Annotated in this window: 478 protein-coding genes, 7 tRNA genes, 1 other RNA gene and 3 pseudogenes (1 of these 489 running past the window's edge); 230 read left to right on the top strand and 259 right to left on the bottom strand. The window is 38.9% G+C overall.

The genetic code is table 11. From position 1 onward, the window contains the following. From prfB to GKR92_04485, 3 genes are all read left to right on the top strand, one after another. The gene (gene prfB / locus GKR92_04495; protein QMU60996.1) for a peptide chain release factor 2 occupies nucleotides 1–702 on the top strand (it extends 394 nt beyond the left edge of the window). Within the gene, nucleotides 1–702 belong to an annotated coding region that runs on past the window's edge; the region does not span the whole gene. Nucleotides 703–712: 10 nt separating this feature from the next. Beyond that, nucleotides 713–2215 (top strand): lysine--tRNA ligase, encoded by a 1503-nt coding sequence (gene lysS / locus GKR92_04490; GenBank protein ID QMU60995.1) that lies wholly within the window; start codon nucleotides 713–715, stop codon nucleotides 2213–2215. Nucleotides 2216–2391: 176 nt separating this feature from the next. After that, a complete protein-coding gene (locus GKR92_04485) occupies nucleotides 2392–3114 on the top strand; it encodes an FkbM family methyltransferase (protein ID QMU60994.1) in 723 nt (240 codons plus the stop codon). Nucleotides 3115–3145: 31 nt separating this feature from the next. Here GKR92_04485 and GKR92_04480 read toward each other — a convergent pair whose 3' ends face one another. From GKR92_04480 to GKR92_04455, 6 genes are all read right to left on the bottom strand, one after another. Beyond that, the gene (locus GKR92_04480; GenBank protein QMU60993.1) at nucleotides 3146–4126 is read right to left on the bottom strand and encodes a glycosyltransferase; all 981 of its coding nucleotides are present in this window, start codon (nucleotides 4124–4126) and stop codon (nucleotides 3146–3148) included. Between the two features lie 129 nt (nucleotides 4127–4255). After that, a complete protein-coding gene (locus tag GKR92_04475; GenBank protein QMU60992.1) occupies nucleotides 4256–4645 on the bottom strand; it encodes a hypothetical protein in 390 nt (129 codons plus the stop codon). Between the two features lie 72 nt (nucleotides 4646–4717). Beyond that, complete coding sequence (locus GKR92_04470; GenBank protein ID QMU60991.1) at nucleotides 4718–5740, bottom strand: hypothetical protein; 1023 nt, start codon at nucleotides 5738–5740, stop codon at nucleotides 4718–4720. A 95-nt stretch (nucleotides 5741–5835) separates the two neighbouring features. Then, complete coding sequence (locus tag GKR92_04465; GenBank protein QMU60990.1) at nucleotides 5836–6969, bottom strand: glycosyltransferase; 1134 nt, start codon at nucleotides 6967–6969, stop codon at nucleotides 5836–5838. Between the two features lie 103 nt (nucleotides 6970–7072). After that, nucleotides 7073–8467, bottom strand: a complete 1395-nt coding sequence (locus tag GKR92_04460; GenBank protein QMU60989.1) for a HAMP domain-containing protein — start codon at nucleotides 8465–8467, stop codon at nucleotides 7073–7075. Then, the gene (locus tag GKR92_04455) at nucleotides 8460–9140 is read right to left on the bottom strand and encodes a response regulator (protein QMU60988.1); all 681 of its coding nucleotides are present in this window, start codon (nucleotides 9138–9140) and stop codon (nucleotides 8460–8462) included. The genes GKR92_04460 and GKR92_04455 overlap by 8 nt, the downstream gene beginning before the upstream one ends. Nucleotides 9141–9309: 169 nt before the next feature. On the opposite strand from GKR92_04455, the gene GKR92_04450 reads away from it, so the two are divergent. Further along, nucleotides 9310–10458, top strand: coding sequence for an LbtU family siderophore porin (locus tag GKR92_04450; protein QMU60987.1), 1149 nt, complete (start codon nucleotides 9310–9312; stop codon nucleotides 10456–10458). A gap of 1 nt (nucleotide 10459) precedes the next feature. On the opposite strand, the gene GKR92_04445 is transcribed toward GKR92_04450, so the two are convergent. Continuing rightward, nucleotides 10460–11401 carry a folate-binding protein gene (locus GKR92_04445; GenBank protein ID QMU60986.1) on the bottom strand — a complete coding sequence of 314 codons (942 nt, stop codon included), beginning with the start codon at nucleotides 11399–11401 and terminating at the stop codon, nucleotides 10460–10462. Nucleotides 11402–11684: 283 nt separating this feature from the next. On the opposite strand from GKR92_04445, the gene sdhC reads away from it, so the two are divergent. From sdhC to GKR92_04380, 13 genes are all read left to right on the top strand, one after another. After that, on the top strand, nucleotides 11685–12077 hold the full coding sequence (gene sdhC / locus GKR92_04440; GenBank protein ID QMU60985.1) for a succinate dehydrogenase, cytochrome b556 subunit: 393 nt from the start codon (nucleotides 11685–11687) through the stop codon (nucleotides 12075–12077). 37 nt (nucleotides 12078–12114) lie between these two features. Continuing rightward, entirely contained in the window at nucleotides 12115–12486 is a 372-nt protein-coding gene (gene sdhD, locus GKR92_04435) for a succinate dehydrogenase, hydrophobic membrane anchor protein (protein QMU60984.1), read from the top strand. A 13-nt stretch (nucleotides 12487–12499) separates the two neighbouring features. Next, on the top strand, nucleotides 12500–14290 hold the full coding sequence (locus GKR92_04430; protein QMU60983.1) for a succinate dehydrogenase flavoprotein subunit: 1791 nt from the start codon (nucleotides 12500–12502) through the stop codon (nucleotides 14288–14290). Between the two features lie 27 nt (nucleotides 14291–14317). After that, nucleotides 14318–15100, top strand: coding sequence for a succinate dehydrogenase iron-sulfur subunit (gene sdhB / locus GKR92_04425; GenBank protein QMU60982.1), 783 nt, complete (start codon nucleotides 14318–14320; stop codon nucleotides 15098–15100). 18 nt (nucleotides 15101–15118) lie between these two features. Beyond that, complete coding sequence (locus GKR92_04420) at nucleotides 15119–15349, top strand: hypothetical protein (GenBank protein QMU60981.1); 231 nt, start codon at nucleotides 15119–15121, stop codon at nucleotides 15347–15349. Nucleotides 15350–15902: 553 nt separating this feature from the next. Further along, nucleotides 15903–16460, top strand: coding sequence for a DUF1249 domain-containing protein (locus GKR92_04415; GenBank protein QMU60980.1), 558 nt, complete (start codon nucleotides 15903–15905; stop codon nucleotides 16458–16460). Between the two features lie 170 nt (nucleotides 16461–16630). Continuing rightward, nucleotides 16631–17104, top strand: coding sequence for an Rrf2 family transcriptional regulator (locus tag GKR92_04410; GenBank protein ID QMU60979.1), 474 nt, complete (start codon nucleotides 16631–16633; stop codon nucleotides 17102–17104). A 133-nt stretch (nucleotides 17105–17237) separates the two neighbouring features. Next, nucleotides 17238–18095, top strand: coding sequence for an alpha/beta fold hydrolase (locus tag GKR92_04405; protein QMU60978.1), 858 nt, complete (start codon nucleotides 17238–17240; stop codon nucleotides 18093–18095). A 130-nt stretch (nucleotides 18096–18225) separates the two neighbouring features. Next, a complete protein-coding gene (locus tag GKR92_04400; protein ID QMU60977.1) occupies nucleotides 18226–18606 on the top strand; it encodes a GFA family protein in 381 nt (126 codons plus the stop codon). A 100-nt stretch (nucleotides 18607–18706) separates the two neighbouring features. Continuing rightward, entirely contained in the window at nucleotides 18707–19900 is a 1194-nt protein-coding gene (locus GKR92_04395; GenBank protein QMU60976.1) for an NAD(P)-binding protein, read from the top strand. A 65-nt stretch (nucleotides 19901–19965) separates the two neighbouring features. Continuing rightward, nucleotides 19966–20280 (top strand): hypothetical protein, encoded by a 315-nt coding sequence (locus GKR92_04390; GenBank protein QMU60975.1) that lies wholly within the window; start codon nucleotides 19966–19968, stop codon nucleotides 20278–20280. Continuing rightward, nucleotides 20268–20852, top strand: coding sequence for a hypothetical protein (locus GKR92_04385; protein ID QMU60974.1), 585 nt, complete (start codon nucleotides 20268–20270; stop codon nucleotides 20850–20852). Before GKR92_04390 ends, GKR92_04385 begins: the two co-directional genes overlap by 13 nt. Nucleotides 20853–20943: 91 nt before the next feature. Beyond that, the gene (locus GKR92_04380; protein QMU60973.1) at nucleotides 20944–21366 is read left to right on the top strand and encodes a hypothetical protein; all 423 of its coding nucleotides are present in this window, start codon (nucleotides 20944–20946) and stop codon (nucleotides 21364–21366) included. Nucleotides 21367–21598: 232 nt separating this feature from the next. Here GKR92_04380 and GKR92_04375 read toward each other — a convergent pair whose 3' ends face one another. Further along, a complete protein-coding gene (locus GKR92_04375; protein QMU60972.1) occupies nucleotides 21599–22570 on the bottom strand; it encodes a malate dehydrogenase in 972 nt (323 codons plus the stop codon). Between the two features lie 21 nt (nucleotides 22571–22591). Continuing rightward, nucleotides 22592–23692, bottom strand: coding sequence for a cell division protein ZapE (gene zapE / locus GKR92_04370; protein ID QMU60971.1), 1101 nt, complete (start codon nucleotides 23690–23692; stop codon nucleotides 22592–22594). 536 nt (nucleotides 23693–24228) lie between these two features. Between zapE and nagZ the strand changes: the two genes are divergently transcribed. The 6 genes from nagZ (at nucleotide 24229) to GKR92_04340 (ending at nucleotide 29005) form a co-directional block, all read left to right on the top strand. After that, complete coding sequence (nagZ, locus tag GKR92_04365) at nucleotides 24229–25302, top strand: beta-N-acetylhexosaminidase (protein ID QMU60970.1); 1074 nt, start codon at nucleotides 24229–24231, stop codon at nucleotides 25300–25302. Nucleotides 25303–25329: 27 nt separating this feature from the next. Continuing rightward, complete coding sequence (locus GKR92_04360) at nucleotides 25330–26442, top strand: mechanosensitive ion channel (GenBank protein ID QMU60969.1); 1113 nt, start codon at nucleotides 25330–25332, stop codon at nucleotides 26440–26442. 11 nt (nucleotides 26443–26453) lie between these two features. Next, nucleotides 26454–27011, top strand: coding sequence for a hypoxanthine-guanine phosphoribosyltransferase (locus tag GKR92_04355; GenBank protein QMU60968.1), 558 nt, complete (start codon nucleotides 26454–26456; stop codon nucleotides 27009–27011). Between the two features lie 22 nt (nucleotides 27012–27033). Beyond that, nucleotides 27034–27771 carry an S-methyl-5'-thioinosine phosphorylase gene (locus GKR92_04350; protein ID QMU60967.1) on the top strand — a complete coding sequence of 246 codons (738 nt, stop codon included), beginning with the start codon at nucleotides 27034–27036 and terminating at the stop codon, nucleotides 27769–27771. A gap of 38 nt (nucleotides 27772–27809) precedes the next feature. Continuing rightward, a complete protein-coding gene (locus tag GKR92_04345; protein QMU60966.1) occupies nucleotides 27810–28319 on the top strand; it encodes a hypothetical protein in 510 nt (169 codons plus the stop codon). Nucleotides 28320–28438: 119 nt separating this feature from the next. Then, the gene (locus GKR92_04340) at nucleotides 28439–29005 is read left to right on the top strand and encodes a hypothetical protein (GenBank protein QMU60965.1); all 567 of its coding nucleotides are present in this window, start codon (nucleotides 28439–28441) and stop codon (nucleotides 29003–29005) included. Nucleotides 29006–29064: 59 nt separating this feature from the next. Here GKR92_04340 and GKR92_04335 read toward each other — a convergent pair whose 3' ends face one another. Together GKR92_04335 and GKR92_04330 are read right to left on the bottom strand one after the other, a co-directional pair. Then, nucleotides 29065–29694, bottom strand: coding sequence for a hypothetical protein (locus GKR92_04335; protein QMU60964.1), 630 nt, complete (start codon nucleotides 29692–29694; stop codon nucleotides 29065–29067). An 18-nt stretch (nucleotides 29695–29712) separates the two neighbouring features. Continuing rightward, complete coding sequence (locus GKR92_04330; protein QMU60963.1) at nucleotides 29713–33168, bottom strand: transcription-repair coupling factor; 3456 nt, start codon at nucleotides 33166–33168, stop codon at nucleotides 29713–29715. A gap of 309 nt (nucleotides 33169–33477) precedes the next feature. On the opposite strand from GKR92_04330, the gene ccmA reads away from it, so the two are divergent. From ccmA to GKR92_04275, 11 genes are all read left to right on the top strand, one after another. After that, nucleotides 33478–34116 (top strand): cytochrome c biogenesis heme-transporting ATPase CcmA, encoded by a 639-nt coding sequence (ccmA, locus tag GKR92_04325; protein QMU60962.1) that lies wholly within the window; start codon nucleotides 33478–33480, stop codon nucleotides 34114–34116. An 8-nt stretch (nucleotides 34117–34124) separates the two neighbouring features. Next, nucleotides 34125–34793, top strand: a complete 669-nt coding sequence (gene ccmB, locus GKR92_04320) for a heme exporter protein CcmB (protein QMU60961.1) — start codon at nucleotides 34125–34127, stop codon at nucleotides 34791–34793. 3 nt (nucleotides 34794–34796) lie between these two features. Beyond that, nucleotides 34797–35534, top strand: a complete 738-nt coding sequence (locus GKR92_04315) for a heme ABC transporter permease (protein QMU60960.1) — start codon at nucleotides 34797–34799, stop codon at nucleotides 35532–35534. A 2-nt stretch (nucleotides 35535–35536) separates the two neighbouring features. After that, a complete protein-coding gene (gene ccmD / locus GKR92_04310) occupies nucleotides 35537–35686 on the top strand; it encodes a heme exporter protein CcmD (protein QMU60959.1) in 150 nt (49 codons plus the stop codon). 18 nt (nucleotides 35687–35704) lie between these two features. Further along, nucleotides 35705–36166, top strand: coding sequence for a cytochrome c maturation protein CcmE (gene ccmE / locus GKR92_04305; protein QMU60958.1), 462 nt, complete (start codon nucleotides 35705–35707; stop codon nucleotides 36164–36166). Nucleotides 36167–36197: 31 nt separating this feature from the next. Then, nucleotides 36198–38198, top strand: coding sequence for a heme lyase CcmF/NrfE family subunit (locus GKR92_04300; protein QMU60957.1), 2001 nt, complete (start codon nucleotides 36198–36200; stop codon nucleotides 38196–38198). Between the two features lie 10 nt (nucleotides 38199–38208). Further along, nucleotides 38209–38739, top strand: coding sequence for a DsbE family thiol:disulfide interchange protein (locus tag GKR92_04295; GenBank protein ID QMU60956.1), 531 nt, complete (start codon nucleotides 38209–38211; stop codon nucleotides 38737–38739). Nucleotides 38740–38776: 37 nt separating this feature from the next. Continuing rightward, complete coding sequence (locus GKR92_04290; GenBank protein QMU62709.1) at nucleotides 38777–39208, top strand: cytochrome c-type biogenesis protein CcmH; 432 nt, start codon at nucleotides 38777–38779, stop codon at nucleotides 39206–39208. A gap of 7 nt (nucleotides 39209–39215) precedes the next feature. Then, entirely contained in the window at nucleotides 39216–40451 is a 1236-nt protein-coding gene (gene ccmI, locus GKR92_04285; protein ID QMU60955.1) for a c-type cytochrome biogenesis protein CcmI, read from the top strand. A gap of 56 nt (nucleotides 40452–40507) precedes the next feature. Continuing rightward, nucleotides 40508–41383: a diguanylate cyclase gene (locus GKR92_04280; GenBank protein ID QMU60954.1), complete on the top strand. Its 876-nt coding sequence runs from the start codon at nucleotides 40508–40510 to the stop codon at nucleotides 41381–41383. Nucleotides 41384–41786: 403 nt separating this feature from the next. Then, the gene (locus GKR92_04275) at nucleotides 41787–42011 is read left to right on the top strand and encodes a hypothetical protein (protein QMU60953.1); all 225 of its coding nucleotides are present in this window, start codon (nucleotides 41787–41789) and stop codon (nucleotides 42009–42011) included. A 146-nt stretch (nucleotides 42012–42157) separates the two neighbouring features. Here the strand turns inward: GKR92_04275 and GKR92_04270 are convergent, their stop codons facing one another. From GKR92_04270 to GKR92_04260, 3 genes are read right to left on the bottom strand one after another with little or no spacing between them, the layout of a single operon-like run. Then, the gene (locus GKR92_04270) at nucleotides 42158–43060 is read right to left on the bottom strand and encodes an acyltransferase (protein QMU60952.1); all 903 of its coding nucleotides are present in this window, start codon (nucleotides 43058–43060) and stop codon (nucleotides 42158–42160) included. Beyond that, entirely contained in the window at nucleotides 43048–44079 is a 1032-nt protein-coding gene (locus GKR92_04265) for an agmatine deiminase (GenBank protein QMU60951.1), read from the bottom strand. The genes GKR92_04270 and GKR92_04265 overlap by 13 nt, the downstream gene beginning before the upstream one ends. Nucleotides 44080–44138: 59 nt before the next feature. Continuing rightward, nucleotides 44139–44375, bottom strand: coding sequence for a hypothetical protein (locus tag GKR92_04260; protein QMU60950.1), 237 nt, complete (start codon nucleotides 44373–44375; stop codon nucleotides 44139–44141). Between the two features lie 315 nt (nucleotides 44376–44690). Between GKR92_04260 and GKR92_04255 the strand changes: the two genes are divergently transcribed. From GKR92_04255 to GKR92_04245, 3 genes are all read left to right on the top strand, one after another. Next, nucleotides 44691–45938 (top strand): lipoprotein-releasing ABC transporter permease subunit, encoded by a 1248-nt coding sequence (locus GKR92_04255; GenBank protein ID QMU60949.1) that lies wholly within the window; start codon nucleotides 44691–44693, stop codon nucleotides 45936–45938. Between the two features lie 19 nt (nucleotides 45939–45957). Then, nucleotides 45958–46635 (top strand): lipoprotein-releasing ABC transporter ATP-binding protein LolD, encoded by a 678-nt coding sequence (gene lolD / locus GKR92_04250; protein QMU60948.1) that lies wholly within the window; start codon nucleotides 45958–45960, stop codon nucleotides 46633–46635. 200 nt (nucleotides 46636–46835) lie between these two features. Then, nucleotides 46836–47387 carry a GAF domain-containing protein gene (locus tag GKR92_04245; GenBank protein QMU60947.1) on the top strand — a complete coding sequence of 184 codons (552 nt, stop codon included), beginning with the start codon at nucleotides 46836–46838 and terminating at the stop codon, nucleotides 47385–47387. Between the two features lie 35 nt (nucleotides 47388–47422). Here GKR92_04245 and GKR92_04240 read toward each other — a convergent pair whose 3' ends face one another. After that, on the bottom strand, nucleotides 47423–47695 hold the full coding sequence (locus GKR92_04240; protein ID QMU60946.1) for a hypothetical protein: 273 nt from the start codon (nucleotides 47693–47695) through the stop codon (nucleotides 47423–47425). A 255-nt stretch (nucleotides 47696–47950) separates the two neighbouring features. Continuing rightward, a complete protein-coding gene (locus GKR92_04235; GenBank protein ID QMU60945.1) occupies nucleotides 47951–48469 on the bottom strand; it encodes a DUF2062 domain-containing protein in 519 nt (172 codons plus the stop codon). Between the two features lie 244 nt (nucleotides 48470–48713). Here GKR92_04235 and GKR92_04230 point away from each other — a divergent pair, with 244 nt between their 5' ends. The 8 genes from GKR92_04230 to GKR92_04195 all read left to right on the top strand — a co-directional run bounded on the left by GKR92_04230 (nucleotide 48714) and on the right by GKR92_04195 (nucleotide 56358). Then, complete coding sequence (locus GKR92_04230) at nucleotides 48714–50852, top strand: DNA internalization-related competence protein ComEC/Rec2 (protein ID QMU60944.1); 2139 nt, start codon at nucleotides 48714–48716, stop codon at nucleotides 50850–50852. A 107-nt stretch (nucleotides 50853–50959) separates the two neighbouring features. Then, nucleotides 50960–51544 (top strand): MotA/TolQ/ExbB proton channel family protein, encoded by a 585-nt coding sequence (locus GKR92_04225; protein QMU62708.1) that lies wholly within the window; start codon nucleotides 50960–50962, stop codon nucleotides 51542–51544. Nucleotides 51545–51572: 28 nt separating this feature from the next. Continuing rightward, on the top strand, nucleotides 51573–51986 hold the full coding sequence (locus GKR92_04220; GenBank protein QMU60943.1) for a biopolymer transporter ExbD: 414 nt from the start codon (nucleotides 51573–51575) through the stop codon (nucleotides 51984–51986). An 18-nt stretch (nucleotides 51987–52004) separates the two neighbouring features. Further along, nucleotides 52005–53786 (top strand): lipid A export permease/ATP-binding protein MsbA, encoded by a 1782-nt coding sequence (msbA, locus tag GKR92_04215; protein ID QMU60942.1) that lies wholly within the window; start codon nucleotides 52005–52007, stop codon nucleotides 53784–53786. Nucleotides 53787–53796: 10 nt separating this feature from the next. Further along, on the top strand, nucleotides 53797–54807 hold the full coding sequence (locus tag GKR92_04210) for a tetraacyldisaccharide 4'-kinase (protein ID QMU60941.1): 1011 nt from the start codon (nucleotides 53797–53799) through the stop codon (nucleotides 54805–54807). Further along, nucleotides 54807–55001, top strand: coding sequence for a Trm112 family protein (locus GKR92_04205; protein QMU60940.1), 195 nt, complete (start codon nucleotides 54807–54809; stop codon nucleotides 54999–55001). The genes GKR92_04210 and GKR92_04205 overlap by 1 nt, the downstream gene beginning before the upstream one ends. A 23-nt stretch (nucleotides 55002–55024) precedes the next feature. Then, entirely contained in the window at nucleotides 55025–55759 is a 735-nt protein-coding gene (gene kdsB / locus GKR92_04200) for a 3-deoxy-manno-octulosonate cytidylyltransferase (GenBank protein ID QMU60939.1), read from the top strand. Between the two features lie 8 nt (nucleotides 55760–55767). Beyond that, a complete protein-coding gene (locus GKR92_04195) occupies nucleotides 55768–56358 on the top strand; it encodes an NUDIX domain-containing protein (GenBank protein ID QMU60938.1) in 591 nt (196 codons plus the stop codon). 5 nt (nucleotides 56359–56363) lie between these two features. On the opposite strand, the gene GKR92_04190 is transcribed toward GKR92_04195, so the two are convergent. Together GKR92_04190 and GKR92_04185 are read right to left on the bottom strand one after the other, a co-directional pair. After that, complete coding sequence (locus GKR92_04190) at nucleotides 56364–57224, bottom strand: hypothetical protein (GenBank protein QMU60937.1); 861 nt, start codon at nucleotides 57222–57224, stop codon at nucleotides 56364–56366. Next, nucleotides 57215–57706: a hypothetical protein gene (locus GKR92_04185; protein ID QMU60936.1), complete on the bottom strand. Its 492-nt coding sequence runs from the start codon at nucleotides 57704–57706 to the stop codon at nucleotides 57215–57217. The genes GKR92_04190 and GKR92_04185 overlap by 10 nt, the downstream gene beginning before the upstream one ends. A gap of 337 nt (nucleotides 57707–58043) precedes the next feature. Between GKR92_04185 and GKR92_04180 the strand changes: the two genes are divergently transcribed. The 4 genes from GKR92_04180 to GKR92_04165 are packed head-to-tail and all read left to right on the top strand — an operon-like array spanning nucleotide 58044 to nucleotide 62571. Then, nucleotides 58044–58766, top strand: coding sequence for an ATP-binding cassette domain-containing protein (locus tag GKR92_04180; GenBank protein ID QMU60935.1), 723 nt, complete (start codon nucleotides 58044–58046; stop codon nucleotides 58764–58766). Between the two features lie 26 nt (nucleotides 58767–58792). Continuing rightward, nucleotides 58793–59527 carry an ABC transporter permease subunit gene (locus GKR92_04175; protein QMU60934.1) on the top strand — a complete coding sequence of 245 codons (735 nt, stop codon included), beginning with the start codon at nucleotides 58793–58795 and terminating at the stop codon, nucleotides 59525–59527. A gap of 4 nt (nucleotides 59528–59531) precedes the next feature. Continuing rightward, nucleotides 59532–61442 (top strand): hypothetical protein, encoded by a 1911-nt coding sequence (locus GKR92_04170; GenBank protein QMU60933.1) that lies wholly within the window; start codon nucleotides 59532–59534, stop codon nucleotides 61440–61442. A gap of 37 nt (nucleotides 61443–61479) precedes the next feature. Then, on the top strand, nucleotides 61480–62571 hold the full coding sequence (locus GKR92_04165) for a DUF4340 domain-containing protein (protein QMU60932.1): 1092 nt from the start codon (nucleotides 61480–61482) through the stop codon (nucleotides 62569–62571). Between the two features lie 10 nt (nucleotides 62572–62581). Here the strand turns inward: GKR92_04165 and purB are convergent, their stop codons facing one another. Then, nucleotides 62582–63952, bottom strand: coding sequence for an adenylosuccinate lyase (purB, locus tag GKR92_04160; protein ID QMU60931.1), 1371 nt, complete (start codon nucleotides 63950–63952; stop codon nucleotides 62582–62584). A gap of 209 nt (nucleotides 63953–64161) precedes the next feature. Here purB and GKR92_04155 point away from each other — a divergent pair, with 209 nt between their 5' ends. The 3 genes from GKR92_04155 to GKR92_04145 are packed head-to-tail and all read left to right on the top strand — an operon-like array spanning nucleotide 64162 to nucleotide 67460. After that, the gene (locus tag GKR92_04155; protein ID QMU60930.1) at nucleotides 64162–65550 is read left to right on the top strand and encodes an aspartate ammonia-lyase; all 1389 of its coding nucleotides are present in this window, start codon (nucleotides 64162–64164) and stop codon (nucleotides 65548–65550) included. Between the two features lie 12 nt (nucleotides 65551–65562). Further along, nucleotides 65563–67170, top strand: coding sequence for an EAL domain-containing protein (locus GKR92_04150; GenBank protein QMU60929.1), 1608 nt, complete (start codon nucleotides 65563–65565; stop codon nucleotides 67168–67170). 2 nt (nucleotides 67171–67172) lie between these two features. Then, nucleotides 67173–67460 carry a hypothetical protein gene (locus GKR92_04145; protein QMU60928.1) on the top strand — a complete coding sequence of 96 codons (288 nt, stop codon included), beginning with the start codon at nucleotides 67173–67175 and terminating at the stop codon, nucleotides 67458–67460. A 48-nt stretch (nucleotides 67461–67508) separates the two neighbouring features. On the opposite strand, the gene GKR92_04140 is transcribed toward GKR92_04145, so the two are convergent. Both GKR92_04140 and GKR92_04135 read right to left on the bottom strand, forming a co-directional pair. Beyond that, entirely contained in the window at nucleotides 67509–67745 is a 237-nt protein-coding gene (locus GKR92_04140) for an RNA-binding protein (GenBank protein QMU60927.1), read from the bottom strand. Between the two features lie 9 nt (nucleotides 67746–67754). Beyond that, complete coding sequence (locus tag GKR92_04135; GenBank protein ID QMU60926.1) at nucleotides 67755–68033, bottom strand: hypothetical protein; 279 nt, start codon at nucleotides 68031–68033, stop codon at nucleotides 67755–67757. 150 nt (nucleotides 68034–68183) lie between these two features. Here GKR92_04135 and recQ point away from each other — a divergent pair, with 150 nt between their 5' ends. From recQ to GKR92_04120, 3 genes are all read left to right on the top strand, one after another. Then, nucleotides 68184–70298, top strand: coding sequence for a DNA helicase RecQ (gene recQ / locus GKR92_04130; protein ID QMU62707.1), 2115 nt, complete (start codon nucleotides 68184–68186; stop codon nucleotides 70296–70298). A 39-nt stretch (nucleotides 70299–70337) separates the two neighbouring features. Next, a complete protein-coding gene (locus tag GKR92_04125) occupies nucleotides 70338–70649 on the top strand; it encodes a DUF1255 family protein (protein ID QMU60925.1) in 312 nt (103 codons plus the stop codon). Nucleotides 70650–70800: 151 nt separating this feature from the next. Then, nucleotides 70801–71211: a VOC family protein gene (locus tag GKR92_04120; GenBank protein ID QMU60924.1), complete on the top strand. Its 411-nt coding sequence runs from the start codon at nucleotides 70801–70803 to the stop codon at nucleotides 71209–71211. 117 nt (nucleotides 71212–71328) lie between these two features. Here the strand turns inward: GKR92_04120 and GKR92_04115 are convergent, their stop codons facing one another. Continuing rightward, the gene (locus GKR92_04115) at nucleotides 71329–72828 is read right to left on the bottom strand and encodes an extracellular solute-binding protein (protein QMU60923.1); all 1500 of its coding nucleotides are present in this window, start codon (nucleotides 72826–72828) and stop codon (nucleotides 71329–71331) included. A 190-nt stretch (nucleotides 72829–73018) separates the two neighbouring features. Between GKR92_04115 and GKR92_04110 the strand changes: the two genes are divergently transcribed. The 6 genes from GKR92_04110 to GKR92_04085 all read left to right on the top strand — a co-directional run bounded on the left by GKR92_04110 (nucleotide 73019) and on the right by GKR92_04085 (nucleotide 78481). Next, nucleotides 73019–74998, top strand: coding sequence for a hypothetical protein (locus GKR92_04110; GenBank protein ID QMU60922.1), 1980 nt, complete (start codon nucleotides 73019–73021; stop codon nucleotides 74996–74998). Nucleotides 74999–75018: 20 nt separating this feature from the next. Then, nucleotides 75019–75495, top strand: a complete 477-nt coding sequence (locus GKR92_04105; protein ID QMU60921.1) for a response regulator — start codon at nucleotides 75019–75021, stop codon at nucleotides 75493–75495. Between the two features lie 205 nt (nucleotides 75496–75700). Then, nucleotides 75701–77005 carry a response regulator gene (locus tag GKR92_04100; GenBank protein ID QMU60920.1) on the top strand — a complete coding sequence of 435 codons (1305 nt, stop codon included), beginning with the start codon at nucleotides 75701–75703 and terminating at the stop codon, nucleotides 77003–77005. Further along, the gene (locus GKR92_04095; GenBank protein ID QMU60919.1) at nucleotides 77002–77361 is read left to right on the top strand and encodes a response regulator; all 360 of its coding nucleotides are present in this window, start codon (nucleotides 77002–77004) and stop codon (nucleotides 77359–77361) included. Before GKR92_04100 ends, GKR92_04095 begins: the two co-directional genes overlap by 4 nt. Nucleotides 77362–77404: 43 nt before the next feature. After that, nucleotides 77405–77764, top strand: coding sequence for a response regulator (locus tag GKR92_04090; GenBank protein QMU60918.1), 360 nt, complete (start codon nucleotides 77405–77407; stop codon nucleotides 77762–77764). Between the two features lie 411 nt (nucleotides 77765–78175). Next, nucleotides 78176–78481 carry a hypothetical protein gene (locus tag GKR92_04085; protein ID QMU60917.1) on the top strand — a complete coding sequence of 102 codons (306 nt, stop codon included), beginning with the start codon at nucleotides 78176–78178 and terminating at the stop codon, nucleotides 78479–78481. A gap of 57 nt (nucleotides 78482–78538) precedes the next feature. Here the strand turns inward: GKR92_04085 and GKR92_04080 are convergent, their stop codons facing one another. The 5 genes from GKR92_04080 to GKR92_04060 all read right to left on the bottom strand — a co-directional run bounded on the left by GKR92_04080 (nucleotide 78539) and on the right by GKR92_04060 (nucleotide 84842). Next, nucleotides 78539–79408: an EamA family transporter gene (locus tag GKR92_04080; protein ID QMU60916.1), complete on the bottom strand. Its 870-nt coding sequence runs from the start codon at nucleotides 79406–79408 to the stop codon at nucleotides 78539–78541. Nucleotides 79409–79657: 249 nt separating this feature from the next. Continuing rightward, nucleotides 79658–82468, bottom strand: coding sequence for a bifunctional aconitate hydratase 2/2-methylisocitrate dehydratase (locus GKR92_04075; protein QMU60915.1), 2811 nt, complete (start codon nucleotides 82466–82468; stop codon nucleotides 79658–79660). Between the two features lie 159 nt (nucleotides 82469–82627). Further along, nucleotides 82628–83299: a high frequency lysogenization protein HflD gene (gene hflD, locus GKR92_04070; protein ID QMU60914.1), complete on the bottom strand. Its 672-nt coding sequence runs from the start codon at nucleotides 83297–83299 to the stop codon at nucleotides 82628–82630. Then, nucleotides 83268–84353, bottom strand: a complete 1086-nt coding sequence (gene mnmA / locus GKR92_04065; GenBank protein ID QMU60913.1) for a tRNA 2-thiouridine(34) synthase MnmA — start codon at nucleotides 84351–84353, stop codon at nucleotides 83268–83270. The genes hflD and mnmA overlap by 32 nt, the downstream gene beginning before the upstream one ends. A 30-nt stretch (nucleotides 84354–84383) precedes the next feature. After that, complete coding sequence (locus GKR92_04060) at nucleotides 84384–84842, bottom strand: NUDIX domain-containing protein (GenBank protein QMU60912.1); 459 nt, start codon at nucleotides 84840–84842, stop codon at nucleotides 84384–84386. Nucleotides 84843–85134: 292 nt separating this feature from the next. Here GKR92_04060 and clpS point away from each other — a divergent pair, with 292 nt between their 5' ends. Further along, nucleotides 85135–85455 (top strand): ATP-dependent Clp protease adapter ClpS, encoded by a 321-nt coding sequence (clpS, locus tag GKR92_04055; protein ID QMU60911.1) that lies wholly within the window; start codon nucleotides 85135–85137, stop codon nucleotides 85453–85455. A gap of 25 nt (nucleotides 85456–85480) precedes the next feature. Beyond that, nucleotides 85481–87757, top strand: coding sequence for an ATP-dependent Clp protease ATP-binding subunit ClpA (gene clpA / locus GKR92_04050; protein QMU60910.1), 2277 nt, complete (start codon nucleotides 85481–85483; stop codon nucleotides 87755–87757). Nucleotides 87758–87780: 23 nt separating this feature from the next. On the opposite strand, the gene infA is transcribed toward clpA, so the two are convergent. After that, the gene (infA, locus tag GKR92_04045; protein QMU60909.1) at nucleotides 87781–87999 is read right to left on the bottom strand and encodes a translation initiation factor IF-1; all 219 of its coding nucleotides are present in this window, start codon (nucleotides 87997–87999) and stop codon (nucleotides 87781–87783) included. A 134-nt stretch (nucleotides 88000–88133) separates the two neighbouring features. Here infA and fabD point away from each other — a divergent pair, with 134 nt between their 5' ends. The 20 genes from fabD (at nucleotide 88134) to GKR92_03945 (ending at nucleotide 105959) form a co-directional block, all read left to right on the top strand. Beyond that, the gene (gene fabD, locus GKR92_04040; GenBank protein QMU60908.1) at nucleotides 88134–89069 is read left to right on the top strand and encodes an ACP S-malonyltransferase; all 936 of its coding nucleotides are present in this window, start codon (nucleotides 88134–88136) and stop codon (nucleotides 89067–89069) included. A gap of 38 nt (nucleotides 89070–89107) precedes the next feature. Then, on the top strand, nucleotides 89108–89842 hold the full coding sequence (fabG, locus tag GKR92_04035) for a 3-oxoacyl-ACP reductase FabG (GenBank protein ID QMU60907.1): 735 nt from the start codon (nucleotides 89108–89110) through the stop codon (nucleotides 89840–89842). 221 nt (nucleotides 89843–90063) lie between these two features. Continuing rightward, entirely contained in the window at nucleotides 90064–90297 is a 234-nt protein-coding gene (gene acpP / locus GKR92_04030; GenBank protein QMU60906.1) for an acyl carrier protein, read from the top strand. 92 nt (nucleotides 90298–90389) lie between these two features. Beyond that, nucleotides 90390–91631, top strand: a complete 1242-nt coding sequence (gene fabF / locus GKR92_04025; GenBank protein QMU60905.1) for a beta-ketoacyl-ACP synthase II — start codon at nucleotides 90390–90392, stop codon at nucleotides 91629–91631. 57 nt (nucleotides 91632–91688) lie between these two features. Continuing rightward, nucleotides 91689–92504: an aminodeoxychorismate lyase gene (pabC, locus tag GKR92_04020; protein QMU60904.1), complete on the top strand. Its 816-nt coding sequence runs from the start codon at nucleotides 91689–91691 to the stop codon at nucleotides 92502–92504. 10 nt (nucleotides 92505–92514) lie between these two features. Next, a complete protein-coding gene (mltG, locus tag GKR92_04015; protein ID QMU60903.1) occupies nucleotides 92515–93546 on the top strand; it encodes an endolytic transglycosylase MltG in 1032 nt (343 codons plus the stop codon). Between the two features lie 44 nt (nucleotides 93547–93590). After that, a complete protein-coding gene (locus tag GKR92_04010) occupies nucleotides 93591–94226 on the top strand; it encodes a dTMP kinase (protein ID QMU62706.1) in 636 nt (211 codons plus the stop codon). Continuing rightward, a complete protein-coding gene (gene holB / locus GKR92_04005) occupies nucleotides 94219–95256 on the top strand; it encodes a DNA polymerase III subunit delta' (protein ID QMU60902.1) in 1038 nt (345 codons plus the stop codon). The genes GKR92_04010 and holB overlap by 8 nt, the downstream gene beginning before the upstream one ends. Before the next feature lie 24 nt (nucleotides 95257–95280). Continuing rightward, the gene (locus GKR92_04000) at nucleotides 95281–95625 is read left to right on the top strand and encodes a pilus assembly protein PilZ (GenBank protein ID QMU60901.1); all 345 of its coding nucleotides are present in this window, start codon (nucleotides 95281–95283) and stop codon (nucleotides 95623–95625) included. Nucleotides 95626–95703: 78 nt separating this feature from the next. After that, complete coding sequence (locus GKR92_03995) at nucleotides 95704–98547, top strand: 2-oxoglutarate dehydrogenase E1 component (protein ID QMU60900.1); 2844 nt, start codon at nucleotides 95704–95706, stop codon at nucleotides 98545–98547. 45 nt (nucleotides 98548–98592) lie between these two features. Next, nucleotides 98593–99897, top strand: coding sequence for a 2-oxoglutarate dehydrogenase complex dihydrolipoyllysine-residue succinyltransferase (odhB, locus tag GKR92_03990; GenBank protein QMU60899.1), 1305 nt, complete (start codon nucleotides 98593–98595; stop codon nucleotides 99895–99897). Nucleotides 99898–99903: 6 nt separating this feature from the next. Further along, complete coding sequence (gene lpdA, locus GKR92_03985) at nucleotides 99904–101334, top strand: dihydrolipoyl dehydrogenase (GenBank protein ID QMU60898.1); 1431 nt, start codon at nucleotides 99904–99906, stop codon at nucleotides 101332–101334. 49 nt (nucleotides 101335–101383) lie between these two features. After that, on the top strand, nucleotides 101384–101929 hold the full coding sequence (locus GKR92_03980) for a DUF1415 family protein (GenBank protein QMU60897.1): 546 nt from the start codon (nucleotides 101384–101386) through the stop codon (nucleotides 101927–101929). Nucleotides 101930–101982: 53 nt separating this feature from the next. Beyond that, entirely contained in the window at nucleotides 101983–102318 is a 336-nt protein-coding gene (locus GKR92_03975; GenBank protein ID QMU60896.1) for a glutaredoxin family protein, read from the top strand. A gap of 33 nt (nucleotides 102319–102351) precedes the next feature. Next, nucleotides 102352–103080 (top strand): hypothetical protein, encoded by a 729-nt coding sequence (locus GKR92_03970; protein QMU60895.1) that lies wholly within the window; start codon nucleotides 102352–102354, stop codon nucleotides 103078–103080. 36 nt (nucleotides 103081–103116) lie between these two features. Further along, on the top strand, nucleotides 103117–103371 hold the full coding sequence (locus GKR92_03965; GenBank protein ID QMU60894.1) for a hypothetical protein: 255 nt from the start codon (nucleotides 103117–103119) through the stop codon (nucleotides 103369–103371). Nucleotides 103372–103443: 72 nt separating this feature from the next. Beyond that, on the top strand, nucleotides 103444–103908 hold the full coding sequence (locus tag GKR92_03960) for a peptidylprolyl isomerase (protein ID QMU62705.1): 465 nt from the start codon (nucleotides 103444–103446) through the stop codon (nucleotides 103906–103908). A 111-nt stretch (nucleotides 103909–104019) separates the two neighbouring features. Continuing rightward, nucleotides 104020–104460, top strand: a complete 441-nt coding sequence (locus GKR92_03955; GenBank protein ID QMU60893.1) for a YtoQ family protein — start codon at nucleotides 104020–104022, stop codon at nucleotides 104458–104460. A 26-nt stretch (nucleotides 104461–104486) separates the two neighbouring features. Then, nucleotides 104487–104942 carry a YaiI/YqxD family protein gene (locus tag GKR92_03950; GenBank protein QMU60892.1) on the top strand — a complete coding sequence of 152 codons (456 nt, stop codon included), beginning with the start codon at nucleotides 104487–104489 and terminating at the stop codon, nucleotides 104940–104942. A gap of 33 nt (nucleotides 104943–104975) precedes the next feature. Continuing rightward, nucleotides 104976–105959, top strand: coding sequence for a TIGR00341 family protein (locus GKR92_03945; GenBank protein QMU60891.1), 984 nt, complete (start codon nucleotides 104976–104978; stop codon nucleotides 105957–105959). On the opposite strand, the gene GKR92_03940 is transcribed toward GKR92_03945, so the two are convergent. The 5 genes from GKR92_03940 to GKR92_03920 form a co-directional block, all read right to left on the bottom strand. Beyond that, a complete protein-coding gene (locus GKR92_03940; protein ID QMU60890.1) occupies nucleotides 105948–107846 on the bottom strand; it encodes a DEAD/DEAH box helicase in 1899 nt (632 codons plus the stop codon). The two genes, GKR92_03945 and GKR92_03940, sit on opposite strands and share 12 nt — an antisense overlap. Before the next feature lie 221 nt (nucleotides 107847–108067). Further along, the gene (locus GKR92_03935) at nucleotides 108068–109429 is read right to left on the bottom strand and encodes a succinylglutamate desuccinylase (GenBank protein QMU60889.1); all 1362 of its coding nucleotides are present in this window, start codon (nucleotides 109427–109429) and stop codon (nucleotides 108068–108070) included. 26 nt (nucleotides 109430–109455) lie between these two features. After that, entirely contained in the window at nucleotides 109456–110400 is a 945-nt protein-coding gene (locus GKR92_03930) for an alpha-L-glutamate ligase-like protein (protein QMU60888.1), read from the bottom strand. Nucleotides 110401–110406: 6 nt separating this feature from the next. Then, nucleotides 110407–111930: a hypothetical protein gene (locus GKR92_03925; protein ID QMU60887.1), complete on the bottom strand. Its 1524-nt coding sequence runs from the start codon at nucleotides 111928–111930 to the stop codon at nucleotides 110407–110409. A 67-nt stretch (nucleotides 111931–111997) separates the two neighbouring features. Continuing rightward, nucleotides 111998–112534 (bottom strand): hypothetical protein, encoded by a 537-nt coding sequence (locus tag GKR92_03920; protein ID QMU60886.1) that lies wholly within the window; start codon nucleotides 112532–112534, stop codon nucleotides 111998–112000. A gap of 212 nt (nucleotides 112535–112746) precedes the next feature. Here GKR92_03920 and GKR92_03915 point away from each other — a divergent pair, with 212 nt between their 5' ends. From GKR92_03915 to GKR92_03905, 3 genes are all read left to right on the top strand, one after another. Further along, nucleotides 112747–113151 (top strand): DoxX family membrane protein, encoded by a 405-nt coding sequence (locus GKR92_03915; protein ID QMU60885.1) that lies wholly within the window; start codon nucleotides 112747–112749, stop codon nucleotides 113149–113151. A gap of 41 nt (nucleotides 113152–113192) precedes the next feature. Further along, nucleotides 113193–113747, top strand: a complete 555-nt coding sequence (locus GKR92_03910; protein QMU60884.1) for a hypothetical protein — start codon at nucleotides 113193–113195, stop codon at nucleotides 113745–113747. 360 nt (nucleotides 113748–114107) lie between these two features. After that, the gene (locus tag GKR92_03905) at nucleotides 114108–114377 is read left to right on the top strand and encodes an RNA-binding protein (protein QMU60883.1); all 270 of its coding nucleotides are present in this window, start codon (nucleotides 114108–114110) and stop codon (nucleotides 114375–114377) included. A gap of 194 nt (nucleotides 114378–114571) precedes the next feature. Here GKR92_03905 and GKR92_03900 read toward each other — a convergent pair whose 3' ends face one another. From GKR92_03900 to GKR92_03890, 3 genes are all read right to left on the bottom strand, one after another. After that, a complete protein-coding gene (locus GKR92_03900) occupies nucleotides 114572–114829 on the bottom strand; it encodes a hypothetical protein (GenBank protein QMU60882.1) in 258 nt (85 codons plus the stop codon). A 254-nt stretch (nucleotides 114830–115083) separates the two neighbouring features. Next, entirely contained in the window at nucleotides 115084–117120 is a 2037-nt protein-coding gene (locus tag GKR92_03895; protein ID QMU60881.1) for a crotonase, read from the bottom strand. 6 nt (nucleotides 117121–117126) lie between these two features. Next, nucleotides 117127–118416 carry an acetyl-CoA C-acetyltransferase gene (locus GKR92_03890; GenBank protein QMU60880.1) on the bottom strand — a complete coding sequence of 430 codons (1290 nt, stop codon included), beginning with the start codon at nucleotides 118414–118416 and terminating at the stop codon, nucleotides 117127–117129. 262 nt (nucleotides 118417–118678) lie between these two features. On the opposite strand from GKR92_03890, the gene GKR92_03885 reads away from it, so the two are divergent. The 3 genes from GKR92_03885 (at nucleotide 118679) to GKR92_03875 (ending at nucleotide 120888) form a co-directional block, all read left to right on the top strand. Then, nucleotides 118679–120043, top strand: a complete 1365-nt coding sequence (locus GKR92_03885; protein ID QMU60879.1) for an adenosylmethionine--8-amino-7-oxononanoate transaminase — start codon at nucleotides 118679–118681, stop codon at nucleotides 120041–120043. Between the two features lie 53 nt (nucleotides 120044–120096). Beyond that, entirely contained in the window at nucleotides 120097–120417 is a 321-nt protein-coding gene (locus tag GKR92_03880) for a hypothetical protein (GenBank protein ID QMU60878.1), read from the top strand. 213 nt (nucleotides 120418–120630) lie between these two features. Then, nucleotides 120631–120888 carry a hypothetical protein gene (locus tag GKR92_03875; protein QMU60877.1) on the top strand — a complete coding sequence of 86 codons (258 nt, stop codon included), beginning with the start codon at nucleotides 120631–120633 and terminating at the stop codon, nucleotides 120886–120888. Nucleotides 120889–121051: 163 nt separating this feature from the next. Here GKR92_03875 and GKR92_03870 read toward each other — a convergent pair whose 3' ends face one another. Both GKR92_03870 and GKR92_03865 read right to left on the bottom strand, forming a co-directional pair. Beyond that, nucleotides 121052–121852, bottom strand: a complete 801-nt coding sequence (locus GKR92_03870) for an OmpA family protein (GenBank protein QMU60876.1) — start codon at nucleotides 121850–121852, stop codon at nucleotides 121052–121054. Nucleotides 121853–121861: 9 nt separating this feature from the next. Then, nucleotides 121862–122320, bottom strand: coding sequence for a DUF4398 domain-containing protein (locus tag GKR92_03865; GenBank protein QMU60875.1), 459 nt, complete (start codon nucleotides 122318–122320; stop codon nucleotides 121862–121864). Between the two features lie 100 nt (nucleotides 122321–122420). Here GKR92_03865 and GKR92_03860 point away from each other — a divergent pair, with 100 nt between their 5' ends. Then, on the top strand, nucleotides 122421–123338 hold the full coding sequence (locus GKR92_03860; GenBank protein ID QMU60874.1) for a L,D-transpeptidase family protein: 918 nt from the start codon (nucleotides 122421–122423) through the stop codon (nucleotides 123336–123338). A 109-nt stretch (nucleotides 123339–123447) separates the two neighbouring features. Here the strand turns inward: GKR92_03860 and GKR92_03855 are convergent, their stop codons facing one another. Beyond that, nucleotides 123448–123747 (bottom strand): hypothetical protein, encoded by a 300-nt coding sequence (locus GKR92_03855; protein ID QMU60873.1) that lies wholly within the window; start codon nucleotides 123745–123747, stop codon nucleotides 123448–123450. A gap of 465 nt (nucleotides 123748–124212) precedes the next feature. Between GKR92_03855 and GKR92_03850 the strand changes: the two genes are divergently transcribed. From GKR92_03850 to GKR92_03835, 4 genes are all read left to right on the top strand, one after another. After that, nucleotides 124213–124530 (top strand): hypothetical protein, encoded by a 318-nt coding sequence (locus GKR92_03850; GenBank protein QMU60872.1) that lies wholly within the window; start codon nucleotides 124213–124215, stop codon nucleotides 124528–124530. Between the two features lie 135 nt (nucleotides 124531–124665). Further along, a complete protein-coding gene (locus GKR92_03845) occupies nucleotides 124666–125199 on the top strand; it encodes an FHA domain-containing protein (protein QMU60871.1) in 534 nt (177 codons plus the stop codon). A gap of 326 nt (nucleotides 125200–125525) precedes the next feature. Further along, a complete protein-coding gene (locus GKR92_03840; protein ID QMU60870.1) occupies nucleotides 125526–126644 on the top strand; it encodes a cyclopropane fatty acyl phospholipid synthase in 1119 nt (372 codons plus the stop codon). 40 nt (nucleotides 126645–126684) lie between these two features. Further along, nucleotides 126685–127131: a hypothetical protein gene (locus GKR92_03835; protein QMU60869.1), complete on the top strand. Its 447-nt coding sequence runs from the start codon at nucleotides 126685–126687 to the stop codon at nucleotides 127129–127131. 102 nt (nucleotides 127132–127233) lie between these two features. Here GKR92_03835 and GKR92_03830 read toward each other — a convergent pair whose 3' ends face one another. Then, on the bottom strand, nucleotides 127234–127476 hold the full coding sequence (locus GKR92_03830; GenBank protein QMU60868.1) for a DUF1232 domain-containing protein: 243 nt from the start codon (nucleotides 127474–127476) through the stop codon (nucleotides 127234–127236). Nucleotides 127477–127539: 63 nt separating this feature from the next. Beyond that, a complete protein-coding gene (locus tag GKR92_03825) occupies nucleotides 127540–127740 on the bottom strand; it encodes a dodecin domain-containing protein (GenBank protein QMU60867.1) in 201 nt (66 codons plus the stop codon). 138 nt (nucleotides 127741–127878) lie between these two features. Between GKR92_03825 and GKR92_03820 the strand changes: the two genes are divergently transcribed. From GKR92_03820 to GKR92_03795, 6 genes are all read left to right on the top strand, one after another. Beyond that, on the top strand, nucleotides 127879–128802 hold the full coding sequence (locus tag GKR92_03820) for a bifunctional enoyl-CoA hydratase/phosphate acetyltransferase (protein QMU60866.1): 924 nt from the start codon (nucleotides 127879–127881) through the stop codon (nucleotides 128800–128802). 8 nt (nucleotides 128803–128810) lie between these two features. Beyond that, nucleotides 128811–129995, top strand: coding sequence for an acetate/propionate family kinase (locus GKR92_03815; GenBank protein QMU60865.1), 1185 nt, complete (start codon nucleotides 128811–128813; stop codon nucleotides 129993–129995). An 84-nt stretch (nucleotides 129996–130079) separates the two neighbouring features. Beyond that, complete coding sequence (locus tag GKR92_03810; GenBank protein ID QMU60864.1) at nucleotides 130080–130637, top strand: DUF937 domain-containing protein; 558 nt, start codon at nucleotides 130080–130082, stop codon at nucleotides 130635–130637. Between the two features lie 33 nt (nucleotides 130638–130670). Further along, entirely contained in the window at nucleotides 130671–131510 is an 840-nt protein-coding gene (locus tag GKR92_03805; protein QMU60863.1) for a M48 family metalloprotease, read from the top strand. A 173-nt stretch (nucleotides 131511–131683) separates the two neighbouring features. Further along, entirely contained in the window at nucleotides 131684–133159 is a 1476-nt protein-coding gene (locus GKR92_03800; GenBank protein ID QMU60862.1) for a peptidoglycan-binding protein, read from the top strand. 84 nt (nucleotides 133160–133243) lie between these two features. Next, the gene (locus GKR92_03795) at nucleotides 133244–134119 is read left to right on the top strand and encodes a polyphosphate kinase 2 family protein (GenBank protein ID QMU62704.1); all 876 of its coding nucleotides are present in this window, start codon (nucleotides 133244–133246) and stop codon (nucleotides 134117–134119) included. Here the strand turns inward: GKR92_03795 and GKR92_03790 are convergent. The 6 genes from GKR92_03790 to GKR92_03765 form a co-directional block, all read right to left on the bottom strand. Next, nucleotides 134116–134457, bottom strand: a complete 342-nt coding sequence (locus GKR92_03790; GenBank protein ID QMU60861.1) for an HIT domain-containing protein — start codon at nucleotides 134455–134457, stop codon at nucleotides 134116–134118. The two genes, GKR92_03795 and GKR92_03790, sit on opposite strands and share 4 nt — an antisense overlap. A gap of 17 nt (nucleotides 134458–134474) precedes the next feature. Further along, nucleotides 134475–134891, bottom strand: coding sequence for a hypothetical protein (locus tag GKR92_03785; protein ID QMU60860.1), 417 nt, complete (start codon nucleotides 134889–134891; stop codon nucleotides 134475–134477). A gap of 118 nt (nucleotides 134892–135009) precedes the next feature. Continuing rightward, nucleotides 135010–135609 (bottom strand): hypothetical protein, encoded by a 600-nt coding sequence (locus GKR92_03780; GenBank protein QMU60859.1) that lies wholly within the window; start codon nucleotides 135607–135609, stop codon nucleotides 135010–135012. Between the two features lie 246 nt (nucleotides 135610–135855). Continuing rightward, nucleotides 135856–136284 carry a hypothetical protein gene (locus tag GKR92_03775; protein ID QMU60858.1) on the bottom strand — a complete coding sequence of 143 codons (429 nt, stop codon included), beginning with the start codon at nucleotides 136282–136284 and terminating at the stop codon, nucleotides 135856–135858. A 38-nt stretch (nucleotides 136285–136322) separates the two neighbouring features. Beyond that, nucleotides 136323–136736, bottom strand: coding sequence for a hypothetical protein (locus tag GKR92_03770; GenBank protein QMU60857.1), 414 nt, complete (start codon nucleotides 136734–136736; stop codon nucleotides 136323–136325). A 60-nt stretch (nucleotides 136737–136796) separates the two neighbouring features. Beyond that, nucleotides 136797–137051, bottom strand: a complete 255-nt coding sequence (locus GKR92_03765) for a hypothetical protein (GenBank protein QMU60856.1) — start codon at nucleotides 137049–137051, stop codon at nucleotides 136797–136799. 70 nt (nucleotides 137052–137121) lie between these two features. Here GKR92_03765 and GKR92_03760 point away from each other — a divergent pair, with 70 nt between their 5' ends. Continuing rightward, nucleotides 137122–137595, top strand: a complete 474-nt coding sequence (locus GKR92_03760; protein ID QMU60855.1) for a hypothetical protein — start codon at nucleotides 137122–137124, stop codon at nucleotides 137593–137595. A 15-nt stretch (nucleotides 137596–137610) separates the two neighbouring features. On the opposite strand, the gene GKR92_03755 is transcribed toward GKR92_03760, so the two are convergent. After that, entirely contained in the window at nucleotides 137611–138249 is a 639-nt protein-coding gene (locus GKR92_03755; GenBank protein ID QMU60854.1) for a hypothetical protein, read from the bottom strand. Between the two features lie 171 nt (nucleotides 138250–138420). Then, on the bottom strand, nucleotides 138421–138708 hold the full coding sequence (locus GKR92_03750; GenBank protein ID QMU60853.1) for a hypothetical protein: 288 nt from the start codon (nucleotides 138706–138708) through the stop codon (nucleotides 138421–138423). 148 nt (nucleotides 138709–138856) lie between these two features. On the opposite strand from GKR92_03750, the gene GKR92_03745 reads away from it, so the two are divergent. From GKR92_03745 to GKR92_03710, 8 genes are all read left to right on the top strand, one after another. Beyond that, on the top strand, nucleotides 138857–139771 hold the full coding sequence (locus GKR92_03745; GenBank protein ID QMU60852.1) for an SPFH/Band 7/PHB domain protein: 915 nt from the start codon (nucleotides 138857–138859) through the stop codon (nucleotides 139769–139771). A gap of 35 nt (nucleotides 139772–139806) precedes the next feature. Then, on the top strand, nucleotides 139807–140253 hold the full coding sequence (locus GKR92_03740) for an NfeD family protein (protein QMU60851.1): 447 nt from the start codon (nucleotides 139807–139809) through the stop codon (nucleotides 140251–140253). 583 nt (nucleotides 140254–140836) lie between these two features. Next, nucleotides 140837–142024, top strand: a complete 1188-nt coding sequence (locus GKR92_03735; protein ID QMU60850.1) for a hypothetical protein — start codon at nucleotides 140837–140839, stop codon at nucleotides 142022–142024. A 2-nt stretch (nucleotides 142025–142026) separates the two neighbouring features. Next, on the top strand, nucleotides 142027–144231 hold the full coding sequence (locus tag GKR92_03730) for a hypothetical protein (protein QMU60849.1): 2205 nt from the start codon (nucleotides 142027–142029) through the stop codon (nucleotides 144229–144231). A 22-nt stretch (nucleotides 144232–144253) separates the two neighbouring features. Beyond that, the gene (locus tag GKR92_03725) at nucleotides 144254–145780 is read left to right on the top strand and encodes a general secretion pathway protein GspF (GenBank protein ID QMU60848.1); all 1527 of its coding nucleotides are present in this window, start codon (nucleotides 144254–144256) and stop codon (nucleotides 145778–145780) included. A gap of 148 nt (nucleotides 145781–145928) precedes the next feature. Next, complete coding sequence (locus GKR92_03720) at nucleotides 145929–147266, top strand: hypothetical protein (GenBank protein QMU60847.1); 1338 nt, start codon at nucleotides 145929–145931, stop codon at nucleotides 147264–147266. Nucleotides 147267–147391: 125 nt separating this feature from the next. Further along, the gene (locus GKR92_03715) at nucleotides 147392–147943 is read left to right on the top strand and encodes a DUF2059 domain-containing protein (protein QMU60846.1); all 552 of its coding nucleotides are present in this window, start codon (nucleotides 147392–147394) and stop codon (nucleotides 147941–147943) included. 83 nt (nucleotides 147944–148026) lie between these two features. Beyond that, nucleotides 148027–148737, top strand: a complete 711-nt coding sequence (locus GKR92_03710) for a DUF45 domain-containing protein (GenBank protein QMU60845.1) — start codon at nucleotides 148027–148029, stop codon at nucleotides 148735–148737. Between the two features lie 83 nt (nucleotides 148738–148820). On the opposite strand, the gene GKR92_03705 is transcribed toward GKR92_03710, so the two are convergent. Next, nucleotides 148821–149630, bottom strand: a complete 810-nt coding sequence (locus GKR92_03705; GenBank protein QMU60844.1) for a methyltransferase domain-containing protein — start codon at nucleotides 149628–149630, stop codon at nucleotides 148821–148823. Between the two features lie 360 nt (nucleotides 149631–149990). Here GKR92_03705 and GKR92_03700 point away from each other — a divergent pair, with 360 nt between their 5' ends. Beyond that, nucleotides 149991–150335, top strand: coding sequence for a hypothetical protein (locus GKR92_03700; GenBank protein QMU60843.1), 345 nt, complete (start codon nucleotides 149991–149993; stop codon nucleotides 150333–150335). Between the two features lie 61 nt (nucleotides 150336–150396). On the opposite strand, the gene GKR92_03695 is transcribed toward GKR92_03700, so the two are convergent. The 3 genes from GKR92_03695 to GKR92_03685 all read right to left on the bottom strand — a co-directional run bounded on the left by GKR92_03695 (nucleotide 150397) and on the right by GKR92_03685 (nucleotide 153193). Then, nucleotides 150397–150663 (bottom strand): DksA/TraR family C4-type zinc finger protein, encoded by a 267-nt coding sequence (locus GKR92_03695; GenBank protein QMU60842.1) that lies wholly within the window; start codon nucleotides 150661–150663, stop codon nucleotides 150397–150399. A 264-nt stretch (nucleotides 150664–150927) separates the two neighbouring features. Next, on the bottom strand, nucleotides 150928–152256 hold the full coding sequence (locus GKR92_03690; GenBank protein ID QMU60841.1) for a hypothetical protein: 1329 nt from the start codon (nucleotides 152254–152256) through the stop codon (nucleotides 150928–150930). A 133-nt stretch (nucleotides 152257–152389) separates the two neighbouring features. Then, the gene (locus GKR92_03685) at nucleotides 152390–153193 is read right to left on the bottom strand and encodes a hypothetical protein (GenBank protein QMU60840.1); all 804 of its coding nucleotides are present in this window, start codon (nucleotides 153191–153193) and stop codon (nucleotides 152390–152392) included. A gap of 265 nt (nucleotides 153194–153458) precedes the next feature. Here GKR92_03685 and GKR92_03680 point away from each other — a divergent pair, with 265 nt between their 5' ends. The 5 genes from GKR92_03680 (at nucleotide 153459) to GKR92_03660 (ending at nucleotide 158352) form a co-directional block, all read left to right on the top strand. Then, nucleotides 153459–153806 carry a DUF861 domain-containing protein gene (locus GKR92_03680; GenBank protein QMU60839.1) on the top strand — a complete coding sequence of 116 codons (348 nt, stop codon included), beginning with the start codon at nucleotides 153459–153461 and terminating at the stop codon, nucleotides 153804–153806. A gap of 110 nt (nucleotides 153807–153916) precedes the next feature. Further along, nucleotides 153917–155092, top strand: coding sequence for a TMAO reductase system periplasmic protein TorT (gene torT / locus GKR92_03675; protein QMU60838.1), 1176 nt, complete (start codon nucleotides 153917–153919; stop codon nucleotides 155090–155092). Nucleotides 155093–155229: 137 nt separating this feature from the next. Continuing rightward, nucleotides 155230–156771: an ATP-binding cassette domain-containing protein gene (locus tag GKR92_03670; GenBank protein ID QMU62703.1), complete on the top strand. Its 1542-nt coding sequence runs from the start codon at nucleotides 155230–155232 to the stop codon at nucleotides 156769–156771. Then, nucleotides 156768–157814, top strand: a complete 1047-nt coding sequence (locus GKR92_03665) for a hypothetical protein (GenBank protein QMU60837.1) — start codon at nucleotides 156768–156770, stop codon at nucleotides 157812–157814. Before GKR92_03670 ends, GKR92_03665 begins: the two co-directional genes overlap by 4 nt. Before the next feature lie 187 nt (nucleotides 157815–158001). Next, nucleotides 158002–158352 (top strand): DUF861 domain-containing protein, encoded by a 351-nt coding sequence (locus GKR92_03660; protein ID QMU60836.1) that lies wholly within the window; start codon nucleotides 158002–158004, stop codon nucleotides 158350–158352. Between the two features lie 94 nt (nucleotides 158353–158446). On the opposite strand, the pseudogene GKR92_03655 reads toward GKR92_03660, so the two are convergent. Both GKR92_03655 and GKR92_03650 read right to left on the bottom strand, forming a co-directional pair. Then, nucleotides 158447–159152 (bottom strand): annotated as a pseudogene (locus tag GKR92_03655) (DUF899 domain-containing protein). A 56-nt stretch (nucleotides 159153–159208) separates the two neighbouring features. Next, nucleotides 159209–159679 (bottom strand): YHS domain protein, encoded by a 471-nt coding sequence (locus GKR92_03650; GenBank protein QMU60835.1) that lies wholly within the window; start codon nucleotides 159677–159679, stop codon nucleotides 159209–159211. A 355-nt stretch (nucleotides 159680–160034) separates the two neighbouring features. Here GKR92_03650 and GKR92_03645 point away from each other — a divergent pair, with 355 nt between their 5' ends. The 4 genes from GKR92_03645 to GKR92_03630 all read left to right on the top strand — a co-directional run bounded on the left by GKR92_03645 (nucleotide 160035) and on the right by GKR92_03630 (nucleotide 162467). Continuing rightward, nucleotides 160035–160889 carry a MerR family transcriptional regulator gene (locus GKR92_03645; GenBank protein QMU60834.1) on the top strand — a complete coding sequence of 285 codons (855 nt, stop codon included), beginning with the start codon at nucleotides 160035–160037 and terminating at the stop codon, nucleotides 160887–160889. Nucleotides 160890–160917: 28 nt separating this feature from the next. After that, nucleotides 160918–161517 (top strand): hypothetical protein, encoded by a 600-nt coding sequence (locus tag GKR92_03640; GenBank protein QMU60833.1) that lies wholly within the window; start codon nucleotides 160918–160920, stop codon nucleotides 161515–161517. A 169-nt stretch (nucleotides 161518–161686) separates the two neighbouring features. After that, a complete protein-coding gene (locus GKR92_03635; GenBank protein ID QMU60832.1) occupies nucleotides 161687–162088 on the top strand; it encodes a hypothetical protein in 402 nt (133 codons plus the stop codon). Beyond that, nucleotides 162072–162467 (top strand): hypothetical protein, encoded by a 396-nt coding sequence (locus GKR92_03630; protein ID QMU60831.1) that lies wholly within the window; start codon nucleotides 162072–162074, stop codon nucleotides 162465–162467. Before GKR92_03635 ends, GKR92_03630 begins: the two co-directional genes overlap by 17 nt. Before the next feature lie 131 nt (nucleotides 162468–162598). Here GKR92_03630 and GKR92_03625 read toward each other — a convergent pair whose 3' ends face one another. The 12 genes from GKR92_03625 to GKR92_03570 form a co-directional block, all read right to left on the bottom strand. Then, on the bottom strand, nucleotides 162599–163369 hold the full coding sequence (locus GKR92_03625; protein ID QMU60830.1) for a metal ABC transporter permease: 771 nt from the start codon (nucleotides 163367–163369) through the stop codon (nucleotides 162599–162601). Further along, nucleotides 163366–164262, bottom strand: a complete 897-nt coding sequence (locus tag GKR92_03620; protein QMU60829.1) for a zinc ABC transporter substrate-binding protein — start codon at nucleotides 164260–164262, stop codon at nucleotides 163366–163368. The genes GKR92_03625 and GKR92_03620 overlap by 4 nt, the downstream gene beginning before the upstream one ends. An 8-nt stretch (nucleotides 164263–164270) precedes the next feature. Then, nucleotides 164271–165626, bottom strand: coding sequence for a hypothetical protein (locus GKR92_03615; protein QMU60828.1), 1356 nt, complete (start codon nucleotides 165624–165626; stop codon nucleotides 164271–164273). Between the two features lie 33 nt (nucleotides 165627–165659). Next, the gene (locus tag GKR92_03610; protein QMU60827.1) at nucleotides 165660–165983 is read right to left on the bottom strand and encodes a hypothetical protein; all 324 of its coding nucleotides are present in this window, start codon (nucleotides 165981–165983) and stop codon (nucleotides 165660–165662) included. A gap of 153 nt (nucleotides 165984–166136) precedes the next feature. Continuing rightward, the gene (locus tag GKR92_03605) at nucleotides 166137–166730 is read right to left on the bottom strand and encodes a DUF3299 domain-containing protein (protein QMU60826.1); all 594 of its coding nucleotides are present in this window, start codon (nucleotides 166728–166730) and stop codon (nucleotides 166137–166139) included. Then, nucleotides 166727–167995: an FtsX-like permease family protein gene (locus GKR92_03600; GenBank protein ID QMU60825.1), complete on the bottom strand. Its 1269-nt coding sequence runs from the start codon at nucleotides 167993–167995 to the stop codon at nucleotides 166727–166729. Before GKR92_03600 ends, GKR92_03605 begins: the two co-directional genes overlap by 4 nt. Further along, the gene (locus GKR92_03595) at nucleotides 167992–168696 is read right to left on the bottom strand and encodes an ATP-binding cassette domain-containing protein (GenBank protein ID QMU60824.1); all 705 of its coding nucleotides are present in this window, start codon (nucleotides 168694–168696) and stop codon (nucleotides 167992–167994) included. Before GKR92_03595 ends, GKR92_03600 begins: the two co-directional genes overlap by 4 nt. A 35-nt stretch (nucleotides 168697–168731) precedes the next feature. Further along, the gene (locus GKR92_03590) at nucleotides 168732–169364 is read right to left on the bottom strand and encodes a DUF2796 domain-containing protein (protein ID QMU60823.1); all 633 of its coding nucleotides are present in this window, start codon (nucleotides 169362–169364) and stop codon (nucleotides 168732–168734) included. 154 nt (nucleotides 169365–169518) lie between these two features. Next, nucleotides 169519–169842, bottom strand: coding sequence for a hypothetical protein (locus GKR92_03585; GenBank protein QMU60822.1), 324 nt, complete (start codon nucleotides 169840–169842; stop codon nucleotides 169519–169521). A gap of 224 nt (nucleotides 169843–170066) precedes the next feature. Beyond that, nucleotides 170067–171437 carry an aminotransferase class V-fold PLP-dependent enzyme gene (locus tag GKR92_03580; protein QMU60821.1) on the bottom strand — a complete coding sequence of 457 codons (1371 nt, stop codon included), beginning with the start codon at nucleotides 171435–171437 and terminating at the stop codon, nucleotides 170067–170069. 155 nt (nucleotides 171438–171592) lie between these two features. Continuing rightward, nucleotides 171593–171784, bottom strand: coding sequence for a DUF1289 domain-containing protein (locus GKR92_03575; protein QMU60820.1), 192 nt, complete (start codon nucleotides 171782–171784; stop codon nucleotides 171593–171595). A gap of 66 nt (nucleotides 171785–171850) precedes the next feature. Continuing rightward, on the bottom strand, nucleotides 171851–172297 hold the full coding sequence (locus GKR92_03570; protein ID QMU60819.1) for a hypothetical protein: 447 nt from the start codon (nucleotides 172295–172297) through the stop codon (nucleotides 171851–171853). A gap of 384 nt (nucleotides 172298–172681) precedes the next feature. Here GKR92_03570 and GKR92_03565 point away from each other — a divergent pair, with 384 nt between their 5' ends. The 8 genes from GKR92_03565 to GKR92_03530 all read left to right on the top strand — a co-directional run bounded on the left by GKR92_03565 (nucleotide 172682) and on the right by GKR92_03530 (nucleotide 180497). Further along, nucleotides 172682–173686: an isoquinoline 1-oxidoreductase gene (locus tag GKR92_03565; GenBank protein ID QMU60818.1), complete on the top strand. Its 1005-nt coding sequence runs from the start codon at nucleotides 172682–172684 to the stop codon at nucleotides 173684–173686. Beyond that, nucleotides 173683–174258, top strand: coding sequence for an NTP transferase domain-containing protein (locus GKR92_03560; protein ID QMU60817.1), 576 nt, complete (start codon nucleotides 173683–173685; stop codon nucleotides 174256–174258). The genes GKR92_03565 and GKR92_03560 overlap by 4 nt, the downstream gene beginning before the upstream one ends. 172 nt (nucleotides 174259–174430) lie before the next feature. Beyond that, nucleotides 174431–175213 (top strand): SDR family oxidoreductase, encoded by a 783-nt coding sequence (locus GKR92_03555; protein ID QMU60816.1) that lies wholly within the window; start codon nucleotides 174431–174433, stop codon nucleotides 175211–175213. Nucleotides 175214–175260: 47 nt separating this feature from the next. Continuing rightward, nucleotides 175261–176124: a xanthine dehydrogenase family protein subunit M gene (locus GKR92_03550; protein QMU60815.1), complete on the top strand. Its 864-nt coding sequence runs from the start codon at nucleotides 175261–175263 to the stop codon at nucleotides 176122–176124. A gap of 10 nt (nucleotides 176125–176134) precedes the next feature. Beyond that, nucleotides 176135–176614, top strand: coding sequence for a 2Fe-2S iron-sulfur cluster binding domain-containing protein (locus tag GKR92_03545; protein QMU60814.1), 480 nt, complete (start codon nucleotides 176135–176137; stop codon nucleotides 176612–176614). Further along, entirely contained in the window at nucleotides 176614–179058 is a 2445-nt protein-coding gene (locus tag GKR92_03540) for a molybdopterin-dependent oxidoreductase (protein ID QMU60813.1), read from the top strand. The genes GKR92_03545 and GKR92_03540 overlap by 1 nt, the downstream gene beginning before the upstream one ends. A 194-nt stretch (nucleotides 179059–179252) precedes the next feature. Then, on the top strand, nucleotides 179253–179966 hold the full coding sequence (locus GKR92_03535; GenBank protein QMU60812.1) for an FCD domain-containing protein: 714 nt from the start codon (nucleotides 179253–179255) through the stop codon (nucleotides 179964–179966). Nucleotides 179967–180056: 90 nt separating this feature from the next. After that, on the top strand, nucleotides 180057–180497 hold the full coding sequence (locus GKR92_03530; protein ID QMU60811.1) for a carbon monoxide dehydrogenase: 441 nt from the start codon (nucleotides 180057–180059) through the stop codon (nucleotides 180495–180497). A 47-nt stretch (nucleotides 180498–180544) separates the two neighbouring features. Here GKR92_03530 and GKR92_03525 read toward each other — a convergent pair whose 3' ends face one another. The 7 genes from GKR92_03525 to GKR92_03495 all read right to left on the bottom strand — a co-directional run bounded on the left by GKR92_03525 (nucleotide 180545) and on the right by GKR92_03495 (nucleotide 188492). After that, on the bottom strand, nucleotides 180545–182002 hold the full coding sequence (locus GKR92_03525) for a succinate-semialdehyde dehydrogenase (protein ID QMU60810.1): 1458 nt from the start codon (nucleotides 182000–182002) through the stop codon (nucleotides 180545–180547). An 86-nt stretch (nucleotides 182003–182088) separates the two neighbouring features. After that, on the bottom strand, nucleotides 182089–183465 hold the full coding sequence (locus GKR92_03520; protein QMU62702.1) for an aminotransferase class III-fold pyridoxal phosphate-dependent enzyme: 1377 nt from the start codon (nucleotides 183463–183465) through the stop codon (nucleotides 182089–182091). Nucleotides 183466–183520: 55 nt separating this feature from the next. Continuing rightward, a complete protein-coding gene (locus GKR92_03515; protein QMU60809.1) occupies nucleotides 183521–184501 on the bottom strand; it encodes a 5-oxoprolinase/urea amidolyase family protein in 981 nt (326 codons plus the stop codon). Then, nucleotides 184494–185384 (bottom strand): carboxyltransferase domain-containing protein, encoded by an 891-nt coding sequence (locus tag GKR92_03510; GenBank protein ID QMU60808.1) that lies wholly within the window; start codon nucleotides 185382–185384, stop codon nucleotides 184494–184496. Before GKR92_03510 ends, GKR92_03515 begins: the two co-directional genes overlap by 8 nt. Nucleotides 185385–185426: 42 nt before the next feature. After that, entirely contained in the window at nucleotides 185427–186158 is a 732-nt protein-coding gene (gene pxpA / locus GKR92_03505; protein ID QMU60807.1) for a 5-oxoprolinase subunit PxpA, read from the bottom strand. A 193-nt stretch (nucleotides 186159–186351) separates the two neighbouring features. Further along, nucleotides 186352–187533, bottom strand: a complete 1182-nt coding sequence (locus GKR92_03500; protein ID QMU60806.1) for a VWA domain-containing protein — start codon at nucleotides 187531–187533, stop codon at nucleotides 186352–186354. Beyond that, the gene (locus GKR92_03495; GenBank protein ID QMU60805.1) at nucleotides 187533–188492 is read right to left on the bottom strand and encodes an AAA family ATPase; all 960 of its coding nucleotides are present in this window, start codon (nucleotides 188490–188492) and stop codon (nucleotides 187533–187535) included. Before GKR92_03495 ends, GKR92_03500 begins: the two co-directional genes overlap by 1 nt. A 682-nt stretch (nucleotides 188493–189174) precedes the next feature. On the opposite strand from GKR92_03495, the gene GKR92_03490 reads away from it, so the two are divergent. The 3 genes from GKR92_03490 to GKR92_03480 all read left to right on the top strand — a co-directional run bounded on the left by GKR92_03490 (nucleotide 189175) and on the right by GKR92_03480 (nucleotide 191406). Then, the gene (locus tag GKR92_03490) at nucleotides 189175–189894 is read left to right on the top strand and encodes a DNA/RNA endonuclease G (GenBank protein ID QMU60804.1); all 720 of its coding nucleotides are present in this window, start codon (nucleotides 189175–189177) and stop codon (nucleotides 189892–189894) included. A gap of 200 nt (nucleotides 189895–190094) precedes the next feature. Continuing rightward, entirely contained in the window at nucleotides 190095–190538 is a 444-nt protein-coding gene (locus tag GKR92_03485; GenBank protein QMU60803.1) for a hypothetical protein, read from the top strand. 220 nt (nucleotides 190539–190758) lie between these two features. Continuing rightward, on the top strand, nucleotides 190759–191406 hold the full coding sequence (locus GKR92_03480) for a DUF4386 family protein (GenBank protein ID QMU60802.1): 648 nt from the start codon (nucleotides 190759–190761) through the stop codon (nucleotides 191404–191406). A 43-nt stretch (nucleotides 191407–191449) separates the two neighbouring features. Here GKR92_03480 and GKR92_03475 read toward each other — a convergent pair whose 3' ends face one another. From GKR92_03475 to GKR92_03465, 3 genes are all read right to left on the bottom strand, one after another. Next, the gene (locus tag GKR92_03475) at nucleotides 191450–192124 is read right to left on the bottom strand and encodes a hypothetical protein (protein ID QMU60801.1); all 675 of its coding nucleotides are present in this window, start codon (nucleotides 192122–192124) and stop codon (nucleotides 191450–191452) included. A gap of 116 nt (nucleotides 192125–192240) precedes the next feature. Next, entirely contained in the window at nucleotides 192241–192759 is a 519-nt protein-coding gene (locus GKR92_03470; GenBank protein QMU60800.1) for an NADPH-dependent FMN reductase, read from the bottom strand. Nucleotides 192760–192867: 108 nt separating this feature from the next. Next, the gene (locus GKR92_03465) at nucleotides 192868–193770 is read right to left on the bottom strand and encodes a LysR family transcriptional regulator (GenBank protein ID QMU60799.1); all 903 of its coding nucleotides are present in this window, start codon (nucleotides 193768–193770) and stop codon (nucleotides 192868–192870) included. 109 nt (nucleotides 193771–193879) lie between these two features. Between GKR92_03465 and GKR92_03460 the strand changes: the two genes are divergently transcribed. The 3 genes from GKR92_03460 to GKR92_03450 all read left to right on the top strand — a co-directional run bounded on the left by GKR92_03460 (nucleotide 193880) and on the right by GKR92_03450 (nucleotide 196657). After that, on the top strand, nucleotides 193880–194644 hold the full coding sequence (locus tag GKR92_03460) for an isochorismatase family protein (GenBank protein ID QMU60798.1): 765 nt from the start codon (nucleotides 193880–193882) through the stop codon (nucleotides 194642–194644). Nucleotides 194645–194733: 89 nt separating this feature from the next. Next, on the top strand, nucleotides 194734–195192 hold the full coding sequence (locus tag GKR92_03455; protein ID QMU60797.1) for a VOC family protein: 459 nt from the start codon (nucleotides 194734–194736) through the stop codon (nucleotides 195190–195192). Between the two features lie 10 nt (nucleotides 195193–195202). Then, the gene (locus GKR92_03450) at nucleotides 195203–196657 is read left to right on the top strand and encodes an MFS transporter (protein ID QMU60796.1); all 1455 of its coding nucleotides are present in this window, start codon (nucleotides 195203–195205) and stop codon (nucleotides 196655–196657) included. A gap of 209 nt (nucleotides 196658–196866) precedes the next feature. Here GKR92_03450 and GKR92_03445 read toward each other — a convergent pair whose 3' ends face one another. Then, nucleotides 196867–197973 carry a hypothetical protein gene (locus GKR92_03445; GenBank protein QMU60795.1) on the bottom strand — a complete coding sequence of 369 codons (1107 nt, stop codon included), beginning with the start codon at nucleotides 197971–197973 and terminating at the stop codon, nucleotides 196867–196869. 454 nt (nucleotides 197974–198427) lie between these two features. Between GKR92_03445 and GKR92_03440 the strand changes: the two genes are divergently transcribed. From GKR92_03440 to GKR92_03420, 5 genes are read left to right on the top strand one after another with little or no spacing between them, the layout of a single operon-like run. Beyond that, nucleotides 198428–199741: a hypothetical protein gene (locus GKR92_03440; GenBank protein QMU60794.1), complete on the top strand. Its 1314-nt coding sequence runs from the start codon at nucleotides 198428–198430 to the stop codon at nucleotides 199739–199741. Between the two features lie 19 nt (nucleotides 199742–199760). Continuing rightward, on the top strand, nucleotides 199761–200885 hold the full coding sequence (locus tag GKR92_03435) for a hypothetical protein (GenBank protein ID QMU60793.1): 1125 nt from the start codon (nucleotides 199761–199763) through the stop codon (nucleotides 200883–200885). After that, nucleotides 200878–201837, top strand: a complete 960-nt coding sequence (locus GKR92_03430; GenBank protein QMU60792.1) for a hypothetical protein — start codon at nucleotides 200878–200880, stop codon at nucleotides 201835–201837. The genes GKR92_03435 and GKR92_03430 overlap by 8 nt, the downstream gene beginning before the upstream one ends. Before the next feature lie 7 nt (nucleotides 201838–201844). Beyond that, the gene (locus GKR92_03425; GenBank protein QMU60791.1) at nucleotides 201845–202675 is read left to right on the top strand and encodes a hypothetical protein; all 831 of its coding nucleotides are present in this window, start codon (nucleotides 201845–201847) and stop codon (nucleotides 202673–202675) included. A 13-nt stretch (nucleotides 202676–202688) separates the two neighbouring features. Further along, on the top strand, nucleotides 202689–204818 hold the full coding sequence (locus GKR92_03420) for a hypothetical protein (protein ID QMU60790.1): 2130 nt from the start codon (nucleotides 202689–202691) through the stop codon (nucleotides 204816–204818). A 97-nt stretch (nucleotides 204819–204915) separates the two neighbouring features. On the opposite strand, the gene GKR92_03415 is transcribed toward GKR92_03420, so the two are convergent. From GKR92_03415 to ssrA, 5 genes are all read right to left on the bottom strand, one after another. Beyond that, nucleotides 204916–205302, bottom strand: a complete 387-nt coding sequence (locus GKR92_03415; protein QMU60789.1) for a hypothetical protein — start codon at nucleotides 205300–205302, stop codon at nucleotides 204916–204918. 87 nt (nucleotides 205303–205389) lie between these two features. Beyond that, nucleotides 205390–205602 (bottom strand): AlpA family phage regulatory protein, encoded by a 213-nt coding sequence (locus GKR92_03410; GenBank protein ID QMU60788.1) that lies wholly within the window; start codon nucleotides 205600–205602, stop codon nucleotides 205390–205392. Between the two features lie 71 nt (nucleotides 205603–205673). Next, nucleotides 205674–206315, bottom strand: a complete 642-nt coding sequence (locus GKR92_03405) for a hypothetical protein (protein QMU60787.1) — start codon at nucleotides 206313–206315, stop codon at nucleotides 205674–205676. A gap of 6 nt (nucleotides 206316–206321) precedes the next feature. Beyond that, on the bottom strand, nucleotides 206322–207542 hold the full coding sequence (locus GKR92_03400) for a tyrosine-type recombinase/integrase (GenBank protein QMU60786.1): 1221 nt from the start codon (nucleotides 207540–207542) through the stop codon (nucleotides 206322–206324). 163 nt (nucleotides 207543–207705) lie between these two features. After that, nucleotides 207706–208062, bottom strand: a transfer-messenger RNA (tmRNA) gene (gene ssrA / locus GKR92_03395). 163 nt (nucleotides 208063–208225) lie between these two features. Here ssrA and purL point away from each other — a divergent pair. The 19 genes from purL (at nucleotide 208226) to GKR92_03300 (ending at nucleotide 227955) form a co-directional block, all read left to right on the top strand. Continuing rightward, a complete protein-coding gene (gene purL, locus GKR92_03390) occupies nucleotides 208226–212155 on the top strand; it encodes a phosphoribosylformylglycinamidine synthase (GenBank protein ID QMU60785.1) in 3930 nt (1309 codons plus the stop codon). 249 nt (nucleotides 212156–212404) lie between these two features. Then, nucleotides 212405–213025, top strand: a complete 621-nt coding sequence (locus GKR92_03385; GenBank protein QMU60784.1) for an outer membrane beta-barrel protein — start codon at nucleotides 212405–212407, stop codon at nucleotides 213023–213025. A gap of 179 nt (nucleotides 213026–213204) precedes the next feature. After that, a complete protein-coding gene (locus tag GKR92_03380; protein QMU60783.1) occupies nucleotides 213205–214485 on the top strand; it encodes an aminotransferase class I/II-fold pyridoxal phosphate-dependent enzyme in 1281 nt (426 codons plus the stop codon). Nucleotides 214486–214509: 24 nt separating this feature from the next. Beyond that, entirely contained in the window at nucleotides 214510–215028 is a 519-nt protein-coding gene (nrdR, locus tag GKR92_03375) for a transcriptional regulator NrdR (GenBank protein ID QMU60782.1), read from the top strand. Nucleotides 215029–215060: 32 nt separating this feature from the next. After that, nucleotides 215061–216176 (top strand): bifunctional diaminohydroxyphosphoribosylaminopyrimidine deaminase/5-amino-6-(5-phosphoribosylamino)uracil reductase RibD, encoded by a 1116-nt coding sequence (gene ribD / locus GKR92_03370; GenBank protein ID QMU60781.1) that lies wholly within the window; start codon nucleotides 215061–215063, stop codon nucleotides 216174–216176. Nucleotides 216177–216186: 10 nt separating this feature from the next. After that, complete coding sequence (locus tag GKR92_03365; protein ID QMU60780.1) at nucleotides 216187–216756, top strand: MFS transporter; 570 nt, start codon at nucleotides 216187–216189, stop codon at nucleotides 216754–216756. Nucleotides 216757–216772: 16 nt separating this feature from the next. After that, nucleotides 216773–217369: a riboflavin synthase gene (ribE, locus tag GKR92_03360; GenBank protein QMU60779.1), complete on the top strand. Its 597-nt coding sequence runs from the start codon at nucleotides 216773–216775 to the stop codon at nucleotides 217367–217369. Nucleotides 217370–217400: 31 nt separating this feature from the next. Further along, a complete protein-coding gene (locus GKR92_03355) occupies nucleotides 217401–217877 on the top strand; it encodes a 6,7-dimethyl-8-ribityllumazine synthase (GenBank protein ID QMU60778.1) in 477 nt (158 codons plus the stop codon). A gap of 7 nt (nucleotides 217878–217884) precedes the next feature. Next, nucleotides 217885–218295, top strand: a complete 411-nt coding sequence (nusB, locus tag GKR92_03350) for a transcription antitermination factor NusB (GenBank protein QMU60777.1) — start codon at nucleotides 217885–217887, stop codon at nucleotides 218293–218295. 26 nt (nucleotides 218296–218321) lie between these two features. Beyond that, a complete protein-coding gene (gene thiL / locus GKR92_03345) occupies nucleotides 218322–219290 on the top strand; it encodes a thiamine-phosphate kinase (protein ID QMU60776.1) in 969 nt (322 codons plus the stop codon). Next, the gene (locus GKR92_03340) at nucleotides 219287–219775 is read left to right on the top strand and encodes a phosphatidylglycerophosphatase A (protein ID QMU60775.1); all 489 of its coding nucleotides are present in this window, start codon (nucleotides 219287–219289) and stop codon (nucleotides 219773–219775) included. The genes thiL and GKR92_03340 overlap by 4 nt, the downstream gene beginning before the upstream one ends. 546 nt (nucleotides 219776–220321) lie before the next feature. Then, nucleotides 220322–222355 carry a protein kinase gene (locus GKR92_03335; GenBank protein ID QMU62701.1) on the top strand — a complete coding sequence of 678 codons (2034 nt, stop codon included), beginning with the start codon at nucleotides 220322–220324 and terminating at the stop codon, nucleotides 222353–222355. 14 nt (nucleotides 222356–222369) lie between these two features. Next, complete coding sequence (locus GKR92_03330) at nucleotides 222370–223452, top strand: PilT/PilU family type 4a pilus ATPase (protein ID QMU60774.1); 1083 nt, start codon at nucleotides 222370–222372, stop codon at nucleotides 223450–223452. A 15-nt stretch (nucleotides 223453–223467) separates the two neighbouring features. After that, complete coding sequence (locus GKR92_03325) at nucleotides 223468–224541, top strand: PilT/PilU family type 4a pilus ATPase (protein QMU60773.1); 1074 nt, start codon at nucleotides 223468–223470, stop codon at nucleotides 224539–224541. A 9-nt stretch (nucleotides 224542–224550) separates the two neighbouring features. After that, nucleotides 224551–225207, top strand: a complete 657-nt coding sequence (locus tag GKR92_03320; protein ID QMU60772.1) for a TIGR02281 family clan AA aspartic protease — start codon at nucleotides 224551–224553, stop codon at nucleotides 225205–225207. Nucleotides 225208–225216: 9 nt separating this feature from the next. After that, entirely contained in the window at nucleotides 225217–226110 is an 894-nt protein-coding gene (locus GKR92_03315) for an FHA domain-containing protein (protein QMU60771.1), read from the top strand. A 74-nt stretch (nucleotides 226111–226184) separates the two neighbouring features. Then, complete coding sequence (gene gltX / locus GKR92_03310) at nucleotides 226185–227591, top strand: glutamate--tRNA ligase (GenBank protein ID QMU60770.1); 1407 nt, start codon at nucleotides 226185–226187, stop codon at nucleotides 227589–227591. Nucleotides 227592–227607: 16 nt separating this feature from the next. Continuing rightward, nucleotides 227608–227683 (top strand) — tRNA-Ala (locus GKR92_03305). Nucleotides 227684–227724: 41 nt separating this feature from the next. Continuing rightward, entirely contained in the window at nucleotides 227725–227955 is a 231-nt protein-coding gene (locus GKR92_03300; GenBank protein QMU60769.1) for a hypothetical protein, read from the top strand. A gap of 38 nt (nucleotides 227956–227993) precedes the next feature. On the opposite strand, the gene GKR92_03295 is transcribed toward GKR92_03300, so the two are convergent. The 12 genes from GKR92_03295 to gspC form a co-directional block, all read right to left on the bottom strand. Then, complete coding sequence (locus tag GKR92_03295; protein ID QMU60768.1) at nucleotides 227994–228734, bottom strand: hypothetical protein; 741 nt, start codon at nucleotides 228732–228734, stop codon at nucleotides 227994–227996. Between the two features lie 5 nt (nucleotides 228735–228739). Continuing rightward, nucleotides 228740–229225 carry a hypothetical protein gene (locus GKR92_03290; protein QMU60767.1) on the bottom strand — a complete coding sequence of 162 codons (486 nt, stop codon included), beginning with the start codon at nucleotides 229223–229225 and terminating at the stop codon, nucleotides 228740–228742. Further along, nucleotides 229222–230475, bottom strand: a complete 1254-nt coding sequence (locus GKR92_03285; protein QMU60766.1) for a hypothetical protein — start codon at nucleotides 230473–230475, stop codon at nucleotides 229222–229224. The genes GKR92_03290 and GKR92_03285 overlap by 4 nt, the downstream gene beginning before the upstream one ends. A 25-nt stretch (nucleotides 230476–230500) precedes the next feature. Further along, nucleotides 230501–231466: a hypothetical protein gene (locus GKR92_03280; protein QMU60765.1), complete on the bottom strand. Its 966-nt coding sequence runs from the start codon at nucleotides 231464–231466 to the stop codon at nucleotides 230501–230503. Beyond that, the gene (gene gspJ, locus GKR92_03275; GenBank protein ID QMU60764.1) at nucleotides 231467–232099 is read right to left on the bottom strand and encodes a type II secretion system protein GspJ; all 633 of its coding nucleotides are present in this window, start codon (nucleotides 232097–232099) and stop codon (nucleotides 231467–231469) included. It lies immediately after the preceding gene. 10 nt (nucleotides 232100–232109) lie between these two features. Beyond that, nucleotides 232110–232490, bottom strand: coding sequence for a type II secretion system protein GspI (gene gspI, locus GKR92_03270; GenBank protein ID QMU60763.1), 381 nt, complete (start codon nucleotides 232488–232490; stop codon nucleotides 232110–232112). A 3-nt stretch (nucleotides 232491–232493) separates the two neighbouring features. Then, nucleotides 232494–233057 carry a type II secretion system protein GspH gene (gene gspH / locus GKR92_03265; protein ID QMU60762.1) on the bottom strand — a complete coding sequence of 188 codons (564 nt, stop codon included), beginning with the start codon at nucleotides 233055–233057 and terminating at the stop codon, nucleotides 232494–232496. 32 nt (nucleotides 233058–233089) lie between these two features. Beyond that, entirely contained in the window at nucleotides 233090–233542 is a 453-nt protein-coding gene (gene gspG, locus GKR92_03260) for a type II secretion system protein GspG (protein QMU60761.1), read from the bottom strand. 226 nt (nucleotides 233543–233768) lie between these two features. Next, on the bottom strand, nucleotides 233769–234986 hold the full coding sequence (gspF, locus tag GKR92_03255) for a type II secretion system protein GspF (GenBank protein QMU60760.1): 1218 nt from the start codon (nucleotides 234984–234986) through the stop codon (nucleotides 233769–233771). A 15-nt stretch (nucleotides 234987–235001) separates the two neighbouring features. After that, nucleotides 235002–236534 carry a type II secretion system protein GspE gene (gene gspE / locus GKR92_03250; protein ID QMU60759.1) on the bottom strand — a complete coding sequence of 511 codons (1533 nt, stop codon included), beginning with the start codon at nucleotides 236532–236534 and terminating at the stop codon, nucleotides 235002–235004. 19 nt (nucleotides 236535–236553) lie between these two features. Continuing rightward, nucleotides 236554–238701, bottom strand: a complete 2148-nt coding sequence (gene gspD, locus GKR92_03245; protein QMU60758.1) for a type II secretion system protein GspD — start codon at nucleotides 238699–238701, stop codon at nucleotides 236554–236556. A 164-nt stretch (nucleotides 238702–238865) separates the two neighbouring features. Continuing rightward, a complete protein-coding gene (gene gspC, locus GKR92_03240; GenBank protein ID QMU60757.1) occupies nucleotides 238866–239756 on the bottom strand; it encodes a type II secretion system protein GspC in 891 nt (296 codons plus the stop codon). A 157-nt stretch (nucleotides 239757–239913) separates the two neighbouring features. On the opposite strand from gspC, the gene GKR92_03235 reads away from it, so the two are divergent. The 3 genes from GKR92_03235 to GKR92_03225 all read left to right on the top strand — a co-directional run bounded on the left by GKR92_03235 (nucleotide 239914) and on the right by GKR92_03225 (nucleotide 241627). Continuing rightward, a tRNA-Glu gene (locus GKR92_03235) sits at nucleotides 239914–239989 on the top strand. Between the two features lie 455 nt (nucleotides 239990–240444). After that, nucleotides 240445–241050 (top strand): NADH-quinone oxidoreductase subunit F, encoded by a 606-nt coding sequence (locus tag GKR92_03230; GenBank protein QMU60756.1) that lies wholly within the window; start codon nucleotides 240445–240447, stop codon nucleotides 241048–241050. Further along, entirely contained in the window at nucleotides 240998–241627 is a 630-nt protein-coding gene (locus GKR92_03225; protein QMU60755.1) for a DUF3365 domain-containing protein, read from the top strand. Before GKR92_03230 ends, GKR92_03225 begins: the two co-directional genes overlap by 53 nt. 21 nt (nucleotides 241628–241648) lie before the next feature. On the opposite strand, the gene GKR92_03220 is transcribed toward GKR92_03225, so the two are convergent. The 4 genes from GKR92_03220 to GKR92_03205 form a co-directional block, all read right to left on the bottom strand. After that, nucleotides 241649–242698, bottom strand: coding sequence for a hypothetical protein (locus GKR92_03220; GenBank protein ID QMU60754.1), 1050 nt, complete (start codon nucleotides 242696–242698; stop codon nucleotides 241649–241651). Nucleotides 242699–242772: 74 nt separating this feature from the next. Beyond that, nucleotides 242773–244086 carry a twin-arginine translocation signal domain-containing protein gene (locus GKR92_03215; protein ID QMU60753.1) on the bottom strand — a complete coding sequence of 438 codons (1314 nt, stop codon included), beginning with the start codon at nucleotides 244084–244086 and terminating at the stop codon, nucleotides 242773–242775. A 25-nt stretch (nucleotides 244087–244111) separates the two neighbouring features. Next, a complete protein-coding gene (locus GKR92_03210) occupies nucleotides 244112–244681 on the bottom strand; it encodes a cytochrome c4 (GenBank protein QMU62700.1) in 570 nt (189 codons plus the stop codon). Between the two features lie 251 nt (nucleotides 244682–244932). Further along, nucleotides 244933–245454, bottom strand: coding sequence for a hypothetical protein (locus GKR92_03205; protein QMU60752.1), 522 nt, complete (start codon nucleotides 245452–245454; stop codon nucleotides 244933–244935). Nucleotides 245455–245872: 418 nt separating this feature from the next. Between GKR92_03205 and GKR92_03200 the strand changes: the two genes are divergently transcribed. From GKR92_03200 to GKR92_03180, 5 genes and pseudogenes are all read left to right on the top strand, one after another. After that, on the top strand, nucleotides 245873–247204 hold the full coding sequence (locus GKR92_03200; protein QMU60751.1) for a DUF302 domain-containing protein: 1332 nt from the start codon (nucleotides 245873–245875) through the stop codon (nucleotides 247202–247204). A 429-nt stretch (nucleotides 247205–247633) separates the two neighbouring features. Next, nucleotides 247634–247837 (top strand): annotated as a pseudogene (locus GKR92_03195) (hypothetical protein). A 188-nt stretch (nucleotides 247838–248025) separates the two neighbouring features. Beyond that, nucleotides 248026–248577: a hypothetical protein gene (locus tag GKR92_03190; protein ID QMU60750.1), complete on the top strand. Its 552-nt coding sequence runs from the start codon at nucleotides 248026–248028 to the stop codon at nucleotides 248575–248577. 26 nt (nucleotides 248578–248603) lie between these two features. Further along, on the top strand, nucleotides 248604–249077 hold the full coding sequence (locus GKR92_03185; protein ID QMU60749.1) for a hypothetical protein: 474 nt from the start codon (nucleotides 248604–248606) through the stop codon (nucleotides 249075–249077). 121 nt (nucleotides 249078–249198) lie between these two features. After that, the gene (locus GKR92_03180; GenBank protein ID QMU60748.1) at nucleotides 249199–250344 is read left to right on the top strand and encodes a YeeE/YedE family protein; all 1146 of its coding nucleotides are present in this window, start codon (nucleotides 249199–249201) and stop codon (nucleotides 250342–250344) included. A gap of 62 nt (nucleotides 250345–250406) precedes the next feature. Here the strand turns inward: GKR92_03180 and soxZ are convergent, their stop codons facing one another. The 4 genes from soxZ to GKR92_03160 all read right to left on the bottom strand — a co-directional run bounded on the left by soxZ (nucleotide 250407) and on the right by GKR92_03160 (nucleotide 252880). Then, complete coding sequence (gene soxZ / locus GKR92_03175) at nucleotides 250407–250721, bottom strand: thiosulfate oxidation carrier complex protein SoxZ (GenBank protein ID QMU60747.1); 315 nt, start codon at nucleotides 250719–250721, stop codon at nucleotides 250407–250409. A 29-nt stretch (nucleotides 250722–250750) separates the two neighbouring features. Further along, complete coding sequence (soxY, locus tag GKR92_03170; GenBank protein QMU60746.1) at nucleotides 250751–251260, bottom strand: thiosulfate oxidation carrier protein SoxY; 510 nt, start codon at nucleotides 251258–251260, stop codon at nucleotides 250751–250753. A gap of 123 nt (nucleotides 251261–251383) precedes the next feature. Further along, nucleotides 251384–252052 (bottom strand): haloacid dehalogenase type II, encoded by a 669-nt coding sequence (locus GKR92_03165; protein QMU60745.1) that lies wholly within the window; start codon nucleotides 252050–252052, stop codon nucleotides 251384–251386. A 210-nt stretch (nucleotides 252053–252262) separates the two neighbouring features. Next, nucleotides 252263–252880 carry a hypothetical protein gene (locus tag GKR92_03160; GenBank protein QMU60744.1) on the bottom strand — a complete coding sequence of 206 codons (618 nt, stop codon included), beginning with the start codon at nucleotides 252878–252880 and terminating at the stop codon, nucleotides 252263–252265. Nucleotides 252881–253357: 477 nt separating this feature from the next. On the opposite strand from GKR92_03160, the gene GKR92_03155 reads away from it, so the two are divergent. After that, nucleotides 253358–253999 carry a hypothetical protein gene (locus GKR92_03155; protein QMU60743.1) on the top strand — a complete coding sequence of 214 codons (642 nt, stop codon included), beginning with the start codon at nucleotides 253358–253360 and terminating at the stop codon, nucleotides 253997–253999. Between the two features lie 5 nt (nucleotides 254000–254004). Here GKR92_03155 and GKR92_03150 read toward each other — a convergent pair whose 3' ends face one another. Together GKR92_03150 and GKR92_03145 are read right to left on the bottom strand one after the other, a co-directional pair. Then, nucleotides 254005–261219, bottom strand: coding sequence for a DUF11 domain-containing protein (locus GKR92_03150; protein ID QMU60742.1), 7215 nt, complete (start codon nucleotides 261217–261219; stop codon nucleotides 254005–254007). Between the two features lie 575 nt (nucleotides 261220–261794). Continuing rightward, nucleotides 261795–263132, bottom strand: a complete 1338-nt coding sequence (locus tag GKR92_03145) for a transporter (protein ID QMU60741.1) — start codon at nucleotides 263130–263132, stop codon at nucleotides 261795–261797. Nucleotides 263133–263308: 176 nt separating this feature from the next. On the opposite strand from GKR92_03145, the gene GKR92_03140 reads away from it, so the two are divergent. Continuing rightward, entirely contained in the window at nucleotides 263309–263989 is a 681-nt protein-coding gene (locus GKR92_03140) for a glycosyltransferase (protein ID QMU60740.1), read from the top strand. Beyond that, entirely contained in the window at nucleotides 263990–264640 is a 651-nt protein-coding gene (locus tag GKR92_03135) for a DUF2064 domain-containing protein (GenBank protein QMU60739.1), read from the top strand. Here GKR92_03135 and dusA read toward each other — a convergent pair. Both dusA and GKR92_03125 read right to left on the bottom strand, forming a co-directional pair. Then, the gene (gene dusA / locus GKR92_03130; protein ID QMU60738.1) at nucleotides 264637–265629 is read right to left on the bottom strand and encodes a tRNA dihydrouridine(20/20a) synthase DusA; all 993 of its coding nucleotides are present in this window, start codon (nucleotides 265627–265629) and stop codon (nucleotides 264637–264639) included. The genes GKR92_03135 and dusA overlap by 4 nt on opposite strands. Nucleotide 265630: 1 nt before the next feature. Continuing rightward, entirely contained in the window at nucleotides 265631–267007 is a 1377-nt protein-coding gene (locus GKR92_03125; GenBank protein ID QMU62699.1) for a leucyl aminopeptidase family protein, read from the bottom strand. A 53-nt stretch (nucleotides 267008–267060) separates the two neighbouring features. Here GKR92_03125 and GKR92_03120 point away from each other — a divergent pair, with 53 nt between their 5' ends. Together GKR92_03120 and GKR92_03115 are read left to right on the top strand one after the other, a co-directional pair. Next, complete coding sequence (locus GKR92_03120) at nucleotides 267061–267984, top strand: ATP-binding cassette domain-containing protein (protein QMU60737.1); 924 nt, start codon at nucleotides 267061–267063, stop codon at nucleotides 267982–267984. Nucleotides 267985–267990: 6 nt separating this feature from the next. Next, nucleotides 267991–268764 carry an ABC transporter permease gene (locus GKR92_03115; GenBank protein QMU60736.1) on the top strand — a complete coding sequence of 258 codons (774 nt, stop codon included), beginning with the start codon at nucleotides 267991–267993 and terminating at the stop codon, nucleotides 268762–268764. A 1-nt stretch (nucleotide 268765) separates the two neighbouring features. Here the strand turns inward: GKR92_03115 and GKR92_03110 are convergent, their stop codons facing one another. Further along, a complete protein-coding gene (locus GKR92_03110; GenBank protein ID QMU60735.1) occupies nucleotides 268766–270058 on the bottom strand; it encodes an AAA family ATPase in 1293 nt (430 codons plus the stop codon). Nucleotides 270059–270310: 252 nt separating this feature from the next. Here GKR92_03110 and GKR92_03105 point away from each other — a divergent pair, with 252 nt between their 5' ends. After that, the gene (locus tag GKR92_03105) at nucleotides 270311–270466 is read left to right on the top strand and encodes a hypothetical protein (protein ID QMU60734.1); all 156 of its coding nucleotides are present in this window, start codon (nucleotides 270311–270313) and stop codon (nucleotides 270464–270466) included. 14 nt (nucleotides 270467–270480) lie between these two features. Here GKR92_03105 and GKR92_03100 read toward each other — a convergent pair whose 3' ends face one another. The 3 genes from GKR92_03100 to GKR92_03090 are packed head-to-tail and all read right to left on the bottom strand — an operon-like array spanning nucleotide 270481 to nucleotide 272702. Further along, nucleotides 270481–271851 carry a cytochrome P450 gene (locus tag GKR92_03100; protein QMU60733.1) on the bottom strand — a complete coding sequence of 457 codons (1371 nt, stop codon included), beginning with the start codon at nucleotides 271849–271851 and terminating at the stop codon, nucleotides 270481–270483. 25 nt (nucleotides 271852–271876) lie between these two features. Then, nucleotides 271877–272296 carry a ferric iron uptake transcriptional regulator gene (fur, locus tag GKR92_03095; protein QMU60732.1) on the bottom strand — a complete coding sequence of 140 codons (420 nt, stop codon included), beginning with the start codon at nucleotides 272294–272296 and terminating at the stop codon, nucleotides 271877–271879. A gap of 16 nt (nucleotides 272297–272312) precedes the next feature. Then, nucleotides 272313–272702 carry a hypothetical protein gene (locus GKR92_03090; protein ID QMU60731.1) on the bottom strand — a complete coding sequence of 130 codons (390 nt, stop codon included), beginning with the start codon at nucleotides 272700–272702 and terminating at the stop codon, nucleotides 272313–272315. Between the two features lie 123 nt (nucleotides 272703–272825). On the opposite strand from GKR92_03090, the gene GKR92_03085 reads away from it, so the two are divergent. Further along, on the top strand, nucleotides 272826–273071 hold the full coding sequence (locus tag GKR92_03085) for a hypothetical protein (GenBank protein QMU60730.1): 246 nt from the start codon (nucleotides 272826–272828) through the stop codon (nucleotides 273069–273071). 144 nt (nucleotides 273072–273215) lie between these two features. Here GKR92_03085 and GKR92_03080 read toward each other — a convergent pair whose 3' ends face one another. From GKR92_03080 to GKR92_03060, 5 genes are all read right to left on the bottom strand, one after another. Further along, a complete protein-coding gene (locus GKR92_03080; GenBank protein ID QMU60729.1) occupies nucleotides 273216–273833 on the bottom strand; it encodes an NAD(P)H-dependent oxidoreductase in 618 nt (205 codons plus the stop codon). Nucleotides 273834–273891: 58 nt separating this feature from the next. After that, complete coding sequence (locus tag GKR92_03075) at nucleotides 273892–275133, bottom strand: bifunctional 3,4-dihydroxy-2-butanone-4-phosphate synthase/GTP cyclohydrolase II (protein QMU60728.1); 1242 nt, start codon at nucleotides 275131–275133, stop codon at nucleotides 273892–273894. Between the two features lie 141 nt (nucleotides 275134–275274). Beyond that, nucleotides 275275–275361 (bottom strand) — tRNA-Leu (locus GKR92_03070). Nucleotides 275362–275387: 26 nt separating this feature from the next. Then, nucleotides 275388–275461 (bottom strand) — tRNA-Cys (locus GKR92_03065). 156 nt (nucleotides 275462–275617) lie between these two features. Next, nucleotides 275618–277219, bottom strand: coding sequence for a hypothetical protein (locus GKR92_03060; GenBank protein QMU60727.1), 1602 nt, complete (start codon nucleotides 277217–277219; stop codon nucleotides 275618–275620). A gap of 390 nt (nucleotides 277220–277609) precedes the next feature. Between GKR92_03060 and GKR92_03055 the strand changes: the two genes are divergently transcribed. Next, on the top strand, nucleotides 277610–278098 hold the full coding sequence (locus GKR92_03055) for a MarR family transcriptional regulator (GenBank protein QMU60726.1): 489 nt from the start codon (nucleotides 277610–277612) through the stop codon (nucleotides 278096–278098). Nucleotides 278099–278103: 5 nt separating this feature from the next. Here GKR92_03055 and GKR92_03050 read toward each other — a convergent pair. The 8 genes from GKR92_03050 to GKR92_03015 form a co-directional block, all read right to left on the bottom strand. Further along, a tRNA-Gly gene (locus GKR92_03050) sits at nucleotides 278104–278178 on the bottom strand. Nucleotides 278179–278246: 68 nt separating this feature from the next. Next, a complete protein-coding gene (gene pgsA, locus GKR92_03045; GenBank protein ID QMU60725.1) occupies nucleotides 278247–278801 on the bottom strand; it encodes a CDP-diacylglycerol--glycerol-3-phosphate 3-phosphatidyltransferase in 555 nt (184 codons plus the stop codon). 6 nt (nucleotides 278802–278807) lie between these two features. Further along, nucleotides 278808–280646, bottom strand: a complete 1839-nt coding sequence (uvrC, locus tag GKR92_03040; protein QMU60724.1) for an excinuclease ABC subunit UvrC — start codon at nucleotides 280644–280646, stop codon at nucleotides 278808–278810. 27 nt (nucleotides 280647–280673) lie between these two features. Further along, complete coding sequence (locus GKR92_03035; GenBank protein ID QMU60723.1) at nucleotides 280674–281315, bottom strand: uracil-DNA glycosylase; 642 nt, start codon at nucleotides 281313–281315, stop codon at nucleotides 280674–280676. A 21-nt stretch (nucleotides 281316–281336) separates the two neighbouring features. Continuing rightward, nucleotides 281337–282305, bottom strand: a complete 969-nt coding sequence (gene fabH / locus GKR92_03030; GenBank protein QMU60722.1) for a beta-ketoacyl-ACP synthase III — start codon at nucleotides 282303–282305, stop codon at nucleotides 281337–281339. Between the two features lie 18 nt (nucleotides 282306–282323). Further along, nucleotides 282324–283349 (bottom strand): phosphate acyltransferase PlsX, encoded by a 1026-nt coding sequence (gene plsX, locus GKR92_03025; GenBank protein QMU60721.1) that lies wholly within the window; start codon nucleotides 283347–283349, stop codon nucleotides 282324–282326. A gap of 118 nt (nucleotides 283350–283467) precedes the next feature. Then, the gene (gene rpmF / locus GKR92_03020) at nucleotides 283468–283665 is read right to left on the bottom strand and encodes a 50S ribosomal protein L32 (GenBank protein ID QMU60720.1); all 198 of its coding nucleotides are present in this window, start codon (nucleotides 283663–283665) and stop codon (nucleotides 283468–283470) included. A gap of 18 nt (nucleotides 283666–283683) precedes the next feature. Then, a complete protein-coding gene (locus tag GKR92_03015) occupies nucleotides 283684–284322 on the bottom strand; it encodes a hypothetical protein (protein ID QMU60719.1) in 639 nt (212 codons plus the stop codon). Between the two features lie 76 nt (nucleotides 284323–284398). Here GKR92_03015 and GKR92_03010 point away from each other — a divergent pair, with 76 nt between their 5' ends. Both GKR92_03010 and GKR92_03005 read left to right on the top strand, forming a co-directional pair. Continuing rightward, nucleotides 284399–285010, top strand: coding sequence for a septum formation inhibitor Maf (locus tag GKR92_03010; protein QMU60718.1), 612 nt, complete (start codon nucleotides 284399–284401; stop codon nucleotides 285008–285010). A 322-nt stretch (nucleotides 285011–285332) separates the two neighbouring features. Further along, nucleotides 285333–285944: a PEP-CTERM sorting domain-containing protein gene (locus GKR92_03005; GenBank protein QMU60717.1), complete on the top strand. Its 612-nt coding sequence runs from the start codon at nucleotides 285333–285335 to the stop codon at nucleotides 285942–285944. Between the two features lie 185 nt (nucleotides 285945–286129). On the opposite strand, the gene GKR92_03000 is transcribed toward GKR92_03005, so the two are convergent. Together GKR92_03000 and GKR92_02995 are read right to left on the bottom strand one after the other, a co-directional pair. Beyond that, complete coding sequence (locus tag GKR92_03000) at nucleotides 286130–287104, bottom strand: S49 family peptidase (protein ID QMU60716.1); 975 nt, start codon at nucleotides 287102–287104, stop codon at nucleotides 286130–286132. 111 nt (nucleotides 287105–287215) lie between these two features. Beyond that, nucleotides 287216–288154: an RluA family pseudouridine synthase gene (locus tag GKR92_02995; protein QMU60715.1), complete on the bottom strand. Its 939-nt coding sequence runs from the start codon at nucleotides 288152–288154 to the stop codon at nucleotides 287216–287218. A 474-nt stretch (nucleotides 288155–288628) separates the two neighbouring features. On the opposite strand from GKR92_02995, the gene GKR92_02990 reads away from it, so the two are divergent. Further along, the gene (locus tag GKR92_02990; GenBank protein QMU60714.1) at nucleotides 288629–290614 is read left to right on the top strand and encodes an Rne/Rng family ribonuclease; all 1986 of its coding nucleotides are present in this window, start codon (nucleotides 288629–288631) and stop codon (nucleotides 290612–290614) included. A 48-nt stretch (nucleotides 290615–290662) separates the two neighbouring features. Here the strand turns inward: GKR92_02990 and GKR92_02985 are convergent, their stop codons facing one another. Together GKR92_02985 and GKR92_02980 are read right to left on the bottom strand one after the other, a co-directional pair. After that, the gene (locus GKR92_02985) at nucleotides 290663–291127 is read right to left on the bottom strand and encodes a low molecular weight phosphotyrosine protein phosphatase (GenBank protein ID QMU60713.1); all 465 of its coding nucleotides are present in this window, start codon (nucleotides 291125–291127) and stop codon (nucleotides 290663–290665) included. Between the two features lie 299 nt (nucleotides 291128–291426). After that, the gene (locus tag GKR92_02980; protein ID QMU60712.1) at nucleotides 291427–292764 is read right to left on the bottom strand and encodes a dihydroorotase; all 1338 of its coding nucleotides are present in this window, start codon (nucleotides 292762–292764) and stop codon (nucleotides 291427–291429) included. Between the two features lie 180 nt (nucleotides 292765–292944). Between GKR92_02980 and GKR92_02975 the strand changes: the two genes are divergently transcribed. Beyond that, entirely contained in the window at nucleotides 292945–293163 is a 219-nt protein-coding gene (locus tag GKR92_02975) for a hypothetical protein (protein ID QMU60711.1), read from the top strand. A gap of 96 nt (nucleotides 293164–293259) precedes the next feature. After that, a pseudogene (locus tag GKR92_02970) lies at nucleotides 293260–294170 on the top strand (aldo/keto reductase). A gap of 6 nt (nucleotides 294171–294176) precedes the next feature. On the opposite strand, the gene GKR92_02965 reads toward GKR92_02970, so the two are convergent. Next, a complete protein-coding gene (locus GKR92_02965; GenBank protein QMU60710.1) occupies nucleotides 294177–295022 on the bottom strand; it encodes an SUMF1/EgtB/PvdO family nonheme iron enzyme in 846 nt (281 codons plus the stop codon). A gap of 143 nt (nucleotides 295023–295165) precedes the next feature. Next, nucleotides 295166–295393 (bottom strand): hypothetical protein, encoded by a 228-nt coding sequence (locus GKR92_02960; GenBank protein ID QMU60709.1) that lies wholly within the window; start codon nucleotides 295391–295393, stop codon nucleotides 295166–295168. Nucleotides 295394–295865: 472 nt separating this feature from the next. Here GKR92_02960 and GKR92_02955 point away from each other — a divergent pair, with 472 nt between their 5' ends. Further along, nucleotides 295866–297389, top strand: coding sequence for a pectate lyase precursor (locus GKR92_02955; GenBank protein ID QMU60708.1), 1524 nt, complete (start codon nucleotides 295866–295868; stop codon nucleotides 297387–297389). 59 nt (nucleotides 297390–297448) lie between these two features. Here GKR92_02955 and GKR92_02950 read toward each other — a convergent pair. Continuing rightward, nucleotides 297449–297536, bottom strand: a tRNA-Ser gene (locus GKR92_02950). 173 nt (nucleotides 297537–297709) lie between these two features. Here GKR92_02950 and GKR92_02945 point away from each other — a divergent pair. Together GKR92_02945 and GKR92_02940 are read left to right on the top strand one after the other, a co-directional pair. Continuing rightward, nucleotides 297710–298378, top strand: a complete 669-nt coding sequence (locus tag GKR92_02945) for a BAX inhibitor (BI)-1/YccA family protein (GenBank protein ID QMU60707.1) — start codon at nucleotides 297710–297712, stop codon at nucleotides 298376–298378. Between the two features lie 24 nt (nucleotides 298379–298402). Further along, a complete protein-coding gene (locus GKR92_02940) occupies nucleotides 298403–298588 on the top strand; it encodes a hypothetical protein (protein QMU60706.1) in 186 nt (61 codons plus the stop codon). Nucleotides 298589–298700: 112 nt separating this feature from the next. Here the strand turns inward: GKR92_02940 and GKR92_02935 are convergent, their stop codons facing one another. Beyond that, nucleotides 298701–299183, bottom strand: coding sequence for a YajQ family cyclic di-GMP-binding protein (locus tag GKR92_02935; protein ID QMU60705.1), 483 nt, complete (start codon nucleotides 299181–299183; stop codon nucleotides 298701–298703). A 44-nt stretch (nucleotides 299184–299227) separates the two neighbouring features. Between GKR92_02935 and GKR92_02930 the strand changes: the two genes are divergently transcribed. After that, nucleotides 299228–299611 (top strand): DUF423 domain-containing protein, encoded by a 384-nt coding sequence (locus GKR92_02930; GenBank protein ID QMU60704.1) that lies wholly within the window; start codon nucleotides 299228–299230, stop codon nucleotides 299609–299611. A 6-nt stretch (nucleotides 299612–299617) separates the two neighbouring features. On the opposite strand, the gene GKR92_02925 is transcribed toward GKR92_02930, so the two are convergent. The 3 genes from GKR92_02925 to crcB form a co-directional block, all read right to left on the bottom strand. Beyond that, a complete protein-coding gene (locus tag GKR92_02925; protein QMU60703.1) occupies nucleotides 299618–300139 on the bottom strand; it encodes an MOSC domain-containing protein in 522 nt (173 codons plus the stop codon). Between the two features lie 255 nt (nucleotides 300140–300394). After that, nucleotides 300395–301678: a serine--tRNA ligase gene (gene serS / locus GKR92_02920; protein ID QMU60702.1), complete on the bottom strand. Its 1284-nt coding sequence runs from the start codon at nucleotides 301676–301678 to the stop codon at nucleotides 300395–300397. A 33-nt stretch (nucleotides 301679–301711) separates the two neighbouring features. After that, on the bottom strand, nucleotides 301712–302083 hold the full coding sequence (gene crcB / locus GKR92_02915) for a fluoride efflux transporter CrcB (GenBank protein QMU60701.1): 372 nt from the start codon (nucleotides 302081–302083) through the stop codon (nucleotides 301712–301714). Nucleotides 302084–302189: 106 nt separating this feature from the next. Between crcB and GKR92_02910 the strand changes: the two genes are divergently transcribed. From GKR92_02910 to GKR92_02865, 10 genes are all read left to right on the top strand, one after another. After that, nucleotides 302190–303656, top strand: a complete 1467-nt coding sequence (locus GKR92_02910) for an FAD-binding protein (protein QMU60700.1) — start codon at nucleotides 302190–302192, stop codon at nucleotides 303654–303656. 19 nt (nucleotides 303657–303675) lie between these two features. Next, the gene (glcE, locus tag GKR92_02905) at nucleotides 303676–304731 is read left to right on the top strand and encodes a glycolate oxidase subunit GlcE (protein QMU60699.1); all 1056 of its coding nucleotides are present in this window, start codon (nucleotides 303676–303678) and stop codon (nucleotides 304729–304731) included. A 6-nt stretch (nucleotides 304732–304737) separates the two neighbouring features. Continuing rightward, nucleotides 304738–306009: a glycolate oxidase subunit GlcF gene (gene glcF, locus GKR92_02900; GenBank protein QMU60698.1), complete on the top strand. Its 1272-nt coding sequence runs from the start codon at nucleotides 304738–304740 to the stop codon at nucleotides 306007–306009. A 44-nt stretch (nucleotides 306010–306053) separates the two neighbouring features. Beyond that, nucleotides 306054–307238 (top strand): cation:proton antiporter, encoded by a 1185-nt coding sequence (locus tag GKR92_02895; protein QMU60697.1) that lies wholly within the window; start codon nucleotides 306054–306056, stop codon nucleotides 307236–307238. A gap of 233 nt (nucleotides 307239–307471) precedes the next feature. Then, nucleotides 307472–308989 carry a transporter substrate-binding protein gene (locus GKR92_02890; GenBank protein QMU60696.1) on the top strand — a complete coding sequence of 506 codons (1518 nt, stop codon included), beginning with the start codon at nucleotides 307472–307474 and terminating at the stop codon, nucleotides 308987–308989. Nucleotides 308990–309084: 95 nt separating this feature from the next. Next, nucleotides 309085–309987, top strand: a complete 903-nt coding sequence (locus tag GKR92_02885; GenBank protein QMU60695.1) for a branched-chain amino acid ABC transporter permease — start codon at nucleotides 309085–309087, stop codon at nucleotides 309985–309987. Further along, nucleotides 309984–311030: an urea ABC transporter permease gene (locus tag GKR92_02880; protein ID QMU60694.1), complete on the top strand. Its 1047-nt coding sequence runs from the start codon at nucleotides 309984–309986 to the stop codon at nucleotides 311028–311030. The genes GKR92_02885 and GKR92_02880 overlap by 4 nt, the downstream gene beginning before the upstream one ends. Nucleotide 311031: 1 nt before the next feature. Next, nucleotides 311032–311766, top strand: a complete 735-nt coding sequence (locus tag GKR92_02875) for an ATP-binding cassette domain-containing protein (protein ID QMU60693.1) — start codon at nucleotides 311032–311034, stop codon at nucleotides 311764–311766. Between the two features lie 8 nt (nucleotides 311767–311774). Next, a complete protein-coding gene (locus GKR92_02870) occupies nucleotides 311775–312479 on the top strand; it encodes an ATP-binding cassette domain-containing protein (protein QMU60692.1) in 705 nt (234 codons plus the stop codon). Nucleotides 312480–312520: 41 nt separating this feature from the next. Then, on the top strand, nucleotides 312521–313534 hold the full coding sequence (locus GKR92_02865) for an acetamidase (GenBank protein ID QMU60691.1): 1014 nt from the start codon (nucleotides 312521–312523) through the stop codon (nucleotides 313532–313534). Between the two features lie 22 nt (nucleotides 313535–313556). On the opposite strand, the gene GKR92_02860 is transcribed toward GKR92_02865, so the two are convergent. Continuing rightward, nucleotides 313557–314738, bottom strand: coding sequence for an alpha-hydroxy-acid oxidizing protein (locus GKR92_02860; protein QMU62698.1), 1182 nt, complete (start codon nucleotides 314736–314738; stop codon nucleotides 313557–313559). Between the two features lie 235 nt (nucleotides 314739–314973). Here GKR92_02860 and GKR92_02855 point away from each other — a divergent pair, with 235 nt between their 5' ends. Beyond that, nucleotides 314974–315426, top strand: coding sequence for a hypothetical protein (locus GKR92_02855; GenBank protein ID QMU60690.1), 453 nt, complete (start codon nucleotides 314974–314976; stop codon nucleotides 315424–315426). 39 nt (nucleotides 315427–315465) lie between these two features. Here GKR92_02855 and GKR92_02850 read toward each other — a convergent pair whose 3' ends face one another. The 4 genes from GKR92_02850 to GKR92_02835 all read right to left on the bottom strand — a co-directional run bounded on the left by GKR92_02850 (nucleotide 315466) and on the right by GKR92_02835 (nucleotide 320231). Continuing rightward, nucleotides 315466–315750, bottom strand: a complete 285-nt coding sequence (locus GKR92_02850) for a hypothetical protein (GenBank protein QMU60689.1) — start codon at nucleotides 315748–315750, stop codon at nucleotides 315466–315468. Nucleotides 315751–315765: 15 nt separating this feature from the next. Continuing rightward, nucleotides 315766–317034 carry an AAA family ATPase gene (locus GKR92_02845; protein QMU60688.1) on the bottom strand — a complete coding sequence of 423 codons (1269 nt, stop codon included), beginning with the start codon at nucleotides 317032–317034 and terminating at the stop codon, nucleotides 315766–315768. 184 nt (nucleotides 317035–317218) lie between these two features. Then, complete coding sequence (lolA, locus tag GKR92_02840) at nucleotides 317219–317866, bottom strand: outer membrane lipoprotein chaperone LolA (protein ID QMU60687.1); 648 nt, start codon at nucleotides 317864–317866, stop codon at nucleotides 317219–317221. Nucleotides 317867–317975: 109 nt separating this feature from the next. Continuing rightward, entirely contained in the window at nucleotides 317976–320231 is a 2256-nt protein-coding gene (locus GKR92_02835; GenBank protein ID QMU62697.1) for a cell division protein FtsK, read from the bottom strand. 570 nt (nucleotides 320232–320801) lie between these two features. Here GKR92_02835 and trxB point away from each other — a divergent pair. The 3 genes from trxB to GKR92_02820 all read left to right on the top strand — a co-directional run bounded on the left by trxB (nucleotide 320802) and on the right by GKR92_02820 (nucleotide 323738). Then, complete coding sequence (gene trxB, locus GKR92_02830) at nucleotides 320802–321761, top strand: thioredoxin-disulfide reductase (GenBank protein ID QMU60686.1); 960 nt, start codon at nucleotides 320802–320804, stop codon at nucleotides 321759–321761. Nucleotides 321762–321856: 95 nt separating this feature from the next. Next, nucleotides 321857–322963: a GNAT family N-acetyltransferase gene (locus tag GKR92_02825; GenBank protein QMU60685.1), complete on the top strand. Its 1107-nt coding sequence runs from the start codon at nucleotides 321857–321859 to the stop codon at nucleotides 322961–322963. Nucleotides 322964–323009: 46 nt separating this feature from the next. Beyond that, complete coding sequence (locus GKR92_02820) at nucleotides 323010–323738, top strand: leucyl/phenylalanyl-tRNA--protein transferase (protein QMU60684.1); 729 nt, start codon at nucleotides 323010–323012, stop codon at nucleotides 323736–323738. 41 nt (nucleotides 323739–323779) lie between these two features. Here the strand turns inward: GKR92_02820 and GKR92_02815 are convergent, their stop codons facing one another. From GKR92_02815 to GKR92_02805, 3 genes are read right to left on the bottom strand one after another with little or no spacing between them, the layout of a single operon-like run. After that, nucleotides 323780–324916, bottom strand: coding sequence for a threonine synthase (locus tag GKR92_02815; protein ID QMU60683.1), 1137 nt, complete (start codon nucleotides 324914–324916; stop codon nucleotides 323780–323782). A 21-nt stretch (nucleotides 324917–324937) separates the two neighbouring features. Beyond that, on the bottom strand, nucleotides 324938–326257 hold the full coding sequence (locus tag GKR92_02810; GenBank protein ID QMU60682.1) for a homoserine dehydrogenase: 1320 nt from the start codon (nucleotides 326255–326257) through the stop codon (nucleotides 324938–324940). Between the two features lie 40 nt (nucleotides 326258–326297). After that, complete coding sequence (locus GKR92_02805) at nucleotides 326298–327473, bottom strand: alanine transaminase (protein QMU60681.1); 1176 nt, start codon at nucleotides 327471–327473, stop codon at nucleotides 326298–326300. A gap of 101 nt (nucleotides 327474–327574) precedes the next feature. On the opposite strand from GKR92_02805, the gene GKR92_02800 reads away from it, so the two are divergent. Next, nucleotides 327575–327958 carry a hypothetical protein gene (locus GKR92_02800; protein QMU60680.1) on the top strand — a complete coding sequence of 128 codons (384 nt, stop codon included), beginning with the start codon at nucleotides 327575–327577 and terminating at the stop codon, nucleotides 327956–327958. 8 nt (nucleotides 327959–327966) lie between these two features. Here GKR92_02800 and GKR92_02795 read toward each other — a convergent pair whose 3' ends face one another. From GKR92_02795 to surE, 4 genes are read right to left on the bottom strand one after another with little or no spacing between them, the layout of a single operon-like run. Then, nucleotides 327967–328725, bottom strand: a complete 759-nt coding sequence (locus GKR92_02795; GenBank protein ID QMU60679.1) for a peptidoglycan DD-metalloendopeptidase family protein — start codon at nucleotides 328723–328725, stop codon at nucleotides 327967–327969. Beyond that, the gene (locus tag GKR92_02790) at nucleotides 328725–329309 is read right to left on the bottom strand and encodes a DedA family protein (protein QMU60678.1); all 585 of its coding nucleotides are present in this window, start codon (nucleotides 329307–329309) and stop codon (nucleotides 328725–328727) included. Before GKR92_02790 ends, GKR92_02795 begins: the two co-directional genes overlap by 1 nt. Before the next feature lie 27 nt (nucleotides 329310–329336). Next, nucleotides 329337–330026 (bottom strand): protein-L-isoaspartate(D-aspartate) O-methyltransferase, encoded by a 690-nt coding sequence (locus tag GKR92_02785; protein ID QMU60677.1) that lies wholly within the window; start codon nucleotides 330024–330026, stop codon nucleotides 329337–329339. Next, complete coding sequence (surE, locus tag GKR92_02780; protein ID QMU60676.1) at nucleotides 329992–330744, bottom strand: 5'/3'-nucleotidase SurE; 753 nt, start codon at nucleotides 330742–330744, stop codon at nucleotides 329992–329994. Before surE ends, GKR92_02785 begins: the two co-directional genes overlap by 35 nt. Before the next feature lie 109 nt (nucleotides 330745–330853). On the opposite strand from surE, the gene GKR92_02775 reads away from it, so the two are divergent. After that, the gene (locus GKR92_02775; GenBank protein ID QMU60675.1) at nucleotides 330854–331426 is read left to right on the top strand and encodes a DNA mismatch repair protein MutS; all 573 of its coding nucleotides are present in this window, start codon (nucleotides 330854–330856) and stop codon (nucleotides 331424–331426) included. Nucleotides 331427–331509: 83 nt separating this feature from the next. On the opposite strand, the gene GKR92_02770 is transcribed toward GKR92_02775, so the two are convergent. Both GKR92_02770 and GKR92_02765 read right to left on the bottom strand, forming a co-directional pair. Beyond that, nucleotides 331510–332676: a hypothetical protein gene (locus GKR92_02770; protein ID QMU60674.1), complete on the bottom strand. Its 1167-nt coding sequence runs from the start codon at nucleotides 332674–332676 to the stop codon at nucleotides 331510–331512. Nucleotides 332677–332954: 278 nt separating this feature from the next. Further along, nucleotides 332955–333476 (bottom strand): hypothetical protein, encoded by a 522-nt coding sequence (locus GKR92_02765; protein ID QMU60673.1) that lies wholly within the window; start codon nucleotides 333474–333476, stop codon nucleotides 332955–332957. 135 nt (nucleotides 333477–333611) lie between these two features. Between GKR92_02765 and GKR92_02760 the strand changes: the two genes are divergently transcribed. Continuing rightward, on the top strand, nucleotides 333612–334415 hold the full coding sequence (locus GKR92_02760) for a hypothetical protein (protein QMU60672.1): 804 nt from the start codon (nucleotides 333612–333614) through the stop codon (nucleotides 334413–334415). 426 nt (nucleotides 334416–334841) lie between these two features. Next, nucleotides 334842–335039 carry a PEP-CTERM sorting domain-containing protein gene (locus GKR92_02755; GenBank protein ID QMU60671.1) on the top strand — a complete coding sequence of 66 codons (198 nt, stop codon included), beginning with the start codon at nucleotides 334842–334844 and terminating at the stop codon, nucleotides 335037–335039. A gap of 203 nt (nucleotides 335040–335242) precedes the next feature. Here the strand turns inward: GKR92_02755 and GKR92_02750 are convergent, their stop codons facing one another. The 21 genes from GKR92_02750 to GKR92_02650 form a co-directional block, all read right to left on the bottom strand. Then, nucleotides 335243–335764, bottom strand: coding sequence for a septation protein A (locus tag GKR92_02750; protein QMU60670.1), 522 nt, complete (start codon nucleotides 335762–335764; stop codon nucleotides 335243–335245). Between the two features lie 64 nt (nucleotides 335765–335828). After that, nucleotides 335829–336290, bottom strand: a complete 462-nt coding sequence (locus GKR92_02745) for a DUF4442 domain-containing protein (protein QMU60669.1) — start codon at nucleotides 336288–336290, stop codon at nucleotides 335829–335831. A gap of 5 nt (nucleotides 336291–336295) precedes the next feature. Beyond that, the gene (locus GKR92_02740) at nucleotides 336296–338746 is read right to left on the bottom strand and encodes an acyl-CoA dehydrogenase (protein QMU60668.1); all 2451 of its coding nucleotides are present in this window, start codon (nucleotides 338744–338746) and stop codon (nucleotides 336296–336298) included. Nucleotides 338747–338972: 226 nt separating this feature from the next. Next, nucleotides 338973–339620, bottom strand: coding sequence for a hypothetical protein (locus tag GKR92_02735; GenBank protein QMU60667.1), 648 nt, complete (start codon nucleotides 339618–339620; stop codon nucleotides 338973–338975). Then, nucleotides 339601–340572 carry a TonB family protein gene (locus GKR92_02730; GenBank protein QMU60666.1) on the bottom strand — a complete coding sequence of 324 codons (972 nt, stop codon included), beginning with the start codon at nucleotides 340570–340572 and terminating at the stop codon, nucleotides 339601–339603. The genes GKR92_02735 and GKR92_02730 overlap by 20 nt, the downstream gene beginning before the upstream one ends. A 2-nt stretch (nucleotides 340573–340574) precedes the next feature. After that, complete coding sequence (locus GKR92_02725; GenBank protein ID QMU60665.1) at nucleotides 340575–341087, bottom strand: biopolymer transporter ExbD; 513 nt, start codon at nucleotides 341085–341087, stop codon at nucleotides 340575–340577. Between the two features lie 38 nt (nucleotides 341088–341125). Then, nucleotides 341126–341629: a biopolymer transporter ExbD gene (locus GKR92_02720; GenBank protein QMU60664.1), complete on the bottom strand. Its 504-nt coding sequence runs from the start codon at nucleotides 341627–341629 to the stop codon at nucleotides 341126–341128. A gap of 22 nt (nucleotides 341630–341651) precedes the next feature. After that, nucleotides 341652–342290, bottom strand: a complete 639-nt coding sequence (locus GKR92_02715; GenBank protein ID QMU62696.1) for a MotA/TolQ/ExbB proton channel family protein — start codon at nucleotides 342288–342290, stop codon at nucleotides 341652–341654. A 180-nt stretch (nucleotides 342291–342470) separates the two neighbouring features. Beyond that, on the bottom strand, nucleotides 342471–342728 hold the full coding sequence (locus tag GKR92_02710) for a hypothetical protein (GenBank protein QMU60663.1): 258 nt from the start codon (nucleotides 342726–342728) through the stop codon (nucleotides 342471–342473). A gap of 48 nt (nucleotides 342729–342776) precedes the next feature. Next, the gene (locus GKR92_02705; protein ID QMU60662.1) at nucleotides 342777–343436 is read right to left on the bottom strand and encodes a tetratricopeptide repeat protein; all 660 of its coding nucleotides are present in this window, start codon (nucleotides 343434–343436) and stop codon (nucleotides 342777–342779) included. After that, nucleotides 343417–346236 (bottom strand): tetratricopeptide repeat protein, encoded by a 2820-nt coding sequence (locus GKR92_02700; GenBank protein ID QMU60661.1) that lies wholly within the window; start codon nucleotides 346234–346236, stop codon nucleotides 343417–343419. Before GKR92_02700 ends, GKR92_02705 begins: the two co-directional genes overlap by 20 nt. Further along, entirely contained in the window at nucleotides 346218–348185 is a 1968-nt protein-coding gene (locus tag GKR92_02695) for a hypothetical protein (protein QMU60660.1), read from the bottom strand. Before GKR92_02695 ends, GKR92_02700 begins: the two co-directional genes overlap by 19 nt. 8 nt (nucleotides 348186–348193) lie before the next feature. Beyond that, nucleotides 348194–348673 carry an AraC family transcriptional regulator gene (locus tag GKR92_02690; GenBank protein ID QMU62695.1) on the bottom strand — a complete coding sequence of 160 codons (480 nt, stop codon included), beginning with the start codon at nucleotides 348671–348673 and terminating at the stop codon, nucleotides 348194–348196. A 90-nt stretch (nucleotides 348674–348763) separates the two neighbouring features. Continuing rightward, a complete protein-coding gene (locus tag GKR92_02685; protein ID QMU60659.1) occupies nucleotides 348764–349879 on the bottom strand; it encodes a DUF3570 domain-containing protein in 1116 nt (371 codons plus the stop codon). A gap of 23 nt (nucleotides 349880–349902) precedes the next feature. Then, entirely contained in the window at nucleotides 349903–350118 is a 216-nt protein-coding gene (locus GKR92_02680) for a DUF4266 domain-containing protein (protein ID QMU62694.1), read from the bottom strand. Between the two features lie 81 nt (nucleotides 350119–350199). Next, nucleotides 350200–350754 carry a redoxin domain-containing protein gene (locus GKR92_02675; GenBank protein QMU60658.1) on the bottom strand — a complete coding sequence of 185 codons (555 nt, stop codon included), beginning with the start codon at nucleotides 350752–350754 and terminating at the stop codon, nucleotides 350200–350202. Next, nucleotides 350754–351392, bottom strand: a complete 639-nt coding sequence (locus GKR92_02670) for an outer membrane beta-barrel domain-containing protein (GenBank protein QMU60657.1) — start codon at nucleotides 351390–351392, stop codon at nucleotides 350754–350756. The genes GKR92_02675 and GKR92_02670 overlap by 1 nt, the downstream gene beginning before the upstream one ends. A 15-nt stretch (nucleotides 351393–351407) precedes the next feature. Then, entirely contained in the window at nucleotides 351408–352208 is an 801-nt protein-coding gene (locus tag GKR92_02665) for an outer membrane beta-barrel protein (GenBank protein ID QMU60656.1), read from the bottom strand. Nucleotides 352209–352214: 6 nt separating this feature from the next. Next, the gene (locus GKR92_02660) at nucleotides 352215–352709 is read right to left on the bottom strand and encodes a hypothetical protein (GenBank protein ID QMU60655.1); all 495 of its coding nucleotides are present in this window, start codon (nucleotides 352707–352709) and stop codon (nucleotides 352215–352217) included. A 21-nt stretch (nucleotides 352710–352730) separates the two neighbouring features. After that, nucleotides 352731–355655 (bottom strand): hypothetical protein, encoded by a 2925-nt coding sequence (locus tag GKR92_02655; protein ID QMU60654.1) that lies wholly within the window; start codon nucleotides 355653–355655, stop codon nucleotides 352731–352733. 289 nt (nucleotides 355656–355944) lie between these two features. Beyond that, on the bottom strand, nucleotides 355945–356964 hold the full coding sequence (locus GKR92_02650) for an FAD:protein FMN transferase (protein ID QMU60653.1): 1020 nt from the start codon (nucleotides 356962–356964) through the stop codon (nucleotides 355945–355947). Nucleotides 356965–357164: 200 nt separating this feature from the next. On the opposite strand from GKR92_02650, the gene GKR92_02645 reads away from it, so the two are divergent. After that, nucleotides 357165–358403: a molybdopterin molybdenumtransferase MoeA gene (locus GKR92_02645; protein QMU62693.1), complete on the top strand. Its 1239-nt coding sequence runs from the start codon at nucleotides 357165–357167 to the stop codon at nucleotides 358401–358403. 13 nt (nucleotides 358404–358416) lie between these two features. Here GKR92_02645 and GKR92_02640 read toward each other — a convergent pair whose 3' ends face one another. After that, nucleotides 358417–358863: a molybdenum cofactor biosynthesis protein MoaE gene (locus GKR92_02640; protein ID QMU60652.1), complete on the bottom strand. Its 447-nt coding sequence runs from the start codon at nucleotides 358861–358863 to the stop codon at nucleotides 358417–358419. A 66-nt stretch (nucleotides 358864–358929) separates the two neighbouring features. Between GKR92_02640 and moaB the strand changes: the two genes are divergently transcribed. Together moaB and GKR92_02630 are read left to right on the top strand one after the other, a co-directional pair. After that, nucleotides 358930–359454 (top strand): molybdenum cofactor biosynthesis protein B, encoded by a 525-nt coding sequence (moaB, locus tag GKR92_02635; protein QMU60651.1) that lies wholly within the window; start codon nucleotides 358930–358932, stop codon nucleotides 359452–359454. Nucleotides 359455–359875: 421 nt separating this feature from the next. Further along, on the top strand, nucleotides 359876–360397 hold the full coding sequence (locus tag GKR92_02630; GenBank protein ID QMU60650.1) for a DUF1097 domain-containing protein: 522 nt from the start codon (nucleotides 359876–359878) through the stop codon (nucleotides 360395–360397). Nucleotides 360398–360506: 109 nt separating this feature from the next. On the opposite strand, the gene GKR92_02625 is transcribed toward GKR92_02630, so the two are convergent. Beyond that, a complete protein-coding gene (locus tag GKR92_02625) occupies nucleotides 360507–360644 on the bottom strand; it encodes a hypothetical protein (GenBank protein QMU60649.1) in 138 nt (45 codons plus the stop codon). 315 nt (nucleotides 360645–360959) lie between these two features. Between GKR92_02625 and GKR92_02620 the strand changes: the two genes are divergently transcribed. Further along, a complete protein-coding gene (locus tag GKR92_02620) occupies nucleotides 360960–361571 on the top strand; it encodes an NAD(P)H-dependent oxidoreductase (protein ID QMU60648.1) in 612 nt (203 codons plus the stop codon). Between the two features lie 45 nt (nucleotides 361572–361616). Here the strand turns inward: GKR92_02620 and GKR92_02615 are convergent, their stop codons facing one another. From GKR92_02615 to GKR92_02590, 6 genes are all read right to left on the bottom strand, one after another. Then, a complete protein-coding gene (locus tag GKR92_02615) occupies nucleotides 361617–362198 on the bottom strand; it encodes a hypothetical protein (GenBank protein ID QMU60647.1) in 582 nt (193 codons plus the stop codon). A 112-nt stretch (nucleotides 362199–362310) separates the two neighbouring features. Continuing rightward, nucleotides 362311–363795 carry an NtaA/DmoA family FMN-dependent monooxygenase gene (locus tag GKR92_02610; protein QMU62692.1) on the bottom strand — a complete coding sequence of 495 codons (1485 nt, stop codon included), beginning with the start codon at nucleotides 363793–363795 and terminating at the stop codon, nucleotides 362311–362313. Between the two features lie 175 nt (nucleotides 363796–363970). Beyond that, nucleotides 363971–364993, bottom strand: coding sequence for an LLM class flavin-dependent oxidoreductase (locus GKR92_02605; protein ID QMU60646.1), 1023 nt, complete (start codon nucleotides 364991–364993; stop codon nucleotides 363971–363973). A 475-nt stretch (nucleotides 364994–365468) separates the two neighbouring features. Then, nucleotides 365469–366965, bottom strand: a complete 1497-nt coding sequence (locus GKR92_02600) for a sodium:solute symporter (GenBank protein ID QMU60645.1) — start codon at nucleotides 366963–366965, stop codon at nucleotides 365469–365471. A 606-nt stretch (nucleotides 366966–367571) separates the two neighbouring features. Continuing rightward, nucleotides 367572–367925 carry a hypothetical protein gene (locus tag GKR92_02595; GenBank protein QMU60644.1) on the bottom strand — a complete coding sequence of 118 codons (354 nt, stop codon included), beginning with the start codon at nucleotides 367923–367925 and terminating at the stop codon, nucleotides 367572–367574. Nucleotides 367926–368121: 196 nt separating this feature from the next. After that, the gene (locus GKR92_02590) at nucleotides 368122–368349 is read right to left on the bottom strand and encodes a hypothetical protein (GenBank protein QMU60643.1); all 228 of its coding nucleotides are present in this window, start codon (nucleotides 368347–368349) and stop codon (nucleotides 368122–368124) included. Nucleotides 368350–368433: 84 nt separating this feature from the next. On the opposite strand from GKR92_02590, the gene GKR92_02585 reads away from it, so the two are divergent. Continuing rightward, on the top strand, nucleotides 368434–368808 hold the full coding sequence (locus GKR92_02585; GenBank protein QMU60642.1) for a hypothetical protein: 375 nt from the start codon (nucleotides 368434–368436) through the stop codon (nucleotides 368806–368808). 7 nt (nucleotides 368809–368815) lie between these two features. Here GKR92_02585 and GKR92_02580 read toward each other — a convergent pair whose 3' ends face one another. Then, on the bottom strand, nucleotides 368816–369250 hold the full coding sequence (locus tag GKR92_02580; GenBank protein ID QMU60641.1) for a hypothetical protein: 435 nt from the start codon (nucleotides 369248–369250) through the stop codon (nucleotides 368816–368818). A 664-nt stretch (nucleotides 369251–369914) separates the two neighbouring features. Between GKR92_02580 and GKR92_02575 the strand changes: the two genes are divergently transcribed. After that, nucleotides 369915–370178: a DUF4242 domain-containing protein gene (locus tag GKR92_02575; GenBank protein QMU60640.1), complete on the top strand. Its 264-nt coding sequence runs from the start codon at nucleotides 369915–369917 to the stop codon at nucleotides 370176–370178. A gap of 153 nt (nucleotides 370179–370331) precedes the next feature. Here the strand turns inward: GKR92_02575 and GKR92_02570 are convergent, their stop codons facing one another. Further along, on the bottom strand, nucleotides 370332–370841 hold the full coding sequence (locus GKR92_02570) for a hypothetical protein (GenBank protein QMU60639.1): 510 nt from the start codon (nucleotides 370839–370841) through the stop codon (nucleotides 370332–370334). 253 nt (nucleotides 370842–371094) lie between these two features. Further along, nucleotides 371095–372117 (bottom strand): GTP 3',8-cyclase MoaA, encoded by a 1023-nt coding sequence (gene moaA, locus GKR92_02565; GenBank protein ID QMU60638.1) that lies wholly within the window; start codon nucleotides 372115–372117, stop codon nucleotides 371095–371097. Nucleotides 372118–372198: 81 nt separating this feature from the next. Between moaA and GKR92_02560 the strand changes: the two genes are divergently transcribed. Then, the gene (locus GKR92_02560; protein QMU60637.1) at nucleotides 372199–373710 is read left to right on the top strand and encodes a DASS family sodium-coupled anion symporter; all 1512 of its coding nucleotides are present in this window, start codon (nucleotides 372199–372201) and stop codon (nucleotides 373708–373710) included. A 3-nt stretch (nucleotides 373711–373713) separates the two neighbouring features. On the opposite strand, the gene GKR92_02555 is transcribed toward GKR92_02560, so the two are convergent. Then, nucleotides 373714–374577 (bottom strand): carboxyvinyl-carboxyphosphonate phosphorylmutase, encoded by an 864-nt coding sequence (locus GKR92_02555; protein ID QMU60636.1) that lies wholly within the window; start codon nucleotides 374575–374577, stop codon nucleotides 373714–373716. Nucleotides 374578–374685: 108 nt separating this feature from the next. Between GKR92_02555 and GKR92_02550 the strand changes: the two genes are divergently transcribed. After that, nucleotides 374686–375174: a redoxin domain-containing protein gene (locus GKR92_02550; GenBank protein QMU60635.1), complete on the top strand. Its 489-nt coding sequence runs from the start codon at nucleotides 374686–374688 to the stop codon at nucleotides 375172–375174. Nucleotides 375175–375210: 36 nt separating this feature from the next. On the opposite strand, the gene GKR92_02545 is transcribed toward GKR92_02550, so the two are convergent. From GKR92_02545 to GKR92_02530, 4 genes are read right to left on the bottom strand one after another with little or no spacing between them, the layout of a single operon-like run. Continuing rightward, nucleotides 375211–375576 carry a DUF2237 family protein gene (locus GKR92_02545; protein ID QMU60634.1) on the bottom strand — a complete coding sequence of 122 codons (366 nt, stop codon included), beginning with the start codon at nucleotides 375574–375576 and terminating at the stop codon, nucleotides 375211–375213. Nucleotides 375577–375604: 28 nt separating this feature from the next. Then, entirely contained in the window at nucleotides 375605–376507 is a 903-nt protein-coding gene (locus tag GKR92_02540; GenBank protein QMU60633.1) for an EamA family transporter, read from the bottom strand. A 17-nt stretch (nucleotides 376508–376524) separates the two neighbouring features. Continuing rightward, complete coding sequence (locus GKR92_02535; GenBank protein ID QMU60632.1) at nucleotides 376525–377967, bottom strand: DUF4139 domain-containing protein; 1443 nt, start codon at nucleotides 377965–377967, stop codon at nucleotides 376525–376527. A gap of 18 nt (nucleotides 377968–377985) precedes the next feature. Further along, the gene (locus GKR92_02530; protein QMU60631.1) at nucleotides 377986–379446 is read right to left on the bottom strand and encodes a DUF4139 domain-containing protein; all 1461 of its coding nucleotides are present in this window, start codon (nucleotides 379444–379446) and stop codon (nucleotides 377986–377988) included. 155 nt (nucleotides 379447–379601) lie between these two features. Here GKR92_02530 and GKR92_02525 point away from each other — a divergent pair, with 155 nt between their 5' ends. The 3 genes from GKR92_02525 to GKR92_02515 are packed head-to-tail and all read left to right on the top strand — an operon-like array spanning nucleotide 379602 to nucleotide 383586. Further along, complete coding sequence (locus GKR92_02525) at nucleotides 379602–380084, top strand: DnaJ domain-containing protein (GenBank protein QMU60630.1); 483 nt, start codon at nucleotides 379602–379604, stop codon at nucleotides 380082–380084. A 12-nt stretch (nucleotides 380085–380096) separates the two neighbouring features. Continuing rightward, complete coding sequence (locus GKR92_02520; GenBank protein ID QMU60629.1) at nucleotides 380097–382397, top strand: VWA domain-containing protein; 2301 nt, start codon at nucleotides 380097–380099, stop codon at nucleotides 382395–382397. Nucleotides 382398–382413: 16 nt separating this feature from the next. Continuing rightward, on the top strand, nucleotides 382414–383586 hold the full coding sequence (locus GKR92_02515; GenBank protein ID QMU60628.1) for a pyridoxal phosphate-dependent aminotransferase: 1173 nt from the start codon (nucleotides 382414–382416) through the stop codon (nucleotides 383584–383586). Here GKR92_02515 and GKR92_02510 read toward each other — a convergent pair. Beyond that, a complete protein-coding gene (locus GKR92_02510) occupies nucleotides 383566–383937 on the bottom strand; it encodes a DUF4440 domain-containing protein (protein ID QMU60627.1) in 372 nt (123 codons plus the stop codon). The genes GKR92_02515 and GKR92_02510 overlap by 21 nt on opposite strands. Nucleotides 383938–383945: 8 nt before the next feature. Next, entirely contained in the window at nucleotides 383946–385436 is a 1491-nt protein-coding gene (locus GKR92_02505; GenBank protein ID QMU60626.1) for a DUF853 family protein, read from the bottom strand. A 320-nt stretch (nucleotides 385437–385756) separates the two neighbouring features. On the opposite strand from GKR92_02505, the gene GKR92_02500 reads away from it, so the two are divergent. Next, a complete protein-coding gene (locus GKR92_02500; GenBank protein ID QMU60625.1) occupies nucleotides 385757–387829 on the top strand; it encodes a tail-specific protease in 2073 nt (690 codons plus the stop codon). Nucleotides 387830–387959: 130 nt separating this feature from the next. On the opposite strand, the gene GKR92_02495 is transcribed toward GKR92_02500, so the two are convergent. From GKR92_02495 to GKR92_02455, 9 genes are all read right to left on the bottom strand, one after another. Then, entirely contained in the window at nucleotides 387960–388283 is a 324-nt protein-coding gene (locus tag GKR92_02495; protein QMU60624.1) for a hypothetical protein, read from the bottom strand. Between the two features lie 225 nt (nucleotides 388284–388508). After that, a complete protein-coding gene (locus tag GKR92_02490) occupies nucleotides 388509–388706 on the bottom strand; it encodes a hypothetical protein (GenBank protein ID QMU60623.1) in 198 nt (65 codons plus the stop codon). 167 nt (nucleotides 388707–388873) lie between these two features. Then, nucleotides 388874–389395, bottom strand: a complete 522-nt coding sequence (locus GKR92_02485; protein ID QMU60622.1) for a hypothetical protein — start codon at nucleotides 389393–389395, stop codon at nucleotides 388874–388876. Between the two features lie 123 nt (nucleotides 389396–389518). Then, nucleotides 389519–389800, bottom strand: coding sequence for a hypothetical protein (locus GKR92_02480; protein QMU60621.1), 282 nt, complete (start codon nucleotides 389798–389800; stop codon nucleotides 389519–389521). A gap of 63 nt (nucleotides 389801–389863) precedes the next feature. Then, entirely contained in the window at nucleotides 389864–390100 is a 237-nt protein-coding gene (locus GKR92_02475) for a hypothetical protein (protein ID QMU60620.1), read from the bottom strand. 40 nt (nucleotides 390101–390140) lie between these two features. After that, a complete protein-coding gene (locus GKR92_02470) occupies nucleotides 390141–390332 on the bottom strand; it encodes a hypothetical protein (GenBank protein QMU60619.1) in 192 nt (63 codons plus the stop codon). A 38-nt stretch (nucleotides 390333–390370) separates the two neighbouring features. Next, entirely contained in the window at nucleotides 390371–390847 is a 477-nt protein-coding gene (locus GKR92_02465) for a hypothetical protein (GenBank protein ID QMU60618.1), read from the bottom strand. Between the two features lie 123 nt (nucleotides 390848–390970). Beyond that, the gene (locus tag GKR92_02460; GenBank protein ID QMU60617.1) at nucleotides 390971–391348 is read right to left on the bottom strand and encodes a hypothetical protein; all 378 of its coding nucleotides are present in this window, start codon (nucleotides 391346–391348) and stop codon (nucleotides 390971–390973) included. Nucleotides 391349–391492: 144 nt separating this feature from the next. Beyond that, on the bottom strand, nucleotides 391493–392227 hold the full coding sequence (locus GKR92_02455) for a type 1 glutamine amidotransferase (protein QMU60616.1): 735 nt from the start codon (nucleotides 392225–392227) through the stop codon (nucleotides 391493–391495). Between the two features lie 285 nt (nucleotides 392228–392512). Here GKR92_02455 and GKR92_02450 point away from each other — a divergent pair, with 285 nt between their 5' ends. Then, nucleotides 392513–392893: a hypothetical protein gene (locus GKR92_02450; protein QMU60615.1), complete on the top strand. Its 381-nt coding sequence runs from the start codon at nucleotides 392513–392515 to the stop codon at nucleotides 392891–392893. Between the two features lie 28 nt (nucleotides 392894–392921). Here GKR92_02450 and GKR92_02445 read toward each other — a convergent pair whose 3' ends face one another. The 7 genes from GKR92_02445 to GKR92_02415 all read right to left on the bottom strand — a co-directional run bounded on the left by GKR92_02445 (nucleotide 392922) and on the right by GKR92_02415 (nucleotide 400045). Further along, nucleotides 392922–394124: a TraB family protein gene (locus tag GKR92_02445; protein ID QMU60614.1), complete on the bottom strand. Its 1203-nt coding sequence runs from the start codon at nucleotides 394122–394124 to the stop codon at nucleotides 392922–392924. A 54-nt stretch (nucleotides 394125–394178) separates the two neighbouring features. Beyond that, complete coding sequence (locus GKR92_02440) at nucleotides 394179–394541, bottom strand: nucleotide pyrophosphohydrolase (protein ID QMU60613.1); 363 nt, start codon at nucleotides 394539–394541, stop codon at nucleotides 394179–394181. Nucleotides 394542–394543: 2 nt separating this feature from the next. Continuing rightward, on the bottom strand, nucleotides 394544–395932 hold the full coding sequence (locus tag GKR92_02435) for a YihY family inner membrane protein (GenBank protein QMU60612.1): 1389 nt from the start codon (nucleotides 395930–395932) through the stop codon (nucleotides 394544–394546). Between the two features lie 216 nt (nucleotides 395933–396148). Beyond that, nucleotides 396149–396763 (bottom strand): DUF1318 domain-containing protein, encoded by a 615-nt coding sequence (locus GKR92_02430; GenBank protein ID QMU60611.1) that lies wholly within the window; start codon nucleotides 396761–396763, stop codon nucleotides 396149–396151. A 97-nt stretch (nucleotides 396764–396860) separates the two neighbouring features. Continuing rightward, complete coding sequence (locus GKR92_02425) at nucleotides 396861–398903, bottom strand: hypothetical protein (protein ID QMU60610.1); 2043 nt, start codon at nucleotides 398901–398903, stop codon at nucleotides 396861–396863. 22 nt (nucleotides 398904–398925) lie between these two features. After that, entirely contained in the window at nucleotides 398926–399714 is a 789-nt protein-coding gene (gene moeB, locus GKR92_02420) for a molybdopterin-synthase adenylyltransferase MoeB (GenBank protein ID QMU60609.1), read from the bottom strand. 16 nt (nucleotides 399715–399730) lie between these two features. Further along, on the bottom strand, nucleotides 399731–400045 hold the full coding sequence (locus GKR92_02415; GenBank protein QMU60608.1) for a DUF1244 domain-containing protein: 315 nt from the start codon (nucleotides 400043–400045) through the stop codon (nucleotides 399731–399733). Between the two features lie 98 nt (nucleotides 400046–400143). On the opposite strand from GKR92_02415, the gene mobA reads away from it, so the two are divergent. The 3 genes from mobA to GKR92_02400 all read left to right on the top strand — a co-directional run bounded on the left by mobA (nucleotide 400144) and on the right by GKR92_02400 (nucleotide 402858). Next, the gene (gene mobA / locus GKR92_02410) at nucleotides 400144–400755 is read left to right on the top strand and encodes a molybdenum cofactor guanylyltransferase (GenBank protein QMU60607.1); all 612 of its coding nucleotides are present in this window, start codon (nucleotides 400144–400146) and stop codon (nucleotides 400753–400755) included. Between the two features lies 1 nt (nucleotide 400756). Next, entirely contained in the window at nucleotides 400757–401293 is a 537-nt protein-coding gene (gene mobB, locus GKR92_02405) for a molybdopterin-guanine dinucleotide biosynthesis protein B (GenBank protein QMU60606.1), read from the top strand. A 260-nt stretch (nucleotides 401294–401553) separates the two neighbouring features. Then, a complete protein-coding gene (locus tag GKR92_02400; GenBank protein ID QMU60605.1) occupies nucleotides 401554–402858 on the top strand; it encodes a citrate synthase in 1305 nt (434 codons plus the stop codon). A gap of 10 nt (nucleotides 402859–402868) precedes the next feature. On the opposite strand, the gene GKR92_02395 is transcribed toward GKR92_02400, so the two are convergent. The 4 genes from GKR92_02395 to GKR92_02380 all read right to left on the bottom strand — a co-directional run bounded on the left by GKR92_02395 (nucleotide 402869) and on the right by GKR92_02380 (nucleotide 405623). After that, nucleotides 402869–403927, bottom strand: coding sequence for a homoserine O-acetyltransferase (locus GKR92_02395; protein ID QMU62691.1), 1059 nt, complete (start codon nucleotides 403925–403927; stop codon nucleotides 402869–402871). 182 nt (nucleotides 403928–404109) lie between these two features. After that, nucleotides 404110–404607: a disulfide bond formation protein B gene (locus GKR92_02390; GenBank protein QMU60604.1), complete on the bottom strand. Its 498-nt coding sequence runs from the start codon at nucleotides 404605–404607 to the stop codon at nucleotides 404110–404112. A gap of 25 nt (nucleotides 404608–404632) precedes the next feature. Then, nucleotides 404633–405127, bottom strand: a complete 495-nt coding sequence (locus GKR92_02385) for a hypothetical protein (GenBank protein QMU60603.1) — start codon at nucleotides 405125–405127, stop codon at nucleotides 404633–404635. 145 nt (nucleotides 405128–405272) lie between these two features. Further along, nucleotides 405273–405623: a hypothetical protein gene (locus GKR92_02380; GenBank protein QMU60602.1), complete on the bottom strand. Its 351-nt coding sequence runs from the start codon at nucleotides 405621–405623 to the stop codon at nucleotides 405273–405275. A 238-nt stretch (nucleotides 405624–405861) separates the two neighbouring features. Here GKR92_02380 and GKR92_02375 point away from each other — a divergent pair, with 238 nt between their 5' ends. After that, nucleotides 405862–406023: a hypothetical protein gene (locus GKR92_02375; protein ID QMU60601.1), complete on the top strand. Its 162-nt coding sequence runs from the start codon at nucleotides 405862–405864 to the stop codon at nucleotides 406021–406023. Nucleotides 406024–406056: 33 nt separating this feature from the next. Here the strand turns inward: GKR92_02375 and GKR92_02370 are convergent, their stop codons facing one another. The 11 genes from GKR92_02370 to GKR92_02320 form a co-directional block, all read right to left on the bottom strand. Continuing rightward, nucleotides 406057–406404: a hypothetical protein gene (locus GKR92_02370; protein QMU60600.1), complete on the bottom strand. Its 348-nt coding sequence runs from the start codon at nucleotides 406402–406404 to the stop codon at nucleotides 406057–406059. Nucleotides 406405–406540: 136 nt separating this feature from the next. Continuing rightward, the gene (locus GKR92_02365; GenBank protein QMU60599.1) at nucleotides 406541–407896 is read right to left on the bottom strand and encodes a hypothetical protein; all 1356 of its coding nucleotides are present in this window, start codon (nucleotides 407894–407896) and stop codon (nucleotides 406541–406543) included. 118 nt (nucleotides 407897–408014) lie between these two features. Further along, complete coding sequence (locus tag GKR92_02360) at nucleotides 408015–408329, bottom strand: (2Fe-2S) ferredoxin domain-containing protein (GenBank protein ID QMU62690.1); 315 nt, start codon at nucleotides 408327–408329, stop codon at nucleotides 408015–408017. Between the two features lie 196 nt (nucleotides 408330–408525). Continuing rightward, nucleotides 408526–409032, bottom strand: coding sequence for a redoxin family protein (locus GKR92_02355; GenBank protein ID QMU60598.1), 507 nt, complete (start codon nucleotides 409030–409032; stop codon nucleotides 408526–408528). A gap of 64 nt (nucleotides 409033–409096) precedes the next feature. Continuing rightward, entirely contained in the window at nucleotides 409097–409267 is a 171-nt protein-coding gene (locus tag GKR92_02350; GenBank protein ID QMU62689.1) for a cobalt transporter, read from the bottom strand. A gap of 84 nt (nucleotides 409268–409351) precedes the next feature. Continuing rightward, entirely contained in the window at nucleotides 409352–410341 is a 990-nt protein-coding gene (locus GKR92_02345; GenBank protein QMU60597.1) for a GTP-binding protein, read from the bottom strand. Between the two features lie 44 nt (nucleotides 410342–410385). Then, nucleotides 410386–412056 (bottom strand): hypothetical protein, encoded by a 1671-nt coding sequence (locus tag GKR92_02340; protein QMU60596.1) that lies wholly within the window; start codon nucleotides 412054–412056, stop codon nucleotides 410386–410388. 82 nt (nucleotides 412057–412138) lie between these two features. Continuing rightward, entirely contained in the window at nucleotides 412139–412465 is a 327-nt protein-coding gene (locus GKR92_02335) for a hypothetical protein (protein ID QMU60595.1), read from the bottom strand. A 78-nt stretch (nucleotides 412466–412543) separates the two neighbouring features. Then, nucleotides 412544–414223, bottom strand: a complete 1680-nt coding sequence (locus tag GKR92_02330) for a hypothetical protein (GenBank protein QMU60594.1) — start codon at nucleotides 414221–414223, stop codon at nucleotides 412544–412546. Between the two features lie 599 nt (nucleotides 414224–414822). After that, a complete protein-coding gene (locus tag GKR92_02325) occupies nucleotides 414823–415113 on the bottom strand; it encodes a hypothetical protein (GenBank protein ID QMU60593.1) in 291 nt (96 codons plus the stop codon). A 45-nt stretch (nucleotides 415114–415158) separates the two neighbouring features. Next, nucleotides 415159–415695 carry a mismatch-specific DNA-glycosylase gene (locus GKR92_02320; GenBank protein ID QMU60592.1) on the bottom strand — a complete coding sequence of 179 codons (537 nt, stop codon included), beginning with the start codon at nucleotides 415693–415695 and terminating at the stop codon, nucleotides 415159–415161. 68 nt (nucleotides 415696–415763) lie between these two features. On the opposite strand from GKR92_02320, the gene GKR92_02315 reads away from it, so the two are divergent. After that, nucleotides 415764–416498, top strand: coding sequence for an MBL fold metallo-hydrolase (locus GKR92_02315; GenBank protein QMU60591.1), 735 nt, complete (start codon nucleotides 415764–415766; stop codon nucleotides 416496–416498). Nucleotides 416499–416567: 69 nt separating this feature from the next. On the opposite strand, the gene GKR92_02310 is transcribed toward GKR92_02315, so the two are convergent. The 4 genes from GKR92_02310 to rrtA form a co-directional block, all read right to left on the bottom strand. Further along, a complete protein-coding gene (locus tag GKR92_02310) occupies nucleotides 416568–416936 on the bottom strand; it encodes a cobalamin biosynthesis protein CbiX (protein ID QMU60590.1) in 369 nt (122 codons plus the stop codon). Nucleotides 416937–417170: 234 nt separating this feature from the next. Beyond that, nucleotides 417171–417542, bottom strand: a complete 372-nt coding sequence (locus GKR92_02305) for a hypothetical protein (protein ID QMU60589.1) — start codon at nucleotides 417540–417542, stop codon at nucleotides 417171–417173. Between the two features lie 156 nt (nucleotides 417543–417698). Then, the gene (locus tag GKR92_02300; protein ID QMU60588.1) at nucleotides 417699–418010 is read right to left on the bottom strand and encodes a hypothetical protein; all 312 of its coding nucleotides are present in this window, start codon (nucleotides 418008–418010) and stop codon (nucleotides 417699–417701) included. Further along, nucleotides 418007–418588, bottom strand: a complete 582-nt coding sequence (gene rrtA / locus GKR92_02295) for a rhombosortase (protein ID QMU60587.1) — start codon at nucleotides 418586–418588, stop codon at nucleotides 418007–418009. The genes GKR92_02300 and rrtA overlap by 4 nt, the downstream gene beginning before the upstream one ends. Nucleotides 418589–418733: 145 nt before the next feature. Between rrtA and GKR92_02290 the strand changes: the two genes are divergently transcribed. Further along, on the top strand, nucleotides 418734–419228 hold the full coding sequence (locus GKR92_02290; protein QMU60586.1) for a peptide-methionine (R)-S-oxide reductase: 495 nt from the start codon (nucleotides 418734–418736) through the stop codon (nucleotides 419226–419228). Nucleotides 419229–419286: 58 nt separating this feature from the next. Here GKR92_02290 and GKR92_02285 read toward each other — a convergent pair whose 3' ends face one another. Beyond that, complete coding sequence (locus GKR92_02285; GenBank protein QMU60585.1) at nucleotides 419287–419478, bottom strand: hypothetical protein; 192 nt, start codon at nucleotides 419476–419478, stop codon at nucleotides 419287–419289. Between the two features lie 273 nt (nucleotides 419479–419751). Here GKR92_02285 and GKR92_02280 point away from each other — a divergent pair, with 273 nt between their 5' ends. Continuing rightward, nucleotides 419752–420147, top strand: coding sequence for a hypothetical protein (locus tag GKR92_02280; protein ID QMU60584.1), 396 nt, complete (start codon nucleotides 419752–419754; stop codon nucleotides 420145–420147). Between the two features lie 30 nt (nucleotides 420148–420177). Here the strand turns inward: GKR92_02280 and GKR92_02275 are convergent, their stop codons facing one another. The 4 genes from GKR92_02275 to GKR92_02260 all read right to left on the bottom strand — a co-directional run bounded on the left by GKR92_02275 (nucleotide 420178) and on the right by GKR92_02260 (nucleotide 426686). Next, nucleotides 420178–422151: an SLC13 family permease gene (locus tag GKR92_02275; protein QMU60583.1), complete on the bottom strand. Its 1974-nt coding sequence runs from the start codon at nucleotides 422149–422151 to the stop codon at nucleotides 420178–420180. 258 nt (nucleotides 422152–422409) lie between these two features. Then, complete coding sequence (gene fadA / locus GKR92_02270) at nucleotides 422410–423585, bottom strand: acetyl-CoA C-acyltransferase FadA (GenBank protein QMU60582.1); 1176 nt, start codon at nucleotides 423583–423585, stop codon at nucleotides 422410–422412. Between the two features lie 81 nt (nucleotides 423586–423666). After that, entirely contained in the window at nucleotides 423667–425820 is a 2154-nt protein-coding gene (gene fadB, locus GKR92_02265) for a fatty acid oxidation complex subunit alpha FadB (protein ID QMU60581.1), read from the bottom strand. Between the two features lie 614 nt (nucleotides 425821–426434). Continuing rightward, entirely contained in the window at nucleotides 426435–426686 is a 252-nt protein-coding gene (locus tag GKR92_02260) for a hypothetical protein (protein QMU60580.1), read from the bottom strand. 302 nt (nucleotides 426687–426988) lie between these two features. On the opposite strand from GKR92_02260, the gene sat reads away from it, so the two are divergent. Further along, a complete protein-coding gene (gene sat, locus GKR92_02255; protein QMU60579.1) occupies nucleotides 426989–428176 on the top strand; it encodes a sulfate adenylyltransferase in 1188 nt (395 codons plus the stop codon). Nucleotides 428177–428251: 75 nt separating this feature from the next. On the opposite strand, the gene GKR92_02250 is transcribed toward sat, so the two are convergent. From GKR92_02250 to GKR92_02235, 4 genes are all read right to left on the bottom strand, one after another. Continuing rightward, on the bottom strand, nucleotides 428252–429025 hold the full coding sequence (locus tag GKR92_02250; protein QMU60578.1) for a DUF3379 family protein: 774 nt from the start codon (nucleotides 429023–429025) through the stop codon (nucleotides 428252–428254). 16 nt (nucleotides 429026–429041) lie between these two features. Next, nucleotides 429042–429596 carry a sigma-70 family RNA polymerase sigma factor gene (locus tag GKR92_02245; protein ID QMU60577.1) on the bottom strand — a complete coding sequence of 185 codons (555 nt, stop codon included), beginning with the start codon at nucleotides 429594–429596 and terminating at the stop codon, nucleotides 429042–429044. A 101-nt stretch (nucleotides 429597–429697) separates the two neighbouring features. Further along, a complete protein-coding gene (locus GKR92_02240; GenBank protein ID QMU60576.1) occupies nucleotides 429698–430528 on the bottom strand; it encodes a peptidoglycan DD-metalloendopeptidase family protein in 831 nt (276 codons plus the stop codon). 191 nt (nucleotides 430529–430719) lie between these two features. Then, nucleotides 430720–430959 (bottom strand): hypothetical protein, encoded by a 240-nt coding sequence (locus GKR92_02235; protein QMU60575.1) that lies wholly within the window; start codon nucleotides 430957–430959, stop codon nucleotides 430720–430722. Between the two features lie 307 nt (nucleotides 430960–431266). Between GKR92_02235 and GKR92_02230 the strand changes: the two genes are divergently transcribed. Beyond that, the gene (locus GKR92_02230) at nucleotides 431267–431452 is read left to right on the top strand and encodes a DUF2892 domain-containing protein (protein ID QMU60574.1); all 186 of its coding nucleotides are present in this window, start codon (nucleotides 431267–431269) and stop codon (nucleotides 431450–431452) included. Between the two features lie 104 nt (nucleotides 431453–431556). Beyond that, complete coding sequence (locus GKR92_02225) at nucleotides 431557–432120, top strand: hypothetical protein (protein QMU60573.1); 564 nt, start codon at nucleotides 431557–431559, stop codon at nucleotides 432118–432120. A gap of 19 nt (nucleotides 432121–432139) precedes the next feature. Here GKR92_02225 and GKR92_02220 read toward each other — a convergent pair whose 3' ends face one another. Then, the gene (locus GKR92_02220) at nucleotides 432140–434248 is read right to left on the bottom strand and encodes an EAL domain-containing protein (protein ID QMU60572.1); all 2109 of its coding nucleotides are present in this window, start codon (nucleotides 434246–434248) and stop codon (nucleotides 432140–432142) included. Between the two features lie 126 nt (nucleotides 434249–434374). Continuing rightward, the gene (locus GKR92_02215) at nucleotides 434375–435031 is read right to left on the bottom strand and encodes a PAS domain-containing protein (protein ID QMU60571.1); all 657 of its coding nucleotides are present in this window, start codon (nucleotides 435029–435031) and stop codon (nucleotides 434375–434377) included. Nucleotides 435032–435879: 848 nt separating this feature from the next. Here GKR92_02215 and GKR92_02210 point away from each other — a divergent pair. The 4 genes from GKR92_02210 (at nucleotide 435880) to GKR92_02195 (ending at nucleotide 439315) form a co-directional block, all read left to right on the top strand. Further along, the gene (locus GKR92_02210) at nucleotides 435880–436209 is read left to right on the top strand and encodes a 2Fe-2S iron-sulfur cluster binding domain-containing protein (GenBank protein ID QMU60570.1); all 330 of its coding nucleotides are present in this window, start codon (nucleotides 435880–435882) and stop codon (nucleotides 436207–436209) included. 94 nt (nucleotides 436210–436303) lie between these two features. Next, on the top strand, nucleotides 436304–436732 hold the full coding sequence (locus GKR92_02205) for a DUF4396 domain-containing protein (protein ID QMU60569.1): 429 nt from the start codon (nucleotides 436304–436306) through the stop codon (nucleotides 436730–436732). Nucleotides 436733–436736: 4 nt separating this feature from the next. Beyond that, complete coding sequence (locus GKR92_02200) at nucleotides 436737–438629, top strand: MFS transporter (protein QMU62688.1); 1893 nt, start codon at nucleotides 436737–436739, stop codon at nucleotides 438627–438629. Between the two features lie 80 nt (nucleotides 438630–438709). Then, nucleotides 438710–439315, top strand: a complete 606-nt coding sequence (locus tag GKR92_02195; GenBank protein ID QMU60568.1) for a hypothetical protein — start codon at nucleotides 438710–438712, stop codon at nucleotides 439313–439315. Nucleotides 439316–439319: 4 nt separating this feature from the next. On the opposite strand, the gene GKR92_02190 is transcribed toward GKR92_02195, so the two are convergent. Then, nucleotides 439320–440165, bottom strand: a complete 846-nt coding sequence (locus tag GKR92_02190) for a hypothetical protein (GenBank protein ID QMU60567.1) — start codon at nucleotides 440163–440165, stop codon at nucleotides 439320–439322. A 165-nt stretch (nucleotides 440166–440330) separates the two neighbouring features. Then, the gene (locus tag GKR92_02185; protein QMU60566.1) at nucleotides 440331–440996 is read right to left on the bottom strand and encodes a DUF2959 family protein; all 666 of its coding nucleotides are present in this window, start codon (nucleotides 440994–440996) and stop codon (nucleotides 440331–440333) included. A gap of 199 nt (nucleotides 440997–441195) precedes the next feature. On the opposite strand from GKR92_02185, the gene GKR92_02180 reads away from it, so the two are divergent. Further along, entirely contained in the window at nucleotides 441196–441678 is a 483-nt protein-coding gene (locus GKR92_02180; GenBank protein QMU60565.1) for a hypothetical protein, read from the top strand. A 36-nt stretch (nucleotides 441679–441714) separates the two neighbouring features. Here the strand turns inward: GKR92_02180 and GKR92_02175 are convergent, their stop codons facing one another. Beyond that, nucleotides 441715–441951 (bottom strand): hypothetical protein, encoded by a 237-nt coding sequence (locus GKR92_02175; protein ID QMU60564.1) that lies wholly within the window; start codon nucleotides 441949–441951, stop codon nucleotides 441715–441717. Between the two features lie 504 nt (nucleotides 441952–442455). On the opposite strand from GKR92_02175, the gene GKR92_02170 reads away from it, so the two are divergent. Further along, on the top strand, nucleotides 442456–443031 hold the full coding sequence (locus GKR92_02170) for a MarR family transcriptional regulator (protein QMU60563.1): 576 nt from the start codon (nucleotides 442456–442458) through the stop codon (nucleotides 443029–443031). Between the two features lie 311 nt (nucleotides 443032–443342). On the opposite strand, the gene GKR92_02165 is transcribed toward GKR92_02170, so the two are convergent. From GKR92_02165 to GKR92_02110, 12 genes are all read right to left on the bottom strand, one after another. Continuing rightward, the gene (locus GKR92_02165) at nucleotides 443343–443543 is read right to left on the bottom strand and encodes a hypothetical protein (GenBank protein QMU60562.1); all 201 of its coding nucleotides are present in this window, start codon (nucleotides 443541–443543) and stop codon (nucleotides 443343–443345) included. A gap of 258 nt (nucleotides 443544–443801) precedes the next feature. Next, nucleotides 443802–445049, bottom strand: coding sequence for a DNA polymerase IV (locus tag GKR92_02160; GenBank protein ID QMU60561.1), 1248 nt, complete (start codon nucleotides 445047–445049; stop codon nucleotides 443802–443804). Continuing rightward, nucleotides 445046–445636 (bottom strand): repressor LexA, encoded by a 591-nt coding sequence (gene lexA, locus GKR92_02155; GenBank protein QMU60560.1) that lies wholly within the window; start codon nucleotides 445634–445636, stop codon nucleotides 445046–445048. Before lexA ends, GKR92_02160 begins: the two co-directional genes overlap by 4 nt. Before the next feature lie 45 nt (nucleotides 445637–445681). Further along, on the bottom strand, nucleotides 445682–446125 hold the full coding sequence (locus GKR92_02150) for a hypothetical protein (protein QMU62687.1): 444 nt from the start codon (nucleotides 446123–446125) through the stop codon (nucleotides 445682–445684). A 178-nt stretch (nucleotides 446126–446303) separates the two neighbouring features. Beyond that, entirely contained in the window at nucleotides 446304–447164 is an 861-nt protein-coding gene (locus GKR92_02145; protein QMU60559.1) for a hypothetical protein, read from the bottom strand. Nucleotides 447165–447343: 179 nt separating this feature from the next. Then, nucleotides 447344–447574, bottom strand: coding sequence for a hypothetical protein (locus GKR92_02140; protein ID QMU60558.1), 231 nt, complete (start codon nucleotides 447572–447574; stop codon nucleotides 447344–447346). A 34-nt stretch (nucleotides 447575–447608) separates the two neighbouring features. Further along, nucleotides 447609–448010, bottom strand: coding sequence for a hypothetical protein (locus GKR92_02135; protein ID QMU60557.1), 402 nt, complete (start codon nucleotides 448008–448010; stop codon nucleotides 447609–447611). Nucleotides 448011–448057: 47 nt separating this feature from the next. Then, nucleotides 448058–448486, bottom strand: coding sequence for a hypothetical protein (locus GKR92_02130; protein QMU60556.1), 429 nt, complete (start codon nucleotides 448484–448486; stop codon nucleotides 448058–448060). After that, nucleotides 448470–448763, bottom strand: a complete 294-nt coding sequence (locus tag GKR92_02125) for a hypothetical protein (protein ID QMU60555.1) — start codon at nucleotides 448761–448763, stop codon at nucleotides 448470–448472. Before GKR92_02125 ends, GKR92_02130 begins: the two co-directional genes overlap by 17 nt. A 109-nt stretch (nucleotides 448764–448872) precedes the next feature. Continuing rightward, nucleotides 448873–449250 (bottom strand): hypothetical protein, encoded by a 378-nt coding sequence (locus GKR92_02120; protein QMU60554.1) that lies wholly within the window; start codon nucleotides 449248–449250, stop codon nucleotides 448873–448875. Nucleotides 449251–449280: 30 nt separating this feature from the next. Then, nucleotides 449281–449604: a hypothetical protein gene (locus GKR92_02115; GenBank protein QMU60553.1), complete on the bottom strand. Its 324-nt coding sequence runs from the start codon at nucleotides 449602–449604 to the stop codon at nucleotides 449281–449283. A 137-nt stretch (nucleotides 449605–449741) separates the two neighbouring features. Then, nucleotides 449742–449818, bottom strand: a tRNA-Arg gene (locus tag GKR92_02110). Nucleotides 449819–449861: 43 nt separating this feature from the next. Here GKR92_02110 and GKR92_02105 point away from each other — a divergent pair. After that, entirely contained in the window at nucleotides 449862–450338 is a 477-nt protein-coding gene (locus GKR92_02105) for a hypothetical protein (protein QMU60552.1), read from the top strand. Nucleotides 450339–450346: 8 nt separating this feature from the next. Here the strand turns inward: GKR92_02105 and GKR92_02100 are convergent, their stop codons facing one another. The 10 genes from GKR92_02100 to GKR92_02055 all read right to left on the bottom strand — a co-directional run bounded on the left by GKR92_02100 (nucleotide 450347) and on the right by GKR92_02055 (nucleotide 460912). Beyond that, complete coding sequence (locus tag GKR92_02100) at nucleotides 450347–451525, bottom strand: FAD-dependent oxidoreductase (protein QMU60551.1); 1179 nt, start codon at nucleotides 451523–451525, stop codon at nucleotides 450347–450349. 5 nt (nucleotides 451526–451530) lie between these two features. Further along, entirely contained in the window at nucleotides 451531–452259 is a 729-nt protein-coding gene (locus GKR92_02095; protein ID QMU60550.1) for a hypothetical protein, read from the bottom strand. Further along, nucleotides 452259–453683 carry a hypothetical protein gene (locus tag GKR92_02090; protein ID QMU60549.1) on the bottom strand — a complete coding sequence of 475 codons (1425 nt, stop codon included), beginning with the start codon at nucleotides 453681–453683 and terminating at the stop codon, nucleotides 452259–452261. Before GKR92_02090 ends, GKR92_02095 begins: the two co-directional genes overlap by 1 nt. Nucleotides 453684–453702: 19 nt before the next feature. After that, a complete protein-coding gene (locus GKR92_02085) occupies nucleotides 453703–454227 on the bottom strand; it encodes a sulfoxide reductase heme-binding subunit YedZ (GenBank protein ID QMU60548.1) in 525 nt (174 codons plus the stop codon). Between the two features lie 111 nt (nucleotides 454228–454338). Then, nucleotides 454339–455292 carry a protein-methionine-sulfoxide reductase catalytic subunit MsrP gene (msrP, locus tag GKR92_02080; GenBank protein ID QMU60547.1) on the bottom strand — a complete coding sequence of 318 codons (954 nt, stop codon included), beginning with the start codon at nucleotides 455290–455292 and terminating at the stop codon, nucleotides 454339–454341. Between the two features lie 147 nt (nucleotides 455293–455439). Continuing rightward, a complete protein-coding gene (locus GKR92_02075) occupies nucleotides 455440–455817 on the bottom strand; it encodes a response regulator (GenBank protein QMU60546.1) in 378 nt (125 codons plus the stop codon). Between the two features lie 42 nt (nucleotides 455818–455859). Beyond that, nucleotides 455860–456147 (bottom strand): hypothetical protein, encoded by a 288-nt coding sequence (locus GKR92_02070; GenBank protein QMU60545.1) that lies wholly within the window; start codon nucleotides 456145–456147, stop codon nucleotides 455860–455862. Nucleotides 456148–456216: 69 nt separating this feature from the next. Next, nucleotides 456217–456702: a hypothetical protein gene (locus GKR92_02065; GenBank protein QMU60544.1), complete on the bottom strand. Its 486-nt coding sequence runs from the start codon at nucleotides 456700–456702 to the stop codon at nucleotides 456217–456219. A gap of 137 nt (nucleotides 456703–456839) precedes the next feature. Beyond that, entirely contained in the window at nucleotides 456840–458876 is a 2037-nt protein-coding gene (locus tag GKR92_02060; GenBank protein QMU60543.1) for a hypothetical protein, read from the bottom strand. A gap of 293 nt (nucleotides 458877–459169) precedes the next feature. Then, nucleotides 459170–460912: a hypothetical protein gene (locus GKR92_02055; GenBank protein QMU60542.1), complete on the bottom strand. Its 1743-nt coding sequence runs from the start codon at nucleotides 460910–460912 to the stop codon at nucleotides 459170–459172. Nucleotides 460913–461373: the final 461 nt, after the last annotated feature.

Genomic DNA, 461373 nt, shown 5'->3' with positions numbered 1-461373 from the left:
CAGTCGGGTTCAGGTGGTACTGAAGCACAAGATTGGGCAGAAATGTTATTACGTATGTTCCTAAGATGGGGCGAACGTAAAGGTTTCAAAACCGAGCTAATTGAAGTTTCCCCAGGTGAAGTGGCAGGTATTAAGAGTGCAACAATTAAGTTTGAAGGTGATTATGCCTTTGGTTGGTTACGTACCGAAACAGGTGTGCATCGATTAGTGAGAAAATCTCCTTTTGATTCTGGGAGTCGCAGGCATACTTCTTTTGCTGCAGTATTTGTTTCACCAGAAATTGATGATGATATTGAAATAGATATAAATCCTGCAGATTTACGCATAGATGTTTACCGTGCCAGCGGTGCAGGTGGGCAACATGTTAATAAGACGGAGTCCGCAGTTCGAATAACGCATGTTCCTACAGGGGTTGTGACACAATGCCAGAATGACCGCTCGCAGCACAAAAACAAAGATGTAGCAATGAAACAATTGAAAGCCAAATTGTATGAATTGGAAATTCAAAAGCGTCAAGGTGAGCAACAAGCAGTTGAAGATAGTAAAGCCGATATTGGTTGGGGCAGTCAGATTCGCTCGTATGTATTAGATCAATCACGAATAAAAGATTTACGTACATCGGTTGAAACAGGAAATACCCAAGCGGTTCTAGACGGGGATCTAGATCAGTTTATTGAAGCAAGTCTTAAAAGTGGCCTATAAGTAGAAAATTATGTCTGAAGAAAATAAAACACAAGAAATAGATCAAAGTGCTGATGAGAACAAACTCATCGCAGAGCGTCGTAAAAAATTAAACTTAATGCGTGAAAGTAGCAATGCATTTCCGAATAGTTTTCGTAGAGATAGTTATGCGCAAGATTTGCAAGAAAAATACGGTGATAAATCTAAAGAAGAGCTTGTTGATTTAAATCAGCATGCAAAAATTGCGGGTCGCATTATGGCTAAGCGCGGGCCATTTATTGTATTACAAGACATGACGGGCCGAATCCAAGCATATATCGATCGTAAAGGCTTAGAGAAAGAGCAAGTTAAAGATATAGATACCTGGGATATTGGCGATATCATAGGCGTTGAAGGTACGATTAATAAATCTGGTAAAGGCGACCTGTATGTAAAAATGGAAACCGTTTCTTTATTAACGAAGTCACTCAGGCCATTGCCAGAAAAGTTTCATGGCTTAACAGATCAAGAGCAGCGTTATCGCCAACGTTATGTTGATCTCATTATGAATGAAGAATCACGTAAAGTTTTCAATACGCGTACTAAAATTATTCAATACTTGAGAGACTTTCTTTCAGAACGCAGATATGTAGAGGTCGAAACGCCGATGATGCAAGTGATACCGGGCGGCGCAACGGCACGACCCTTTGAAACCCATCATAATGCCTTAGACATACCTTTATATATGCGCGTCGCGCCCGAACTGTATTTGAAGCGTTTAGTTGTCGGCGGGGTTGAGCGTGTATTTGAAATCAATCGTAACTTTCGTAACGAAGGTTTATCTACGCGTCATAACCCAGAATTTACTATGCTTGAATTTTATCAAGCCTATGCGGATTATTATGACTTAATGGATCTTACGGAAGAAATGCTAAGAGGTGTATGTAATGAAGTGCTTGGTTCTACTTCGATTGCATATGGTGAAGACACCTATGATTTTAGTAAGCCTTTTGCACGAATGAGCGTTAAAGAATCAATTCTACATTTTAACCCTAAATTATCGGAAGATGATTTAGATAATATAGGTAATGCAAAGGTGGTCGCTGAACAACTAAACATTCCGATTAAAGATAGTTATGGCTTAGGAAAAATTCAAATTGAAATATTTGAAAAAACGGTGGAAGAAAATCTTAAAGATCCCACTTTTATTACTGCTTATCCAACTGAAGTTTCTCCACTCGCACGAAGAAATGATGATGATCCGTTTGTAACGGATCGTTTTGAGTTTTTTGTAGGCGGCAGAGAGTTGGCAAATGGCTTTTCAGAATTAAATGATTCTGAAGATCAAGCGGAACGCTTTAAAGTCCAGGTAGCAGAAAAAGATGCGGGCGATGATGAAGCTATGCATTTCGATGAAGATTATATACGTGCATTGGAATATGGGTTGCCGCCTACTGCAGGTGAAGGAATTGGAATCGATCGTTTAGTAATGCTATTTACCAATTCACATACGATACGTGATGTGATTCTATTCCCACATATGCGGCCAATTTAAAGTCATGCAAATACGAAACTATAGTGTGACAGCACTAAGCAACTGGAGATGTAGCAGAGTACATTAGCTGATTATTAGATTATCAATTGGTAATGTTTAGCAATTCTGAATTAGAAAAATCATAGAATAATTGCAAATATATTCTTCGAATTCAATTCAAATAGTTTTAAATTGCTATGAATATAGCTCGTATTATTGCTCAAAAATTTGGTTATGAATTAGAAAAACCAAAGATTATTGAGCTTACACTTCGGACGCATCTAAATAACCTTTTTCAAAATTATGAAATTGATTTGGTTTTTGATGTGGGTGCGAATAAAGGCCAGTTTGCTAAGATGTTACGTGCTAATGGCTATCAGGGTTTAATTTATTCTATAGAGCCGGGTAGTGTTGCATTCAATAAGTTAAAGGCAACAAGTCGTTCAGATGCAAAATGGAAAGCTTATAATTTAGCTCTGGGTGCAGATTCCTGTGAAGTTACAATATCGATTTCTGAGCGTGACCGATTAGCTTCTCTTCATAAATTTAGTGAATTTGGCAAACTGCGTTCAGGCAAAGCATCTAAAATATTAAGACAAGAGCGGGTTGAAATGATAACGCTCGATGAATTTATAAAACGTGAGTCCATTTCAATAAGTAAACATAATTGTTTTTTGAAAATAGATACTCAAGGGCATGATTTTGAGGTATTTAAAGGCGCACAGCTATGCATAAGTAGCTTAATAGGATTGCAGACTGAGATATCACTTAAATCAATATACGAGCATGTCCCGCCTTATGGAGAGGTTCTAGGGTTTTGTCAGCAGAAAGGATTTAATATCTCTGGTTTATATGCTGTAGATCGAGATGGAACAACGTTAGAGTTGATTGAAGTTGATTGTGTAATGGTTAAACCATAGGCAGGTTGTTTCCAGAGTTAAAAGCAATACTTTAAGAGAAAGTAAGTTTGGAATTCGAGATTAATCTAGTCTTGATCAACATATATAGAGACTTAATAAAAATCTTCAAATATTTTGTTCGCAAAACAGCAAGTGGATATTTTGATATTGCTGATAAATAGCATGAAACAGACTTTTTATAATCTTCAATATAATAGTAAGAACGACTGGCGGGTAGATATTTAGTCGAAATAAAATAATTTTTATGTTTCTTGTGCTTGTTATCTAAATTGGAGTCACCAAATAAGGCTTCTACACAATTAACTTGAGATACTGCTGCTTTTGTATGATTATTTCTTAAACTAATTTCACTATCTCTTCTCTTGTTAACGAGAATTTCTTGTAAAGAGAAGCATTGATCACTGACAGCTAGAATTTTTGAAATTAACACATAATCTTCACCTACGTGTAAGTTTTCTGAGAACATATACTTATGCAGCAGAGCTTTTCTTATAATAGTTGCACCAATAGTGATTCCGCGAACTTTTCTCTTGATGAAGTTCTTGAAATTGATATGCCTAGATAAACTTAATTTACTAGGGAATTTGTCTACGATCTTATCAATATATATAGCTGCATAACCACCAAATAGCATGTCTATATTAGGATTTCTACTAATGTATTGTTCAATAATCTGTAGAGAGTTTTTAATTAAGTAGTCATCAGCATCTAAAAACCAAATATATTCGCCATTTGCTTCAGCAATTCCATGATTTCTCGCGCTAGATACTCCCATATTTTCCTGCCAAATGTACTTTATAGAACAATGAGAGTGTTCACGTATAATTGTTTCAACAATATTTCTTGTGCTGTCGGTTGATCCATCATCAACAATTAAAATTTCACTATCTAAGTGGTTTTGGTTTATAACAGATATAACACATCTATATAGAAACTGAGAATAGTTATACGAGGTTATAACAATAGAAAGCTTCATTATAATTAAAACACCAAAGTAATTAGAAAAGTGCATATGGAATGCACGCTTCCTAATATACTTAGCGAACTTAATTATAAGATGATTAGTAGATTACCAAATGGTAATAATTAGTATTACTTTAGATATGTAATTTGTATACGTGTAATAGAATGAATTGCAATATTAAGAGTTAGAATTTACAAGTTCGGAACATAGGGAGTCGTTATAATCTAAAAAATGGAAATTATATTCTTCTGTGGGCCACTGTCCTACAAACACATAGCCTTCCAAATATTTTAATCTACCATATTCAAACCAAAGTGAGAATTCGGCACCTGCATGCGTGTGCGGATGTTCTGCATAAATTTCAAACACTTTACGTTTGCTCATGGTGGTTAACGTGGTGATCGTATTTGGCATTCTAAATTTAGTAATGAAACCTACATTTGTAATTTGTCTTGATTCGACGCGTGCTTGAGAAATTTGTGTGGATAAAAGAATTTGATGTTTGTTAGATCGAGATCCAAATAAATTTAATACAGTATTTTCTAAAGGTGTGATCTGTTTGTCCATGATTTGGTTATATGTTTTAATTTTATTAAATATGTGGCGAACTAATGTCGTTCGCCACACTTGTCAAGTAAATTAATTTGAGGTGAACTCAATAAGTTCTACACGATCACCAGTTTCCAGATCAATTTCGACAATTAATCCAGTGCCAGGTAGGTAGTATTTATTTTCATTCGCTTCAGCGTCCAATGGAGTGAAGTCGTATGTCTGTAGACAGTTACCATTGCAGGATCCGCCCGGGGAGGTTTCTGTTGCATCAGTTGCTAAAATTTCAATAACATCTTCAGCATCACCCCAGAAAACTTCTTGACGATAAAATTCACCAACTTCTGGAACTGAAGGAAGTAAAATACCTGCTTTTGCACCGTCACGTCCGGCTTTCCATGATCCTTCTGTATCGACGAGCTCTGGAGTTTCAGGTTCATCACCTTCGAATAGCTCAAAGTTTTGTGAGATTTCGCCACAGTACCAAACATTTCCATAGATATCCTGCGCATACCAATCATCTGTAATTTCTACGACTTCTTCATCCACTTCTGCAACATCAATAACGGTTACACAAGTGATGCCATCAATGAGTTTGGTTTGATCCGTAACTGTTACTGTTACTGTTTCGGTTTCTTCTTCACCTTCATCTCCAATAGATGTGCCTTCATAGACCCATCTGTTACCTTCGACAAGTGGGAAGTAAGGGTTAGGGCTGACACTATTACCAATTTCAGTGGGGTTAATAAAATACTCAGCAAAATTTTCACCAAATGGTGGGTCGTATGGTTCTTCGCCAATGCTATTGCATAAATCTTTGCGAGCTCGAAATACTTCGCGGCATTCTTGATGCCCTTCGCGTTGAGAAATTCTTGTTTCTCGCAAACAGTCACGTTGATCGCCGTTATTTGATTCATTTAAGCAAACTGCAATTCCAGCTAAATAGTCATCTCTGACTTCAAAACCACATGAGTATTTTAAAAACTTTGCAGTTTTTGTGCATGTGCGTTCCTTTTTATTATAGTGATTTGCGTTGCTGTTGGTTGTGGTAATGCTAAATACGACTAAAGATAGTGCAATCAGTAGTTGTTTACTAAAAATTGAATGATGCATGGTTTTCTCCCGTACTTAAAAATAATTACGAGATTTAAATTACTTGAGGAACTTAACCAATTGCTGTTTTTTGAATTATCAATTGGTAATGATTATTAATTGATAATATGTTCTAAATATTTGAATGCAACGTAATTGTCATCAAACCTCGCTAGGTTTGCAGAGTTTATTTTTGGATTATCGCTAAGGCACATCTTAATTTTATTAGCAATGTCAGTGATATTATTAGTCTTAGCTAAGTACTTTTTTAATTCACCAATAAGAATTTCATTAGGTCCAGACATGCAATCTGTGCTTACTACAGGGACTCCACAGATCAATGATTCGACTATAGTGTTGCCAAATCCTTCGTATTCAGATGTAACTACGACCAATTTTGCCTGTTTTATGAAAGGGAAGGGGTTGTCTTGGTGATCAATGAAGTGGACTTTATGGCTTATATTTAATTTTGATGCTAATTTTTTCAATCCGTTAAAGTGCTTTTGATTAGATCCAATAATAACTAGATATTCGCTTATATTCGATAAAGCATAAGCATTAAGCAATACATCAAATCTCTTTTGTTTTGATGCTCTGCCTGCAGCAAGTATATAACCATTCTTTGGATTGAAGGCGGGTGTAAATGCATTAGATTTCTTTTTTATATCCTCAATATCGAATGGGTTGTATACACAAAATATATTTTTCTTATTAACAGAGAAATTATTGATTAAATCATCTCTTACACCATTAGATACGGTAAGAATAGTTTTTCCTCTATAAATATATTTAATACAATACTTGCTGATTGTATTTTTAATATAACTAGTGGTGTTTAATAGACTGCGTGACTTGGTATTATGTGCAACAACTACATGTGGGAAGTTAACTTTACAAAATGGGTAATACCTCATCCCATGGAAGAAAACTTGATGGTAATTATTGTGAGAAAATATTTTTTTTTCAATTAATTTAGAAAAAAACGAAGAATATAAATAATAGTAAATTACATCAGTAAGAAATCGCTTATGGAATTTTCGTATATATTTTCCTAATAGAGGCCGTCGAGATAGACCAAAAACATTTATTGCGACAACATTAACATTGTTTGGTAGTTTGGGGATATTATTGCAATCCCATACGATAATATCAATATTATGACCTGAATTGGCCATGGTCTTGGATAATTGTATTACGACTGTTGTAATACCAGTTCGATCGAATGTTCCAAGAACGTGAGCAATTTTCATGTATATATAATCTGAGAAATAATTTTATCTCAAATACCAACATACAGAACTAATTTAACTAAAAAGTTATTTGTGCATTATCAATTGGTAATAGAATAAGAGTTCAATGCGGAGCAGGGAAAGTGATGGTGAATTTGCTGCCTTTATTTGGCTTACTTACAACTATAATGTCACCATCATGTGCGCGAGCAACTGCTCTTGCATAACTTAAGCCAAGACCGCATCCAGTTGTTGTGCGACTACCATCACAACGATAAAAACGATCAAAAATCCTTTCTTGTTCTAACGATGGTATTCCTACGCCAGTATCCGTTATATCAATACGTAGAGCATCAGGATTGTTCGTTAGTACTACCTTTATGTCACCGCTACTAGGGGTATATTTTAGTGCATTGTCTAATAAATTGGCTAACATGCGTTGTAAACTCTGTTTATTGCCTTGAATATAACGCTCTAATTTGTTTTCGAATGATAATGTAATACTTTTTTCTGTTGCAGCGGGCTCAAATAACTCACAGACTTCTTCAATTAAATGACCTAAGTTTACTTGTTCGCGTGTGCTATTAGAGACCCCTGCTTCAGCTTCTGCTATATCAAGAGTTGTATTTATCATATTGATTAAACGGTCACATTCCGTAAGTGTGTCGACTGCAGCGGTCTTATATTCTTTAATAGAATCAGTACCTGATAAGGCGCTTTCAGATATAGCTCTGATCCTTCCTAGTGGGCTACGAAGGTCATGTGCAATATTATCTATCATCTCGCGCATTTCAGTGATCAGGCTATTTATTCGTTCTGCCATGTTGTTAAATGTATCAGCTAGAATTTGAATTTCGTCTCTTTGGGAATGTATGGCTACACGATGTGTAAATTCACCTTTTTCTAATTCTGCTGCTGCATGACTAACTTCATTTATACCTTTAGTAGCTTGTTTGGCTACCTTCCAACCTGCATATGTAGCTATAGGAATCACGATTAAAAATAACGGTATAAATACCAATGCGATTAATTCCATTAGTTCACTCTTTTCTTCAGTAGATTCTCCTTTTTGTAGAATAATATTTGGCGCAACAAGGCCATAAACAATTCTTGTAGCGTGGTCCTTACTTTTGAATTGAATGGTTTCTAATATGGGCTTAGGATGAGAGAGAATTGTTTTTTGTAAAATTGTTTGAATAGTGTGCATACCATTCCACTTCGATAAATCAGATGTGAACAGCTCTTTGCCCTCTTTATTAAGTAATCTTATAAATTCTTTGTCGCTGTCTTCGTCTAATGCTTCATTTTCTATTTCATGTTGTATCTCAGAGAATCCGCCTTTTTCGTACATTGCTCTAAATTCAGATACTTCTTCAATTAAATCTTCATCTATGCGCGCATTAAGTGTTGTCTTTACCATTAAGTAGAAAATAATTAGTGCCGCAAGCAATATGAATATGAAAGTGGCTACATACCATAACGTCAATCTAAATGATAAAGTGTTTGGAAGTTTAAACATCACCTTCTTTGAGTATGTATCCCAAGCCCCTAACAGTGTGGATTAGTGGCGTATTAAAGCCTTTATCAACTTTTTCTCTAAGTTTACTAATGCGCGCCTCTACAACATTAGTGCCTGGGTCGAAATCATAGTTCCAAACACGTTCCATTATCATTGTTTTAGAAACTACATGGCCTGTATGCCTAATTAAATATTCAAGTAATGCAAACTCCTTGGGTTGGAGGTCAATTCTTTTGTCATCTCGTACTACGGTGCGAGATAATAGATCCAACGATAAGTCATTAATAGTCAAACTAGTTGGTTCTACAGTATTGTTCGATCTACGTAGTAAAGCTTCAACTCGTGCTAATAATTCACTAAATGAAAATGGTTTTGTTAAATAGTCATCGCTTCCATGTTGAAGACCATCTATACGATCATCTACTGTTCGCTTAGCACTTAAAATGATAATAGGCAGGTTGATTTTTTTTTCGCGTATACGATCAATAATAGCTAAGCCATCAAGCTTAGGAAGCATTAAATCAATTATGGCAAGATCATATTGTTTGCTGACAGCTGCATTTAGGCCTATTTGACCATCTTGCATATGATCAATAACAAAACCTGCCTCTTTCATTCCTTTTTGAATGAAATTTGCAATCACTTGATCGTCTTCAATAAGTAGTAATTTCATAGATAAAATACCTCTGAAATGCTTGTGGTTAAATTAAAGCATCTCTAGTATTGGTTCTAGGTAATAGGATACGCGTATTCAATATATATTACTAAATCCTCAAGTGTTGTATTGTTAACAGTAATGCAATAATTATATTTGAAACATTACCATCTGGTTAACTTTATATATGTTTATATTTGCTACAAATATACGGACTAAAATATTAAAGTATTTAACCAAAGTTTGTTTTGTAATAGCTTTATTAGCGAATTGCGGAAATCTTTTTGCGACTGAAGACCAAATAATTGAAAATAAAGCTTTATCGAATGAACACTCTAACGCAAGAATTTATCGTAGTCCTGAGGAAAGGCGTGAGGCAGGATTAGGAACTGCATTAACGGATTGGCTTAAGTTTTCTGGCTTGCTGGAAATAGAGAAGGAATACTTTGAAGATAATTTTAAAAACGATAAAAAGATACGAGAATATGGAGATACCACGCCTGCACTACAATTTACATTCGAACTCTCGTTCACAGAATGGTTTGGTGCAGAATTAGTTTATGAGCTTGAATATGACAATAATCAAAAAGATGGTAAGTGGGATGAGGCGTTTGTATTTTTTGATTTTGAAAATATTGGTCTTGGAATTGAGGCAGGGAGAGTATCGGCACCTTTTGGGGAATACTATAGTCACTTCATCACGGGACCGATGCTTGAGTTTAGTGAAACCATCAAAAATGGTGTGATCGTAGATTACTCTATATACGAGGCATTTGAATTTTCACTGTTTGTTATAGATAGCGATGTAGAAAAGCAGAACAAGTCAAGCGAATATGATTGGGGTGCTTTGCTAGAGTATGTTTCAAATAATGAAAATATTAGATTCGGATTAGGTTACTTGTCAGATCTTTCAGAAAGTGACGAGCGATTTCTACGCGATGAAAATTATTTTTATCAAGAAAGAGTTTCTGCCTGGAATGCTTTTGTTTTATTCGGGTTTAATAAATTTGAAATAACTACTGAAATAACACAAGCAGCCAATAGATTTAAAGAGTTTGATAATCAGGAAGACAGGCCTGAAGCCTACAATATTGAATTTGCTTATTTTCCTAATCCAAATCTACAATTTGCAATAAGGTATGAGGGTAGTGAAGAATTTTCTGAAGAACCTGGTAAACAATACGGCATGAATGTCACTTGGCGACCAGCTAAAAGGATAAATTTGTCTTTAGATTACTTGCATGGTGAGTATAAAAACAATTTTGTTTTCGACGATGACGATAATGAATTAAATGACCGTGATCTTGTCGCAGTTCAGTTTAGTATAGAGTTCTAGATTACTTTGTAACCTCTAATGAATAAGGTAAGTCCATTATAGTTACTGCACGTCCGCTTAACGAGTCTATGTGTAAATCATCAGCATTTTCTTTTTCGGTTCGCATTACTGCCAGTGCTTGGCAGTCATCACTGCTTGATTTTTGTGCGCTAACTATTTTACCTACGGGTTGTTCGCCATCTTTGATTGAAAAAATATTGGTTCCAGGTGATGGGCAATTCTCACTATTAATACTAATTCGATACATGCGGCGATTCGGTTTGCCTAAGTAATGTGTACGGGCGACAATTTCTTGCCCTGGGTAACAACCTTTTTGAAAATTGACGCCTCCGATGAGTTCTAGGTTAACCATCTGAGGGATAAAGGCTTCGCTTGTTTCTGCAGTGATTTGCGGAATACCATTTTGAATGTCTTCCAATTCCCAAACTATTGAAGAGGTTTCTAAGTTTGCTGATAAAGATTCTTGTATTGCTGTTGCGTTTTCAGGTTTACTTATAATAATAACTCGAGAGTTATCACTTGGAATTCGAATGATAGTGGTTTCATTTGTTTGTTCTGATTGATCTACTTTCCCAGGAATTGATAGATTGTTTTCTTTTAGAAATGAATCTGTGTCTGGACCTGCTAGACCAAATAAAGAAAATTCGTCAGATACATCTGTTAAATCAACTTTTGCCATAAGTTTAAACATGGTGAGTTTTTTTAAGGTTGCTTCAATGACATCTCTAGGCATTAGCAAAAAGTAATCGTTACCTCTCATGAAAACTCGAAAGATAGAAAGCATTCTGCCTTTTGGATTGCAGTAGCTACTGAGTTGGCTGATATTTTCGGTTACTAGATTTAAATCATTTGTGAACTGACCATGTAGAAAAGTCTGAGTTTCTTCGCCACTAGCTCGAATAAGGCCAAGATTCGATAAATCGCATAAATAGGTTTTGTTCATATTAAATTGTTTAAAATGTAGTCAAACTAAAAATAATCGTACATATATTTGTATTAGTTGCTCTGCTATAGGGTTAAATCTAGCATAAAACAAAGGATTAAAATCATTTAAGCGATTGTAATTATTCGCATTTCTTTAGAGATATGTTCAATATCGGTCATCAATCGGGTAGTATTCAGACCATAATAAATCGATTTAATTGCCTCTATACTGCAACGGTTATTTTACCTACGAGTAATATTAGGTAGAGGCATACATCACTAACATTCTAAAGAGGAGTTATATGGCTAACTTTGAGCGGCCATTATCGCCACATTTGCAGATATATAAGTGGCCTTTAGCCATGGCGATCTCAATTTTGCATCGTATCACTGGTGTTGCACTTGCTATAGGTGCTGCGCTAATGGTTGCAATATTCGTTGCTATTGCTGCTGATCCAGAATGTTATGAGTGGATACAAGGAATTCTCACCAATAAAGTGGGTAAAGCATTTCTTTTTCTTTGGACCTTTGCACTTTTTTTGCATCTCTTTAATGGCATTCGTCATTTGTTTTGGGATGCGGGCTATGGCTTTGAGAAAAGTACGACAACCAAGTCGGGTGTATGGGTAATTATTGCTAGTTTTATACTTACCTTCGCCGTATGGGGTGCAGCTTATTACTGCACGAACGTATAACCATTTTATAATCGAGAAAAATTAAACTAGAGTATTTATGTCATTACGAACACCATTATCACAAGCAAAAGGTCTAGGGTCAGCTAAAGAAGGTGCTAGTCATTGGTGGCTGCAAAGACTAACGGCAATAGCGCTAATCCCACTAGCAATTTGGATGGCTTTTGCTGTAGCGATGTTAGGTGATGCCAGCTATGAAACCGTAGTCGCTTGGTTGCAAACACCCTATGTAGCCGTTTTACTTATTTTGTTTGTTGCAGCAACCTTTTACCACACGCAGCTTGGTCTACAAGTAATTGTAGAGGACTATGTGCACGGCTGGTTAAAAGTAGTCACAATAATTCTAATTAATTTTCTTTGCATCGCATTAGCAGTAGCAGGAATTGTTGCATTGCTAAAAATCTTTTTATAAAAATATTTAACTTATGAGTAAAGCTTACAATGTAATTGAGCATGCCTACGATGTTGTGGTGGTAGGTGCTGGCGGAGCAGGTTTGCGCGCAACTTTAGGTATGGCAGTGAGTGGTCTATCTACTGCGTGCATTACAAAAGTGTTTCCAACACGCAGTCATACCGTGGCGGCACAAGGTGGAATGAGTGCAGCCTTAGGCAATATGGGTGATGATGATTGGCGCTGGCATATGTATGACACGGTTAAAGGTTCTGATTGGCTGGGCGATCAAGATGCAATTGAATATATGTGTCGCGAGGCCATTCCTGCGGTTGTGGAGCTTGAGCATTACGGCGTTCCGTTTTCTAGAACTGACGCAGGTAAAATTTATCAGCGGCCGTTTGGTGGAATGACCACGCACTATGGTGAAGGTATTGCGCAGCGCACTTGTGCTGCAGCGGATCGAACAGGTCATGCGATTTTGCATACTCTTTATCAGCAGTCTTTAAAGCACAATGCGGAATTTTTTATTGAGTATTTTGCGACTGATTTGCTAATGGATGATGATGGCACTTGTAAAGGTGTTATGGCGTGGGATTTAGCTACAGGTGATTTACATATTTACCGTGCTCACATGGTGTTACTCGCTACGGGTGGTTACGGTCGGACTTATTTCTCTTGTACTTCAGCACACACTTGCACAGGAGATGGAAATGCCATGGTGTTACGTGCCGGATTGCCGCTTCAAGACATGGAATTTGTGCAGTTTCACCCAACCGGAATTTATGGAGCAGGCTGCTTAATTACTGAAGGTGTGCGTGGAGAGGGTGGTTACTTAACAAACTCTGAAGGAGATCGTTTTATGGAGCGTTATGCTCCTAACGCAAAAGATTTGGCTTCTCGTGATGTGGTGAGCCGCTCCATGACGGTTGAGATTAATGAAGGTCGCGGTATCGGTGAAGAAAATGATCATATTCATCTTCATTTAGAACATTTAGGTGCAGACGTTATTAATGAGAAGTTACCTGGTATTGCAGAGTCGGCAAGAATATTTGCAGGAGTAGATGTCACTAAAGCGCCAATTCCCGTGATTCCTACTGTGCATTACAACATGGGCGGTATCCCAACTAACTATCAAGGTGAAGTGGTCACACTTAAAGATGGAGACCCCGATACCGTAATTCCTGGATTGATGGCAATTGGTGAGGCTGCATGTGTATCTGTGCATGGTGCAAATCGTTTAGGTTCAAATTCATTACTAGACTTGATTGTATTTGGAAGAGCGGCTGCAATACGCGCAGCAGAATTGGTTAAGCCAAAGCAACCGCATAGCGATTTAAAGAATGGTGCGGTAGATAAAGTATTAGATCGATTCGATAAGCTACGGCATGCCAATGGTAGTGTGTCTACAGCAGACCTACGCATGGAAATGCAAAAGACTATGCAAAATCATGCTGCAGTGTTTAGAACAGGTGACTCAATACAAAAAGGCTTAGATAAACTGAGAGCCTTAAATGATCAAATGGATGATTTAAAAGTTACTGACCGCTCAATGATTTGGAATACAGATCTGGTTGAGACATTAGAGCTTACCAACTTAATGCCACAAGCATTGGCCACTGCGCAATCTGCGTTGAATCGTACCGAGAGTCGTGGAGCACAAGCGCGCGATGATTATCCTGATCGTGATGATGATAATTGGATGAAGCATTCTTTGGTTTCGGTAGATGAAAAAGGCAACGTTACAATAGACTATCGTCCGGTACACATGTATACACAAACTGACGATGTTGAAGTTGTTCCACCTAAACCACGCGTATATTAATTAAGGGCGTATTAGAGAGATTCCACTATGGCGCAATTTACACTTCCTGCAAATTCGGTTGTTAAACCTGGTAAAACGTTTAAATGCACAACCGGCAGTAAAAATATCAAGAAAGTAACGGTCTATCGTTTTGAGCCTGAGGCAGGTGAAAATCCGCGTACCGATATCTATGAAGTGGATATGGACGAATGTGGCCCGATGATTTTGGATATTCTCATTAAGATAAAAAATGAGATTGATCCAACTTTAAGTTTTAGAAGATCATGTCGTGAAGGTATATGCGGTTCTTGTTCAATGAATATTAATGGTTCAAATACACTGGCTTGTACAAAAGCTGTAGATGACTATAAAGGTGATTTGAAAATCTACCCATTACCTCATATGCCAGTAGTTAAAGATTTAGTGGCTGATATGACAAACTTCTATGCTCAATACGCATCAGTTAAGCCATGGATGCAATCTGATTCACCGCCCCCACCAGATCGAGAGCGTTTGCAATCTAAAGAAGACCGAGAAAAGCTTGAAGGCTTGGAAGAATGCATTCTTTGCGCATGTTGTTCTACAAGTTGCCCTAGTTATTGGTGGAACAGTGATCGTTATCTAGGTCCTGCAACATTATTACAAGCTTATAGATGGATTGCAGACAGTAGAGATGAGGCGACAGGTGAACGATTAGATGAACTAGAAGATCCATTCAAGTTATATCGTTGTCATACTATTATGAACTGCACTAACACATGTCCAAAAGGATTGAATCCTGCTAGGGCCATTGCTGAAATTAAAAAGCTAATTGTAGAGCGACGCGGCTAAACAACTAATTATTCCTAAGTGGAAAATCTGCAAAAGCTAGCTTGGAGATGTTGTAGAGGCACAAAAGAGCTGGATGTTTTGATGCAACGATTTCTAAATAACTACTACCAAACCGCTAGTGGAGACTTGCAACATGCTTTTGAGCGCATGTTAGATATGCAGGATCCTGAGCTATATGATCTTCTTGTCGGTCGACAATTGTCTGAAGATCAAAATATTAATAACGTGATTGAACACATCTATCGATAATTTCAGTATCATACTGAAACCTTCTAAAGTTTTGCTTTTAAGCTTAAGTTTGCTTTATCTTATAGCACTTATTTCTATTTTGTTTTTATCTTTGTCTGTTTTGTTTAAGGTAGTTTTAGTATTTATAGTTTTGATAATGGCTATTTATACAATTAAGCAATACGCGCTGTTAAAATCAGAGAATTCAATTTATAAACTTAGATGTTCAAGTAATAATAAATGCCAAATTGAATTAAAAAATGGCAAAGTGCTTCAGGCAAAATTAATTTCAGCGGAGTGGTTGTTTAATTATTTTGCAGTATTATTGTTGCAGAATAATACAAAGAAGTTTAAAGCAACTATCGCAAAAGATTCAATGAGTCAAGAACAATTATACGCTTTACGCTTATACCTTCGATCCTTTAATAAGTAACGATAAGTAAAACATATTTCACACATTTGTAACTTTGTGAGAGACTTCAAACTATGCAAAACTATTTTTGCATAGAACTTGTTGTAACTATTTTAATAGATTATTTAATGAGGTAGTGGATACAAATGCCACAATAGATTGATGATGCAAACCCTTCGACAAGGACGTATGCCAAGAAATAGTTTGGTAGCACCATTGCCTAATTCATTTTCTGGGCTGATGGAGATGTATGAGGGTAACTATATTCGCTTACGTAAACTACTTGGCGATAAAGACAGTATGCCAGCGGTTGCTGTATCTAGAGTCGACCATGGTATGGATCTATACCTCCAGGTCTTGGAACAGACCAAATATACCGCAACCATTGCCTTAACCTATTATTTTTCAGATGCCGAAGAAGGCTTTCTAGCTTATCCAAATTTAAAGCTAAGAATCTATTATGACGCCTTACAGGCTGAGGTCATGAGTCAGGCCTATAAGCGTCGAGACCCTAATTTCCATGCCTTCAACCATAAAGTGGACCCAACACTTCTAAAGCGCTGGAGAATGAACCGCTTTCTATATAAATGGCTTTCTTACTGTGACCGTCAAGGTCATAGCTTTCAGGTCGGGGCTACGTCTGGCCAAAACCAACTAATCACCAAAAATGTCGAAATACCATTGCAGGATAAGGCTAGTTCCAGTACTATAATTGAGTGAACAAATTATCATTATGTTGTAACTTGTTGATATTTAAGAATAATAATAATTCTCAGAATTTGGTTCAGTCGACATTTTCAATACACTAGTTGGTGTTAAAATAACCGCAAGATTAGTGGTTTTGGTTCGCTAAACCAAATTTATGCCATTCAAGGTAGAAGGTGAAGGATATGAAACTCTCAACAAAAGCGCGTCATGCAATTACTGCAATGATGGACTTAGCAATAAATGATAACTATAAGCCCGTAACACTGGCAGATATTTCACAGTGCCAAGGTATTTCTTTATCTTATTTAGAACAGTTATTCGCTAAATTACGTAAAAGTGGTTTGGTAATAGGTGTACGTGGCCCAGGTGGCGGATATCGCTTATCAAGATCGCCAAGCGAAATTTCGGTTGCTCAAGTAATCAGTTCAATTGACGAAAACGTACAACCTCAACAAGAGCATACAGAGCTTTCCGTTCAGTTTGATGATCGTTGCATTACTCATCATATTTGGGACGAGCTAAGTACTAAGATTTACAATTACTTAGACGGTGTTTCTCTAGGTGAGTTTACACAGAAACCTGAGTATCAAGCGCTTAGACAACAAGCTACAGGTGGCAACAGAAGCCATATGTTCCCGAAAAGGACTGCAGCTTAAATAAACTAGTTGGTTTTTACAGCTATTATTCAAAAAAGCCCGCAACAAGCGGGCTTTTTTGTGTCCGCTATATTCCTGGCTACTCAATAAGACTATTATAAATCCTATAAAAAATAGAAAGTATGGAGAAGTTATGAAGCAAGAAGTCACTGTTGATGGGTTGAAAATCAATATAAATATCGAAGAAAGCGGTAGTGGTGATACCACGTTGCTGATGGTGCATGGTATTCCTACGAATGCGAGATTATGGAGACATGTGCAAGCACAGCTTCCACAATATCGTACCCTTGCCATGGACATGGTGGGTTACGGGCAGTCCGATATGCCATTAGATAAATTTAAGCACTCGTTTATGAATCAAGCGGAGGCTGTGAAAGGCGTTATTGAGGGCCTTGGATTAAAAGGCAAAGTTATACTAGTAGCTCACGATCATGGTGGCGGTGTCGCACAAGTATTTGCAACGAAGTATTGCGATTATATTTCTCGTCTCATATTAATTAATCCGGTTTGCTTCGATCAATGGCCAGTATGTGAAGTAGAAGCATTGGCTGGATTGGATGGAGCGCCAGATGAAGTGTTGATGCAAGCATTGCCACAGGCGGTTGCAGGATTCCCTGCATTGATGCGCATGGGTAGCTATGATGGCGCGCCTTTTACCGATAAAAACTGCAAACAAAATTATTTACAGTTTTGGGGACGTGGTCCAGACATTACAGGATTTAAGTCCTTAATTCGTATCTCTGCCGACCCGCAAAATTCAGATACTGATGTGGATCATAGTAAAATTACGTGTCCTACCATGGTGATGTGGGGAGTGGCGGATAACTTTATGTCATGCTCGGCAGCTGAAAAACTAAAAGAAAGAATTACGGGTCCAACACGGGTGCAATACATAGAACGTGCCGGTCATTGGGTACAGGAAGATCGCCCGGATGAAGTTGCAAAGTATATAAATGACTTTGTAACGGAATGGGATGGCGTGAACCTTTAAACTTATTTCTGATATGCGAGTTATTATTCTATAACTCGCATTATTTCAGAAACTTCCAGCATGTAAATGTGGATTTTCTAGCTAAAAGTCTCAATTGCACATTCAAAAATATTGAAATAATGGTGTTGCAATGATTTATTCTGGTGGTTGCCACTGCGGGGCTATAAGATTTGAGGTAGAGGCAAGCAAAAACATTACATGCCAAGATTGTAATTGTTCTATTTGCTCAAAGTCCGGGTTTTTACATCTTATTGTTCCAGAGTCAAAGTTTAAATTATTGCAAGGGGAAGACAACCTCACTACCTACACTTTTGATTCGGGTGAGGCTAAACATTTCTTTTGTAAAACATGCGGCATAAAGTCATTCTACATACCACGCTCTAATCCTGATGGTTTTGATATAAATGTGCGATGTTTAGATAAACAACCTATGGGGATTACTATTGAGCCATTTGATGGTAAAAACTGGGAACAACACGCACATGAATTGAAACATTTAAGTGAGGAGTAAATGGCCGTTTTCGACCTAAAGCGGACGTTATAAATTATATGTTAAAATATAAAATTTAATTACTTAATAATAGAAATAAGAATAGTTCTTTAGGTGCATCATGTACGACATCATTATAATTGGAGGCGGTTTAGGCGGCGCAACTCTAGCTAAAGTAATGAGCAAACATGGTTTGCGTGTTTTAATTCTAGAACGTACTACCGAATTCAAGGACCGAATTCGAGGCGAAGGGATGCATGCATGGGGAGTACCTGAAGCAAAAAGACTCGGAATATACGAGCTACTATGTGATTCGTGCGGAATTGAAGTTCCGTGGTGGGATATTTATTTGGTTAATGAACAGATTGCGCATAGAAACTTTCCCGAAACTACGCCACATCAGTCACCACTTTTCAGTTTTTATCATCCTGCAATGCAAGAAATCTTGCTTAGCGCAGCAGAAAAAGAGGGTGCAGACGTTCAACGTGGAACACAAATACTTACAATACAGAATGAAGTCAATCCAAAGGTAATCGTAAAACTAAATGGTCGTACACAAGAGCTGCAAGCTCGCTTAGTAGTAGGAGCGGATGGGCGAAATTCTATAGTAAGAAAACATGCAAGGTTTGATGTAATAAGTGATCCGCCAAGAAGAATGTTTGCCGGTGTGCTTCTTGAAGATGTCCCGTTACCGACTGACATGTGGTATGCAGTCATGAATCCGAGTAATGGGCAAGAAACATTTCTAGGGTCAATTGGCGATGGCCGTGTACGAGCATATCTAGGCTATCCAAGTAATAAACATCCTCGTTTCCAAAAAACAGATGATCTTCCAAGATTTATTGAAGAGTCTATGCGCACAGGCGGTGAGCCAAGCTTATATGCAAATGCACGTGCTATCGGTCCATTGGCAAGTTTTCCATCAGATGATAGCTGGGTTGAACATCCTTACAAAGATGGAGTAGCGTTAATAGGTGACGCAGCTTCAACTTGTGATCCAGCTTTTGGACAAGGGATGGCAATGACACTTCGTAGTGTTCGACAATTAAGTAATCGACTTTTGGAGATAGAAGATTGGGATGTTGCAGGAAATGCATATGCAAAAGAACAAAACCGAGATTTCATGATTATTCGTACACATGAAGATTGGCTAAGAAGCATATTTCTAGAGACTGGTAAAGTCGCTGATGAGCGAAGGGAGCAAGCATTACCTTTAATTGGTGAAGATCCTTCTCGTATGCCAGATTTATTTGGATTAGGACCAGAGGCACCAATTGGTGAATCGGTTCGAAGACGATTTTTTGGTGAAGAATGACGCAGCATCACGCTGCAAGTGTAATGTCCTCCGGTGGCCGAAAGCAGACATAAAGTCGCGTGTAAATGATTCATGTAGTATTGCATTTTGTGATTCCAGCAGTTGTAACTGGAATTTTCTTTCGAAGGCACTGGAAATACGCATATTTTATAATGGTCGCGACAATGCTCGTTGATCTCGATCACTTAATTGCAAGCCCCATTTATAACCCTAATCGCTGTAGCATTGGCTTTCACCCGTTACATCAACCATGGTTTATCGGTTTGTATCTTGTACTTTGTTTTGTGCCTAAGACTCGATTTATAGGACTTGGCTTGATTATTCATATGTGTCTAGATGCTATTGATTGCCAGGTGACAAATGGTGTGTGGGTAAACTAAGATTAATTCAACAAGAGCACATAACAATACGTGGTGTTAATGGCCGTTATTGGCCGAAAGCGGACATTCATCAATTCACATATTTATTGACTCAATTTGATATGAAGAAGTCTGAATATCACAAGACTATAGATAAGGTGCTCGCACCGACTCTTTTAGAGCTCGGCTTTGAAGAGGTGAGACTCAAAGACTGCATGAAACCAGAAGTACTTTACCGTCGCAAAAACCTCTGGTTCGGTACATCATGGGACTGGAGAGATAGGTATTTAGAGGTAAATCTAGGTCATCTACATTGGTTTAAGGATGTTATGCCATGTGTCATTGTTTTGGGGGACTACTCTAGTTATAGCAATAAAATTAAAATTATTGAAGAATCAGATAAAAACTACTTAGAAAAAGTTGCGAATGTGGTTGCAAATACTATTCATGATGCGATAACAGTTTATACCGAAAAGTATGAGCAAATAAAATTCAAGCTTCTTGAAAATAATACTGAATACTCAGCTGTGTTTAAGGGTCATCTCGGTAAAGAAATATCAGACGCAGAATTAATGAATTACTATGACCGCTAACGACCAAAAGCAGACATTCACCATAATAGAATAAATCAATGTAAAATTACTCGAATTTATATGGCACTAAGATTTGAAAGGATCATTTTCGATGATTGAGCTTAATTCAGAAACATTTTATTTAGAAACCAAAAAAACTAGTGTTCTACTATGTGTTTTTTATCAAGACTCTATAAACAAACCAGAAGAGGTATTTGCCCGTATTTTTGGAAATAAGTATACATCATTGTCGGAAACCATTGCCTACATCGATATTGATAAAAGCCAAGACATTGCACAAATGCTTGGTATTTCTACAGAAGAACCCACAGTTTTAATTATGCGCGAACAAATTGTATTATTTTGCGAGCCCATATCGGAACTAAATAAACATGATGTTTCTTCCATACTTCAACAAGTATCAAAGTTAGATATGGAAAAAATTAAGCATGACGTAGAAATTGAAAGGCAAAGCCAAGCCCATATTTTTGGACGTAATGTTTGCCCCGCAGCGAAAAGAACACGTGGTAAATGACCGCTATTAGTCGACAGCGGACATTCACAGAAGATTTAATTTGAAGCAACATTCATGTTGCTACTCTTATTCTCGTGGTTTTCCCCAACACCCTGTCTCACGTGACACTTGTACATCCTCGGTAACTGCTCCTGCTGATCTCGGTCTCTGTTCCAGACTCGACTCTACCGATTCCATCCATGGAATCGTACCTCCTGCAACCATGCAGTCGTGTACATCATCTATGTGATTTTTAAAGCAAGTCTTTGACTGCTTCGCGTTCTTCGAGTAATTCTTTTTCAGTTTCTTTCATCATTTGCACACTAAAATCGTCTTGATTTAACCCTTGAACTACTTCGTAGCTTCCATTGCTGCAGGTAACGGGGAAGGAATACATTAAACCTTCAGCTATTCCGTAATCACCTTTAGAAATCATGCCCATGCTGACCCAGTCATTGGTGCCAAGCACCCAGTCTCGCATGTGGTCGATGGCAGCAGATGCCGCTGATGCAGCAGAGGAAGCGCCCCGTGCACTGATGATTTCTGCGCCCCGTTTTTGTACTTTAGGCATGAATTCATTTTTGTACCAGACATCATCTACTAATGATTTAGCCTGTTTGCCATTTACAGTGCAGTGGCCAATATCAGGAAACTGCGTTAGTGAATGATTGCCCCAAACGACCATCTTGTTGATGTCGGTTACCTTGGCGCTTGTTTTAGATGCAAGCTGACTGATTGCACGGTTATGGTCTAAGCGCATCATGGAAGTAAATTGTGAAGGGTTTAAATCAGGTGCGTTATTGCATGCGATGAGTGCATTGGTATTGGCAGGGTTACCTACGACAAGCACTTTTACATCTTTAGATGCATTGTCATTAATTGCTTTACCTTGAGGGCCGAAAATTTTGCCGTTCTCACTAAGTAAATCTGCACGTTCCATGCCTTTGGTTCGTGGTTTGGATCCTATTGATAAAACGTAATCGACATCGCCAAAGCCTTGGTTAACATCTGCTGTACAAATTATGTCGTGTAGCAGCGGGAATGCACAATCACGCAATTCCATTTCAACACCCTCTAAAGCTCCAAGTGCAGGCGGGATTTCAATCAGCTGTAATATGATCGGTTGATCTGGGCCAAGCATGTTTCCTGCGGCCACTCTAAATGCGGCTGCATAGCCTATATTTCCTGCGGCTCCTGTTATTGCTACGCGTACTGCTGGCTTCATTACTAACTCCTAAATGTATTTTTAATTTGGTTGGTGTTGTTTTTCTAAATATTCATGTGACTGCATTTCACTCAATCGGCTGGTAGTCCGGCCAAATTCAGCATCTAAGCGCTTTCCTTTATATAGTTTAGCGGGACTCGCTTCTGCAGACAAAATTAATTTAACATTTCTATCATAGAATTCATCTACCATATTAACAAATCTGCGGGCTTGATCATCTTTCCCTTCAAAGATGGGTACGTGAGAAATTAATACAGTATTAAATTGTTTAGCTATCGCGATATAGTCAGAAGCGCTGCGTGGACCATCGCATATTTCATTAAAATCAAACCAAGCTACGGTGTCTGTGTGCTGAATAGTCTGGATTTGTCTATCGTTTATTTTTATTTTTTCCCATGATGATTCTACTCGCTCATTGGCAAGATTTAGGAAGCTATGCTTAAGCCAATCACGTGAAGATTCTTCAATAGGATAGTTATACACATCGTTGGTCTGTAAGAATTCAAAACGATGGTCTATTTCACCTTCAAGATGAATAACTTTAGTATGTTCTTGCAATAGTTGGATGGTGGGTAAAAAACGTTCTCGTTGCAAACCATCTTTATAAAGCAAACTAGGTTCAACGTTAGATGTAGCTATTAAAGCTACGTTGTTCTCGAATAGGCCTTCAAGCAATCCTGCGAGTATCATGGCATCGCCAATGTCGTTTACAAAAAACTCATCAAAACAAAGCACTTTGGCTTTAGTTGAAAACTCTTTAGCAACAAGTTTTAACGGATCGGGTTCATCACGATAGTTGTTTAGCATTGTATGAGCTTGATCCATAAAACGATGGAAATGTAGACGCAATTTGTCTTGAAAATGTAGATTCGAAAAGAACAAATCCATTAAAAATGTTTTGCCACGACCAACCCCACCCCATATGTAGAGGCCTTGTATCGTTCTTGTATTGGATTTGCGTGATAAGAAAGTAGTGAAACGATCAATTATGGTTGAGTCATCAGGGTTGTCTTCACCAAGTTCATCATGCAAAACCTGTAAAGCCTGTATCACTTTCTTTTGGTTTAGGTCTTCTACAAGCTGTTCACTGTCGACGAGTGCTTGATATACGGATTCAATCATTATTTTTGTATTTTTTTCTAGCCTAATTCACAACTCTTTATTGAGTCACTTTGGTACGCGTTATGGGCTAATTCACGGCCTAATCACCCAGTATAAATAGAAATCATCTGTTACGGATGGTATGCATGGATAAATGATTCGATTTGTATATTAATTAAGCGATCGCGTTATGCTGAGAAAAAAGAGACAAAAAACCGTTATTAATCAATTCACTTACGTAACTTTAATGCTATAAATTGTCACAAATGTGCCCAAAATTGTCGATATTAAAGCAATTAATACACGACTAGAATCGATAAGTAGCTGAAAAAAAAGAAAATAGGGTTTTTGGCATCATATATGCTTCTTTATTCATGAGCCTCTCAACATGATACAGATATCCTCTATTTGGCATGTTGTTATTCTCGACTCCTCCTGGATTCGGCCGTCTTATTAAGACGGCCTTTTTTTTGCTTCAGTATAAATCTTACCGAGTAACGATGAAATTACTCATCACCATGCTTCACTTCTAGGCAGCAATCGCAAATAATCAACACATGTCACTGGGTCCACTAATGGTAGATCTCGCTGCAGATTGCATGTCTGTGGAGGAGAGGGAATTACTGCAATCGTCACAGGTAGGCGGTGTAATTTTATTTAGCCGAAATTTTACTTCTGTAGAACGCTTGATCGAATTAATTGAAGAAATCCACGAACTACGACACCCAAGATTGTTAATTGCTATTGATCAGGAAGGTGGACGAGTGCAACGTTTGCGAGAAGGCTTTACGCAACTGCCCGCAATAAATCTTTTGGGTCAAATTTATGATTCTGAACCTAAGCGAGCAGAAGAGCTTGCTACAGTTAGCGGATGGTTAATGGCTTCTGAATTACGCTCTATAGGGATTGATTTTAGTTTTGCGCCGATATTAGATTTAAATTATGGCGTGAGCCAAGTGATAGGTGATCGTGCATTTCATAAAGATTCTGAAGTGGTTTCGTTACTTGCAATACGTTATGTGCAAGGAATGCGTAATGCGGGAATGCAAGCCGTAGGAAAACACTTTCCTGGGCATGGCGCGGTAACTGCAGATTCACACATTGAATTGCCGACCGATTTAAGAGAATTTGAAGACATAGCAAGTAAGGATCTCGTTCCGTTTAAACGTTTAATTGATAATGGTTTAGCAGGATTGATGAGTGCGCATGTTATATATGAAAAAGTTGTCCCTGAAATAGCCACCTTTTCAAAATTATGGTTACAAGATGTATTGCGAAAGCAGTTAGAATTTAAGGGTGTTATATTCAGTGATGATTTAAGCATGAAGGCTGCTCTATGTGATAGCCAGGGTGATGACGGGGATGGTAATAATTATCTACTACGAACACAGAGAGCATTGAGTGCCGGATGTGATATGGCATTAATTTGCAATTCTAGTGAAAATGCATGTTTAGTGGCAGAACAGTTAGATAACTATAATAATCCAGCATCACAAATGCGCTTAACACGTATGCACGGTGGTAAAGATCCAACGACTTATCAGAAATTAAGAAACTCTACTGAATGGCAACACGCCGTTACACAAGTAGAGTCCTATCAAGATTCGCCTTATGGCGAACTCACCCTGTAAAATTATTTTGGAAAAAAGATATAAAGAATGGAAAACATAGATTTCACAAATATTTTTGGTGACTCAAGTTTAGCGATGTATTTCAAGCCATGGGTATTACAAGTATTTGTAATTGTATTGGCGGTTTTATTAATAAACTTCGCATTTAAAATTTTCTTAAAAAAACTATCTGCACGAGCAGAAAAAACTGCAAATCCATGGGATGATGCATTCATACAAGCAGCTAACAGGCCCTTCCGTATGTTGGTATGGGTAATTGGAGTTTTATTTGCGGCAGAAATTGTAGCGAGTCGAAGTGAGGCTGAAATATTTCGTGCGATAGGTCCAATAAGAAATGTAACCATCGTAGCTACACTTGCATGGTTCTTAATTCGTTTTGTAAAAGAATTTGAAAAAGCATACGTTGTGCGCCAACGTCAAAAGGGTAAGCCGGTTGATCTGACTACTACCCATGCATTAGCAAAACTTGTGCGCGCTTCGATTTTTATTACTGCTGCATTAGTAATGTTGCAAACACTTGGATTTAGTATCTCAGGTGTGTTGGCATTTGGAGGAATAGGGGGCATTGCAGTGGGCTTCGCAGCCAAAGACCTACTGTCTAATTTCTTTGGAGGTCTAATGGTGTACTTAGATCGGCCATTTAAGGTGGGTGATTGGATTCGTTCGCCTGATAAGAAAATAGAAGGAACGGTAGAAGAAATAGGCTGGCGCCAAACGCGCATTCGTACCTTTAGTAAACGACCGATCTATGTGCCAAATTCGATCTTTATGAACATCATTGTTGAAAATCCATCACGCATGTCACACCGCAGAATTTATGAAACGATGGGCCTTCGGTATAACGATATTTCTGTGGTAAATGATATTGTGAAGGAAGTGAAACAAATGTTGCTAAGTCATAAAGAAATTGATAGCAATCAAACCATGATAGTAAATTTTAATGAGTTCAATGAATCATCGGTTGATTTCTTTATCTACACTTTTACCAAAACGGTAAACTGGGTTAAATTTCATGAGGTGAAGCACGAAGTGCTTTTAAAAGTGTATGAGATTGTTGAAAAGCATAATGCAGATTTAGCATTCCCTACACGTGTTTTGCAAGTAGAGAATAATGATACCAGTGTATTAACTCAGTCATAACTAAGTAATTCATGGAAGATCTCACTCATCAAGAAATTGTTCAAGTTCGTGAAAATGCAGATGTTTTAATATCTGAGCAAGAAATTAAACAAGCAATAAATCAGGTTGCTCAGAGCATTGAGTCTTCATTGGATAGTGAAGTTCCAGTTATGTTGTGCGTGATGAAAGGTGGGTTGATGTTTACAGCTGCATTAATGCAGCGCATCTCATTGCCAATGGTTCTAGATTATGTGCATGTAGATCGTTATCGTAACAACACACAAGGTAGTAGTATTCATTGGCATAAAGAGCCGGATACTTCGCTTAAAGATCAAATCGTAATTATTGTTGATGATATATTAGATGAAGGTTATACCTTGCAAGAGCTTATTGCATATTGTCATGCAAAAGGTGCCAAGAAAGTATTGTCAGCCGTTTTGTTAAAGAAAAAATTATCAAATACTCCTGTAAATATTACGCCTGACTTTATTGGTTTAGAAGTTACCGATCGTTATGTATTTGGGTGGGGTATGGATTACAAGGGTTATCTGCGCAATCTATCTTCCATATACGCCATTAATAAGAATTAATGATAAGCGTGATTTGTAATCTATGACTAAACTCGCAATCATAGGAGGCACTGGATTTTCATCCATTGATGAGCTCAGTATTGATTCTAGTGAATTCATAGATACACCCTATGGGATTTCCAGTGCTCCTTTGATAATGGGTGAGTTAGCTGGGAAAGAAGTCGTTTTTATTGCGCGACATGGTCTTGGACATACTATCCCGCCTCATAAAATAAATTATTGCGCTAATATCTGGGCATTAAAAAGTGTTGGTGTTACGCATGTTATTGGGGTGGCAGCAGTTGGTGGGATTCATGATGATATTCCACCTAAAAAAATAGTTATACCTGATCAAATAATTGATTACACATATGACCGCAAACATACATTTTTCGAAGAAAATTTATCAGATGTTACCCATATTGATTTTACCCACCCTTATAGCGAAGAACTTCGGCAAAAGCTTATTCGAGCATCAATAGAAAGTGAAATTGATATTTATGAAGGTGGTGTGTATGGAGCGACTCAGGGCCCACGTTTAGAAACCGCAGCGGAAATTATTCGAATGCAAAAAGATGGGTGCGATATCGTAGGAATGACAGGAATGCCTGAAGCATCATTAGCAAAAGAACTAGGGTTAAAGTACGCATGCTGTGCATTGTCTGTTAACTGGGCAGCAGGTATTGGCGGAAATGAAATAACTATGCAAGAAATTAAACAAGCCATTGATGACGGAATGGTTAGTGTGAATTCTATTTTAGTTTCTGCTATTTCAAATTAGTAATATCTATTTTCGAGCCAAAGCGGATTTTGTAATTAATGAAAAAAATAATCTTAGTACTTCTTGGGTTGGTTTTAGTAGGTCTCTTATTCTTGTATGTAGAAGGAAGTAAAACGCAAGAAATTAAAACAGAAATCGAAATTTTAGCCTCACCTTCTAAGGTTTGGTCCATTATTTCGGATATTAATAATTGGCAGGAATGGAGCCCAATTATTAATGGCTCAAAAGGTATCGCAACTGTTGGGTCAACTCTTAGTATTACTATGATAAGCAAAGAAGAAGGTAAAAACGGACCTAAATATAATCCAATAATCACTGAGCTTAAGGAACCAAATTATTTTCACTGGCGCGCACATATGATCGCTGGATTCATTTTTACTAATGACAAGATATTTGAACTTGAAGAAACTGATTTAGGCACGAAATTAATACATAAAGAAACGTTTAAAGGATTACTTGCCCCGATTATTTGTAGTCATATGGAAGAAAGTGTTCCTCCGATGTTAAATTCAATGAATAAGGCTTTGAAGGATTTAGCAGAGAAGTAAAATTATTATAATCGCGTATATTGGTTCTGTTATTGGCCGACAGAAATTTCTTCCTCGGAAACTGTTCTAGCATCCATGGCTGTCAAAAGTAGACGCTATGCACTTATTGGAATTTGCATATGAAATACTTACTTTTAAGTTTAGTTGTTCTTATTATAAACTTTGGTTTTCATACTGTATCAGCAGCAAAAGAATTTAAATATCCAGATTTTTCAATACAGATCCCAGAAACTTGGCGAGCAATTGAACTAGATAAGGATGGAGGTTCAAGATCATGGTTATTTGGTAAACAAGCTACAGGGGAGGAAAGTGGAGTCTCAATAGCAGTACATATTCTTGAATTAAGCGATCCAAAGTTTAATTCCGAAACTGACTTAATAATGAACAAGGACCGATGGCTGAATAAAAATATTCATACCATGGGTAAATCTAAGCAAGTTTTAAATACAAGCATTATCTATGATGAGATTATCGATGGAGAAATCTATAGAGCAATAAATTTCCGAAGTTTATTCAATGTTCAAAATCACCCTGATCTCAAGTTAAAGATTTTCGGGCGCGTATATCTGACGATACTCGACTCTAAAGTTATTACCATAAACTTTCAGGCGTCTGAAAGTCACGAAAATGAGATAAGACCCGAGCTAGAAAAGATTGTCGAAACCATTAGATTAATTAGGAAATAATACTGATGCTTTCAAAGTCGAATATTATTTATTGTGGATCGAAAGCGATTATTCAAAGTTCAGCCAGCAGGGCGGATTTCTATTAGAATGCCGAGGTAAGGATGATCTATATAATGTAATGTGCTGCTACGCATTTTGCGATGTGTTTTGACTGGGAAGTCTGCAAGCACGCGATCTCGACCTAATGCATCACTTGAGCTCACACTAAAAGTTTTGCGATAGGCTAAATCTGTATATAAATGCAGGTAACGTCCAAGCACAATCTTCACGGTACCGTCTAATTCGTTTGTAGGCTGATTGGTGAAAGACCTTTCACTAAATTCACTTTTATAATTTTTCCCTGCGTGTATACGAACCGCAATGGCATCTTCTTTGGCAAGGCCTGGTTGTAACCAAGACATATGTTTTAAAACTCTGTATTTGCCTGATTTATTCAGGGCATTTGCTTTGCCAGAAAGTGTAAAGGTATCTGAGGAAAGTGGCACAAAGCCATTTGATTGTGCGCCTTGGCTAAGTGAGATTGAGGCACCTAAATCGGGTTCTATCGCTTGGTTTGATATATGTACTGAATTAGCACCACTATTAGTGTTTGCGAAAAATATCATTTCTACAATGTAATCTTTGCTTATGGCTGTTTGAGAAAAAAACAGTAAAACGGCGATGAAGTTAGGCTTAATGAGTGGGTGCATAAGATTCTATATGAAGGGTTAGGCGGCTTGTTTTAATTGTAGATCATTTAATAGATTCACGATGGTGTCAATTCGTTCCGCAATATTTTCAGTCTCGGTGTATATGGTGAGCTTTTCGGAGCCATCAAGCTTATAGGTATCGGGTTCTTGCAATATCAATTCTAAAATTTTAGTGGTGTCGATTTTAGGAGACTTGCCAAAATGGATGCGGGCAGTCTCATGACTCATCTCAATGCGGGATACTCCAAAGCTGCTCGCGAGCAGTTTAAGATGGGTAACCAAAAATAAATTTTTAGCAAACTCTGGCAACAACCCATAACGATCAATCAATTCAATTTCCAAATCATCAAGATCATCATTGGTTTTAGCGCTGGCAATGCGCTTATACATCACGAGTCGACCATGTATATCAGGTAAATAATCATCTGGGATGAGTGCAGGCACCCCTAAATTAACCTCTATACCTTGATCAAGCGGTTGATCAAGATCTGGAATTTCACCTGCCTTCAAAGCTTCAACCGCTCGGCCTAATAGCTCATTATATAAAGTGAAGCCTACTTCATGAATCTGACCACTTTGTTCAGCACCCAGTAATTCTCCGGCGCCTCGAATTTCAAGGTCATGAGTGGCGAGGGTAAATCCTGCACCTAAATCTTCTAATGATTCGATAGCTTCTAAGCGTTTAACAGCATCTGCCGTCATGGCTGCACGTGGTGGAGCTATAAGGTATGCGTATGCACGGTGGTGAGAACGGCCGACACGACCCCGAATCTGGTGTAATTGTGAAAGGCCAAGCTTATCTGCTCGATTAATGATCATGGTATTTGCAGTCGGTATATCGATACCGTTTTCAATAATGGTGGTGCAGACTAAGATGCTGAAACGCTGATGGTAAAAATCTAACATCACTTGTTCAAGATCTTTTTCGGGCATTTGACCGTGCGCAATGCGAATTGTGCTATCAGGTAAGAGCTGTTGAATGTCTTTAGCCACTTTTTCTATCGTCTTAACTTCGTTATGAAGGAAAAACACTTGTCCGCCACGCTTCATTTCGCGCATGCAGGCTTCTTGGATCATGTTGTCGTTCCATGTCCCTACAAATGTTTTAATCGCCAGCCGTTGGTTAGGCGGTGTAGCAATAATAGAAAGGTCACGTAAGCCGCTTAGCGACATGTTTAATGTTCTGGGAATAGGTGTTGCAGTTAAGGTTAAAATGTCCACTTCAGTGCGCATTTTCTTAAGGATTTCTTTCTGACGTACACCGAATCGTTGTTCTTCATCTACAATGACTAAGCCTAGGTTTTTAAATTTAATCGAGGTGTTAAATAATTTATGTGTACCAATTACAATATCAACAATGCCGCTTTCTAAACCTACTAAAACTTCTTTTTGTTTTTTTGCCGGAATAAATCTTGATAAGCATTCAATTTCAATGGGTAAATCAGCAAAGCGATCGTTAAAACTTTGAAAATGCTGTGAACATAGAAGGGTTGTAGGCACCAATACTGCAACTTGTTTGCCCGCGTTGGCAGCTATGAAGGCAGCACGCATTGCAACTTCTGTTTTGCCGAAACCTACATCTCCACAGATAACTCGATCCATCGGGCGTGTAGATTCCATGTCTTGTATTACATCATCGATAGCTTTTAACTGATCGGGCGTTTCTTCGTAAGGGAAGGTGCTACAAAATGCATTATTCTCTATATGATCAATTTTGTATTGGAATCCTTGTTGTGCTTCCCGGCGCGAGTAAATGTCTAGTAACTCGGCAGCAACGTCTCGTGCACGTTCTGCAGCACGACGTTTAATGTTTTTCCAGGCTTCACCGCCAAGATGGTGAAGTGGTGCATTTTCTTCCGATGCACCACTATAACGACTTACTAAGTGTAAAGACGATACGGGCACATAGAGAATGTCGCCTTCTGCGTATTCAAGCGTAAGAAACTCAGTATCTGTTCCGCTTAGGCTCAACGTTTTTAAACCTTTGAAGCGACCTACGCCATGATCTTCATGTACTACTGCTGAACCCTCGCTTAGATCTGAAAGATTCTTAATTAAAGATTCAGCATCACGGATTTGTCTACGTCTGCGTCTTTTTTGTTTAGCCCTTGCTCCGAATAAATTACTTTCTGTAACAATTGCAATTTTTTCTTGTTGCAGAATCAAGCCGCTATCTAATGGTCCTAATGCGATAGAAATAGAGTGGTCTTTTTCTAAAAACTCATGCCATGAATCAACAACAGTAGGGGTAATTTGGAATCCTTTAAGCACATCTAAAACATATTCTCTTCTGCCTGGTGATTCAGCTAAAAATAATATTTTATTTCCACTAGATTCGATGAAACGTAAAAGCTCGCTTGCAGGATCTTTGATACGAGAATTAATAGTCAACGTCGGGAGTGCTTGTGCATCAAAGTTATATTGATCACGATGCAGTTGTTCTAGCTCATATTGTTGTAATTTTATGGTGTTAAGTTTGAATATACTTTTTTCAAAGTAATCACTAGAGATCCATAGCTGCTTAGGGTGTAGAGGTGGGCGTTCTATATCGTATTTGCGTTGTTCATAACGATGAAAAACATCATTTTCAAAATCAGTTGCAATATCTACAATATCTTCAATTAAAACTAATTGGCTATTGTCTGGTAAGTAATCAAATAAGTTGCTGGTTTCCTCGCAGAATAATGGCAAGTAATATTCAATTCCCGAAGGAAGATTATTATTGCTTACTCCGCGATAGATCACGCTGTTGTTTGGATCGCCTTCAAATTGGATTCTATAATTTTGTCGAAAACGTTTAATTGCTTTTTCATCTGTAGGAAATTCGCGAGCGGGGAGCACTTTGAATGATTCTACTTTATCTATTGATACTTGCGTTTCGGGATTGAACGTTCTAATCGTTTCAATTTCATCGTCAAATAAATCAATTCTATAGGGCTGATTACTGCCCATTGGGAATAAATCAATAATAGAGCCGCGCACTGCAAATTCACCATGCGTCATGACTTGTGAAACATATTGATAGCCGGCTTTAACTAAAGTTTGTTTAAAAGTCTCTAAATTTAGTTGATCACTTACTGCGAGATTTATCGATTGGCCGAGAATAAAATCTTTTGCAGCTAATTTTGATAAAATAGTTCCTGCAGAAATTATAAGTGCGCCTTGTTTTGTTTTAGGTAGGGAACTTAACGCCAAGATGCGATCAGAAATAATATCTTCATGTGGAGAAAATACATCGTAAGCCAAGGTTTCAGAGTCTGGGAACAAATAAATTTCTATCCCTTGCTTGCAGAAAAATGTAAGTTCGCTTTCTAAATTATGTGCGGCTTGAATATCTGGAGTGATAATTAATGTCAGACCACTGAATTGTTCAACTGCTTTAGCCAGCGCCAGTCCTTTGCTGCATCCATACGTGCGTCCCCAGGTCACATGCGAATGATTTTTACTAGGCAGAGGGGGGTTAAAGATGCTCATCAAATAGTCAAAAGGTTTGGCGTTTGCGAAATACGTGGATCATTATGGGTAAGTTAATGTAATTGCCGGCAGAAAAGCACGCCATTCTACTGATTGTGTGGGTGAATTTCAGGCTTGATTTTTCAACTACTAAAAGTGCATGTATTTAGACTAAATCTTAGATAAACCGCTATTTCAGTTCGCTTTAATGTGCCAATTATCGGTGTCACACCATCGTTCGTCGCTTCTACGCCACCACGTGTTAAGATCTCTATGTAATTAATGAGTTACCCATCTTAACCTACATTTTTCCTTAAATATTATAATGCTATGCGCACACAGGAGGTAAGCGTACTCGAAGCACATGACTTGAAATGTGTGAAAGGTAGCACTGAACTATTCTCTAATGTTCATCTCGAACTTGAATCGGGTGAGGCATTAGTAGTTGAGGGATCTAATGGTAGTGGTAAGACGAGTTTGCTTAGAATTCTATGTGGTTTTAATTACCCAGCTGATGGCGAGATAACTTGGAATGGCGAATCAGTTGAAGGTCATGATAACTACCAACAGCAAATCTCATATATAGGTCATGCTTCAGGCGTTAAGCTAGATCTTACCGTAACAGAAAATCTTGTATTTGCTCAACGTTTAGTGGGTTCTGATCGAACTGAGGCAGAGATAAAGGAAATTATTCGTGCTGTTGGTTTGTTTAAGCAGAGAAATATTCTCACACGTAAATTATCTGCAGGCCAAAAGCGTCGTGTTGCGTTAGCTAGATTGCAGCTTGAAGAAAGACAATTATGGATTTTAGATGAACCGCTAACGGCATTAGATAAGGATTTTGTTGCTGAGTTTGAAATGGTGTTGAAAAATCATTTAGAACAAAAAGGAATGTTGATTGTGACTACACATAGAGAATTAAAACTTCCATCTACACTAATGAAAAAAATCAGTCTTTCTAATTTATAAAATAGATTATGTTAAGTGCTCTTCTTACAATAATACGTCGCGATTTGTTGGTTGCATTTCGTCGACGTGCTGAATTAATGAATCCAATTCTATTTTACGTAATTGTGGTAACGTTATTTCCTTTAGGGGTTAGTCCGGACCAGGTATTTTTAAGTCAACTGGCACCTGGTGTTGTGTGGGTAACCGCATTATTAGCAGCATTGATCTCCATGGAGAGCATTTTCCGTCAAGACTTTGATGATGGCAGTGTAGAACAGTTGTTTCTAAGCCAGCATCCGCCAACGGTGTTGATACTGGGCAAAGTCATCGCACATTGGTTGATTACCGGTCTACCCATGTTGATTATCGTGCCATTGATGGCTCTACTCTTGTATATACCGCAGCAAGCAATACCCACATTATTTATCACAGTATTAATTGGTACACCGATACTCAGCTTAATTGGCGCAATAGGCGTGGCACTGACAGCAGGATTACGTGGTGGTGGTGTATTATTAGGCCTTTTGGTATTGCCGTTATATATACCTGTTTTAATCTTTTCATCTGGCGCGGTAAGTGCTGCGATAGAAGGCTTACCTTATTCAGGTCATGTGGCCATTTTGGGGGCTGGATTAATACTAGCTTTAATATTGGCGCCTCTAGCGATTAGTGGATCTTTAAAAATAAGTATGAGTTAACGTATGTGGGCATGGTTTCATAAATTATCTTCACCAAAATACTACTATGAGTGGTCTGGGAAATGGCTGCCATGGTTAGGTGCATTAACTCTTATTTTGACAGTCGTAGGTTTGTATTGGGGTTTGGTTATTGCTCCAACTGATTATCAACAGGGTGAGTCATACAGAATAATATTTATTCATGTGCCCGCAGCATGGATGTCAATGTTTGTTTATATGGTGATGGCAGGTGCAGGATTTGTTGCGCTGATATGGAAGACTAAAATATCAGAAATTGTAGTTTCTGAATGTGCGGTTATTGGTGCAGTTTTTACTGCTATTGCACTGGTTACAGGAATGCTTTGGGGTAAACCCACGTGGGGAACGTATTGGACATGGGATGCACGTTTAACCTCAGAATTAATTCTTTTGTTTTTATATTTTGGTGTGATTGCAATATATTCATCTATAGAAGATAAGCGAGTTGCTGCAAAAGCTGCGAGTATGTTGTCCATTGTTGGAGTAATTAATATTCCAATTATTCATTACTCAGTTACTTGGTGGAATTCATTACATCAACCAAATATGGAAATTGTTTCTGATAAACCATCGATGGATCCAAGTATGTTGTATCCATTATTAATAATGGCCATTGCTTTTAAAGTGTATTTTGGATGGGTGTTAATTATGCGTATTAGAAATGAAATAATCTCACGTGAACGTGCAACAAAATGGGTTAAACAGCTCGTTACAGGAAATTAATCATGCAAGAATTTTTCTATATGGATGGTAAATGGATGTATGTTTGGGGTTCGTATGGAATCACGTTTATTGCTTTACTGCTCACTATTTTATTTGCAAATGGTCGTAAGAAAAATTTGATTAAAGAAATTGAAGATAGTTTAGAAGAATAACTAATAGAATTACTGAATATGAGACCAAAGAGAAAACAACGTTTAATATTTATTACCATCCTTTTTCTTGGATTTAGTAGTGCAGCTGCACTAGGTGTTTATGCGCTGCAGAAGAATAAAACCTATTTCCATACTCCGGCCGAAATTGCTGCAGGTAATGTCCAACAAGATAAATTATTTAGAGTAGGTGGGTTGGTAGTCGAAGGCAGTGTTAATCGTTTTAATGATGGAGTTACAACGGAGTTTGACTTAACGGATACGTCTGGAACCGTTACCTTGCGATACAAAGGCTTATTGCCGGACTTGTTCCGAGAAGGGCAAGGAATTGTGGCGCAAGGCAAGCTAAATGCAGATGGAATCATCATTGCGCAAGAAGTGTTGGCTAAGCACGATGAAAACTATATGCCTCCAGAAGTGGCTGATGCTTTGAAAGAGTCAGGAGCAGCACATCCAGATAATATTCCAAAGAAAAATTATTAATTAAACTCTACTCAATAGTGTTCAATAAATTATGATTCCAGAAATCGGACATTTTGCCTTAATCATTGCACTGTGCTTGGCATTCGTGCAGACCGTCGTGCCTATTATTGGTGCTCAAACTAATACTAGTCAATGGATAGGAGTTGCTAAACCTGCAGCACGCGGACAATTTTTGTTTATCGTAATCAGTTATATTTGTTTGACATACAGTTTTATTAAGAACGATTTTTCAGTTCTATATGTTGCGAACAATGCGAATACAGCATTGCCTTTGCAGTATAAAATATCTGCTGTTTGGGGTGCTCATGAAGGCTCTTTGTTATTGTGGGTACTAATGTTAAGTGTTTGGACATTTGCAGTTACGATATTTAGCCGCAGCCTTCCGAATATTATGGTGGCGCGAGTTGTAGGAGTGATGGGGTTTGTAAGTGTGGGTTTTTTATTATTCATGTTGCTTACGTCAAATCCCTTCGAAAGAATATTTCCAATACCACTTGAAGGCAAAGATCTAAATCCTCTATTACAAGATCCTGGTTTGGTAATTCATCCACCTATGTTGTATATGGGTTATGTTGGGTTTTCAGTAGCGTTTGCGTTTGCTATAGCGGCATTGCTGGAGGGTAAGCTTGATTCAGCGTGGGCTAGATGGTCTCGCCCATGGGCCACTATGGCATGGGTGTTTTTAACAATAGGGATTACGTTAGGAAGCTGGTGGGCATATCATGAACTAGGTTGGGGTGGTTGGTGGTTCTGGGATCCAGTAGAGAATGCTTCATTTATGCCGTGGTTAGTCGGTACGGCATTGATTCATTCGCTAGCCGTAACTGAAAAGCGTTCTAGTTTTAAAAATTGGACAGTCTTGTTAGCTATTTTGGCATTCTCGCTTAGTTTGTTAGGTACATTCTTGGTGCGATCTGGTGTGCTTGTTTCTGTACACGCTTTTGCAACAGATCCTGCACGTGGAGTGTATATATTATTATTCTTGGCAATCGTTATTGGTGGTTCATTGCTTCTTTATGCGTTGCGAGCACCAAAGATAAAATCAATAGGGCAGTTTGAATTGGTTTCTAGAGAAACTGCACTGCTATTGAATAATGTTCTGTTGTTAGTGGCAATGTTTACTATTTTAGTGGGCACATTATATCCATTATTTTTGGATGCATTGAATGCGGGAAAGATTTCTGTTGGTCCGCCATACTTTAATGCGGTGTTTGTACCATTGATGCTCCCATTGGTATTTATCATTGGTGTGGGTCCATTTTTACGCTGGAAGAAAGCAACCTTAAAAGAAACATTAAAAAAGCTCTTTAAAATTATTATTTTGGGTCTAATTATAGGTTTGGCCTTGCCGTATATTGTTGCAGGTAGAGCTCCTATTCTTGTGATTTTGGGTATTAGCTTGGGTGGCTGGTCAATCTGTGCAGCGCTGTATTATTTATTTAAAAGTGTATTTCGTAATGAAGCAAAATTAAATTCATTGCAACGATTTAAAAAAATCCCTCGTGCAACTTATGGAATGGTAGTAGCACATATTGGTATTGGAGTTTTTGTATTCGGGGTAACGTTTGTGAGTGCTTTCCAAGAAGAAAAGGAAGTGCCCATGCGAGTAGGAGAAAAAATTGAAATGGCTGGGTATGAGTTTGGCTTTAATGGCGTGAAATCAGTTCAAGGACCAAATTATTCATCTAAGCAAGCTTCAGTGAATGTATATAAGAACGACAAACTAGTTGCGACCTTGCTACCAGAAAAACGTACATATCTAGTTCAACAAAGCCCAATGACAGAAGCAGGTATAGATACTGGATTTTTGCGTGATGTTTATGTCGCGTTAGGCGAACAGATAGATAATGAGGCGTGGGGAATGCGACTGTATTACAAACCTTTTATCCAATGGATATGGCTAGGCGCTGTATTGATGGCATTAGGTGGTTTGTTAGCTGCTTTAGATAGACGCTATAGGCTTAAACTAAAGCGTGAAAATGTTGCGGTAAAACCAGTTAAAGATAAACAAGCTATTCCGACTACGTCTTAATCTATATCTTATGTTTAAGTATCTCTTACCAGTCATACTTTTCTTTGTGTTGTGTGGATTTCTCTTTATTGGTTTATATAAAGATCCTTCGGAAGTGCCATCGCCATTGATTGGTAAGTCAGTTCCTGAGTTTTCCCTTCCTATGCTAGAAGATAGCTCTGTTCAGTTTTCAAATAATGAATTTCTGGGAAAAGTATCAATATTAAATGTTTGGGCTACCTGGTGTTTTGCCTGCAAACAAGAACATCCTGCCTTATTAGAGCTAGCGAAGAGGAACATTGCGCCAATATATGGGCTCAATTATAAAGATGATGCTGGAAAGGCTAAATTATATTTAAGAGATTTTGGTAACCCATTTAAAGCAAATGCTTTTGATGAAGCAGGAAGAGTAGCGATTGATTGGGGTGTGTATGGAGCGCCAGAAACATTCTTAATCGATAAAAAAGGAATTATACGCTACAAACATATTGGTCCACTTACTTTGAACGATTTAGATAATAAGATTCAACCGCTGATACAACAATTAAAAAATGAATCATAGTTTCTTATATAAAATTGGTGCTTTCCATATAGTGGTTATGGCGCTAATAATGTTTTCTAATCAGTCGTTTGCTGTTGAACCAGTTGACGTATCGCCTAAATATGAGGCACGTTACCATGCTTTGCTTGCTGAGCTGCGGTGTTTAGTTTGTCAAAATCAGACGATTGCTGAATCAAATTCTGAACTGGCAAATGATCTACGCGTTGAAGTAAATAAAATGCTGAATAGAGGGTCAACGGATTCAGAGATTATAAATTTTATGGCTGACCGCTACGGTGATTTTGTTTTATATAAGCCTTTAGTGAAACCTAAAACCTATTTGCTATGGTTTGGACCATTTGTATTCCTCGCGGCAATATTGCTACTGGTGCTATTGTTTGTAAGGAAACAGACCTCAGGTGCAAAAGTTGAGCTTTCTGATGATGAAAAGCAAAAATTAGATTCCATATTAAAAGATACTAAAGAATAAATACTAAATGTTAAACTTTTGGATTATTTGTGCATTGCTAATTGCTATCGCTCTGATAATTATTTTACCTTCTTTATTTGCAAAACAAGCTCCTAAAGACCTTGATCGTAAAAAAATTAATCGAGCAGTTTATGAGAAAAAACTACTAGAACTAGAAAGTGATCGTGATAATGATCTGATCGATTTAGAACAATACAATATTGCTAAATCTGATCTAGAGCGTTCACTAATTGATGATTTGGAAGATCATAAAGAAGTGATATTTAATAGAAGTAATAAAATAATGCCGATTATTGTTTTATTTGTATTGCCAGTTTTAGCTATATTTTCGTATCTAAAATTAAATAATGGGTTGATTTCGCTTGATCCAGAATTTGAAAGCAAAATGGCTTCGCAGCAAGGCCAAATGCCTGATATTGGAAAAGCTATAGCAGAACTCGAAGGGAAGCTTAAGCAAAATTCAAATAATTTAGATGGTTGGATCATGCTGGGCAAGTCCTATGTGGTTTCAAAGCGATATAAAGAAGCGGTTAAAGCCTATGGAAAAGCAAATGAGTTATCCGATGGTGCAAATCCCGATGTGTTAATTTCATATGGTGAGGCTAAAGGGCTTGCAGCGGGTAATAATTTTGACGAAAGTGCTATGTCACTTTTCAATAAAGCTTTGAAAATTAGTCCAAACAATGAACGAGGCTTATGGTATGCCGGTTTAGCGTCCTATCAATTACAAAACTATAAATTATCTGTAGATTATTTAGAGAAGTTGTTACAACAAGTACCAAACGATCAAAGTGATGTAAGAGCGGCTCTTGTCAAATACTTAAATGATGCTAAGCAAAAAGCTGGCATTGAAGTTGTTGAAGAAAGTACTGTTGCTAAACCAGAAAGTAACTCAAATTCGAGCATAACTGTTAACGTAATCTTAAGTGACGGGCTTCACAAAAATTATGTGAAGTCGGACACACTATTTATTTATGCTCGTGCGATGAGTGGCCCGAAAATGCCTTTAGCTCTAGTGAAAATGACCGCTGGAGACCTACCAACTACAGTAACCCTAGATGATTCTGTTTCAATGATGCCTAGTATGACTTTGTCTAGCATGGAGCAGGTTGAAGTCATTGCCAGAATTTCTAAGTCTGGACAGGCAATTATGCAAAGTGGCGACATATTTGGAAGTGTCAGCTCTGTTAAAACTGATCAGTCCGAGACAGTGGATGTGGTAATAAGTGAGTTAGTACCGTAAGAATTTATTTCTAATTCTAACTCTTTTAAATTAAGGATGATTTAGAGGTTATTGGCATGTATCTGTTAGCGAACATTTTATTTCTGAGTGGTATATGCCTATATGCTGCTTCACTGTTTACGGTCCAACAACTAGTGAAAAGACTTCCTTTAGGTGAAGTGCGCAATAACTGGAAAGTGCTTTCATTCTTTATTGTCGGTTTTATCGTCGGCTACGCAGCATATTTGTTTATGCTTTGGACAGGTAAGATTGCTCTAACAAGTATTACGCTCTCATCAATCTGTTTTGCAGCTTCTGCTTTTGTATTGTTGTTATGTTTCCTAACCTATCAAACTACTCGTGATATAAGCGAAGCGATTGCAATGGATCAAGCAAGCATTATAGATCCTATATTAGATATTTATAACCGTCGTTATTTTGATCGTAGAATTGATGAAGAAACACAGCGATCACGTCGTTACAATCAGCCACTTTCAATAATATTATTTGAAGTTGACGAATTAGAGTCGATTGCCAAAAAGAATGGTAGATTGGTGGGTGATGTGGTGTTAAGAAAAATTAGTGATTTCCTTGTTGAGTCAGTACGTTCATCAGATATTGTTGCACGCTACGATGAGCATAAAATTGTAGTTGCTACAACACAGACTAAACCGGATATGGCTATCATGTTAGCAGACCGCTTACGTGGTGAGATAGAAAGATTAGAAGTACTACCAAACAATGAGAAAAGTGCAATAGATGCATTGCACGTAACCGTTACTGCGGGTGTCTCTTGCGTTGAAGACAGAATTAAAAGCGGATTTGATTTGACGGATGTTGCTGAAAAAGCAATGAAACGTGCAAATTCTGAAGGCCATAACCGTGTGTATGCTTACGACCCTTCAGATCTAGAGGTGTCGGAGCCCGTCATAGAAGCAACTGCAGCAGCTTAACTTTCCTTAAATGCCGTTGTATTTCGCATAACGGTTATCTAAATATTTAATTATTTAGGCTATAGCTAGTCTCTATATCTTCGTGTTATTGATATAATTAACTTCTACTTTAATCATCTTCTTGATGGTTACCGAAGGAGGTAAATTATGTCTAAATCAGAGTTGCTTTATCTGTTAGGTTGCTGTTCGCTAATCTATATAATATTTCTTTCAATATGGATATTATTTTTTATAGTGGGTCATGACTGGCTATATAATTTACATAGCAAATGGTTTGTGATCTCCGAAGAGAAATTCAATGCTATTCACTATGCACTTATTGGGTTCTTTAAAATTATTCTGATAGTATTCTTTCTGGTTCCATATTTAGTATTACGAGTGTCATAAAATAGAGGATTTAATATTGATAAAAGGAATAATATTTTTACTAATATTTGGCTTATTTGTTTCTCGGCTTATCCCTAAATATTTGGAATTTCGTGAAACAAATATTGTAAACCTTCTTGGTGTGGATTGGGTGGGAAGTACTGCTGCGCTAATTTTGTTAGCAGTGTTAGTGCTTGGTGTTATTGTTTTAGCAATAGCTATGCAAAGTTTCTATCAATTTTTCACTGACAAAACTAGTTAATTGTTTCCCAGTTGTTTTTATATTTACCATCTAAGCTTAGGCAGTTGTTATCAGAGTTTTGATAAATTTCAGGTCAAGCATCAGGGTAGGGAATATATGTGGCGCAACTAGAAAGTAATACTAGAAGAAAAAATTGTGCTACCAATCTATGAGCTTTCATCAATATAGCGTTTAGTTAAATCACTATAAGCGTCTATACGACGGTCGCGTAGGTAGGGCCATAATTGCCGTGTTTGTTCAATCTGATTAAGGTTAATTGTAGTTTGAATAGATTCAGCCTGTGTGGAAGAGGCTTGAGCAACTATTTTTCCCATTGCATCCGTAGTAAAGGATTGGCCCCAAAATTTTATGCCTGCTGATTGATTTGAAGGGTCTTTTTCAACTCCCACTCGATTAGTTGATATTAAGGGTAAGTTATTCGCGATTGCATGACTTTGTTGAATGGTTTGCCAGGCTTGGAATTGTCGTTGTTGTTCATCTTTATCATCACGAGGATCCCAGCCAATTGCCGATGGATAAATTAATATCTGTGCGCCGGCTAATGCCATTAGGCGCGCGGCTTCAGGAAACCATTGGTCCCAACATATCATTACACCAAGTTTACCTATTGATGTTTGAATAGGTGTAAATCCTAAATCGCCAAAAGCAAAATAATATTTTTCATAATAGCCAGGATCATCAGGGATGTGCATTTTCCGGTACATGCCAGCAAGACTTCCATCTTTATCAAATACTATTGCAGTATTGTGATACAGGCCTTCCGTGCGTTTTTCAAATATTGAACCCACAATGACAACATTATTATTTTTAGCAGCCGTTGCTAACTCTTTACTAAGCGGTCCGGGAATAGTTTGAGCTAGATCAAAGTATTGTGAGGACTCTTCTTGACAAAAGTATAGACTGCTATGTAGTTCGCATAGTACAACAAGATCAGCACCATTTTTAGCGGCAGCTTGTATTTGCGCAAGACTGTAATCAAGGTTCGCTTGATAATCTGCACACATTTCCTGTTGCACAAGTGCAGCATTAATAGAACTCACTTCAGACATCCTTCAGGAATTTGCATAGTGGCACAGTGTATCCCGCCAAACTGTTGAATCAAAGTATTGCTCTCTATATCAATGATTTCACGCGAGGGGAATAAGGTGTCAATTGTTTTCAAAGCGTGAGTATCTTGTTTGTCATTAAAGACTGGAACTAGCACATATTCATTTGTAATTAAAAAGTTAGTATAGGTCGCTGGCAGTTGACTGCCGTTATTAAATATCGGCGTAGGCAAAGGTAATGGAATAAGTTCTGAAATGGAGGAATCGTTGCGCTTAATTTTATTGAGTTGTTTATTTAAAGAATCAAGAGATTCATTGTTAGGATCTGAATGATGTGTAGATGCAGAGTAGACGACAACATCATCGCCACAATACCTCGCCAAGGTGTCTATATGTCCATCTGTGTCATCACCAAAGAGTGCAACATCATTAATCCATAAGACTCGATTACAGCCAAACCAATTTTCAAAGTTGCGTTCAAATGTGGTGAATTGCGCATGCAGTTTAGATGTCCTGCGTTTGAAACAATTGCTAGAAATTAATAATACACCTTTGCTATTAACTTCGAGGTTGCCGCCTTCTAAAATAAAATTAATTTTCTGACTGGAAATATCGTTATTTAAATGAAATTTAAACTGTTGATTAAATGCATCGTCATGGTCGTGGGTATATTTGCCTCCCCAAGCGTCAAAACCGAAGTCTAGAAATTTTAATTCACTATCAGATTTTACGGTGATCGGACCATAGTCACGTACCCAAGTGTCGTTAGTGGGTACAGGAATAATCAGAACATTTTTTTGTTCAATTTCTTGCTGAGTTAAAGTTTCTTGTATATGGAGTACATGAGCTAGGTCATAAGCGACCAGAATGAGTTTTTGATGTCTTGCAATATACCGGCTCATTTCGGTATAGGTAACTTCTATTTCATTTAGCTGGTTGCTCCAGTCAGAATGGCAATGTGGCCAAACGAGAATAACAGCATTTTGACGCGCCCATTCGGGAGCGAGGCGGTATGAACCCACGGCAAGTAATTTGTTTGAGTGCTAGAGGGTCTTTATTCTGCTAGCTGATTTGATATGAATCAATGAGCAACAGAATGAATAACGATATTATTTTCAAAGAAAACAGAATAATTATTGTAGTCCCAGCGATAGATGGATGGGCTGCCCACAGGTCCTTGTTTAGAACTAGGTTGACCGAAGCTTGTCTCAACTTGAGTCTTGGAAAAGCCGCGAAGGGGCATGCTTGAATTGACAACTACTTGGGCACTGCTTTCCGGTGTCTTCACTACCTGAGCGTTTACCTGTAAGGTTGCCATTGCTAAAAACAGAGTAATAGTTGAACTTATAAAAATTCGCATAGATCTAAGCTGTATGTTGAATATTATATGAATCATATCACTGCCTGCTAATGGCGGGAATGTGTGCTCTAGTAAAGCACGATAATAGTCGAGTTTTAGCGGACTAAAGGATATGGCGCTAGAGATTCATATGAAATTAAAGAGTTTTCAGCTTTGTGTTGAAATCATCATGAGCTTCCTATTTGTATACATGATAAAGCTTACGAATCCTTTAAAATCAATATATTAGATAAATAACTTCAACTGATTTAACTCGCTCAATCTACTTATTATATGTTCCGGCCACTTGAATTTTATATTGGATCTCGCTATTTGCGTGCCAAGCGCCGAAATCATTTTATCTCATTCATTTCTTTCATCTCAGTATTTAGCTTAGCGCTTGGTATTACATTGATCATTACTGTTCTTTCGGTAATGAATGGTTTCCAGTTTGAAATCAAAGACCGCATCTTAAGCATGACAGCGCATGCCACGGTATTAGAACTGGATGGTAAATTACGCGATTGGCCAAAAGTAGAAGAAGCACTTGAAGGTAATGCTGAAATTCAAGGATCAGCGCCCTATGTGCAAGGTCAGGGAATGATTGTGCATGGAAAGCAGGTGACCGGTGCAATGCTAACAGGCATAAATCCGCAACTTGAAACGAAGGTCTCTAAAATTGGAGAACATTTACAAGAGGGTAGCTTGGATATTTTAAAGCCAGGCGAATTTGGAATATTGCTAGGCGGTGATTTGGCAAATTATTTAAATGTCGATATTGGAGAGAAGATAACGGTTATTACACCTGAAGCGACTGTAACGCCTGCAGGAATAATTCCTAAGTTTCGAAGGTTTACGGTAATGGGGACTTATGCGGTTGGTATGCCGCAGTACGATCGCAATACGGCAGCAATCCATATTAGTGATGCTAAGCGTTTATTCCACTTAGGCGATTCGGTAACTGGGTTGCGTTTAAAATTTGAAGACTTATTTGATGCCCAAGAGATCACCTATAAACTTCGTGATCAACTTGGTGGAAAGTATTGGGTTACTGACTGGACCTATCATAATCGCAATTTTTTTCGTGCTTTGAAAATGGAAAAAACCATGATGTTTATCATAACTATCATCATTGTTTTTGTTGCGGCATTTAATATTATCTCGATGCTGGTAATGGTAGTCACAGAAAAGCAAAGTGATATTGCCATTATGCGAACATTGGGTGTATCGCCAAAAAGCATTATGGGAATTTTTGTTGTGCAAGGCACGGTAATAGGGTTGGTGGGCACGCTTTTAGGTGCGTTAGGTGGAGTATTACTGTCTTCGAATCTTGAAAGTATTGTTAGAATGATTGAAAAGATACGCGGCGCTAAATTTCTCTCTCCAGATGTATATCCAATCAGTGATTTCCCATCTGAAATTATTCCAAGTGAAGTCATTGTTATTTGCATTGTCGCTTTCATTATCACGGTTTTTGCTACGATTTACCCCGCCTGGAAAGCAGCGCGAACTCAACCTGCTGAGGCCCTAAGATATGAATAAGAGGTATGGGTAATCTATTATGAGCATAGTGTTGCAATGTGAAAACCTATCTAAGGCTTTTGATAGTGGCCCTGCTCGCGTAGAAGTTTTGAAAAACATTAACTTTAATGTCGAGCAGAAAAGCAGGGTAGCTATAATTGGTGCATCAGGTAGTGGCAAAAGTACTTTAATGCATTTGCTTGGTGGATTAGATGTTCCTAATTCAGGGACGGTAACGGTCTGCGGTGAAGATATGTCGACATTGTCCGATGCAGCACGAGGAAAGTTGCGGAATCAATCTTTAGGATTTATTTATCAGTTTCACCATTTACTTCCGGAGTTTACGGCAATAGAAAATGTTGCAATGCCTTTATTGTTGCGTGATGGATCTATCTCAGATGCAGAGGGGCAAGCCAAAGAAATATTATCAAAAGTAGGTTTATCGAATCGTATATTGCATAAACCTACAGAACTCTCAGGTGGTGAAAGACAGCGAGTAGCGATTGCGCGTGCATTAGTCACGCATCCTAAAGTGATTCTTGCAGATGAGCCTACAGGTAATCTAGACAGTAAAAATGCAATGCACGTGCAGAATGAAATGCTTGAGTTAAATGAAGAGTTAGACACTGCAATTGTAATCGTCACTCACGATTCTCGTATTGCAGAGTCCATGGATGAGATATACACACTAGAAGATGGGCAGCTTGCTAAAATTTGAGAAGTTCTTTGAGTAATAAAACAGACATTCAGTTTGGCGGCTATTGACCCAATGCTAACATTTATGACTCTTACAAATATAATATTTGTCTAATAAAATTTGTATATACCCAATAGAAAACACTGAAGTAGATTGCTTGTAAATAGTTATGAAATAGAACTATTATGTTTGATCTATTTTAGTTGGGATGAATTAGATAAATGATAGTTGCACCACTTCCAAGTAATGAATTTTTACGTTTGCAGTCATTGCAATCGCTAAATATTCTCGATACTCAGCCGGATGAGCGATTCGATTGCATCACACGTTTTGCAGCCGAAGCTTTATCTGTACCCATTTGCTTAGTCAGCCTAGTTGACACAAATCGTCAATGGTTTAAGTCGGTTGTAGGACTAGAGGTAACAGAAACGGCACGAACTTACTCCTTTTGTGCTCATGCCATTCTTAAGGCTAATGCTTGTGATCCAGATTCTCGTATTTTTGAAATTGAAGATGCCTATAAGGATATTCGATTTCATGACAATCCACTTGTGCTGGAGTGCCCTTGGATTCGATCTTATTTAGGATACGTATTGCAGACCAAATCAGGCTTGAATATTGGAACATTGTGCTTGATAGGAATCGAATCAAGAAAATTTACTGATAGTGAAAAGAACTTACTAACCGTACTCGGAAACATGGTTGAGAATATTGTCAACGGATGTCGTTTTTCTGCCGGAATTGAATACGAGCTTAATACATTTATCGATTAAAATATTAGAACGCACGCGAATCAGCTGTTCATCGATTAAAAATGCTTCCACACTTCCCAGAACGTATGGTTGTCTTTCACGTAACTGCGGAGTCCAACTTCACAATTTAGGGATAAAGCTTTATCCATTGCATTATTATAAGTATCGGAATCTTGGCCATCTTCTATAGATTGTAAAGTGGTGACTAAAAACCAGCCTTGCATCTGTAAGATATTAGGATCTTGGTCATTAAGATTGGTAACCGCTACACCATTTTTTTCCATAAGCCCAACCTCTAGAAAATATTTTGATAGTTCGTGCTCAGTCACGAGCAGTATTAATTATAAAATTATTTAGTGAGGTTGCAAATCATAAATAGTGTCAATAAATTGTTGTACAAGTTCTATGTGAATCCATGAGTAAACAAGAGATAAAATATTCTTGAACACAAGTGGTTGGAGATGAGCCGCATTTTCAGAATTCTTGAATATCCGTTTGTGACTGTAAGAGGATATCTGCTATAAATAAATATGATGCATCGTTCATGATGCTACTTATATTCGTACTTACGTGTACTCGCTCATTTATTTCTTTAATTTGCGTAATTTGCGTTTATTCCAAAAGGTAACGACTCGAATACGCCATAACACTCTTGCGGTTATGAAGCCAAATAACGCGGCGGATGTACCCAGGAAAAAGCAACCCATCATAAAGGGGCGCCAGCGCTCACGCAATTCAGTAAATAACCAATTAAAACTCAACTCGAAGTCAAAAGGCTCTAAATGAGTGTCTGTTAGAAATACTCCCGCTTTATAGGCAAGGAAAAAAAGCGGTGGCATTGTTATTGGATTGGTTACCCAAACTAGTGCTGCCGAGATGGGTAAATTGCATCTGAAAATTATCGCGAATCCAGCCGCGATGAGCATTTGGAAGGGCAATGGTATAAATGCGCAAAAAAGCCCTATAGCACAAGCTCCCGCGACAGAGCGTCTGCGCATATGCCATAAGTTCTGGTCATGTATAAAATCTCCGAAAATATTTAAAGATTTATCGTCTTTGATCTTTTGGATTGCGAAGAAATTTTTTAGAAAATCGCGAGGCATTTATGAGTATTTAGGTCTATTTAAGTGATTGAGTTAAAGTATTAAATATATGCATAGATTGGGTGGGTTTGTATATGTTTAAGATCGCAGTCGCATTTACGCTCGGTGTCTGTATTTTAACAGTCTTTGCATCGCTGCCGCACTGGTATTGGATCTTTGGGATTCTACCGGTGATCATAATAGGTGTTAAATATCCTCGTAGTATTCTAGTAGTAAGTATTTTACTCGGTTTTTTTTATGGGCTTTGGTGCACGCCTATCTCAATCTTTATCCGCAGCTTGATAAATCATTGGAAGGTGTCGATATAGAAGTTTCGGGACAGATCATCTCTATCCCTTCCGTTCAAGGTCGTAGCTCAAGGTTCGAATTTTCTATTTATAATTCAAGTACCTCGACAAATGGCGAAACGATATTGCTACCTAAGAAAGTTAGGCTCAATTGGTATGGAAATGTCCCAGCCTTACAATTGGGCGAACATTGGCAGCTAAGAATTCGTTTAAAACGACCGTGGAGCTATGCAAATCCTGGTAGTTTTGATTACGAAAAATGGCTATTTGAACATGGGATACGCGCTACAGGTTATGTGCGTAGTAAAGGCAATAATCAACGAGTTCATGCTACGAGTATTTTAAATCCAACTTATTTTTTGCGTGCAACCTTAAATCAAAAATTAGAACGTACTAAAGGAAAATTTTCTGCCGTTATTAAAGCTTTGGTGCTAGGTGAGCGTGGGCAAATGGATTCACAACGCTGGCAGGTATTAACTCAAACGGGAACAAACCATTTGCTGGCTATTTCAGGCTTACATGTTGGAATAGTTTCTGGATTTATTTATTTTATTGTTCTATTTTTATGGAAGCGAAGTGAAAAACTTTGTTTGTGTGTAGTGGCGCAACGTATTGCTGCGTTAGCTGCGATATTTGCAGCAGTATTCTATGCAATGCTGGCAGGATTTTCGATTCCAACACAGCGCGCCATGATTATGGCGGCTGTTGTATTTCTGTCAGTGTATTCAATGCAGTCTTTGCGTGCGTGGAATATATTATCGATTGCTTTGTTATGTGTGCTCTTATTGGATCCATTTTCGGTATTATCACCTGGGTTTTGGTTATCTTTTTTAGCTGTCTCAATCATTCTCTTTTCAATTAAAGGTAAGCCTTCAAAATCAGTGGGCTGGTACAACCTTGTAAGAATACAGATTGTATTAGGGTTGGGTTTGTTACCTTTAACATTATTATTTTTTCAGCAGGCGTCCTTAATTTCACCTCTGGCAAACTTATTTGCCGTGCCTTGGGTGAGTTTTTTAGTTGTACCAATAGCGCTAACTGGGTCGTTATTTTTGCTTATAAGTGAAACAGTGGGGAGTTGGATTCTAGAGTGTGCAAACATTTTATTAGAAATCTTTTGGGCAGTGCTTGATTTTTTGCATGCCTTGCCTTTTGCTAGCTTGCATCATGCAATACCAATTTGGACAATTATTCCAGCAGTTTTTGGAATTTTACTGTTGCTTTCACCTAAAGGTTGGCCTGGTAAAACGCTAAGTTTGGTTTTGTTAAGCCCATTAGTTTTTGCTCAAGTTGCTGGAATACCTGAAAACGATCTTAGATTAACCACATTAGATGTTGGCCAGGGTTTGTCAGTTGTTTTAGAAATCGGTGATCAAGTGTTGGTATATGACACAGGGCCAAAATTTAGTAGTCGTTTTAATGCAGGTGAGGCTGTGGTGGTTCCTTATTTGCGGCATCGAGGTGTTGATAGTATCGATACCCTGATAGTAAGCCATGGTGATAAAGATCATGCAGGAGGTTTACAAGGGATACTCACGAATATAAATGTTGAGCATTTGCTTGGTAGCCACATTAAGGGCTACCAGCATGATCAAACCAGAATTTGTAAAGCAGGAATGAGTTGGCAGTGGAAGTCGGTTAACTTTCAATTTTTGCATCCGCCTGAAATTACGGAAGATAAAAAAACGCTATCGAGTAATAATAGTTCTTGTGTATTACTTGTGCAGCATCCGTCTGGAAGTGTTTTGCTTGCCGGTGATATTGAGAAGCCAATTGAAAAGCAATTGATTGATGTGCAAGCAGATTTGCTTGATATAGACGTTCTTATTGCACCGCACCATGGTAGTAATACTTCTTCTACCGGTGCATTTATTCGGGCCACCTCGCCAGATTATGTCGTATTTACCACTGGATACCGGAATCCTTATGGTTTTCCCGATGAAAAAGTGGTCTCACGCTACAAAGAGTTTGGTAGCGACTTAGTAAATACGGCTTCTCACGGTATGATTACGTTTAATTTTTCAGATAAAAATGGATTGCAATTACTGCCAGGATATCGTGAAGTGCGACAACGTTTCTGGCATTCTAAGTTCTAGTTTATATTTGGCCGGATCAGGCGTCTAAAATACTGTTAATCTAGGCAAAGTAAAATCTCGAGGAGTTATGCTAAGTGTATGAAATTGTAAAAGCAGGTGGTTGGTTGATGTTGCCAATCATAGCCAGTTCTATTGTTGCTTTGGCGATTATTATTGAGCGTTTCTGGACACTTCAGAAAGAGCGAGTTGCGCCTAAGTATCTAGCTGCAAAAATCTGGCAATGGAGTAAGGAAGGTAAGTTAGACGAAAATCGAATTCTACAGATTCGCAAAAGTTCGCCATTGGGCAGAATACTTGCTTCAGGCTTGATGAATAAAAATTATGACCGCGAAGTCATGAAAGAGAGCATCGAGGAAACGGGTCGACATGTTGCTCATGAATTAATGCGCTTTTTAAATACACTGGGTACGATTGCTGCTATTTCGCCTTTGCTTGGTCTTCTGGGGACTGTAATAGGCATGATCCAAGTGTTCAGTGTAATTACGAGTGTAGGAGTAGGAGATCCTGGTGAGTTAGCAGGTGGTATATCCAAGGCATTAATTACGACTGCTACAGGACTTAGTGTAGCCATTCCCAGTTTGATCTTTGTCCGTTATTTCAGAAGAAGGTTAGATACCTTAGTGGTAGGTATGGAAGAGGAAGCCATAAAATTGGTCGAGGTGATGCATGGTCAACGCAAGGCTAGCTCATAATTATTTTTTGCATAAATAACGATCAAAAATGAATTTTACTCGCGCCGAAGAAGATCGCTTAGATGTGAATATCACACCTCTCATAGATGTGGTGTTTTTGCTGTTGATCTTTTTTATGGTGACCACCACTTTCAATCAACAAGCAGAATTAAGAGTTGATTTGCCCGAAGCCTCCTCAGAGGAGCAAGCACTAGAGGTGATTCCGATAGAGATAACGATTGATCCTGCGGGTGCTTATTACGTTAATGGTCAAAGTCTTGCGAATAACAATGCCGTAACACTTCTTCAATCGCTACAAAAAATAATAGCAGACGATAAAGATAAAAACGTTATCATCAGAGCAGATGCTACTACTCCACATCAGGCAGTAGTGACTGCAATGGATGCCGTAGCAAAAGCAGGTGTGTCAAAATTATCGATTGCGACTTCTAAACCTAAATAATCAAATTCAAACAGCATAATGGCCGAGCAAGCCTCTAATCTACCTAAGCAATCAGGTTGGCAAATATACCGCCGACTTCTAAGTTATTCCTTATCTAAATGGCAATATTTGTTATTAGGTTCTATAGCATTGATGTTTCTATCTGGCATGGAGGCATTAATGGTCTATTTGCTGGGTCCATTTATTGATAGTTCGTTTGTTGAAAAAAACTATGAAGAAATAAAATGGATACCTGTTGCGTTACTGGCTATTTTTATTCTTAGAGGCATCGCAAATTTTGTTGGTACCTATTTAATAGGATTTGTAGGAGCGTTTGTAACCAAAACACTTCGCCAGCAAATGTTCGAGCGTGCTCAATTTCTACCAACAAATTATTTTGATCATCAAGCAACGGGCACTTTGTTATCTAAATTTTCCTACGATGTAGAGCAGATTATTGGTGCAGCGGTTAAAAGTTTGCGCAGTTTGGTTGAAGATGTCTTTAAAGTAATTTTTCTTTTAGCCGTAATGTTTATCAATAACTGGAAGCTGGCATTAATGTTTTTAATCGTCGTTCCTTTAATTGCCGTAATTGTTGGTTATACCAGTAAGCTATTTAGAAAATTCAGTACTAAAATGCAAAAGTCTGTAGGCAAGATAACGCATATTGTCGAAGAAAGCATAATCGGCCATCGGATTGTAAAAATATTTGGTGGGCAGCAATACGAAATTGATAAATTTGAGCGTGCGAATGAGCGTTATCGTCGCAATAGTATGCGAAAGATAACAACTAAAGCGGCTAGCACACCGATTATTCATACCTTAGTAGGTTTTGTATTGGTTGCCGTATTAGCAATAGCTGCAAGACCGGAAATTGCAACAGAGGAAACTGCTGGTGGATTTGTAAGTTTTATCATTGCAATGATTGCAATTTTAACGCCAGCAAAAAAACTAACTTTACTGAATGAGATTTTACAAACTGGAATAGCAGCCGGCTTAAGCGTATTTGAATTAATTGATTCTGAGAAAGAAAAAGACACAGCAAGCAAAATAATGTCTAGTTGCAAGGGTAGCGTTGAATATAATAACGTATGCTTCAAATATACTTCTCGTGAAACTAAAGCATTAGAGCATATTAATTTAACGGTTCAGTCAGGTGAAACCGTTGCTTTTGTAGGAAAATCAGGCAGTGGAAAAACTACTATTGTGAATTTGTTGCCGAGGTTTTACGACATTGATTCCGGTTCAATAGCCATTGATGGCGTGAATACTATAGATCTTAGTTTGGCGTCTTTGCGTGATCAGATCGCAATCGTAAATCAAGATGTGATTCTTTTTAATGATACTATCGCGAATAATATAGCCTATGCACAAAACATAGATGCTCAAGATAAGCGTGTAACAGAAGCTGCAGGAGCCGCACGGGTATTAGAATTTACCGATAAACTACCTGATAAGTTAAATACGTTAGTAGGTGAAAATGGCGTGTTGCTATCTGGCGGCCAACGCCAACGGATTGCCATTGCAAGAGCATTATTGAAAGATGCGCCGATCTTGATTATGGATGAAGCTACATCTTCGTTAGATACAGAGTCAGAACAGTACATTCAGAAGGCTTTAGAGTTACTGCAAAAAGATCGCACTACGCTGGTAATTGCGCATCGTCTATCAACTATTGAAAAAGCAGATCGAATCGTTGTAATGGATAAGGGTTCTATTGTTGAGATCGGTAGTCATAATGAGCTGCTGCAGAAAGACGAAGCTTATGCTTCACTGTATAAGATGCAGATCAGTGAACCAGGTTTGACAGTTAACGCATAGCGTTAAATGCATAAATTATAAGTTTTTAGATAATCTTGATTTGATAATCGACATCGAAAAACTTTGGTATTCAAAAAATATTCTATCTATATTTTTATTGCCACTATCGTGGTTATTCCAGCTAGTCTCATTTTTTAGGCGTTCGTTTTATAAAATATTTCGTTCTAAAGCAGATCTAATTGATTCTTGCATAATAGTAGTTGGAAATATTACAGTTGGTGGCGTAGGTAAAACACCGTTTGTTGCCCATCTCGCACGGTGTTGTAAAGATAAAGGCTTGAGGGTAGGTGTTGTTGCGCGTGGTTATGGGCGCACTGATGAATCTTCTTTAATTGAAGTGTTAAACGATAGTGATGCGGTTGAAGTGGGCGATGAAGCCTTGATGCTTAAACAACAAATTTCGTGCCCGATTGCGGTAGCGGCAGATCGCACTAAGGCAGCGATGTACTTAAATGATAAATATGATCTTGATGTGATTATTTCTGACGATGGTCTGCAACATTATAATTTAGCTCGTAATTATGAAATTGTAGTGGTTGATGGCGAACGTCTATTTGGTAACGGCAGGTGCTTACCAGCAGGGCCATTGCGCGAACCAATTTCAAGATTAAATACGGTAGATCTTGTTATTAGCAATGGTGAAAATGCTCTATATGAATATCAGTACACTGTTAGTTATAGTGAATTTGTATCACTAACAAGTGCTGATGTAAAAAAGTCATTTGAAGATTTTGCTAATGTAAAAGTGCATGCGGTTGCAGGAATAGGCAGTCCTAAGAGGTTTTTTGCTGTACTAGAGAAAGCGGATCTAGATATAATTCCACATGTGTTTACTGATCATTACACATATAAACAAGCAGATATAGAATTTAATGATAACTTACCTATTATCATGACCGAGAAAGATGCCGTAAAATGCAGGGAGTTCAATACAGAAAATGCATGGTATTTGCCAATGACTATACAGTCTAATGAAAAACTTGGTGGCCGTATTTCAAAATTATTAGAGGAAATAAACTAATGGATATGCAATTGTTAGATATCTTAGTGTGCCCAGTTACAAAAGGGCCGCTTAAATATGATAAAGATGCGCAAGAATTGGTTTCTACTTCAGCGCGTCTCGCTTATCCGGTGCGAGATGGAATACCCGTTATGCTGGAAGATGAAGCGCGTTCTATTTCGGAAGGTGAGTATGAGAAATACAAAGCCATGTAATGTGGGTTGGAAATAATAAATAAGTGAATTTCAAAGTAGTTATTCCTGCACGTTATGCCTCAACACGTTTGCCAGGCAAAGCATTATTAACCCTCAATGATAAGCCTATCGTGCAACATGTGTATGAAAATGCATGTGCAAGTGGTGCTGAAGAAGTCATTATTGCTACAGATGATCAGCGAATAGTTGACGCTGCAGAAAAATTTAATGCAAATATCTGTTTAACATCAGATAAACATACTTCAGGTACAGATCGAATTGCAGAAGTTGCAAAGTTAAACGGTTGGGGTGATGAGATTGCAATCGTTAATATTCAAGGCGACGAACCGCAAATGCCAGCGCAAAATATAAAACAAGTTGCGCAAAATCTGCTTACTCATGAGCAATCAAGTATGACTACTTTATGTAGACCTGTTGCCGAAGATCAAAATTTTGCTAATCCAAATGTTGTAAAGGTAATGTTTGATGAGAATAATTATGCATTAAACTTTAGTAGAGATATCACTAAACTTAATTGCAAAAATCCAAATATCGATAAAAAAGATATTTTTAGGCATTTAGGTATTTATGCATATAGTGTTGGTTTTTTAAACCTCTTTACTGGGCTCCCACTGTCTTCTTTCGAAATAAAAGAGTCATTAGAGCAGCTTAGAGCATTGCAAAACGGTTATAAGATTCATGTTGAAGTGTCTAAGCAACCAGCAGGGATTGGTGTGGATACCGAAGAAGATTATGTTGAGCTGCTAAAGTCTATTTAAGTAAGTTCATGCAGTGGAAAATTAAACAACGTAAGCGCAATTACGATGGACATTTTAAAGTGGATCAACTTGTTGTCGAGCATGAATTATTTGCAGGTGGGTTTAGTAAAGCGTTAACGCGAGAACAGGTTTCCCGGCAAAATGCGGTAGCCGTGCTGCCTTATGATCCTATACGAGACGAAGTGGTTTTAGTTGAGCAATTTAGAGTGGGTGCAGTGGGCGATGAAAACCCTTGGCTTATGGAAATCATTGCAGGTTTAGTGGAAGAAGGTGAAGACTATGAAGAAGTTGCGCATAGAGAGGCGCTTGAAGAAGCGAATTGTAAGCTAGAGGATCTACAGCATGTAGCCTCATTCTTTCCTACCCCGGGTGGGTTCTCTGAGCTCTCTCATGTATATATAGGAAAAACGGATTCTGCTGGATTAGAAGGACTGTGTGGTTTAGAAGAAGAGGGCGAAGATATACGTGTACACGTTGTGCCATCTGCAACCGCAATTGAGATGCTACACCAAGGAAAATTGCGTTCCGCAATCCCAATGATCGCAATGTATAACTTTATACAACTTAAAGATGAGTTGCAGAAAAAGTGGTCTAACTGAAAAAATTATTCTAAATCTACTTTGATATATATTTCACTGCGTATAGAACTAGAATTACGAGAAGTACTAAGGATTCCACCGTCTTTAGATTTAGCATCGGTATCTACGCCACCAATTTGCACCCATTCACCCAGTCTGGTTTCTAATGTGGTGTCGACTTCTTGAACATCTACAGTGCCACTGCGTTCTTCGTTAATGGTTCGGTAATGAGGTTGTACATGCAATGAGACTCTGTTATTTCCAGTTAGTCTAGGAGTTATATAGAAGCCGCTAGTTACATCTTGGTAGTCAACACTATCGTAAACTGATACTCCGTAGCGATGTTTAATAATAGTACGATGTTCATAAGGGCGAATTTCACCTGCGGCTATGAACGCCTGGCCACCTTCGATTACACGTATCATATGTTCCGTGTCGCGGTCAGTACTATTTCTATTGCTATTGATTCGTACTTTAGTCCCTTTATCCTTAGGAGGTCGATCTCCGACAACCACCTTTACATCATCACCAATATCGTAATTCCCAGAGGTATTAAAGTCGGTAGATTTAGATGCGGAGTCTAAATTATTGCGTACCTTGATCACTAAGTTTCGAGGTGCTTTGTCCATAACTTGAAGTAAACGTGTTACTTCTTCTAATGTTTTAGCATCCGTTCTTAAGAAAAGTTGAAAGCCTGTACCAGTTATTGCATCACTTGGTTTTAGCATCGGTTTAATTACGGGAATAATTTCATCTGCAGGGCGATTTTTTAAATCAATTATTTGCAATGGATCATTCTGGCCAGCTAAAGAAATGCATGGTATCAACAGAGGTACTAGAATAAGTAAAGTCCAAATATATTTTGGTGTAGAATTTATTAAATACATAACCTTCTAACCTCTGCCTCTTGTTGGCTGAGTTCCCAAATATTTTTAAAGGTTTCCATCATCTCTTTAGACTTATCAGGATCATTAAAGTTTACTTCCGCATCGTATAGATCAGACTTTAGATTGTGGATATAGCCCGTCGAATCGGCAATAAGATAGCTTTGATTGAATTGTGTGTAGTCGTTGCAGATTGTGCGAATTTGAATTTTTGAAGAAACACGCTGACTTAGGGTTAAAATGCGATGGTTATTTTTAACGATGAGGTCGGTATCGTGAACAAGAATTCTGATATTTGAAGCCTTGGTACGACGAATGAACTCAGAAGCATGGTCTATAAATTTTGCATTATTAAAAATGGTAGGATCGAGATGTCGGCTAATAATAGCTACCTGATTTTGGGCGGCCGAAAGCAGCTTCAAGATAGCATCTTGATTTGACTGTCTTGTTTCCACATGCATGCTTTCGCCGGTAACGCCGAGCATGAAGTTTTTGAAAAAATTGTCTTTTGAGATCCCCATATATATTAGTTCTTAATTTTTAGTTGTTATGTGTTAATAGCTCCAAATCGGTTAAATTATAAACCAGCAGCTCGATAATCTCACCGCAAATGGCTTTTTAACGATAATGGCTTATGGAACTATGAGTTATCTTCTTAATCCAATCTAATTATGGGGTAAGATTGCCAAACATATTCGGAATTTTGCGGCTAATCGCGTATAGTGCCTTGAAAATTCGCGCTTGAAAAATATAAATTCCCCAGTAAAATTTCCCGCCGAGTGAATGAGGGGTACATCTCCTCGTTATAGCAGTATCTAGAACATGATTAAAATAAAAAATCTAAGCAAAAAATTTGGACATTTGACTGCTGTTGAAGATGTATCTTTCGATGTGCAACCTGGTGAAGTGCTTGGCTTTCTCGGGCCGAATGGTGCTGGTAAATCCACAACTATGAAAATGATTACAGGATTTCTAGCTCCTACAACGGGAAGCGTTGAGGTTTGCGGGTTTGATGTCAGCGAAAAACCAATTGAAGCAAAAAAACGTATTGGCTATCTACCTGAAGGCGCGCCAAGTTATGGAGAAATGACTCCCGCTCAGTACTTGGAATTTATCGCACAAGTTCGTCAGCTTTCGGGTCAGTATAAGATTGATCGAAATAAAGAAGTCATACAGCGCTTACATTTAGATAAGGTGCTTAATCAATCCATCGACACTTTATCAAAAGGTTTTAAAAGAAGAGTAGGGTTAGCTCAAGCTATCATGCATGATCCGGATGTGCTGATTTTAGATGAGCCTACCGATGGGCTAGACCCCAATCAAAAGTTTGAAGTGCGCGAACTGATTAAAAGTATTGCGCCAGATAAAGTAATCATTATTTCTACACATATCCTGTCTGAAGTGGATGCGATCTGTTCACGGGCCATTATTATTGCAGATGGAAAAGTGTTAGCCGATGACACACCGGAAGGGCTGCGCAATAAATCTAGCAGTGACAAGATGGACGATATTTTTCGCGAAATTACCAGTGGACATATTTCTTAAAACCATACTTCATCAGATAAGACATCATGAGAAATATAATTACTATTTTTAAAAGAGAGCTGGGCAGCTACTTTGCGACTCCAGTGGCTTATGTATTTATTGTTATCTTTTTGATCATGAGTGGCGCGATGACATTTTACTTAGGCAGCTTGTATGAGCGTGGTCAAGCTGATTTAAGTCCATTCTTTCAATATCATCCTTGGTTATATTTATTTCTTGTACCTGCAATCGGTATGCGTTTATGGGCAGAAGAACGAAAAAGCGGAAGTATTGAGCTGCTTATGACTTTGCCGATATCGGTAGGCGAATCAGTGATTGGTAAATATTTAGCTGCATGGATGTTTATCGGTATCGCATTGGTACTAACATTCCCTATTTGGCTCACCATTAACTACTTAGGTAATCCAGATAACGGTGTAATTCTTGCAGCGTATCTTGGAAGCTTTCTAATGGCGGGTGGGTTTCTTGCAATTGGTTCATGTATATCGGCGATGACAAAAAATCAGGTTATTGCTTTTATAATTACCGTGGTCATTTGTTTCTTATTTTTGTTGGCGGGTTCTCCGTTAGTGCTTAATTTCTTTAAAGCCTGGATGCCACAAAATATTGTTGATGCAATTTCGTCACTCAGTTTTTTGACACATTACGCATCACTAGCAAAAGGGGTTATCGATCTACGCGATGTAATTTATTTCGTATCATTAATTGGATTTTGGTTATACGCCAACACCATCATTGTAGAAATGAAAAAAGCAGACTAAGCATATGGCATCCCAAATAGTAAGCAAGAAAACAAAATCATTTACAGTTATTGGTCTGCTAGTGCTAATTGTATTGTTCCTGGTTGTGAACATGGTGAGCAGTACTCTGTTTACTAATACACGCATCGATCTTACTGAAAACGAACTTTTTACATTAACCGATGGTACTCGGAATATTATTAAGAGTATTGAAGAGCCGGTTACCATGTATTTATTTTATTCAGATAAGGCCAGTAAAGATGTTCCGCAGCTGCGTACCTATGCCACCCGTGTTAAAGAATTATTAAAAGAATACGAACAGCTTTCTAACGGCAATATAGCTCTCAATATTGTAGATCCGTTACCGTTTTCAGAGGAAGAAGACCAAGCTGGTTCGTTTGGCCTACAAGCTATTCCAGTCGGTGCAACCGGTGAAAATATGTATTTTGGGTTAGCGGCGAGTAATGCGGTTGGAGATGTCGAAGTGTTGCCGTTTTTCCAGCCACAGCGCGAACAGTTTTTAGAATACGATGTTAGCAAGCTACTCACTACACTATCTAATCCTAAGAAGACCGTAGTAGGTATTATTACTCAGCTTCCAATTTTTGGCGGCTTTGACATGGAAACTACTCAAATGACTAAGGCCTGGGCTATCGTGGCTCAAATGAGGCAGTTATTTGAAGTGAAGCAGCTTGATGTGACTACTGACTTAATTGATGCGGATGTAGACATATTGATGGTTGTGCACCCAAAGAATATCACGGTGCCCACACAGTACGCGATTGATCAATTTGTAATGCGCGGCGGTAAAGCGATTTTCTTTGTAGACCCTCATTCTGAAGTAGATATACCTGTTAAACAGCAAGATTCACCTTTAGAAGTAGAGGGTGGTCGTACTTCTAGCTTGAAAACATTATTTGATGCTTGGGGAATCGATTTCGATGCAAGCAAAGTGGTTTTAGATAGAAAGTATGCTTTGACTGTGGGTGGTGCGCATAATGGACAATCACGGCACTATGGTTTATTGGCCGTCACAAATGAAGACATCGATGCTGACGATGTAATTTCTTCAGAGTTGGAAGTTATCAGTGCTGGCGTATCCGGCTTTATCAAAGCGAAAGAGGGTGTGGATATAAATATAACCCCTATCGTAACCTCTAGTGATGATTCAACCTTAATTGAAGCCTCCAGGTTTCGATTTCTTCCAGACTTAAATCAATTGAGCAATGGTTTTGAGCCAACAGGCGAGAAATATATTTTGTCAGCAAGAATAGAAGGCAAACTGAATTCTGCATTTGAAACTAGGCCTGCTATGTCGGGTGCTAAGAAAGTTGATGAATCTAAATATGGTGAGCATTTAGTAAGCGTCGAAGATGAAGCGAATTTAATTGTAGTGGCCGATACTGACATGCTTAGTGATCGCATGTGGGTTCAAGTGCAGGAATTCTTTGGTGAGCAAATCTTTAATTCTTGGGCGAATAATGGCGACTTGATTATTAATGCGATCGATAATCTTACCGGTAGCACAGACTTAATCAGTATTCGTGGTCGTGAAACTTCTACTCGGCCTTTTGTGGTGGTGAATGATTTGCGTTTAGCTGCTGATAAAAAATTTAGATCAACGGAAGAAGTGCTACAGGCTAAGCTTACTGAAACAGAAGCAAAATTGGTTGAGCTGCAAAAAGTACGTGATGATAGTAATGAATTGGAACTGTCTGCAGAACAAGAGGAAGAAATAATCAGATTTCAGCAAGATAAATTTAAAGTTCGTAAAGAGCTTAGACAAGTTCGACATAATCTGGATCTAGATATAGAAAAACTTGGTTCAAAATTAAAATTTATAAATATTGGATTAGTGCCTATTGTTATATCAATTTTGGCACTAATATTATCTTTTATTAGATCACGAAAAAGAAAACGTGCTCTAGGGGTATGAGGTCGTATTTAGCTTCGAGTCTTCTAGTTAGTCAGTTATGAAATCAAAAACTCTGCTCTTATTATTAGGCGCTTTAGCTATCGGTGTAATAGCTTATTACTTCAACTCGGATCCGATTCAACAATCGGCTGATGCGAATACTCATCTTATTCCTGATTTAGTAGATAACTTAAACAGTGTTAGTAAGTTTGCGGTTACAGAGTCTGGCGGTGTGCTACTTTCAGAAGTAAGCAAGTCGGAGAATGGTTGGGTAGTGGATAATCGTGATGGCTATCAAGCAAATATTGCAGCAGTGCGTCTTATGCTTACCGGCCTTGCCGATGCAAAATTAGCGGAAGCAAAAACATCTAATCCTGATAATTACAGCAAGCTTGGAGTTGAAGACGTTAGTCATATAAAGGCACAAGGTGTTTTGTTCACACTTGAAGGCTTAGATGGGGTAAACGATATTATCTTTGGCAACAATGGCAGTAGTGGTAAAAATACACAGTATGTTCGCCGAAAAGACGGCCAACAGAGTTGGCTGATCAATAAAAAATTAAATATCAAACGTGCTGTAACGGATTGGTTGCAAAAAGATATTCTAGATATTCCACCAGAAAGAATAAAGTCTGTTCAAATACAACATCCGGATAGTGAAATTGTAAACATTGCCAATGATGGCGAAGAGGAATATGAATATACACTAGATGCCTCGATTCCTGAGGATATGAGTTTATCAGAATCAGAAATCTATCAAGTTGCAAATGCTTTATCTTCTTTGCAACTTCGTGATGTGGCGACATTCTCAACACTTAATACCGAATCTATCGTTCCAGTCGTAACGATATTTAAAACTTTTGATGGCTTGACCATAACCACTAAAGCGTACACATTAGAAATTGATAAATACTTCACTGTAGAAGTAGAGTTTTCAGCTGCTGATGTAGATCTAAATATTGTAAATAACGAGAATCAAACAGAATCCACCTCGGATTCTGCTCTAAAGTCTGACCCTAAAGCAGCAGCAGAATTAGCTGAAAAATCTAAGCAAAGATTAAATGGATGGGCGTATCTATTCCCAAATATTACACAAGATGCATTAACTAAGAAGTTAGATAATTTCTTTATACCTAAAGAAGCAGGCTAAAAGAAGCAAACTAGTCAGAATCTTTTGCTAATTTACTAGCAATCCCTACATAGTTCGAAGCTGTCAGCTTCTGCAATTGGTTTTTATCTTCTTCAGGCAAGTCTAAAGAAGTAATAAATGCTGCCAGTTTCTCGATATCCAATTTTTGTCCACGTGTAAGTTCTTTAAGCTTCTCATAAGCACCAGATACCTTGTTTTTACGCATTACAGTCTGGATAGGTTCTGCTAAGATCTCAATATTCTTGTTCAAATCAATATCTAGCTGATCTATGTTGATTTCTAATTTAGAAAGTCCTTTCAACAAAGATTGATAGGCGATTTCACAATGTGCAGCTGCAACACCTAAGTTGCGCAATACAGTAGAATCACTTAAGTCACGTTGCCATCTTGAAATAGGTAGCTTTGCAGAAAAATGATTGAGCATTGCGTTAGCAATGCCTAAATTTCCTTCGGCATTTTCAAAATCAATTGGGTTCACTTTATGCGGCATCGTTGAGGATCCCACTTCATCTTTAACTACTTTTTGCTTGAAGTATTCAATTGCAATGTAAGACCAAGTATCTCTGCTGAAGTCTATTAATATAGTGTTAATCCTGCATAAAGCATCCGCATATTCAGCAATGTAGTCATGTGGTTCAATTTGAGTTGTGTATGGGTTGGAAGTTAAACCCAATGATGCAATCATTTTTGCAGACAGCGTTTCCCAGTCCACAAAGGGGTAGGCAATCATATGGGCATTATAGTTGCCTACTGCGCCATTTATTTTGCCTAAAATATTTACTGATCTAAAGGTACTGAACTGACTATTGATGCGTGCATAAACATTGGCAAATTCTTTACCCATGGTGGAGGGGGTTGCAGGTTGTCCATGTGTGCGCGAAAGAATTGAAATATCAGCATATTCTTTTGCACGGTTATTAACGTCTTCTAAAATCTTTTTTAAACTCGGAATCAGTACGTCATCTCGCATATCGCTTAGCATCAATCCATAGGCTAAGTTATTAATATCTTCCGAGGTGCATGCAAAATGAATAAATTCTGATGCTTCGGCCAACTCTGTTTGGTCAGCTATTTTTTCTTTTAAATAATATTCTACTGCCTTCACGTCATGATTGGTGGTGGCTTCAATTTCTTTAACACGCGTGGCTTCTTCTGGGGAAAAATTAACGACAATTTGATCTAAAAATATACTGGCTTCTTCAGAAAGAAACGGCAGCTCAGAAATGTCTGGTCGTTCGGCTAAGTGTTTGAGCCACGCAATTTCGACAATAACGCGATATTTTATAAGGCCATATTCGCTGGCGATGCTCTTTAGATTTTCGGTTTTATTTGCATATCGCCCATCAACAGGTGAGATATTCGTAAGCGGGTTAGAATTCATTAGTGTTTTTCTTTAAATCAGATTAATTAGAGGTTATTAATACATGTTGGAGTACATCGAAACCAACAAAATACACCTTTCTGTAGGTGCACTTTACACCATTCTGTAGGTACACTTTGTACCATTCTGAGGTCACAAAATACACTATTTTGCCATGAGCCGATAAACGCAAGATCTACAAATTATTTGGAACTATAAAGAGAAATAAGATGAGTGAAAATTTCCGCACTGAAAAGGACAGCATGGGTGAACTAAAAGTACCAGCAGACGCACTTTACGGCGCGCAAACACAAAGAGCTGTAGAAAACTTCCCCATTAGTGGTTTGGTCATGCCTAGACAATTTATACGCGCATTAGGATTAATTAAGACTGCATGTGCCGGAGCGAATACCGAGTTAGGATTAATGTCTAAGGATGTGGAGTCCTGTGTTAAAAAAGCCTCGATGAGTGTCGCGAGCGGTGATTACGACGGGCAATTTCCCATTGATGTTTTTCAAACCGGTTCTGGCACCAGTACCAATATGAATGCCAACGAGGTAATTGCCCACCTTGCTAATTCAGTTGGCGAAGTTGAAATACATCCGAATGACCACGTTAACATGAGTCAGAGTTCGAATGATGTTATTCCTACTGCGATTCATGTTAGTGCATGTTTGCAAATAGAAGAAGAGCTCAAGCCAGCGCTAGCTCACTTATTCAGCACATTAAAAAATAAAGCACACGAATGCGAAAAATTAGTTAAAACCGGTCGCACCCATTTAATGGATGCCATGCCTGTCACGATGGGCCAAGAAATCAATGCATGGGCGCAACAAATAGAATATTCAATTGAGCGCATTGATGATTCGTTAGATCGTTTGCGCCAACTGGCACAAGGTGGCACTGCAGTGGGTAGTGGGATTAATGCTGATGAAAAGTTTGGAGAGTTAGTTGCAAAAGAACTAACTGAGTTAACTAACGTAAAATTTTCATCCAAAGCGAATAAATTCGAAGGGTTAGCAACACAAGACTCTGCTGTAGAAATGAGTGGTCAGCTAAAAGCATTGGCAGTGAGCTTGATGAAAATTTCTAACGACCTACGTTGGATGAACTCGGGACCATTAGCAGGCTTGGGTGAAATTGCGCTGCCTGCATTGCAACCTGGAAGCAGTATCATGCCAGGTAAAGTAAACCCAGTAATACCTGAAGCGGTAGCTATGGTAAGCACACAAGTCATTGGTAACGACACCACTATCACCATGGCGGGTCAGTCGGGTATTTTTCAATTAAACGTAATGTTGCCTGTCATTGGCTTTAACCTTTTGCAAAGCATTCAGCTATTAAGCAATTCTTGTAAGGTGTTAGCAGACAAAGCCATTAAAGGCTTTACAGTTAATGAAGATAATTTAAATGATGCACTTTCTAAGAATCCTATTTTAGTAACTGCAATGAACCGAGTCATTGGTTATGAAAAAGGTGCGGCAATAGCTAAAGAAGCCTACAAGTCTGGAAGACCAGTATTTGATGTGGCCAAAGAAATGACTGATTTGAGTGATGAGAAAATTAAGAAACTCTTAGACCCGGCTGCATTAACGAAAGGCGGAATCCACGAGGCTTAAAACAAACACATAATGAACGTTATGCACAACTGGCAAAATTATGCTTTGTCCGTTGTGGTGTGCGCAGCAATTTTAATTATTATCTACGCCACGCAAAGACTTCTGCAGGTAAAAGATCTTCAAGAAGATAATAAAACTTTAAATGGGCTCATTCTTGTGGCCTTTGTTTTAATCGCTCTCTTTGTAGCATTTCTACTTCTAATTCTTACCAGCCCATTAGAGCCAGTTCATTATTTTTTAGCATTTAGTGCATACATTACTGCGGTCTTTATTAGGCTGACAGCCAAATCAAGCTTTGAGCTTGCCGTTAACCTAACAAAGTCAGAGACATTAGAGCATTACTATGCCACACATGATGATTTAACCGGTTTGTCTAACTTAACCTTTTTTAATGAACAATTAGAGAAAACACTCAATGTCTCCCGCAGAGAAGATGACGAATTAGCATTGCTCATCATCGGTTTAAATCGTTTTAAAGTCATTAATGAAACATTAGGCTATTTTGTGGGTGATGCAATATTGCAAGAAATATCGAGTCGTATACGCGCTTCCTTAAGGAAAACAGATTTAATCGCACGTTTGGGCGGTGATGAATTTGCAGTGTTAATAAATCCAGTTACTGATCAAGACCATATTCATGCTATTGCTAAGAACATAGCGGAATCCGTACAAGTACCGCTTGCAGTGGAAGGTAAGCCTACGGACGTGGGAGTTTCTATTGGTGTGTCGGTATACCCTAAAAATGCTCAAAACAGTATAGAACTAATAGAAAAAGCCAGAAACTCACTCATAGCAGCAGAAAAGAGCGGTGAGTCCGTAGTCATGTATAACTCTGAAACTGCAGATGAGCACTTAGAAGACATTCAAATTATTGGCATGCTGCAGCGTGCCATTCAAGAAGAGCAATTAACGATCTTATACCAGCCTCAAGTACGTTTAAGCGATAAAAATCTCATCTCAGCAGAAGCCTTAATTCGTTGGCAACATCCTAACTACGGGTTATTGGATCCAGGTAGGTTTATTCCATATGCAGAAAAAACAGGTCTCATTTACGAAATAAATCTTTGGTTACTTAAAAATGTAAGTAATTTGTTGATTGAATGGAATGAAAAAGACATTAATCTACCCATTGCAATGAATATTACTGCGCATGGATTCTTGAATAAAGATTTTCAGCAAGCGTTAAAATCGCTGATCAAAAAACATTCTTGGCTTCCGAGAATGCTCAAAATAGAGCTAACTGAAACGTCTAGTATCGATAATGTTGATGAAATTCGTGGTTCAATGCTTGCATATAAAAAATTAGGGTTATCATTTAGTTTGGATGATTATGGAACTAAGCATGCATCATTAGAATATTTAAAGAGATTGCCTTTTGATGAATTAAAAATCGATCAATCCTTTATGGTCAATGCTGCAACAGATGAGGACAGCAGGGCTATCATTCAGCATGCAAAAGAAATTGCTCAACAATTGAAGTTAACCACTACTGCAGAAGGTATTGAAAGTGAAGAAGTGTTCGGAATTGCAAAAGACTATGGTATAAAAAATGGCCAAGGGTACTATTTTAGCTCTGCAATTCTAGCGGATGAGTTAATAAGTATTGTTAGGACAAATTGATTATGAGAAACGCAATTATTTTCACCTTATTACTTACCGGTGGCTGTTCTTCGGAAAAGGTAGAAGAATTTGCATTTATGAAGACTATGGAATATCAATTAAATGAAGATTGTGGCGAAAATGACGAATGCTTAGATGCAGTGAAGCAGCAGATTAAACAATGCATGATAGAGAGCGATTGGAGAAGTTATATGGACAGCAATGAAGACGAAGAAGAAATGATGCGCTTTATTGGTGAATTCTTTCCTTGTTTTAAGGATCTTGATGGTAATTCATATTTCAATCAATAATAAAAAGAGGTCGGAGTCTTTTTCTACTAATCTTTAAATTCATTAAATCTAATTGGCTTTTTTCACCCGAATTCTACTTCCATCTACATCGGTATAATTAAGATTTACCATAGCTGCTTTGGCTTCACCCATTTTTGGCATTTCTACAAAGCCAAATCCTTTAGAAGTGCCTGTCTCCTCATCTATTATTAGCGAGCAAGATTGTAGGGTGCCATAAACTTCAAACATTTCTCTAAGTTTGGCTTCTGTGGTGGTGCGTGCAAGGTTTCGGACAAGTAGTTTCATTGGTGTATTCTACGACACTTTTATTCTTACAACGGTCATTATTTCCATTTCCATGCCGGCTACATTTTCACTATTTGCATAATAAGTGAGGTTTACTCGCTGACCTTGTAGATTTTTGTATTTTTTTTTGCGCTTGTATTTAAAAGGTGCATCACAGCCATCGATCATTAAGGTATTCAGAAACCATCCATCACTTTCTCTTTGCACATGTGAATCAACTTTCATCATATCGGTATGAGTCAACTTCTCATGTTTTTTTATAAGTTTTTCAGGTTCTCGGTTTTTCATAGCTGAACGCGGATAAGTTTGGTGCGGTCTTGTATCGATTATTATACAGTCATATTTTGATCAACATCGCACTTGTTAATAAAATTCAACTTATCTCGCTTATCAGTCATAATGCTTTTCCAATTATTTGATAAGACTCTTTCCACTTTGTTGCAGCGTGCCCACGAAATTTTAAAAACCACTTTTGGTTTTCAAGAATATCGCCCTTCTCAAGAGAATATTATCGATGCCTTGCTGCAAGGTGAAGATGCATTGGTATTAATGCCTACCGGTGGGGGTAAATCACTGTGTTATCAAATTCCAGCATTAGTGCGCGATGGAACGGGTATTGTGGTGTCACCGCTGATAGCCTTAATGCAAGATCAGGTGGATGCGCTTAAACAGCTAGGTGTGAAGGCGGCATATTTGAATTCAAGTCTTGGATATCATGACGCTACCGCAGTTGAGCAAGAATTAGTCAACGGTGAGTTGGATATTCTCTATGTTGCACCTGAGCGTTTATTAACCGAAAGAATGATGAGACTGTTGGATAATGCCCGATTGTCTTTGTTTGCTATTGATGAGGCACATTGTGTGTCGCAATGGGGACATGACTTTAGGCCTGAATACCAACGCCTGAAATCCATTCATACTCGCTATCCTGATGTGCCCAGAATTGCCTTAACCGCTACTGCCGATCAGCGCACCCGTGAAGAGATTATTTCACAACTGCAATTAGAACAAGCCAAAATCTTTATCGACAGTTTTGATCGACCCAATATTCATTATGCGATAAATGATGGTGCGAACACTAAACAGCGTTTGTGGACCTTCCTTTCGCAGAATCATGCAGATGATGCAGGTATTGTCTATTGTTTATCACGTAAAAAAGTAGATTCTGTTGCGGAATGGTTAACAGATCAAGGCAGAGTGGCATTGCCATACCATGCAGGCTTATCTAGCGAGGTGCGACAAGAGAACCAACGCCGCTTCTTGCGAGAAGAAGGAGTGATTATTGTTGCAACGATTGCGTTTGGAATGGGTATTGATAAACCGGATGTTCGTTTTGTTGCACATCTTAATCTACCCAAGAGCATTGAAGCCTACTATCAAGAAACCGGGCGTGCAGGCAGGGATGGTTTGCCAGCCAATGCGTGGATGGCATATGGCTTGAAAGATGTTATTACCTTACGGCAGTTCAGCCAAAATTCGAATGCTAACGATACTCATAAACGGGTAGAGTATCATAAGCTGGAAGCAATGTTAGGTTTGTGTGAGTTAGTCAGTTGTCGTCGGCAGGCATTATTGGAATATTTTGATGAAGCAGTAAGTGCAATATGTGGCAACTGTGATAACTGTCTGCATCCTCCTCAAAAGTGGGAGGCGACGGAAGCTACGCAAATGGCATTATCTTGTGTGTATCGCACTGAACAACGTTTTGGTGTGAATTACATTGTAGAAATCTTACTTGGTAAAGAAAATGACCGTATTCAACGCAATGGGCATGATCAACTGAGCACTTATGGAATAGGTAAAGAGTTCTCCACTGCTGAATGGCGCGTGATGATGCGTCAATTGATTGCGCTAGGGTATTTAGAAATTGATATTGAGCGACATGGTGCATTGCGATTAACCGAGAAATGTAGACCATTGTTACGTGGCGAACTGAGCTTGCAGTTGCGCAAGATGGAAAAACAAGAAAAGCAAGTTTCGGGCAAAAAAGGAAAGCAGACCGTTCGACCCCAAGACGAAGCATTGTGGGATGCATTACGCTCTCTCAGAATGTCGCTAGCAGAAAAAGCGGGTGTGCCTCCTTATGTAATATTCCATGATTCAACATTGCAAGAAATGTTAAAAGAACGTCCGCTGACATTAAGTGCTATGAGTGATATTACTGGTGTGGGTGAGCAGAAACTTACACGTTTTGGAAAACAATTTATTAAAGAGATATCGAAATACCCTCTGTCAGAGTTATTAGATAACAATTTGTCGCAAACGGTAAATGAAACACTGATGCTTTATCAGCAAGGTAAAAGCATAGATCAGATCACTAAGGAACGTCAGTTAACCAGCACAACGGTGTACACACATTTATCCGCTGCAATTGAAACAGGTTTGTTAGACGTCAAAGAGGTGCTTGAATTAGATGAGCAAAAATACGATGAAATCGTCTTTGCTATTGAATCATTTGGAGAGGATAAAGAAAAACGTTTAAAACCTGTCTTTGAGGCATTGGAAGGTGTTTATGATTACGGGCTGCTACGATGCGTGCAAGCTTCTATCTAACACTAAATAAAACAAAAAAATACTAAAGGAATTTGAAACATGTCTGAATTTGAAAATGTGTCGGTAGTTCGTGAGGCAAATATCTATTTTGATGGGAAAGTAACAAGCCGCTCAGTAGTCTTTCAAGATGGCTCCCTCAAAACATTGGGAATTATGCTGCCAGGTGAATATGAGTTTAATACAGATGATAAAGAGCAGATGGAGATTATTTCTGGAAAGTTAGGGGTTCTTTTGCCCAATAGTAAATGGAAAATGATACATGGCGGCGAAACTTTTGAAGTTCCAGCCAAATCAAAGTTTCAGCTGAAAATAGTTGAAACGACTGACTATTGCTGTAGCTTTATTCGGTAATAAAGAAGTATTTACACCTGAGAGGATGGTGAATTGTTCTATTATTTAGTGAAGAGAATTTCAGCACACTTTAGATAAATAGACTTGTGCTTATAATGAGTGAGTCTTGGATGATTGTGTTTGGCCAAAAGTAATTTAAAGGAACAAATTTATGCTCAATATAGAATCAGTCAATCATATTGGTATTCGAATAAAAGATAGAGTCAAATCTGTAAAATTTTATGAAAACTTAGGTTTTGAAGCATTAGTTGATTTTGGTTTCGACGATGGCCACCCAATCATCATGAAGCACCCAAGTGGTGTGGTGCTGAATTTATTAGGTCTTGCGACCACACAAAACCAAAATAACATTCTCATGGATGTTGATGAAAAGTACCCAGGCTATACACATATTGCATTGACAGTAAATTCACTCAATGTAGCTAAAGAATTTTTAAAAGAAAATAACATAGCAGAAACCGGTTCATTTAGTTTTAAAGGAATGTCAGCCGTTTTTATTCGTGATCCTGATAGTAATGTGATCGAGTTAGACGAATATGAAAAAGGTTCGGATCACCCATGAGCGGCCCATTTGTTTGAAAACAGATAATAAATTAAAGCGTCATCAACGTGAGCACAGCATTCAAAAATAATGCTAATTATAATTAATTAGCATTATAGTTATTTTTTTCAGAGAAATTTATATCAACTTTTTGCGTATATTTTCTGGATATTTGCTTTTTAGAAATTGCCATTGTTCCAGTTGAGCTTTAACTCCATAACGTGCACTAATCTGATTCCAAGCTTTAGCAGTGGTGTCCAGTGCAAGCTTGGGGGTTAAGGTGCTACGGTTCGCTAGATCAATATTTTCTTTTAGAATATCCCAATACTCACCTTGTCCAGTAAGGTAGAGATCAGGAATGCTGTTTTCCATACTAAATTTATGTGCGGCTAAAAATGGCTCAGAATAGGTTTCTTGAATTTCGCTATCTGAATAATGTTCACTGCGGAATGGATCAAAGTAACCATCAGCAAATTTAACTGCCTCTGTGGACATTTTGGGGCTGCATGCGAAAAGCGTAAATAAATAAGCAATTTCTGGTTCTTTTGTTAAGCTTGAAACTGTGTAGTTCCAACCCCAATTGAAATACGGCGTATGCAATAACTCGTTATTCACAATACCGCCAGGTGCGGGACCAAAAGCTAGATTATCTTTGATTTTAGACTTAGGTCCATTTAAATATTTTTGTGTGCCACCCCAGCCTATATTGCAAAACATATTACCTTCTGCAAAGGCTTCCCAGTTTTCAAATAACCCATTGGTCTTTGATTGAGGGTATAAATAGTTTGTTGTCTCAAGTAATTCAGTTAATGCTTCTACGCCAGCATCTGAATTAATCTGTGGCTGTAGTTTATTGTTAAATGGGTAATAACCTTTGGCATGAAAGCGTGTCCACCACTCCCATGCAATGTAATCTTTGTTTCTAAATAAAGCGCCACCGTACATATTTTCGTCAGGACGATGAAAGAATCTAGTCATCTGGTCAAGTTGTTCCCAGGTTTTAGGAACAGCTAATGGGTATCCATATTCTTTTTTAAAGTTATTTTGCTCTGTTTTGTCTTCTAACCATGCTTTATTATAAAACATAAGATAAGTATCGCCATCCGTTTGATACCCATAAAACTTATTTTTGTAGAAATCACCGGTTGGATAGAGCATGTCATGATAAAAATTTGTTGGTTCATAGCTATCCACAAATTCATCTAGGTCTCTTATAGAGCCAGCTTCAATTAAGTCAGGCAAACCAAAAGTTGCCGGAAGCGCTATATCAAAAGATATTTCATTAGACAGTGATTGCGCTAAAATTTTTGCATTGATTTCGTCTAGTGAAGATTCAATATAGTTAATACTAATATTCGTTAATTTAGAAAATATATCGCCTACTGGCTTAACATTACCTAAAGATCCTTGTGGTTGTAGTATAGAGAGAGTGACTGATTTTCCTTCGGTCAGCTTTTTTGCCTGCTTTATTATTTGTTCATCTAAATTGTTAAGTGTGAATTGAGCTTGATTAGGCTTTGCAAATAGTGAAGTGGCCGAGATTTGAGAGGCAATTGCAGCAGAACTAGCCTTTATCAATAATTTTCGTCGACTATTTGAAAATTGGTATTTCATATTATTTCCCTTAATTATTTGCATCTAATGCCGATATATAAAGCTAGAGGGTTATCTATTTAGTTCGTATTCATTTCAAAAGCATAATTTAAACTTTAGAAATATCACGAAAAAAGATATCTAAAATTATTTAATTTTTCCTAATGTTTGATGCAATGAAAATTACTAAAAAATTAGTACATTCTTTAACGGCATTTTTTATATTTTCTTTAATATGCTGTTAAGTAAGATGAAATCATTGGGAATAGGGCAAAAGCTCATTATATTTTTTTCCATAGGATTGTTTTTGCTTTTATTTGCGATGTTCAGCTCCAACTATATACTGCGCAATATAGATCAATCTAAAAATTCTTTAACAAATGCATCTATTCCTGCGCTAGTGGGAGTCAATGCTATGTCATTATATGCACATGATCTAATAGAGTTTTCTTTAAAAATGAGTGACTCAAAAACGATATATGAATTAAATAGTAATAAGGATAATTCATTTGAATCTATTTATTATTTGTATACAGAACTGAAGCAGTTAAATGATGTCTCTACTTTAAATAAAAGTTCTGATGAAATTGAAACTATTCTTGGCAAGCTAGAGAATAATTTGAATATTGAATATGAGATTTTAAATAAAAGTTTAAAAACTAAAGGTGAGTTCAGTCATGAATTGAAGATAATGAGAAGTGCGTTGGAGGGCATTGCACAATCTACAACTTTAATAAAGATAAATGTAAAAGATAAATTTACAGAGCAGATAACTGAATTACGGGAAAATAAAAATTTTGAAAACTTAGCACTCAATAGTATTACTAATATCGGTGTAATATCAGAGCTAATAGCGAGGACCGCGGAGCTGCGGAAAAATATGTTAACAATAGAGGGGGCGGATTCTAAGGATAAAATATTAGATATCGAGCAAGAATACGATCACGCATTAAGGGTGATTACCAGATCAGTAGTCAATTATAAAGGGCTAGATCTGCGTAAAGATATGGGGCCGCATATTCTAACGTTGATAAAATATGGACAAGACACACCAGATTTATTTGATGCTCGATTAAAATTAACAGAAACGTCAAGACAAGTATCAGCTTTACACAAAGAAAATAGTGCGCTTACCAAACAGCTTTACGAGGCAGTAAACTTATTATCTATTTCTGTAAAAGATAATACTGATAAAACTGCGTTAGCATTGAGTAAAACTATTTTAAATAGCCAGTATGCATTTTATGTCGTTGCTATTATTTCTATAATATTTTTCTTGCTAGTAGTATGGAAATTTGTTTATCAGGATATAATTATAAGACTAGCTAAATTGTCTATAGTCACTAAGAAGTTGTCTAGTGACAATTTAAATTTTGAAATTGATGAATCTGGTCAAGATGAATTTTCAAAATTTGCATCCACACTCAATATGCTTAGAAGTCTTATGCGTATGCGAAAGACGCTAAACGAAGAATTGAAAAAGAAAACAACATTATTGGAAAGGTCAAATGAAGACCTTAGCTTGTTTGCCTATATTGCGTCTCACGATTTACAAGAACCACTACGTGTTATAAGCAGTTACTCTCAACTACTTTCAAAAAGATATGCGGGTAATTTAGATGAAGATGCAGATAAATTTATTAATTATGTGGTTACCGGTTGTTCTAGGATGGAAGCATTAGTTGAGGGACTATTGACTTTCTCCAGGGTTGATACACAGGAAGGTGATGAGAAATCTATTTGGATTGAAGAGATATTGAAAGATATCAAGCAAGATTTAAGAATTAAAATAAATGAATCATTTGCTTTAATCACTTGGAGTGAAATGCCAAATATATATGCTGATCCCGTACAAATAAGAACTGTTCTCCTAAATATAATTAGTAATGCGATTAAATATAACCAGAGTAAACCTCCAAAAATACATATAAATGCAGAACAAGTAGGTGATTTTTGGAAATTTTATGTAGAGGATAATGGTATAGGGATTGATGAAAAATATTACGAAAAAGTATTTGTGATATTTAAACGTTTACATTCACGAGACAAATATACTGGCACCGGCATAGGCTTGTCAGTATGCAAGAAAATAATAGAACGCTACGGCGGTGAAATAAGTTTAAAATCTAATCCTGATGAAGGGACTATATTTATTTTTACCTTACCCATTGACGATAGGTATAGATTAGATAAAACAAATCAAATTGCGGCTTGATTATAACAATAGGAATTGAAATGAGAACAGAATCAGAAATAAGTTATCCGACTGTAAAGATACTTTTAGTAGAGGATAATCAAGCTCATGCAGATTTGGCTATTGAAGCCTTAAAAGCTGCTAAAGTACGAGTTTTGCTTAGTGTAGTGGAAACTGGTGAAGAAGCATTGGAATATCTGCATAAAGAAAATGATTTTTCCAATGCAACTAAGCCCGATCTTATATTATTAGATTTAAATTTGCCTGGTATTGACGGTAGAGAAGTCCTTGAAGTTATTAAAACCGATCCTTCATTGAAATGTATACCGGTAATCATTCTAACTACCTCAGATGCTGAAAAAGATATGCTCAGAACTTATAACGCGCATGCAAACTGTTATATAAAGAAACCTGTTGATTTCGATCAATTCCAGCAAGCTATACATAAGATGACGGACTTTTGGTTTACGTTAGTTAAAATACCTCAGACTAAGTGTGATGCGCTATCAGATGTATAGCTACTTGCTCTAATATCGCTAGGCAATAAAAGTTCTAAAAATCCAAATTGCGTAATTACTTATAATCTCGCGCGTTTTCAACAGTAAGCTACTGTATTTTAGCCATTTAATTCTTCTAAAGAGTTTAAGCGTATTGCCGATATAAGTTATTGAGCCGCTTTACTTTTTATCAAAATCAACCAACCTTAGGGATGATCTTATATTTATGTCAGGGATAAATGCCAATATGGAGAGTGTTCAGCCCAATCTGGAGAGTATTCACCTCGGACCAAAGACAGAAAATGATCTAAAAGTATTGGTTATAGACGACAATCCTGCTGACCGAGATCTATATAAACAGTACTTAATTGATGACTACAAACAAGGTTATGAGTTTTCAGAATTAGGGCTTGGGGAAGATGGCATAAAAGTATGTGAAACAGATGACTTTGATTGCATCTTATTAGATTACAACTTACCAGACCTAGATGGCGTTGAGTTCTTGAATTTAATGGATAAGCAAACAAAAACTCGAATTCCCGTAATCATGCTAACGGGTCAGGGTAACGAAACCATTGCAGCAGATGCATTACGTGCAGGTGCAACAGATTATTTGCCCAAACGTGTAGTTTCAACTGAGTCATTGAAAAGAACGATTGGTAATGCAGTTGAAAAATTTCATTTACGTAAAGCGATAGAAAAGCAAACTCATCGACTTGAAGAAAAAAACCGCGAGTTAACACGTAAGCACGATGAAATCCAAAGATTTTATCAAACTGTTTCGCATGAACTGAAAACTCCATTAACTTCAATAAAAGAATTTGCAAGCATAATGTTAGATGGTATATCAGGTGAGATTAATGATGATCAGAATGAATATTTACAAATTATAAAAGATAGCTGTATGCAAATGGCTAATGGTGTGAATGATTTGCTAGATGTGACTCGTCTAGAAACAGGAAAATTACGTGTCGAGCTAGAACCTAATGTTGTAGGTACGGTTATTGATAAAGTGATAGCAGCTATGACGGTAATTGCAAAATATAAGTCGATCGAACTAAGCGCGCATTTTGCGGATGACTTGCCAGACGTTTATATGGATCCAAATCGGGTTGAACAAATCTTAACGAATTTAATTAATAATGCGATTAAATTTACAGATCATAATGGGAAAGTTTACGTTACAGCAGAAACTGACTCCGAGAATTCAGAGTTTATTAAAATTACAGTATTTGATAATGGTTGTGGTATCTCTCCCGTAGATTTAAAAAGTATTTTTGAGCGACTATATCAGGTTACACCTGAGCAAAGTGCAAATGAAACCTCTACTAGTTTGGGTGGATTAGGGTTGGGGCTAAATATTTGTAGAGAGTTGGTAAATCTTCATGATGGAAAAATATCTGTTAATAGTCTTGTGGGTAAAGGAAGTGAATTCTCTTTTACTTTGCCAATTCACGATTCGGATACAGGTATGAATTCACTCATTCAGGAAGTAAATCTAGATACGTTAATACAGGAACAAGCAATATGAAAAAAGTAATGATCATTGAAGATGATAAAAAAATCGCTATGGCATTAAGTATTCGACTCAAGTCATGTGGCTATGAAGTAAAAGCTGCGCATGATGCAGTCGTTGCGGTATCTAGCGCTAAAACTTTTAAGCCTAATTTAATTTTATTAGATATATCTATGCCAGGAGGCGATGGTTTTTCTTTGGCAGAACGATTTAATAATTTGGTAGATACAGCAGGTATTCCTATAATTTTTGTAACTGCTAGTAAAAAAATAGGATTAAAAGAAAAAGCAATGGAAATGGGTGCTGCAGGATTTTTTGAGAAACCCTATGATGCAGATATGCTACTGACTAAAGTTAATAGCTTGGTTTAATAAAACTATTAATGCAGAAATACTTTGATAAAGGAGTATCAGAATGAAGCGGGTATTAGTAATAGAAGACGATAAACGTATTGCGAAGTCTTTAGAGATTCGCTTGCGTTCAATGGGGTATGAAACAGTTTTAGCATACGATGCAGTTATGGGCATAAAGTCAGCGGTTCAAAACAATCCTGATTTAGTCATTATGGATATTGCTATGCCTGGTGGTAACGGTTTGACCGTCGCGGAAACTATGCAGGAGCTGACCGCTACCCAAAGTACTCCGGTTATCTTTATCACTGCGAGCAAGAAAATTAGTCACCGAGAAAAAGCGCTTGAATTAGGCGCAGCCGGTTTCTTTGAGAAACCTTATGACACTGACCGTTTATTAGGGAAAGTCTCTCAGTTGGTTTGATAAGATATTCGTTCTACCTAGTATATTGGCTCAAATCTGCTAGCCATTTAATTGGTAAAAGTTACGGCATTGAAGAGGTGGTTGGAAAGTGTCGGCTAGAAATTCAAAATTATGTCGATTCAGGTGTTATGCCATCCCCAAATTATTTTTTACTAGCTGCAAACTACTTTAGGAAGAAAAGAAATTATGCGAATGAAGCCTCTATTTGTGAGTTATATGTTGAACTTATTCAAGAGTACTCAGAACTTAATAGACCTTTGGAAGAGAGATTAACCGTTAAGTTACAGAATATAACCAGTCAATTTGAAGCGCGCCTATATAAAATAAACTATAAGCAATTAGAAAACTACAGATTACATTTTAAGTAATTATCTATTCAAGCATCTTTTATATCTTTCTAAATTAATAATCATGAAAACTCAGCAAATTGATTCTACTCAAGTTAAATTGTGCAATATGATATTTATGGATGTCATTAAGGAAGTTATGAGTAACAAAGGCACGGTTGATTGGGAATCAGTGGAATTAGTCTCTGAAGATTCGCCTGAAGTGGGAGATGTAATGTATGCATTTGCTGAAAAAGATTCTAACCAAAAATATCGAATATTTTTCAAAAGATCATCTGTAGGGAAAAGAGGATTCGATTATGAATTATTTGAAAAAATTCAAATGAGCTGGAATAAAATTGCGGCAGATTTTAAGGATTTAACTTATTAAAATTAATTCATCTGCTTTTTAAAAATGCAGGTTAAGTGAATTGAGAGAAGATATTGATTAGTCTTCAATCGCCGAGATTGATTGTCGTTTTTCTTGGATAATAAGGATGCCCGCTAAAATAATTAATAATGCGCCTGATACCGTGAGTACGGTAATAATTTCATCCCAAAATACCCAGCCGATAATACCGGCAAATAGAATAGACGAATAGGTAAAGGGTGCAATTCTGCTCGCTGGCGCTAATGTATAGGCTTTGGTTAGGAATAACTGCCCAAAGGTACCAAAGGCACCTAATAGTATAAGTAGCCCCCATTCTTTACTGTTCGGGTTTTGCCAAAACCAAAACATTGGAATAGTGGCTATCACCAAACTGATAACTCCAAAATAAAAAACAATTCGGCTAGTGGGTTCAGTGTCTGACATTCGCCTTATGGTAACTTTTGCCAGTGCGGCAAGTGCGCCACCCATTAGACCTGCAAGCGAAGCAATGTGTATGGCCCCAGTTGGTTTTAAAACTAGTACTACACCGAGAAATCCAATCAATATCGCCATAATGGCACGTAAGGATATATATTCGCTTAACCAAACAAAGGCGATGATGGGTATAAATAAGGGTGCACTAATTTTTAATAACATGGCATCTGCAAGTGGTAATTCAGATAATGCATAGAAGAAGCAGTACATTGCTGAAACGCCAGATAAGGAACGCAAGAAGTGCCACTTTAGTTTTTTAGTCTTTAATGTTTTTACTCCGAGTTTGAAAATTAGGGGCGAGAGGACTAATAAGCCAAATAGATTTCTAAAAAACAAAACATTTTGACTAGGAAGATTTTCAGAAAGTAATTTAACTAACGAACCCATGCCTACAAAGCAAAGCTCTGCAATCATGGCAAAAAGACATCCAAGAATAATATTATTAGAACGCATTTTGTTTTTTTTTGAAACATAAAAAAGCCTTTGCAGTATATAACCGCAAGGGTTTTTATTGTTGGTGTAAAGAGTTTACGCAGCCAGCTGTCTAAGCACGTAATGGAGTATGCCACCATTTTATACAAGTAGACTTAATTGCTCACTCTAATGCACGCTATTGGCCGTAAGTAGCCATAAAGCAAAAAGATTCAACATGAAAGCATCATCCAAGATGCGACTCTTATTCGCACATCCATGTGCTCACTTTTAGCCGATAACCATTCTTTTGATAGGTTGAACGGATGGCTCACTACTGAGTTCTTTTTTGGGTGGCTCGAAATCAGTCAGCTTTATTCCCGTTACTGCATCTTTATACTCTTCAAGCGTTGGGAAGCGGCCGAGTATGGTTGATAGCACTACAAGTGGTGTTGAAGCTAATAATGATTCGCCTTTTTTGTCTTTAGCATCACCCACTACACGACCCTGGAAAAGTCGTGTTGATGTAGCAAGAACGGTATCACCTGGTTCTGCTTTTTCCTGATTACCCATACACAGGTTACAGCCAGGGCGCTCCAGGTATAGAACATTATCATACTTGGTGCGTGCGTCAGCTTTGGGGTTATCGTCGTCAAAAACAAAGCCAGAATATTTTTGTAAAACTTCCCAATCGCCTTCAGCCTTGAGTTCATCAACAATATTGTACGTCGGTGGGGCAACCACAAGTGGCGCATTATATTCTACCTTGCCTTGTTGCTTTTCTATGTTACGTAACATTTGCGCGATGATTTGCATATCGCCTTTATGAATCATGCAAGAACCAACAAAACCTAAGTCAACTGGCTTGTCTTTATAGAAAGAGAGTGGGCGGATGACATCATGCGTATAACGTTTGGAGATATCACTGTTTTCTATATCAGGGTCGGCTATCATCGGCTCGTCAATTTTATCCAGGTCGATGACGACTTCTGCATAGTACTTGGCATTGTTGTCAGGCGTTAAAGCAGGCTGTTTGCCAGATTTAATTCCTTCAATACGCTGGTCGGCTAGATTAATTAAACCCGTCAGAGTTTTCGCTGGGTTTTCCATGCCTTTGTCGATCATAACTTGTATGCGACTCTTTGCGATTTCCAGCGACTCAATTAATGTTTCGTCCTCAGAAATACAAATTGATGCCTTGGCTTTCATTTCTGCGGTCCAATCGGTAAAGGTGAAAGCCTGATCCGCAAGAAGGGTGCCGATATGAACTTCAATCACACGACTTTGGAATACATTTTCGCCGTTAAATTCTTCAAGCATTTGCAACTGTGTTGCATGCACAATATCGCGAAAGTCCATGTAACTTTTCATTTCACCTTTGAAGGTTACTTTAACGGAGTCAGGAATTGGCATGGTTGCTTCACCAGTAGCTAACGCTAATGCAACGGTGCCAGAGTCAGCGCCGAACGCAACGCCTTTTGACATGCGTGTGTGTGAATCACCACCTATGATAATGGCGCGGTCGTCTATTGTAATATCGTTAAGTACTTTATGAATCACATCTGTCATTGCATGGTAGACACCTTTAGGATCACGTGCTGTGACCAGACCAAAGTCGTTCATAAATTTCATCAGTTTTGGAATATTCGTTTGCGCTTTCTCATCCCATACTGAAGCAGTGTGACAACCGGATTGATAGGCACCGTCAACGCTTTGTGAGATCACCGTTGCAGCCATGGCTTCAAGTTCCTGCGAGGTCATTAAGCCGGTGGTATCTTGTGAACCCACAATGTTTACCTTAACGCGTACATCTGAGCCTGCATGCAAGTTATTTGTTGAGGTAACGCCAACTGCATTGCGATTAAATATTTTTTCTACCGCAGTGAGGCCTTGACCTTCGTTTGAAATTTCTTTTGATGGCGCAAATACCGATGTTGCTTCAACGCCAAGTGTTTTAGCAGCGAAGTTTTGCAGCTTCTTGCCGAATACAATTGCATACGAGCCACCGGCTTTCATAAATTCTACTTTCTGTGGTGTAAATGCTTTGGCAACATCAACCACTTCTTTGCCATCTTTGTAGAGCTTCTTCTCTTTTGTGTTAATGGTTAAAACCGTACCAGTATCCACCGAGAAGGTTTGTTCAAGAATGGGTTCTCCGTTTTCATCGAGAACAGAATTTCCGTCAGCGTCGACTTTTCTAACCCAGTTTTGGAGGTCAAGACCAATGCCACCGGTCACATCGACAGTAGTTAAAAAGATCGGTGAAATCCCATTCGTGCCTGCAACAGCAGGTGCAATGTTAACAAAGGGTACATATGGACTAGCGGGTGTGCCGGCCCAAAGAGCCACGTTGTTAACACCAGACATGCGCGACGATCCTACACCCATCGTTCCTTTCTCGGCGATGAGCATCACTCTTTTATCAGAGTGCTGTTTTTGTAAGTCGACAATTTCCTGTTGCGCCTCGGGTGTGATCATGCACTGGCCATGCAGTTCACGATCCGAGCGAGAGTGTGCTTGGTGTCCTGGCGAGAGTAAATCTGTAGAGATGTCACCCACACCAGCAACATAAGTTACGACCTGAATTTCTTCATCGATCTCGGGCAGCTGAGTAAAGAACTCTGCATTGGCATAGCTTTCAAGAAGCTCTTTTACGCGTGTATTACCAGCTTTGTATGCATTTTCGAGTCGTTCGGTATCGGCTTCATAAAGAAATACCTGTGTCTTTAACACCGCTACGGCAGGTTCCGCTACGTCATTGTTATCGTCGAGGGCGAGATCAAGCAACACTTCAACCGAAGGTCCACCCTTCATGTGCGATAGCAGTTCGAAGGCAAAATCAGGCGTTATTTCTTCGACAGATTCTTCACCCAGGATGATTTGCTTGAGAAATTTTGCTTTCACACCGGCCGCACTGGTGGTGCCCGGTAATGTGTTATAAATAAAATACTTGAGCGAGTCTGCACGATGTTCGTGGGCAGGATCTTTAATCTGTTCAATAATCTCTGCCAGTAAATCAGCGCTATCGATTGGCTTAGGGTGTAAACCAAGCTCCTTTTCTCGAAGCTCAATTTCTTTCAAATAATCAGCATACAAACTCATTTAGTTATAAAACCTCTCTATCGTGCAGGTTGGAAGCGAAGAATGACGAGTATTTTATCTAATTTCGCGTCCCAAGGGAGTGTGATTGTCGGACAAATTCGCTTTCAGAATAACTGCCTGTAAGTGGTAAATAGAGGTGGGAATAAGTGTTAATTAGCGCTAAATAGCTTGTTCCAGGACTAATAAATTATCCATAAGTGATTTTCGTCCTAGCAATAAGGTCCAGCGCTTACCATTAGCTTGTTTCCATAGTACGACTGCTCGAACTCCTGCTAAGAGCAATGCACGAATTTTGCTGGCATTTTGGTCCATCTTTAAATACACCGGATCACCCTCAATGATTACTTTAGGCCCCAGTGGACTAATATGCTCTCGGTAAAGCCCTCCTAGGTCTTCAGTGATATCATCTAAATTATCATCTATCGAATCGTATTGATTGCTGATGCGTTCAATCTGGCTACCAAGAGAAGAAACTGCTTTTGGATTTACTGCGAATTTAGAAGCAAGGTACATAAGATTAATTGCATAGCGTGTCCGTTCAATAGCATGTTTCTCGCTTTTATTTTGTAGTGCGGTTTTTAGTGTCTGAATGCCAAGCTGAAGATTATCGATTGAGCCATATACATCTATGTATTCATTAGCATCTAGTTTTAATATGCTTTCAATGGTTGGAACCATGCAGGAATGATTAGTATTACCCTCCCAAGCTATAGTCTGCACTAGTGCTAAAGACTGATATAAGCCAGCAAGTGCTATGGTTTGATCTTTAGATATAGTGAACACGTAACTTACAACCTGTTTAATTAAAACGCTTTTCAATAATAGCACCACCTAGACAATTATCGTCTTGATATAGCACAACACTTTGACCAGGAGTGATGGCCCATTGTGGTTCAGTGAAAGTAATCTCATAACCAGTATCGCTAGCTTGTTGGATAGAGCAGGCTTGATCGCTTTGACGGTATCGAGTTTTGGCTTTTAAGTTATCTAAAGAAGCAGGCGGCTTACCTGCAATCCAATGAAATTCTTGAGTTAGCAGTTTGGAGTGATATAAAGATTTATGTTCTCGTCCTTGCACAACATAAAGGTAGTTAGCGTCAATATTTTTTTCAGTAACATACCAAGGTTCTTCTGAATGCTCACGTTGACCGCCTATACCTAAGCCTTGGCGTTGGCCTATGGTGTAAAACATAACGCCTTCGTGTTTACCAATTACTTTGTCGTCTAATGTCCTTATTTCACCGTGTTGGGCAGGAATATAATTTTTCAAAAAATCTCTAAATTTACGTTCGCCAATAAAACATATTCCAGTACTATCTTTTTTGTCATAGGTATCTAAGCCATTCTGTTTGGCGATACTACGCACTTCAGATTTTTCTAACTTACCTATTGGGAAAAGCGTTTTTGATAGCTGTTGTTGATCCAAGGTATGTAAGAAATAGCTTTGATCTTTGTTTGAATCTAAACCTTTAAATAGCAATGCTTCGGATTCTGAGATATCGCAGTTTGCATAGTGCCCGGTGGCAATGTAATCCGCATCTAAATTAAGCGCATGATCTAAGAATGCGCGAAATTTAATTTCTTTATTGCAGATGATGTCTGGATTAGGGGTGCGGCCAGCTTTATATTCAGTTAAAAAATATTCGAATACACGATCCCAATACTCACTTGAGAAGTTGACGGTATGCAAAGGTATGCCAATTTGGTCGCAAATATTTTGGGCATCTGCTAAGTCAACTGATGCGGAACAGTATTCTTCGTCGTCGTCTTCTTCCCAGTTTTTCATAAACAAGCCTTCGACCTTAAGGTCTTGTTTCTGTAAAAGATGCGCTGAAACGGATGAATCTACACCACCTGACATGCCGACAATAATCTTATTTGTCATGAATGAAAGCTATGTTTGAAATTAGAGAAACTACCAATGTTGGTGAATGCTACGCATCATGTTCAAGTTTTGGCGTTTGCCAGTTAAGTAGTCCTTTAAACTTTCAGTAACTAACGTGCTTCTAATTCTGGTCTCGGGCAATGCAAGGATTTCATCTTTATGATGCCAGTTAGCATTCAAAATACCGTCGTCAAGTTCAGTAGAAACTTGTTGTTTGCTGCAATCTCCGCAGAATGTAAATCGTAAAAAGGTTTCATCTTTGCGTGGATGTTGCCACTGATAGATGCCGACTAGGGCGGTCGGGTAAAATTCCCAACCGGTTTCTTCAAGAGTTTCCCGTTTTGCGGCTTCTATGAGCGTTTCACCTGACTCCCAATGACCGGCGGGTTGATTGAGTACCGGAGTACCTTCGACCATTTCTTCCACCAATAGGAATTTTTCTTCACGTTCAATTACGGCTGCAACGGTTATATGAGGTTCCCATTTCATAAGTTTTTGTGTTTTTTTAAGTAGCTAACGTACGAAGCAAATATGTAAAATTCAATAAGGACTACACGCAATTAAATAAGTAAATACTAATTATTATTATATAATTCAATGATTTGAGTTTAATAGTTAATTAATATTATTGAAAAGACTTGAAACTCACTCTGTTTACCTCCATCTTACTCTGTAATACACAGTATCCTTCAGTAGGCCAAATGGTGCGTTTTAGATATTGTAACTAGGCTGCAATATAGTGCTGTATATAATATTAATCTAATAGCTTTACCTATCGAGTATGTCTGATCAAGAAGAAATTCGCCACGATGATGAGTTGGCTGTCCAAGAGGCGAAGCCTAAGATCAAACAACCGCCGATGTACAAAGTTGTTATATTGAATGATGATTACACTCCTATGGAATTTGTGGTACATATTCTAGAGAACTTTTTTAAGATGAATCGTGAAAAAGCTACCCGCATCATGTTGCACGTTCATACACGAGGTAAAGGCGTATGTGGTGTGTTTACACGCGATGTGGCGGAGACAAGAGTAGCCCAAGTTAATGACTATGCACGAATGAATAACCACCCATTACTTTGCGCCATGGAAGAGGCTTAAGTAGAAGTATTAAAGACAGGTACTTATGCTAAATAAAGAGCTGGAATTTACTCTCAACGTTGCCTTTAAAGAGGCGCGAGAAAAGCGGCATGAATTCATGACCGTAGAACACTTATTGCTTGCGCTCACGCAAAATCCTGCTGCAGCCGATGTGTTACGTGCATGTGGGGCCAACTTAACTAAACTTGCAGCCGAGCTTACAGAGTTTATCGGTGACAATACTCCCGTGTTACCTGAGGATGATGATCGCGATACACAGCCTACTTTAGGTTTTCAACGAGTGTTACAGCGCGCTGTATTCCATGTGCAATCTTCTGGAAAAAAAGAAGCTGAAGTATCGGGTGCTAATGTTTTAGTCGCTATATTCGGCGAACAAGAATCTCATGCAGTATATTTGTTGGGGCAACATGATGTTGCACGTTTAGATGTGGTTAATTTTATTGCTCACGGAATTTCAAAAGTACCGATGGAGCACGAGAGTGAGCTAACCGGTGATCCTGAGGTAGATTTAAACGGTGATGCACCCGCACCAAAGCCTCTAGAGCGCTTTGCGACAAATTTGAATGCGCGCGCAATGGAGGGAAAGATAGATCCTCTAATAGGTCGTGACAACGAAATTGAGCGTGTGGTGCAAATTCTATGTCGCCGCCGCAAAAATAACCCACTGTTGGTGGGTGAAGCAGGTGTGGGCAAGACTGCAATTGCAGAGGGCTTAGCTAAGAGAATTGTAGAAAAACAGGTTCCTGAAATCTTACAAGACAGCACGATCTATGCGTTAGATCTAGGTGGTTTAGTAGCAGGCACTAAATATCGTGGCGATTTTGAAAAGCGTCTTAAAGGCGTGTTGCATCAGTTAAAAGAAGAAGAGGGAGCGATCCTTTTTATTGATGAAATACATACTGTAATTGGTGCAGGTTCTGCGTCGGGTGGCGTGATGGATGCCTCAAACTTAATTAAACCAATGTTAAGTTCTGGTGAACTTAAATGTATCGGTTCTACTACGTATCAAGAGTTTCGTGGCGTATTTGAAAAAGATCGTGCCTTAGCGAGAAGATTTCAAAATATTGACGTGGATGAGCCAACGGTTGATGAGACTTTCCAAATCCTCAAAGGACTGCGTAGTCGCTTCGAGGAGCATCATGGCGTTAAATACTCTGATAAAGCATTAAAAACTGCTGCAGAGCTTGCGGATAAGTACATAAATGACCGGTTCATGCCCGATAAAGCAATAGATGTCATTGATGAGGCAGGGGCTAATATGAATCTTAAGCCTAAATCATCACGTAAGAAGACTATTTCAATTAAACAAATAGAAGATGTGGTATCTAAGATTGCCCGCATACCGCCGAAACACGTTAGTTCTAATGACACAACGGTGTTGAAGAATTTAGAGCGAGATTTGAAATTAGTAGTATTTGGTCAAGACGATGCAATTGGCACTTTGTCTACTGCAATTAAAATGTCACGTTCCGGAATTGGTAATGAAGAAAAACCAATTGGTTCATTCTTATTTGCTGGTCCAACAGGCGTTGGCAAGACCGAAGTTACCCGACAGCTATCGATGGTACTTGGCATTGAGCTATTACGCTTTGACATGTCGGAGTATATGGAGCGTCATACGGTTTCGCGTTTAATTGGTGCGCCACCAGGTTACGTAGGGTTTGATCAGGGCGGGTTGTTAACCGATGCGGTATTAAAAGCACCGCACTGTGTTTTATTATTAGACGAAATAGAGAAAGCACATCCTGATGTGTTCAATTTGTTACTACAAATTATGGATCACGGTACGTTGACCGACACCAATGGCAGAAAAGTTGATTTCCGCAATGTGATTTTAGTGATGACAACAAATGCAGGTGCTTCTGAAATGAGCCGCACTAGTGTTGGCTTTACTACACAAGACAATCAGTCAGATGGCACAGAAATTATTAAACGTACGTTTACGCCTGAGTTTAGAAATAGAATGGATGCAATTATTCAATTCTCACCGCTTAATCAGAAAACCATTATGCATGTGGTTGATAAGTTTATTTCTCAACTAGAAGCGCAATTAGAGTCTAAGAAAATTGAAATTCAAATTGAAGCTTCCGCAAAAGAGTGGATTGCAGAACGAGGTTATGATGTCAAAATGGGCGCGCGGCCAATGGAGCGCGTTATCCAAGAGCACATCAAGAAGCCGCTAGCCGAAGAAATATTGTTTGGCTGCTTAGAAAACGGTGGCAAGGTAGTAGTACGTGCTAGTGATGAGAACGAGTCAAAGAGTGTGCTTGAAATTGAGTATCTTGAAGTAGTAACAACTTAAATTCTTATAATTTTCATGGTTACTCATTTCCCTCGGAACGTAATTCTTCCTTTAGATAAGTCATAAGGTGTCATTTCAACTGTAACCTTGTCACCGGTCAAAATCTTAATATAGTGTTTACGCATACGCCCAGAAATATGGGCCGTTATGGTGTGACCATTTTCAAGCTCTACTCGAAACATGGTGTTTGGCAGGGTTTCCATTACAGTACCCTCCATTTCAATTTGGTCTTCCTTAGCCATACAGCTCCTACGCATATATAAGAAGTCGCACATTATGGGAGAAGAAAAAAATAAAACAAGCGATTTGATTTATGAGTACAATATCGCGTTTCAAAATACCCCATCTAATGTCTATTAATTACAAGCTTTATTAAATGAGTCACGCATATTTGTTTCCCGGTCAGGGCTCCCAATCTATTGGTATGCTAGCTGAGTTGGCTGGTGTATATCCCGAAGTTAAACAAACCTTTGAGCAGGGTTCTGAGATCCTACAGCAGGATTTGTGGTCATTGGTGTCTGCAGGGCCAGATGAGGAGCTTAATCGCACTGAAAATACACAACCTATAATGTTGTGTGCAAGTATCGCAGTTTGGAGAATTTGGGTTAAGCAGTTTTCTAACTCAGCAGAATTTGTCGCCGGACACAGTTTTGGCGAATACTCCGCTTTGGTGTGTGCAGGAGTGCTGGATTTCGAATCGGTAGTACCTCTGGCGCGTTTCCGTGGTGAGGTGATGCAAGAAGCTGTACCGGTAGGACAAGGTGCAATGGCTGCAGTGTTAGGCCTAGATAACGATAAACTCGCCGACGTCTGTTCACAAGTATCGCAAGGTGAAGTAGTAGAAGCCGTAAATTTTAATGCTCCTGGTCAAGTAGTCATTGCTGGAGACTCTGCAGCGGTATCAAGAGCGATAGATGCAGCTAAAGAAGCAGGCGCTAAACGCGCAGTAATCCTGCCTCTAAGTGTGCCATCACATAGCAGCTTAATGCAGTCAGCTGCCAATAAGTTGCGAGACTATCTCAGTGATATTACCTTTAACGTTTCTGATGTAAGTGTTATCCACAATGCTGATGTACAAGCACATGCAAGTGAGCAAGATATTAAAGATGCCTTATATCGACAGTTATTCAATCCTGTGCGTTGGGTAGAAACGATTCAACATATGGTTTCTCAGGATGTGCAGACTTTTATAGAGTTGGGTCCAGGTAAAGTGCTTACAGGTCTTAGTAAACGTATCGACAAAAGTGTGCCATGCTATGGCGTGTACGATATAAAAAGCTTGGAACAAGCCCTAGAAATTGTGCAAGGATAAGCGCCAGAAAGAATACAACAACAGGTATCTAAGTAATTATGGATAAAGTCGCACTGGTAACCGGAGCTAGCCGAGGGATAGGAAAAGCAATTCTACATACATTAGCAGCAGATGGTTATGTTGTTGTTGGCACTGCTACTACTGAAAATGGAGTGAAAAAGATTCAAGAGGAATTGAATTCAAAAGGATATGCAGGGTATGCCTTAGTGCTTGACGTTACGCAAGATGACTCTATTAAGTCATGCTTAGATAGTATTAAAGAAAAGTATAGTGCACCCACAATATTGATTAACAATGCGGGTATCACTAAGGATAATTTGCTGATGCGTATGAAAAATGATGAATGGAATGATGTTATTAATACCAATTTATCTTCTATGTATCGACTTTCTAAAGCTTGTTTGCGAGATATGATGAAAGCTAAAACCGGGCGTATCGTAAATATTTCCTCTGTGGTGGGTTCATCAGGAAATGCAGGTCAAACTAATTATGCAGCTGCAAAAGCCGGAATTTTCGGATTTTCAAAATCACTGGCTCAAGAAGTGGGTTCTCGCGGTATTACTGTAAATGCTATTGCACCAGGCTTTATCGAAACGGATATGACTGACGACCTTAATGAGGATCAACAAAAAGCTTTGATGGGTAAAATCCCTTTAGGCCGGATGGGGAATGTCAAAGATATAGCCGAAGCCGTTAAATTTTTGGTTTCTGACAGCGCTGGGTATATAACAGGGGAGACACTGCATATTAATGGAGGCCTATATATGGCCTAGAATATGTTAAATAAAAAACATATATTCACTTAAACTATATCGTCTAAATCTTTGTATCTAATCAATAAATTCTTTTAAGGCCTTGAAAACATACTAAGACTAATTTGGTCTTACGCCAGATTAGTGGTATTCATGATGATGGCAAGGTGATCACCTTTTCAATACAATAGCGAGCCGATTTAGAACGGTCTGAATTTTTTTGCAAATAAGGAAGCAATTTTATGAGCACAAACGAAGAGAGAGTTAAAAAGATCATTGTTGAGCAATTAGGTGTTAGTGAAGATGAAGTTAAAGAAAACGCATCTTTTGTTGACGATCTAGGTGCAGACTCTTTAGATACTGTTGAATTAGTAATGGCTTTGGAAGAGGAATTCGAATGCGAGATTCCTGATGAAGCGGCTGAGAAAATTACAACAGTAAAAGAAGCGATTGATTACGTTAATAATAATAAATAGCTATTAAGCTTATTTATTCATCAAGTAGTGTTGTTGCTATAGGTAACAAACTGCTTAATCATTTTTTAGTTATCTAATACAAAGTAAATTTTATGTCTCGTAGACGTGTAGTCGTAACCGGTTTGGGGATTGTGTCCCCAGTCGGATCAACCATTGAAAAAGCTTGGGGAAATATCACTGCTGGCAAAAGCGGTATTTCTAAAATAGATTGTTTTGATGCAAGTGCATTTTCAGTACAAATTGCTGGGCAAACTCGAGATTTTGTTGTTGATGATTATTTGTCTAAAAAGGATCAGCGTAAGATGGATCCTTTTATTCATTATGGAATTGGTGCAGGCATTCAAGCTGTAGAAGATTCGGGTTTTGAAGTAACCGAGGAAAATGCTGATCGTATTGGTGTGGCTATTGGTAGTGGTATTGGTGGTTTGCCTGGCATTGAGAAAAGTAACGAAGCTTATCTTAAGGGTGGCCCAAAAAAGATTTCACCATTTTTTGTGCCGAGTAATATTATTAATATGGTTTCAGGTAACTTATCTATTATGAAGGGTTACCGTGGTCCAAATATTTCAATTGTTTCTGCTTGTACAACAGGAACACATAATATCGGTGATGCTGCAAGAATGATTATGTATGGTGATGCCGACATTATGGTTGCAGGCGGGGCAGAAATGGCAACCTGCCCATTAGGAATTGGTGGTTTCGCAGCAGCAAGAGCACTCTGTTCTTCGCATAACGATAATCCAGAAGGCGCAAGCCGCCCATTCGACCTTGATCGAAATGGTTTCGTTCTAGGAGACGGCGCAGGTGTTATCGTATTAGAAGAATACGAAACTGCAAAAGCGCGTTCAGCTAATATTTATTGTGAACTGGCTGGTTACGGTATGAGTAGTGATGCGTATCATATGACTTCTCCAGCGGAAGGTGGAAGTGGCGGTGCAAAATGCATGCAAAATGCATTAGCGGATGCTGGAGTAAATGCAAGCGATGTGGATTATATCAATGCACATGGAACCTCGACACCGGCGGGTGATGTAGCTGAAACGCAAGGAATTAAAAGCACCTATGGCAAGCATGCAAATAAACTAGCAGTAAGCTCGACCAAATCTATGACCGGCCACTTGCTGGGTGCTGCAGGTGGTGTTGAAGCTGTATTTAGTATACTTGGTTTATACCACGGTATATTGCCGCCAACGATAAATTACGACACACCAGATCCTAAGTGTGATCTTGATTATGTGCCAAACGAAGCGCGTGATAAGCAAATCAATGTGGCGCTCTCTAATTCATTTGGTTTCGGTGGCACTAATGGCACCGTTGTGATGAAAAAAGTTTAACGCTCTTCATTAATGTATTTGATCATCGCGACATGATCCAAATACGCAAACAATAGAATGCAGAATCCTGAAGTCATCATAAATGGCATCCAGGGCGATCAGCTCTCGAGTATGGATCGAGGCTTGCTATATGGTGACGGCGTATTTGAGACCATCGCGGTTAGGCAAGGTGAACTTCAATACTGGGATGATCATCTAGATAGGCTTCTGCGAGGTTGCAAGACGCTCGGATTGCAAGGCTTAGATTTCTCTTTGCTTAAAAAAGAAGTACAACAAGTTCTTGATTTAGAGTCTACTTCAAAGTGTGTGATCAAAATAATTATCACTCGTGGCGTAGGTGGAAGAGGGTATAAGCCTACGGTACAAGAGCTGAGCCGCATTGTGCAAAAGTTTCCTTGGCCTGATTATCCAGAAACTTTTACTGAAAAAGGTGTGAAGGTTACGCAATGCGATTTCCGTTTATCTAAACAAAGTAAACTTTCTCAAATCAAACATTTGAATCGCCTTGAGCAGATACTTGCGCGTAGCGAGTGGGAAGATGATTATCAAGAAGGTTTAGTATGCGATGAAGATGATAATGTTATTGAAGCTACTTCCAGCAACGTGTTTTTCCAAATTAACGATACACTTGTTACGCCTACTTTAGATCGGCGTGGTGTAGCTGGAGTGATGCGTAAAAAAGTAATCGAATATTGTCGTGCAAACAATGTAAATGTGGATGTTCGTGATTTCAAACAATCTGAAATTAGCCAAATTCAAGCTATGTTCTTATGTAACAGTATAAATGCTATTTGGCCGGTACGAAGTTATTGTGAGCGTAAGCTAAGCAAAACCGCTATAATCAACCAGCTTATAGCAGTATTTAATAGCTAGGATATCTTGCGTGAAAACCTATACACGTATCATTAGTTCACTGTTCATTATATTGACCATCGTAGTTACGATGCTGTCTATCTATTTTAAAGATTATGCCAATAAGCCATTGTCTTCTAGTGGTAAAGAAGTGCAGCTCGTTATCGAGCCGGGAATGCATTTTCGACAAATTACTCAGCAGTTGGTCGAGCGTGGTTTAGTGGCCGAAAAATTGCCATGGAAAATATTTGGTCGGCTCAGTGGTGCAAGCAATTCAATTAAGGCAGGTGAGTACACACTTAGAGCTAACTTAAGTCCTGTGCAGTTGCTTAATAAACTTATCAAAGGTGAAACCATTCAGTTTGGCTTAACCGTTATTGAGGGTTGGACGTTTAAGCAGCTTTGGGAAGAAGTTAATAAGCATGAAAAAATTAAGCAAACGGCGGCTACTCGAGATGAATTATTAGAATTGTTAGAGTTAAACCAACATCCAGAAGGTTGGTTTTATCCAGATACCTATCATTTTCCGGCAGGTACTTCGAATGTGGAGTTTTTTCAACGTGCTCATGACTATATGGAGAAAGTATTGGAAGAAGAATGGTCTAATCGTCCCAAAGATACTCCGCTGCAATCTGCTGAAGAGGCATTAACCTTGGCGTCTATTATTGAAAAAGAAACCAGTGTTGATGATGAGCGTAATCTTGTTGCGGCTGTATTTATAACTCGCTTAAAACGTGGCATGCGTTTGCAAACTGATCCAACGGTTATCTATGGTATGGGCGATGCTTATGATGGCAATATACGGCGTAAAGATTTAAAAGCAGATACGCCATACAACACCTATGTGCATAAAGGTTTGCCACCTACACCTATTGCATTGCCGGGTCGTGCGTCTATAGCCGCTGCACTGCATCCTGCAGATACTGAGGTGTTGTTCTTTGTTTCTAAAGGCGATGGCACTCACCATTTTTCAAAAACATATGATGAGCATCGGGAAGCGGTAATAAAATATCAACTGGGTGGGAAAAAAGATAAATATCAAGCTGATCATAAAAGCGAATAAGCGTTTATATATTCAGAACGATTATGGGCAATGATGCAGAGAAAATGTACCAAGCGAAGTTTATTACTTTCGAAGGTACAGAAGGCGTTGGAAAAACTACGCAAATTCAGCTTTTAGAAAAATATTTAAAGACTAAAAATATAGCCTGTCTAGTCACGCGTGAACCAGGAGGCACTACACTTGGCGAACGTGTACGAGAATTACTTCTTAATAATGATGGCACTGACATAGACCCAATGGCAGAGTTGTTATTGATGTTTGCTGCGCGTGCTCAACATCTTAAAGAAATAATTTATCCTGCGTTAAAAAACAACACGTGGGTGTTATGCGATCGTTTTACAGATGCTAGCTATGCATACCAAGGTGGAGGGCGAGGTGTAGCTTTTTCTGCAATCAAAAATATAGAATCCACAGTGCAGGAGCAATTTCGGCCTGATTTGACGGTACTGTTATCAGGCGATATTCAAGGAGGTATGCAAAGAGTGTCTCAACGTGGAGAAAAAGATCGTTTCGAATTGGAAAAACGCGAATTTTTCGAACGTGTGCGGAATAGTTATTTAAAATTTGCAAAGACTAATCCTGAGAGATTTTCTGTAGTGGATGCTGATCAAACAATTAATGAGACAGCATTAGCTATTCAAGCTGTTATGAAACAACGTTTTGCGGGATTGATTGCCTAGTAAAAAGGTTGATGTGCGTATGATATTCCCATGGCAAACTGATATCTGGCATCAAGCCTCTCGTTATTTAAAAGATAATAGGCTTACACATGCGGTATTGTTATCCGGACCTGAGTCGATAGGTAAGTTAGAGTTTTGTTTGGCATTTATCCAGCGACTAAACTGTACTAATCCAACCTTAGATGATCATGCTTGTGGTGAATGCAAAGATTGCCATCTATTTACTGTTAGAACTCATCCTGACATTCGTATGATTAATGTTGACGAAGACACCGGTCAAGATAAAAAGTCACAAAATAAAATAGAACAAGTAAAGGTTGATGATATACGGGATATCAATCAATTCATGACGTTAAGTCGTCAACAGGGTGCGTATAAAATTGTCTGCATTAACTATGCAGAAACCATGAATATAAATGCTGCCAATGCATTGTTGAAAACTCTTGAAGAACCACCGCAAAATTCTATTTTGTTTCTGATTAGTCACCGAGCTGATACATTGCTACCGACCCTTAAAAGCCGCTGTCAGACATGGAAATTTAAACTTCCAGATGAGAAGCAGAGTCTAAATTGGTTAGTACAACAACAATCGCATGATCATTGGCAGGCGCTTCTTAAAGTGGCTGGAAATAGGCCCTTATTAGCCCTTGAGCTATACAGTTCAGGGTTAGGGGAAAACAGGACGGACTACTACAAGGATTTGGGGCATTTTCTATCAGGCAAGACCCATGTAAGCAAGGTCTCAGCGAAACACCAGGATGAGCCGTTAGAGAGGTTAGTGTGCTGGCAGCAAGCTTGGTGTGCAGATCTGATTCGATGCCATTATGAGAAAGAGCCGGTGACCCTTGAAAATCCGGACATTCGTCGGAGCTTGCATAGTCTAGAGGGCCGAGTAGACTTACATTCGTTATTCAACTTTATGGACAAACTTATTGAATTGCGTAGATTTTCTAGCGCACCACTCAATAAGAGATTGTTCATCGAAGACATGCTCATTCGATGTCAGGAAATGCTAGAACATCCGGTATAAAGCAGAAAATATATAAGATTTATTATGGCAGAAGGCAGCAGAGGCATACTATCGCTAGCAATCAAAGACAAAGGCTCTTTGTACGCGGCGTACATCCCATTTATTAAAAATGGTGGCCTATTTATTCCCACCAATAAGGCATATAAGCTGGATGATGAAGTATTCATGTTGCTTACCTTAATGGAAGACACTGAGCGACTTCCTGTCGCCGGTAATGTTGTGTGGATTACACCTCCTAACGCTCAAGGTAATCGTACTGCAGGAATCGGAGTTCAATTTAGTAACCAGGATAATGGTCAGACCCGAAATAAGATTGAAGGCCTACTTGCTGGTGCGCTTCAGGCGGATCGACCTACCCATACAATGTAGTTGCGTAGGATTGCGCATGTTTTGGAATTGTTATCTCATAGAGTTGTCTAGAGACGTAAGACTCATCTATTAATACACATGGATAAAGACGCACTTTTAAAGCTTACTGGTGGGCAATTAAATAGTAATAATATTGCGTATGTTGAAGCCCTTTACGAAGATTATGTAACCGATGCAAATTCAGTGTCAGAATATTGGCGCGAAGTCTTTGGTAAACTTGAGCCAGCCTCTGTTACCAATATTACCCATTCAAGCGTTAGGGCAAACTTGCGTGAAACTGCGCATCAAAAAACTTCTGAAGCTCCACAAAACACTTCCAGATCAAATAATCGAAAACAAGTTGGTGTCATTCGATTAATCAGTGCCTACCGTTATTTAGGTCATCGTCAAGCCGATATAGATCCGCTAGGTGCCAGTGTCCGTGCAGATATTCCGGAGCTAAGCCCAGAATTTCATGGATTAGCTCACGCCGATATGGAAACCGTGTTTGAAACGGGTTCATTGGGCGGCATTAAAAAAGCACCGTTACGCGAAATCATCAATATGCTTTCGGTTACCTATTGCGGAACTATCGGTTCTGAATTTAAGCACATTACCTCTTCAGAACAAAAAGAATGGATACAACATCGTTTAGAGCAGTTTTATTTGTCTTCAGGGTTTTCAGCTAAACGTAAACGCACCATTTTAGAGATGTTAATTGCAGCAAAATCCTTGGAAACTTATCTGCATAACAAATATGTAGGGCAGAAGCGTTTCTCGCTAGAAGGTGGTTTGAGCTTAATTGTTATTGTAGATGAGATCATTAGGCGCTGTGGGTTTCATAAAGTAAGCGAAATTATTATGGGCATGGCGCATCGAGGTCGACTCAATGTATTAGTAAATATATTAGGCAAAAGTCCAGAAAAGTTATTCCAAGAATTTGAAGACACGCTAGATCCTGTTAGTGGTTCTGGTGATGTCAAATATCACAAAGGTTTCTCAGCTAATTTAAAAACAGAATATGGGCCAGTGCATGCTGTATTAGCTTTTAATCCGTCTCATTTAGAAGCTATTAACCCAGTGGTTGAAGGCTCAGTTCGGGCGCGTCAAGAAAGACGCAAGGACACTGAGCGTGTAGATGCCATGCCGTTGTTAATTCATGGCGATGCTGCATTTGCAGGTCAAGGCGTTGTAATGGAAACGCTGAATCTTTCTAAGACGCGTGGGTATACTACAGGTGGTAGCATACATGTTGTAGTGAATAACCAAATTGGCTTTACTACCAGTGATCCATTGGATTCTCGTTCAACTTTATATTGCACCGATGTGGCAAAGATGGTGCAAGCACCTATTTTTCATGTAAACGGTGATGATCCAGAAGCTGTCGCCTACGTTTCAAAGCTAGCAGTAGATTTCAGAATGAAATTTAAACGTGATGTGGTAATCGATATGATCTGTTATCGCCAGCACGGTCACAATGAAGCAGATGAGCCATCTGTTACTCAGCCACTAATGTATCAGGCAATTCGTCATAAAGAAGGTGTGCGAAAAGTATATTCAAATCGACTCATTCGCAACAAAACCATTACGCCTGCACGTGTTAAAGCGCTTGAAACAATGTATTTAAATAAATTACAAAGAGGCGAACAAGTTTGTGGCCCCATTGCAAAGAATGTTAATCGTAAATTTATTGTAGATTATAAACTTTATATCGGAACGCATTGGCGGGATAAGGCAAGTACAAAACTCAGTGTTGATCAAGTAAAAAGTCTTACACAAAAATTCACTAAAGTACCTAAAGGCTTTAATTTACACCGTATAGTGCAGAAAATTGTCGATGCGCGCTTAAAAATGGGTAATGGTGAAATGAATGCTGACTGGGGGTTTGGAGAAACCCTGGCCTATGCGTCATTACTTGATGAAGGCTATGGTGTACGCATTTCTGGACAAGATTGTGTGCGTGGAACCTTTTTTCATCGGCATGCTGGTTTTCATGATCAGGTAAACGGTGAGATTCATGTGCCACTTCAACATATCAAAAAAGATCAACCGCTATTTTTGCCAATTAATTCCTTATTGTCAGAAGAAGCTGTATTGGGCTACGAAGTGGGCTATAGCACTGCAGAACCACAAACTTTGGTTATTTGGGAAGCTCAGTTTGGCGATTTCGCTAATAATGCGCAAATGTATGTGGACCAGTTTTTAAGTTCTTCTGAGGCAAAATGGCAGCGTTATTGCGGTCTGGTAATGTTGTTACCACATGGGTTTGATGGTCAAGGGCCAGAGCACTCTTCTGCAAGACTTGAGCGCTATTTACAGCTATGCGCCGAAGATAATATGCAAGTGTGCATGCCAAGTTCTCCTTCACAGGTTTTTCATATGTTGCGAAGACAAATGCTGCGTCCGTATAGAAAACCACTGATTGTTATGACGCCAAAAAATATTTTACGAGATCCAGTAGCTTCATCTGAACTACATGAATTCACTGAGGGTGGGTTTAATCCTGTATTGGACGAAGTAGAGCAAATAAATGCTGCAGAAGTGAAAAAAATAATCTTCTGTGCAGGAAAACTATATTATGAATTGGCTAAAGCACGACGTGAACATAAAATTACTAATACTGCCATTGTGCGAATAGAGCAGTTATATCCTTTTCCACATGAAGAAGTTAAGCAAATAGCTAATAAGTATTCAGGTGCGCATGAAATTGTTTGGTGCCAGGAAGAACCACGCAACCAAGGCGCATGGTTCTTTATGCATTCAAGGCGTAACATAAAGGTATGCTTGCACGAGAATCAAAATTTGAGATATGCCGGAAGGACCTATTCAGCATCACCTGCATCGGGTTCTTTACATATTCACAGAGAGCAACAACAAGCATTAATAGAAGATGCGTTAGGCTTACGAGAGCAAGTGTCCCGGCCACCATTGAGAGTCGTATAAGTTGTTAACTGTATTAACTGATTCATGAAATATTGAGGTAATGTCATGAAAATAGATGTAACTATTCCCGAATTAGCAGAATCGGTAACTGAAGCCATTATTGGCGATTGGTTAAAGAAACCGGGTGAGTTTGTGGAAGAAGGTGAGCAGCTTGTAGATGTGGAAACGGACAAAGTAATTCTCGAAATCACCGCGCCTGAAACAGGTAAGTTAGCTTCCATAACAAAACATAAAAATGAACGTGTACAAAGCAATGATGTTATTGCTGTGATTAATATTAGCAAGAAACGTGCTAAGAGTGCCGTAACGAACGGTAGTACACCTGTAACAGATACGCCATCTAGTTCTAATCAAGAGCAAGTAAATGTGATTGATAATCCAAGCAATATTTCGCAGATTCGACCTGCGCCAAGCGAATCTCTTGTGGCGAAATATGTTACAGAAAGTGTATCTAAAACAAGTCCTGCGGTTAGAAAGCTTGCTGCTGAAAATAATATAAATGTAGAAAGTGTTCAAGGTACTGGTAAAGATGGGCGCGTTACGAAAAAAGATATTGAAGCGCTGGTTGAAAATGCAGCGCCGGCAACCGCAAGTGATATAGATTCCGCTACTGAAATCATGTTGGCGCCACAATTTTCACTAGCTGCGGCACGTGAAGATAAACGTGTACCTATGACTGGTTTGCGTAAAAGTATTTCTAAGCGCTTAGTACAGGCTCAACATGAAAGCGCAATTTTAACAACTTTTAATGAAGTGAATATGCAAAGCATAATTGATCTTCGTCAACGTTATAAAGAAAGCTTTGAAGAATCACATGGAGTAAAACTTGGCTTCATGTCATTTTTTGTTAAAGCTGCGGTAGAAGCATTAAAAGAATTTCCGATTATAAATGCATCTGTTGAAGATACAGATGTTATTTATCATGATTACTTTGATATTGGCGTGGCGGTTAGTACGCAACGCGGCCTAGTTGTTCCTATCGTACGTGATGCAGATGGTTTGTCTTTTGCGGGCGTTGAAAAAACAATTAACGACCTAGCAGTTCGTGCGCAAGATAATAAAGTCGCTATAGAAGAGCTCACTGGTGGGACATTTACCATTTCTAATGGTGGTGTATTTGGTTCTATGATGTCTACTCCAATTATTAATCCACCGCAGAGTGCTATATTGGGTATGCATTCCATACAAGCGCGTCCAATTGCGCAAAGTGGAGAAGTGATCATCGCACCTATGATGTATTTAGCGCTTAGCTATGATCATCGCATTATTGATGGGAAAGAAGCGGTGCAATTCTTAAGTCATGTTAAAAGTATCATCGAAGACCCAAATAGACTTTTGCTGCAAGTCTAGATCGTAATGACTGATAATAATAAAAAATATGACGTCGTGGTAATCGGTGCTGGGCCAGCTGGTTACGTTTGTGCTATTAGGTGCTCGCAATTGGGTATGAAGGCAGCCTGTATAGATTCCTGGGTCAATACTAAAGGTAAAGCTACCTTGGGTGGCACATGTTTAAATGTAGGTTGTATACCTTCTAAAGCATTGCTGGATTCTAGTCATCATGTGCATTTTCTTAATGAGCAAGCCAAAGAACACGGTATTAAAGTCAGCGGTGTTGAAGTGGATGTGCCCACGATGCAAAAGCGCAAAGACAAAGTAGTGCAAGTGCTTACCGGTGGTGTAGCAAGTTTATTAAAAAAAAATAAGATTGACGTTTTTTCGGCTACTGCAAGCTTTGCAACAGCTCAAACCATTAAAGTTCAGAATGCAGCAACTCAACTGTCTGAAATCTTGCAAACAAAGCATATAGTAATTGCGAGTGGTTCGGATCCGATTGATATTCCTATCGCTAAAGTCGATAACAAAACCATCTTGAATTCTACGGGTGCGCTTGCGTTGCAAGAAATACCAAAACGTTTAGGGGTAATTGGCGCGGGTGTGATTGGTTTAGAGATGGGCAGTGTCTGGAAGCGGTTAGGTTCAGAGGTTGTAATACTCGAAGCCATGCCAGACTTTTTGCCTAGCGCTGATAAAGCTATAGCCAAAGAAGCGCATAAGATTTTAAACAAACAAGGTTTAGATATTCGTCTAAATAGTTTAGTAAATGAAGTAAATGTCAGTAGTGACAAAGCATTAATCAAGTATACGAACGATGGTGAAGAAAAGTCATTAGAAGTAGATAAGCTAATTGTCGCAGTGGGCCGCAAAGCTAATACAGATAGCTTGAGATTGGATTTGGCAAAAGTAAAAACAAATCAAAAAGGTTTTATAGAAGTTAACAATCGTTGGCAAACTTCAGCTGAAAACGTCTATGCCATTGGTGATGTCATTGGTGGTGCGATGTTAGCTCATAAAGGTTCTGAAGAAGGTATAGCAGTTGCAGAAATGCTTGCCGGTCAACATGCAGTGATGAATCACGATAATATTCCTTGGGTGATTTATACATGGCCAGAAATCGCATGGGCTGGTAAAACAGAACAAGAATGTAAGCAAGCGGGTATTAAAATTAAGATTGGTACCTTTCCATTCATGGCGCTAGGTCGTGCGCGTGCTATGGGCGATACTGAAGGACTATTCAAAATAATTGCCGATAAAAAAACAGACCAAATTCTAGGTGTTCATGTTCTAGGCCCAAATGCATCTGAACTCATTTCTGAAGCGGTCGTAGCTATGGAGTCTGAGCTTTCCTCAGAAGATCTAGCGCGCACAATTCATGCACATCCTAGTCTCGCGGAAGGTATGCATGAAGCTGCTTTAGCAGTTGATGAGCGTGCAGTTCATATTTAAATATTAAAATTTAATTAAGTTATTAAGCTTGTTTTAGCTCAGTTAGACTATGCAAGATAATATAATAACTGAGTCAGTACGGCAGTGGATTGAATCGTTTGTCGTCGAGTTGAATCTATGCCCATTTGTTAAACGTGAATTGGTCAACAATAGAGTACGTTTATTTGCAACAAATGCGCTCACCGAAGAACAGTTGTTGGGTGCATTGCAAACAGAGTTAGAATTGCTTGATAGCGATGCAACTGTTGAAACTACACTCCTTATTCATCCACAAGTACTACAAGACTTTTTTGACTACAATGAGTTTTTGAGTCTTGCGGATAGTTTGCTGGTAGAAATGGGCCTAGAAGGCGTATATCAAATTGCCAGTTTTCACCCAAACTATCAGTTTGATGGAACTGATCCAAATGATGTAGAAAATTGTACTAATCGATCACCCTATCCTATGTTGCATCTACTTCGAGAAGATAGCCTTGAAAAGGCTATTGCTAACTATCCAGATATTGATCAAATACCTATACGGAACATTGAGCTAATGAATAGTATGGGGCAGGATAGATTAAATGAAATCATGCAAGCCTGTAAAAAAGAATAATTATTATGTGTAGTAAAATAATCTAGGCGTAGTAACCATTAAGGGAAATTTAAGTGAAAAAGTATTTTTTAATTATTGCAGCAGTGACAATTGTCTTGAATTGGAGTTCGATTACAAATTTTATTAATCCGCCACCTGATTATGCTGCAGCTCATGACGGGAAAGTGATTCTTTATGCAACCTCTTGGTGTGGATACTGTGAGAAAACCAGAGAATTATTGAATGAGAATAATATTGAATATCATGAATATGATGTTGAAAGCTCACAAGAAGGAAGGGAACAATACGATAGATTGGGTGTGAAAGGGGTGCCTGTGCTCTTAATTAACGGAGAAATTGTTGCAGGATATGATCCATCTAAAATAATAAAATTAGCAGGTGGAACTTAATTAAAACTCTGCATTAGTGGATCGGTGTTTATTTTGAAATGGAATTACATTATTCCGTTAAGTTTTGTTCTTCTACTGATTAGTTTTTGGAATAGAAACGATTTGTCAGAAGACATGAAGGTTGTAGATGAGCTGAAGGGTGAGCCTACACAGAATAAAATAGAGAAATCTGCATTTTCTGTAAACGTTAATAAGGTTGACTACGAAATACAGCCTTTGTACGACTATGAGCTATATGGATTAGTCGTTTCTTATGAAATTCATGATGGTAATTATAATCTACACAAGAGATGGAATGACCATCTTAATGTTGCAGATTATTGTGTTGTATGGGATAAAAGTGCGTTTACTGAATATCTTCCAGAGATTAAATTTTGGAACGGCCAATTTACTTGTAATTTTGGCACCAAAGATCAGCAAGCATGGGAAAGATTTGAGCCTGCACAGTTATCAAATAATCATTTGATTTCGGATGATAAATATATTCGAAAAAAACTTCGTAAGATAAAAGTTGGTGATCAGATCAGAATCGCCGGCTGGCTAACTAGTTATAAAAACTTAAACACCGGTGGTACACGAGGGACTAGCACAACTCGTGATGATGTGGGGAATGGTGCTTGTGAAACTATCTATGTAAACGAAGTTAGTGTTTTAAGACATTACAGCAGTGTTTGGCGAAAACTTATGTATTTGTTTTTACTGATTTTAATAGTTTCTCTAATAATGTATTTTAAGGCTCCGCATAGAGTGCGAAGTAATTAGCGCTATCTGAATTGTTATCGTCGGTAATTTAATGTTATGAATGAAAGAATAGATTTAGACTCAGACATTATTGAGGAGCTTGAGCAAGGAAGAAAAATCGGTGCGATTAAGATCCTGCGTGTAAAAAGATCAATGCCTCTAAAAGAGGCCAAACAGCTTGTTGAGGCATACTTTGAGCAAAATCCTTATCTAAAAGTGGAAAGGCCTAAAGGTGGTTCTGGCCCAATTATCCTGCTTGCGATCATCTTTCTAGCTTATGCGTTATATAGAATTTTGTTCCTATCCCAGTAATAATGACCGAATTGTCCATATAAACTGTAATTCATATGTGGAAAATTCATTAAATAAGGAATAAATATGTCGTTGATGATTGGTGATAATTCGGTGGTAAGTATTCACTATAAGCTTACAGATAATGATGAGAATGTAATTGATACCTCTGAAGGCGCGGAGCCTCTCACTTATTTGCATGGGGTGGGTAATCTTATTCCAGGCTTAGAAAAGGAATTGGTAGGTAAGGTTGAAAACGATGCGCTTACTGTAAAAGTACAACCTGCTGATGGCTATGGAGATGTAGTGGAAGAGCTAGTGGAGTCTGTACCTAAAACTGCTTTCCAAGGTGTGGACAATATTGAGGTAGGAATGTCATTTGAGGCGCAAAACCCAAATGGTGACATGCAAAGAATTGTGGTTAAAAAAGTTGATGGCGACATGGTAACGGTTGATGCAAATCACCCTCTAGCAGGAGTCGAATTGAATTTTGATGTCACAATCATAAGTGTGCGTGAAGCAACTGAAGAGGAAATTGCTCACGGACATGTTCATTAGTTAGAATGTATTAACTACTCCTCTCAGAGATAGAAAGCTAAGTGAAGTGGTTAAGATGTATTTTCTACTGCTCTTAATTAATTCTTAAAATAAATTCAAAAAGATTGCTCAATGGAATGGTTAGTATATTTATCTGGTGAAATACACACAGATTGGCGTGAACAAATACAAGCAGGGGCTAAAGTAAATAATTTACCTGTCTCTTTTACCTCTGCGGTTACAGATCATGAAGCGAGTGATGCAGCGGGTGACGTACTAGGTGGGGAAAGTAGCAAGTTTTGGCGCGACCATAAGTCTTCTAAAGTAAATAGTATCCGTACTAAAACACTTATTGAACATTGTGATATTGCAATTGTACGGTTTGGTGATAAATACAAGCAATGGAACGCTGCATTTGATGCGGGTTGTTGTGCGGCACTTGGTAAACCCTATATCACATTACATGATGAAGATATTATCCACCCTTTAAAAGAAGTGGATGCTGCTGCAATGGCTTGGGCTCAATCTCCTGACCAAGTGGTAGAAATATTGAAATACGTAATTAGTAAATAATAGATTTTAGTCGATTTGTTTACTACATGAAAATTTGGGTAGATGCTGATGCTTGTCCTGTTGTAATTAAGGATATTTTATTTAGAGCAGCAGAACGTACAGGCATTGAACTCACATTAGTTGCTAATCAATCTATAAGTAAACCATCCTTGAAGAACATTACTATGTTACAAGTTCCATCAGGATTTGATGTGGCTGACAATGAAATTGTTAAGCGTCTAAGTAAAGGCGATCTCGTAATTACCAGTGATATCCCGCTCGCAGCAGAAGTTATTGAAAAAGGTGGCGAAGCACTTAATCCACGTGGGGAAATGTACACGGTAGGTACGATTAAGAATAGGTTGGAAGTGCGTGATTTTATGGACAGTATGCGGGGAAGTGGCGTGCATACTGGTGGTCCACCGCCACTCAGCCAAAGTGATCGCCAGGAATTTGCAAACCATCTAGATAAGTACTTAACTAATTACAGTTCAGCGAACTAAGCTTAATTAATTTAAAGTGTAGATTTACCTTATATGAAATATGTAGAAGTTGTAGCAGATTTAGGACATGTGGATACAGTATCTGCTATCGCAGAGCAATTAGAACTATATGATTTCCGCCTTGGCTCCTTAAGTGAGGATGGTTTGCAGCAAATGAGAATGCTGGTGCCAGATAATAAAATTCAAAATACACTTGATAAGTTACAGCAATCATTAGAAACACAACCTAATGAAAGAATCGTTGTGTTACCTATAGAAATATCATTGCCAAAGCTATCAGATGATGAGCGCAGAGATGAAGACCTAGCAACGGCATCACGTGAGATGCTTTATAAAGGTGTCGAGAAGAACTCTCACCTTGATACTGGGTTTGTATTGCTCGTGGTTTTATCTACGATTGTAGCTGCGGTTGGATTAATTAAAGATAATGTTGCAGTAATTATCGGTGCAATGGTGATTGCACCCTTGTTAGGCCCAAATTTAGCTCTAGGTTTGGGTACGGCATTGGGCGATATTTCATTAGTCGTTAAATCGATTTTTACCACTTTAGTAGGCATTGCTATTGCAGTGTCGATGTCCATTGTCATTGGCTTTGTATGGCCAACCGATACTTTTAGTCCTGAGTTAATAGCGCGCACTGAAGTTGGGTTAGATTCAGTAGCGTTAGCACTTGCGTCAGGGGCGGCAGCGGCACTTTCATTAACGACGGGATTATCGAGTGTCTTAGTGGGGGTCATGGTAGCCGTAGCATTGCTTCCTCCCGCGGCAACGGTAGGAATTATGCTGGGTTACGGCAATATCAATTTGGCAATGGGTGCAGTGTTGCTTTTGGCCATTAATATTGCATGCGTTAATCTGGCTTGTAATGTTGTATTTTTAATTAAAGGAATTAGCCCACGTACGTGGTGGAAGAAAGAGAAAGCTAAGAAGAGTATGAGAACCTATGTGATTATGTGGATTGGAACTCTATTAATTTTAATGTTAATTATATATCTGAGGCAATCGTTAAATACTTAGAGTTGTTTTAACTTTTCTTTTTCTTTTCTTCCCATCTTTATTTTTTGCTTTGTTTCTAGTTTTATTTCTAGTTTTATTCCCGGGCTTCGGCTTGGATCTAGATCTTGGTTTTTTATTTGATTTAGGTTTTCTAGGAGAGCTATCTATATATTCATTTGACTCTGAACTTGAGCCTAAGGTAGATATTTTAAGTTGTGTGCCAGAGACCCAAGTTTTCTTTAGCGTGTTGAAAATGTCTTTTGGCATACCGCTAGGTAAATCAATTACACTGTAGTCATCATGAATTTCAATTCTTCCTATGTTTTTGCTATCCAACCCAGCTTCATTGGCAATAGCGCCCACAATATTACCTGGTTTGACTTCGTGTTTATGGCCCACTTCTAGACGGAAGCGTTGCATGCCTTCCTCTAATTGATGATCACTTCTTGAGGATGAATCTCTATTTTTTCTTGATTTATTTCTTTCTTTGTTCCTATCTTTATTTCTCTCATTACCTCTAGGTTTCCTATCCCTACCTCTAGAATCATCTCTGCCCCAGTCTTTTGGTGGGCCAGCATGAGTCTTTTTCTTTATGAGTAAGGGGGTGTCGCCTTGAAGTAACACAGCAAGCGCTGCAGCAACATCATTTGCAGGAACATTATGTTCGGTTTGATACTGTTCGATAAGTTGAGTAAAAAGTCCTAGGTCTTCATTCGCTAATGTATCGGTAATTTTCTGTTTAAAATTAGCAATACGCTTGTCATTGATGAGTTCGGTAGAGGGTAACTCCATCATATCGATCTTTTTATTGGTTGCCTTTTCAATCGCATGTAATAAACGTTTTTCACGAGGAGCGACAAATAAAATTGCATCACCTTCGCGGCCTGCGCGACCGGTACGACCAATACGGTGCACATAAGCTTCAGTGTCGTAGGGGATGTCGAAATTAATTACATGGCTTATGCGTTCTACATCCAGTCCACGTGCAGCTACATCTGTAGCCACTAATAAATCTATTTTTCCGTTCTTCAATTGAAGGATTGTTCGTTCACGTGTGTTTTGTGCGATATCTCCATTTAATGCGGCAGTTGAGTAACCACGTGCTGCTAGTTTATCCGCAAGCTCTGCTGTAGCGGTTTTGGTGCGCACAAAAATTAGCATCGCATCAAATGACTCTGCTTCCAAAATTCTTGTTAATGCATCTAACTTGTTATGCATTCCACTTACCGGCCAAAAGCGTTGTCGTATCGTTTCCGCCGTTGAGGTTTTAACTTTAATCGTAACCTCTACCGGATCATTTAAATAGTTATTCGCGATACGGCGAATCTGTTGTGGCATGGTTGCTGAAAATAAAGCGATTTGTCTTTCTTCGGGGATTTGTTCAAGAATCCATTCAACGTCATCTATAAAACCCATGCGCAGCATTTCATCGGCTTCATCAAGTACTAAGGTTTTTAAATTATCTAACTTTAATGTACCGCGTCGCATATGATCCATTACTCGGCCGGGTGTACCTACTGCTACATGTACGCCACGCTGTAAGGAACGTATTTGACCGCGATAGTCTTGTCCGCCATAGATAGGTAGCACATGGAAATTTTTTAAATGCGTCGCATACTTTTTAAATGCTTCAGCAACTTGAATAGCAAGCTCACGAGTAGGGGCAAGCACTAAAACTTGCGGATCTTTTTGTTTGATATCTAAATTGCTAAGGATAGGCAGTGCAAATGCTGCAGTCTTGCCGGTTCCTGTTTGTGCTTGCCCTACTAAATCTTTACCTTCCAATAACAGTGGAATGGTTTGAGACTGAATAGGAGAGGGAGTTTCATAGCCAATTTCATCTAGTGATTTTAGCAGAGTATCTTTCAGTGCTAAGTGCCTAAATGAAGTGATTGTATTGGAATCCATCGCTAAGACCTGAAGTAATCATAATAAAAGATATTTTGCAGAGGCTGGTTTGAAGCGTCTGTGCTATTGCTAGCTAAGCTGGTAGCAGTGTTCTAAAAGAGGTGCTGTAGGGTAGCTATGCGTAACTGACTATTCCTAACAAATAGTATTAGTATTTCTAGCTGCGATTCTGGCTAAACTTTGTGGATAAATATATATCTATAGTTGAACAATAGCAGAGGTTATTCAGGATCTAGTTCATCATTAGGATTCACATCCAACTGTGATTCCTCTTCAGTTATGGTCATATCTTCTTGATTGGATTCTATACCGATGTGATACGCAGCAAAGCCCGGCATTACGACTTGATTTACTGCCATGCCGATAATGTGACCTTTGATGGGGGCTGCTAAATCGGCGCTTTGATTTGTGATGGGATCAGTAACGATTCCTAGTACATCACCGACTGAAACATTATCACCTAAGCCCATCTTGCTGAATAAGATGCCGCCACTTTCAACACGAATCCATGTCGATTTATAATAAGCTGGTTTAGGATCGCCCCAGATAAATACACGAGGGTACATTTCAAATTTATCGAGTAAGCTATTCACGCTATGAGTGCCTGCAAGAATTTGATTTTCTTGAATGCGCAAGGATTCACCGAGTTCCATTGTTATTGCAATAATTCCTGCATTGTTTGCGGCAGTACGTAACATGCCTTGATTGCCGCTATGATGAACTACCGCAATTTTGTCAAAACCTTCTACAAACTTTGCAACATTAGGGTTGTTCATATTGGCGCGAATCTGTGGAAGATTTGTTCTGCGTAAAGAACCGGTATGTAAGTCAATTAAATATTCACAATGGCTGATGACTTCATTAAATAGTGAACTTGCAATTCTAGAAGCTAAACTACCATTTGCTTCGCCTGGGAAATAACGATTTAAATCACGTCGATCTGATAAATATCGTGAACCACGTTGAAAGCCTTGAAGATTAACAATCGGTATACCAATGAGTGTGCCATTAAATTCTTCAGGCGATATGTCATACATCACGCGACGAACCACTTCGATTCCGTTTAATTCATCACCATGAATTGCGCCGGTAAGACATAGAGTAGGGCCAGGGTTTGCACCATTAATTACTAATACAGGTGTGGGTAATGCTAATCCAGATATGCTGACTTGTGGGGACCATGCGAGACGTGTTGAAGTGCCCGGTGGAACTTCAGCGCCTAAGATGACTAACTTTTTGCGTTCAGGTTTTTCTTTTACAGCGGTCGCACTGGGGTATGAGTCTTCTTCTGCAACTTCTGCTTCGTTCGAAGTTTCTACATTATTAGTTTTTGTATCATTCTCTTCGGCTTTAGGCGTAATTACTACTGGCTCGGGTGGAGGTGCAACTTCTTTAAGATCAAGGTTAGGTGCTACTTTTACTTCTTCGGATTCTTTTTTATCTATAGCTGGTTCTTCTCTTTGCTTGTCATTTGCTAGGTTATCTCCATTCTTGATTTGTAGCTCATCAGCAAAACTAACAATATTAAGCTGAATAATAACTAAAAATAACGCTGCGATGGATTTGAAGAAGTTAGAAGACATATAGAATGATTGAGTATTTCTTCCAGTTATTGATTTAATGCTTGTGCGAAGGCTACGCGTTGATCTACTTCAGAAGGTATTTTTTCCAAATTCTCAATAGTGTTTAAATTAGCTAGCAATCCACGTTGATTGGCTAGTTGGACATTCAATCCTGGACGGGCATTCAATTCAAGCATAAGCGGGCCCAACGTGCGGTCTAAGACGATATCAACACCTAAATAGCCTAAACCCACGGTATCTGAGCATTTAACTGCAATTTGCAAGATCTTTTTCCAGCGTGGCAACTGCAGGCCTTGAATGGAATGTCCGGTATCAGGATGAAGTATTGTGGCGGTATTTCCTATTACACCATGAGTCGTGCACCCCGTTTCCAAATTTACACCCACGCCAATCGCGCCTTGGTGTAAGTTTGCTTTACCGTTTGAATCGCTGGTAGGTAATCGAACCATCGCTGAAACAGGTACGCCGCGAAATACAATGATGCGAATATCCGGTACACCTTTAAAACTGACTTGATTAAAAATGGGATCAAATTTAATTCGATATTCAAAAAAAGCATGATCAGGCACTCCGCCTAAACTGTACATGCCCGATAAAATATTAGAGATGTAATGCCTAATGGCATTTGAACTCATCAAGTCGCCGCTAGGGGTTTTATATAATTTTCCAACTTTTCCTGAGAGCACCAATATGCCACTACCACCGCTACCATGTGCAGGTTTAATCACTAGATCATTATGTTCTTCTAAAAGTGTTTCTAACTTTTTTAGTTGATGATTATATTTTATTGTTGAGTAAAGCTTTGGTACAGCTATACCCGCATTTATTGCAAGTTGTTTGGTTTGCAGTTTGCCATCTACAAGAGGATAAAGTTTTCTCTTGTTGTAACGCATAATGAAGTCACTATTGCGTTGATTCATACCAAGTACGCCTTTGTCTCTTAAACGTAATGGACTTACAAAGCTGGGCATGGCTCGTTATGTTGAAGTTTTAATGTCGCGAAATCTAAATAATTCGCTAACACGATAACCTGTGTAACGTCCCATCCAGATGCATATGCCCAAAATGGCAAGAAGAAATTCAGGGAATGCAAACATTAAATAATTTAAATGTTGGTTGGTCATGATTAAATAACCAAGACAGGCAACTAGCAGACTGCCTAAACCTTGAATTATTGCAGTTTGTCCACCATTTTCTTCCCAGGTTATTGACATACGCTCAATGGTCATTGCAAGAATCACCATGGGAAATAACGAAATTGATAATAGGCGATCTAATCCTAATTGGCTCGTGGTAAAACTAATCAGCAACATCAATATAACAACGATAACTAATATCGCAGCGAGTCTTGGTATTAGTAGCAAGCGTAGTCTCTCTAAATACAAACGTATCAGCAATCCGACAAATACAATTACGGTAAACAGAACTATGCCCCATAACAATTGCGTTTCACGAAATGCTACTGCAATCAAAATCGGCATGAACGTTCCAAAAGTTTGCACGCCGATAAACGTTCTCATAAATACTACGAGTACGGCGCCTAGTGGCACCATTAAGATCAAGCTAAAAGTGTTCTGGCTATGGACAGGCAGTGAAAATAAAGTAAATTTTCCTAAAACAGAGCCTTTTTCTTTAGCAGCTAGTTTGGCCACTTCAAGTAACTCAATAAAAGATCTGGTTGCGGAAAATTTTATTTCAGCTGCATCTCCACCTTTTAGTTTGTAGAGGGGGCCGCTGCCAATTTTCCATATCAAATGATTTGCAGGGATGCCTGATACACCTGATTTAGGATTGAAAGTGAGCCATCTCTCACCATTGTAAGCTTGTATCAAAATTTGCGGAATGATGTCATTTGCAGCATCTGTAAGTTCGACTATCCAAAGCTTGCGTGTGGGGATGTGTGCTACTGAAAGAAGTTTAGTAATCAAATTTGCAAACTGTTCGTCTGTTCTAGCTAAATCTTTTATCAGCGCGATATTTTCATTACCACTGGAAGAGCGCAGCTGAGCAATTAACTCATATGTAAATGAAGCTGTGTCGGCAGATTGACTTCTAACATCTTCAATTATTTTATCAACTGCTGTTGAATACGGTTCAAAGAATTCTGGTGCTTTAGGGTAAACTGGAACTTCTGTCCAATTTGTAGCGACCTTCGAGCGTGTTAGGGTTGTGCGGTAATAAAGTGTTTGTTGGCCTCTTGCTTTGCGTTTTGCCCATTCTGCCGTTTTATTATCGCCACTTACTTTTGCATTAAGTCCAAAATCTCCCGAGATGTAATGTTCATCAATTTTAATATATCCCGGAGTTATGTTGGGTATAGACATAGAAGCTTTAATGTTTCTGCCATTGCCAGTAAAAGCTAAGCGCGCTTGTATCGTCCAGGTTTCAGCTGTAGCGTCTGGGGTGATAGGCATCCCCAACTGAAAAACTTTATGCGCGAAAATAGCTAACCCAATAGCAATAAATATTATTGACCAAAAACGAACTGCTAATTTATGCATTTGTGTATAGAAATTGTAAGGATGAATGTAACATTTAAGCTTTATGAAGCTTGTTGGCTATAATGTTTTATTCGCATGTTGGGGTGGTCATAAAAATTCGTTTTGGGTCAACAATTGCCGTTTTTTTCAAAAATTGTCTACCTAAAAGTATATCGTAAATATATTCTCGACGATCAGCTAAAGTGAATTCGGTAATTATTTTTCGACCGTTAAAGCATAGTTCTATATCTACTACATGTCGTTTATCATGCTCACCATTATGGTTCTTAATGTTGGTACGGCGTGAACGTTGTTTTTCCATTTGTATTTCATGTTTATTATCTTTGCTGTCAATTAATATCAGAGTAAATTGTACCCAGCGTTGCCCATCATCTTTTTTGAAAGACTTTATATCTCGAGCATTTATGGAAGAGGTTCGTGCACCGGTATCTAATTTAGCTTTCACATCAAATTCTTGATTTTCGATCCTCACTTTTTCTACCCACCCAGCAATCACTCTAGCAGGGTCTTTTGCCCATAGATTGGTCGAGAAAATACCGCTAATCGATAAAAGGAAAAGCAATATAGTTGATCTAAATAGGGTTGTTCTGACGAGTATTTTCATTTTTATTATAATTTAAGCATTATTTTAGATTGATAAAGATATAGACCCAGAACCATACAAGTAGTTTTATGTTCCAAGCCTAGTTAGTGGCTATTATAATGTGTCGATATGTGTGGAACTTAAAAAGCGATAAGATCTAATAAATTGATGACGAATTTTAGAATTGTATACTAAAGATCATTCGAATATTAACTGCAATTATTAAGGTACCTATGAGTAGCATTTATCGAACCGAAGACCTAGCCAAGTTTATCCTGAGGGTCACACTTGGTATGCTAATGTTGTTTCATGGCGTGGCAAAACTGGTTGATTTGCAAGCACTTGGTTTTATTAAAAACCAGCTTGAAGGAGTAGGAATGCACCCCATTTTTGCTTATGGCGTATATGTAGGTGAAATTGTTGCGCCATTACTAATTATCTTGGGGATTTATTCGCGATTTGGTGGATTTCTAATATTTATAAATATGCTACTAGCCATCGGCTTGGTGCATATGAATGATCTGTTAAGTTTGACAGAACATGGCGGTTGGAGATTAGAGCTTCAAGCTTTCTATTTATTAATCAGTTTAGTGATAATGTTAATCGGTAGCGGACGGTACGCTATTAAACCTGACTAGTTATTTTTCATATAAATAAGCTACTGCACTTCTATTTTCTGATGCCTAAACTTAAGCAATTGAGGCTGTTAGGTTACTTGCTTATTGTTATAGTTATTACAGCTTGCTCACATGTGCCTACACCTGAAAATATTGATAGTGAAGTCGAAGATTTTACACAAGCTATAAATGCTTTATCGGCAGAAGTTCTAGTAACCGATGCAAGTCAAACATCGCGCGTATTAATTAGCACGGCGATTGTACTTGCGGATGAATATGATATGGCTAGCCCTGCTTTGTACCACAACATGTTAGTCAATACGGGGTTTCGTCAAAGAGGTTTATGTTGTCACTGGGCTGAAGATTTGCATACAAAATTACGCGAATTGCATACTAGTTCATTAAAGTTTGACTGGTTGGTTGCTCGCCTTGGTAGCCAATTGCGTGAACATAATACGGTAGTAATTTATGCAGCAGAGTCCAACTGGTCAGAAGGCATTGTGTTCGACCCTTGGCGTAAAGCCGGAGTTCCATATTGGATAAAAGTTGCGGATGATGATTATGCTTGGCAACCTCATCCGCTTAGCGGACAGTGGAATGTATTGCGTTGCAAGTAAATATTAGTAATTTGGGGCAATAGGAAACACTTGGAAATGCGTAAACATAGACTTTTATGCTTGTTTCGTGCACTATCTAATCTGTTAATGATTATATCAATTTTGTATTCAAGCACATTTAGGTCATAGCACATAGTTTAATATTTCCGTATCTGGCTCTGTTCGTCTTATTTGTAACTATCTAAAGAAATCCCTACTTATATTCCTTGTACTCACTCGTTCCTAGGCACTATTAAGTTTCTCTTAAGTTATGTATTCAAGTCTGACCCGACCTTTTTATTGTCGCCAAAGTTGTGAACTGCTTTGTTGGCGATGTAATTTTTACAGTTCGCATAGTGATTTGAGTAATTAGGAGAAAAAATGAATATTTATATCGGTAACTTACCTTACAGTATCTCAGAAGATGAACTTCGTGATTTATTTGCAGCTCATGGAGAGGTCTCCAGTGCAAATATTATTATGGACAGAGACTCTGGTCGATCGAAAGGATTTGGGTTCATTGAAATGTCAGATAATGCGCAAGGTGAAGCTGCAATTAATGCGATCAACGAAACCGATGTTCAAGGTCGTAGTGTAAGAGTAAACGAAGCACGGCCAAGAAATGATAACCGTAGTGGTGGTCGACGATAAGTTTTAATAATGAGCACTCTAAAGAGTGCAAAGTGCCTGAAAAGGCAAGTTAGTAAGTGCTAGGTTTGGATAGGTAAGGGTACTAATTTGGACTCTTAATTGACTACGATCCTTAGTAACGAGTAAGGCGTCTATGAATCATAAACGCCCTACGATGCATGCGAGAATAGATTTCTACTTTAGCTAGTGTCGACCTATTTCGCCATCATGCTTTTAATTAAGCCAATGATGACCATCACAATACCGCCACCACCTGCAGCCACACCTATTTCGCCGACCATTCCACTACCAAGCATCCCGCCAAGCAATTGTCCGCCTAATCCACCGCCAACCAGTCCAGCGACTGTGTTACCGAGAAACCCTAAGCTAAGTTTCTTAGCTAGAGCTCCAATAATGTTTCCGCCTACAGCTCCACTTATAAGCTGCATAATCAATGGCATTAATGCTTCCATCTGAATCCTCCTAGAGAAATTTATTGTTGATAAGCTATTTCATTGCCTATCTGTTTTATTGTCGAATCACTGTAGTGTAGAAGGTCGCACAAGGAAAGTGCTATTTTAGAGCGTCAATTATATGTTGTGCAATAAATGTATTTATATACAATAAGTTAAAATACTTATTTAAGGTATTTTAATATAAACGTATTTTCTGTAAATCAATAGTTTACAGGAAGAACTTAAGTTATTTACTTAGCTAAAAAACACTTTTATTTGCTAATTTTTTGCCACTCGGAGTCAGGTTCAAAGCGTTTGCCATACTGTCCGCGCAAAGACTCTAAAATCTTAAGCAACGAATCAGGGCCACGGGACTCAATGTAGTTAATTGGACCCCCTTTAAAGGGAGCAAAACCGGTACCAAATATTACCCCCGCATCTAGATGGTCCTTATTGGCCACGACTTCTTCTCGCAGACAGGCTGCGGCTTCGTTTAGAAACCTCAACATCAAACGATTTTGAATGTATTCAATGTTGTCGGTGGATGATTTAGTTTTTGGCGAGATTTTTTTGCCTTTCTTCCAAGTGTAGAATCCTTGGCCGGATTTTCTTCCAAGATTTCCTGCATCTACCAAGGTCTTAAACGAATTGGGAAGACTATAGTTATAGGCTTTGCTGAGTAGCTCTCCAACGTGTAGTCCGATATCAAGCCCGACAGTATCTGCTAATTCCACTGGACCCATTGGCATACCAAATTGTTTGGCAGCACGGTCTATTGCTTCAATTGAAGTGCCTGTGTCATATAGCAAGCCTGCTTCAACCATATAAGGTGTTAAAATTCGGTTGACTAAAAAACCAGGTGAGCTTTTTGTCGGTAATGGTAGTTTGCCAATCTGTTTTGCAAAATTAATTGCACGTTGCGAAACAGTAGGATCGGTTTGTGCCCCATTAACAATTTCAATCAATGGCATTTTAGTAACTGGATTAAAAAAATGTAAACCGACAAGGCGAGTAGGGTCAGAAATAGCATCGCAAAGTAGTTCGATTTCAATGCTTGAAGTATTGGTAACGATGAGTGCATCTTTTTTGATCTTAGCATCTATCGATGCATACAAATTTCGCTTCACATCTTTGTTTTCAAATATAGCCTCAATTACGATATCTGCTTTTGCTAAACCATCGCCATGGATATCTAAAATAAATTGATCCATTGCACTTTTAATTAGCAAACGCTTTTTTAAACGTTTCTTAAAATAATCATAGGCACGCTGTTTTGCGCGAGCCAAACTTTCTGCTTTTAAGTCTTGCAGCGTAACTTGTAACCCCTGTGATACGCACCAGGTGGCAATATCACCGCCCATGACACCTGCGCCAATTATGTGTACATGTTTTATCTTTTCATTATCTTCAGTGGCTAGAGATTTCAATTCATCTTGCAATAAAAATACACGTACTAAGTTTTTAGTTGTGTCATTTGTACTAAGACGTGCGACAGATTCTGCTTCATGTTGTAAAAATTTTACTTCATTGCCGTAGTGCTTTTGCCAATGGTCGATAATGGCATATGGAGCAGGGTAATGTTCAGGTTTGGCTTTTTTGGCGACTTGCTTACGCATTTGCATGGCAACAATAGGTCGTACTAATCGACTGTTCAGAAGTTTGGAAATTTTTGGAGCTTTTTGCTTATCTGGTTTGCTCAATATTAATTTATTAGCAACACTGTTTAATAGGCGTAGTGGAGCAGCAGCATCAATTAAGCCAATTTTTTTAGCGTAACTAGAGCTGATACTCCTGCCTGTGAGCATGAGATCCATAGCAACAAGTGGGTTCACATGGCGTAATATACGCACTGTACCGCCGTATCCAGGATGTATGCCTAACCTAACTTCTGGTAGTGATAAACGTGTTTTGGGGTCTTCTAATGCAACACGATAATCGCAAGCGAGCGCTAGCTCCAAACCACCACCCATACAAAAGCCATTAATTACAGCAACAGTAGGGCAAGACATTTTGTCAAGTTGATTAAAAACGGATTGCCCGTATTGCACTAACTCGAGAGCTTCTTGGTGGTTAGAAATTTTAGTAAATTCTTTAACATCTGCTCCGGCAACAAAGCCTTTTGCTTTGTTAGAAGTGATCGCAATTCCTATTGGGAGGTTCTTAGAGTAATGGACGAGTAGTTGATTAAGTTCTGCTAATACAGTGGCGGATAACACATTAGCACTTGCATTTTCAACATCCATGCCTAGCCAAATAATGCCGTTTTCTTTTTCTTCAATTACCCAATGCTTAAAGTTTTCGTCAGGCATAGTTTGTTATTGTAAATTTTCAACCAACATAGCGCCGCCTTGGCCTCCACCAATACATATGGTAGCTACACCTAGTTTAGCTTTGTTGCGTTTTAAAACGTTTAATACGTGATGAACGATGCGAGTTCCACTTGCGCCAACAGGATGTCCCATGCTAATTGCCCCACCATCAACGTTAAGTTTTTCATGTGGGACTTCACCAAAAGCCTTATCTAAACCTAGATGTTCTTGGCAATAGTGCGGATCTTTCCATGCGGCTAAACAACCTAATACTTGGGCAGCAAAAGCTTCATTTAGCTCCCAATAATCAATATCGTTAACATTCAAATTTTGCGCTTGCAGCATCGGTACAGTTGAATGTACCGGGCCTAATCCCATATGTCTTGGATCTAAGGCTGCCCAGTTGGAGGCTACCAATCGTCCCATGACATTAAGATTGTGTTTTTTAACCGCTTGCTCACTGGCTAGAATGACCCAGGAAGCACCATCGGTGATTTGTGCGCTATTGCCTGCAGTAATATTGCCGTGCTTTTTATCAAATACCGGTCTTAATTTTGCCAGCTTTTCTAAGCTTGAATCGGGTCGCACGCCATCGTCACTGTTATACGTTTTACCTTTGTCGTCGTACAGATTTACTATTTCATTGTCGAAAAGATCGTTCTCTTGTGCATACACCAAACGCAAATGGCTATCGACAGCATATTGATCCATCTCTTCACGAGAAATATTAAACATATGTGCAAGATTTTCTGCAGTTTGTCCCATCGATAATCCAACAACTGGATCGGTAAGTCCTTTTAATAAGCCAATTACTGGAGTAAAAAACTTAGGCCGTAATTGCGTAATGGTCTTTAGTTTTTGTAATGGTGTTTTGGAACGATTCATGTCTGCTAGCCAATTCACCATGTGATGGTTATATAAAACAGGGGAATGACTCATGGCTTCAGCACCCCCTGCTAAAACCAAATCTGATTTGCCGAGTAAAATATTTGAAAATGCACTATCAATTGATTGCATACCTGAGGCGCAATTGCGCTGTACGGTCCAGGCAGGAACTTTATCTCCGCATCCCAGACGTAAGCTAATTACGCGCGCAATATTTACTTCATCTGCACTGGGTCCTACGCACCCCACAATAACTTCATCGAACTCTTCTGGTTCGAACGGTTGTCTCATCAATAATGGTGTAGCGGATTGAACCGCAAAATCTGAAGCTTGAAATGGTCCGGGTCTCCCCCTTGCTTTAAGGAAAGGAGAGCGACTGCCATCGACGATATATACGCTATTAGTACTCATTGATAACCGCAGTGTACGTTAGGACTTAACTAAGCTAAAGATATTCAAAGTTAAAGTGGTTTCGGGCTTTTGCATCTTTATTTACATCAACTACATAAGTACGTTTTTTAAGCAGCAGGTTGGTTTTTATTTCATGTGAAGCATAAATACAGTAGTTTTTGCCATCCACAAGACCGGTTAATTACAATAGCGCTTACGGCTTCGAAACGAATTTAGCTAAGAGCAGAATGGGAGTCTTCCTCCCCAACACCTAGGAATATGAATTTTGACTTTATCCAATCAAGCTGAGGAACTTAAAAGCAGAGATTTAGAAGTTGTTTGGCACCCTTGTACCCAGATGAAAGATCATAAGCACCTGCCCATGGTACCGATTAAAAGTGCTAAGGGAGTTTGGCTAGAAGATTTTAATGGAACTCGATATTTAGATGCGGTCAGTTCCTGGTGGGTAAATATATTTGGCCATGCAAACGAAACGATAAGCAATGCGATTAAAGAACAGTTAGATCGCATGGAGCATGTATTGTTGGCTGGATTTTCACATGAGACCGTTATTAATCTATCAGAGCAGTTGATTGAGATAACTCCAGAGCCACTGCGCAAATGTTTTTACGCTGACAATGGCTCTTCTGCAGTAGAAGTTGCATTAAAGATGAGTTTTCATTATTGGAAAAATACTGATAAAACTAAAAAAACGAAATTTATTAATCTCAGTAATTCCTATCATGGCGAAACCATCGGGGCTTTGTCTTTAGGTGATGTGGCACTTTATAAAGAAGTCTATGAACCTCTATTGTTAGATGTAATCACTGTTCCTAGTCCAGATAGCTATAACCGCGAAGCGGGTGAGCCAGAAGCAGAATATGCTAAACGTATGTTTGCGCACATGGAGAAAACTTTAGAACAGCATCACGAAGAGGTTTGTGCTGTCATCGTAGAACCTCTAGTGCAATGCGCAGGTTACATGCGCATGTACGCACCGGAATATCTCACGTTATTGCGTGAAGCATGTGATCGATATGGTGTGCACCTGATTGCAGATGAAATTGCAGTAGGGTTTGGTAGAACCGGCACTATGTTTGGCTGTGAACAAGCCAATATCAGTCCTGATTTTATGTGCTTATCTAAAGGTCTCACAGGCGGATATCTTCCATTATCTGTAGTATTGACGACCAATAATGTTTATGAGGCCTTTTATGATGATTATGAAAATCTCACAGCCTTCTTGCATTCACATAGCTATACCGGAAATCCACTCGGTTGTGCGGCGGCACTCGCTACCTTAAAGATATTTAAAACTGAGAATACTGTAGAAAACAACCACATACTTAGTGCTGAATTCGCAAAGCAGTGTGAGCGTTTCCATGCTCATCCGAATGTGGGAGATGTAAGGCAGCATGGTATGATCACAGCCATTGAATTGGTAAAAGATAAAGCGAGTAAACAATCTTATCCATGGCAGGAACGCAGAGGATTGGAGGTTTACAAACACGGCTTGAAGAATAATGTTTTGCTAAGACCTCTGGGTGACGTGATTTACTTCATGACGCCATATGTGATTACACCTGAGGAGATTAAGATGTTGGTGGATGTAGCAGAGCAGGGGATTGAATTAGCGGTTGCAAAATAAGTTTTTAATGCCTGCTTTCAAATTAAAGGTGATATTTTTAGATAAATGTAGAAATGAAACTTTCAGAATTATTTCACGATAATCCTATTAAATGGGGGCTACAAGGTGACCCCTATTTATGGAAAATCTTAGAGCATCACTTTAAAGGAGTAGATGTACCGAATTCTGTTGATGCGTTAAATCAAATACTTGAAACCGCATTCTTGGACTTAACGGAATATAGTATAAATTATGAGAAATCACTCTATATTGAATGTAGTAAGTTTGGCGGAATGCTGACTGGGGGAGTAAGTCCAATATTTTGGAAAGATATGGGATTTCCTATCATTGTGGAGCGGTATAAGGCTTTAAACCTGAATAAATTTAAACATTAAGTAATAGTCTTACTCGCGTTTTCAAAGCAGCCTTGTTCAATGACCGCTAACGACCCAAAGCGGTCGTATAACAATTAAAATAATCAAGCAACTACGTAAACTATCTTTTTACGTTTAACATTATATCTAACTGCAACGTGCTAATAATTTATTCTTGAACTATAATTCAACATTGTTCAATAAAATCAGGTTGGTAATTTTGAAGGAATCGAAATGGATTTTGACCGTACATTACTTACGGATAACTTCTTAATCGCAATCATCACATGCATAGAAGAGCATGGATACAATGTCGATGATTTTGAGTTTTCTACACAGCGTACCCAGAGCTACAAACAAGGAATACTTGATCCAACGGCCGTGGTATACGCATCACGAATCAGTACAGGCGTTGAGAAAAGTTATGTACTAGAGGGTCAAGTAAAATTTTCTGATGCGTTTTGTGCTGATTTGACTACGGGTTTTTTTTGAAAGGCATATCAATCCGAACTTCTAAGTTGTAATTCCGCTTATGGCCGAAAGTGATCATTAGCTGAAGAAAAGATTTAATGAGTTGTATCATCCTTGATGTTACTTATTCTGGTACACCTACACCCATGTGCTCGCAAATTGGCTGTAAGCGATTATTATTAAATTATTGACCCGGCGTTTTAATCACTACTTCTACGCGACGATTTAAGCTTCTGCCAGCATTGGTGGTATTCGTTGCAACGGGAACTTCTTCGCCAAAGCCGCGGGTTTCTACACGGTTGGAATCTATTCCACGTGTCATAAGAAATTCTTTTACAGTGTCGGCGCGTTGTAAGGATAATTGTTTATTCACTTGTGGGTTGCCTATGCTGTCGGTATGTCCTTCAATGATAATTTCTCGTTGAGAGTTACCCTGTAAATACTGTACCAGCGGCTCTAATCTTCTTTGAGATTGTGGTTTTAAGTTGGCTCCACCTGTATTGAACAGCAAATCGTTGATGACTAAAATCGTGCCGCGACTGGTTTCTTCTGCTTTATATTGCCCAAGTGTTTTTTCAAGCTGTTGTATCCGTTGTTGAGCTTTGCGTGTTTCCGAGGATGCGCGCGTTGATTCAGTGCGACGTGCATGTGCAATCATTTCATGTTGCTGTTGCTTGAGATTAATGAGTTCTTGTTCTTGCTGATGTTTAAGCAACAATTCTTGAGCAATTTGTTGTTTGCGAGTTGCAAGATAAACGTAATGGTCGACGCTATCCGTATCGTTTTCGTTTAAAGCAGTTTCAGCATGTTTGAGTTGCTCATCCGCTTCAAATAGCGTTACCGATGCAACTTCAAATATACCGGCTTTCTTTTTAGTTTTCTCAAGAGCTGCTTTAGCTTCAGCTAACGGTGGATAAGATTTCGGTGCGCTTGCGCAACTGCAAGCAGCCGTTACTATAAAAATAATTAAATAAATTCTGAACATGATTAACGCTTATTGATTTAGTGGACTAAGTTGAACGGGCTCGCGCCAGTTCAATTCATCGTGTAAATTAGAAATGCTGCTTTCAATTTTTTTAACTTCTTGTTCTACATTTAAACGTTGGGTTTTAATTCGTATCAATTCAACATCTACCAGTATCTGTTGGGCTAGTTGTTCAACAGTTGCGTGTTGCTTGTCTGCCTCTAAATCTTGTGCTTGTTTGAGCTTTGCTTTTACGGTGTCTACATCGCCACTCACATGTTTACGATAATTTGTATGGTCAACACTTGAAACCGCCACTTTTGATTGTGGCAACGTTTTGGAGGGCGGGGTAGAAGCACAAGCCAGTAATAAACTTGATAGAAATAAGCAAATGCATATATACAGATAACCTTTGTGGGAGAGCCTATGCGGGTTTAGGTTCACTTTTTTTAAGCAATTGTCGAGCGTGTATATGGGTCTTTTAGTCATATTTTAATTGGGTATTTAAACGGTTTTATTTTACTTCAGTCCAATAGCTCACTATAGTTTAAATCATAGGCGCAATTTATTTGATATTGCAAAATTTAGCATGAAAACTATTTACTTGATCATTGGCTTATTTCTTTTGCTTAGCTCGATGCAGCTACAGGCAGAACGATACCAATTACCTAAAAATGGCGATTCAATCGTAGGCCAAATGAGCCTGATGACGGCTAAAGAATCGGATACTTTCATTGAATTGGCTAGGCGCTATAGTTTGGGCTTTCAAGAATTAGTACTGGCAAATCCAAATGTTGATCCATGGTTACCGGGCGAGGGCACACAGCTTGTAATGCCAACTCGCTATATTTTGCCTAACACTAAGCATAAAGGCCTCATTCTCAATCTTGCTGAAATGCGTGTTTATTACTTCCCTAAAAATGCACCAGGTTATGTGTATACCTATCCGATAAGTATCGGGAAAGAGGGTTGGGACACGCCTAACACACAGACTAGTGTTATTGGGATGAAGAAAAACCCAACGTGGACCCCGCCTGAATCAATCCGTAAGGAGCATGAAGAGAAAAATGACCCTTTACCCGCTACGGTTCCTCCTGGGCCGGATAATCCACTTGGTGATTATGCTATTCGCTTAGGCTTGTCTGGCTATTTAATTCACGGCACCAATAACCCGCGTGGCATTGGCATGAAAGTAACTCATGGATGCGTGCGTTTACATCCCGATGATATTAAGGACTTGTTTAGCCGAGTATCCATAAACACTCCTGTCACCATTGTTAACGAACCCTACAAGCTGGCGTGGAGTGGTGGCAAGCTATATGCCGAAATGCATCCAAGTGAAGGCGATGAAACAGGTACTAATTCAAGGAATTTAACTCAGTTTGTGCAAGCCATTATTGGCGCTACTAAGTCTAAAGAAGGCTATAAAATTAACTGGGAACTTGCTAATCAATTAGCGAAGAATAAGACAGGATTGCCTATTTCAGTGGGGACTAAAACACAGTAGATCTAATTACTATTTGTTAATCAGAACAAGCTACTTAGACATGCACAAAAAAGGCCCGTATACGGGCCTTTTTGCTTATCTTCAAAAGTGAAGATAAATCTTACTAGAACTACTTAGAGCTCATAGAACCGTCAAACATACGGCTCATGCGACGTGAATTCGCGTCACAACAAGCTTGAGCAGCAGCAGCAGCGTCTTGAGCCGCTAGAGCCATATCTTTTGCAGTAGCAGCGTCATGTGCAGCTGTATTCGCTGTACGCAAAGCTTCATTAGCAATTTCACGCACTTCTGCGATAGGGTCTGCTTCAGCTTCCATAGCTGGTTCAGCCATAGTAGTTTGCTGACACCCTGTGGTGAATGTTGCCGCCATAGCAAAGGCTGCAGGGATTAGAAGTTTCTTAGTTAGCATAATTATAACTCCGAAGTTATTTTAATTGATAATCGTACGATTGATTAATTTTTGTGTTTGTCACGTACCACCCAACTTCCCAGGTGGATGCACTAGATAATAACTTATCTAGTGTTATGACAGAACGGCGATATTGTAAGTAAAAACGTTACACTTACCAAGTCTATTATTGCTAGATCGCTCGATTTGCAAATATTCATTGTCCAAAGCTAATGATTTAGCCTCAATATATTTCTAATTATTGAGGCTTTAAGCTTAATTTTAGAGAGTTGAGGATATTAATTTCTGTCAATATGAGCCTGATTTATTAACAAATTGAACTATAAACCCGCTTCAAGTTGCGCTAGACTGTTTTTAATTAACAGTATAAGACCTTGTTAAACAAGGGTTTATTATATTTTAGTAAGTTATATACCTTTACTACTATCCAACTACAATAATAATAATTAACTCAAAGAGGGATCGATGAACCAAAGTGCTGCTACTAAGGATGAGAGACGCATAGCAAGGCGTAAAACCTCTCCTACAAATTTGCGTTTATATTGCCCGCAATTGAATTTAACGCGTTGCCGCCCAACAAATTTGAGTACTCGAGGTGCATTTCTAGATTCTGTGCCAGAACATGCTTACGTGGGTAGAAGAGTGCAACTCGTGTTTTCAGTCTCTGAAGCCAACGCAATTAAACTGATCCGCGTGTGGGCAGTTGTGGTGCATCTATCAAATGAAGGCATTGGGTTTGGTTTTACTCACAAATATCGGGCAGAGCAGTCTGCAAATCACTAGATATAATTATCCTAAATCCATGAATAATATAGGGAATATATAGTTTTTTATTTCGAAATAATTTGCTGGGCAGGTTGATCTAGTTCACTTTTTAGACGCTATTCCATGCTTATACTAATGTGATTGAGATTGAGAATGCAAAGTAATAGTTCAATGGAAAGCGTACAAGCAGAGTCAAAGGTATACGTTCATCGTGAGAGAGATCGTCGTGTCGATGCGACGTCTATACAGTTTCCGCTATTAGATAGCGATTTTAATATTGTGCGCAAGGATAGACGGCGCATATCCGATCGCCGAAAAATTAATTTGAAACTCATTTGGCAAGAAAATCAGCCTATTCGTAATACCAGCACGCTTAACCTGAAATTTGCCGGGCAGCGCTACTATTTTGATACTCGTTTAAAGCAATTTACTTTAGGGCGTTCACATCAATGCGATTTGCGTGTCGTAAATAGTTTTGTTTCTAAACATCATGCAATTATCAGCTATGAGAATGGCGAATTTGTTCTACAAGATAATAGTCTCAATGGCACCTTCATTGAGGCGGATGATCTAGGCAAAATTCGTATTCAAGGGCAAAAAGCATATTTATACGGAGACGGTGTATTAAGTTTAGGTGCACCGATTGATCGTGATGATGATGCTTGTATCAGATTCCTCTGCAGCTAAAATATTATCCTTAGCCTTAAAACCCTTTTTCTATTGTTGTTTTAGCCACAACAACTGCTGTGTCAGCTGTACACAATTGTTCTCATTAAAAATTGCATATAACAGACAACTAAATTTATCTGAATCTTGATTTAATGTCTGATTAAAAGCATCAAAACACCAATCAACAGCACTAAAAATGCAAATATTAGATTGATAGATAGCAACATGGGCTTATCTTTTCTTGTTATGGGTTTTTATTTTTATTATATTTCAATTGTATGCGGAAGCATCAAAAATAAAAAGTAAGTTTCTCTGTTAAATAACTACAAATTTATAGTGGGAATATGGGTTTGGATAAGTTCGAGGTGCGCGTAAATAAACTATTAGCCGATGTTGATGTTCACATCGGTGGTGATAGGTCTTGGGACATACAAGTTCATGACGGTAGATTTTTTCAACGCATATTGGCGCAAGGCTCTTTGGGTTTAGGAGAATCTTATATGGAAGGGTGGTGGGATGTCGCTACTCTTGATCAATTTTTCGATAAACTTTTAAGTACTGATTTAGAACGAAGAGTTAAGGGCCGTTCTTATATATGGGCTGTTTTACAAGCAAAGTTTTTTAATCTGCAAAATATTCGTCGTGCCTTTCGTGTTGGCGAGCAACATTATGATATGGGGAATGATCTTTTCGAGTGTATGCTTGATAAGCGCCTTACCTACACTTGCGGTTATTGGAAAGATGCGGCAAATCTTGATCAGGCTCAAGAAAATAAATTAGATCTTGTTTGTCGTAAAATTGGTTTACAAGAAAACCAACGTGTATTAGATATTGGTTGTGGTTGGGGGAGCTTTATAAAGTTTGCTGCAGAGCGATATGGTGCGCATGCAGTTGGTGTCACGGTGTCAAAAGAACAAGCTGAATATGCCAAGAATGATTGTGCTGGATTATCTGTTGATGTGCGTGTGCAAGACTATCGTGAACTAAACGAAAAGTTTGATCATGTGGTTTCACTTGGAATGTTTGAGCATGTAGGCCCGAAAAATCATAAAGCCTATATGAAAGTAGCTTCACGTTGTTTAAAGGATGATGGGCTTTTTCTATTGCACACAATTGGTTCGAATTTTACGCGTCATAGTCCAGACCCTTGGTTTAATAAATATATATTTCCTAATGGCGTGCTTCCCTCTATGAAAGATATTACTATGGCAATTGATGATGAATTTATCATAGAGGACTATCATAGTTTTGGTCCTGATTACGATAAAACATTAATGGCGTGGTTCGATAATTTTGAGAATGGCTGGAAGCATTTAAGTAAAAAATATGACGAGCAACATTATAAAATGTGGAAGTATTACTTGCTATGCTGTGCAGGCGCATTTCGCGCAAGAAACCTGCAGCTCTGGCAATTTGTTCTCAGTAAAGAGGGAATTGCCGGCGGTTACACGCCTATTCGATAATAATACTTTGGTAAGCACATTAAGTAAGGCATAACTTTTAATGTCGCAATTTATTTCAGTTTCTAAAGCTGCATCGCTAGCAAAGGTTCAAGCAAAAGAAATTCAAGAAAAAATCAACAACAATCAACTTGCGTCTACGCGCGGCAAAATTCATATTGATGATCTAATAGATTGTTACCCCCAGGTTCAAGCAGAGCAGGCAGATATGCTTTCTTTGGTAGAGAAGATAAAAGAGCAGTCGTTTGAAAATGGCGCTGCCAAACAACATGGTGAAATGACTTTCGCTTCACTTAAGAAAGAGCTTCAAAAATGTAAAGCCAATGTTGAATATTATCGAGAACAATCTGGAAAATATGAAGAACTCATACTACATATACGTGAAAACTTAAGTGATACTGATGGTAGAGGGGCGACTGAGCAGCGTATTCAAAGATTAAAACAATGGATCGATAAACGATTCAATGAAATTCAACGTAATGAAGGGTAGTAGTTCTTAGCTGAGCTTAATTAATCTTCAGTATTATTAAACACTTCTTTTTGTGATAGTCGCTACAATCATGCCGTAGCGTAAAAGAAGCAAATGGAGATTCTACTGCTTAGTGATTTCTTCGTTTTCGATCACGCTGTTTTTTTTCTTGTCTTTTCTGAAAAGATTGAACAGATCGATACCGAAATAGCTCAAGCAACTTAATAATAATGCAGTAGCAGCTGCTTCATCTAGATTTCCAATTATAGGGAAGTTGTCAGGAATGATTTCAATGAATCCGGCAGTAGGATTCATGATATATATAAGAGAAAGTAAACCAAGAATTACAACAATAACGCTTTTCATAAAAATTCCCTCGCCTCTTTAATGCTTGGCTGTAGATTTTCATGTCTACAGCCAAGTATTAAGTTAATCAAGAACAAAGGTGATCTTAAGCACGACTCTATGTTCTGTGACTTTGCCACCTTTTACCGATACTTGATGATCCTTAACCCACGCGCTTTTAATGCCGTTTAGGGTTTTATTAGCGCGGGCAATGCCTGTTTCTATAGCATCTTCATAGCTTTTGGTGGATGAAGAACTAATTTCTGAAATTTTTGCAACGCTCATTGGTGCTCTCCTGATATTATTTGTATTCGTATTTGAGAATTTCAAGCTTACCTTAGTTGTTAAATAATTGTAATCTGCTTGAATATTTCATCTTTTCGATAACTTTCTTAATTCGCCTTAAATTTCAGGTTAAATATTATGCAAACTCCAGCACGGCCACACTTAGAACGATTACTTAAAGCAGTGTCCAAAATGCCCGCTTTAAATACTGCAGTGGTTCATCCAGTCGGTAAAACTTCATTGTTAGGTGCAGTCGAAGCTGCAAAAGAAGGCTTAATAAACCCAATTCTTATAGGTCCTGAACAGCGTATTAAAAAAGCTGCTACAGAAGCAAAGTTGGATATTAGTGCATACGAGTTAGTTGCCACAGAACATAGTCATGACTCTGCAAAGATTGCTGTTGATATGGCAAAAGGATGTTCCGTATCTGCAATTATGAAAGGTAAAATTCATACCGATGAACTTATGGGAGCTGTAGTGAGTCGAGAAGGAGGATTACGCACAGGTCGCAGAATGAGTCATGTATTTGCATTTGATGTGCCGACTTATCCAAGACCACTTTTTATTACCGATGCTGCCATAAATATAGAACCTGATTTAGAAACCAAGGCTGACATTATTCGCAATGTGATCGATCTAGCAATTTTGCTCGATATAAAAGTTCCTCGTGTTGCAATTTTATCAGCGGTAGAAACGGTCACTTCTAAAATAGAATCCACTTTGCATGCTGCAGCCTTATGCAAAATGGCTGATCGTGGTCAAATAAAAGGTGGCTTATTAGATGGGCCATTAGCATTTGATAATGCTGTCTCTGAAGAGTCGGTAAAGATTAAAGGTATAAAGTCTGATGTTGCGGGTAAAGCTGAAGTATTGGTCGTACCAGATATCGAGGCCGGTAATATGCTAGCCAAACAGCTTGAATACTTAGCTAACGCAGAAGGAGCAGGAATTGTATTAGGCGCAAAAGTTCCCGTGGTGCTTCCTAGTCGTGCGGATGATGCAGTGAGTCGATTGGCTGCATGCGCACTCGCAGTGATAATGGTTCATAATTCAAAGTTGTAAGATAAAGGATGGAAAATGTTCTAGTTATTAACGCTGGTTCCTCTAGCGTTAAACTTTCAGTCTTCGATAGAGAAAAAAATAAATTAACTCGCATAATCAATGCTCGTGCAGTTAGGCTTTTTCATGAAGAGGCACAAATTAATATTTATGATGCAAATAATAATTTGTTGATTGATAAAAAGCTGTCCGAAATTACCGTCGATCTACCAAACCATAAAGTTGCGATTGAATTTTTTCTTGATTGGTTGTCACAGCAAGTTAATATAAAACTGGTGGCAGTAGGGCATAGAATTGTTCATGGCGGACCGAAATATTCTAAGCCAGTATTAATTACCGATGAGGTTAATGAAGATCTGCATAGTTATCAGCCACTAGCACCCTTGCATCAGCAGCATAATTTAGCACCAGTAGAAATTGTTAAAAATTTATATCCTGATTTACTGCAAATTGCTTGTTTTGACACGGCATTCCATCAATCTATGCCAGGTGTGGCAAAACGTTTTGCGTTGCCAAAACAATATTATGACGATGGAATTAGGCGGTATGGCTTTCACGGCTTGTCATATGAATATATTGTCGAACGTATTAATAAGCAGCAAATCATCGACGGCAAGAAAATTATTATTGCTCATTTAGGCAATGGCGCCAGTTTGTGTGCGGTTGCAAATAAAAAATCTATCGCTACGACAATGAGTTTTACACCATTGGATGGTTTAGTAATGGGTACGCGCTGTGGTGACCTAGATCCTGGAGTTGTATTACATTTAATGAGTCATTATTCAATGAGCGCTGAAGATATTTCAGATTTACTTTATAAAGAATCTGGCTTGCGAGGAGTGTCAAATGAAAGTAACAACATGCGTACATTACTAGCTTCTAGTCTTCACGCATCTGTGCAAGCAGTTGAATTATTTTGTTATCAGGTGAATCGACACATCGGAGCCTTAGTAGCTGAGTTGGGTGGTGTAGATCAAATTGTATTTACAGCAGGGATTGGAGAAAACTCGCCAGTTATTCGTGAAAAAATATGTATGTTAGCTAAATGGCTTGGGATAGCACTGGATCAACAGGCTAATGAGCGTGGCCAAGCTACAATAAGTAACCCGGAAAGTTCTGTGGAAATCTCTGTAATCCCCACCAATGAAGCACTGATGATAGCAAAACATGTTTTAAAAATTTACAAAAATTCATAATCTTATATGTGTAATACTTAAATATTATTGATATAAACAAGATGTCTTAGACAAGTGTGACATTAAAAATATGTGGGTGAATTTATGAATGTACTCGAAATGCTTTTGCAATCACAAAAAGGTGGCCCTCTGGATACTTTAACCTCCATGTCGGGATTAAAACCTAACCAAATGCAACAATTATTGGGTCAGGTTTTGCCTGTACTTGCCGGTGGAATAAAAAATGGTGCAGCGACACAAAATGGGCTTGATGGATTAATGGGAGCACTAACCTCTGGCAGGCATGATCGATACTATGATCAACCTGACTCATTGAGCAACAAAAATACACTTTTAGATGGTAACGGAATTTTAGGGCATATCTTAGGAAATAAAGACGCTAGTCGAAGTCTCGCGGGGCACGCAGCCTCTAATACAGGAATTGATTCAGCGTTAATTAAAAAATTATTGCCAGTGATTGCAACGGTTGTGATGGGCGCTATGAATAAACGCGCATCATCGGATGGTTTACTTCGCCCACAACAGGCCGCACGGCCAAATAGCGGAATGATGGATCTGCTCAGTGGATTTTTAGATGTCGGCGGTGATGGCTCAATTATGGATGATGTTTTACGAATAGGTGCAAAAGCGTTAGTTCAATAAACATTTATTTACACGAACTATAATAATCTCCATATGAGAAGAAGCGCATATCGGTATGGACGTGGTGGTAGCCGTCGAGGCGGCGCTCTGCGTTTACTGCCGATTGTTTTATTTGGTTTGTATCTAGCGTATTACTATTTTAGCAATCAAGAAGAAGTTGCTATGACGGGACGTTCGCAGCTTATAGATATTTCTCAACAACAAGAAATGGCATTAGGTTTGCAGAGCTATCAACAATTATTGTCGCAAGCGAATGTCTTACGATCCGGACAAGCTGTAGATCTTGTGCGTGAGATTGGTTACCGCCTTGCGAAAGTAATTGATGAGGATCCAGGATTTGAATGGGAATTTAATGTCATTGATGAAGGCCAAGCAAATGCATTCGCTTTACCTGGCGGTAAAGTTGCAGTCTACACAGGAATACTTCCGATTGTAGAAAACGTAAATGGGCTTAGTGCAGTAATGGGTCACGAGATCGCGCATGCTATTGCTAGGCATGGGGCTGAACGAATGGCGCATCAAAAGCTTGTTCAATATGGAAGTATGGCGGCGGGAATGGCTCTTGGCTCTATGGATGTGGGTACTCAGAGAATGGTTATGGGTGCCTTGGGGATGGGGGCTCAGTATGGAGTATTACTACCATTTTCTAGAAAGCATGAATCAGAAGCAGACTATATGGGGCTTATTTATTTGGCTAGAGCATGTTTTGATCCACGCGAGGCGCCTAAGATATGGGAAAGGATGGCTGAACATAGTAAAGGGCAGCCTTCGGAATTTATGTCGACTCACCCTAGTCATGAAACGCGCATTAGATTACTTAATGGATGGATGCCAGAGGCTCTAGAAGTTAGAGAAAAATATTGCGGTTCATAATTATTAGGAATTTCACATACAAATTAGTACATATGCATATGTGAGTTATACTTTTGGTTCGAAAACGGTTGTCGTATAATGCGAAAATCTTAGAGGAGCTTAGTCTGCAATACACTTAAATAAATCAGACTATTTATTCATAATCAATCTAATTAACTTTATTGGAGAAGTCGATGAAAATTAAGAGAATTTTCACTACAGTTGCATCTATCGCTATGCTGACGAGCACGCATACGATTTTTGCAGATAACCACGCTATGAAAGAAGCGGGTGAAATGGCGAAAAAAGCTGGAAGCGCTGCCGTATCCGCTGTTAAGAACGTAACTACTGATGCTTCATCTGCTCTACCCAATGCAAAAGCAGGCGAGTGTTATGCAAAAGTAATTATTCCTGCAGCATATAAAACTGAATCACAAACTGTAACCGTTAAAGAAGCATCATCTAAAATTGAAATTATTCCTGCAAAATATGAATGGGCAGAAGAAAAAGTTTTAGTGAAAGAAGCTTCAAAAAAGTTAATTCCAGTGCCGGCTACTTATGAGTCTGTAAGCGAAAAAGTATTGGTTACTCCATCTGAAAAAATATGGACACGTGGAGCGGGATCTAAAGCAAGTCGTGCAAATGCATCGTCATTGTCAGGTGCTGTTGCAAATGGCTTGAATCTTACGGATGCGAAAGTAGGAGGCTGTTATGCTGAATATAGCATTCCTTCGCAGTATAAAACAGAAACCCAGAAAGTATTAAAATCTGAAGCCTCCGCGAAAATTGAAATTATTCCTGCTAAATATGAGTGGTCTACAGAGAAGGTTTTAGTCAAAGAAGCTTCTGCAAAACTTATTGAAATTCCAGCAATGTATGAAACGGTTACAGAAAAAGTTTTAGTACAACCCGCCACTACAGAATGGAAGAAAGGGCGAGGCCCGGTTGAAAGATTAGACGGAAGTACTGGCGAAATTATGTGTTTAGTAGAGGTTCCTGCAGTTTACAACACAGTAAGTAAGCGCGTACTCAAAAGCCCATCTTCAACTAAAAAAGTAGAAATTCCCGCTGAGTATAAAGTAGAGAAGGTTCGTAAATTAGTCACACCTTCAAAAGAAAAGAAAATCGAAATTCCTGCTACTTATGAAACCGTAACTAAGCGTGTTAAGACTGCTGATGAAAAAGTTATGTGGGCCCTAAAGGGTAGTAGTGCTGGCGGTAATGGTAAGGCAACAGGCTCGAGTTTGTGCCTCAAAGAAATTGCAGCAGTATATAAAACAGTTAAACAGAAGAAAGTGAAAACAGCTGCCGCTACTAAAGTGGTAGAAGTGCCAGCTGAATATAAAGTCATTAAGAAGCGTAAATTAGCTTCTGCAGCCATTGAAAAGAAAATTGAAATTCCTGCCAAAACGCAAGTAGTTTCAAAGAAAGTTAAAGTAACTGAAGAATCCATGCAGTGGAGACCGGTATTGTGTGAAACCAATATGACAGGTACAACCATTACTGATATTCAACGTGCTTTAAAAAAGGCAGGTCATAATCCAGGCACGATTGATGGCGTGATTGGTAACCAAACTATGGTTGCAGTAGATGCTTTCCAAAGAGCTAATGGACTGCCGCGCGGTGGTTTGACAATGCAAACATTATCCAAGCTTGGCATAAAGCTTTAATTAAAAGCTGTATAATTAAAGCCCCTTAGTGCAGCACTAAGGGGCTTTTTTATGTCTACTAACATTTACTACTTTTACGATTATATGTTCAAAGCGATTCAATCAGAGTTTTTAGTGCCGTCAGATGGCAGCTTTTCTTTAGCTTCCGCTTCTACAAAATCTTCATCATCTTTTGATGATAATAAAGATTATAAAAAAAAATTAGGTAAAGTAGTTAATGATCTACAAGACCTGCAGAAAATACTATATGCCTTTGACAAGCATTCAGTATTGCTAATTTTCCAAGCAATGGATGCTGCAGGTAAGGATTCAACCATCCGTGCCGTAATGTCGGGAATCAATCCTGCAGGTTGCCAAGTATTCTCATTTAAAAAACCTTCTGCTTCGGAACTTGATCATGATTTTCTATGGCGAACGAATAAAAACTTACCTGAACGCGGTCGAATTGGGATATTTAATCGCAGCTACTATGAAGAAGTCTTGGTCGTACGAGTTCATCCTGAGATTCTTAACTTCCAAAATCTCCCGGATGAGATTGATCAAAAGAACATTTGGCAAGAGCGTTTTGAATCTATACAAGATATGGAAAAACATTTGGCTAGAAACGGTACGATTATTTTGAAATTTTGGCTTAATGTGTCAAAAGAAGAACAAAAGAACCGTTTTATAAGTAGAATTGATACACAAGAAAAACAGTGGAAGTGGTCATCGTCTGATTTAAGAGAACGTGGGCATTGGGATGAGTATATGCGCGCTTACGAAGATGCGTTAAATGCAACATCAAAGCCATGGGCACCTTGGTATGCCATTCCGGCTGATGATAAACCTTACATGCGATACACCGTTGCAAAAATAGTAAAGAAATCTTTAGAAAGCTTAGAGCTTAAATATCCTAATTTAGGAGATGAAGAGCGGGGAAAACTCAGTGATGCGCGCAAGCTTCTAGTAGATGAGGATTAACCAGGTGGCCAGCTAAAAGGTCTTCCCGCCAGTAAATGGATGTGTAGATGAAATACGGTTTGTCCTGCATCTTCTCCGTTGTTAATTATTAAGCGAAAAGCATCTTTAACTCCTAGTTCTTCTGCTATTTCACCTGCTTTTAATAATAAATGGCCTAGTAGTTTTTGATCGCTTATTTCTGCATCAGCAATTTTTTCAATAGATATTTTAGGGATGATGAGTAAATGAATAGGCGCTTGCGGGTTTACATCTTTAAACGCTAAACACTGTTCGTCTTCATAAACAATTTCAGCAGGAATTTCTTTGCTGATTATCTTATTAAAAATTGTTTCACTCATAATGATTAACGATTAATTTAATCCATTATTTTTAGAAATTTATTTTGCAACCATTCTAGGCGTGTGATTTGACGGGTATCGCTGTTTTCACTGTAAGTGATCTGCCCATCTTTTACTGTAATATTTTGCTGGGTTAGCCCTACGCTACATAGCCAGTTTTTTCGATCTCGTATTGTGCAACTTTCATAAATACTTGAATCATGCTGATTTTCCAACTTAGATATAATCTGCTTAGTATCCTGATTGATAACGAATATTTCTATAGGGTTATCTTGCCAATTTCCTTTGCAATAGGTATTTTCCAAAATCATATTGTCACAAGTTTGAGTATATACATGTAGTTTCTTATCGTAAGGATTGATATCTAAAATCCAAACTATGCAGGCAGCGCCTGTAAGAATTAGAATCGCAAGAATTAAATCACTGAAGCTCATGGAATAACGGTCTCTCCATTACTTGAGGCAAGTATAACTAGAGCGTGGGACAGTTTAAAGAGTGGTATTAGCCTAGTCTTCTTACAAACATGACTCTGGACTGAGTCTAAAACGATAGCTAGAAAAAACCGCCCATATCAAAGCGAGCGGAAAAACCAATGGCATCTGAATCTACATCACCAACAGCTGGAACATAATGTATTTTTAGTGAAGAGCGCCCATTTTTTAATAAAATATAAGGTACAGCGGCTAACCGCGGTGAAAAACCGCCATCATATCCTGTAACTACGCCACCTAAAATGCCGAGACCAAACCAATCTGTACCGATTGTTCGTTCGTGGCCCACACCCCAATAGGTACTGAATTTATCAATACTATTTTCAAAGAATCCCGCAGCGTAGTAGTAACCGTCCATATGGTATTCAAAACCTGCACCAGGGTTAAATTCATTGAAATCATCGTCTTTATCTTCGCTTGGATGATATGAAGCAATATTTACTTGTAGAAATAATCGTCCATCTTCGAGAATTGATTCGCTGTTTTCTGAATAAAATTTACCTTGCTTACTTTTGCCGTAATCATCCGGCACGGAGTAGACTTCTTCGGATTTAGCAATTTTTATTTCATTAGTTGCGTCATCTGCAATCACGTTACTTGCTAAACCTAAGTTAAGAAGTGCTGTGAGAATTGAGAATTTAATTAAAGAAGAGTATTTCATTTCCATATGATCCTAACTAGGGTTAATCGCATAAGAGTAGGTAAAACTATAATTTTTAGAGAATTTTCTGTGTTGTATTGGGACATAAATCCCATTCATAGTGGTGTTCTTACCGATAAAGGATGCGGATTTTGGGGACGAAATGGATGAAAGAGCAGGAATTATATGACTAATTCATACTCAAGGCAGGCAGATAATCTGAATTGAAAGGTTAAGTAATCTAATAAATAAGCTTGCTTGGGTAAGCTAGGCTAACTCAGTTGTACCCTCTACATAGATAAAAAATGTTCCCGCAATGATGGAAATTAGCGCATAAATCAACTGACCAAACAGCAAATAAAACAAACCTATAATTAGCAGCGAAGCGCCTAGAAAATATAGAGAAACCCCAGGCACAAGGTCCGTGGTGCGTTTATTTAATGCAGAAATTAGTAATTTGACTCCTGTCATGAGTAGACTTAAAAAGAACACAACCCAAAGTAAATGAAACACAACTGAATTTGACATGAAAGAGAAGTCAGTTCCGGCCAGAGTTTGATAAATCCCAGGTATAATTTTGCTTAACCAAAATATGCCTACTGCTGCAATACCTGTACAAATGATGCCGAGAATAAATATTAGCCCACTAAACCACGTTGTAGCTTTAGGGTTTGAGTCAGGGTTAGTATTTTGCATTTACCTCTACCTCTATCAAATAGCGATTAGCTTGCCCATTATTCTATCATCAGCGGAGCTTTATTGGCTTTAGCTCTAATCCAATTTAATGACTTCAATATGCGTGGGAGAGATACGATTTTTCGCTCAAGTCGATATTTGCCAGGGAAATTCATCAAAAATAAACCCATGAGAATTGTGAGTATTCCTTGACCAGGTAGGATCAGCATTAAGACTCCTAGTACAACAAATATAAATCCGGCTATATTTTTCAGACCAGTAAATAACTGTGCAATGAGTGGATGGCCACTATTTTTGCTAACCCGCACACGATATCGCTCGTGGAAATAATCTTCGGGAATTTTAATAACGATCCAAGGAATTATCGCTATACTAACTATAAACAAGGCAAGAGAAATCCAAGCTAGGATAAAAAATTCATTCTTATAATTATGTAGTAACTCGATTATCATGAGAGCGGCTGATTTTACCTGCTCTCAATTTAGATGGAAGACTAAAAGCGAAACAATCTGTTACCAAACACGTAGCTTTCTAATGTAGAGATTAATTGCAGCCAAAGCTTCATTTGAAGACATAGATTTGAACATAGTGGAATCAGAGTTTATTAATGAATCCACAATTTTCTCTGATGCGTAGCTTACTAAGTACTGCTTTAGTTCATAAAGTGTAGGAGATTTGCCATTTTCACTTTGATAAAGAGAAACCAGTATGGGTTCTAATTCTTGAATGAGATGCTTAGAATCTGAAACTGCTAATGCAGAAGACATAATAATTCCTGAAATTTTTAACAGATATAAGTTTAGAAAAACATCTTATGCAATATAAAGAATACGTTATATGCCACTGATACCATCTTTTATTACCTATTGGCGTAAGATTTTCGGTGTCTATCTATGTAAAAGTATGCTTTGCCTAGAATGTTTGGCTTTGGTTGTCCCTTTGTATTCTTGCGGTGCGCTTAGTTGGCATTCAATTGAGCAAACACCTGCAACCCCAATTGCCTATGTGCGTGATGGAGTCTTTGTGAGTGGCGATTATGTGCGCAGTGCATTAATTGCTGAGATTGATGGTAAAAAAGTGGTAAAACCTAGCAACAATCTAGTCGAAGTGGCTGTTGGTAAGCATCAAATTAAAGTTTTTTGTGATGAAGCTCAAGGAGAATTCAACTCTGAAGAGTTTAGCGGGAAAGCTAAAACACTAGAATTTGAAGCACAAATACAACGAACCTATCTTGTTCGTTGTGTTCCATTTTCACATTGGTGGATAGAAGATCTAGAGAGTAAAGCGGTAATAGCGGGTCAAAAATTCTAAAATAGGGTGATTGACTTAATGTACAGTGTTCATTGCAAGTGAAGGCTGGTTTACTAATGTAATCCTTTCTATTAACGATTCCAGTGAGGTTTCGGCTATTTCTTGTGTAAATGCAGTGCGAAAAGTCTTAAGTATACTCATTCCTTCTATGCGCACGTCGACCACTTTAGTGGAGCTATCAGTCACTCTAAATACATAATCAACTTGAAATGGCTTAGATCCGATACGAGTATCGAGTTCAGTGCTAACAGTTTGATAAAGTTTTTCTTCTGTTATTTTAAGTGGGATTACCGTTACCGTTGCATTCGAATATGCAGCTAAGTGTTTGCCGTAGTTGCGAATTAGCATTTGTTTAAATTCACTCACAAATGCACTACGTTGATCTTCGCTAGCGGTTTTCCAATGCTTGGCTAGTATATATTTTCCCATTCTTTCAACATCACAAATAGGAAGGATAATTTCATCAACCAATTCGTTTATTCTATTTGGATTATTCTTTATTCCACTCACATCATTTTTTAGAGCAGTTAAAACCTCTGTAGAAGTATGCTCAATAATCTCATGTGGAGTTTCTTCTTCTGCATTAACTACCCAAGGTGCAAGACATAGTATTGAAAGCATTAACTTAGAAACAAATACGGTTTTATTGATCATCTTTGACCGCCATGGAAAAGTAGACTGATATTTTTACTTGTTACTTGCTTATGCGGAGCAAGGAAGAGGATAGAAGGTAGGATCTAAAGGTTAAGTAGTTGAGTTTAACCACATTAGATTCAGGTATTAGTGATTTAGTGAGAACTAGCTCACGACGTTTTTCTAATGAAGTTACAGATCAACGTTATCTACAATCAATTCAAGCTCTTTGAGGTTAATTTCCGTTTTGCCCATCACGATTAATAGTTGCACAAATAGCTGAGCACCAAAGTTACCGCGATTGATTTTTACTCGTAAATTTTCTGGAGATTGGGAAGTACCCAGATTTTTAAGCTTAGCGCTCAAATCAGCGTAGGTAATGCCTGTCGCTGCCATATGGGCTTTTATAAGTCTTGAAACCCCGGTAGCCCATTTTGGGTCATGAACATAATGGGGTGGGCTCTTTTGTGCTGTTTGCATATGTAATGTATAAGTTACTGACGTAAATATATATTACCATTAGTAAATTAAAACTTCTAGATACCTTGACTAAAATGTAAAAATATGTAAATATATCGTTACATACAAAACGATATCATTACATTTGGTCTTTTACTAGGAGGGACACATGTTAGAAATCTTACCCATTGCTTTTTTAGTGTTGGCGGTTCTTACCGTCGTTATGGCGGTAAAGCGCGTACCACAGGGTTTTGAATGGACAGTTGAGCGGTTTGGCAAATTTCGCAGAACCTTGCAACCTGGATTATCTTTCATCATTCCATACGTAGATATCATTAGTAATAAGATGAATATGAAGGAGCGGGTGCTTGATGTGCCATCGCAAGAAGTGATCACGCGTGATAATGCCGTGGTGAGAGTGGATGGCGTTGTATTTTACCAAGTGCTTGACCCAGTAAAGGCATCATACAATGTAAATAATTTACAACGAGCGACGTTAAATCTAACCATGACGAACATTCGTACTGTATTAGGTTCGATGGATTTAGATCAGTCTTTATCAAATCGTGATCAAATCAATGCTCAGCTATTACACGTAGTAGATGAAGCGACTTCACCATGGGGCGTTAAAGTTACTCGTATCGAAATTAAAGATATTGCGCCTCCACAAGACTTGGTGGATTCCATGGCACGACAAATGAAAGCAGAGCGTGACAAGCGTGCAGAAATCTTGACCTCCGAAGGTTATAAGCAATCTGAAATTCTAAAAGCTGAGGGCGAAAAACAAGCAGCAATACTGGATGCGGATGGCCGACTTGAAGCTGCAAAACGTGATGCGGCAGCACGAGAGGCCTTAGCCAAAGCTGAAGCGAATGCAACTTCGATGGTTTCTCAAGCTATAGCGAGTGGCGATATTCAAGCGGTGAATTACTTTGTGGCAACCAAGTACATAGAGGCGCTAAGTACAATTGGTTCAGCGGATAATCAGAAGATCATCATGTTGCCATTAGAGGCTTCAAGTTTGATGGGATCCATAGCTGGAATATCGGAAATTGCAAAATCTGCTTTGTCCGATAAAGCCTAGATGTTTATAAAGTATTTTATTAAGGAACTGATGTTATGAGTGAATTCATTACAAATTTGCAATACTGGCACTGGTGGGTGATTGCTATTGTTTGTTTATCAATAGAAATATTTGCGCCAGGTGCAGTCTTTATTTGGTTTAGTGCATCTGCAGCTGTATTAGGGCTTCTTGTATGGATGCTGCCTGACCTGAGCTGGCAATGGCAAATTACTTTGTTTGGAATCTTGTCTGTACTTTCTATACTTGGCTGGCGCCTATATAGGAAAAAGGTTCCTGAGGTGGACGCACACCCTACATTAAATAAGCGTGGCGAAGAGCTGATAGGCCGTGTTTTTACATTAAAGACACCTATTAATGATAACTACGGGAAAATAAATGTTGATGACACCATGTGGAAAGTGTACGGCAATGATTGTGAGGTGGGACAAAAAGTAAAAGTGACCTCGCTTAATGGTACGGTATTAAATGTAGAGCATGTCTAATAATTCTGTAAGTGCATCAAACTGTGATGCACTTACAAATTCTTTTCTAGAATGAAAATTCAAAGTAGATTTGAGTATTATTTAACTTAAAAATTATACTTCCTTCTTTCAGTCGGTTATCTTAATTGCTGGCTATATTCTAATAATATTGTGTAATTTGAATATTTCGAGAATTCATAATGTATTGATTTTAAGTTGATTATTTTTCTTCCCAATTCTTAATAACCGTTCATAGGTTAAAACCATCCATTTATCTTACTTGCTGTTTTATTGCTTTTATTTAGCTTCAGTATTCGTACCTGGAGTTTGGAACAATGAAACGGCATCTTGCCGAGCATGATATTCGCTAGGATGGTGAAAATCAGTTCATCAGGTTGGACCGTAACGATTAAATAATAGTTATTTTAACCAGTGGTGGTTAAAAGAGCTTTTGTTAATAGTTACCTACCGCATTTCGTTTCGTTTTTTCTCATTCCACACAGTCCGGGAAGTGGCTGTCGATAAGCTTTCGTTTACTTAATTGCTTAAGCGAGCGAATTTTAAGTTAATCGATATGAATGTTTTAAATACGAGAGGTGCGAAAATGCATTTAAGTAGACAAAAAATTATTAACGTATGTGGTGCGTTTATCTTTACATTAGGAATTGTAAGTACTTCAGTTTCTCTTGCAGGACCACGCGAACAAGCTAAACGAATGCATGACCGCTTAGCCGGTGTGCCGCCAACAGAAGCAGTGCTTACACAGATGACGAATCTGATTACAGCACAGCCGCTTCTAGCTGCAGATATTGCAATGGCTAACCCGTCTTTTATAAACACTACAATTAAAGATTGGGCGACACCTTGGACTAATCGAGATCAATCAGTTTATCGAGATCTCAATGATTCTACGGCGACAGTAATGGGTTTTGTTCGTGATAACGTTCCCTTTGATCAAATTCTATATGCAGATAGGGTTTATCACGCTCCAGCAGGAGCAGCTGATGCTGATTATTCAATCAATGATAATGATCACTATGTAGATCTTCAAAACGATCGTGTTAATTTTAGTGACCCCTCTGTTTTAATTTTTTCAACTCAGTCTTCACTTAATAGTGAACTCGGTGCTGCTCAAACTGCAGGCATCATGACTACACGTGGTTATGCTGAGGCTTTTATAGTAGCGGGCACAAACCGCGCAGCAGTACGTTTTGCGACGTTAAATTTCATGTGTATGGATATGGAAGCTTTTCGTGATAAAGCAGCTTATCCAAACCGTGTGCGTCAAGACGTAGATCGTTCACCAGGTGGCGACAGCAAAATATTTATGAATGATTGTCTTACCTGTCACGCAGGTTTAGATGGTCTTGCGGGTGCATTCGCCTACTACGACTATGTTGAAGTTGAAGATGAAGGTGAGCGACTTATTTATACAGCAGGCGAAGTACAGCCAAAATATGTACGCGATGCAGGTGTGTTCCCAACGGGATTTAATACTCAAAATGATTCATGGGCTAACTACTGGCGTTCTGGCAAGAACAGCTGGGTAGGTTGGAATGCTGCTAATGGCGGACTAGGTAATGGCGCTAAAGAATTAGGTATGGAGCTTTCACAGTCGCGACAGTTTTCCGAATGCCAAGTTAAGAAAGTATTTGAAAAAGTGTGTCATCGCAGTCCTAACGGAGATGCAGATAACACAGCAGTGGAAAACATTGCAACTATTTTTGAAGCGAATAACCGCAGTATGAAGCGAGTCTTTGCAGAGACGGCTATTTATTGCATGGGCCAATAACGATGTTGCCCAACGAATTAGGTATGGCAATTAGGAGAAATGTTATGAGTCAGAATAATTATTTATTTGAGCGTAGCAGCACAAGTGTACAAACATCACGTAGTTATGTGCTACAGATGATTTGCATGATTGCGCTAGCGTTTGTATTAACTGCTTGCGGTGGCGGTGGAGGCGGTGGATCTGATGATCCTGCGTCAACTGCATCAAACGGTAGCGGTAGCGGTAGCGGTAGCGGTAACGGCGACATGGGTGATGATGAGCCTATTGATAATGGTGACGGTGGCAATAATGACGCTGGTAATGATGTAGATAACTTAGCTTTATTTACGACTCACTTATTTCCAGTGATTAGAAGCCCTATAAATTCATGCATGTTTTGTCATTCAAATAATGCAAATGAAAACGCACCCATACAATTTGCTGTCGATAACGCTGCAGGTTCCTATGCATTGGCAAGTGGTCAAGGTCTGTACAATACTAGTACGCCAAATCTATCTAGTTTTTATGTAAGGCCTAATAACGATCATAACTGTGCTCCAAATTGTGAAAGAATTGCTGGAGAGTATTTAGCAGCTATAACCGCTATGAAAGCAGAAATTGATGCAGCGGGTGGAAATAACAACAATGGCAACATTGTTGCTAGTGCAACTACAAATTTCTCACAAGTTGTAGAAGGCAGTATTCCACGTGCAGATGCAAACATGATTACCCTATTTGCATTTGCTGAAGGTACTGGTAATACCACAGTCGGAACCAGTAACGTAGGCGCTGACTTGACTTTAGCTCTTGAGGGAACTGAATGGGACCCACAAGGCGGTTTAACCAACGTATCAGGAAAAGCTCAAGCTTCTTTAGCAGATAGTCAAAAGCTATTTAATTTATTATCTGGCGGAAACCAGTTTAGTGTTGAAGCATGGGTTATCCCAGAAAATATAACTCAAACTGGACCTGCACGGATCGTTTCATATTCTATTAGTACTGGTCGACGTAATTTCACTTTAGGTCAACAAGTAGAACAATATGATTCACGTGTTCAAACCATAAACTCAGGTGCGAATGGGAGTAATCCTGCGCTTCGTACTGAAGACATGGTAATTACTGAGCTAACACATGTAGTAATGACGTATGACAATATGGCTGGAGGTCGTAAGTTGTATGTTAATGGTCAATTAGCTGTCGAAGAAGCCATAGCGGGTGATATGTTGAACTGGCAGGACGATAACTTGTTTGTGTTAGGTAATGAGGTTACAAACGATCGTTTGTGGCGCGGAACCTTTAAAATGGTAGCGATTCACAATGCGGCTTTAAATGGTGCACAAGTAGCACAAAACTTTGAAGCAGGTGCAGGTGCGATTACATCTCTACGTTTTGATGTAGCGTCTGTATTAGGAGCTCCTGGATACGTTGAAATGCAAGCGTACGAAATGGATCCTTTTTCATATGTATTTGCACGTCCTAAGTTGGTGACGGATGTAGCAGGTGTTCAAGTGAAGAACATGCGCATTGCAGTGAACAACGATGTTCCTTTAGCGATGCAAACATTCCGCAGAGTCAACATGATGGTGAATCAATCTGGTCAAGAGATTTCGCCTCTTGGTGCATTAATTCCATCTGTAAATGGTGCAGCATTAGATCAATTGAGCCTTCAATTTGAAGTGCTTGGTGCTCAAACGGGTACTACAGAATCTATTGCAGGACCATCAGAACCTGTGCCGCCAGCTGATGTGCCGGAGCCGGATGTAGGTGTGCGTACTTTCTCACAAGTGCACGACACTATGGCTGCTCTCACAGGAATCAGTCAGCGTGATCGTGACGTACGAGATCGTTATGACGCATTACGAGATCAGTTGCCTCCAACTGCTGATGCACTTGGCTTTGGTGGTGCACAACAAATAGCGATTCAACGTTTAGCAACAACTTATTGTGGTGAGATCACCAATAACAATGGTCGTTGCAGAGACTTCTTTAATGATAATAACTGTGCAATAGCAGCTGGTGAAAAAGATGCAATTGCTGGAGCAGTTATAGATAAAACTGCTGGAGTGAACTTGCTAAATCAACCTGATCGCACTGCATCTATAGCAGCGCTAGTAGGCATCATGGATGCTGAAAACTGTGCAAATGGATGTAATGGCAATGCAGGTCGTCAAGTTCTACAAGCAGTATGTGCAGCAGGCTTAGCAAGCAGCACAGTAACAATTAACTAATAGGCTAGTGAGGTATATGACAATGACGAAATACAGAGAGCAAAGTCGACGCGCAGAAGAGGCTCATCGCCACTTTGAGCAGCGCATCGAGGAATCGTGCCGAAGTACCGGTCATGGTAGACCTGTCACCCGCAGAGAGTTTCTTGGAAGAGGGCTCATTGCAGGCACTAGCACAGTTTTACTACCAAGTTTAGGTGCAATGGTTAACAGAGCACATGCATGCGAAATTAGTGCAGACGACGGATTGCTAGGTGCAGGAAAAATTCCTTTCCTAGCGATTGATATGGGCGGCGGTGCAAACATTGCAGGTTCTAACATCATGGTCGGCGGCGCAGGTGGTCAAACTGCCTTCTTACCAGATGATGCATACGAATCATTAGGGCTGCCTGCAGCAATTAGTCCAAATGCAGTCGGTGTAAACACTGATTTTGGTTTGGCGATGCACCCAAATAGTGCGATGTTAAGAGGCATGCTGGATAAAACCAGTGCGGGCACAAGAGGTAATGTGAACGGATCCATTATCGCAGCCAGATCTGAAAACGATACAGGCAACAATCCTCATAACCCTATGTACGGAATTGCTCGTACAGGGGCTCGAGGTGAATTTGTTGTATCAACAGGTACGCGAAACTCAGAGTCAGGCGGTCGCTCAAGAGCACCTGATTACATGGTTTCTGCAGAGTTTGGTCCGACACGTGTTAGCAACCGTAACGAAGCAGTTGGTCTAAGTGGTGGTGAAGCAGATGGTTTCCCAAGCGATAGTGTTGCCGTAGCAACTCAAATTCTTACGCAGCTTAAACTTGGTTTAATTACTGAAGCAGCGGCTACTGAAGAGTTAATACAATGTGGCTACGATCAAAGTCTTGCAACCTTCCAATCACCTATCTTGCCAACGGATTTAGATCCTGAAGCGGATGCTGATTTACTAAGCATCTTTCCTAATGGTGAGATTAGTAATGATGGTGACTTCCGCAAAGCTGCAGCAACCATGAAAGTGGTTGTGAATGGCTATGGCGGTATAGGCACCATGGAGTTTGGTGGTCGAGATTATCACCAGAATCCACGTCCTGATACGGATGACAAAGACTTTAAGATTGGTCAAATCATTGGTGCATCATTAGAGTATGCAAGATTACAAAACCAACCTTTGATGATCTATCTTTTCAGTGATGGCGCTGTAGTTGCAGATACGAACAATCCTGAAAATGCAGGTGCAAATGGCGGTAATGTAACTAAATTCCGCTGGCGTTCAGACAATTCACAAAGAGCATCAAGTGCTATGTTTGTGTACAGTCCACTGGTAGCTACAGCTAATCTGATGCGCAACGGTGCAGCATCTAATCAGCTTGGTGCATTTACGGCAGGTGGTACCATCGATACTAACTCTAGCCCTTATGCAAACAGTGTAGTTTCTCTTGCTGAAGTAGTGGTCTTAAACTACTTGGCACTACATGGAGATGCAGGTGCATTTGGAGCAGCATTAGGTACGCCTACCTTAGGCGCTAACCCTGGTGTGGAGCATATTGCTTTCAACCAAATCACTGTATAATCAGTAGCATAAACTAACTAGAAACGGGATGATTTATAATCATCCCGTTTTTTTATGCTCGGTGTTTATTAGACGATAAGATTCGTGACATACTGAGGTTGAATTAGCACAATACTAAGTCCTGTAAATCATATTTTCTCTGCATAAATTGAGCGCTCCCCAAGTTTCGCAAACAACTGATGCTTCTGGATCAATAGCTACGTGTCTTCTAGAAAGCATGTCTTGCCCAGCATGCAATCACCAACAAGCCACTATCTCGCTAGTGGGCCAAGTTATTCAATGTGATCAATGTAGTACCGAATTTCCTCTATTCAAGTGCGGCGAAGTGACAATCCCATGGTTGTTTGAACAACCAAGTATAAATCTTCTGGAGTGGAAAGCGCGCTTAAACGGTTTTTTGCATCTTAATCAACAAGCGCAACAGCGTTTAAAAGAGGCTCAAAAAGATAAACGCTTAAGTAAGTCGGGCCAAAAACGAATTAATAAATTACTCAACGCTAAAAAACAACAGATATCACAGATATTAGATTTACTGTCTCCGCTTAAATTCGAACATCTAAATACTGAGTTAATAAATGATCCATTGAGTGCATTGAAATCAAAAACACCTAAAGTTCAAGGGTTAACTAGTTATTACGATAATATCTTTCGTGATTGGGCGTGGGATAATGGTGAAAACGAACAAATGATTGATGCGGTAAATAATGTTCTATCCGAACACCAGCAGTTAGGTAAAGTACTTACAATAGGTTCAGGGGCAGGGCGGCTTTCTTACGATTTGCATCAAAAGTACATACCAACATGTTCAGTTTTATTAGATATCAATCCATTATTAATGTTTGCAGCTTGCCAGGCAATTCAAGGCCAGCCATTTAGCTTAAATGAATTTCCAATTGCGCCACTCAATAAAGATTCATTTGTTAAAGAACAAAATTGTCGAGCGCCGGAAGATATTAATAAGAATATTTTCTTTATGTTTGGCGATGGTATGAATCCGCCGGTAAAAGAAAGAAGTTTTGACACCTTAGTGACCCCATGGTTACTAGATATCATCCCGCAAAATTTGAGAGATTATATTCCCCGTATAAACTCATGCCTAAAAGAAGGGGGTTCATGGATCAATACTGGGTCATTAGCTTTCTTCCATAAGCAGCAATCCTGGTGTTACAGTGAAGAAGAAGTAATAGAGTTGATTGAGAAAAATGGATTTGAAATTGTTTCAACTAAGAGAAACACAATTCGGTATATGCATTCACCCTTAAGTGCTCATGGGCGTACAGAGGCTGTATTTACTTTTCATGCAAAAAAAATTAAAGATGCTGTAGTCCCCACAAAATACGAATATCTTCCTGAATGGGTTCGCAGCACATCAAAATCCATACCAAAGCAATATGAAAATGAAATTAGTTCATCAGAACATTTGCTTCAAGCACAAGTATTAGGCGCCATCGATGGGGATGAAGCATTGAGGAAATTGGCAAATTAGTTGCCAAGCAATATAATCTAAAAGTTGATGAGGCTACCCATGCAGTAAGGCGAATTTTAATCGACTACTATGAAGATAATTAAACACTTAGTTATAATTTTGTTTACCACCAGGAATAATTAATCATGAAAATATTTTTTGCTGCCACATTACTTTTTGCTAGCTTTCCCGCTTTGGCAGATAGCTATGATAATGATCTAAAAACGTTATTTGAGCTAACAGGCGTGAAAAATAATTATTCTAGTCTGAATAATGTGATCATAAATCAAATGCAAGGCGGTTTTTTCCAAGCTGCAGATCGAGATATTAGCTCTGAATCCTTGACAGTAGAGCAGAAGAAACAGGTAGGGGAAATTCTAAAAAATAGATTTAGTGAAATGGTAAAAGGTTACCAAGACTTTGTTGCTGAAAAAATGCCTTATGCTGCTGTAGAAAAAGATATCTATATGCCTATATATAAAGAAACATATACACATGATGAAGTTATAGAACTCGTGAAATTTTACAGCTCACCTCTTGGCAAAAAAACCATTGAGTTTTCACAAAAAGTACCAGAGCAAGCTGCAAAAAAATCTTCAGAAAAATACGATTCAATTATTAGCGAGTTTATTCAAGGGCAAATTAGTATAAATATCAGCTTAGTAAAAGATGAAATGGCTGAAAAAAATATTAAGTAAATACTTGTAATTAAATATTGATTCTTAGCATAATCAACAAGCTGGTTATTTAACATCTTGATCTCAATTCAGAAGTATTAACGATGCTTGTTTCGGGTGAAAATCTGATTGTTTCTGGCATTAATATTCAGGTCGTAAGAAAAAATATAAAAAATATCAATTTTTCGGTTCGTGCGGCCAATGGTCAGGTCCGTATTTCGGCACCAAAATATATTACAGATGAAGCTTTAGAGGCAGCTGTGCTATCTAGAATGGGCTGGATACACAAAAGAATACAAACTATTAAAAGCCTGCCAATACTGCAAGTTAAAAAATACGTTACCAGTGAGACTCATGATTTCATGGGAAAGCAATATACATTAGAAGTCGTCGAACAATCTGGTAAACCACAAATGCAGCTGCAATCATCTGGCACATTGAAAATGTGTATTCGCCCAAATACAAAATTAGTTAATAGAGAAAGAGTATTGAACGAATGGTATCGAGCTGAATTAAAAATGCGTATTCCAGTTTTAATTGAAAAATGGCAACCTATAATTGGTAAAAAGGTATCTGAGTGGAGTGTAAAAAAAATGAAAACCCGATGGGGTACATGTAATATTAATAAGAAGAGAATTTGGTTGAATCTTGAGTTAGCGAAACAACCAGAAGCATGTTTAGAGTATGTTGTAGTACATGAAATGACACACTTAATAGAACGTAATCATAACAAGCATTTTCGAAGGCTATTAGATAGTTTTATACCGAGTTGGGAAAATATAGAGAGAGATTTGAAAATGATTGAATTAGCGTAAGACTTAAGAAAGCTTATTTTGTCCCAGCTCTAACATTACAAATAGCTAGGAACAAAAAATAATTTAGAATTCTATGAGCAAATTCAAATTTTCTCAAATTTAAAATCAACAGTAGAAATTGTATCTATACCGCGACATAACTCCAGCGCTCGAGCTATTACTTTTTCTCGTATTCCTTTCTCAACCTGATTAAGAAATTTATAGTCCATAGCGGCAAATTCGATACTGAATCGAGTATCGATATTCGTGGTTACGATGTTCATTTCATTCAATTGAAGACCACAATTGTTCCCAATTATTTCTAATCTCTCCTTGCTTTTTATTCTGGACGATATTTTGTTGGGCGGTTTCATCGGTGGCAGATAGAATTCATGTAGTGCTTGATCCACAAATTGAGTCCAATCAGTATTTTTCTGCAAATTTATGGTTTCATCGAAGGAATGTCCCCACAGATTAACAGCAAATATAGAGTCTTTCTTAAGTGCTGAAGCTATTGAAGGCAGCGTTGTTTCTTCGTTTATTAAATGAAATGAAGCACTACATAATGCAGCATCAGCAGTAAGCTCAAGTTTATCTATGTTGTCGCTAGTGGTGTCCTTGATTTCAACTTGTTTGCCAAGACGATGTGAAGCTAGTTCGCGCATTCCTTGCGCCGGTTCTATTAGAGTTACACGCGACTTTGGGCTTCTTCTAAGCAAATGTTCCGAAACTAGACCACTCCCGCCAGCGATATCCAGTGCATGCCCATCAAATTCTTTAGGTATAAAAGCCAAAAGCCGTGCGACCATATGGGTAAAAATAGGCCATCGTTCGATGAGTTGAACGTAAGCGTGCGCGCGAATATGCCAACTGTGTATCACATCATTCTGTATAGATTCTGGCGAATTATTCATCCTAATAATTATCTAATTTATAAATGTATTAGAAGTAGAAGGCATTATCTTAAATTATGATGTGATAGTGTAAAAGGATGCGGCAATTTCAATATAGGTAACGTATCTCATTCAATTATATAGTCTATTTAGTATTTAAATCTCTAAGAATGTTAAATATCCTTCCACAAAAATGCCTAGGTTGTTTCTATGATAGTGTTGACAGAATTTTGGTAGACAGACTTGCGCAAATACTTCGTTTCTTGTTATGAGTAACGAAAGATGTGTGCGTTGGATTAATGGTATTAAATTAAGTAGTGATGGTTTGATGTAATCCTTACAGCAAATGAATATCACACTTTTTACGCGGGAGTTACTTGCATGAAATCTACATTACCTATTTGTATAGCATTGTTTGCTTTAGTATTTGTAATTCAGGGTTGTAAAACAAAAGAAGAAAAAGCTGCAAACAAAGCACTATTGTCTGCAGAGCAGGGTGCGGCTTTAGCGCAATTCAAACTAGGTAAGATGTATGCAAGTGGTGAAGGAGTGCCAGAGGATAAGTTATATGCCTATATGTGGGTTAATGCTGCCGACATTCAAGGGTTAGGCGATTCTGCAAGCGAATATAAAAGCGAACTTGTAAAGCAAATGACTCCCACTCAAATCGAAGCAGCGGAAAAATTATACGCCGAGTGTAAGGAGAAGAGCTATAAGAGCTGTTAATTGCTTATTCTATCCCAGCAAAACTCAATTGAACTAATTAGAGAAGAGCAGGGTAACTCGTTTACCGCAGTTGACTGTCTTTGCTGCCACGTCGATTGACACCAGTGAATGTAGTCTGCTCTTTGTCGTGCTCAGACTGACAGTCTACACATAATCGAACGCCAGGAATGGCTTTACGGCGTGCGTCTGGAATTACGTTCTCGCATTCCTCACAATTATGTAAGCTCTCGCCATCAGGTAATCGACTACGTGCCAGCTTTATCGCATCCTCTACACTGGCATCTATCTGATCTTGAACCGCTCCATCACGAGACCACCCGCTAGCCATATCTTGCTTCCAATGAATAAACAATGTCTATTGAGAGCTTATTCTACCAATGAAATTCTCAGCTTTATACAAACTAAGGTCGTCCATACAAATTTACTAAATTAATTAAAGCTGCGACTATCCTTTATTTCATAAATGATTGAATTATATAAATAACTAGATTTACTTGAATCCCCATATATCCCATTAACTTTCGGCTGTAGGCGGTTCTTTCAAACCTAATGGGAGTGCAAAAATGCTAACGACCAAAAGCGGATATGTTAATTAATTTGTTAATTCTGCTTCATGTGCCCAGTTTGGGTCTTCCGTTTTTAAATCACCGATTGGAGCAGAAAATGCATCTGCAACAATCGTTTGTATGTTGTTACCTGTGAGCGCATGTAAGAAAGCTACTAAATTATCTATTTCTTTCTCGGTGAGGTTTAAAGGTTTGATCAATGGACTTAATAACTCGTTAGACACACCTCCATGGTTATAAAACTCGACTACTTCTCTAATAGACTTGAAAGCTCCGTCATGCATATATGGAGCGGTTAATTCTATATTTCGCAAACTTGCAGTTCTAAATTTCCAGCGATCATTAGGATTTTGTGTTACTTCATATAGGCCAACATCATTTGCTTTAGTTCTTTGTGATACGGATTTTATAATTTCATAATCAACATCTACAAATACACCAGGTGCTAATTGAACATTCACTTTTTCTGGTTTAGGAGCCATTGATACAGCGTATCCATGTCCTGTGTTATGAAATTGATTATCAGTAAACAATGCATACTGATCATTAATGATATGGCAGGAAGAGCAACTACCTTTACCTGTAAATAGCTCGAAGCCGGCTTTTTCATCTGCGCTTAAGGCAGCATCTTTTTTACCAAAATACCATTGATCAAATTTAGACTCTCCAGAATTCAATGTGCGTTGATAACTTGCTAAGGCCATGCCTACAGTTTCCATCGTAGGGCCTTTGCCAGCGAATGCATTCTCAAATAAGCCTTCATAATCTTTAATCGCTTTGAGTTTTTTAAGGACATAGCCAATTGAAGGATTTGCCATTTCATTTTGAGCTAATAAAGGTGACCAAGCTTGTTGTTCTAGCGTTGTTTCTCTGCCATCGTGAAAAAAAACAGAGTAGTAAGCAACGTTATACATGGTTGGGCTATTACGTTTGATGCTTCGACCTTCAACGCCAATTGCGGTAGATAACTCATTGCTTGTGAATCCTTGTTCAGGAACGTGGCAAATAGCGCAAGAAAAAGTATCATTCAGCGATAATCGTCTGTCGAAAAAAAGACGTCGCCCTAAATTTATTTTATTTGCGTCAATAGGGTTATCAAGAGGTATCTTTAAATTTGGCAACCCAAGTGGCGCTTCTTGCGCAAACTGCAATAGATTGGCTTCCTTACCAGTTCTCTTTTCGAGACTTAGGGAATTAGTTACATAGGAGTCTTTGTCGTAACCTTGCTTACGATCACCAGACCCTTTATATCTTTCAGTATTTGTTTCTTGATTATTAGAACTTGCGAACACTAATGAAGAACCAAGTAATATAATTACTATTATAAAATATAAATGTGATTTAATTTTTATCATTGCTTGTTAATTTACTTTTAAGTTAAATTTAAATATGAAAGTATTGATTATTTAAATATCCATATACATGGTTAAGTTAATAGCCAATGAATATTTTGAATTGATTTAAAGCAAGAGCACTTTTACTATAGAATTACAACCATGGTTCACATTTCTTAATAAGCTCAGCGAGGTTGTGTGCATTTAGTCGCTTGCGTGCATGGCGTAACTGATTTTCTACTGTTCTAACAGATTTATTTAATTCAATAGCGATCAGTTTGCTGCTCATACCTTTAGCGGCTAATTGAATTGCAACTAATTCCGAATCAGATGGTTTTTTAAACATATGATGCATTTTTGGGTTGTGCCAGTAGTTACTTATACCTGCTAAAGGGGCTAAAAACTTTGTGCAAAACCTTTCCATAAAATCTATTTCTGTTTGGTTCCATATATGGTTACTGGTGGTGTGATCCACACAAGCTATTCCTATTAACTTATCGTTCCAGACTAACCGTTGCATTAACATTGACTTACATTTCAATTCTAGAAGTTTATTTTTGATAAGTGCTAACTGTGGATTATTTTCAACATCCTCATATTTAACAGGCGATGAGCTATTCCAAACTCTCTGCATTGTTTCATGCTGATTTGGTAATACGCATCCAACGATTGATGGAGGAATAGTATCTTCGCTGCAGAACTCAGAAATAGGTGTGTATATCTCAGTTTCAGGAGTAGCAAACCCTGCATCTGCACGACAAACTTTGAGTCTATTTACCATATGCGCAAGTCCCACATGAACAGTGTCTCTGGGGCTCTCTATAACTAGAATCATGTGCGCTGCACAATCAATCGATTCTCTCGTCGTATTGTTTAAATTTTTATCAACAAAATACTTTTTGAGATCTTTCGTTGTTGGAGGCTCATTCTCAAATGTGCTTGATTGAATTTCAGTCACAAGCAAATTGGCATCCTAAATAATAATAAAGAATATAAATATACTTGATCTGATTCGCATTGATATGAGTATTTATTGTCATATGCGAATAAATTATTTTGTAATTTTAGGAGTATTTTGTCATATCCATTCCAAATATAACTCGCAATACTAAACTCATAAGAATTATAAATATTTATATACAAAAAAAGTAATTTCAGCACTCAATTAGATTTAGTCAAATAAATACACATTGTATTTCCAATAAGAAAGATAAGGAAAAATTATGGGAATGAAATATTTTGAAAAAACTCAATCGATGGATATTGAGTCTTTAAACATGGATGGAATTAATGTGTTTCTTCAAGACGTCGTGTCGTCCAATAATAAAAGTGCACCCATTACATGTGGAATGTTTCGCATGGATTTGGGTAATCCGCTTGATTACACGTACAGCTATGACGAATGCAAAATTATGCTGGAAGGGGAAATGACGATTACCGAAAGCGGTGTGACGTGCACGTTAAAACCAGGTGATGTTGTTTATTTTGATAAAGGCACATCGGTGACTTTCGAATCGAAATCATCTGGATTGGCTTTTTATGTTGGGCAACGTAAAGAAGGTGTTCTTTAATCAAAGAATTAAATCAAATAATTTTGAGATGTCCGTAAATGATTTAAGAAACATAAAAATTTTAAATTTAGATAACAATAATTGAAAACAAAATCGAAGGAGAAGTGTTTATGAAAGTATTATTAAACTCAGTTATGTATGCTGTACTATTCGCAGCAGTCATAATGGTTACCTCGTCACTGAATGCAAAAGATTGGTGGCCAGCAGATGTAAACCCCTATAACCCATCTTGTTCGGGTGGAACGGATGAATGTTGGGCATTGCCAGAAAACAATGCTGCAAAACTACCCGGTGCTAAATATGTCCCCCTTAGCCCTGATCAAATTAAAAAGAAACACAACATATGTGTGTCTTTTCCCCATTTGAAAGATTCTTACTGGGTAGGTGTGGCTTATGGAATTATTTCTGAAGGCAAAAGACTGGGTCAAAAAGTCACGTTATTAGAAGCGGGCGGTTACACAAATCTTGAACGACAACTTCGCCAAGTAGAAGATTGTATATCGGCGGGGGCTGATGCGTTAATTCTATCGGCTATTTCAGGTAAAGGTAATATCAATCAAGTCGATGAAATTCGAGGCAAAGGAATTCCGGTTGTAGATCTTGTAAATGGTATTGGCACACAAGTCGATGCAAAAATTTTAGAAAGCTGGTATTTACTTGGATATCTTGCATGCGATTGGATTGCTCAGAAACATCCTGAAGGAAGCGGTAAAACTTCAGCGGCATGGTTCCCAGGTCCTCCGGGTGCAGCATGGTCAGTAGCCGGTGATAAGGGTTGTCATGATGCGGTTAAAGGTAGTGATGTTGAAATCATTGCCACGAAATGGGGCGATACAGGGAAAAGTATCCAGTTAAAACTTGTAGAAGATGTTGTTGCTTCTCGAACAAAAGGTGGCACTACAGATCTAAACTATATTGTAGGTGCAACACCCACAATTGAAGCTGCAGTAGGCGTAGTACGTGATCGCGGAATTCAAGACACCACCAGATTGGTAGCTTATTACTACAATACCGGATCACACATTCTCTTAAAGCAAGGTCGTATGGATATGGCGCCAACCGATCACATGGTGCTACAAGGTCAAATTGCTATCGATCAAGCCGTACGTATTCTTGAAGGTCTTCCAATGTCAACGGGTGGTTCACCAGAATACAAAAACCCAGACCGCATTACTGAGCATGTTCAACCCGTACCAACCGTTGTAACGAAAGAAAATTACAACGATTTCGATCCAGCATCTACCTTAGCGCCAGATGGATGGAAGCCTGTGTTCCGTGTGGACTGACCTCTATGTAACACATAAGTTAATTAAGTAGGCGAATATTAAAAATGTCTGCTCAATTTAAAATTCGTGTTGAAGAAACTGCAGTAAGGGAGTCGATTAATGGTTTGAAGTCGACTCCTTTTGACAAGGATAAAGTAATGAAAGCAGTTGAAAATTCAGTACTGCTACGTGTAGAGAATATCTCTAAACAATTTCCAGGCACATTAGCGCTAGATAATGTAAGCCTTGATGTAAGAAGTGGTGAAGTGCACGTGTTATTTGGTGAGAATGGCGCAGGCAAGTCAACACTTGTTCAAGCCATTGCGGGTGTGCATCTTCCAACAAAAGGCAAGATCTTACTAAATGGGCAGGAGGTAGAACTGCAATCTGTGCATCAAGCGCGAAATCTCGGTATCAGTGCGGTTTTTCAAGAATTTTCTATTATTCCGCAATTAACGGTAGGAGAAAATTTATTTCTGGGTTCAGAGATGACCAGAGGACCATTCCTAAATAAAAACCAATTACGCGAAAAAGCTAATGAAACACTAGGCCGATTAGGATTTCCTCTCGATCCTGATAGTTTAGTGATGTATTTATCTCGTGCAGAACAGCAGATGGTAGAAATAGCAAAAGCATTTCGCACCAAACCTTCAATTGTAATTCTAGATGAGCCTACAGCTTCACTCACTGAGCGTGAAACAGATCAGCTTTTTTCAAAAATTGAAGAACTTAAGCAAGAAGGAATTGGAATCATTTACATCACGCATAGAATTAATGAAATTCAGAGAATTGGTGATCGTATTACGGTTCTTCGCGACGGTAAATTTGTATCAACCATACCCGTTAAAGAAGCCAGTGAGCAAAAATTAGTTGAATTGATGACCGGCCGGATAATTGATCAAGTCTTTCCAGACATTCAAGCAAAACCGGATAAAGCATTATTAACAATTGAAAATTTAACACTTCAAAATAATGTTTTACAAGATGTATCTATGCAAATTAAAAGCGGGGAAGTGGTTGGAATTGCGGGACTTGTGGGGTCAGGAAAATCACAAGTAGGGCGTGCTGTATTTGGGATAGAAAATATTACAAGTGGAAAAATAAAATTTTGTGGCGACACAGTTTACTGCAGTAAGCGTCATATAAACACCTTAAAGCCTCGCGTGATGCTAGACCGCGGCATGTATTACGTGCCATCGGATAGACGAGAAGAAGGGTTAGTGATGGTTCAAAATGTTAGAGAAAATGTATCTTTAGCTTCTCTTGGGTTAAAAGCCTTTTCCTATAATTGGTTTCTACGAAGATCAGAAGAAAAGAAAAAAATCGAAGATGTATCTAAAAAATTAGATATAAATCCACCCAATATTGAACGCGATGTCGAACATTTTTCAGGTGGCAATCAACAAAAAGCATTAATAGGTAAGGCGTTAGTTCGAGACGTCAAACTTTTTATATTCGATGAGCCCACGGTGGGTGTAGATGTGGGTGCACGAATGTTAATTTACAAATTTATTGCAGAGCTATGTGAAAAAGGTGCGGGTGTATTACTCATATCGTCTGATTTACCAGAAATTTTAAATCTAGCGCATCGTGCATACGTAATGCATCGTGGTGCGCTGCAGACGGAATTACCAAAAGAACAATTATCAGAACAAAATGTACTCAAGTATTTCTTTGAAAAGGAAGGGTGTTCACAATGAGTTCGAATCAGGCTGAAAGTATCCATGAAGGGTTTATAGAAACAGGCGTAGTTGAGAAAGCCATCAATTTACTAAAAATAGTCTTTGTTAAAGCGGGAGTGCTACCTTGGTTTTTAGTCATTGCCGTTATTTTTCTAACCAGTACTACAGATACTTTTCTTACAGAATCTAATCTTTCTACCGTAGCACGCCAATCAACTTATTTGGTACTGGCCGCAATGGCTCAGATGATTGTCTTATTAACGCGTGGCCTGGACTTATCCATAGGCACGATGTTTGCCATGAGCTCGGTGACCACCTCTATGACGATGGTGGCACTTGCATCAAGTGGCATGTCTCCAGCGCTAGTGATTGCCATGGGTTGCTTAGCAGGAATGGCAACAACGATGGCCATTGGTGCGTTTAATGGCATTGGTATTGCAGTATTTGATGTGCCACCGTTTGTAATGACGTTAGCTGTATCTTCAATTGTAGCAGGGCTTGCTTTTTACGTGACGGGAGGAACACCGGTTTATGGAATGCCAGGAGGTTTTTCAGATTTCTTTGGATATGGAAAAGTATTTGGCATTTCTGTTCCGGTATGTATAACCGTTCTTATTATTATCGGCATGTACTTTTTAATTAACTGGACCCGTCTAGGACGTTACTTTTATGCAATTGGTGGAAATCCTAAAGCCGCTGAATTGTCAGGCATAAATACAAAACGAGTCATATTTTTTACCTATGTGATAGCAGGCTTAATAACAGGCATTGCAACATTATTACTCACAGCAAGATTAGAGAGCGGGGAATCTAATATAGGGGTCGAATATCCTCTTATGTCCATTGCGGCGTGTGCAATTGGTGGCGTAAGTATTTTTGGCGGTATAGGAAAATTAAGTGGCGTAGTTTTGGGGGCAATATTTATCATTCTTGTGCAAAACGGTATGAATCTTTTGCAGCTTAATTCTTATTTACAAATGGTGGTAATCGGCATTTTGCTGATACTGGCAGTGGTGGCTGATAATTATCGATTAAAACTCCTCCTTACGATGAATAAATAGTCACCTCCTATCTGGACGAACAGGAATTCTTCAGTGTTTAGCAAGGACGCTTATTTTTTTATAAAGATAATCACACACATTTCATAGAATATAATTTAAGCACCCATGATTATATTAGCCATAATCATTTATTATGAGCGCTGGTTAAAATTAATTTGGAAATTTTCAATAAAAAAGGAATCTAAAAATGGCAATGAAATATTTTAATAAAGCACAGTCTAAAGAAATTTCATCATTAAATATTGATGGTATAAATGCATTTTTGCAGGATACGGTAGCTTCTGAAAATGAAGCAGCACCTATTAGTGGCGGCTTTTTCCGAATGGAAGCCGGCAATCCATTGGAATACACCTACAGTTATGATGAATGTAAGATCATGCTAGAAGGAGAGATGTCTTTAACTGAGAAGGGTGGCGAAACCGTTCAAATGAAACCAGGCGACGTGGTTTATTTTGATGCAGGTACCACCATTACGTTTTCTTCAGAGTCTTCAGGTACTGCTTTTTATGTAGGGCAACGTAAGTTTGGAGTTCTATAGCGAATCACTAAGTTTTACATATAAAAACTAAGAGGCTATTTTTGCAGATAACCTCTTAGTTACATGCCTAATAAACGAATATAATTTTGATGGGTTAACGTTCGTATTCGTCGTGTCGACGCACCCACTCCATCGTAAAAGACAGGTCGTCTTCGTCGCGTCCTTTTGGTGCCAAGTCTAAGTAATGATAGGCCGTAATAAACATATCTAGGCCACGTGCGTAAGTAGAATACGTGTGATAAATGCTTCCGTCATCTTCTTTAATGAAGACACTTACCCCTGGCGCTTCTGTGCTGGGAAATGCATCCTTCTGATAATTATAATAAATTTTATTATTATCGATTTCATCTTGTGTAAATGAAAACATGATAGTCACGATTGAAGTCGTTTTTAAATGAAGACACCCAATTAAGGCCCCAATTCATACGCTTTTTGTATTCTGCTAATTTTGTATAAGGCGCTTTGGAAATCACTGCCATGGAAACATCTCGATGGTTAAGATGAATAATGGCGGGATTAAAATGATCAGTGAGTAGCGAGCAACTGGGGCAACCCGCTTCCCAGTCAGCGCCATACATAAAATGATAAATAATTAGCTGGGTGCGACCATCAAATAAATCAGACAAAGAAATGGGTCCATTGAGGCCTTCAAAAATATATTCCTTATCTACTTTCTCCCAAGGTAATTCTCGACGCTGCTGACTGAGTTCATCACGTAATTTAGTAAATTCCTTTTCTTTAGTTAAGAATGCTTTTCGTGCCTCAATCCACTCATTATGCGAGACGATATTATTTTTCATAACTCATTCTCCATATCACTTGAACAGGTTCGAATATTTTAAATAAACCCTACGCGTTATCTATTGTTCCACTTAGACTCTGATTTTTGAATAATGCCATCTCCGATATCAGCTATATAATCATTTTTAGGGTCACCATTGAAAAATAAATACAATTTTCCGTCTTCTATATGCCAACTTCTAGGGTCAACGTCCGCGGTTAATCCAATGCTGATGGCCGTTGCACAATATCCACCATACTGAGGAGCATATTTTTCTGGAGTTTCTTTAAACAGTGCTAAATGTTCTGTTGATGCAAATTGCCACTCAACGTTTTTCCAGTTATAGGAAATCGTCTCATCACCTACAGTGGCTCGGTTTAAAGTAAAATAGGCAACCGGGTCATAACCACTCATTGCTATTCCATTTGTATTATTAATGTCTCCCCATGGGATCCATGAGACAGAACTTATCTTATTCATGTTAGCAAAGGCTAATAACCCAATGATCAACACTAAGATAATGGCAATAATAATTTTCTTTTTCATAATAATTCCCAAATGGATGAGTGGAAATAGAATGCATTAATCCATTTTCAATCGGTGGTGCAGCACTTCCAATTGCACATAACATTCTACTACTTACCGCTAACTTAAGAGGGTGGCCTCATAGTTTACTGCGATAAATCGTCACAGATGAACCCTTCATTCAATGCTCGAATGTGCCTTCTAAAAATCTGCTAAGTCATTGTTTAACAGTCATTCTCTACAGGCTTCCTTAAAAAAGCCCATAAATATAATTATAGAAGAATAGTTACAGTATTAAATAATTAAATTCCGTAACCACTTGACTCTGGAGTAGGGTCAGAGTTTAAAGTTCCAGCACCAATTGGAGGACACAAATATGGAATTCAAAATAGGCAAGTTATCGGCAGAAACTGGGGTGAATGTCGACACAATCAGATACTACGAACGGCAAGGGCTGCTGCAACCTACGCATCGGAAAAGAAGCGGCTATCGCATATATAACGATAATTCTATAAAAGAACTCACGTTCATCGAACGAGCCAAAGATCTTGGTTTCAGTTTAGGCGAAATTAAACAGCTACTCGATTTCGATTACCTCGGTAATTCATACCAGGATGTTATGTTTTTGATTCGTCGTAAAAGTAAAGAAATTGGCCAGCGGTTAGCAGATATTGCCGCTATAAAAAGAACACTAGACTTCATGCAGGCGCATACAAATCCGGTTCGTGAATATAACGGGTGTAGCTTCTTAGATAGCTTGTTCGACCCGTCCGATCTTAAAACATCATCATTAAATCTATGTACGCATACTTACTTGTTAGAACCAGCAGAATGGAAATTTACTGGTACCGTTCAAAAATACGGAGCGGATGCTATTGGCATAAGCGGCAAACAAACGGTAACTCACGAAGATAAGATCTGGAATATTCTACGAGAAATTAACTTTGATGAGCCCGGTGAAGCTACAGGAATATTTAATATACACATGCCAATTGTAACGAGTGAATCTGAAATAGTACGCTGTGTAGCAAACTGCTCTACCTTTGGTGATGTAACCGGAAAAATAGCATTTGCAGGGGATTGCATCTTTTTAAATTACGAAATGACAGATGTCGGCTACGGTTCTTGCGAACACGCCCGCATGCTTAGTTCAGATATGTATGAAGTAACCGGCATTATTTCAGGTGAGGACCACGCCATACTTAAATGGCAATACGAGATGACTAAATGAGATCGAGTAAAGTAATGCAAGCAAAATAATGGAAGTAGGAGTACTTTTAATTGTAGTTATATTAATTGCTCTAGCCATAGTATTTAGACTTAAGTCAGATGAAGGCACAAAGCCAGAATCAGAAAATTATGTTGATAAAGGAGTTTCCAATAAGAGAGGATCAAGTTTAGATAGAAAAAATGTTGTAATTAAAAAAGTTCATCATGTGATTGATGGAGATACGATTATAGTTGGAGATGCTTGGAGTAATTTTCGAGTGCGTTTAGATTCAATCGATTGCCCAGAAGATGGCCAACCTTGGGGAGATACGGCTAAATACGGCTTGATTCGATTTATTGGTGGCCAGAAAATTCGATTAGAACCGCATGGTTACGATAAATATGATCGTATGGTGGCAACTGTTTATGTCAAAAATAATGTAGATAATGAATGGATTAATGTGAATGCAAAAATGGTCGTCTGCGGACACGCTTGGGTGATGCGAAGATTTTATAAACATTTGCCAAAAGAAAGGCAGAAAGATTTAAACAGCAAAGAATATTGGGCGAAATCAAAAAAGGTAGGTTTATGGAAAACAGAAAATCCTATTCCACCATGGAAGTGGAGAAATGAAACAAATAAAAATTAAATTAATTACTATTAACCTAAAGCAGACATCAGTAACGGTAGTAATAAACTGGCTTCTATAGCCAAGTTAATATTATAAGTTATATAATCACAACCAATTAGAAACAGGTTGGTTGTGAATTGTTCTTAGGTTCCCAGAATATCTTTATTAATTTTATGAGAGGTGCGTTATGCGTTTAGCATATATAGGTTTTTTAATCGTTATTCTGAGTAGTTGTAGTAGCACATGGAGTACATCCAAGGTTAAGAATGTTGAGAATACTGCTGATTCCGAAATTGCTACTGAATCAGCAAAAGCGGTTAAGTCTCCCGATTCAATTCTTGTAACTAAAGAAGATATCTCAAATAAGAAATATAAAATACTAGGAGATATCTCGGTGACTGTTCGAAAGACTACTATATTTCACAAAGATCCTACTCCAGTATTGGTAGACGAAAAGTTAAAAGTAAAAGCTGCAGAGTTAGGAGCGGACGCAGTGATACTAGTACGATATGGAGAAGTAGGGATTTCGTTAATGAGTTGGGGGGGGGCGCTTGAAGGTAAAGGTAGAGCGGTTGAGTACATTGAATAAGTTCTTACTAATCATCGTATTTTTACTAGCTTTATACGGATGCGCCACAAGTGCACCAGATCTACCTCCAGATTATGGCTCTGTGCACTCAAAACATAGGCTAAGTGTAGATGATTTTGACCCTGAGACTGCAAACTTAACTTGTGAAGAAATAAAGCAAGAATTAGTGGAACTTAATAGCGAGCACGTTATACAAAGCCAAGAAATAGGTGATAAGCGAGATTCTAATCAAACTATTGGATTTTTTGGCAGTCTATTTTTCTTGCCTGCCTACCTCGCTACAGATAGTAGCGCCCAAGCAAATGAAAAAATTACAAATTTGCACTTTGCAAAAGACAAACTATATAAAGCACAGGTATTTAAACAGTGTCCACCTTAGTAATCGTGCTACAAGCTCATATTGCCAGAACCTGACATTAAGAAAATGGTAGTACGAAACTTAACTCTGTAACCAGGTTTTCTAATAATGTTATTTCTAGTTAGTTAACCTTGTTTCTATATACGAGTTTTCTATTTAACTTTAATAATAATTTTATAAGTACTTAAAAGCAGCAACATAGAGACTGCAAAGTAAGTGCATACAATCACAGGTCCTGTGGGTAGGTCAAAGAATACTGCGCTCATTAAACCTAAAATTACACTCATCAATGCTACCGCGTAGCCACTTAGTAACTTCGTTTTCCCGTTAATTTGGCAAGTGGCGATGGCAGGCAAGATCAAGCTAGCAAACACTAGATAAATTCCCGCGATCTGAACTGAAAAAGTCACTACTATTGGAAATATGAAATAAAATAAAGATGAATTGTTCGTATCTCGTTTAAACCAGATTAGTAAAATGATTGCATAAATGATTAACGTAATCATTAAATCTGGCCACCATTTCACCCAAAGCACTTGTCCTGCTAGTAGTTTTTCCATGGCTTCAATACCATGAGGGTCTTTGGCAAGGAGAAGAATGGTAATGGAGGCGCTCACCACAAAAACGGCACCAATCATGGCTTCTAAATGTTTAAACTGTTTTGCTTCTAGCCAAGCGAACAATCCACCGCCTGATAAGGCAAAGACTAAAGCCAGCAGAAGTGATTGAAGCTGGCCTGAATTATGGAAAGTTACATGGCCTATCACAACACCCATTGCTGCTACTTGTGCAATGGCTAGATCGATAAAAATAATCCCACGTTTTAAAACTTCGAGGCCCAGAGGCACGTGCGTGGTTGCCACTAAACATCCCGCTGCAAAGGCAGGCAGTAATAAAACGAATAAGTCAGCAGATATCATCATGAACTCGCTTCAAGCAAGAGTTGCAGGGTTTCATCAAATAAAGATTTCAAGTCTGTAACATTTTTACTCCCACCCACGGTATAGGGAAGTGTAACCACAGGTATGTTTGCATGTTCTGATAGCCAAGCCGCCGCTTTGTTTTGTTGGTAGGGCGTTAACAATATAGCCGTGATGTCTTGGTTTTTAACCGATGCAAGTACATTTTCTAAATGAGAAATGCGTGGGGGCATGCCGGGTACCGGTTCAAGCGTTGTCACTCGATTTATATTTAACCACTTCAGTAAATAAATCCAGTTTTGGTGATACACGACAACATATTTATTCGTTAAAGATTGAGCTTTTTGTTTCCAGTCCTCTATATATTGCTGCCAGTTTATCTTAAAGTTTTCTAGTCTATTATTAAAATACTTTTCTTTATCAGGAGAAAGTATCGATAACCGTTCCGCTAGTTCATCTGCTATTAAGATTAAGTTATGTGGGTTTAAGTGAATGTGAGGGTTACCTTCACCATGTACATCCCCCATTGAACGATCTACTGATTCGGCTTGTTCAAGTCTTTCTACATATTCACTTGCAAGGAGATGACCCACTTGACCGGCTTGCACTTTAGCGCCTCCTGCTTTTTGTAAGAGAACCGGTAACCAACCTGCCTCCAGTGATGCACCGGTGCAAAACACAAGTTCTGTTTTACGCATTTTGGCTAAAAAACTAGGTTTTGCGCGAAGATGGTGAATATCTTGCGAGGCTTTGGATGCCGTAAATACGTTAACTTCTTCACCACCAATTTCTTTTGCAAGTGCGCCCCATTCAGGAGCGCATGCAAAAATGTCTAATTTGGCAATAGAAGCCGTTGGAAGTAACGATAGTATTAGAAAAAATACATATTTACTCATACTTCACCTCAAAAAGAGTGGGCGGCATGTGCACCCATACTCATGATGTATTGAAGCGTGATCTGATGGTCACGATTATCATCTGCAAGCTCTTCCATGTTGTATTGCAAACGCAAACGACCAAATTCGCTATTCGTCCAATCTGCCATTAAGGATAGACTTTCCGGATCATGATTTTGATCATCCAACACGGTTCCCACTAATGCGGTAGGTACATCGCCAGGGTTAAGGTGACTGTAGCGTGCGCCTACACGCCATTGTGGGTGAAACTTATAAATGCCTTGCGCATACCAACCCGATTGATCTTCGTCATACGAAACAGGGCCAGAGCCGGCTGCTAAGTCGTCATAGATACCATCTTCATCGCGTTGCATATACTCAGCTTGTAGGATTAATTCCTTCTCGCGATTGTTTCCGGTGGGTGCCCAAATGTAACGACCATCAACAATGTACATTTTATTGTCGCCGGCAAATTCTAGTTCATCTTCATTGCTAGATCGTTCTAAGTCATCGACTTGTAAAGTGGATAACCCCATTCGCCAAGCAGAGTTGTCACCCATATCGCCACCAATGCGAGCAAATACAGTCCATGCACCCACATTCGAGTCACCTTCACCACCACCAGGGAAGTCACCGCCGCGAAATACACCAAACCCTAGTTCAGTGTATAAATCTGTTGGCGCAATCCATGTGGCTTGAACGCCATCATCGTTATATGACTTATTTAGAAATACCCGATACGGTAATGGACGATCCGTAAAATCATCGGCATGGCTGTGATGTTCATTTAAGTAACCAAGAGATGCAAAAAACCTTCCCGCTTTAGCGCTTATACCAAAGGGTAGGCCAATGGTTTCGATATACGCTTCTTCAAGCTCTACTTGTGTACCATCTTCTTGCACTAGTGCAATGGTTGAGCTACCTCGGAACTTGTCATCAATGCTTGCAGCAAGGTTAATTTCGGTTTCATCAAGCGTGAATCCTTCTGATGATCGTTCACCTTCTTCGCCCACTGCAAAGCCTGAAAATTCAGAGTTTCGTTTAGAAAAACTATTATATTTTCCTTGCAGAATTGCGCTAATCGATGGATTGAAATCATTTGAGCCAATACTACGTTGGCTCGTTGCAGGCGCTCGCGCTACTTGAGCTGCGGGTTCTTGCTTTTTAAGTTCTTCTTGTTGTGACTGTAATGACGTTACTTTCTTTTCTAAGAGCTGAATTTTTTGCTCATAGAGTTTTCGCATTTCAGCTATTTCATTTTTTAAGCTTATCAAATCTGTATTTTCAGCTGAAAATACATTTTGACTACAGGTAAATAAGGCAACTGCCACACAGACAGTCGCCCAGTAATATAATCTGGACATAATCTTTCCTCATAAAGTTAATTAAAACGTTTTTTAAGAGAAAAGAGTAGGAGGTGCTTGTGAGTGAAAAGGTTTGTTACAAGTAGAGTGAAGAGTGTATTCAAATACACATAAAGAATTTTGTTTTGATGTAGATGCTGAAAGAGATACATGCGACTGAACTAGAAATTCTTGCTCTAGATTTTTTGCAGTAACACAAAACTGACAAATATCACTTTCACTATCGTCTTCATCGTGTTGGGAATGATTATCTGAATCAAGATGAGTTGCACTATGCTGAGCCAGCAGGAATTGACTGCTAATTAATGCAAGTAGGAAATAAGCTATAACTAGCTTCTGTGGCTTAAATAGCTTCATATTGATATGTTATAATATAACATCTATTTTGAGATGTATACTCGCTAAGCTAGCGCACTACCGCACCTAGCTTCTAGGCGCCTAGCCTGCGCATGGGTATTAAATATATAGGGGTTTCAAGCGAGTTTTCTATTGCGGTGCTATACACACTGCTTAGTCAGCATCATAGATATCTAATTGAACATCTTTCATCGAATATGAAGCAGAACCATAGTCACTATTAACGCTTTCTGTTGTTATTGTACCTTCCACCCAGGCGGCATTATCCAACCATTTCTGACCTAGTGGCTTAGGTGACTTTACATATACTATTTGATTGGATGGGGGTGGTGGAACATGTATGCAGGCACCAAAGTAAGGCGCTAACAGGAATTCACTAAAGGTGCCATTTTCGAAATCATATTCTAAGGGTACAATGAATCCGGCGAGTTTTACATATTGTCCATTTAACTCAGGAACAATAGGTGCAGAGCGTAACGTGACTTGTAACTCATCATAGGCTTGCTGCGCTTCTTCAGAATCATCTTCAAAAGTTTCAATACCGAGTGCATCACCAAAAGCATCAAATGATCCACCTAATGTGGACTTTTGGTTTTGCTCCAAGCTTTCAAAATAACCCTCTGGTGCTAGGTCACCCCAATCTAACTCTTTAGCTTCTTCTGCCTGTAATGTTGGGCATGCTATGGAAATGAACACCAATATGTTCAGTGCAAAAGAAATGTATTGTTTATGTTTGAATGAATTCATGTTCGTATGGTTAACCCGTCTTGTAAAGTTTTCCTATAAGCGCTGATCGCCGGAAATATTGCTGCAACCAATCCACCTAATAAGATGATGAGTAGCATGATCCATTGGAGCTTGGTGGGTGATTGAAGTTCAATATTTAAGCCATATGTATTAAATAACATAGGATTAATAAGCGCTAATAAAAAGTACAAAATTATTAAACCTAAAAATATTCCTAGTATCACCAATATCTCTGATTCAATGACCATTAGTGTAAATATTGTTTTAGGTGAAGCTCCAACAGAACGCAGCACTGCAATTTCGCGTCGACGCTCGTTTAAGTTGGTTAATATAATGGCTAACATCCCTAACAAACCCGTTACAACAACCAGTGCTGCAATGATCAGCATTACTTTTTCTACTGCTCCAACCACTTTCCATAGCTCCATGAGTGCAATACCTGGAAGAATCGCAAGTAACGGCTCTGATTTATAATTGTTTATTCCACGTTGTATGGAGAAGATATCTTGTTTATTTTTAAGGCCTAGTAGAAATGCTGTTATGGATTTAGATTGAAGTCTATCGTCATCCTTCTCTAGATCATTTGTTTGAATAGCGTTTTTACTAGGTACGCCTTGTTCCCAACCTATATGTACGGCTTCTAATCCTTTTAACGTTATCAATACAGATCGGTCAATGGGAGTGCCGGTAGGTTTTAATATTCCTGTTACTGTAAAAGGTAGGTTTTTATGTTCGGCAAAACTTACATTACCCATGCCATGCGCAAGAATAATTTTCTCATCAAGTTGGTAGTCAAGTTTTTTGGCAACTTCTGCACCAAGAACTGCACCAAAAATCCCTGAAAACTCTTGGCCGCTTGAGAACGTTAATTTATGACGTTTGCTATATCGATAATATTGAAATATATCTGTTGTAGTTCCAACTACACGGTAGCCTTTGTGTGAATCACCCAAGGAAATAGGGATGCTCCAATTTACTCGTGGATGACTTATGATCTTGTTGTAGCTTTCCCAGGAAACATTGTTTGTTGCATTACCTAAATGAAAGATGCTGTATAGCAATAGTTGTGTAGAACCACTACGTGAGCCAACAATCAAGTCTGTACCGCTAATAGTGTTAGCAAACTTCTCCTTAGCTTGTACGCGTATGATATCTACCCCTAGAAGTAACACAACGCTGATGGCTAGTGAGAAAATAGTTAAACCTATTGAAAGTTTACGAAAGCGGAGACTTTTTAAAGCTAGTAGGAAAATCTTGATATTCATGCGTTTTCCACAGAGCGAAATTCATTTAATGATACCGAGCGATCAAATAAATTTGATAAAGTTAGATCATGGCTAACAAATAACAATGCGCTGTTACTTTTCTTCGCTTCATCAAACAGCAGTTCTAAAAAGCCCTGTTTAGCGTCCTGATCCAAAGCAGATGTGGGTTCGTCTGCAATAATAATTTCAGGAGAACCGATTAATGCACGTGCTGCCGCTACACGTTGTTGTTGGCCAGCACTTAACTCTGTTACATTTTTAAAGATAATATCTTTGTCTTTTAAACCAAGCGCCGCTAATAATCTTAATGCCTCATCAGTAGAGCTACGTTTTTGTATGGAAAGCATTTCTCGTCTGCGCCATGAAAATAGGCAGGGAAGAGTGATATTTTCTAATACATTGAGATAGGGAATTAAATTAAACTGTTGAAATATAATTCCCATATGATCTGCTCGATACTGATCTCTTAACTTTTGTTTTTGGGAAAACATGTTATTCCCTAAAACTAAAATATCTCCTCGAGTAGGCATGAGGACTCCAGAGATCAGATTCAATAAAGTTGTTTTTCCACAGCCACTCGGGCCGTGAATAAATAACTTTTCTGCTTTTCTAAGCGTCAGTGACTCAATATTGAATAATGATGGTTGGTTATTGCCCCAACAAAACTCAACGTTTGATAACTGAATACAATCTTGTGACATAAAGTAATTTATTGAAGGTAATGGATTAGATTTTGTTATTTAAATGATAGAGCGCGAGATTTTGGTGTTGCAGTAAATAGATTCTGAGTCTCATTTGAAACAAACTGTACTTCAATTTCTTCAATTGTGGGGAAGTGATCAAATATTTTGTATTCTATTGATTCTAGGTTGTCTTGTGAGCAGCTGTAAACATAGTGGAGCGATACGTCGCTATGTTCTTCATCATTGTGTTCTTCTTCGTCATGTGATTCGGCATCATGGTGTTCATCTGACTCATGATCATTGTGATCTTTATCATTTTCATTTACAGAATCAATTATGCTGCTTTCCAAGCTAATAGATTTAAGTTCACATTCGTTATTAGGATGTATGGAAATTATGTTATCCGCATTCTTAAGGATAGCTTGTGATTGAGTGATGATTTCATGTTCTTTTTCATTGTGAGGTTCATGTTCAAAGCCAAATATATCAATCGAGGGTAGTGATAATGCTAGATTGAGTGTGTGGTTGATAAACGTAATTTGTGAAGAAGCATGACCATGTTCATGAGCGCTATGCTCTTCAAACATACTTTCTTCATCGTGAGAATGTTGATCTTCAGAAGCATAAATTGTGACGATGGGTAAAAATAAAAAAATAGTTAGTAGTGCTTTTGGTGTTATTTGCATAATCTTGATCCTTCAAATTCACTGTAATAGTGATTTGATAAAGTCCAGAGAAGTGGTGATTACTGGTGTTTATAGCATCGACCACAAAGCCTGTTATTCGGCACAATAATGCGAGTATTGCTGTCCTTACATTAAGGCTTATTAATTCGTAGTTTTAAGAGAACTGTGCAGGAGGGGCCTGAGATTGAAAAGGTTTGCTACAGGTTGTACGGCTAGAATACTTTAGAGAGCATAAATAAACTTTCTTAAATGATGGGGTCGAGAAAAGTAATTCGCTATGGATTATAAAATCTTGCTCTAGATTTTTTGCGGTAACGCAAAACTGGCAAATATCACTTTCATTTTTTTCATTATCTTGTTGAGAGTGGCTAGTTGAATCTAGATGATCAGCACTATGTTGAGCCAGCAAGAATTGAGAGCTCACTAACGCAAGCAGAAAATAAGCTATGACTAATTTTTGTGGCTTAAATGGCTTCATATTCTATTGTTATAATATAACAATGATAACAAATAGCCAGACTGAATGAAGTGGGATAAATAACGGTTTATATATCCAGTAAAATCTAAAGAATTTAGATTTTACTGGATGATCTACTGGATGTTTTGGGAAGTGTATTTGAAGGAAGAACTTTCTTTAGCTAATGCACTTTAGTTAATGTATTAGAGTCCTTTCTTCTGTTTCTTCAATATTTTTTAACAGACTTATCTTCCGTATACATCAATTCCAGGAAGAGGGCGATGATACTGAACCACTTCTGCATACTTCTTAGAACCCGCAGCGATACCTTTGTCAGCATCAATTGGTAATCCTGCTTCTTCAGCTGCTTTCAAGAAAGCGATTGAAGCCATCAACGCATGTTGAGGTTGAATTCCGCCTGTTGCGCAAAGTCGCCAACCCATATCTGGATAACCAGGAATGGCTGCCGCTTCTACCGCGTGTTTGTAATACATAATCATGAGGACGTTCATAATGTCTTTCTCGCCATGACCTTCTGGTGCTCGAATAGCGGTTACTGCATTCGATGCCAAACTGTTATCTTTGGTTACTAAATCAAATCCTGCAGCCTGAACTGCAGCACGGTACACTTCAGAACACTCTCTGTGACGATCGCAAACGCGATCAATGCCTTCGATCGCAATCGAATCCAATGCCACCGCGAATTGTGAGTAATTACTCGGGGTTTCAATATGTAAACCCAGGCTATCCATGGCTTCAATCATTTTGCCAAGGTTAAGGTAATGTTGGCCTTTCTTAACTCCCGCATCTGCCATCTGTTTTTCAGACTCTTGAATTCTTTGTACTGCTTTAGGGCTGAGGGTAATCATTCCGATACTAGGGGTACCCATCATACCTTTTTGGCTACAGCCCACTAGCATGTCGATGCCCATTTTAGTCATCGAGCACGGCATGCTGCCGATAGAAGAAATACCGTCAATAAAAACCAGCGCAGGGTGTTTTAGTTCATCTAATAAGTCACGTAACTTCTTAGGGTCTGTTGTCACACCAGCACCGGTTTCATTGTGCGGTGCCATCACCATCTTAATGTCATGATTCGTGTCTTTTTCCAACACTTCTCTGCACTTAGCAAAAGGTAGGTCTTCACCCAGTTCACCATTAATGCGAACCACACCTCTACCTAAGTTTTCAACGCAATTACCCATGGCATTACTGAAAGCGCCAATCTCTAATGTGATGATCACTTTCTTGTCCGAACCTACTTCATCCGGTGTCTGGCAAGAGCCTGCAGCAGCTTCAGTTGCAGAGGTTCCTGAACCGGTATAAAACAACGCTCTACCGCCTTCTTGCATATCCACCATTTTTGCGTAGTCCTCACGAACCGATGCAAAATACTTCGCCACACCTGGGCCACGCATGCCTCTTGTTTGGTTGGATGAAAATTGAGTCACCAATTCAGACCCAAAAGCAGGACCTGGGGTTACGTTGATAATTTTATTATGAGGAGACCAGACATAGTCTTTATCGTTAATAAAATCGACATCAGATTTTTCCATCTGTTTGGATTCGATAAGACGTCTAAGTGCGGAAAGAGGCGAGATTAGTTCATTCGTCATTTTAAGTAGCCCTAAGTATTTGCATGTTTTTGATTATATTGCCGATAATAAACAAAAGGTTCGAAACAAACCATCCTGAAAGCGAGCAAAACGCCTTTGATAACCTATATAAATAGGGGTACTAGCAGTACTTTGTCTTGTGCAGTGTTTTTTGATTATGGAGCATTAAAAAGAGATTTAATCTTGGACATTCTTCTTTGAAGTTCTTTATCAAGGGTATTTCTTGCATAGGGCTTCATCGTCTTCCATTTATCACATTCCTGCTGAGTTCGACCGCAACCTATGCACCATCCTTTGGGGCCAGTGAACTCACACACATCAATGCAAGGATTTTTTTGCCGTTTCATTGCTTTATTACTCCTTGCAAAATGTTTTATTGCTTCATCATGTCGAGTTGGGTCAAGTAGATTAGGTTAGGCTTTAACTAGACTCAGTGCTTGCTCGATCCCTTTTTCTAGCTGTCGAAGTCTGTTGAACTCTTCGAAGAGCCGTTGTTCCAGATTCTTAAAATTGAGAGGGAGCGTTCTTTTGCAAATGCTGTAGCCTTCGCCATCGCCGATCTGATAGCCCTTCCAATTCTTTATGCGATCTCCTTCTAGCGCCATAAACTCTTGTATGAACGCCTGTTGTGAAGGGCAATCTTCCTCCGCATGCATACAGATAGGGAATGCTTTTTGTTTAACTTCTCTGGCTTCAATAAAAGTTTCAAAATGAATTCCTCCTTGATTCTGGTTATGCCAGTTATCCTTGTAGAGCTGCAGATAAACACCGCGGTTGTAAATATCCCAGCCATCATCAAACCAACTTGATTGATTCAATTCTTTTTCAAGGTTACGAAAAACTTTTTTTAGATCTTTCATATTTTGGGTATTTCTTATTAAGGGAGATATAAACGTTATTGGATCTTACTAGAATTCTTAAGACTCTGGTGTCGGAATTATCTCAACAATATAATATTAACAGTCACCTGATTTAGCAGAGATTATTTAATTCGTAAAGATAGTGCTTGATATTACTGTTTTTTGGGATGACTATTTATCCACGATTCACCATTTGTATCAGCCATTTGTATCAGTATGGTCGGACTCCTTAATCAATTTTTTCAAGACCTTATATATGAAGCAATCAGTGCGATGTGTGTTCAAATTGATGTTGAGTGCGAAGAGGTGATCGTCGGAGCAGCGCCGTGATAATGCATAATCCTGCTCCGGAATTTCATAATTAATAAAAGGTAGAATATCAGTATGGGAAATCGTTTCTCGCAGCTACTTAAAGAATGGTATGAAAAGCGGGATAGCTGCCAGTGGGTACTGGGTACGGTTTATAAAACACATGGGCCATGCTATCGAAAAGCGGGTGCAATGATGTTGTTTAGTAGTGATGGACCGCAATTCGGCCTGCTTAGTGGTGGTTGTCTCGAGTCAGATATTCAGCAACATGCCAAGCGCGTCATGCAATCTGGCCGGTCAAAAACGATTTGCTACGATTCTACCGACGAGGATGATTTGTCTTTTCAACTCGGCATAGGCTGTGGTGGCGTCGTCCATATTCTACTTCAACCTGTACTCAAGAAATATAAATACCTGTGTTTGACCGAAATCCATCAGGCACTGCTCGAAAGACGTAGCGGTGTTTTTTTTCAACTTGTCCCGGATGAAAACGGTGAGGTAAAAAGCCGTTTCCTTAATACAAGTCATGAGGAGGGAACAGGCCTAATAGAAGAGGATGGTGAAGCCTGGTTAAAAACCGAAATCAAACCCGACCCGCATTTGTTAGTGATCGGTGGTGGGCATGATGCGCGTCCCGTCGTGTCTATTGCACATGAGCTCGGCTGGTTTGTATCGCTTTATGACTCCCGACCGGCCAATGCCCGGCGCGAGTATTTTATGACGGCTGATAAAATACTGCGTACATCGACTGAGGAATTATCAAATTATGCGCAGAGCCACTCGGTTGATGCTGGCATTCTGATGAGCCATAACATTCAAATTGATATGGAGGCATTGAGGGCATTACAGTCATCACCGCTAAAATATCTCGCGCTTATCGGTCCTATCAACAGGCGAAAAGAGGTGCTGGATGCAGCCGGACTGACCGATAGAAGTTTACAGATACCACTGGCCAGTCCGGCTGGGCTGGATTTAGGTGCGGAGCTACCGGAAACCATTGCACTATCCATACTGGCGGAGTGCCATGCCAGTCTAAAAGAGAAATCAGCACGTTCACTAAGCAAGATCTTAACCACATGAAGCCTATCGCCGCTCTGATATTGGCGGCAGGTGATGCATCTCGATTTGGTTCATGTAAACAACTGATAGAACTGGACGGCACAACTATGCTGCAGAGTTGCATCGATAAAGCGAATGAGGTTTTCCCTGGCTCGGTATTTGTAGTAACCGGTGCTTATCATCGTGAAATTAGCACCGCGATCCAACATGCCAAAGTCATATTCAACCCAAACTGGGAACAGGGTATTGGGTCTTCTATCGCTTGCGGCGTGCGCGCAATTGAAAGCCAACATGATGCAATCATGATTCTACTTGCAGATCAGGTAGCGATTGCGGTGTCCGATCTCAGGACTATAGTTTCAAACTTTAATGGTTCTAATATTGTCTGTTCTCGTTATGCAGGTTCACGAGGTGTGCCTGCATTGTTTGCTCAAAATGCATTTAATGAAATGAAAAGACTAAAAGAGGATAAAGGAGCCAAGACCATTCTGAACCGATCGAATGAAAAAATTATCGACATAGAAATCCTTAGTGGCGAAATCGACATCGATACTCCCGCTGATCTTGAACACTTGAATCTTGTGCGTCGTTAAATCTACCTTTCAAAGCAACGGTTGACTTGGTATTTGGTATTTGTTATCACTGATATCGATAATTGTGAATAGGCGCTGCTATGGCGGAGCCCTTACGCTACGATCAGAAAATTTCTAAATCTTCACCGAAGATTGCCATGGACTGCCAAGAATTGTCGCTGATTGAATTGCAATGATGATTAACAAGAAGGTACGTACTATGCGTTTGAAAGAAAAGGTTGCCATCGTTACGGGTGGTTCACGTGGAATAGGGAAATCTATTAGTCTTCGTTATGGTGAAGAGGGGGCAATAGTTGCCATAGTAGGACAGTCGAATTCTGAAGCTGCGCAGGCTGTTGCGAAAGAAATTACCGATGGTGGTGGCAAAGCAAAGGTCTATGCATATGATCTGTCTGATCTCGCAAATTGTAACCAATTGATTGATGATGTTGTCGCAGATTTTGGCACCGTAGATATCTTGGTAAACAATGCAGGCGCCTTTATGCCAACTCCAATTGAAGACATGACAGAAGAGATTTGGGATACGCAGTTAGATCTTAATTTAAAATCTGTATTTTTTCTTTCGAAGGCGGCAATTGCCGTCATGAAGCCAAAGGGAAGTGGAAAGATCGTAAATATAACTTCAATCGCGGGTGTTGGTGGATTCCCCAATTCTGCGGCATATTGTGCATCGAAAGGTGGCTTGATTAATATGAGCAAAGCAATGTGTCTCGAAATTGCACGGTTTGGAATTAACATTAATAGTTTGGCACCCGGCAATATTAAAACAGACCTCAATGCCCATCTTCGAGAAGTAGAAGGGTATGACGAACATAATGCTTCTCTCACGCCCAATCGTGTTGGTCATCTCGAGCCGGATGAGCTTACTGGTGCTGCCGTATATTTAGCATCTGACGATGCAAATTCTGTGCATGGCATCAACCTGCTAGTCGATGGCGGTTGGGCTGCCTGGTAAACAGGTCAAGTATTTCGAAAAATTATTCTAATGCAGGAGATAATTAAATGAAGCCTCCTCCCTTTAAATACATTCGCCCGACTTCCATCGAAGAAGCGTTAGCAGCCATTGCAAATAATGAAGACGCTAAAGTGCTTGCCGGTGGTCAAAGTTTAATTCCTATGATGGGCCTTCGGGTGATTAGTCCATCAGAATTGATTGACATGAATGGGATTATCGACCTTGCATACATCAAAGAAACTACGGACGAAATACAGATCGGTGCAATGACACGTCATAATGATGTGAAAGCGTCGGCGCTTGTCGCTGAACATTGTCCTTTATTAACCGAAGCCTATAACTGGATTGCCCATCAGGCCGTTCGGAACCGAGGGACGATTGGGGGGAATATTTTTCACGCAGATCCAGCATCAGAAAACCCAGCAGTGATGCTGGCTTATGACGCAGTGATGGTTCTGCGATCAGTTCGTGGAGAGCGTGAAGTCGCGGCAAGAGATTTTTTCGAGGATATCTACGAAGTTTCCGCAGGAGAAGATGAGCTACTAACGGAAATCCGGATAGGAAAACGATCTGGAGATGAAGGCTATGGATTCACTGAAATTAGCCCTCGTAAAGGGGATTTTGCCATCGTCGGTGTTGGGGCTGCAGCGCGTGTTGTGGCTGGTAAGTTCCAGGGCGCTCGGATCGCGGCATGTGGAGTAGGGCCGACAGCACAGCGGATGACGGAAGCGGAAAAAATGCTCGAAGGTGTGGATGTCAATGAGGATAACATTGAAGCTGCTGCTGAAGCTGCTGCTAAGGCGGTGGATCCATTCTCTGATTTTCATGCGGATGCAATGTATCGACGTGACTTAACGTTGTCACTGACGCGGCGGGGTTTGTCTGACGCAGTCCAACGAGCAACGACCTAAGGGGATGATAATGGATAACGTTTCTATTTCAGTAAAGGTAAACGGTAGACAGTATGAGCGTGAAGTTGAACCAAGAAAACTTCTCAGTGATTTTCTGCGACATGACTTGGGTCTAACTGGAACCCATGTCGGATGTGAGCACGGAATTTGTGGTGCGTGTACGATTTTACTTGACGGAAAATCAGTTCGTTCCTGTCTGACATTTGCGGTTGTTACGAATGGTGCCGAGATCAAAACTATTGAAGGCCATGCTGCAAACGGAAAAATGTCTCCATTGCAGGAGGCGTTTTGGGAAAATCATGGGTTGCAATGCGGATACTGTACGCCTGGGATGCTCGCAACGGCTCAAGAACTTTTAGATGCCAATCCAAACCCAACCGTGGGCGAGGTGCGTGAAGCGCTTTCGGGCAATCTTTGTAGATGTACCGGATATCAAACGATTGTCGATTCAATTCTTGCAGCGGCCGAGACTATTAGGGGAGAAGGATAATGGTTTTGAAAGCACATATTCCAGAAAGTCGGCAGACAACTAAACCACATTCGGACATGAAGTGGGTAGGTAACAGTATGAAGCGCGTGGAGGACCCGCGACTCTTACAAGGTAAGGGAATTTATATTGATGACATCAGCCTACCAGGCATGGCGCATGTTGCCGTGTTGCGAAGTCCTCACGCCCATGCGCGAATTATAAAAATTGACAAGAGTAAAGCGGAGGCCTTAAGCGGCGTTATTCTCGTCGTAACAGGTGCCGAGGCATTGGAGCAAGTTGGGGCACTTCCAACCTGGTCGAGCCCACCGGTTCCTCAACATGTCATTGCCGCTGACCGAGTTCGTCATGTTGGTGAAGCGGTCGTCGCGGTGCTCGCTGAATCCAGATATATCGCCGAAGACGCATGTGATCTTGTCGAAGTTGAGTACGATCCACTTCCCGTAGTGGTCGACATGGAGGAAGCCATTCACTCTAAAGGGGATGCCGTCTTGCACCCTGAAAGAGGTGATACCAATGTTGCACTGGCTCGAGCGTATCAATTTGGCCCGGTTGATGAGGATTTTGCCAAAGCAGACCTCGTAATAGAGAAGAAATTTAGGTGGCCTCGTTCGGGTGGTCAGCCGCTTGAGACTGTCGGCGCAGTCGCTGAGTATCATGGCGCAACGGACAAATTTACCGTGCATGCGAATACATCCATGTACAACTATTGCGGCTGGATGATTGCGCAGACGTTAGGTGTAGAAGGGCACAAACTAAATATTAAACCGGTTTTAGCGGGCGGTAGTTTTGGTAGCAAGATGTTCGTGCACAAGGTTCCGATTATGGCAGCTATGCTCGCAAGAATGGCGGGGTGCCCAGTGAAATTTATCGAAGACCGAGTGGACAATACAACAAGTTGTGACAATCATGGTTCTGACCGTGTTTACTACGCCAAACTAGCGCTAAAAAATGACGGTACTTTACTTAGTCTAAAAACTAAAATTATCGACGATTATGGCGCGTATCTCCAATTTGGCGTTGGGCAACACGGTAATGCGTTATCCCAATGTATCGGACCCTATCAAATCAATAGTGTTGAAGTTGATTTAACTGCCGTTCTGACAAACAAGTGTCAGCAAGGTGCTTATCGTGGATTTGGCTCTGAAGTTGCTAACTTTGTTGTTGAACGACTTGTCGATGCGGCGGCAGATAAACTTGGTCGTGACCGGTTGGATATTCGAAAACAAAACTTCATTCAGCCAGATCAATTTCCTTATCTGATACCAACTGGAAACATGTACGACAGTGGTAACTATCAGGCCGTACTTGAAAAGGCACTTAATAAAATTGATATTGACGATTGGCGCAAGAAGAAAGTCGAGATGCGCAAACAAGGCAAATATATTGGAATCGGAGTTGCAACCTGCCAAGAACGTAGCGTGTTTAGTTCAACGGAATTCTGGATGTGGAATCTTGAGGAGGGCGTTGAGTGGTCAAGCTCACCAGATTCTGTGTCAATTAAAATAGACCTCACTGGAAAGGCGATGGTGACGCTCAACTCACCGTTTTGGGGGAATAGTCCAGAAACGGTGGCAACACAAGTACTGGCAGAGCAGCTATCACTCGACCCGAAGGATATAGAAGTCTGTTATGCCGACACCGACCAGGGTCTCGACTCCGTGGGGCCAGGTGGCAGCAGGTTTACCGTTATGATAACCGGTGCAGTGGTCGGAGCAGCAACAAAATTACGTGAGAAAATGTTCAAGATTGCCGGGCATCTTATGGAGGCTTCCGTAAATGATCTTGAGTTGGTCGATGGTGCTGTGCAAGTGAAAGGTGTGCCGGACAAACGCATGACCATTGCAGAGATTTCTGATCAAGCACATTATTATCGTCTAAGTCTTCCTGCGGATCTTGATTTAACAAGTGGTTTGGATGCTACCTACATATACGATCACCCGGTGACAACATTCCCTGATAAAGATGGTAAGCACATGGGTATTTTCTATCCAATCATGGGGCATAGTTGTCATGTTGTAGCCGTAGAGGTCGACATTGAAACAGGGAAAGTAGATGTGTTGAAATTTGTTGCAGTTCACGATTGTGGAACGATTGTTAATCCGAAGACACTCGATGGTCATATACGTGGAGGCATCGTTAATGGAATCGGTTCAACTTTCTTGGAGCAGTTCTCCTATGATGAAAATGGCCAACCACAAAATGTACTTCTGACTGACTACCTTCATCCATCAATTATGGAATCTCCTGTTGATATGGAAGTTGATCATGTGGAGACACCATCACCATTCACTGAATACGGAGTTAAAGGTGGCGGTGAAGGTGGGCGAATGGGATCTCCACCAGCATTAGTTTCCGCGATTGAAGATGCCCTTAGCGAGTTTGATATCTCAATCGATTTCTTACCCATCACGCCAATGCGATTACGCGAGTTAATTCGTAATTAGAAATTGGATTTACCTTTTGGTGATCCAGAGAATATGCGTAGTCGATTCAATGTTTAAGAGAAACGAACTAACACATAGGTAGCGGAGAGTTAGTTTTCTGATACCCGAAGACCACAGATAGTTAATAACAGTGGTAAGTCGAACAACTTAACATTGAATGACGAAATATTTTGCAGCGGAGGTTAGAGGGTTGAATGAAAAACATTGGCCATGTTGAGCGAGAAACCGTTCATGAGCAGGTGTACGATAAACTGTGTGAGGCTCTTTTAGATGGGCAGTTTGCTCCTGGTGACACCATGCAGATTCGAAAACTTGCCGCAGTGGTTGGTACAAGTCCGATGCCTGTAAGAGACGCGCTTCGAACTCTTGTTGCAGAACGAGCATTAGTCTTGCTGCCAAATAGAACTATCGCAGTACCCGAACTCACCCAAATGGAAATTCAAGAGCTGACGATTCTTCGTAGTGCTGTAGAAGGTATTGTCTCGGCGAAAGCTGTGGAAAATATCAGCGACACCACGATCGATAATCTGAAGCAACTGAGTGTAAGCATGCACGATGCAATTACAAATTCAGATATCAAGGAATACCTTCGCCTGAATAGAGTTTTCCATTTTTCAATTTATGAGGCATCGGAGTCCCATACTATTGTCGATTATATTAAGTTGACATGGTTGAGAGTCGGGCCCGTTTTTAACTACTTGCTTGGTGACGAGTGGAAAGCATCTAATAAGCAATCGACAAAAAAGGAAACAGACTTTCTCTGCAGAAATCATGAGCTTGCAATCGAGGGCCTGAAAAGCCGGGATGCTGAGAAGGTTCGGCAGGCTATCGTTGCAGACATAGCGGAGTGTGGTGAGCGTCTCGCCTCTTTAGTAGAAAAACAAATTAGTAAGAATAATAAGAAATGAATGCACGCAAAACTTTTTCTCAAGAAATCATTGGGTAAATTTCACGAGGTAGTAACCATCATGATTACTATTCAATAGAAGGAATAAAAATTGAAAATAGTCGATGAAGTTATAGTTAACGCGAGCCGAGATAAGGTTTTCTCTGCACTGAACAATCCAGAAGTGTTGTCACAGGTGATTCCAGGATGTGAGTCCTTGGAAAAAATCAGTGACACAGAATTTAGCGCTGTAGTTCTAACAAAGGTCGGTCCAATTAAAGCCCGATTCAAAGGGAAAGTTGAGCTGAGCGATCTTGTTCCGCCAGAAAGCTACACAATTACGGGTCAGGGTGAAGGCGGTGCTGCCGGTATTGCCAAAGGATCAGCTCGAATACAATTGTTAGAGAATAATAGTGATCAAACGACAATGAAGTACATTGTTGAGGTTGATGTGGGAGGCAAAATAGCTCAAGCAGGTGGTCGTCTGCTGGAGGGCGTTGCAAGAAAAATGTCCAAACAGTTTTTTGAACAGTTCGATAGCATCCTGGCGTAAGGTGCGGGTACACCAAAGACGATGAATGATCAAACTGGAATTAATGCTTAAACGCCACCTATACATACATATTTAATTTCACAGAACTCATCGAGACCGTACTTGGAACCCTCCCGTCCAATACCGGATTCTTTGACTCCGCCAAATGGCGCTACTTCAGTAGAAATGAAACCGGTGTTCGCGCCAACAATGCCGCTCTCCAATGCCTCCAACACTTTCCATACGCGTGCATTATCTCGGGTATAGAAATAAGCAGCCAATCCAAACTCAGTCGCATTTGCCATTTCTATTCCATCATCGTCCGTAACAAATTTATACAATGGCGCTACAGGTGCAAAAGTTTCTTCGTGTGTAATTAACATATCCGTGGTGACATCTCTGAGCACAGTAGGTTTAAAAAAAGTGCCGCCACTCTCGTGTCTTTCGCCACCGATTGTCAGCTTTGCACCTTTACTAAGTGCATCGTTAACATGCTCATTAGCTTTAAGAACTGCATTTTCATCTATCAACGGACCTTGATCGGTGTCGTCATTCAGGCCATTCCCAACTTTTAGTTTGGCCACCGCAGCAGTGAATTTTTCAGCAAAAATATCGTAAATATTTTCTTGTACAAGAATACGGTTTGCGCAGACGCATGTCTGTCCAGCGTTGCGGAATTTTGAAAGCATTGCACCTTCAACTGCTGCGTCAATATCGGCATCATTAAACACAATGAATGGCGCGTTGCCTCCAAGTTCCATGGAAACCTTTTTCACAGTTCCCGCACATTGTGCTATCAATAACTTTCCAACTTTCGTGGAACCTGTAAAAGATAACTTTCGGACAGTTGAGTTTTCTGTCATCTCACTTCCAATAGCGCCAGCCGAGCCGGTCACAATGTTCAGCACACCAGATGGGACGCCGGCACGCTCTGCCAACTCAGCAAGGGCCAGAGCTGAGAATGGAGTTTGGCTGGCAGGTTTTGCAATAAATGTGCAACCTGCAGCCAAAGCAGGACCCGCCTTTCGTGTAATCATTGCGGTTGGGAAATTCCACGGTGTGATCGCAGCTACTACACCTACGGGTTGTTTGAGTACAACGATCCGTTTATCTTGTTGAGGTGCGGGAATTATGTCGCCGTATACACGCTTTGCTTCTTCGGAAAACCATTCTAAGAAGCTGGCAGCGTATCCAATTTCACCTTTTGCTTCATTCAATGGCTTCCCCTGTTCGATCGTCATGAGTCTGGCTAAGTCATCTACGTTTTCCATGACCAATTCATACCAACGTCGGATAATGATGGAACGTTCTTTTGCCGGTTTCGATCGCCAGTCCTGTCCTGCATTATCTGCTGCTTCTATTGCTTTGCGGGTTTCAATGGTTCCCATATTTGGAACCGTCCCAATTACTTCTCCGTCAACTGGATTGGTTACCTCGATGGTTTCGCCACTATCGGCACTGCGCCATTCTCCATTGATATAACATTGTTGTCGAAACAGTGATTGATCCTTAAGCGACGTTGCCATGAATATATGTCCTCGGTGTATTTAAGTAACAGGGTAGGTATGACTGTTCTTGCAAATGTTTTTTCTGATTCTGAATCAATGGAGGTTCATAGGTTGTTGGTTTCTTGCACCCATTTCCAGGTCTCATCCAATGCCTTGGTGAAGCGCTTGAACAATTCTTCAATTTCATCGCTGGTAATCACTAAGGGAGGACAGAATGCGATGGTGTCGCTAAGTGCCCGAAGAATTAAACCATGATCCAGACAACGAGCTAAGCAGTATTGTCCGACTAGGCCTGCGGGTGAGAACGAAGATTTGGTACTTTTGTTTTGAACAAATTCGACTGCTCCCATCAATCCAGCGCCTCTCGCTTCGCCAACTAAGGGATGGTTTGAAAATGTACGCAGCCTAGCTTGGAAATCTTCCGAAACGGATGATACATGATCGAAAACACCCCATTCGTTGTAAAGGTCTAGTGTTCGGTTGGCAACCGCACATGAAACTTGATGGCCGGAATAAGTATATCCGTGTCCAAAAACACCATTGCTCGCACTCGGTTCGACAAGTGTGTCGTACATCCGGTCTGGAATAATTACGGCACTGAGGGGTAGGTAACCTGATGACAATGCTTTCGCTATAGATACCGTATCCGGCACCATGTCGAGTGTTTCAGCACCAAAAACATTCCCGGTTCTACCGAACCCACAGATCACTTCGTCATCGATAAGCAATACTTCGTGGCGTCTAAGTACTTCTTGCACTTTTTCATAGTACGTTTTTGGTGGAACGACAACGCCGCCAGCACCCAATATTGGCTCGGCAATAAATGCTGCAATCTTTTCCGAGCCAAGTTTAGAAATAAGCTCCTCGAGTTCTCGTGCTAGACGAGAGGAAAATTCTTTCTCTGTTTCTCCAGGTTCGGCTTCATGGTAAAAATGAGGACACCGAGTATGTGCGACACCATCAATGGGTAAATCAAACATATTATGGTTTACAGGAATCCCAGTCAGGCTTCCACTGCCTATACCAACGCCGTGATACCCACGGTTGTGAGCAATTATTGTTTTCTTTTCAGGTTTACCGATCGCGTTAAAGTAATATCTGATAATTTTAATTTGGGTATCGTTTGCGTCAGACCCTGAGGTTCCGAAGAACACCTTACCTTTGCCAATAGGGGAGATTACATTGATCTTCTCTGCAAGTTCGATGGCAGATTCATGCGAGCGACCACCGAATAAATGCGCAAAACCCATCGTTGCCATCGCTTCTCTGGCCGCATCCGCAAGTTCTTCTACACCGTATCCCAATGACGTACACCATAATCCTGCTAGACCTTCAAGATACTCACGTCCTTTATTATCGCGAACAAAGACGCCTTTCCCTTCTTTAATAACTAAAGGTCCATCTTGGATCAGGTTTCGTAAATTTGTTGCCGGATGAAATAGATTATTAATATCGCGAGCCTCCAGCGAATTAGGAATCATGTTTGACATAATGGGTCTCGCAGTCTTGTGTTTAAAATACAGGTTAGATTGAAAATCATATGCTCGCAGTTATTAGACTAGCCGTGGTACAAAGGTCATCGATTTCCTGTCGACGCCGTTGTGCCTTCTCTACGCTTATCGACTTGAATCGGAATGTATCGTTTGGCCGGGCTTGAGCCAGTTTCCAAAAAGCCGCACTGGGTACTGTGTATGGGTTAATGAATCCGCCCGTGCTGGGAGAGTCATTGACTAAAATAATTGGAGTTAGGCCCGCTAGATTCACTGCACCCAGTGGATATCCATGATCGAGTATGTTTGACGGGTCGCTGCCGTGTTCCGGACGTTTGTTCATGGCCTTTTCAGTGAAGGACACATCAGGACCTTCCAATCGAAAACCTGTGCGATTGCTTTGCGCTAGTAATTGCCAATCGCTAGAGAGGAAAATTTTGTGCCCCTCCGCATCAATCCAGTCATCATCCGGGCCAGGTACAGCCTCAATTTCCCAGATTTTAGAGTTAAGATCAGGAAGTCGGGATGCCTGCAAAACCGTAATTCCGGCCTTACCCTTGCTAATTCCAATGGGTATTTTCTGGTCGGCTTTGATCGCATATCCTTCGACACCCCCAACACCTGCCATGTGAAATGTGGCGCGTGAACCGAGCACAGGTGGTGTATCAATGCCTCCAGAAATAGCGATGTAAGCCCGCAAACCATTTATTGCATATCCTAATTCCAGGGTCTGTCCGGCTTTGATTGCAACACTTGTCCAACTTGGGATGCTTACCCCATCAATCTTTGGTGTCATATCACATCTTGTAATAGCAATAACAGCGGGTTGCTCAAATTTGATTTTTGGTCCTTTGAGTTGGCATTCAAATCCTGCAGTCTCTGCCGCATTTCCAACCAGGAGGTTCGCAAGTTTGAACGACCAGAAATCCATTGGACCAGAAACAGGAAAGCCTTGCTCCCAATATCCAACGCGACCCGGTAGCTCCTGTATGGATGTTTCAAGTCCTGGTTCAATGACATTAAGCATTGCCGCTATCCTCAGAATCCTGATTCGATTTGCCAATATCAGCTAGCCACGCTTTATAGTTACGCAGCGAGAAACGCTGGTAATCTACATATGGATGTTCATAACTGCCATCCTCGACCTGACTGTCGATGAATTTAAACTCGTCAAGGTCAATCGGAATAAAACGAACACGATCTCCAGGTTTGAAAAGTGCAGGGCTGTTTTTAAAAGCTTTGAGTTGTTGTAAGCGATCCCAAATTGGCATAGGAGTCCGTGCGAAAATTCTAAATCCACCCGGTGTCTGATCAGGATAAAGACATGTAATAGCACCACCGAGCCCAATCGCGCCCTTCGGCGTTGATGCGCGTGGCGGGTTGTACTTCGGCGCAATCAGTTGATTGGCTGGATTTAGAGGCATAAGTGAACACAGCCCAGGCCAGAATCCCAATGCTGCGACCCAATAGTCTGTACTGGCGTGAATACGTCGCAAAGTGGTTCGATCGTCCAGGTCATTAGCTTCCACGATGACATCAGGATCGGAATGCTCGACTCCTAGATTCTTACAGTAATCGGCGACACATTCCTCTGTCCATGGATCAAAATAGAGGATTGGAACATAGTACATTCGGCTTTCGAGTTCTAAGCTACTGAGATCGCCCAAGTTGTCACGGATCGATTCAATAGTGCTAATAAGTGTCTCAAATCCGATTTCTGTAGGATTGTAAGAGACCATAATGGTAGCGATGCATGGAACCAGTTCAATGATGCCTTTTGGTTTCTCGCGTCGAATGCTCGCCGTAAGGCTATGCACCAGGAAATTTAGATCAAAGCTCATCTCATCACCCAATTCGATGATGATGTTTCTATCTCCACCTGGAAGATATCTCGGCTTTGCATATATCATGAATTATGTATCTTGATGTTTGACGATGAGAACGTATCCAGACTACACGCTGAGGCGAGGCTTCAATGCTTTATGTATAGCCTTTGCAACATCAATAGCGTTGGGGGTGTCACTGTGAATACAAATCGTCTGCGCCGAAACTTGAACGTCATTGCCGTTGACTGATTGCGTAACGCCTTCTTCAATAGCGCGCAAGACTTTAGCGACTGTCTTCTCGATGGGAACCGAATCATGCGTCTTGGTGATGAGTTGCTGTCCGTCATCGTCATAATCAAGATCGGAATAAAATTCACAGACGTATTCAATCCCACGCCGCTCATAAACTTCCGACATAGCGCAATCGGAATAGCCAATTACAGGTACTTGAAGTGCCTGGGCAGCATCCGCGATTCCTTCGCATAACTCCGGATCTTTTTGGGCCATTCCATAAAGAGCGCCATGAGGTTTGATATGACTGAGAGACATACCTTCAGCTTGCAGGAAAGCATTTAACGCGCCAGCTTGATACAAGACGATCGCTGCAACTTCCTTGCGAGTTAAGTGCATTTTTCGTCGGCCAAAACCCTCACGATCGGGAAAGCCTGGATGCGCACCCACATCAACGCCCGCAGCTTTTGCCGCACGAACCGTTTTCCACATAACCATCGGATCTGAAGCATGATAACCACAAGCAATGTTGGCATGGGTAATGAAAGGCATACAGGCTTCATCATCTCCTAATGAATAGATCCCAAATGCTTCGCCCATATCGCAGTTAATCGTTAAGCCTTTCATTGTGTACGCCTCATTCATCTGAATAATTATGTTTCCATAGGCCAGGAATTCAATAATTTAAGGTGAAATTCTAAATCTGATATCAGTTATCACAAATTATTCGCATTGCTAAAGAGTACACTCACTTCTAATTAAGTCAATGTCATGAGTAATGGCTCTAATATTAACTATAACAAGGTGTTATGTATCTTTCTTAAAGTTTAAAGACACTACCGATATGACGACAGAGACTTTCTAAACTTTGTACATTATACAAGGGCAGTATTTGATCGACATACGGCAAAATGGCTTTTGCGCCTGAAGCTTGAGGCTCATAGTCGGGGTGCCGCAAGAGGGGATTCAGCCATATAATTTTTCGACTGGACAATTTTAATCGCTGCATCTGCAATTGGACATCTTCAGCATCGTCCTGATCGAGACCGTCTGAAATTAAAAAGACCAAAGCTCTTTGGTCCAGAATTTGTCGGTTCCAGGTCTTGTTGAAATCTCTCAAGGACGCGCCAATTCGCGTGCCGCCTGACCAATCCGTCACCATATGTTCAACCTGTGTCATTGCGGTTTCCAGGTGATGGGAATTCATTGGTCGATCAACGTTTGTTAAGGATGTTCCAAAGACAAAACAATTCGTTTTTGAACCTGCACGCTTTAGTGCATGCATGAAGATAAGGAACATTCTAGAGTACCGCTCCATAGAGCCTGATATATCGCAAAGAACTAGAATTGGAACTTGGCAGCGTTTTTGTTCCCGCCATCTGAGTGGAAGGTAACTCCCTGATGTCCGAACCATCTCTCTCATTGAAGCACGAAAATCCATTCGGGTTCCGTGATAGAAAGGTTTGTATCTTCTGTTTGGAATACTCGGTAATGATATCTTCAGGGAACTAATCATGCGTTTTGCATCTTCTAGTTCTGATGCGTTTAATTTTTCAAAATCGATTTCCCTAATGCGCTTGTGTGCGGAGAATGTTGCGGTCGACTCCGGGATTGTGTGTGCGTCTTCAACTGGGTCAGCCATAGCCATAGCAGTAACCGAGGGTATGGTTGTTGATTTTTGACTCTGATTATCAGACGAGATTTCCTGCTTGGAAGAAGCAATGGTTTTAAATTCATCAGCCGAGGTGGGAATCTCGACACCTTCCTGCCTTCCTATTTGATTCCAAAAAACAGAGAATGCCTGATCGAACAAACTTCTATCATCCTTTCTACTTACCAGGGATGACGCGAGCGTCCAATAAAAATCATCTCGCTTGAACATGTGAAGTTCATCAACTGCCTTCGCAGCAAACTCAATCTGCTCCACTGTGATGGGTAAACCCAGGCTGCGAAGCAGGTTTACGAAATGATGTAAATTTCTGATTAGGCAGTGTTCTGCCATTAAAGCTCCTTCGCAATAGACAATCGACGTGCATCTTCGACCCAGGTATCTAGATCTCCTTTCTGTATTTTGGTCAGATCATCTCGGTATTTAACGAGGGTTCCGAGCATGTCTTTGAGTGTTGCCGAATTAAGTTCTGTTTCGTCGAGTTCGACTAGCGCAGACGCAAAATCAAGCGTTTCCGCAATGCCAGGTGCTTTGAAGAGATCCTGTTGACGTAAAATCTGAATGAACGCTACAAGTTCTCTTGAAACACGTTCAGGAATGTCAGGAATACGGGCCTGAAGAATCTCCAACTCCTGATGTTCAGTCGGATAATCGATCCAATGATAAATACAGCGACGACGTAATGCATCGTGAACCTCACGTGTCCGGTTTGATGTAACAATGATGATAGGTGGCTCGTCAGTACGAAATGTTCCAATTTCAGGAACCGTAACTTCGAAATCCGACATTAATTCCAAGAGGTATGCTTCAAATGGTGCATCAGCTCGATCAAGTTCATCGACTAGAAGCACCGGTGCCCCTTTATCGCTATGTTCCAGGGCTTTGAGAAGAGGCCGTTTGATAAGAAAATCTTTGCTAAACACACCATCGATAAGATGTTGATCTGGTTCGAGAGTTGACTCCGACAATCTAATTGCGGCCATTTGGCGGGGATAATTCCATTCGTAAACCGATGTGGCAATGTCGAGACCTTCATAACATTGCAATCGCAGAAAATCCCGGTTGAGCGAATTGGCGACTACTTTGGCAAGTTCCGTTTTTCCGATTCCGGGTTCACCTTCCAGGAAGAGTGGACGCCGTAGGCGGAGGGACAGTAACAAAGCTGTAGCCAAGCCACGTTCACAAATATAATTTTCGGTACGAAGTAAATTAATAACATCGTCAGGTGAGTTTATAGAGAGTGTTTCCAAGGAATTGAGAGGTGTATTATTTCGCTTAGCGTCGCTGCTCATCAGCTTATACCTTATATATTCTAAAGTGATAGTGTGTAGATTGTGCTGTGCTGCCTAAAATTTTCCTTATATTGTCACCAAAAAGATCATGGGTCATCGGTTGTGTTTGCATTAATTTTCAAAGATCAGTAGGTGACAATTGCCAATTCATTACAGATGCATCCCAACAAATGCTTCCAACCAGGTAATCGCTAAATACGCTTGGCGAAAATAACCACAATTAGAAGCTAATAACTATAATTAGACGTATATAACTACTATTAACTACAAGTTCTTAGTATTTGTCACTACATGCTAGTTTGTTGATTACAGAAGTAGGGTGTCAGATTTAAATTGTCTCGGTTTTTCGTAAATGACTACAATTAGACGAACATAGCTACAAATTTAATTTTTATAGTTGTCCAAGAACGCCAAGTAACAATACTTAATGTAGTTCAATATAAAGCCAACTTAAATGCTTGATAGTATTATTAAACTGTATTTCATAGGGAGTGTATTTGGTGGAGGCGGTAGCTACTTGATTAATAAGCTATCTATTTGATAAGTATAAACTTATTAGAGTTGCATTAGTTTCAATGCCCCAAATGTAACCCCTATATTTCCTGGCTGTAGTAAGACACCTTTAAACACTATCGTATTACAATAGATTTTAGCGTTATTTAGCCATGGTAAGGGGTGTTAAATGCAAGATGCAAGTCAATGGCCAGAAACTCGGTATGGCATGCCTGCGGCAGATCAAATACTTATTAATAGACACTATATCGTTGGTTACTCTTATTATTATAGACAAGCTAAATGGGCGCTCGAAATAGTAGATCGAGGTTTGGAAGATGTAGAGCGGTCTGAAAACTTTAGATCCGATTTCCGAATACCAGAATTATTCAGAGTTGATAAAGCGCAATATGAAGGATCTGGCTTTGATAGAGGTCATCTTGTTGCGAGCGCGAATCAAAATGAAGAAGCATTACAAGATAGTGAAACATTTTTACTGTCAAACATGTCACCACAGACTAGAGGTTTTAATCGCGGGGTTTGGAAACGTTTAGAAACCGCTGTACGCAAGTTAAACGAGTTGGACGATGTGTATGAAGTTTATGTCATTAGTGGGCCCATATTTGATTTTGATTTAGTGATTGAAACCATAACAACAACAGATAGCAGTCCAATTAAACTTCCCGTACCACATTTATATTTTAAATCTGTGCTAGCTGAGAGAAAAAGTGGTGCACTTCATATGTGGTCTTTTGTAATGCCACATGCATCATCCAGTAAATCCTTAGAAAAGTTTCTAGTGCCTACACGACATGTTGAAGTAATGGTAGGTGTGAATTTATGGGATCAACTGACAGGCTCTAAGATATCGGAAGAGAAAGATTCAACTAGAACAATGTGGGAACATTAAATGAAAGCTTACGACCCAAAGCGGACATTATTAATATTCAACTCTATTAATATAGGATAAAGGTTATGAGGAATTTTCGAATTAATCTGCGGAGATTGACATTATCCACATTGATACAAAAAGCACATATAGTTTTCTTATTACTACTATGTGTTAATTTTCTTAATGTTTTAATCACAAATGCCCATGCGGAAACGAGTGTGGATGACCTTCGTAAAAAAGGACAACAATGCATTGATTGGAAAAAATCATCGGAAAAAGCACAACGTGCGAGTGTTACCGGGTGCTTAATGTCTTGCGCGCGATTAGCAGCAATGGCAGATCAAAATCCGGAGTTACTCACCGAAGATAGAATTAAACAATGTAATGAAGAACATGCGGCAATTGAAAGAATAGTTTCCGGCGAACCGCCTGTTCCCAAAGAGGTTGTGCAAGCTCCTGAGACCATTGAAGCGATAATCAAGGATATGAATAAAAAAGAGCAGGAATGTAAAGCAAAGATGGAAAGTGCCAAGACTCCGTTAGACAAAGAACATGCTAGTGCATGCGCTAACACGTGTTATCGAAGCGCGTTTAAAATTAACAGAGGTGGCGTACCATTAGAGCAGGCTAAAGCAAATTGGAAAATGTGCGTACGCAGATAGGAGCGGTTGCGTCGATAAGGATAGTTGTACTTTGATTATGAAATTAACTCCGCATATCACTGGGCACTCAAGCTGTTTTAAAAGAGTATTGGCCAATGTGTTATCGGTATCTCAATTCAATGAAAAATTCATAAAAGTAATATGACCGCTAACGACCCAAAGCGGACATTCAGATAGCCTAATTTATTTTGTAACAACTAGCACAACAAACGATGTAGCAATGAACAAGAAAAATGGACTAATTACAGGTATCTCACTGATCCTCATGGCACTTGCCGCAGGTTATGTATATGGCTATGTGCATGGAACAATTTATGTACTATCAGATACAGAACTGACAAGCAAACTGTACCAAGAAAATTTAAATCTTTATAAATCTGGAATAGCTGGCTGGGTGCTTATATTAGTATTAGATATAATTGTTTCAATAACTATTTATTTATTTTACCGGACAGTAAATCAGAATTTAGCGGCACTAACATCCGTTTTAAGAATTGTCTACACACTGTTTCTTTGTGTTGCGATTAGCAACTTAGTAGAGCCCTTTATAAGTAGCAATGGAATAAAAAATATAACAACCTACTTTGAGGGATTTGAGAAGTTTTTTTCCTATGGACTTATACTTTTTGGATTCCACTTATTGACGCTTTCTATACTCTGCTTCAAATCCAAATTTACACCAAATTTAATCGCAATTTTATTATTACTAGGTGGACTAAGTTATATCTTCGTACACAGCACTAATTCATTTTTTCAAAATAGTAACCTCATTACTCCTACATTAGAAATCGCTATAGCTGTAGTAATGACGGTCAGTGAATTAGCATTTGCAATTTGGATTATTGTTAAATCTTATCGTTTAAAATGACCGCTATTGGCCGTAAGCAGACATAAAATAAGTTACCTGACCTTTAATAATAATTAGCAAACTTCTTACGAGAAAAAAATAGAATATTTACTATCCAATACAGTATAACTATAAGTACCAACATCGTCGGAATCCCAACAATGTAAAATACTTGTTCTATTGGCATTTCTTTAACGTTAGAACCTTGCATTTTTACAATCTTATCTGTGAATGCCAACAGTGCCCAAATTAAAGAAAATCCGATACGCCATACATGTCGAATAATACGTTGTATTCCTGATAAGCCAGACTGGTATAAATTACGGGCATCACCAATAGAACAAAAAATTGCAAAACCTCCCCAATAAAGATAAACGCTTGGAACATTTACTCCACGCCAACCAGCGCTTACAAAAAATGCCGCTATAGCAAAAACAACAATCCATACAAGAGCCGCATATTCCATGAAGCCAGTTTCATTTTTTCTATGCTTCACCGTTAGCCATGCGGTGAATACGGTATAAAGCACTACAGCACTTAAAAACATGTCATCTGTGGATTCTTTTAAATATGCTGCTGTGAATCCTGAAATCAACATTATAGACATTGAAACAGTGAACCAATTTCCAGCTTTTCGATGAATATTACCTCCTTTCATTACGAACAAGGCAACAACAGCAGCAACAAGTCCAATAGCTCCAGCTGGAGTATGTATTACCCAAACTACCAACTCTTTCATGGAGCTATTCTCTATCAGTAAATTTTTAATTAATAATTGCCAGTAATATATAATTAGCCTATATATAACCCAATAATGCGCTGCTGTAGTTAAACAGTATTGGACTTAGCTGGATTTTAAAACAGGCTTTTAACTGCAGTATGAACTTGCTCATCTATTTCAGGGTTAATGAGCTTTCCAGATTCAAAATTTTCGTAAAACTTGGGTACTGATACGCTAGCTTTTACATTACCATCAAAGAAAGGTGCTGATGTCTTGGCAGTCGTCAATACATTAGAAGCACCACCTGGGCCAGGTGATGTTGCGAGAAGAACCATCGGCTTATTTTGAAATACCTTTGTATTAATTCGAGAACACCAATCAAATAAGTTTTTATAGGCAGCCGTGTAAGAACCGTTATGTTCTGCAAATGAGATAATTAACGCGTCATTTCCAGAAATTTTTAATAAGAAATCATTTGCAAGGGAAGGGTGGCCAAGTTCCTTTTCTTTATCTTCACTAAACAAAGGAAGTTCATAATCATTTAGATCTAGAATCTCCGTTTGGGCATTTTTGAGTAAACCTACAGCATAAGTTACAAGCTTTTTATTAATCGAATTCTTACTACTACTTGCTGCAAATGCTAATATTTTCATAATGATTTTCTGGTTTTAATCTTGATATAAATGTATATCCAAACTTTATACGATTTACTTAAAGAGGGCACTCGATTTAACCTTTAACCAAATCGATTTGTTTATAAACTATTTGTGCATATTTAACTTATTACTAAAAAAGTCGAGCCATGCTCTTAACTTAATCGTCATGCTGCGATGACTTGGATATAGCGCATAAAAGCGAAATGTTGGTGTACGCCAATCACTTAAAATTTGGCACAACTTTCCGGATTTCATAACATCATCTGTACATAGGTAACGGGGCATAAGTGCAATGCCACCGCCATCGATTGCTACTTGGCGTATCATTGTCAGATCATTAAGATTCGTATATTGATACTGGCTTACATCGAATGTTTCTTGACGATCATTAATATCTGTTAGTGCCCAATGATCGAAGTTGTGTGTGTCACCCATCACTAAGAAACGATGATTTTTTAGGTCTCCTAACTGTTTCGGCATTCCCATCTGTTTAATGTAGTTCGGCGATGCCACAAGAATTGCACGATCTTCGCCTAGCACTTTACTAACCAGCGTGGAATCCTCTAACTTGCCAAGGCGAATAACTACATCATAGCCTTCGTGAATTAAATCTACTCTCCGATTCTCTAGTTGCATCTCTAGCTCAATCTCGGGATAAAGTGCCATAAATTCACCCAGAAAGGGTGCTAATAAGTGCTGACCAATTGCAACCGAAGCATTAACGCGTAACCGGCCACGCGGAATTTCGAGCATTTGTATAACGGATTCTCTAGCACCTTCCGCTTCTTCAACTATTCGTTTGCAGGATTGAAAAAATATCTCGCCAACTTCGGTGAGGTGTACTGCTCTTGTGCTTCTTTCAAGCAAGCGCACACCCAACTCAGCTTCTAGAGCTGCCATACGGCGACTTACCTTAGATTTAGGCATGCGTAATGCACGCGCAGCAGGCGAAATACCTTGGAATTCAGCCACTTTGGCAAAGATGGCCATGTCATTCAAATTATTCATTATCGTTCCATTAATAGAACACTAAATTGTTATTTTACTAGCTAGTGAAAGAAATTGAAACGATGGATAGTAGCGACATACCACCTTACTACTCAGGAGAACGCTACAAATGAAGATTTATAGACTTCCTGTTATCGCTTTAGTCGCTATAGCAGCTTTATTAACCACTATACAAACTGCTTCGGCGGAAGGAGAAACCATGATTAAAACAGTAAATGGGGTCGCCCAATATCCAGATAACTATCAAGGCACACCTCATCGAAACCCAAATGAAGATCCTTTCATCTCGCCTACCAACTCCGCTCTGATACTCATTGACTATCAACCTCATATTTTGATGGGCGTCAAAAGCATCAACCATGAAGATCTACTTAACAATACAACCGCATTGGTGAAATCAGCTGTGCATTTTGATTTGCCGATTATTTTTTCACATGTTGGTGTTGGCTTGAACGGTTCGCAGCCTTTCATTGAAGAACTCAAAGCACTGGCACCCAATGCGGTTATCATAGATCGTACCAACGTAAATGCGTGGGAAGAGCCTGAGTTTGTTGCTGCTGTTAAAGCAACGGGTCGAACAAAACTTATCATGGGCGGGTTGTGGACTGATGTATGTTTGGCTTACCCAGCGATTGAGGCGGCGAACACCGGTTACGAAGTGCTGGTTCCGGAGGATACGATTGGCAGCATTTCGCAGCTTTCACACGACAACGGTATGAAGCGTATGGAAATTGCTGGTGTAAAACCAATTACTTGGAATGTCGTCTTGGCAGAACTTCAACGTGATCATGCACGCAACGCTACCGAAAAAGAGGTCACACGAATCTTCATGGAATATTTGTTCAAGATGGATCCAGACAAGGAATGGAAATAGATAGAAGAGTAGAAATGACAGGCTTCGCATGGAGTCTGTTATTTAAAACACGTCGGACAGTTTAATTACTATATATAAGGAGAACTTCGATGGTATCAATACAAAAGATTGATCACATTGGTATTCGTGTAAAAGAGAAACAACGTGCAACTGAATTCTACAAGAAATTCGGATTTGAATTGATCGTCGATATTGGATTTGAAATGGGTCACCCAATAATGATGCGACATGCATCAGGTATTGTGTTGAATTTGCTTGGCCCAAGTACAGAACAAAACGATGAAAATGTTTTGATGGATGTCGATAAAAAATACGCTGGTTATACTCACATGGCGTTGAAAGTAGAATCAATGTCTGATTTAGAATCATTTTTGAACGAAAACAATATCAATATTACTGGACGCTTTACATTTAAAGATATGAACGCATTGTTTGTACGAGATCCGGATCGAAACGTTATCGAATTTGACGAATATCCCGGCGACGACCCAGCATCTCGTTTCATTTCTGACAATAACAAAATTGATGCATACAACGATCATCCTTAGACAATGACGGATGAAAATAAAAAAAAGCGTCGTTCTAGTTGTTTGTGTAGCGATTTTTTTTAGCGTACTCAATGCGTCTGGAGTTACTGTGATACTTCCTGAAATGCGTACTGCATATGATATAAATACAATGCAGCTTAGTTGGGTTATGAGCATTTACTTATTGACGTATGGTATTGCGATTCCGTTTTATGGCCGCATAGCAGATAAGTTTGGTGCACGACCACTATTTTTAATAGGAATAACATTATTTTTTCTAGGTTCGCTTGCTTGTTTTGCTGCACCGAATTTTAAAACGATGTTAGCTGCACGAATTCTGCAAGCTGCAGGGGGCGCTGCTTTCCCAGGTCTTGGTATGGCGATTGCCAGTCGTGCATTTTCAAAAGAAAAGCGAGGCATCGCAATCGGTATACTTAGTGCAACAATGGGTGTGGGTTCTGCAATTGGACCACTGGTTACAGGAATAATTACGGAATTTGCAAGCTGGCGCGGTATCTTTGGTGTCAGTGCACTAGTAATTTTTGTTTTGCCATTTGCATGGATGGTTCTTCCCCGTGATGAAGAACAATCTAATGGTAAAATAGATATCATTGGTGGCACTTGTTTGGCATTAGTAATTACAGGTTTACTTTATGCTGTTTCACAAAGCACTCAATCTGGATGGACAGACCCGATTGTGTTAGCTGCAATGACATTAAGTGTTGCTGGCCTGATAGGTTTAACGCTACGTCAACGTTCTTCTCATGAGCCATTTATACCGAATGAGCTGATTAAGAACATACGCTATTTGCGGATAATTTTTTTGGCCTTCTTAGTAGCAGCGGTAAACCTAGCTGCAATCATCGGGTTTCCTCTTATGCTTGCTAAATATAACGGACTCGATACTTTTCAGATTGGTCTTGTCATGTTTCCTGGAGCCATCGCAGCTGCAATTTGTGGGATTTTGGCGGGTCGCTTGGTAGATCGTGTAGGTCCGAGGCTGCCAACAAGATTGGGAGCAAGTATTATGTTGCTAACGATGGTTTCATTATCATTTCTTTCTGGTGGTTCTGTGATGATTATGATGACCTTAGCAGGCTTTTTAGGTGCTGGCTTTGCTCTTCTTAATACACCAATTGCTGCTGTAGTTTCAGCAATGGTTCGTTCAACTAATTTAGCTTCTGCACTTAGCCTTAATACTATGATGTATTTTATCGGTGGTTCGTTAGGCGCTGCGCTTTTCTCCTCAATAGTAACCTCAAATTCCGACTCACTTGCAGCATGGAACCCCTTATACTCTGGAACTGCAATAGGTTACAGTGATGCATTTGGAGTGCTTGCTATTGGAATTGCATTAGCAATTATTATTGTAGTGCCACTTCCAACGAAAAAAATGGTTGAAGCTGAAAAAGCAAAACAAGTCGCTATGGAAAACTGGACACCAGATTGTTCAATGCCTTGGGCTCCAGAGCTAAAAATTAAATGACCTCGATATAGACCTAAAGCAGACTTCGAATTAAAGTAGGGTGGACTAGCGCACTACCTAACTCATGGGCTAAGTTGTTGAAATAAGGCGAATCTCAAAATTTAAATATTTGTTGTGCCCCAATAAGTGCCCCCAATTTAATTTACTGTAAAAGATTGTCAGCATTCGGCTTAATTGCGGATCATATAGTCCGCATTTAACGGTTTGCTTTATTTAATGCTTTTCTGCGCAAAGCTATCAATAACTTTTAGTCCTACAGTTGTATTTCTTTGCTCAAAAAAGTTTAAAAATTTCTTAATCTCAGTATTCCCAGATTTACTGACAATGAGTTTGTTTATCATTGACCGAATTCCGAATTGATTTTGAATAGTATTTATTGGTTGCCCTTTTCTAGCGATTTTTAAGACCGAGATACTTATGGAAAAAGTCGGAGCATTAGGATCAATCACTCCCATTTTTGAATCAACGTACTGAGATATTGAGTGAAGAATCTTTTTATACTTAGATATCTCCCTGTAACTACCGTCACTTAGTGCTTGTTGGTAGCATCCAAGCCAGTTTCTTAATTCTTGATATTCCTCTCTTAGCTGCAATGCAACAGTAATTAGATCATTAATTGAATTGGATTCTTGAATGACTTTGATTGGCAAAGGGGGCATGTTTACTGTCAAAGAATGAAGCTCATCTTGCTTAATATTTACAGATGAAATATTTGCACGTTTTTCAGAAATAAGATTATCTAATTGAACTACAGCATCCTCACTTGTCATTGCGATACCCGCATCAATGAATAATCTTTTACGGACCGGATGAGGTGTGTAACCCTTTTTATAAACAAATCCCCTCGCTAGCATACCAGCGCCGCCCCATAGAGTTTGAGATAAATACTCATGAGGAGAACATTTGTTTTTGTTCCATCCATCACTGTTTTCTTGGTGATCTTTTTTCAATGCTGATGTCACACAAAGGCGATCTACAAATTCATTCCTAGGATCGATTAGTTTTTCTTCATCGACTAAGAAGGGATATGATCTAATAACACCTTTATTTAACGCGCTCTGGAATGGACTTCCTTTCTGATTCCAAACATGAATATATTCTTCATCGACTATTATTTGATTGCGAAGAATAATGTCCGTAAAAATATCAAATAAGGCCTCAGTTTGAATGACCGCATAGGGTAGACTCACATAGCCATAAGAATCATTCTTGCGGTCAATTTTAATGTAATGACTTTCTGCATCTTTCATCCCCGCAGTAAGTAGTTCGGAAATGCACTGCAGTGACCAATTATCAGATATTACACTTTGATCCATGATCCTATTCTTAATGTATTTAACGTCGAGTTCTGGGGTTTTCCCGATTACCTAACTCACATTCATTATAGAGTGAATAAGGGTGTATGAGTGCACTACCGCATTGCGCGCTAAGTTACTGGTATATATATAAGCGTAAGGAGGCGAGCTAAGAGTTGCCCCTAAAGGCTTTTATATGAGGTTGGTTGATACATATGTATTAAAAAATTGAATCTTGTTTCTTTAAAGTTAAGAGATAAAAGTCTAAAAACTTTAGACTTCTATGAACACTGTTGAAAGTCTCAAGACATTACTGGATGGCGGCGACTACGACTACTCTCAATTGCATCTATCTTATTGAATTATATAAATAAGTAATGTTTTCTTAATACCATCTGGTTAGATCTTTGTTATAAACTCCATCCATATACTTTATAATTGTATTGTAAAATTAATTATCTTGTGAAAATAGTTCATGCCGAAAACCTTTACTTTTTTACATCTATCCGATATCCATTTCTCTCACTGTAGTGGAGATATGTATGACTTGGATCAAGATCTTCGTAATGAATTAGATAATGATATTAAACAGCTATGTGATGAATTACAGATAAATATCAATGCCGTTTTTGTTACTGGGGACATTGCTTTTTCTGGCAAGAGTTTAGAGTATACAACTGCTGATGAGTGGTTGAATAAATTGTGTAAAAAACTGGGATGTATGCCGAGAAATGTATGGGTGACGCCTGGCAATCACGATGTTGATCGTGATTTATTAAAAAAAAGTAAACATCTACGTGAAATTCATAAAAACATAAGGGAGACGGAACCTGAGCAGGTTTCAAGTGTAATCACAGAATACTGTAGAGATAAAGTATTTGCTTCTGGGATTTATCAACCTATTGAACAATACAATTTATTTGCGACTCAGTTTGGTTGTGAAATTAATCCAGATAATCCATGTTGGGAAGAAACTGAACTCACAAAACTTGATGGTGAAATAGAGCTTCGACTTAGAGGGCTAAATTCAGTACTTATATCATCTGACTTAGATAAGCCTCGTGATAGTCATAGCCCAGGTAATCTTGTTCTAGGGGAGTTTCAAGTACCTCCAAAGAATATGAATGTTGAATACATTACGTTATGCCATCATCCTATAAATTGGAATCTCAATGAAAGTAAAATTGATAGTTACTTAAACAATCGCGCTCGAATACAACTCTATGGCCACACACATGAATTCCAGATACAGAAATGCAATGGTGCATTACGCCTTAATGCGGGCGCCTTACATCCAACACGTAACCACACGAGCTGGGGGCCAAGATATAATCTTGTTCAGGTTAGTGTTTTAACTGATAAGGATCTGGAAATGAGGGTTATAATATTCCCAAGAAAGTGGAATACACAAGACCATTGCTTCAGGTCAGATGATGGTAATGATAATTATTCACATACTGAAATAAATCTACCTCTTGATTATAATGGACATAGCGACTGTAAAGACACTGCTAACAAAACAAACGAAACAACTATTCAGCCCAAAGTGAGAACTCCAGAATCAAGCTTAGAACATGAAACCATGCGTGAGGTTGTCTATCGTTATCTTAGATTGCCATTTTATGAAAAAGTAAGAATTGCTAAGGAATTTAATTTACTTGAGAATGAAGATGAAAATCTTCGGGATATAGATAAATTCAAGGGTGTGCTTGAGCGAGTAAAAAGTCAACAACTCACAAGTAAATTTTTGGAAATGATCGAAGACACAGAAAAAGAGACTGGAAACTAACTACTAAAGGGTAAATAAATTGAACGTTCATCCAAAATTTGCTGATTGGTATAGAACTCCTAAAACTGAATTATTTGAGGGGCTGCCAGAAAAACGTACACAAGGGATTTCATCTTTGTGGTCTGCAATAACTGGCGAGGAAATACTGAATGTAATCCGTATTTTCTTCGATCGTTTGCCTGAAAACGCGTCGTTCAAAAAAATATTTCACAAGCACTTTAATGAAGCAGATTCAACATTCATGAGTAGTGACAATAACTACGAATGGAGAGTGCTGGCTGGAATAACAATTGGAGTAAATTTATTACATGATAATGAACTGGAGAGAATGGCAGCGTTAGCTGTGAAATGTATGAGTTTTCAAGGGGAAAATTCCGACGTTCCAGTACCAAATATACTGAAGGTTGTGGACAGTTACGTAGATAAGCAGGCAGTTGCGCTTCGATCTAGGCAAGAGATTCCAAAAATCACAATACCAAGAATAGATGTAAAAAATGAATTAGAAGAGTTAGAAACTATTGCAGTAAATACCGCAGCTCCACAGCTAGCATTAATAGCGAAATCACTAGTTGAAAAGACTAGCCAGTTTATGGATAGATTCAAAGTTGCATTACAGGTTAACCACAATACTCTTTTAGCTCAGGATGAAGAACTTAATATAATGTGGTGGGTTGTTGGTGGCTTTAGTAAGTATGATAATTCGCTGCTAGTTGAGAAGTCACTTTCAGAGCTGTGTTTGAGAGCACCCGGGGAATTATTTGAATTAACAAAACTGCCGATTGCTCCTATTGGATCAATAGCATATTTGGATAAAATGCTCCGATCTGTAGATAACGACTATATTGGGAAAACTTTAAGTATTGAATCGGTAGTAAATGATGCAGAAGTAAGCTGGAAAAATTACATTTTTGAAAATTTTCTAGAGGCTTCTGGTGCTAACATAGAATTAGCAAAAGATTTCATCCCAATATTTTTTGCACTTAAACGATCTCACGAAAGTAGTGAAAATTGGGTTACTGGGTACTACGATTCAATTAAGGTAGATCCAAAGCGAGATATTAGTATTTTAAAACTATCTTGTCAGTTTTATACAGAATTATTGTTTCTAAAAATATTAAATTCGATTCTGCAAAATAATGATTGAACCTGAAGATAATACTATTTCAGATTCTTCATCCGATGAAATTCCTAATGATTCATCCGAAACTGAAAGTATTGCGGAAGTCCATGAGGAAGCATCAAAAGAAATTTCTATACATGGAGGAGAAGAACTTGATTCTATTAGTGCCTCAGAAATAACAAGCAAATATGATACTGTCATTATTGTTATTGCGGGCCCTAAAGGAAGTGGAAAAACCACTTTATTAGCTAGTATTTATGACAGCTTTCACATAGGTGAATTTGCTAATTGCACTTTCGCTGAAAGCAGAACGTTAGTAGCATTTGAAGAACGATCTCATTTAGCAAGGGTTGAATCAGGGATACATGCACCTACAGCTACTAGAACCCCGCTGGGTGCAGGAGTGCAATTTCTTCATTTATGTGTTCGGCAAAATAGCTTGCCTAATAATTCAAATCTCTTGTTCGCTGATATGTCTGGCGAATATTACAGAATGGCAAAAGACAGTGCAGAAGACTGTAGGGAAATATCAATTTTAACTCGGGCAGATTATATTGCTCTTCTTATAGATTGTGAACTTTTATCATCACAAACTACGAGGCACTTATGCCTTGTTGATGCTAGGCAATTACTAAGACGATGTATCGAAGAGGGAATGTTAAAATCTCACACCAATATTCATATACTTTACTCAAAATGGGATGTAGTGATAAAAAGTAATTGCGAAAAAGAACTTGAGCCAGTATTAAAAGATTTTGAACAAACGATTAGAACAACTGTAGAAGACAAAATTGCAGATATGGAATTCTTTAAAGTTGCTGCGAGCCCAAAACAAGAATCATCACTTGGTCTTGGATATGGAATAGATACAATATTTGAAAAATGGGTAAAGAAAAAAGAAAAAAAGATAGAACTCGACATCAGTAAAGGTCAAAAATCGGCAAAAAGAGAATTTGATCGGTTTTTATCTTCTTGATATGAATATGAAAAAAGCCCAGTTGGTAATTGGACTCCCTGAAACAGGAAAAACTACATTCCTTGCTGCACTTTGGCATGTCGCCGAACAAGAAAGTATTCCGACAGCATTAACAGTAACTAATCTCGGTGAGGATGATCATCATTTAAATGAGCTATGCGCAGCATGGTTACAATGTGAAACTGTAGCTAGAAGTGCCAACAGCGCTCCTTTGGTCACTATGTGCGTTAAAGACACAATCACTTCAAATGAATCAGAACTTTTATTTCATGATATTGCGGGTGAAAGCTACGAACGGCAGTGGACGAAACGTACTCTTGATCCCGAGTACGTAGAATTAGCGCAAAAAGCAAGCGGTGTGTTGTTATTTGTGCATCCCAAAAAAGTAAAAGAGCCAGAGAGACTAGAGGAGTACTACGAAATAGTAAAAAATAGCGGGGAACCTGTGCAAATTAAACCAAGGATTCCTCAGAATGATCCTACTTCAACGATCCTCATAGACTTACTTCAAAATCTTTTTATTCCGCCAATAAACTCAAAGAAACTTCGAGTTGCTGTGGTGGTATCTGCTTGGGACTTAATAGAAAAACAAGATGCAAATAAAACACCAGAAAAGTGGGTTGAAGAAAGACTTCCCTTACTAAATCAGTTCTTTTATTCAAATGATAAGCGTTTAGCTCATAAGGTTTTTGGACTAAGTGCACAAGGTGGCGATTACACTGATGACAAACAAGAGTTGTTGAAAATTGAGCCTGCAAACCGGGTTAAAGTGATTACGTCAGACTACGAAGGTGGGGATTTAACGCAGATAGTTAAATGGTCAATGTCGTTGAGTTGATGAGCATTATTTAGTGATAGTACAACAATGTATTCATGGATATTCTGATGGTCATAGACTTTTAGAGAGCTCAACAGACATTTCTAAGACGGCACAAAGAGAACTAGCAATCCTTAGTGATTTATCTGGCAATGCGGGTGGACAGACCTTCGAGCCGTATTTTACTGGATATCCGCTTCCATCAGAAGAACTTTATGCACTTGCAATGACTTGGCCCGCACCTGAGATGCCAAGGCCTGGATGCGTATGGACACATACTCTACTGCTTGATTTCAAAAGCTTGCCAATTCATAACAATCTAAATGGACTTTTAGCGCTGTTTCGGCGACCAGTCGAGAATGATGACTTTGAGTCTTACCACAATAAGGTAAGTATTGAAGATACTTCTGAATACATTCCATTTAACAATTTATTCAACTGGGTTCCGCAACTTGTTGAATTGTTATATGACAGTGACAGTTCAATTTTACTAATAGGCGATAATCCTGGGTTGTCAAAAATCATATTACAGACATGGGCACAAAGGTGGTCTAGTTTGCAGAAACAATATAGATTTTGCACATTATCGATTTCTCCTAGAAAGTCATCGGATCATTATTTTGATTTACAATCAGTATCAACTGATCTCTTTAGAAAATCCAAATGGACAAATTCCAAAATAATAATTTTTGATACTGACAGTAAAATTAATCACGACTTAAACCTAGTTAGGAATAAAGCATGGATACATGTTGTAAGCAAGGATTTGGAAAATCCAAACTGCGATAAGCTAAGAGAATACTTGGATTTAGTGGGGCCAGATTTCAACGAAAATCTATCATACTTTAAGAAGCTAGCCCAGGTATATGCTGAGATTTTAAATTATTCTTCTGATAAATCTATCCAATCTCTGATAGATATAGTAGGAAAAGAATTCCCAAAAACAGAGCAAGCTGAAAGCTTGAAGTCTTGGCTCATCGAGCAAAAAGATCCATTACGCCGTAGCCTTTTGCCAAATGCTAGTAGATGGTTTGTTTTATATGACTTGCTTAATTCGCCGTATCAATCTGCTTTCAATTTGGATTTTCTTGATTTACCAATTTTAATTATAGACTTTTGGGAGAATGCAGATACCAATAACAAGAACAAGTTAATAAGTTTGGCATGGGCAAATGCAGATAAGTCATTGTCCATCTCAATTTTGTCAATATTAGCAAAGTCGTTGGCAGTTGATGAGATTATAGAGATAGGTTTAGTGCATTCTAAGTTAATTCCTTTTTTATTGACTTTAAACCCTTTGTTACTTTCAGACGTTAAAGTGTGGTGTGAAATAAATATTAATGTCAAAGAATTTAAAAATATTGCTAACATTGTTGCACAACTTGAACCTTCTGAATCACGAGCGATTGTACATGCGGCTATAGAGTCTGGTGCCAACTTTGCAGCTAATGAATTAGAGATAGCGTTGGGGAGTAACACGGCCATTTGGATTATAGAATGGGCTGATACTCAATCAATATCTGAGTTAAATAAACTTGGCAAACAATGGCGTATGGTAATACGTAAATATGCAAATATTGTTCTAACTTCGCTCGCAGAGGCTCAAGATGTTTCCGAAAAAAGTGTAATTTTAATTGCGAAATCAATTGGCATAACTACACATAATAAAAACAGTGCAAAGATGTTTGCAAAAGTAATAGAAAAACATAAAAGAGATGTACAAGCATTTGATACGCCCACAAAAATATTCTTGCTGAATGTTGGACTATCTGAGTCAGGAAAATATGCTGCACAATTAATTTCATTTTCATTTGATGCTATCCATGAAAGCTTGCTGTTGAACAGAATGTCGCCTCAAGAGTGGGATCAAATTCAATCAAAACTACCATCGTTAGGGATTTGGGATACATGGGATAAAGCAGAAAGACTAAGGCGAGGTGTAACACAGTGGTTTGTTTATAATTCGCGCCCGCTAGAAGAGTTGTTATTTGTTACTGATGATAAAAAATACCTAGAACAACTATTGCGATCTGTTTTGCGAACAATAAATGGGCGTGAGTACCTGGTGTTTGGGTTTGATAAAATAAATTCTTATTCGGGGGAAAAGAGCGTGCATAGTTGGAAAATTAAGCTTGTAAAAAAGATTATTGCTAGCTATTGGTGATGAAATATCGATATACAGAGATATAGGGTAAAGAACCAAAATAATTAGGTTATGTGCTTAATATTAATTCAAGGCAATTGTATAACTATGATCTTAACTAATAAGTCTCATCGAATTCTTCATTAAATGCTTGCATCATCTCATCTGTAACGATTATTACCTCTGGTGGTGGTAATGTTCCATCTTTATTATATTCACCTTCAGAAATAGCCTTGCGTTTAGGCCAACAAATGCGATCTGACAAATGGAAAAGAGCAGATAAATTTTCATTATCAAGAGCTTTTTTAAACAATGCCAGTTTAACATTAGATGAGGCTCTTAATTTGCCTTGCTCAAAGGCCTCACTAAATTGTTCGTCTTGCAATCGACGGTAGAACGTGGATTCTGATATTTTTAAATACGCTGCAATCTCTCTTTTATCTAGTCCTCTTTCAGCAAGAAAGGCAACATTATCCATATCGATTTCTATTTTATTTGTACTCATAAATTTGACCTATATCTATCACTTGTATTATTAACATTTTGATGAACCTGAATACTTTATTCTCATGTGAGAATCACAGATAAATATTTATTTATTTTTCAGAGCTGCGTCATCAGCGTTTACTAATATACTTTTGTTCTTTAGCCAATTATTAATGTCTGCCTCTAGCCAACCTACTGCTCTTTCACCTAGTTTAATTTGCTTGGGAAATGAATTATTACTTATATTATGATAAATAGTAGAACGAGAAATTCTTACACGTTCCACAACCTCTGGAAGCTTTAAAACAGTTTGTTTCATTTGTATCTCCTGGTAACTCAATAGATTTGAGCAGATCTTGCAGGATTAATGCATCCTGTTACCAGGATTATTTAGGTTGGAAAAAATTCCGGAGCGATATGCTCTTGTCCAGTCTCATAGAGAAAATCAAGATACGTATCTAAATGCTCTTTCTCTATCTCTGGATCTAGTAATTTTGGAAGAGGTTCTTGTGTATTGGGGGCTTTAGTTTTATCAAAGCCTAGTATTTCCAATACAGGGTCAAATAATTCTGCTACTTCTTCCTTAATTTCGTCTCGATCAAGGTTAGAGTCATAGTTCTGATCAATATACAAATTAAGCGATAGATTCGTCATCCTAACAAGGCTTCCTGCATCAGGTTTTTTTAATTTATATAGATTAATAAAATTTTGCGCATGTACTGGTTTAGAGATTTCAGGGTAACGTTTTTTCATACATAGCATATAAATCATTGCATGCATTTTGTTTCTTCTTAAACACATGTTAGATGAATGATTGCCTGTTTTAGTGAATGGTCGGTGATAAAAAGCTTCATCTAGTGATTTCTTGCCACCTGCATGCATATATTCGTTATATCGTTTAGCAATTTCGCTATGTACATCTGATGGTGGTGTTAATCCTGCGCTTACATATAAGTTTAATGTATATAACGGGTCTGAATGATCGGACAATAGTTTGATCATTTTTTGAAGAATTTCGTTGGGTGTAGACATTTACAATTAGCCTGTTTCCGATGCTGGTAAATGAACAACATTATTGGGATGCGCAAGATTATCTAACGTATCTGCCCAGGCTTGCATCATCCGCTTGCGTTCAGCTAAATGTGAGGAACGATCATAAACCGCTCGTATTTTATTCTTATCTACATGGGCAAGTTGTCGTTCAATGGCATCAGGATTCCATTTTCCTTCTTCATTTAAAAGGGTAGAGGCCATGTGTCGAAATCCATGACAGGTCATCTCATCTTTTGTATAACCCATTCTGCGAAAAGCCGCATTGATGGTGTTTTCGCTCATGGGCCTAGATCGGCTGCGAATACTTGGGAAAAGGTAGATGCTATTGGATGTGAGCATCTTTAACTCCTTCAAGAGGGTGATCATTTGTGTCGCAAGCGGCACAATATGTGCTCTTCGCAGTTTCATTTTCTCAGCAGGAATCTTCCATTCCTTCTTTTCTATATTAAATTCACTCCATTCCGCCATGCGAATATTCGCGGGTTGTACAAACGTATATACGCCCGTATACATGGCGTATCGTGTGATGGGTGAATCGTATGCATCGATCTCGCGCAACAACTCGCCAATCTTCTTGGGCTCGATGATGGAGGGAAAGTGTGTCACCACAGGAGGTGCGAGCGAATCTTTCAATCCTATGGTGGGATCTTTTTCACAATATCCTTTTGCGATGGCATAACGGAAGATGCGAGAACAATATTGCAGTGAGCGACGCGCCGTTTCTAATGCACCACGTTGTTCAATCAGTTCTAATGCAGTACGGATGTGCGATGCCGTAATCATAGAAATTGGCTTGTCACCCATGACGGGGAGAAAGTTTTTTTCAATACCGCGCCATACGCGCTTGGCATGACTGGGGGCTTTGTTCGTAAGGAGTTTGGTATGCCACTCTAAGGCAATTGCAGCAAAAGAATGTTCATTCATTGCCACATCGTATTCCTGCTTGGCTTTTCGAACCGCACTGGGATCCACATCATTGGAGAGTTTTAACCTTGCTTTATCTCGTGCAAGACGTGCCTCTTTTAAGGACACAGTGGGGAACACATCGAGCGAGATGCGTTTCTCTTTGCCAGCAAAATGATACTTGTACCGCCAGTATTTCTGACCCTTCGGGGTGACCTCTACATACAGGCCATTGCCATCATACTTTCGATAGGTTTTGCTCGATGCTTTGAAGTTTTTAACTTGTATGACGGTTAAGGTCATTTGGGGGCATGTCTTTTATTATTCTTATAGTTGCCCCCATATATGCCCCTTGTTGCCCCAGGATGTCAAGAAACCTTACTGAATGTAGTTGGATAAGAAATCCGTTTAAATGCTTGAAAGTAATACTAAACTGGATCTTACTGGATGTCCTAGAATGTCAATGTGGTGGAGGCGGCGGGAATCGAACCCGCGTCCGCAAATTCTCTGCCGTTGGTACTACATGCTTAGTCGCTCTTTAACTTAGCCCCTATACTCCCGACCGACAGGGCATATAGAGGGGAGCCCAGATTAGTTTTAATGGATCCGCTCTAGACAGACTTCACCACGAGCTTACTAAGGTTACGCCCGGGTCCAGATCCGTAAGCTGAACTGGTCGGACGGCTATAGACTGGTTTTTATGCAGCTAGAGCGTAGTTGTCATCGTTTGCAACTATAAGTTTGCAGCAAGATTTACGAGATTAGCTAACATACTCGGCATGCACCTCTAGTTTCGCAATCCACGTCGAAACCGATCGCCCCCATGTATTCAGGGTATTAAAGACTATAATTATACTATATAAACAACCACCTAGGCTGTATCCAGATAGCATCATTATCTTGATGATTAGACCGTCTGTTTTCGTTATGATTCACGCCTTTCTTATATATACATTCAGCCACCCTACAAAAGGCACTGCATTTTCATGTTGATCATCGACGGAGGTCATGCGTTATCTCAATTTAGAACCGAATCACTCCATCGCCAACTAGAAAGTATTACTGTAAAAGTAGAAGGTTTCACAGCTAAGTTTGTTCACTTTATTCAATCTAGCAGTGAGTTAAACCCACAAGAAAAATCTAAGCTAGAAGCCTTACTCTTATATATAGCGCCTGCTTCAAAAACCTCTAAAAATGATCTTCAGATCTTGGTGACCCCAAGGTTTGGAACGATATCTCCTTGGTCATCCAAAGCGACTGATATTGCACATAATTGTGGCTTAACTAATGTTCAGCGAATTGAGCGCGGTACGTTGTATGAATTTTCATTAAAAGCTTCCGCAGACGAAAAAGAGATTCAACAGATTGCGAACGTATTACATGACCGCATGACAGAATCGGTTTTGTATGATGTTGAAGAGGCTAAGTCATTATTTATAGAGGAAGCTAAGCGTGAGTTAGTAGAAATTAATTTAGGTGATGATCCTAAAGCTGCCTTGTTAAGTGCCAATCAAGAAATGGGTCTTGCACTGGCCGATGATGAAATTGATTACTTAATTGAGAAGTATGGACAATTAGGACGCTCTCCAACCGATGTTGAGTTGATGATGTTTGCGCAGGCGAATTCTGAGCATTGTCGACATAAAATATTTAATGCTAATTGGAAAATAGATGGTCAGCCAAAAGAACAAACCTTGTTTGGCATGATTAGGAACACCTACAAACATTCACCTGAAAATATTTTATCTGCCTACAGTGACAATGCTGCAGTAATGGCGGGACACACTGCAACGCGTTTTCATGCCAACCCGATTACACATCAATATCAATTTGATAATGAAGATGTGCATATTTTAATGAAAGTAGAAACGCACAATCACCCCACTGCCATTTCTCCTTTTCCGGGTGCTGCAACCGGTTCGGGTGGTGAGATTCGTGATGAAGGTGCAGTAGGGCGTGGTAGCCGACCGAAAGCGGGGTTGTGTGGTTTTTCCGTTTCAAATTTACATTTACCTAGAAAGTTACAACCCTGGGAATTTGAGTACGGTAAACCGGAAAGAATTGTATCGGCGTTAGATATTATGAAAGAAGGGCCTATTGGTGCGGCTTCTTTTAATAATGAATTTGGTCGGCCCAATATTCTTGGCTATTTTAGAACCTTAGAGTTAGATGCCTCTGAACAACAAGACGGTACTGATGTGCGTGGGTACCATAAGCCTATTATGATTGCCGGTGGATTGGGTAATGTTAGAAAAGAACATGTATTAAAAGAAAAATTCCCAGATGGCACACCCATTATAGTTTTAGGAGGCCCTGCCATGTTAATTGGTCTGGGTGGTGGCGCGGCTTCTTCTATGGCGAGCGGCACCAGTACTGAAGATTTAGATTTTGCATCGGTGCAACGTGGTAATGCCGAAATGGAACGTCGTTGCCAAGAAGTGATTGAACTATGCGTGGTGCGCGGGAAAGACAGTCCGATTATTTCTATTCATGATGTGGGGGCAGGAGGCTTATCCAACGCGATTCCTGAATTAATTCATGATGCAGATTTAGGTGGTGACTTTGAAATTAGGGAGATCCCGAATGCTGAGCCCGGTATGTCTCCTAAAGAAATTTGGTGCAATGAAGCTCAAGAACGTTATGTGCTAGCGATCAATAAAGATCTTTTAGATGAGTTTAAAGCGCTATGCGAGCGTGAACGTTGCCCTTATGCAGTCGTAGGTAATGCCACGAAAGAACCTCAGCTTGTTCTTTCTGATGATACATTTAAAAATAATCCCATTGATTTTCCGATGGATGTTCTGCTGGGTAAAACCCCTAAAATGACACGAGATGTAACTTCGATTACATCCTCTGCAAAAAAAATTAACACTGCTGAAATTAATCTTGAAGACGCCATCAACCGTGTGTTGCAAGTGCCGAGTGTCGCATCGAAAAGTTTTTTAATCACCATAGGTGATCGAACCGTTACGGGAATGGTCACGCGAGACCAATTTGTGGGTCCGTGGCAAGTGCCTGTTGCGGATGTTGCAGTTACTTGCAGCGATTATAAAGGCTACAGCGGTGAAGCGATGTCGATGGGCGAACGTACACCTGTTGCGTTACTTTCTGGCCCTGCATCGGGTCGTATGGCCATTAGTGAAGCAATTACCAATATATTAGCAGCGGATGTAAAACAACTTTCCGATATTCGTTTATCTGCAAACTGGATGTCGCCCGCAGGCCATGTAGGAGAAGATGCAAATTTGTTTGCAACGGTACAAGCCGTAGGTGAAGAATTGTGTCCAGATTTAGGAATTGTAATTCCGGTTGGAAAAGATTCTTTGTCTATGAAAAGCCATTGGACTGAAGAAAAGAAAGAAGATGGGAAAGGTAAAAGTAATGACAAATCGGTTACCGCGCCTTTATCTTTAATTATATCTGCATTTGCACAAGCAAAAGATGTACGCAAAACGTTAACGCCACAACTTAATGTAGCGCTAGAGCATTCATCTCTTTTATTAATTGACTTAGGATCGAAGAAGAATCGCTTGGGTGGTTCTGCGTTAGCGCAAGCTTATTCGCACACAGGTAACACTCCACCAGATTTAGATAATACAAAATTAATTAAAAGTTTTTTTGCAGCCATAACGGAACTGAAAGCTGAACAGTTAATACATGCTTATCATGATCGTTCAGATGGCGGCTTGCTAGCGACCCTATGTGAAATGAGTTTTGCCAGCCATGTGGGTATTGATGTTCACTTAGATGGTCTTGTAGACAATTTGGGTGACGACGTAATTGCCAGTTTGTTCTCTGAAGAACTCGGTGCAGTGATACAGATTGATACAAAAGATTTAGATAAAGTAGAAAATATTATGGTTAAACATAATTTGACTTTAAACACACATGCATTAGGTGAACTTAATGACTCCAACAGTATTAACTTCTCACATAATAAAGAAGTTATTTATAAAAGAGACTGGGCTGAACTGTTAAAGCTTTGGTCTGGCACCAGCCATGCCATTCAAACTTTGCGTGATAATCCTAAATGCGCGGATGAAGAGCTTGCCTCTATTATTGATGAAAACAATCCTGGTTTAAGTGCGAAGTTAACCTATGACCTTAATGAGGATACTAGTGCGCCTTATATTAGTATGGGTGTGCGGCCTAACATTGCTGTATTACGCGAACAGGGAGTGAATGGTCATATGGAAATGGCCGCTGCATTTGATCGCGCAGGATTTGATTCTGTAGATGTTCACATGACAGACCTCATTGAGAAACGTCAGAAGCTTGAAAATTTTCATGGTTTGGTGGCTTGTGGCGGATTTTCATATGGTGATGTATTGGGTGCAGGGGGTGGATGGGCAAAGTCGATTCTTTTTAATAATTATTTAAAAGACGAATTCGCAAACTATTTTGCGAATCCCGATATTTTTGCTTTAGGTGTGTGTAACGGCTGTCAAATGATGTCACAGCTACGTGAAATTATTCCTGGCGCTGAACATTGGCCAACCTTTGTGCAAAACACTTCGGAACAATTTGAAGCGCGATTAATAATGGTAGAAGTTAAAGATTCGGTTTCATTACTCTTTAACGATATGCAAGGTTCCACCTTGCCGGTTGTGGTGGCGCACGGTGAAGGTAGGGCAGAAGTATCGAATGATTCTCTAGATTACATGAATAAGCGTAATCAAATTACGTTAAATTACATTAATAATAATCTTCAAATTACTGATATATATCCATTTAATCCTAATGGATCTCCGCAAGGAGCCACTGGATTTTGCAATGAAGACGGTCGTTTTACGATTATGATGCCGCACCCCGAAAGATTGTTCAGGTCTGTCCAATATTCATGGCATCCATCTGAGTGGAAAGAAGATGGTGCATGGCTAAAAATGTTCAGAAATGCTAGAAAATTACTAGATTAATCCGCTAATTTAGAATAAATTGTCGTAATCTAATACATCTAGTTTATGTAAGGGATTTGTAGTTATTATCGGTGTGGTGGGTGAGTGGACTTCCGGTTAATTTGTGTACCAATATTGTCAAATTAACATTACCAAATTTTAATTAAGTCAATTAATTCAGGTAAATATGCCTACTTTCTGCACAAATACCTTATACTGAAGCAAGGAAATAAGCGTTTAAAATTTAGGGATAAATTACTGTTTGGCACCATGCGAAATAATATTATAAAAATTACCATCACGGCTGGAATCACCATGCTGACATTCAGCAATGTTCAGGCAGAGTGGTTTGTTGGATCCGATACAGCTCAACAAGAAGTTCTTCCATACCCAAGTAGTTTGTCTGATAGCGATTTTTCATTGAATGATATTTTAAGCTACAAAGAAAGTAGGAATGCTACGAGCAATAATGTTTCTTTGTTTGGAGGTTACCGAACCACTCAAAACTTTTCGATGCAACTTGAATATCAAGATGATCTTTCATTTGGAATAGACGATATGTTTGCGGGTTCATCACTTTGGTTTCCTGAAGTAGGCTCTCAAAATTTTGAGTCGAATGGATTGTTCCTATCTGGAATAAGCAGTTACCCAATAAACGATAATGGTTTCTTGTATATGAAAGGTGGTTTGTTTAACTGGGAAGTGGATCCTAATTACAATCAGACTAATGCCAAATACCTAGGCCAGACTCGTGGCACTGATATTTTTTACGGCTTAGGCGCAAATTATGACCTCAATGCCCGGTTTGGCGTGAGTGCTGAGTGGGAGCGTTATCAGATGGAAGAATCTGATATTGATTATCTCTCAACTAAACTTAAGTTTAAGTTTTAAGGCTGTAAATTTACTATCTCTATCGGTAGATAAGACCCTGTAATCCCTAGTCTTTACAGGCTAAACGCTTGAAATCTACCCATATTTTCCAATTTTTATTTAATAATTTGAGCTATAATTTACCGCTTAAATTTCAACCTTTACCTAATTATAAATTTTCCTCGTAGGAGACCTTCGTAATGTTTACACCAGACATGACAATTGCCGGTTTTGACAATGAATTAACCGATGCAATCAATAAGGAAATTCGTCGCCAAGAAGAGCACGTAGAACTTATTGCATCAGAAAACTACACCAGTCCTCGTGTGATGGAAGCTCAAGGAACTGTGCTAACCAATAAGTATGCTGAAGGCTACCCTGCAAAACGTTATTACGGTGGTTGTGAATTTGTAGACGTAGCTGAGCAATTAGCTATTGATCGTCTAAAAAGTCTTTTTGGGGCTGATTATGCAAACGTACAACCGCATTCAGGTTCGCAAGCTAATGCTGCGGTATTTTTAGCATTGCTTGAGCCACATGACACGATTATGGGATTAGACTTATCTCACGGCGGTCATTTAACACACGGTTGCCCTGTAAATTTCTCTGGCAAGAACTACAACGCTATTCTTTACGGATTAAACCCTGAAACAGGCGAAGTGGATTACGATGAAGTTGAACGTTTAGCCAAAGAAAACAAGCCAAAAATGATTATCGCTGGTTTCTCAGCGTATTCTAAAATTTGGGATTGGCAGCGGTTCCGAGATATTTGTGATCAAGTCGGTGCTTTGTTGATGGTTGATATGGCACATGTATCTGGTTTGATTGCTGCAGGTGAGTATCCAAACCCTATCCCTATTGCTGACGTGTGTACTTCAACCACACATAAAACTTTACGTGGCCCTCGTGGCGGCATCATTCTTGCTCGCAAGAACGATGCAATTGCTAAAAAGTTAAATTCTGCAGTGTTCCCTGGAACACAAGGTGGACCTCTAATGCATGTGATTGCAGCAAAAGCGGTAGCATTCTTAGAAGCATCAAAGCCTGAGTTTAAAGAGTATCAACAGCAAGTTGTAAAAAATGCTAAAGCCATGGCGGATCAATTCATGGAGCGTGGTTATAAGATTGTTTCGGGTGGTACAGATTGTCATTTGTTCCTTGTTGACCTTATTGATAAAGGTATTACAGGTAAGGCTGCTGATGCGGCATTAGGTAATGCAAACATTACGGTAAATAAGAATACTGTACCGGGTGATCCACAATCACCGTTTGTTACGAGTGGCTTACGTATTGGTACACCTGCGGGCACTACGCGTGGCTTCAAAGAACAAGAATGTAAAGACCTTACCAATTGGATTTGCGACATACTAGATAACTTGGAAAACCAGGAAACAATTGATCGCGTAAAAAATCAGGTGCTTGATTTATGTAAGCGCTTCCCAGTTTATAGTTCTAGCGATGAACAACAGGCGGTTGCATAACTCTAAATTTATTAGGTCTAGCTAATGCACTGTCCTTTCTGTCGATCAGAAGAGACCAAGGTCATAGATTCGCGGCTTGCGAGCGAGGGCTATCAAGTTCGCAGGCGTCGTGAATGTTTAGACTGTAATGAACGATTTACAACTTTCGAATCTGCAGAAAGAAATTTGCCGAGAGTCGTTAAGCATGACGGCAGACGAGAGCCTTTTAATGAAGAAAAACTACGCAAGGGAATAATTCTTGCCTGTGAGAAGCGACCTGTAGCGACTGAACTCATTGATGCGTCTATAAACTTAATTTCCCGAAAGGCACTTGGTGTTGGTGAGCGCGAGATTCCTGCTAAAGTTATCGGTGAGTGGGTCATGCAAGAGCTACGTTCACTAGATCAAGTTGCTTATGTGCGATTTGCATCGGTATATATGAGTTTTGAGGATGTGCAAGCATTTAAGGACATTATTGATCGCGTTGAAAATGATCTGACTCCGGAAATGTTAAAGAGCCAGCTTTCATTAATTGCTGACGATGCTGATAAAAAAACTCACTAAAATCTTCATAAATTAGCTGGCGGCTAGTCAGTATGAATAAATATTTAAACGACCAGGCCTTTATGGTCGAAGCCTTGCAATTAGCAAGAAAAGGCCTGTATACAACTCGAACAAATCCACGAGTAGGTTGTGTAGTTGTAAAAAATGGTGAGATTATTAGTCGCGGTTATCACTTATCTCCGGGCAAGCCTCACGCGGAGATTCTTGCATTAAATACCGTAAGAGATAGTTCAGATACAACCCTCTATGTAACCCTTGAACCTTGTTCACATCATGGTAAAACACCTCCTTGTGCAGAAGCCTTAGTCGCTGCGAAAGTAGCTCGCGTGGTGACTGCTATGAGAGATCCCAATCCACTGGTTAATGGTAAAGGGTTGGAATACTTGGAGAGCCATGGGATTAAAACAACTACAGGTATTTTAGAAGCTGATGCAATGGAACTGAACAAGGGTTTTGTTAAGCGCATGACGCAAGATAGACCGTATATAACCGTGAAGTCAGCTATTAGCTTAGACGGAAAAACCGCATTAAAGTCTGGTGAAAGCAAATGGATAAGTAGCGATGAATCTCGCTTAGATGTGCAGAAACTTCGCGCAAGAAGTTGTGCAATTATGACAGGCATTGATACGGTGCTAGCAGATGATCCAAGTTTGACTGTAAGGCTTAGTAAAGAGCAGCTAGGAATAGAAAATAATATTCAACAGCCAAAAAGAGTAATTTTGGATACACAACTGCGTATTTCAGCTAATGCTAAAACATTGCAGACATCAGAAGATGTGATTATTTACACTTGTGCCAAAAGAAATGATAAATTTGCAGAAATAGAAAGTAATCAAGTTGAGATTGTTAACACCGAGCGAAGTAACAACAATGTTAATTTACAGGCTGTGATAATAGATCTTGCAAAACGCGGCTTTAATGAGGTATTGGTTGAAGCCGGTTCTACATTAGTAGGTAGTTTATTGAAAAATCATTTCGTTGATGAAATGATTGTTTATATGGCGCCGCATATTATGGGGCACTCCAGTTATGGGATGGCTAAATTAGATTTTATTGAAAGCATGCAAGATCGGATAGAGTTTGAAATCTGTCAAACTAGAAAAGTAGGGCGAAATTTAAAACTACAGTTAAAACCTCAATATTCATAAAAATAAATATATGTCTACTATTGTTGCAGTTCAAAAAAATGGCAAAGCGTGTATAGCCGCAGATACCTTAACTACATTCGGGGACGTTAAGCAATCAAGCGAATTTGATAACACGCATGACAAAGTTTACTTATATAAAGATAATTATTTTGGAATTGTGGGCAGTGCTGCGCATCACATTGTAATTCAAAGTTTATTGAAAAAATACGGCGAGAATTTAAACTTTAATTCTCAGTTAGATATTTTTGAGTCTTTTAGAACATTGCATCCGATTCTTAAGGAAGAATACTACTTAAATCCTAAAGACGAGGAAGATGATCCATATGAATCCTCAAGGATTGATACATTAATTGTGAATCCTCATGGAATTTTTGCAGTGTATGCATTAAGAGAAGTTTTTGAATATTCAAGATTTTGGGCGGTAGGTTCAGGTGGTGATATTGCGCTAGGCGCCATGTATGCCTTATATGATCGTATGGAAAGTTCAGAAGAAATTGCAAAAAATGGAGTAGAAGCGGGGGCAACGTTCAATAATGCTACTGCATTACCATTAACGTCATATGTGATTGACCTAAATTAAGTAAGCTTTAGAAATCATGTTTACTGGAATTATTGAAGAAATTGGCACAATACATAGTGTCGCCGAAAAAGAAGATATACACCAATATAGAATTCAAGTTTCTAGTAAATTTATTGATGGCGTGCAGCTTGGGGATAGTATTGCGGTAAATGGTGTTTGTTTAACGGCTTATGATATCGAACAAAATTCATTTTATGTTGATGTATCCAAAGAAACTCAGCAGTGCACTAGCTTTGGCCGAGCAATTAGAAATAATCAAGTAAATCTAGAGCGTGCGGTAACTCCAACTACTCGTCTCGGGGGTCATTTTGTCAGTGGGCATGTAGATGGTTTAGGTGTATTGAGTACTCGCGAAGATAACGATAACGAAACCATTTTGTGGATTAGCAGCCCTGTTGAGCTAGTAAAATATATTGCTGTAAAGGGTTCAGTTTGCATAAATGGTGTAAGTTTGACTGTAAATAAAGTTAAGGATGAGCAACTGTGCGTTACAATTATTCCACATACTTTGAAAAATACAATATTAAACGCAATTCAAACTGAAGATTTGCTGAATATCGAGGTAGATTTAATTGCCAGATATCTTGAAAATATTATTAATAATAGATCATAAAATACAGATAGTAATTTATAAAAAATGAAACATGAAACATAGTGAAACTAAAGGTGCTGACTATAATGGCAATAATGCAAAAATTGCTATTGTATCTGCGCGTTTTAATGGAGAAATTGTTAATAACATGCGCATAGCAGCGCATCAGACATTGCTTGAAAATGGTGTAAATGAAGCCGATATTATGGATGTGCCTGTCCCAGGTGCATTTGAATTACCGCTTGTATGTAAAGCGCTTGCCGAGAGCAAAAAATATAATGCTGTTATTGCATTGGGCTGTGTAATTCGTGGTGATACACCGCATTTTGATTATGTATGCAGTGCCAGTGCACAGGGTATTCAGCAAGCTAGTTTAGAATCTAATATACCAATCGCATTCGGCGTGCTAACGACCAACACTATCGAGCAAGCTCTCGAACGTTCATCCACCAGTAATATTGAACTTAACAAAGGTCGAGATACCGCATTATGCGTGTTAGAAATGATTAATGTTCTGAAGTCTATTTAGTGACAGTATTGTGGAACCACAAAAACGACATTGGTCAAGAAGATTGGCTCTGCAAGCGCTATATCAGTGGCAAATATCAGGACACGAAATAGATGAATTGTTAGCGCAATACGTTGAAGATGAAAATTGGGATAAAGTAGATAAAGACTATTTTGTTGATTTGCTAACAGAATCAATTAATCAAAGTGTAGAGCTTTCTGCAATTTTTTCACCTTATCTAAATTTACCAACTGAGCAAATAGACCCCATTGAAAATGCTATTTTGCTTTATGCTACGTATGAAATTATGCATAAGTCTGAAACTCCTTCCAAAGTGATTCTCTCTGAAGCGATTAACTTATGTAAAAAATTTGGTTCTATCGAGGGATATAAGTTTATCAATGGAGTGTTAGATCAAGTCACTCAAAATAATCGTTAAATTATTACTCTTATCTCAACTAAAATTTGTTAGAACAAGAACTAATTCAGAAATATTTTACTAAGCATCAGGCAGCTTGCGGAACAGTTGACGTCAGTGTTGGAGATGATGCGGCTATAGTAAATCCACCTGAAGACTCTAAGCTTGTAATTACAACTGATACGCTTAATGTAGGAGTGCATTTTCATGCAGATTGCAATCCGCAATTTATTGGACATAAATCTTTGGCAGTAAGTTTAAGCGATATTGCAGCGATGGGTGCAAAGCCTCTTTGGGCTACACTAAACTTATCATTGCCGGATATAGATCACCAATGGCTACAAGATTTCTCTGATGGCATTTATCAATTAGCCGATGCACACAAGCTAAGAATTGTAGGTGGCGACATAGTGAAAGGTCCGCTATCCATTACTGTGCAAGTGATAGGCAGTCTGCCTGAACAGAGAAAGTTATTACGATGTGCATGCGAAATAGGTGATTTAATATATGTAACCGGATATTTAGGTGATGCAGCATTGGGATTAAAATTAATAAATAATAATTTTAAATCTGAATTAAATTCCAATGATCGAGATTATTTTTTAATGTGCCTGCATAAACCTATGCCACGTTTTGATATATCTGCGCACATAGTCAAGTATGCTCATTCAGCTATAGATATCTCAGATGGTTTTTTGATTGATTTACAACGAATACTTTCTATGAGTAATAAAGGTGCAATAATTGATTTAGAAAAAATACCAATTTCTCGTGCAATGCTAAGAATGGTAAATCATGTCGATGATGTAAAAGAATTGCTGATAGGTGGCGAAGATTACGAGCTTATCTTTACTATAAAGCAAAAAGATCAAATCAAACTAGAGAGATATTTTAATTCAGAAAAGATATTAGTAAGTAAAGTAGGTAAAATAATTTCAGGTTCTGGTATATCGCTTTTTGATAATAATCAACCTACGCAATTACCCAAAAGTTTTGGATTTGATCATTTCTCATGATAGGAAACTCTGTTACACAGACCGTCTTACGAAATCCAATACATTTTATATCATTTGGATTTGGGGTAGGGCTTTCACCTATAGCACCTGGGACAATGGGTACACTTATTGCTATTCCAATTTTTCTGGCACTTACTACATTTTCACTTTCTATTTATTTGTTATTTGTAACTATAATATTTTTTGTAGGCTGCTGGGCTTCAGGTCTGACAGCAAAAGCTTTAGGAGTGCCTGATCATTCTGGCATTGTTATTGATGAAATCGTAGGGTACTTGATCACCATGATTCTTGTGCCTGTTACTTGGTATTGGGTTATTTTGGGCTTTTTGCTGTTTCGTTTATTTGATATCTGGAAGCCTTGGCCGGTCTGTGTAGCGGACCGGCAGGTGAAAGGTGGCTTAGGCATTATGCTAGATGATGTATTAGCGGCCTTGTACAGCCTGCTATCCCTGCATATCGTAATTTGGTCGGTGAATTTCCTCTAATTCATGACCTAGCCTGAAGGGCAAGGTAAACTCAATATGTTGAGAAATATACTACTATATTTCAGTTAGATATGGCCGTTTCCCAGAGTTCGGTATCGACTAAGGACTAACATGAAATCAGACTGTATTAATCTTCAGATTCACAATAATAAAATTAATCAATAACGTAAAACAAATTAGCTGCTTGGAAATATGGGTGTATTAGGTGCAATTCGCGTAGATGGGACGATTGATCAAATCATCTCGCAAGGTTCAGGGGCAGGGACTGATTATCAAAAGAACCTAGCAAAACTGCAAAAGATCGCAAACAAAGCCATTCCAAAGCTTGCTAATCGATTGGAGGGCGCCAATCAAGAGCAAGAAAAAAATATAATTAATATTTTGTCGGATCTTGCTGTTCTAAAAAATGCAGAGCATTTCAAACTACTGTTTTCGCATCAAAACAATCAAGTACGAGATGGCGTTGTCGAGGCATTAGCAAAATCACCTGATATTGATCCAAATAGATATGTTGATTTATTTGAGAAACAAAACGCTTCAAAACCAATGCTTATAAGTTTGCTTACCGCGCAAAAGTCAAAAGTAAATGGAACCAAATTATTACGTTATGCCTATAAGTTAGAGCATAACGATCAAGCCGCATTATTTAAACTGTTAGAAAGCATAGCAGGCGATACTATTGTGCCTGAACTAGTAAATCGAGTGGACACCAAAGATCCGATAATTCGCACATATATAACAAAAGTATTGGCGAAATTCGATACGCCTAGAGTAAATGAGTCATTGAGTAAGCTTTTGTCCGATGAAAATAAAGCGGTACGACTAGCAGCATTGGATGGCTTATCGCGTGCAAATAAAATAGATGATATCGAACAACTTTGTAAACTTATTAGCGATCCAGATTTCAAAGTTCAAAATAAAGCCATCGAGGCGATCGTTAAAATTAAGCACCCTAAAACGGTATTGTATTTAATCCCGCATTTGAAAGATGAATCTGAATATGTACGCAGAGCAGCTGTCGAAGTTTTAAATGAGATTGCTAGTAAAGAATCAGTAAAAGATTTGCTCAATGCTATCAAAGATGAAGATTGGTGGGTGCGCAGTCGTGCTGCTGATGCTTTAGGAAAAATTGGTGGCAAACGTGTAGTTCGAGCAGTTATTCAATTGATTAAAGATGACGATGAATTTATTCGCCGTTCTGCTATTGAGATAATTAATGCAACTAAAGATGACAGCACCTTTGAAGCATTAGTGCAGTCATTGGATGATTCTGACTGGTGGGTTAGAGAAAGAGCAATTGATGGTCTAGCTGATTTAGGCAACAAAAAATGCGTGCCTGTTCTCATCAACATGCTTAGCAATAATAGTGATAACGAAGCTATGGTGGTGGTTTTGTTAAAAGCATTTGCAACCTTAAAAGCAAATGACGCAGTAGATGTTACGGTTAAACAATTAAAGTCAAAATCCGAAAATGTAATTAAAGAAGCTATAAAAACTTTAATGGTAATTACGGATGACAATACTATCGAAACTGTTGTAAAAGCCATCGATAAAGTCATTGAAAATCAAGCTGAGGAAATCCAGGAGCTGGGCCAAGAAGCGATTAATAGGATTGTTGAACAAGAACCTGCTGATTCATCGATTCAGGTGTTTAAGAGTGACGATATTGATATTAAAAGTGACACCTTAACCTTGCCTGGCAAGGTGACTCGCGGTGATGTATCAACTGAATCAAAAATTATCAATCCAGATGACATGCAACCAGACGATATGCTTGCAGATCGATATCGTTACATTAAGAAAATTGGTAAAGGTGCATTTGGTTCTGTGTTCCTGGTGGAAGATACAATTATTAGTGAAGAAATTATTCTTAAATTTTTAAATGCTCAATTTGTAACAGACGAAAGCATCATTAAGCGTTTTATATATGAGCTTCGATTTGCGCGAAAAATTACTCACCCGAATGTAATTCGTATTTATGACATGTTGTCATTTGGCAAAGCACATGCAATTTCTATGGAATACTTTAGAAGCCACACTTTGAGTGCAGAAGTAAAAGATAAAAAACCTATGGACGTTGAACGTGCTAAAAAGTTCACTTATGACGTATGTAGCGGAATGGAAAGCGCACATGAAGCAAATGTAGTTCATCGCGACTTGAAACCAAATAATATTCTAATTAACGAAGAAAGTATTCTAAAGATAGTTGATTTTGGTGTTGCTGCGGCTACTCAATCTACTGATACAAAGTTAACCAAAACAGGCTTACTTGTAGGAACACCTACTTATATGGCGCCTGAACAAGTATTAGGCAAGGAAGTTGATGAGCGTACAGATATATATAGTTTAGGTGCAATTATGTATGAGATGCTAACAGGTAGGCCGCCATATTCTGGAAAGGATAGTATGTCTATCATGTACCAACATGTGCAAGGTAAGGCAACAAAAGTCTGTGAAAAAAATGAATTGGTTTCACAAGAACTTAGCGATGTAGTATCTAAGTCCATGAGTGTTAAAGCTGAGCACCGATATCAAAGTATGGCAGAGCTTAAAGATGCAATTGAAAAATTGATGAATTAAATAGTGAATTAATAATGGCAAGAATAGATGCGTTTTTAAAACTGGGTCGCGAGCAAAGCTGCTCAGATATCCATTTAGCGGTTGGTGTTCCGCCTATGTTTCGAATGCATGGTGACCTAGTACCGATAAAGTTTAGAGACCTTGGTGATACAGAATTAGAAGGTTATATAAGTGAGATTTTGACGAAGTCTCAAAAAGAAAAGTTTCGACAAGGAGACGACTTAGATTTTTCTTACATGTCTGAGGGTGTGGGTCGATTTCGTATTAACTTATTTAGAAAATCTTCGGGTATTGGTGCAACATTCCGGCATATCCCAACTGAAATACCAGCATTTGAAACATTAAAGCTACCGCCAGTAATTAAAACTTTTGCTGAATTCAAACAGGGTATGGTATTGGTAACTGGCTCTACCGGTACAGGTAAATCAACAACCCTTGCGTCATTAATTCACCATATTAATAAAACTCGCAAAGAAAATATTATTACACTAGAAGATCCTATTGAATTCATTCATCCGAGTATGAATTCCCAAGTGATGCAGCGTGAGGTAGGGACTCACTTAAAAAGCTTTGGTGATGGATTACGTGCCTCTTTACGTCAAGATCCTGACATTATACTCGTGGGTGAGATGCGTGATGCTGAGACTATCAGTATGGCAATGTTGGCCGCGGAAACGGGACATTTGGTATTTGGTACCTTGCATACTACCTCTGCAACAAAATCTATAGACCGAATAATTGATGCACTTCCTGCAGAACAGCAAGGACAGGGGAAAATATTTTTATCAAAAAACTTGCACGCTGTTGTAACACAAGATTTATTGAAAACTGTTGATGGAAGAGGCAGAAGAGCCATAGTAGAAATTATGATAATGAATCATGCTATTGGTAATTTAATTATGTCTGAAAAGAACTTTCAAATTCCCAATCAAATACAAACAGGTAGTGGTGTAGGAATGCAACTTAAAGATCAAGCGTTATTAGCAGCTGTGCAAAATAAAGAAATAGATCCAGATGATGCTTACTTACATGCAAATGATAAAAAGTTATTCCAACAGTTTGTTACTGATCCAGATTTATTGCCTAAAGCCAACTAACAATAAATATATATTATGATAGATATCGATACACTTTTAGAGATGTTAGTTGCGCGCGGTGGCTCTGATTTGCACTTAGTGTCGGGTGACCCACCAAGAATGAGAGTGCTTGGTGATTTAGAAGCTATATCAGAAGATAAGATAAGTGCAAAGGAATTGCTTGATGCAATAAATAACTTCATGCCAACTCGTGCTCGCAATACATTTGAAAAAGAAGATAATGCAGACTTTGCTCACAGTATAGAAGGCTGCGGACGTTTTCGAGTTAATGCATTCAGGCATCTAAATGGGGTAGGCGTGATAATGCGTTCCATTCCTATGGATACTGCATCATTAGAAGATTTATCTATGCCAGAGATACTGGCTAGTATAAGTAAACAAAAATCCGGAATGATATTAGTAACTGGTAAAACTGGTTCAGGTAAATCAACTACTTTAGCGGCAATGGTCAATGAAATTAATAGTACGCTTAAGGGGCACATTTTAACAATTGAAGACCCAGTTGAGTTTATCCATGAACAAAAAAATTGTTTAATGAGTCAGCGTGAAGTTGGAGAACACGCTAAATCTTTTGCAAGTGCATTACACTCAGCATTGCGTGAAGATCCAGATGTGATACTTGTAGGCGAGATGCGTGACTTAGAAACTATGAGTCTTGCCGTTACAGCTGCAGAGACAGGTATATTGGTTTTGGGTACATTGCATACCAATAGTGCTGCGGATACAGTAGATCGAATAATTAATTCGTTTCCAACGAATAAGCAAGACCACATCCGCACCATGTTATCCACTTCATTGCGTTCAGTAATTTCTCAACAACTTATCAAAACAAAAGATGGTAAGGGTAGAGCTGCAGCTGTTGAGATTATGGTTAACACTCATGCAGTAGCAAACATCATCAGAGAAGGAAAAACTGACCAGATTGATAACTCCATCCAAGGCGGACGAAGCTTTGGTATGCAAAGCATGGATACTGCAATTAAGAAATTGCTTAATGATGAAAGAATAACACCAGAAGCCGCTTTCGAAGCAGCAAATGATAAAAGTCAATTCATGCAGTTTTTAAAAAAGACTGACGCAACAGCCTAGTTAAATATCATGTATAAGTACGCAAGCTCTCTTGTTAGTTTTTTAATATTTTCAATAGTGATAAATGCTGCTCAAGCTGAAATTTCACACATTGAGGTGATGGCTTTGTTTAAAAATAAAGCTATGGTCAGTATTGACGATGAACAACATCTATTGAAAGTGGGTGAAATAGCAAAACTAGGTGTGAAACTGATTGAAGCAAGCAGCAAATATGCTGTTTTAGAAGTGAATGGAGAGCGATCAAAATATAATCTAGGCAATCGTGTTCGTGCAAGCTATTCCAAAACTTTAAAAAAGAAAGTGCAAATATATCGAGATGGGAGCAATATGTTTAGAACCGTTGGCTCTATCAATGGTTATCCAGTTGATTTTCTTGTAGATACTGGTGCAACCTCAGTCGCACTAAATTCTGCAATAGCCAAACGGCTTGGGCTACAATATAAGTTAAAGGGAGAAAAAACGATTGTTTCGACAGCCTCTGGAAAGGCGCTCGCATATTCAATTTCTTTGGATCAGGTAAAAATTGGCGAAATCATGTTGAGAAATATAGATGCGGTAGTTATTGAAGGTAATAGCCCGACAACGCCATTATTGGGAATGTCCTATTTAGGACGCCTTAAATTAAATAATGAAAATCAGTATCTAGAATTAGAAGAAAAATATTAAGACTACGATATGGCCAAAGATAGTAAAGACGTTACAGTAATGTTTGTTGATATAGCGGGTAGTACTCGCTTATACCAAGAATATGGTGACACATTAGCTCAAGACAGCATTGCTCGCTGTTTGATTCGAATGTCTGAAATTATTAAACGTCATAAAGGCACGGTTGTGAAATTCATAGGTGACGAAATTCTATGTTATCTATCTGATCCTGAATTAGCCTTTCAAGCTGCTTTTAAGCTACAAGAAACAGCAAAAGAAACTGTTGATCCAAATGGTGTGCGTTTAGCATTAAGGATAGGTATGCACTACGGCTCTGCCATTGTCGAAGCTACGGATATGTTTGGAGATTCAGTTAACGTTACTGCAGCTATGCGGGATATCGCTAAAGGTGGACAAATAATAGCAACTGATGCGATTGTTAAGCATATACCTCCTGAAATTGCTCACTTTACGCGCCGTTACGATACTTCGCGAATAAAAGGTCGCCAAGAACAAACTATTATCTATGAAGTCATGTGGGAAGGTGAAGCTTCAACGCAAATACTTTCTGGAACAACTTCATTAGAAAATATGAAGTCCTCTAAACTGCAATTGTCTTTTCAAGACAGTGAAATAGCATTGCTTGCTAATATGCCTGCCTTAACTATTGGTCGTGATTTAAACTGCGGTATTGTTATTGAGGGTAATTTGGTATCCAGACAACATGCTATTGTTGAATATCGACGTGGTAAGTTTTTAATTAGAGACCAAAGCACTAATGGTACATATGTGCTAACCGAAGATGGTCGCAGCATCTACTTACGTCGAGAAGAATTTCCGCTATGGGGAGAAGGAAGAATAAGCTTAGGCAAAACCATTCTCGATAACAGTGATCCTGATCTTATCCAATTCAATTCGCTTTAAAGCAATATAATCATCTGTACAATATAGAGCTTTCTAATATGAAAGCTTGAATACCTTTAAATTTATCTATTTATATGAAAGTACGTACACGTTTTGCACCTAGTCCTACTGGGTATTTGCATATTGGAGGGGCACGCACGGCACTCTTTAACTGGTTATATGCTCGTAAGCACAAAGGTGAGTATGTGCTTAGGATCGAAGACACAGACAAAGAACGCTCTAAAAGTGAGTTTACTGAAGATATATTTTCCAGCTTATCTTGGTTAGGTATTAACTCAGACATTGAGCCCGTTTATCAATCTAAGCGTTCTGACAAATATCAAGCAGTCATCCAAAAATTACTCGAAGAGAATAATGCGTACCGCTGTTATTGTTCGAAAGAAAGATTAGGCGCATTACGTGAAGAACAAATTAGCAAAAAACTCAAACCACGCTATGATGGAAAGTGTCGTGATTTAAATCAAAGCTTACAGTCATCTGAATCATCAGTGGTTCGACTCAAAAATCCCTTGCTGGGAAATGTGCAAATAAATGATGAAATTCGTGGAAAAGTTATCGTACAGAATAGTGAGTTAGATGATTTAATTCTAGCCCGGTCTGATGGTTCTCCTACCTATCATTTAACGGTTGTAGTAGATGATTTTGATTTGAATATCACACACGTTATCCGAGGAGATGATCATTTAAATAATACTTTTAGGCAACACAATATATTTTTAGCATTAGGTAAAGAACCTCCTATTTATGCGCATATTCCCTTAATACACGGAACTGATGGAAAACGTCTCTCAAAAAGACATGGAGCTGTTTCTGTTAATCAATATCGTGAAGAAGGTATTCTTGCAACGGGTTTGCTAAATTATTTAGTCCGACTTGGTTGGTCACATGGAGATCAAGAGCTATTCTCAGTAAAAGAAATGATAGAACATTTTGATCTAGCTTCAATTCAACAGTCTGCAGCAACCTTTGATGATGATAAGTTGCAATGGGTTAATCAACAACATATGAAGAATATATCTGGGTCTGATCTCGGTAATATATTAGATGAATACTTTACTGGCCATGGTTACAAGTATGATGGCCAACCAGATTTATATCGTTTATATGATGCAATGAAAGATAGAAGTAAAACCTTGCAAGAGCTTTGTCATAACAGTCAATTTTTATACCAAGATATTGAGCTGTATAATGAAAAAGCTGCTAAGAAAAATTTCACTCAAGATAAAGTTGAGGTGTTAACAACTTTGAAAACTCAATTATCCAATATTGATAATTGGACAGCAGATAATATCCATGCAGAAATTAAGTCTACTGCTGAAGCTATGAATTTAAAAATGGGTGAAGTGGCACCGCCATTACGGTTAGCGGTTACAGGCGGCGCTGATTCACCATCAATTGATTTAACATTAGAACTATTGGGCGAAAAAAAGACTACACAACGTATCGATCGGGCGATTGGATATATTGTGAGTACGATATAGATTATTAACGATATTTGGGGCTATAGCTCAGCTGGGAGAGCGCTTGCGTGGCACGCAAGAGGTCGGCGGTTCGATCCCGCCTAGCTCCACCAAATTTTCCATAAATAAAGTGGAATTTGGCTATAATACTCGTATGCCAGCTAATCCTATCATTAACGATCGACGTAATAAGCCTGAAAGAAGGAATAATGTAGCGGTTAGTCAATTTCCTGTTATCACAACACAAGGGTCATGCATTAGAAAAGACAGACGCTGCTTACCCGAACGTAGAATTTCAAAAATAATTGTTAAAGAATGGCAGATTAAAGATTCAATATTTGAGACTATATTTTCTACTAATGAATCAAATGAAAGGGAAAAATAACTATTTATTTATTTAGATTCCCTAGATTCCCTAGATGCCTAGATGCCTAGCTGGCCTTGATGAATTAGTTTTACGCTTTCCTCATTAATTTTCTTACCAATCAATTGTATAGTTTGCAAAACATTATCCGGAGTACTCGCATTCTTAGTTAGTGTCAAATCTGCATTGTATACGCCGTTACTGGATATATTGATCACGCCATTCAAATCTAATTCACCATTCTGGTTATTTAAATAAACTTGAAAACCATTTTCAAGAGGTGAAAATTCACTACTGACATCGCCTAAATTTAAAGGTAATAGGCCTAATATACTAGTATTTGAGGTATTTAAAATGCCATCAGCATTATTTGGAATACCATTTTTAATATCTAACTTATCAAACTTTGCATCGAATTGACCATGAATAGTTAAACCTAAACGCTCGAAGTAGGGGCTTAATAAGGATAACTCACCTACAAGATCGATATCTTTTGTGTAAACAGATGATCCAGCATAGGTTGTTTCAAATTCACCTTTTATATTATTCGAATTAATGGATACATCTGCTTGAACCTTTCCTGTAAGCAAGCTAAGTGGGTTAGATAACCATTTAGTATTTTGTATACTGACTTTATCTATAACAATATTTTGTGCATTACCATTTAGTAAAGTGCCACTCAGTCCTGCTGTAGAAATATTGCTAGGCAAAAACTTTTCAGCAATAGAAGCAGGTGCAAAGTAGGCGACAGCACCAATAAATATAACTAAGCCTAATAATAATTTTATGATTATTTTCATAATTATTATCTGATTAAAGTTACTTTTCCGGTTATTTTTCCAACCTGGTCTGAGCGATTGAGTGACGCATCTGAAACTTCTATATTATTTCTTCTTTCGAGTTCACCTAAGAGCACAATAAGATAATCAAAGGCCATATCTTCTAACCAGATTTGAACACTGTCTTCACCCTTAGGTTCTATTCTAGTGATGGCAGGGCGTATACCCATATTCTTGGCGCCAGTATCTACAATTGCAAGTAATGAACGTCCATCGTTAGCTTGATTAAACATATTTGGATTAATACGTTTTAAATGATCTACTTCTTGTTTTTTCTGACTCATCCAAGCTACGGTTTCATGCTTAGCTTCTACGCGTTTTTGTTTGTCATCACGGCTAGATGCAATAGGGGTCCAAATAGCTAGGTATAGTATTGCTATAGCTACTAATACAGCTGCGATAAATACCATATAGCGTTCGCGTGACTGAAGTGCTTCCCACCAATCTTTCATTTAGGATCTCCTTTAGCTATAACGAGTTTTGCTTCGACTATGTTGCCTTGTGTATTGGCTGACTGTATATCGGTTGAATAATGTTTACTTTTCAGAGATTGTTTAACGCTATCGAGTACTTGCACATCAGGAGACTTAACTTGCATATTTAATTTACCTTCCCGATAATTCATTGTATCGATATCGACTTTCCCTGCTTGTTTCATAGATTCACCACTCATAGCAAGTAGCTCCATAAAACTAGCATTTGAGCTAGCACTGGTCAGATCCATAAAGTTTTTCAAACGAGCTTCCATTTTTGTACGCGCACTATCTGCAGATACATTTTGTATATCAGGGAAGGTTTGTTTCATGATCTGTACTATTTGAGTATCAAGTCGTTTTTCTTGTTTGCTGAGACGCGCATGATCAAGAAACACTGATATAAACGATAATACAATCCAAGCTCCAAATAACATAGCTGCCACTTTCCATGGGCCTACTTGACGATGTTTTTTGTCTTTGTTCTTATAGCTGGATTGCAATAAATTAATGCATTCATCTTCATCCAAGCCATCAGCAAATAAGCCAGGAGGGCAATCGTCTAATTCATTAGTGCTAATCGGCAAGTTAAGCTTTTTAACGCCTGTTTGCTGGTCATCACAACAATACACATTAAGTTCAGCAGGGGTTTCTTCTGCCTGGCGTAGAGAGGTAGTAAGCATTTGTTGAAGATTATGCAAATCGATAGTGAAGCCTTGATGCTTTGCTGTACGGACAAGTGCTCGATCATTTTCAATCAGAATGGTCCAAGTACCTTCTCTGAAAGGTAGCCCAAACATATCTGCTGTTAACAAATCTGGATATATACCTGCTTCAGAAAGTGCATCTAAAACAGCGTCTAAAGTGTGTTTATCGATAACTGCAACAGGAAAATCATTTTCACCATATCGATTACCTAAAGCAAAATGCAAACTGTCTACATCATCCGCTAGCTCATCCTCCAGCGCGTAGGGAACAGCTTTTTGTAAATGTTTTTGCTTGCGTGCTCGAGTGTTTACACTGGTAAGCAACATTTTTTCAAGTGGTAATAATACAATTACGTTTGCATTTTGTGTAACAGAAGAAACCTGTTCCAGTCGTGCTTCTGCACCTCTTGTGATAGGAACACCTTCTTCATCTAACTTAATCCATTTAACAAAGTGAGGATCTTCTGTATCTATATTTTGAAGTAAATCACTTTGTATGTATATGATTACGGTTTCTTCCATCTTGTTTTCTCTTTTAGTTCTCTATTTAGAGTTTTTGACTTCGTTTAACCACTTTTAAATTATTACCACCAACGCGGTGAATCATGCTAACCATTTTTACTTGACTATTGCCAATCAAACATTTTGTATTCAGTAAAAAATAGTTACTTGCAACGCCAACTGTGCCATCGTTAATATCAGCCGTGTAACCTTTTTGAGTAAGAATAGTTACGAAGTCATTAGGCTGTTTAAACGGCTTTTTTTCACGTTCTTTTACTATATCTTTACCCACGCTCTGCTCCGGCGGGATATTTTCTCCCAAACTCTCTAATACATTTGCAGAAGCAGTATTGAGATTTAAAATCGTATCACTGGGTAATGCAGTGATATGAGGAAGTAACTTATTATAAATTTTCTCATCAATTCCATGCACTAAGCGCAATTCTGAAATATCTTTCATAGGTTGATCAGCAGGTAAGTATGCGTACTCCAATTTTTTGTAAACATCACGTTCTGCTCCATCAGAACCTGTAAAGTCTCGGTCTGGATCAATCCAATCTTGAATTGCACCAACAAGCCCAACATTAATCTCTAAGGATGCAAATAAACGTTCAAAGCGTTTGTACATTACAGGATTGGGTTTGCCTCCTGTCATTAACTTATTAACATTTAATTTACCTTGCACGTCTTCTAATTTACCCTCGATAAGACCACCTGGTAGAGGGAAAACTAGAGGATCACCATCATTCCACCAAGCTTCATCATGCCCATCATAACCACCGCTATCTTTTAGGTCTCTAGCTAGAATGGCCATGGCCCATTCTTCAGCACCTTTTGCATAAGACCATGCTTGACCACTATTGAATGCAGTAACAGTTCGACGAAAGTTCAATTGGTAGTTTTCTGCAATAGACACCGATGCAACCACTGCGAGCGCGACAATTAACACTGCTGTAATAAGAGCAACTCCTGACTGTTTCTTTTTAGATTTAAAGTTCATACTTTGTATCATTTAGGAAGTTTCAGGAGCGACAAAGAGACGCTTAATTTCATCCATGTTTTCCATCTTAATGGTTAGTTCCAATGCTCGTGGCATACCATATTGTTGAATAGAGGATGCTTGTTGAACCGAACCGCTATTTAGTGGCGGCCAAGTGGTTTGCCATTGATTAACTTGATCTCGATAACGAAGTTTTATCGCCTCAACGCCTTCTAACAAGTCTGTGGTAAAATAATCTTCTGCAATGGCACCATCTAATTGCCCCCATGTGTGGCGTTTAAGAGTATTTTCATCCAACTCATAAGAAACACGCTGCATTTTGCTTCGTACAAGATTGGCAGGGTTACGCCAGCCTGCATGGGTAAAACTAAATACTTTATCTTCATTTCCAACGAACGCGGGCTGCATATCATGGTATTGATTTCTGACCGAGCGATTGATCATTTGGTTTATATCTTTCTCAAAATATCTAAATGTGAGCTGTAAGCCCTTCAGTTGGTTAGAAGAGTTTTGTAATTGACTCTGTCCTTTTAAGACATAATTCATCCCACCGTATGCCATGATGGAAACAAAACCAAATATAAATGTTGCGATCACCACTTCGATCAAGGTAAATCCTGATGAATTGTTTATTTTATGTGACATAAAATTCAACTTACCTTGGATTAAAAAGTAACGTGATTAACGTTGCATAATTCTGAGCAGATTTATCTTTATTTTTACGCACGGTAACTTCTATGCGATTTGTGTCTGGATCTTCTGTTCCTTCTATTTTTCGGGTCCAGTGCCATGTTAATCCAGCTAATGTTTCTTCACCATCAGAAAAACCTTTTTTTGGGCTTCCTGAGGTAAGCTCAATCTCTGCTAATTGATTTTGCGCCACCCAATAAGCAAAAGTTTTATCTCTTAAATGAATCGTGTTAGAAGTGGTAGTGGTAACGGTTTTAATTACAGCAGCCATACCTAATGCAACAATTGCAAGTGCCACCATAACTTCTAGCAATGTAAAACCTTTAAAGTGGTTCATAGTGCTCATGAGTTAATTAACGGCCTCAATTTCATATTTTCCGTTCTCTGCCATTTTCATTTTATAACTATGATCAATTTTATCGGTAAGATTAAGCTCAAACGGACTTATTGATCCATCAGAAAGAATAAAAACATGCGGTGTAATCTCCTTTAATTTAGCGGCAGCAAAGGTAACCTTAATGCCTTCAAGGTAGAGTTCATATTCCAAACCGTCGGGTAGGCTGCGTTTGGTTAAAATTCTATCGCCTTCTATGGCTTGCCATGCTGATTTTTCTTTATTGTCTTTATCGAAAACGGTTACCAATTTATAAAATGTGTAGCTATCTTTTGTGAATAACAGCCCTAATTCTTCAGAATTAAACATTGCTTGTTCTTGAGTTAGTTCAATCAGCGCAGCTAATTGGCGAGACTTATGTGACATTCGTTCAGCCTGATTATCACCAAATGCCCACGTTACGGCCAACGTGGATATGCCAATAATAACGATAACGACTAATAACTCTAAAAGAGAAAAACCTGCATTAATCTTAGCTACAGGTGATTGCTTAGCATATGGGTATGATTTGTATATCATTGATTAGCTAAGCTCCAAGTTAAGTATGGGTACTACCTTAAATCCGCAGTTGATAAGTCTTTATTATTTTCTTCTCCGCCGACTTTCCCGTCAGCACCATAAGTGAATAAGTCAAAATCGCTGCCACTGGTGCCAGGGTTGGCATATTGATATTCGCTGCCCCAAGGATCTAAAGGCATTCTTGGAATGTACCCACCTTTCTTCCAGTTTTTGGCTTCCGGGCTTCCTGTTGGTTTGGTAATTAAAGCTTGTATGCCTTGATCAGTAGTAGGGTAGTTAAAGTTATCTAATCGATAGAGATTCAATGAAGACTCTAATGCGCGTAGATCGCTTAAAGCTCTATTAAGACGTGCTTTTTCCACTTGTCCAAATATGTTTGGTGCAATTACAGCAGCTAATAAACCAATGATGACCACAACCACAATGATTTCAATCAGAGTGAAACCCTTCATGTTGTGATTTTTAATTCTCTTAACGTTGTTCATATTTTAGTAATAACTCTCTCTATTAATTAACTCGCTGATTATTAAGGGTAAATATGTGTAAATTGTATCAATAACTAAGGTGCCTGCTATCAAGTTAAGTTTACTATTGGTCATACATTACGGATGATTGGTATAGATTTGTAATTAGCACTCATAAATCTATAAACACTTTAAAACACATATAGTTACCGTAACTAGTTAATGAACAACAGTCGTTATAAATTGTCTATTGTCCTACCAACTGATTCAAGTTGAAAATTGGCATCAAAACGGCCATTACAATTCCTAATACCATGATACCCATGAAGACAATAATGAGTGGTTCTAATAGCTTTAGGGTGGTGTTGATAACGGTATTTAGTTCTCGCTCTTGTTGAGATGCCGCACGATCTAGCATTTCTTCTAAATTTCCACTTTGCTCACCACTGGCAATTAAGTGCAACGTCATCGGTGGAAAGTGACCGGAACGTTCTAATGAGGAATGAATCGTTGCACCTTCACTGATGCTCACCGCGGCTTCTTGTACGGCTTGGCGCATTGGCCGATTCATAATTACTTCTGCTGCAATTCGCAACGAATCCAATACTGGCACACCTGATGCAGTCAAAATGCTTAAGGTTCTAGAAAATCTAGCCGTGTTCATGCCACGGGTTAATTTGCCTACAATTGGTAGGCGAAGGTAAATCTTTTGCACTTTCGCTCTAAAGGCTTCTGTACGCATTGCACGTTGAAATAAAACTAGCCCTATAATGATGGCAATTAAAATATATATTCCATAGGACACCAAGAAGTTACTAAGCGAAATTAGCATTTGAGTAAGTATTGGCAACTCTTGGCTAAGATCTTCAAATATTCCAACTATTTTAGGTACAACTACGACAACTAAAAGCACAACTACCGCAATTGCAATAAGTAATAAAGCAATAGGGTATACAAGCGCACCTATAACACTTTGTTGTGTTTCTTGTTTAGTCTCAGTGTAATCCGCAAGACGGTCTAGTACCGCATCAAGATGACCCGACTTTTCACCTGCAGCGATTGTTGCACGATACATTTCAGGAAAATCAGAAGGAAATTCACTCATTGCTTTTTCAAGTGGAAAACCCTCAGACACACGTGATCTAACACCCATAATGGTGCGTTTCACACGCGGTTTTTCTGTGTGATTGCCAATGGTGCGTAAGGCTTCTTCTAAAGGTGTGCCGGAACGTACAAGAGTAGATAATTGACGAGTAAATAGCGCTAAATCAGTTGAATTAAATCTACGTGCGAACACACTACCAAGAGATGACTTGTCTTTGCGCTCTTTTACTTGGTTAATAGCGAGAGGATCAAAACCTTTAGAACGCAACTGTTGTCGTGCAGCACGAGGACTATCACCTTCAATAACACCGCGTTTCTCGCGGCCAGAGGTGTCTAAAGCAGTATATTCAAATGCAGGCATAATCTGGCTCGAGGTTTAGTATTCAACATCTTCTTTGGTCACGCGCATGACTTCTTCAAGTGTAGTTACTCCCTCAAGCACTAGGCGAATACCATCCTGTCGAATGCTAGCCGTGTGTTGGTGTGCGTATTTTTCTAATTGTTGTTCTGCACCTATATCGTGAATCATGCCCCGCATGGTTTCATCAATCGTAATAAGTTCGTATATTCCTGTTCTACCAGAATACCCAGTGTTATTACATGCACCACATGAGCCTGGTGAATAGATGGTAGGTGGGGCACTTAAATCTTTTCCAATTTGCACATTCTTTATCTGATCAAATTCAACCGAACTAGCAGTATGTGAAGTTCTGCATTCATCGCAAAGTACTCTAACGAGTCGTTGTGCAAGTACTGCTACTAAACTAGAAGATAGTAAAAATGGTTCAACTCCCATATCGCGCATACGCGTCATCGCGCCCACTGCGGTATTAGTATGTAGAGTAGAGAAAACCATATGACCCGTTAAACTAGCTTGCACAGCAATAGAGGCGGTTTCTAAATCACGTATCTCACCCACCATCACAACGTCTGGATCTTGGCGAAGAATTGCACGCAACCCACGCGCGAAAGTCATATCGACTTTACCATTAACTTGGGTTTGTCCAATACCATCAATGAAATATTCGATAGGATCTTCAACGGTAAGAATATTACGTTTCTTATCGTTAATTTCGCTTAATGCAGCATACAAGGTTGTGGTTTTACCTGAACCAGTAGGACCTGTAACTAAAACGATGCCATGAGGTTTTTCAATGGCTTGCTTAACCCTGTTATGAAGGTCTGTAGGTAGACCTAAATGTTCTAAATCAAGTCGGCCTGCCTGTTTGTCTAATAAACGCAAAACAACACGCTCACCATGCCCAGAGGGAAGGGTAGATACACGTACATCCACAGGACGTCCTGCAATTCGTAATGAAATACGTCCATCTTGCGGTAAGCGTTTTTCCGCAATATCTAAAGCAGCCATTACTTTTATTCGCGAAACAACCAATGCACCAAGGTTGCGAGGTGGTTGTAACACTTCGCGTAAAACTCCATCTACACGCATACGAACAGAGAGTCTAGACTCAAAAGTTTCTATATGAATATCCGATGCACCTTCTTTTACGGCTTGAGTAAGCAAGGCATTAATTAAACGAATTATTGGAGCGTCATCGTCAGCATCCATTAAGTCTTGAGGTTCAGGCAATGCTTCTGCAAGGCTAGCTAAATCAAGATCATCCTCAAAGCCTTCCATTAAAGCTAAAGTGCCTGTTGCACTATCATCATAGAGCTGAGTTAATAATTCATCAAACTCATCTTCGGATAGGGTGCGAATATTTAGAGGTTTACCTACAAAGCGACGTGCTTCTGCAAGTGATGGAGGCTTTACATCTGGGCGTTGAAAAATCATCACACGCCCGTTAATTTCATTACCAATTAGAATGCCGTGCCGTTTTGCAAAACTAAATGGCGGTCTGCGGATCTCTCGTGGTGCTAGTGACGGTTGAGCTTTTTCTGTTTCCATATAATTAATTGCTCTTTCACTATTCCAAGATGATTACGTCAGAATCGGTTGATATCGATATATTCTCAGTTTGAATTTCTTCAGCAGGAATTACATCTGTTTGTATATTCTCGAGTTGGATATCATTTGACACTTCGATAGCAGTGGTTTCAACACCAGGTGATTGTTGTAACAGCTGGTCTACGGAAACAGGTGAGGATGAGCTTGCAGAACTACCGCCAGGAACTTGCGTAACGAGTTCATCGAGATCAGGTAATAACTTAGCACCTTCTTTGATTAAACCACGTTCATTAATCTCGTATTCAATTTGCTTAGCTCTTAAAAAGCTATATTTAGAATTTGTTGTGTAACTGCTTGTTGCTGCGTCACGAATAATCACTGGGTGAATAAACACCATTAAATTTTGTTTGTCATTTGTTGTAGAAGTTGCTTTAAACAAATGCCCTAACAAAGGGATATCACCTAATAATGGGACCTTTTGTACGCTGTCTCTAAACGAATCTTCGATCAAACCACCTAATACAATAGTTTGCTGATCTTTTGCTAACACACTAGTGCTAATTGAACGCTTATTGGTAATGAGGTCGCTTGCAACTGCAGAAGCAGAGATAGAAGATGATTCTGTTTCTATATCCAACTTAACACTATCACCTTCATTAATTTGTGGTGTTATTCTTAAAGTAATACCAACATCTTCACGCTCAATGGTTTGGAATGGGTTCACGGCTGAATCGGTTCCTGAACCTGTATTAGTAAACTGCCCAGTAATAAATGGTACGTTCTGAGCTACTACAATTTCTGCTTCTTCATTATCAAGCGTCATTAATTGTGGAGTAGATAAAATATTAGTAGCCGTATCACCCTCAAGCGCTCGCACTAGAGCAGCAAAACGATCTTTACCACTTAACTTTGCTGCACCAACAAACGCACCACTGGTAATTGCACTGATGGCACTGCCAGCATCACCGAGCACACCTGTAAGATCAATTCCACTATTCGGTAAAAGGGTTCCAAAAGCAGGTGTGGTACCAGAAGATCGATCGGTTGGCACATAAGCAAATTCAACGCCTAAATCTTTAGCTAGATTAGTTGACACTTCAGCAATTACGGCTTCAACCAATACTTGCGCGCGTCGCACATCAAGCTGATTGATAATTCTTCTTAAACTATCAAACTTTGCGGGTGAAGCAGTAATTATTAAAGCATTGGTAGTTTCATCTGCTTGGATATCTACATCTTGAGAATTTGCTGAAGCTGCCGTTCCGTTGGCACCGCCTTGTTGACCTTCAGCTTCAAATTGAGAAACACCAAGTAGAATAGGTGCAAGCTCAGAAGCTTTGGCATATTTCAAAAATACAACTTGTGCGTTACCTCCACCTTGGAGAGGAGTATCTAAATGGGCGATAAGTCCGCGAATACGTAAACGCGCGGCATTATCACCAGAAAGTAAAATACTGTTTGAACGTTCATCAGCTGCGAGGGTAGTGCCACCAGGTACTTGTCCTTGTGCATCTTGGCGGCTCATAGAATTAATTATTCTTACAACCTCTGCAGCAGATGCATGTTGCAAAGGCACAACTTCTATTTCTTGACTATCCGGCCGGTCGATACGATTAATTATTGAAATTAATCTTTGAATATTTGCTGCTCGGTCAGAAACAACTAATACATTGCTATTTGGATACGCTGCTAGGTGTCCTTGTTGTGGTACAAGTGGACGTAAAATTGGAACCATTTGTGCGGCAGGAACATGTTTGATAGGCACTACACGCGTAACAAGCTCGTCACCAGTTGCTTTGCTACTCTCGCTGCCCGTTGCAACAGGTCCTTGTTTAGCATTTACATCGGGTAGAATTTTAATAATCTCACCAACTTGCACAGCTGCATAACCATGAACTTGCAAGACAGAAAGAAATACTTGATATACCTCTTCACGATTCATTGACCGTGCAGAAACCACTGTAACTTTAGCTTTAACACGTGGATCGACAACGAAATTACGCCCTGTAGCTTCCGCAACAGTTTCTATAAAAGAACGAATATCCGCATCTTTAAGATTTAACGTCACTCCTGTTTCAGCCAATACGACGTTAAAAGTAGACACAAAAAGCATTGCACAAGCGCAAAAGGCTTTAAAAGTCTGATTCAAGTTAAACTTATTTTTCATATAGTTATGTAGCTTATACAATGTAAATATTGATTTTTTCAGCTTATCAGGATATCGCTATAACGCATAGAATATGCCTGTGGTTTATACACTAATATCTGTGTCTGCTTGATCACATATAACCCTGTGTTGTTTATTCCTTGATCAACGGGCATCTCATTAGCCTATTGGCTCATATTCTGAAATAAGGTGATTTCAGTCCCTGCGCGCATCACGATCATCTTAATTTCCGTTGCCGTCGATAATGTCTGCATTGCCTTAGGGCCTTTATTGGGTGCATCTAAGACGATGTCATTGATATTTACGACCACGTCACCTGGTTCCAAGCCAAGCTGATAAAACATATCTGTGTTTTTGCTAGGCGTAAGCTTATAACCCATAAATTTGCCATCTTCATTATTTTCAGGAATTGCGTTGATAAATTCCGTCAAACGCACAGGGTTTTTCATAATCTCTTGGCGAAATTGGCCCACTGTTTCGAAGTTAGTCTCATTTCCTGCAGGTTTAGTTTGTTGAATAGCTGCCTTAGTAGTTTTCTTTGTTTTCTTTTGATTAAATCCTTTGGCATTGGCACGAGGTAAACGCAAAGTTTCCATGCGTATATCGCGCTCTAAAATTACTCGATCAGAAAAAACAGCATGTAGTGTTGCGCCACCAGGCACATCATCACCTAATCCGTAATGCTTAATTTTATTTCCACCACTAGAAATAATGGCGTAGCCATAGTCCTTGCCTCCCGCGAGAACACCCAACAATTTTAGGTTGAGGGTGGTTTCAGGTGCATCTTTAACTTGTTTAGTAGAAGTAGCCGGGGCAGGTTTCCCCATTAGATGTAGTTGAGCAATCTTACGATCGTGATTAGTGCGTGGTTGTGGTTTTACATTGGTGTTAGTAGCGGTAGGAGTCGTTATGACTTTATTTGAGCCACTGTCAAAAAATCCTACAATTACCTTAGCCAAGGTAATTAAAATGAGTATAGCTAATGCAATGCTAACCCAGCGGGGCAGCTTCATTTCTATTTTAGGCCATAGATTGGTTAAGGTTGTAGCATCCATTCTTTATTTATTATGATCCGCTGCGTGGTTGAATGTATGTATTTAGGTTCATTTAAACTATCTAATCAATCTACTTGACAGCAAAAGCATGGTTAGCGTAACTTTCGCCGCCTCTGTTAAAGAAGAAATTCTTCAATAGGGTGTAAAACTCAAATATGTCCCCATCGTCTAGAGGCCTAGGACACTGCCCTTTCACGGCGGCAACAGGGGTTCGAATCCCCTTGGGGACGCCATAATTCTAGTTAAAAGCAGAATTATGAGCAGCTCTAAACTGACTCTTACCTCGACTCTAACTCACTCATTAAACATAGAGTTTTCTACTCTATTCAGATACTAATGCCCTGATGAGGGGTAGTAAATAGCTTATATTTGGTAGCGAAATTTCACACAGAATCAACGTCTATCTACGAATGAAAAATATATCTCGTACAGAAAATTTAAGAATTTCAATAAGCAGTTCTCTATTTAAATATTTTTAATAATAAAAAGCATCACTTAACCTCTATAACTTCATAAAATATCTAATAATATTGTTAGGAAATTACAATTTTTTTGGACATTTAGATGTCATTTACAGCAGACCACCCCCATTGGGCACACAACAATTGTGGACGAGTTTGATAAAGTCCTCAGTATAAGTAAATGTTAATATACTTAATTCAGAGAATAAGTAACCTGGGAGGGTGCGATGTCAGACACACTCGATATACAAAACATAGATCAAGAAACATTAAACAAGTGGTTTGATGAAAGACTAGAACAAAAACTTCAAGAACGTGAAGAGGCTAGAACACCTCAACTTTCACTTATTGCTACCAAAGGCACTATGGATATGGCCTATCCACCTTTTATTCTTGCCTCAACCGCAGCTGCACTAGGCTGGGATGTATCCTGCTTTTTTACATTCTATGGTTTAAATTTACTAAAAAAAGATCTTGATTTAGAAATTTCGCCGCTTGGTAATCCTGCCATGCCGATGAAAATGCCATTTGGACCTGATTGGTTTAAGAATGTGCAATGGAATATTCCTAATGCATTGAGTAGCAATATTCCTGGGTTTGAAAAATTTGCCACTTCTATGATGAAGCAAACACTAAGTAGCAAAGGTGTTGCGAGTATTCAAGAATTACGTGAATTGTCTATTGAAGCTGAAGTTAAAATGGTGGCCTGTCAAATGACCGTAGATCTATTTGGTTTCGAAAGAGAAGAATTTATTGATGAGGTAACAGACTGGGTAGGGGCTGCGTCTTTCTTACCTGAAGCACAAAAATCTGACATTTGCCTATTTATATAGATTAAAAAATTTGAAAAAAATCAATTTATTTATTTATATTTGTATCTTTTCCTGCGTCATAGTTGCATGTTCAAAAAACGTAGATGGGGAATTATTATTAAGCCGTGTAGTAAGTAAACAATTAGGTGACCAATTAAAAAGCAAACTAGTTGATACCCTTCAATCTGAGGGGCCAATTTCTGCTATTTCAGTCTGCAATATTGATGCAGTTAAAATTAGCACTGCAATATCAATCCGCAATGATCTAAAAGTAGGGCGCACATCACTCAAAATTCGAAACCCTGCAAACCAGCCAGATGCTTGGGAGACGAAACAATTGATGTGGTTTTCTTCTCAAGTGGAATCAAGTTCAGATTTAAAATCTTTAGAAATACATGAAGTGGTAGCTGAAAATAATAAAGAAGTATTTCGCTATATGAAAGCGATTCCTATGCAAGAACCTTGCATATTGTGCCATGGAAGCACGCTTGCACCGTCAGTAAAAGAAAGTATTAAGAATTTATATCCGCATGATCAAGCAACAGGGTTTGAGATAGGACAGATCAGAGGCGCGTTTACCGTTAAGATAAACTTATGATTTTAACTATTCAGTAATGACTCAATACTGCGGCTCCACTTGCTGCCATTCCTGATTATTTTGCTCTTGATCCATGTTCGGATCATAAAACGCGTCATCACTTTGAATGTATTCCCCATCTCTGTTAATCCAATATTGATCCGATCCAGAGTCTACTTGGTATTGTTCGCCGTCATATGGACTGGTAACTGTACTCTCATCGTTAATCGTATTTATTCTTTGTTGTTGCGCGCGATCACTAGCTGCATCTTGGTTACGATAAGTGCTCATAATTGAATCATTGACCGCGTCATTAGTTTCGCGATGAATTTGTTGTTGTCGGTCAAAATTTTGTTGGTTTTGTTTCATCCGTGCATTATGTTGTGACATGCTCTGATTAGACTTTTGTTGTTCACTCGTGTTGTAAGCTTGGATTTGTTTAGGATTATCTTGCGTGTTTACAATGCCATAGATTAATGCGGCTTTCGCAGATTCGAATTGTTCTGCAGGCGCCTCAAGGACTTTAAGCTGGTAGTACCAAAAAACACTACCTTGTCCATTGCTTACGGTTTCATCAACAATGACTAATACAGTATTACCATTCTCACTTTTCCATTCTGAACCTGCCGCATCAAAATACTCTTGTGACGGCATGCTTTTGTACAATTTATTGCTATAGGTTTTACTTCTTTGTGCAATTTCAGGTAGAGGGTATTGTTTTATAAATTTCATACCATGGTTAGTGAGTTGTGGCACAAGATCTTGTTCTATAATTTGTGCAGCACTGATGGGTGCGCGCATTTTCTGGCCGCTTTGTTGATATATCTGCTGCATATAAGGGTCGTCGCTGTAGGAAAAATTTCCACCTGTTCGGTAGTACACCTTTATTCCACCTGGACCAATCATGTTTGGATCGTCAGCAGTTTTTGGAACGTTCAATTTCCAGTTAACCGGCAGAGGCATGCGATGCATCTCCATGTTTCTGCTGGCATCCATAATAGACAACATTTGCAGATCTTCTGCAAATAAACATTGGCTCATAAATATAGAAAATGTTAGGACAATAAGTTTTACAATCATCATTTTATTCATACGTTTCCCCAATTATTTATAGAATAAAAAAAGGGGACATAAAGTCCCCTTTAATAATCGAGTTAGCAATAAGTTTATCCAAACATCTCTGCGGTCATATTGTTAAACCAACTATAGGCATATTGCACTTCACGGTTACGTGCGTCAGCAGAAGCATCCATTGGTGTTAAGCCACCTGCTATTTTTTCAATCTTAGATCGATCTTCTGCAAGTTTATATACTGCGACCACAGAAATTCCATAGTCTGGTGCAATTAAGCTGTAACAAGCATTAGCGTATGAGGTAGTAGGTGCATCATTACCTTGTAACATACTAATTACTGCCGCCGCGCAAGCTTTTGCTTGTGTGCTGGCCGCATATCCAGACTTTGGCATTCCGGTTGCGATACTTGCATCGCCAATTACATGAATATCTTTATGCTTCTTAGACTCGAAAGTACCTAAGTCCACAGGGCACCAACCAGAGTCATCAACTAAGTCAGAATCATGCGCAATCTTCGCAGCATGTTGCGCCGGAATAATATTCGCGACCGCAACTTTATGATCATCAAAGTCTGTGCTTACGGTCATTGCTTTAGTATCTACTGACTTCACGCCACCACCCGTGTCTGCAGCCGCTACCCATTCAATCATTTCACCATAGACATCTTTATAGCCTTGCATGAATAAACCTTGCTTAGAAAACTTATCTTTTGCATCAAGAATAAGAAGTTTAGATTTTGGCTTATGGTGTTTCAAATGGTGTGCAATTTGTGCTGCACGCTCATAAGGCCCTGGAGGACAACGGAAAGGGTTTGGAGGAGGGGCAATTACTACTAAACCACCATCATCCATATCCTCTAACTGCTTTCTAAGCAATGCTGTTTGCTTTCCAGCTATCCACGAATGTGGCATCACTTCTGCTGCCTCTTCACTGTAGCCTTCAATAGAACCAAACTTAAGCGAAATTCCTGGTGAAACTACACAACGATCAAATTCCAATGTTGTGCCGCCTGCAGTCATTACTTTGTGTGCTTCTGCATCAATCATAGTAACGGTATCTTGAACCAGTTTAATGCCGTGATCAGCCAAGTTATCGTAACCAAATTTAATCGTAGAAATATCTCGACCACCGCCTAAAACTTCATTGCTCATGAAACAAGTATGATGATCGGGTTTTGCTTCAACTACAGTTACTTCAATTGAAGAATCACCTTTAGCAATATATTTAGCGGCAATTAAGCCACCAACACCGCCACCCACCACCACAACGCGCTTACTAGCCGCGCTTGCGATAAACGGAAAACCAATTCCTGCTGTAGTTGCTGCAACAGTACCACTGGTAACTTTTAAAAAATTTCTTCTAGACAGTTTAGAACTTGCCAATTTTGAATTGTTTAATTTAGACATGTTATGACTCCTAAATACTCGGGTACTATTTTTGATTAGCATAAAATTGGATTAGATCTCTCACGGCTTCATCACCACTTGCCGCATGAGCTTCTTCCATTTGCTTTTTCATTTTCTTAGGCATATCTCGATCGCCACTGGCAAAATCAGCCATGGTGTATTCAAGATAAGGTACCCATTGACCGGCTAACACGCCAGCATCATCTTCAGCGGAACTTCCGCCATCTTCATGGCATTTCTCACAATGCGTCTCATGCAAGGCTGCACCAGCTTTTGCTTGGCCAGCATCAGCATTTTGATTCGCTCCTTCAAACGGCAAGTCAGCAAAATGCTTTGCAATGGTTTTTATTTCTGCTTCAGAATAACCTTTAGAAATTCGATTCATTACGGTAGACGTTCTAGCAAAAAATTCTACATCTTCAAGCTCTGCATCCGCTTCTATAATGGCGTCAACCTTGTCTTCGTCGTTATCATATTTATACGCCAACATTGCGGCAATGATGTATAGCTCCGACATCCCAGAAATTGTGGGTGTGGCAGGACCGGCACTAATGCCACCTGGCCCATGGCAACCCAAACATGTGTTTGAGAGCATTTCAGCGCTAGCACCTTCTGCAGCTGCGGGTGATATGAAACTTATACCAACGACAATAGTTAATAGAGTCGCGAGGATACGATGATTAAACATAGAACTTCTCCTGTCCTGGATCCATATTTGTTATTAATTTTGTAAAAGTCTTATAGAAAAACTAATTACTTTATGAAACTTTAGCACATAGAATTCACAGTATTTAGCGCTTTTCTATAGAAATATGCTGATTTAAATCAATATGCTAAGTTTTATACTCATTCCTCAGGTTCTTTCGGAACTTCATGCGCCATTCCTTTATGACAGTCTATGCATGTTTTGGTGCTACTGCCTTTAGCAATTTTCTTATGTTTTTTGCGTGCTGATCGATCTTGTTCTTTAAGATCCATTGCTGCGACAGTGTGACAAGATTTACATTCGCGAGAATCTGAAGCTTTCATCCGATCCCATACAGCATTGGCCATTTGCCACCGATGATGTTCAAATTTTTCTTCGCTATCTATCGTACCTATAATTTCATGCCAAACGTCTTTTGCCGCACGTAGTTTTGCGACTAACTTTGGACCCGTATCGTGCGGTACATGACAATCCGAGCAATTAGCGCGTACACCGTAAATATTGGAGTAATGCTTACTTTCCATCCATTCTTCTTTAACCCATTGCATAGAATGACAAGAAGTACAGAATTCAGTTTCATTAGTGGTTTCCAAAGTCATGGAAGAGGCCATCGCAAAAGCAAAGCCAACCCCTAATAAAACAAGGACAGATAATAATTTCATTAATTCTGATCCGAATTATTCAGGGAGAAAAAGAAAATTTTAAAAAACACTTTGTATTGATAGCAATTATTGTTTTAATTTGATTCATTGTGCCACTGGTGCATGCACATACCTAATTTATGTTGTCATTGTTGATATATTAAAAACTAATAAACTAATTCATAAGCAACGTAATTCAACTATCCTTAACTTTAAATAAAAATATTTTAAAGACGTAGTAAGTTTTAATATCTTAATAATATACTTTATACAAAAGATATAACTATATGTAATATATAGTTATATTAATAATTTAAGCTTACAATAAGTAAAATGAATTAGAACATAGTAATATAATAATATATTGTTATATTACTATGTTCTAATACTTAAAATAAACGCTAGATAACTAAATCTACATTACTGGCACTTAGATATAATGAAAACGATAATTCTTTTTGTATTTGGATTACTTGGTTGGTTGCTACTTACAAACTACCAAGTTGTATATTCGAAGGTAGCGAGCTTTACCCAACCTGCGCAGGAATCCGTGGAAGTAGTAGCTAACGTTGACGGAAGCATAAGTTCGGCACTAGAAGAAATCATTGAAGATGATACTTTTGAAGAAGAATTAAGTTCTGAAGATACTATAAAGGTTATGCAAGATGAGGCCGTCGAGCTTGTCGGTTCTGAAGAATCTATTGAGAAGTTAGAAATAGCAGAAGCGGCCACGACACCAGAAATTGAATCAGAAACAATTTTAGAAACTGCAGCGGAAGCAGCGCCAGAAACTAAACCAGAATTTAAAAAAGAAATTGAGCAAGAAGTAAATACAGAAACTGCTGCTAACAATACTGCTATGACAAGCCAAGTACCTGCGAACCATCCTTGGATGTCTCCACATTCAACCATGCCCATGCTTAATCAAAACATGATGAACCCAGGAATGATGCATCCTGGCATGTTTATGAACCCTATGGCGATGATGGCTCCTATGATGATGAGCATGATGGGCCCAATGATGAATCCTGCAATGATGATGAATCCAAACGCTATGATGAGTCATCCTATTAACAGTATGACTCATCCACAAAACATGAATACCATGATGATGACCATGGACCCAAAAATGATGTTTAGTATGTTTGGGCAACCCAGCAAAGAATATTTAGAAGGCGAAGTTCCAGATCAGCTCCCTGTAGTCTCCATTCCTGGAATGCCCACTCAAGCCTATCAATATTGGCCTAAAAATAAATTGTCCCCTGGCGTATCTCGCGAAGCAAAGAAAAACGCATTTCAAACGGCGATGGCGATGAGCCCGCTATCGATGCGCGACATGATGGGCATCATGGCTGAGAAAATACCCGTAGAAGAGGGCATTTCTTGGGATGACGCAGTTGAGGCGATGAAGTTACGTGCCAATGAAGTTAACTTTAAGTTTGTTGGTTCAAGTAAACTTTGGAAAGAAATTGAGGCAGTAACGGGCAAACCATCTGCAAAAGTTGAAATGTTTCGTTTTTGCGATGCAGAAGTGGCCAGAAATATTTTAGATGCGGTTCCTGAATTTATTGTGTTCTTGCCGTGCAAAATTGCTTTGCTTGAAGACGGTGAAGGTAAATTATGGGTAATGACCATGGATTGGGATGTAAGTTGGTTAGATTATTCGCAAAATCCAAATAGTCATTTAGCTAAAAGTATTCGTGAAGATGCACAACGTATTAGAGAAAACCTCCATTACATTATGGAAGGTGCTGCCACAGGCGATTTTTAAAATTAGTTCTTAATAAGTTTTAGAATTTAAATTAAATAGCGGAGAGTAATGATGTTAGGAAGAAATGAATTATTTCGATTAATAGCAATTGTTGCATGTTTAATCGTAGCGAGTACTGCAACAATACAAGCAGAAGAAAGCAATAACACCCAACCTAATATGATGGGCATGAGTTCTGCGATGCAAAAGTCAATGGACCCAAATGTCATGATGAAAATGATGAACATGATGATGGATCCCGAAAAAGCGATGTCTATGGAATCCTGCGCTGAGTGCCATGACGCGGAAACTGTTGCCCGTTATGCAAAAGACTATGGTCCAATGATGGAATCCATGAAGCCGATGATGAGCATGATGAATCCTCAAATGATGAATTCAATGATGGCCCCTATGATGGGCATGATGGCCCCTATGATGGGCATGATGAATCCTATGATGGGCATGATGAATCCTATGATGGGCTCTATGATGAACCCAATGGCGATGATGGGACCGATGATGGGCATGGGTGGAATGAGTTCAATGATGAACCCAATGGCGATGATGGGACCGATGATGGGCATGGGTGGAATGAGTTCAATGATGAACCCTATGACCATGATGAACCCAATGATGGGTGGAATGGGAATGCCAGGAGCGCAAAGCGGTAATCCAATGGGACAAATGCCAGGCGGTCAAATGATGGATCCAAAACAATACGAACAATGGTTTAGTCAGTGGACGGAAATGATGAATAATATGACGCAACATCCACAAACTAACCAATAAGCTGCTATATAAATTGGCAGCAATGAATTTAAACAAGCCATACATAGTTTTCTATGTATGGCTTTTTAGTATTTACCATTAACGCAAACACCTTTAAAGGCAGTTATATGCATTCACTACATAGTTTTACCCGATTAATCGTGATCACTAGCTGTTTATTCGCTGTCGGTATTTCATGCACACATGCAGATGAAGAAAAGAAAAACCAAACTCCTTCATCCTCTGACATGAATACCATGATGAACCCGATGATGATGGGCCAAATGAATGGAATGATGAATCCTCACATGTACATGAACATGATGGGCCCGATGATGAATCCTCATATGATGACATCGATGATGAACCCGATGATGATGGGTGGCAGTATGATGAACCCTATGATGGGCATGAACATGATGTATCCAATGATGGGCATGATGGGCCCTATGATGGGACCGATGTCAGGTGGTATGGGTATGCCAGGAATGGGTGCACATGGAAACAACGCTATGTCTCAAATGCCAGGTGGACAAATGATGGATCCAAAACAATATGAACAATGGTTTAATCAGTGGACGGAGATGATGAAAAATATGGCTCCTCAACCACAAGCTACTCAATAAACATTTTCCGTATAAGCACTGATAAAATGAATAATTATTTAGAAGATATTTTGTTTGTCGCCCCGATTGCAGCTATTTTTGCTGCTGGGATTGGTTTGTATTACATAAATAAATCAGACGAACCAGAAACATCAGCCAGTTCAATCACCTCTGTTTATAAGCATCCAACTTTATCTGGGAATACTGCTGCTTTTGCACCCGATGCTACCAAATATCAGAACTATACGATGTCTGAACCCTTTGCAGCACAAGCGCCTTTCGAATTCACGCCTGCAGCATGGTTGCAAATGATGAATAACATGATGAATAACACGCAAATGACTCAAATGATGCATCAAATGGCGGCTATGCCTACGCAAATGATGGCTCCAACCATGTGGGTAAACCCGCATGCCATGTTACCAAATGGTGTGGCAGCTCAAACCCAACAACCGATGGATCCAAAAGAGTACAAAAAATGGTACGAACAGCAATTAGAGCTACAGCAATCTGGTAGATAGATTTTAACAATCGATCAAATAGTTTTTAATTATTTAACAATCGCTTTAGTGCACATCACCAGTTGCATAGGTATAATTCGCGACTTTTACAATTAACGAGAAGACATTTTATAGATAAGCCATGGAAGAACTATCAAACCTTCATTTAGTAGCCTTGTTAGGCTTCTTAATCGCAATGGTGTTTGGTTTTGTTGGGAACAAAACACATTTCTGTTCAATGGGTGCTATCAGTGACGTCGTCAACATGGGCTCTAGAGGGCGCATGGGTGCCTGGTTTTTTGCTATTGGCATAGCCATTTTAGGGGTCCAATATCTATATTTAAGCGGACGGGTCGATATCGACGCATCCGTCTATCGTTCTCCAAATCTTTATCTTTTAAGTTATGTTTTGGGCGGTATCCTATTTGGTATTGGCATGACATTAGCCGCCGGATGCGGACAACGTAACTTAGTCAGAGTAGGCGGTGGAAATCTTAAAGCATTAATTGTGTTAATTGTTTTAGGCATTACTGCATACATGACGATGCGAGGTATTCTTGCAATTGTAAGACTTGAGTATATATATCCGATTAGCGCTGATCTCACTAATCAAGGCATAGATAACCAAGGATTGTTCAGCTACATCGGCGCATTGCTAAATATAGAAGATATTAGTTTGCTACAAAAAATTGGTGGCTTTGTAGTGGCCTTTGGGTTTATTGCTTATGCCTTCAAGCATGAAGAGTTTAGAAAAAGTTTTGATAACCTATTAGCAGGCATTGTAATTGGAGTTTGTGTTGTAGCGGCTTGGTATGTATCTGGTCACGTGGGTCAGGATGACTTTGATCCAATCACTCCGCAAGGCATGGCCTTTATTGGACCTGTAGGCAACACCATAAGTTACTTAATGACCTATACCGGTGCTGAAATTAACTTTGGTATTGCAATTGTATTTGGAATGATTTTTGGTTCGTTTATCTACGCAATCATTTCTGGCACGTTCAGAATTGAAACCTTCAGCAACAAATCTGAAATGGTAAATCATTTAGTAGGTGCGATGATGATGGGATTTGGTGGCGTACTTTCTTTTGGTTGCACAATTGGTCAAGGTGTTACAGGAATATCTACCTTAGCAATCGGTTCTTTCTTAACCTTAGCCTCTATTATTTTTGGCTGTGCGCTGACGATGAAAATTCAGTATCACATGCTAGATGAAAAAGGCTTTATGGGTGCGCTAGGAACAGGTTTAGCAGAGTTGCTAATTCCGTGGAAAAAGCAAGAAGCGTAAACGCTCCTTGCTTATATCTTAAGGTTTAAATTATTTAAACTTATTTATTAATGTACCTGGGTTTATTTGATTTGGGCTTCGCCTATACCCGATTCGCCAAGATTATCGGTCCAAGTTATTTTAACGGTGTCGCCGGCATTACCGCCTTCAAACTCAAAAGACCAATAAGGGTTTTTTGAAACCCCCGTTCCCCATTCGGCGGAGATGATCATTTCGCCATTTAACTCAGCTTTAACTTCTTTAATAAAGTGAGCAGGGATTAATTCACCCGTTTCCTTATCTTTTCGACTACCCGATTCCATAGTGTGGTACATAATAGCTTTAACGGTTGTAATGCCATCTTTTAATTTTGCTCTAATTTTCATTTCATCAGCCATTTTTCTTATCCTCTATTATACTTATGGGCTTAAACGCAGCCGCCAGCAGTTACTTTAACTGCGCTTTTGCTGGTATATAGTTTTCCATCCGCTTTAACAATTGCTACAACATTTGAAGACTCACGTAATTTAATGCGCGTAGATACAAATGGTTTAGATTTGCCATGAAAATAGAAACGAGAGATCCAAGGGCGAGGGTTCTTGTCACCCAATATACTGATCCACTCAACGTTGTCTAAATCGGTAGATACTTTTACAGGAACCGTTGCACCATTTTCAGCAATTTCAGGCGCATCCAGTGTGACGTTCCCTTCTTGCATTTCCGCATCACCAATTAGTCCTTTAAGTGCAGGTTCATATTCGGTTTCATCAAAAGCAGCGGTCGGATATTCTGCAAATGCAGACTGTAGAAAAGTGGCTTTGCCAAGAACAGCAAATACACCTGAATACAAGCTACCTTGAATAAATTTTCTTTTTGAAATATTCATGACATCCTCATCATTTATTAAAATTTGAAATATTTGTGTGTTAGCTAGCATTAAGCTAAAAACGTAGTATATGTGCTTATTTGACGATATTTTAACATGTAAGTTCCTGTTCTATTTAATAATTCAGTGGAAAATAGAATGTTAAATCATGTTAATTTAACCCTGATATTTAATTTATAGCACAATACTTGTTAATTCTGACAATTTACTAATTTCTTTATCTGCCTGATAGGGTAAATGCTCTGGGGTTCGTTTATACCGATTGATCCACACTGAGTTAAAACCATACGAAGCAGCACCGGCAATATCCCATGAATTTGAAGATACAAAACAGATCTTATTTCGAGGCAAAGCGAGCTTCTCTTCAACAAATTCATACACAGCAGGGGATGGCTTGTAGGTCTTAATTTGCTCTGTAGAGTATATTCCGTCTAATAGATTATCTAATCCAGCATTCTTTAGGGCAGAGCTTAATTTTTGTGGTGAGCCATTAGATAAAACGGCTGTAGTTTTACCTGCATCTTTCAATGCTTGTAAGACATCTTTTACATCAGGATAGCAATCTAACTTTGAATGTGCTTCAAGAATATTTTTCTTAATCGCAGCATCTTTTACACCGTACACATCGCATGCAAATTCAAGCGCGTATTTGCTAATTAAGTCGTAACTCGTATAACGATTCATTAAACTGAGTTGCGAAGAATATTGAAGACGTTTTGATCGCCATAATTTATAAATTACTAATGCATGCTCGCCAAGTTGATCTTTATATTCTTCAAATGGAAGATAAGTATCTAAGACTGCGCCGTATGCGTTAAAAACAAATGCTTTATTTTTTTCCATTATATTTATTCTGTACCAATTAATTTAAGCGTTTATTAGATTGCTAATCTGTACGCCAACTTCATCGTATAGATCACTAAACTAATTATTTATTTATAAATAAAAAAGCCCCGACAAATATACAATAATCTATCGAGGCTTTAAGGGGGAGGCTGTTCTACTCTAGTTCCGGAGAGTCAAAAACATCCCAGTGCTTCCCAGCATTTAATTTTATTTAGCTGAAGTTGCATCGGCTACAACAGGGGCTGTGTTGTACATGCCTTCAAACATTTTCTGGAAATTAGCTGGATTCATCATCCAAGCAGTGCTTTCTTGCTGCCATTTAGGATCAGCCATTTTTGCCATGGGAGCCGAATAGAATGCAGGGTTCATCATTGTAGTCATCCACTGGTTATAAAGAGCAGGATTCATGTAAGCATTCATTGTGGTTTGGTAGAACGCTGGATTCATCATTGCAGTCATCCAGTTCATATACATTTGTGGATTCATGAATTGACCCGATGCAGCCATCATCGATGCAGGGTTTGTCATGTTAGCCATGATTTCATTCCATTGCTTTGAATCCATGCCGCACTCCATCATGCTTTGTGCTGTTTGTGGATTGCTCATTAAAGCAATAATTTGCATAAATTCAGTTGGATTTGCCATTGCTGCTGCTAGGGCTTGTGGATCTGTATAGGCTTTCATTTTGCAGTCAGAAGCATTCTCAGCTATATCTTGATTTTCTGCATTATTAGCTTCACCAAAAACTACTGTAGATAAACCTACTAATAGGATTAAAGCGAAAGCTGATAGCGTGTATTTAAAAGAGATTAAAAATTTGCTCATGACTACTTACTCCGGTTAGTTTTAATATAGTATTAGTACATACTAATATAATATTATTCTAATGGAATTAAATATAACTAATCAGTAGATAAATATCCTTTAATTATCATTTAAAACAATAGGTTAAAAATAATGCATATTTCTTATGGATTCTCATCTATTCTGAAAGTTATACAAATATAACCATCAGAAGGTCTTAATTAGGTTGTATTCAATGAATAAAGCAAACATTGATAAGCTAGCAGTAGATTGACAGTAATTGCAGAGAACTTATATAGGGCGTTTATATATTCATATACAACTACGCATAATATATATTATGTTAAATATTATATATATAGGCATTACATAGGCTTAAATTCATCTTATCTAGCCTATTCTAAGAATTTCCAGCAAATTCACCATTTAATGGCTTATACACTACCAACCAATTAACTAGACATTATCCTTTAACTAAATATTGTTAGAGTTCTAGCCATGTTTAAATACTTTGCTCCAAAAGTTTTAAAGCTTCTAACTATAGTTTCTCTAGTATTAGCATTCCTTGTGCTTAGTAATATTTATACTTACAAACGCCTGGTAGCTGAAAAACCTATCGCACAGCTAACATTTACTCCTGTCAGTATTCAAGAATTTGACGCAACACTAAGATTAGGTAATTTCTGTGAAGAAAGTATTTATAGAATTTATGGAGATGAATGGCGCATCGATTCACAGTTTCTAAAATGGAAATCATGGGCTACTTTGTTTGGTTTAAATGCCATGTATAGAATTGACAGACTATCAGGACGCTATTCTAAAATAGAGGATGAAAAAACAAAGAATCATAGTGCCCATGATCTAAAAACTACCTCTACACTAGACTTAGCCAAGGTGGCAGATCGTTATAAAAATAAATTTCCCCCCGTGGATACGGTATACGGCAGCTCTGCTTATAAAAATATGAAGCCCAATACTTTATATACTGTATTTGTTACACAGTCTGGTATTTTGATCCGTGAGCAAGATCTTTCAACTATTACTCCACAAAATGAATGTGTCGTTGGAAAATCACAATGGAAAGATACCATTGTTGGCCTAGATCAGAAGTTAGTTAGTCTAGTAGGCTCAATTAAGTAGTTAGACTAGTATTTTCCAACCACATCAAAGAACCAACCATCACTCTCATAATCTTGATCCGTTAGATCATCATCAAAGTCTGTAAAGTTATATCCTGCACCTACTTTGAAGTTATTGCCTATATGGCCATAGGCGCCCACTAGGAACCCAAGTTTATCATTGTCCTCAGATTCAGCTTCTAACCAGCGATATTCAATTAACGCATCCCACTTCTTAATGAAATGATAGCGTGATCGTATAACGGCTAAATGCGCACCAGACTCAAACCATTCGCCAGAACCGCGAGAAAAGCGCACATCCCCTTCACGATGAGCATATTTGGCACCTACTTCCCATTTCTGATTTAGATCATATAGGCCTTCAAGTGAGAAAATATGACTTCGCTCATCAGTAGTTGAATCCTCTTGCCCACTCGTTCCCAAATCATATAGGTAGGTATATTTCCCCAGCACATTTAAGCGATCGTCAAATGCAGGTCTATAAGCAAAGCCTAAATCAAATTCTGCGTACTTTGCTTCATCATTTTTATTGCGATCGCTATGTGTGGCAGATAAATCTAATTTACCAAGCAACCTTAGGCTTTCACTCTTTTGCCATTCAACCGTGTTACTGGTTACCCACTGGCTATTATCCAGATCTGATGTTTGATCATCATCTTCACGATATTCAAGTACTGTTCCAAATCGAACTGAATCATTCTTAAATCTTGCGCCAATGGTAGCGGCGCGCCTATCTACGTCGCCTGTACTGAGCTCTACATCATTGGTTTGCAATGATGCGCTTAAACGCCATTCTTCTGTTACATCATAATCAAGACCATACGTGCGTCCAATGCTTTGCTCGTCATCCCCTTCCCCAAACTGACTTTCGGAATATATTTGCAAACCGTTTTGTAACTTTCGCTTTGTTCCGAAGGTATATTTATTTGCTCCACTATCTGTACGATCTGGATCAACTGCATAACTTCCATAAAGCTCTAAGCCGCTTGCCGTGGTGTAATTGGTTCCAACTTGTGTCGCAGCACCTTCACCAAAACCAGCATTAATACTGATATTTGAATTGGGTGTTACCGCATACTCACCACCTAGAATAAATGCTTCGCCACGATCACCTGTAAAGACCTCGCCTTTTAATGCAAGTTTGGAAGTAACTTGTCTGCTTGCGCCTACTGTGAAACCTGCATTGTCTTGATATTCGCCACTATCACTCAAAACAAGTTGCCCAGTTGTATACAGCTCTGTTTCACGGTTGAATTTGTAACGCAAACCTAGGCCACCTAATGTTGCTTTACTATTACCAAACGTATCATCGTCTTCGTCTTCATGACGTAATTCAGCACCTACCGTTAAGCGATCCGATAATGAATAATCTGCCTGAATACTCGCAGTGGTTAATTCATTAATACTTTCTTTATCAAGATTCGTAATTCGTGTGCTCAATGTTAAGTTTTGTGTGGCACGATATTCACCCTCTAAACCAATATCACTGGTTTCAATTCCATCATCGATTCTTGCTGTAGATGAAAATCCAGCGTCACGATCTTTCCACCAAGCCATGAGATAACCTTCATGCTCATTGTCTGTCATTTCAGCAAAGTTAGCGCGGGCTTCAATACCATACGCTTCTGCTTTACTATCTTGGTCATCAACCGTAGCTTGTTGACCGAAACTAATACCGCCGTTATTAGATATCAGGCTTTGGCTCGTTTGTATCGCATCGCTTTCTGCATACTCGAGCTTAATGTACGTGCCCTTACCTGCTTTCAATGTTACATCAGCACCCTTCAACTCATAATCTTCACCATCACGCTCTTCACTGACATAGGTTCCACCAAGGCCTATATATTTGTTCAACCAAGCCTTACCACGAAGGCCTGCCGTAACATCATCTGCATCAAAACTATCCGGGTTGTATTCATAATCTACCAATAAGAATACATCGTCACCTTCAAGTGGCTCATCACGAATTATTGATGGGCCATTACCAAAATCCACTTGAGTTAACGGACGGGTAAGAATAACGCGACCTTGTAGGTAGTCAATGTCGTAATCTTCACCTTGCGTTAACGTAATATTTTCTGTGACCTGTTCCGTGTCACGATTTCGCACTTCCACCCATATTTTTTCAGAACCTTGCACGACCTCAGTATTTCTTAAGTAGTAAAGTGATCCACCAGTCGCTATAAATTCATTATGGGCTGCAACATTTTGTGCCTGCGATGCAAATGCATGAATTTCATGCTTATGATCACCAAAATCAGTTGTGTTTATATTTCGGTGCTCTACTTTGGCTCCATATAAACTACGATTGTATTGCGCAAACTCTGTTCCTGTAATATCGGTATTGTAGTTACCCCACAACGCCATACTCTTATCCCAATCCACACGAAGATAGAACATTCCTTGGCTATCGGTATCATCAATTGTGATCGAATCATCCCCATACACTGCATAGTATTGATCAGGATCTAATTGGCGGAATATGCGGCTAGGATCTTCATCATCTAAACGATCACCTAAATTATGTAATTCATCTTCGGTGGTATCCAATTGGGCTGTGATTAAGTATTTACCCTTTACCTTGCCTTTCAGATAGAACGCTAAGCGGCCATCAATCCAAACATCTTCATCAAAGTGATCATCTTCACCCAGTGCTTCTACGCTACCAGACAAATTATTTTCACCCACTGTGAGATTGGCTAACCCGACCATAAAGAAGTGCTCTCCCGTTACATCGACACTCAGGTCACGATCCATGGTTTCATCAATTCCATCACTCACATTTATAGCAAATGTATGCGTTCCAGTAGGTAGATGCTGTTCAGTAGCAAAAGTGCCTTTATGAGAAATTGATACCATTAAGTCGCCAACTTTCAACACATGGCTTCTATTGATTCCACTTCCATTAATACGCACACGTGAGCCATGAATTGGAATTCTTTGATTATTAAGACTTGATTTTCCAATCAAACCATTAGCAATTTGAATACGTTGCTCTTCGGTTAAAGGTTCGAATCCGTTTAGATTGTCATCTATAACCGCAATACGTTTTGGAACGGTTTCATCCATTCTATTTTCTGCATCGTATACACGCAGCACGTACCAAAGTGATTTTTCTAACAAAATTCCTTGATTAAAACTGAGTGTATGAATTTGTAGGAAATTATTTCTATCACCTTTAATCGTTGCAATGGGATTTATTAAATCAAAATCAGAATCGTTATAAACATCCACTTCCCATCTCTTTAAAAATGCTAGGTAGTTGCTGTAGCTGTTGAATGTTACCGGAGATGAAGTGCCATTCTCATTTATGCTTACGGCACTATGAAATTGAATATCAAGTCTTGGATCTACTTTAGATGGATCTTCTACCACCCACACTCTTCCACCACGCGGTAGCTGTACATCACTTCTTCCAGCCGCAACTCGTTCACTAATCGTTTTGGTAGTCCGCTTTATTACTTTTTCATCATATAGTACGTTTATCTCTACTCTTCTATTTTGTGCCATACCGGCTAATGTATTATTAGTAGCGATAGGGTCATCTGGCCCGCGACCAGATATTTCTATGCTGCTGCGATTTATGTTTAATGCTTCACTTAATTCATTTGCTACTTGATCGGCTCTAGCGTTAGACAAACCATAGTTGTCTGAAAATTTTGCAGCAGTTCGTTCCGATAATCGCTGTATATCGGTATGCCCAATAACACTTATTCTTACATTATCTTTGCTAGACAAACTATTTATCGCGCGTTGCAGCTGTTTAATATAACTATCAGGAATGTCCGCTTTACCCGATTCAAAATGAACTGGGTCAACGATGCCCGTAAGCTCGCGCGTTTCAATCACTTCTTCTTCTCGCACTACTTCACGTTCTTTCATTAATTTTTTATAGACAGGATCTTGCTTAGGTAATTTCACCCCAAAATTAATCTTACTCATCAATCCTTGAGTAATTCTCAATACTCTAGGATTTTCAGTTGTAAACTCAGAACCCTCAGGAAGAGTTGATGGGTCTGCTTTAAGTATGAAGTTACGCCCTCTTTCCCATCTTCCACCATCAATGTCTGCCAAGTGATAACGGCCGTATTCATCGGTTTCAACCAACAATCCTTCAACAGTTGCTAAACGAACGCCAGGAATTCCTGTCTCGTGAATTCCATAGTTGGTAATGATGAGGTCCATACTTCCATTACGAATGGACGAGCTTATGCGCAGATCTTGTGCCGTTAAACCTTTAGATTTTTTGCCAACATGTTGTTCAGTTACCTTACCCGTATGATCAACTAATAAAATGGTACCTTCGTCCGTTGTTATTTTCACTGGTACAGATTTATCTGCAGGAAGTGCAACCGATATACTCGCTTGATGATCCTCAATTGGGTCTGTGTGATCAGCACGACCCGTTAAACTTTCTACTTGTTGACCTATTCCTTCATCACCTTGTACTTTTACAACAATATTGGTTGCATTAGCATTATCTTGCCAGCCATCTTCATCACGATCCGCATAAACTTTACCAATGATTGTAGCTTTTTCTAAAATAGGATCTTGAGACACCTGCACTGAAGCTTGAGTGGTATTACATAATGGAATTCTATTTTCATTAAAACACTGTGCAATATTTTCGTATGTGCCTTCAACCACTCCAGAACTTACTTGTAAGAAATAACGAACTAATAATTCTTCACCAATTGCGAAGTCTATGTCTTCAAAAGTTATTGGATCTGTACCTGTCACGACCGCACTTGTAACTACATCATCACCTGTGTCGAGTACACCATCCGTTCCAGCGCGAATCAGAACCGCAGATCCATCTACGTAGCTAAAGCCGCCAGGTATATTATCCTCTATATCTATATCCGTTAGCGGAACCGGTAACGTGGCTCTAGCGCGTATTTCATATTGCGCTAAACTTCCTATCGTGACTGATTCATCTGCAGCTATTTTTCGCAATTGAATTACGGTCGTTGCACAATTAGTTACAGGTATATTATTGTTTAGCATCAGTTGATCTCCTGGATCAATCGTAAATGTGTCATACCATGGGGTATTAGCACCAACCGTAAAGTCTGCTAAAAATCCAGATGTACCGAGTTCATCACTACCAATTATTAATGGTGGACCCGCTACTATTGGATCAATTGGTGTAGGATTTACAGGCCTAGTTACGCTTAATATAGTCCCAGGCGGAGGTGTAACGGTCATTGTATACAAAGTGCCTACAGCAACCGGTAAAAAATCTACTTGGTACTCTCCGGTAGAGCCATCTGCACCTACGTTAACGATACCACCAGCAAAAGCGATTGAACCACCAGTTAATATTTGTCCCGTATCTTCACAGTAGAAAAACCCAGTAGGATCCACTAATGGTGATATAAAAGCATTGTCTTCATCATCTTCACTTTGATCGCCATCATCATTGTCTGGAGTCGAGTCCGGATCCAGTTGATCACTGGCACTGACTTGTGCGGTGTTTAAGTATTCATTTGCCGTGCCGGTGGGTGTAAGTACATCCGCCGTAAACGTTACGGTCGCACTCTCGTTGACCGCGATGTTGGCAATCGACCAGTTGATGGTGTTGCCGGTGGCGACTCCTGCGTTACTAATGTTGGCAATGTTGTTGTAGCCGGCAGGTACCACATCACTGATGCCTACATTGGTGGCGGCATCCGGGCCGGCGTTGGCTACATTAATCGTGAAGGTTACGGTGTCGCCTACATTCGGGGTCGCGTTGTTAACATCTTTGGTCAATGATAGATCCGCACTGCCTTGACCCACGTTCGGCACCACCACCGCATTGTCTTCATCATCTTCACTTTGATCGCCATCATCATTGCCTGGAGTCGAGTCCGGATCCAGTTGATCACTGGCACTGACTTGTGCGGTGTTTAAGTATTCATTTGCCGTGCCGGTGGGTGTAAGTACATCCGCCGTAAACGTTACGGTCGCACTCTCGTTGACCGCGATGTTGGCAATCGACCAGTTGATGGTGTTGCCGGTGGCGACTCCTGCGTTACTAATGTTGGCAATGTTGTTGTAGCCGGCAGGTACCACATCACTGATGCCTACATTGGTGGCGGCATCCGGGCCGGCGTTGGCTACATTAATCGTGAAGGTTACGGTGTCGCCTACATTCGGGGTCGCGTTGTTAACATCTTTGGTCAATGATAGATCCGCACTGCCTTGACCCACGTTCGGCACCACCACCGCATTGTCTTCATCATCTTCACTTTGATCGCCATCATCATTGCCTGGAGTCGAGTCCGGATCCAGTTGATCACTGGCACTGACTTGTGCGGTGTTTAAGTATTCATTTGCCGTGCCGGTGGGTGTAAGTACATCCGCCGTAAACGTTACGGTCGCACTCTCGTTGACCGCGATGTTGGCAATCGACCAGTTGATGGTGTTGCCGGTGGCGACTCCTGCGTTACTAATGTTGGCAATGTTGTTGTAGCCGGCAGGTACCACATCACTGATGCCTACATTGGTGGCGGCATCCGGGCCATCATTGTTGATTGTAATGGTGAAGGTTACCTGTTCACCTACCCAAGGCTGGGAATTATCCTCACTCTTATGAAGTGATAGATCGGCAACTTGATCACATATATTAGTGTCAGGAACAACCGTTGCATAATCTTCGTCATCTTCACTTTGATCGCCATCATCATTGTTTGGTGTGGAGTCCGGGTCTGGCTTATTACTATAGGTTACTTGGGCTACATTTTTATACTGATCAATCGCTTTGCAGTCAGGCGTGTTAACTTTTGCATAGAATATAAATGTTTGAGACTCGTAAGCATCTATCCATTGTCCTTTCCAGGTAATAGCATTTCCACTTAACGTTCCGCCATTATTTATATGATTAATATGGCTGTAACCACTTGGCACAACATCTTCAATCGAATAATCTGCACCTTTTGGCCCTGCGTTATTAACGGTGATAGTAAATGTAACTACCTCGCCTATTTTTGGTGTGTGATTATTTACAGTCTTATGAAGTGATAAATCTGCCAGGTAGTATTTACTATTGCTAGCTACTAGTTGCCCTGTTTTAGTTGGCCACGGACTAGCATCGTTGATATACACCAACGATTGCTCTAATTCTTTTTCCACTGACCAGTTTACTAATTGAGTCTTGTTATGAGACCAAACATTAGTAACAGCAAATACTGTTATTAACGCCAATAGCAAACGAGAAACGAACAGCATCGCTCTCATTCTTCCCTTCCTGAATTTTCTTATATTTATTTATTTTTGTGGATTTATATCCACTTATAATAAGTACATGATAATTTACTTTATCTGTTAATAACAATTAGATTTATGTAAAAGTTTGAAACAAGCTGCAACATTAGCTAGCAAACATAAGTCACTAATTACTAACATTTAAACAAATGGGCAAAAAATAAACGATTAGAAAATAAAGGAATTAATAAACAATAGATAGGTTAAGGATATTTAGATGAGCAGAAATTTAACGCATAAAGTCAGAGCAATATTTTAGAACATGCATTCATAAATAAAATAATTAATTAACTCATTTTTATTAATGTTAATCCATTCTAAATAAATTTATTTAATCAAATTCCTTTAAATATGATTTCGCTAAGAAAAGTGTACTCATTAAAAGGAACAGCAAGGAACTAAGAAAGAAATTATCTCTGTTTTTCAAAACACATTCGCAGTACATGACTGTAGCAGCTCAATCCAAAATATATTCCTGTGGTAACTACTACGAATGTTAAAGCTTCAGCAGCCTGTAACCAGGCTACTGAAGTAACATTAATTTATATTTAGAATTTATAAACAGCTTGTAGGCTAAGAATATTAACATTCGGATCTTCATACTCGCCAACTAGATTACTAGTTGCCATATCACCTGCAATTGGGGTTGCAAGATTTACTTCAGCATCATCTATTAATATATGTGTGTATCCCACATCTAACTGTAGATGATCGTTTGGATGATAACTTGCGCCAATTGCAAACCAATTTCTGTCTTCGTCCGGAATTCGAGGAGTTCGATCACGATCATTTGTTGGCGATTCATCAAACATATAACCTGCGCGGAATGTCCATTTATCAGAGTAGAAATAGTCCACTCCAATATTTGCTGAGTAAACGTTATCCCAATTTAGCTCAAGAGTAGAATCTGGTAGCCCATCTGTTTGAATAACAATTTCTTGAAGTCTATTCCAACGAGTCCATCGAAAACCAAGAGACAAGCCCCATTTATTTATTTCTTTATAAATTCCTGCATGTATTGTTTCTGGTAGTGTCGCTCTTGCAGAAACATCGGCTGAGAAGTTTCCTCCTAATGTTGGCACTCCCGTAATATCGTTCTCATCTCCATCTAACTTATGAGCGATCTTGGATCTGTATCCAATTCCGGCACGAAAAGTAGGATCTGGATGATACATAAATCCAATATTCCATCCATAAGACCAATCATCTCCTTTAACTTCACTAAAACCATCTGCGCTTGCTGGGAATGGTGGAGCAGGTGGAACTGCCGGGCCATTCGATAGCGCCTGACTTAATGTAGCTTTAGCATACTCAGCTACTAGTCCTGCGCCAATTGAAAATGAGTCCGAAACTTTATATGCAAGTGAAGGATTTATGTTAACTGTAAGCAAATCAGATTCTTTAGCTTGGTATCTTCCCACCCAATCACGATCATAATCTGTTGCGAGACCAAAAGGCGCTGTAATTGAAAACCCATATACTATTCTATCCGTTAAATCCATTTTGAAATATAAATTTGGGACCACTCCAAATGTAGCACCATCATCGTTAGATCCTCCATTTGGCGAAAGAACCGGTATACCAAATCCTCTAAAATCTAAATTGGTTGCTCCATCATCAGTAGAAAACCTAGATTTACCATCAATCAAATAACCCGATACCTGAATTTGAGTGCCCTCTTTCAAGGTCAAACCAGCTGGGTTATAAAAGGCATTCGAAAGATCGTCGTTGATGACACCAAATCCAGCAAAAGCACGCCCTAGACCAGTTCCGCTTTGCTCACTAATTTGAAAACCTGCACTAAATGCAGTGGATGACATTATTAAAACAAGAATGGAAATAAGATAATAATTGGCTTTATGCAGCAATTGAGTTATGGCTCTCATATACTCCTCCGTATGGATAAGCTAAATCTTTATTATTGACTTACAGACTTATTAGCTAGCTCTATTGTAACAAAATTTAGACATAGACATAATTTTATATTCTATGAATTATCAATGATTTAACATGTTAATCGTAAAATTTACACATATTAACTGTTAAGTATTTTTTTATAATTATGCGCAAACTATCTATCATAATTCCGGTGTTAAATGAGGAGCCATTCTTTTCTAAACAGCAAAATTACTTAAAATCTTTTTCAAAGTTAGGACATGAAATTATTGTAGTAGATGGCGGCAGCACCGATGGATCAATTGCAACAGCAAAAAAACTTGGTTGCAAATGCTTAATCACAAAAGCTTCACGTGGCTTTCAGCTGCATGCTGGTGCAAATGCAAGCTCAAATGATATTCTTGTATTTTTACATGCGGATACCATATTGCCACAAACAGCGATAGACGATATTGAAACGTCGTTCAAAAACACAAATGCAAGCTGGGGACGATTTAAAGTTGCCTTCGACAATGAAAAACTAATATTTAAAATTATCGCATGGTTCATGAATAATCGTAGTTGTATCACAGGCATTGCAACAGGTGATCACACGCTTTTTATAAAACGTGGAACTTATTTTGACAGTGGTGGCTTTTCAGACATATCAATCATGGAAGACATTGAGTTATGCAAGCGATTAAAGAAGTACTCTAACCCGTTGTGCCTGATGAGATCTGTAATTACTTCGAGTAGAAAATGGGAAAAACACGGAATTATAAAAACTATCTTATTGATGTGGCGTCTTCGATTACGTTATTTCTTAGGTACTTCTGCAGATAAATTAGCTAAAGAATATTATTCATAAATGAATAAAGAAAATATTATTATATGTTTTTGCAAGCACCCTGAGCCTGGATTAGTGAAATCTAGACTGGCCAAAGATATAGGTGATAAATACGCAGCAGAAATCTATAAACTATTACTTGATGAAACCTTAAAATCTATCTTTAACATTGGAGCCGAAGTTTATTTATACTGCTATCCAAATGCAGACCATCCAATTCTCCAGCAATATAAAAATAAATATGGACTTACTTTAAAGCAACAGTGTGATGGCGATTTAGGCATGAAGATGTTTCACGCTATAACTAATCATTTAAATGGAAATAACAATGTAGTACTGGTTGGCTCAGACTGTCTTGAGATAAATGCCAGCTATATTCAAAACACATTTGAATCACTGAATTTAGGTAATGAAATTGTATTAGGCCCGGCAATTGATGGCGGCTATGCATTAATTGGCGCTACGAACCTTAACATTTCAATTTTTCAAGATATTGCTTGGAGTTCAAATGAAGTTTTAAAGCAGACGGTAGAAAAAATAAATGAATTAAATTGGAAGTATAGTTGCCTTAATAAAGTAAGAGATTTAGATACTTTAGGAGATTTCCAATACTTTTCTACACACAATGATTATCAGGACTTCTTCAAACGCTTAAGTTCACTAATGCACTAACTAGCAATAGCGATACTCTCAAATTCAGCAACAGACTCAACTGCCGTATCAATCACCTCTAAGCCTGCATCTTTTGCATATATATGTTCACTTAAATAACGCCGCCAGGCTCTCGCTCCAGGTAATCCGTTAAACAATCCAAATATATGCTGTGCAAGTATTTTTAGTGGCACACCATTATCTAATTCTGATTGAATATAAATCTTGTATTGATCTAACACATCAAAACGAGACTTTGTACTTGCTGGAGTATTGAAAATTATTTCATCAATGTCGGACAAAAAATAGGGGTTGTCATACACTTCTCTTCCTACCATCACGCCATCAAGCTCATTTAAATGGCTTAATATTTCTGTTTTATTTTTTAAACCACCATTCAGAATGAATGTTAACTCAGGATAGTCGTGTTTGAGTTGATAAACATATTCATAATGAAGTGGAGGGACTGTTCTATTTTGTCTTGGACTCAGTCCTGATAGATGGGCTTTGCGTGCATGCACAATGATTGTCTTACAACCTGCTAGTGCAATTTTCTCAACAAACTGCTGCAGAAATTCATAACTATCTTGATTATCCACACCGATTCGAGTTTTAACTGTGATAGCTGTACTGGCAACTTCTTGCATAGATTTAATGCAATTTGAAACAATATCTGGCTCCAACATTAAACAAGCGCCAAATTTGCCTGCTTGCACTCTATCACTAGGGCAACCAACATTTATATTTACTTCGTTGAACTTATATTCCGCTGCTAGTTCAGCACATTTCGCCATATCAGATGGGTTGCTACCCCCTAGCTGTAATGCAACTGGGTTTTCTTCCTTATGCAGCTTAAGCCATCGATCGCGGTCACCATAAATAAGTGCACCTGTGGTAATCATTTCGGTATAAAGCAAACATCGTTTAGATAGAAGGCGCGCTAAATAGCGAAAGTGTCTATCTGTGCAATGCAGCATTGGTGCAACAGAAAACTTGTGAGAATCTTCCATATTACTGTTGGTTTGTATAACGTTTTTGCAAAAACTCAACCACCGCACGCAATCCCATAGCTTCGCCTCCATTTGGGCGCCCTGCTCTGGCACGCATGTTATACGCCATAACATCAAAGTGAATCCATTTTGTTTCGGGAGGAACAAATTCTTTTAAATACAGTGCTGCGGTAATCGCCCCACCATATCCACTTGCGGCACTATTAACGATATCGGCTATATCGCTATTCAACATATATCGATATGACTGATGTAATGGCAGTTGCCATATCGGGTCATTAACTATCTCAGAGGCATGCATTAAATCTGCTGCTGAAGAATCATCGTTTGTGAAAAATGCTGGCACTTCAGTTCCAAGTGCAACTCTAGCTGCTCCCGTTAAAGTTGCAAAATCTATCAACAAATCAGGTTTGCTCTCTACTGCTTTGGTTATGGCATCACAAAGAATCAATCTTCCTTCTGCATCAGTATTATCTATTTCAATTGTCTTACCACTTCTTGAGGTGAGTACATCACCCGGTCTAAATGCATCTCCTGAAATAGCATTTTCAACTGCCGGAATTAACACCTGTAGTTGGATTGGTAGTTTTAATCGCATAACTGCTAAAGCGATTCCTGCTGCATGGGCTGCGCCACCCATATCTTTTTTCATTAGTCGCATACCCTGAGCAGATTTTATATCTAAACCACCACTATCAAATGACACTCCCTTACCTATTAAACTAACTCTAGGATGCTGTGGGTCGCCCCAGATAAATTCTATTAATCGCGGTTCGTGCGCACTTGCACGACCTACAGCATGAATAACAGGATAATTTTCTGTAATTAAATTGTCCCCAATACATTCAGATATTTTTAAACCAAATTCTTGTGCGATAGATTCGCATTCTTTCGATATGTGTTGCGGCATCATATCTGAGGCAGGAGCATTCACCATATCGCGTACCACTGTCACCGCTTGTATGATTGCGGTTAATTGATTTATATCTATTGCTCCATCTATATGCAATTTACAAAGTTTATCTTGACCTTTTTTGTATTCTATATATTGATATGCGCCCAAGCCCCAACCTAAATAAAGTTGTTCATTATCTTTATGTGATGAATTAATGTGATACTTGCCAGCAGGCAATTGTTTAGCACATAGCCCTAAACACCACATTAAATTCTCAATTTCCGCAATAACTAAAACTTTTTCCAAAGACCCTTGCATATTTGGTATGCGCAACACATTGCTTGCCTTAGCTTTGAATTGAGAAGCTTCGATCCAATTTTGCAGATATTTAGATTGATTTTTCTTCCAGGCTGAAAACTCTGACTTGAGTACGACATCAATCGGAATACTGTTAGTATCTTCATCCGTGTAAAAATACTGCATTAAATCTGTATTAGACATTAGCTTCCTTTTGCTTTTCGACTACGCATAAAATTATGACTGAAAATGCTCTTAGTATTGATGGACTAGGTAAAGTTTATAAGAATAAGGTGGTTGCCTTAGATAATATAGATCTCAACGTGAGAATGGGAGACTTCTTCGCTTTATTAGGCCCAAACGGTGCTGGCAAATCTACTTTAATAGGTATTTTAACATCCTTAATCAATAAAACTGCTGGCAAGGTTCAGATCATGGGATACGATATTGATACGCAATTTTCCCAAGCTAAAAGCCAGATCGGTTTAGTCCCCCAAGAATTCAATTTTAATAGTTTTGAGCCCTTGATAGAAATTATTAAAAGCCAAGCAGGCTATTATGGCTTAGACAGAAAAACGGCGGTCGATGCCGCTGAAGATTGCCTGGATAAATTGGGCTTGTGGGATAAACGCAAGAGCACGCCACGAGAACTCTCTGGGGGGATGAAGCGTAGGCTGATGATAGCGCGCGCTCTGGTGCACGACCCAAAATTACTTATTCTAGATGAACCTACTGCAGGAGTTGATATAGAGATACGCCGCTCAATGTGGAAACTCTTAAGACAAATAAATAGCGAAGGGAAAACTATAATTTTAACAACGCACTATCTAGAGGAAGCAGAAAATCTTTGCAAAAACATTGCAATCATAGATCATGGAAAAATAATCGTCGATGCAAGCATGCGTAATTTACTAGAAAAAATAAGCGAAGAAAGTTTTATTCTCTATCTGCAACATCCATTAACAACTCAGCCAAAGTTAGAAAAATATCAATTTGAAATAATTGATGATAAAACACTCGAAATAACACTAACTGATAATAAAACTTTATATGAGTTATTTAGCATATTGAATGGACAAGGCATCACTATATTAAGTATCAGAAATAAATCTAATCGGCTTGAAGAATTATTTCTAAAGCTTACCGAAAGTCAAAGCAATTAATTTCTTATGCCCTTCAATCAACAATTAATTGCGTTACGCACTATCGTAGTTAAAGAAATTAGACGTTTCTTGAGGATATGGGTTCAGACTATATTTCCATCTGCTATTACTATGACTTTGTATTTCATCATTATGGGAAAATTCATAGGCTCACAAATTAATGACATTAGCGGCTATTCGTATATCGAGTTTATCGCGCCTGGTTTAATCATGATGAGCATCATTACAAACTCATATGCCAACTCAGTTTCATCATTTTATAGCGCTAAATTTCAACGCCATATTGAAGAGATGTTGGTCTCGCCAATGCCAAACTACATTATCATCATTGGTTTCATGCTCGGCGGCATTGCTAGAGGTGTACTCGTTGGTGTAGCTGTTACAATCGTTGCGCTATTTTTTACACAGTTGCAGATATTAAATATAAGCTTAGTTATTGTGACAACTATACTCACTTCTGCGCTTTTTTCTTTAGCAGGAATAATTAACGGTGTCTTTGCAAATAGCTTTGATGATATTTCAATTATTCCTACTTTTGTGCTTACTCCACTCACCTACCTAGGTGGAGTATTTTTTAGTGTAGGAATGTTGCCAAATTTTTGGCAAAACGTATCACTAGCCAACCCTATTCTATATATGGTGAACAGCTTTAGATTCGGAATATTAGGGATTACGGACGTTAATCTAACAACCTCTATGGCTGTAATGATAGGTTTTTTAATTGTTTTGTTTTCAGTGTGCCTTTACTTGCTCAACAAAGGTATAGGGATAAGAAGCTAAATTACTTATTTGCAGCAACTGGACCACTAATCAGCGTGTCTTCTACCGAGACAATTGTGTCTGATGCATTTGTTACATTAGGCATATCAAAAACTGGGTCATGCACATATTCATCAGCATCCTTTTGAAACATCAGCTTATATGGGCCAAATGAAATTTTGTCACCATCTTTTAGTACACATTTGTGAACACGTTTGCCATTCACAAACGACCCATTGGTGCTCGCAATATCTTCGATAAAGTAGTTGTTTTGAAATCGTATAACCTTTGCATGGTGGCCACTTACCATTTCATCTGATAAACGAATATCATTTGTGCCAATTCTACCTAGTGTAGTTTCATCATCTTTTAATTCATATTCGCGCACTTCATTCTCATGCATTAGATCGATTAATTTTGCTGGGGTATCAAAATTAACTGCATTAGTGGGCTTGTTCTTAAGTGCTTTAATGCCTACTCGCTCATTGTATGGCACCCATTGTAATTCATTTACCGCCTCTTCTACGATTTTTGCAGTTATGGTTTTTTTATTCTCCACAAAAGCACAAATTAGTGCAGTATCGCAAAGTGAATTAATTAATCTTGGAATGCCACCTGTATATCTATATATAATAGCTATGCATTCTTCTTTTATTATTTTTGGCAAACTACCAGATTTATTTTTAATAAGCCCCGCCACTTCTAATCTATGATCTATATAATTAGGTATGTCGTTCTCTTCGAGCGCTGCCAAGTGAAATCTAAAACGTATTCTTTGAGAAAGCTGTTCCATTCCAGGCGCATCGAGTAGATGTTTTAGCTCAGGCTGTCCTACTAAAATCAAATTTAAGATTCTATCTTCATCTGTTTCCATGCCTGTTAACATACGAAGCTCTTCGAGTACCCGCTTACCTAAATTCTGCGCTTCATCTACAATCAAAATAACTTGTCTGCCTTCAGCATATTGCTCAAGCAAAAAGTTATTTAGCATACTAATAAGTTCCACTTTACCAGCACTGAATGGATTCAAACCAAACTCATGTAATATCGCTTGGAAAAATTCAATTTCGTTTAGCTGAGTCTGATAAATACGAGCAATCAATACACTTTCATCAACACTTCGAAGTAACTGTTGAATGAGTGTTGTTTTACCCGAACCAATTTCTCCCGTGATGACTACAAAACCATCACGATTCCATACTGTATATTCCATATAAGACTTAGCACGGTTATGCGCTTTACTTAAATAAAGAAAGTCTGCATCTGGCGTTAGCTGGAAAGGCTGCTGCTCTAGCCCAAAGTGTTGTAAATACATCTTAGTATTGTCTCAAAAAATGATGGAAATTCCGTAAATCTCTAAATTAAATACGATTTATTACTTATCTATTTAATTACAAATTATAGGGCTAATATGCAACACGCTTAGGGATGCAATTCACAAAATATCCAATATATACGCCAACCAGAGGGATTATTGAAGTCTTTAGATCTAGTTCACGGTTATACGATATAAATAAACGGTAAAGTTACTATTAGTAAATTAGTTGTATTTTCGAAGTATATTATCATGGAAGATCAAGTAGAAGAAAAGCCAAACAATCGAGTCAATGCAGGGCGAGGTGTTGTAGAAACCACGAATTCAAATTCAAATAAAAATACCACCCCAAATCAAGAAGATGATAAAGATCGTCCAGATGATCGAGCACGCAAAGCTGGTTATTGATAGCTGTTAACAATTCACGCCGCAAGGTGCTGAACATTCATCTTCATTCCATATTTAGGCCGCATTGTAGTTGCGGCATGTTTCTCAACTTTATGTCCATCACATAAAGTCAAGTTGTACCGCTGTGCGATAAGCGCAACTACTAGTTTACTTTGCATCAATGCCATGTACGACCCTATGCAATTACGGTGTCCAGCAGCGAAGGGAATATATGCAAAACGAGATCGACCCACCGTGCGTTGCTTATCGAATCGACTTGGATCAAACGTATGTGGATCATCCCAATATTCAGGTAACCGATGAGTAACATAGGATGAAATAATTACTGTCATCTCTTTAGGCACTTGATAACCACCAATTTCATGGTCGAGCAAGGCCACACGCGAAAATGAATGCACAGAAGAATATAAACGCAACGACTCTTTAATTACCTTCTCGGTATAATCAAGCTTATTAAGTAACTCTGCTGTTGGCGCCTGTAACCCAATAACTTGATTCACCTCGTCATGAATACTTTGTTTCACTTCAGAATATTTGTCGATTACATACAAACTCCAACAAAGAGAAGTTGCTGTAGTTTCGAATGCAGTAACAAATAAAGTTAGCAACTGATCGCGCAAACTGCGCCTGTTATTTTTTATATATTTCTTAATTGCTGATTTATCGTTTACACCTTCAGGCAACAAGTGTTTTAAAAATCCAATATCATTTTCATAAGTATTTGAGTAATCATCCAATAAGCTATACACACATTTATTTAGGTTAGCTAAGGCTTTTCTAAAGTTAATCTCTTTTTTTAGATTTTTTGGCTGCAACAATGTTGACCTTAGATCTGTCATTTCCGGCCAATTCATACGTATTTGGTTATATATGCTAAACACTGTCTGAGCACGTGGCTTAAAACCCTCTCCCATCACCCAAACACCAGCTAACAGCTGAGTCAGTAAATTAAACTGATATTCAAGCTCAACAGGTTTGTTTTCTTTTGCATTAGAATCCCAAGTATCAAGAAAATCTGCTGCTAAAGCGGTGATCCAATCTACTTGCTTGTCGAGCGATTTAGCGGTGAATTTAGGCTGTGCATGTGAACGTTGATTCTTCCATACATCTCCCTCACTTAATAACATACCCTCACCTATCACCATGCGAACTTGTTTATAGCGAGTGTTCTTCTTGTACTTGTCGTAATTGTCGACTAGCACTTCTTTTATTAATTTGGGTTCAGAAACTAGATAAGAGTAATATGCACCCATATTGACTCGCGCAATACCTCCATATTTAAGTGCTACCTGCTCAAGGAATTCCATTGGGTTTGCACGCATTTCAGGCAAACAGCCTAATTTACCTTGCCCTTCCGGACCAGGCGGAAAATTATGATTCGACATATGTAATTATTAAATAACGGTATGTTTATTGCTGCTGGCAATTGCTTTCGTCACAAATGCCATAAATTATCAGCGAATGATCTGATATGCGAAAACCATTTTTCTGTGCAATTTCTTTTTGTTTTGCTTCGATTGACTCATCCAAAAATTCGACGATCTTCCCACATTTTACGCAAATTAGATGATCATGGTGTTTGCCGCTTTCGAGTTCAAATACAGCCTGCCCGGTTTCAAAGTGATGACGTATTACTAAGCCCGCCCCTTCGAATTGTGTGAGCACTCGATAAATAGTCGCCAAACCAATTTCATCACCAGTATCTAACAACACTTTGTAAATATCTTCTGCGCTCATATGTTTTTTATTAGAACTCTCGAGAATTTCTAATATCTTCATCCTAGGCAGAGTAACCTTTAATCCTGCGCGCTTAAGATCTTGATTTTCCATTATTAATTATATTTAGTTATTTGTCGTAATAGTTTTTTTTCTTAAAATATTCTAATTTTCTCATCAAACCTTTAACAGCCTGATCATAAGTATGCGTCATGTTAGAGAAACAGTAGCCACGCAACCAAGCTTCTAATTCACTAACTTCTGTTTTATTCACAATGCTATAGGTGTCTTTCGAATTAAAGTTATGAGAACTAATATAACCAGAAAGCCATGCACGATAATACGATTTCCCAACCGTATCGGCATCTACAAAACTGCGGCAAGAATCCTTACCTGCACCGGAGATCAAATAACGCCCAGCCATATCTGCTCCATAAATTGAATTAACAGTTGCCATCAGCAAGAACGTAACCATCATAACGTATGGCATTACATGCTTTTGAATGTGCTTAAATTTCATTCGAGGAGGTTAAGTAATTAATACACAAATAGTGTACCCAGTAAAAACAAAACCCGCCACGATGGGCGGGTTGATAGATGCCTTTCATTGCGATCCAACTTTAGCGTTTATACGTTTTAATTGATGACCCAACTAGAGGAGAAAGGGCTGCTAAATGTATTTACGCAAGGCTTATTGATGGTTTCAGAAGATATTTTTATAGTTATTGCTCCTTCTGTATTCTCGATTATCGCCTCTCAACGTAATGAGATTTGTGAACCACCAGCCGCTAAATTACCACAGCTTAACCAAAAGAGGTACATTAAATATGAGGTTAAATGTATTGATGTATATATGTTTTTATATCTAGAGAATAATAATATATTATAAATCAAATAGATACATAGATTAATTATATTTGATGTATATAAATATTAGTTATCTTATTGAATTTAAATGATATTCTAATCTTGAGGTCATAGAAGTCTATTAACATACCCTGAGAATAGCCTTTTGTATGCTGAAGATGAAAATTTAAAGCTTATTCGCACCTTTTAATCGAGATTCCCAAGGTATTTCCGGGCCTGACGCTCCTGCTAATAAATTACGATCATTGGGAACATGCTTTACAAAGTGCACTATCGCTGTTGCAAGCTGTTGTAACCGCTCTAGTGCGCCCTCATCTACTAACACGCTATTATTATAGTGTTCAGGTGTTAGATACACCCCGCCAGGTAGTGCATGCGCATGGAAAAAACCTAACAAAGGTTTAATCTCATGCTCAATCGTTAAGTAATGATGTTGTGTAGAACCTGTAACCACAATTCCCACGGGTTTACCCACCAGGGCATCATTAGGAATTACATCAAATACGTTTTTCAGAATACCCGTGTACGACCCTCTATAAACCGGCGTCCCTAAAATCAATGCATCAGCATCCACAATCTTTTCAATTAATGTTTTGGTATCGCCCTCATACAAAGCGGGATCCCGTCCATCACAAAGCTCAATATTTAGGTCACGAAAATTGATGGTTTCCATACTAATAGAATTATCTTGAGCATGAGCGTAATCAACCACTTGCTTCACTGCGTTTAATGTTCGTGACGCAGCATTTTTTGCTGGGCTACCGGATAAGCCTAGTAGATTCATATGAAATATTAAGATTAAAGATGTTTATATATTGATATGGAAGGTTACTTTCTAAAGTTCACTTCCAATGCGGCACTATATTTTTTAATTCAATTACGTGTCCCATTTTATCGCGTTTAGCTTGCATATATTTACGACGATATTCGCTATCAGTTGGAGCAATCATCGGGATTCGATTTACAAGATTAATATTGTAAGCTTGCATCCATTCACATTTGTCAGGATTATTCGTAATCAACTGAACATTTTTCACTTCCAATGCGCGCAACATATGGGCGGCAACCGAATAATCACGCTGATCTGCCTCAAAGCCTAATTCAAGATTTGCATCCACTGTGTCAAAGCCCTGCTCTTGCAAGGCATACGCCTTAAGCTTATTCACTAAACCAATCCCTCGACCTTCGTCACGCATATAGATAATGATGCCTTGTTGATTTTGCTGCACCATATCCATCGCCATACGTACTTGCTCACCACAATCGCAACGCATAGACCCAAATACATCTCCAGTAAGACATTCTGAATGGATACGCACTAAAACATCATCATCAGGCTTCCATGATCCATGCACTAAGGCTAAATGTTCACGATCCGTGTAAATGTCTTTGAATGCTGAAATTTTAAATTCACCCCAGCATGTAGGTAACTCAACCGTAACCTCGTGCTCTACACGGGATTCATAACGTAAGCGATACTTAATGAGTTCCTTAATGGTGAGAATTTTTAAATCGTGTTGTTTAGCAAATACCTTCAAATCTGGTAATCGCGCCATGTCACCATCTTCTTTCATGATTTCACACAACACGCCCACAGGGCTCAATTCCGCTAACTCCATCAGATCTACAGTTGCTTCAGTATGACCATCACGCCTAAACACACCACCTCGTGTCGCTCGTAATGGGAAAATATGTCCTGGGCGAGCCAAGTCACTTGCAGCGATGGCAGGATCCGCTAGCGCTTTAATTGTTTTATATCGGTCAGTAGCAGATATTCCTGTTGTAGTACCGTGCACATAATCCACAGAAACGGTAAACGGCGTCTGGTGCAAGGCATTGTTATCATCCGTTTCAACCATCAAATCTAAGTCTAACTTTCTAGAACGCTCTTCAGTAATGGCTGTACAGATTAGACCACGACCATATCGAGCCATGAAATTTACCATCTCGGGCGTACATTTATCCGCGGCGCCAATCAAATCGCCCTCGTTCTCTCGTGATTCATCATCCACGACAACAACTAGCTTGCCTAATTTAAGGTCCTTCAATACTTCTGGAACCGAATTGAACGTGAAATTACTCATTTGTCTTATTTAAATAACGGTATTGGGATTAAAAAAATCGAATATTACTGCATCGATAATAGATTGCAGTTACTCGCGCAGGACCAAGACTTTGATTTTACGATGCATATCCTGTTGATTGGATATTAGCCAATTTATAAATGGTGCCCGGGGCCGGAGTCGAACCGGCACAGTATTTCTACCGAGGGATTTTAAGTCCCTTGCGTCTACCAATTTCGCCACCCGGGCATAACAGAGTGGTCTTTACTACATAATGGAGGCTAGGACCGGAATCGAACCGGTGTCTACGGTTTTGCAAACCGCTGTATAACCACTCTACCACCTAGCCATGAAACTTAATCAAGAGTGTATTCGAGACTCACGCAATAAAAACCCCCGGCAATAACCGAGGCCTGCATTTAAAGTGTTACCTAATTTTAACCCGCATACTATCAATCTGCACTCAGACAGAAAAGTACCCTGTGGTATAGGATTATGAGTTATATCACCAGGCTATTTTTAACCCTGCTTGAGTCAAGTCATTTAACAATTTTTCTATAAACTCAGATTGCATATTCCACTTCTTAAGCTCAAATCGAGCTTTTTCTTCAATATCAGGATATAACCTTTGAAGTTGGTGAGCAGATTTTTCAGCAAGTTTAGTTTCTCCAAGTGCACTATAGATTGCAGTTAACAGAAAGTGCGTCCAAAAATATTCAGGCATATGAATATTATTCATTTCTCTTAATGCCTCATTGAATAGGCCTTGCCGATAAAAATTGAACGCAATAGGAAAATAATAGAAATCGGGATGTGCAGGATTCATTACCTTTGCATGCTCAAGCATTTCTATCCCCTTCTCCCATCTTCCAGATAAAGCAAGAAATAGCCCCGACTGAGCCAAAATTAATGAATTGTTTGGGTTTAATCCCAATGCCTGTGCTATGTCTTCTTTGCTTCCTTCTATTTCACCATTTATCAATTTAGCAATAGCAATTGCAAACCTTGATCGTGAGTTATTCGGGTCAATTTTTAATGCACGTCTCGCAGTCTGATTGGCAAGCTCTCGAACATCAACATCTCTTTCAATCTGATTCATTGAAAGTTGATATTCTTGGGCATAAATAATGGCAAGCGCAGCCCATGCATCAGAAAACTGAGGATCCATTCGAACTGATTCTTCCAAGGCTTCTCGTGCACGAAAATGATCTATAGGTGAAAATGTACTTATAAACTGGAAATAACTTAAAAATAACTCATACGCAGTAAAGTTATCTGTTAAACCTCGATTTAGATGGGCAAGTTCTTTGCGTATAATTACGCCATAGGGTTGAGCGATTGTAGTTGCTACATGCATAGCAATTTCATCTTGTATTTCTAACATACCTTTTACACTTAATTTTTCATTGTAAGAATGTGTCCAAACATTGGAGTGAGATACTCGATCGTCAAGCTCAACGTTAATACGCAAATTGTCCTCATCGATACGTACGCTTCCACTCAAGACATAACGAGCATCAATTATTTTTTTTAATTGCTGCGTGTTTGCTTGTCTATCTTCAGATAAATTGATCGCACTTCTTGCTATAACGACCAATTCCTTAAATTTTGTTAATTGACTAACTATTTCATGAGTAACACCATCTGCAAAATTAGAATCAGATAGTTTTTCACTTAAGTTTCTAAAACTAAGTACTGCTATCGTAGGAAACGAATGTCCTTTAACTAAGTCCGTAATTTCTTCTGATGCAGCATGGCTTTCATTTTGGAAATAAAATCGTGGGACGTAACTCCCTTTGACTACATCAATTACAACTTCATCATTTTTCCCTTCGAAAGAATAATAATGACGCAGCATTCGGCGTAACCGAACCGCATTTACACGCACTAATGGGTCTGTTTGTGGGTCGAAGTTTTTGTCTTTTTGAAAAACATTAATAGCGATAGTATGCGCCTTTATATATTGCTTTTTTCCTTCAAGAGTTTCCGTTACTACATGCTTCAAGAAATGAGTTATTTTAGGTGAGCGCGCGAACTCCTCCCCTTGCAATATACAATCAAGTTGGGCTTTCACTTCAGCTTCATTTGGTTTGATCAAAGTTGCCATAGTTGAAACTTTAGACCAAAAGCCAATCCACCGAATTAGCTAAATTCAAACACTTATATATAACTATTGTATGGACATTTAACATGTTAAATACAGTATGACACTTTCATTAATATTCCCATATTGCAATGATTGCCAATGAAGATTATCGGCCTGCTATCGACAACATTTAGTCGAATATTGATTTTTCCAACCTAATCCGTGCGTTTATTCTTGTTTTTGTGATGCTGGCCTGTAATTACAGGCCAAATAGAAAGGTCTAGATAATCGTTACAGATTGATTACTTACTCTATAGGACGAATTTGGTACTCCAAGCAATCCATTCAATAAGGGATTGCACTGGCTAAAACTGATCATTCGCAGTTAGGAAATAAACCAAGGAACCCAACATGCAAACCACATCAACAACAAATGAAAATGACACGAAAGATCCGTCTTCTTGTCTTGATTTTAATGCGACTACCGTATTACTTGGCCTGAGTATCGTAAACAAAGCCAAGCAGCAATTGAAAAAACCTTTGAGTGCAGCCAATCTAACCATGAACCAATGGTTAGTATTAAAAATACTTTATTTAAACCATGCTGTTACTCCCACCAAAGTTGCTAAAACCATTGATGCAGACCCCACCACAATTTCTCGCCACCTTGATAGTTTAGAGACGCGAGGTTTAATTGAACGTAAACACGACATAGATGACCGTCGAGTAATTCAATTACTAATTACTCCCGAGGGTTCGCTCATAGCTAAGCAAATATACAAATGCTATTCGGGTATTTTACAAAGTCTTGAAACTTGCTTAACTGGAAATCAACTACTTATTTGGAAAAAAGTTGAAGAATACGTAGGTGATCATATGACTTCTACTGCTGCTACGTAAAAAATTGGAGCGGGAAACGAGATTCGAACTCGCGACCCCAACCTTGGCAAGGTTGTGCTCTACCACTGAGCTATTCCCGCTGAATGCGCCCTATTCTATTGGACCCTTACCTTGAGTCAATAATCCTTAATTACTAAAGACAAGGTAACTAACCAAAAGCTTTAATGGCTCTTCTGAAATATACCAACATAGACCAAAGCGTTAGAGCCGCAGCAAGATATAACAGCCATACACCAATATCAAATATAGGTATACCAAAAATATCATAACGATAAAGCAACAATAATAAGGCCATCATTTGCGCTGTGGTCTTAATCTTGCCCAACATTGATACCGAAACCGACCCTCGATAGCCCAATTCAGACATCCATTCTCGTAGCCCTGAAACGGCTATCTCTCTACCAATTATGATAAGTGCTGGAATGAGTATCGATAATTTTCCAAATTCATCTGCAATCATCACTAATACAGTAACAACGATTAATTTATCCGCGATGGGGTCTAAAAAGGCTCCCAATTTTGAAGTTTGGTTCAGCTTGCGAGCTAAATAACCGTCCAACCAATCCGTCAGTGCAGCGATTGCAAACAATAGGGCTGCGAGGCGCATCCCTATTACATTTGGTGGAAAGTAATACACAAAAACGAGTAGAGGAATTATTAATATTCTAAGGAATGTCAGGAGGTTAGGTATACTATATGTCACTTTAATTTAACTTCCTGTTGAGTGCATTTCTTGATAAATAGCTTTTGCTAGATTCTTGCTAATCCCTGGTACTTTAGCAAGCTCTTCCTCACCTGCTTTAGACACTCCCCGAATCCCGCCAAAATACTTCAACAAGTTCTGTCGTCTTTTTGGACCTAAACCTTCAATGTTTTCTAATGGCGAATGCATCCGTTTCTTATTGCGGCGCTTGCGATGGCTAGTGATCGCAAATCGATGCGCTTCATCCCTAATTTGTTGAATAAGATGCAAGGCTAATGAATGAGCACTAAGGTGAATTTCAGGACTTCCATCCGCAGGTATTAAGGTTTCTTCACCTGCTCGCCTCTCAACTCCTTTTGCTACACCAATAATCTTTACTCCTTCAACCTGCAGTTCCTGTAATGCCTCTACCGCTTTGCTGACTTGCCCTTTGCCACCATCAATGAAAAGGATATCAGGCAGCTTTCCTTCTCCTTTTTTCAACCTTGTGTATCGCCTGGTTAGGGCTTGATGCATTGCTGCGTAATCATCCCCCGGCTCAATACCCTCGATATTAAATCTGCGATAATCTGATTTAACTGCACCCTCTTGCTCAAATACAACACATGAGGCTACCGTGGCTTCTCCTTGAGTATGGCTTACATCAAAACATTCCATGCGAGTAGGCATATACTCTAGATGCAATTCTTCCTGCAAAGCTTCAAAGCGCTGCGCCAAACCGGCTTTAGTCGCAAGCTTACTCTTCAATGCTGCAACCACATTTTTATTAGCAATTTCCAACCAACGAGCACGCTTACTACGTGGCGCATGAATGATGTCGATTTTTTCCCCCAGCTTATTGCCTAGCATCAACTTAAGCACATCAACATCATCGGGTTGATGACTGGTAATTATTTCTTCTGGTATAATATGCGTTAAATAATATTGACCTAGAAATGCTGCAAGTACTTTTTCAGGCATTTCTGCCTCTGGTAATTTAGGGAAATAACTTTTATTACCTAGATTCATGCCTGAGCGAATATTGAAAACCTGAACACAGGCAACATCACCTTCATTTGATACGGCAACAATATCTACATTGCCATCTTCGCTACTGACATATTGTTGTTCGGATACTTCACGCAACATTCCAATTTTATCTCGGTATCCAGCAGCTTTTTCATAATCTAAGTCAACTGATGCAGCGTCCATTTTCTGCACAAATTGTTCGATGAGTTGGTCGCTATTACCATCTAGAAATTCACTCGCTGCATCAATGTCATTCTTGTAACTAGTTTCCTCTATATACCCTACACATGGAGCGCTGCAACGTTCAATTTGATATTGCAAACAAGGACGGCTTCGATGATTAAAAAAGTAATCGTCACATTGGCGTACTTTGAACACTTTCTGTAATAGATTTAACGCATAACGTGCAGCACTCACACTTGCATAAGGCCCAAAGTATCGTCCTGTTTTTTTAGGTCGTCCTCGATAAAAAGTAATTTGTGGAAATTTATGCTTCGAAGAAATATAAATATAGGGATAACTTTTATCATCCCGCAATAAAATATTATAACGAGGCCTATGTTCTTTAATTAGGTTATTTTCAAGCAGTAGTGCTTCCGCTTCTGTATTCGTAACTGCAATTTCCATATCGCAAGTTTGTGTAAGCATTTTAGCGATTCGTGCGCTTGCTTGAGTCTTTGAAAAGTAAGTGCTGACGCGCTTCTTTAAATTCTTTGCTTTGCCCACATAGAGAAACTTTTCATTTTCATCCAGCATGCGATACACACCTGGATCTTGCGGGAGAGTCTTAATGAACTGTTTGGGATCAAACTTCAGATTTTTATTCAGCTCGACCATTCTTATACACTTCTCAAAATATTCAGGCTAACTCTTATTCAAAGTAGCTGAAACTTTTTTAAACACGTGTTCAAATTGCTTTTGTGTGAGACGTTTAGTTTGAGTGTTATAGCGGCTACAGTGATATGAATCTATTAAAGTTAAGCTATTACCAATATTATGAACGTTCTCATGACCGAATGGATGCTGGCTGAGCTTCAGGTCAAACGAACGAACAACTGAGTCATGTGCGATTTTGCCCAATGCTAGAATGACATTACCAGGTTGTAACGCTTGAAGTTCATTTTTTAGATAAGTATTGCAGATTTTGATTTCTTCAGTGGTGGGCTTGTTTGCAGGCGGCACGCATTTAACGGCATTGGTAATTCTACAGTTTTTAAGTTTTAAATTGTCGTCCACACTTACTGATTTAGCTTTACTTGCAAAACCGAACTTATGCAATGTTTCGTATAAGAGAATCCCTGCAAAATCACCTGTAAAGGGTCTGCCAGTTGCATTTGCACCATGCATACCGGGCGCCAAACCAACAATTAGAAATTTTGCTTTTGGATCACCAAATGCTGGCACTGGTTTGCAAAAATAATCAGGATATTTTTGTTTGGATGACTTTAGAAAGTCAGCGAGCCGCGGGCACCTTTTACAGTTGACTTGGTATATAGATTTAGACATGGTCGCCAAACTATATGGCAACTAAAATTTTAATAGTGCTGAACCCCAGGTAAAGCCGCCACCAAATGCTTCAAGCATTATGGTCTCATCTTTTTTAATTCTACCGTCACGTACAGCACAATCCAGCGCTAGTGGAATCGATGCAGCTGAAGTATTGCCATGCTCTGAAACAGTTACTACGACCTGCTCCATAGGCATTTTTAATTTACGCGCTGTCGCCTCAATAATTCGATTATTAGCTTGATGTGGCACTAACCAATCGATGTCACTTTTCTGTATATTGTTTGCCGCTAATGTTTCATCAACTATCCTACCAAGTGTATTGACTGCCATTTTAAACACTGCATTGCCTTCCATATACACATAGGCTTCGCCAGCTTTCAATTGTTCATACCCTTGTGAAATACCATGCGGGACATGTAGCAGGTGTTCGTAACTTCCATCGGCATGTAAGTGTGTAGACAAAATACCAGGCTCATCTGATGCTTCAAGTACGACGGCACCTGCACCATCCCCAAATAACACACAAGTTCCTCGGTCGTTCCAGTCCAAAATTCGTGACAGAGTTTCAGAACCAATTACTAACGCACATTTTGCACTGCCAGTCTTTATAAACTTATCAGCAATAGCTAACGCATAGACAAACCCCGTGCAAACCGCTTGCACATCAAAGGCTGCGCATCCGTGAATGTCCAATCTCTTTTGCAACAGACATGCCGTACTCGGAAAAATCTTATCAGCAGTGGTCGTTGCCATAATGATTAAATCAATATCTGCATTAGTTTTACCCGCCATCTCTAGAGCACGTCTAGAGGCGCTAACGGCTAAATCACATGTGGTTTCTCCGTCTGCAGCAATATGACGTTGCTTTATTCCTGTTCGGCCTTGAATCCACTCATCAGAAGTGTCAACAATTTTTTCCAAATCTTTATTAGTAAGCACTTTCTCTGGAAGGTAACTTCCTGTGCCAATTATTTTCGAATAGGTCATTATCGTTTATGTCTTGAGTTATGCTGTGTTGTCTTGTGTTAAATATTTTTCGATACGTGATGCAATTTTCTTAGGTACTTGCTGGCTAGCTTCTATATGTGCGATCCGAATTGCATGTTGAAATGAATATGCATCGGCTCCACCATGACTTTTAACCACCACACCTCGTAAGCCTAGCAAACTGGCACCATTATATCGTCTTGGATCAATACGTTTTTTAAATGCTTTTAGCACTGGCATAGCTAAAAGACCACAAAGTTTGGTAAAAAGATTACGTGTAAATTCTTCTTTAGCGTAATAAGCGACAATTTTAGCAACTCCTTCGCTGGTTTTAAGCGAAACATTACCTACAAAACCATCACATACGACCACGTCAACATCCCCGCAGTAAATATCATCACCTTCTACATAACCTATATAATTCAGACCACTTTGTTTTAACACTTCGTGCGCCTCTTTAACCTGTTCGTTGCCTTTAATTTCTTCCTCACCTACATTTAACAGACCCACTTTTGGGTGTTTAATTTCATCCGCTGCATTGGCTAGCACCGAACCCATCACCGCAAATTGCAATAAGTGTTGGCTGCTACAGCCTACATTCGCTCCAAGATCTAGCATATAAGTTTTACCCAACATGGAGGGCATCACACTGTTGATTGCTGGTCGATCGATTCCAGGCAAGGTTTTTAATACAAATCGTGCAGTAGCCATGAGCGCACCCGTATTGCCAGCACTGACGGCTGCATCAGCAATACCTTCTTTAACAAGATTAATCGCCACGCGCATGGAAGAGTCTTTTTTATTTCGTAACGCCTGTGATGGCGGCTCATCCATCTCAACTTGTTGGCTAGCATGATGAATATTAAGGCGTTCATAGGGTTGGATATTGAGCTTATCAAGCTCGGCGATGATCGCTTGTTGATCACCCACTAGGATAAGGAAAATATTTTGATGTTCCGCTAAATAATCTACAGCGGCTTTTGCAACAACCGTTACACCAAAATCACCACCCATTGCATCAAGTGAAACGGTTATATTTGTCACTGATGTTCTCAGTTAAGAAATTGTATTTTTGCAGTTAATGTACAGAACCACTAATTCTGTACCAATGTGAAGTGGCAAATTTTATGACGGCTCAGCGTCATCCTAAAGAGAATACAGTCTACTCTTCGTCGTCTTCAAATTCTTCAGCAGTCACAACCACTTGCCTGCCACGGTAATAGCCATCTGGAGTTACGTGATGACGCAAATGTGTTTCACCGGTGGTTCCATCAATAGATAATGCTGCAGAATTCAAACTGTCATGAGCTCTACGCATTCCACGCTTCGATGGTGTCTTCCTACTCTTTTGTACTGCCATTGTCCTTCTCCAAACTAATCAGCGCTTTGTAAGTATAGCAAATGGACTCTGTCTTTTAGTGGAGGCCTCTGGATCATCATTAGTGTCCTCACTAGGCGCCTCATTTGCAGCGAGCCAAGCTACCATATCTTGGTTACATAATGAAATATCCTGATGTTTAGGGACAAGGGGCAAATTCAGTAATAACTCCTCTTCCACCAAGTCTGATAGCACCAAGCTTTGTCCGTCGTATTCATGAATATCAGGCAAATCAGCTTCCTTTACACCCTCTTTTAGGGGAACAACCTCTCCTTCAGGCTTCACCAAGACACTGATATCAGTGTTTAGCGCTATACGCACCTCATCCAGACATCTCTCACATTTCATGGCCACACAAGCTTTTACCTGCCCTGTCACCAAAGGGTATCCATAATATCCTCTAGAAAAAACTAGCTTGGCTTCCACCATATCATCGGACGAGAGCACATTTTCTCTTAACCTCAGCATCGCTTTAGCTGCGATCAGGCCTTCTAACTTTCGTTCATGGTCTGCGAAACTTACGGGATCAAAACGAATGGGAAGTGGTTTTTGCTGTGGCTCTATCATGGATTTTGGCTTAGATTCTGGATTAGATTCTGGCATAAATTGAAGTATACGAAATAAGCCAAACCGCTTCATTATCGCTTTATGAGTGATTACCAAAACAATCAATTAGGAAATTAACCAAGTTCACTAGGTATAATTAATCCACATCATCATGAATATCGTCTTAGCTTCCAGCTCCACCTACCGCAAACAACTCTTAACCCCGCTCATTCCAAGCCTGACTTGTGTGACTCCGGATATAGATGAATCGGTTAAAGTTAAGGAATCAGCAGAAAATTACGTGTCACGTCTGGCACTAGAAAAAGCAAAAGCCGTGGCCCTAATCATCAAGCAGCATCAAAACAATGCATTAGTCATTGGTTCTGACCAATGCGCAGTACTAAAAGGTAAAATAATTAGTAAACCAGGCAGCCACGTAAATGCTATTACACAACTCAAAGCATCAAGCGGAAAAACCATAACGTTTTATACCGGCTTATGCGTAATCAACAGCAAAACAAATTCACAACACGTTAGCTGCGAAACCTTTCAAGTAACTTTTCGCACACTTAGTGAGAAACAAATCATTGCATATCTAGACAAAGACCAACCTTACGACTGCGCAGGAAGTTTTAAAGTTGAAGGCTTTGGGATTACTTTATTTGAAAAAATGCAAGGCGATGACTACAACACTTTAATTGGTTTGCCGTTAATTAAACTAACTTCGATGTTGCAAGCTGAAGGATTTGATCCGATTACATCAAAATTAGCAAGTGTATAATGTCCGATTACGACCACCATGGATCGTGGTGGAAGTGCAGTAATTTCACGACTGCATGAACAGTTGACGAGGAGCAATTTTCTGTCGTCACAATGCGGATATTCGTACTCACATCACTCAACTAACCTTTTATTAAAAAGGTTATGTTTTAGATAATTACTCTATTTAAAATGTGATGCTCATCACACAATTGTCTTCAAAACTGAAAAGAATTTTTAAAGTAAGGTTATTGCTTCTTAGCTAACTGCTATGCTTCCAGGTGTCAAGTAAAAATAAAAACTCACACTAGTTCAGTACATTATGTCTCAAGGAGGCGAGGATCATGAAATATCTTTTCATTACTCTAATTACACTCATCTGCGGGAATGCTAATGCAATCGTAATTACATCTACCAATCAAGCTGATTTTAATTTGGTGGCAGAAACATTTAATAATCTACCATTAGCATCAGCCACAAACAGTAATATTGTTAGCACTAGTGGGAACATTACCCTTGACAACGCCAATGGTGTTGGCGCCCCAGGAACAGGCACCCATTTTTACACCGATTTTAGCGCTAGTTTGACTGGTCTTGAGTATGTATTGAATGGTGATGAAAACTTTGATGTGCTTTTCTCTGGATTACAATCTGCCTTTGCTTTTACGTATGCAGATGATTCTATAGCTAGTAATTTCGCATTAACCTTCCTTAATAGTGGGATGGATGTTGGTATGGCCTCATTTACAACCTCCATGTTTAATACAGCGCAGTTCATAGGCTTCATTAGTGATACCTCATTCGATAAAGTGTTGGTCCGTGAAAATGACGGGGCATCTAATTCCAACGAATTCTTCCAGTTTTACTCCGCTACACCTGTGCCTGAACCTTCCACCATGGCCTTAATGGTGCTTGCTTTACTAGGTTTAGGTTGGACACGGCGTAAAAACAAATAAATAACTTTTAATTTAATTTAGCAATTGCCAAAGCCTCACCTTAGTGTGGGGCTTTTTTATGTCTGCTTATGGCCGAAAACGGGCATTCAAGTTAAAAAATATTTCATCTGATACAACATCCATGTTGCACTGATATTCGCACCTCCATGTGATCACTTCTTGCCAAAATAAAATAATTGCTGCTTTTAGTGTAATACCGGATATGTCAATGCTTTAATTACCGGCTCTACCATTGCAGTGCCTAAACGTTTTGCAAAACGCTGGAAAATATCTTCACGAAATGTGTAGTCCTGAATATCTTCAACCCCCACTACTTCTCGCGCAACATAACTTGCACTTCCAAAGCCATCTACCAATCCAAGCTCTAATGCCTGTTCACCAGTCCAAAATAAACCGCTAAACATATTTTTATCTTTGGCCAGTTTATCTCCTCGACCTTCTACCACCACATCAATAAATTGCTGATGAATTTCATCTAACAAAGATTGAATGTGTTGTTTTTCAAATTCATTTTCAGGTTGAAACGGATCTAATAACCCTTTGTGCTCGCCTGCAGTCATCAATCTTCTTTCAACCCCTAATTTTTCCATCGCATCAACAAATCCAAAGCCGTCCATGCGTACACCAATCGAACCTACAATACTCGCCTTGTCTGCATAAATTTTATCCGTTGCTACGGCTGCGAACACTCCGCCCGATGCACAGATATCCGTGACTACTGCGTAAATAGGTTTTTCAGGATGCATTTCACGCAGGCGGGTAATTTCACGATTAATGTAACTAGCTTGCACAGGGCTTCCGCCTGGACTATTAATTCTGAGTATGACTGCTGCCGAATTGTTATTTTCAAATGCAGCACGTAAGCCTGACACTATATTATCTGCACTTGCTTCTTCACCATCTGCTATGACACCAGCAAGTTCTACAAGAGCTGTGTGTTGCGTCTTAGCGGAAAAATTTGAAAAATATGGTGCCATTAAAGTAACGAGAAATATGGACACATAAGCAAAGCCTAAGAGCTTAAAAAATATTCCCCATTTACGTGCACGACGTTGCTCTTTTAGACCTGATTGAGCAAGATTAACAATTGCCTCTCGCTCCCAACCAGATGAAGAACGATCATCATTTGATATTTTGTCTAAATTAATTTTTGGTTCCATATGGACTCGTCACCCGTATAAATAAGTTCTAATAAAGTTACCCTGTTACAAAATCAGTAAACCCCATCGCTAGATGGAAATCAAACTATTCAATTAAGAAAATCATTCTTTTCACGAATCTAGACCTTTCATAAACGTCATTAGTTCAGCCCCCATTGGCGCGGCAATGGTAACCCTTTGCTTGTGATTAGGGAGTTGAAATGAAATTTCTGCTGCGTGCAAAAACATGCGCTTGAATCCCTTTTTTCTATATTCTTTATTAAGAGCAAAATCACCATGCTTTGAATCGCCTATTATGGGAAATCCAGCTTGTGCAGCATGGAGACGAATTTGATGCGTGCGACCTGTTTTAATTTCTGCATTCAATAACGTAAAGTTTTTGAAATATTCGATGGGTCTAAAAATTGTATATGCGTCTTTCCATGCATTCTTTTGATCATCTACATCTGAATTTTGTCCTTTAGATTGTAATGGTGTATCGATCACTTTCTCGCCCAAATCCCATCGACCTTTAACTAATAGTATGTAGATCTTTTCCACTTCACTTTTATCGTCCTCTCGACGCAGCAAATCATGCAATGCATTTAGGCTGTGCTTATTCTTTGCAATGAGTAGACAACCACTCGTTTCTCGATCGATTCGATGCACTAATTCTAAATAAGGCGCATCGGGTCTTATGGCACGTAACACTTCTATAACACCATATGAAACCATCGAACCAGGATGTACCGCTAGACCTGCTGGTTTATTGATCGCTAGAATATCGTCATCTTCATATATCGTAGAGGCTTCTATTTGATTTTTAATGGCCTCATTGATGTTGTGAGGCGTTGATTCTGAAATTGAAATATTGGGGATTTTTACCTCATCATCTTCCTGCAGACGGTAAGTTTGCTTAATTCTCTTACCATTCACACGGATCTTTCCGGTTCTCAATAAACGATAAATAAGTCCTTTTGGGACACCTTTTAAGCGGGTAAACAAGAAATTATCGATCCGTTGTCCATCTCTGGCAGCATCGATAGTAAGTGTTGAAGCGTTGTCTTTCATGTGGAACCGCTCATGGGCGTACTTATGACCTTTTGACAGACTGATTGATTGATTGGCAAAAAAGGCAATAAAAACGATAAGTTATATATTTGCTGCCCATGCCTTAGGTTGATATAGTCTCCATTGTGCACTATAAGCAATAGCTTAGTTTTAGCGCACTGTGCAAAAAAGCCATATCAAATCAAATTTTGACTTCGTATTTTTTCTTTTGCACAAAAATGAATTTCTACACTTTACAGAATTATATCTGTAGAGCGTAAGTTTAGATGCACTGTGAAAAATTAAATAGCACAGTCGCTTCATAACAAAACATAATGATTTTTATCTACACAATATTACATTTCCTTCGGCTCATTGCTGCCGAATCATCCTCGCCTATTGGTTTTCCCAATAATAGTAATTGGAAGGGATTTCGTGCGGACCTTTGTTTAGCAAAACAAGCCCGAGGGATAACGACTTTGGACAAAACCAAACATGAAAAGAATTTTAATCAATGCTACACAGCAAGAAGAGCTACGTGTAGGCATGGTCGATGGACAACGTCTATACGACCTCGACATCGAAATACCCTCTCAAAACCAGAAGAAAGCTAATATCTATAAGGGTGTTATCACCCGCGTAGAACCCAGCCTTGAGGCTGCCTTTGTAGATTTTGGATCTACAAGACACGGCTTTTTGCCTTTCAAAGATATTTCTAAAGAATACTTTAGCGATTCCAAAAATTCTGGCGAACGTTTCTCGGTTAAAGATCAAATTCGTGAAGGGCTACAAATTGTTATTCAGGTAGAGCGTGAAGAACGTGGCACCAAAGGTGCAGCGCTAACCACCTTCATGAGCTTAGCAGGACGGTATTTAGTATTAATGCCCAACAACCCAAGAGCCGGTGGCGTATCTCGACGCATTGAAGGCGAAGATCGTGAAGAACTACGTAAAGCCTTGTCCGATGTAGAAGTACCCGAAGGTATGGGTGCAATCGTTCGTACTGCAGGGGTTGGACGTACAGCAGAAGAGCTGCAAGGGGATCTGAATTATCTTATACAAATTCATCAAGCTATCAATAATGCAGTAGACACTCAGGATAAGCCATTTCTTATCTACCAAGAAAGCAATGTCATTATTCGCGCTTTACGTGATCATTTACGTGAAGATATTGGTGAGATTATTATTGACGACCTTGAAGTCTTCAACGACGCTAAAAAGTTCGTTGAAACCGTCATGCCTCATAATGTTCAAAAGCTTAAGCTTTATGAAGATACCGTTCCACTGTTCAATCGCTATCAAATTGAATCTCAAATTGAATCAGCATTCGACCGTGAAGTAACTTTGCCTTCAGGTGGCGCCATTGTAATTGATCACACTGAAGCGATGATCTCAATTGATATCAACTCTGCGAGAGCTACTAAAGGTAGCGATATTGAAGAGACGGCTACCAACACAAACTTGGAAGCTGCAGATGAAATAGCACGTCAATTACGCATACGCGACCTTGGCGGACTGATTGTTATCGACTTCATTGACATGATGGCTAATAAAAATCAACGTGAAGTAGAAAATCGTTTGCGCGAGGCATTAAAAATTGATCGTGCACGCGTGCAAATAGGAAGAATATCTCGCTTTGGCTTACTTGAGATGTCACGACAAAGACTACGGCCTTCACTTGAAGAATCGAGCCAGATTGTATGCCCACATTGTACCGGGCATGGAACCATTCGCAGCATTGAGTCATTAGCACTTGGCGTGCTGCGTCTCATCGAAGAAGAAGCGCTTAAAGATAAAACTAGCGTTATAACCGCAAAACTACCTGTAGATGTTACAAGTTTCTTATTAAATGAAAAACGATCTAATATCGGCGATATCGAAGCACGTAACCATGTGCAAATAATTATAATTCCTGATCCTAATTTAGAAACTCCACATTTTAATGTTGAAAGAACTAGAGACGAAGGAAAAGAAGTTATCAACCGACCGAGCTATGAACTGATTCCACAACAAGAAACTGAAGCTAACCTGCACAAGCCTGCCCCTATTACAGCGGAACAACCTGCAGTAAAAACCATAAACGCCGCAGCCCCCGTGCCGCAAAAGAAAACAAAAGCTACATCTAAGCCCGGCTTCTTTAGCAAACTGTTATCTTGGTTATCTAGCGATGAGGTTGAGGAGCCACCTAAACGTAGTAACAACCAGAATCGTCAAAATAATCGTTCACGCGACGGTAATCGTGGCAATAATAGAAACAATAATAATCGATCTGGTGGAAATAACCGAAGACGCAACCATCCGAATAATAGACGCAGAAATGATAATTCACGCAAATCTTCGAGCAATCGTAATCGCGGCAATGGGAAAAGTCATGGTAATACCGCACAAGATCAAACAGCAGGCTCGCCTAACCAAACACAGGCAGTTGAAACTAAAACCGTATCAACAAACAACACAGCAAACACTGAAACTAACTCATAGTTAGCTGCAAAACCCCAAAGCTTCTTATAACACCCACTTTCCTAATAATTATTCGCTATTAGGAAAGTGGGTGTTTTTAATATGCTCCAGCAATCCTTTGCAAGCATCCTCAACCAAATCCAACACCGTCTCAAATCCATTTAAGCAACCATAGTATGGGTCTGGAACTTCATGTATGTCAGAATGAACAGTTGCAAACTCTAAAAAAAGTTTAACTTTATGGTGATATTCAATGTCACACTGAGCCAGTAGATTTGAATAATTTTCATTATCCATTGCAAGCAGATAATCAAATTTTTTGAAATCTATATCCACGACTTGGCGCGCGCGCAATTTAGATAAATTATAGTTACGTTTAGCTGCTGTAGAGATCGCTCTCTCATCAGGTTTTTTACCAATGTGGTAAGCATGGGTGCCTGCAGAGTCAACCACAACCGTCTTATTTAAATCATTTCCATCTACAAAATTCTGAAACACCCCATGCGCAGTTGGAGATCGGCAAATATTCCCCATGCACACAAATAAGACGCTGATTTGTTTTAATTCATTTCTAATCAATATCTAATGTTTCGCTAGCGCTTTTAATATTAGTCTTCCACACGATAAGCCCAGAAACCATGTGAATACCATCTTCCAAGACTCTCCAGATTTGAAACTAAAAGCATCTCTATAATATTGTTTTATTTCTTCTTCTGGATAGTGATCGAAATACATTTGTTCTAGCGGGACTAATATAAAAGCAATAAATAATGCAATTGTTAAAAATAGGAAATGAAGCTTAACAAGTCGGGGCATATAAATATTTAATAAATTTAACGATCAAATGTTAGTTGCTTTCCAAAAAATGGCTCATCTATAGGCGCGCCACTTTCATACACAACTTGACCATTCAGAATCGTTGCAGCAATACTAGAGCGGAATGTTTTACCTTCAAAGGGTGACCATCCGCATTTATAAAGTACACTTTCTTTCGTAACTGTATGTGGTTTATTCACATCAATAATGGCTAAGTCCGCAAAATATCCTTCGCGCACAAACCCACGCTCTGCCACATTAAACCTTATGGCAACATTATGACTGGTTTTTTCTACAATCTTTTCAATACTCAGTACGCCATCATGCATGTGCTCCAGCACCCCTATTAATGCGTGCTGTACTAATGGCAAACCTGCAGGTGCTGTCATGTAATTCCCCTGCTTTTCTTCCCAGGTATGCGGCGCATGATCTGTAGCAATTACATCTATTAGATCATCTTGCACACCTTTCAATAACCCTTGGTGATCTTGTTCTGTTTTCACTGCAGGATTGCATTTAATTAATGAGCCTTTCTCTGCATAATCCTTTTCGCTGAAAAACAAATGATGCACACAAACTTCTGCTGTAATGCTTTTATCTTTCACATTCCCTTTAGTAAACAACTCAAGTTCTCTCGCAGTAGTTAAATGCAAAATATGCAGTTGTGAACCATGCTTTTTAGCCAGCTTTACCGCTTTTGAACTAGAACGATAACAAGCTTCTTCAGATCGAATTAGTGGATGAAACTCGATGGGTATGTCGTCACCATATTGTTGTTGATATTTTTTAAGATTTTCATTAATTAAAGGCGAGTCTTCACAATGCGTTATTATCGGTACAGGTGCATATTTAAAAATTGCATCCAGTACATCATCATCGTCTACTAACATATTGCCTGTCGAAGCTCCCATAAACACTTTAATGCCGCATGCACGATCGATTGGAGCTTGTTTGAGTACTTCTATATTGTCATTACTGGCACCCATGTAAAAAGCATAATTTGCCCTGGCTCTTTGGTGTGCTGCTTCATATTTCTTATCTAGCAATTCCAAACTAAGTGTTGGCGGCTTAACATTGGGCATGTCCATAAAGCTGGTGATGCCTCCTGCAATGGCTGCTAAAGACTCCGTTGCAATATCGCCTTTGTGAGTCAGCCCAGGTTCCCTAAAGTGCACCTGGTCATCAATCATTCCCGGAATTACATAGTTTCCCTTTGCATCGACTACTCTTTTAGCTTCAAACTTTTGCAAGTCTGCCCCTATTTGTTCAATACGTTGATTGGAAATCAAAATGTCACATTCACTGATGCGAGCTTCGTTAACCAATTTAGCATTAGTGATTAATAAATCATGCATATCTAGTAACCTTCGTTTTCAAAAATATCTTATAAACTGTTGTTTTAATTGAACAATACATGTAATTTAGATTCGCAATTCAATAAAAACGTGAACTCGGTCACAATAATTGTAGGCCTATTTTAGGTAGGGTATTCCCATCAAATAATAACATTGTTAATGGTTATTTTAGGGAATGAAATGAATCAAGCTAATCCATTAGAACGGCGTAACCTTAACGACCGCCGCACCTCTATGCAAGCCGCTCAATTTCCTATCATTACGCGTAATGGTGTCTGTGTACGAGACGATAGACGCAGGTTGCCTGATCGTCGTGTAGCAAGAATTGAAGTTGATGAGGCACACGTAAGAGAAGAAGTATTTGATCTTCTTTTCGATAAACCTAAGCTTACAAACTAAGCTGCCACCTGCCAAACAGCCTTTCAGTCACGAAATGGACTGAATCAATGATCCCAATACTTGGTAAATTTAACCATTTAGGAGGATTATCATGTAATGAACCGTCGTGATTTTCTTTTATCTACCGCCACAAGCACAGCAATAATTGTGGTACCTACACTTGGCTACTCAACATCAAGTTTGCTAATTAAAAGACCCATTCCTTCAAGCGGTAAACAAATTCCATGCGTAGGGATGGGTACTTGGAAAACATTTGATATCGATCCCAAACTATCAAACATAAGTCATCGTACAAGAGTACTTCAAAAATTCTTTTCACATGGTGGTGGTATGATTGATTCATCCCCCATGTACGGCTCTGCTCAGACTGTTCTAGGAAAATGCTTTCAACATCTAGAAGTACCTAAAACACTTTTTTCAGCCACAAAAGTATGGACGCCAGGCGAATGGCTGGGTACCCAGCAAATGAAAACATCTATAGAACTCTGGGGACTAAATAATTTTGACCTAATGCAAATTCATAACTTGTTAGATTGGAAAACGCATTTAATGACCTTACGTGATTGGAAAGAATCAAAACGCATTCGATATATAGTGTCACTACATCACACGGACGTCGCCACGAAGAGTTAATCAAAATTATGCAGACAGAACCGCTGGATTTTGTGCAATTCACTTACAACATTTCAGATACTGAAGCAGAACAGAAACTATTACCTCTTGCTACAGACAAAGGTATTGCTGTGATTATCAATAGACCCTTTAAAGGCGGAAATTTATTTAATGCTACTGAGAATGTATCATTACCAAACTGGTGCAAAGAATTTGATTGCCATAACTGGGCGCAATACTTTTTGAAGTTTATTCTTTCACATCCCAGTGTTACGGTTGCTATACCCGCTACTTCACGCATAGATCACATGGATGAAAATATGGGCGCTCTTGTCGGTGCATTACCTAGCGTAGCTATGAGAAAGAGAATGCTTTCTCATTACCAATCTTTATAAAGCAGTTCAGTTTGTAACGGCGCAACGAAACCCAATTGAGCCATAAATACTTTTACCACTTACTGGAGGCTTTACATTACGAAAAGAGCTTCGTAAATTTGCTTTATTTTCATCCCAAGAACCGCCACGCACCACTCGTTGTTTGCCTTTCTGCGGTCCTTTTAGATCACCTTTTGCGTAGATCTTGCTAATTGCACTTGGCGAATACCAATTCATTGTCCACTCTCCAGCATTGCCATGCATGTCGTACAAATCAAATTTATTTTCATTACGACTTCCTACATTCCAAGTGCGATCTTCACCACAACCATCAGGTTCATTTGGCACGGAGCCAAATGTTTTGCCGTCATCTACAATCGCATGTGTACAGTCAACGTCTTGCCCCCATGGATAAGGGCTCGCAGTTCCAGCTCTTGCCGCTTTCTCCCATTCAGCCTCATAAGGCAAACGCTTACCTTTCCATTCACAATATGCAAGCGCTTCATCCCAATCTACGCAATTAACCGGATGATTACCTCGAGAAGGATCGCCTAAATTACAATATTTATTGCGCTGATGATCTTTAGGCCTTTTGCATTTACCTGCTTCCATACAAGCTTCGTATTCCGCTACTGTGACTTCATATTGATCAATATGAAATTCCGGGACCGAAACTGTTATTCCACCCAACGGGCCCTCGTCATCACCACAGTTTTTATCACCTATTGAACAACCCATATTAAATTCACCACCAGGTATGTGAACTAATTTATTCCCCAATGATTTTTCAGCCAACACACTTACGCTAACACCAAGCAAAAGTATTAATAAGAAGATGCGATATTTAGAGAAAAATGCGAACTCTGCACTCATTAATGCCACTCCTATCGTTAGATACTAATTATAGACATACAGAGTGGAGTGGAGTGAATTATATTACATGAGCTACTAAATTTATTTTATAGCTAATCTAATATAAAGTTGATGATCTCTTTAAAGCCAGAGCAACTGATAATTTATTTTGCGTCTTGAAGATTGTCGAAATATTCTTGAAACTCAGCCTGAGATATTTTGGTTTCCGTTACCTCCAAACCAACTATTCGACTTTCTTGAGAGTTGCGACGATTTTTATTCACAAGGTTTCCTTTCAAATCTTCAAGTGGAAACTCATGAGACTGCAACGCAGAACGTCGCTCACGACGTAATCGTACATTGGCAGAATCCTCGATAGTTCTGTATTTCATTTGTATAAGGAATTGTTCTTATTATTATTTTATGCACCATACGGCAGCAATATATAAAATAGTGTGAACTGATTCTCACTAAATATTTGGCTTTCCCTAATGTCTCAGTTGCAAATTATCAATATGAGAAATACATAAAATTATGATGAATTACAAGGTGTTCTTATTTAAGATTTAAGTGATTAATTAAGTATGCCTTATAATTTTCGCTAAAATTTTCTGCGCACTGTTTCTCACTTTAACAATCAATTTTAACCATTTATCCCTTAAACACGTCGTTTTATCCAATTAGCAGTTTTTACAGAACCTTCTTACATTCTATTCTGACTTTATCTGGTTCAAAGAGTATGCGTTCTTAAAGCTTCCCAAAAATAATACATTTTTAATGTATGTATAAATCCAGATTTACTAGATTTCTTCATTCACACAAATTTTACATTGAGGCACGAAACCTCAGGAGCCGGTTTACCCAATGACCATCATTAATGCTGGACGATTCAGATATTTTGTATATCTCATACTAATTTTATGTGTTGGCTGTGGCGGTGGCTCAGGCGGATCAGATAATCAAGTAGCTTCCAACTCAAATAATCCATCTAATGATGTACCTAATCAAACCCCACCGAATAATGAAACACCCAATCAAACCCCGCCGAATAATGAAACACCTAATCAAGCTCCACCAAATATTCCACTAGGTAGTATTACAGCCTTCCCAGGAGCTAGAGGGTTTGGAGCTTATGCTAGTGGCGGACGAGGAGGTAAAGTTTTAAAAGTAACTAATCTCAATGCAGCAGGTACCGGAAGCTTGCAAGATGCCCTTAATCAAACAGGACCAAGAATTATTATATTTGAAGTATCAGGCGTGATTACAGTCGACATTATTTATATTCCTCATGGCGATGTAACTATTGCGGGTCAAACTGCGCCTGGTGCAGGTATTACAATTGAAGGAAGATTGTATGGGGCGTATGACTTTGGTGTAAATAACATCATCATTCGTCACATTAGGATTCGTCCTCCAGTGTTTAACAATCAGTCAAAAGGCGAACAATTTGATTCTGTTCAACTTTCAAGAAACTCAAATATTATCCTGGATCATGTTTCCATGTCATTTGGAGTTGACGAAACCCTAGACCTTTACTCAGCAAGAGATGTCACTGTTCAATGGTCCACCATAGAACAATCAGCGCTATTTGGACATCCAGAAGCAAATCATAACTATGGCATGATAAATGGGCCCGAAGGTGGACGTATTAGTGTCTTAAATAATTTATTTGCAAATTTCAACAGAAGAGCACCTGCCCTCTCAGTAGGACCTGCTGAAACCATTAACAACGTTATGTACAACATTAAAGATAACTGGGTACATCACAATGCTGCAAGGGGACCATTTTTAGTTAGTAATAATTATTTCAAACGTGGCCCAAGTTCGTCGATGACACCAATCTTTTTAGATGCAGTAAGCGTTGGCAATGAACTAGGATACTACTTTGAATCAAACTATGTAGATGACCCTGTGTACCTACAAGGTGTGCTGGATCCTTTTTCAACAGCATCAGATCACCCATCGCTTCAATATGTTTGTGAATATTTTAATGGGCCTGATTGCAGAACATTTAAATTACAAAATCGACCAAATTTTGCATTTTACTCAACCTATATTGCCCCAATTGAAACAAATTATAGTACAGCATATGACAACGTGCTAAAAAGCTCAGGTGCGTTTCCTCGAGATGTCGTTACCGAAACTTCTGTTCAAGATGTTAAAGCACGCACTGGAGAATGGGGTGCCCGGATCCCTGCAAACCTATTAGAAGGACTGCAGGCAAAAATTGCGCCATTAGATACAGACAATGATGGTATGTCAGATGATTGGGAAAATAGCAATGGATTAGATGCTACAAATGCAAGTGACCAACACAGTATTATGGATACAGGATATCCAGCTATTGAACAGTACATTAACGAATTGGCTGATTCTCTTCTGCAGTAATCTTAAGTTCCCCAATCAGGATCAAAAAAGCCTTCTAGCTAGAAGGCTTTTTTTATAATTGGCGGAGAGGGAGGGATTCGAACCCCCGGACCCTTACGAGTCAATGGTTTTCAAGACCACCGCATTCGACCACTCTGCCACCTCTCCGTGTTGTGATCGTATTAGCGATATCAGGCCGGCAAGCATACCTGAAGGTTATAGGGAACTGCTATACCTTGAATTGTCTAAATATATGTACTAATTGGACTTGAATTAGCCTGAAATACCATTATGTTAATAGCATAGAGTTTATACATTTATATACAGGAGAAAGATCCACCATGAGTGATCCTCAATTTTCCACAAAGAACATTACCCGCGAGAGCGCATTATCATCCAATAAAGTGCTTCGTAATACTTATGCATTGTTGTCTGTAACGCTGATTTTTAGTGCCTTTATGGCCATGGTATCTACCATGATGAACACTGGTTATGGCGCCAGCCTTGCATGCTCATTTGGCGCACTAGCCTTAATTTGGTTTGTGCTGCCACGCACTGCAAATTCAGGTGCTGGAATTGCCGTGGTTTTTGCCTTTACAGGCCTACTCGGATTTGGACTTGGCCCAATTCTTAATCACTACCTAAGCATGGCAAACGGTGGTGAATTAATAGCCACTTCTATGGGTGGAACTGCAATTATCTTCTTAGCATTGTCTGGCTATGCACTTACCACACAACGTGACTTCAGTTTTTTAGGTGGTTTTCTATTTGCGGGTCTAATTGTCGTAATCTTAGCGGCCATCGCGGGAATATTTTTACAAATGCCAGGATTGTGGCTAGCCATAAACGCAGCCGTTATTCTAATATTCAGTGGATTCATCTTATTCGATACGAGTCGAATCATTAATGGTGGTGAGACTAACTATATTTTAGCCACGACTGGAATTTTTCTAAGCATTTATAATATATTTACCGCACTATTACATTTATTAGGCTTTGCTAACGATTAATTGATTGACTTCTAAGCTGTTAAAATGAGCGGACTAGAAATTGGCTATGTTGTATTAACTGTAGCCCTACTCTTTTTTCTTGTCCCTAGGGCAAAGTATTGGTTAAGCAATAGTCCTAAAGCTGAAAAAGGTGATTGGCAGGCATTTATATTTCCAATTGGCTTAATCATTCTCTTTGTTGCGGGCTTGATGTGGTTAGTTGGCCGCTAAAGTCTTTCTTCATTAAATAAAAAGCCTCTCGTATAGAGAGGCTTTTTATTAGTTTCAACTATATATGATGACTTCTTAAACTAAAATAGCTTCAGAAAAGTCACTAAATGCTCTAATCACGAAAGTTATTAAATTGCAGGGGTATCCCTAAATTTGAATCTTTTAGAAGACTCATCACATTCTGCAAATCATCACGCTTCTTTCCTGTTATACGTAGCTTTTCTCCTTGAATCGAGGCTTGCACCTTTAGTTTAGAATCTTTTACCAGCTTCACCATTTTCTTAGCAATATCTTTGTCTATTCCCTGACGAAGAATAATCTGCTGTCGAGCACACATATTCGCCTCCTCTACCTTGCCACGCTCGAGACACATTACATCGATGCCTCGTTTAGACATTTTTGTAATCAAAATATCGTAGACCTGACCCAATTGAAACTCTGATTTAGCTTCAATCTGTATATTAGGGTCTTCCAGGCATACCTTGGCATTAGAGCCCTTGAAGTCAAAACGTGTTGCTATTTCACGGCTGGCTTGGTCAATAGCATTACTTAATTCATGCGCATCTACTTCCGATACTGTGTCAAATGAAGGCATAGAGGATATTTCTCCGTGGACTAAAATTCAGGCAAACTAACTGGATGTTTAGATTAGCGATCCTACTCGGTACCGGCAATGCAACATTAGCGATTCTGTTAGGCGCATTTGGTGCCCACGCAATACAAGACACCTTGAGTGTACGAATGCTTTCTATCTTCAATACGGCGGTAGACTACCATCTCTATCACGCATTAGGGTTAATTGTTATTGGTTTGCTCATTAAACTCCACCCTACTTGCAAAATCTTAAAAGTTGCCGTTTACTTAATGTTATTTGGAATTATTATTTTTTGTGGCAGCCTCTACACACTTAGCCTAACCGGCATATCAAAATTAGGGATGATCACACCCTTTGGCGGAATAGCTTTTATCACTGCTTGGTTATTCGTATTCATTGCATTTATTAAACAAGAACATAACCACTAGCGAATTCTAAAACAACAATTTCTGAGGTGAATCTACGCTAGATTTTTCAATACTAACCTGCACCTCATCACCAACACTTATAACCCCACCTTTTCTTACTGCAGCATTAACCCCACCATGATTACGCATGGCATTAAATGCGCCAAAACCTAAAGCTTCTTCCATTTTCTTACATGGCGCACAGTTTCCGGTAATTTCAATTATTACGCCATTAATTTTTAAGTTGTTTTTAAGCAATACGCTTAAATTGATGCCCGAGACGACAATGTTTCGCCGCAATATCTCAGGTGAAATTTTCTTTTTATGTAAAAAAGATTCCATGACTGAAAAATATTCGGCTTGAATTAATGTAATTTGTCTTTTGCTGCCTGGTTTTTGAGCAGATTTATCTCCTACCAAACCGTGATCGAGTAATACTTCTGCAGTATCTACATGAATTATCTCTCTACTTTGTGAGTTTCTTAACCCTATCCATTCAATTTTTCCCGGATGTAAAAAATGGGTTTTTAATTCGTTTATTGAAGCCATAAATTTATTAATGAACGTATCTTTTAAAGTGCTTTACAGTACCCATTCAAGTAAGTGAAAAATATGTAATATATAGCTGTAAGTCTAATAGTTGCAATTAACAAACTATAATAATTATTAGCAAATCGTGTGTTAGACTACTTACAGTTATAGTAGTATTGCTTTCTTGAACCGAGTCCCCAAACCTACGTTATTAATTTAATGTAGGTCTCGAAGCCAGCGCGCCCCAACCCGCGCTGGCTTTTTTATTTCTGCTCATTTTTCTTTGCTAATTTTATCCAATCCTTGCATGTACGGTTTCAATGCTTCTGGTATTTTAATGTTCCCATCTTTATCTTGATAATTTTCAAGGATAGCCACTAACGTTCTGCCAATTGCTAAACCCGATCCATTCAAAGTATGCAAATGTTCTGTTTTTTTCGTAGCAGTATTCTTCCACCTAGCTTTTAATCTTCTCGCTTGAAAATCTAAAAAAGTACTACAAGAAGATATCTCTCGATATGTATTCTGTGCTGGCAACCACACTTCTATGTCATAAGTTTTAGCAGAAGAAAATCCCAAATCACCTGTACATAGTGTTACTACTCTGTATGCAAGATTTAGTTTTTGCAAAACCTTTTCTGCATGGCCCACTAATTCTTCTAACATACGCCAAGAAGATTCGGGCTTAACGAGCTGTACCATTTCTACTTTTTCAAATTGATGCTGACGAATCATACCGCGAGTATCTTTCCCATAAGAACCCGCTTCAGAACGAAAACAAGGTGTATGACAAACATATTTAATCGGTAGCTCTTCTTCCTTTGCAATACGATCACGCCATATATTAGTGACAGGCACTTCAGCAGTAGGAATCAAGTAATAATCATTCTCATGATTAAGTTTAAAAAGATCTTCTTCAAACTTAGGTAATTGGCCAGTACCCATGAGGCTTTGAGCATTTACGATATACGGCACATAAACTTCTTCATACCCATGCTCTGATGTATGGGTGTCAATCATGAATTGTATCAGCGCACGATGCAGTTTCGCGATTCCACCTTGCATAGTGACAAAACGGCTTCCTGTTATTTTTGCTCCCGTCTCAAAATCTAATCCGCCTAAGTTTTCACCCAAATCAACATGATCTTTAACTACAAAGTCAAAACTTGGTACCTCGCCCCATTTGCGTACTTCCAGATTATCCTCTTCGCTATTTCCATCCGGAACAGATTCATCAGGAAGATTAGGTAACTCAAGCATCCAGGTTTGAATTTCGCTCAATAAAACCTCTAGCTTGGCTTCATTAGTTTTTAGAGCTTCATTAATTTTCTCCATAGAAGCCAGTATTTCACTAGCATCTTCGCCTTTTGCCTTAGCCTGCCCAATGAGTTTGGAGTTTTTATTACGCTGGCCTTGTAATTCTTCTGTTTGTACTTGTAATGCTTTGCGTCGCTCTTCTAGGTCGGTAAATCGCTGCTTGTCTAAGCTAAGCCCACGGCGACTTAGATGCTTTGCAACTTCATTAAATTCTGAGCGTAATAATTTTGGATCTAACATAAATCTATAGATAAAAAGTGTGAGTTAAAATAATTAGATGGCTCGAGCTAAACTCAGGCCTAGAAAACAAGCCAGCAAACACAAGCCAACACTTAAAAACACATTTCCTGCAGCGTTTATATAATTACCCTGTTGAAGTAGGTTCAACGTTTCTAATGAAAAGGTTGAAAAGGTTGTAAAACCGCCTAATACGCCGACTAAAATCGCAAACCTTAGTTCTTCAGAAACGCTAATACGTTCTAGTAGAATAAAAGAAAGAAAGCCAATTAATAACGAACCCACAACATTCACCAGTAAAGTTCCATATGGAAAAGAGCTGCCAAACCATAAGCTAGATTGCGTTTGAATTAAGTACCTCAGCACTGAGCCCACGGCTCCACCTATGGCAACACCCACCAGGATCAAATCTTTCTCCTAAAATTGTATACTTATCATTGGCCACGAATGGTATCAATCAATGGTATATTGCGATACAAGGAAATGGTAATCATTTAAGAAGCTCAGTTAATAAATGCCCAGCTCAATCTCAACTGCAGATCTTGCAAAACAATTTCATAAGGTACTGCCTAAAAATGCAGTATTAGACAAGGATGAGCAACTAAAACCTTATGAATGCGATGCGTTGACTGCGTATAGACAACTCCCACGATTAGCTCTACTGCCCAGCAACATCGAAGAAATTCAAGCCATCGTTAAAATATGCAAAGAGTTTAAAATTCCTATCGTAGCTCGTGGTGCCGGCACTAGCTTATCCGGTGGCGCATTGCCACACAAAGATGGAATCCTCCTCAATTTAGCCAAACTCAATAAAGTTATCGAAATAGACACCAACAACAGAACGGCTACTGTGCAGCCTGGGGTGCGGAATCTTGCCATTTCAGAAGCCGCTAAACCTTATGGACTTTATTACGCACCCGACCCTTCTTCACAAATTGCTTGCACTATAGGTGGCAACATTGCTGAAAACTCAGGCGGAGTGCATTGTCTTAAATACGGCCTCACCATACACAACATCCTAGCTTTAAAAATTCTTACCGTAGAGGGTGAAATCTTAGAACTTGGTGGAAAGAATTTAGATTCCTCTGGCTTTGATTTGCTCGCACTAATGATAGGTTCTGAAGGGATGCTAGGCATTACCTTAGAGGTCACCGTAAAACTTCTTCCTGATCCAAATGACAAAAAAGTATTATTAGCCGCTTTTGATCATATCCAAAAGGCTGGCGATGCTGTGAACGGCATAATTTCCAACGGTGTAATCCCTGCAGGCCTAGAAATGCTAGATCAACTTACTATCCAAGCTACAGAGATGTATTGCAGTCCTGGTTACCCATCGAATGCTGCAGCTATATTAATATGTGAATTAGATGGTTTTGACGAAGAGCTTGAAACACAAGTTCAATTAGTTAAAAACATCCTTAACGAACATCAAGCCCTTGAGGTACGTGTTGCAAAAGACGAGCAAGAGGCCGAATTATTATGGTTAGGGCGTAAAGCCTCTTTCCCCGCACTCGGAAATTTAACTCCCGATTACTACTGCATGGATGGAACCATTCCGAGAAAACATTTAGCCCAAGTGCTAGAAAGTATTAGCAACCTTTCGGCCAAATATGGCCTACGTGTAGCCAATGTATTTCATGCAGGCGATGGTAATTTACATCCCGTAATTTTATACGACGCAAACGTAGCAGGTGAACTAGAAATTGCAGAAAAATTGGGTGGAGACATATTAGAACTTTGTGTAGAAGTTGGTGGAACGATTACCGGCGAACATGGTGTCGGTGTAGAAAAACTCAATCAGATGTGTGTGCAATTTAGTGAAGCAGAACTGTCAACATTTCATGCGATAAAAGCGGCATTTGATGAAGAGGAACTACTTAATCCAGGTAAGGCAATTCCTACTCTACATCGTTGTGCAGAACTAGGCGCTATGCATGTGCACCATGGCAAACTCCCTCATCCTGACTTGCCTCGTTTTTAAGTATAAAGTTCTGGTTAATATGTCAGATTGCAAAACTGAGATTACATCTAAACTTCAAGATGCTTTTCAACAAAAACAAGCTTTACAAATTAAAGCAGGCAACACAAAACCATTTTATGGCAGAAAGATTAACGCTGAGCCACTTTCGTTAGCACGTCATACCGGCATTATCGAATACGAGCCTTCAGAGCTATATCTCACCGCACGCAGCGGTACTTCTTTACTAGAAATTGAACAAGCCGTTGCAGATCAAAATCAGATTTTACCCTGTGAACCTCCTCACTTTGGAGCTGCAGCAACCTTAGGCGGCATGATTGCCTGTGGTCTTGCAGGGCCAAGGCGCGTAATTGCTGGCAATGTACGTGATTGCGTATTAGGAACAGAAATATTAAACGGCAAAGGAGAAGTGCTTCGATTCGGTGGCAAAGTAATGAAGAACGTTGCTGGCTATGATGTATCACGGTTAATGTGCGGCGCTTTAGGTACCTTAGGCGTATTGATGTCGGTTAGCCTACGTTTACTCCCAAAACCTTCTTGTGAACAAACCATTGCATTAACAGTAGATGGCGCGACCGCAATTATCAAAATGAACCAATGGGCTAATACCCCTATGCCCATTTCTGCAACCTATTACGATGGAAGTGAATTATATGTTCGCTTATCAAGCTCGGCATCCGCTGTAGAAGCTTGCAAAAATGAAATTGGTGGCCATCAAACAGAAGAACATGAAATGTTTTGGACCAGTATAAAAGAGCAGACCCATGCCTTTTTTAGTTCGGATATGCCGCTATGGAGAATATCGATTCCACCAAATACACCAACGCTAAACCTACCTGGAGCAAGTGTAATGGAATGGAATGGTGCGCTAAGATGGTACAAGAGTGATGCAGAAGAAAATATAATTCGCTCTGAAGCCAAACGCGTAGGTGGACATGCAAATTTATTCAAGGGAAATATTACCGATCAAGTTTTCCACCCTATTCCTAGCCCATCTATGAAACTTCATAAAAAACTTAAACAAGCATTAGATCCAGCTGGCATTCTCAACCCAGGCAAAATGTTTGCTGAGTTATAATTAATCATGCAAACCTCTTTTACATCTGAATTCATTCAATCCGCTGATGGTGAACGTGTAAACAACATTTTACGCAAATGTGTGCACTGTGGGTTTTGTAATGCAACTTGCCCCACCTATGAACTTACGGGTAACGAGTTAGATGGGCCACGTGGTCGAATATATTTAATTAAAAACTTTTTTGAAGAGAGCCTTGAGGAAAACAGCGAAGGCTCTTCCAATGAAACCAGTTTAAAACACCTAGATCGATGCTTAACTTGCCTAGCCTGTGAAACTACCTGTCCTTCTGGCGTGAAGTATGGCGAATTAGTAGATATTGGCAGGAAACACATAAATGCCTCAATACAACGTCCAGTGCTTAGCAAAATCAAACGCAAATTGATTTTGAATGCATTTTCCAGCTCGATGCGTGTTGGCATACTGCTGGCTATAGCGCGCATATTTAAGCCTCTCCTGCCTGCAAGTTTGGCTAGCAAATTACCAGCTAAAATTAAACTGTCGGCTATCTCTGCATCAGGCTTAGGCCCAAGTTTAGGTATACTTTCTTCCTCGTCTCGTAAAATGCTCACCATAAAAGGTTGCGTGCAAAAAGCGGCTGCACCACAAATCAATTTTGCGACTAAAAAGGTTTTAGCTGATTCTGATATTCAACTCGACGAAGCAAATTCTGCTTGTTGTGGTGCACTCGCATTCCATTTAACTGAGCTTGATCAAGCACATGCCACCATTCGCAAAAATATTGATCATTGGTATCAAATACTTAATGATGGATACGAGAAGATATTAATTAATTCAAGTGGTTGCAGTACCTTTATAAAGCAATATGCGACGATCATGCAAGATGACAATGCCTATGCGGATAAGGCCAAATTCATCTCAGAACATTGTATCGATCTTTCTGAAATTGCTAGCGAACTCACACCAAAAGCTCCCCATAGTAGGGAAAAGACTACGAAAAATAGTACGAATAAAACCATAGCGTTCCATAGCCCTTGCACCTTACAGCATGGTCAGAATATCAACGGAAAGATTGAAGAAAAATTGATTCAAGCGGGTTATAACTTAGTAGAAGTTCAAGATTCTCACTTATGTTGCGGATCAGCAGGAACCTATTCTTTACTTGAAGGCGACATGTCTTCGCAGTTATTAGAGAACAAGGTTGCCAACCTTGAAAACAATCAACCCGATATGATCGTCACCGCCAATATTGGCTGTCTCATGCACATACAATCAGGCACAAAAATACCCGTCAAACATTGGATTGAACTACTCGTTTAAACTCTTACACTTTCCAGCCTGATGACTAAAAGGAGGATTAAAAGATGGATATAAATATATCTTCATCAGAATCAATTATATTTTCCATCTTTATCATTTTCACCAGTGCTGCAGCACTGGCAACCATTGCTCTTTTTGCACGACAAGCATTGTTAGTAGCCTATATAGCGGTTGGGATCATCCTTGGTCCTTCCGTATTAAACTTTGTCCCTGACACTGAGTTTTCACAGCAAATTGCTAAAGTCGGCATTATGTTCTTGTTGTTTCTATTAGGTTTGAACCTACACCCACAAAAACTTATTGCATCCATCAAGCAATCAACGCTAATAACTTTTGGTGCATCATTAATTTTTGCACTTATTGGCTTTATAGCAGCCATGACACTACAGCTTCCACTTATGGATCAATTTGTCATTGCAGCTGCATTTATGTTCTCCAGCACTATCATAGGTCTAAAGTTACTTCCCACAACCGTTTTGCATCACCAGCATGTTGGCGAAATCATTATTAGTATTTTATTATTGCAAGACATCTTGGCGATAATTCTTTTACTTTTAATTGAAACTCAAAATACAGATACTAATACCTTTTATGCTTTGGGAAAGCTGGCACTTGCACTACCTGGATTGATCGCCTTTGCATTTTTGGTTGAGCGCTTTGTATTAATCAAATTGATGTCTAAATTCGATAAAATCAAAGAATATATTTTCTTATTAGCGATTGGTTGGTGCTTGGGTATCGCAGAACTTGCTCACTATATTGGCTTATCACATGAAACCGGCGCATTTATTGCGGGCGTTGCCATTGCGGTTGGACCGATTTCATTTTATATATCTGAAAGCCTCAAACCAATTCGTGATTTCTTTTTAGTGATATTCTTTTTCTCACTTGGTGCAAGTCTGGATATTGGCCTAGCTTGGAAGTTACTTCTACCCGCCATTATTACAAGCACAGTACTACTACTCATAAAACCCTATGTATTTAAATATTTGATTCAAAAAAGTGGCGAATCAGATAAAGATTCGAAAGAAATCGGCGTGCGCTTGGGACAACTCAGTGAGTTTTCATTATTGCTCGGCTTCGTAGCCTTTAGTGCTGGTTTGATCACACTCAAAGCATCTAACTTTATACAAGTATGCACCATTGTTAGCTTTATCTTATCCACCTATTTAATTGTATTAAAGTATCCGACCCCAATAGCAGTAAGCGATAAATTAAGACGTGACTAAATCATAATTATTTTTATACGTTTCAAATTTACACACAATATTTTTTATTCAAAACCCAACTTCACTCTAATTGACTCATGGTAAGTCGAGCGTATACTCGACTATAGATTGCATTTATATACATATGCAGTTTGCGTTGGAATAAGAATAAAAGCTTATGCATAAAAATACCGCAATGGTATTTAATTAAGACAGACTTATTCCAGGGTCTATAAAATACTAGGAGGTTAATCATGAAGAACGATAATAAATCGGATCAACCTGCTAAGGAAAGCATCTCAGAAGAAACAACAGGAACGGTTGGTCATAAAGTAACTCGACGCACCTTTTTAAAAGGTTCCGCAGCAGTATCTGCAGGTGCTATAGCACCTATGTATCTCGCCGGAATTAGCAAATCATTTGCTGCAAAAGGCGGTGCGGTAAAAATTGGGCATATCGAAGACTTATCTGGAAACCTTGCAGTCTATGGGATTCAGAAAGATCATGCCGCTCAACTTGCAGTTAGTGAAATCAACGCTGGATTAACCCTTAAGGGTGGCCCAGTTGGTTCTGGTGGTTTGGGCGCTATGTCTAATCACACAACTAGTGCGCCTGTAATGGGTAATGGAGACAAAGACCTAAAAGTTGTCCACGATGGTGGCAAACTGTCTGCTTCAGGCATGGCCTTTGTTGAGGATGAAGATGTATTGGTTGATTCAGGTGAGTCAGGAATATTAGGCCGTGAAGTTGAACTGCTCAATACTGATGGACAATCAAATAATAATATTTGGCAACAATTAACAAAAAAATTAATCCAAGAGGATAAAGTTGATTGTTTAGTGGCTGGGTTCACCAGTGCTGAACGGGAGGCTATTCGACCTATCGTCGATCAATTTAAACAACTGTATATATACACTAATCAATATGAAGGTGGCGTAGCCGACTCTAATACTTTTTGCACGGGCGCAATTTGTGAACAACAAGTCATCCCGGTTGTGGATTACATGATCCAAAAATTTGGGCCGCGAGTTTACACGATTGCAGCAGACTACAACTTTGGACAACTCACCGCAGCTTGGACGCGTGCTTTTGCACCGCAAGTTGGTGGCGAGATTATTGGTGAAGAATTTGTTCCATTAAGCGTTTCAGACTTCACAACATCCATCGCTAAAGTACAAGCAGCCAAACCGGATTGGGTGTTCACCTTGTTAGTTGGTTCAAATCAATCTAACTACTATCCACAAGCCGCAGCAACTGGGCTTAAGTATCCAATGGCTTCAACCGTTAACATGGCACAAGGCTATGAACATCGACGCTTCAAAGCCCCATCACTTGATCGTATGTATAACTGTGTTAACTATATTGAAGAAATACCCACTGCACGTAACCGTGCATTTGTAAAACGCTGGTACAAGATGTTCCCAGATGATCCGTACATTGGTCAGATGGCACAAAACACTTACTTCTCAATTCACATGTACGCTAAGGCTGCACGCATTGCAGGTACAACGGATCAAGAAGAAGTTAAACGTGCACTGGAGTCCGGCTTACATATTGAAGCACCTGAAGGCACTGTGTTTATGGAACCGTCTACGCACCATTGCTCTCACTATATCCGCTTAGCAACAGCTGATGCAGATCATAATGTTAGCTTTGTACGTGAATGGCCAAGTATACAACCATGGTGGTTACAACGACTTGGAGTTAACCTAGTTAAGCATAAGGAATACAAACAATATATTCCTGACGAAGATCCATTCTTCAAAAGCTGATTTAAATATAATGTCCTAATAACAATAAATCGAATGGCGTCGACTAAACTTTTGTCGACGCCATAATCGATAAAGCAACGGAACAGCATTGTCTTATGGAAACCGATGCTCTTGCACTGAGCCTGACGTACCAGTTTGGTACAAATGCTGCGTTCTTATTCTTAGCAGCACTCGGGCTTATCGTGATATTGGGTATGATGAATATCATCAATCTTGCCCATGGCGAATTGATGATGATGGGTGCCTATGTCGCTACCATTACACATAATCAACTTAATCTTCCCTTCCCTTTAGCCGTAATCGTTAGTTTTTTTGCGGTCGCAATCTTCGGCGCCATACTTGAATTATTAATTGTAAGACGTTTCTATGGCCGTGAATTGGGTGCGCTGGTCGTAACTTGGGGTATAAGTTTGATATTAGGCCAAGGAACACTTCTAGTTTTTGGTCCATTTATGCCCGCTATAAAAATACCAGGCGGATCGTATTCCTATGGAGGGTTTTCTTATTCAGCTTACTGGTTAATCCTAATTGCGATTTCAATTGCTTTAATCGCTGGATTATATTGGCTCTATCGTTATACAAATTACGGATTACAAGCACGTGCCACGATGCAAAATGCAGAAATGGCAAAAGCCTTGGGCGTGCCTACTAGCCATGTATACACACTAACCTTCAGCCTTGGTGCAGGTCTCGCTGGTTTAAGTGGCGCCTTATTGGCACCTACTTCAACGATTGCACCTTTCATGGGCCAACAATTTGTCGCACCTGCTTTCATAACGGTTGTAGTGGGAGGAGCAGCCAATGTAATTAGTGGTGCGGTAGGCAGCAGCGTGTTGCTATCTGCAATTAAAACGCCTATTGGAATGGCATACGGAGCATTTTTAGGAACCGTAGCTTTGCTAATTGCTTCACTAATCATCATTCGTATCATGCCTGACGGTATTTCAGCAGCAATTCAAAAGTTAATGGATCGAAGACGTACTCGTAATACAAAATGACCTCAAAAATATTACATTTAATTGGTGGCGATGCTGATATAGGCACATCAAAAATATTTTGGATTGGATTCGTGATTGCGGTAATTCTTTTTGCACTTTATCCAACTCAAGTTTCTGAATTTCGCGCATCCAATGTTTCTTATTATTTACTAAATATTCCACTCGCACTCGGTATGGCATTGCTATGGGGTTACTGTGGAGTATTAAGTTTTGGGCACGTAGCTTATTTTGGCATTGCCGGTTATACCTACGGAATTATTGCCGGTAATATGGCAGGTAATTCACTCGCTTCATTGGCAGGAATCTTAGGTGGCTTAGTTGCAAGCGCAGTAGTTGCTGGAATATTTGCATACTTTGTTTTCTACTCGCGTGTACGTGAGTGGATCATCCCCATTCTCACACTTGTATTAACTCTACTTTTAGAAACTTTCCTTGGCCAAACTGCTGGGTATCAGTGGCGAGTTGGTTCTGTACTGCTAGGCGGCTACAACGGCATGACCGGTATACCATCATTTCAAATTGGAAGTTTTGTTTTCATGGGCAATTCATTTTACTACTTCTGCATGGTGATTGTTTTAGCATGTTACGTAAGTTTGAGAATGCTATTAAATTCAAAATTTGGCCAAGTGGTTACCGCAATTCGCGAAGACCCATTGCGTACAGAAATTTTTGGTTATGATATTCGCGCAAGACAATGGTTGGTATTTGTTTTATCAGCTGTATTAGCGGCTATAAGCGGTTTGTTATATGTGCAATGGGGAAATTACATAACACCTAGTCAGGTTGGATTGTTATCAGCTGCACTACCTGTAATTTGGGCTGCTGTTGGTGGACGTACTAGTTTGCTGGCCGTACTTATTGCAACTATTGTTCTAAATTGGGTGACATTTACCTTGTCTTCACAAGGCAACCAGTATGCAATGGTCATCATTGGAGCTGCATTAGTCATTACGATGGTCTTCTTCCCACGCGGCATTGTCATCATGCTTGCTGAATGGGTAGGTAAATATACTAATCGAAAAAGCACCAGAGTGATCCGTTAAAATGGCAAGCGAATACGCACTAGAAACACGCAACGTTAACAAACGTTTTGGCGGAGTCGTTGCTGCAAACAATGTGGACTTAAAAGTTGAGCCTGGTGAGTTAAGGTGCATCATTGGCCCTAACGGTGCAGGAAAATCGACACTTTTTTCACTATTGTGTGGCATCCAGCGCGCCGACAGCGGCGAAATCTACATCAATGGGCATGATGTTACGCGTATGCAACCCTACAGACGCGTACGCCATGGAATTGGCCTTACTTTTCAAACCAACCGTGCTTACCAGGAACTAAGTGTAAAACATAATCTTATGGTTCCAAACCCATCTTTAGCTGTCTCAAAAAAATCCCATCAACAAGGTCAAGAAAGATTAGTGTTAGCGCTGGAAGAATTTGGATTAGATCCTAATGACGATACGCTTGCTAGCGAAATACCCCATCACACTCTTCAATGGTTGGAGATTTCTATGATGCTAGCAGGGTTTCCTAATCTTGTATTGATAGATGAACCCACTGCGGGAATGTCACGTGAGGAAACAGATCGCACTTCAATGGTATTGAAAAAGCTAAATGGAAATGGTCTTACCATCATTGTAGTTGAACACGATATGCATTTTGTTAAAAGTATTGCTAAAAAAGTTACTGTTTTACATCAAGGGCGTATTTTCACAGAAGGTAATTTAGATGAAGTTATCGCTAACGAAGAAGTTAAAAAAATATATTTAGGGCATGCACATTAATTAAAATTATGCAGATTTTAAATACTGATAATGTAGTTGCAGGTTACAAAACAGCAAACGTTTTGCAAGGTGTCAGCATATCCTTATCAGAAGGTGAAATAGTTTCTGTTGTGGGTCGAAATGGTGTCGGAAAATCCACTCTGGTAAAAACCATTATCGGATTGTTGCCTGCACGCTCTGGCCAAATTATTTTTAATAACAAAGATATTACCTTAACCAAAGCGAATATTCGTGCAAAATCAGGAATTGGTTATGTTCCTCAAGGCCGTGGGATTTTTGCTGAGTTAACCGTACAAGAAAATTTACGAATGGGTGGCTTAATCGGTGCTAAACAGAAAAAACTAAATTTTGATGCTATTTACTCTTACTTCCCTATTTTAAAAGAACGACTACATCAACGCGGAGGTACGCTCAGCGGCGGTCAACAAGAAATGCTTGCTATTGCACGAGCACTTATCAATCAGCCAAAACTTTTATTATTAGACGAACCTAGTGATGGCGTTCAACCTAGCATCGTTGAGGAAATTGGCAGTTTTCTATTAAAACTTAAAGAAACAGGTGACATTACCGTCTTGCTAGTGGAACAAAATTTTGATTTGCTGCAAACCGTTTCTGATCGTGCATATGCAATGGAAAAAGGCAAAGTATCGGATGCTTTGACAAAAGAAGATTTAAATAATGACGAAACACTCGCAGCACATATTGCTGTGTAATTAATTTACTAAATTATTATTACAAACATGAGGTAGATATTATGGAAATGATCAGTCGAAAATATCCAAATGATTGGGTAGAAAATTCCATTATGTACAAACGTGGAGTGGGCAAAGGATCAAGCGGGGTTACTCACCATTTAACAGAAGATGTACAAGGCACCTATATTTACACTATGGGTCCCTATTCAGATCCAGTGATGACAATTAAACCAGGTGATCAAGTAGTTGTAGAAACACGTGATGCATTTGAAGGTGCAATTAAATCAGAGCAAGATAAACCTTCTGAAATATTAAAAATGCCATTTTTAAATCCACAAGCTGGCCCCATAATGATTGAAGGCGCGGAGCCTGGTGATGCGGTAGCCGTACACATAGAAACTATGGCTCCACGCGGGCCCAAACCTCAAGGCACATGCTGCATGATAAAAGAATTTGGCGCATTAACAGGTACCTATTACACCGCTACGCTAAATGAACCTTTGCCTGAAAAAGTACGCAAAGTAGACATTGATGAGCAAAGCGTCTATTGGAGCGATAAAGTAACACTTCCGTATCGACCGCATATTGGTACTTTATCCTTATCACCTGAAATCGATTCTATTAATTCGCTTACTCCAGACAATCATGGTGGCAACATGGATCTTCCCGATATGGGGCCGGGAACCATTACCTATTTACCCGTACGCTCACCGGGTGGACGGCTTTTCATAGGAGATGCTCATGCATGTCAAGGTGATGGTGAAGTTTGTGGTGTTGCAGTTGAATTTCCAACGGTAACCACCATTACTGTTGATTTAATTAAAGACTACACCATTGAATGGCCAAGACTTGAAGCTGACGATTTTATTATGGGCATTGGCAGTACTCGGCCTTTAGAAGATGCGACCAGAATTGCTTATCGAGAACTTATTTATTGGATGGAAAATGAATACGACTTTGATCGCTGGGATGCTTACATGATGCTAAGCCAATGTGGAAAAGTACGTTTAGGTAACTTTGTAGATCCAAAATACACCGTGGGTGCAGCAATACCTAAAAGATATTTAACTTAGGAAAATTTTACGAATGTAATTATTAAGTAATGTTGTTTATCAACATTTCGGAATGCAATTCGTCTAAAGAGTTGCAACCAAGCTGACCCAGCGCACGATCAATTTCTGTAGTGAGAATAGATAGCGCATGATTAACACCATTTTGTCCACCGGCAGCAAGCCCAAATAATGTTGCACGTCCAATCATTACTGCATTCGCACCTAATGCAATGGCTTTTAGCACATCAGTACCTCGCCTAAAACCGCTATCCACTATAATTGTTATTTTATCCCCTACTGCTTCAACAATTTCAGGCAAGACTTCAATTGGTGCAACACAACTATCCAATTGTCTTCCACCATGATTACTGATAACAATTCCATCACAACCAAGCTCTGCTGCACGAATTGCATCTGCAGCATTCAAAATGCCTTTTAATATTAATTTTCTCGGCCATTTTTCTCGCAACCATGACACTTCATCCCACGAAATATCAGGGGCGAATAGTTTTGGGAAAATAGCCACACCACCTTTAGCAGTTTTTGCTTCCGGCGGCATAAACTTAACTATATTTTCAAACCGAGGAATACCGTGTGGCACTAATACATCAAGTATCCATCTAGGATGGCAAGCCACATCTATCATATTACGTAGCGTTAGTTTTGCGGGCACACGATAATTTCGCTTATCCCATTCGCGATTTCCAAATACGTTCGCATCAGTCGTGAAAACTAAGGCTTCATAGTTTTCATTTTCTGCACGTTTTAAAATATCTCGTGTAATGTCGCGATCCGTTAACACATAAAGCTGCATCCATAAACGCCCACCCACATCATGTGCAACATCTTCGAGACTTACATTGGAAACGGTACTTAAAGAAAATGGAATATTATTGTTTTTTGCAGCATGTGCTAGTGCGATATCTGCACGATGATGGAGCATGCCATTCAGCCCAGTTGGTGCAATAATCAATGGTGAATTAGCTTTTTGACCAAATAAATTAATACGTTGTTGTCGTGAACTAGTATCAACCAATGTGTTTGGTTTAAAACGGATAGATTTTAGAGCTTCTTGATTCCAACTTAATGAACCTTCATCTTCAGCGCCGCCAATTACATATTCCAACGCGAAGTTTGGAATTCGACGCCGCGCAATTTCATGCAAGTCATCTATTGAAACTGCTTTTCGAAAATTACCTGAATAGAGTTTGCGCTTTAGTGACATATCCATTAATTCGCAATTTGCCAGCCATTAATATGACTGCTTTTATGATATATATCCAATATTGTAGTTTATTTATGATATTCAATAAGATACAAATAAGCACTAATATTTAACTTGGTAATTGAAATGCTTGTACGCTCATCCTCTTCAATCTACTTGGTCGTCCTGAAATTAACTACTCAGATCGTTATTTCAGATAAATTTAGCAGGGATTAAAGTCTAATCAGGTTAAAATATGGAACCAAAAATTAACTACGTAGGATTACTAATATTGATAATCCTTGGTGTTGCTGTAGGTAATTTTGCATCAAGCTTCATTACCACTAAATACTTTCATAAAGAGAGTGAAAAAATATCGGTAGAAGTGTCTAAAGCTGTACCTACGACACCTTCAAAGGCTACAGAAACTTCAAAACTTGAAACTGCTCGAGAAACCGTGAAGCTAAGCCCCGAAGCACAACCGGGATTGCACATAGAACCCGAAGCAATCGAAAATTCTGCTGATCATAAACAGCTGATAGAAAAAAGAAAGATAGATGAAAACGGTGTGCGCTTAGCTAAAACTTGCAGTGAATGGACTACAGCACATAAAGACATGCAAACCCAAACCAGTGAAAGAGGCATGAATAAACACTGTGCTGAATATTATGATTACCTTAGCTTTGGCAATCTGCCAAATTCAAACTAAAATCACTAGAATCAAAAGAAGTTAAATCAAGAATAGAATTTAGCTTTGACCAGGCTTCCATATACCAAAAGCTTCGCCTTTGGGTTGCATAGTTTGTTGACGCTGTTTGGTAATGTCGTCATAAACATACTTAGAGAATGCATTTAGCTCATTCATAATTTCGTTTTTTTCACCAGATGGAAGATCATGGTTGCCGACAATAAATCCAATTATTGCTGCTAGATACTGACCTGCAAGCAATGGATTTTTTGCGCGCTCATCTTCTTCTACCAATACTTTTTCGATCTTTTCAATAAGTTCCCTTGATAATTTCAACTGGTCCATTTATGCAATCCTTTTTTAATCGCTTGTAGTTTTTTTATGTAAAGTTTCTAAATGTTGTTTAATTTTTGCTTCAAGTCCACGATTTTCTGGTAAATAATATTGCTGGCCTTGTAATTCTTCTGGCAAATACACTTCACCAGCGGCATAAGCATCTTCTTCGTCATGTGCATAGCGATAACCATCACCATAACCAATATCTTTCATTAATTTTGTTGGTGCATTACGTAAATGCATGGGGACTTCTAAAGTACCATGTTCTTTTGCAGCATTCATCGCTGCTTTATACGCAGTATACACAGCATTACTTTTTGGCACACAACTCAAATAGACTATGGCATGTGCTATTGCCAATTCTCCTTCAGGCGATCCTAAGCGATCATAGGTGTTCCATGCATCTAACGTAATCTGTAACCCGCGCGGATCAGCATTACCGATATCTTCACTCGCCATTCGTACAACACGTCGTGCAATATAATGAGGATCACAACCGCCATCAATCATTCGGCAAAACCAATAGAGTGCTGCATCGGGGTCAGAACCTCTAACTGATTTATGCAATGCTGAAATTTGATCGTAGAAATATTCACCTTGTTTATCAAAGCGGCGTAAGGATTGCGAAGTAACTTCTTGAATAATATCTTTGGTGATTATTTTTTTATCTGCAGATTCGCCCAGTAGATCAACCGCAATTTCTAAGAAATTAAGTGCGCGTCGCGCGTCTCCATCTGCTGATATCGCTAATATCTCTTTGGCTTCTTGCTCAATTTCATCGACTCGACCCTTTAAGCCTTGTTTCTTATCTTGGATTGCTTGTTCTATACATTGTTGAATATCTTCATGTGTAAGTCTTTTCAGCACGTAAGTACGAGCCCTGGATAAAAGAGCATTATTTAGCTCAAACGAAGGGTTTTCGGTCGTCGCACCAATAAAATAGATGGTGCCATCTTCAATATGTGGCAAAAATGCATCTTGCTGGGCCTTATTGAATCGATGCACCTCGTCTACAAATAATACGGTTCTTGATTCTCGACCTTGCTTATAGGCCTTTGCTTGTTCAATCGATTGCCGAATTTCTTTTACTCCAGACAATACCGCCGAAATAGGAATAAACTGGGCATCTGATGTATGAGAAATTATACGCGCTAAAGTGGTTTTCCCGGTTCCGGGCGGACCCCAGAAAATCATTGAGTGTAATTTACCTTGTTCAATAGCGACTCTTAACGGTTTGTCCTTGGAAAGCAGATGCGACTGTCCAACAAAGGCATCTAATGTATTTGGGCGCATGCGATCCGCAAGCGGTCGATAGGAATTATCGGCTTGATCAAATAGATCAGGTGAATTTAAAACAGAATTTTCGATCTCGGGTTCCTGGAATAATTATCCAGTGTATTATCTCTTATTTGCAGAAAATTGCTCTTGCATTTTCTGCACTTCCGTTATCCTTGACTTTCGTCGCTTTACTATCAATTTATTCGGATGGGTAACCCACTACATCCACACCTTCCGCAGCGATAAACTTAAATCGGTCAGGCTCAAAGGACACATTAGTTTTTAAATTGATAAATTCAATAATCGTTTTTTGTGAAAAATGATCCTGAAGCTCCATCATTTTCACACCATTTTCATCCAGACCAATGTGTATTTTAAGGAACTCGGTATCCTGCACTAATGGAGTTAACTCAACCCAATTAAGGCCTTCTTTAACATCTGCATCTTTCACTTCAAAGTCATCCGTAAGAGGACGTATATTAGTTAACAACATAATTGGCGCGTTACCTAAAGCAGTATCTATTGGTTTTGCGCTGGCCTGCAATAAGTCCTCATCATAAATCCATAAATACTCGCCATCTGCTAATATTAACTGTGGATAGGGTTGCGTGTATTGCCATCTAAATTTACCCGGTTTATCTAAAGCAACATCCCCTTTTGCTTCTTGAACCACTTCACCATCCTCATCGTAAACAATTTGTCTAAACTGCCCTTCAAAAGAATTAACGTCTGAGAAAAATTTATCCAAACGTTGAATAGCGTCACTTGCATGTGCTTGACCTAGTATTGCAACAGCAATGAGCAGCAATGTAGCGACAGATAAGTAGGTTTTTAAATTACCAAGCATGAAAGTCTCCTGAGTCTTAGTCTTTAGACTATTGGCAATGACTAAGATTCAGCAATAAATTAAATTATTTGTGAAAATATTAGGAACTTATCTAAAATTAAGGCTATGTTTAGATACCAACAGGTGGAGGAGCAATAACCTCTCGCGTACCATTTGATTGAACTCCGCTCACAACACCACTGCTTTCCATTTCTTCGATCATACGCGCTGCACGGTTATAGCCTACTTTAAGACGACGTTGTACATAAGAAATAGAAGCTTTACGTGTTTCCGTAACAATGGCTACCGCTTCATCATATAGAGGGTCCATATCCTCTGTACTACTAGATAATGGCTCTAATCCAGGGATACCATCACCACTAGTAGAGTCTTGAGTTACTTCTTCTAAATACGCAGGCGCACCTTTCTCTTTTAAGAACGCAACAACTTTATGTACTTCTTCATCCGATACAAATGCACCATGCACACGTTCTGGTATTGATGTGCCTCCAGGTAGATACAACATATCACCATGGCCCAGTAACTGGTCCGCACCCATTTGATCTAAGATAGTTCTTGAATCCACTTTAGAAGATACTTGGAATGCAATTCTAGTAGGAATGTTCGCTTTTATTAAACCGGTTATCACATCCACGGAAGGACGTTGTGTAGCTAAGATTAAATGTATACCCGCTGCACGTGCTTTTTGCGCAATTCTTGCAATCAGTTCTTCAACTTTTTTACCCACTACCATCATCATGTCAGCAAGCTCATCTATTACGATGACAACGTTAGGTAACTGAGTAAGCTCTTCTGCTTGTGCAGGCTCTAGGCCTTCGACTTGATCATTCTTAAACAATGGATCAAGTATAGGCTCGCCATCATCAATTGCTTGTTGAACCTTAGCGTTGTATCCCGCCATATTTCTCACGCCTAATGCAGACATTAGGTGGTATCGGCGTTCCATTTCGGCTACACACCAACGCAACGCATTGGATGCTTCTTTCATATCCGTCACAACCGGTGAAAGCAGATGCGGAATTCCTTCATACACAGCAAGTTCTAGCATCTTTGGATCAATTAAAATCATACGGACTTGTTGAGGTGTGGCTTTGTATAAAATACTTAAAATCATTGCATTCAAAGCAACAGACTTACCAGAGCCGGTTGTACCTGCAACTAACAAGTGTGGCATTTTGGCTAGATCTGCAACAACAGGTAAACCACTAATGTCTTTTCCTAAGGCAAGTGTTAAAGGTGAAGACTCGTCATCGTAAATTTCAGATTCAATAACATCATTAAGCACCACTAATTCTCGATGTTCATTAGGAATTTCGAGCCCTACATAAGACTTTCCAGGTATCACTTCTACTACACGAACGCTAATTACAGAAAGTGCGCGTGCCAAATCTTTCGCTAAGTTAGTAACTTTGCTTACTTTAATTCCAGGTGCGAGTTGAATCGCAAATCGCGTTACAACCGGACCGGGGTGAACTTCGACCACTTCGGCATCTATGTTAAAATCAAGCAACTTAAGTTCTACTTGGCGCGATATGGCCTCTAAGGCTTCATTTGAATAACCTTTAGATGTATCAATAACTTTATCTAAGATTGAAACAGGCGGGAGATCCGTAGCCGCTGCCGCATTGAAAAGTGGGATTTGACGTTCACGCTCTTTCCTATCACTAGGCTCGATGTCTTTAATAATCGGCTCTATTCGAGGCTTTGCGCGTTTTTGAATTTTTACTTTGGTTTCTTTAACGAATTCTTGACGATCAATTTTAGCTTTTTTACTTGCACGCTCTTCACGAAATTCTGCAATTCGCTGCCAAGCCCAAGAGCTAAATTTAAGCGTGTTCTTACCGGTAACATCAAGTAGCCATAACCAGGAAAAACCAGAGAAAATAGTTATGCCGGCAAAAAATAATGAAAGTAATAGAAGTGTTGCTCCAACAAAACTAAACACGGAAACAAAACCGTTGCCGGTTAAATCACCTAGAATGCCGCCTGCAAAACTTGGCATAAATCCAGATTGAAAATGCAACGTAGCGAGGCCACAACCCGCCCCTAAGGTCAAAAGAAATCCAGCCCAACGAACGCCTAGAGTACGATAATCAATTTGCCCATTTTCAAGTTTGCCTTCGTAAATGAGCCAGCCGCTGTAAGCCACCATAAGTGGCGCTAAATAAGCAAGATAACCGAACATAAAGAAGAACAAATCAGCAAAGTAGGCCCCAACAGTACCACCCAAATTTCCAACCAATTGATTGGTGCCTGTATGCGTCCAGCCAGGATCGCCCTGGCTATAACTTAACAAAGCCACCATTAAATAGGCTCCAAGAGCCACTAACACCACTAAAGCGCTCTCACGCAGCCCTTTCAACAAAGTCAGGTTATGAGGGACTTTTGCAGTGCCTCTTGACCTTCCACGGCTAGCTGATTTCTTAAATGTTGCTTGTCTCAATGTAGTTCTCTCAATTTATTTGGCTCAATTATTTTGACTCAATTTTCTTAGGTCACTTTCTTACCGAGCATAATACCTAATTAATGTAATTCTTAGCTATACAATCTAACCTATTGAATAATATATAAACAATAAATGCAAATTTGAGTAGATTTCAAATCTACGTCAATTCGTTTGGGGCCAAACTTTGGTAGGTATTATCATAATTGTTCCAAATAATGTGCCTGGAAAACCAAATGTTTATCAAAACACCTTAAAGTGTAATGTTATTATACCATCAATAGCAATGCTCAATATATCCTTCTGACATTATTTCTATTGCTTGAAATTAGAGGTTACTGCACCCATTTACATATATCAGTGAGGATAGTCTGCTTATTATTATCCGTTGCAATACACCACTTAATTACACGGTCTTATCCACACCACTGTATATGACTTACCATCCGAGATTGATTTAGGATGAACACTACAAAAGAAAAAGGAACCATTATGACTGATTCGCGACATTTTAAACTCCTGATACTTGGATCTGGCCCTGCTGGTTACACCGCTGGCGTCTATGCTGCACGCGCGAATCTTGCTCCCGTAATTATTACCGGCTTAGAGCAAGGTGGACAACTTACCACCACAACGGATGTAGATAATTGGCCAGGTGATGTGGAAGGATTGCAAGGCCCTGAACTTATGGATCGCATGTTAAAACATGTGGAACGCTACGACACTGAAGTTATATTTGATCATATCCATACTGCTGAATTAAATAAGAGACCCTTTGTACTTAAAGGTGATTCAGGCACCTATACATCCGATGCACTCATAATTGCTACTGGTGCTTCCGCACAATATTTAGGATTACCTTCTGAAGATGAATTCAAAGGCCGCGGGGTTTCTGCTTGCGCCACTTGCGATGGATTTTTTTATAAAGGTAAAAAAGTTGCGGTAATCGGCGGCGGAAACACGGCTACAGAAGAAGCTTTGTATCTATCTAATCTTGCCAGTGAGGTGGTATTAATTCATCGTCGCGACTCATTGCGAAGTGAAAAAATATTACAAGACCAACTGTTTGAAAAAGAGAAAAATGGTAATGTCACTATCAAATGGAACCATAATCTTGACCAAGTGTTAGGTGATGATAGTGGCGTTACCGGCATACGAATTAAAAGCACAAAAGATGACGCTACAGAAGATATTGATCTAAGCGGTGTATTCATTGCTATTGGCCACAAACCTAATACCAGTATTTTTGATGGTCAACTTGAAATGAATGGTGGTTATATAAAAGTTAATAGTGGCTTACAGGGCGAAGCTACTGCTACAAGTATTCCTGGAGTCTTTGCTTCAGGTGATGTGATGGATCACGTTTATAGACAAGCTGTAACTTCAGCAGGTTCGGGATGTATGGCTGCTCTAGATGCTGAAAAGTACATCGACAATCTGAGTCAAAAATAATACTCATAATTTAAACTCTTTTGGCCTCAGAGAAACTTAATGTAACAGAATCTGATTCAAACTACAGTTTTAGTTTTATCACTTCGCTAAATGATATGGAGCGAAGTGAATGGAACTCTTTGATCGAAGATGAAGATCCTTTTCTAAGTTATGAGTTCTTATCGGCATTAGAGCGTAATGATTGCTTAGGAGAACAATATGGGTGGTTTCCTCATCACCTAATTGTTCGCCTAAATAGTAAACTTGTAGCCGCAACGCCCTTATACATTAAGACCAATTCTTATGGTGAGTTTGTATTTGATTGGTCTTGGGCATCTGCTTACGAACAAGCCGGTCTAAATTACTACCCTAAACTTATATCGTCTATTCCTTATACTCCGGTAACAGGCAGACGATTGTTGCTTTCTCCAGATTTAAATATAGCGCAAAAATCCTGTCTGGCAGCAAAAATGATTCAGGCCACTACAAATGAATCAGAAAAACTAGACATGTCTGGCACGCATTGGCTTTTTAACGAAACAGATGAATGTGATTTATTCAAACGGCAAGGTTTAATATTTCGTTTAGGTTGCCAATATCATTGGCACAATCAAGACTATGATTCTTTTGATTCTTTTCTCGAGAAATTTATTTCTAGAAAAAGAAAAAAAGTAAAACAAGAGAGAAGATACGTTAAAGAACAAAATATTGATATCAAGCGATTTCTTGGGAGTGAATTGAATGAAGCACAGTGGGTCCAAATACATGCGTTGTATGAAAATACATTCCATCGCAAAAGCGGCATCCCTACTCTTAGCTTGAAATTTTTCAAAGAGATTGGAAGCACTATGGGAGAAAAAATTATGCTGGTGCTTTCATATAGCGAAAATCAGCTAGTCGCCTGTGCAATCAACTTCTCGAGCACAAAAAAACTATATGGAAGATTTTGGGGATGTACACAATCGTTTCATAGCCTACATTTTGAAGCCTGTTACTATCAAGGTATTGAATATGCCATTGAGAATAAATTAAAAGTATTTGAACCTGGAGCACAAGGCGAACATAAAATTAGCCGAGGATTTTTACCGACTAAAACTTGGTCTGCGCATGCCATTCATGATTCACGCTTTGAACCTTCAATTCGTGACTTCTGCAACAGAGAAAAACAATACATGCAAAAGGACTGTGATGAATTAATGACACTTTCGCCCTATCATGGTTAAAGTTATATCAAAATCATTACAATCCCATCAAGATTAGAATACTAACGTGGATATCACCTGGCTAGATCCTATAAACACGGAAACACCCTTCCCTCACGTTGACCAAGCATTAATGGATCCGGAAGGCTTACTTGCAGCAGGCGGAGATCTTAGTGAAATCAGGCTTTTAAATGCTTACCGTAATGGCATTTTTCCCTGGTACGAATATGGACAACCTATTTTATGGTGGTCGCCAAACCCAAGAGGCGTTATATATACCGATAAATTTAGAATCTCCACCAGCTTAAGAAAAACTCTACGCAAACATAATTGGACCGTCACTTTCGACGGAGACTTTAAAAAAACGATTACAGCATGTGCAACACCTAGAAGCTATGCACGAGGCACTTGGATTACAAATGAAATGGTGCATGCCTATTATAATCTGCACCTGATCGGGCATGCGCACTCAATTGAACTATGGGACCAAGAAGAACGTTTAGTAGGTGGAATATATGGCGTGTTAATAGGGAAAATGTTTTACGGCGAATCAATGTTTAGTTTTGAAACTAATGCTTCAAAAGTAGCATTAGCATACTTAACGATGCATCTTCACTATTGGGGGTTTCCGTTACTCGATTGTCAGCTGCCTTCTTCGCATTTAACAAGTTTAGGGGCAGAAACCATCAGCCGAGAAAAATACATAGAAACTATGAAGCCACTTAGCAAAAAACTAAAAAATAATTTTAATTGGGAACAAGCTGACAACCTAAACCCAGCTGATTGGATGAAATAGCAAGAAAATGTTATCTGTTACTATCTAATTAGCTTTTAATTCTAAATCTTATCTAGAATAGCGCGCTTCACAGCATTTAATTCTGCGTCTATAGTTATCATTTCAGTTTCACTCTGTTTGATAGCAATATCAGGGTCTTTTAATCCATGCCCTGTAACGGTACACACTACCGTGCTGCCATTAGGTATATTTCCGGCTTCTATATCATGCAAAGCACCCTTAACTGAAATTGCAGAAGCTGGCTCACAGAAAACACCTTCTTTTGTTGCTAGTAGTTTTTGTGTTGCCAAAATCTCTTCATCGGTAAACGAATTAAACCAACCACTAGATTCTTTAACTGCAGCTTGCGCCAAGTCCCAACTTTGCGGGTGTCCGATACGAATAGCGGTAGCAACAGTATCAGGATTATCAACCATGGCGCCTTTAATAAAGGGTGCTGCGCCCGCAGCCTGATAACCCAACATTTTAGGCCGGCTTGAAGTGCTACTTTTACCTGTAAATTGGCAATCACCATTACAATATCCACAAGCTTTTGTAACTTCTTCTCCTGAACTCGCTGCAAGTTCTGCATAACCTGTCCAATGTGCAGAAATATTTCCTGCATTACCCACCGGTATGCAATGAAAATCAGGAGATCGCCCTAACGCTTCTACAATTTCATAAGCTGCAGTTTTCTGACCTTGTAAGCGATATGGATTAATTGAATTAACAATATTTACTGGTGCCTCATTAGCCACTTCTTTTACCAAGCGCATGCCATCATCAAAATTTCCGTGTATTTGTATAATGGTTGCACCATGCATCATCGCTTGAGCTAGTTTCCCCATCGCTATTTTGCCATCTGGGATAAGTACAAATGCTTTAATTCCTGCGCGTGCGGCATAGGCTGCCGCAGAGGCTGAAGTATTCCCTGTAGACGCGCAAATTATAGCTCGACTTCCTTCAGAAACGGCTTGCGTTACAGCAACGGTCATGCCGCGATCTTTAAATGATCCAGTTGGATTTAAGCCTTCAAATTTAAGATATAGTTTAATTTCTCTTTCTTTAATTTGCTTAATGTTATGGCATTCTATGAGAGGAGTATCTCCTTCACATAAACTAATGACTTTGCAATCTGCTGCTAGTGGCAATATGTCGCGATAGCGGTCGATAAGTCCTGTGTAGTGTGTTTGTTTCATACTAAATATTTGAGGAATATATTACGAAAGCGTCTCTAATCGAATACGCATAACTTTGTTTGTAACGGCTTCTAACTTTTCTACTTCAGAAATAGCTTTATTCATATTTTGCTCACTTACTTCATGAGTAAGTATAACAATAGGTACACTAGATATATTAGCTTGCGGTTCTTTTTGAATAATCGCTTCAATACTGATCGCATGATCAGCAAATATTTGTGTAACTTCTGCTAGTACGCCTGGACGATCTTGTACGTGAATACGCAAATAATAAGCTGTCGACACATCATCCATGGGTAAAATAGGAATGTCTGATAATGCACCTGGTTGAAAGGCTAAATGTGGCACTCGGTTTTCAGGATCTGAAGTCAACGCTCGAACGACATCTACCAAATCAGCAACAACTGCAGAACCTGTTGGCTCAGCACCTGCACCTGCGCCGTAATATAAACTCGGACCTAATGCATCGGCTTTTACTACAATAGCGTTCATCACTCCATCGACATTAGCGAGCAGTCTTCGATGAGGAATTAAGGTTGGATGCACACGTAGTTCTAGACCTTTCGTAGTTCGCTTCGCAACACCTAGATGTTTAATGCGATACCCTAGCTCTGCTGCATAGGCAACATCTTCACGAGTAATTTCAGTGATACCTTCTGTATAGACACTATCAAATTGCAATGGCACACCAAATGCAATCGAAGCTAATATTGTTAATTTATGTGCGGCGTCTATGCCTTCAACATCAAAGGTAGGATCTGCTTCCGCATAGCCTAGTTGTTGTGCCTCTTTTAAAACATCATCAAAGTCACGACTTTTGTCGCGCATTTCGGTAAGAATAAAATTGCCAGTTCCATTAATAATTCCAGCTAACCATTGAATAGAATTTCCAGCCAAACCTTCACGAATAGCTTTGATTATTGGAATACCGCCAGCAACAGCAGCCTCGAATGCTACAGTTACACCTTTTTCCTGTGCGTGTTGAAAAATTTCATTTCCATGCAGCGCAATTAAAGCTTTGTTTGCAGTCACCACATGTTTGCCGTGCTCAATCGCTTTAAGCACTAAATCTTTTGCCTCATCTGTGCCGCCGATAAGTTCCAGCACAATTTCAACGTTCGGGTCAGTAACAACTTTATTTGAATCTTCTGTAAGTTTTATTGAAGAAGTATCACATGCACGTGTCTTTTTAGTATCGCGCATACTGGCGATAGTAATTTGTATACCTCGACCTGCACGCCGTGCAATTTCATCCGCATTGCGCATTAAAATATTAGCAGTACCACTGCCAACGGTACCAAGGCCTAAAACACCCACTTTTACTGGTTCTAATGCAGACATATTCTTATATATACGTGATAATTTTAACTAACGATTACGACTATTTATTTTTAAGCATCTTTTTAATATTCCGAACAGCTTGTCGAGTTCGATGCGCATTCTCGATTAAGCTGAATCGCACATGGGTGTCACCATACTTACCAAATCCCACTCCCGGCGACACAGCCACTTTAGCCTCCTCTAACAACTTCTTAGAAAACTCTAAGGAACCAAGGTGGGCGTATTCTTTAGGAATTTTTGCCCAAACAAACATCGTAGCTTTAGGCTTTTCAACCTGCCAGCCAGCATTACACAAACCTTCACAAAGCACATCACGCCTTCTTTTATAAGTATCACGTACTTCATCAATCACCTCTTGCGGACTGTTCAATGCCTCAATCGCAGCTACTTGAATAGGGGTAAACATCCCATAGTCCAGATAAGATTTGATGCGTGATAGTGCCTCGACTAACGTTGGATTACCACACATAAACCCAACTCTCCAACCTGGCATGTTGTAAGTTTTCGATAGAGAGTAAAACTCAACCGCAATGTCTTTTGCCCCTTCCACCTGAAGTATGGAGGGTGCTTCATAGCCATCAAACGTAATCTCACCGTAGGCAATATCATGCACCAGCCACATTTTATGTAGTTTAGCTATCGCAACCAAACGCTCTAAAAAGGCGAGATCGACACATTGCGTAGTGGGATTGCCCGGAAAATTTACAATCAACATCTTCGGCTTTGGCCACGAATCCTCAATCGCTTTTTCCAATTCTGAGAAAAAATCAGAATCTTCAGTCAATGGCACATAGATAATGTCAGCACCCGCAATCACACAACCGTACGGATGAATCGGATAAGCAGGATTGGGCACTAATACAGCATCACCTGGGCCTAAAGTGGCTAGCGTTAGATGCGCTAAACCTTCCTTTGAACCTATGGTTACAATAGCTTCTGTTTCTGGATCAATTTCTACATTAAATTTTCTAAGATACCAGTCTGCTACGGCTCTACGTAATCGAGGGATACCGCGAGATAAGGAGTAGCGGTGAGTGTCTTCACGTTGAGCGGCCTCAACCAACTTATCCGTGATGTGCTTAGGGGCAGGCTTATCAGGGTTGCCCATGCCAAAGTCCACAATATCCTCGCCACGCGCGCGCGCATTGGCTTTAAGTTCATTTACAATATTGAAAACGTACGGGGGAAGCCGTGATATTCTGGGAAAATCTTCCATCTAATCCATCTATCCTAATAAGCGCTGAGTATAATACGCGATTAGCCAACATCTGCCCAACCCATTCACCTATAAACTAACTACAAAGCGGCCCCCTTCTGATGGATATTACCGAAGATATTGCTGATGCTAAATTTATGATCACAGGATACAAATCTGATTGTGTGCTCATCAACCACGAGCCTCACCATAAAAGTGTAATCGTAAGTCCTGATACTTTAATATCGCCATGGGAAGTAACTGATATATCACAGTTAAGTGAAACCACTCTGGCATCGATACTAGATAATCACCCCGAAAATGGTCTACCAGAGATCGTAATTATGGGTACCGGTGAAACCTTAATCCTTCCTGAACCAAAAATTATTGCTTTATTCGCACAACATCAAATTGGTTTGGAAACGATGAACACGAGTGCAGCATGCAGAACCTATGGAATTTTGGTCGCAGAAGGTAGAAAAGCCACTGCTGCAATTATATTTTAGAAAACTAATTAGTTTTTTGGTAAATATTTAATAGGATCTACAGGCTTCCCCTTATAACGAATTTCAAAATGTAATTTTGCCTCGGAAGTTCCCGTGTTGCCCAACTCGGCAATTTTTTGGCCACGTTTTACTTCACCACCCTCTTTTACAAAAAGTTTTTTATTATGCGCATAAGCACTTATAAATTGTTCGCTATGCTTAATGATGATTAGATTTCCATAACTCGCCAGACCATTACCGCTATACACCACTTTGCCAGATGATGCCGCTAACACCGGTTGACCAATTTTGCCACCGATATCAATACCTTTATTGCCTCCAGATCGAGACGAGTAAGTTCTAATGACTGCACCTTTGGTTGGCCAATTCCAATCATGCTTAATGGGTTTGCTAGCAGGCTTTGTTACAGTGTTTTTAGTCGTAGATTTTTTGCTTGTTGAAGTCCTTTTAGTAGAACTCGTTTTACTCTTAGCCTGATACGTTTTAGATGTGGCTTGCGATGGCGATAGTTTAAGACGTTGTCCTGCATAGATGGTGTAAGGCTTGCGTATGCCATTCCAACGTGCAATTTTTTTATAATCTACTCCATGCCTAAATGCTATGGAATATAATGTTTCACCTTTTAAAACCGTATGATAACCGTGATCATAATCATAATAGACATCGCTATTACGATTCGATACACACGATACCAAGAATAATAAAGAGAAAAATAAAAGGAATAATAAAAGAAAAACCGTTATTATTTTTCGCGTTGGGTTGAACATTAATGTAAATATTTAAAATAGATGACTACGGCAATGAGTAATAAGACCGTAATCCAGCCAATCCATTCAACATATTTCATCACTAAAGGCTCAAGCTTAGGGCCAGCATACTTAAGAATACCCGCAACGAGAAAAAATCGTGATCCTCTACCTATAAAAGACGCAACAATAAAGGGAATAAGTGCTAAAGACAGCACGCCTGCAGTAATCGTAAACAACTTGTATGGAATCGGAGAAAACCCCGCTACAAACACTACCCAAACGCCCCATTCAGCAAACCACTCTTTTGCCGTTTCAAATTTTGGTAAATATGAAGAAGTTTGTAACCAAGGATCAATATATTCAAACGCAAATGCGCCAATAAAGTAACCAAGAACACCACCTAACACAGAGGTAATGGTCGTTAAAAATGCATACCACCAAGCTCGATTCGGACGTGCAACCGACATCGGCGCCAACATTACATCGGGTGGAATGGGGAAGAAAGATGATTCTGCAAAACTTAATGCACCCAAATAATACGAAGCATGTGGATGCTTTGACCAACCCATCACTTTTTCATAAAGTTTCGTGAATAATTTCACTTTACTAAACTCTTACATCAAAGAAATTCATACACTTCCTTGTATGAGCGGCACAAAACTCACACCATCAAGTCGTTCTTTTATTATTCCATCTTTAGTTTTATGCAATAGCATTAAATCTTGAACTTCAGAAGTTTTTCCCACCGGAATGACTAAACGTCCATTTTCGCCTAACTGATCTATTAGGGCATCCGGGATCTCTTTAGGTGCTGCGGTAACTACGATTGCATCATAAGGTGCATAACTTTCCCATCCCCATGCACCATCTGAAAGTTTAAATCTAATATTTCGTATACCAAGCTCCATCGCGCGCCGTCTAGCTTGTTGATACAAAGGCTCCACTCTTTCTACCGTGTACACATCTTTAATAAGTGCGGCAAGAATGGCACCTTGATATCCAGAACCTGTGCCTACTTCTAACACTTTTTTAGGAATACCATCTTTTATAATCGCCTCGGTCATGCGTGCCACTACATAGGGTTGCGAGATAGTCTGTTTATGTCCGATGGGTAAAGCAGTGTCTTCGTAAGCGCGTGAAGCCAATGCTTCATCTACAAACAAATGTCTTGGAGTCATGCGCATCGCTTCAAGCACTTGATCATTAGTAATCCCTTTTTCTTCTAAGCGAGTAATTAACCGATCTCGCGTGCGCTGAGAAGTCATACCAATGCCTGCTTGATGTTTAGAGTTCACAGCTAGATACCCACTTTTCAACATCTTCCATTGCTTTGTAATGCGTTAGATCCAAATGCATAGGAGAAACCGAAACATAATCATTATTCACTGCATAAAAGTCAGTACCAATGCCAGCATCTTGTTCAGGTCCTGCAGCACCTACCCAATAAATAGGCTTGCCGCGTGGATCCTTTGCTTCAATAACCGGTTCAGCTTTATGTCGATTGCCTAAACGAGTGGTTTGCACCCCTTTCAGTTCGTCTTTTGCAATGTCCGGTATATTAATATTAATAATTACATCACTAGGTAAAGAATTTTCGGTAAGGTTTTTAATCATTGCCGCACTCACTTGTGCTGCATCCTGCAGATACTTAGGTTGAAAGGATGCAATCGAGATGGCCACTGCAGGCAACCCTAAGAAACGACCCTCGATTGCCGCCGCTACCGTTCCTGAATAAATCACATCATCCCCTAGGTTGGCGCCAGCATTTATTCCCGACACTACAATATCTGGCTCATCTTTCAATAAGCCTGTAATCGCCAAATGCACACAGTCTGTGGGCGTGCCATCCACGCTATACCAATTATCGGCAACCTCTTGAGCACGAATCGGTCGCTCTAGCGTTAAAGAATTACTGGCTGCACTACGGTTACGGTTAGGTGCCACCACAGAAATTTTTCCCAGTGGCGCTAAGGCTTCAGCCAATAATCTAAGACCACTGGCATGTATGCCATCATCATTACTTAATAAAAGGTGCATGTGTATTGCTACATAAAAGGGTAAAATTAATACAAGCGGCAGGTTGAATACTACTTAGTACCGTGAGAGAAATAGTAGCAAATTCAAACACTAAAATGGAAATTTACTAATGTCTGAGCCTAAAGACTCCAAAGGAGACTCAAAATCACAGGATGACTTAAGCTTTGCCGACCTATTAGACAATGTAAAGCCATTACCGGGAGAACAGCATAACCGCGCTGATATACACACTCCTAAGCCTAAGCCGGACCCTATTCCTAAAGAAACCATTAAAGATGAGCAGCGCGTATTGCAAGAGTCTTTAGAAGTTAGTCTAGAAGTGGAAGACTTACAGCCTGGCGACAGTTTGTCTTTTTGCCGCTCCGGCATTCAAAAAAGTATTTTTAAAAAACTCAAAAAAGGTCAATACAGCATTGGTGCTGAATTAGATCTACATGGCTACACTCGACCCGAAGCGCAGATCGCTTTAGCAAAATTTATTCAGCTTTCAAGAGAAGAAAACATTCGGTGCGTTAGAATCATTCATGGCAAAGGGTATGGTTCCAACAATCAAGGACCCAAGCTAAAACCAATGGTGAATACATGGTTACAACAACGTAATGAGATACTTGCATTTTGTTCCGCAAGACAAAACGATGGAGGAACGGGTGCGGTCTATGTTTTATTAAAATCTTTGCGTTGATTTAAAATCATAGAACAAATTTTAAGACCGCACTTTCTTACTTATAATCCCCAATACCTACGTATTCTAAATCAATTCAATAATTACTCATCACCTTTGCCAATTTTAAATGCAGTTCCCACACCAAGAAACAAAAATATAATTCCCATAATCCCTATATCCGATTTCACAAGCTCCATTGTTGAAACATCATTAAGCGCATCTCCAAAACTACCTTTAGCCCATTCTTCAAAGCTTGGTTGTTCTTCAGCAATCTTTTTCAAGTGAGGCACTACATACTCATTAAAATCAGCAATTTCTTCATCCGTGATATTTTCTACTTCATAGAATTCAGAGTACCCATGCTCATTCATGAATTTAATTAATTCCTCTTTACTTTCAACACCATCACTAAATGCTTCTGCGGCTTTTAAATCTTGTTGGTAATATTCTTCAAACTCTACTTCCTGGCCTTCAATAGCGGTAGAAATATCATTGGCCCACGTATCTTGAAAAGACTGTATCGCCATATACTTTCCACCTAATATGGCAAGCAACGCGAAAACGCCACAAATAATTCCGGTTGACATTCCTTTGGAATTAAACATCGCAGCACCCACCCCAACACCAAGTCCAATCCCCCAAGCAATAAAACCCAGTTCATAATTAAAAAACACTGTGATGAATTTCCAAAGCAACGCGCCAATTACCGCCGCAACGGCAGCAGCGACTATGCCGCTCATTTTCAATGAGTCGCCGTCTTGTATTGAAGTAACAGTTGTTGAGGTTGTGGGTGATTCAGTTGTAGTTGCGGTAGGCGTTTCTGTTATAGCAGGTTGACCAATAACAGTAGAGGGCCCAATCACGGTATCATTAGCGGATGGCGCTAATAACTTTTCTACATACACCCCGCAACCTGAGCATTGCTCTGCCTTCTCTTGTCGCAAATCACATTTAGGGCATGTCATGGTTGTATCCGCTTTAATCGGGGCCTTGTCCTCAATAGACAATGACATCGAATCTGTGCGGGCTACGGGTTTATGTTCTTTTAATGCAATCACCATTCCGATACTTTCAAGGCGTGACTTCAATGCCTGAGCTTTAGTGAGCTCCAGATCTTTCTTTAAAATCTTTTGCACACCCACATAAGTACCCGCTTTCTCAGGAGTGGTTTTAAATAACATTGCGAAGCTACTCAGAACCTCTTCTAATCCATAATCGTCATGAATTTCGCCAGTACTGATCACAGTGTATGTGGATACGTTGCTCATAAATTTAACCTTATATTTCAGGCTAAATTGTAATAATTTCACATATTTCACTCATTCCAATAACGATAAATGGCCGAGTTACAGCGCCAGTTGACCTCGTTATTCATGGAAATCGAATAAGCTGAGGAACAACACAAATGGACTGCTGGAATATTGGCTTCGACAGTGACCGTGCTAATATGTGGTGAATTAAGGACCATGCAACATACTAAGATTCGAAGATCTAAAAAGCTGCATTTGCAACTAAAAACACCTTAACTTTCATAAGATTGGTTCAATTAGCTAATCTCCTTCTTAAATCTCTCCATAGGAAAAAACCTACCCGGACACTTCGTAGACTCCCCATCGGTATGGCCATGACCGGTTACATGATTAGGGCCAATGCTATACGTCGCCATCAGGTTTTTCGTTAAGGCAAGGAGTGATTGATACTGTAGTTCAGGCACACTTTGTTTTTCATAATTGCCGACTAAACAAATCCCCACACCACGATAATTACGGTCCACATTATTAGCCGATACATGCATACCCCAAAGCTTGTAATCATTCCTCCAATCACTGTTAACTATCCCCATGCCTAGACCATTTCCATTGCCAATAATGTAATGATACGGAATGGCATCAATAGGATCTCCCGCTTGCCGTTGTCGATGTACTTTTTGTAAAAACTCGATATTCCCATAATTTCCAGCACTGTGATGAATCACAATGTAGTGCCATCGATGTACCCAATAAAAACCACTAGCGCTTACGGCCCCAACCCATAAAGAAGATCTAATTAAAAACTTTCGACGGTCCATTCATATACTTTTATACATAAATGTGGCTTTAATATGGAAAAAGCTTGTCAGAATAATTGTAAAATGTTTTTTGAACGTGAAACCAATAAAGCAACAAGCATCTATACTATTAGTTTTCATTTAAAATAAACGAATATGACTGAAGTTAATATTACAGAATGGCTACAGCACAATGCTACATTCGTTGTCCTTAGCACATTCTTAGTGCTTGCAGTTTTGGAATCATTAAACCCTGCCAGCAAGTTTGATCACTTCACGCGTACGCGCTGGGCAAATAATATTTTATTTTATATAATAATTTTCGCATTAAATAAATTTACAGGCCCGATTACTGCTCTGTTAACAGCTTATGCAGCCGAACAATTAAACATAGGTCTTTTTAACCATTACAGCTTCCCTATTCTGTTTGCCATTGCAATTGGTGTGTTAACTATAGACTTAATGCATTATGCAACACATCGCATGTACCACCACTATGACTCCTTATGGAAAATGCACAAAGTACATCATTGTGATTTTGATCTCGATATTACCAATGCTTGGCGTTTCCACCCTTTTGAAATTATTTTAAACTCTATATTTTTTATCGCAGTTATCAGCTTATTAGGTTTGCCTCCAATCGTTTTGTTAATTAATTATTTGTTTGTAGCTTTTATGAATTATATTGAACACAGCAGAATCACCTTACCTAAATTTCTTGAAAATAAAACTCGTTGGATATTGATCACACCAACGTTGCACCGCATTCACCACACCGTTCCTCGAGAAGATCACGATAACAATTATGGTACGATTTTTTCGATCTGGGATCGTTTGTTAGGCACGTTACGAATTGAACCCAGTCCTGGCAATAGCATTGAAAATTTAGGTTTGAAGGAATACAGAAATATAAAAGCTATTTCAGTATGGCGATCACTTTGGATGCCTTTTGCAAAATGACCGGATTCAACAAATGAAACTAAACGATCTGATATTCCCTAGACTTATTCGCCAAACTCATTCCTGCATTACATCTAAATACTAGTTACATAAATACAAGCATTTAAACGAGGTTATTAAAAAACAACTTTAAAAATGCAGTTTAATCACAATACGATATGCTCTTTTCACTATTATTATTGTTGAATAATGTATTCCACTAAGGCTCATTTCACATACGCTTACGTGGGTAAGTAATTCATAAACAGTAGTTTTTTAAAACTTATGAACCAAATCTAACTAAATTAGCCTATGCATAACAGGTTGAAATTATTTTAACCCAGACCTATGATTCAATTAGTAAGAGGTTATATCTATTAACTTTTTACCTGATATCAGTTTATAGAGCATATAAATACTAGCTCTTAATTTTAGGGAGGAAATAATATGAAAAAACTAACTATTCTAACTGGCATAGCTTTGCTAGCTTTAAACAACCTAGCTTTTGCTGGAACTTTATCAGACTGCGAACCTTATTGTAATGGCGATGGTCCTGTATCAGTACCTGAGCCAAGCACTCTAGGCTTGCTCGCAGCTGGTATTGCAGCTGTTGTAGGTATTCGTTACTTTAAGAACAAGAAGTAACCCCGCCTAAATCTAGAATTAAAAAAGCCCCTATTCAGGGGCTTTTTTATGCAACATACTTTTTATAAAAAATTATAGTAAAAAGTAAGACAACACCACCTTAGTTAGTAAGTACTATGTGATTTGCTTAATTTGGAGTATTTTAATTTATATTTTATTGCGGACATGCACACATCATCCTCACCAATACCCCTTTACCGTTACTAAATATATTTACGCAGAGAAAGAAACAAACCTGCCATAAAAATAATACCTATCCCAGTTAAACCAAATAGTTTGAAATTCACCCAGGTTGATTCCTCGCATGTATAGGCCACTATAATATTAAGCAGACCACTCACAAAAAAGAAAATAATCCAGCTCAGATTAACTTTCTGCCAAAGCTCTTGACTCAAATCAAACACGCTGCCCATCATGCGTTCTGCAATGTTCACAGATTTCATTAATGGGCTGACCAAAAAAACACTACCCAATATAAAATTTACAACGGTTGGTTTCCATTTGATAAATAATGGATCTTTAAAGGTAAGCGTCATCCCACCAAATATTAGTAATGCAATTAAACTAATAACATGTATTTTTTCTACCTTACGCTTACTTAGCCACATCACTAAAACAAGTGCAGCATAAGAAATCATCAATGCTGCTGTGGCATAATAAATATCTGATAATTTGTAAACTATAAAAAATAGAATTATCGGTGAAAATTCAAGGATAGTTTTCATAGGGACTTATAACGCTTAATCAACAAAATAATGGGAAACCAAAGACTTTTCCTTATATAATTGCCTACTTCTTCATATAACCTTGTGGACGTATGGCAACTGTGCATTTTACTTCTGCACAGAGTGATCCGTCTTTTAAATGATACGCATAAGTAAATGTGAGGGTGCTGCGACCTTTTTCTTCTAACTCTTTTTTAATGATGGGCTCTAGATCAGGAGGGAAATCAAAATGTAGCTCTAAATCAGTGGTGCCCGCACGTAAAAAATCAATTGTTAGTTTGCGTGTCCAAGCTGCATAACCTGGAAATAGTTTTCCACACGAAAGTGCAGCCACAGGATCTGCGAGTGATGCCATGAAACCACCAAACATGGTACCTTGATGGTTCGTAGCCGCCTTAGAAAGCGGCAACAAAAGTTTTATGGATCGCCAATCTGGAGTGAGTTTCAAAATTTCAACCTGCATCATTTTAAAAGGCTCGAAATTTTCGAGCCTTTTAATGGCACCGCCTAGTTCTACATCTGACATTTACTTTACGCTGCTTTTTTAGTTGCTTTTCGTTTTGCTGCAACTTTCTTAGGTGGAAAGTCATCTACCATGATGGCTTCTCGTGTAGCTTTATGAGAAACCTCTACCAATGTTGCTTCTTCTTGAGTTATCACACCTTGCGCCACCGCATCTTCTAACCATTTAGTTGGTCTGCCTAATTCTGGAGGACGAATACGTGCTTTTTTGAGTTTACGTTCAGCATCTTTTGCAGCAGTAACCGCCTGGAACGCATATTGAACACAACCGATTGGATCTTTAGGGTCAAGCGTTTTATACACACCATCCGTTAACCGATCTCTGGTTTCAGATGGCACAATTAATCGTTTAGCGACTTCATGCCCAACTTTATCATTAGGATAACGCAAACTTTTCCCAGTTGGGAAAACAATTAACCGTAGAACTTGGCCCACTATCGTCGATGGAAAGTTTCTTAAAATTTCATCTAATGCGTCTTGAACATTGTATAAACAATATTTCGTACTCCATTCAACAAAAGGCATATCTTCTGCTGGACGACCCGTGTCTTCATAACGCTTTAATATGGCAGAGCTTAGATACATATAACTTAACGCATCAGCAAAACGACCTGATAGTTTTTCTTTACGTTTTAAACCGCCGCCCAAAAACAACATGGCAAAGTCTGATACAAATGCATAGCTCGCACTCATTCTTGCAAGGCGTTTAAAGTAACCACGCGTAGGCCCTTCGATAGGGCTTGGTGCTAAACGACTTCGTGTAAGCCCATATAAAAATGATCTTGCTCCATTGCATACTGCGTAGCCAAGATGTTTGAATAACGCTTGATCAAACCGGTTTAAACCTTCTTGTTTATTTTCAAGTGAAGCTGCGGTGACTTCTTCAATCAAGTGCGGGTGACAACGCATCGCACCTTGACCAAAAATTATTAAACTGCGGGTAAGAATGTTAGCACCTTCTACCGTAATGCTAATTGGAATTGACTGATATGCCCGTGCAAGATAATTGCTCGGACCAATACATATACCGCGTCCACCGTGCACATCCATCGAATCATTAATAACTTGGCGCATCCCTTCGGTATTGTGATATTTAAGAATTGCAGTGACTACAGATGGTTTTTCTCCATGATCAATTGCAGAAGCTGTTAATCTTCGCCCTGCTTCCATCATATAGGTTAAACCACCAATTCGCGTTAACGCTTCTTCGACACCTTCAAATTTTCCAATCGGCACATTGAATTGTTTACGTACTGCCGCATAGGCACCTGTCATATAGCTAGCAAACTTACCTGAGCCTGTTCCTAGTGCAGGTAAAGAAATACCACGTCCTACAGATAAGCACTCCACTAACATGCGCCAGCCTTTACCGATTTGGTCTTGCCCGCCAATAATCCAATCCATTGGGATAAAAACATCTTCACCCCAATTCGGGCCGTTTTGAAAGGCAGAGTTAAGTGGGTTATGTCGATTACCTATTTCAACTCCCGGAGTTGTTGTGGGAATAAGTGCGCACGTGATACCGAGATCTTCCTGATCACCTAATAAACCATCAGGGTCATACGCTTTAAATGCTAAACCTAAGACTGTCGCAATGGGGCCCAAGGTGATGTACCGCTTTTCCCAATTTAATCTAAGCCCTAACGCTTCTTTGCCTTCATGCTTGCCTTTACACACTACACCTGTATCTGGAATTGCCCCTGCATCCGAACCTGCTTTTGGACCGGTCAATGCAAAGCATGGAATTTCTTTGCCGACGGCTAAGCGTGGTAAATAATGATTCTTTTGTTCTTCTGTACCGTAATGTAATAACAATTCAGCAGGTCCGAGTGAATTCGGCACCATTACGGATACCCCGGCCGTACCACTGCGTGTGGAGATTTTCATTACAACAGATGAATGGGCAATGGCTGAAAATTCTAAGCCACCGTATTTTTTCGGGATGATCATTCCCAAGAATTTATTTTTCTTAATAAATTTCCAGGTTTCTGGTGTTAAATCATTTAACTCATTGGTAACTTGCCAATCATCAATCATGGCGCAAAGTTCATCTACCGGCCCATCTAAAAAAGCTTGCTCTTCCACTGAAAGCTCAGAAGTTTCATGTTTTAAAAGTTGATCCCATTCAGGATTACCACGAAATAACTCAGCTTCCCACCAGGCGGTTCCCGCTTCAATGGCATCACGCTCGGTATCCGACATGGGCGGTAAAATTCTTTTCACATAGGCAAGCATCGGTTTGCTTAACATTGAAATGCGTACACTCTCTACATTTAGCAATGCAAGTGGGATGAATAGTATCCAGAGTATCCACATGGCAACCCCGCCTAGAAATGGAGACAAGGAGAGCACTAAAAGAGCACCCCCTAGTACAGCAGTCCACACTACATATGACCACTGAGCCCTGGCCATGCCAAAAGCCAACGCTCCTATTGCTACCAACCACACGATAAATATCATTGAAAAATCCTCCCGTTAATGGGGCATTTCATTAATTATGTTGAATATTGTACTGCAATAGACCGTTACAGCGGGTGCAAACGTACAGCACATGCATAAAAATTATGCTTGTTTATTGTAATTATTTTGGTACTTGAGACGAATTTACTCAGATAGGAGAGATTATATTAAGTAATAGGTATAAATAGCTGATAAGTATATATTTAGTTATTATAAATGCTAATTTTTATTCTAGTATATATGTATAGGCCATCAATTGGCCGTTACGATCTATCTGGATAGTGACTTCTGGTACTTCTGACAATTCTTCAACAGTTTGTAAAAATTCAGGGTCCGATGCTGATACATCATTTACTGCTTTGATGACATCACCATTATACAAACCCAGTGAAGCGGCTTTAGTATCTGGCTGTATTTTTGAAAGCGTAAAACCAACTACTTGTTCATCTTCAATTAATGGCAAAAAACTGATTTCAGATACCAGTTTTTGTTTCTCGTTTACGTAGTCAACTACCTCGGCTTTTGATAAAACAATGGTTTCTCTTTTTTCTAGCGACTTCTCATACTCAGCTTGCATAAGAATGTCACCAACGCTGCTGCGCAAGTGCAATGTATATAGTCCACCACCACAGTTAAGCTTCGCTGAATCCTGCCAAACATCTACCAGATCACATCCTTGTATATCATCTCCTAGTTCTAATAAAAGTTCATCGCCTTTATTATCAACAAACATCGCATGAGTGTTTTCAGCATTAATGAAAGTACCGCTTAGCACCCAATCCGGTTGACGGGCAAAGGACTGAGAGATTAATAGAACATAAACGACCAGCAAAGAAATTGCTGGCCATACACGTTTATACAGGATAGAAATCAATTGGATAATTGAATGTGAACGATGGAACATCTTCTGCCCCAAAATTAATCAGTTTTACACGCTGCAGTATTTTGCTTTCAAGTGTTGGTTCACCTAACTGACTTGAAACAATACTTACGCCGGTTACTTTACCCGATGGCGCAATCGTAATATTCAGTACTACTTTACCTTGTAAAGATGCATCTTTACGCAACTGACGATTGTAAAGTGTAAATAAACTACTCTTATTACGATCAAACATAATCTGAATTTTTTCTAAATCACGTGTTTTACCGTAACCGGTACCATCTCCATTACCAGAACCGGTTCCCCCACCTCCACCAAGGCCATCAACACCACCCACTTTTCCAGCTGAACGACCACCGAGGCCATTACCGCCTGTACTTGTGCTTAATGCCGCAGTGTTAATCCCACCACTGGCTTTGCCATAGTTTTTGGTTACTAATGCGCGTTGTGTAGCTTTCCCTGCTGTACCACTTTTGTTTAATGAACGTTCACCTAAAGCAGCAGATGAAGAAGTGTTTTTTATATCGGACAATTCGTCTTTCATTGCCAGCAAACCTGAGCTTGCTGCAACTTCTTTAGCAGACTTAGTAGGTACCGGTGCTTTTTTAGGTTTTGCAGCGGTCTTAATGGGTTCTTTCTTGGGTTGCGGCTTAGGCTTAACCTGTTTCGGCTTCGGTTTTGGCTTAACTTTCTTTTCTACCGGCACCACTTTTGGTACTGGAGGTGGCGGCACTTCCACTTTAGGGATTAGTTTTACTAAACGTTCTGGTTCTGGCTTCTCTATTTCTTCAGGTTCAGGCAATGGTAAAAAAGCTAACAAGAATGCGAAGAAAATAATTCCCGTTACAGACCAACGTAATAACTTATTGTAACGCGCCTGTTGCTCACGCTGGAGCGTCCAGGGTAAATCGTGTGGAAAATATGAATTTGTTATTGTGGCAGCCATAATTAAGACTCTATTTGGGGCTCTATTTGTGTTTCTTTTTGTATGACAGAAAGTGATATTTTAGAAAACCCTGCATAGGTCGCACATAGACGCATTACACGATCCAACACCTTATAGGGGACTTCTTTATCACCCATGATGGTTACTTCACGTTCTGGATCTTCTTCAGATTCAGGCTCAACTTCATTAGCTAACTGTTTTAGCTTTTCAACAAACAATGAAACTTCAACAGAATCTTCTTTCATGACTTCTTCGATAGTGATTACATCTTCACCTTGAAGTCGAACCGCTTCACTACTGAGCATCACCACTACTGATTCTTGCGGTGATACTTCTGAAATAGATTCTGGCATTTCGATGCCTTTAGGATTAGGTAGCGGCGTAATCTCATTTGTATTCACCAATAAAAAGAATACCAAGATCGTAAAAATATCCATTAGAGACACCACATTAAAGGGTGGCTGCTTGTTACGCCCATGCTGGCGTTCCATTCGTTTTATTCTTCGGTCATTCACAATCTTTCCTATTATTTAGCCTTATCATTCCCAAAATTTTATGAGAGAGGAGCATCGCCCAATGAAATTTCAGGAAATAGTTCTGAACGAGTGAAACTACCTTTTTCGTCTTCTAGATCGATAGCGCGAACAGCATCCATTACTAGCACTAAGCTGTCGTAGCCTATATCTGGCTCAAGTAAAATTGAGGCAGCAACATTATCAGGATATTTATACTTAACGGCTTGCAAAGTTTCCGATAGCGTAAGCACATCGTAGCCTTCTTCTGTTTTATCAATTTGATAGCGTCGGAAGTTGCCATTCTTATCTTGTACGATCAAACGGTCTTCTTTAACAATCACTTCTAACACGAGACGTTTTTCATCAGGTTTCGACTGATTTGACGCCGCAGGTAAATGCAATTCTAAAACTGTAATCTTAGCGAACACCAACATAATGAGCAGGAAAGGAACTAGGATCACCATCAAATTCATAAATGGTGTAACACTAAGCTCCGCGTCATTTTTATTAACGCGCCTACGTAAACGTCTTTTGTTAAGCATTTTACTACCCTAGGTTACTTAATTACGCTGCTTCAGGTTTACGATCAGTTACGAAGTTCAGAACTTTTACAGAAGCCATTTCAAGACTGTCTACAATTTCAGTTGTTTTTGTTGATAGCCACGCATGGATAAGCAATAGCGGTATACCCACCATCAAACCAAATGCAGTTGTGTTCATTGCAACTGAAATGTTCGCAGACAAAATATCTGCCTTATCTGCTGGATTTGCTTCTGCAATCGAAGTGAATGCACCAATCAAACCAATAATAGTTCCTAGCAACCCAAGCAGTGTTGCAATATTTGCAAACGTCGCAAGGTAATGCGTGCGCTTCTCAAGCTTAGGCAACACTTCCATCAAACCTTCTTCCATAGCAATTTCTACATCATCACGACGACGTGATGTTTTCGCGCGTAGAAAACCATAATGAATGATTCGACTCACTGCAGCTTTAGATTTTTCAGCAAAACCCATTGCTTGTGACAAATTTCCAGATGCTAAAGCAGATTGCAATTTGTTCCACGCAAGTGTATTGCGTGCACGTGAAGCTGAAAGATACAAATATCTTTCAACTGCAATCGCAATACCAATAGCAAGAATTATTGCAATTGGGACCATGAATGGCCCACCAGATTGAAAAAATGTAACTACAGTTTCATACATGCTCGGATCGTGCACTTCTGGAATTACCAGCATTTCAGCTCCGTCCATAAGTACAGTCTCTGAACCATCTGTTGTGATGATTTCTGACCCGTTCTCTTCCATTTTTTGCTCCTTAGCGTTACACGCTTTAATAAAAACCCAGCTTTTAACTCAATGTTAAAAAATAGGATAAAACCAAAATCAATAATACTGTTCGTAATAACTTACTTTTCTTTTGTGCACGTCCTTATCGACAGGGCCAAGCACTTCATCAATTAAACTTTGTAGCGGCGACCCATCTAAATCACCAGGTTCTGGTGCTTTCCAAGGAACAATCACCAATGCCTTTGGCAGCTCACGATTTCCAATAACGTCAATACCTTCTAGTTCTTGTGTCACACCCGGTGCTTCGCCTTCAGCCGATACTGAATAGCAAGGAATAAGCAGAATAATGAGCATTAATGTTCTTTCATATATTGTTGCATTATCTATTGCCTTATATAGCGATTAGCTACCTTGCTTCTTCAGCTGCGACATCCAAGCGATAACCTGCTTATCTTGCCCACCCGAAAGACTCAAATATTCTTGATAATGGCCCAGCGCGCAGTCTATTTTCCTTAAATAGACATCACATAAAATAGCTAGATTCAGATGAGCGTTTTTATAATCCGGATACGCGGACAAAGCCTGTAAATATAGTTTCTCAGCAACTTCAAAATTACCGTCTTCACGCTTTAGAATAGCTAACTGATTTAAAGCATATGGGTTTTTAGAGTTTACACTTAAGGCTTTTTCAAAAGCTGATCTAGCTTTTTCTTTGTCTCCAAGCTCTTTATGTGCGACACCAATATTTACCCATGGACCAGAGATACGCGGGTCCATTTTCGCAACTTTTTGCATTTCTGAAATTGCAGTGTCGTAATTTTTTGAACGCATGTGCTTTAATGCTTCGTTATATGCACTAGCTGTTTTTTTGCTAATTCTAAAATTAGGTTGCGCTAATATTTTACCGGCAGATTTACTGGCCGTTTTTTCAGTTTTTACTGTAGCTTTTGACGTCGTTGTGGGTTTTTTAAGACTTGGTATATTCGCACAACTTGCAAGCATTACAACTAACGCAACAACTACAATATTGGTCATTGAAAACTTAGTATATGTTCTGAACAAGATCTTCACTCCTTTCAGCTTTTACATATTGAGCAGGTGAAAGTACTGCAAGTTCAGCTAAACTCTTTTTAACCCATTCATCATAGACATCGTTTGAAATGCGCGAAGCATTTAATTCGTAAATTTCTATCGCTTGTTCCTCAAATGGATAAGCTTGTTCTTCTAATAAAATTTCATATTGATCATATTCTTCAGCGGACAGGCCTGAAGGACGATCAGATTCCATCATTGCAACTGCAAAATCCTGATAAATTTTTGCTGACCAATAGGTTGCTGCTGTAGTTACCTGTTGAACTTTATAATTACTCGCAGCTTCATATGCATCCAATGCAACTTGCATTTGCTTCTTTTTAAGTTTTAAATTTTTCTTTAAAGGGTGAAGTAAAAATATTTGACTAAATGCTTCAAATTCTGGCTTGGCAAGATCCAACGTAGCATTAGCCGCTAAAAACTTTGTACGGTCATTACGTTCAGATCCAGCACGAGCATCTGCGTCTATAATTTTCTGTTGCCAACTCAATTTATCATCAATATATTTTCGCTCGGTATACATATCTACGAGTTTTTGCATGGCTTCCATTGCAGGTTCTGTAGGCTTTGGATGTTCTTTTACATAAGCCATTAAACTTTGCTCTGCACCGTAAAAATCACCGCCTTTGCCATATAAATCTGCAGCCTGTAAGTGTGCTTCGCGTTTTAACGTAGGATTATTTGAGTTAGCCCCAATTACCTCATACTCTTTCGCAGCCTTTATATGTTGACCACCTTTATCGTATGAAACTGCTAGTTTTTGTGTGACATCACCTTGCAATTCATTGCTTGGGTAACGTTGGCGGAAATCTTCTAATGTACTAGAAGCTCGGCTCCAATCCTCCAACTCTAATAATGCAGCTGACGCATCATATTGTGCGGTAGCACGAATTTCTGCATCTGGAACAACTCGACCAACTCTGAGATAGTGTGATACTGCAGCTTCTAGATCGCCTTCTTTCTTGCTCGCTTCACCTTGTTTGTATACCGATGCAGCTAATCTATCTTTAAGAGGATCGCGTAACTCTTCATTCGCTTGGGCTCGATTTAAAGCCTCTATATAAGCTTTTTCAGAAGTACTATATTGGGCAGTATCAAAAGCTGAGTTCGCTTTTACTGTCCAAGCAGATAACACTAACTTTTTGTCTGCGTTAGAATGATCGACAATAATAATGTCAGAAGCTTTCGTTGCACGTACATAATCTTTACGTGCATAGAGCTCTTCTGCAGTAACGGTCATAACTTTGGCAACTTCAGGATGTTCTGGGAAGTTTTCAGTGAACTTAAAGCTACTGTCGATTAATTGATTTTTAATTAACGATTGTTGAGCTGCTTGTTTTTCTAGCTTCAACCATTCGTTATAAGCAATGATGGCAGCATAACCAGACTCTGCTGATTTTGGATGTTTTTTATATCCATAAGCTGTTTTTTCGTACTCTCGCACAGCATTGGCATAGCGTTTAGTTTCATAATGCACTTCAGCAAGATGGAAGTTCATCTCAGACGCTTTTTCATCTTCAGGGAAAGATTCTAAATAAGCGCTATACCACGTTGCTGCTTCATCATAATATTCCTTAGGCTTTTTACGCTCTTTTTGAGCGATGGAATGATAATGTTTTGCAAGATCAGTAATGTTTGCCTTAAGAAAGGACACAATGTCATCTGACTTATTAACATCATTATGCGCCCAATATTCTGATTTCAGATTGTAATCCACAACGAATTGTTTTTTCGCCCGTAAGACTTCAGATGGAAACTCACCCTTCTTATAAGCTTCTATAGACTTAATCTGAAAGTGTGGCGCCTTAGAGCTAAATTGGTGTGTTTCCACATATTGTCGATAAGTATTGGCTGCATCACTCCAACGTCTCTTATCTAGATATTGCTTGCCTAGTCTTTCATACACTAATATTTCATACGTCTGCCTTCCTGATTCAGCATAGAATTTTGATAACTCTTCGGGTCCACCTAGATAAGCAAAACTTAAACTAATGGCTCGCAAAGTATCATCTAACAATTCTTGATCAGGCTGAGGTAATTGTGCAATTTGCTCTTCTTCTACGCCTGTCACCAATAAGCTATCAAGCACAGTATTAAAAGATGGGATTCCATAATCATAGTCCACTTGTTTGAAGTGCGACCAACCATGCTTGTATAGAGAATGGATATAAAAACGGCCTTCAGAACCTTGTTTGATTACTGACTCGTATGCATCTTCAGCTTGTGCGTATTGCTTTTCGACAAACAATATTTCAGCCCTTCTAAATTGTGTTTCACCATAATAATTTGAATTTGGGTATTCATAGACGAGCTGATCTAAAGCCTTTAAAGCTTTTTCATGCTGACCTGTTAATTCGTATGCTCTAGAAAGCTGATAGAGAACACGGTCTCTATTTGGGTATGCTGAATGCTTTGCTAACACATCTTCATATAGCTTTATGGTTTCAGCATAGGTACTTTTGTCTGGAACTTGAATATTCTCAGCCATTTCATCTTCTGTTTCTTCCATACGCAAATCACCCAATCTACGTAAAACTTCAGGATGAACATTCTGAGGATCTTCTTTTACAAGCTTTCTGTATTGTTTGATTGCTTTAGTACGACTACTTTTAACGGGCACGTCTTCATTAACTTTGACACGCTTTTTATTGAGACTGCCTATCTTGTCTCCTTTCCCGCCGCCGCCAAAACTTCCACATGCCATCAACGTCGCCGAAATTACAATCATCAAAATTATATTTAGCGAATGCTTTACCATAGCTTCCACCATTTCTTTGATTTTTTAGGTTTAGCATCTTTTGAGTTAGGTTCATTTACACCCGGAATCGTAGAAGATGCAGCCGCATCGTAAGCTGTTGCGAGCTCATAACGTGCGTGCTTTTCATAACCAACAAGAATGTTTTCGCGTTGCTTAAGCTCTTTAATCGCAACATGCTCAAGGTAACGTGATTGTTCTTCAAATACGCGATTTGCAATTGGGATTAATCTTTTAATCTCTTTATGTAATGCCAGAATACGTATTTCAAACTCATCAAATTTTTCAACACTTTCTGTTATAGCTTTTTTAATAGAAATACTTTTCTCTGGTGTGATAGATAAATGTTTTTCTATTTCAGATATTTCTTTTTTATGATTCCAAGTTCGCTCGATATAAGCACTATGAATTTGCCATTTCATTATGCCGCGCATAAGAACAATTTTTTCACTCATTTGCGCAATTTTATTATTGTCTGGCTCTTGTAGTTTTAGTAATTCCAAGCGTTGCTCTAATGCATCTATGCTCGCGATTTTTCTCTTTTCTTCTGCGGTGGCAAGTTGAATAAATGCATTATCATTTTCTATTTCATTTAGCACGAAAGATATGCTGTCTTGCTGTGTCTGAAGTTTACTTAGATCTAAACCACTTAATCTTTGCTGAACTAGAGGCAAATATTTTTGATAACGGGCTTTACGCGTATCCAACATCGTTAGATATATAGATATATTTTCATCCCAATGTGTTAAGTTTTTCTTTAGAAATAGTAAGTCACGGAAATTCTTCAATGCTTCATGAAATTCATGCTCAGCTAGGAGTTCAGTAAAGTACTTAACTTCTGGCAATTCTGGCAAATCTCTGAGCGTCCAAAACCACCCCATTTGCGGGCCACCTTTAGTACGATCTAATAAAGCATCTACCAACACCCCTCGTTCAATCTCATTTGCAGAAAATGAAAGTTCTTTTGCTTCTTCTAAATAAATATCTGCTGCTTGTTCATAAGCTTGCACAGCTCTCCCATGAAGACCCATCTCATTATAAGCATGGGCAAGCGCTAACACGCCCTCTTGCACTTCCGAATGATAAGCACTGCGATTGCGTAACTCTTGCAAAGGCGCCAATGCCGCATTGTGTTTTTCAGCATTTGTATTTGCCCAACCAATTCCAAGCAACGCTAAATTAGAATAGAGGCCTTCTAAACGTACTTTTTCAAGATATTTGATTGCCTCTGCAGGACGATCATTTTGTATTAAGGTTAAACCCGATGCTAAATTTGCACGGTCTCTAAGCGTGCGCATATCCTCTGTTTTGGCTTTAAGCTTACCTACTTTTTTAAGATGCTCGATACCTTTATCTACATTGCCACGTTTTGAATAAGCAATACCGAGATTATAGTTTGCATAGTTCTTATAGCCTTTTGGAGCTTTCCATGTATCTAAACTAGAAATTGCTGCATCATATTTACCCTGTGCCATATACACCTGGCCAGTTAGTAATTTTAATTCACCAAAGACACTTTCTTGAACTGGTCCGCTAACATTGTTCAAAAAGTCTGCCGACTCATCAATATAACCACGTTGATAATAAATTTTAGCTAAGTAGTAATATGCGCGATTCTTTATGGCTTCACGCACATTCCCTTGTAATAATTTATCGAATATTCTTGAAGCTTCTTTGTGTAAACCGTACGAGAGATCTATACCACCAAGCAATAATTCATCGTCAGGCACATGATGTGAAGTTCTATCTAAATCACGAGCTGCTAATAAATGAACAATTGAAGTGAAATAATCTTCTTGATAGAAATGGAATAAAACTTCACCATAATGAAGGTCCTTAATAACATTGGGTTGTTCTATATTTGCAGCCGACACACCAGAAAATAGTAACAGCATACATAGGCAAAAAGTCAAGTGAACCTTGACTTTAAAAATACGCAATATTGTTAGCCTAGATAGAAACATCTAAAAACTTATTCCCACTCTTTAACCACAAAGTCCGGCTGATGTTTAGGCGTACGATCTGTAATTTTTAACTCTAAATATTTTGCACCCAAACCTTTATCAATGATCCGATTGGCTCCTCGTTTGAAATCTCTACCTTTTGGCCCTTTCCCAACAAAATAAGCCACCAGCTCGTGTTCGCCTGATGGAAGATTACCAATATAAATTTGATGCACGCCTCCACGCAATAAAGCATCTACCTCACGTTCAGTATATAAATAATTTGCAACTATTTTTTCGTTAAGCGTGACTTGCACTGAATCTAAATCAAAGAAATCACCCACATCAACTGAAACATATACGGCTACTTGTGTGCTAGAGGGATAAAGTAGTTCTTCTTCTAAGATATAAAGATCACGATTTAATTCAAGCACTTCTTCTTTTAAAACTTGAATATCTTCGTCTAAACCTTGAAAATCTTTATCTTCACTTGCATCCAATTTTCCAATGTCTGCCGTGACACTACAAACATAGGCAAGCAAAATACAAATAACAAATAAAATAAATTTCTTATACATAAGTTTTCTCCACAAACTTAATCAATACCATGCTGAAAAGTAGAATTGAATTGTTGTTGCATCAAACGTATATCCACTTCCCAAACTTCCTACATCTGCAACTGATTCAATCCCCGAGTAATCGTCATAGTCATAATCCAAATACTCAACTGCGAGGTTTAGTGAAGCTGCACGTAAAAATTTGTAATCTTTAAATAAGTCGTAGCGAATACGTCCACCCAATGCAAAACTATCAAATGAACTCAGCTCCTTATCTCTCGCCATGTATCTCAACCTGGTGCTGAAATTGTCACTATAGAAATCCGCTTTATCTTGCGTGTAATAACGTCCATAAACATCAACAACCCATTGATTTCCAATGTATTGTGAATAATTAAGGTCTACGGTAGATGAGCGAACATCCCAAGTGTCCCTATAAAACCGATAGCCGAGAGATGTAGAGGCACGGTGCTGCCAATACTTAATACCCTTTAAAGAATAGGCTTGCCCCGTACGTGTATCTGGATATTCTTCTGAGCCACTGCCTAATGAAACACTATTAACAAAAACAAAACGATAAGGATTATTTAAAAATCCTTCTTCTACTGTAGCTTCATAATCGAATGCCATAGTGAACGTTTTTGTGATGACTTGTGAAAGTCCTGCTCGAAATGAATAACGGTCTAAGTCCTCTTCGAAACTAGGTAAATCAGTACGTTCAATATCATCGCTTCCAATAGAAACACCAATATTTACCTTAGTAAGAGCACCAAATGCTTCATGTGATACATCAAAACTAGCCATGTTAGATTCGTAATCATCTTCATCACTGTATGTGTATGAAAGATCCATAAGTGTATTGTCACGTAAATAGGTACCACCGAGCGTATACTCATCTCGATCTTCTTCGTATTTACTTGCACCCGCTAATACATCCGGTGATGCACCACTAATGCTGTCATGATGATAACCACCATAAATTGAATATTTACCAGCAAAGTTTTTACGTACCAACATCGTGGCACCGTCCACTTCTACACCACCACCATCATAATAGTGATAACCAATATCCGCCCTTTCTTCAGGCAATACTTCTGCCCAAACATTCTGGATACCAAAAATACAAAGAAGAATGATTAATAGATATATTTTGTACATTAGCTTTATCTTTTATCTATATATCAGTTACAACCACAGCCGCCGCCATGCGCATAACCTGCGCCTCGTGAACCTTCACGTGTATTGAAAACATGCTGCCTATATTTATTAGAAAGTGGATCTTTGTTAAAACTCATTATTGGATCTGCTAAATATTCACGCTCATAAGGAGCCACCCAAGGCTCGATATCAGGTAGACTAGGTAAACGGAATGAAGAACAAGCACTTATAGAGATCATTGCAGAAACAATAAATAGTGCAGACAATATCCTTATTGATCTCTTAAACATGCGTAACTCCTTTCATATAATTCTTATCCATTATTCTTTTCTTAGTGCCTGAATTTGTCGATGGTACCGTTCAATATAGCCTTTCTTAAAACCACGATTGACATGTCTAATCTTTCCTGCACGATCAATAATGATAGTCGTTGGCATCGCTTTAATATCAAAACTTCTGCTAACGTCCTTTTCAGTATCGAATAAGACAGGAAAATTAACATCTAACTTATTTGCCAAATGTATTGCTTTAGATTGATCTTCATCTAAATTAATACCAAGCAATTCAAAATCATATGGATCAAGAGATTCATGAAGTTTGTTTAAATGTGGAATTTCTTCAGCACAAGGCCCACACCAAGTGGCCCAAAAATTCAACATAACAATGCGCCCCTTATGTTCACTTAAACGCACATTTTTTCCAGATGCGCTTTTCAAAACAAAATCTGGCGCGTTATCTGCTTTGATCTTTGCAACAGCAACTACACTTACGAAACTCATAACAAACAAGGTAACCACTGCAATACTAATCAGCTGTTTTTTTCTCATAGCTTTTCGCTTCCTTGAATATTCAGTAATTCCGTAAATCAGACTCATTAGAAAAACACTCCAATATTTCCAGTGATTTCAAAATTATTGGTAAATTCGTTATCTCCTAATAAATCGGTTTCATACACAATGTCACGCACATCAACTCGCAATGACAACCAATCGGTAGGCAATACTTTCATTCCAAAACCTACGTTATATGCAAACTCATCTTCATCATTAAATTCAACGTTGCCCACCCCAAACATCAGGTAAAAACTACTGGTCATTGCGAAATTTCGCCCTAAAAAGATTTCACCAGGGAAGATGTTGTAACCAATGGAAACGTTGTAGTAATTGATATCTTCACTTTGCAATATATTGAATGTGGTTAAATTTTCTAACGTCTCATCAGAAGTCTCAGAAGCACCTACAGCACCTTCAATAAAAAAGTCTTCCGTAACGTGATAAGCCGCTCGTAAGCCATAACTTGGCTCTGTTCCAAAATCTTCTATGTCTAATACACCGTAATAGGCTGTAATCTCAAAATTCTCTGTATCTATTCGAGGCACATTGATATCTCTACGATAAATATCTGGTTCAATCACTTGCTCTTGAGATGACTCAGGCTCAGGTGCATCATCTTTTGCATGTGCCGGTAGCAAAATAAATAGAATAAGTAGAATAAGAATTAATTTAACTTTCATGCGATGTCCTATGAGTTAAGCATCAGAAAAAAATGAAACACCTGCACTGTATTCACTAAATTCATCATTCCGATCATCTTCAGAGAGAACGATATATTTACGATAGTCAGTACGTATAAAAAATCTTTTTGTTAAATAGTAGCGAGCACCCAAACCAAAATTTGCTAAATCATCTTCGGTTGCAGTATCTTGAATCAATGCCCCTCTCGGTTCGTTTTCAAAACGCCCATACCCTATTGTGAAATGTGGCGTGAGACGCCAATCAGGGAAAGGTGTTGAAACCAAATTAACAGCGTAAATATCTGAACTGGTTAGTTTCCCTGCTACTTTAGAAACTTGAAATTCAAGAGCAATATTTTCAGTAAATTTGTAAGCAAGTCGTGCAGACACTATCGGATCATTGTCAAACTGACCTGCTGATATCCCAAACTCTATTCGACGATGAAGATAATCATCGTATAAAACATCTCTGAATGATTTTGGAATACCTGCAACCGTCAAAGTTTGTTCCATTTGTGCGCGGCTTACCCAACCCTCTACTCCGCGATCATTTCTGACTTTAAACCAATCCGTTTTTCGCTTCATGATGTCAATCCAATCATGACGTTTGACCACATGAAAAATTGGATACCCTCTTCCTGGACCTGTGTGTAATTCAATATAAGGATCGACAATTTTTACGCGTTGAAATTCTTTTTCAGCAAATGCATTAGAAAAAGGGGCAAAAACAAGCATAAAGAATAAAATCACCGTAAATAAGTGAGTTATCTTTTGATATTGGTCGTGGTGATACATCAATTTTTTTCTACAATACATTTGAAGTTACGGCCCGCAGGAAATTGTGACTGCGCCTGCTACAGGACAGCCACTAGGCAGAGGAGGACATACGCCACCATTAAAACTAATCTGACTCCATTCTTGAATTGCGGTGTAGCAAAGATCACCAACCCTTAATTGCTGACCGCCACCGTGCACCCCTCCAGTATTAGTTGCTTTAGTAAGTAGCAAATCATTGTTGAGCGTTCTCGCTTCTACTTGATTGAAATTACTCACCAGTTCCGCGCCTACAGTTGGCATACCATTAAAAAGAAAAAAACCATCTTGACCAACAGGTGGAACATGACACCCAGCCATAGAGCATGATTGACCTGTTCTTGTTGGAGTATGAACAATAGGTTCTATACACATCTCATAAAGATCCATGCATAGGCTTTGACCACTGTTAGGCAGTGATTCGTTGGATGTACTGTCACATCCTTGTAAAAATATGATTGGTGCTATTGCGACTAGTAGCACCAGTCGCAATATTGATTGCACGACAAACCTCTGTTTTATTTACTAATTTAGACAGGTTGGATTACTAGCTTCGCCTATCATAAGCCAGGTCAAAATTGCGTCGTAAGAGGATCCTGGACCAGTGTTTAGGAAAACCGGTCGAGTGGCACTGTTTACATCATTAATATCCGACAAGATTTGTGGATGTGGCAAATTAGGTGCCACATTGTCTGATGTTGGACGAAGCAGCAAAATATTGTCCATAGGATTACAAAGATCATTAATCATGGCGCGTGTAACATTGAAATCACCCGACTGATTTCCAGTTAATATAAATCTATTGAACTCGTGCTCTTCATTATTTTCATCTGCAAATTGTTGCGGATCTTCAGAAGACTCTGCATCAAATCCTTCTGGCGCATGACAAGACATACATTCATTTTTCAAAATTGGATGTATAGTGTCGTTAAACACAGATCGACTCACCGTTCTACTAGAAACAATTGCATCGCGAACTACATATTGTCCACCAACGAGCTCATAAGGTTCGTTTGTATATTGCGCACCCACGTCTACCCATGTAGAAATCAGCCATTTCTCATCAGCTAACATCATTGAAGAATGATCTGTCAATCCAAGATCATAACTACCACCCGCTCTTAATTTAGTATTGTAAAGCGTTTCAACCAAATGACTGGTACGCGAACTGTTAGCGGAACTTCCCACTCGAACCAATGCTGGACCACGTGGAAATACTACTCGACCGTTGCTATTCAAAAAAGGTGGAAGCGGTATACCATTTTCGTCTACTTTAAATGGACCTCGCATTAACTGATCGTAAGAAATAATATGGCCTGCAAATCCTGATAACCCGCCTTCAAGTGTTAAGCCACCAGAAATAGGATTTAACAATAAATTATTATTATGGCAACTGGTACATGTATCTGCACCTCGATCTTTTTCAAACAGTGGTTGAATGTGTGTTACGTAATCGATTCGGCCGTTATCTGGAACAGGTGTGGTTAAACTGGCTAACGACAAAGTAAAGTCTTGTTCGAGATTAGCTGACCAAAATTCTGTGAACACCGCATCTGCATTTAAACTTGGTGCAGCTTCATTGTTTAAGCGCGCACGTGTTTCAGCCATGGTTTCCGCACCTAGAGAATTCGCATGGTTTCCTGCAATGGGCGCAATATTAATTGAACTTTCGGCACGTCTTGGAGAATGACATCCATTACATGTTCTAGTTTCACCTGGACGAACTTGCAACCAGTTGGTATGCGTTTGAAATGCACGACCTGTTTGATCCAACACACTAATTGTTAAAGCAGAATCTGCAGGAACCTTAGCTAAAATTGAACCGTCTGGTTCCACTGGCACGTAACCTACAACTTCTTGCATTTCAAAATTAGTACGTCCAATCGCACTACGAGATATTCCTGGCGGTGTGGGTAGTGCTCGCGTTACACGTGCAAAGTAACCAGGACGATTTAAATAACTCGCATTATTTGGGTCCTTCATAGTGAACAAATCAGGTGATCCACCAATTTTAGGAATACTCTCTCCTAATGCAGGAACGAGTACGCGATCGCCCATGATGTCTAGAAAATCAGTGTGATAAACCGAACGTATTCCTAATACACCCATACCTTGCCCACCCAAACCATTTGGCTCGACAGCTAAGGCAGGATTAACAGGTTTATCTGGTCTAATTAATGGGACATCGCTCAATGCCCGTGGAAATAGCGCTACCGGGTCCAGGTGAGCCATTCCGTTTGCGACAATAGTCTCTATAGGTCGAGCATCATTGTTAAAGTCCACCATAAACATTCGATAATTTGACGGCCCAAATACATCTATGTCTTCACCATTGAACGGGTGTGGTTCTGTAGGAATACCGAGTAATGGATTTGGTGCAGGAGCACGAGACACTAGCACTCTACCCGTACCATCCCATAATGGATCAGGTGAGGCATAGCGCCCACCTGGAGAAAAACTGCCATCAAATGTTACTTCTGCAAAATTAACTTGGCCATCAGGTTTATTTTGACCATTACAACCCGCAGCAATACCTGGTGCAGGTTCGCAGTCATCTGAATAATTATTTGCGTTTATTGTAAATAGTGCACCACCTTCATCAGTACCTGACAAAGGCATCAAAGTTGTAAGAATGTTTCCATTCTGTTGCTCCATCGGATGCAAGAATGAATTACCAGGGCTAAATGCACCATACAGTACAAACATATCGGTGCCATCAGGATTTACTGTAAAGATAGGAAAGTGATTGCGGTTAGCCAAGTGATCCCAACGACTAAACATAATGCGACCATCTTTTAATACAGATGGATTACGGTCGTGACTTTGATTAAACGAAATTTGTGTAATATCTTGTGTATCAAGATTCAACACATGAAGATTTAAAGCCTCTTCACGTTCATACTCATCTAATGTTTTATGTTGCTGAATATTTTGTTCTGTTTGCATTTCCAGCATGCGTTTTTGACGGTTAGATGAAAATACAATTCTTCCATCTGGCAAGTATGCTGGATCCACATCATCGCCAAATTGCTCAACTACTGGATCCGCGATTAAACGATAATATTGTCGAGATGCAACATCCATTTCCCAAAGGCTAAATGTTTCATCATTTGGGCCACGCATTGAGAACACAACTTTTGTAGCATCGTAGTTAGTAGCAGGGTCAGATACATCACCCTGGCCTTGTGTATAACCTGAAGTAATATTTATTGATGTGATTGCACCTGTCGATGCATCTTTATACATAAGGTCGCCACCGGCAGCGAATGTGACGCCATCAGTAGGGTCTCCAACTGCGGCCAAATTTCTTTGCACGTACACCATTGGATAATTAATTGTACCAAAGCCATCTGCAGAATCTGATGATCCAGTCTTACAACTTGATAGCACAGCCAATGCACAACACATGGTAATCATTGCAACCCAAATATGTGTAAAGTTCCTTCTCATAACCAACTCCGAAAGCGTATAAATATCCTTCTCAATGTAAAAACTCACGTAGATTCAGTGGCTAACATCTAAATATTTTCCATTAGAACCAAACTTACGTAATAGCCCTATCTAATTGATTTAAAAGAACTATATGAGACAGATTATTCTCTGGTTAAATGAACGGAACCGTCACAAGAGCATTAGCGGTAAAAACAAACAGACAGGCGGCAATTAAAATTACCGTTCGGAATTAGAATAAATTTATAGGGTATGTTAAGTGTGAATCACTTCACATCAGGATTAGAATTTACGGAGATTTTTCCATTTGTTGTTCTTTTTCCAGGCCTTTCGAGTAGTAAAGCTTGCCTTGCTGATCGACGATTACACCTTCAACTCCATCCAAACTATTCAATAACGCAAGACCTTTACTCGCACCCATCACAAAAATGCTGGTAGACAGCGCATCTGTAGTGGTTGAATCACTCGCTAGTATCGAAGCACTACGTACTTCACTTGCCGAATACCCTGTAATCGGATGAATTATATGATGATATTTTTTACCGTCCTCAACGAAAAATCTCTCATAATCACCTGATGTAGACAACGCCTCATCTTGCAATGGCAGCATGACAATGACTTCTTCAGTATTCGATGGATCACGTATACCCACCAACCAAGCCCGACCGTGCCTATCACCCAATAAGCGTGTGTCACCCCCCGCTGATACCAATGCATGCTTAATAGCTAAATCCTGCAAATGTTGAATCGATAGATCTACCGCAAATCCTTTTGCTATTCCACCCAAATCAATTTTTACACCTTGCTTTAAAAAAGATACGCTCAATTGAGTTTTATCGAGCACAATATTTTTATAATCAATTAACAATTTTGCAGCGGCAATCTCTTCTTCTGTAGGCTTTATTTCTTTACGATAATTGAATAAATGCCCAACACTTGCATAGGTAATATCAAATGCTCCATTAGTCAGTTGCGAAACTTCTAATGATTTTTCGATGAGCGTAAATAAATCTCTATCGACTTCAACAGGTCCTTCATGTGCATGTTTGTTTATTTTCGATAACTGGCTTTGTTCAATATAAGGACTCATCAAACGATTAATGCGCTCCATTTCCTCTAGAACTTTATCTATGCCTTTTTGGCGTACATTAGCATCTGCATGCCACACCTCAATGCGAATCGTAGTCCCCATAATGGTTGCATCTTCCGTCTGCCATTCGGCATTCACAGCAAAAGAAAATGTGAGCAAGAATAAATAGCCAAATACTTTAGGAGTATTCTGGAATATAGACGTAAATATATAATTCATAGGTGGGATTAAAATAGAATCGTTAAAATATTTCGAATATTCTGAATATATCGTCAGCAGAGATACGGTAGATTCTTATTAAGAATTCGAGTTCATATAATATGAGCATTATACTTATAATATATAGCAGATAAGCAACCAGATCATTTATGACTACAAATAATCTAAAATCTAATTCGATTAAACATGACCCTAACTGCATGGATGACTTTGACCCTGCCTCTATGGATGCTGGCCGAGCCTTACAACAAATTCTTAATCAGATTAATTCACTTAGTGCGACCGAAATAGTTCCTATTCGCGAAGCACTAAATCGCACACTAGCCGAGGATATTTCTTCAACTATAAACGTACCGGGTCACACCAATTCAGCAATGGATGGCTATGCTATTCATTCATCTGATATACCCAAAAAAGACACCACCACTTTAATTAATATTGGAACCGCGTGGGCTGGACGCCCCTATAAAGGTGAAGTTCTTAAAGGCGAATGCGCTCGCATTATGACAGGTGCTGCCATGCCAAATGGTACCGATACTGTTGTTATGCAAGAACATATAGAAAAAGTTGGTGATAGCATTCGTATAGATCATTCAAATCAACCCGGACAAAACGTTCGTCAAGCGGGGGAAGATATTCCAGTCGGCGGGCAAGTTCTCAACAAGGGCAAAAGTCTCACGCCCGCTGATCTAGGCTTACTTGCCTCTGTAGGCATTAGCGAAGTTAGTATTGTTAAAAAGTTTCGCGTTGCGTTTTTCTCAACTGGAGATGAATTGCGCCCAGTAGGCAGTCAATTAGAAGTTGGCCAAATTTATGACAGTAATCGCTATACATTGCATGGAATGCTTACACGATTAGGTGTAGAAATTATTGATCTTGGTGTGATTGAAGATAAGCGTGAATCAGTTGAACAAGCATTTCTAGATGCAGCTGATAAAGCAGATGTCATCATTACTTCAGGCGGAGTGTCGGTTGGTGATGCAGACTTTGTAAAAGAAACTCTAGAGAAAATTGGCGAAGTAAGCTTTTGGAAAGTAGCCATGAAACCTGGTAGACCCCTCGCCTTTGGCAAAATTAATAACGCTTGGTTCTTTGGCTTACCTGGCAATCCAGTTTCTGTCATGGTTACCTTCTATATGTTTGTGCAGCCTGCACTTAAAAAGTTAGCTGGCATGCGTTATCAAGCACCTCTTATGGTAAATGCAGCATGTCAAACAAAATTAAGAAAACGTCCTGGTCGCGTTGAATACCAACGCGGAATACTCAGCCAAAGTAAAAATAGTCCAACACAATATGAAGTCGTTAAAACAGGCGCACAAGGCTCAGGTATTTTACGATCCATGTCAGATGCAAATTGCTTTATTATTTTAGCAATGGAATCTGAAGGTGTGGATGAAGGTGATAATGTTCAAGTTTTACCATTTGAAGTGATTATTTAGACTTCAATAAATTTTAGACAGGTGTATTTTTTTCAACCCAACGTTCGTTTTCTTTTTGTTTGTCTTCAAGAACCTCTTTCTTCCAAAAAGGCGCTTTAGCTTTTAAATCTTCCATCACAAAACGGTTGGCATCATACGCAGCAGCTCGATGTTCTGACCAAACCGCAACACATACAATTGAGTCACTAGGAAATACTTGCCCTACCCGATGCATGAGTAGCACATCTATGATATCAAATTTATTTTTTGCATCTTCAGTAATTTGTTCGAGATGCTTTTGAGTCATTTCAGTGTAATGCTCTAGTGTCATTGAAATTACTGCATCACCTTCATTCAAATCCCGCATCGTGCCAACAAATAGCGTCATCGCGCCATGCTTACCTGGCTCAAGGCAGTCATCTTGGTATTTCTTAGCCTCTTGCCAAGGATCATAAGGCTTATTAAAAATTTCAACTTTCATTTTCTATGACATTAATTACGAAGTACGCTAAATTAAGAGTATAAATTAATCAGAACATTATTATATATGAGTGACAACGAACGTTCTTTTATACCTTTAGATATTGCGGTATTAACCATATCCGATACTCGCAATGAAGCGGATGACAAATCAGGCAAGCTACTGTGTGATCGCTTAAACAAGTCGGGCCATGCTGTACATGAAAAGAAAATCGTTACCGATGAAATCTATCAAGTGCGCGCGGCAGTATCAGTGTGGATTGCAGAAGCCAAACCCGATGTAATAATAACCACTGGTGGCACGGGCGTAACGGGTCGAGATGGAACACCTGAAGCTATTCGACCACTATTAGATAAAGAAATCACCGGCTTTGGCGAAATGTTCCGCGTACTATCATTTGAGACAATTAAAACCTCCACTCTACAATCTCGCGCCTTTGCAGGGGTTGCTAATCGAACGTATATTTTCTGTTTACCTGGCTCCACAGGAGCCTGCGCAGAAGCCTGGGATAAGTTAATTTCACATCAATTAGACTATCGAAATCGTCCATGTAACCTAGTTGAACTCATGCCACGCTTAAAAGAAACATAAGCTACCATCCTAAATTAAAGCTAAACACTCGTCTTAACTTAGATTAAGAAGCATTTTAACTATTCAACAATAACTAAAGTTACTGAATTACTGTTCGCAAAAACCTAATTCCGCTTTGTTAGCTAATCTCCCCAAACAAAATGAGAAACCAACTCATGTGGACATAAACATAGATAATTTAAATCAGCGAAATTAATTTAAATGATTTCGTTTCACAAAGTAACAGAATTGCCTACATTGCAATGTATGCATAGTTGTTAACTATCGCATCTATAGAGTATTCTAATACCTAAAATTATTTAACTTGCACCATATATATCCAAGGGTAAAGTGCCAATTTAACGTAGTTTAAAGTCAAACTGAGTTAAGAAATAAATAAAACTATAAAAATAATCATGCATTTCCAAGGGAGAAAATTAACATGAAAAGTCTTGTAGCATTATCAGTAAGCATTGGTGTTTTAGGTGGTATCGCAGCTGCTTTATGTCTAGGCCCTTTAGCAGGAAAGGTATTAATTTGGGCAGTATTTATTGCATGGGGATGTTTTTTTGTAATTGGTGGAGATGGAAAGGCATTACAAAAAACAATTATCTGCACCATACTCGGTGCTATTCTCGCCTGGATTACATTACTAATAATTCTAGCCATTCCTTTAGCAGGCGTACTATCTTTGCCAATTTGGGCAGGAATAGTTATTGGAGCACTGGTAACCATTATGTGCTTGCTAGCACATATTGAAATCTTTGACTCTATTCCAGCAAGTGTATTTGGTTATGCATGTGTTGCTGCCTATGCGCTTCAAACACCTGATGCCTTGACCATGAACGCCTTGACTTCGGGTAGTTTTAACAATCCATTAATTGTTATTGGTGTTTCATTAGTTATTGGCGCAATTTTAGGAATGATTTCAGGGAAAGTTGGTGCTGCACTAACGTCTGAGTAAATTTGTACTTAGTCTTGAACAAATACGCCCAATAATAGTTGGGCGTGTTTTGTATAAAGAAATATTATTGCCAACAAAACAACAATATAAAACTACGATCGGAAAATAATTAGATTGAACCGCCTATATAAGATATCTCAACTTTAGGCAACAAAACGGTTTCTAGAGCACGAAGTTCTGAATAACGGCCGGTACATTTCCAGGCCACACAAACTACGCTTGTAATATATTCCTCTTTAGCGCCCATTCTGCTAAAGATTTAAATTATCAATCTATTTTCTCATTTTATTATAGAACAGACGTCAACTGATAAATTATCATTATAATTAATATGACTTAAATGTTTAGCTAGGTCGTAAAAGTTACTAAATTTATAATAAAATAAATATTAGATAGATCTTAATTTGCTTTATATATATCTGTGCAAGAGCAGAAATCGTATAATACCTACACACTAAAGATAGTAATGAAATAAATTAGCCAGACACTGCATCGATTATAAGCAAAGCATTTACAAGTTTATGCGGTAAATAATAATTTATTTATACAGAGGAACATGCAAATGAAATTACTCGGTTTATCAGGTGGCTTGAGTCAACAAACCATCATCACCATTGAAAAAGCATTAGATTTTGCTTATCAATATGACAATTCAATTACTATAGAAGCACTCAATATAAGTGAATACGATATTCAATATTGCGACGGTAGAGATCCCACTAAATACGAAGGTGATACACAATATGTGATTGAAAATATTATTGAAGCCGATGCATTGTTTATAGGTACTCCTATGTATAGAGGTTCATACACTGGGATGCTAAAGAATATGTTTGATATTTTGCCTAATGATGCCCTACTAGGAAAACCTGTTGGCTTGATTGCAACGGGAGGTAGCGATCACCATTACTTAGCTTTAGAACAAGAGTTAAGACCGTTATTAAGCTTTTTCTATGCGTTTGGGGTCCCCGGTTGTGTATACGCTAATAATAATCATTTTTCAGAGAGAGATTTAATCTGCAATGAAACACTCGATCGATTAAAACAGCTTGCAAAAGCAGTGGTTAACTTAGAAAGAATTTTGCCAACAGATAAAACCAATATTATCGGACCCATGGGCCCTTCATTATACAAGCAAAAACATTTGGCACCGAGGCTAAAAATCGTCCGCTAATTCATGTAAACATGCAACGGTGCTTATATTTTTTTCAATAATACCTTACTTCCATAATTGACGCGTTAAGCACAATGGCTCGGCGACAAGTCCATTTAGTTTTTGTGTCATTTGAATTGACGACTTTCCAAGTTGATGCAGTTTTTCATGCACTTGACTGTCAACAATTTTCCCATCTTCATAGTGGTGATTTTCCACATAAACACTACCAGGTAATAGATAAGCATTAGACCATGCAAGTACTGCGCGCATCTCATGATCAATCATAAGGTAATGATGAGCCGTAGCACCTGTTGCAATAAAGCCAACAGGCTTATTTTCGAATGTAGAGATTGGCGCAAGATCTAATAGGTTTTTTAATGCGCCCGTGTAGGTTCCTCTATACACCGGTGAGCCAATTATAAACACATCACCTGTCTCGATCAGGGTCACAACCCTTTCGGTGTCATCTGTATATTCAGACAATTTTCGTCCATCTAAAATCGATACTTTATCGTTAGATAGATCGATAATATCTATATCTAAGTCATCAGTAAGAAATTGCTTTACACCCTCACATGCAGTCTCGATTGCTTTACGCGTTCGACCACTCTTGACTGCACTACCTACTATCCCGATTAGTTTCATATTACTAGCTTATTAAACAGTAAGATATATAGTAGCAGTGCTCTACTGCTAATTACTAACAAATTTATAACTTACCTATTAAGAACAGTATTCTTTTCCTACTTCTCAGAGGTTAAAGGAGGTCTTCCTTAATCAGTCGTTTTTTTACTCCATCTAGATTTTTTTGTCCATCATCGAGTAAATTCTCTCTTAGAGTCTTACCTCTATACTCAGTACGCAATAAGCCTCTTTTTTGCATTTCAGGAGTTACAAGATCTGCAAAGTCTTCAAAACAAGTGGGTGTAGGCGTAGCTGCCAACATGAATCCATCAGCGCCGTTATCCATAAACACTTCCATCTGATCGACCACATCTTCAGGACTTCCAATTGCACGTGGCATACCCATGCCTTGCGCATAAATGAGTGCCGCTTCTTTCACGGTAACGGGGCCTCCGCCTTTTGCATAGATGATTGATTCAAACAACCCTTGGATGCCTGGTATTTCGATATTCTGCACCACATCATCTAACGCATAGGTTGAAAAGTCTGGTCCAAAGTGTCCCGATATCCATGCTAATGCCCCTTCTAATGGAATGTGCGACATTATTCGCTCGTATTTCTCTTCTGCCTCAGTACGAGTTGGCGCAACGATCACTTGCAATCCGTAGATTCGTTTTACACTGTCAGCCGTACGATTAAATTTTGTATAGCAGCGCTCATTTAAATCGTCTGCATATTGTTTCATTCGATCAACATTTGGGTGTACTGCAAATATGGCTTCCGCATGCTTGGCGGCAAAGTCTCGCCCGGTCGGTGAGGATCCTGCCTGCCAAAATACCGGTTGCACCTGAGGAGATCGAGAACAAAAATGTCGACCTTTGCATTTGAAGAACTTTCCTTCAAAGTCTACTTCGTGCACTTTTTCGGGGTCTGCATAAATACCTGTTTCTCGATCCGCAACAATGGAGTCCCTATCCCAAGAATGCCAAAGCAGTTTGCACAACTCCATATACTCTTCCATTCTTGCATATCTCAGGCTGCGATCAGACATCTCCGCGCCATAGGCATCCCATTCACTCTTAGAATAAGAGCTCACGATATTCCATGCAGCACGGCCTTTGGTTAAATGATCTAAGCTTGAAATATGGCGACACATTGCATATGGATGTACAAATGCTGTAGACAGCGTAACCCCAATACCTAGATGTTTGGTCGCATGACCAATGATAGGCACAATGGTTTCGGGCGCATGTGTAGGGCATTGCACCGCATAACGTACCGTGTCATCTGAGCTTTGTTTGTAATTATTGTACGGCGCTAATTCATCGGCAATAAACATGGCATCAAACATACCTCGTTCCATGGTTCTTCCCATGTGCTCCCAATATTCAGGTTCAGAAAATTTCCACCCACGTTTATCTGTGTGGTTTCTCCACATTCCTGTCGCATGGCTGTTTAGTCCATGCTGGAGAAAGCCTAACAAGTGCGCTTGTTTTCTTTTTTTACTTCTATCGTGAGCAGGCGAAACAACCGGGTTTTCTTTGGCAATATCTAATAACTCCACTGCAAACTCACGTGCAACTTCTTTTGCATCGGCTCCTCGAGGCAAATTTTGCATAGTCCACTTGCTCTTAGCTTCGCTTTTATTTTTATTAGTCATAATATTTCTCCTCTATACATATATAAGTTCATAACTCTTTAGAGTCTACTGCTCCATATCAAAAATATTTCTGCGCATAACTTTAATTCTGTATTGAATAAATATTGAGGTTTATCTCACTAAATTTATTTCTTTAAGTAATTTCAGGCAATATGGTTTCACCAAAAATGGTAGTTTCTTCCAGCATATCTTCAAATTGACATAGCAAAATATCCACTCCACATTCTTTAAGTATAGTAAGGCGTTTAATAATAGTTGCCCGACTACCTATTAAACTTGCATCAAATCCACAATTTGAGTCCACCATTTGTTCATCCGTTAATCCTTTCCACATCGTTGCACCCGACTCAGCCATAGATATTCTAAAATTATCAATAAGACTCTGTTGACGATTTTCAATAATATTTTTATACCGTAACCTGGCTTTCTCATCCGTCTCATCCATAATTACAAATACACTCATAGCAATTTGAGACTTTCTGCCATGTCGGCTTTCCATTTCGCGTAATTGTCGAATTTTTTCTTTTAGGTCATCTTCAGGCATGCTATCTATAAAATATACGTCTCCATATTCCGCAGCTAATTCCTGTGAACTTGTTGATTGACCACTGACCCAAATTGGAATTTGCCCATCTTTTGAATCTTCCATTGCAACAATTGCGTCGTGCAATGCAAAATGATTGCCTTCAAATTGACTATATTTACCTGTCCATAACTTCTTTAGACACAAAGTAAATTCAGTTGCTCGCTGATAACGACTATCATGCTCTAAGTATTCCACATCACATTGTGCAAATTCTCGCTTCCACCAACCACATACAATATTGATGGAGAATCGTCCATTACTAATGTGATTAATTCCCTGTGCCATTTTGGCAATCGGCAAGGGAGCATGAAATCCAGGCTTAGTCGATGTGACTATATTTATTTTTGAAGTTTTAGCGGCAATGGCTGCAGAAAATGCCCATGTATCTGCTACTTCAAACTCTTCACCATAAACTACATTCAAATAATTCTCTGAAACGTAGACATAATCATAGTTACTTGATTCTGCACGGCTTGCAACTTCGTAGCATGTTTTGAAAGATGGCTGGTAACGATGATCGTTTGTACGTAACCATCCTCCATATACTGGTATCCATACGCCAATTTTCATCCGGACAAGTTACTTAAAGTACTATACTTATCGAAATCAATTTCTTTTGTGGGCCTACAACACGCAAGTGCTGTCGTGCTTTTCATAACATGTTATTTTTATTTTACGATTGATCAATTAGTCTCTAAAATTTACCCGAAGCCCTCATCTTTTTCTCGTAAAAGAAAGCATAGCCCACCATAAAGGTAGTAACGATTGCTAATAATGGCCCAGCATAGATAAATATTGGGCTGACTCCTACAAGACCAATGATCACTGCTGATGCAAGAACCGCTATCGCAATAGTTACCGTATAGGCACTGTCTTGGTAGTCTTCAATTTCGTCCTCTTGCTGTGCATCATCAAACGCTTACTTGACGCCTACGGAATAACCCATTGCGTATAAAATCGTCGCTGCTGCTCCGATTAAAAGAAAAAATAGAAATAGTCCTGACATAATTTTCCTCTCTTACTATATTGCTTTTAATTATTTTTTCTACGAACTCTTGTCGTGTGCCAATTCATCTTTATGGGCTTCTAACAATTTATTCATATCAAATTTCTGTTTCGTTAATAGCGAAGCTAAAATAACGACACCGGCGCTGATCGCCAATATAGAAAACGTTCCTACCATTTCCCCATACAAATGGCGCAGCGGCATTCCTATCGCAATCGAAAGTACAATTCCACCAACAAAACCAAGAACACTCGTTTTATTCCAAACAATAGCAAGGATCAGCGGTAATAGAATGGATGTTTTTAAGGCGTAGGTTGTCAGCACCAGGGTTGTAAAATCTACCCCCGTCAAGACAATAACCCCAGATATGACACCCCCTAAAATCATTCCAAATCTTGTAATGTAAAACAAGGTTGCTTCTTTAGTTTGAGTGTTAAAACGTTTGATGATGTCTATCGCAATGATAGATGACAATGCAGAAGCTGCCCCATCAATGGTTGAATAGCATGCAGCCAAAATTACCAACACATATGCAACAATTAATATCAAAGGAAGTCCGATGTGCGAAACCATGTACGGGCCTATTGCAACAATATCTCCACCTATTTCTTCAGGAGTTACTCCGAACGCTAAACCGGCTAAACCTAACATACCTAAGCAAATTGGAATTGGATAAAACAGCGCGCCTCCCCATAAAAATGTTCTTGTAACCTGCTCTTTTCGCACCGCCCAAACTTTTTGCCAAAATGTTTGATCTGCAACTACCGCAGCAAGCAAACCAAATGCCAATGTAATACCAAAACCTGCAGCCGCATCTGCTTCAAAAACGGATAAATTACTCGCATCGGCACTTTTTACGGCTTCAAACACTGCGGTAGCACCTCCACTAATGTGCGCGTAGACGGCTACAACTACAATGGCTGCTGGTGTAGTAATCATCCATGTATTGAATGTCCCCGTCATGACACTAGTCCAAAGTCCACCAAAGAATACATAAGTCATGACAACTACAACCGTTAAAATAACAACTGTTTCCCATGCAATCGGGAATACCGTCGACATCACCACAGAAGTACCTTTAATGTTAATTAAGGTCTCGAGTAATATTCCAAATATCATCGCGATGGTTACAACAATAGAAGCTACTTTTGAACCGTTAAACCTAGTATGTGCGAACTGGCTAATGGTGTACCCTTCCGGCATTTTTCTTCTGAGAATTCTCGCTAATGGCACCATTGCCATAATGGCAAAACCATTAGGCACTACAAACCAAAAAAGCCCAGACAAACCCCACTGATACGTCATTGCAGAACTCATCATTACTGCCATGGCCCATGTCCACACTGAAATGACAGAGCCAACACCAAAACCTAAACCAACTTTACGATTTGCAATTACAAAATCATGAGTCGAACGAATTAGACGGCGTTTAATTACAAATGCAAGAATGAGAAATAGTAGACCAAATCCAATCATCAAAGCATACCCAAGACCTTGGGTTAACCCTTCCGATAGGACGAGTACGGACTTGTCCATGATAGCTCCTCGCTTTATTTATGAGCTAGCTAAAATATATTTTAGCAATTAGCTTTATTCTTATTGTTGTAAGTTTTTTTATAGCTTTGTGGCAAGGAGCTTATACTTATTGGCTTCATAATAATATTTATCAATACCTTGAATACAAGATATATATTTTAATAATTTGTTTCATATCGAATAATCATTTTTTAAATTAATTATTTATGCTCATGATTTACATGAAAATAATAAATCCTGATCATTGCGGAACAGATTCAAAGAATCATAAACAAATTACAAATTGTCATTATGAAACTATTTTTCTTAATAAATTCTAGTTTAGATTATTTTTATACGTATCGATAGATATAATGAATGGGTATTCAAAATATTTGTTTTTACATAAACACTTAAAAATATAAAGTGTTGTAGCTATATATTCACAAAATAACCTAGTTATATAAATATAAATTATGTAGTTACCACTTTTCTTTTATATCTCTTGACTGTGTATCACTGGCGATAGGCTTTATGTGAACAAAAATCATATCTGTTGCAGATACATTAAAAAATGTGACTTTTAAAATATGAGAACAAAATTTCTTATACAGATTTTGTAGACAGCTATTTCAATTTCTCCTTACAAGTATTAGTAGTTGTCTTCCAGCAACAATGATAGGTCCAGCCTGGTTTTCCTGAATTTGCGTCACTGGATAGTATATGCTCGTCTTTACCAGGGTTTTCAGGTAGACCGCCATCGCCATCGAAAGCTAAAGCTTTTGCTTTAGACACAACAGTTGACCTACACATGGTAATTCCACGAACGACTCCTAAATACGTCTCTTCTCCATCTGGTGCATAAAAATATACATTCATATCTTCTTGATCCAAACCTCTCTGAAGCAAGTCACATGCAGACAAAGCAACAAAAAATGTAATTAATCCAAGACACTTTAGCGTCCATATTGAATACATCATCATGAAGGTCCTATTTTTAAATAAACGACGTAAATTATAAATAAAAATAATATTGATGCTATGAATTAATTTATATAAATTTTTATTATTCTTTAAATAAATTTTACGTATTAGTGCTGTTATTACAATACTGACTCACACCAGTATTGTCATATCGAAACATAATAAAACTAATTATATAAAAATAAGGTTTTTATTAATTTGCAATAATGAATCCAAATATTTCTATCGTATTTTCGCCACTTCCATTTAGGTTACCTAAAGCCATAGCTATCCAACCAATGGTCCACAAAACACCAAAAAATATAAAGCCAGTACTAGCAAACCCTAAGCCATTCTCTTTTACCTCGTTTACCTCTAAATGAATCAATCCAATTCCTAGAAGAGCAAAAACTACGGATATAATTCCTACGGTAATTGACATCGTTACAGAATTGAATTATTGGTGTGCAACATATTAAGTTAGTTAATATTTATAAATTTAAAATAGCTAGTTATAATTATTACAATGCAGCACACAACAGATCAAGTAGATACAATTAGTGCATTATTCTCCCGGATGAAATTATGTTTCATTTTGCTGATGTTTATGTTCGTCAGCGTCTATATCTATTCAGGCAAACACCTGACTGGTGCCCCGCATAGCTATTGGCTTGGAATAATTATCGCTGTAATTGTACTTTGTAGTCTAGGTTATCTTTATTTTATGGCAAAACTTGCCAATACATTAAAAGGAAATTCAATTGCCTGGATAATTCCTACCGTCATTTTTGGTCCTTTTGGACTACTGGTATCCTACATCGTCATTTCAGGCAGTGTGGTTAGGTTGCAGAGACAACACATGGTAGATCTAGAAATTGAAAAGGAGCAACAAAATTTATAATGTATATTTAACTAGTTGCAGAATAATCTAATAATCCTACTTGGGAAATCATTTTCCATTCACACTTTAATAGTGTGTATATTTTACAGGCTCGGCCATCCCAATGTAATTCGTCCCCAGATTTAGATTTCCATAATGAATCCACATCAACCACTGCAAACGCACCATCACCTTCTTTAGAAATTTCAATTCTTTGCGTATTACGCTCATTGTGTAAGAGCTCATATTTATCAAAGAATTTTTGCAAATAACCTTGCCAGCGTTGTTTATCGTATCGTCCCCACGGTAGCACCCAATCTATAGGGTCATGTGCTTTCATATTAGGAGGCCATGGCCAAACCATATCAGGATGTATAACACTCAAAAACAGATCCACATTTTTTGTATTGAATGCTTTTGTCTCCCTGTCGATAATTTCTTTAATTTCCGTTTGATCGTACATAAAGTTATAAGTCTCACTAATTATCTTGTGAAACATTAGATCTGATTGAAATCAGTATCGAACCTTACAAAATAGACTGGAGCGCCCAAATTTTGTGCGCAATTAATTACTATTATTCCCGATGATTGTTATTTATCTTCTTCTTTATCTTTAGCAAGTGCCATGATAAGAAAGTATACAGCAACAAATATAGCAAATATTAATATTCCCATACCATCTGACATGATTATTCTCCTGTTATAGTAAATCTAATTTCTATAGTTTGTATTAGCATACTACACCGACTTTTAATTCATCACTTTAGTTAATTATTAATTTAATCATTCGAATAAGTAGTTTTAATAAGAAATTTTAACTTTAAGCTAATACCTTTAACTTAATTCTCTTTTTATAAAATACATAAATTTTATACTCGTTTTTTATCTTTCCTAGACTTCTGTTTGAGTCAAACCGAAACATTTTTAGGTAATTGAAGACCGTTTACTTCTACATATATTATTAGCTAACGATTAAATTTCTTTTCATATATATTTCCAATATTAACTAATAACATCGTATGATCTACTTTTATAGATTAGTCGAAACGTATAACTTTACAAATACTTTTCAATAATGCTCAAAGACACATTCAAGAAAAAGTAAAATTTAATTAAGGAGGCAAAACATGCCTATTTATGCAGTTCAACGCAATTTACCTGGAATTACCATGGATGATTTGGCTGGTGCACAAAAAGCAGCAATAGATACCAGTCATAAAATCAACGCATCAGGAACGCCTGTAAAATATATTCGAAGCAATTTCTACCCACATGATTCGCGTTGCACATGCTTATTTGAAGCAGACAACGCTGACACGGTTAAGAAAGTAAATGAAGATGCATCAATACCGTTTGATACTATTGAAGAAGTATTAGATTTAAATCCCTAGATTTTTAAACCGATATAAGTTGAGTTATTATCTTGAGACTTATAACTTAGCTGCATGACTATTTATAAGATACTTAAAATACCAACACTTTGTTTTGCACTGTATCAATAGTTAAAACACAATGTAATTGTATAATTAGTATTTCAATCGAAATTAAACTTCATTAGCAGGTTGGCGCTGAATGTCGATATCGGTTTGCAAACTATTATTTGCTATTTCATCAGCCGCCTTATTAATTTTAACAGCCATCTCTTTTATTGATTCTACTATTGAATATTCTAAAGGAACTGAATTAGTTCGATGCATGGAAATATGAACTATATTTGACTCAAAACTTTTTATATTATCGACAACCTCATCTGATTCTCTAATTTCCTTATTGTGCATTTCTAGAATATTTTTATGAATTACTCTTTCTTCATCTAGATAATTCACAGTCAAACCATCCCCAATGTTTACCTCACAAGATTTGTTATCCTCTAAAAATGGACGTGAATAGCATAGTACTAATGCTATTTTTAAAGCCATTTTAATACTTATACTTAACTGCGAATATGAATCTGCCCCATTCTCTAAAATATAATCAACAAAATGTGATAACACGCGCATATCGACTTTAACAAGATAGGCTCTATACGCCTCTGGGTAATCTTTTAAGCTCATACCACGCACCTAATGGTTATAAGAGATCAATTATAAAACATTTCTAACTACTAACAAACAATCTCAGCGAGGTTAATCGAGGTCTTCATTAGCATTCTTTGCATAACCCTTTTTTGGTTTCTTATTTAGAACGCAAAACACCTATATAAGTTCAATAATTCATGAGGCAAATTAGTTTTAAATTTTGTGAGCAAATCACTGGGCAATCTGCTGCGCTATCACCATACTACGGCTCTGAATATCAATTTTTGAATTATCCACCTATGTAAGACATTTCAACCTTAGGCAATAATACGGTTTCTGTTGTTCGTAATTCCGAGTATCGATCTGTACGCTTTTTCCAAACTGCACTTAAAATATCTGATATATATTCATCCTTTGCACCTTGTCGAATAAGATGACGCAAATCTTTACCTTGTGTTGCGAACAAACAGGTATATAACTTTCCTTCTGCCGATAATCTTGCACGAGTACAATTCTGACAAAATGGTTGAGTAACTGAAGAAATTATTCCAACTTCTCCGCCGCCATCTTCATAGCGCCAACGTTTAGCCACTTCACCCTTATAGTTTTCATCTGCAGGTTCGATGGGTAACTCTTGATTAATTTCATCAACAATATTTTTAGCAGAAAAGACATCATCTAATTGCCAATGATTAGTGCTACCTACATCCATAAACTCAATGAAACGCAAAATTTTACCACTGTTATGAAAATATTTAGCCATCGGCAAGATAGCATGCTCATTCACACCTTTTTTTACAACCATATTAATTTTAACCGGTGAAAGGCCTATTTCATCTGCCGTCTCTATTGCATCCAACACTTTATCTACATTAAATGAAACGTCGCTAATCGCTTTAAACGTTTTATTATCTAAGGCATCTAAGCTAACTGTGATGCGTTGCAGTCCCGCGTCTTTTAATTGCTGCGCCATTTTTTGAGTTAGCAGCACACCATTTGTAGTAAGACTAATGTCTTCAATACCTTCTATATTAGAAAGCTGCTCTATTAGTACAGGTATATTTTTCCGCAACAAAGGCTCACCACCTGTTAGGCGAATCTTTTTAACCCCAAGAGAAGCAAAAATTTTAGAAATTCGTGCTATTTCTTCAAAACTAAGTAGGTCATCTCTACGTAAAAATTCATAATCAGAATTAAAAATTTCTTTAGGCATGCAGTATGTGCAGCGAAAATTACATCGGTCTGTTACCGATATCCTTAGATCACGAATAGGACGTGATAAGGTATCTATAATTTGTGTGTTTGTTTCCATAACTTAACTAGTAAATTCGTACTTACTATTTTAACGAATAACAATTTTTTAAGTAATATCAAAGTATTAGACTGAAGAGATATGGGTGCGGCTAATTTCAAGGGTATTTGGCTTATTTTAGGCCCAGCACTGGCTTTATGGGTGTATTGGCTGCTACCTGATCAATATAGTGCTAGCTATGGTGAACCCACAATACTTACTCATACAGCGAAAGCTACCTTATGTTTACTCGTATGGATGGCAATTTGGTGGTTATCTGAAGCTACACATATAACAGTAACCGCACTACTTCCGATTGCCTTATTCCCGTTATTTGATGTGGCATCTATAAAAGAGGCTACTGCACCCTACGCTTCGCATATCATATTTTTATTCTTAGGTGGTTTTATTATTGCCATTGCGATTCAACGATGGAATTTAGACAAGCGCATTGCCTTAGGAATTTTGACTAAAATTGGTAATTCACCTTCTCGCATTGTCGGTGGCTTTATGTTGGCTACTGCTTTTTTAAGTGCCTTTATTTCCAATACCGCTACCACGGCCATGATGTTGCCTATTGGATTAAGCGTAATTGCTCTACTAACTAGTAAAAATTCCAACCATAGCGCATTTGCCACCTGCATTATGTTGAGTATTGCATACGCTGCAAATATTGGAGGCATTGCAACCGTTATCGGTACCGCACCTAATTTATTCGTCGCTTCATTTTTAAAAGACGCAATCGATACACCGTTTCAACAAGATATTGGTTTTTTACAATGGGCTAAAATCGGCACTCCTATTGCTTTGATCTTGCTCCCTATTGCTTGGTGGTTATTAGCCAAAGTTATTTATAAGGTGGATAAAGTTGCGCTCCATCATTCCTCTAAATCATTATTCGATCAAAAGTATTCTTTGGGGAAAATGACTTATGAAGAAAAAACAGTTTGTTGTGTTTTTGTATTTACAATATTGCTTTGGCTAAGTCGCACTTTATTACAAGGGCTTACAATTGAACTTAATGGAAATATATATACACCATTATCTGGCCTAACGGACTCCAGTATTGCAGTTTTTTCTGCAATATTGCTGTTCCTTATTCCTGCAAAATCGACTAGCAACAACTTTATATTAGAATGGAAAAACTTAAGAGACTTACCATGGGGTATTTTAATTTTATTAGGAGGTGGATTAAGTTTAGCAGCAGCGGTACAAGCTAATGGAGTTACCGAGTTTATTGGTGCTCAGGCAACTGGACTTGCATTCATGCCACCATTACTAATTTTACTAATTATTATTACAGCAGTAGTATTCTTAACGGAATTAACTTCGAACACCGCCACCACTGCCACACTCGTACCCGTATTAGCCGCTATTTCACCCGCACTTGATATTCATCCTTACGTTTTAGTTATACCCGCAGCCATAGCTGCAAGCTGTGCTTTTATGTTGCCTATCGCAACCCCACCTAACGCTATTGTTTTTGGCTCAGGCCATATCGCTATGACAGAAATGAGGAAGTCTGGTTTTTGGCTTAACTTATTATGCATAATAGTCATTACTATACTTATCTATTCATTCGGCACTTATATGATTGATCTACTAAAAAGTTAATCTTTACTTCACGCCATATTTCTCAGACTGTTTATATTTTTCTTCTACACCGATAAGCTCATTAAATTCTTCAAAATTTAATAAATTATCTTCCATGCCTAATGTTGTACCGTCATTATTTAGCTTTGTATAAAAATCTCGCATAGTCTTACCAGCGGCATATAAACCAGTAAGTGGATATAGAATTAGTTGGAAACCCATACCTGCTAATTCATCTTTTTGAAGTACAGGTGTTTTGCCACCTTCAATCATATTGGCAACATTTGGATGTGGCGACTCTTGGCCTATTCTCTTTAATTGTTCTATTGAACCAGGAGCTTCGACAAAACTTGCATTGGCGCCTAACTCACGCGCTGCTTTAACGCGTGCTATCGCTTCGTCTAATCCCAAAACAGCTTCTGCATCAGTTCTTGCCACTATGAAAAAGTCAGCATCTCCTCTCGCATCTACAGCAGCTTGAATTTTGTATAAATAGTCTTCTCTATCAATGACTTTTTTATTCCGCATGTGGCCACATTTTTTTGGCCACACTTGATCTTCTAAGAAACACCCTTTTGCACCTGCATCAATCAATTGCTTTACAGTTCGGTGTACGTTTAATGGATTACCATAGCCCGTATCGGCATCCACAATTATGGGTATTGAGACACTATTGCAAATGGCACGAGCACGCTCTACAACCTCAGTTTGAGTAAGTAAACCAAAATCTGGCTCACCAATTGTGGCAGCAGCAAGAGAATAGCCGGATATAAATGCCATTGGAAACCCTACTTGTTCTGCAATTTTTGCCGATAGGGTGTCATATATGCCCGGAAAAGCTAAAGCACCTACTTGATTTAATATGTTTTGAATACTATTGTTTGCCATAACAGGCCCCATTATTGTTATATAGATGGAACTATATTTGCTTTAATATTTCTAAAATGCATACCAATAGTTAGCCTGCACTTTAATAATTATACATCGACTTTAATTATGAAACGTCTTTTATACCTAACATCTTTCAGTTTGTTATTATTAACAACTAGCTTTGTAAGTGCATCTGATTGGACTGAAGTACGCACTCTTGAAGGCAAATTCACGACTTTATCCCAACACTTTGAGAAAGATAAATGGACGCTGGTAATGTTATGGACAACTGACTGCGGTATATGTCAGCGCGAATATCCAATAATGTCAGAGTTTCACGACAAACATAAAGATACAGATGCAAAAGTAATTGGAGTTTCGCTTGATGGTTATTCAAAAGTTGACTCCATTACAGAGTACATCAACGAAATGCCCATGACATTTGATAATTTGATTGGTGAAATTACTGTTGTTGCTTTTAATTACGAATCTGCTACTGAAGAGTCTTTACGTGGCACACCTACTTTTTTGATGTTTAACCCTAAAGGTCAGTTAGTAGGACATAACCCCGGCCCAGTAAAACCCGAAGCACTTGAGAAGTTTATTTCTAGATAGTAAGTATTTAAGTTAATTTTTAAGCTAATTTTTAAGCTAATTTTTATCTAGGGCGTATTTAGCCAGCACTTCAAATTCAACATACTCCAACACAGAACTATGTGTAGCTTGTAAGTAAATATTGGGTGCTTTATTTTCTTCTAATGCTTCAATCCAACGCTGTACACATAGACACCATTTATCTCCTGGCCTTAAACCAGGGAATTCTGCATCGGGATAAGGTGTAGATAAATCATTACCTTTTAATTTGGAATATGTTAAAAATTCTTTGGTAACATTTGCACAAACGGTATGCACTCCAATATCATGCTCATCCGTTTCACATCGACCATTACGATAATAGCCAGTAGACAATTCATCACAACAACTACGCAAATCTCCACCCAATACATTTTTTTGCACTTATATAGCCCTATATATATTTATTATTTTAAAACCGAGCAAAAGATAAACCCTTCCGTTGGGCAATCGCAATTCCTAGCAAGATAACACCTAGAGCAATGATCGCATTAATACTAATGCTTTCATTCAAAAATAAAATGCCAATTATAACGGCCCATACAGGAATTAAATAATTAATTTGCGACAAAAATGATGGGCCTACTCTTGCGATGACTGCAAAATATATGATGGTGGCCAAAGCAGTAGGAAAAATTCCCAATAATATTAACGACAAAAACTCGACACTTTGAATAGATAACTCCCACTCTTGACCTGTTAATAAAATAGCTGGCAACATAATTAGACTTGCAATAGTCATTACCGCTGCTGACAATGCTACAAAACTTTCATTCGGTAAACGTTTAGCAATAATTGTGTTAATTGCATAACTTACAGCACCTGCCAGTATAGCTAACATTGCGATTAACCGCCCTTCATCTGCATCAAAGTTAGCCAATGCAGTAGGACCAAAAAGAATTAAGATACCCACAAAGCCTAGCATAAACCCAATTACTCGATTTGCAGTGAGCCGCTCTCCAGCGACGAAAAAATGCGCTAGAACGATAGTTGTTAATGGCATTACTGCCATCAATATACCTGCAATATTGCTATCCACCGTTTGTTGCCCCCAGCTAATTAAATAAAACGGCAAGCAACAGCCAAAAAATGCTAAAGCAATTAATAGTAACCAATGATTTTTTAAAAATGAAAATGAATCTTTACGAAATATAGACAATATAATCAACGCTATTGCAGCAATAATAATTCTTCCACCCGCTACCACCTCTGGTGGATATTCCTGCACTGATATTTTAGTAAACATGAATGCACTGCCAAATGTGATGACTAAGGCAATCATACCCAGCCAATCCACGGGTTTAGCGTTATACATATGTTTAATACTTATAATTAGTAACGAACGAGTACATCGTAGCTTAGTATTGTCTTACCTTCAGCAGGAACTTTAATTTTCCATTCAGCAGTTCCTGCGGCTACTTTTTTATGTGAATGACTTTCTTCCTTCATTTTCCAATCCCCTGGGATTGGCTCATGCACAACCACTTCTACTCCTTCATTTTTGGCATTTTTTAATGTAATTTCAAAACTTACAGTATAGGCTTGGCTATACTTTCCAATAGCAGTAGCTTTTTTAAAGTTTGTTTGCTTTTTATCAGCAGTGACATCAAACGCATCACCCAATTTTAATTTGATTTCTTCATTTTTTGGAGTGTGATCAATCCGATCCTCACCAACAAATTGTGCATTACCCGATTTATCATTTTTATAAACCCGCACAACACCTTTTGGTAAAGGCATACCAAGGTTAGATTCTTCTTTGTTATCAAATTCAACAAATACACCTACTTTTAGTTTTTGACCTAAATTTCCGTATGACCCCCGATAATAGTAATTCTGCCCCTTAAGTAAAAATTCTTTCTTTACCGGAATTTTCGTTGCACTTAAAAGTGACACTTGTTTAGTTTGGTTATTAGATATCGTAGTGGGCCGTTGTAAAGTATATAAGTGATATTCAAAAAGACCCTCCTCAACCATCGCCGGTGCTGCCGCCTTACCCGATGACTTAGACATCAACATGTCTCGTCGCATAGGCTGCATTTCTTGACGCACTTGGTTTACATCACCTGCCACTAATTGTAGCTTTGCATTCTTATACGTTGCACCACTTTGATTGGTTAAGGTAACCCAGCCAGTAAGATCAACAAATTCATCAGACTCATCAAGCTCAGCCACATAATCTGCTTTCCAACCTAAACCACCTGTTAGATAACTCAGTTGTAGTTCTTGTTGCTTACTGGTCCCACTCTCTAATGAGATTACTAAAGTAGGACGGTCACGCAAATTTTCAGGCACTTCATCATAGATAATCCTGCCGGGGTAACCCGTTTCAATACGATTCCCCACTCTTAGCACTACACCGTTGTTAACACTAAGCACAATCGCTTCTTCAGTTTTTTCCTCGCCAGTCGTTGGATGAACTTTAACGACTCTGACTTTTTTCCCCACATACTTTTCTAATAGTTTTTGTGGCGTCAATAAATCGAAATCAAAGTTCTGCTCGATTAAATGAAATCCATCAGGATGATTAATACTTCTTAAAAGCGCTGTTTCAGGCCGCATTTGCGCACTCACTTCTCGAAAAGCAAGTCGATTAAATCCATCAGACAATTTAACTTTTCGCAGATCCTTTACTAAAGCAAGCTGCTCATTATATATTGTGACGGCTACCTCCTGTTGATCATCCAGTGTGCTTCGAATTTCGTCTTCAGCAGAAACTGCTTGAGCTAAACAAAAAGACAATAATGTCACAGATAAAAAAGATATATTATTCATGATATTTCCTTTGCTGGATTAGTATCGTACCAATACTTTATAAGTAAGAGTTGTTTTACCTTCAGCAGGGACTTTAACCTTCCACTCTGCTGTACCGGCAGCAACTTTTTCATGCTTATGGCTTTGGCTTTTCATTTTCCAATCACCAGGGATAGGTTCACGTACTATCACTTCAACTTCTTCACTCTTGGCATTTTTAAGGTCAATTTGAAAACTCGCAGTGTAAGCATACCGATATTTACCTAGCGCATGGGCTTTTTTGAATTCAGTTTGTTTCTTATCTGCGGTTACATCAAATGCATCACCCAACTTTAAGCGAACTTCTTCTTTCTTGGGAGTGTGATCAATATGGTCTTCGCCAATAAATTGTGCATTACCCGATTTATCATTCTTATATACTCGCACCACACCTTTAGGCAAAGGTAATCCAAGATTAGATTCTATATCGTTGTTAAATTGTACAAATACTCCTACTTTTAGTTTTTGACCAATTGAACCATATGAACTTTTATAATAGTAATCCTGGCCTTTTAGTAAAAACTCTTTCACTACAGGAATCTTTGTTGCACTCAATAACGAAACCTGTTTTGTTTGATTTTCTTTAATGGTAGTGGATCTCTGTAAGGTATATAGGTGATATTCAAATAACGCTTCCTCAACCATATCTTCACTTACTTCTTCTGACTCAATCGAAAGCCTTTCAAACTTTCTTTTTGCATCTTTAAAACCATTTTGAACACGATTCACATCACCTGCAACTAACTGTAATTTTGCATTTCTATAGGAAGCACCACTTTGATTGGTTAAGGTAACCCATCCTGTTAGATCAACAAACTCGTCCGATTCATCTAGTTCAGCCACATAATCCGCTTTCCATGACAATCCTCCCGTTAAGTAGCTGAGTTGTAATTGTTGTGGTTTTGGAGTTGCACTATTGAGTTGCATTACAAGAGTTGGACGGTCGCGAAGATTGCCTGGTACTTCATCAAACACGATTCTACCCGGGACACCCGTCTCAATACGATCACCAATGCGCAGTACTACACCATTATTCACACTCAATACCACAGCGTCTAACATGCTCTCTTTACCGGTTATGGGATGAGTTTTTACAACCCGCACTTTTTTGCCCACATATTTTTCTAATAGCTTTTGTGGAGTTAAAAGATCAAAATCGAAATTTTGTTCAATGAGATGAAAGCCATCTGGATAGTCTAAACTCCTCAGTAATGCGGTTTCCGGTCGCATTTGTGCACTCACTTCGCGAAAAGCAAGCTTATTAAAGCCGCTGTCTAAACGAATAGTGCGAAGATCTTTTACCAGTGCTAATTGATCGTTATAGATAGTAACTGCCACTTCAGATTGATCTTGTATAGTGCTTTTGATTTCTCCCTCATGAGAAGTAGCACCCACTTGCCCAACTAATACGCTAATCATTAAACTTGCAATAAATGCAGCCGTGAATTTGAGTCGTTTCATAGTTAATCCTTTATTTTTCCTCTAGATTTGTATACTTAAACGATCAAAAAGAGCATTTGGGTTAAACTAGGCTAATTATTTTAATATTTTATATATAAATTCTGTAGTCTGAGCAGACTAACCTACACACAGCAATTAGGCATTAAACTACCTTCATGAACCAAATCTTAATCATAGCTGGGATTATAGGAATTTTATTATTCCTACGCTGGATTCGTAAGCAACCCAAAAATAAGCAAATTCAGGGAATATTAGCCCTTGCTGCCATCATATTAATTGGTCTCGCAATTACCGGAAAACTTCACCCATTATTTGCCATTATTGGTGCAGCCGCAGCTTCATTTCAGAAATTTGCTGGATTGTTAAGATTTGTTCCGCTTTTTAAAAATTTATTTACAAATACTCCTGCAAGTACTACTGAAACTAATGGTCAAGCAAGCAATGCTAACCAAGACATTAAAATGACCAAAGATGAAGCGCATAGAATCTTAGGGGTCGACGACAACGCAACAAAAGACGAAATTATTGAAGCACACCGTACATTGATACAAAAAATGCATCCCGATCGTGGCGGAAATGACTATTTAGCTACAAAGATTAATCAAGCAAAAGACTATTTATTAAAAAAGACAGCCTGAAAGTAATTCGCTATGTTCTGGAAAAAACTATGGAAAAAAATCTTAGATAAGGGAGGAGAAAAGCAATACGAAAAACCCGCTTATAGCAAAGATAGCGGACCTATTAAATCTTTAAAACGACAAGGTATTCTAACTACTAGTGCGAGCTATGGAGGCATGGGAGTACGTGAACTTCAGACTCGAATGGAGTTATTACTAAGTCAAATAATTTCATCCCCCTCTCGTCGCAGTGTATTTGAACCTGCCAAAGAACTTGCTGTATTTGCTAAAGTCGAGCAAGACCGTTTTTTAAGTTCGGTGGAAATGTTACGTAACACCAGCGTTGAGCTAGCTTTTAACTTTTGTCAGTTTGCCCCTCGAAGTTTACAACTTGTTGATGAAGAGATTTGGGATAACTGGATTGATACATTACTAAAAATATATAAAGAAAAAGGTCTCGACGACTGCATTAATACCATGCGCAACGTTGATGACTATATTCTATCACTTAGCCTAGCACCAAGCACAGTAACCTTAAACGAAATATCACGTGTTCTAGAAAGCTTTGTAATAGGGCTGAGCGGCAGATATTTAGGCATTGAAGCAAGCGATATTTTCTACTCTGACACAGAGTCTATTCGATTGCCTGAAGTTTCTTCTCAATTTAACAATAGAGATGACAATTTTACTTTCTACAAAGCCATGGCAGTACATCAATGGTCACAAACTTGGTATGGCACTTGGCGCATGAATGTAGACACTTTAGTAAAAATGTTTAAAGACCCTGATCGTGCACTTTCGTTATTTCACAAGCTTGAGACAATACGATTAGATGCGCGTATAGAAACTGAATTACCTGGTATTGCGCGGGCTATGAAATCTCTGAACGATAGGCAAAGCAATGCCGAAGACTTATCAAAACTTTCAAAAACTTGGCTGAGAGCCATTGAAAAGCTAAAAGAACCAGACACTACGGTGCAAGACACTATGTTTTTCTTAGAGGCTGTATACAAAGATGAACATGTTCCCGAAGATAAATTTTATCAAGGATCTTTAAATCCACATGAAGCTCGAATTACTATGGAATCTAGAGCACAAAAAGAAAAACAAAGATTAAAGAATAAATTGGGTCATCTACAAGGAGAGCTGGAAAAATCTACCCGACAAAACACAAAAAATGAATATGGTAAAGCATCAGACAATTCAATATCCGAGACAGGAGAAAAAAGATTTTCCATTAAAAAAATAGAAGATGATTCCCTTCCAGATGGATTTAAAATTGAATTACAGTTTGATGATAAAGCAGTTGAAGTCCCAGAAGACATAAAACAATTACTCGCGTCTATATTACAAGATTTCGGTGAAATTCCTGATGATTACTTAATTGACGCTATAGATAACCATGCTGAGCAGAAAACAGAACATGAAGAAAGTGCCAATGACCCTGGCATGGATATAAGCGAGGATGTATATCTATATGATGAGTGGGATCACTCTCGACAAAAATATCGAAAAGATTGGTGTCATTTAAAAGAAGTTGACATAAAGCCTGTACATAATAATTTTGTAAGCAACACACTTCACAAACATCGTGGATTACTAAAACGACTGCATAGAACCTTTGAAGCATTACGTGAAGATGATAAACGAATGAAACGTCAACCTTTTGGAGACGATATTGATCTTGACGCCGTTATAGAAGCCTACTCGGATACCAAAATAGGTATGGAAGCATCACAAAATCTATTTACCAAGTCACGAAAAATTGATCGTAATATTGCAGTAATGTTTATGATTGACATGAGTGGCTCAACTGCAGGATGGATTAATGAAATGGAACGTGAAGCTCTGGTATTGCTTTGTGAGTCTCTTGAAATTCTTGGTGATCGCTATGCTATTTATGGATTTTCCGGAGTGACTCACCAGCGCTGTGAGCTGTATAAAGTAAAAGAATTTGGTGAAGATTATAACGTTGAAGTTAAAGCACGCATCAGCGGCATAGAGCCCCAAGATTACACGCGTATGGGTACTGCAATACGACATCTCACCAAACTACTGCATCAAATAGAAGCTCGCACTAAACTTTTAATTACTCTTTCAGATGGTCGTCCCGATGACCAAGACGGTTACCGTGGTCCATATGGCATCGAAGACACAAGACGTGCGTTAATCGAAGCAAAGTTTTTAGGTATACACCCTTTTTGCATTACCATCGATAATGAAGCAAAAGATTATTTACAACATATGTATGGCGCAGTAAATTTTGCGGTAATTGATCAAGTCGACAAGCTGCCTTATAAAGTTTCAGATATATATCGTCGCATAACAATTTAGATATCACGCAAATAATATGAAAAACAGTAAACGGCTGGATGCTGTTCAAAGCCCTATTATTCCTTATATAGGTCTATTAACTCGTAACCACCCAGGCACAATCTCATTTGGTCAAGGCATTGCCTTTTATGGGCCACCTGTAGAAGCATTTAACAATGTACAAAAATGTTTGCCAAATGAATCGATTAATCGTTATGGCCCTGTAGAAGGTATCCCTGAGCTACAACAAGCATTGATTAACAAATTAAAAGTTGTTAATGATATTGAAATAGATTCAAGTAGCGCTGTAATCGTGACCGCTGGATCTAACATGGCATTCAACACTGCAATCCTGGCCATCACCGATCCTGGAGATGAAGTTATATTACCTCTCCCCTATTACTTCAATCATGAAATGTCTTTGATGATGGAGCGTTGCAAACCCGTATTAGTTTCTTGTAATGAAGATTTTCATTTAAACGTAGAAAAAATAAAATCAGCGATCACTGATAAAACAAAAGCCATCGTTACTATCAGTCCAAATAATCCTAGCGGTGCGGTTTACACGAAGCAAGAACTGCTTGAAGTTAATCAACTGTGCAAAGAACATAATGTTTATCACATTAGCGATGAAGCTTATGAAGATTTCTACTATGAACAACACCAACATTTTTCCAGTGCTTCACATCAGAACACGCATCAACATACCATCTCGTTATTTTCATTCTCTAAAGGTTATGGGTTTGCGGGTTGGCGCATAGGCTATATGGTTATACCAGAACATTTATTAACTGCTGTAAAGAAAATTCAAGACACCATCCTTATATCACCACCCGTGATTTCACAACATGCAGCAGTGGGAGCATTAAGTTCTAATGAAAAATTTTTATACGACAAAAGAAATGCAATGTCTGCGAAACGAAAAATAGTTTTAAACGAGCTTACCAACTTATCATGCTTAAAAAAGACTCCTACTTCAGAAGGTGCCTTTTATACACTACTTAACATCGATACTCATCTTGATGATATGCAGCTTGCACAAACACTAATTAAAAAACATGGTGTTGCTACTATACCTGGATCGGCATTTGGAATTGAATCAGGCTGTTATTTACGCTTGTCTTATGGCGCTTTATCTGACTCAGACATTAATAAAGGCCTTCAAAGAATAATTAACGGCTTAACTGTCTTAACAGGCTCCGGGCACTAGCGATGAATGATGATCTATAATTCTATATTGCCCACTTTCATCTTTATAAAAAACAAATGAGAATCGCGCAGGACAGCTTACTTTCTCGTCTCCTTGATAAGAAAACTCATAATCTCCAGAATAAATAGCAGCCTCGCCAAAACTTCTTAAGTTTGATGATCCAAATTTTACATTAAGATTTTCTCTCAAAAAAAGAGCCTCAAAATATTCACGAATTAATTCTGGGTTATCTCGAATAATATCTGAAAAGGTTCCCCATAAGACTGCATTGTCTGCATACAACTCTACAATGCCATTAAGATCACCATTGTTTAAACACGTTTCCCATTTTTTAAGTAAATTTTCAGCCATTTTCGAACCTACCTGCCTTTAAATATAGAACCCATAATTCCACGAATAATAGATTGACCTAAACGAGAAGTAACTACTTTTGTTGCACTCTTAACAACAGTTTGAGTGGTGGTCTCTCTAGTGCTGCGTCTTTTGCGTGATGTCTTTGTTGTTTTAGGTTTATTTGCTTTATATTCCCTCTCTTCATTCGCTTGCTTTTCTGCTTCTTTAGTGGCTTTTTCAGTACGTGCCTTTAACTTTTCTGAAGCACTTTCGCGATCAACTTTAGTGTCATAGACATCTTTGATTGGACTCTGGTCAAACACCTCTTTACGTTCAACCGTGGTCGCAGGACCCATCCGAGACTCTGGGGGGCGCACTTTCGTTTGTTGCACAATGGTGGGCACACCATCTGGATCTAAAACTGACACTAGCGCTTCACCCACCCCTAACTCTGTAATCACAGTTTCAGTATCAAGATCTGGATTCTCTCTGAAGGTGGTAGCCGCTGCTTTAACGGCCTTCTTATCTCTCGGTGTATAGGCACGCAAGGCATGTTGAATTCGATTACCCAGCTGCCCCAATACCTCATCTGGCACATCGATAGGATTCTGTGTAACGAAGTAAACACCGATACCTTTCGAGCGTATTAAACGAACTACCTGTTCTACTTTTTGAGTCAAAGCTTTAGGTGCATCGTTGAAAAGCAAATGGGCTTCATCAAAGAAAAACACCATTTTGGGCTTATCCGGGTCACCTACTTCTGGCAATTCTTCAAATAGCTCTGAAAGTAGCCATAACAAAAAAGTTGAGTACAACCTTGGGTTTTGCATCAATTCATCGGCAGCAAATAAATTGATATACCCTTTACCGTCTTCTGTGCTGCGCATCAAATCTTTCAGCTCAAGAGCCGGTTCACCAAAAAAGTTCTCAGCGCCTTGCTGCTCCAGCACTAATAAGCGTCGCTGAATTGCACCAATCGATTGTTTACTAACGTTGCCATAATCCACTGTTAATGCTGCTGAGTTCTCACCAACGTGATTAAGTATTGATCGCAAATCCTTGAAATCTAAGAGTAATAACCCTTCATCATCCGCTAATTTAAAGGCAATATTTAATACGCCTTCCTGCGTGTCATTTAAATCAAGCAACCTCGATAACAATAACGGGCCCATTTCAGAAATCGTGGTGCGCACCGGATGGCCTTGCTTACCAAAAATATCCCAAAATACAGTCGGGAAACCTCGCGGTGTGTAGCCCTCTACTCCAGTCTTAGCCGCACGTTCAACTAGCTTAGGTTTCTCTTCAATTGCTTGACTAATTCCGCTCAAATCACCTTTGATGTCGGCTGCAAATACGGGCACTCCAGCTTGTGAAAAGCCCTCCGCGAGGATCTGTAAAGTCACGGTTTTACCGGTTCCGGTAGCCCCTGCAATCAGCCCATGTCGGTTGGCTCGGTTTAGAAAAAGGCGCTGCACCTCATCGCTTTTACCAATTACAATCGTATTATCAGTGTTCAATGGATTTTTCTTTTAGTTTTATGGTCTTAATAGCTCGCAACAGTATTAGCTGTCACAAGCAATTACTTTACTCAGTTTATCGCTTTGGGTCAGCCCTTCATGCTTCCTTTAACAGTAAAAGCATAGCAAGTTAAATATAGTCCTTACAATCAATTGCTTACAAATATATACTGGAAATTACAGCTGAAATAAGCATAACAAGGCCAAGCTGTTCGATTAAATTACGTACAAATTTTAGTCTTTATATAACCACACTACGAAAACCATAGATATTGAGAACACTCCCTATCTACATACATTCATACAATAAGAAAACCACCTTGAGAAAATTAACTAAAAATTTAACCCTATTACTTGCTACTGCAATCACACTATTCGCAGCAAGTTTTTCATATAGCACTACTAGTGAAATTTTAGCACCTGAAAAACAACACGATCGTGCTACCAAGCTAATTACCCATTTCCTTGATAAGTACCACTATAAAAAATTCACGATAGACAACTCGTTATCAGATGAAATCCTAGGCGCTTACATTGAAGCACTAGACCCTAACCGCAGTTATTTCTATCAGAAAGATATCGATAGCTTTCAAATATTTCGCTTTAAGCTTGACGATGCGATATCTAAAACAGAACTAAGCCCACCTTTTCAAATGTTTCGGCTCTACCAAGCTCGCGTAGAAGAGCGTGTGTTATTTGCCTTAGACCAATTAAAAACCAAATATGATTTCAAGGTTGACGAAGAACTCATTATAGATCGTTCAGAATTATCTTGGGCAACCGGCAATCATGAATTGAATGAAATTTGGCGCAAACGCGTTAAAAACGATGTGCTTACTTTAAGACTTGCAGATAAAAAACCATCTGAAATCAAAGAAACTTTGGAGAAACGATACAAAGGTATCGCAAAACGCAGCGAGCAAATTGATGCAGAAGATGTATATCAGCTTTTTATCAATGCATTTGCTAGTACTTTGGAACCACACACTAATTATTTATCACCAAGAACTTCCGAGAATTTTGAAATCAGAATGAGCCTTTCACTCGAAGGCATTGGCGCCCTGCTTCGTACCGATGGTGAATATACTGTGGTAGAAAAGGTCATCCCTGGTGGACCTGCTGATTTAAGTGATCTTTTACACGGTTCAGACAGGATCGTAGGCATTGCACAACAAAATGATAAAGAATTTAAGGATGTTGTTGGCTGGCGTTTAGAAGAAGTAGTTCAACTTATTCGCGGCTCTAAAGGTACCGATGTAAAACTACAAATCTTACCTGGCGACGAAGGCCAGGCAGCAAAGATAACAGAAATTAAAATTACACGCGATAAAATTAAACTAGAAGAACAAGCTGCCAAAAGTGAAGTCATTAAAATTGAAGATAATCTTCAGAACTATAAAATTGGTGTTATCGATGTACCTACGTTTTATATAGATTTTGCTGCCTATCAACGAGGCGAAAAAGATTACCGAAGCACAACGCGTGATGTAGATAAACTTCTTGCTGATTTAAAGTCAGAAAAGATTGATGCCTTAGTTCTAGATTTACGCAGTAATGGTGGCGGTTCTCTTACTGAAGCTACTCAGTTAATGGGATTATTTATTGACGAAGGCCCTATCGTACAAGTGCAAGACTCAAGTGGGCATATAGAAGTCCACCGCGATCGAGATTCTAACATTTCTTATCATGGACCATTAGTCGTATTGGTGGATCGCTTTAGTGCGTCAGCATCTGAAATTGTTGCAAGTGCAATCCAGGATTACCATCGAGGCATTGTAGTAGGTGAAACCACTTTTGGAAAAGGCACGGTACAGCAACTGGTAGACCTAAATAATTTTAGCTCAAAAGATGACGCAAAACTTGGACAATTAAAAGCCACAATTGCTCAGTATTTCCGCGTTGACGGAGGTAGCACACAACATCAAGGCGTAATTCCAGATATCGATTTTAAAACTATATTGAAAGGCGAAGAATACGGTGAACGCGCATTAAAAAATGCTCTACCGGCAAGTTCAATTGCCCCGGTTAAACATCATATTGGAGACATTGATGCTCAAATCATCAATCAAACTTCTGAAATGCATAGCAGTAGAGTAAAAATGAATGATAAATTTAACTCCTTACTTGAAATATTTCAGCTGGATTATGATGTAAGAAATCAAAAAGCAGTTTCTTTGCTGGAATCATCAAGAAAAGAGGAATATAAGCGAGTAGAAACAACGCGTAGTGAATACCAAGAAATGTTAAAAGATATGGAAGAAAACCTAAACAAATTAGATGATGATGAAGAATTTATTGATGTGTTATTAGACGAAACCGCACACATCGCTACTGATCTTACTAAGCTTCTAAAAGCTAAGAACTCGAGCTCTTTCGTTTACCGGAATCACTAGAGCTTAATTTTAAGTAATGTCCGCTTTCGGCCAATAGCGGAAATTAACAAACAAACTTTTATGTATACTTTATATAGAGCCCCGCCTTTATGGCGAGGCTTTTTTATTGTAAATAGATAGATGGAATTATCTAAAATAATTCAGTGACTAAATCATCAATATTGACTGCCTGTTGGTTGTTTTCACAGGACCAGCCCCACGACTCATGCTTTTCAATGAACTCGCGCGCCTTACTTTCACAGTAGCCAATCTCAGATTTCGCACTCCATAATGTTTGCACACCTTCTCCCTTGTCATAATTTACTTCACAAGGCATTTGGTTTTGGCCATCCTGATATGCAACACTAATAACTCTCATAGCATCACCGTTAGTACAAACGTGTTCTTCACTAGCAAATGAATTGAAACAGAAAAATAATAATGTAATAAATAAGATAGTTGAAAGGTATTTCATAATGTCAGTACCCCTATTCCTTTTGAGTGACCAACATTGTCACGCTAAAACATTAAGCATTCCAGAGTGCGCTCTACCGTTAGGGCATAGTATTTCAGCCGCTTAGTTATTTTTAATTGCGTATAATTGATAATAGTGAGAAGCAATAAATTATGTCTGCTTTCGGCCATAAGCGGTCATATCTAATTTTTCAGTATTGATTCTAATGCCATATATAACTTTCTTTTAATCATTGAATAGTATTCCGTAAGCTATTAATGCTAGCCCTAATATAAATAAATATATTGGTGCTCCTAAGGCATTGTTAGTATTGTCATAGCGGCCAATTGGAAAGCTAAATCCATTTTGTTGCCACATGTAAAAACCTGCCATTATTGCTACTAACCCGAAGATAATTACTAATGCTCTAAAGAATTTTTTCATGTTTTAGTATTCAACTAAATGTCCGCTTTGGGTCGTTAGCAGACATTGTGAACGTTTGTTTTGAAGTTACCAACCTTGTTTCCCCTTAATTCAATCTAATTATGTCTGCTTTCGGCCATTAGCGGACATTCTATTAATTTTCATTGAGATATTTATCACGCATATAGTTAAGAACTTTCAATTTCAGATACTACTTCATAGCATGATTTCACGCAGTCTCCACATAGATAACCGTTCTTCCCAAGTAACATGACTGTTCCCGTTTCAGAATCATTATCTATGCCACAGAAAAAACACTCTGTTTTCCACCATTCTGTATTTGGGTCAACTTCATACTCCTCACGCAAGAAATCATTAACTTGATTGTCTGAGTGAGGTGAGTCAATCCAATTATGTGAAATTCCTTCATAACCGCGTTCAGCCTTTTGTTTAGCCTCATCAACGCTATCAAATGCAATGGTTCCTTGCGGTTCCCATTCTGAGTTACAGAAGAAAAGTAAGATGTCTTGTGGTTTTACATAGTTCCTGCATATTGCAAGCAAAGGGACTTCTTCAACACGTTTAAACTTACTATCAACTCCTACATGAAGTTCAATACGGTCTGTGTAGTTTACTGAGTCATCATTCACAGCGTAACTAAGCATTCGTGCTGAATGAATTACTGGAGGTGGCTCATTGGAATTATTCATACAGTTATTATTTATGTCCGCTTTGGGTCGTAAGCAGTCATTTTAGAATTGTTTTTTAGAGTTTCCAACCAAGATTCCCCTTATTCATTATGAATTATGTCTGCTTTCGGCCAATAGCGGACATCAGGCAAAATATAATCGATATAAAATCAAAAATATTAAACAAGCACTTATAAAACAAAATGTAGCCCCAATTGCCTTGAAAATTTTTGCATATATTAAATACGTATCATTAAAATATTTTTCTGGATTTTTCCGGCTACTTCCTTTGGCCTGATTGATGTAATCATGACGAGTTACCCCATCTGCAAGTCCAAAAAATAAAATTAATTGTCCAATACCTATAAATACAGCTCCAATTAATAATAGTGCAATAAAATGTGCTTCGTTTAAGGAAAAATCCATTACGTAATGTACTAATTAAAATTGATTTAATGTCTGCTTAGGGTCGAAAGCTGATATTGCCTTCTAATTGTGTTCCTCATTTGGACCGAACAACATATTCCAAAACCCCATAAGTATGAATACAAATCCAGAAAGTATTCCAATAACCGCTAGTAATTTCCCCAATTCTAGATAATTATATTTAACCATTGCTAAACCTAGCATTCCTATCAACCAAGAAAATATAAGCATTGTGAATAAAATCCAATGTCTATCTTTTTTATTGCCAGTTTTAAATTTATTGATAGTTTTTTGCAGCATAATTGTTAATAGCTGAATGTCCGCTTTGGGTCGAAAGCAGTCATTTCTCACCAAATGGATTTATAATGCTTCTAAGCCAAAGATAAGTTAAATAAAGTGTTCCTACAGCAATAAGTGCTTTGCCGATAACCTCTGATAAATATGCGTTTATTAAATAGCCGATAACAAATAGCAATACTATAGCTAAAAGCTCAAACAAAGCCTTTCTGGTGTTTTTGTCTGTTGTTTGCATTGTCTACTTACGGCCAATAGCGGACATAATGTAAGTTTTCATTTATCATGCCAACTATATTCAATATCTTCTGCTTCAATTTCCCAATTTGCGGTCTCATTGCTACCAGACCATTCAATTTCATGTACAAATAACCCTGACTTTGTATATCTAAACTCATCATATCGCCAATCTTTATGTCCCAGCTTTACATTATGTGAATCAAGATTAATTGAAACTACGTTTTTATAACTTAACTCAATGTACCCATCTTGATTCGCACCAAGTAGCATTAATATAACTTCTGTAGTTCTGTTCTCGTTTCTCTCACCCTTTGATGGTTCACTAATAAGCGCTCTTTCAAGCCAAGCGTCATGCGGACACTTGTGATTATTAAAATCGTACCACCAGTCTGATGATGCTAACTTGAAAACAGATTCTGAGAATTTGTCTTTATGTGCAGTGAGATATTTCTTATATTCTTCAAACGCCGAAGCAGCGTCCTTATCTCGTTCGTTGGCTAATATGTATGTCATATTTTAGAAAACACGAATGTCCGCTTTGGGTCGTAAGCAGTCATTTTGAACGTTTGTTTTGAAGTTTCCAACCTTGCTTCCCCTTATTTCAACCTAACTATGTCTCCTTTCGGCCATTAGCGGTCATTTACTTTGCAACATTTCTTTTAGTTTACCTTCCCATTCGACAGTTAGAGCGGGATGTATTTTTATTTTAGACTTTATTAGACCAACTATCCTTTCTTTAACTACTACAGATACATCAGTCAAAGTAGCATTTTCTTTATTTCTGCTAACTTCAACCTCTGCAATATGTACCCAAGTTTTATCGTAATCAATATAGAAAGAAAAATTCCAGCCTAATACCTTTCGCTCTGCCTCTAATAGACGATCTGCAGCATGTTTTGGTAATTGTTCCAGAAGCTCTACAGCAACAATATTAAATCGTTTATCCACTGTAAATTGGCCTGCATGAAGCAGTGATGATGAACAAATTAAAAGTACAAATAGTAGAGTTTTCATTCTTTACAATTTAGGTGCTCAAATAATGCATAAATGTCCGCTTTGGGTCGTAAGCAGACATTTTAGATTTGTATTTTGAAGTTTCCAACCTGATTTCCCTTTAACTTGCCAAAATTATGTCCGCTTTCGGCCAATAGCGGACATTTACACGTTTGGCAACGTAGCCCGTTTCCAGTTTTCATATAGTAATCGAGAATGTTGATTCATAGCATCAATGTACTTATTTGCTTCGGTGTTTAAATTTTCTAAAGCGTTATTTCCAAGGCTTTTCTCTAATGCAGTCTTATACGCAGGAATTCCTCCCCATTCTGATACTGTGGCAGGAGTAATCTCGATATGAAATTGAACACTTAAAGCATGAGCTCCGACAGACATTGCCTGAATGGGGCACGCACTTGTTGAAGCTAATACTTTTGCACTTTCAGGTTCACGCATTACTTCCGCACTATGCCATTGCAAACACCTCAATGCAGTAGGTAGATTTTGTAGAAATGGACTATCTAAACCTTGCTCCGTAGTTTTAACATCAAGAACACCAATTTCAGGTGTACCTGCTATTCCAACTTTTCCACCCAAAGCATCCGCTAGCAGTTGGTGACCAAGACAAAAGCCTAAATAAGGAAGTTTACGTTCAACAACGGCCTCTCGAATGGCAGCTTTTTCATCGACTAACCAAGGGTGTTCCTTTTCTTCCCAGACATCCATTGGGCCACCCATCACCCACAAAGCATCAAATTTATCTAAACTGGGGATAGACTCGCCTTCATCTAATTCAATTGGAAGCCATTCAATACCATCTTCTTGTAAAAACTTTCGAAATATCCCTGGATGTTCTGCAGCGATATGTTGAAATACAAGAATGCGGGTTGGTTTAATCACAGAGCATTACCTCATTTTAGAATTAGGTCTAGAACATTTAGTTAAAGACATATAAAAAAATATTTTGCTGCATCTTCTCTGATGCAGCTCTTATTCGTATTCTTGTGCTCGCCACTTGTCGTTAAAATGTACATCAATATTTTTCATGCCATTTATAAAAATAATATTTGGTGCCCAAATATCCGTTAATGCAGACACTCTAGATAATTTCGAGAGATATTGCTTAGCTTTTTAACTTCTTCGCCGCTTACCATGTTAACACCACACCGTTAAAGGGAGTTAACCATGTTAAGAGCTTTTAGTTTCTATTTAACGTTATTCCTCGCTCTAATCTTTATTCTTGCAATCCCAAATCAAGCTATTGCAGATGAGTATCCAGAAATGAAAAAATTCTGCATGTGGAAAGCGAGTGCTGCACAAGTTATAGCGATGAACCGAGACGTTGGTCTTAATGAAACTGAAATTATTGGCCAATACCTTAACCAAGAAACCGCTTACAACGAGCAAGTCGTCGTCTTAAGTTTGATTGATAAAATTTATGGTACTTACGAATTTGTAACCCACGATACAATTTATTTGCAAACCAACAAAACTTGTTTAAGAGATCTTTATATCGACAAATCTAGTGAAGTTTTCTTGTCACAACATTTAGACGAAAACTATTGACTTCTACTTACGTTTGATTGATTTACCGTTAAGTTAATTGCTCAAAGATCCTAAAACCAGCTACGTAGGTTCCTATTGCTGAACCTAATGAGCTCAACACAAAAATTAGCAAAATTCTGGCTACTCTATTCTTTCGCCAACCCCAAGCCGATGAAGTATCTTTACGTAGATCACTAAAGTCATTCACCGTTGGTTTGCGTATAAATAATTCCATAGCTGCGGTCACCATACCGGCCCCAATGGTCGGATTTAGAGAAGTAATCGGTGCAGCAATAAAAGCTGTAATTATAGTGATTAAATGTGCGCCCGCGATAGCTGCACCCAATGCAGACAAGCTGCCATTAATAACTACCCACTGCCAAATTAAACTCCAGCCCAAATCTGGACCTTTTTGAAAACCCAAATAGAATCCAAAAATAACTAACGCTACAATTATCCAAGGAATTAATTTAAACCAAGAGCGCTTCTTTGGAATGACATCTAACTTTGCAATAACATTCTCAGCGTTATAAGTATTATCCGATGAATTTTGCTGCAAATAATTCATCATACCTTTTACATGCCCTGCACCTACTACGGCTAATAAACTCTTGCCAGGGTGCTCTTTTAACGTTTGCAGGAGTTTCGCGCACATATACCTGTCACGTTCATCAATTAATGGTACAAATAAATCATTAGCATCTTCAGAAAACTGTGCAAAGGTAGTTTCTAGGAGATCACCTGTTTTTAACTTTTCAATTTCTTCTTCTGAAACCGTTTCACGGGAGACCACACTAGTGAATAGACCTGCAATAATGTAAAGGCGCTTCCAGAATGGCACATTATGATAAACTCGTTTAAGGGTAGTGCCTACTTCTCGATCAATTACCACTAACGGCAAATCTAATTCTTTAGCATGCTTAATTGAGGTTTTCATTTCTAAACCAGGCTCAATGCCGAGCTGCTCTGCCATCCGCTGCTGATAAGATCCTAATGCTAAACTTGCTGTTACCATGCTGGCCTTACCACTACGTATAACATCAAATAAATCCATTTTTGCTAACGCATTTGGATCGGTCATGGCATTAAAACGGCTTTGGCAGAGCTCAATACAAATCACATCGTGCTGTTTAGATGCGATTAGCTCTTGAGCTTTATCTGCACTGGCACGAGAAACATGAGCAGTTCCCAATATAGTAATAGTGCTTTCGCCAATGGAAAGCGATTGAATGGGTTCTTCCACAGTATGAATTAGGTATAGAAAATTTTAGATTGGGTCGAAAGGGTCATTTATAAAAGCATATCCTTATGCTTCATCATATTCATTATATTTTTTTGCGCTACCTTTAACTTTTTCGACAGGATATCGTTTTTCATTGATTTCCATCTTACGTTTAGCCATATCCATCAAATCAATATTCAGTTGATCTGATAGCCGTAATAAAAATATAAATACATCTGCCATCTCAAAAGCGACCGCAGCATGTCGCTGTGGAGTCAACTCTGTACTTTGCTGTTCAGTCATCCATTGGAAATGCTCGAGTAATTCTGAAGCTTCAACGGATAAAGCCATGGATAGATTTTTCGGGCTATGAAACTGTTCCCAATCACGAACTTGTGCAAATTCTCTTAGCTTCAATTTAAGCTCTTCTACTGCTGGCTCACTCATGCTTATTTATCTCTCTCTACGTTTCTAATCGATGTCACCGCGCTACCCTCTAGCTTATCACTACCAGCATTAAGTTCGTTGACCATGTCTTTAACTGTTTTACTTCCAAGAACTTGATCTAAACTCTCATCTACATTTTTTAATGCAGACTCAACAGCATTAAAATTAGCACTCAATGTGCTTTTAATATGGCTACTTGGCCCAGGCTCACGCACAGTGTCCACAACAGCTTTTAAGGATAGCTCTTCTAATGGTCTAGCAGGAGTGTATGTTAGTTCATCTTGGTCTATATTTACCAATAAACCATGCTCTACTAGTAGATCAAGTTGTTGTTCTATTGATTGCTGAGGCAAGTGCAATGAACTCACTAATGTTGTAACCGATACAGGAGTAGTATTTGCATAGAATCGTTGGCCTATGATTGCCATTATTTGCAGGGCAACTTCTTCTTTCTGTCTATTAGTAAGCGCTAAATCATGCGCGTTGATATGTAAATATTCAGGATGTTGTTTATAAAATGCAACACTTGAACCTACTAACAATATTAACCAGCTCCACCAAAGCCAGATCATAAACACAAACAAAAATGCAAAGCTTGAATATATCGCAGTGTAACTAGTAGATATAGAAGCCGACATTACCGTTGCAAATACCCAACCCACGGTCTGCCACAACACACCTGCAGCAATTCCACCCATTAATGCAGGTACGAACCTAACCTTAGTATTAGGCATAAACAAATAGGTAAAGGTAAACGCTGCAATAATTAACAAATAAGGCACAAGCTTAGTTGCCAAGCTAAGCAACGTTCCGAAAGGCTCTACCGCTATTATTGCTTGTGCTATTGAAGTATTTAATGCGGTACCGGTAACCCCCATTGCTACAAACACCAAAACAGGGCCCACCATAATTACACTTAGGTAGTTACTAAACCTTCTCGCCAATGATCCTGACTGTTGAACTCTCCAGGTATAATTAAAGGCGCTTTCAATTTTATTGATTAACCTGACAATTATCCCAAACAACAACGCCAAACCTACACCGCTGAGCAGCCCTACTTTAGTATTATCCACAAACCCCATAATTTGCTGCGCAATCTCTTGGCCTTGACCTCCAAGCGGTGCTAAATACTGTAATAACATGGGTTCCATTTGATTATGTACACCAAATGCTTTCATCACTGAAAAACTCACAGCAATAAGCGGCACTATTGAAAGCATAGTGGTGAATACCAAACTCATGGCACGAAGATTTAATTGTCCATCTAAAAAATCATCCATCATGATATGAATGAAACGGACAATACTTAGCATACTGCCTTGCCACCATGGCAGCGTATTGATATCAACGCCCCAAATTTTGTCAGTAATTTTTTCTTTTAAAGACCACATTATTGAATGAAGATCGCTATGAATTTAACCATAGTGATTGTAGCAGATACGCGGTTATGCTCAGATACAGCTAATCTAGCAATAGACTAGCGGTTATCCATTATTCTGCTAAACAGAGGGTAGCCTAGACCGAAAACTGGAATCCAACCGCAAAAAGACAGCCACCAAACTATGCTTGATCGCTAATGAATACTGTCAACTTGATAGCAGAGTCATTTATTTTTGCACCCATGCACCATCAGCATTTTGATACCAAGTGCCTGCAGCTACCTCTTCCACCCAAACACGCGCAAAGGTAGATCGAATATCTGCCTCCCACTCCGGATGATCATTAGCTCGTGCAATCTCTGCATATAACGCACCACGTTCTTTATTTTCGTCCGCAACCAATTTCTTAACCCGATTACGCTCTTTGAGTGGTATTAAAGATTGGTCTCGTATCTGAACATTTGCATTACCCGTTAAACCAACTGCACCACTTACATAATGAGGCTTTAAAGATCCTGCACGCGATTTTAGACTACCTCGCAGTGCACTAATGGCAGGTGTATTAATATTAATATTGGCTTCAGCATGAGCAGGAGAAATAAGTATGTTTAAAACTGAACTTGCTATTAGATAAGTAAAATTATCTAATTTCTCTACGTTACTTTGATTATTTTCTTCTTGATCTTCATTAGTGACTTCAACTTCTTCTTCATTTAATACATCACGCACAATGACACGCGCTGCATCTTCTGCTGCAGCTGCTGGAAAATATATATTTATGGTTACACACGCAGATAGCGCCAAACCAAATAGAAAACTGCTTAAGATCGACTTATGCTTCATTGTTTTTCCACCTTATAAAGTGTGCCAAAAATGTATATCATGTATAAGACCTTACTACTTATAGCTAAGTTCCAAGCCAAATAGTACATATTTTGCACTAGTTCACAATAACTTCCTGGGTGCTTACTACTCTCTTCAATCTCGCGATCAGTACCGGCCAAGAGACTTCATCGGTAAAACCAACAATATCAATTCGAGGTACGCCACGGCCTTTAACAATATAAAATCCACGTGAATTGTCTTGTGTAAAACTATTTACACCATGCATTTTGCAAATATTGTTCTTTAAGGAGCAACCCAACCCTAATTTATCGTATCCAAAGCTATCAAAAAATTTGAGGAAACTTTTAGACAAAATATCGGCGCCACCATTCCCTACTTGTGTAAGATTATCTACTGCAGTTTGACTAATTCTGTGCCGAGAATTATCAGTTTCCGGCGTTCCAAACCATGCATCAAATTGTACCGGCGCCCAACTTACAAATTGCATATTATTTATTGAACCCTCTAACCGACCTGTAATTTCTCCGAAGGAAAATGTTTCGGTAAGAGAGATTAAGTCTAAATTGTTAAGTTGAACATCTGCAGATAATTTTGGAGTAAGACTAAATAGATCTGCAGCACTTAAATTATGAATCGTTGTTGTGCCACCAAACCCTCTGATCAGCAATGCTCCTTGAATATCCACATCGCCTTGTTTATACGTTACATTTGGAGCATAGCCCGAAAGATTACCCTTCATCTCAGGCCAACCAAAAGCGGTTGAAATCTTTGACATCGATACCGGCGTTACACTGATATCCATCAAAATAGACTGATCTTTATTACCGGGATGCATCACCTTGAAGCTTTCAATGTTTACCGCCCCATCTAGAATCGGCACACTTACAGGCTGTTGCAATACTAAAGCTTGCTCATCATTTGAAAATGAGAATTTACTAGACTCAAGTTGCATTTTATAAATACTGGCAGTTTCAAAATTAAATTCGTAGTCTTTTCCAGAATAACGCTTGCCCCAACCAAATTTTCCATTCAATTTTGAAATAGAAAATCTATTTTGATTATCTTCAAAAGTTAAATAATTTAAATCCAAGTTAGTTTCAACAATTCTGCCACTATCCAATAATATCGAACCTGCTAGCCTGCCTTTTGTTGTTAAGTCTGCCATGTTGCTATCAAGCAAAAATGGCTGCATATATTCATCATAAACTTTTGGGAATAAAGCATACTGAATGTCAGCTTGAACAGGTGTTATTGCTTGTTTTTTCTCAATATCAATAATTGTAGTTATTGCAAGATGCACGACATTTGCATCTTCAAAGTGCAGCGGCGCTAATTCAATTTTACTTGAACCTACCTGCCAATTGATTCTTCCATATAAATCTTTAGGGTTTGCATTAGCATCTATAAAAACAGGATCAAAATAGAGCTCACCTTGAAATGTCGTAGCGTTAATTTCACTCTGCCAGATATCTTGAAATCGTTTACTTCTAAAGCCAATCTTGGCACCTACACCCTCACCTACTGCCGTACTTTCTTCATTTGAAAAAGAAAATTTGTTTACATACGCATCGCCATGGATAGTATTCAATGAAGAACCGTTACCAAAAAAAGTAATATCACTCTTCATTGAACCCTTTGAGAAGAGTTCCGGAAACTCTGGTAAGACTTCTTGTAACATTGAAAATGAAATATTGTTACTTTTAAGTCTAGCTTGCCAAACATCATCTTGCATATCTGCCTGTAAGGACGCTGACCCACCTGCTAGATCAAAATTGTCAATTGTAAAGCTTACATCGCCTTCTTTGTTTTTAAGAAATTGAACCTTAGCCTTATCAGCACTTGCTAGTGGATCTTTAAATGACAACACACCTTCATTACACGCAACTACTTGTTTAGAAATTTCTCCTTCATAGCACACTAGATGGATATCTTTAATCGTACCTCTATTTTCTGGCAAGACAGCAGACCCTATTTGAATCGAATAAGATGATTTACTCTCAAGTAGAGAATCAAAATTAACTTTGATGTCGCGAAGATCGATTCCGCTGCCTTCAATAGCATCAATGCTTATTGAAGTTGTGAAATTTAAAGTTTTTGCAGAAAGACAGAAAGATGCCAGCAATAAAGCTAATGACAAGTAGAAAATCAGGCAGTTATATTTAACACGAACATGTAGCACATTTAGGGTCTTTTTTTATTTTTACGCTATGCCATTCCATATTCAATGCATCAATGAGCAATAATTTATTAGAAAGTGTTTGTCCAATATTCACTAAAAGCTTAATGACCTCTGTAGCTTGAATAGCACCTATAAGACCGGTAACCGAACCAAGAATTCCCGTTTCAGAACAACTTTCTTCTAGTTCATTCTCATGGGTTTCATTTTGACCAGAATTAACATTTGGAAATAAGCACTGATAGCACGCGCTACCTTCCTGCATATCAAACACAGACACCTGCCCTTCAAAGCGAATTGCCGCCCCCGTCACCAGTGCAGTGGCAGATTTCACACAAGCTGCATTGATCGCAAAACGTGATTGAAAATTATCTGTTGCATCTACCACGACATCTGCGCGATTAATTTCTTCCTCAAGTGAATTACCTGACAAAATTTCTTTAATAGTACGCACTCGAGTTTGTGAATTTAAATCAGCAAGTGTTTGCTTAGCGGAAAGCACTTTATCTTCACCAAGATTTTTAGTGCAATGTAGAATTTGACGTTGCAAGTTACTTAGATCTACCGTATCAGGATCTACAAGCGTTAACTCACCTACACCACTTGCTACTAGATACATGGCAATTGGCGAACCCAAGCCTCCTGCCCCAAAAAGTAATACTTTAGAATCAAGTATCTTTTGCTGACCTTCAATGCCTATTTGCGGCAACATGATCTGACGGCTATAGCGTAATAGCTCGTCATCATTAAGATCTTTGGTATTGGTAGCCATTATTTAATATGACCAGTTAACCTTTGCGTCTTTTCTCAGCCTCAGCAAATGCACTCAACTGCTCAGGAGTCGCTTCTTTTTGATACTTATCTTTCCACTCTGGATACGGCATACCATAGACAATTTCCCTGGCCTGCTCATATTCTAACGATATATTTTTATCTTTCGCTGCCGCAACGTACCATTTGGATAAGCAATTTCTACAAAAATCCGCTAAATTCATCAAATCAATATTTTGCACATCGGTCTTTGCCTGCAAATGCGCAACTAACCTTCTGTATACTGCTGCTTCAAGTTCAAGTTGTTGTTGATCACTTATTTGTTCACTCATAATAAAAGGCCTTTATAGGAATCAATTTACAATATCATATTTGTATTTTACCCCATTAAATAAACTAACTATTAAAACTATCTCTTTATATTACTTAAATGACTACTATTTATAATGAAAATGTTACCGGCGTGGTCTTAGCTGGTGGAAAGTCTAGGCGAATGGGTGGGCAAGACAAAGGTTTAATCGAAATTAACGGACAAACCATGATTCAATATGTATTGGACATATTAAAGCCCCAAGTGAATGAGATCTTAATCAATGCAAATCGAAACGTAAGTGAATATAAAAAGTATTCTTACCCTGTAATCTCTGATCAACTTGCTGACTATCAGGGCCCACTTGCGGGAATTGCTGCTGCTATGGATGCAGCTAAGACAAAATATATATGCACATGCCCTTGTGATGGACCACTGATTACAGAAGATCTAGTTACTCGTTTATTTTCTGCCTTAGATTCTATAGATGAGAATACACATATTGCTGTCGCACATGACGGTCAACGACTGCAGCCTGTATACGCATTAATTGACTGTGATTTGCATAAAAGCTTGCTGGATTATTTAAATAGTGGTGAACGCAAGATTGACCGATGGTATGCCCAACAGAACTTTAAAGCAGTTGATTTTAGTGACAAACAAAACTGCTTCATTAATATCAACACTCCCGAAGATCGACAAACCATATCTCAACAATTAGCTGCAAAATAATATGCAAACCATTTCTTTCGACAAACCCGTAATAGGCTTCTCAGCATATAGTGGATCAGGAAAGACCACACTACTCGAGAAACTGATCCCTATTCTTTCTGCTCGCAAACTTCGAGTTGCCGTAATCAAGCACGCACATCATTCCTTTGATATAGATCACCCTGAAAAAGACAGTTACAAAATACGCAAAGCCGGTGCTCAACAAATACTGATTTCATCGCAAAAACGTTGGGCGATGATTCATGAACACGCTGATGAAAACTCAGAACTTTCTCTTCAAGAAGCGCTGCAGCATATATCAGTCAGGAATATTGACCTTGTTATTGTCGAAGGCTTCAAATCAGCGCCAATCGCAAAGATAGAAATCCACCGTCCAACGCTCAAAAAACCTTTGATTTCTGCAAGTGATAAGTATGTTATTGCGATAGCAACTGACGACCCTAGTCAGGTGGAAAGCAAGCTTCCTCTTTTAGACCTTAATAATATTGACATGATTGCTAATTATGTTGAGCAATTCTTAACCAAGACTAAAGCGTAATTACTTGAATAAGTAGCTATCTCTCTCCACTGGCCAGTTCAAAAAATGCTATAATTTGCTAAAATTTGAACGAGTTGGTGCAGCGAATAATAACAATGCATACTATATAACTTATATAATAACAATAAGTTACGAATACTTTTTAATCTCAGACCTTAAATATACTGATTATAGTAGTGCCCAAATCAATGCGGGTAGCCGTCAGTTTTGATCACAGATTAAACAAATTACGAATTTAGATTCATTTAGGAGAAGGCAACATGGCAGATCGTACCGTCACAGTCACTGATAATACGACAGGGAAAACAGTCGACCTACCAATTCTTGATGGCACCAATGGCCCAAGCGTGATTGATATAGGCAAGTTATACAAAGAGCTTGGCTATTTCACTTTCGACCCAGGTTTTGTATCTACAGGCAGCTGTGATAGCAAGATCACCTTCATTGATGGTGATATCGGCCTACTACGTTATCGTGGCTACCCTATTGAACAACTTGCAGCAAAAAGCACTTTCTTAGAGGTCTGTTACCTACTTCTTTATGGAGAGTTGCCTTCAGCTCAAGCATTTGATGAATTTAAAGCGCGCCAAAAGATGCACACCATGCTTGATGAAAAAATGCGTCGATTCTACCTGGGGTTCCATAACGACTCTCACCCCATGGCGATGATGGTCGCTACTGTAGGCGCATTATCTGCTTTCTATCATGATCAGATCGATGTGCATGACCCAGAGTCACGCGAAATTGCAGCAAACCGTATGATTGCAAAAGTGCCCACCATGGCAGCTTGGGTACACAAGTATTCTATTGGCCAGCCGTTTATGTATCCAAACAATGATCTAGATTATGTGCCTAACTTTTTGCACATGATGTTTGGCTTGCCGACTACAGACTACGAGCCAAGTCCTACCTTCATCAAAGCGATGGATGTAATTCTAATCTTGCATGCTGACCATGAACAAAATGCCTCTACCTCAACGGTGCGTCTAGCGGGCAGCTCGGGGGCAAATCCATATGCGGCCTTATCAGCAGGTATCAGTTCTCTTTGGGGTCCTGCTCATGGCGGTGCAAATGAAGCGGTAATTCGCATGCTTGAGGACATCGTAGATTCAGACAACGACGTGGCCTACTATATCGACCGCGCTAAAGACAAAGATTCTGGTTTCCGATTAATGGGCTTTGGCCACCGCGTTTATAAAAATTATGACCCACGTGCAAAAATTATCCGAGAAGTGTGTCATGAGTTATTAGCTGAACTCGGCGATAACAACCCAAACAAACCTCTTTTTGACACAGCAATGGAATTAGAAAGAATTGCACTTTCTGACGATTATTTTGTAGAACGTAAGCTATATCCAAACGTAGATTTCTACTCTGGAATTATTTTACGTGCAATGGGAATACCAATGGAAATGTTCACTGTGATTTTTGCACTGGCAAGAACGGTTGGTTGGATTTCACATTGGAAAGAACACATGAGTGATCCTGCTGCGAAAATTGGTCGCCCTCGCCAGCTATATACTGGTTCGGATGAGAGAGAATATGTTGATATTAATAAACGTTAAGAAATAACAATTATTTAATTTCTGCAAAAAACTTTCTAACTATAGGACTAAATAACTCCTCGTCAATTAAGAATGCATCGTGTCCTTTCGTCGATGCGATGCGTTCAAATTCAACATTACGCCCTGCATTCTTGATTCCATTATAGATTTCTTCCTGTTGCTGAATGGGAAATAAAATATCGGTATCAACCCCAACCACTAATGTCTTTTTAGCATGAACTTTTGCAAGACCTGCATTTACAGAACCACCATGTTCAGCAACATCAAATAAATCCATTGCACGCGATAAATACAAATAACTATTTGCATCAAAGTTTTCTACAAACTTATGCGCGTTATAATCTAAGTAAGATTCGACTTCAAATTCAATGCCAAATTTATCTTTGCTGCGACGACTTGGATCTATACGCGCACGATTAAAACGCTCATTCCATTCTTCTGCCGCACGATAAGAAACTAAGCCTAGTTTCCGCGCCAACACCATTCCGTTCTTTGGCTCTTCATCGGGTTCATAACAACCATTTTTCCAATCAGGGTCGCAACGTACAATTTCACGCTGCAGTGAGCGCATTGCAATAGCTAATGGCAAAGAACGACATGCTGCTGATATCGTGACTACGTGATCCACTTCATCAGGATACTGTAATGCATACGCAAGCGAAGACATGCCACCCATAGATGCACCAATAACTGCACATAAATGTTCTATATCGAGCTCCTGCATAGCGTGGTGTCCTGCTTTTGCTATGTCTTCGATCGTTAGTTCGGGAAACTCAGAGCAGTATTGCTTACCTGTTTTTGGATTGATCGAGTTTGCGCTTGTAGAGCCAAAGCAACTTCCCAGTGAATTCACACATACAACATAAAAACGATTCGTATCAATAGGTTTGCCTGGCCCAATCATATACTCCCACCAACCGGGAGCTGGATCTTCTGATGAGGAACAGGCATGCGCTGAGGGGGATAAACCTGTAAATACCAGAACAGCATTGTCATGAGTCTCTGAAAGATTACCCCAAGCTTCATACGCCACATTCACTTCTGGCAATACTTCACCGCGCCGCATCATGAAATCTGTCGTGCCATAATCTCCATGCAACTCGACATATTTTGTTGCTACTGGCGCGCGATTTGGAATGGGATGAATTTCTTTAGCGGAAGTACTCACGATTATCTCAATCTATTACTAATATATAGAGCCGCATTGGCCAAGACATAAAAGAAAGGAATTCTAACAGTTACCTTGCAGGTTTAAAGAGGTTTTCGAGCGCGCAGTGTCTGAATGACAGATAAAATCAGTAAAATCACAAATAAAATTAAGGTCTGCTCTGGAATCGTTAAGTCTGCAAAAGTCCAACTCGTATCAGCGCATGAGCCAGAGCCCGTAAGCGTTTTTTTAAGTGTTTCAAATAGTGGCAAGGTATCCAACATAAAGTACAAATCTGGTCCACACTCAGGCACTTGATCCTTGGGTAGGTTTTGCAACCAAATATGCCGGGAAGCAAGGCCGATTCCTATCGAAGTCAATACAATACTAAGCACTCCATTTATTTTAGCAAAAATAGTTCTTGGTCCATGCAATAATGCAATTAAAAATAACACTCCTAAAGCCATGATCACTACTCTATCTAAAATACAAAGCGGACAAGGATCTAAATACAAAGTCCTTTCTAGATAAAGTACTGCAAATAACATGGATGCAGTGCAAATTACTAAGCCAAAAAAAGCTAAGGAACGATAACTAAACATAGGCAACGATATTGATTTTTATGAGTTATTCTTCGGCTTCTACAGGAATATCTACCGGTTGGTCATACGTAACTTCTGAGTACCCTTCTGGTGGACCTTGTAACTGAAAACCTTCTACAGTTTTACTCTCTTGTATATTTGGTGTGCCTTGTCTTTGCGCAATATTATATTCAAACCAATCCGCTTTAACTGAGAAGACATCATAAGCAATCTTGTTACCGCCGCCGTTAACCTCATAATAAACACCATCCTCGTAACTCCAGGTGCCAGCATCGGACGACTGCTCAAAGAGTTTGTCTCCATCATGAACAATCATGTAATCCACCTTATAACTACCATCAGATTCTCGAATCATTTTCCATGATTCAGCCCAACCGGCATCTTCCTCATCAGCGTAAGTACCATCACCGCGCCACACACCAACCAATACCTCAGCCGCTTTGGCATCATTATCTTTGACTTCAGAATTATTTGTGCAAGATGCAAGTACTAGTAAGACAGGGATCAATAAATACTTCATGAGTGATCGCATTAATATAGTTAATAAAGACGCGTAAGTTTATACATTAGCGCCCAATCACACAATGTGACGCTCTCATCCACTAAAACTGATTAATAATGACTCTTTGCCGTTTAGGTTACAGAAAATCCAAAGAGCACGCGTATTAAAGATTGGTTCCAAGTCTACCGAGCAACATCACCATCGCAAAGTAGCATCCAATCATTACTACCAAGCCTATTGCCATGCTTATTGAAAATGGAACCTGGGCTTTCAACAGCACAGGAAGCACTACAAAAAAAGAAAGTGAAGGCAGAACAAGCCAAAATATACTTGTTGTTAGCGATGATATTTGCTCTACATCTTTTGTTTCAACGTATATCCAGCACACAGCCAACACTGAAACAAGTGGTACAGATGCTAGCAATGCGCCAACAAATGAACTCATTTTAGAAACCTCTGATATCGAAACAATTAAAGCAGCAGTAATCGCTAACTTTGTTATATACCAAGTCATAGCTTTTGCACCTCTGTACGAAAAGTTAATTTAATAATTAGCAACCGATCAATCATATTAAATTCTTTGATAAGGTAAATTTATCAATTGAATGAAAACATTATGATATAAGTCCACTATAAGTCACCATACTCTACGTACAAGCGCCTTTGATACAATTGCTTTAAACCAGACATCCGGTTTACATATGGATAAGACCATCCATTACAGATTAGATTAAACTAATATTTAATTACAAATGGATAGCGTGGATATGGGCGAAATAATTGACTTTAAAACCAAAGAATCTGAGCGTCGGATTGAGCGAATTCAAGAATTAATGCGCAAAGCATTAACTGATTTACTAGATGACAATGACATGCAAGAACTTAAGAAACTCACCAGACAGGGTTGCCACTAACACAGCATCACCAAAATAAACTGCGCTATGAAACTATTGTGAACAAATATTTACTTTATTATTTATATGTTGCGTAACCATGTAACAAATATCTGCATGTAGACCAAAATATTCTGCAGAACGATTTGGCCCAAGCTTACTCTCAATACCATTATCAGGTATCAGCACTTTAGGCTTACCATCCTCGGTAGCAAAAATAAACTCAATACTTTCAAGTAACACTGCATGAGAGACCCTATCTGCCAAAATTTTGGTGATGAAATTATAGTTTTCCTGCGTAACTTCCGTAGCATGTTTTTTCAAGAAAGGAACATAGGTTTCCAATAAAAATATTAATCGTTCGGTTTCATCAGGTATATAATTTTCTTCGAAACTAAGCATTGATAACTGAACACTCTTTCAAGTTACTATATAGGCATAACTCTCTGTGTGTATAGGTAGATGTATAGACACAAAGAGTTGAAGTTTGAAATAATCTCAGCGTTGTATATCAAAACCACGCACTATGGATTCATGCTCAAGTTGCTACTGAGTGACACAATTTCTGTTCGCCTTTATTCAGCTTATTGTAGGCAGCTTGTGCGTTGGAATAACGATCGAGGTCTGTACTTACTACCCCAGGTAGCACGATATCTGCATAGGAAGTTAAATGGTCAAAAAACTCATGATTTTCAATCTGGATACTTGAGTCTTTTGCTGTAAGAAAACTATCTTTCATTCTCTGTTCCATTTTTTTATCTATTCGATCAAAGCCTATTTCCCTAGGAACGTGTACGTGCACATCGGCATGATTCGATCTAAAGTCTTTACGCAAACCCGAAAAGTCATCAAGGTGATCGATCCATTGATCAATCACTTTATGCCATTTACTTAAAGGTTCCCCAGGTAACACTTGAACGCCAGGATGAGTGAATTTCGCTAAATTAAATAGCATCCAATTGCCTGCTTTATTGCTTTCATCGGATGCTCGCAAGGCATGGGTTAATGCAGTACCCGAATCTCGTACAGCAAATCGCATAAAGCAATCTTGAGAAAATTTATTGGTAACCTCTTGGCGGAAACGATCACGAACGGCTTGTAGTCCTGTATCCGTATAGGAGGTTAATCGTTGCCAAGAATGCTCAGTGTTGACGACAAAAAACCCACCTGTAAACGGGTTATCTTGTTTGCCATTCCCTTTTGTCATTGCATCTAATTCATTTAGGCTTGCAAACAGGCTGGCTGGCGCATCCCCATCGCCACTATGTGGAAGTTGCCCTACCCCTATAACGGGAATATTTTTAGTTAATTTATCACTGCTTAATTGACGAGTAAGATCTATCGCCATTCCACTGCCGGTACCGCCTGCTAAATTAAAGCAAACCATTATTCGTGCAGGTAATTCAGATTGCTCAGCGTGATTAGCAAAATTGGTCAGTGCGGCATCTAAAATCCGTGGCTCATCATTGTAGGCTTTATAATAAATTGCTTTGGCTACTGCTCTTGAAAGATGCGAGCTGGCTTTGGGTAGTTTGATATCCTTAGGTAACCAAGATTTACCTTCTGCCATATTATCTAAGCTTGCAATCAGCTCGTCACGATCAGGCATGTCTAAAGAAATAGACTGGTAGTGAAAATTATCTGCAGGAACCCCTTGTTCTTCAAGACGCTGTTTTAGACCGGCTGCATAACCATCTACGCGCTGCAAGTCACTATCTCCCACATCAATCACCAATGCCGCAACGCGCGCTCTTGGGTCCATTAAAACATCCTCTATTTCACCCGTTCTTAGTAAGCCATCGACATAACCTGCACCTGAACGTCCAATGCCTACAACACTTAAACTATAAGGTTCAGGCTTAGAGGTTGAAGCATTTGAATTATCATTTGTCATTTTTTAATCTCCTAATTTGTTTTTCCTTTTTTAAGCCCTCCTTAGATATTTGTCCTTTAGTAAGCAATGCATTTAACTGCTTATGTAATGAAATCTTCTATAAATACTCATCAATACTCTAATGACGAGGACCTTGATCCGGTTTCAACAACAAACGTTCAACACGTTTACCGCGCATAACATGAATTTTTAAGATTTCGTCTATATCTGCTTCGCATGTATAGGTATACCAAACACCCTCGGGGTAGATCACCATTGTTGGCCCAAGCTCACACCGGTTTAAGCAACCTGCATGGTTTACACGAATCCTTTTTAAGCCTAATGCCATTGAACGCCGACACATATAATCGCAGAGCTCTTTCGACCCTTTTGCCACACAGCTACCGCGCTTATGGGTTGCGGGTCTTTCATTGGTGCAATGAAAAATGTGCACGTCATAGAAATGCTCTTCACTTTTCGATCGACTGTCAGCGTCCTCTGTGACTTTCGAATTTGAATCTAGCTCTCGATTAGGAGATACGCTACGCCATTCCGCCATCTAATGTTCCCGATACGACTTCAAGTGTCGCGTATAAATTTATTATATTTAACAATAATTTATATTAAATAATTAATGTTAAACCACGTCTCTATACGCATGCTTCTACTTGCTCAAGTAAAGCTTCTGCACTACTCATTTCACATGAAAGAATACTTTCTTCGACATTTAATGCCTTCACCACACCATCTTCTACCAACATGGAATAGCGTTCAGAGCGATCACCTAAACCAAAATCTGAAAGATCCAGACATAACCCTACAGCATTGGTAAATTCAACTTTTGGATCGCAAAGCATCATTACGTCATTACTAACATTAAGCTCTTGCGCCCATGCTTGCATTACAAATGGATCGTTTACGGATATACACGTTATCGCATCTATACCTTTAGCTTTCAGTTCTTCAGCATGACGCACAAAACCTGGCAAATGCTCTTCTGAGCAAACAGGCGTATAGGCGCCAGGTAATCCAAATACAGCTACGGTTTTACCCCTAAATACTTCGTCAGTCGTGCTACTACGAACATCAATAGGCGATTCCGAACCCATCCACTTAAAAGTGACAGATGGTATTCGGTCACCAACCCTAATAGCCATGCATACCTCCTTCTAAGCCAGCCAAACTAATCTGGCCCTGTAACGCCCCTTTCAATATTTCTTGCTAATGGCAAGGAAAAGCAAGTCCGTGGCGAATATCATGTGCCGCATTATGCAAAAATTCTGGTCCAGCGAAACCTACCGCTGCAAGAATGAATACACCAGTTATCACTGCTGCCGATATGGCATATACACTTGCCCAAGGTATTACTTTAGTTTGAACTTGAACTAGCATGTTTGTAGCTTCTTTAACAGCATTCATATTATTTCTCCTTTATTTATATTTTGTTTATATATAATTTGGTTTTAAATATTTAAATTAATTTCCCGGAACAACACAACTAGCAAAACCTTCAGCGAACTCATCGCGATCAAGATTTTTTCCAATCATTACGTACTCGGTAATTTTTTCTTCACCTGGTTTCCACAATCTTTCAGGCACCATCGTTGTCAACATTCGCACACTTTGAAAAATAACTCGCTCATTAAAACCTTGTGCATTAAATATTCCTTTTGTGCGATACATATCTTCGCCTTGCTCTGCAAGTTTTTCATTCAGCCAAATCATGAATCGATTCATATCAATAGGTCGTTCTTCACGTAACACGAATGAACCCACGGACTGGTCATGCTCATGCTCTAGATCATCAAGAAATGTTGGATCAACTTCTAACTTAGCTTCTAATTCAAAAGCACCCACTCCTATGACTTTTTCAAGATCGATATCACTATTTGCAGTGTGGTAGATCTTTGCTATGGGATTTGATTTTCGTATTAACTGCTCTACTTCTAGCAATCGTTCTTTTGAAACTAAATCAGCTTTGTTCAACAAAATGATGTCGGCAAATGCGATCTGCTCCTGCGCTTCTTCACTTTGCGCAAGACTTGTCTCCAGGTTAACTGCATCCGCTAAAGCAATAAAAGAATCTAAGCGCGTTTTAGAAGTTAATTTATCTTCAAGAAAGAATGTGGAAGCAACAGGCGCTGGATCTGCTAAGCCTGTGGTTTCAATTAAAATTGCATCCAGCTCAGAACGCTGTTGCAAATTATCGAGCGTGTCGATCAAATCTCCACGCACAGTGCAACACAAACACCCGTTGTTGAATTCCACTAACTCTTCTTGCTCATCATGCACGATCAACTGACCATCTATACTGACTTCACCAAACTCATTAACAATGACTGCAATTTTACGTCCATGTTGTTCAGAAAGGATTCGGTTAATGAGCGTAGTCTTCCCCGACCCAAGGAAACCAGTCACTACTGTGACCGGTATTCGTTTATCGGCTACTACTGAAACATCACTCATCAACTAAAACCCTCTCTGAACTTATTGCCATCTGTTAACAATGGTTAAGGTGTTGCCACAACGGTCTTGGTCATCATGTCTATACCTTCAGCGAGAATCGAAGTGCGATTGGCTGGTGGCAGTGCATCACCACGCATTTGATCGTAAGGAACTACGACCCAACATGCACAACCCCATAGACACTCACCTGCCATTCCATTAAAGCGAATCGCGGGTTCTGACATCAGCACACCTAAATCTAGCAACCATGAGTGGTGTAGTAATTTACCTTCCCAGTCGTACTTATCGTAGGCATCGCGTGATTTCCAGAAAATGTCTAGATCCGTTTTTGCCATACCAGGCAAAATAATATCGGCATACGAAGTTAAATGATCAAAGAACTCATGATTGGTAATTTGAATGGTTGAATCTTCACCTGGAACTAAGAAATTTGATTCAAGCTTCGCTCTAACCGCAGCATTGATATCATCAAAACCTATTTCACGTGGTGCATGGATATGTACTTCCGCATAATCGGTTCTGAAATCCTTATTAAGACCAGAGTAGTCATCAATATGATCCACCCATTCATTCATCACCTTGCGCCACTTACTTAGTGACTCACCAGGAAGTACTTGCACACCTGGGTGAGTGAATTTAGATAAGTTAAACAGTGTCCAGTTTCGTGATTTACCACTAACGGTTTCATGCGGTGCACCTGTAAACCCTGCAGGTCTTAATGCACGGAACAATAATTTACCGTCATCCTTGTATGCAAAACGCATGAAAGAATCCTGGGCAAATTTATTGGTAACTTCATTGGCAATTCTATGACGAACTTCAGGATCAATGTCACGGTTTGTCTCATCATTTTTGGTATACGACGACAAACGTTGAAATGAGTGCTCAGTATTCACGGCTAAGAAACCGCCTGTGAATGGGCTCTTGTATAGATCACCCCACACTGCGCACACGCCTGCATTCTTGTCATCATCCAACATGCAATCAATTTCATTGAGCGTTGGGAATAGCGCTGGATTAATTTCTTCCCCATCTCCAGTATTAGGCAATTGCCCAACACCGATGACTGGAATACGTCGACCAAGTTTTACACTTGATAAGTGACGTGCAAGATCCACCATGATTCCACTACCCGTGCCACCATTGAGACTGCAACATGCTAATACAATGGAAGGTAATTGTGCCTTTTCGATGTGATCAACAAATCTTTGCAATGCCTTTTCCATTGGGCGATCACCATCGTAATAAGCCTTCGCATAAAGCGCCTTCGCAAATGCACGCGGCATATGCTCACCTGCTTCTGGCATTTTAAAATTAGAAGGTAGCCATGGCTCATAATTAGGGTTCCAGTAATATCTGGGATACTCTAACTTTAAGAACTCTCGCATTCTTCTTAAGGTATTGAATAGATCATCCCGCTCAGGAATATCTAAACTTACAGACTCAAACTGGAATCGCTCTTCTGGAATGCCACGCTCTCTTAAGCGCTGCTTCAATCCTGCAGCATAATCTTTTGCTTGCATCATATCGTCTTCGCCGATATCAACAACTAATGCTGCAATGGTTGCGCGTGGGTCTTCAAGAATGTCTTCCACTTCGCCTGTGCGTAACATTCCATCCACATAACCAGCGCCGGATCGACCGATACCAACTACATGAATACAATGCGGCGCCTGTTCACCTGTTGCACTGTGATATAATGAATTTTGTGCCATTACTAATTCCTCCTAGTATTTTTCTAATTACAGTTTTTTACACTTTAAAATTATTTAGAATTTTTCACCGTTAAGTAAGTATTTAACATCGCGGCGTAAACCCTGTGTCTTCATCAAGAAATCCTAAGTCGTACAGGATGTGGGCCGCTGAAGTAGAACGTTCATCTGTTACATACACGCGATAGTCTTCAACAAATAGTCCTGGATCTTTATCTATCAACCCTTCTTCAATCAATTGCACACCTTTCTCTAAATTCTTACGACTTAGTTGTGCTTTCCATAGCGGATTTTCGATATAAATGGCTTCGTCATCACAACCCGTTACCTTTAGCGTTTTACCACCTGCAACGGTTGGAACTTCAACTCCATTCTTATATCTCTTTTTCACTATTGTCCAATCAAGCGACATTTAGTTTTGCTCCTGCGTTAAAATTTTTTTGTATTCGTTTTATTCACTTCCCATAGATACTTTAATAAGCAGCTGCCACTACGCTGTTGCCGCTTTTATACTTTTAGTCTTAATAACTTGCTTTATATCTGGGCCACGAATTTGATCGTATGGAACCACCACCCAACAGGCGCAGCCCCACAAACATTCTCCCGCCATGCCGTTAAATCGAATCGCGGGTTCACAGAGCAGTACACCCAAATCAAGTAACCATGCGTGATCTGTAAGTTTTTCTTCCCAAGTCTGCGGATCGTAAAGATCACGCGACTCAAAAAATAAATCGAAGTCGACTTTACTAATACAAGGAAGAATAAATTGAATAGAACCTGGGTTTTCGCTAGCTGAGGGTGTGACAGCAGGATCTGCAGTGGGCGAAAATGCCTTACTTAAGGTTTCTGCAACCTTAGTGGTTTTTGCATCTTCACTATTCGCCGCTCTCATTTCAATATATTCTGGCTTATAGGTATCGCGAATACCCATGCGGCTTGCCATATCATCCGTAACCGTAATTCCACCTTCTGCATCTGCAAAACCTAGAACATGTGCCCATTGATTTCCGTAGGGAGTACGTGCAGCCGCATGTTGTGTAGGTGGAGCACCTACCCAATTCAGCATGCGCAAAGTTTCCCAAAGATCTACGCCTTTGTTTCTGGTTAAGAATGATGAAACTTCACGATCGACGCGTTCATGAGTAGCTTTTAGGTCTTGAGTAGCATCCCAAACCGGTTTTTGCGGCACAATAATGACGCCACCCGTAAATGGATTCCGGTATAAGTCACCCCATACTGCTATGACACCTTTGTTTTTTTCCTCGTCACCCATACAATCAAGTTCGTTTAACGCTGGAAACAGGTGACTACCTTTATGTGCTTCGTCATCGCCATCACAAGGAGCAATGGCCATTCCCACCACTAATACGCGTCTACCAAAGCAAACATTAGAAAGATGACGCACCATGTCGACCATAATTCCGCTACCCGTACCACCACCTAAGCCATACACTATTGAAACAACAGACTGACCGGGTGAATTGTCGACTTTCTCAGAAAAGCGTTTTAATGCGCTTCGCATTGAACGTGAGTCATCATAGTAACTTCTTGCGTACAACGCTTTTGCTACCGATCTTTTAAAATGCTCGCCAGCTTTAGGTACTGAAGTTTTTGAAGGCAACCATGGCTCGTAATTTGGATTCCAGTAATAACGAGGGTATTCAAGCTTTAAGAACTCACGCATTCTTCGCAAACTATTAAACAAATCGTCTCTACTAGGCACATCAATAGCAAAGGTCTCTACTTCTGCAGTACCTTTTGGAAGCTTTTCTAATAAATCGTCGATTTGTTTAAGATCTTGATCGCCTATATCAATTGCCAGTGCGTGAAATACCGAATCGTCACTATTATTCTTGGAATTTCCGGAATCATTGATTTTGTCTTTTAGTATTTGTGCGATGACATCAGCACCTGCTTTACCAATTCCAACGACAGATACAGAAAATGGCATGGTGTCTTCATCACTAATTCGGTGAATACCACGTTTTAACGCATCTAGTTTGCGCCTAGCTATTTTAGCTTCGGTAGAAATTGGAGTAGCGGAAACTTTTTCTTTTTTCGTTGCTACAGTTTTAGGAGAAGCAGACTTTTTAGTGGCTACTTTTTTCTTTGGAGCCGCTTTTTTAGGAGCTGCTTTTTTATTTTTTGGTGTGGCTTTTTTTATCGCCATTAATCAGCCTCCTCAAACATTTACAGTAGGAAGCCGTAGTGATTATAAATACAAGTAAAATACCAACTTATCGCTTGTTGTTACTTTTCTTTCCGTAGTTATGGTTGTCCAATTTATAGTAATCGAAATTACTTTTAGTAATTTTCAAGTGCAAGATGGGGTCTATATTTGCACCCACGATCTACAGCTTACTTTTAATTATCTAACTTTATTATTACCCATAACATGTTGTTATGAGCATCGAGATGACGTGATGCGATTTTGCGTCTCACATGATGCAATATTGCGAAATCATATGACATATCAAATTCTATACTTATTTTTAAGCTACGCAATAGATATATTTGCATTATTTTTAAATCTCAAATTGAAACCTGAATCAATTTTATAATGTTCAATTTGAAACTATGTAAATATAGTTAATTTTCTTTGCGAAACAATTCAGCGCATTAATAAATTAAAGTTATTATTACCAAAGCATTTAACTTATAAACATTGGTTAAGAATTAATATTAATTATTAACCGATGAAATAAAATTAATGTGCGCTAGCACACCAACTTTACAGTGTATTAAATATTTGCGAAATATCTGCCAATTCTAAACGACAATTAAAGGCTGCAACGCTTTCCAATCCTCAACAGGAAATTCAATAGCATTTGAATCCAGATTTACCTCTCCAAGGTTTGTTTTCATCTCTTTTTTACTATTAAATGCGCCTAATATTAAGCACTGAATCATGTCATCTGATATATCTTCAAGTGTCATTTCAGCGCCACATTTGTAATGGAAATCAATTCGCCATTTAGTGCGCGAAAGTCGCTTATATTCATGATTACAGATGACGGTCCACTGAATGGATACATTCGAAAGCTCGTTACTTATATACATACTTACCTCCTGCTATTTATTAACGCATCTTAAGATTACAATTTTTTATGATTCTTGCCCTACCAATAAGGATAACTTCCTATACCAATCTGTTATAACATCAAGTGAAAATGCCGCATTAGCCGGACTCGGATTAGGTGTAACAAATATCGTCGATGCATTAATTTTAAAATCTTGCAAACCCCAATCAATAATTTTATTTTTACTGCCTGTATATTTCAGATAATTCTGCATAGCCACTTTGCCATGGAACCAACACGTCTTAGGTTGATATTGCAATATGCCTGCCTCTAACTTTGGTGCATATTTCTTGTAATCAGCAGCAACCAAATCTTTGCCCATCGAAGAATGCCGCTTAACGACATCGGTAAAGCCTATCTTGTATTGTAAAAATAGCTTTTCTTGGGCCTGTTGCGAAGGAGTGAGTTCTTCAGGAATGAGGCCGCTTGCATTTAATGCTTTCCAAAAGCGATTTCTAGGATTAGCAAAATAATAACCCTTCTTTACTGAGATGGTGGACGGATTTAACCCAATAGATAAAATATCTAAGTCAAAATCTACATAATCTTTAAGCGTCTTCATATTTAACCTTAATATCCTAATTCAAAGCTTGTTACAATTTAGTTCTCTTTATAGAACTAAACCACATAATGACTGTTGCAAATACATCCTCTCACAGTATCTATGCATTAGAACTGGGTCCAATGGAAAACTTTGTTTATTTATTAGTAGACGATAAGACCAACACTGCGGCAGTGGTCGATCCTGCATGGGACATTGATAAGATAATTGATAAAGCAAAAAAACTAAATGTCACAATAACAGACGTTTTGTTAACACATAGTCATCATGACCATATAAATGGCTTAGGAGAACTGCTTAATCATTACGATGCGCAAGTTCATATATTAAAGAGCGAAGCTGAATTTTGGGGTGAAAAATTAAGCAAACCAAAATTACATCATGGAGGAGATGCAATTAAGCTAGGCAATACTGAAATAGAAGTGATGCATACCCCTGGCCATACGCCTGGCTCTGCATGCTATCGCGCAGGTAAAGATTTAATTACAGGCGACACATTATTTGTCTTTGGATGTGGACGTTGCGATTTACAAGGTGGTGATCCTGAACAGATGTATACCACTTTAAAACACTTTAAAAGCGATTTACCAACCGAAATTGTCATACACCCTGGCCATAATTATGCAGTGCAGAAATCTTCTACTTTAAAAGAAGAAATTGAAGGCAATCCTTTTATGCATTTTACTAAGGTTGATCAGTTTGTTCGCTATCGCATGAAGGTTCATGATCAAATTAGAAATTCACCTTATGATGCACAAAACGAAAATGAATTAAAACAAGAACTAAATAAATTACAAAGCTAAAGCAACTCTAACTTCTTTTACTCATCTCGCTGACAAATGAGTTTTTCTAATCTTCAGACAAATGGATAATTATGATGCCTGTTTGCTGAGGTCAATTAAAATCTCACTAATACCTTGGGCCGATCCTAAGTAAGGAGAAGTTTTTATACTCACTCGCGGATGTATGTTTTGTGCTTTTTTTAATTCTTCAGGGATATCTGTAATCACATGACGTCCTGCAGATAGAAAATATGGCAGCACGGTTACTGAGTCCGCACCCTTTTGTACGCACGCGCTTACACCGTCAGGAATGGAAGGCTCAGCCAACTCAAGGAAAGCACATTCAATTATCGAAAACTCGCCATCGATGTGTTGTTCTAAATTCTTGGTAAGTTTTCTAACTTCATCATTTGATGCTTGTCGCCGACTACCGTGGGCAATTAATAATAATGCATGCATAGCAAGATGCTATCACAGCCCTATTCATAGAAAAATTGCAGGAATAGCCTCGTCGGAAATGTTCAGGACAAAAAAACCCACGTTAGAGGTTTAATTCTACGTGGGCCAGTTTCAGAAGGAGAGAAACTACAGCCTGTATTATAGTCCTGCAAGGTTTGCAAATTTTACAGCTTATCTGTGAATTTCAACCATTTGACCTTAGATTGCATGCTAATAGGCTCTAAATACAGCTTTTTAGACCTCACCAAATTCTTGCTTCAGTGATTGCTCTTCAGTTAATAAGCTCTGCTGGGAATTCATATTGTCTTTTTTGTAAGTTACCATTGCAGCACCCTTCTCATCTGTACGTATTACGATTCCCATCAACCTACTGATACGTCGCAGCGAACCGTTTTTATTCACCAACACAATCTCTACCTTCTTGCCGCGCTCAAGATCATGTTCAGGAATCAACACATATAAGCCACCCTCACTGATATTTCCCTGATTGGCTTTTAAAGTAGTCTGACCGATACGCTTTACGTATACATCGCAATTGATATCCGTTCTTTCGCCGCGTGGGAAAAATGAACTGCGTAATGGTTTTTTACGAAATATGCCTAGCATTGCTTAATGATTGTCAGATTTTAACGATTTCGCAATAGAAATGAATAAGTTAGAACTTAAATTTACCATAGGCAAGCTCTCGCTTTTGTGACAGCTTACTCCGATAGTTCGTGAATAATTTCAGCCGGACGGATAGTAATTGATATTGGCAATTATCTAATATTTGCGCAGCATTGCGATGTCACGAAATTGCTTCCAATCGTAGCCAATAGCAGAGCGTTTTTCAGACACATTCTTATATTTATACAGCAAAAATCGATAGCTGATATAGGGGATTTTATATGTGAAGAACCCCAAAAGCATAAACAGCAAGCCCATCTCGCTAAGATGCTTGCCTCTAAAATCGATCCCATTCAACCAGACCAGCAACGCCGTTATGCACACTAGGCCAATTGTCGAATAGGTCAACTTACGGTTTATTTGGTGAAATTCTTTATATATTTCATCAGATACATTATTTTCAGTCATAGTGTTAACTTCTTCTTTTTATTGAATGTATGCATGCAAGCACTGATAATTAAACCGCCTACAAATCCGTATAAATGCGCTTGCACTACTACCGGGCCACCTGCTGTCGATTCGCTTCCTGGAATGGGCCCCATCATGCCTTCCCATATTAATTTAGCAATTACACCAAACAACAAAATAATATTTAACCAATTCTTGTGAACAATATAGTCGACAATTATTAAGGTCACTAGTAGACCATGCAACGCGCCTGACAGGCCCACATACCAATGAATATTTTGGCTAAACACCCAGATACCAATCGTCACCGATAAGCAACTGAGTACAAACACAACCACCCATCCGTAAGCATTTAAACTATTAGGGTACAACACATAAATTGCCACCAAGGCTACAGCATTCATTGCAAAATGACGCCAGCTTAGATGCACAAAATTACCTGTGATAAAACGCCACCATTGGCCTTCACCAACACCCTCTCGCGTAAACTGCAAACCATCTACCTCAAAAGTTAAACTCAACTGCGCAAGAGCACTCATCACAACTACAAATGATATAAATATTATGTTTTTATTCATATATTTACAGATTGTTTCTAATATTAATTATTGCTGTAATTTATAAGCTAGGGTGCGAGGCATATGTATCTTCAAGAAACGCTACACTAGCAGATTATTAGCGGGCAGATTGCCAGCGAGACTATACGCACAAGGTATTAGTAAATTGAATAAAAGAAACTTCCTTATCGTTGCGGGTGGATTTGCCCTATTCACTGCGCTTCAGCTGAGCTCTACACAAAATCGAGTTGCTATTAAAGCATCGCCGCATATTAAGAAATGGCAAAAAGACGATAAGTTTTGGCATGAGCAATTAACTCCGACTCAATATGCCATCCTGCGCACGGGAGCGACAGAACCAAGATTTTCTAGCCAGTACACAAATTTTTATGAAGTTGGCACATATAGCTGCCAAGGCTGTGATTTAGAATTATTCACAGCAGACATGAAATATGACAGTAATACTGGCTGGCCAAGCTTCAGCGACCATATACATGGACATTTAGAAACCTATACTGATTTAAAAGGTATGTGGCCTAAAACGGGCTATCGATGTGCTCGCTGTGCCGGACATCATGGACACCTCATCATGGATGGCCCACTGCCGACAGGTCAGCGATGGTGTAACAACGGACAGGTTTTAAAATTTAAAGGTGTCTAGAAAAGACAACCAATACCACGAAAAAACTATATATTTAGGCTTTAACTGTTTTATAAGCTTAAAGGACAAATGTAATGGCTATCACAAGGGAAATTCCAATATAAGCAACCAAACCCACACCAAAAGCTAAACGCTTTTCTGGATAGATCGTTAATTCACCATTGTGTAATTGTTGAGATTTCTCTAATCCAGTAGAAATGAATAGAAAACCCATTAACCAGACAATTAACATAAAACTAGTCGCTAACATGGTACCTCCTTGGTAAGTGCTAAACATCCTTGATTACCGGACAGTACTACGTGGCACAGCCCTTAAGTAAACCAACTCAACACTAGATTGAGATAGTACACATTTAAGGCAAGGCAAAATGTGAAACAGGCATCAATCTGACTGATTTCACAAGAGTTCACTCCAAAGTTACCAAGCATTTAAAACTAGGCTACTATCCAATAATTAACGTATTTGTACATATGTGTACACCAACTATTACAAAATGTGATGCATTTCACATTAAATTAACTAATGAATAAAAAAAACAACAGCAAAGAAAATTTCAACCTAGATCCTAGTGATGAGTCATACATCCCTCCTCTTAATGAAGAGCTAGATGAATATCTCCAACCTGGTGTACATGAAGCAATCGCAGAATTCACTACCCAAGCACAAATCTATTTTCCGCAAATTCTAAATGATGAACGTGACCAAGCTGCTGCAAAAATTCATTTAGATAATTTACAAGAACACATCAGTCGCACCAATCAATTATCTGGCCAAACTTCTAAACAAGATACTGATAAAATTACAACAGCTTTATCAGCACTTTCTAAAATTGGCGATAAGAAGCAAGACGATATGATGGCCTGCGCCTTACTTGATTATATTGACGAAATCTTAGAAATGTTAGGAGTTGGGGACTAGCATTTAATAAAAAGCTAGTACTGCATAACCTTAGTACAACAGATTAAGCATAGTTACCGAAACAATTAGAAATAAGATGGTCATAATCCCACCCGCACGCATGAAATCAGGAACACGGTAACCACCTGGGCCCATAATCAAAGCATTAACTTGGTGAGTCGGGATAAGAAATGAATTCGATGTGGCGATTGCGACGGTAAGTGCAAAAAGCGCTGGATTTGCCCCAACACCAATAGCAATATTCACCGCAAGTGGCACTAACAAAACTGTAGCACCCACATTCGACATTACTAATGTAAAGAAAGTTGCTAACACTGCCATCGCCGCTTGAATCACCCATATCGGCATGTCCCCTACGACTAACAATGTTTGGTCGGCAATCCATTTTGCGGTACCGGTTTGCTCGACAGCCATTCCAAGCGGAATCAAGCTTGCTAATAAAAATACTGTTTTCCAAGATACCGCTTCGTAAGCTTCATTTATGCGTAGAACACCGGACAACACCATACCGATAGCCCCGGTCAACAATGCAATCGATAAACGAATTTCAGTAAACAACACCAATGAAAGCGCGATTAAAAAGAATATACCTGCCCACAACACTTTATTAGGACGCAATTCTTCATGCGGATATTCACTAGTAATCACAACAAAATTACTATCTTTCTCCAGACGCATTAAGGCTTCCCAAGTGGTATGCACTACTAATGTGTCGCCAGAGTGATAAGGAATGTTACGAATATCTTCAACTTCTCGCATTGTATGACCATCTCTGTGCATGGTGATCATCGAAATACCATAGGTCTTACGCATCCAAATATCACGTGCACTCTGACCAATTAATTTTGAACCGGGTGGAATAACTATTTCTGCAATACCTGCCTTATTACTCGCCAGATCTTCTGAAAAAGTACGCAACTGAGGACGTCTTTTTAAATTATATTTTTGAATAAAATGATCAAGATAATCTGGCTCTGCCGTTATTCCAAGTACCATGCCTGCACTCAGTCCTGTGTCTCGATCTAATGCACCTGGACCTACTCGAGTGGCGTGACCAGATTGTTTAGTCGCAATAACACGCAACTGATATTTGTCTTCAAAGTCATCGAGACGCTTACCTATTATGTCACTGCCTTCTGGTACGACCACTTCATATAGATCGTAATTAACACCGTACACATCATGAAAATAACTCATAGTATTTCCGCTAGATGTGGAACTTTCTGTTTTAGAAACTGGTAAAACAAACCGGCCAAAGATAACAAAATACAAAATACCAGTGGCTACTAATGCAATACCTACAGGTGTTACCGAAAACAAACTCCAAGTCTGCATTTGCTGATCCGCTGCAAGCGCAGAGTTTGAAGTTATAATTAAATCGTTTAATAAGATAAGTGGTGATGAACCTATCATTGTCACCGTTCCACCCAAAATTGCGCAAAAACCCATTGGCATCAATAAACGCGACATCGGCAATTTAGCGCGAGAAGAAATCCGTGACACGACCGGTAGAAAAAGCGCTGCTGCACCAACGTTTTGCATAAACGAAGAAATGAATGCAACTGTGCCAGAAATAATTGGAATAATACGTTTTTCTGAAGTTCCACCGATATTTAGAATAAACGCTGCAACCTTGCTCATAATTCCCGTTTTATCCAAACCTGCACCAATGATCATAACTGCTATGATCGACATTACCGCATTACTCGAAAAGCCATCAAACAAATGTGCAGTGTCTACTAAGCCTTGTTCTAAACCCATTATCGGCGCAAATAAACTTGTTAATCCAAGCAAGACCATGATCGTAATAGCTGCTATATCGACGTCGACCACTTCAAACGCAAATAAATAAATTGTCAGCAATAAAATTGCCGTTACCCAAGCAATTTCAATCGTAGGCTCTTCGTAAATCAGTAGTGCACCAAGCATCACAAAGATCGCCAAGGATGCCATACGTTTTTTAATAATACTTTTAGTACTAGGTGGGATAGAAATATTTCTCATTCGCTCAGTCCTTAAGCAGAGTTGGCAGTATCGTTATTAAATATGTATAAAAAGCCACACATTATCCGATTCAAATAAATTCAGAGCAACAATGCAGGCAAAGCAATGTGGGTAAATAACGAGCACAGATAAGATATAAATTTAACAGCTAAATATTCCCAACCCAATAGACTACTTTAAGGAATATTATTTCAACTTCAGAATAAAATGAGAAACTATGGAGCAATAAGCCGCACTCGTTAAGACGCAATAGATTATTTAAACACTCTCGTAAACTGTCGCTATTCCCTGCCCTAAACCGATGCACATTGTCGCCAAACCTAATGTAGCACCTTTGTCTTCCATTATATGTAACAAGGTGGTGCTGATTCTGGCACCCGAACAACCTAGTGGATGCCCAAGTGCTATAGCACCACCATTTAAGTTAACTTTGTCATCCACTTTATCTAGCAAGCCTAAATCTTTAAGCACAGGCAACGATTGTGCAGCAAACGCTTCGTTAAGCTCAACATATTCAATATCATCAACACTCAAACCTGCACGCTTTAAAGCTTTTTGCGTAGCGGGTACAGGACCGTATCCCATAATTGCAGGATCAACGCCTGCAACAGCCATGGATTTAACTTTTGCTTTAGGTTTTAAATTTAATGCTTGTGCACGTTCTGCTGACATAATAATCATTGCTGAAGCGCCGTCTGAAAGCGCTGAAGAAGTACCCGCGGTGACTGTCCCGCCACTGGGTTTAAATACCGGGCGTAATGCAGCTAGTTTTTCTAACGATGTTTCGGGCCGTATCACTTCATCTATTTCACATAATTGTTTAAAGCCGTTCTCATCATGTCCTTCAATAGGAACAATTTCATTTTTAAAACGACCTTCGATGGTTGCAGCATGCGCACATTGATGGGAACGCAGACCAAACTTATCTTGATCTTCTCTACTGATGCCATGCTGCATAGCAAGTAATTCAGCCGTAAGTCCCATCATGTTTGAAGCTTTAGCCGTGTACTTGCTGGATGCTGGATTATGATCCCAGCCATGCGTCATGCCTACATGTCCCATGTGTTCAACACCGCCTATTACAAATACATCTCCGCAGTTTGCATAGATTGCTTGCGCTGCTGAGTGAATCGATTGCATGGAAGATCCACATAAACGATTAACAGTTTGGCCACCTGCAGTGTTGGGAATTTTTGTCATCAATGAAATGTAACGTGCAATATTCCAACCTTGCTCCAACGTTTGATTTACGCAACCCCAAATAACATCTTCAACTTCAGATGGATCCACATTTGGGTTTCGCTCAAACAATGCATTCACTAATGCAGCTGATAACATTTCTGCACGCACGTTACGGTACATGCCATTTTTAGTCTTACCCATAGGCGTACGGACGCAATCAATAATAACGGCATCACGGGACTGAAGACTCATATCTGAATACTCATGATAGTAAACTCATAATGCTAAATTCATTTTTTAAAAACCCACCAAAATATATTCTTCAATCATTATTTACACTTTTGGATAAAAAGTTTCTTTTTTCTTTGCCATACTAATTAAGCCTTTAGTAGGTGCGTAAATAGGACTAATATGTGAATACTTCCCTGCGCGCTCACAAAACTCTTGCACACCCATCTCTTCAATATAGCGTAAAGCACCACCGCGGAAAGTTGGGAAAGCAATACCTAGAATCAAACCCATATCCGCATCGAGCGGATGATCTACAACGCCCTCTTCTACACAACGCACGGTTTCCATACACATGGGTATCATCATACGATCGACAATTTCTTCATCAGAAACATCAAGCGAATTAACACGCACGGTTTCAATAATCCTGACAGCATTTTCATCTGCTATTTTTTTCTGCTTACCGCGTTTATCTAACTCATACTTATAAAAACCAACATTATTCTTTTGACCGTAACGCTCGGTTTCATATAAAGCATCGGTCGCTGATTTAAACTCTTTGCTCATACGATCTGGGTAAGCTTCTGCCATCACTTCCGATGCATGATGCGCAGTATCTATACCAACAACATCTAATAAATACGCTGGACCCATTGGCCAACCAAAGTTTTCCATTATTTTATCAATCCGCTGAATATCTATGCCATCTCGAACCAGCGCATCAAAACCAGCAAAGTATGGGAATAACACGCGATTCACCAAAAAACCTGCACAATCATTTACAACGATAGGTGTTTTACCCATCGCTTCTGCATAAGCAACCGTAGTTGCAATCGCTGCTTCACTTGATTTCTCTCCTCGAATCACCTCTACCAATGGCATACGATAAACCGGGTTAAAAAAGTGCATACCGCAAAATTGTTCAGGCCGCTGCAAAGATAATGCTAGCTCTGTAATTGAAATGGTCGATGTGTTGGAAGTTAGTATGCAGTCGGATTTAACTTGTTGCTCCACCTCTACTAACACCGAAGATTTGATGTTTTTATTTTCTATAACAGCTTCAACCACCAAATCTACATTTGCAAAATCACCATAGCTTAAGGTTGTGTCGATTTTTGCTAAAGTGTCTGTCACTTCTTCAGGCTTAATTTTGCCGCGCTTAACTTGCTTTAAAAGCAATCCACCTGCCTCAGACTTACCCAGCTCAAGCGCCTCTTGCTTGATATCTTTCATGACTATAGGAATATCTTTGCAAGCAGATTGATATGCGATACCTCCACCCATTATTCCTGCACCTAAGACTGCTGCTTGCTTAACAGCATGCGCCTGTTTGCTATAGCCTCGACTAACTTTCTTAATGCGCTGATCATTTAAAAACAGCCCTACTAAATTGCGCGCAACCTTAGTTTTTGCCATTTTGACAAATCCATGCGCTTCAACCTGCATCGCTTCGTCACGTAACATCGTCGCATGATGCTGTACGGTCTCTATTGCAGCTAATGGCGCGGGGAAATGGCGACCGGCTTTTGCAGCAACCACAGCTTTCGCGGATTCAAATGCCATAATACTTTCTAATTGACTCAGCTGTAGGGGTTGGCGTTTTTCCTGTTTGCGCTTTTGGTAGTCAAGCTTGCCATCTAAACACTGTTGAACTATATGCATCGCAGCGCTTTGAAGTTGATCGACATCAACAATTGAATCCACTGCGTGACACTTAAACGCTTCTTGCGCTTTCTTCTGGTCACCCGTGCAGATCCAATCCAATGCATTATCCGCACCAATCAGTCTAGGCAAACGCACACTGCCACCCCAGCCTGGGAAGATGCCTAATTTAACTTCAGGCAGACCAATACGCGCACTGTAAGCCATAACGCGATAATCCGTAGTCAACGCTAACTCACAACCTCCACCCAATGCATAGCCATTAATGGCCGTGACCGTTGGAATTGGCAAGTCTTCTATGCGATTAAATAAAGCTTGAGTAGCCTCTATCCACTGAACAAATTCTTTTTCAGTTAATTTAAAAAAACCAAGAAACTCGGTTACGTCAGCGCCAACAATAAATACATCTTTATTACTCGAAATAATTAATGCGCTAATGTTCTCATTGTCTTCAATTACACTAACAGCATCACCCAACTGTTCGACAACAGTTTTACTGAGCTTATTAATACTCTCGCCCTCAAGATCGAATACTAGATTCGCAATCGAGTCTTGAATATAGTCAACCTTTATAGCGTTGCCAGAAAATATCATGCTGAAATAATTATAATGGAAGAATCATTGGTCATAGTTAGTTATTTATTTTCTTATTATCGGTTTTATTATTCTGACCATTTTACTAAGATGCAGAGTAAATGCCTAACTCTAATATACAGCTCAGAATTACATATCTAATTACTAAGGTAAAAAAACCTGTCTGAAATTGCTCTGGAACACGCGAATACGGACATTGAAATTGCATATACAAGAAGTAAAAAGCGTTATTTGACTCCATTTACTATCGTTATACTCGATACAAGTGGTCATCTAAAAGCACTCTCCAGAACAAATGTAGCAAGTTTTATGCTTCCGCAAATCGTTAAGGCAAAGGCATGAGGAGCTATTGGTCTTGGAATGTCTTCGCGTAATTTAGAAATATGAGTGAAGAAAGCCCATGTTCTTAAATGCACAGATCAATATTGCAGATAAAAGTTGTTGCCCGTATCTGATGGAGTAGTCGTTAGAGATAGTAATAATCAGAAGATAGGCTCAGTTGGCATCACTGGAGTCTTATCTGATGAAGATGAGCATTGCGCTGTACCGGTCTACAGGCCGCAGGTTAACTGATACTGGAGCCAACTTATTGCTGCAGAATAGCTTCTGGCGACTTAATGAGTTTGCTGGGTGTATTCAGATATATCGTCGATATCGATTTCTAGGTTACGTCTATCTTCCTGTGAGCGTCGGTCTTTTGCAATGACGTTTCCATTTTTGTCTTTTAGAGGGAAATCCTTTGCTTTTTGGTATCGACGATCAATTCCGGTGCGCATATCTTCGGTTGTAGAAATTTTTTCAAATTCTTCTACAACTTCGTGAATCACAGTATCAAAGTTATCATCCATGTCACTTTGCCCATTCATAATTAATGGACAAATAATCGCATAAGATAGAGACTAAAATTGAGAAATAGACCTGAAAAAGTATACAAAATTGCTATAGGAGTGCTATTAAATTGACCTTTTAGTTGAATATTTCAACTAATTTGCATAAATCAATGGATACTAACGAAAAGAAAATATAGGACAGCTAATAGGACTATTAAGAGAATCAACTAGCTAGTACTAAGATTTCATACTGTAATTTACCAATTGCATAATAATATGCGCGCCTTCGCGCAGATATTTTAATTCACTTATCATTTAGATTATCTTGGGAGAGAATAATGATTAAGCCGCATGGATCGGACACGTTAACGCCTTTATTTGTTAAAGATGAAGCCACTCGCAAACAATTAGAAAAAGAAGCTGAGGGCTTACCGTCCATTATAGTGAGCTCCGCTGCCGCTGCTAATGCAGTTATGTTAGGCGCTGGTTACTTCACTCCTTTAACAGGGTTTATGACAGCAGCAGATGCCGTTTCTGTTGCCGACAAAATGCAAACCAGCAGCGGTTTGTTTTGGCCTACTCCGGTACTTAATCTAGTTCAACACGCAAGTGTAATCGGCGATGCCAAAAGAATTGCATTACGTGACCCAAATGTTGAAGGCAATCCAGTACTTGCAATACAAGATATCGAATCCATTGAAGAATTAAGCGATGCACAAGTTGCGAATATTACGGAAAAAGTCTACCGCACCACTGATCCAGACCACATAGGTGCTGCAACTTTTATGTCTTTAGGCAAAACCGTTCTTTCTGGTCCCATTCAAGTTCTAAACTACAGTTACTTTAGTGAAGAATTCAAAGGCACTTTTAAAACTGCTGGCGAAATTCGTGATGAAATAGAAGAACGCGGTTGGAATACGGTTGTTGGTTTCCAAACACGCAACCCTATGCACCGTGCACATGAAGAACTATGCAAAATGGCACAAGAATCCGTTAATGCTGACGGCGTTTTAATTCACATGTTACTTGGAAAATTAAAAGAAGGTGACATCCCTGCCCCTGTGCGTGATGCAGCGATTCGCAAAATGGTCGAAGTGTATTTTCCACCTAACAGCGTGATGGTAACCGGGTATGGATTTGACATGTTATATGCCGGTCCACGCGAAGGCGTATTGCACGCAGTGTTCAGACAAAATTGTGGCTGCACACATTTTATTATTGGCCGTGATCATGCAGGTGTTGGAGATTATTATGGTGCATTTGACGCGCAAACCATCTTTGATGATGAAGTGCCTGATGATGCCTTAGATATTAAGATTTTCCGTGCGGATCACACAGCCTACTCTAAGAAATTGAATAAAGTTGTGATGATGCGCGATGCACCAGATCACGAAAAAGATGACTTTGTATTACTTTCTGGAACCAAGGTACGCGGCATGCTTGCAGCAGGCGAAGATTTACCTAAAGAATTTGCACGGCCCGAAGTAGCCAAAATTCTAATGGAGTACTATCAAAGCATAAGCTGAGCGAATGTAAAACTCGTGTTAGCCTTATATACACATATGAGCAAGCTTAAACGCTTGCTCGTACTCGTATTAATATTATATTTTAACTTCCATAGCATTCATTACACGATCTTCCATCGGCTGCAATGAGTTTGGGTCTTCAGAAACGATAACGAAACTACCTTTCTGCGCTCCCACTAGAATTCCATTGAATCGATCATTCTTAAATGGGCTGCGTTTAGTTGAGTCTTCCCAAGGAATATACATTACTGTAACGGCCTTACCTTGATCATCCGCTACCACTAAGTGAGGAACCATCTTTCCATCAATAGGACAATTCGATACGTGCCTAACATAGCCAATATTTTCATTGGCTGACAATCCATGCTCTTGTAATACATTATTCAATGATGCAAGTTGAATATTGTCGTCTACTTCTAATTCCATAAGATGACTATCGATATGAGCAAGCACCTCGTTTTGAACACCGTGTGACTCGCCCAATTTAAACATTCCAAGCGACAAACCCACTGCAAGTACTAACGCCGCCGCTAATGACATCCATCGAAAATCACGTCTGCCACTATTTTTATCTTTTTTCGAGGCTTGATTGATTGATATGACATTCTCACCTTCAATGTTCTCTTCAGTCTGGGCCATGCGCTGAGCTAGAATAATCCTCGACTCCAAACCTTCTGGCACATCAATATTAATAGCCGATTTTAGTTTATCGTCGAATGGCTTGAGTTTTTGTAAGAATAACGTACATTCTTCACAAGAAGAAAGATGCTGCAACACATCCGAATTTCTGCAACTCGGATCGGTTGTGAGCTCTCTTCTAGTTTCCAAACAAATTGTATCCATACTCATCAAAAATCCTTAAGGATTAAATTTCAGCAACATTATCTTGCTCATCTATATCTGAACCATCATCTTCCAAAATTGCACGTAGCTTTTTACGTGCACGAAATACTCGTGTCATCACAGCACCGGGCTTAATATCCATGATTTCGCCAATCTCATCACAGGTATAACCACCTAAAACTTGCAGCAACAGTGGATCTAAATACTCTGCTGGCAATTCTTTCAAACTTTTACGCAAGGCAATCACTTCTGTCTTCGCAAAGCTATCTTCAATCTGTGCAAACTGATCTACGTTCACATCATCTATAGGTGAGGTGTCAGGTCTCACCTTTTCAAAGCGGCGCGCATTCTCGCGTCGATAAATCGTAAATAACCAGCTTTTTACAGCTTTTGGATCTTTCAGTTGATCCATCGCCTTCCATGCTCTCAAGAAAGTCTCTTGCACTAGGTCTTCCGATACCTGAGCATCCTTCGTCAGCCATAATCCGAATCGATATAAGTCCTTTGAGTAAGCGTTTACCATCGCCTCAAACTGCAAAGTTCTATCGCCGTTATTATCAAGACCGCTAGTGCTCATCTTTCCTTACATTCTCTGTGCAATTTTTTAGAATTACTTATTCTAATCATTTAATTTATATAATCAATGTAACTTATTGTTATCTATAAATATAGCTGTGGTTACTTATTCTCATGGAATTCATCCATCAACAGTCCTGGATCAATTCGTTGTCCATGCCAATTCATGCGCCAATCCAAATGTGCACCCGTAACTCTACCGGTTGCACCAACAAGTGCAATTTTTTCTCCCTGTTTGATTCGATCACCCACCTGTACAAGTATCTTGTCGAGATGCAGAAATGATGAGGATAAATGGTGGCCGTGATCTAACACTAGGGTGCCACCAGAAAAATACATATTGTCCGCATAAGTAACCACCCCGGCCGCTGGGGCTATCACAGGAGCGCCTGTAGGCGCTGCAACATCAATGCCGTAATGCGGCTGTCTCGGCTCTCCATTAAGTATACGCTGACTTCCATACACACCAGTAATCGGACCTTTGATAGGCCAAATAAATTCGGCTTTAAAGTCTATACGTTCTTCATCTAGACTGCGCGCACGGGAAATGTTTTTACTTTCTTGCTTAATGCGTTCTAAGGCTTTTTCATTAGGACTGACTTGCGCTTTAGGCAGACCATTAATACGTTGAATCTTATACTCGCGCTGTTCAATCTGCAGAATATGGTGATATTCACTGCCATCTTGTCTTGTTACCCTTAATTCTGCATTAGCAGGATAGTCTCGCCCAAAGCCAATAATAAATTCTCCATTAACTGAGACCCGCACACTATGGTCATTAATTTTTACCTTATAGCCAGGCGTTATGTGGCCAATCACTAAGCCGCCTTGAATAAAATCACCCGATAGCTCTGGAGCCTCTTCGCCCGCTAACAAGCTGTAAGTTAAAAAATATGTTAATACAATTTGAATTAATGGATGCAGTAAACGCATATCAGGAAGCAAGTACCCAACGAAAAATCAATTTTGCCACAAAGCCTAAGGTATATGAAAACTAAACCGCAATATTTAAATTGCGATTACGCATATGAGACTTTTTTTAAGAAGTATTATGTTAACGCAGTACTGAGCGCTCGAAATTTTAAAACGCTACGAAGTGTAGCCAGGTAGGATAATTTACAAAATTAATGATTATTCATTTTAGCAATCTTATCCGCGATTCGATTGCGCAATATTCCGGTATCAACCCTTGGATCTTTTTTTAATGAAGGTTTCTTAGCATCAATATCTTCTTTCATCCACAGATGATCCACTTCACCCTCCAGCTCCCGACTATCGATCCCTGATTCTGCAGGTACAGCGGCAGCTATTGCTTCAGGCGCACTTTTACCAACAATTTTATCAAAAAAAGATTTCTTGCCCATCTCACCACTCCTAAATGTAGATCATTGATTCTGCTATAAATTAACAATAATTAACGGCTCTCAATCACATATTCAAAGGCCAAAAACATTAGATATCAAGCTAATTTTCAATTTACCGAACCAGCGGAGGTAAACTAAGGATGAATGGCGGTCATAGCAATCTTTAAACAATTAACAACCAGTTCAAATTAACCCTTGATTTATCCTTAACTTAAATCCTAAAGTGTAGGGGTGAATTTAATAATGTATAGAATTCTTTGAGACTTTTTAAAGTCCAACTTATAAACCATTGCAGGAGATACTTATAATGACAGTAAATGTTGGCGATACCGATCGCATGTTCAGAATATTAATTGGCCTATTGTTAATTGGCTTGGCGCTTGCCCTTGGTGGCGCATGGTGGTTTGGCATGATCGGAATCATACCTGTTTTTACAGGTTTAACAGGGTGGTGCCCAGGTTACCTTCCTTTTGGAGTTTCGACCTGTAATTAATCACGCTCAGCCATCTACGGCAGCTAAAGTGCCCAAAAATACCTGAAAATTTACTCTGTCAGGGCGAAAGCGCTTGGCCAGAATATTTTTTAAATTTTAAATTAATGGCTCTAAACACAGAACAATTTCGCGATTATCTCGAAGCCGAGTACCCAATCGATGTGATGGGCATTTTTATTAGTCGCTCAGGCATTCGACTCCAATATCGAGAACAACTCGGCGATGAACGAATCGATCGTCAGCTTCGCAAGGCGCATTTACGTGAATCAGCCGAGGCCTTTATTAAAAAAACGGCTTACATGGATGCTCATTTAGATCGTAATAGCGAGCTGATGATGCAACTTGGAATTGGGGATGTAGATATTACTATTCAACGTGTTAGCAGCAAGCCACAAACAAGTACCAGTAACGAATATCGACTGCGTCAAGACACTGTAAGAAATTCTGATAATCAGTATTTATTTGCCACCAAACATTACGCTTTAAGTTGTAAAGACGAAGCTGATATTACTGCACAAACACTAAGAGGACATGTTTGCTCGGAAAATGAAAAGAAATATATTCTAGAAGTCCAACTACTTGGTGCTACGAGTCATTATTCATCTGTTGCAAGATTTCATACTGTCGACTCATACTCAACTATTATGGGTTTAGAAACCCTTGGTTGAATAATTTAGAATTATTTACTTAGCCATTTGCAGCAAATAATTTACGCGTCTTTGGCGCTATTACCTTAAATTGCGAAGATTTAAAAAATTCTAATATCGGCTCGGGACGTCCGGCATGGAACCCCTGGGCAAAATCTACTCCGATATCCTTTAAAATATTTAGAATCTCTTCATTCTCAACGTATTCTGCAATAGTTTGTTTACCTAGAACATGTCCCATCTCATTAATAGCTTTAACCATGGCACGGCTTACATTGTCATTATGAATGTCTTTAACAAACATACCATCAATTTTTAAGAAATCTACAGGCAGAGTTTTCAAATATGCAAATGAAGACAATCCAGAACCAAAATCATCCAATGCAAAGTAACAACCAAGATCCTTAAGGCTTTGCACAAAAGAGGTAGCTTGATCTAAATTTGCAATAGCAGCAGTTTCTGTTATTTCGAAACATATTTTATTAGGCTCTATTGCATACTCTTTTAATTTCGCCACTATAAATGGCAAAAACCCTTCTGATACTAGAGATTGACCTGACAAATTGATCGAACACTTATCAATTTGAGACAGTATATTTCTATTCTCTGATAGAAGAAATAAAACTTTGTCTAATATCCACCTATCAAGTTTAGGTGCTCGATTATAACGCTCAACTGCTGGCAAAAATGCATTAGGTGGCACTAAACGTCCACTATCATCTTGCATTCTAATTAATATTTCAAAACCATTTTTATCAACTTTGGCATTTTTATTTGCCTTTATGTTAATAATAGATTGTGCAGTTACTACTAAACGACCTTCGTTTAGTGCTTTATCAAATCTTTGTAGCCAACGTTCCTGTCCACGTCGACGATTAATATCCTCATCCCCTTCCCTAAATACACGTACGCAATTCCTACCAGATTCTTTAGCGAGATAACATGCGCTGTCGACTGCAGATAACACGTAAGACAAGTCAAAACATTTTTGATTAATTTCTGCGACACCAATACTAGCCTCAACATTGAAACTTTTTTGTTCCCAAATAAATTTATATTCCTGAATGGATTGTAAAATTTCATGCGCTTTCTCTTCTGCTTCACTTATAGAGCATTGCGTGAGTAATAATGCAAATTCATCACCACCTAGGCGCGCAAGTATATCTGTACCTCTAAGTTTACTTTTTACTAAATTACTAAACTGAATCAACAGTTCATCACCAGCAGCATGTCCATATAGATCATTTACCATTTTAAATCGATCTAGATCTAGATAGATGAGTGAACTACTCTTTTGCTTTGTTTTTGCATTGAGAATAGCTTTTCTGACATTGCGCTCAAACTCGGATCGATTAATCAAACTCGTCAATGAATCATGGCTTGCTTGGTAACGTAAACGTCTAGCTAATAGGCGCAAATTAGTAACATCGTTCATAACAGTCACTGCACCATATAATCTACCTGCTTGTGAAATAAGCGGAGTCACCATAAGCTGGACGGTATATTTAGCGCCAGACTTGGTGACAATATCTGCATTGAGCTTTTGATTTTTCTTCTGGCTACCCGATAGACAAGAGAGTATTGGATTATCTATTTTTTTATCTGATTCTTCCTCATATAGATCGATGATATTTTCTATATGTTTCCCTTTCGCTTCTTCTTCTGTGCAATTCAAGAAACGAGCTGCTGCTTGATTTATATATTGCACCTCACCACGCTCATTTGTAGTTAATACCGCATCAACAATCGAGCGTAAAGTTGCAACTACTTTATCTTTCTCTTCAGCTAATTGAACTTGTGTTTGTTTTTGCAAATGTATATCACTGATTGAACCTACGACTTTCTTCGCATTTCCTGTGTAATCATAATCTGCAGTTCCACGAATTAAAAACCATCTATAGCCTTGTTTCTTTACTGCAATACGTACTTCGAGTAATAGCTGCATACCTTTTTCAGAAATCAATTTAGCCCAAGCATTAGCGAATATTTCACGATCATCAGGATGGATTAACCGTTGAAGTTGCGAGAGCCCAATGTCACATTCGTCCACTTGTAAGCCAAGCAATTCGTACATTGGCTGTGACCACCACTCCGAACCCTCTATACCTGCTTGCCATTCCCAAATTCCTTCCTGTGCACCTTGGATCACATTCTGGAATTTATTCTCACTTTCAATAAGTGCTGCCTCAGTATTTGATCCAGCAGTATTATCGGTAAATGTCCAAATCAGAAATGAACCTTGAACTTTACGGATTAATTTAATATTTACTTGCAGCTATTTTTCATCTTTATCCCAACGACTATTGTTCTTTCCTTGTGTAGAAACTCTTAGGTCTCTGACAAATCCTTGCTCAACAAGTAATTCATTAATTTTTTTGATCGATTTTGTATCTGTAAAAACATCTCTCAATCTAATTTTAGCTTCACGACCTGCGCTAATATTTAAAATACGTACTGCAAGTTGGTTAATATATTTGATTTCGTCACTATTATTTTCAGTCACGCATACAGCGACAGGAATTGAATCAATGAAACCTGCCCAACTTTCATCTGTTATAAAATCTGAAGCTGCTGTGTCTAAATTTTTAAGATTTTGTTTGTACTTAATACTTTCAATCCGAATGACTTTATTTCTTTGATCTAGATAATATTTCCATTCAAACTCATATCCATAAATGCGATTCGCTGCAACTATCACATCACCACTATGCAACGCTCGACTCACTAACTCGAAATGATCATCAGGAAGGAGACGGTTAACTTTTGGTGCATCTAACGATTTTGCTAATGAGCGTGTAGCTTCGTTTGCTTCAATTATTCGCCCATCAAATCGACACATTAGTTCAATAGGCGCAGAATTCCCCACACTCGACAACAAACCGCTAGTGAGCTTTTTTAAACCACCTAATTTTGAACTAGATTTTGTAGGCATAGCTATATCTTAGAACCATGCTGAAAGACTTATCCAATGATGCACAATGCTCATAGACATTAATCTGTCACGCTTAAGTCCCTTTAGGTGCAACTCCAATGCACTGATTAAGAGTAGAATTTTAACGTCTTATTAAAATAAAACAGTGATCGAGTAGCACGAGTGAAGCTTTTAACCCGTTGACCGTAATACGTCAAAATTATGAGAATGGGACGAATTTACAACAACTCACTTACAAACAGTACGTTACTACAGCAAACCTCCATTTCGAATTTTTTTAATATTTTTAGTCATTTAATTGCTTTTGAATGTAAACCAGCCCATATGAATATTTTACAGATAATATTATTAATGCAAACAGCCACACAAAATAGCATGCGACTTGGTAAAGTATTTCATCAATCTAAAACTTAATGTATCTATCCACTGTATATTAAACTTTGTTGTTTACCAGTAATCTGTACTTTACAGAATGTATTTTATTGATTTCAGTTTTAAATGTTTTGTAACTACATTTGTGATAACAAAATCTTTAAGATGATTAGCGCTCTACAATTGAATAACACAAGTACAAAAATTCACACACAACTGGGCCAGTTCTCATTAGATCTGTTCGCTAATCTTTCTCAGATTCAACAGCTAAATATAGATATTTAGTTGAGATTAGCGCTAAACATAGTCTCTAGACATACGTAATCCATCGTTATTCGCCATTTTATTCTATGTAGCAGAACATTTTATACCTAAATTGTTCGACTTAAAGGCTGGAAGCGTTATGATTCGGCAAGAAATTAAATGCGGTATACTACGAAAACCGTTCCATAACCCTCGCTACAGGAGAATGCAACATGTTTGGATTAGGTGGGAAAAATAAGGACTTTACAGTTACGATTAAAAATACTGGACAAACTTTTGAAGTCAAAGGCGGCATAAATCTTTTGCAAGCTGCTAAGAACGCTGGTATTGATTGGCCCTGTGACTGCAAAGTTGGCTCATGCGGCTCATGTCGTGCCAAGCTAGTAAGCGGTAAAGTTAAAGAATTAACAGACTTCGCATACACACTCGATGGCGATATGTTAAAAAACAATTATATTCTAGCTTGTCAGTCACGTCTAAAAACAGATTTAGAAGTTGAATTGGACTTTGACCAAGGTGCAATCAATCCTGATTACAAATAATAATCAATACATTCTTATACAAAGGCGTGGCGAATAATTTTTGCCACGCTTTTTTATTGTCTAGTATATCCAACCACTCGATTACCACTGAAAAATGACATTTTGGAATAGTCCGCAAACCTGGAAACAAAGTGCTTACAACACGATGTGGTGTTTGATAGGTTGTTCTATCGGTGATTTTGGCACAATAGCATTTTTTCAATTCACCCATTTCAATATTAAGCCACTATTTATACTCACACTAGCGATCATCAATGGACTAATCACTAGTATCATTCTAGAAACTATTATACTTAGTAAGAAAGGCATGGAATTTAAACAAGCACTCAAGACAGCATTAGGCATGAGCTTTATTTCTATGATTTCCATGGAGGTTGCCATGAACTTAAGCGACTATTTTTTAACCGGTGGCGCAAAATTAGTTTGGTGGGTGATCCCAATTATGCTTTTAGTAGGGTTTTTAACGCCCTGGCCCTATAATTACTGGCGTCTGAAAAAGTTTGGCCAAGCTTGCTGCCACTAAAACAGTGTCTAAAGAACTAGAAGATAACTCACATAGCCAATTTCAACTACTTAAAGAAAATCGATTTCGTCCTTTCTTTTTGACACAGTTTTTTGGCGCCTTCAATGATAATGTTTTCAAAAATGCACTATTCATTCTAATAGCATTCCAGAGCAGCTATTCAGGCTCAAACGATTCCACCAATATTATTAACCTAGCTGCCATTCTATTTATTACACCGTATTTATTATTTTCTGCATTAGCAGGGCAAATTGCAGATTGCTATGAGAAGTCATCGTTAATCCGACGCATTAAGTTAGCAGAAATTTTCATAATGCTTGTCGCAGCATTTGGATTTTATTTTCAAAATATTCCACTGCTTTTATTTACGCTATTTTTAATGGGCACACAGTCTTCACTATTTGGTCCTATTAAATACTCCATTATCCCACAACATCTTAAGAAAAATGAACTTGTTGGCGGCAATGCATTAGTTGAAACTGCTACATTTGGTGCAATTTTGCTAGGCACAATGTTAGGAGGCATATTAATCGGTATATCGTCAGGCGCTAAACTATTAATACCTTGCGCTATTTTAACGTTAGCAACTCTAGGTTTTGTAAACAGCTTAAAGATCCCTCTTGCTCCTGCAGTTGACCCTAACCTAAAGCTTAAATGGAACGCTTTATCTGAAACATTCAGCAACCTAAATGCGTTAAGAGAAAACAGAACTGTATTTAATTCCGTGTTAGGCGTTTCATGGTTCTGGTTTCTCGGCTCAACATACATTACACAATTACCTAATTTTACACGTCTTTCATTAGGCGCTAATGAACAAGTCGTGACATTTTTCCTGGCGCTTTTTTGCGTGGGCATTGGCATTGGCTCGTTAACTTGTGAGCGACTCTCTAACCGCACTATCGAATTAGGTCTTGTGCCTATTGGCTCAATAGGACTCACCATTTTTGGTGCAGACTTATTTTTTGCTACAGCAAACCACACTTCAACAGAGCTCGTTGGGTTTAAAGAATTTATATTTAATCGTTCCAATTGGCGCTTAATCACTGATATCTTTTTATTAGGAGGCTTTGGCGGTGTCTATATCGTGCCTTTATATGCCTTAATTCAAGCCCGATCCAACCCCAAACGTCGTTCCCGCATCATTGCCGGTAATAATATTTTAAATGCCTTGTTTATTATTGCGGCTGGATTATATGCAATCGTACTGACCAAAGCTGGGCTCTCGATACCCCAGTTATTTTTAGTCGCTGCAATTTTAAATGCGATAGTTGCAATTTATATCTACACGCTAATTCCAGAATTTTTTATGCGTTTCGTAGTATGGATTTTAGTACATCTTGTATATCGCGTTAAAACACAAGATCTCGGCAATATCCCTGAAAATGGCGCAGCGATTGTCGTATGTAATCATGTTAGTTTTATGGATGCGTTAATTATCGGTGGTTGCGTACGCCGACCCATTCGTTTTGTGATGTATCATAAAATCTTTAATATTCCATTTTTAAGTTTCATATTCAAAACAGCAAGTGCTATTCCTATTGCACCGAAAAAAGAGAATCCTGAACTCTTGGAGAAAGCCTATAAGCAGATAGCCAAAGAACTGGAAATGGGAAATGTAGTTGGAATTTTCCCGGAAGGTAAACTTACCTTAGATGGTAAAGTAGATAGTTTTAAACTTGGCATCGAGCGCATACTCAAGGAAACACCTGTACAAGTGGTTCCTGTGGCACTAAATGGCATGTGGGGTAGCTATTTTAGCAATAAACATGGCAAACCAGTGAGCGGAATACCTCGTAGAATACTAGCAAAAATCAAATTAACAGCTGGAAAAGCATTGCCAGCTGGACAAGCAAATGCAGCAAACTTGCAAAACATTGTAACCAAACTACTAAATTAGCACGCACTCTAAACTACATGTATTAGTGTAGAATAAGAATTAAACTATTGATTTGCACATAAGCCTACACACCAATCACAATGCCTATATACAAGGTAAAACATCACTCACTTGATGCTTGTTCAGCCAAAGCAATTCGAAGTATTCTCGCTGAGCGAAGATATATTGTTGATGAGTTTTTGAAGCAAATTGAAACCTATATTGAAGATTATCATGCAGTGGTTAAAAGCAGCTTAGATATACCACAAGCTAAATTAACCGCAGACCAGCTAGATACTACTTCAGAAGACATCAATAAAGTCTTGCATGATTTACACACACTACCTACATTTGGCATACCATTATTAAAAGCCAAAGCATCGTTTTCTGGATTGGGATATTTGCCTGAAATTTTAGACCGTACTCGCACAGACTTAATGCATGTAAGAGATATTATTACCTGGGCAACAGATAATATCCGAGGCGAAACTAATCAAGATGCGCTACACCGACTAAAAATACTCATCACCAATATTGCAAAGCTGTATAAAACGAAATTTGACAGACCATTGCTTACAAACGAAAAATCTGAATTCATGCAAATTATGCACATTGTATTTATAGAAATTGATGAGACGTTTTCGACAAACATGATCCAAAGAGAAGTGGATTCACTGCAAGAAGAAGACCTATCTACTAGATACTAATATTTTAACGCATTGCAGAAATCGAAGAGCTATCATATATATTTGTATATTTTTTCATATATTCTTCTGCAATAGCTTCGGCTTCATTTAACTTTACATGGTCTAAATTTGTCGCCTTTTCATCACGGCGAAAACTTCCGAATGGTGGGTTTTGCGCAACTGCAGTTGCCGCCCAAGCATAAGCTTGCACTGCATCTGGTGTTACCCCAATACCCCTGAAATATACTTCACCTAAAGCAAATTGTGCGGGCATATAACCTTGTTTTGCAGCAACTAACAAATGTTTATGAATTTCTGGTGAAAAATCTTGTTTGTCGTTCTTTTCGTATATTCGCTCAGTGATCTTATCTATTGATTGTTGCACCTCTTCATCTGTCAATTCTTCATTTTTTATCGTATTCCTATATGAATCAGTTTTATTTTTAGAAATTTCAATCTTAGAAAGCCGATTATTAGTTAAATCTGACACATAAAGTAAAACAGCTAAACCATAATTTGCTGTACGATCGCCTAAACCAGCTGCTTGCGAAATAAGCCCGTATGCAGTTTTATATGCCTCATACGGCAGCTTTCCCTGCCATAACTCATCATTAACAAGAAACAGTTGACCATTATCCATTTCAAAATTGCACTTCACACAGAAATGGCACATACCGGTTTGGTAAAGACGATCTGCAGTATCGAGACCATCGTCAGAGGTTTGATTTACATTTTTGACACACTGATCGATAACAGTATTATTTGTAGAATCTATTAATTTAGAAGAAAAACTATCTGCTGCTGCAGTAGATACAGAAACTAAGAGCAGGATTTTAACAAAATAAAATATCGGCGATATTATAACTTTCACAATGCGCCCCAGCTGTGAAATGGGTATGCACTATATCAAGCGCATTATATACGGCTTCAGAAAATAGAGATAAATGGACGATATAGGGGAATAAGTGGATAAGTTATGTAGCAGATTATTATTTTTATATAATTGTAAAACCGACTTTTACTATACTATTTAAAATTAATTTCCAGCTTCCTGAATGAAACGATCCGCTTCAGCTATAGAGGTTTCTAGCTCTTTTATCAATTTATCAGTATCAGACTCTACGTGAACAAGCTCGCCACGTAATGATGCGATAGCCTTTGCATTTAAGTTATGTTTCAGAAACAACACTTGATCCCTGAATGGTTTTAATACTGGCTCAATTTTCGATTCCGCCAAACGCATCGCGGCCATTAGCTGTTGATAGCGAGCTTTAGTATCTTTTAGTTGTAGTTCACTTTGTCTACGCAGCTTCTGACTTTCATATTGATCTAATTCTTGCTCCCATTCTTTAAATAAAGCAATAGACACATCTTCAACACTGTCTATCCTTGTAGTGACATCCTCTGCTCGCGCCTCACTCTTTTGCAATTCTTTATTAAGCTTTTTATAGATTTCTTCTAAATTACCACCTTGAAAATTAGCGACAGAACTAAATTCTTCCAGTGCAGATCGAAATTGTTCTTTGGCGTCTTGCTGTGACTGCTTAGCTTCCTGAACACGGTCTATCATGATATCCCGTTTATGTATTCCAACCTTCTCTAAAGCACCATAGTAAGCCTGAGAGCAGGAGACAATTAAAAACAATATGAAAAAATAGCTTATAGCTCTAGTAAGCAATTTTGCTATAGATTGTTGATTCATAATATTATTAATGCTTAAATTTTCACATTATTGCTTAAGTGACTCAGACTTAAGTATAGCATTTGAATCTAGTTGCACATTAGCAATGCATTCCTATATGTGCACCTATTGCTCGTGAAACTTTTTCACAAAAGAATAGTCCATATTCTATAGAGATAAAATTATTTCTAATAATGTTAGTGTAAAATACCCTATACCTATGCATAACGATATTAATCCAACCCAACTTATTCCCGGTACGGTCATCGCTATTCGATACCCCATGTACAAACATTTAGCCATTGTCAGTGATCATATAATGAATGGCATGCCTAATCTTATCTCCCTGTCCTTTCGAACAAATGGAGCAGAAGAAGAGCCTTGGAGTACAGTAGTAGGCAATCACACCGTTGAACAAAGTTATATCCAAGGCCATCATCCCAAAGAAATCGTATTGCTACGTGCGCGAAGTTATATAAATAAGAATATTAAGTACAAATTACTCACATTTAATTGTGAGCATTTCGCTCGTTACGCTCATGGTTTATCAATAGAAAGTATTCAAGTAAAACGTGCACTATATGGCGCAATTTTAGGCGCAGTTACTTGCGCACTACTTCCTAAATTTACTGTTACACGGTTAGCGTTAATTATCACAGCAAGCACTGTGACCTCACTAAAAAGTTCCTTACATAAAATTTAATAGTGCTCTATAACGTACTCATCAGAATTTCTATTTTTATGAAGTTGAAGAAGGTGGTTTCTGCTGTTCTCGAATACTAGTATCACTTGCTTCTTGCAATATGGTATTAGCTTCATCTTCATTAAATTCATAAACAAGACTATCGCGATAATACTCAACCACTTTATTCATTATTCGAATAACCTCAAAATCCTTAAGTTCATTTGAATTTTTAATGCCTTCCATATATTTTAGAACTTTATGCTCTAAAGTGCTTTCACCAAAATAGCTCATGAATAAACCTCTGTATTTACTAGCAATATAACGTATATGGTAGGGAGCAATAACTATGCGAGTGAATCTCATTATGGCTAAACGTATTGGTATAAGTGATGGAGGGTCAAAACACTTAACAGCTACAATTAATCTCGTAGAGCCCCATTACCAGAAAATCACCTCAACGATCCCCAGAATTGGATTTATAGATTAATGGCATTAGCCACGTTACAACAATTTATATATTCCACTCATATCTATTTAAAGTGTTTATTTCTCTAATAAATAGGTTTCATTATCAAATACAGCAATCACAGCTAATCTACTTATTGCACAAACATTGTGCAGAAAACATAAATCACACATGTTATGTATGCATTATCTTAGATCTAGAATACAAACCGTCGACTAGCCCGCATATTTATAATTTGTATGAATAGATTTTGTTAAGTAGTTCACAATTTCTTATACGCATTCAGCATAATCTGTCACTATATAGTTGTTAAACAACAACCAGTTGTAATGGGAAAACTAACTGAGATTAGTAGAGTTGTTGTTAATAAGGTTGGTAAAAAAAGGACATTTTTACTACTACATGAGAAATACATGAACATTTCAGAAGAAGAAAATAATTTTACAAAACGCGTACTAGAAAGTGGAATACCGACTAATGACGCAGATATCATTACGTATATAGAAACAATACACAGCATTGCCAAGAAAAAAACCACCGGGTTTCTAAAAAAACACCAGGTTAATTACCAACAGTGGCGCATCTTAAAGGCAATCTATCTTGAGCTCGCAATCACGCCAGCAAAAGTATCTGCAGCAACGTTTACTGACTCCGGCACTATCAGTAGACAGCTTGAGCTTCTAGAATCCAAAGAGCTAGTAAAAAGAGAACACAGCAAACAAGATCGACGTGTAGTCAATCTTAAACTTACCTCTAAGGGCGAACATATAGCCAGTGATGGTATTCAATATAGTGAACAATTAATTCACTGCGTGCGCGAAGAAATTGGTGATGATAAAACTGAAGAATTTCATCGGGCATTAATTGGCGCACTGAAATGCTCAGCATTTAGTTCTGGAAAATAACTTACAATATAGTTTCAAAGCTAACTCTACTTCAAAATTTTATAGTGAATAACATATAAAAAAAGCCCCAGAGATGGGGCTTTTTTATTTTTATGCGTAATGGCTTACGCATGGAGTTGGACCTGTATATGTTTTTGTGAAGATTTAGTTTGCTAGTGAACCTTATGTCGATACATATAGACTGCACTCGAAACTATAATTCCAATTAGAGCAATAACATCAAAAACAAGAATTGTATGTGTAATTTCCATTTTAAATTTCCTTATAAATAATTAACTTGATAGATATGTTTAGTTAATCCCACCCTTGCTTCATAAACTATTTGATTCTGAATTAAGCTGTGCTATCCAGTCATAAATCTCTATGACTTGATCACGACTCAAGTTCGTATCATTTGCAGCATTTTCTGAAGCTATATGAGCAGATTTCAAACTACGTAGTTTTTTAACTACCGGGAACTTCTGCAATCGGAATGGCCTATAAAGCCTTTGAATACTTTTTGTTGACAGCATGAATGCTCCTTTTCAATACGTTAGTTATTTCCTATAACTTGGCTATCCTTCCTGAATAACCGTAACTTATTGTATTAATGTGCTATTAAATTACATTATTTTTACTACTAAATGGCTGCTTTTGCAGGATAATTGGAGTTAAGTTACGGATTCTGGGTGTATTTTATATCCCTGATTTGTAAATTTTATAGTGTGGCCAACACGTCTTGTCTTATTGTCTTACGGTGTTCCGCCGGGTGGGTATAGATAAAATCCTGCTCATACTGTTTTACGGTGCCCTGTCGGTTTCCACGAAGGCGCAATGACATTCGGCATATCAGAGCGCTGCAATAAAGTAGCCGGGGCCACAGCGAATTCCCCAAAACGCTCGTTTATCTGATCCAGGGCTCGATTAAGACACTGACGCTGCTCATCCAGCACATCAAAAAATGACAACTGATTTCCGCTTGGCCGTAGGTCCATCGCAGTGATCTGCACTTGAAATACCCCCTCGCCGTTCCAACGATCCAACAATTTCTTGGCAAGCATCCAAATCTTTTGCCCGTCATTAGTAGGCTCTTCTGTCTGAAATTTTCCTGCTAACCACTTATGTTTAGCATTCTTAATGCGAAACCCAATAAAAAAACTACGTGCCTCTAATGCATGCTTGCGTAAACGCGCCGCAACTTTTTCACTCATATGATGCAAATATGTTTTTAACACACTAAGGTTTTTAGTATTAGGTGGCATAACTTTCCCATGCCCAATAGATTTTGGCGCTGCTACCGTTCTATTTAAAGGTTCAGTATCTAAGCCTTGCGCCATATACCAGATACGTCGCCCTATATTTCCAAAACGCCTTGCTAATTCTCCTATCGGCAGCTTAGCCATATCACCGCAAACATATACTTGTCTGTCGTTAAGAAATTCTCCAATGCCCCCTGCAATACCAGAAAGCTCCCTAACCGGAACATCTTTTAAATGCGCGCGCGCTAACCAGGGTGGAACCACTAAAAGACCATCTGGTTTTATTAGTTTCGCGGCATGTTTGGCAGTAACTTTGTCACCACTAACCCCTACGCTACAAGTAATTCCCGCTACTTCGTAAACAATTTTCTTAGCGAGCTCTCCAGCATCAATGGGATTTTTATATAAGCCTTGGCAATTAGTAACATCAAGAAAAGCTTCATCTACTGAAAATATTTCTATATCAGGCGTTACGGTTTGTAATGCCGACATGATTTCAGTAGAAACCTTGGCATATAGTTCTGCTCTAGCAGGGATTTGCTGAACGTGAGGGCACAAATACCGCGCTTCTTTAAGACGCGTACCTGTTTTTATTCCATACTTTCTTGCCTCATATGAGCACGTTATAAAGCATGTCCCTGTTAAACCATTGGTGATTCCAATGGGTTTGCCGCGTAGCTCAGGACGTGCATTTTGCTCAATACTGGCAAAAAAAGCATCCATGTCAACAAAAACAATCGCTCGATTCCAACGCTTCTGAAGCAACCTCTCATGCTTCATTCATACATTCTTACTTGCCCAACCAATACACCTTGGATAGATACTCGATTAGCTGGATATTCTTTAGGTTGCATGTTTTTATTGGCAGGAATTAAACGAATTACATCGCGACTCGGAAATTTAATTCTTTTTAATGTCGCTTCGTTGTCATCAATCAACGCCACTACAATCTGGTTGCTACGCGCAGTACTGGATTGCTCAATTACCACAAGGTCACCACTACGAATACCTTCGTCAATCATAGAGTGGCCTTTCACTTGCAATACATAACGGTTGGGGCCACCTAATAAGTTTGCAAAATTAATAAGTTCGCGATTTTCAATCGCTTCTATGGGTTTGCCGGCAGCAATGCGTCCTAAAAGTGGTAATTCATCGCAATCAGGATGGCCTTCCAATTCGATGCCACGATGTTTTTGATGCCGGCGTATATAACCCTGTTCTTCCAATGTAGATACATAGCGATGCGCCACACCTTTAGACTGAATGCCTAAGCCTTCAGCAATTTCAGTAAGCAGTGGCGCCTTAGCGTGCTTAGCTATATAGCTTTGAATGAACTGTAGTGTGGTTTGTTCGCGTTCGGTTAGCATAATGTTCTCCATAAGTTCTCATCATAGAGAACTTATGGAGAACATTCAACGAGTATCGCAATAATTATTTTTATTGTCCGCAAGATATTGTTCTGTAAGCCTTTTTACTTGCTCTAACTCATCATCAGTCAACGCTTGATACTTCCCCCGCGAATTATCTAGGTACGACCAACCGTAACCCCAACGATACCAATTATAGAAGTATGGGCTGCCACCAAGACGCACACCGTCATACATCACTTTGGCTAACACTTCATCCTCTGTTTTCTCCAATACACACTGTTTAAGTTCGATATCAGCATGCTCACGCTGCGGCTCTGTACCACCTTGCCAATATGCCAAATCATGTTGGAAACAACATTCGCACCAATCTTTTTTAGTGATTGCAGAGCTATCGGGGAAAAGTGAACAACCGTCACTAGTAAATGGACTGAGTTCAGAATTATTACTACATGCCAAAATAGTTGTACAAGAGAAGAAACAAACAATCGTGATATTTATTATATTTTTCATATTTTATTTAATGGTTGGAATACATATTCGGATAATGTTTTCGCAAAAGTATTTAGCTATTCGTTAGCCAAATAGTTAATTTACCAAGTACATGAATGTTGATTTTTAACCATAAACAAACATACAGAACATATAAACGAACAAGCAATATATTCTAAAGATTTGAATCAACTTTTCGCCAATCATCTTCATCTCGAAACACTTCATTTCGCGCCCATTTAGCAAAATGCTCTAATGTCGTGGTAGCCGTTTTTCTTCGCCCATGACCTGCAACCACTTTGTATTTAAGTTTTTCTTCTTCATTCGCGTCATCATTAATTATTTCTAACACTTGGCGCACAGACCATTCGTTCCCATATTCTCCATTGCTGTAACAGGCATTAAGTTTAATTTGCAAACTATCTTGAGCAGCGTCTTGTATTTGATGAGTGGCTAAATCGTATATGCGCAGTAAGTCCGATTCATCCACATCAATAAACGTATCGATCTGACTCAATGCATACACGAAATTCTCATGAGTAATGGACGGCAACGATGTGCTCAACGTTTTACGTGTTTCTTTCTTAAATTTATCTCTACGTACATTTATGCTTACTGGATAGCGTCGCCATTGAAATAATGCGTTAAAGGCAACCGCAACGAATAATATAATTATTGTATTCAGTAGCACGGGTGTGATAACAAATTGATAACCCAGCTCATGCACTACCGGTCCACCAAGTACTGCACCCAACGCAGTGGCACCACCAGGAGGATGAGTGCAACGCGCGTAGTACATTACCGTCACTGAAATTCCAACCGCCATAGAGGCTGCCCATAATTGGTTGTCTATTAATTGCACACAAGTAACCCCTACTAGTGCAGACAAAATATGCCCTCCCACTAACGGCCATGGCTGTGACAACGTACCATGAGGCACTGCAAACAGTAATACGGCAGATGACCCATTGAGGCGAGGATAAATATTAAGCCTTGATCTCCAACAAAATACTGGCTTGCAAAATATACAAAAAATATACCTAAAAACGCCCCTATTCCTGAGATAAGACGTTCTTTGTGACTAACAGATTGCGACTCAACCCCTAATAGATCAGTAAGCTTATTAAGCATAATGTTGGTTTGTTATTGAGAATACTTTTGCATTTTACTTACTATTAATTTAATAATATTACGTCTACTTTCGACTAATATCAGTCATTCGCTTCTTTTGATTAACGACAAGTCTTCTTCTGACTCTTCATAGTGAATTAGGCCAAATTTAGGAAATTCAATTAATACTCCTTTTTCTAAATACTTCCATTTATCCTTAGGGTGATTGATTTTGTATTCATCTCGATCAATTGAACAGACAACAATCCCACCATCGTCATCACCTAAACGTACTTTGTCACCAACTATCACTTCTTTTCCATCTGTGTAATTCATAACATTTTAAATGACTGCTTTCGGCCAATAGCAGTCATTGCCACAATTCACCATCACGCTCTTCTCTACAGTTGTAACAACTGCTTATACCTTCACTTTTTTTATACCAAACATGACTCCACCCTACATCCTCACACGAGTATGGTCTTTGGCCATTCCAGAACTTCTCAATATATTCTTTATCACTTCCAGCAAACACTTTTAATGTGCTCGCTATTTCTGTAACTGGTCTTTCTTCTGGATACATTTCCTCAACTTTATATAATTCTAAATACTCGACTCCATCAATCGCATAATCTTTAAATTCTTTTAGAATGACTTGCTCAGCTTCTTTTAATGAGGACGCTTCTGTCATCACCACTCGTTCTTTATATTTAGTTATTTTGTTTAGATTCTCAAAAACATGCTTAAATAATCCAACACCGCTATATTTCATACTACTATTCTTCTACTTAATGAATTTATGCTTTGAGTCATAAGAGATTATTCAAATTTAATGATTTCTTTTCGGTGACGCAAGTACCAGTAAACTAATCCTGCAACTCCACCAAATAGAAATCCTATCGGGCCAGTTGTAAATAGACCAAGAAGCGGACCAAGATTCGCGTTTGGTGTAAAAATCATTGGACCAAAGAATCCTCCAAGAAAACTCACCGCACCAATCAGTGCTGCCCCGAGAATAATATAAGAAAGTGGGCCTTTATTTTGAGCTTTTAATCTTATCCAGACGAAACTGCATATACCTATAGCACTTATTATGGAAAGAGCATTTACAATTAAATCACTTTCGCTAACAGATGAAAATGACATCCAATACAGATAAATATATGCTGCAAAAAACACTAATATTGTTACAAGAAATCTAATAAAAATATTCATCATTAAATTTTTTGACTTATTCATCAGTTCCATATGGATATTCCGATAGATATAGCTCCATTCCTATTGATAACATAATGTTCATTGACTCTAGTGATACAACTCCCCCACCACCGAATGCATCTTCTCTTGGACTAAAGGCAATATCTGCAGCGTAAAAGCCTTTTGGTAATGATTTATTTTTAATGAGCCATTTTTCGAATGCATCTAGTTGATCAGGAAGTCTCCACGATTCATCACAGAGCCAATCAAGTTCTTTCCCTTTTTTATCCTCTGTCGGATGTGTGTATTCTGTTATTTTTATTGGCATGATTTCTCAAGGAATTTAATATTTTAAAACGTAGAAATTTTTCATGGGTATCACTGCTATCAGGATAATGTACTTATGTCTGCTTTCGGCCAATAGTGGTCATTCAATATTAATTACATGGTGAGATTTTCCAAGTCTTTTTCCAATCAACTTTATACGAATGCAGAGTGTTAATTAAGTTAGGGTCTCTTAATTTAATGTAGTCTTCTAACCTAGAGTCATTATTAGATTGAAAGTAATCCGCCATTAACATCATCTGCTCATCCATAGCGAAAGATAATCTGCTTAGAGCTGCTTTTTTACACCCATTATTTAAATCAGCGTAAATCTCATCGTATGTTTTCTTATGCCCGAATGCTAATTGTGTTTGCATTCCATCAATAGTTTTTGAAACTCTATTTATTGCAGTTTTCCCGCCCAGCCAGAATGAAGCCGCACAAGAAATCACTATGAATATAATTAGAAATGTAATCTTCATGCTCTGCATTTAATTATGTCCGCTTTGAGTCGTTAGCGGTCATTTGTCATGACAAGGGTATAGTGATTTTAATTTATTGAAAATTGCCTCAATAGCTTGTTCCGAAGTGATTCGTTTATCTAAATATTCGGCGTTCAAATAATCAATTATTTCTTTTGAACCAATTGAGTCAGGCCCGCCACATAAAAACATGTTTTCAGCTTGTAGCTTTGACAACGTATAAGAAACACCAGATATCCAGTGCAAAGTTTGCATATAGTCTGCTTCTTCTAGCTGAAACTTAGGATCAGGCTTCCATTGACCTTCTTCAGATTGCGTTACGCCAGATATGCATAATAGAAAAATAAGAAATGCTATTTTCATGAGAGATTTAGATAATGTCTTATTAGAATTGAATACTGTAATTAATAGCTTTGACGCATAAATACTAAAAGCTTACCCCAAAGCTTACCCAGCCTATTTTTTAATCAAACAAAAACTCGGACAAGTGGCTTAGAATATGGCGCGCCCGGAGAGATTCGAACTCCCGACCACCTGGTTCGAAGCCAGGTACTCTATCCAGCTGAGCTACGGGCGCATAACGGGTTGATAGATATATTGGATTAGAACAGTATCTATAGATGGCTGATGTGAGCAAACAATACCCAAAGCTATTAGCCTTTCTGCAATTATTTTACCCTACATTATATAACAAGCTTAGTCTTCACTCGCAAAAAGCAGATATCGTTGAGGCAAAATTGATCTGTTCAAATAATGCTCACTCTTATCAAGCTATTATATATAGTGAAGATATAGCCAAAGATGGAGAATTGCTGGAGGTGTATGCCGGGAAGGACTCTATTGCACCCTATTCTTGGGATTGGCGTTGGGTATTCGCAGTTAAAGTATTATTTTCAGGAAATGATATATTCCCGATTAAATTTAAGCAAAAAGTAATTGCCCTGCCTACAGGAAAAAACCCTCTGTCAGATGTATTTTTTAAGATCATACGAGAAGACTTCGAAATGGTATTCGAAGAGCTATTAAAACAGTCAACTCAAGAAAAAATATCAATTCGCGAGAGTTACTCTAAATATCTTATTTCTATCAAGCTTTAAATTATTTACTAGCCTGGTTTAGCCAGCTTTAATTCTTTTGTTCTAATATGGGGCTTCGATTCAGGTAGGGATGACTCAATCCGTGCGAGCACATGTTCTGCAGTTGCACGATAGGACGTTAACTTACCACCAAATATAGACAACAAACGTGGCTTGTTTTTTCGATCACGTAAATATATTGTTTCTCTGGAACGCTGATTGGCATTTTTTTGGCTACGTGGCAATACTCGCAATCCTGCAAACTTTTTACTAATCGATAGCTTTTTATTTTTTTGTTCAGGGAAATAGAAATAAAATGCATCAAGAAGATATTCTACTTCTTGGGCTAAGGCATGCGTTTTACTAGGATCATCATCAAATATACTTTCTGTTGTTCCAATCATCGTTTCACCATACCAAGGCATCACAAATATCGGTCGTTTGTCTTTTGGACTTTCAATATAAAATATTACTTTGTCTAGTTGTACTGGCAAGATAATATGTGCGCCTTGCACCAAATCGACTTGTGCATTTTTTTGTTTTGGTTGCACACAATCTACAATATTAGTGGCCCATGGACCTGCAGCATTTACAACAACCTTACTAGTGAGAGTTTGTTGTCCTGAATTACTCACATAATTAAGCTTACTTTGATTATCTTCTAGATCAATACTAATGACTTTTGCATTAAGAATAAGTTTTGCACCGTGTTGTTGTGCTGAATTCATAACAGCCTTGGTGAGCAAACTATCATCCGTTTGTGCTTCATGATATTGAAACACTGCGCGTAGATTTTCCTGATTGATGCCTTGCAACTGATTCCATTGGCTTTTTTTAACTTTCTTGAAACGGGCATCGGCACTGAGATTACCAAGCAACGCATATAAAGAAAGTCCTGCGCGTATCATCCAGGGTGAGCGCTTAGAACTTTTATATATCGGAATATAAACCGGCGTAAGTTTGACTAAATCTGGTGCATTTTTAAGTAAATAACTACGCTCTAACAAACATTCGCGCACTAAAGAAAACTCGAATTGCTCTAAATAACGCAATCCGCCGTGAATTAGCTTACTGGAACGCGATGATGTACCTTCTGCAAGGTGGTCGTATTGCTCTAGCAAAACCGTTTTATAGCCACGCGCAGCAGCAGCTTGAGCAACCCCTACACCATGAATACCGCCACCGATAATTGCTACATCATAATCCATATTTTTTACTGAAAATATTCAGAAGCACTAAGCTTTTTGATATCTCCAGTTTCAATCATATCGACGCCCTGCTCTAATAATTCGTACGCAAAACTTGGATTGGTAATGTCATACAGCACCCATCTCCATAAACCGTCCCATAAATCAGAAGGCTTATTGATTTTTTTAATATTGCAAAACAAATAATCTGGCTGAAGTTCTTTTGCTTTTAAAAGATATTTTTTATTATATTTTTTTAAAACAAACCCTGTTGGATAAGACTGCACATTTTTTACATATTCTATAACCTCCCCCACAAAGGAAATAATTACAATATTAAACTTAGCACCCATTTGCGCTTCCAATACTTGATCTACAACTTGACTTAACCCAAAGTGTTCTATGCTTTGTCTTTTTATTTCAACAAAAACTGTAATTTTTGAATATATATTTAACTTCTCAACTACTTGCTTGAGCGTGTTGATCTTTAATAGTTCATTTCTATTTTCATTTTGTGCAGATGAATTAAGATATATTTGGTTTATTTCATCAGCAGTGAGATCTTTTGCATTCTTATCAATGCCTGTTGTTCTTTTTAAATTATCGTCATGAATAACGATTGGAACCCTATCTTTTGAAAGTTGAATGTCTAACTCAATATACGTATACCCAAGTTCTATAGCCGCCTGAAAGGCAAGCATACTATTCTCGGGATAGGTAGACATATCGCCGCGGTGTGCAACTAATCTGTTCATCAATGTATTAACCTTTGCATTGCAGATTTAAATTCACCATAGCGAAGTTGCAATGCATTGTCGTTAACTGGATTAAATATCTTACTTTCTAAAACACCCCATTCTGGGCGTTGCAAAGCTAACCAGGCTGCACCGCGTGATGTGGCTTCTTTGAAGTTTGAAACGACAACACTTACAGAAGATACGTTAGCTAAACACTGGCATAGGTGCTTATCTTTGCTCATCCCTCCTGCAACCAATAATTGATTCGTCACCACTCCATGCTTAAACATTTCTTCAATATTAATCATTAATAAAAATACGATACTTTCCATCAATGCTGCCATACACTGTTCTTTTGTATAGTCATTATGACTTTTATTTACATCCAGAAATTGTGGACTCACATCACTCCGCCAAAATGGCGAGCCTAACCCGCCGATTGAATTAAGAAATATAGGCACTTCCTCAACCTTTTGCCAAGATAGTGACTCTATATCGCTAATACTCCATTCACTCTCAGCCCAAGTCATAGCGGCTCCTGCTCCGTTCACCGTTCCCTCTAGAGCGTATTCTTGTTCGTGTTCAGAACTATAAGTAATACTAGCCAACAATTTTGTGTTTAATACTGGTTGCTGTTTACTGTTCGCTAATACAAATGCACCTGTACCCATATTTATAAAAGTGGTTTGTTCTGCTAACTTCCCATACCCATATACCGCGCTATTTTGATCTCCATTCACTAATACTAATGGATAACCATAGTTCTTTAATTCCCCATACTCAAAATCACTTGGCACAGGTTCAGGTAAATTTGATTCATCTATAGAAAATGCTTCCAATAAATCGTTATCCCAACATTTAGTTTGCAAGTTCCACAATAGGGTTCGATGAGCATTAGAATAATCCACATACAATGGCTGTTGCTCAACTAAGTTAAAAATCAAATAGGCTGCCAGCGGCCCAAATTTAAGATTATTTTCCAATTGAGCCTGTTGTACTCGCTCATCATGCTTTAAAAACCACTGTAATTTGGATGCACCATAATGTGCAGATAAAGGTAACCCGGTTTTCTCTTTAATAACATTTTCTGCTAGTGACACCTCTTTCAATTCATCTTGTGTACGTGTATCTAACCAACTTAACGCAGGCGTTATCGCTTCACCCGTTTTTACATTCCAAGCAATAACGGTTGACCGTTGCGTGGAAAGTGCCATTGCAATACCTTCTAGCTTATTATCATTAATAAACTTATGCGCATCCGTTAATACTGATTGACATGAAGCAAGAATTTGTTTGCCATCTTGCTCAATATGCAACGAATCACGGTAAAAAAGATCAATTTCTTGCTGAGATCTGAAAATAGACTCGCCAGAAGCGTTGTAGATGATGGCACGCGTAGAGTGTGTACCTTGGTCGATGACGATTATATGAGAATACGTCATGAACAGTATGAAATTATCGTTAAACTTTACGTTTTAAATAGAAAACCAAACGAAACCCTAGCAGGATCGCTAAAATTATAGCGTAAATCATCGGTTCTCTCGTATCAATCTTCACCATCCACCAAAAGTGCAATACGGTTAACATTCCGATTAAATAAATAATTCGATGCAGTTGAATCCAACGATATTGTAATCGCTCGACCATTTTATTAGTTGAAGTAACCGCAAGTGGAATAAGTAATATAAATGCAGAAAACCCAGCTGTGATGAATGGGCGTTTAAATACATCATCAATGATTTCACTAAAATCAAAAAATTGATCTAATACAATATAAGAAGACAAGTGCACACAAACATAGAAAAATGCAAACAAGCCCACCATGCGTCGATATTGAATTATGTTATGCCATCGTGTGATTCTGATCAGTGGTGAAAATGCTAATGTCAGTAATAAAATTCTTAACGCCCAATCGCCTGTGTATCGATTTATCGTTTCAATAGGATTAGCGCCAAACCCTTCTGAATAGAAGCGATAGGCTAACATTGCTAAAGGCACTAGCAGTAATATAAAGAGTACGGGCTTGATTCTCTTACCCGATAGGGTCGTTAACACAATTTTTTGGGTGTTTTATTTTTTTATTTAAAAATTATTAGATTAGAAATTTTCCTTAAGATCCATTCCTGTATATAAGCTAGCCACTTCATCTGTATAGCCATTAAAAGGTAATGTTTCGCGTTTTAAAAATTCCCCAATTCTGCGTTCACGTTTTTGACTCCAACGTGGATGATTAACCTCAGGATTTACATTAGAGTAAAATCCATACTCTCTAGGTCCTGCAATATTCCAACTTGTAGCAGGCTGCTCTTCAAGAAAATTGATACTTACAATCGATTTAATGCTCTTGAAACCGTATTTCCATGGCACCACCAAACGTAACGGCGCACCGTTTTGATTAGGCAATTCTTTACCATATAGCCCTACTGCTAAAATAGTCAGCGGATGCATCGCCTCATCTATACGTAAGCCTTCTCGGTAAGGCCATTCCAACACTTGACGTTTTTGCCCAGGCAAATTATCTGGATCTAATATCGTTTTAAATTCAACATACTTAGCTTTAGAGGTTGGTTTAAAACGTTTTAATATTGGACCTAATTCAACCCCTACCCATGGCACCACCATCGACCAGGCTTCTACGCAACGTAAACGATAAATTCTTTCTTCAAGTTTTGCCGGTGATATAAAATCTTCTAAATCATACTCACCTGTTTCTTCACACTCACCTGAAACTAATACATTCCACGGCTTTACTTTAAGATGCTGTGCATTACGTTTTGGGTCCCCTTTATCTAAACCCAACTCATAAAAATTGTTATAACTTGTTATAGCATCTAAGGGCGTCAGTTCATCTTTGGTTGAAAAATCACTCTTAATGATATTTTCAAATCCGATATCCGCCGAGCCTATGGTTGGCCACAGAAATGAAGGTGCCATTGATATGGCAGTCATCGATGCTGATTTTTGCAAGAATTTACGGCGATCCTTATATATCGCTTGGTCGGTAATGTCAGACTCTTTTAAATCCATTTGCTTGCTGGTTTTTATCAACATTTTCAATGCCTTGGTGGTAATAATGTATAGATTAGAGTTGATTCTATAGTAAGGGTTCAATAATACAAATACCGCCTATACAAACTACATATGCTATACAAACAGTATTATTAAGCTTAAGTGATTACATTATGACCATTGAATAATTTATTTGCTTACAGAACTCAGCAAATCAACCAGCTCTTTAGGGTCAAATGGCTTTTCAAAAACGCCAATTGCACCATTTTTAGTGGCTGTATCATTTACCGTTCCATACAACGCAGTGATAAAAATGATCGGAATGGTTACATTTTCGTCTATTAAATACCGCTGCAACTCCAAACCGGTCATTCCTGACATATTATGATCAAGCACTAATATCCCATTCTCCGGCTTTGGGTGTGTCTTCAAAAAAGCTTCAGCAGAGTTAAATACCTCCAACTCATAATCATATTTTTGCAGAATCAAGGTAAGTGAATGACAAACAATTCGATCATCATCTACCAAATATATCTTTGTTAATTTAGAGGACAAAACTTCTACCAATTACCCCTTAATTATTGCCAATGATTTTTCACAATACATGCTTTAAGAATCTAAAATTTCAAATGTCCCACGTGCTCTTTTTCCACTTGATGGCGTCGCAAATCTAACTCTAATTTTCTTGGCCTTAACTGTAATACAAACACCTTCTAAAAGTCTGAAATATGTATTTTCGTCATAGTCGATATTTATATTCGTGGAAAAACCAATATCTTTGTATTCATCTGAACAAATCTTTACGCTTGCTGCCTCACTCTGTTCAAAAATTACTTTTGAAACACTAGTATTAGTACCTATCTGCCATTCATGAATATTATTTTTAGGTTCATTCATACAGGCACATATTGCGAAACTAAAAAGTATGAGTAAAAATATCTTATACATAGTACTAGGCATTTATTTTTAAGGTTCGTATGGTGATTTTACTGGAAGTACTTTTGAATGAACTTGAAAAAATGTCACTTTTACTTTTTTATAACACTGATTCAGATCCATAACCACAGTGCCTTTCCCTTTTTCAAATAATGTCGAAACTGAATATTTATTCACGGCACAGCTGTGGAACAACCAATGCTTGTAACGTTTGTGTCCTGAATGTCTGATATGCTTAATTGCTTTTACATCTCCCAAGATGCTTAAATTATCTAATTCTTTTTGAAATTCTTCTTTTGAAAATGTTTTATTAAAGCTCTTATTCATATAAGGCAATAAACTTTCATAATTCCATTTTGGTAGTACTGACATAATCTGCTTTACGACAGGAATATTAAATTTATCCGCCTCACGGACCAACTCAGCACCTTCGCTTCGGGTCTTACCAACCACTAAGCCAGTTATCATAAGCATGGCTAAAATAATTATAATGAATATAATTTTAATGTATTTCATTTAAGTATCTTATCTAACTCGATAATTTAATTCAGAAATATTAATGGCACTAGATCAAACTTTAGGCATTAAAAAAGCCGAGGCAATTATATGCCCCGGCTTTTTGTAATCACAAATCCTTTGTGAATTCTTACCGACTAGTTAGGTCCAAGTTGAACTTGGTTTAACACGTCTGCGTTAGGATTCACTGGATTCTTCAAAGTTCCTAAGTATGAAAGTAGTGCGTTTTGACCACCTTTACTTAGCCCTAAGAATCGATCACGTACACGTTGTGCTTCTCCACCATGAAATGCAATGGCTTCAAATACAGTCAGAGCACGTCCATCATGTAGATATGGAGCAGTATCTGCTAAACCCCAAAGTTTCATTGTAAGGAAAGAACAGTTAGTAATTTCAGTACCTGCAACTTCGTTATCACAATCAGGATTCTCTAGTGCATGGAAAGATTCCGCTAGGCGAGATCCCATGTTATGACGTTTGTAGTCAGAGAAGATTGGCACTTTGATTCCACCACGACGGTTGGTTTCAAACTGTGCACCTTCAACGACGTCACTACTAAGATCAACTGAGAAGTAAGGATCTTGTTCTGTATCTGGATCTATGACGCCACCACCCGAAATACGATACTCAAGCACAGAGCTACGAGTATTGGTAGTAGGCTTGTGACAACCAGTGCAACCGATACGGTTGAAGATTCTCTTACCACGTCTTTGCTTATTAGTCGTCAACTCCTGTTGGAATGGACGCTCATTAGTGGTTAAGAAGATATGTAATGCTGACATTTCTCCTGTAGTTAACTCATCTTCTACTCCATCACCATCAGGGTCACCAGGACCGAATTCATCAACTGACTGCATACCAATATGAAATGCCATCGCACCAGTATCAAAACCACGAATGGTATCGAATTCACCTTTACGACCAAATGGACGAACTACCAAATCACCATCAACACCTTCAACATCAGACGTATCTAGATCGCCATTTGGCTTCGCTACGATGTCACCAAAATCGATGCCTTTAGCAACCAATGGCAAACGAACACGACGATCAGCACGTTGAGCTAAACGTGAAGCAAGGTTTGAAATCCTGTTCAATCGAAGAGTAATTTCCCTACCGGCTAATTCAACGCCACCCATACCTAAGTTCTTAGGAGGGTTAATGGCTCGACCATCAAATGCTGCAATACCTAATTTATCAAGACTATTACCATCTGAGTCATCAATATCAGCATTTCTGGAGTTAAAGAAAGGTGATGCAGAAATACCACCTTGACCTGCTATACCAAGAATTGGTGGAATGACCGAGTTATTGATTATTCCATGACATTCTTGACACGTTTGCGTATCCAGACCATTCATGCGTAACCATGTTCCATTACCTTGTAAGGTTGGACGACCCGTATTACCTAAGATTCCATCTCCATCTCCTGAACCATTTTCAGTAGTGGGGTCATTAGGGTTAATACCCGGTCCATCACCATGACCGTCTGCATGACGGAAAGGAGTGGTATACATCAGTGCACCTTGCCTACGGATATCCGTAAGACTCATACTAGGAAGACTAGCTTGAGTAATGGTGGTTCTTAACGCTGGACCGTTTCCATTGCGGTCATAAAAGTCTGAACTGAATGCAGTTTCATCATACTGCCAAACAAGCTCATCAGTGATTACGTTGCTAATTCCGGATTCTTCGCCGTCATCACCTTCGTCGCCACCATTACCCGCGTCACCATCATCTCCACCGTCACCGTCACCAAATAGTTCTTGCAAAAGATCAAGAATATCTTGTGGGATACCGTCTAGAGCAGCCACTTGGATGCCGTTGCTAGCAGCTGAGCTACCAGCAGAACCAGAACTACCAGCGGAACCGCCAGCATTATTGCTAGAGTCACTGTTAGAGTTGTTAGAACCTGATGCATCACCATCATCATCAGACATGATCACGACTTCAACATCAGCGTTAGAAAGGGCTACACCGCTATCATCATCTTCTGCAAATTCTGCCAAGAACTCTGCTTCTTGAGAAGCAGCATCAGAACTTCCATCATCAGATGGTAAGAGGGCCTGAATTTCATCAGGAATTGCATCTTCAGCTGTAACAATTGCACTCGCAAGAGGCGCAATTATCAATAGCATTGACGCTAATAATACTTTAGTAAAGTGCTGTTTCACTTTTTCCTCCCAAATTTAAAATTTGGTTTAACACATATCCGTGCATGTTCTAGGCAAAGGATTCGTTAAACAGCTATATGTATATTTTTATTGATGTACTAAAAAGCGCGTTTTCTCGGAGCTTTTCCAATCTGTCCTCAAACAACATCAATAAAAACGATTTGTACTCCCTAGTTAATAGTTAACTAGATAAAACTTTTTGTTTAATTTCTTAATGTAGAGCAGCTAACCTTAGTTAGCTGCTCTTGACCACTAAGAGAACTTATTAGGATCTATAATCCTAAAAAGTTTTACTACATTGCAGCGATACCAAATCCACTGCTTGAGATATCACCAGGCGCGTAACGACCTACGAACTGTAAGTCACCAGGGCGGCAATCATCGACACCAGCATCAGTGCCATCAGCATTAAGCTTGTCCCAAATGGTGTCTTCGCCTTCACAATCTTCGATTACACGATAAATTGCGATGGTAGTTGGGCCACCAGGGATCCAAAGAAAATCACCTGAACTGTTTTGAACAGTGGTTGGACCACCATCAGGATCAGGAATACCCGCAAATGGCACAGGAGTATTCAATGCATATAAATACTCTGTCTTATTAGCTGGACCTTGTGTTAAGGCCATATCTAAACCACCGGCTTGATACAAGAAATCACTTTGATCCGTTGGATTCAAACCAAAATTTGCATCATTTGCAGGACTGCTATTGATTCTATGACGGAAGTTTTCAACTAAGCCAGAGAATTGTGGTACGCCATCCGGAGCAATCACCGGTGGACCACCATCTTCCATAATACAAGTAGTTAGATCCATTTTGCGGATCGAAATACCAGAGTTGAAGAATGCTTGAGAATATACCGTGCTGGTACGAGTTGAAATCTGCGTCCAGCAAGTATCATCACCAAGGTCTGGCTTGTTAGGTTGAACACGTACTTTCGAACCAAACTTATTGATGGTGAATTGTGAAGTACCGCCCTGGCCACGTTGTTGGAAACTACCATGAGTCATCACAACACAGTCATTGAAGTCTTCACCTGCAACTGGGAGTACTGAGAAACCGAAGTTGTCATTACCAGAAGTTTCACTTGTAACAGGGTTAGCAAAGCGAGGCGCAATTGAATCAGGGTTCGCACCATCAACGTTGTAACCTAAAAGCTTAGCTAGGCTATTTGCCCAACTAGAACGATCACGCATTGGTTTACCATTTAAACGCAGCTTAACCACTTCGATGATGTCATCTTCTGTGCCATTACCTAATGCAAAGAATGTATTACGCTGCGAAATAACCATTTGACGACCTTCATTGATAAAGCTCATCTGTGCTGGATCACCATTCTCATCACGAGTATCACCTTTCGCTATTTGGCGGAAAGTTCCACGACGGTTGTTGAAACGGTAAATAATGTATGAAGTGCCTTCAAAGTCTTCAATTACAGGGCGTGGGCCACAAGTTGAACCTACTGGTGTTAAGAAGCCTTCAGGTAAACCTGGGCAACCGTTGAATTCAACTTCACCAGAACCCGCATTTACAACACCTACTAAGTCACGATTGAAACCAATTACTCGACGTGAATCACGTGATACTGAACGAGGCTCTTGACCTTTAGTAGAAGCAGTGTCTGTAAGTCTTACACCACATTTGTTAACACGGAAAGCAGAAACTGAGCCATCTAAGTTGCCACCAGCATCTGGATCAAAACCTGCATTGATCATCATTGCATATTGACGATTTCTAAATTTCTGCACGATTACAGAGAATTGACCAGAAGTTACGATACCATCATCGTTACCATAACCACCTGACTCAACACGTTGCACTTCTGTAAGTGCTCCGCCATCTCCACGAGCTAAAACGATTAAACGGTTTTGCTGAGCATTACCATCTTCATCGCGCTTTGTGCGATTTTCATTTACATAGACAGCGCCTTTGCGAAGATCATAATCGCAGCCACTATCTTCAGCCATCGCATTGGTAAACGGAACTGTTAACAGCGCCGCTACCATCGATAGCATAATTGATTTAGATATTTTCATATCCTCCCTCCTAGTAGTCTTAACATTAAGAAACATACTTTTGCAGCCAATAAACCATTTGGTTTAAAAAAACTAATTACAAAATAACTTCTTTAAAGAAGTTTATGTCTCAGTGTCTGAAATTTAGGTTCGCGTAGATTGAGAATATTTTTGCCTCAACCCAATCTAACTAAATTTCGTTTTGCAACTGCACGCAAACGCACAGCAAACAAATCTTAAATTCATAGATTGTGATCAGGCAGGTACAAGGCCTGGAGTGAAATGTAAACGTCGTGATTTTGGACGTTTGGCAGCTCGGTATGTACGAGCCAGTGTTAGGACGTTGTTTAGGTCCTGGAGTGTTTTTAGTGGGCTAAAATGCCCATCAAAATTCTTATAATTATTGAGACTTTATAGGCTAATTATGTAGTCAAATCAAGCACTAGTAAGGTTTTTTAGATTGAATAAAAATTCAATTTAGC

It is taken from the genome of Gammaproteobacteria bacterium (genome assembly GCA_014075255.1).
GTDB lineage: Bacteria > Pseudomonadota > Gammaproteobacteria > UBA4575 > UBA4575 > JABDMD01.
Note: the sequence above shows the minus strand (reverse complement) of the source record. Positions and strands in the feature narration are given on the sequence as shown.

What these genes read in the sequence shown, in the direction of transcription:
- GKR92_02120 (QMU60554.1), bottom strand. Translation starts at nt 449,250, where the DNA reads ATGCAGAGCATGAAGATTACATTTCTAATTATATTCATAGTGATTTCT.
- soxZ (QMU60747.1), bottom strand. Translation starts at nt 250,721, where the DNA reads ATGGCTGATGAAATGAAAATTAGAGCAAAATTAAAAGATGGCATTACA.
- GKR92_02440 (QMU60613.1), bottom strand. Translation starts at nt 394,541, where the DNA reads ATGAGTGAGCCAGCAGTAGAAGAGCTTAAATTGAAGCTAAGAGAATTT.
- GKR92_02655 (QMU60654.1), bottom strand. Translation starts at nt 355,655, where the DNA reads ATGAGAAGGAACTTTACACATATTTGGGTTGCAATGATTACCATGTGT.
- GKR92_02535 (QMU60632.1), bottom strand. Translation starts at nt 377,967, where the DNA reads ATGAATAATATATCTTTTTTATCTGTGACATTATTGTCTTTTTGTTTA.
- GKR92_03475 (QMU60801.1), bottom strand. Translation starts at nt 192,124, where the DNA reads ATGAAAGAGTTGGTAGTTTGGGTAATACATACTCCAGCTGGAGCTATT.
- GKR92_03520 (QMU62702.1), bottom strand. Translation starts at nt 183,465, where the DNA reads ATGATTCCTAATTCGCTGGAGGCTCGCGATATTAATAATCTATTTCAT.
- nrdR (QMU60782.1), top strand. Translation starts at nt 214,510, where the DNA reads ATGCACTGTCCTTTCTGTCGATCAGAAGAGACCAAGGTCATAGATTCG.
- serS (QMU60702.1), bottom strand. Translation starts at nt 301,678, where the DNA reads ATGTTAGATCCAAAATTATTACGCTCAGAATTTAATGAAGTTGCAAAG.
- GKR92_03560 (QMU60817.1), top strand. Translation starts at nt 173,683, where the DNA reads ATGAAGCCTATCGCCGCTCTGATATTGGCGGCAGGTGATGCATCTCGA.
- GKR92_03895 (QMU60881.1), bottom strand. Translation starts at nt 117,120, where the DNA reads ATGCCTGACGAAAACTTTAAGCATTGGGTAATTGAAGAAAAAGAAAAC.
- GKR92_04080 (QMU60916.1), bottom strand. Translation starts at nt 79,408, where the DNA reads ATGCGTTCTAATAATATTATTCTTGGATGTCTTTTTGCCATGATTGCA.
- GKR92_03105 (QMU60734.1), top strand. Translation starts at nt 270,311, where the DNA reads ATGGAAGATCAAGTAGAAGAAAAGCCAAACAATCGAGTCAATGCAGGG.
- GKR92_04350 (QMU60967.1), top strand. Translation starts at nt 27,034, where the DNA reads ATGACTAAACTCGCAATCATAGGAGGCACTGGATTTTCATCCATTGAT.
- GKR92_04375 (QMU60972.1), bottom strand. Translation starts at nt 22,570, where the DNA reads ATGAAGCCAGCAGTACGCGTAGCAATAACAGGAGCCGCAGGAAATATA.
- gltX (QMU60770.1), top strand. Translation starts at nt 226,185, where the DNA reads ATGAAAGTACGTACACGTTTTGCACCTAGTCCTACTGGGTATTTGCAT.
- GKR92_02345 (QMU60597.1), bottom strand. Translation starts at nt 410,341, where the DNA reads ATGAGTGATGTTTCAGTAGTAGCCGATAAACGAATACCGGTCACAGTA.
- sat (QMU60579.1), top strand. Translation starts at nt 426,989, where the DNA reads ATGATTAAGCCGCATGGATCGGACACGTTAACGCCTTTATTTGTTAAA.
- GKR92_03125 (QMU62699.1), bottom strand. Translation starts at nt 267,007, where the DNA reads ATGCAGTATTTTTACACGGATGAAGATACTAACAGTATTCCGATTGAT.
- GKR92_02730 (QMU60666.1), bottom strand. Translation starts at nt 340,572, where the DNA reads ATGGCTGCCACAATAACAAATTCATATTTTCCACACGATTTACCCTGG.
- GKR92_02770 (QMU60674.1), bottom strand. Translation starts at nt 332,676, where the DNA reads ATGAGCAACGTATCCACATACACTGTGATCAGTACTGGCGAAATTCAT.
- GKR92_03555 (QMU60816.1), top strand. Translation starts at nt 174,431, where the DNA reads ATGATGATTAACAAGAAGGTACGTACTATGCGTTTGAAAGAAAAGGTT.
- GKR92_02590 (QMU60643.1), bottom strand. Translation starts at nt 368,349, where the DNA reads ATGTCAATTACCGTAGGAATTATATCCGTAGTTTTTGCTCTTCTAGGA.
- GKR92_02385 (QMU60603.1), bottom strand. Translation starts at nt 405,127, where the DNA reads ATGAAGTATTTATTGATCCCTGTCTTACTAGTACTTGCATCTTGCACA.
- GKR92_03230 (QMU60756.1), top strand. Translation starts at nt 240,445, where the DNA reads ATGTCAGACACACTCGATATACAAAACATAGATCAAGAAACATTAAAC.
- GKR92_02710 (QMU60663.1), bottom strand. Translation starts at nt 342,728, where the DNA reads ATGCTCATTATTCTGCTTATTCCTTGCTATTCAGTATCGGCTGAAGGC.
- GKR92_03580 (QMU60821.1), bottom strand. Translation starts at nt 171,437, where the DNA reads ATGACGAATGAACTAATCTCGCCTCTTTCCGCACTTAGACGTCTTATC.
- GKR92_03940 (QMU60890.1), bottom strand. Translation starts at nt 107,846, where the DNA reads ATGGATTCCAATACAATCACTTCATTTAGGCACTTAGCACTGAAAGAT.
- GKR92_04355 (QMU60968.1), top strand. Translation starts at nt 26,454, where the DNA reads ATGGAAGATCTCACTCATCAAGAAATTGTTCAAGTTCGTGAAAATGCA.
- GKR92_03355 (QMU60778.1), top strand. Translation starts at nt 217,401, where the DNA reads ATGAAACATAGTGAAACTAAAGGTGCTGACTATAATGGCAATAATGCA.
- GKR92_02560 (QMU60637.1), top strand. Translation starts at nt 372,199, where the DNA reads ATGGGTGCGGCTAATTTCAAGGGTATTTGGCTTATTTTAGGCCCAGCA.
- GKR92_02680 (QMU62694.1), bottom strand. Translation starts at nt 350,118, where the DNA reads ATGATCTCTATAAGTGCTTGTTCTTCATTCCGTTTACCTAGTCTACCT.
- purL (QMU60785.1), top strand. Translation starts at nt 208,226, where the DNA reads ATGTTGATCATCGACGGAGGTCATGCGTTATCTCAATTTAGAACCGAA.
- GKR92_02695 (QMU60660.1), bottom strand. Translation starts at nt 348,185, where the DNA reads ATGTTTCTATCTAGGCTAACAATATTGCGTATTTTTAAAGTCAAGGTT.
- GKR92_02125 (QMU60555.1), bottom strand. Translation starts at nt 448,763, where the DNA reads ATGCCAATAAAAATAACAGAATACACACATCCGACAGAGGATAAAAAA.
- GKR92_03635 (QMU60832.1), top strand. Translation starts at nt 161,687, where the DNA reads ATGCGTTTAGCATATATAGGTTTTTTAATCGTTATTCTGAGTAGTTGT.
- GKR92_03590 (QMU60823.1), bottom strand. Translation starts at nt 169,364, where the DNA reads ATGCAAATAACACCAAAAGCACTACTAACTATTTTTTTATTTTTACCC.
- GKR92_02850 (QMU60689.1), bottom strand. Translation starts at nt 315,750, where the DNA reads ATGGACCAGTTGAAATTATCAAGGGAACTTATTGAAAAGATCGAAAAA.
- gspI (QMU60763.1), bottom strand. Translation starts at nt 232,490, where the DNA reads ATGAGCACTATGAACCACTTTAAAGGTTTTACATTGCTAGAAGTTATG.
- GKR92_03845 (QMU60871.1), top strand. Translation starts at nt 124,666, where the DNA reads ATGCAAAGTAATAGTTCAATGGAAAGCGTACAAGCAGAGTCAAAGGTA.
- GKR92_03640 (QMU60833.1), top strand. Translation starts at nt 160,918, where the DNA reads ATGGAAGTAGGAGTACTTTTAATTGTAGTTATATTAATTGCTCTAGCC.
- GKR92_02285 (QMU60585.1), bottom strand. Translation starts at nt 419,478, where the DNA reads ATGTTAGCGACTAGTTTTATGTTAATTGTCTGGTTAATGGGTTTTCTA.
- GKR92_03835 (QMU60869.1), top strand. Translation starts at nt 126,685, where the DNA reads ATGTCGCAATTTATTTCAGTTTCTAAAGCTGCATCGCTAGCAAAGGTT.
- GKR92_04360 (QMU60969.1), top strand. Translation starts at nt 25,330, where the DNA reads ATGGAAAACATAGATTTCACAAATATTTTTGGTGACTCAAGTTTAGCG.
- GKR92_02700 (QMU60661.1), bottom strand. Translation starts at nt 346,236, where the DNA reads ATGGTGGAAGCTATGGTAAAGCATTCGCTAAATATAATTTTGATGATT.
- GKR92_03385 (QMU60784.1), top strand. Translation starts at nt 212,405, where the DNA reads ATGCGAAATAATATTATAAAAATTACCATCACGGCTGGAATCACCATG.
- mobB (QMU60606.1), top strand. Translation starts at nt 400,757, where the DNA reads ATGCAAACCATTTCTTTCGACAAACCCGTAATAGGCTTCTCAGCATAT.
- GKR92_04410 (QMU60979.1), top strand. Translation starts at nt 16,631, where the DNA reads ATGAAACTCTCAACAAAAGCGCGTCATGCAATTACTGCAATGATGGAC.
- GKR92_04060 (QMU60912.1), bottom strand. Translation starts at nt 84,842, where the DNA reads ATGAAATGGGAACCTCATATAACCGTTGCAGCCGTAATTGAACGTGAA.
- GKR92_02470 (QMU60619.1), bottom strand. Translation starts at nt 390,332, where the DNA reads ATGCAAACAACAGACAAAAACACCAGAAAGGCTTTGTTTGAGCTTTTA.
- GKR92_03790 (QMU60861.1), bottom strand. Translation starts at nt 134,457, where the DNA reads ATGAGTGAAACAATTTTTAATAAGATAATCAGCAAAGAAATTCCTGCT.
- GKR92_03775 (QMU60858.1), bottom strand. Translation starts at nt 136,284, where the DNA reads ATGCAAAATACTAACCCTGACTCAAACCCTAAAGCTACAACGTGGTTT.
- GKR92_03075 (QMU60728.1), bottom strand. Translation starts at nt 275,133, where the DNA reads ATGAGTAATTTCACGTTCAATTCGGTTCCAGAAGTATTGAAGGACCTT.
- GKR92_03595 (QMU60824.1), bottom strand. Translation starts at nt 168,696, where the DNA reads ATGTCACAAGATTGTATTCAGTTATCAAACGTTGAGTTTTGTTGGGGC.
- GKR92_02240 (QMU60576.1), bottom strand. Translation starts at nt 430,528, where the DNA reads ATGCGTTTACTGCATCCATTAATTCAAATTGTATTAACATATTTTTTA.
- clpA (QMU60910.1), top strand. Translation starts at nt 85,481, where the DNA reads ATGCTAAATAAAGAGCTGGAATTTACTCTCAACGTTGCCTTTAAAGAG.
- GKR92_02575 (QMU60640.1), top strand. Translation starts at nt 369,915, where the DNA reads ATGCCTATTTATGCAGTTCAACGCAATTTACCTGGAATTACCATGGAT.
- GKR92_04345 (QMU60966.1), top strand. Translation starts at nt 27,810, where the DNA reads ATGAAAAAAATAATCTTAGTACTTCTTGGGTTGGTTTTAGTAGGTCTC.
- fabF (QMU60905.1), top strand. Translation starts at nt 90,390, where the DNA reads ATGTCTCGTAGACGTGTAGTCGTAACCGGTTTGGGGATTGTGTCCCCA.
- GKR92_04415 (QMU60980.1), top strand. Translation starts at nt 15,903, where the DNA reads ATGATGCAAACCCTTCGACAAGGACGTATGCCAAGAAATAGTTTGGTA.
- GKR92_02380 (QMU60602.1), bottom strand. Translation starts at nt 405,623, where the DNA reads ATGACTTGGTATATAACAAAGTTAGCGATTACTGCTGCTTTAATTGTT.
- GKR92_02330 (QMU60594.1), bottom strand. Translation starts at nt 414,223, where the DNA reads ATGGCGATAAAAAAAGCCACACCAAAAAATAAAAAAGCAGCTCCTAAA.
- GKR92_03100 (QMU60733.1), bottom strand. Translation starts at nt 271,851, where the DNA reads ATGTCGAATCATAATTTTCCGCCTGGTCCGGAAGGGCAAGGTAAATTA.
- GKR92_03525 (QMU60810.1), bottom strand. Translation starts at nt 182,002, where the DNA reads ATGGCAACGTCGCTTAAGGATCAATCACTGTTTCGACAACAATGTTAT.
- GKR92_03750 (QMU60853.1), bottom strand. Translation starts at nt 138,708, where the DNA reads ATGCAAACAGCACAAAAGAGCCCACCCCATTATGTTCATGACCCAAAA.
- GKR92_04340 (QMU60965.1), top strand. Translation starts at nt 28,439, where the DNA reads ATGAAATACTTACTTTTAAGTTTAGTTGTTCTTATTATAAACTTTGGT.
- GKR92_04150 (QMU60929.1), top strand. Translation starts at nt 65,563, where the DNA reads ATGAACGTTATGCACAACTGGCAAAATTATGCTTTGTCCGTTGTGGTG.
- GKR92_02800 (QMU60680.1), top strand. Translation starts at nt 327,575, where the DNA reads ATGGATATTACCGAAGATATTGCTGATGCTAAATTTATGATCACAGGA.
- GKR92_03150 (QMU60742.1), bottom strand. Translation starts at nt 261,219, where the DNA reads ATGAGAGCGATGCTGTTCGTTTCTCGTTTGCTATTGGCGTTAATAACA.
- GKR92_04010 (QMU62706.1), top strand. Translation starts at nt 93,591, where the DNA reads ATGTACCAAGCGAAGTTTATTACTTTCGAAGGTACAGAAGGCGTTGGA.
- GKR92_03110 (QMU60735.1), bottom strand. Translation starts at nt 270,058, where the DNA reads ATGTATTTACAACACTTTGGGCTAGAGCAGCAGCCTTTCCAGCTAACG.
- GKR92_02305 (QMU60589.1), bottom strand. Translation starts at nt 417,542, where the DNA reads ATGCTAGGCATATTTCGTAAAAAACCATTACGCAGTTCATTTTTCCCA.
- GKR92_04000 (QMU60901.1), top strand. Translation starts at nt 95,281, where the DNA reads ATGGCAGAAGGCAGCAGAGGCATACTATCGCTAGCAATCAAAGACAAA.
- soxY (QMU60746.1), bottom strand. Translation starts at nt 251,260, where the DNA reads ATGCTAGCTAACACACAAATATTTCAAATTTTAATAAATGATGAGGAT.
- GKR92_03850 (QMU60872.1), top strand. Translation starts at nt 124,213, where the DNA reads ATGAACCAAAGTGCTGCTACTAAGGATGAGAGACGCATAGCAAGGCGT.
- GKR92_02245 (QMU60577.1), bottom strand. Translation starts at nt 429,596, where the DNA reads ATGAGCACTAGCGGTCTTGATAATAACGGCGATAGAACTTTGCAGTTT.
- GKR92_03180 (QMU60748.1), top strand. Translation starts at nt 249,199, where the DNA reads ATGGAAGAACTATCAAACCTTCATTTAGTAGCCTTGTTAGGCTTCTTA.
- GKR92_02760 (QMU60672.1), top strand. Translation starts at nt 333,612, where the DNA reads ATGACTGAAGTTAATATTACAGAATGGCTACAGCACAATGCTACATTC.
- GKR92_02250 (QMU60578.1), bottom strand. Translation starts at nt 429,025, where the DNA reads ATGAGTATGGATACAATTTGTTTGGAAACTAGAAGAGAGCTCACAACC.
- GKR92_03425 (QMU60791.1), top strand. Translation starts at nt 201,845, where the DNA reads ATGAAAAAAGCCCAGTTGGTAATTGGACTCCCTGAAACAGGAAAAACT.
- GKR92_02980 (QMU60712.1), bottom strand. Translation starts at nt 292,764, where the DNA reads ATGCATGATTTATTAATCACTAATGCTAAATTGGTTAACGAAGCTCGC.
- GKR92_02525 (QMU60630.1), top strand. Translation starts at nt 379,602, where the DNA reads ATGAACCAAATCTTAATCATAGCTGGGATTATAGGAATTTTATTATTC.
- GKR92_02620 (QMU60648.1), top strand. Translation starts at nt 360,960, where the DNA reads ATGAAATTACTCGGTTTATCAGGTGGCTTGAGTCAACAAACCATCATC.
- GKR92_02195 (QMU60568.1), top strand. Translation starts at nt 438,710, where the DNA reads ATGCCTATATACAAGGTAAAACATCACTCACTTGATGCTTGTTCAGCC.
- gspE (QMU60759.1), bottom strand. Translation starts at nt 236,534, where the DNA reads ATGGAAACAGAAAAAGCTCAACCGTCACTAGCACCACGAGAGATCCGC.
- GKR92_04470 (QMU60991.1), bottom strand. Translation starts at nt 5,740, where the DNA reads ATGCATCATTCAATTTTTAGTAAACAACTACTGATTGCACTATCTTTA.
- sdhD (QMU60984.1), top strand. Translation starts at nt 12,115, where the DNA reads ATGTCATTACGAACACCATTATCACAAGCAAAAGGTCTAGGGTCAGCT.
- GKR92_03830 (QMU60868.1), bottom strand. Translation starts at nt 127,476, where the DNA reads ATGAAAAGCGTTATTGTTGTAATTCTTGGTTTACTTTCTCTTATATAT.
- GKR92_04170 (QMU60933.1), top strand. Translation starts at nt 59,532, where the DNA reads ATGGCATCCCAAATAGTAAGCAAGAAAACAAAATCATTTACAGTTATT.
- GKR92_03115 (QMU60736.1), top strand. Translation starts at nt 267,991, where the DNA reads ATGCCCTTCAATCAACAATTAATTGCGTTACGCACTATCGTAGTTAAA.
- GKR92_02870 (QMU60692.1), top strand. Translation starts at nt 311,775, where the DNA reads ATGCAGATTTTAAATACTGATAATGTAGTTGCAGGTTACAAAACAGCA.
- GKR92_02555 (QMU60636.1), bottom strand. Translation starts at nt 374,577, where the DNA reads ATGGCAAACAATAGTATTCAAAACATATTAAATCAAGTAGGTGCTTTA.
- GKR92_02540 (QMU60633.1), bottom strand. Translation starts at nt 376,507, where the DNA reads ATGTATAACGCTAAACCCGTGGATTGGCTGGGTATGATTGCCTTAGTC.
- GKR92_04095 (QMU60919.1), top strand. Translation starts at nt 77,002, where the DNA reads ATGAAAAAAGTAATGATCATTGAAGATGATAAAAAAATCGCTATGGCA.
- GKR92_03445 (QMU60795.1), bottom strand. Translation starts at nt 197,973, where the DNA reads ATGGATCAAAGTGTAATATCTGATAATTGGTCACTGCAGTGCATTTCC.
- GKR92_02875 (QMU60693.1), top strand. Translation starts at nt 311,032, where the DNA reads ATGGCAAGCGAATACGCACTAGAAACACGCAACGTTAACAAACGTTTT.
- GKR92_03725 (QMU60848.1), top strand. Translation starts at nt 144,254, where the DNA reads ATGACGAAATACAGAGAGCAAAGTCGACGCGCAGAAGAGGCTCATCGC.
- GKR92_03625 (QMU60830.1), bottom strand. Translation starts at nt 163,369, where the DNA reads ATGATGATATCTGCTGACTTATTCGTTTTATTACTGCCTGCCTTTGCA.
- odhB (QMU60899.1), top strand. Translation starts at nt 98,593, where the DNA reads ATGAAAATAGATGTAACTATTCCCGAATTAGCAGAATCGGTAACTGAA.
- GKR92_03660 (QMU60836.1), top strand. Translation starts at nt 158,002, where the DNA reads ATGGCAATGAAATATTTTAATAAAGCACAGTCTAAAGAAATTTCATCA.
- gspC (QMU60757.1), bottom strand. Translation starts at nt 239,756, where the DNA reads ATGGATGCTACAACCTTAACCAATCTATGGCCTAAAATAGAAATGAAG.
- GKR92_03805 (QMU60863.1), top strand. Translation starts at nt 130,671, where the DNA reads ATGAGAAGAAGCGCATATCGGTATGGACGTGGTGGTAGCCGTCGAGGC.
- GKR92_03980 (QMU60897.1), top strand. Translation starts at nt 101,384, where the DNA reads ATGCAAGATAATATAATAACTGAGTCAGTACGGCAGTGGATTGAATCG.
- GKR92_03210 (QMU62700.1), bottom strand. Translation starts at nt 244,681, where the DNA reads ATGCTCTCAAACACATGTTTGGGTTGCCATGGGCCAGGTGGCATTAGT.
- GKR92_03730 (QMU60849.1), top strand. Translation starts at nt 142,027, where the DNA reads ATGTTGCCCAACGAATTAGGTATGGCAATTAGGAGAAATGTTATGAGT.
- moaA (QMU60638.1), bottom strand. Translation starts at nt 372,117, where the DNA reads ATGGAAACAAACACACAAATTATAGATACCTTATCACGTCCTATTCGT.
- GKR92_02855 (QMU60690.1), top strand. Translation starts at nt 314,974, where the DNA reads ATGGAACCAAAAATTAACTACGTAGGATTACTAATATTGATAATCCTT.
- mobA (QMU60607.1), top strand. Translation starts at nt 400,144, where the DNA reads ATGACTACTATTTATAATGAAAATGTTACCGGCGTGGTCTTAGCTGGT.
- GKR92_03865 (QMU60875.1), bottom strand. Translation starts at nt 122,320, where the DNA reads ATGACTAAAAGACCCATATACACGCTCGACAATTGCTTAAAAAAAGTG.
- GKR92_02945 (QMU60707.1), top strand. Translation starts at nt 297,710, where the DNA reads ATGAGTGATCCTCAATTTTCCACAAAGAACATTACCCGCGAGAGCGCA.
- GKR92_03905 (QMU60883.1), top strand. Translation starts at nt 114,108, where the DNA reads ATGAATATTTATATCGGTAACTTACCTTACAGTATCTCAGAAGATGAA.
- GKR92_03510 (QMU60808.1), bottom strand. Translation starts at nt 185,384, where the DNA reads ATGATATATGCAAAGCCGAGATATCTTCCAGGTGGAGATAGAAACATC.
- GKR92_02230 (QMU60574.1), top strand. Translation starts at nt 431,267, where the DNA reads ATGACAGTAAATGTTGGCGATACCGATCGCATGTTCAGAATATTAATT.
- sdhC (QMU60985.1), top strand. Translation starts at nt 11,685, where the DNA reads ATGGCTAACTTTGAGCGGCCATTATCGCCACATTTGCAGATATATAAG.
- GKR92_02450 (QMU60615.1), top strand. Translation starts at nt 392,513, where the DNA reads ATGTTAAGAGCTTTTAGTTTCTATTTAACGTTATTCCTCGCTCTAATC.
- GKR92_03620 (QMU60829.1), bottom strand. Translation starts at nt 164,262, where the DNA reads ATGAGTAAATATGTATTTTTTCTAATACTATCGTTACTTCCAACGGCT.
- GKR92_02140 (QMU60558.1), bottom strand. Translation starts at nt 447,574, where the DNA reads ATGAATTACACAGATGGAAAAGAAGTGATAGTTGGTGACAAAGTACGT.
- GKR92_03995 (QMU60900.1), top strand. Translation starts at nt 95,704, where the DNA reads ATGGATAAAGACGCACTTTTAAAGCTTACTGGTGGGCAATTAAATAGT.
- GKR92_02070 (QMU60545.1), bottom strand. Translation starts at nt 456,147, where the DNA reads ATGAATGAACCTAAAAATAATATTCATGAATGGCAGATAGGTACTAAT.
- GKR92_02085 (QMU60548.1), bottom strand. Translation starts at nt 454,227, where the DNA reads ATGTTAGCCTATCGCTTCTATTCAGAAGGGTTTGGCGCTAATCCTATT.
- GKR92_04270 (QMU60952.1), bottom strand. Translation starts at nt 43,060, where the DNA reads ATGTCTGAAGTGAGTTCTATTAATGCTGCACTTGTGCAACAGGAAATG.
- GKR92_02235 (QMU60575.1), bottom strand. Translation starts at nt 430,959, where the DNA reads ATGGGCAAGAAATCTTTTTTTGATAAAATTGTTGGTAAAAGTGCGCCT.
- GKR92_02675 (QMU60658.1), bottom strand. Translation starts at nt 350,754, where the DNA reads ATGAGTCTGATTTACGGAATTACTGAATATTCAAGGAAGCGAAAAGCT.
- GKR92_02845 (QMU60688.1), bottom strand. Translation starts at nt 317,034, where the DNA reads ATGCGCCCAAATACATTAGATGCCTTTGTTGGACAGTCGCATCTGCTT.
- GKR92_03670 (QMU62703.1), top strand. Translation starts at nt 155,230, where the DNA reads ATGAAAGCAGTTGAAAATTCAGTACTGCTACGTGTAGAGAATATCTCT.
- GKR92_02280 (QMU60584.1), top strand. Translation starts at nt 419,752, where the DNA reads ATGAATAAAAAAAACAACAGCAAAGAAAATTTCAACCTAGATCCTAGT.
- GKR92_02180 (QMU60565.1), top strand. Translation starts at nt 441,196, where the DNA reads ATGCATAACGATATTAATCCAACCCAACTTATTCCCGGTACGGTCATC.
- GKR92_02515 (QMU60628.1), top strand. Translation starts at nt 382,414, where the DNA reads ATGAAAAACAGTAAACGGCTGGATGCTGTTCAAAGCCCTATTATTCCT.
- GKR92_03930 (QMU60888.1), bottom strand. Translation starts at nt 110,400, where the DNA reads ATGCCCAGCTTTGTAAGTCCATTACGTTTAAGAGACAAAGGCGTACTT.
- zapE (QMU60971.1), bottom strand. Translation starts at nt 23,692, where the DNA reads ATGATTGAATCCGTATATCAAGCACTCGTCGACAGTGAACAGCTTGTA.
- GKR92_02785 (QMU60677.1), bottom strand. Translation starts at nt 330,026, where the DNA reads ATGTTGAAAAGTGGGTATCTAGCTGTGAACTCTAAACATCAAGCAGGC.
- torT (QMU60838.1), top strand. Translation starts at nt 153,917, where the DNA reads ATGAAAGTATTATTAAACTCAGTTATGTATGCTGTACTATTCGCAGCA.
- GKR92_03715 (QMU60846.1), top strand. Translation starts at nt 147,392, where the DNA reads ATGAAAATATTTTTTGCTGCCACATTACTTTTTGCTAGCTTTCCCGCT.
- GKR92_02670 (QMU60657.1), bottom strand. Translation starts at nt 351,392, where the DNA reads ATGAAAGTTAAATTAATTCTTATTCTACTTATTCTATTTATTTTGCTA.
- GKR92_04165 (QMU60932.1), top strand. Translation starts at nt 61,480, where the DNA reads ATGAAATCAAAAACTCTGCTCTTATTATTAGGCGCTTTAGCTATCGGT.
- nagZ (QMU60970.1), top strand. Translation starts at nt 24,229, where the DNA reads ATGTCACTGGGTCCACTAATGGTAGATCTCGCTGCAGATTGCATGTCT.
- moeB (QMU60609.1), bottom strand. Translation starts at nt 399,714, where the DNA reads ATGGCTACCAATACCAAAGATCTTAATGATGACGAGCTATTACGCTAT.
- GKR92_04335 (QMU60964.1), bottom strand. Translation starts at nt 29,694, where the DNA reads ATGCACCCACTCATTAAGCCTAACTTCATCGCCGTTTTACTGTTTTTT.
- GKR92_03810 (QMU60864.1), top strand. Translation starts at nt 130,080, where the DNA reads ATGAATGTACTCGAAATGCTTTTGCAATCACAAAAAGGTGGCCCTCTG.
- GKR92_03710 (QMU60845.1), top strand. Translation starts at nt 148,027, where the DNA reads ATGCTTGTTTCGGGTGAAAATCTGATTGTTTCTGGCATTAATATTCAG.
- GKR92_02740 (QMU60668.1), bottom strand. Translation starts at nt 338,746, where the DNA reads ATGATATTTATCGTGTGGTTGGTAGCAATAGGAGCGTTGGCTTTTGGC.
- GKR92_02990 (QMU60714.1), top strand. Translation starts at nt 288,629, where the DNA reads ATGAAAAGAATTTTAATCAATGCTACACAGCAAGAAGAGCTACGTGTA.
- GKR92_03500 (QMU60806.1), bottom strand. Translation starts at nt 187,533, where the DNA reads ATGGCAGAACACTGCCTAATCAGAAATTTACATCATTTCGTAAACCTG.
- GKR92_04075 (QMU60915.1), bottom strand. Translation starts at nt 82,468, where the DNA reads ATGAGTTTGTATGCTGATTATTTGAAAGAAATTGAGCTTCGAGAAAAG.
- GKR92_03915 (QMU60885.1), top strand. Translation starts at nt 112,747, where the DNA reads ATGAGTAGCATTTATCGAACCGAAGACCTAGCCAAGTTTATCCTGAGG.
- GKR92_02390 (QMU60604.1), bottom strand. Translation starts at nt 404,607, where the DNA reads ATGTTTAGTTATCGTTCCTTAGCTTTTTTTGGCTTAGTAATTTGCACT.
- lolA (QMU60687.1), bottom strand. Translation starts at nt 317,866, where the DNA reads ATGCTTGGTAATTTAAAAACCTACTTATCTGTCGCTACATTGCTGCTC.
- GKR92_03880 (QMU60878.1), top strand. Translation starts at nt 120,097, where the DNA reads ATGAAACTTTCAGAATTATTTCACGATAATCCTATTAAATGGGGGCTA.
- GKR92_02665 (QMU60656.1), bottom strand. Translation starts at nt 352,208, where the DNA reads ATGTATTGTAGAAAAAAATTGATGTATCACCACGACCAATATCAAAAG.
- GKR92_02415 (QMU60608.1), bottom strand. Translation starts at nt 400,045, where the DNA reads ATGAGTGAACAAATAAGTGATCAACAACAACTTGAACTTGAAGCAGCA.
- GKR92_02995 (QMU60715.1), bottom strand. Translation starts at nt 288,154, where the DNA reads ATGAAAGACAACGCTTCAACACTTACTATCGATGCTGCCAGAGATGGA.
- gspJ (QMU60764.1), bottom strand. Translation starts at nt 232,099, where the DNA reads ATGTCACATAAAATAAACAATTCATCAGGATTTACCTTGATCGAAGTG.
- GKR92_02720 (QMU60664.1), bottom strand. Translation starts at nt 341,629, where the DNA reads ATGCTTAACAAAAGACGTTTACGTAGGCGCGTTAATAAAAATGACGCG.
- GKR92_02510 (QMU60627.1), bottom strand. Translation starts at nt 383,937, where the DNA reads ATGGCTGAAAATTTACTTAAAAAATGGGAAACGTGTTTAAACAATGGT.
- GKR92_03650 (QMU60835.1), bottom strand. Translation starts at nt 159,679, where the DNA reads ATGAAAAAGAAAATTATTATTGCCATTATCTTAGTGTTGATCATTGGG.
- GKR92_02520 (QMU60629.1), top strand. Translation starts at nt 380,097, where the DNA reads ATGTTCTGGAAAAAACTATGGAAAAAAATCTTAGATAAGGGAGGAGAA.
- GKR92_04140 (QMU60927.1), bottom strand. Translation starts at nt 67,745, where the DNA reads ATGAAACTACTTGTCCGAAACCTTGCACGCACCACCACAGAAGCCAAA.
- GKR92_04330 (QMU60963.1), bottom strand. Translation starts at nt 33,168, where the DNA reads ATGAGCATCTTTAACCCCCCTCTGCCTAGTAAAAATCATTCGCATGTG.
- GKR92_02430 (QMU60611.1), bottom strand. Translation starts at nt 396,763, where the DNA reads ATGAAGCATAAGTCGATCTTAAGCAGTTTTCTATTTGGTTTGGCGCTA.
- ccmE (QMU60958.1), top strand. Translation starts at nt 35,705, where the DNA reads ATGAGACCAAAGAGAAAACAACGTTTAATATTTATTACCATCCTTTTT.
- GKR92_04475 (QMU60992.1), bottom strand. Translation starts at nt 4,645, where the DNA reads ATGGACAAACAGATCACACCTTTAGAAAATACTGTATTAAATTTATTT.
- GKR92_03055 (QMU60726.1), top strand. Translation starts at nt 277,610, where the DNA reads ATGCAAACCACATCAACAACAAATGAAAATGACACGAAAGATCCGTCT.
- GKR92_03755 (QMU60854.1), bottom strand. Translation starts at nt 138,249, where the DNA reads ATGATCAATAAAACCGTATTTGTTTCTAAGTTAATGCTTTCAATACTA.
- GKR92_03875 (QMU60877.1), top strand. Translation starts at nt 120,631, where the DNA reads ATGGATTTTGACCGTACATTACTTACGGATAACTTCTTAATCGCAATC.
- GKR92_03615 (QMU60828.1), bottom strand. Translation starts at nt 165,626, where the DNA reads ATGTCCAGATTATATTACTGGGCGACTGTCTGTGTGGCAGTTGCCTTA.
- GKR92_02645 (QMU62693.1), top strand. Translation starts at nt 357,165, where the DNA reads ATGGATGACTTTGACCCTGCCTCTATGGATGCTGGCCGAGCCTTACAA.
- GKR92_02955 (QMU60708.1), top strand. Translation starts at nt 295,866, where the DNA reads ATGACCATCATTAATGCTGGACGATTCAGATATTTTGTATATCTCATA.
- GKR92_02340 (QMU60596.1), bottom strand. Translation starts at nt 412,056, where the DNA reads ATGGCACAAAATTCATTATATCACAGTGCAACAGGTGAACAGGCGCCG.
- GKR92_03160 (QMU60744.1), bottom strand. Translation starts at nt 252,880, where the DNA reads ATGAGCAAATTTTTAATCTCTTTTAAATACACGCTATCAGCTTTCGCT.
- GKR92_02210 (QMU60570.1), top strand. Translation starts at nt 435,880, where the DNA reads ATGTTTGGATTAGGTGGGAAAAATAAGGACTTTACAGTTACGATTAAA.
- GKR92_03430 (QMU60792.1), top strand. Translation starts at nt 200,878, where the DNA reads ATGATTGAACCTGAAGATAATACTATTTCAGATTCTTCATCCGATGAA.
- GKR92_04395 (QMU60976.1), top strand. Translation starts at nt 18,707, where the DNA reads ATGTACGACATCATTATAATTGGAGGCGGTTTAGGCGGCGCAACTCTA.
- GKR92_04145 (QMU60928.1), top strand. Translation starts at nt 67,173, where the DNA reads ATGAGAAACGCAATTATTTTCACCTTATTACTTACCGGTGGCTGTTCT.
- GKR92_02745 (QMU60669.1), bottom strand. Translation starts at nt 336,290, where the DNA reads ATGTCAGATGTAGAACTAGGCGGTGCCATTAAAAGGCTCGAAAATTTC.
- GKR92_02495 (QMU60624.1), bottom strand. Translation starts at nt 388,283, where the DNA reads ATGAAATACCTTTCAACTATCTTATTTATTACATTATTATTTTTCTGT.
- GKR92_04125 (QMU60925.1), top strand. Translation starts at nt 70,338, where the DNA reads ATGTCTGAATTTGAAAATGTGTCGGTAGTTCGTGAGGCAAATATCTAT.
- surE (QMU60676.1), bottom strand. Translation starts at nt 330,744, where the DNA reads ATGCACCTTTTATTAAGTAATGATGATGGCATACATGCCAGTGGTCTT.
- GKR92_03035 (QMU60723.1), bottom strand. Translation starts at nt 281,315, where the DNA reads ATGTCTAAATCTATATACCAAGTCAACTGTAAAAGGTGCCCGCGGCTC.
- GKR92_02465 (QMU60618.1), bottom strand. Translation starts at nt 390,847, where the DNA reads ATGACATACATATTAGCCAACGAACGAGATAAGGACGCTGCTTCGGCG.
- purB (QMU60931.1), bottom strand. Translation starts at nt 63,952, where the DNA reads ATGAATTCTAACCCGCTTACGAATATCTCACCTGTTGATGGGCGATAT.
- GKR92_03410 (QMU60788.1), bottom strand. Translation starts at nt 205,602, where the DNA reads ATGAAACAAACTGTTTTAAAGCTTCCAGAGGTTGTGGAACGTGTAAGA.
- GKR92_04405 (QMU60978.1), top strand. Translation starts at nt 17,238, where the DNA reads ATGAAGCAAGAAGTCACTGTTGATGGGTTGAAAATCAATATAAATATC.
- GKR92_03745 (QMU60852.1), top strand. Translation starts at nt 138,857, where the DNA reads ATGTTAGAAATCTTACCCATTGCTTTTTTAGTGTTGGCGGTTCTTACC.
- GKR92_03325 (QMU60773.1), top strand. Translation starts at nt 223,468, where the DNA reads ATGATAGATATCGATACACTTTTAGAGATGTTAGTTGCGCGCGGTGGC.
- GKR92_04485 (QMU60994.1), top strand. Translation starts at nt 2,392, where the DNA reads ATGAATATAGCTCGTATTATTGCTCAAAAATTTGGTTATGAATTAGAA.
- GKR92_04400 (QMU60977.1), top strand. Translation starts at nt 18,226, where the DNA reads ATGATTTATTCTGGTGGTTGCCACTGCGGGGCTATAAGATTTGAGGTA.
- GKR92_02940 (QMU60706.1), top strand. Translation starts at nt 298,403, where the DNA reads ATGAGCGGACTAGAAATTGGCTATGTTGTATTAACTGTAGCCCTACTC.
- GKR92_03870 (QMU60876.1), bottom strand. Translation starts at nt 121,852, where the DNA reads ATGTTCAGAATTTATTTAATTATTTTTATAGTAACGGCTGCTTGCAGT.
- GKR92_03535 (QMU60812.1), top strand. Translation starts at nt 179,253, where the DNA reads ATGAAAAACATTGGCCATGTTGAGCGAGAAACCGTTCATGAGCAGGTG.
- GKR92_04455 (QMU60988.1), bottom strand. Translation starts at nt 9,140, where the DNA reads ATGAAATTACTACTTATTGAAGACGATCAAGTGATTGCAAATTTCATT.
- GKR92_02895 (QMU60697.1), top strand. Translation starts at nt 306,054, where the DNA reads ATGGATATAAATATATCTTCATCAGAATCAATTATATTTTCCATCTTT.
- GKR92_03935 (QMU60889.1), bottom strand. Translation starts at nt 109,429, where the DNA reads ATGTCTTCTAACTTCTTCAAATCCATCGCAGCGTTATTTTTAGTTATT.
- GKR92_03060 (QMU60727.1), bottom strand. Translation starts at nt 277,219, where the DNA reads ATGGCAACTTTGATCAAACCAAATGAAGCTGAAGTGAAAGCCCAACTT.
- GKR92_03700 (QMU60843.1), top strand. Translation starts at nt 149,991, where the DNA reads ATGAAATCTACATTACCTATTTGTATAGCATTGTTTGCTTTAGTATTT.
- GKR92_03765 (QMU60856.1), bottom strand. Translation starts at nt 137,051, where the DNA reads ATGTCTTCTGCATTAGCAGTTTCAGATTCTAAGCATCTCATTCAAGAA.
- GKR92_03080 (QMU60729.1), bottom strand. Translation starts at nt 273,833, where the DNA reads ATGAATCTACTAGGCTTATCCGGTAGCCCAGCAAAAAATGCTGCGTCA.
- uvrC (QMU60724.1), bottom strand. Translation starts at nt 280,646, where the DNA reads ATGGTCGAGCTGAATAAAAATCTGAAGTTTGATCCCAAACAGTTCATT.
- GKR92_03205 (QMU60752.1), bottom strand. Translation starts at nt 245,454, where the DNA reads ATGAAATTATTATCTGTCCTTGTTTTATTAGGGGTTGGCTTTGCTTTT.
- ribE (QMU60779.1), top strand. Translation starts at nt 216,773, where the DNA reads ATGTTTACTGGAATTATTGAAGAAATTGGCACAATACATAGTGTCGCC.
- GKR92_04105 (QMU60921.1), top strand. Translation starts at nt 75,019, where the DNA reads ATGAGAACAGAATCAGAAATAAGTTATCCGACTGTAAAGATACTTTTA.
- GKR92_02765 (QMU60673.1), bottom strand. Translation starts at nt 333,476, where the DNA reads ATGGACCGTCGAAAGTTTTTAATTAGATCTTCTTTATGGGTTGGGGCC.
- GKR92_03455 (QMU60797.1), top strand. Translation starts at nt 194,734, where the DNA reads ATGGTATCAATACAAAAGATTGATCACATTGGTATTCGTGTAAAAGAG.
- GKR92_02750 (QMU60670.1), bottom strand. Translation starts at nt 335,764, where the DNA reads ATGAAAACTATCCTTGAATTTTCACCGATAATTCTATTTTTTATAGTT.
- GKR92_03820 (QMU60866.1), top strand. Translation starts at nt 127,879, where the DNA reads ATGCAAACTCCAGCACGGCCACACTTAGAACGATTACTTAAAGCAGTG.
- GKR92_03785 (QMU60860.1), bottom strand. Translation starts at nt 134,891, where the DNA reads ATGAGCTTCAGTGATTTAATTCTTGCGATTCTAATTCTTACAGGCGCT.
- GKR92_02910 (QMU60700.1), top strand. Translation starts at nt 302,190, where the DNA reads ATGCCCAGCTCAATCTCAACTGCAGATCTTGCAAAACAATTTCATAAG.
- GKR92_03335 (QMU62701.1), top strand. Translation starts at nt 220,322, where the DNA reads ATGCTTATAAGTTTGCTTACCGCGCAAAAGTCAAAAGTAAATGGAACC.
- GKR92_04195 (QMU60938.1), top strand. Translation starts at nt 55,768, where the DNA reads ATGCAGTGGAAAATTAAACAACGTAAGCGCAATTACGATGGACATTTT.
- GKR92_02160 (QMU60561.1), bottom strand. Translation starts at nt 445,049, where the DNA reads ATGAAGCATGAGAGGTTGCTTCAGAAGCGTTGGAATCGAGCGATTGTT.
- GKR92_02185 (QMU60566.1), bottom strand. Translation starts at nt 440,996, where the DNA reads ATGAATCAACAATCTATAGCAAAATTGCTTACTAGAGCTATAAGCTAT.
- GKR92_02615 (QMU60647.1), bottom strand. Translation starts at nt 362,198, where the DNA reads ATGAAACTAATCGGGATAGTAGGTAGTGCAGTCAAGAGTGGTCGAACG.
- GKR92_04315 (QMU60960.1), top strand. Translation starts at nt 34,797, where the DNA reads ATGTGGGCATGGTTTCATAAATTATCTTCACCAAAATACTACTATGAG.
- GKR92_02130 (QMU60556.1), bottom strand. Translation starts at nt 448,486, where the DNA reads ATGGAACTGATGAATAAGTCAAAAAATTTAATGATGAATATTTTTATT.
- GKR92_02570 (QMU60639.1), bottom strand. Translation starts at nt 370,841, where the DNA reads ATGAGCTTAAAAGATTACCCAGAGGCGTATAGAGCCTATCTTGTTAAA.
- GKR92_03465 (QMU60799.1), bottom strand. Translation starts at nt 193,770, where the DNA reads ATGAATAATTTGAATGACATGGCCATCTTTGCCAAAGTGGCTGAATTC.
- GKR92_04260 (QMU60950.1), bottom strand. Translation starts at nt 44,375, where the DNA reads ATGGCAACCTTACAGGTAAACGCTCAGGTAGTGAAGACACCGGAAAGC.
- GKR92_02610 (QMU62692.1), bottom strand. Translation starts at nt 363,795, where the DNA reads ATGCAAAATTTGCCTCGAGGAGCCGATGCAAAAGAAGTTGCACGTGAG.
- GKR92_03185 (QMU60749.1), top strand. Translation starts at nt 248,604, where the DNA reads ATGAATAATTATTTAGAAGATATTTTGTTTGTCGCCCCGATTGCAGCT.
- GKR92_04205 (QMU60940.1), top strand. Translation starts at nt 54,807, where the DNA reads ATGGATATGCAATTGTTAGATATCTTAGTGTGCCCAGTTACAAAAGGG.
- GKR92_04445 (QMU60986.1), bottom strand. Translation starts at nt 11,401, where the DNA reads ATGAACAAAACCTATTTATGCGATTTATCGAATCTTGGCCTTATTCGA.
- GKR92_04390 (QMU60975.1), top strand. Translation starts at nt 19,966, where the DNA reads ATGATTCATGTAGTATTGCATTTTGTGATTCCAGCAGTTGTAACTGGA.
- GKR92_02090 (QMU60549.1), bottom strand. Translation starts at nt 453,683, where the DNA reads ATGACGTATTCTCATATAATCGTCATCGACCAAGGTACACACTCTACG.
- GKR92_02205 (QMU60569.1), top strand. Translation starts at nt 436,304, where the DNA reads ATGACATTTTGGAATAGTCCGCAAACCTGGAAACAAAGTGCTTACAAC.
- GKR92_02960 (QMU60709.1), bottom strand. Translation starts at nt 295,393, where the DNA reads ATGAAATACAGAACTATCGAGGATTCTGCCAATGTACGATTACGTCGT.
- mnmA (QMU60913.1), bottom strand. Translation starts at nt 84,353, where the DNA reads ATGACAAATAAGATTATTGTCGGCATGTCAGGTGGTGTAGATTCATCC.
- GKR92_03365 (QMU60780.1), top strand. Translation starts at nt 216,187, where the DNA reads ATGTCTACTATTGTTGCAGTTCAAAAAAATGGCAAAGCGTGTATAGCC.
- GKR92_03780 (QMU60859.1), bottom strand. Translation starts at nt 135,609, where the DNA reads ATGAAATACTCTTCTTTAATTAAATTCTCAATTCTCACAGCACTTCTT.
- rrtA (QMU60587.1), bottom strand. Translation starts at nt 418,588, where the DNA reads ATGAATAAAAACATAATATTTATATCATTTGTAGTTGTGATGAGTGCT.
- GKR92_04380 (QMU60973.1), top strand. Translation starts at nt 20,944, where the DNA reads ATGATTGAGCTTAATTCAGAAACATTTTATTTAGAAACCAAAAAAACT.
- GKR92_02400 (QMU60605.1), top strand. Translation starts at nt 401,554, where the DNA reads ATGGCAGATCGTACCGTCACAGTCACTGATAATACGACAGGGAAAACA.
- GKR92_02065 (QMU60544.1), bottom strand. Translation starts at nt 456,702, where the DNA reads ATGAAATACATTAAAATTATATTCATTATAATTATTTTAGCCATGCTT.
- GKR92_03145 (QMU60741.1), bottom strand. Translation starts at nt 263,132, where the DNA reads ATGAGAGCCATAACTCAATTGCTGCATAAAGCCAATTATTATCTTATT.
- fabG (QMU60907.1), top strand. Translation starts at nt 89,108, where the DNA reads ATGGATAAAGTCGCACTGGTAACCGGAGCTAGCCGAGGGATAGGAAAA.
- GKR92_03330 (QMU60774.1), top strand. Translation starts at nt 222,370, where the DNA reads ATGGCAAGAATAGATGCGTTTTTAAAACTGGGTCGCGAGCAAAGCTGC.
- GKR92_03825 (QMU60867.1), bottom strand. Translation starts at nt 127,740, where the DNA reads ATGAGCGTTGCAAAAATTTCAGAAATTAGTTCTTCATCCACCAAAAGC.
- GKR92_04180 (QMU60935.1), top strand. Translation starts at nt 58,044, where the DNA reads ATGATTAAAATAAAAAATCTAAGCAAAAAATTTGGACATTTGACTGCT.
- GKR92_04450 (QMU60987.1), top strand. Translation starts at nt 9,310, where the DNA reads ATGTTTATATTTGCTACAAATATACGGACTAAAATATTAAAGTATTTA.
- GKR92_04430 (QMU60983.1), top strand. Translation starts at nt 12,500, where the DNA reads ATGAGTAAAGCTTACAATGTAATTGAGCATGCCTACGATGTTGTGGTG.
- ccmI (QMU60955.1), top strand. Translation starts at nt 39,216, where the DNA reads ATGTTAAACTTTTGGATTATTTGTGCATTGCTAATTGCTATCGCTCTG.
- GKR92_03490 (QMU60804.1), top strand. Translation starts at nt 189,175, where the DNA reads ATGCAAGATGCAAGTCAATGGCCAGAAACTCGGTATGGCATGCCTGCG.
- GKR92_03920 (QMU60886.1), bottom strand. Translation starts at nt 112,534, where the DNA reads ATGAAAATACTCGTCAGAACAACCCTATTTAGATCAACTATATTGCTT.
- ribD (QMU60781.1), top strand. Translation starts at nt 215,061, where the DNA reads ATGAATAAATATTTAAACGACCAGGCCTTTATGGTCGAAGCCTTGCAA.
- GKR92_02775 (QMU60675.1), top strand. Translation starts at nt 330,854, where the DNA reads ATGTCTGAGCCTAAAGACTCCAAAGGAGACTCAAAATCACAGGATGAC.
- GKR92_03280 (QMU60765.1), bottom strand. Translation starts at nt 231,466, where the DNA reads ATGATACAAAGTATGAACTTTAAATCTAAAAAGAAACAGTCAGGAGTT.
- GKR92_03090 (QMU60731.1), bottom strand. Translation starts at nt 272,702, where the DNA reads ATGAAATTTAAGCACATTCAAAAGCATGTAATGCCATACGTTATGATG.
- GKR92_03600 (QMU60825.1), bottom strand. Translation starts at nt 167,995, where the DNA reads ATGAATATCAAGATTTTCCTACTAGCTTTAAAAAGTCTCCGCTTTCGT.
- GKR92_02825 (QMU60685.1), top strand. Translation starts at nt 321,857, where the DNA reads ATGGAGCGAAGTGAATGGAACTCTTTGATCGAAGATGAAGATCCTTTT.
- GKR92_03605 (QMU60826.1), bottom strand. Translation starts at nt 166,730, where the DNA reads ATGAATTCATTCAAACATAAACAATACATTTCTTTTGCACTGAACATA.
- GKR92_02135 (QMU60557.1), bottom strand. Translation starts at nt 448,010, where the DNA reads ATGAAATATAGCGGTGTTGGATTATTTAAGCATGTTTTTGAGAATCTA.
- GKR92_02880 (QMU60694.1), top strand. Translation starts at nt 309,984, where the DNA reads ATGACCTCAAAAATATTACATTTAATTGGTGGCGATGCTGATATAGGC.
- GKR92_03760 (QMU60855.1), top strand. Translation starts at nt 137,122, where the DNA reads ATGCCACTGATACCATCTTTTATTACCTATTGGCGTAAGATTTTCGGT.
- GKR92_04100 (QMU60920.1), top strand. Translation starts at nt 75,701, where the DNA reads ATGTCAGGGATAAATGCCAATATGGAGAGTGTTCAGCCCAATCTGGAG.
- GKR92_04255 (QMU60949.1), top strand. Translation starts at nt 44,691, where the DNA reads ATGTTCCGGCCACTTGAATTTTATATTGGATCTCGCTATTTGCGTGCC.
- GKR92_02605 (QMU60646.1), bottom strand. Translation starts at nt 364,993, where the DNA reads ATGAAAATTGGCGTATGGATACCAGTATATGGAGGATGGTTACGTACA.
- GKR92_02310 (QMU60590.1), bottom strand. Translation starts at nt 416,936, where the DNA reads ATGCATGCATTATTATTAATTGCCCACGGTAGTCGGCGACAAGCATCA.
- GKR92_03860 (QMU60874.1), top strand. Translation starts at nt 122,421, where the DNA reads ATGAAAACTATTTACTTGATCATTGGCTTATTTCTTTTGCTTAGCTCG.
- GKR92_02975 (QMU60711.1), top strand. Translation starts at nt 292,945, where the DNA reads ATGAATCAAGCTAATCCATTAGAACGGCGTAACCTTAACGACCGCCGC.
- GKR92_04135 (QMU60926.1), bottom strand. Translation starts at nt 68,033, where the DNA reads ATGAAAAACCGAGAACCTGAAAAACTTATAAAAAAACATGAGAAGTTG.
- GKR92_02170 (QMU60563.1), top strand. Translation starts at nt 442,456, where the DNA reads ATGGGAAAACTAACTGAGATTAGTAGAGTTGTTGTTAATAAGGTTGGT.
- GKR92_03015 (QMU60719.1), bottom strand. Translation starts at nt 284,322, where the DNA reads ATGAAGCGGTTTGGCTTATTTCGTATACTTCAATTTATGCCAGAATCT.
- GKR92_03925 (QMU60887.1), bottom strand. Translation starts at nt 111,930, where the DNA reads ATGCATAAATTAGCAGTTCGTTTTTGGTCAATAATATTTATTGCTATT.
- GKR92_03740 (QMU60851.1), top strand. Translation starts at nt 139,807, where the DNA reads ATGAGTGAATTCATTACAAATTTGCAATACTGGCACTGGTGGGTGATT.
- GKR92_03135 (QMU60739.1), top strand. Translation starts at nt 263,990, where the DNA reads ATGAATAAAGAAAATATTATTATATGTTTTTGCAAGCACCCTGAGCCT.
- GKR92_03945 (QMU60891.1), top strand. Translation starts at nt 104,976, where the DNA reads ATGAAATATGTAGAAGTTGTAGCAGATTTAGGACATGTGGATACAGTA.
- GKR92_02585 (QMU60642.1), top strand. Translation starts at nt 368,434, where the DNA reads ATGCAGCACACAACAGATCAAGTAGATACAATTAGTGCATTATTCTCC.
- moaB (QMU60651.1), top strand. Translation starts at nt 358,930, where the DNA reads ATGAGTGACAACGAACGTTCTTTTATACCTTTAGATATTGCGGTATTA.
- GKR92_02475 (QMU60620.1), bottom strand. Translation starts at nt 390,100, where the DNA reads ATGCTGCAAAAAACTATCAATAAATTTAAAACTGGCAATAAAAAAGAT.
- GKR92_03300 (QMU60769.1), top strand. Translation starts at nt 227,725, where the DNA reads ATGCCAGCTAATCCTATCATTAACGATCGACGTAATAAGCCTGAAAGA.
- GKR92_02320 (QMU60592.1), bottom strand. Translation starts at nt 415,695, where the DNA reads ATGAAGACGCTTAAAGATTATGTAGATTTTGACTTAGATATTTTATCT.
- GKR92_02935 (QMU60705.1), bottom strand. Translation starts at nt 299,183, where the DNA reads ATGCCTTCATTTGACACAGTATCGGAAGTAGATGCGCATGAATTAAGT.
- GKR92_02460 (QMU60617.1), bottom strand. Translation starts at nt 391,348, where the DNA reads ATGAAAACTCTACTATTTGTACTTTTAATTTGTTCATCATCACTGCTT.
- GKR92_04175 (QMU60934.1), top strand. Translation starts at nt 58,793, where the DNA reads ATGAGAAATATAATTACTATTTTTAAAAGAGAGCTGGGCAGCTACTTT.
- GKR92_03910 (QMU60884.1), top strand. Translation starts at nt 113,193, where the DNA reads ATGCCTAAACTTAAGCAATTGAGGCTGTTAGGTTACTTGCTTATTGTT.
- GKR92_02630 (QMU60650.1), top strand. Translation starts at nt 359,876, where the DNA reads ATGAAAAGTCTTGTAGCATTATCAGTAAGCATTGGTGTTTTAGGTGGT.
- dusA (QMU60738.1), bottom strand. Translation starts at nt 265,629, where the DNA reads ATGGAAGATTCTCACAAGTTTTCTGTTGCACCAATGCTGCATTGCACA.
- clpS (QMU60911.1), top strand. Translation starts at nt 85,135, where the DNA reads ATGTCTGATCAAGAAGAAATTCGCCACGATGATGAGTTGGCTGTCCAA.
- GKR92_03085 (QMU60730.1), top strand. Translation starts at nt 272,826, where the DNA reads ATGACCCAACTAGAGGAGAAAGGGCTGCTAAATGTATTTACGCAAGGC.
- pabC (QMU60904.1), top strand. Translation starts at nt 91,689, where the DNA reads ATGCAGAATCCTGAAGTCATCATAAATGGCATCCAGGGCGATCAGCTC.
- GKR92_02365 (QMU60599.1), bottom strand. Translation starts at nt 407,896, where the DNA reads ATGACAAATGATAATTCAAATGCTTCAACCTCTAAGCCTGAACCTTAT.
- GKR92_04185 (QMU60936.1), bottom strand. Translation starts at nt 57,706, where the DNA reads ATGCTCGGCGTTACCGGCGAAAGCATGCATGTGGAAACAAGACAGTCA.
- GKR92_03950 (QMU60892.1), top strand. Translation starts at nt 104,487, where the DNA reads ATGAAAATTTGGGTAGATGCTGATGCTTGTCCTGTTGTAATTAAGGAT.
- GKR92_03795 (QMU62704.1), top strand. Translation starts at nt 133,244, where the DNA reads ATGTTCAAAGCGATTCAATCAGAGTTTTTAGTGCCGTCAGATGGCAGC.
- GKR92_02795 (QMU60679.1), bottom strand. Translation starts at nt 328,725, where the DNA reads ATGTTCAACCCAACGCGAAAAATAATAACGGTTTTTCTTTTATTATTC.
- GKR92_02215 (QMU60571.1), bottom strand. Translation starts at nt 435,031, where the DNA reads ATGCCTACAAAATCTAGTTCAAAATTAGGTGGTTTAAAAAAGCTCACT.
- GKR92_04480 (QMU60993.1), bottom strand. Translation starts at nt 4,126, where the DNA reads ATGCACTTTTCTAATTACTTTGGTGTTTTAATTATAATGAAGCTTTCT.
- GKR92_03680 (QMU60839.1), top strand. Translation starts at nt 153,459, where the DNA reads ATGGGAATGAAATATTTTGAAAAAACTCAATCGATGGATATTGAGTCT.
- GKR92_04220 (QMU60943.1), top strand. Translation starts at nt 51,573, where the DNA reads ATGAATTTTACTCGCGCCGAAGAAGATCGCTTAGATGTGAATATCACA.
- GKR92_02860 (QMU62698.1), bottom strand. Translation starts at nt 314,738, where the DNA reads ATGTCACTAAAGCGCAAACTCTATTCAGGTAATTTTCGAAAAGCAGTT.
- GKR92_02865 (QMU60691.1), top strand. Translation starts at nt 312,521, where the DNA reads ATGGAAATGATCAGTCGAAAATATCCAAATGATTGGGTAGAAAATTCC.
- GKR92_02715 (QMU62696.1), bottom strand. Translation starts at nt 342,290, where the DNA reads ATGTATGAAACTGTAGTTACATTTTTTCAATCTGGTGGGCCATTCATG.
- fur (QMU60732.1), bottom strand. Translation starts at nt 272,296, where the DNA reads ATGGAAAATCAAGATCTTAAGCGCGCAGGATTAAAGGTTACTCTGCCT.
- GKR92_02650 (QMU60653.1), bottom strand. Translation starts at nt 356,964, where the DNA reads ATGAATTATATATTTACGTCTATATTCCAGAATACTCCTAAAGTATTT.
- GKR92_03200 (QMU60751.1), top strand. Translation starts at nt 245,873, where the DNA reads ATGAAAACGATAATTCTTTTTGTATTTGGATTACTTGGTTGGTTGCTA.
- GKR92_02930 (QMU60704.1), top strand. Translation starts at nt 299,228, where the DNA reads ATGTTTAGATTAGCGATCCTACTCGGTACCGGCAATGCAACATTAGCG.
- ccmA (QMU60962.1), top strand. Translation starts at nt 33,478, where the DNA reads ATGCGCACACAGGAGGTAAGCGTACTCGAAGCACATGACTTGAAATGT.
- GKR92_02325 (QMU60593.1), bottom strand. Translation starts at nt 415,113, where the DNA reads ATGTATATAAGTAACGAGCTTTCGAATGTATCCATTCAGTGGACCGTC.
- GKR92_02640 (QMU60652.1), bottom strand. Translation starts at nt 358,863, where the DNA reads ATGAAAGTTGAAATTTTTAATAAGCCTTATGATCCTTGGCAAGAGGCT.
- GKR92_02600 (QMU60645.1), bottom strand. Translation starts at nt 366,965, where the DNA reads ATGGACAAGTCCGTACTCGTCCTATCGGAAGGGTTAACCCAAGGTCTT.
- GKR92_03900 (QMU60882.1), bottom strand. Translation starts at nt 114,829, where the DNA reads ATGGAAGCATTAATGCCATTGATTATGCAGCTTATAAGTGGAGCTGTA.
- GKR92_02480 (QMU60621.1), bottom strand. Translation starts at nt 389,800, where the DNA reads ATGGATTTTTCCTTAAACGAAGCACATTTTATTGCACTATTATTAATT.
- GKR92_02530 (QMU60631.1), bottom strand. Translation starts at nt 379,446, where the DNA reads ATGAAACGACTCAAATTCACGGCTGCATTTATTGCAAGTTTAATGATT.
- GKR92_03705 (QMU60844.1), bottom strand. Translation starts at nt 149,630, where the DNA reads ATGAATAATTCGCCAGAATCTATACAGAATGATGTGATACACAGTTGG.
- GKR92_02105 (QMU60552.1), top strand. Translation starts at nt 449,862, where the DNA reads ATGGCTGATGTGAGCAAACAATACCCAAAGCTATTAGCCTTTCTGCAA.
- GKR92_02435 (QMU60612.1), bottom strand. Translation starts at nt 395,932, where the DNA reads ATGTGGTCTTTAAAAGAAAAAATTACTGACAAAATTTGGGGCGTTGAT.
- GKR92_02175 (QMU60564.1), bottom strand. Translation starts at nt 441,951, where the DNA reads ATGAGCTATTTTGGTGAAAGCACTTTAGAGCATAAAGTTCTAAAATAT.
- rpmF (QMU60720.1), bottom strand. Translation starts at nt 283,665, where the DNA reads ATGGCAGTACAAAAGAGTAGGAAGACACCATCGAAGCGTGGAATGCGT.
- GKR92_03815 (QMU60865.1), top strand. Translation starts at nt 128,811, where the DNA reads ATGGAAAATGTTCTAGTTATTAACGCTGGTTCCTCTAGCGTTAAACTT.
- glcE (QMU60699.1), top strand. Translation starts at nt 303,676, where the DNA reads ATGTCAGATTGCAAAACTGAGATTACATCTAAACTTCAAGATGCTTTT.
- GKR92_02395 (QMU62691.1), bottom strand. Translation starts at nt 403,927, where the DNA reads ATGATGCGGCGCGGTGAAGTATTGCCAGAAGTGAATGTGGCGTATGAA.
- trxB (QMU60686.1), top strand. Translation starts at nt 320,802, where the DNA reads ATGACTGATTCGCGACATTTTAAACTCCTGATACTTGGATCTGGCCCT.
- GKR92_03315 (QMU60771.1), top strand. Translation starts at nt 225,217, where the DNA reads ATGGCCAAAGATAGTAAAGACGTTACAGTAATGTTTGTTGATATAGCG.
- GKR92_02685 (QMU60659.1), bottom strand. Translation starts at nt 349,879, where the DNA reads ATGTACAAAATATATCTATTAATCATTCTTCTTTGTATTTTTGGTATC.
- GKR92_02315 (QMU60591.1), top strand. Translation starts at nt 415,764, where the DNA reads ATGACTGTTGCAAATACATCCTCTCACAGTATCTATGCATTAGAACTG.
- GKR92_03480 (QMU60802.1), top strand. Translation starts at nt 190,759, where the DNA reads ATGAACAAGAAAAATGGACTAATTACAGGTATCTCACTGATCCTCATG.
- pxpA (QMU60807.1), bottom strand. Translation starts at nt 186,158, where the DNA reads ATGAAAGGCTTAACGATTAACTGCGATATGGGCGAAGCATTTGGGATC.
- GKR92_03405 (QMU60787.1), bottom strand. Translation starts at nt 206,315, where the DNA reads ATGTCTACACCCAACGAAATTCTTCAAAAAATGATCAAACTATTGTCC.
- lysS (QMU60995.1), top strand. Translation starts at nt 713, where the DNA reads ATGTCTGAAGAAAATAAAACACAAGAAATAGATCAAAGTGCTGATGAG.
- GKR92_02275 (QMU60583.1), bottom strand. Translation starts at nt 422,151, where the DNA reads ATGAGAAATATTTCTATCCCACCTAGTACTAAAAGTATTATTAAAAAA.
- acpP (QMU60906.1), top strand. Translation starts at nt 90,064, where the DNA reads ATGAGCACAAACGAAGAGAGAGTTAAAAAGATCATTGTTGAGCAATTA.
- GKR92_03295 (QMU60768.1), bottom strand. Translation starts at nt 228,734, where the DNA reads ATGAAAATAATCATAAAATTATTATTAGGCTTAGTTATATTTATTGGT.
- GKR92_03665 (QMU60837.1), top strand. Translation starts at nt 156,768, where the DNA reads ATGAGTTCGAATCAGGCTGAAAGTATCCATGAAGGGTTTATAGAAACA.
- GKR92_04115 (QMU60923.1), bottom strand. Translation starts at nt 72,828, where the DNA reads ATGCAAATAATTAAGGGAAATAATATGAAATACCAATTTTCAAATAGT.
- glcF (QMU60698.1), top strand. Translation starts at nt 304,738, where the DNA reads ATGCAAACCTCTTTTACATCTGAATTCATTCAATCCGCTGATGGTGAA.
- GKR92_03540 (QMU60813.1), top strand. Translation starts at nt 176,614, where the DNA reads ATGGTTTTGAAAGCACATATTCCAGAAAGTCGGCAGACAACTAAACCA.
- gspD (QMU60758.1), bottom strand. Translation starts at nt 238,701, where the DNA reads ATGAAAAATAAGTTTAACTTGAATCAGACTTTTAAAGCCTTTTGCGCT.
- GKR92_03155 (QMU60743.1), top strand. Translation starts at nt 253,358, where the DNA reads ATGTTTAAATACTTTGCTCCAAAAGTTTTAAAGCTTCTAACTATAGTT.
- GKR92_02370 (QMU60600.1), bottom strand. Translation starts at nt 406,404, where the DNA reads ATGCTTAGTTTCGAAGAAAATTATATACCTGATGAAACCGAACGATTA.
- GKR92_03450 (QMU60796.1), top strand. Translation starts at nt 195,203, where the DNA reads ATGAAAATAAAAAAAAGCGTCGTTCTAGTTGTTTGTGTAGCGATTTTT.
- GKR92_03320 (QMU60772.1), top strand. Translation starts at nt 224,551, where the DNA reads ATGTATAAGTACGCAAGCTCTCTTGTTAGTTTTTTAATATTTTCAATA.
- GKR92_03585 (QMU60822.1), bottom strand. Translation starts at nt 169,842, where the DNA reads ATGAAGCCATTTAAGCCACAAAAATTAGTCATAGCTTATTTTCTGCTT.
- GKR92_02355 (QMU60598.1), bottom strand. Translation starts at nt 409,032, where the DNA reads ATGGCTATTAGGGTTGGTGACCGAATACCATCTGTCACTTTTAAGTGG.
- lexA (QMU60560.1), bottom strand. Translation starts at nt 445,636, where the DNA reads ATGCTAACCGAACGCGAACAAACCACACTACAGTTCATTCAAAGCTAT.
- GKR92_04300 (QMU60957.1), top strand. Translation starts at nt 36,198, where the DNA reads ATGATTCCAGAAATCGGACATTTTGCCTTAATCATTGCACTGTGCTTG.
- GKR92_04245 (QMU60947.1), top strand. Translation starts at nt 46,836, where the DNA reads ATGATAGTTGCACCACTTCCAAGTAATGAATTTTTACGTTTGCAGTCA.
- GKR92_03890 (QMU60880.1), bottom strand. Translation starts at nt 118,416, where the DNA reads ATGAGTACTAATAGCGTATATATCGTCGATGGCAGTCGCTCTCCTTTC.
- GKR92_02755 (QMU60671.1), top strand. Translation starts at nt 334,842, where the DNA reads ATGAAAAAACTAACTATTCTAACTGGCATAGCTTTGCTAGCTTTAAAC.
- GKR92_04190 (QMU60937.1), bottom strand. Translation starts at nt 57,224, where the DNA reads ATGTATTTAATAAATTCTACACCAAAATATATTTGGACTTTACTTATT.
- GKR92_02485 (QMU60622.1), bottom strand. Translation starts at nt 389,395, where the DNA reads ATGAATAATTCCAATGAGCCACCTCCAGTAATTCATTCAGCACGAATG.
- GKR92_02810 (QMU60682.1), bottom strand. Translation starts at nt 326,257, where the DNA reads ATGTCTGCATTAGAACCAGTAAAAGTGGGTGTTTTAGGCCTTGGTACC.
- GKR92_04225 (QMU62708.1), top strand. Translation starts at nt 50,960, where the DNA reads ATGTTGCCAATCATAGCCAGTTCTATTGTTGCTTTGGCGATTATTATT.
- GKR92_03965 (QMU60894.1), top strand. Translation starts at nt 103,117, where the DNA reads ATGAATGAAAGAATAGATTTAGACTCAGACATTATTGAGGAGCTTGAG.
- GKR92_03690 (QMU60841.1), bottom strand. Translation starts at nt 152,256, where the DNA reads ATGATAAAAATTAAATCACATTTATATTTTATAATAGTAATTATATTA.
- GKR92_03470 (QMU60800.1), bottom strand. Translation starts at nt 192,759, where the DNA reads ATGAAAATATTAGCATTTGCAGCAAGTAGTAGTAAGAATTCGATTAAT.
- ccmD (QMU60959.1), top strand. Translation starts at nt 35,537, where the DNA reads ATGCAAGAATTTTTCTATATGGATGGTAAATGGATGTATGTTTGGGGT.
- fabH (QMU60722.1), bottom strand. Translation starts at nt 282,305, where the DNA reads ATGACCTATTCGAAAATAATTGGCACAGGAAGTTACCTTCCAGAGAAA.
- GKR92_03570 (QMU60819.1), bottom strand. Translation starts at nt 172,297, where the DNA reads ATGAAAGATCTAAAAAAAGTTTTTCGTAACCTTGAAAAAGAATTGAAT.
- GKR92_02300 (QMU60588.1), bottom strand. Translation starts at nt 418,010, where the DNA reads ATGACTGAAAATAATGTATCTGATGAAATATATAAAGAATTTCACCAA.
- GKR92_03840 (QMU60870.1), top strand. Translation starts at nt 125,526, where the DNA reads ATGGGTTTGGATAAGTTCGAGGTGCGCGTAAATAAACTATTAGCCGAT.
- GKR92_04090 (QMU60918.1), top strand. Translation starts at nt 77,405, where the DNA reads ATGAAGCGGGTATTAGTAATAGAAGACGATAAACGTATTGCGAAGTCT.
- GKR92_03400 (QMU60786.1), bottom strand. Translation starts at nt 207,542, where the DNA reads ATGACCTTAACCGTCATACAAGTTAAAAACTTCAAAGCATCGAGCAAA.
- GKR92_03005 (QMU60717.1), top strand. Translation starts at nt 285,333, where the DNA reads ATGAAATATCTTTTCATTACTCTAATTACACTCATCTGCGGGAATGCT.
- GKR92_02925 (QMU60703.1), bottom strand. Translation starts at nt 300,139, where the DNA reads ATGGCTTCAATAAACGAATTAAAAACCCATTTTTTACATCCGGGAAAA.
- msbA (QMU60942.1), top strand. Translation starts at nt 52,005, where the DNA reads ATGGCCGAGCAAGCCTCTAATCTACCTAAGCAATCAGGTTGGCAAATA.
- GKR92_02335 (QMU60595.1), bottom strand. Translation starts at nt 412,465, where the DNA reads ATGTCGCTTGATTGGACAATAGTGAAAAAGAGATATAAGAATGGAGTT.
- gspH (QMU60762.1), bottom strand. Translation starts at nt 233,057, where the DNA reads ATGATATACAAATCATACCCATATGCTAAGCAATCACCTGTAGCTAAG.
- GKR92_03565 (QMU60818.1), top strand. Translation starts at nt 172,682, where the DNA reads ATGGGAAATCGTTTCTCGCAGCTACTTAAAGAATGGTATGAAAAGCGG.
- GKR92_02165 (QMU60562.1), bottom strand. Translation starts at nt 443,543, where the DNA reads ATGCTGTCAACAAAAAGTATTCAAAGGCTTTATAGGCCATTCCGATTG.
- GKR92_03645 (QMU60834.1), top strand. Translation starts at nt 160,035, where the DNA reads ATGGAATTCAAAATAGGCAAGTTATCGGCAGAAACTGGGGTGAATGTC.
- GKR92_03220 (QMU60754.1), bottom strand. Translation starts at nt 242,698, where the DNA reads ATGAATAAAATGATGATTGTAAAACTTATTGTCCTAACATTTTCTATA.
- GKR92_04155 (QMU60930.1), top strand. Translation starts at nt 64,162, where the DNA reads ATGAGTGAAAATTTCCGCACTGAAAAGGACAGCATGGGTGAACTAAAA.
- GKR92_04085 (QMU60917.1), top strand. Translation starts at nt 78,176, where the DNA reads ATGAAAACTCAGCAAATTGATTCTACTCAAGTTAAATTGTGCAATATG.
- GKR92_02550 (QMU60635.1), top strand. Translation starts at nt 374,686, where the DNA reads ATGAAACGTCTTTTATACCTAACATCTTTCAGTTTGTTATTATTAACA.
- GKR92_03855 (QMU60873.1), bottom strand. Translation starts at nt 123,747, where the DNA reads ATGCTAACTAAGAAACTTCTAATCCCTGCAGCCTTTGCTATGGCGGCA.
- GKR92_03770 (QMU60857.1), bottom strand. Translation starts at nt 136,736, where the DNA reads ATGATAATCGAGTTACTACATAATTATAAGAATGAATTTTTTATCCTA.
- lpdA (QMU60898.1), top strand. Translation starts at nt 99,904, where the DNA reads ATGACTGATAATAATAAAAAATATGACGTCGTGGTAATCGGTGCTGGG.
- GKR92_02985 (QMU60713.1), bottom strand. Translation starts at nt 291,127, where the DNA reads ATGGGGAATATTTGCCGATCTCCAACTGCGCATGGGGTGTTTCAGAAT.
- GKR92_04460 (QMU60989.1), bottom strand. Translation starts at nt 8,467, where the DNA reads ATGTTTAAACTTCCAAACACTTTATCATTTAGATTGACGTTATGGTAT.
- GKR92_03140 (QMU60740.1), top strand. Translation starts at nt 263,309, where the DNA reads ATGCGCAAACTATCTATCATAATTCCGGTGTTAAATGAGGAGCCATTC.
- GKR92_03610 (QMU60827.1), bottom strand. Translation starts at nt 165,983, where the DNA reads ATGAAGCTATTTAAGCCACAGAAGCTAGTTATAGCTTATTTCCTACTT.
- GKR92_04280 (QMU60954.1), top strand. Translation starts at nt 40,508, where the DNA reads ATGTATCTGTTAGCGAACATTTTATTTCTGAGTGGTATATGCCTATAT.
- GKR92_03440 (QMU60794.1), top strand. Translation starts at nt 198,428, where the DNA reads ATGCCGAAAACCTTTACTTTTTTACATCTATCCGATATCCATTTCTCT.
- sdhB (QMU60982.1), top strand. Translation starts at nt 14,318, where the DNA reads ATGGCGCAATTTACACTTCCTGCAAATTCGGTTGTTAAACCTGGTAAA.
- GKR92_03340 (QMU60775.1), top strand. Translation starts at nt 219,287, where the DNA reads ATGATAGGAAACTCTGTTACACAGACCGTCTTACGAAATCCAATACAT.
- GKR92_02805 (QMU60681.1), bottom strand. Translation starts at nt 327,473, where the DNA reads ATGGAAGATTTTCCCAGAATATCACGGCTTCCCCCGTACGTTTTCAAT.
- GKR92_04110 (QMU60922.1), top strand. Translation starts at nt 73,019, where the DNA reads ATGCTGTTAAGTAAGATGAAATCATTGGGAATAGGGCAAAAGCTCATT.
- fabD (QMU60908.1), top strand. Translation starts at nt 88,134, where the DNA reads ATGAGTCACGCATATTTGTTTCCCGGTCAGGGCTCCCAATCTATTGGT.
- GKR92_02100 (QMU60551.1), bottom strand. Translation starts at nt 451,525, where the DNA reads ATGGATTATGATGTAGCAATTATCGGTGGCGGTATTCATGGTGTAGGG.
- GKR92_02625 (QMU60649.1), bottom strand. Translation starts at nt 360,644, where the DNA reads ATGGGCGCTAAAGAGGAATATATTACAAGCGTAGTTTGTGTGGCCTGG.
- GKR92_03000 (QMU60716.1), bottom strand. Translation starts at nt 287,104, where the DNA reads ATGGAACCAAAAATTAATTTAGACAAAATATCAAATGATGATCGTTCT.
- GKR92_03285 (QMU60766.1), bottom strand. Translation starts at nt 230,475, where the DNA reads ATGGAAGAAACCGTAATCATATACATACAAAGTGATTTACTTCAAAAT.
- GKR92_03550 (QMU60815.1), top strand. Translation starts at nt 175,261, where the DNA reads ATGAAGCCTCCTCCCTTTAAATACATTCGCCCGACTTCCATCGAAGAA.
- GKR92_02350 (QMU62689.1), bottom strand. Translation starts at nt 409,267, where the DNA reads ATGCTAGTTCAAGTTCAAACTAAAGTAATACCTTGGGCAAGTGTATAT.
- GKR92_02885 (QMU60695.1), top strand. Translation starts at nt 309,085, where the DNA reads ATGGAAACCGATGCTCTTGCACTGAGCCTGACGTACCAGTTTGGTACA.
- GKR92_03575 (QMU60820.1), bottom strand. Translation starts at nt 171,784, where the DNA reads ATGAAACGGCAAAAAAATCCTTGCATTGATGTGTGTGAGTTCACTGGC.
- GKR92_03165 (QMU60745.1), bottom strand. Translation starts at nt 252,052, where the DNA reads ATGGAAAAAAATAAAGCATTTGTTTTTAACGCATACGGCGCAGTCTTA.
- gspF (QMU60760.1), bottom strand. Translation starts at nt 234,986, where the DNA reads ATGCCTGCATTTGAATATACTGCTTTAGACACCTCTGGCCGCGAGAAA.
- fadA (QMU60582.1), bottom strand. Translation starts at nt 423,585, where the DNA reads ATGAGTCTTCAGTCCCGTGATGCCGTTATTATTGATTGCGTCCGTACG.
- GKR92_03460 (QMU60798.1), top strand. Translation starts at nt 193,880, where the DNA reads ATGAAGATTTATAGACTTCCTGTTATCGCTTTAGTCGCTATAGCAGCT.
- GKR92_02260 (QMU60580.1), bottom strand. Translation starts at nt 426,686, where the DNA reads ATGAATGGGCAAAGTGACATGGATGATAACTTTGATACTGTGATTCAC.
- fadB (QMU60581.1), bottom strand. Translation starts at nt 425,820, where the DNA reads ATGATATTTTCTGGCAACGCTATAAAGGTTGACTATATTCAAGACTCG.
- GKR92_02490 (QMU60623.1), bottom strand. Translation starts at nt 388,706, where the DNA reads ATGAAAAAATTCTTTAGAGCATTAGTAATTATCTTCGGGTTAGTAGCA.
- GKR92_02115 (QMU60553.1), bottom strand. Translation starts at nt 449,604, where the DNA reads ATGAAAATAGCATTTCTTATTTTTCTATTATGCATATCTGGCGTAACG.
- infA (QMU60909.1), bottom strand. Translation starts at nt 87,999, where the DNA reads ATGGCTAAGGAAGACCAAATTGAAATGGAGGGTACTGTAATGGAAACC.
- GKR92_03215 (QMU60753.1), bottom strand. Translation starts at nt 244,086, where the DNA reads ATGTCTAAATTAAACAATTCAAAATTGGCAAGTTCTAAACTGTCTAGA.
- GKR92_02815 (QMU60683.1), bottom strand. Translation starts at nt 324,916, where the DNA reads ATGAAACAAACACACTACACAGGACTTATCGACCGCTATCGCGACATA.
- GKR92_03955 (QMU60893.1), top strand. Translation starts at nt 104,020, where the DNA reads ATGGAATGGTTAGTATATTTATCTGGTGAAATACACACAGATTGGCGT.
- GKR92_04235 (QMU60945.1), bottom strand. Translation starts at nt 48,469, where the DNA reads ATGCCTCGCGATTTTCTAAAAAATTTCTTCGCAATCCAAAAGATCAAA.
- GKR92_03545 (QMU60814.1), top strand. Translation starts at nt 176,135, where the DNA reads ATGGATAACGTTTCTATTTCAGTAAAGGTAAACGGTAGACAGTATGAG.
- GKR92_02595 (QMU60644.1), bottom strand. Translation starts at nt 367,925, where the DNA reads ATGATGTATTCAATATGGACGCTAAAGTGTCTTGGATTAATTACATTT.
- GKR92_03495 (QMU60805.1), bottom strand. Translation starts at nt 188,492, where the DNA reads ATGAGCAGCGACGCTAAGCGAAATAATACACCTCTCAATTCCTTGGAA.
- GKR92_03515 (QMU60809.1), bottom strand. Translation starts at nt 184,501, where the DNA reads ATGCTTAATGTCATTGAACCAGGACTTGAAACATCCATACAGGAGCTA.
- lolD (QMU60948.1), top strand. Translation starts at nt 45,958, where the DNA reads ATGAGCATAGTGTTGCAATGTGAAAACCTATCTAAGGCTTTTGATAGT.
- GKR92_02055 (QMU60542.1), bottom strand. Translation starts at nt 460,912, where the DNA reads ATGAAAATATCTAAATCAATTATGCTATCGATGGTAGCGGCGCTGTTA.
- GKR92_02890 (QMU60696.1), top strand. Translation starts at nt 307,472, where the DNA reads ATGAAGAACGATAATAAATCGGATCAACCTGCTAAGGAAAGCATCTCA.
- GKR92_03415 (QMU60789.1), bottom strand. Translation starts at nt 205,302, where the DNA reads ATGAGTACAAATAAAATAGAAATCGATATGGATAATGTTGCCTTTCTT.
- GKR92_02375 (QMU60601.1), top strand. Translation starts at nt 405,862, where the DNA reads ATGGATAGCGTGGATATGGGCGAAATAATTGACTTTAAAACCAAAGAA.
- GKR92_03380 (QMU60783.1), top strand. Translation starts at nt 213,205, where the DNA reads ATGTTTACACCAGACATGACAATTGCCGGTTTTGACAATGAATTAACC.
- GKR92_02580 (QMU60641.1), bottom strand. Translation starts at nt 369,250, where the DNA reads ATGTACGATCAAACGGAAATTAAAGAAATTATCGACAGGGAGACAAAA.
- gspG (QMU60761.1), bottom strand. Translation starts at nt 233,542, where the DNA reads ATGAACAACGTTAAGAGAATTAAAAATCACAACATGAAGGGTTTCACT.
- GKR92_03290 (QMU60767.1), bottom strand. Translation starts at nt 229,225, where the DNA reads ATGAAAGATTGGTGGGAAGCACTTCAGTCACGCGAACGCTATATGGTA.
- GKR92_04290 (QMU62709.1), top strand. Translation starts at nt 38,777, where the DNA reads ATGGCGCTAATAATGTTTTCTAATCAGTCGTTTGCTGTTGAACCAGTT.
- GKR92_03190 (QMU60750.1), top strand. Translation starts at nt 248,026, where the DNA reads ATGTATGGCTTTTTAGTATTTACCATTAACGCAAACACCTTTAAAGGC.
- GKR92_04295 (QMU60956.1), top strand. Translation starts at nt 38,209, where the DNA reads ATGTTTAAGTATCTCTTACCAGTCATACTTTTCTTTGTGTTGTGTGGA.
- msrP (QMU60547.1), bottom strand. Translation starts at nt 455,292, where the DNA reads ATGTTGATAAAAACCAGCAAGCAAATGGATTTAAAAGAGTCTGACATT.
- GKR92_02225 (QMU60573.1), top strand. Translation starts at nt 431,557, where the DNA reads ATGGCTCTAAACACAGAACAATTTCGCGATTATCTCGAAGCCGAGTAC.
- GKR92_03120 (QMU60737.1), top strand. Translation starts at nt 267,061, where the DNA reads ATGACTGAAAATGCTCTTAGTATTGATGGACTAGGTAAAGTTTATAAG.
- GKR92_04120 (QMU60924.1), top strand. Translation starts at nt 70,801, where the DNA reads ATGCTCAATATAGAATCAGTCAATCATATTGGTATTCGAATAAAAGAT.
- GKR92_04465 (QMU60990.1), bottom strand. Translation starts at nt 6,969, where the DNA reads ATGAAAATTGCTCACGTTCTTGGAACATTCGATCGAACTGGTATTACA.
- GKR92_03735 (QMU60850.1), top strand. Translation starts at nt 140,837, where the DNA reads ATGCATTTAAGTAGACAAAAAATTATTAACGTATGTGGTGCGTTTATC.
- GKR92_03800 (QMU60862.1), top strand. Translation starts at nt 131,684, where the DNA reads ATGAAAATTAAGAGAATTTTCACTACAGTTGCATCTATCGCTATGCTG.
- GKR92_02095 (QMU60550.1), bottom strand. Translation starts at nt 452,259, where the DNA reads ATGAACAGATTAGTTGCACACCGCGGCGATATGTCTACCTATCCCGAG.
- GKR92_02965 (QMU60710.1), bottom strand. Translation starts at nt 295,022, where the DNA reads ATGAGTGCAGAGTTCGCATTTTTCTCTAAATATCGCATCTTCTTATTA.
- GKR92_03695 (QMU60842.1), bottom strand. Translation starts at nt 150,663, where the DNA reads ATGGCTAGCGGGTGGTCTCGTGATGGAGCGGTTCAAGATCAGATAGAT.
- ccmB (QMU60961.1), top strand. Translation starts at nt 34,125, where the DNA reads ATGTTAAGTGCTCTTCTTACAATAATACGTCGCGATTTGTTGGTTGCA.